The following is a 461,373-nucleotide window of genomic DNA, read 5'->3' on the forward strand; positions in this document are numbered from 1 at the left end:
CCAGTCCCTAAGATCACTAAATGTGATGCGGGTGCGAAGTGGCTTCTCGATCCAAACAAAATTTATGAGATGGTTTCGGCAGTGGTAGATGCAGTTGAAAAGCCGGTAACGGTGAAAATGCGCATAGGCTGGGATGAAGAGCATGTGTTTGCCATTCAAAATGCTCAGGCAGTTGAGCGTGCAGGTGGTAAAGCTGTTTCCATGCATGGTAGAACTCGGGTTCAAATGTATGAAGGAAAAGCTAACTGGGACATCATCCGTGAAGTGAAGAAATCGATTAATATTCCGCTTATCGGGAACGGTGATGTGGAAACTCCGCAGGATGCGGAAAGAATGCTGAAGGAAACTGGTGTTGACGGAGTCATGATTGGCCGTGCAGCTCTAGGTAACCCGTGGATGATTTACCGGACTGTAAAATATTTAGAAACCGGTCAACTGATGGATGAACCATCAGTTCGTGAAAAGATGAATGTTTGCGTACTTCATATGGATCGTCTAATAGCATTGAAAAATGAAAATGTTGCCGTTCGTGAAATGCGTAAGCATGCATCTTGGTATTTAAAAGGTGTTAAAGGGAATGCTAAAGCTCGTAAAGGGATTAATGATTGTGAAACAAGGGAAGATGTTGTAAGTCTTCTTTATGAACTTGTTGATGAGATTGAAGCGAAGCAACAGAATATCCAAATGGTCTGATGTTTGACATTACCTTCCTGTTTTCCTATAATACGCTTATCTTGAACTGCCAGTAATCCTGGCAGTTTTTATATGTACATAAACAACTTTTTAAGATAAAAAGCTGTTGAATTCCTTTACTTTATGTAAGAATAAATACGTATGCAAAAGAATTTTTGATTAATTATATAAAGCGTTTATTAATAAAGATGGAGATGATTTTCGTGAGTCATGAAGAATTGAATGACCAACTGCAGGTAAGACGCGATAAAATGCAGGCCATGATTGATAATGGACAAGACCCTTTCGGGAGCAGATTCGAGCGTACGCATAACACTCAGGAGATAGTTAGTGCTTATGGGGAATTAGAAAAAGAAGATCTTGAAGAAAAAGAAATCGAAGTTACGATCGCTGGCCGTGTCATGACTAAGCGTGGAAAAGGGAAAGCGGGATTTGCCCATATCCAGGATATTAGCGGTCAAATCCAAATCTACGTCCGTTTAGATAAAATAGGTGAAGATTCTTACCAAATTTTCAACCAAACAGATCTTGGCGATATCGTAGGGGTCACTGGCGTTATTTTCAAAACGAAAGTCGGGGAACTTTCCATTAAAGCTAAAGAATATGTGTTCCTTGCAAAGGCGCTTCGCCCTTTGCCTGATAAATTTCATGGCCTGAAGGATGTTGAAGAGCGTTATCGGAAACGTTATGTTGATTTAATTACAAATGAGGAAAGTAAAAATACGTTGATCATGCGCAGTCGTATTGTACAAGCCATGAGACGATATTTGGACGATCATGGATACCTTGAAGTGGAGACGCCTCTGTTGCACTCTGTTGCCGGTGGAGCTGCTGCACGCCCATTCCTTACTCACCATAATGCTTTGGATATGCCTTTGAATCTAAGGATTGCCATCGAGCTTCATCTGAAACGCTTAATCGTTGGCGGTTTAGAGAAAGTTTATGAAATTGGCCGGGTTTTCAGGAATGAAGGAGTATCTACAAGACACAATCCTGAATTCACATTGATTGAATTATACGAGGCATATGCGGATTACCAAGATATCATGAGCTTAACGGAAAACCTGATTGCCCATATAGCCCAAGAAGTTCTAGGGACGACTTCCATCCAGTATGGGGAGTATGAGATAGAGTTAAAACCGGAATGGAAACGACTTCACATGGTTGACGCTGTAAAAGAATATACAGGTGTGGACTTCTGGACTCAAATGAGCAAAGAAGAAGCCCAACAGCTCGCTAAAGAAAATGGGATTGAAGTTAAGGAATCCATGGAGTTTGGTCACATTGTAAATGAATTCTTTGAACAGAAGGTAGAAGATAAGTTAATTCAACCTACATTCATTTATGGACATCCATTGGAAATCTCTCCGTTAGCAAAGAAAAATCCGGAAGATTCCCGTTTCACAGATCGTTTCGAGTTATTCATTGTAGGTAGGGAGCATGCAAATGCCTTCACGGAACTAAATGACCCTATTGATCAACGCCAGCGTTTTGAAGCTCAATTGAAAGAGCGAGAGCAAGGTAATGATGAGGCACATGAAATGGATGAAGATTTCTTGGAGGCGTTAGAATACGGAATGCCGCCAACTGGCGGATTGGGAATTGGTGTTGACCGTTTGGTTATGCTATTGACCAATTCTCCTTCTATACGTGACGTCCTGTTATTCCCGCTAATGAGACATCGCTAATAATGCAAGATGAGTAATGATTGCAGGGCCGAATTCGGATGGCTGGGTTCATGGGGTATAGCTCATGATCCTGGTATGTCCGATTCGGTTTTTGTTTTTTAATTATAATTTCATGTCTTTTAAGTGATTGGATTCTGGGGTTTGAAAGAAAAACAACATTATCTCAAAAAAACTTTATAAAAGGTATTGCGCAGTTAACGTAATGGTGTTATATTTATATCTGTCGTTACGAACGAGTTGCAAACGGATTACAAACTTTAAAAAAGTTTTAAAAAAGTTGTTGACTTAAAGTAATGAAAAATGTTATTATAAATAAGCTGTTTCGAAAGATATTGCTCTTTGAAAACTGAACAAAACAAAGCGCCAACGTTAAATTTTAAGTGAGCACACACTATTAAAAAAGCAAAATGAGCAAGTCAAACATTTCTTCGGAGAGTTTGATCCTGGCTCAGGACGAACGCTGGCGGCGTGCCTAATACATGCAAGTCGAGCGAATCGATGGGAGCTTGCTCCCTGAGATTAGCGGCGGACGGGTGAGTAACACGTGGGCAACCTGCCTATAAGACTGGGATAACTTCGGGAAACCGGAGCTAATACCGGATACGTTCTTTTCTCGCATGAGAGAAGATGGAAAGACGGTTTACGCTGTCACTTATAGATGGGCCCGCGGCGCATTAGCTAGTTGGTGAGGTAATGGCTCACCAAGGCGACGATGCGTAGCCGACCTGAGAGGGTGATCGGCCACACTGGGACTGAGACACGGCCCAGACTCCTACGGGAGGCAGCAGTAGGGAATCTTCCGCAATGGACGAAAGTCTGACGGAGCAACGCCGCGTGAACGAAGAAGGCCTTCGGGTCGTAAAGTTCTGTTGTTAGGGAAGAACAAGTACCAGAGTAACTGCTGGTACCTTGACGGTACCTAACCAGAAAGCCACGGCTAACTACGTGCCAGCAGCCGCGGTAATACGTAGGTGGCAAGCGTTGTCCGGAATTATTGGGCGTAAAGCGCGCGCAGGTGGTTCTTTAAGTCTGATGTGAAAGCCCACGGCTCAACCGTGGAGGGTCATTGGAAACTGGGGAACTTGAGTGCAGAAGAGGAAAGTGGAATTCCAAGTGTAGCGGTGAAATGCGTAGAGATTTGGAGGAACACCAGTGGCGAAGGCGACTTTCTGGTCTGTAACTGACACTGAGGCGCGAAAGCGTGGGGAGCAAACAGGATTAGATACCCTGGTAGTCCACGCCGTAAACGATGAGTGCTAAGTGTTAGAGGGTTTCCGCCCTTTAGTGCTGCAGCTAACGCATTAAGCACTCCGCCTGGGGAGTACGGCCGCAAGGCTGAAACTCAAAGGAATTGACGGGGGCCCGCACAAGCGGTGGAGCATGTGGTTTAATTCGAAGCAACGCGAAGAACCTTACCAGGTCTTGACATCCTCTGACAACCCTAGAGATAGGGCTTTCCCCTTCGGGGGACAGAGTGACAGGTGGTGCATGGTTGTCGTCAGCTCGTGTCGTGAGATGTTGGGTTAAGTCCCGCAACGAGCGCAACCCTTGATCTTAGTTGCCAGCATTCAGTTGGGCACTCTAAGGTGACTGCCGGTGACAAACCGGAGGAAGGTGGGGATGACGTCAAATCATCATGCCCCTTATGACCTGGGCTACACACGTGCTACAATGGATGGTACAAAGGGCTGCAAACCTGCGAAGGTAAGCGAATCCCATAAAGCCATTCTCAGTTCGGATTGTAGGCTGCAACTCGCCTACATGAAGCCGGAATCGCTAGTAATCGCGGATCAGCATGCCGCGGTGAATACGTTCCCGGGCCTTGTACACACCGCCCGTCACACCACGAGAGTTTGTAACACCCGAAGTCGGTGAGGTAACCTTTATGGAGCCAGCCGCCTAAGGTGGGACAGATGATTGGGGTGAAGTCGTAACAAGGTAGCCGTATCGGAAGGTGCGGCTGGATCACCTCCTTTCTAAGGATAATTACGAGAGCGCTTTTGTTTTGTTCAGTTTTGAATGAGTAATTCATTCAGATAGGGAAGAAAAACATCACGATGTGATGGATTCTTTCTGCTTTGTTCCTTGAAAACTAGATAATAGATAGAAGGCAATTAATTTTTTTCAAAGCATCTGTAAGATCTTTTTAACGGTTAAGTTAGAAAGGGCGCACGGTGGATGCCTTGGCACTAGGAGCCGATGAAGGACGGGACTAACACCGATATGCTTCGGGGAGCTGTAAGTAAGCTTTGATCCGGAGATTTCCGAATGGGGAAACCCACTGTTCGTAATGGAACAGTATCTTTACCTGAATACATAGGGTACTGAAGGCAGACCCGGGGAACTGAAACATCTAAGTACCCGGAGGAAGAGAAAGCAAATGCGATTTCCTGAGTAGCGGCGAGCGAAACGGAATTAGCCCAAACCAAGAGGCTTGCCTCTTGGGGTTGTAGGACACTCAACATGGAGTTACAAAGGAACGGGGTAAATGAAGTGACCTGGAAAGGTCCGTCAAAGAAGGTAAAAACCCTGTAGTTGAAACTTCGTTCCCTCCTGAGTGGATCCTGAGTACGGCGGGACACGAGAAATCCCGTCGGAAGCAGGGAGGACCATCTCCCAAGGCTAAATACTCCCTAGTGACCGATAGTGAACCAGTACCGTGAGGGAAAGGTGAAAAGCACCCCGGAAGGGGAGTGAAATAGATCCTGAAACCGTGTGCCTACAAGTAGTCAAAGCCCGTTAATGGGTAATGGCGTGCCTTTTGTAGAATGAACCGGCGAGTTACGATTTCATGCGAGGTTAAGTTGATAAGACGGAGCCGCAGCGAAAGCGAGTCTGAATAGGGCGAATGAGTATGAGGTCGTAGACCCGAAACCAGGTGATCTACCCATGTCCAGGGTGAAGTTCAGGTAACACTGAATGGAGGCCCGAACCCACGCACGTTGAAAAGTGCGGGGATGAGGTGTGGGTAGCGGAGAAATTCCAATCGAACCTGGAGATAGCTGGTTCTCTCCGAAATAGCTTTAGGGCTAGCCTCAAGATGAGAGTATTGGAGGTAGAGCACTGATTGGACTAGGGGCCCCCAACGGGTTACCGAATTCAGTCAAACTCCGAATGCCAAATACTTATTCTTGGGAGTCAGACTGCGAGTGATAAGATCCGTAGTCGAAAGGGAAACAGCCCAGACCACCAGCTAAGGTCCCAAAGTATACGTTAAGTGGAAAAGGATGTGGAGTTGCTTAGACAACCAGGATGTTGGCTCAGAAGCAGCCACCATTTAAAGAGTGCGTAATAGCTCACTGGTCGAGTGACTCCGCGCCGAAAATGTACCGGGGCTAAACGTATCACCGAAGCTGTGGATTGACACCATTAGGTGTCGATGGTAGGAGAGCGTTCTAAGGGCGTTGAAGTCAGACCGGAAGGACTGGTGGAGCGCTTAGAAGTGAGAATGCCGGTATGAGTAGCGAAAGAAGGGTGAGAATCCCTTCCACCGAATGCCTAAGGTTTCCTGAGGAAGGCTCGTCCGCTCAGGGTTAGTCGGGACCTAAGCCGAGGCCGAAAGGCGTAGGCGATGGACAACAGGTTGATATTCCTGTACCACCTATACATCGTTTGAACGATGGGGGGACGCAGAAGGATAGGGTAAGCGCGCTGTTGGATATGCGCGTCCAAGCAGTTAGGCCGGAAACGAGGCAAATCCCGTTTCCATTAAGGCGGAGCTGTGATGGCGAGGGAAATATAGTACCGAAGTTCCTGATTCCACGCTGCCAAGAAAAGCCTCTAGTGAGATGTAAGGTGCCCGTACCGCAAACCGACACAGGTAGGCGAGGAGAGAATCCTAAGGTGTGCGAGAGAACTCTCGTTAAGGAACTCGGCAAAATGACCCCGTAACTTCGGGAGAAGGGGTGCTTTTTAGGGTGAATAGCCCGGAAAAGCCGCAGTGAATAGGCCCAGGCGACTGTTTAGCAAAAACACAGGTCTCTGCGAAGCCGCAAGGCGAAGTATAGGGGCTGACACCTGCCCGGTGCTGGAAGGTTAAGGGGAGAGGTTAGCGCAAGCGAAGCTTTGAACCGAAGCCCCAGTAAACGGCGGCCGTAACTATAACGGTCCTAAGGTAGCGAAATTCCTTGTCGGGTAAGTTCCGACCCGCACGAAAGGTGTAACGATCTGGGCACTGTCTCAACGAGAGACTCGGTGAAATTATAGTACCTGTGAAGATGCAGGTTACCCGCGACAGGACGGAAAGACCCCGTGGAGCTTTACTGCAGCCTGATATTGAATTTTGGTACAGCTTGTACAGGATAGGTAGGAGCCTGAGAAGCCGGAGCGCTAGCTTCGGTGGAGGCGTTGGTGGGATACTACCCTGGCTGTATTGAAATTCTAACCCGCGCCCCTTATCGGGGTGGGAGACAGTGTCAGGTGGGCAGTTTGACTGGGGCGGTCGCCTCCTAAAGAGTAACGGAGGCGCCCAAAGGTTCCCTCAGAATGGTTGGAAATCATTCGTAGAGTGTAAAGGCACAAGGGAGCTTGACTGCGAGACCTACAAGTCGAGCAGGGACGAAAGTCGGGCTTAGTGATCCGGTGGTTCCGCATGGAAGGGCCATCGCTCAACGGATAAAAGCTACCCCGGGGATAACAGGCTTATCTCCCCCAAGAGTCCACATCGACGGGGAGGTTTGGCACCTCGATGTCGGCTCATCGCATCCTGGGGCTGTAGTCGGTCCCAAGGGTTGGGCTGTTCGCCCATTAAAGCGGTACGCGAGCTGGGTTCAGAACGTCGTGAGACAGTTCGGTCCCTATCCGTCGCGGGCGCAGGAAATTTGAGAGGAGCTGTCCTTAGTACGAGAGGACCGGGATGGACGCACCGCTGGTGTACCAGTTGTCTTGCCAAAGGCATAGCTGGGTAGCTACGTGCGGACGGGATAAGTGCTGAAAGCATCTAAGCATGAAGCCCCCCTCAAGATGAGATTTCCCATGGCGCAAGCTAGTAAGATCCCTGAAAGATGATCAGGTTGATAGGTCAGAGGTGGAAGCGTGGCGACATGTGGAGCTGACTGATACTAATAGATCGAGGACTTAACCAACGCTTTTTAAAAAATGAAATACCTTCTTATTATCTAGTTTTGAAGGAACAACGTTCCTTTATTGTTTGGTGGCGATAGCGAAGAGGTCACACCCGTTCCCATTCCGAACACGGCAGTTAAGCTCTTCAGCGCCGATGGTAGTTGGGGGTTTCCCCCTGTGAGAGTAGGACGCCGCCAAGCAGTTATATATGGAGGATTAGCTCAGCTGGGAGAGCATCTGCCTTACAAGCAGAGGGTCGGCGGTTCGATCCCGTCATCCTCCACCATTTTACACCTGCCGGTGTAGCTCAACTGGTAGAGCAACTGACTTGTAATCAGTAGGTTGGGGGTTCAAGTCCTCTTGCCGGCACCATCTTCATACAAGCTTAATATAGCATATATAAATAGTTTATATGAGCCATTAGCTCAGTTGGTAGAGCATCTGACTTTTAATCAGAGGGTCGAAGGTTCGAATCCTTCATGGCTCACCATTTTATTATGCGGGTGTGGCGGAATTGGCAGACGCACCAGACTTAGGATCTGGCGCCGCAAGGCGTGGGGGTTCAAGTCCCTTCACCCGCATGTTTGCGGAAGTAGTTCAGTGGTAGAATACAACCTTGCCAAGGTTGGGGTCGCGGGTTCGAATCCCGTCTTCCGCTCCACTATTTATTTATGCCGGGGTGGCGGAACTGGCAGACGCACAGGACTTAAAATCCTGCGGTAGGTGACTACCGTACCGGTTCGATTCCGGTCCTCGGCACCATCTTAATATGCGCCCGTAGCTCAATTGGATAGAGCATCTGACTACGAATCAGAAGGTTGTAGGTTCGACTCCCGCCGGGCGCACCATATTTTTTTCGGGAAGTAGCTCAGCTTGGTAGAGCACTTGGTTTGGGACCAAGGGGTCGCAGGTTCGAATCCTGTCTTCCCGACCATGATTTTTTTGGGGCCTTAGCTCAGCTGGGAGAGCGCCTGCCTTGCACGCAGGAGGTCAGCGGTTCGATCCCGCTAGGCTCCACCAAAAAAAACTTGACAAGCCCAAATGGCTTTGATATGATTAGAAAGTTGATTCTTTAAAAGGATCAAATTGCTCTTTGAAAACTGAACAAAACAAAGCGCCAACGTTAAATTTTTAAGTGAGCACACACTATTAAAAAAGCAAAATGAGCAAGTCAAACATTTCTTCGGAGAGTTTGATCCTGGCTCAGGACGAACGCTGGCGGCGTGCCTAATACATGCAAGTCGAGCGAATCGATGGGAGCTTGCTCCCTGAGATTAGCGGCGGACGGGTGAGTAACACGTGGGCAACCTGCCTATAAGACTGGGATAACTTCGGGAAACCGGAGCTAATACCGGATACGTTCTTTTCTCGCATGAGAGAAGATGGAAAGACGGTTTACGCTGTCACTTATAGATGGGCCCGCGGCGCATTAGCTAGTTGGTGAGGTAATGGCTCACCAAGGCGACGATGCGTAGCCGACCTGAGAGGGTGATCGGCCACACTGGGACTGAGACACGGCCCAGACTCCTACGGGAGGCAGCAGTAGGGAATCTTCCGCAATGGACGAAAGTCTGACGGAGCAACGCCGCGTGAACGAAGAAGGCCTTCGGGTCGTAAAGTTCTGTTGTTAGGGAAGAACAAGTACCAGAGTAACTGCTGGTACCTTGACGGTACCTAACCAGAAAGCCACGGCTAACTACGTGCCAGCAGCCGCGGTAATACGTAGGTGGCAAGCGTTGTCCGGAATTATTGGGCGTAAAGCGCGCGCAGGTGGTTCTTTAAGTCTGATGTGAAAGCCCACGGCTCAACCGTGGAGGGTCATTGGAAACTGGGGAACTTGAGTGCAGAAGAGGAAAGTGGAATTCCAAGTGTAGCGGTGAAATGCGTAGAGATTTGGAGGAACACCAGTGGCGAAGGCGACTTTCTGGTCTGTAACTGACACTGAGGCGCGAAAGCGTGGGGAGCAAACAGGATTAGATACCCTGGTAGTCCACGCCGTAAACGATGAGTGCTAAGTGTTAGAGGGTTTCCGCCCTTTAGTGCTGCAGCTAACGCATTAAGCACTCCGCCTGGGGAGTACGGCCGCAAGGCTGAAACTCAAAGGAATTGACGGGGGCCCGCACAAGCGGTGGAGCATGTGGTTTAATTCGAAGCAACGCGAAGAACCTTACCAGGTCTTGACATCCTCTGACAACCCTAGAGATAGGGCTTTCCCCTTCGGGGGACAGAGTGACAGGTGGTGCATGGTTGTCGTCAGCTCGTGTCGTGAGATGTTGGGTTAAGTCCCGCAACGAGCGCAACCCTTGATCTTAGTTGCCAGCATTCAGTTGGGCACTCTAAGGTGACTGCCGGTGACAAACCGGAGGAAGGTGGGGATGACGTCAAAATCATCATGCCCCTTATGACCTGGGCTACACACGTGCTACAATGGATGGTACAAAGGGCTGCAAACCTGCGAAGGTAAGCGAATCCCATAAAGCCATTCTCAGTTCGGATTGTAGGCTGCAACTCGCCTACATGAAGCCGGAATCGCTAGTAATCGCGGATCAGCATGCCGCGGTGAATACGTTCCCGGGCCTTGTACACACCGCCCGTCACACCACGAGAGTTTGTAACACCCGAAGTCGGTGAGGTAACCTTTATGGAGCCAGCCGCCTAAGGTGGGACAGATGATTGGGGTGAAGTCGTAACAAGGTAGCCGTATCGGAAGGTGCGGCTGGATCACCTCCTTTCTAAGGATAATTACGAGAGCGCTTTTGTTTTGTTCAGTTTTGAATGAGTAATTCATTCAGATAGGGAAGAAAAACATCACGATGTGATGGATTCTTTCTGCTTTGTTCCTTGAAAACTAGATAATAGATAGAAGGCAATTAATTTTTTTCAAAGCATCTGTAAGATCTTTTTAACGGTTAAGTTAGAAAGGGCGCACGGTGGATGCCTTGGCACTAGGAGCCGATGAAGGACGGGACTAACACCGATATGCTTCGGGGAGCTGTAAGTAAGCTTTGATCCGGAGATTTCCGAATGGGGAAACCCACTGTTCGTAATGGAACAGTATCTTTACCTGAATACATAGGGTACTGAAGGCAGACCCGGGGAACTGAAACATCTAAGTACCCGGAGGAAGAGAAAGCAAATGCGATTTCCTGAGTAGCGGCGAGCGAAACGGAATTAGCCCAAACCAAGAGGCTTGCCTCTTGGGGTTGTAGGACACTCAACATGGAGTTACAAAGGAACGGGGTAAATGAAGTGACCTGGAAAGGTCCGTCAAAGAAGGTAAAAACCCTGTAGTTGAAACTTCGTTCCCTCCTGAGTGGATCCTGAGTACGGCGGGACACGAGAAATCCCGTCGGAAGCAGGGAGGACCATCTCCCAAGGCTAAATACTCCCTAGTGACCGATAGTGAACCAGTACCGTGAGGGAAAGGTGAAAAGCACCCCGGAAGGGGAGTGAAATAGATCCTGAAACCGTGTGCCTACAAGTAGTCAAAGCCCGTTAATGGGTAATGGCGTGCCTTTTGTAGAATGAACCGGCGAGTTACGATTTCATGCGAGGTTAAGTTGATAAGACGGAGCCGCAGCGAAAGCGAGTCTGAATAGGGCGAATGAGTATGAGGTCGTAGACCCGAAACCAGGTGATCTACCCATGTCCAGGGTGAAGTTCAGGTAACACTGAATGGAGGCCCGAACCCACGCACGTTGAAAAGTGCGGGGATGAGGTGTGGGTAGCGGAGAAATTCCAATCGAACCTGGAGATAGCTGGTTCTCTCCGAAATAGCTTTAGGGCTAGCCTCAAGATGAGAGTATTGGAGGTAGAGCACTGATTGGACTAGGGGCCCCCAACGGGTTACCGAATTCAGTCAAACTCCGAATGCCAAATACTTATTCTTGGGAGTCAGACTGCGAGTGATAAGATCCGTAGTCGAAAGGGAAACAGCCCAGACCACCAGCTAAGGTCCCAAAGTATACGTTAAGTGGAAAAGGATGTGGAGTTGCTTAGACAACCAGGATGTTGGCTCAGAAGCAGCCACCATTTAAAGAGTGCGTAATAGCTCACTGGTCGAGTGACTCCGCGCCGAAAATGTACCGGGGCTAAACGTATCACCGAAGCTGTGGATTGACACCATTAGGTGTCGATGGTAGGAGAGCGTTCTAAGGGCGTTGAAGTCAGACCGGAAGGACTGGTGGAGCGCTTAGAAGTGAGAATGCCGGTATGAGTAGCGAAAGAAGGGTGAGAATCCCTTCCACCGAATGCCTAAGGTTTCCTGAGGAAGGCTCGTCCGCTCAGGGTTAGTCGGGACCTAAGCCGAGGCCGAAAGGCGTAGGCGATGGACAACAGGTTGATATTCCTGTACCACCTATACATCGTTTGAACGATGGGGGGACGCAGAAGGATAGGGTAAGCGCGCTGTTGGATATGCGCGTCCAAGCAGTTAGGCCGGAAACGAGGCAAATCCCGTTTCCATTAAGGCGGAGCTGTGATGGCGAGGGAAATATAGTACCGAAGTTCCTGATTCCACGCTGCCAAGAAAAGCCTCTAGTGAGATGTAAGGTGCCCGTACCGCAAACCGACACAGGTAGGCGAGGAGAGAATCCTAAGGTGTGCGAGAGAACTCTCGTTAAGGAACTCGGCAAAATGACCCCGTAACTTCGGGAGAAGGGGTGCTTTTTAGGGTGAATAGCCCGGAAAAGCCGCAGTGAATAGGCCCAGGCGACTGTTTAGCAAAAACACAGGTCTCTGCGAAGCCGCAAGGCGAAGTATAGGGGCTGACACCTGCCCGGTGCTGGAAGGTTAAGGGGAGAGGTTAGCGCAAGCGAAGCTTTGAACCGAAGCCCCAGTAAACGGCGGCCGTAACTATAACGGTCCTAAGGTAGCGAAATTCCTTGTCGGGTAAGTTCCGACCCGCACGAAAGGTGTAACGATCTGGGCACTGTCTCAACGAGAGACTCGGTGAAATTATAGTACCTGTGAAGATGCAGGTTACCCGCGACAGGACGGAAAGACCCCGTGGAGCTTTACTGCAGCCTGATATTGAATTTTGGTACAGCTTGTACAGGATAGGTAGGAGCCTGAGAAGCCGGAGCGCTAGCTTCGGTGGAGGCGTTGGTGGGATACTACCCTGGCTGTATTGAAATTCTAACCCGCGCCCCTTATCGGGGTGGGAGACAGTGTCAGGTGGGCAGTTTGACTGGGGCGGTCGCCTCCTAAAGAGTAACGGAGGCGCCCAAAGGTTCCCTCAGAATGGTTGGAAATCATTCGTAGAGTGTAAAGGCACAAGGGAGCTTGACTGCGAGACCTACAAGTCGAGCAGGGACGAAAGTCGGGCTTAGTGATCCGGTGGTTCCGCATGGAAGGGCCATCGCTCAACGGATAAAAGCTACCCCGGGGATAACAGGCTTATCTCCCCCAAGAGTCCACATCGACGGGGAGGTTTGGCACCTCGATGTCGGCTCATCGCATCCTGGGGCTGTAGTCGGTCCCAAGGGTTGGGCTGTTCGCCCATTAAAGCGGTACGCGAGCTGGGTTCAGAACGTCGTGAGACAGTTCGGTCCCTATCCGTCGCGGGCGCAGGAAATTTGAGAGGAGCTGTCCTTAGTACGAGAGGACCGGGATGGACGCACCGCTGGTGTACCAGTTGTCTTGCCAAAGGCATAGCTGGGTAGCTACGTGCGGACGGGATAAGTGCTGAAAGCATCTAAGCATGAAGCCCCCCTCAAGATGAGATTTCCCATGGCGCAAGCTAGTAAGATCCCTGAAAGATGATCAGGTTGATAGGTCAGAGGTGGAAGCGTGGCGACATGTGGAGCTGACTGATACTAATAGATCGAGGACTTAACCAACGCTTTTTAAAAAATGAAATACCTTCTTATTATCTAGTTTTGAAGGAACAACGTTCCTTTATTGTTTGGTGGCGATAGCGAAGAGGTCACACCCGTTCCCATTCCGAACACGGCAGTTAAGCTCTTCAGCGCCGATGGTAGTTGGGGGTTTCCCCCTGTGAGAGTAGGACGCCGCCAAGCCATATCTAAGATCAGCCATTCTGGCTGGTCTTTTTTGATATTCTAATTAACGAATAGGTTTTTTATCTCCAGGTTCAGCATAGGGCTGGATCTATTTGTTGGTTAAAATACCATTAGAGGGAACGGACGAGCTGGAGAAAAAGGTTGAATTTAGGTGAAGGAGCTTTGAGGAGAAGAAAAAATTGCAGGTTTTGCATTTATCTTTTCAGGGTATTTATGTAAGATATTTCAACTTTAATGTTCAACGGGGTATGTAACTACATATAATTTGGAGAAAATGGATAATACAGAAAGAAAGTGCGTTTAAGTTGCAAAATGCATTTTTCCTTGTATAATAATAGTCAAATATAGTCAAAGTCAGAATGGAGGAGGCTGAGTGAGAAACATATCTGATGTTATCGAAACTTATTTGAAGCAAGTGCTGGAAATAAGTCAAAAAGATATCTTAGAGATTAAAAGAAGTGAAATAGCAGATAAATTTCAGTGTGTTCCTTCTCAAATCAATTACGTAATCAATACCCGGTTTACAATCGAGAGAGGTTATGTTGTAGAGAGTAAGCGTGGAGGCGGCGGTTATATACGCATCATGAAAGTGGAATCACAGGATTCCGTGCAACTTATTAACCAATTATTATCGCTTATTGGCTCTAGGGTAACTCAATCGATGGCTGAAGGAGTAATTTCCCGGCTGATGAATGAGGAAGTCATTAATGAAAGAGAAGCAAAGATTATGATGAGTGTCATAGATAGATCGGTGATTTATATCGACCTACCTGACCGCGATGAGCTTAGGGCAAGAATTTTAACTGCGATGCTTACTACTTTAAAATATAAATGAAACTGGCAGAGGTGATGAACGTTGATTTGCCAAGAATGTCATCAAAGGCATGCTACCCTACACTTCACCAAAATCATCAATGGAAAAAAGACTGAAGTCATGATTTGTGAGAAATGTGCTCAGGAAAAAGGTGAGATGTTCATGGATGTAGGGGGACCTGGTTTTTCAATAAATAATTTATTAGCAGGATTGTTGAATATGGAGTCGAATATTCAACAGACAAAGGCAAATGCATTTCCCAAATCGGAAGAGAGGCGTTGCCCGAATTGTCATCGTTCCTATAAAGAGTTTGTCCATATTGGTAAGTTTGGCTGTGCCGAATGTTATAAAACATTCAATGAACAGTTAAACCCTATTTTAAAAAGGGTTCATAGCGGCAATACAGCACATATAGGGAAAATTCCAAAAAGGATTGGTGGCACCATATATCTTCGAAAGCAAATTTTGGATTTGAAAGAAGTTTTAAAGACCCACATTATTCAAGAGGAGTTTGAGAAAGCGGCAGAGGTAAGAGATAAGGTTCGTTCCCTTGAAAAAAGGTATGATGCACAAGAGGGAGGCGAGGAATTATGAGCTTGGAAAAGTTTGTAGAAAACGCCTTGAGTTCCTGGATGAGTGCCGAAGGGCCGGAGATCGATATTGTATTGAGTTCCAGGATTCGATTGGCCAGGAATTTCAAAGACTTTACCTTCCCAACCTCCTTTTCTAACGAAGAAGCTAAAAAAATAATTGAATTGGTCAAAAAAAGAATTGAAGAGGAAGTTACTCCAGAGATTGGGAAACTGGAACTTCTAGAGATTGACCAATTACAGCCACTGGAAAAGCGCGTTCTCGTTGAAAAACATTTAATCAGCCCTCATTTAGTTGAGGAATCAGCGAAAAGCGCATGTCTCCTTTCGGAAAATGAAGAAATCAGTATCATGATAAACGAAGAGGACCATCTCCGTATTCAGTGTTTAATGTCGGGGTTGCAGCTAAAGGAAACCTTAAAGATTGCAAATGTTCTTGACGATTGGATTGAAGAATCCATAGACTATGCATATGATGAAGAAAGAGGATACCTAACTAGTTGTCCAACTAATGTGGGAACAGGATTAAGGGCTTCAGTCATGATGCATCTGCCAGGCCTGGTCCTTACTCAGCAAATGAATAATATCATACCGGCTATCAACCAATTGGGGTTGGTGGTACGAGGGATTTATGGAGAGGGCAGTCAGGCGTTAGGGAATATCTTTCAAATCTCTAATCAAATCACTCTCGGAAAGTCGGAGAGGGATATCGTTGAAGATCTAACAAGTGTAGTGCAACAAATCATAGCCCAGGAACGGTCAGCGCGGGATGCATTAGCGAGGACTTCCCACATACAATTAGAAGATAGAGTTTTCCGTTCATATGGGATATTGTCCAATGCTCGAATCATCGAGACCAAGGAAGCTGCTACCTGTATCTCAGATGTTAGGCTAGGTATAGATCTTGGGTATATAAAAAATATTTCTAAAAGCATTCTAAATGAGTTGATGATTTTGACACAGTCGGGATTTTTACAAAAGTATGCAGGTGGCCCTTTAAAATCCCATGAAAGGGATATCCGTAGAGCAGCACTCATCCGAGAACGCTTGAATTTCACGGAATCTTCCTCCTCATAGAGGTCATTATCCTCTTTGGTGAGTACCAATATTCATGAATAGATATGGAGCAAGAACCTGCCATTACTTAGAGAATTGTCTACAACTTTATTCAAAACGAAAATTCTTAAGGAGGAATTCCCTATGATGTTTGGTCGTTTTACTGAAAGAGCCCAGAAAGTATTAGCATTAGCCCAAGAAGAGGCAATCCGTTTAGGTCATAACAATATTGGCACGGAACATATTTTACTGGGCCTGGTCCGAGAAGGTGATGGCATTGCAGCCAAAGCGTTATATGCTCTTGGATTGGGACCGGATAAGATTCAGAAAGAAGTGGAAAATTTAATTGGCCGTGGACAGGATACGGCTCAAACGATACATTATACCCCAAGAGCTAAGAAAGTCATTGAGCTTTCCATGGATGAGGCGAGAAAATTAGGTCATTCATATGTTGGAACAGAGCATGTACTTCTTGGTCTGATACGAGAAGGGGAAGGTGTAGCCGCCCGCGTGTTGAATAATCTGGGAGTAAGTTTAAATAAAGCCCGACAACAGGTATTACAACTTTTGGGCAGCAATGAATCGGGTGGTCATCAAGGTTCAGCTGCTTCAAATGCTAGCACACCGACACTGGATGGCCTTGCCCGTGATTTAACGGCGATTGCCCGGGAAGGAAGCTTGGATCCCGTTATCGGAAGAAGTAAGGAAATACAGCGTGTCATTGAGGTATTAAGCCGTCGTACAAAAAATAACCCAGTATTAATCGGTGAACCTGGGGTAGGTAAAACAGCCATTGCTGAAGGGCTTGCCCAACAGATCATCAATAATGAGGTACCTGAAATTTTACGAGATAAACGCGTAATGACCCTAGATATGGGTACTGTTGTGGCAGGTACTAAATATTCGGGGTGAATTCGAGGACCGATTGAAGAAAGTGATGGATGAAATTCGTCAGGCGGGTAATATCATCTTATTCATCGATGAATTGCACACATTGATTGGTGCAGGCGGTGCAGAAGGTGCAATCGATGCCTCCAATATCCTTAAACCATCATTGGCCCGTGGTGAATTACAATGTATCGGTGCTACCACTTTGGATGAGTACCGTAAGTATATTGAAAAAGATGCTGCGCTTGAACGTCGTTTCCAGCCAATCCAAGTAGATGAACCGACCATGAAAGAATCCATTCAAATTCTCAAGGGTTTGCGTGACCGTTATGAAGCCCATCACCGTGTCTCGATTACTGACGAAGCGATTGATGCCGCAGTCAAATTATCCGACCGTTATATTTCCGATCGCTTTTTACCGGACAAAGCGATTGACTTGATTGATGAAGCTGGATCCAAGGTTAGATTACGTTCATACACAACGCCACCAAACTTAAAGGAACTTGAAGTGAAGCTAGATGATGTTCGTAAGGAAAAGGATGCTTCCGTTCAGAGCCAGGAATTTGAAAAAGCTGCTTCGCTTCGCGATACAGAACAACGCTTAAGAGAACAATTGGAAGAAACGAAAAAGACTTGGAAAGAAAAACAAGGGCAAGAGAACAGTGAAGTGACTGTGGATGATATTGCGCACGTCGTATCCAGCTGGACGGGAGTTCCAGTCACTAAACTGGCGCAAACAGAGTCAGATAAACTGCTTAATATGGAATCAATCCTCCACGATCGCGTAATTGGGCAGGAAGAGGCCGTCATTGCGGTTTCTAAAGCAGTACGACGCGCAAGAGCAGGTTTGAAAGATCCTAAACGTCCAATTGGTTCATTCATCTTCTTGGGACCTACAGGGGTCGGTAAAACCGAGCTTGCCCGTGCTTTAGCTGAATCCATTTTTGGTGATGAAGATGCTATGATCCGTATAGATATGTCCGAATATATGGAGAAACATTCGACTTCACGTCTTGTTGGATCCCCTCCAGGATATGTTGGATACGAAGAAGGCGGACAGTTAACGGAAAAAGTGCGGAGGAAACCATATTCAGTCGTTCTGCTTGATGAAATAGAAAAGGCCCATCCAGATGTCTTCAATATTCTTCTTCAAGTTTTGGAAGATGGAAGACTGACAGATTCCAAGGGGCGTACTGTCGATTTCAGGAATACCATTCTGATTATGACATCGAATGTAGGGGCGTCTGCCTTAAAAATTGATAAGTATGTCGGCTTTAACATCCAGGATACCGGCCAGGATTACAAAAATATGAAAGGGAAAGTGATGGAAGAACTCAAACGAGCATTCCGTCCGGAATTCCTGAATCGTATTGATGAAACTATCGTGTTCCACTCATTAGAGAAGGATCATTTAAAACAAATCGTCACATTAATGTCAAATCAGCTTACTACCCGTTTGAAAGAACAGGAAATATACTTGGAACTGACAGATGCGGCTAGAGAAAAAATTGCTACGGAAGGTTTCGATCCTGAATATGGGGCACGACCAATCCGCAGGGCGCTTCAGAAGCATGTAGAAGATTATCTTTCCGAGGAGTTGCTTAAGGGTAACGTGAAAAAAGGGCAAACGGTCGTGATGGATGTCGTGAATAATGAGTTTGCAATCCGACAAGGTGAGCCTGTTAATGTAAGTGAATAACCTGATTCTAAACTTCGAGGTACACGGCAGATTTTTTTGCAGTGTACCTCTGTTTTTTATCCATAGGTAAAAATGAGTATAAGTTGGACAATGTAGAGTGATTATTTTTTTTAAAAAACTTAGCCTTAAGAAGGTTTAAATAAAACAGAGATATAATATCCTTAAAATAGGTATTTTTTCCAAAGAAAGAGGAGTAATTTATGGCTGTAAAGAAGAAAACCAAATTTATGTGTCAGTCTTGTGGATATGAGTCCGCAAAATGGATGGGGAAATGCCCAGGTTGCGGTGAATGGAACAAAATGGTCGAGGAAACTGAAATCGTTAAACCTGCTAGAAAAGGTGCTTTTACCCATTCCGAGGTTAGAGGTTCCGGGGAAAGGGAAAAGGCAGCGCCCATAACTACTATTCAATCAGAAAAAGAACCACGGATTAAGACGGATTTAATGGAATTGAATCGTGCCCTTGGGGGCGGGATCGTACAGGGGTCACTTGTATTGATCGGAGGCGATCCGGGTATAGGTAAATCGACTCTACTTTTGCAGGTATCCTCCCAATTGGCACATAAACAGAAAAAAGTGCTTTATATATCAGGTGAAGAGTCAGTCAAGCAAACCAAATTGAGAGCGGACCGGCTTGGGACCATGTCAGAAAATCTATTCGTCTATGCTGAAACCGATATGGACTATATCCAACAGGCGATTACAGAGGTAAAACCGGATTTGGTCATTATTGACTCCATTCAAACGGTGTACCATTCGGAGGTTACATCTGCCCCGGGAAGCGTTTCACAAGTTAGGGAATGCACAGCCTCACTCATGCGCATTGCTAAAACGAATGGGATTGCGATCTTTATCGTCGGACACGTTACAAAAGAAGGGGCCATTGCAGGGCCACGGCTGCTTGAGCATATGGTAGACACCGTTTTATATTTCGAAGGTGAAAGACACCATACATATCGAATCATACGTGCTGTCAAAAACCGATTTGGTTCGACGAATGAGATGGGTATATTTGAAATGAAAGAACATGGTTTGGAAGAGGTCGCGAATCCATCGGAAATTTTCCTTGAAGAACGGTCTCAAGGAGCTTCGGGTTCCACAGTAGTAGCATCCATGGAAGGAACAAGGCCGGTGCTTGTTGAAATTCAAGCATTGATTTCACCTACTAGTTTTGGCAATCCAAGGCGAATGGCCACAGGGATAGACCACAATCGAGTTTCGCTCTTAATGGCTGTTCTGGAAAAGAGAGTGGGCTTGCTGCTCCAAAACCAAGATGCGTATTTAAAGGTTGCTGGTGGTGTCAAGCTGGATGAACCGGCAATTGATCTCGCCGTCGCAATCAGCATTGCCTCTAGTTTCCGTGATAAACCAACAAACCCTACCGATTGCATCATTGGTGAAGTGGGGCTGACTGGGGAGGTAAGAAGAGTGTCAAGAATTGAACAAAGGGTGCAAGAAGCAGCAAAACTAGGGTTTGAGCGGGTGATCATACCGGCTAATAATATAGGGGGATGGACCGCACCAAAAGGTATTAAGATCGTTGGTGTTTCATCGGTCTCGGAGGCTCTTCAACAATCGTTAGGGGGGTAAGTATGACAGATAAAAAAGGGTATGAGAAAACAAAATTGGAGATTCTGCAAATTGTAGCTCCAGGTACCCCGCTTCGAGAGGGTATTGAAAATGTCCTGAGGGCAAATACGGGTGGTTTGATAGTGGTTGGATATAACGAGAAGGTTCGAACTATCGTAGATGGCGGCTTCGAAATCAACTGTAGCTGTACCCCAAGTACATTGTATGAGCTGGCGAAGATGGACGGGGCCATCATTTTAAATGAAAAAGCCGATACGATCATTTTCGCAAATGCCCAATTAGTGCCGGATAACAGTACACCTTCCACTGAAACGGGAATGCGGCATCGGACAGCGGAACGTGTAGCAAGGGAGACCAAGTCGTTGGTCGTCGCAATATCACAACGCCGGAATGTCATCACTTTATATCAAGGCAATTTCCGGTATGCCCTCAAAGATATAGGGGTCATACTTGCTAAGGCTAATTTAGCCATTCAAACCTTGGAAAAATACAAGGTGGTCCTACAGCAGAGCATATCAGTATTAGGAGCATTAGAGTTTGAGGAAATCGTGACCTATGCCGATCTTTTGCAGGTATTGCACCGTTATGTAATGGTACTCAGAATCAAGGCGGAGCTACTTACTTACCTTAATGAGCTTGGTACGGAAGGAAGATTGATCCGTCTGCAAATGAATGAAATCTTGGCAGATATTGAAACGGAAGGAAAGTGGCTTATCAAGGACTATATTTCCAGTAATGATGAAAAACCAGAGGATATCATTTTTCGGCTTCAAGAGTTGGCCATGCAGGAAAAATTGGACGAAAGCATACTTCTAAAGGTGCTGGGCTATCACGGATACATACATCTTGATGAGTCAGTACATCCCCGTGGTTACCGTATTCTTCATAAGATTCCACGCTTGCCGGGTTTGATTATCGAAAATTTAGTGAAACAGTTCGGAAGCTTTAGCGAAGTCAATAAAGCAACAGTTCAAAACCTTGACGATGTAGAGGGTATTGGCGAAGTTCGTGCCAATAAAATTAAAGAAGGACTCCGCATTTTAAAAAATCAGTTGGTCACAAATAGAAGGATGTAAGGTGCAGCTGGCCTTCAAAATTTCCCTGGATTAGCTTGAAATTGATTAGTGTTTATTTTTGACACTCAAAACTCAGGGTGCTAGGCTAATATTACGAAAAAGAGAAGGAGTCATATTAGTAAATCCACTAATTCCTTAAGTGAATTTCACGTATATAATGAAAACGAATTTTCGAAGGTTTCATTTTATTTTATTGGTCAATAATGAGTAGAGGGAGGTGAAAGGGATGTTAAAACGCATTATACAAGCATGCTTCTTAATAGTCGGCGGAACACTTGGTATGTTACTTATTCCAGAATTATTAATTGTTTTACATGCAGACGATATTGCTTTAATAAACAATCCTTATGTAAGTGTACTGTTGGGTGCCATTATCTTTTATCTTATTACTTTTTGGGCAGTAGATCATGTGATCTATTTTATGAAGTGGCTGGAGGAACAGCTTGTTAAGATACCGATTACGGACATAATCTTTGGCAGCGTCGGTCTTTTAGTGGGACTGCTTGCGGCGTTCTTGGTTGGTTCCGCCTTCAGTGCCATCAAGGTGGTTCCTATCATCCTTACGCTTTTATTTGGTTATCTTGGTTTCCAGGTGGGCTTTAAAAAACGTGATGAACTATTGAGTTTATTTACGAAAAGTAATAAGAAAAAGAATACTGATGGTGAAGTAAGTGAAGAGGACGAAGAGGGGTATAGCAAGCGGCTGAAGATTCTCGATACAAGCGTCATCATTGACGGTAGAATTGCGGATATCTGTCAGACAGGCTTTCTGGAGGGTACCATAGTCATCCCTCAATTCGTATTAAACGAACTACAGCACATTGCTGATTCATCTGATGCATTGAAAAGGAATCGTGGAAGACGTGGTTTGGATATCCTGAATCGGATTCAAAAAGAACTTCCGATTAAAGTGGAGATGTACGAGGGAGATTTTGAAGACATCCAGGAAGTGGATAGTAAACTTGTGAAGCTTGCCAAAATATCGGGCGGAATGGTCGTTACCAATGATTTCAATTTAAACAAAGTATGCGAGTTTCAAAATGTGGCGGTCCTTAATATCAATGACCTTGCCAATGCCGTAAAACCTGTTGTACTTCCTGGGGAAGAGATGAATGTTCAGGTCATTAAGGACGGGAAAGAGCAGAATCAGGGCATTGCTTATTTAGACGATGGTACAATGATCGTTGTAGAAGGTGGTCGTGACCATATTGGGAAACGAATCGATGTACTTGTCACAAGTGTACTGCAAACCTCTGCAGGACGTATGATATTCGCTAAACCGAAACTATTAGAAAAAGCATTATAAAGAAGAGTAGGAGAAACCGTTATGTTTTATGAAGTAGTGATACCTGCAGCTGGACAAGGAAAAAGAATGAAGGCGGGCAAGAATAAACTTTTTATTGAACTATCGGGTATCCCGATTATTGTTTATACACTTCGTGTCTTTGAAGAAGATCCTGACTGCCGGGGGATTATCCTTTCAATAAACCCGGCAGAAAAGGATTATTTCAGTCAATTGATAGCAACGTATGGGCTTAAAAAGGTCAAGAAACTCATCATGGGTGGCAAGGAGCGCCAACAAAGCGTTTATAATGGGCTGCAACATGCTGGGGAAGAAATCATTCTGGTCCACGACGGGGCTCGCCCTTTTATCAATCCAGGGCAAATCAGAGAATTGACTACCGCAGCTTCCCTTCATGGAGGTGCTGTCATTGCAGTGCCCGTAAAGGATACGATTAAAAAAGTTACTGATAAAAAGGTATTGGAAACGGTGGAACGATCAAGCTTGTGGGCGGTGCAAACTCCACAAGCTTTTCGTGTATCCATATTAAAAAGGGCGTATGAACAGGCAGAGGCTGAAGCTTTTTTAGGGACGGACGATGCAAGTTTGCTAGAACGGATCAATGAACAGGTAGTTATTATTGAGGGCAATTATGATAATATTAAAATTACGACTCAGGAAGACCTATATTTTGCAGAAGCGATTTTACATAAACAACAACATGGAAAACGATGATTGGGGAGAATGATATGTTTCGAATTGGACAAGGATATGACGTTCATCAGCTTGTAGAGGGTAGACCCTTGATTATTGGCGGAATTACGATTCCGCATGAGAAAGGTTTGTTAGGTCATTCGGATGCGGATGTCCTTTTGCATACTGTTGCTGATGCCTGCTTGGGGGCAATCGGTGCAGGGGATATCGGTAAGCATTTTCCGGATACCGATCCTGAATTTAAAGATGCCGATTCGGCAAAGCTGTTGCAGTATATTTGGGCGATTGTAAAAAAAGAAGGATATTCTTTAGGTAATGCGGACTGTACAATCATTGCACAAAGCCCGAAAATGGCACCGTATATTGAGGAAATGCGAGGCAGGATTGCAGAACTTTTAGATGCCTCGATAGATAGAATTAATGTAAAGGCGACCACTACAGAGAAACTTGGATTTACAGGCAGAAGCGAAGGAATCGCTGCACAGGCTGTTGTCTTATTGGTTAAATCAAACTAATTTGTTTTTAGAGTGGATGCCTTTAACCAAATGTATATAAATGATAAAATAAACAATAGAAAAGAACGACTGGGAGGTCTATATATATCATGAGCAGTGATATTCGAGTTCGCTATGCACCGAGTCCGACTGGACATTTACATATAGGTAATGCACGGACGGCTTTATTTAATTATTTATACGCACGAAACAAAGGCGGGAAATTCATCATCCGGATTGAAGATACCGATCAAAAGAGAAATATTGAAGGTGGAGAGGAAAGTCAGCTTAAATATTTGAAATGGCTTGGTATGGACTGGGATGAAGGTGTGGATATTGGCGGTGAATACGGGCCATATCGTCAATCAGAAAGGAACGACCTTTATCAGGAATTGTATCAAGAGCTTTTAGATAAGGGTTTGGCATATAAATGCTATTGTACGGAAGAAGAGCTTGAAGCAGAGCGTGAAGGACAGGTCGAACGGAATGAGACGCCAAAATATTCAGGGAAGTGCAGGCATTTAACTGAAGAAGAGCAAAGTGAACTAGTGGCTGAAGGACGAAAACCTAGCATTCGCTTTGCCGTTCCAGCGGGGAAAGTCCTTACTTTCAAAGATATGGTCAAGGATGACGTTTCGTTTGAAACAGATGGTTTTGGTGATTTTGTTATCGTTAAAAAAGATGGCATACCGACCTATAACTTTGCAGTGGCAGTCGATGATCACTTGATGAAGATTTCCCATGTCCTTCGCGGTGATGATCATATCTCCAATACTCCGAAACAATTGATGATTTATGAAGCATTCGGCTGGGAACCGCCGGTATTCGGACATATGACGCTAATTGTAAACGAAAGCAGGAAGAAACTGAGTAAACGTGATGAATCGATCATTCAATTCATTGAGCAATATGAAGAGCTTGGTTATGTACCTGAGGCTTTATTCAATTTCATTACATTATTAGGATGGTCTCCGGTCGGGGAGGAAGAGATTTTCACGAAAGAAGAGTTCATTAATCTTTTCGATGCTGCTCGGTTGTCTAAATCACCTGCACTTTTCGATAAGCAAAAGCTTACATGGATGAATAACCAATACGTGAAGCAATTGGACGTAAATCGTGCAGTGGAATTGTCAATGCCTCACTTAATTAAAGCTGGGAAGGTCTCAGAAACACTAACCGCTGAAGAAGAAGAGTGGGTACATGGCCTTGTTTCCCTTTTTCAAGAGCAGATGAGCTATGGAGCGGAAATAGTTGAGCTATCTGAACTGTTTTTCAAGGATGAGGTCGAGTTTGAGCCAGAAGCTAAGGAAGTATTGGCAGAAGAACAGGTACCGGAAGTCATGGAAGCTTTCCTTCAGGAAATTGAAGGGCTTGCAGAATTTAATGCGGATGAAATTAAGAAGTCGATTAAAGCGGTACAAAAAAGCACAGGGCATAAAGGGAAAAAATTATTCATGCCGATAAGGGCGGCCGTCACGGGTCAAACACATGGTCCTGACTTGCCTAAGGCCATTTCATTACTGGGCAAAGAAAAAATTAAACAGCGTATTCAGAGTATTTTATATTAACAATTTGTCAAAAATGTAATATAGTATTTAATAATCTTAAAAAAGAACGCGTAGATGGGGAGAAGTAAGTAAACGAAGCTTTTTAGAGAGAACCATAACCTGCTGAAAGTGGTTCAAGCCTCTCGTTTTCTGAAATGCACCCTTGAGTCCTTTGCTGAACTAACCTATAGTAGGCACAGGCGGAATGTCCTCCGTTACAGGGATTAAAGTTGGGGATGAAAAAACAGGGGAAAGCTTTACCTGCTTCGTATATTCCAAACAGAGTGGAACCGCGCTTAAAGCGTCTCTGTCTATTTGGACAGAGACGCTTTTTTATATGCATTAAAAGCTTCAAAAGGGGATGTAGGAAAAGGACGGAACATAGGGGGAATCATTTTGTTAAAGATGTTTAAAGAGGATATCGAAGTGGTTTTTGATCAAGATCCTGCTGCGCGCAGTTATGTGGAAGTCATTTTGACGTATGCAGGTTTACATGCGATTTGGAGTCATAGGATGGCTCACGCGCTATTCAAGAAGAAGTTCTTTTTCCTAGCGAGAAGTATATCTCAAATCAGCCGGTTTTTCACCGGAATTGAAATTCATCCAGGAGCTACCATTGGCCGTCGTTTCTTCATTGACCATGGAATGGGAATCGTCATTGGCGAAACTTGTGAGATTGGTGACAATGTATCTGTCTTTCAAGGTGTAACCCTTGGGGGGACAGGAAAGGAAAAGGGAAAACGTCATCCTACGATAAAGGATAATGTGTTGATTGCTACAGGAGCAAAAGTGCTGGGTTCCATCACTGTTGGGGAAAACTCAAAAATCGGTGCAGGATCGGTCGTTTTAAAGGAAGTGCCACCTAATTCTACAGTGGTGGGAATTCCAGGTAAAGTAGTCATTCAAGATGGTATCAAAATCAACAAAGACCTAAATCATTGTGATCTTCCTGATCCAATCGCTGATCGCTTTAAGGAATTGGATAGTGAACTCAGGGCCTTAAGAGCGAAGCTGGCTGAACAAAAGCAGGAAGAAAGGAGTCTATAATATGGCGATTAAAATATATAACACAGCTACAAGAAAAAAGGAAACCTTCGTCCCGATTGAAGAGGGAAAGGTGAAGATGTACGTATGCGGACCCACTGTCTATAATTACATTCATATTGGTAATGCACGACCGGCAATCGTATTCGATACCGTTCGTAGGTATTTGGACTACCGTGGATATGATGTGCAATTCGTTTCGAACTTTACGGATGTGGATGATAAGCTGATTCGCGCGGCAAAAGAATTGGGCGAAGATGTCCCGACAATATCAGAGCGTTTCATCAAGGCTTATTTTGAAGATGTGTCCGCATTGGGCTGCAAAAAAGCGGATGCTCACCCAACCGTAATGGAGAACATGGATGCAATCATTGAATTCATCTCGGCATTGATTGAAAAAGGATTTGCTTATGAATCGGAAGGGGATGTGTATTACCGTACCCGTAAGTTTGAGGGGTATGGAAAACTTTCACATCAGTCCATCGATGAGCTGCGAGTAGGGGCCCGTATTGAAATAGGTGAGAAAAAACAAGATGCCCTTGATTTTGCCCTTTGGAAAGCGGCCAAGGATGATGAAATATCTTGGGAGAGCCCATGGGGGAAAGGGCGTCCTGGCTGGCATATAGAATGCTCCGCAATGGTCAAAAAGTATTTGGGCGATACAATCGATATTCATGCAGGAGGTCAAGATCTAGCTTTCCCGCATCATGAAAATGAAATTGCACAATCCGAAGCTTTGACAGGTAAGACCTTTGCGAATTATTGGATGCATAACGGGTATATAAATATTGAGAATGAAAAAATGTCTAAGTCATTAGGCAATTTCGTTCTTGTGCATGACATCATTCAGAAGCATGATCCACAAGTGTTACGCTTCTTTATGTTATCCGTACATTACCGTCATCCCATCAATTATAGTGAAGAAGTGCTTGAAAATGTAAAAGCGTCCCTTGATCGGTTAAGGACATCTTATCAAAACTTAAAGCATCGCCTTCAGGTAAGCGACGGATTGACTGAGAATAATGATATTTGGTTGGAGAAGCTTAATGGATTACATGAACAATTCATTAAGGAAATGGACGATGATTTCAACACAGCTAATGCAATATCCATACTCTTCGAACTTTCCAAACAGGCAAATTATTACTTGATGGAGAAAAACACAGACAAGGAAGTCATTGATGCTTTCCTTGAAAAATTCAATACCTTATTTTCTGTCCTAGGTTTGTCACTTGAAGAAGATGGGCTTTTGGATGAAGAAATCGAAGGTTTGATCCAGCAGAGAATTCAAGCGCGGAAAGACCGCAATTTTGGGTTATCTGATGAAATTCGTGATCGTTTGAAAAACATGAATATCATATTAGAGGATACCCCTCAAGGTACAAGATGGAAAAGAGGGTAATTAATGCTTCATTACGATAGTAACGTAGATGCAAAAATGCTGAACAGTTTGGCTTTAGCTTATATAGGTGATGCTGTATACGAAACGTATATCCGGCATCATCTCATTCAAAATGGTGCGGTCAAGCCCAATCTACTTCACAAAAAAGCTACATCTTTTGTAGCGGCTAAAGCTCAAAATAAGATTATCCATTTTTTCCTTGAGTCAGATTGGTTATCGGAAGAGGAATCCGCTGTGGTTCGGCGCGGCCGAAATGCAAAATCCGGTTCGGTCCCGAAGAATACGGATGTGCAAACGTATCGCTACAGTACCGCTTTCGAGGCACTTATGGGATTTTTGTATTTATCCGGTCGAATAGAAAGAATGGAAGAACTAATCAAAAAATCTATTGAATACATTGAAGAAGAAAAGGGGAGTAACCCATGAGCGAAGAATATATCATTGGCAGAAACCCCGTATTGGAAGCTCTTCGCTCCGAACGGGATATTAATAAAATTTGGATAGCCGAAGGCTCGCAAAAAGGCTCGATGCAACCACTTATCGGTCTGGCGAAGGAAAAGAAGGTATTCGTGCAAATCGTGCCGAAGAAAAAAATTGACCAAATGGCAGAAGGCATCCATCAAGGTGTTGTCGCACAAGTGGCTGCATATGAATATGTGGAATTGGATGACCTATTCGCAAAAGCGGCTGAACGGGACGAAGCACCTTTTTTCATGATTCTTGATGAAGTTGAAGATCCGCATAATTTAGGTTCGATCATGAGGACGGCTGATGCAGTCGGTGCCCATGGAATCATCATTCCAAAAAGAAGAGCGGTGGGCTTGACGGCAACAGTGGCGAAAGCTTCAACTGGTGCGATTGAATATATTCCGGTTGCTCGCGTGACAAATTTGGCAAGGGCAGTGGAAGAGTTGAAAGAGCGAGGGGTATGGATAGTGGGTACCGATGCGAAAGGCAGCGATGATTACCGTAACATGGACGGAAAGATGCCTATCGGACTTGTTATCGGTAGCGAAGGAAAAGGTATGGCCCGGTTAATGAAGGATAAATGTGATTTTCTCATCCGTCTTCCCATGGCAGGACAGGTAACTTCGTTAAATGCATCGGTAGCAGCCGGTTTATTGATGTATGAGGTTTATAGAAAAAGAAATCCTCTAGGGCAATGATGGGATGAACATTCTGTTGGTGGACGGTTATAACATTATTGGAGCCTGGCCGGAACTGAGAGAATTAAAAGAACGGGATCTTGCTGCTGCAAGAGACCGGTTGATTGAAATGATGGCGGAATATCAAGCATTTACCGGATACCGTGTAATTGTCGTATTTGACGCTCAATATGTTCAGGGGATTGCCCGTATATTCAAAAATCATAAAGTTGATGTAATTTTCACAAAAGAAAATGAAACTGCGGATGAAAGAATAGAAAAGATGGCCATTGAACTGAATAACGTTAAAACGCAAATCCAAGTGGCAACCTCTGACTTTACAGAACAGTGGGTGATCTTTGGCCAAGGGGCTCTAAGGAAATCCGCTCGTGAACTGCTTATTGAAATGAAAGAAATTCAAGGGGAAATCAAGAAAGATGTAAGAAAAACAACGACAATAAAACCCGCGGTTAAAATTCCTTTAAGTGAAGAAGTGGCAGAAATTTTCGAAAAATGGCGCCGAGGTAAAATTTGAACCATTGACGGGTAAATTTTACCTGCTGTATAATATTTCTATCTGAGTCAGGTCAGGGGGATATAATGTGGGTCTCAAATTCGGAATGAAGCTGAACGAAAAGTATCTGCAGTTTGAGGATGATGAATTGATAGGGTTGGTTCACACTGGTGATAGTGAAGCGCTGGATTATTTGATCCAAAAGTATCGTAATTTTGTTAGAGCAAAAGCAAGGACTTATTTCTTAATTGGTGCAGATAAGGAAGACATCGTGCAAGAAGGTATGATTGGTTTATATAAAGCCGTCCGTGATTTTAAAGGGGATAAGTTATCTTCCTTTAAAGCATTTGCAGAACTGTGCATTACGAGGCAGATCATAACAGCTATCAAAACAGCAACACGTCAAAAACATATTCCGCTCAATTCCTATGTTTCCCTGGACAAGCCCATTTATGATGAGGAATCGGACCGAACTCTAATGGATATTATATCGGGTACGAAAGTTTTGGACCCGGAAGAGCTTATCATCAACCAAGAAGAGTTTGACGATATCGAATTAAAGATGGCCGAGCTCCTGAGTGATCTTGAGAGAAAAGTGTTAGCTCTTTACCTGGATGGACAAACCTACCAAGAAATTTCGGAAGAGTTGAACCGACATGTTAAGTCAATCGACAACGCCCTTCAGCGGGTGAAAAGAAAGCTCGAGCGCTATCTGGAAGTAAGGGAAATCAGTTTATAATCCCTCCGCTTTTTCCGCTTAATTTCATCTGTCCCTTCTCCACATGGAAGTTTATTATTCACTGAAATTTTTAATGGGATGTTAAGAAACCAATGGTTTGATTTCCGGTATCCATAATGGGCTAAACCCGCTTTGACATTGACAATAAAAAACAGCCGTGATAAGGTTTTATGGATATAGTAGATAGGATAGGTGTATCTAATGCGAAAAAAAATAGTTCTTGCCTGCACTGATTGCGGTTCAAGAAATTATAGTTATGAAAGTAAACAATCGACAAGCGGAGACCGCCTGGAAATCAAGAAATTTTGCAGCACGTGCAACTCACACTCGATTCATAAAGAAACGAAATAACCGTTTTATAAATAGATTGACAGAAGCTTCTAATGCTTGGAGGATACATTCATGAAACGTTTTACCGAATTTTTCAGCGGAGTCGCTCGCGAAATGCAAAAAGTAAGCTGGCCTAAACGCAAGGAGCTTACCAAATATACAATCGTGGTAGTGACGACTGTATTGTTTATGGCTTTATTCTTTACAGTGGTCGATTTGGGCATTTCCGAATTAATTCGCTTAGTTATTGAATAAGAGATTCGAAAATAAGGTATAATAGTGATAGAATAATATGTGTCAGCAGAAAAGCCCGGAAACGGGTTTTTTAATTTGTCTTTTTTAAGAAGTGAAGAAGTTCAAAATCGAGCACTGCTGTAATATGAATCATCATAATTTATTCTAGTTAAGTCGGGATGACGACGGTTTGGTATTTTGGCTAAAACGTTCAAAGATAAAGATTAATAAAGAAAATGATTGATTGCAGGGAGGGAAGGACGTTAAAGTCCTAACACATGGAAAAGAATTGGTATGTAGTTCACACCTATTCAGGTTATGAGAATAAGGTTAAGGCTAACTTGGAAAAACGTGTTGAGACTATGGGGATGGAAGACAAGATCTTTCGCGTTGTAGTTCCAGAAGAAGAAGAAACAGAAATTAAAGATGGCAAAAAGAAAGTGACCAAAAAGAAAGTATTCCCAGGTTATGTACTGGTTGAGATCATCATGACGGATGATTCTTGGTATGTTGTCCGGAATACGCCTGGCGTAACAGGCTTCGTAGGTTCATCTGGAGCTGGGTCAAAACCGACTGCGTTGCTGCCGGAAGAAATTGAAGTCGTTCTTAAACGAATGGGCGTGGATGAAAGTAAATTCGAAGTTGATTTTGAAATCGGTGAAACGGTTCAAGTTAAAGAAGGACCATTTGCAACCTTTGCAGGACCTATTGAAGAACTTGATAAAGATAAAGGTAAAGTAAGGGTTCTAGTCAATATGTTCGGTCGTGATACACCGGTTGAACTTGATTTTAATCAAGTGGAAAAATTATAAACGGAAAAAAACTTGAAATTGTCATTTGAAAGTGGTAAAATTTCAAAGGTCAGTATGTTTCAATTTTTAGGCCTCAACGATACAAGCATTCTTTATTAATATATAAAGAATTCAAGATGAGTGGGAGGGTATATCCCTATTACCACATCACGGACTTATAAGGAGGTGTGTCTCGTGGCTAAAAAAGTAATTAAAATGGTTAAATTGCAAATTCCTGCTGGTAAAGCGAATCCGGCACCGCCAGTCGGTCCTGCATTAGGTCAAGCTGGTGTAAACATCATGGGATTCTGTAAGGAGTTCAACGCTCGTACAGCAGATCAAGCTGGTCTAATTATTCCTGTTGAAATCACGGTATTTGAAGACCGTTCATTTACATTCATTACAAAAACTCCACCGGCTGCAGTATTGCTTAAGAAAGTAGCTGGTATCGAGTCTGGTTCTGGTGAACCTAACCGTAATAAAGTTGCTACAGTCAAGCGTGATCAAGTGCGCGAGATTGCTGAAACTAAAATGCCTGACCTAAACGCTGCAAGCGTTGAAGCTGCAATGCGTATGGTTGAAGGTACTGCTCGCAGCATGGGTATTGTCATCGAAGACTAATCCATGTAATTGCTATTTGTTTCTACGGGGTTGCGATTGATACTCGCAACCTTTATTCGTGGGAGGTTATACCGTTAAAACCACAATTTAGGAGGATTTATATCATGGCGAAAAAAGGTAAAAAGTATCTTGAAGCAGCTAAGCTTGTAGAAGTTTCTAAGGCTTATGCTGTAACTGAAGCAATCGAAGTTGCTAAAAAAGCTAACTTCGCAAAATTCGATGCGACTGTTGAAGTTGCTTTCCGTTTAGGCGTAGACCCTAAGAAAGCTGACCAACAAATTCGTGGAGCGGTTGTTCTACCGAATGGTACTGGTAAAACTCAACGGGTATTAGTATTCGCTAAAGGCGAAAAAGCAAAAGAAGCGGAAGCTGCTGGTGCTGACTACGTTGGCGAATCTGACTTCATCAACAAAATCCAACAAGGATGGTTCGAATTCGACGTAATCGTTGCGACTCCAGACATGATGGGTGAAGTTGGTAAACTTGGCCGTGTATTAGGACCTAAAGGATTAATGCCTAACCCTAAAACTGGCACTGTAACATTCGACGTAACGAAAGCTGTTAATGAAATCAAAGCTGGTAAAGTTGAATACCGCGTAGATAAAGCTGGTAACATCCATGCTCCAATCGGTAAAGTATCTTTCGAAGATGCTAAACTAGTGGAAAACTTCACTACTATCTATGATACGTTAATGAAAGTTAAACCTGCGGCTGCTAAAGGAACTTACATGAAAAACGTTTCTGTAACTACTACAATGGGCCCTGGTGTGAAAGTTGATCCTTCTACTTTCAATAAATAATAATTGACATTCCAAAACTATTGTTGTTATAATAAGTTTTGTTGTGAATAAATGAATATCATTTGTACCGTAGACAGTAGGTGCTCGTTACGAGCTTAATTCCCTGCCGAGGTAATTCGATAATAATAGTCCTAGACTATGACTTTTGAAATTACTGCCTTCATGTCTGCAATAGAGATGAAGGCTTTTTCTTTGAAACGGTATAAATGTTTTCAAGCAAATCTACAGGAGGTGTAAGGATGAACGCAATTATTGAACAAAAGCAAAAAATCGTTGCTGAGATTACTGATAAATTAACTGCAAGCCAATCAACAGTAGTTGTTGACTACCGTGGATTGACTGTTGCTGAATTAACAGAACTTCGTAAGCAACTTCGTGAAGCTGGCGTTGAGTTTAAAGTTTACAAAAACTCTTTAACTCGCCGTGCTGCGGAAAGTGCTGAACTTAGCACTTTAAACGAATCTCTAACCGGACCAAACGCAATTGCATTCTCAACTGAAGATGTTATTGCGCCAGCAAAAATCCTTAACGATTTTGCGAAAAAACATGAAGCTTTAGAAATCAAAGCTGGAGTTATCGAAGGAAATGTTGCAACTGCTGAAGAAATTAAAGCTCTTGCAGAACTACCTTCACGCGAAGGCCTACTTTCAATGCTACTCAGCGTGCTACAAGCACCTATGCGCGGACTTGCTATTGCTACAAAAGCAGTTGCAGATCAAAAAGAAGAACAAGGCGCGTAAGCTAACCGCTTATTTTGCCTATTGATTCAAAAAAAAACCAACCATTTCGAGGAGGAAATAAAAATGACTAAAGATCAAATCTTAGAAGCAGTTAAAAACATGACTGTTTTAGAATTAAACGACCTTGTAAAAGCAATCGAAGAAGAATTTGGCGTAACTGCTGCTGCACCTGTAGCTGTAGCTGCTGCTGGTGGCGCTGCTGCTGAAGAACAAACTGAGTTTGATGTTATCCTTACATCTGCTGGAGATCAAAAAATCAAAGTTATCAAAGCTGTACGTGAAGTTACAGGTCTTGGACTTAAAGAAGCAAAAGAACTTGTTGACAACACTCCAAAAGCAATCAAAGAAGGCGCTACTAAAGAAGAAGCTGAAGAAGTTAAAGCTAAACTTGAAGAAGTTGGAGCTGGCGTTGAAGTTAAGTAATCTTGCATAAACAAAAAGCTCGCTATCATTGGCGGGCTTTTTTTCTTCATTTTAGTGAAATGACGGAAATACGCCGTTAATGGTTTGATTAATTAAGAGGTTTTCGTTATTCAAACATTCCGGCATGCAAGCATCCATTCTTCAAATCTCTTCTCTCATTAAATCTTCAATATTCCTTTCTGATAGGGGGAGATGACTCTGACAGAGCATTACTACTCACATAAACCGGATGTCGTAAGCAATCCGAAGTTTTGGGATTTTACATTAAAGGGACGTACCTTTCGCTTCAAAAGTGATAATGGTGTTTTTTCGAAAAAGGAAGTTGATTTCGGATCGCGTCTTTTGGTTGAGAGTTTTAACCTTAATGAAGCTGTGGAAGGAGATATTCTTGATGTTGGTTGCGGTTATGGACCAATCGGAATATCGATTGCGGCAGCTTATCCCGATAGAGCGATAGAAATGATTGATATAAATAGCCGGGCAGTTGAGTTGTCAAAAGAGAATGCAACTACTAATGGGATCGCAAATGTGAAGATTTACGAAAGTGATCGTCTTGACAAAGTTGGCTCCAATCAATTCGCGGCAATTCTTACGAACCCTCCCATTCGCGCAGGCAAAAGTGTAGTCCACGAAATTTTAGAAGAAAGCTATCGCAGTTTGGTAGCTGGTGGAGAATTATGGGTTGTCATTCAAAAAAAACAAGGGGCTCCATCCGCAATGGATAAAATGGAGCAATTATTTGGCAATATTGAAGTGCCCGTTAAGAAAAAAGGTTACTATATACTATTATCCAAAAAGGTTTGACTCTAAATTTTCGCTATGTTAGTATTATAAAATGCATATATATAATTCCGTAACTATGCAATTTTTATACCATTGGTGTATAACCAATGGATAATATGGGAAAAATATATAAATAATAGTTCGTTTTATGAGAAATAGTGGTTTTTAAAATAAAAACCATTTTCTTTTTGTCTATGGAAATGATTCCTTTTCCGGGGCAAATGGATCCTTATAACGCTTGATTTAAGGGGTGAATCAGTTGACAGGTCAACTTGTTCAGTATGGACGACACCGCCAACGTAGAAGTTATGCAAGAATCAGTGAGGTTTTGGATCTTCCGAATCTGATTGAAATTCAAACAGCTTCTTATCAATGGTTTCTAGATGTAGGTTTAAAGGAAATGTTCCAGGATATTTCTCCTATTGAGGATTTTACAGGTAATTTATCGTTAGAATTCATCGATTACAGCTTAGCTGAGCCGAAGTATTCTGTGGAAGAAACAAAAGAACGCGATGTTACGTATTCTGCACCACTTCGTGTGAAAGTGCGCCTTGTTAACAAAGAAACAGGGGAAGTGAAAGACCAGGATGTATTTATGGGCGACTTCCCGCTGATGACTGAAACAGGTACATTTGTCATCAATGGTGCTGAACGGGTAATTGTATCCCAATTAGTGCGCTCACCGAGTGTTTACTACAACGGGAAAATGGATAAAAACGGTAAGCTTGGGTTTTCTGCGACCGTCATTCCTAACCGTGGCGCATGGCTCGAATATGAAACAGATGCCAAGGATGTTGTGTATGTTCGAATCGATCGCACCAGGAAATTACCGATAACGGTATTGATGCGTGCCCTTGGATTCGGAACTGATCAAGAAATCATTGATTTGATCGGTGACAACGAATACCTTCGCAACACTCTTGAAAAGGATAACACCGAGAGTGTAGAAAAAGCATTGCTAGAAATCTATGAGCGTCTACGCCCAGGTGAACCACCTACTGTCGATAACGCGAAAAGTCTTTTAGTATCCCGCTTTTTCGATCCGAAACGTTATGATTTAGCTAACGTAGGTCGTTATAAAATAAACAAAAAACTGCATATCAAGAACCGTTTATTCGGACAACGTATTGCAGAGACTTTGATTGATCCTGAAACAGGGGAAATCATCGTTGAAAAAGGTACAATGCTTGATCGTCGGACTCTTGATAGGATTCTGCCTCATATCGAAGCTGGAATCGGATTCAAAACTTTCCATCCATCAGGTGGCGTAGTAGAGGAAGAAACTCTTCTTCAACCTATTAAAGTCTTTGCACCAAACGATGCTGAAGGCGAAAAAGTGATCAATATCATCGGGAATGCATATGTGACCGACCAGGTCAAAAACATTACACCGGCTGATATCATTTCTTCCATTAGTTATTTCTTTAACTTATTGCATGGTGTGGGAATCACAGATGACATTGACCATTTAGGTAACCGTCGTCTGCGTTCCGTTGGTGAATTGCTGCAAAACCAATTTAGAATTGGTTTATCCCGTATGGAGCGTGTCGTTCGTGAAAGAATGTCTATTCAAGATACGAATACAATCACTCCGCAGCAACTAATTAACATTCGCCCAGTCATTGCGTCTATTAAAGAGTTCTTTGGAAGCTCACAGCTTTCCCAATTCATGGATCAAACGAATCCGCTTGCAGAATTGACGCATAAACGTCGTCTATCTGCATTGGGACCTGGTGGTCTGACACGTGAGCGTGCTGGCTTTGAAGTACGTGACGTTCATTATTCCCACTATGGCCGTATGTGTCCGATTGAAACGCCTGAGGGCCCGAATATTGGTTTGATTAACTCATTGTCCAGTTTTGCAAAGGTAAACCCATATGGTTTCATTGAAACACCATATCGCCGTGTGAATCCTGAAACTGGTAGAATTACAAGCCAAATCGATTACTTAACAGCTGATGAGGAAGATAACTATGTAGTTGCCCAAGCGAATGTACGTCTATCAGATGACGGCTCATTCCTTGATAATGATGTTGTTGCACGTTTCCGCGGTGAAAATACCGTTGTTCCGCGTGACCGCGTAGATTACATGGATGTATCTCCTAAACAGGTTGTATCTGCTGCGACTGCATGTATTCCTTTCTTGGAGAATGATGACTCCAACCGTGCCCTTATGGGAGCGAACATGCAACGTCAAGCAGTGCCTTTGCTACAACCGGAAGCCCCTCGAGTCGGAACGGGTATGGAATATGTTTCAGCGAAAGACTCCGGTGCTGCTGTCATCTGTAAACACCCTGGTATCGTAGAGCACGTTGAATCACGTGAAGTCTGGGTACGTAGGGTAAGTGAAGTTGACGGACAGCAAGTAAAAGGAAACCTTGATAAATACCGTCTATTAAAATTCATTCGTTCTAACCAAGGAACGTGCTATAATCAACGCCCTATCGTCAGTGTTGGCGACAACGTCGTAAAAGGTGAGATTCTTGCTGATGGTCCTTCAATGGAATTAGGTGAGTTAGCACTTGGGCGTAACGTATTGGTTGCCTTCATGACATGGGACGGGTATAACTATGAAGATGCCATCATCATGAGTGAACGATTGGTTAAAGATGATGTGTACACTTCAATTCATATTGAAGAATATGAATCTGAATCACGCGATACGAAGTTAGGACCTGAAGAAATCACCCGTGATATCCCTAATGTAGGGGAAGATGCGCTTCGTAATCTTGATGAGCGCGGAATTATCCGTGTGGGTGCTGAAGTAAAAGACGGAGACCTTCTAGTTGGTAAAGTCACGCCTAAAGGTGTAACGGAACTGACTGCTGAGGAACGTCTATTACATGCAATCTTCGGTGAAAAAGCACGTGAAGTAAGGGATACATCACTTCGTGTACCTCACGGCGGCGGTGGAATCGTTCTTGATGTTAAAGTATTTAACAGAGAAGACGGCGATGAACTACCTCCTGGTGTAAACCAACTCGCACGTGTATATATCGTACAAAAACGTAAAATCCATGAAGGCGATAAAATGGCTGGACGACATGGTAACAAAGGGGTAATCTCCAGGATCCTTCCTGAAGAAGATATGCCTTATTTACCAGATGGCACTCCAGTCGACATCATGTTAAACCCATTGGGTGTACCTTCACGTATGAACATCGGTCAGGTGTTGGAGCTTCACTTAGGTATGGCTGCACGCGCGCTTGGCATTCATGTAGCATCTCCTGTATTCGATGGTGCTACTGAGGAAGACGTTTGGGGTACGATTGAAGAAGCAGGGATGTCCCGTGATGCAAAAACTGTCCTTTATGATGGCCGTTCAGGTGAAGCTTTCGATAACCGTGTATCCGTTGGTGTCATGTATATGATCAAACTGGCACATATGGTCGATGATAAACTTCATGCACGTTCAACTGGGCCTTACTCCCTTGTTACGCAGCAACCACTTGGTGGTAAAGCGCAATTTGGTGGACAGCGTTTCGGTGAGATGGAAGTATGGGCACTTGAAGCTTATGGTGCTGCTTATACATTACAAGAAATCCTAACCGTTAAATCAGATGATGTCGTAGGTCGTGTTAAAACGTACGAAGCGATTGTCAAAGGTGAAAATGTCCCTGAACCAGGCGTTCCTGAGTCCTTCAAAGTATTGATTAAGGAGCTTCAAAGTTTAGGATTGGATGTTAAAATTCTTAATGCCGAAGATCGTGAAATCGAAATGCGTGATTTGGAAGATGAAGAAGAAGCCAACCAAGCAGACAAATTAAGCCTTGATTCAGAAACTAAAGATATGGTTGCTTCCGAAGTAGGGGCACCTGTCAAAGAATAAATATAAACATATCTAGTTATATATCACCCGCTCTGACTGGCAGCAAGATGTTTCTTTGAAGATCATGCTGCCTTGTTAGAGCCTTATTGATTCAATCAACCATCATCCGGTGTAAGATTGCCTGATACTTGACGGCAATCGAGGGTTAAACCTGGAGATTAAAAGGGAGGTAGGCCCCTTGTTAGACGTTAATAATTTTGAGTATATGAAAATTGGTCTTGCTTCACCAGACAAGATTCGTTCTTGGTCCCATGGAGAAGTTAAAAAACCAGAAACAATCAACTATCGTACGTTAAAGCCAGAAAAAGACGGTTTATTCTGTGAGAGAATTTTTGGACCTCAAAAGGACTGGGAATGTCATTGCGGAAAATATAAACGTGTTCGTTATAAAGGCGTAGTCTGTGACCGTTGTGGCGTCGAAGTCACTCGTGCTAAGGTACGTCGTGAGCGTATGGGTCATATTGAGCTGGCAGCTCCAGTTTCACACATATGGTATTTTAAAGGAATCCCTAGCCGTATGGGACTTGTTCTTGACATGTCTCCACGTGCATTGGAAGAAGTTATATACTTCGCATCTTACGTAGTAACTGAAACGGGCGATACAACTTTAGAAAAGAAACAACTTCTTTCTGAAAAGGAATATCGTACATACCGTGAGAAATACGGTAAGAAGTTCCAAGCTGCCATGGGTGCGGAAGCTATTAAAAAACTTTTACAAGATATTGATACGGAAAAGGAAGTAGAGTCGTTGAAAGAGGAGCTTAAAACAGCTCAAGGACAACGCAGGACCCGTGCAATCAAACGCTTGGAAGTGCTTGAAGCATTCCGTAACTCCGGAAATGAGCCTTCATGGATGATCCTGGACGTGCTTCCGGTCATTCCACCGGAACTTCGCCCGATGGTTCAACTTGATGGTGGACGTTTTGCCACATCTGATCTAAATGATTTATATCGCCGTGTTATCAACCGTAATAATCGGTTGAAAAGATTACTGGACCTTGGAGCACCAAGCATTATCGTTCAAAATGAGAAGCGTATGCTACAAGAAGCTGTCGATGCTCTTATCGATAATGGCCGTCGCGGCCGTCCGGTAACTGGACCTGGTAACCGTCCGTTGAAATCTTTATCTCACATGTTAAAAGGTAAACAAGGTCGTTTCCGTCAAAACCTTCTTGGTAAACGTGTTGATTATTCTGGCCGTTCCGTTATCGTAGTTGGACCAAACTTAAAGATGTACCAATGTGGTCTTCCGAAAGAAATGGCGATTGAATTATTCAAACCATTCGTTATGAAGGAACTTGTTCAAAGAGGTCTAGCGCATAACATCAAATCTGCCAAGCGCAAAATTGAACGTTTATCTCCTGAAATATGGGATGTACTAGAAGAAGTCATTAGAGAACATCCAGTACTATTGAACCGTGCACCGACTCTTCACAGACTTGGTATCCAAGCGTTTGAACCAACGTTGGTTGAAGGTCGCGCAATTCGTTTGCATCCGCTCGTATGTACAGCTTACAACGCTGACTTTGACGGTGACCAAATGGCGGTCCACGTTCCTCTATCTTCTGAAGCCCAAGCCGAAGCACGCATGCTTATGCTTGCAGCACAGAACATTTTGAACCCTAAAGATGGTAAACCTGTCGTAACACCTTCTCAAGATATGGTATTAGGTAACTATTACTTAACATTGGAAAGAGAAGGCGCTATCGGAGAGGGTATGATCTTTAAAGATACAAGTGAAGCATTACTTGCATACCAAAATGGATATGTACACCTGCATTCCCGTTGTGGCGTACATGCATCATCACTAAATAATGAAACTTTCACTGAAGCGCAAAACAGCCAACTTCTAATTACGACTGTCGGTAAATTGATCTTCAATGAAATTTTACCAAAATCATTCCCGTATATTAACGAACCAACACGATATAATTTGGAAACGAAAACTCCAGAGAAATATTTTGTGGAAAAAGGCGCTAATATCCCTGAAATGATTAAGGCCCAACCTGCTATTGATCCATTCAAGAAACAAATTCTTGGGAATATCATTGCGGAAGTCTTTAAACGTTTTAAAATTACTGAAACATCCAAAATGCTTGACCGGATGAAAGATCTTGGATTCAAATATTCGACAAAAGCTGGTATTACCGTTGGTGTGGCTGATATTGTCGTTTTAAAAGAAAAACAAGAGATCATCACTGAGGCTCAAACCAAAGTGGATAACGTCTTGAAGCAGTTCAGACGTGGTCTGATTACAGAGGATGAGCGTTATGATCGCGTTATCTCAATTTGGAGTGCTGCCAAGGATACCATCCAGTCCAAACTTATGGACTCACTGGACCGACGCAACCCGATCTTCATGATGAGTGACTCCGGTGCCCGTGGTAATGCTTCCAACTTTACGCAGCTTGCGGGTATGCGAGGTTTGATGGCCAACCCGGCTGGACGTATCATTGAATTACCGATCAAGTCAAGTTTCCGTGAAGGTTTAACAGTGTTGGAGTACTTCATCTCTACACATGGTGCGCGTAAAGGTCTTGCCGATACAGCACTTAAAACAGCCGATTCCGGTTACCTTACCCGTCGACTTGTTGACGTTGCCCAAGATGTCATCATCCGTGATGACGATTGTGGAACGGACCGCGGCTTGAAAATTTCAGCCTTGAGAGAGGGTACTGAAATAATTGAGCATCTTGAAGAGCGCCTAGTAGGCCGTTATGCAAGAAAAGCGATTAAACATCCAGAAACAAATGAAGTGATCGTGGCTGAAAATGATCTTATCACTGAAGATCTTGCTGATTATATTGATTCACTTGGAATTGAAACAGCTTGGATTCGTTCTGCCTTTACATGTAACACCAGCCATGGTGTATGTAAAAAATGTTATGGACGCAACTTGGCTACCGGTCAAGAAGTTGAAGTGGGCGAAGCAGTCGGTATTATCGCCGCTCAATCAATCGGAGAACCTGGTACACAGTTAACGATGCGTACATTCCATACTGGTGGGGTTGCTGGGGACGATATCACTCAAGGTCTTCCTCGTATCCAAGAGATATTTGAAGCGAGAAACCCTAAAGGTCAAGCTGTCATTTCCGAAATCGAAGGAACGATTGTATCGATTAATGAAATTCGGGATAAACAACAGGAAATCGTTGTTCAAGGAGCAGTTGAATCACGCACATATACTGCGCCGTACACAGCGCGCTTAAGAGTAACTGTTGATACGCCTGTCCGTCGTGGTGAAGAGTTAACAGAGGGTTCTATCGATCCGAAAGAATTGCTGAAGGTTACAGATGTACTTACTGTTCAGGAATACCTGCTTCATGAAGTTCAAAAAGTATACCGGATGCAAGGGGTTGAAATCGGTGATAAACACATCGAGGTAATGGTTAGACAAATGATGCGTAAAGTCCGTGTGCTTGACGCAGGTGAAACTGAAGTTCTTCCAGGAACATTATTGGATGTTAACCAGTTCACTACTGCAAACACAGATGCATTGCTGACTAACAAGTTACCTGCTACAGGACGCCCTGTATTACTGGGTATCACGAAAGCATCCCTAGAAACGGATTCCTTCTTGTCCGCCGCGTCATTCCAAGAAACGACTAGAGTCTTGACTGATGCAGCAATAAAAGGAAAACGTGATGAATTGCTTGGACTTAAAGAAAATGTCATCATCGGTAAACTTGTCCCTGCAGGAACAGGAATGCTTAGATACAGAAAAGCAAACCCTGTCGTTGTTGGTGACGAAAGTGCCGATACAGTAACAGTGGATTAAAGGAAAAAGGACCAGCTCAATTAAAACTGAAAACCGCACTCCTGTATTCGAGTGGAGCTGAAGGGTCAGAATTTATTGTGCTGGTCTCTCTTATTACTCAAGGAAGCCTGAAAAGAAGTATGAGGAATGGATATATTACCTCTAGGCAAATTGATAATCTTAATAGAATTATGTAAGGAAAACCTTTTGCTTGAAATATTTTTTATGAAAGAAGTTGACAGTATCCGACTTATAATGATACTATAGCAAAGGTGCTCCTATGTTACCCTGTAACTTTGGAGGATATGGACCATGTCTTATGAAAAAGTAATACAGGCAAAGTCAGTGATTATAGGGACGAAACAAGCAGTTAGAGCTCTTAAAAACAATTTAATTCAAGAAGTTATCATCGCTGATGATGCAGATATATACTTGACTGGGCGTGTCGTTGAGACCGCTAAAGAATTGGATGTTCCTATCACATATGTTGATTCGATGAGAATGCTTGGCAAAGCATGTGGTATTGATGTCGGAGCAGCAACTGTTGCCATTAAAAAGTAAAAATGTTTTTGCAATAATATTTGCAAAGACTTTGTTTTTACCCATTTATGAACCACCTGGATGTGTGGTACTAGAAATGAAAACGTGAAGGGAGGAAAAATGTAATGCCTACTATTAATCAATTAGTGCGTAAAGGACGCGAGTCTAAAGAGGTTAAATCAAAATCTCCAGCACTTAACAAAGGCTACAACAGCTTTAAAAAAGCACAAACTAACGTATCATCTCCGCAAAAACGTGGTGTTTGCACTCGTGTGGGTACTATGACACCGAAAAAACCAAACTCCGCGTTACGTAAATATGCGCGTGTACGTTTAACAAACGGTATCGAGGTAACAGCTTATATCCCAGGTATCGGTCACAACCTACAAGAACACAGCGTGGTTCTTATCCGTGGCGGTCGTGTAAAAGATTTACCAGGAGTACGTTATCACATCGTACGTGGTGCTCTTGATACTGCTGGAGTTAACAATCGTATGCAAGGCCGTTCTAAATACGGTACTAAGCGTCCGAAAGCAGCAAAAAAATAATCTCAAACAAAAATTAAACTTTCTTGAAAGGAGGAAATATAATGCCTCGTAAAGGACCTGTAACGAAAAGAGACGTATTACCAGATCCAATTTATAATTCAAAACTTGTGACTCGCTTAATCAACAAATTAATGGTTGATGGACAAAGAGGTAAATCACAAAAAATTCTTTACTCTGCATTTGATTTAATCAAAGAACGTACTGGCAATGAGTCGATCGAAGTTTTTGATCAAGCACTTAAAAACATCATGCCTGTATTAGAAGTAAAAGCACGCCGTGTGGGTGGAGCTAACTATCAAGTACCAGTTGAGGTGCGTCCAGACCGTAAATCGACTCTAGGACTTCGTTGGTTAGTAAAATACTCTCGCCTTCGTGGAGAAAAAACGATGGAAGAGCGTTTAGCTTATGAAATCATGGATGCTGCTAACAATACTGGAGCAGCAGTTAAGAAACGTGAAGATACACACAAAATGGCTGAAGCTAACAAAGCATTCGCTCATTATCGCTGGTAAGATTAATTACTATAAAATCCTTATAGAAGGAAGGAGAAAGACAAATGGCAAGAGAGTTCTCCTTAGCAAACACTCGTAATATCGGTATCATGGCTCACATCGATGCTGGTAAAACGACAACAACAGAACGTGTTCTATATTACACTGGTAAAATCCATAAAATTGGTGAAACACACGAAGGTGCTTCACAAATGGACTGGATGGAACAGGAACAAGAACGCGGAATCACGATCACATCCGCTGCAACAACTGCACAGTGGAAAGGTCACCGTGTAAACATCATCGATACACCGGGACACGTAGACTTCACAGTTGAAGTTGAACGTTCTTTGCGCGTACTTGATGGAGCTGTAGCTGTACTTGATGCCCAATCAGGTGTTGAGCCTCAAACTGAAACAGTTTGGCGCCAAGCTACAACTTACGGTGTACCACGTGTCGTATTCGTAAATAAAATGGACAAAATCGGTGCAGATTTCCTTTACTCAGTTGGAACTATCATCGACCGTCTACAAGCAAATGCGCACCCAGTTCAGTTACCAATCGGCGCTGAAGATCAATTCTCTGCAATCATTGACCTTATTGAAATGAAAGCTCATTTCTATGGTAATGACCTAGGAACTGATATCTCTGTTGGTGAAATTCCTGAAGAACATCGCGAATTAGCTGAAGAATACCGTGAAAAGCTTGTTGAAGCAGTAGCGGAAGTTAATGAAGACTTAATGGAAAAATACCTTGGCGGCGAAGAAATCAGCGTTGCTGAATTAAAAGCTGCTATTCGTACAGCAACCGTTAACGTTGAATTCTTCCCAGTTATCTGTGGATCAGCTTTCAAAAACAAAGGTGTTCAATTAATGCTTGATAACGTTATCGACTTCCTTCCATCTCCATTGGACGTACCAGCTATTAAAGGTATTCTGCCGGATTCAGAAGAAGAAGTAGAACGTCATTCAGATGATTCTGAACCGTTCTCAGCTTTAGCGTTTAAAGTTATGACTGACCCTTACGTTGGTAAACTTACATTCTTCCGTGTGTACTCAGGTACATTAGAATCAGGATCATATGTAATCAACTCAACCAAAGGTAAACGTGAACGTATTGGACGTATCCTTCAAATGCATGCAAACAGCCGTGAAGAAATCTCAACTGTATACGCAGGGGATATCGCAGCAGCTGTTGGATTGAAAGATACTACAACTGGAGATACACTATGTGATGACAAGAACCAAGTAATTCTTGAATCAATGGTATTCCCAGAGCCGGTTATTTCACTTTCAGTAGAACCGAAATCAAAAGCAGACCAAGACAAAATGTCTCAAGCTTTACAAAAGCTACAAGATGAAGATCCAACATTCCGTGCGCATACTGACCAAGAAACTGGTCAAACGATCATCGCTGGTATGGGTGAACTTCACTTGGACATCCTTGTTGACCGTATGCGTCGCGAATTCAAAGTGGAAGCAAACGTTGGTGCTCCTCAAGTAGCATACCGTGAAACTTTCCGTGGTTCAGCTAAGGTTGAAGGTAAATTCGTTCGCCAATCAGGTGGTCGTGGACAATTTGGACACGTATGGATTGAATTTGGTCCAAACGAAGAAGGTAAAGGATTCGAATTTGAAAATGCTATCGTCGGTGGTGTAGTACCACGTGAATATATCCCTGCTGTACAAGCTGGATTAGTTGATTCACTTGACCGTGGTGTACTTGCTGGTTACCCGCTAGTCGACATCAAAGCAAAATTATTTGACGGTTCTTACCATGACGTTGACTCCAACGAAATGGCATTTAAAATTGCTGCATCAATGGCACTTAAAAATGCTGCTTCTAAGTGTAAACCGGTTATCCTTGAACCAATCATGAAAGTAGAAGTAGTTATTCCTGAAGATTATCTAGGCGACATCATGGGAGATATCACTTCTCGTCGTGGTCGTGTAGAAGGTATGGAAGCTCGCGGTAACACGCAAATGGTTAAAGCGATGGTTCCACTATCTGAAATGTTCGGATATGCTACATCTCTACGTTCTAACACACAAGGACGCGGAACATTCTCTATGCACTTCGACCATTATGAAGAAGTACCTAAGAGCATTTCTGAAGAGATCATCAAAAAAAATAAAGGTGAATAATTGATTTTCATCTCTTATTAAAGTATAACTATCTTATGTAAGCTGTGATGGAAGAATTAGTCTTCTTTCACAGCCCTATATACTTAATCTTTTATTTATAATTTTAAGGAGGAATTCCTAATGGGAAAAGCTAAATTTGATCGTTCAAAACCGCACGTTAACGTTGGAACAATTGGTCACGTCGACCATGGTAAAACAACTCTAACAGCTGCAATCACAACTGTACTTGCTAAAACTGGTGGAGCAGAAGCTCGCGCTTATGACCAAATCGATGGTGCTCCAGAAGAAAGAGAACGTGGTATCACAATCTCTACTGCACACGTTGAGTACGAAACAGCTACTCGTCACTATGCACACGTTGACTGCCCAGGACATGCTGACTATGTTAAAAACATGATCACTGGTGCTGCACAAATGGACGGCGGAATCCTAGTAGTATCTGCTGCTGATGGCCCAATGCCACAAACTCGTGAGCACATCCTTCTTTCTCGTCAAGTAGGTGTACCATTCCTAGTAGTATTCATGAACAAATGCGACATGGTTGATGACGAAGAACTTCTTGAATTAGTAGAAATGGAAATTCGTGACCTTCTTTCTGAATATGAATTCCCTGGCGATGACATTCCAGTTATCAAAGGATCTGCACTAAAAGCTCTTCAAGGAGAAGCTGCTTGGGAAGAAAAAATTCATGAATTAATGACAGCTGTTGACGAGTATATCCCAGAACCAACTCGTGACACTGACAAACCATTCATGATGCCAGTTGAGGATGTATTCTCTATCACTGGTCGTGGTACAGTTGCTACTGGCCGTGTTGAGCGTGGACAAGTTAAAGTCGGTGACGTTGTTGACATCATCGGTTTCAACGAAGAGTCTAAACCAACAACTGTAACAGGTGTTGAAATGTTCCGTAAACTTCTTGACTATGCTGAAGCTGGTGACAACATCGGTGCACTTCTTCGTGGTGTATCCCGTGAAGATATCCAACGTGGACAAGTACTTGCTAAACCAGGTACAATCACTCCACACACAAAGTTCAAAGCTGAAGTTTATGTTCTATCTAAAGAAGAAGGTGGACGTCACACTCCATTCTTTACAAACTACCGTCCTCAGTTCTACTTCCGTACAACTGACGTAACTGGTATTTGTAACCTTCCAGAAGGCGTAGAAATGGTTATGCCTGGAGACAACATCGAAATGACTGTAGAACTTATCGCTCCAATCGCTATCGAAGAAGGTACTAAATTCTCTATCCGTGAGGGTGGACGTACTGTAGGCGCTGGCGTCGTTGCTACAATCACTGAGTAATTAATTCTTAAATGAATATTGGAAGGGACGCCTTCCGGGAAAAGCAGATGGGACGCCATCTGCTTTTTTTCTATTTTAGAGGACTTTTCATGTTTACTTCTATAATATCCATATCCACTGAAAAATGGATGTATTCCAAAGTGAATGTTGTTGATTTATCAAATGAAGAAAATGGATATGAAAGACCGTGTAGAATGTACTTGTAAATACTTGAGATAGTATGTATAATAATAAAAGTGTGTTGCACAAGAAAAATTTAAGTATAACTTGCATTCTACTTGTGCTTTATGTATAATAGACAATGTTGGTCTTTGACTGCGATGATATGGAAGGTTGCTGACACACCCGGCCGCTTTGCCATGGCGAGTGTGTGGGAAATTTCCATTGAGAAGGTCTATTTTAAAATAGGCGAAAAGGAGGGAAAATTATGGCAAAACAAAAAATTCGTATCCGTTTAAAAGCATATGATCACAGAATTCTTGATCAATCTGCTGAGAAAATTGTTGAAACTGCAAAACGTTCTGGTGCGGCTGTATCTGGTCCGATTCCATTGCCTACTGAAAGATCGGTTTACACGATCCTACGTGCGGTTCATAAATACAAAGACTCTCGTGAACAATTCGAAATGCGTACGCATAAACGTCTAATCGACATCGTTAATCCAACTCCACAAACAGTTGATTCATTGATGCGTTTAGATTTACCATCAGGCGTTGACATTGAAATCAAATTATAATTCATATAAATATGAACAATTACTCTAGGAGGTGTGACTTATGACCAAAGGAATCTTAGGAAGAAAAATCGGTATGACTCAAGTTTTTGCTGAAAACGGCGAACTTATCCCGGTAACAGTTATCGAAGCTGCTAATAACGTGGTTCTTCAAAAGAAAACTGTTGAAACTGATGGCTATGAAGCAGTTCAAGTTGGTTTTGAAAACAAACGTGAAAAGCTTTCTAACAAACCTGAAAAGGGACATGTTGAAAAAGCAAATACTACTCCTAAGCGCTTCATTCGCGAATTCCGCGGAACGGATCTTACAGAATATGAGATCGGTCAAGAAGTCAATGTTAGTATTTTCGCTGAAGGCGATTTAGTAGATGTTTCAGGAATTTCAAAAGGTAAAGGTTTCCAAGGCGCTATCAAACGTCACGGACAATCTCGCGGACCGATGACTCATGGTTCTCGTTACCACCGTCGCCCAGGTTCAATGGGTCCTGTAGCTCCAAACCGCGTATTCAAAGGTAAATTATTACCAGGACGTATGGGTGGGGAACAAATTACTGTTCAAAACTTGGCTATCGTTAAAGTTGATGTTGAACGTAACCTGCTATTGATCAAAGGTAATGTACCTGGTGCTAGAAAAGCATTGATCAAAGTTAAAACTGCTGTTAAAGCAAAGTAATTTCTGAGAAAGGAGGAGCAATAGAATGCCAAAAGTTACATTGTTCAACCAAACAGGTTCACAAGTTGGCGACATCGAACTAAATGAAGCCATCTTTGGTATTGAACCTAATAATCATGTATTATTTGAAGCAATCATTATGCAACGAGCTTCCTTGCGTCAAGGAACTCATAAAGTTAAAAACCGTTCTGAAGTTGCAGGCGGTGGACGTAAACCTTGGAAACAAAAAGGAACTGGACGTGCGCGTCAAGGTTCTATCCGTTCTCCACAATGGCGTGGCGGTGGCGTTGTTTTTGGACCAACTCCAAGATCTTACGCTTACAAGCTACCTAAAAAGGTGCGTCGTTTAGCTATTAAATCTGCATTGTCTGCAAAGGCATTGGAAGAGAACATTTTGGTACTTGAAAGCTTGTCTTTCGAAGCTCCAAAAACAAAAGAATTTGTAGCAGTACTTAATAACCTTTCTATTGATACTAAAACGTTGATTGTTACTGACGGATTAGATGAGAAAGTTGCTCTTTCTGCACGTAACATCCCTGGTGTTACTGTAGTTGAAGCTGTTGGTCTTAATGTTCTTGATGTTGTATCACACAACAAATTGATCTTGACTAAATCAGCTGTCGAAAAAGTAGAGGAGGTGCTTGCATAATGGATGCACGCGATATCATTAAGCGCCCCGTAATCACTGAACGCTCTTCAGACATAATGGCTGAAAAAAAATATACTTTTGAAGTTGATGTTAGAGCTAACAAAACTCAAGTTAAAGATGCTGTTCAAGAAATTTTCGGCGTTAAAGTTGAGAAAGTAAACATCATGAACTACAAAGGTAAATTTAAACGTATGGGCAAACATGCAGGCTATACTAACAAGCGCCGTAAAGCAATTGTTAAATTAACTGCTGACAGCAAAGAAATCGAGCTTTTCGAGGCTTAATTCATTAGAGAAGGAGGGAAATACAAATGGCGATTAAGAAGTATAAACCTACCTCTAACGGTCGACGTAATATGACAACTTCCGATTTTGCTGAGATTACTACAGACAAACCGGAAAAATCATTACTTGCTCCTTTACACAGTAAAGGCGGCCGTAATAACCAAGGTAAGTTAACAGTTCGTCATCAAGGTGGCGGCCACAAGCGTCAATACCGTATCATCGATTTCAAACGGAATAAAGATGGTATACCAGGACGCGTTGCTACTATTGAGTACGATCCAAATCGTTCTGCAAACATTGCATTAATTAATTACGTTGATGGAGAAAAACGTTATATCCTAGCTCCGAAAAACCTAGAAGTAGGTTTGGAAATCATGTCAGGTCCAGAAGCTGACATTAAAGTGGGTAACGCACTTCCTCTTATTAACATCCCAGTTGGTACAGTAATTCATAACATCGAACTTAAACCAGGAAAAGGTGGACAATTAGTCCGTTCAGCAGGAACATCTGCTCAAGTACTTGGTAAAGAAGGTCGTTATGTACTTGTACGTTTAAACTCAGGTGAGGTTCGTATGATTCTTGCTACTTGCCGTGCTACAATCGGTCAAGTTGGTAATGAACAACATGAACTTATCAACATTGGTAAAGCTGGTCGTAACCGTTGGTTAGGTAAACGCCCAACAGTTCGTGGATCAGTAATGAACCCGAACGATCACCCGCATGGTGGTGGTGAAGGTAAAGCTCCAATCGGACGTAAATCACCAATGTCTCCATGGGGTAAACCTACTCTTGGATTCAAAACTCGTAAGAAGAAAAACAAATCCGATAAATTTATCGTACGTCGTCGTAAAAAATAACGGGATTGACCTACGGTTCATATATAGAACCGTAGAACAGTCACGAAGGGAGGTACTCGCATGGGTCGTAGCTTAAAAAAAGGGCCTTTTGTTGATGATCATTTATTGGTAAAAGTTGAAAAATTAAATGAAGCTGACAAGAAACAGGTAGTAAAAACTTGGTCTCGTCGCTCAACAATCTTCCCGCAATTCATCGGACATACAATCGCTGTTTATGACGGTCGTAAGCATGTGCCGGTTTATGTAACAGAAGATATGGTAGGTCACAAACTAGGCGAATTCGCGCCTACACGCACTTATAAAGGTCACGCAAGTGATGACAAGAAAACAAGACGTTAATGAGAGGAGGGCATCTCATGCAAGCAAAAGCTGTCGCTAGAACAGTTCGTATTGCTCCTCGTAAAGTGCGTTTAGTCGCAGATTTAATTCGAGGAAAACAAGTAGGTGAAGCAGTAGCGATTCTTCGCTTAACACCAAAATCTGCTTCTCCAGTCGTAGAAAAGATTCTGAAATCTGCTATCGCAAATGCAGAACATAACTACGAAATGGATATCAATAACCTAGTCGTTTCAGAGGCATACGTTAACGAAGGACCAACATTAAAACGTTTCCGTCCTCGCGCTCAAGGTCGTGCGAGTGCAATTAACAAACGTACTAGTCATATTACAATCGTTGTATCAGAAAAGAAGGAGGGGTAATCTGTGGGTCAAAAGGTAAATCCAGTCGGTTTGCGTATCGGGATCATCCGTGATTGGGAATCCAAATGGTACGCTGATAAAGACTACGCAGTTCTTTTGCATGAAGACCTTAAAGTTCGTGAGTATATCGCGAAACGTTTAAGTGATGCTTCTGTATCCAAAGTTGAAATCGAACGTGCAGCTAACCGTATCAATGTATCTGTTCACACTGCTAAACCAGGAATGGTTATCGGTAAGGGCGGTACTGAAGTTGAAGCACTTCGTAAAGCTTTGAACCAGTTAACTGGCAAAAGAGTTCATATCAATATCATTGAAATTAAAAGAGCAGATCTTGACGCAAAATTGGTTGCTGAAAACATCGCTCGTCAATTAGAAAACCGTGTTTCATTCCGTCGTGCTCAAAAACAAGCTATCCAACGTACTATGCGTTCTGGCGCACAAGGAATCAAAACTCAGGTTTCTGGTCGTCTTGGCGGTGCTGATATTGCTCGTGCTGAACATTACAGCGAAGGAACAGTTCCACTTCACACACTTCGTGCTGACATAGATTATGCTCATGCTGAAGCAGATACTACTTACGGTAAGCTAGGCGTGAAAGTTTGGATCTACCGTGGAGAAGTTCTTCCTACTAAGAAGAAATCTGAGGAAGGAGGAAAATAATATGTTATTGCCAAAACGCGTAAAATACCGTCGTGAACACCGCGGTAAGATGAGAGGGATGGCTAAGGGCGGCACTGAAGTTCATTTTGGAGAATTTGGACTTCAAGCTCAAGAAGCTTCCTGGATCACTAACCGCCAAATCGAAGCAGCTCGTATTGCGATGACTCGTTATATGAAACGTGGAGGAAAAGTTTGGATCAAAATTTTCCCAAGCAAACCTTACACAGCTAAGCCGCTTGAAGTACGGATGGGTTCCGGTAAAGGTGCTCCTGAAGGTTGGGTAGCAGTTGTTAAACCGGGCAAAGTATTGTTTGAAATCTCTGGTGTATCTGAAGAGGTGGCAAGAGAAGCATTGCGCCTTGCAGCACACAAACTTCCAATCAAATGCAAGTTTGTAAAAAGAGAGGAAATTGGTGGTGAAACAAATGAAAGCTAATGAAATCAAAGATCTAACCACTGCTGAAATTGAACAAAAACTAAAATCTCTTAAAGAAGAACTATTTAATCTTCGTTTCCAGTTAGCTACTGGACAACTTGAAAATACAGCTCGCATCCGTGAAGTTCGCAAATCGATTGCTCGTATGAAAACAGTTGTTCGTCAAAGAGAGATCGGTGTCACTAATCGATAATGAATGGAGGTTTGCAGAATGAGCGAACGCAACCAACGCAAAATCTACACTGGCCGCGTAGTATCCGATAAAATGGATAAAACAGTAACAGTTGTTGTAGAAACCTATAAAAAGCATTCTTTATACGGTAAACGCGTGAAATACTCTAAAAAGTTAAAAGCTCATGACGAGCTAAACGAAGCTAAAGCAGGCGACGTAGTACGTATCATGGAAACTCGTCCACTTTCAGCTACAAAGCGCTTCCGTCTTGTAGAAGTAGTAGAAAAAGCAGTAATCATTTAATATAGTTCGGATTAAGCTAATTCCGAAGGGAGGTACCGTACATGATTCAACAAGAATCTCGTTTAAAAGTCGCTGACAATTCAGGTGCTCGTGAAGTGCTAACAATTAAAGTCCTAGGTGGTTCTGGCCGTAAAACTGCAAACATCGGTGATGTCATCGTTTGTACAGTTAAACAGGCAACACCAGGAGGCGTTGTTAAAAAAGGTGAAGTCGTTAAGGCTGTTGTTGTCCGTACAAAACGTGGTATGCGTCGTCCTGACGGTTCTTACATTCGTTTTGATGAAAACGCATGTGTAATTATCCGTGACGATAAGAGCCCACGTGGAACTCGTATTTTTGGACCTGTTGCTCGTGAATTACGTGACAATAGTTTCATGAAGATCGTTTCTCTAGCTCCAGAAGTTCTATAATATGTAAAAATTGTATAAAGCCTTTCAAGGAGGTGCCAAGCTAATGCATGTTAAAAAAGGTGACAAAGTCGTAGTCATCTCTGGTAAGGACAAAGGCAAACAAGGAACAATTCTTGAAGCATATCCGAAACAAAATCGTGTGCTTGTTGAAGGAATTAACATCGTGAAAAAGCATTCCAAGCCATCTCAAATTAATCCACAAGGTGGAATTATCAGCAGAGAAGCTGCTATTCACGTATCCAATGTAATGCCACTTGATCCTAAATCAGGTAAACCGACTCGTGTTGGATATAAGATTGAAAATGGTAAAAAAGTACGCGTAGCTAAAATATCAGGTGAATCTTTAGATAAATAAGTCATAAATGAAGGGAGGTACACTAAGCAATGAGCCGCCTTAAAGAAAAATTCAGAAGTGAAATTACACCATCATTGATGGGTAAATTCAACTATCAATCAGTAATGCAAGTACCAAACATTGAGAAAATCGTTATTAACATGGGTGTGGGTGACGCAGTATCTAACTCAAAAGCTTTAGATACAGCTGTTGAAGAACTTACATTGATCACTGGTCAAAAACCAGTTATAACAAAAGCTAAAAAATCAATCGCAGGCTTCCGTTTGCGTGAAGGTATGCCTATCGGAGCGAAAGTTACATTACGTGGAGAGCGTATGTATCAATTCCTTGATAAGCTAGTATCTGTATCTTTACCACGTGTACGTGATTTCCGCGGCGTTTCAAAGAAATCCTTTGACGGACGTGGGAACTATACATTAGGTGTTAAAGAACAACTTATCTTCCCTGAGATTGATTACGATAAAGTGAGCAAAGTTCGTGGTATGGATATCGTTATCGTAACGACTGCCAACACTGACGAAGAAGCTCGTGAACTACTTACTCAAGTTGGAATGCCGTTCCAAAAGTAATCTCTAAATAAAGGGAGGCGAAATCGTGGCTAAAAAGTCTATGATCGTAAAGCAAAAACGCGAACAAAAGTTTAAAGTACAAGAATATACACGTTGCGAACGTTGCGGACGTCCACATTCTGTATTACGTAAATTTAAACTTTGTCGTATTTGTTTCCGCGAACTTGCATATAAAGGACAAATTCCTGGCGTTAAAAAAGCTAGCTGGTAAAACCCGAGTTTGGGAAGGAGGTAAAATATAATGGTCATGACAGATCCTATTGCAGATATGCTTACTCGCATCCGTAATGCGAATATGGTTCGTCACGAAAAACTAGAAGTTCCTGCTTCAAAGATCAAGAAAGAAATTGCTGAGATCTTAAAGCGTGAAGGCTTCGTACGTGACTTTGAATTAATCGAAGACAACAAACAAGGTATCATCCGTATCTTCTTAAAATACGGTGCAAACAACGAACGTGTTATCACTGGTCTAAAACGTATCAGCAAACCTGGTTTGCGTGTATATGCAAAAACTGGAGAGGTACCACGCGTTCTTAACGGTTTAGGTATCGCAGTTGTTTCTACTTCTCACGGAGTTTTAACAGACAAGGAAGCTCGCTCTAAACAAGTTGGCGGAGAAGTTTTAGCATACGTTTGGTAATACATTTTCACAAGAATGGAGGTGCACAATATGTCTCGTATAGGTAAAAAACCTATTGAAATCCCTGCAGGCGTAACAGTTACTGTTAACGGAAGTGAAGTAACTGTTAAAGGACCTAAAGGTGAATTAACTAGATCATTCAATCCTGATCTTACAATCGTTGTTGAAGAGAACGTGTTAACTGTAACACGTCCGTCTGACGAGAAGGCTCACCGTTCTTTACACGGAACTACTCGCGCACTTATCTCTAACATGGTTGAAGGTGTATCAACAGGATTTGTAAAATCACTTGAACTTATTGGGGTTGGGTACCGTGCACAAAAGCAAGGTACTAAGCTTATCCTTAACGTTGGATATTCCCACCCTGTAGAAATAGAACCAGAAGCGGGCGTTGAAGTCGAAGTTCCTTCTAATACAAAAGTAATCATCAAAGGTGCAAACAAAGAACGCGTAGGAGCTCTAGCAGCTAATATCCGTGATGTTCGCCCACCTGAACCGTATAAAGGTAAAGGTATTCGTTACGAAGGCGAATTCGTTCGTCGTAAAGAAGGTAAAACTGGTAAGTAATGCCGCATAAGTAAACGAAAGGAGTGACGTAAATGATTACGAAGCTTGATAAAAATGCTACTCGTCAGAAAAGACATGCACGTGTACGTGCTAAGCTTTCTGGAACAGAAGCTCGTCCTCGTTTAAATGTGTTTCGTTCAAACAAACACATTTACGCACAATTAATTGACGATGCACAAGGCGTAACATTAGCAAGTGCTTCAACTCTTGATAAAGAGATCAGTATCGAAGCTAGTAGCAATGCTGAAGCAGCTCAAAAAGTTGGCGAACTTATTGCGAAACGTGCTGTTGAAAAAGGTTTCAAAGCTGTGGTATTTGACCGCGGTGGTTACCTCTTCCATGGTCGTGTTAAAGCATTGGCTGACGCTGCTCGTGAAAACGGCTTAGAATTTTAATGGATAAGGAGGGACATAACAGATGCGTAGCATTGATCCTAATAAATTAGAACTTGAAGAACGCGTAGTTACAGTAAATCGTGTAGCTAAAGTTGTTAAAGGCGGACGTCGTTTCCGTTTCACTGCACTAGTTGTTGTTGGTGATAAAAATGGTCATGTTGGATTTGGTACTGGTAAAGCTCAAGAAGTTCCGGATGCTATCCGTAAAGCTATTGAGGATGCTAAGAAAAATCTAATTACAGTACCAATGGTTGGAACTACAATTCCTCACCTTGTGAACGGTCGCTATGGCGCAGGTCACATTCTATTGAAACCAGCTTCTGAAGGTACAGGAGTAATTGCTGGTGGTCCTGTTCGTGCGGTACTTGAATTAGGCGGAGTTAGCGATATCTTGTCTAAATCACTAGGTACTAATACACCTATTAATATGGTTCGCGCAACACTTGAAGGATTGAAGCAATTGAAACGTGCTGAAGACGTAGCTAAGTTACGTGGAAAATCAGTACAAGAACTGTTAGGATAAGGAGGGAAATCGAATTATGGCTAATAAATTAGAAATTACCCTCACTCGCAGCTTGATTGGTCGTCCAGAAGATCAACGTGTTACAGTTAACACTTTGGGTTTACGCAAAATGCATCAAACGGTTACTCATGAAGATAACCCTGCGATTCGCGGTATGATTACCAAAGTTGCTCATCTTGTTACTGTAAAAGAACAATAAAATAATTTTTAACTTAACAAGGAGGTGCCAACATGAAACTTCATGAGTTAAAAGCTGCAGAAGGTTCTCGTAAAGAACGTAAACGTAAAGGTCGCGGTATTGGATCTGGTAACGGTAAAACAGCAGGTAAAGGACATAAAGGACAAAACGCTCGCTCCGGCGGCGGTGTGCGTCTTGGATTTGAAGGGGGACAAACTCCTCTATTCAGACGTCTACCTAAACGTGGATTTACCAACATCAACCGTAAAGACTATGCTATCGTGAATCTCGATACGTTAAATCTTTTCGAAGACGGTACTGAAGTAACACCAGCTCTTTTACTTGAGACTGGAGTTGTAAGTAAAGAAAAAGCAGGAATCAAAATTCTTGCCAAAGGAAGCATTGAGAAAAAGCTTACTGTTAAAGCTCACAAATTCTCGTCTACTGCTAAAGAAGCTATCGAAGCTGCTGGCGGTAATACAGAGGTGATCTAATGTTTCGCACGATCTCCAATTTTATGCGCGTGGGTGAAATAAGGAATAAGATTATTTTTACCCTTCTAATGTTAATCGTCTATCGCATCGGTACATTTATACCTGTACCGCATGTGAATGCCGATTTTCTCGCTGAACAGGACCAGCTGAGCGTCATCGGTCTTTTAAATACCTTTGGCGGCGGAGCACTACAAAACTTTTCCATATTAGCGATGGGTATCATGCCATACATCACGGCATCTATCATCGTTCAACTATTACAGATGGATGTTGTTCCTAAGTTCACTGAATGGTCTAAACAAGGAGAAGCAGGGCGCCGTAAATTAGCTCAATTCACTCGTTACTTCACTATTATCCTAGGATTCATCCAAGCTTTGGGTATGTCTTATGGGTTCAATAATATGTCAGGTGGCCAGTTGATTGAAAATCCTGGAATTGCAACATACTTGCTTATTGCGACTGTCTTAACGGCAGGAACAGCTTTTCTTTTGTGGTTAGGGGAGCTGATCACTGCTAAGGGTGTGGGTAATGGGATTTCCATCATAATCTTTGCTGGTATCGTAGCTAGTTTGCCAACTACGGCAAATCAGATCTACGCCCAACAATTTGAAAATGCCGGGGATCAATTATTCTTACGAATCATAACGATTATCCTCATTGTTTTAGCAGTATTAGCAATCGTGGTTGCTGTCATCTTCATTCAGCAGGCATTACGAAAAATTCCTATTCAGTATGCGAAACGTGCTGCGGTAGGTCGTACACAAATGGGTGGCCAGTCTACACATTTACCATTGAAAGTAAATGCTGCGGGGGTTATTCCGGTAATCTTTGCAATGGCATTTATCATTACTCCCACTACAATCGCTTCTTTCTTCGGAAAGAACAGCGTCACTAGTTGGATATCAACAAATCTTGATTACACCAAGCCAATTGGTATGATCATTTATGTTGCTCTTATCATTGCTTTTGCGTATTTTTATGCATTCATTCAGGTTAACCCTGAACAAATGGCAGAGAATTTGAAAAAGCAAGGTGGCTATGTGCCGGGGATTCGTCCAGGTAAGAGTACACAAGAATATTTAACACGTGTTTTATACCGATTAACGTTTGTAGGCTCTATATTCTTAGCCATCATTGCCGTTTTACCGGTATTTTTCATTAAGCTTGCTGATCTACCTCAATCTGCACAGATTGGTGGCACTAGTTTGCTAATCGTAGTGGGGGTTGCCCTTGATACGATGAAGCAACTGGAATCACAACTTGTGAAGAGACACTATAAAGGCTTTATAAAGTAATGAGTTTTGGGAACGGTTTGTTCCCTTTACCCATTATAGAGTTTGAGGGGGAAGAAAATTGAATCTAGTGTTAATGGGTCTGCCGGGTGCTGGTAAGGGCACTCAAGCTGAACAAATCGTAGAAAAATATAATATCCCTCATATTTCTACTGGAGATATGTTCCGAACAGCTATCAAAGATGGAACAGAATTAGGTCTAAAGGCAAAATCATTCATGGACAAAGGCGAATTGGTACCTGATGAAGTTACCATTGGCATTGTACGTGAACGTTTAAGCAAGGAAGACTGCCTAAAGGGTTTTTTGCTTGATGGATTTCCACGTACTGTGGCACAGGCAGAGGCACTTGAAAGCATTCTTACTGATTTAGATCGAAAAATAAATTTTGTCATTAATATCGATGTGGATAAAAGCATCTTAATGGAAAGATTGACAGGACGTCGTATTTGCAAATCATGTGGTGCGACATATCATCTTGTATTCAATCCTCCTGCTAAAGATGATGTTTGCGACCGCTGTGGCGGAGAATTATATCAACGTGCTGACGATAATGAAGAAACGGTTCAAAATCGCTTAGATGTGAATTTGAAACAAACCAAGCCACTTCTTGATTTCTACGGAGACAAAGGATACTTGGTCAACATTAATGGACAGCAAGATATTAATAAGGTATTTGAAAATATCGATGTGTTATTAGGTGCTTTACAAAATTAATCATTCGTATTGATTAATGAAATTCATACCATTTTTATATCTTACTAGTTAAACTTGGTGCATTCCTTTAATACAAAGGGTATAATGGATTTCGCGAGAGCATTCGCACATTTATTAATCAGGTTCTTGTACTTGGTATTCCCTGAATTGGGCGATTACTTTTTAAGTGATCTTCATGGACATATCCGGTCGGCAAAATTGATGAAGAAATGCAGTGACTCTATTGGGATTCCTAAAGAGTCGTGATATAGAGGGTTGAAAGAAGCTATGTCAGGCGTGCGCCTTTCAAACATCTCCCATGCTATTCAAACCTATGTCGAGACTAATTGCTTCTCTATTCGAGAGTATGTCGGTCACGGAATCGGTCAAGACTTACATGAGGACCCATAAAATCCTCATTTCGGTCCAACTGATAAAGGTCCTCAGTTAAAGCCTGGTTCTACAAAATGGTGAATACTTGATGCAGAATTGTAAGACTTATGAGGATAATTGGACTGTAGTAATGTTGACGGAAAGATGTGTACCTTTAATAGGTTCACGCATAGAGAAGGGAGAATCACTTTAATGGCGAAAGATGATGTAATTGAAGTAGAAGGCACAGTACAAGAGACTTTGCCAAATGCAATGTTTAAGGTAGAATTAGAAAATGGTCATACTGTTTTAGCTCATGTATCCGGTAAAATTCGTATGCACTTTATTCGCATTTTGCCTGGAGATAAAGTTACGGTTGAGCTTTCCCCGTATGATCTAACTCGCGGCAGAATCACATACCGGTTCAAATAATCCGGTTACGCTCCGATCTGTATAAGGAGGTTAGATAGCAATGAAAGTCAGACCATCAGTCAAACCAATCTGCGAAAAGTGTAAAGTTATCCGCAGAAAAGGTAAAGTTATGGTTATTTGCGAAAACCCTAAACATAAACAAAAACAAGGCTAAATAGAAGGAGGTGCACTCAAGCATGGCACGTATTGCTGGAGTAGATATTCCCCGTGACAAACGTATTGTTATCTCATTAACATATATATATGGTATTGGAAAACAAACAGCGATGAAAGTTCTTGCAGAAGCAGGCGTTTCTGAAGAAACTCGCGTTCGTGACTTAACGGAAGACGAATTGAATAAAATTCGTGATATCATTGACAAGCTTAAAGTAGAAGGCGACCTTCGTCGTGAAATCTCCCTAAACATCAAACGTTTAATGGAAATCGGTTCTTACCGTGGTTTACGTCACCGTCGTGGTCTTCCTGTCCGCGGTCAAAATACAAAAAACAATGCTCGTACGCGTAAAGGACCTCGTCGTACTGTAGCTAACAAGAAAAAATAATTAGTAAAGGAGGTTACTTTTCATGGCACGTAAAACTAATACACGTAAACGTCGTGTGAAAAAGAATATAGAAACTGGTATTGCACATATTCGTTCAACTTTCAATAACACTATCGTTACGATCACTGACTCTCATGGTAATGCTATTTCTTGGTCAAGTGCTGGAGCTCTAGGATTCCGTGGATCTCGTAAATCCACTCCATTTGCTGCACAAATGGCTGCTGAAACAGCTGCTAAAACATCAATTGAACATGGTATGAAAACTCTTGAAGTTACAGTTAAAGGACCTGGTGCTGGACGTGAAGCTGCTATTCGTGCACTTCAAGCTGCTGGCCTAGAAGTAACTGCAATTAAAGATGTAACTCCAGTTCCACATAACGGATGCCGTCCACCAAAACGTCGCCGTGTTTAATTTTTCTGTATAGATTTTGTATTCCTGTCAATAATGGGATATAATACTGAGTTTGCGTTCTTACAGAGGATTAATTTTCAGTTGTTGCGCACAGCGGGAACGTATACATGGGGAATTTCGGTTTAAGTGACTTAGTTTACTTACCGGGGTTTTGACGTTTTGAAGGAGGGTTTATTGATGATCGAAATAGAAAAACCAAAAATCGAAACGGTTGAAATCAACGACGATACCAAATTCGGTAAATTCGTCGTAGAGCCACTAGAGCGTGGGTATGGTACTACATTGGGTAACTCCTTACGTCGTATCCTTTTATCCTCACTCCCAGGTGCTGCTGTCACAGCTATACAAATTGATGGAGTGCTACATGAGTTCTCAACAATTGAAGGCGTCGTGGAAGATGTAACATCTATCATTCTTAATGTGAAAAAACTAGCTCTTAAGATTTACTCTGATGAAGAGAAGACGCTGGAAATTGACGTTCAAGGTGACGGAGTCATCACGGCTGCTGATATCACTCATGATAGTGATGTAGAAATTCTTAATCCGGATTTATATATTGCTACAATTGGTAAAAACGGTCATATGCGTATGCGTTTATCTGCACGTCGCGGCCGCGGCTACACTCCTGCTGTTCAAAACAAGAGAGAAGATCAGCCAATTGGTGTAATTCCAATCGATGCTCTTTACACTCCAGTTTCACGCGTATCTTTCCAAGTTGAAAATACACGTGTTGGACAGTTGTCTAACTTTGACAAGTTAACGTTCGATGTTTGGACTGATGGCAGTACGGGTCCGCAAGAAGCGGTAGCACTTGGAGCTAAGATTTTAACAGAGCATTTAAATATCTTTGTTGGGTTAACCGATGAAGCTCAAAATGCTGAAATCATGGTTGAAAAAGAAGAAGATCAAAAAGAAAAAGTTCTTGAGATGACGATCGAAGAATTAGACCTTTCTGTTCGTTCTTACAACTGCTTGAAACGTGCTGGAATCAATACCGTTCAAGAGCTAGCTCATAAAACGGAAGAAGATATGATGAAAGTACGTAATCTAGGCCGTAAATCACTTGAAGAAGTGAAAGCGAAACTAGAAGAATTAGGCTTAGGTCTTCGTAAAGACGACTGATAACATGGCGGAATCAATCCATTATGTTGTGAGCCTTGTTTAGACACACAATATAGAACTTCAACAAAGGAGGGAATCTCTAATGGGTTACAGAAAGTTAGGACGCACTAGCGCACAACGTAAAGCATTACTTCGTGATTTAGCTACGGATCTTATTATCCATGAGCGCATTGAAACTACTGAAGCACGTGCAAAGGAATTACGTTCTGTAGTAGATAAAATGATCACTCTTGGTAAACGTGGTGACTTGCATGCACGCCGTCAAGCTGCATCATTCATCCGTAACGAAATCGCTGACGCTGAGAATGGCACAGATGCCCTTCAAAAACTATTCAGTGACGTGGCTCCACGTTATGAAGAACGTCAAGGTGGATACACTCGTATCATGAAAGTTGGTCCACGCCGCGGTGACGGTGCACCAGTCGTGGTTATTGAATTAGTTTAATAACAACGATGAAAAAGGGCGGGACAAATGAATAAACTCACTTGTTCTATGCCCTTTTTCTTTTTTTAAAATAGAAATTCTGTTATTTAGAAATTCGCATTGAGTGTTACGATGGCTGGCGGAACCTGTTTATACAGGGAGCCTTCACGTCTAGCTCAAGCATCCCTTCCCGCTTTTGATAAGCGATTATAAGATAACCTGTTTTTCGTAACAGGCCCGCTGTAAGCTGCTCTTAATTTACCGAAAATTCTTTCGGTGGAAGGGGTGCAGCGTTTTTTTATATTTTCAGAAGAAATACCACTATGTTTATGTTGATTGAGCAGAGTTTAGATTAGACGAGTGCAGTCGAGGATGAGGAGGGCCACATGGGGAAGAAGCTGGTTTCTTTAAAAAATATTATTTTTAAATATGAGGGTCAGTCTCGAAACGCCTTGGATGATGTTTCATTTGATATTCATCAGGGGGAGTGGCTTGCGATTGTCGGGCATAATGGTTCTGGCAAGTCGACATTAGCGAAGTTACTGAATGGACTTCAGTTCGCTAACTCAGGTACCATTACGATTAATGATCAACTATTGACGGAAGAAACCGTTTGGGATGCGCGCCAAAAAATTGGCATGGTTTTTCAAAACCCAGATAATCAATTTGTAGGCACTACAGTTCAGGATGATGTGGCTTTTGGTTTAGAAAACGCCGGTGTTTCTCAGCAGGTTATGGTGGAGCGTGTTCATGGTGCGTTAAATAAGGTTAAAATGAATGCCTTTCTTAATCAAGAGCCGCACCATCTATCCGGCGGTCAAAAGCAAAGAGTGGCCATAGCAGGTGTAATAGCCTTGCAGCCAGACATAATCATCTTAGATGAAGCAACCTCCATGCTTGACCCAAGAGGCCGTGAAGAAGTGCTTGAAACAGTTAGGGAGTTAAAACAGGAAAACGAGATTACCGTCATATCAATCACCCATGATCTTGAGGAAGCTGCGAAAGCTGATCGAATGATAGTCATGAACCAAGGTCGGTTATATCGTGAAGGACCGCCTCAGGATATTTTTGAATTAGAGGAAGAATTAATTGCTCTTGGTCTGGATATTCCCTTTTCAGTGAAACTTACCAAAGAGTTACAAAAAAATGGTGTTCGTGTGGTTGATGGGCATTTGACAGAGGAAGAGTTGGTGAAGGATTTATGCGAATTACACTCGATGATGTAGAATACCGCTATCAGGTGAATACTCCTTTTGAACATCTCGCCCTTCATGATGTCAATATTTCTATGGAGCCGGGAACCTATACCGCAATCATCGGGCATACAGGGTCCGGGAAATCGACGCTACTGCAGCATTTGAATGCTCTTTTAAAACCGACGAAGGGTCGGGTCTTCATTGGAGACCGGACGATCGAGGCTGGAAGAAAAGAAAAGGCATTGCGGCCAATTAGACAAAAGGTCGGAATTGTTTTTCAGTTTCCGGAACATCAGCTATTTGATGAAACGGTTGAAAAGGATATATGTTTCGGACCTATGAATTTTGGGGTTTCTGAAACCGATGCTAAGAAACTGGCCAGGAAAGCCATCGCTCAAGTTGGATTGAGTGAGGAAATTCTTGAAAAATCTCCATTCGATCTATCCGGCGGACAAATGCGACGGGTGGCCATTGCCGGGGTACTTGCGATGGAGCCGGAAGTATTGGTACTGGATGAGCCTACAGCGGGACTGGATCCACGGGGACGCAAAGAAATAATGAACATGTTTTATGATTTGCATAAAGTAAGGGGCATTTCTACAATTCTGGTGACACATAGTATGGAGGATGCAGCAAAGTACGCGGATGACATAATTATCATGCATCAGGGTACGGTGTTCAAAAAAGGAACTCCGCAGGAAATCTTCTCCGAGCCAGAACAATTACTTGAGCTTGGCCTGGATGTACCTGATACGGTGCGTTTTCAGCTCAAGCTCCAGAAGGAACTTGGGGTTAGATTTGATCAACCGTGTCTTAATATCGGTGATTTAGCGATAGAAATAGATAAAGCCATGAAACGGGGGAACCGCTGATGCTGGATAAAATGATCATCGGGCGCTATGTACCTGCTGACTCCCTGATACACAGGATGGATCCAAGGGCTAAATTGCTCCTTGTGTTTCTGTTTGTTTGTGTCATCTTTTTGGCGAATAATGTCGTTTCTTATGGTTTACTCGCGGTATTCACCATCCTTTTGATTAGCCTTTCGAAGATACCCCTTCGCTATCTTTATAATGGGTTAAAACCTATCTTTTTCTTAATCGTGTTTACTTTCCTTCTCCATATATTGTTTACGAAAGAAGGGGAATTGCTTTTTGAATACGGTTGGTTCGAGATCTATGAAGGCGGTTTGATTCAAGGTTTGTTCATATCCGTAAGATTTACTTTACTAATCCTTGTTACGTCACTATTAACATTGACGACAACTCCGATATCCATTACAGATGGAATGGAAGAGCTGTTGGGTCCCTTGAAAAAGTGGAAAATGCCTGTACACGAACTAGCATTGATGATGTCCATTGCCCTTCGGTTCATTCCAACGCTAATGGAGGAAACGGAAAAAATCATGAAGGCTCAAACGGCAAGGGGAGTTGACTTTTCATCTGGTCCAGTAAAGGACAGGGTTAAATCGATTGTACCGCTGCTTGTTCCTTTATTTGTGAGTTCATTCAAACGGGCAGAAGAATTGGCAACTGCCATGGAATCAAGAGGATATCGTGGTGGGGAAGGCCGCACGAAATACCGCCAATTGGACTGGAAGACGAGTGATAGCCTTTTAATGGTCTCAATAGGTCTTCTTACGGTCATGTTATTTTTATTACGTTCATATTAAGGAAGAGTACTATGCCAAAATATAAATGTGTGATCGCGTATGACGGCACGGATTTCGCTGGGTATCAGGTGCAGCCTGAGAAACGAACCATACAAAGTGAATTCGAGGCAGTCTTAGCACAAATGCACAAAGGCTCAATTATAAAGGTGACTGCTTCAGGCAGGACAGATTCAGGGGTCCATGCAAAGGGGCAGGTCATTCACTTTGAATCGCCCCTTACATTTCCTACTGAAAATTGGGTAAAGGCGTTCAGCGCCCTTCTTCCGACCGATATTGTCGTTTTGGAAGTCGATATCGTGCCTGACGATTTTCACGCGAGGTTCCATACGACTGGTAAAGAGTACCGTTATATCGTAGCCCGATCCAATCTACGGGATCCGTTCCAACGTAATTATGCCTACCATTATCCCTACCCATTAGATAGGAAGGCGATGAGGGAAGCCATTTCCTATTTGATAGGGACACATGACTTTACAAGTTTTTGTTCGGCAAAAACGGAAGTGGTCGATAAAGTTCGAACTATTCAAGAAATCGATTTTGAAGAGAGCGATGGTGTCATGGTTTTTCGCTTCGTTGGGGAAGGTTTTTTGTATAATATGGTACGTATCTTGGTTGGGACACTCCTGGAAGTCGGCAGCGGCAAGATGGCACCCCGGGATATGATCGGGATATTGGATAAAAAAGACCGCAGTTTTGCAGGGAAAACAGCACCAGCCCAAGGCTTGTATTTATGGAAAGTATTTTACAAATAAAAATATTTCTGTTGTGATACCAGTTTTTTTACAACTGATAAACGGGAAGAAATCAGTAATGGAGCGGTTTGGCGCTATACTGACCTTTTCATGGAGTTGCAGAGAGTATTCTATAGACAACTTATCCTAGTGTAACATTCCCTTGACAATGAATCTGGGAGAAGTTAATATAATATGGTATGTATTTTAATCCCACGATAAGCCCCGGAAGTTTATTGTGATTGAAAATAAATATAAAAAATTAAAAAGTTTTTTAGGAGGTTAACCATGCGTACGACATTTATGGCGAAAGCTAATGAAGTAGAACGTAAATGGTATGTGATTGACGCTGAAGGCAAAACTTTGGGTCGCCTTTCTACTGAAGTAGCATCCATCTTACGTGGTAAACATAAACCAACTTTTACACCTAACATTGACACTGGTGATCATGTAATTCTAATCAATGTTGAAAAAATCCACTTGACTGGTAAAAAATTGACTGACAAAATTTATTACCGTCACACTATGCATCCAGGCGGTCTTAAAACTAGAACTGCTCTTGAAATGCGTACAAACTACCCTGAGAGAATGCTTGAACTTGCTATCAAAGGTATGCTTCCAAAGAATTCTCTTGGTCGTCAAATCTACAAAAAATTACACGTATACGCTGGAGCTGAGCACCCTCACGCTGCTCAACAACCAGAAGTATACGAATTACGCGGATAATTACTAAGGAGGTTACTATCTTGGCACAAGTTCAATATTATGGTACTGGTCGCCGTAAGAGCTCAGTAGCTCGTGTACGTTTAGTACCAGGCGAAGGTCGCATCGTTATTAACGGTCGTGACATTAATGAATATATTCCTTTCGCAGCATTACGTGAAGTTGTTAACCAACCACTAGTTGCAACGGAAACTACTGGAAATTACGACGTTCTAGTAAACGTTAGCGGTGGTGGATACACTGGTCAAGCTGGAGCAATCCGTCACGGTATCGCTCGTGCATTGCTTCAAGTTGATCCAGAATACCGTCCATCTCTTAAAACTGCTGGTTTACTAACTCGTGACCCACGTATGAAAGAACGTAAAAAGTACGGTCTTAAAGGCGCACGTCGTGCACCTCAGTTCTCAAAACGTTAATTCCATTATCGTTTCGAAAAGCTCTCAACCATTTGGTTGGGGGTCTTTTTTTGTCCGGAAAAAGATTTTGATCACATCATGCTCCATGAACCTTATTATGTGGGACTGAGATATATTAAAAATAATAAAGCATATCTGGGATATCCCAGATATGCTTTATTTTAAAGACTCCATTATTAATAATTTTAGTTATGGGATTCACTTTCACTTTTTTTGATTGTGGCTTTTTTAGGCATAAAACATGTAAAAATTAACGCCACAATAGATAAGATTAACATAAAAACATAGGCATCACTTGAGCCAAAGATAGAAGCTAATGCCTCTAGTCGTATAGCTGTAATGTTTTCATTTTGCATTGATAGCTCAGAGGCATGTAAAGTTGCTTGCATTGTATACACTGTGATGACAACTGCTGTGCCAATAGCACCTGACAATTGGCGAATGGTATTATTTACAGCTGAACCATGGGAACCCAATTCTCGTGGTAAAGCATTTAACCCTGCTGTATTTAAAGGCATGGTAATAAAACTTAATCCAATTCGTAAAATAATGGTACGAACCATTAAATACATATAGGTTGTTGATTCGTTTATATCAATGACTCCCCACATCGAAACAATGATAAATAGTAAACCTGTAATAAAGAGTGGTTTAGCACCGTATTTATCATACATTTTACCAGTGATAGGGGATAAGAAGGCATTAATCAAAGCTCCAGGTAATAACAGCAAACCTGCTTCAAATGCTGTAAAACCTCGTCCATTCTGCAAGTAAATTGGTAAAAGAATTAAATCAGCATACATAATCATCGTAATTAGTACATTGATGAATGATGTCAGAGTGAAAATTCTATTGTTAAATACGGATAAATTTAATAATGGATCGCTGGATTTCATTTGACGTAAACAGAATAGAGTCGTCACGATTATTCCGACGATAATTGTAGTAATGACAACGAGATTATCCCAACCCTTGCTTCCTGCGCTACTGAATCCAAATAAAATGCAGCCAAAACCAATCGTTGATAAAATGACACTTGTGATATCTAATTTTGCTTTTGTTGTCTCTGCAACATTCATTAAATATTTGAACGCTAGAACAATGACAATTAATATAAATGGGATTAACCCAATAAATAGCCATCTCCATGAAACATACTCAATGATAAAACCAGATAATGTAGGAGCAATGGCTGGAGCAAAAATCATCGCAAAGCCAATTGTCCCCATAATACTTCCACGCTTTTCGCTAGGATATAAATATAAAATAACTGTCATCATTAGAGGCATAATAATCCCGGCACCAATTGCTTGAATCATTCTTCCCGTTAACAGCATGCCAAAATTCATCGCACATGCACAAATTACCGATCCGATGAGCAAAAAAAACATCGAGCTAATAAATAGCTGCCTTGTTGTAAACCGTTTCATTAAAAAAGCCGTAATTGGTACTAAAACACCGTTTACTAGCATAAAGCCTGTTGATAACCATTGTACAGTTGCAGCCGTTACTTGAAATACATCCATTAAACCACTCAATGCAACATTTAATAAAGTCTGATTTAATGTTGATAAAAAACAGCCAGCAATCAATACAATTAATAAAACTTTTTTATTTCCTTCTGTTATGTCCATTTCTGTCGACAACCCCTTTATTTTTGACTTGCATTCTCAACATTGTGTCGATAAAATCGATGGTAACAAAAATATATGTTCCTTACCATGAACAGTTTTCATGAAAATGTTCACTAATCGACATAGAAATATATGCTGTTGAGAAAGTAAAAAAAAAGCTATAAAGGAGTTAAAAATGTCTATACCTAAAAAAGAAGATCCTCGTACAATTCGTTCAAGAGAAATGTTTAAACATGCTGTCATTGCTCTCTTATGCGAGGATCCCGCAATTTCAAATTTAACGGTTCAGAAAATCGCAGCCAATGCAGGATTAAATCGAACAACATTTTACTTACATTATCAGGATATTCAAGATTTACTAACGCAAATCACCGATGAGATTTTAAATGAGCTTTCTGATAAAATTGTTGCTTTAATACATGCAAAAGATTTATCAGAAAAACAACAGCTAACACAATTGCTTGATTACTTATATATCCATCGAAATTATTTACTTATTTTATTTAATACGAATCAGTTTGAGGACCAATTGTTTTCATTATTAAAGCAATTAGTAGAAATAAGGAGGAAGAATTCCAAGAAGGATTTACCAGCTGATTATGTTGCCATTGATATTAAAACAGCCTCATTGGTAGGCATTATAATATGGTGGTTAAGACAGGGGCTTCATTTTAGTTCAGATTATATTGCCAATCAAATTTATTTAATGTACAGAGTGCACTAATTCTACTTTCGTTTGAATCAAACTTGAATTTCATTAATGTCGCGGTTTTGTTCTGATGTTTTAGATTCACAGTTTTTAATAGTCGTCCTTCATGGTTCAGTGTTTTTTTTAGGCCCTGTAAAAGATTAGACCACATCATGAATTCTGAATGCCTTTCTGCGTCATTTTTCAATTCATCCTAGTCTTTCCAGCATCAAATACAAATGAAACGCCGCAGTAAAGGCGTTTCAGAGTTGGAGACAGTTGTGTGCCATTCGTTGGAAGATGAGTTTATTTATGTAATACAGGTTTATTTGTAAAATCCATATTTATTAAGTTTCTGATTAGGAGTATGATAAAACTAAAAAAAGAAAGAGGACTTCATATGAATTCAACATTCTCAGCGACAGAAACAACTAAAACAAAGGCCTTAGTCATCAATGCCCTTTTCATCGCATTAACCATTGTAGCGACATTCATCAACATCAAGCTCCCGATAATGGGTAACGGAGGCCTAATCCATCTGGGTAACGTTCCTCTTTTTATAGCAGCCTTGGTTTACGGCAAAAAAACAGGGGCCATAGCAGGAGCATTCGGAATGGCCCTATTTGATCTTTTATCTGGTTGGGCAGCATGGGCACCGTTTACATTCATCATAGTAGGTGCAATGGGCTTTTTAGTCGGACTCATATCCGAAAAGGTACCCGGCAAAAGAGAATATGTATACACATTGGCCATTGCCGTTGCGTTGATCATAAAAATCGTGGGCTATTATTTTGCTGAAGTTATCCTTTACGGTAACTGGATACAGCCATTCGGCTCCGTCCCTGGTAACGTAATGCAGGTCATAATAGCCGGTATAATTGTAGTGCCGCTTGTAGGTCGCTTAATGAAAAGAGCCGGACAGATATAGGGATTGATGTTACGACCAAAAAAAAGTATCCGTTTGATGACAAACTGCGCCGGGAATTCCGGACAAATAAAAATAAGATACCTGCTAATAAAGCAGCTATTAAATGACTTCGCTATTATAAAAAGTTATATTATGGACATCCATTTATCAGGGATGTCCTTTTTATTTAATCTTAAAGCCAAGATTAGAATTTTTTCACGCTTATATATTTGATCATTTTTATCTATACCCTTTCTCCACGACATCCGTCTGTTTTGTTAAAGATGATTCATTTGTCATCCTAATCGACTCTTTACTAAGGGGGAAAGAAGAGGAAACAAAACATGGATAAGCTTGATGCTCATGAGATAGAAGAACAGGACTTGAATAACTAGTATTAATCAATGTCCAGAGAGACATGCCCGGTGAGCACCCAAGACGGCAAAGACAGCCTCGGGTAGCGTCCTGAGTTGCAAGTTATCGGGGGGGAAAGTTTCTTGGGTCCATATGATCTAAGTGTAAAACGAGAAAACCTCCGGAAAATTCAATCGTATGCCTTGTTACCCAGGAGGTGCGTTTGCAGGTCCGCGCGAATCGCATCATATTTCAAAGGAAATACTGGCTCCTTCTCAACGGCTTACATCTCTGTTCTATAATCCGTGCAGGCAGACTTTTATCATCCGAAATGTGCAATCTTCCTTTTAACAGTGTTCTTATAAAACTAGATCATCGTCCTGCACTTGCTGAACTTATCCTCATTATTTTTTGCCAATAGAATAAATGAATGGTTCAAAATAGAACGCAAAAACTAAATTATGTCTTGGGAAATAATTTGGGAAATGGGGAAAGCCCCGGAGGTGAAATATGGCTGTGATATTAGGTTTACAGGAGATGCAAAGGGAAAGGCAACTGAAGTTCGAACGTAGATTGCTCAGGGATCTTTCTATCGAGGATATGAAGGGAAGAATCCAGCGTTACTTTGGACAGGATTTGATGGATGTCTTGGAAGAAGGCTACTTTGATGTAGCTATCGAGGCTTATTTATTAGGGGCGAACTATAGTAAGTTTGGCTATTACGGTGAGTCAGAAGACGATGTAAGGTCCAGGTCCTGGAAGGAAGAAAAGTTTTTGACCGATACTCTTTTTAACTTTATTTTGTATTGGCGGGAAGTTACAGCAAATAACGCTTTCGATGAAGGTTTGTTTTATTGCTGTGAGGGGTTTGTGGGAGAGTGGTGGCTGGACGGCTTTAAGACTGGTGAAAAACGATATAAAATGAAACTGCATTAAGAAGGCAAAAATCTCGTTCCTTGTTCTAATTCCATGGTTTGTCCCATACTTTTTAATAGAGGGATCATGGAAGGGGAACGGTCATGCGCAGAAAGCTGAAATATACAGGAATCGCTATGGGATTGTTTGTCCTTTTTTTAATTGTGACTTTTAAATTTGTTGAAGATGATTCTTGGGACTCTTGGAACCTTCCGTTGGCAGGTAAGGTAATCATATTGGATGCCGGTCATGGAGGGATGGACGGAGGGGCAAATGTACAAGAGGTAATGGAAAAGGAAATTGCCCTTTCCGTATCATTGAAGGTAAGGGACTATTTACAGGAACAGGGTGCCCTTGTCATCATGACCCGTGAGAAGGATGAGGATTTGGCACAGGGTAATACAAAGGGGATTCGCCAGCGCAAACAGGAAGATTTACGGAATCGGGTTGAAATGATCAATGATTCGGAAGCGGACTTATTTTTAAGCATTCATTTGAACTCTTTTCCATCAGCGTCATCGAAAGGTGCCCAAACCTTTTATACAAACAGGTTTGAGGAAAATGAACAGGTAGCAAAATTCATTCAGACTGAAATCATTAGAAACCTGGAAAATACAAAGCGTGATGCAAAAACGATCAATAATGTGTATTTGATGAATTATGCTAAAAAACCGGGAGCGCTTGTGGAAATTGGCTTTCTTTCCAATACTGAGGAAAGGGAACGCCTTATCAGTGATGGGTATCAAGAAAAGGTTGCCAGTTCGATTTATATGGGCATTTTACGTTACTTTACAGAGGAAAAACTATCGGATAAAGAGTGACGTCTGGGTCTTGTAAAGTACAAGGCCTTTTTACTATGGGAAATAATCGGTTTCGAATACAGGACAGATAATAAGCTTTATTTCGGTAATATGTTATACTGAAAAATGGGAAAAAAAAACGAATTCAAAGGGGTGCTCGACTTGTTAACAGAAGAGAAAGTACTGAATTTATTGAAGGATCTTAAAGACCCTTTTTTACATAAAAACCTTGAAGAGACAAATGGAATTATAGAAATAAAAATAAAGCCTGAAAAGAATCATGTAAGCGTTAAACTTGCGATTGCGAAAACTGGGACTGCCGAGCAAATGCAAATGCAATCGGAAGTGGTGGACTTGCTGAAAACGAACGGAGCGGAATCTGTAGGCATCCGTTTCACGGAACTTACTGAAGATGAGTTGGCTAAGCACCGTGAAAGCATTCCGCAGGGTGAAGCGGACCAAGGTTTGCTTGGACCTAACAACAAGACACAATTCATCGCGATTGCCAGTGGTAAAGGCGGAGTGGGAAAATCTACGATTTCAGTGAATTTCGCTACTTCACTTGCCCGTTTGGGTAAAAAGGTCGGACTGGTTGATGCAGATATTTATGGATTCAGTGTACCTGATATGATGGGGATAACAAAAAGACCAGTTGTTCGTGGGGAAAAGATCATTCCTGTAGAACGGTTTGGCGTTCAAGTTATTTCAATGGGCTTTTTTGTAGAAGATAACGCGCCTATCATCTGGAGAGGACCGATGCTGGGTAAGATGCTTAACAGTTTCTTTAATGAAGTGGAATGGGGAGAATTGGACTATTTAGTCCTTGACTTACCACCAGGTACAGGCGATGTTGCGTTGGACGTACATACGATGCTCCCTTCATGTAAAGAAATCATTGTTACGACACCGCATCCGACTGCAGCCTTCGTTGCTGCAAGAGCTGGTGCAATGGCCATCAAGACAGAACATGAAGTCATTGGTGTCATTGAGAATATGTCATTCTTCGAAAGTAAAACGACCGGTGAAAAGGAATATGTATTCGGAAAAGGCGGCGGCGTGAAGCTGGCAGAAGAACTTCGTACAGAAGTTTTAGGTCAACTGCCCCTGCAACAGCCGGATTGGAACGAAGAGGACTTTGCTCCCTCCATTTACGCAGCGGACCATAGGCTTGGAAGGATTTACGAGGATATTGCTAAAAAGGTCATTGAAAAGCTACAATAAAATGAAGGCTGATTCCAATTGGAATCAGCCTTATTTCATTACTTTTCCTTTTTATCCTTGTTTTCCTTCTCTACCGCTTTAGTAGCTGCTTTATCCAATCTCTCTTGCATTTTTGCTTGAACGAGAGGACTCTCCATGGTTTCTATGATCAGCTCTTTATAGACGGAGCGCATTTCCTTGGTTTTTAATAATTTATTCATTTCTTTTTCCATGTCCGGTTCTTTCATTACTTCCATGATCATTCCACGATACTGAGGATCAGCAGTTAAGTCCTTCAATACCTTTTTATGTTCATCTTCTAAAGCTTTGGCGTAAGCGGAGGCAAATTCAGGATCATTAAATGTCTTTTTCCAAAATTCCTTCCCTTTATCTGAAGTGACCATATCTTCAATGGATTTCTTAATGACATCCGAGTCCATAATAAGTTCAGCTTTCGTTTTATCATCGGAAATGATATCCTGGATGGCTTTTTTTCCATCATCTGTTTTCAGGATATCGACGACCATTTTCTTTGTCTCTTCATACTCCATTTTATCTGCGCCTGCTCCATTTTGAGCACAACCGGAACAAACGAGTAAGAATGACGTGAAAAGCAAAGCAACTCCCACTCTCATACGCAGGGCCCCTTTCATCCTTCTTATTGTTAATATGGTTCCAATCGGCGATATTATTCCTTGGTGGAATAAGTGGATTTTTCCAAATTTGGTTGGTACAATTAAGGAAATGAAATAGAAATTTTATGGAGGAAAACAATGAACAGCCGTAATTTAGTTAAATTGTTTTTAACAACATTGCTTATCGGTGGTGTAACGGGCGGAGTTGTAGGGTTCTTGGCTCGGTGGAGTGAGTTTAAGCCTTATTTTTCTTCTTTTGAAGTCAGTGCCATCCTATCAACGTTTATTTGGTTATTCGGTGTTGGATTAATTTTCAGTGTCATAAGCCAAGCCGGCTTTTTTGCCTATTTAACGATACATCGTTTCGGTCTGGGAATATTTAAAAGCGCTTCCTTATGGAATGCCGTTCAAATTGTACTCATTCTTTTTGTTGTATTTGATTTGGTGTATCTGCGATATCTTAATTTTGGTTCAGGTGAGGGGATTAGTTCATACATCGTCCTGGCGTTGGTTGTATTGGCTGCAGGACTTATTACAGCTTATTTCAAAATGAAACAAACGAATAAACAATCGTTTATACCGGCTTTGTTTTTCATGGTCGTAGTCACGGTTTTGGAGTGGATACCTGTCCTAAGTTCCGATGATGAAAGCTGGCTTTACTTCATGCTGTTTCCGTTACTGGTCTGCAATGCATATCAATTATTGGTCCTAAGCAAATTGATCGAACGTTCACAAAAGGAATTGGCCAGTAAAAGAGCACGGGTGCAAACTCCAGCAAAGGGGAAGAAAATGAAAGCTGGCGAATTAGGTAAAGGCAGCAGCTAACCTATATGTAAGTCGTGGGCCATACATAAGGAAGCCAACATAAAAACTGCGTACTAAAGTTCATGGAGAACATTAGTACGCAGTTTTTTCAGTCAGCGGATTTCCTCACTGCTGGCTGATGAATTGGAGATCATTTCTGAAACATTAACGAAATTTAAATTTTTTGCTCGAAGTTCACTTATTAATTCAGGCAAAGCCTTATTTGTTTGTTTTGCTGAGTCTGAAGCATGTAATAAGATGATATCACCCTTTTGGGCCTTGGTGATGTTCTGAACGATTCGATCCACACCTGGATTGGTCCAATCCTTTGAATCGATACTCCAATGAACAACTGTATATCCGAAATTTTCGCTGATCTTTAAGAGTCGTTTATCAAAGTGACCGGTGGGCGCTCGTAAAAGTTCTATATTCTTTACATTCAGTTTTTTGAATGCTTCCTGAGCTTTAGAAATATCCCGGATGATTTCTTGATCTTCCATTTCGGAATAATCCTTATAATCGTAACCAAGCATACCGATTTCATATCCTTCTTTCCCAATTTCCTCTACTATGTCCGGGTGACGCTCAGCCCAAGAGCCAGAAAGGAAAAAAGTGGCAGACTCAATCTTTTCCCTTTTCAATGTCTCTATTATTGGAGCGGCTTTCTCATCACCCCAGCCAATATTGAACGTGATCGCGACATTCTTTTCCCCTTTATAAACCGCTTTTGGCCCATCTTCTGTAGAAAAAACAGGGGCATGAAGAATGTTTTGTACAAAAAGGAACCAAGCGGTAAAAAGTGCCGTAAGTAAAATTAACGAATAAAATTTGATGTTCTTTGCATGAAGCACCATGAAAAATTTCATTAATCCATCCCCTTGTCCAAAAGACTCTTGTCTTCAAATTTATGCGCAAGGATTATTGTTATGCAAAAAAAATCAGTTGGAAATTCATAAAATTGAAGGGAATGGGGAAAGATGTCTGGTGGAGGTGTGAATCATGCTCGGTTTATTGATTAATGATAAGGAGAAGATGGAATTGGAGTATCTGTTAAAAAGAGAGATGGATGAAATACTATTCGATTTACAGGATGACAGAATTGATCACTTAGTCAAAAGGGCAATAAACGAGAAATATAACATCCTTTTCAGACTGTTTAAAAGGGTGAGCACCGAGGAGGAATGCCTTATATATATGAGGGTGAAAACGAACTTATCCAAGGGGAATCAGTCATGATATTTAAAAGTGAAATATATTCAAAAAATCTATTGACTATTGATTTATACGCTGGTATATTATAAAAGTTGCTGCAACGTAGTAATAGCTTTTAAAAAAAGCGAAAAAAACTTTTTTAAAAAGTTATTGACGAAGTGGTAATAAGATGTTAAGATATTAAAGTCGCTAAGAGAGATGGCGAAAAAATTGCTCTTTGAAAACTGAACAAAACAAAGCGCCAACGTTAAATTTTAAGTGAGCACACACTATCAAAAAAGCAAAATGAGCAAGTCAAACATTTCTTCGGAGAGTTTGATCCTGGCTCAGGACGAACGCTGGCGGCGTGCCTAATACATGCAAGTCGAGCGAATCGATGGGAGCTTGCTCCCTGAGATTAGCGGCGGACGGGTGAGTAACACGTGGGCAACCTGCCTATAAGACTGGGATAACTTCGGGAAACCGGAGCTAATACCGGATACGTTCTTTTCTCGCATGAGAGAAGATGGAAAGACGGTTTCGGCTGTCACTTATAGATGGGCCCGCGGCGCATTAGCTAGTTGGTGAGGTAATGGCTCACCAAGGCGACGATGCGTAGCCGACCTGAGAGGGTGATCGGCCACACTGGGACTGAGACACGGCCCAGACTCCTACGGGAGGCAGCAGTAGGGAATCTTCCGCAATGGACGAAAGTCTGACGGAGCAACGCCGCGTGAACGAAGAAGGCCTTCGGGTCGTAAAGTTCTGTTGTTAGGGAAGAACAAGTACCAGAGTAACTGCTGGTACCTTGACGGTACCTAACCAGAAAGCCACGGCTAACTACGTGCCAGCAGCCGCGGTAATACGTAGGTGGCAAGCGTTGTCCGGAATTATTGGGCGTAAAGCGCGCGCAGGTGGTTCTTTAAGTCTGATGTGAAAGCCCACGGCTCAACCGTGGAGGGTCATTGGAAACTGGGGAACTTGAGTGCAGAAGAGGAAAGTGGAATTCCAAGTGTAGCGGTGAAATGCGTAGAGATTTGGAGGAACACCAGTGGCGAAGGCGACTTTCTGGTCTGTAACTGACACTGAGGCGCGAAAGCGTGGGGAGCAAACAGGATTAGATACCCTGGTAGTCCACGCCGTAAACGATGAGTGCTAAGTGTTAGAGGGTTTCCGCCCTTTAGTGCTGCAGCTAACGCATTAAGCACTCCGCCTGGGGAGTACGGCCGCAAGGCTGAAACTCAAAGGAATTGACGGGGGCCCGCACAAGCGGTGGAGCATGTGGTTTAATTCGAAGCAACGCGAAGAACCTTACCAGGTCTTGACATCCTCTGACAACCCTAGAGATAGGGCTTTCCCCTTCGGGGGACAGAGTGACAGGTGGTGCATGGTTGTCGTCAGCTCGTGTCGTGAGATGTTGGGTTAAGTCCCGCAACGAGCGCAACCCTTGATCTTAGTTGCCAGCATTCAGTTGGGCACTCTAAGGTGACTGCCGGTGACAAACCGGAGGAAGGTGGGGATGACGTCAAATCATCATGCCCCTTATGACCTGGGCTACACACGTGCTACAATGGATGGTACAAAGGGCTGCAAACCTGCGAAGGTAAGCGAATCCCATAAAGCCATTCTCAGTTCGGATTGTAGGCTGCAACTCGCCTACATGAAGCCGGAATCGCTAGTAATCGCGGATCAGCATGCCGTGGTGAATACGTTCCCGGGCCTTGTACACACCGCCCGTCACACCACGAGAGTTTGTAACACCCGAAGTCGGTGAGGTAACCTTTATGGAGCCAGCCGCCTAAGGTGGGACAGATGATTGGGGTGAAGTCGTAACAAGGTAGCCGTATCGGAAGGTGCGGCTGGATCACCTCCTTTCTAAGGATAATTACGAGAGCGCTTTTGTTTTGTTCAGTTTTGAATGAGTAATTCATTCAGATAGGAAAGAAAAGCATCACGATGTGATGGATTCTTTCTGCTTTGTTCCTTGAAAACTAGATAATAGATAGAAGGCAATTAATTTTTTTCAAAGCATCTGTAAGATCTTTTTAACGGTTAAGTTAGAAAGGGCGCACGGTGGATGCCTTGGCACTAGGAGCCGATGAAGGACGGGACTAACACCGATATGCTTCGGGGAGCTGTAAGTAAGCTTTGATCCGGAGATTTCCGAATGGGGAAACCCACTGTTCGTAATGGAACAGTATCTTTACCTGAATACATAGGGTACTGAAGGCAGACCCGGGGAACTGAAACATCTAAGTACCCGGAGGAAGAGAAAGCAAATGCGATTTCCTGAGTAGCGGCGAGCGAAACGGAATTAGCCCAAACCAAGAGGCTTGCCTCTTGGGGTTGTAGGACACTCAACATGGAGTTACAAAGGAACGGGGTAAATGAAGTGACCTGGAAAGGTCCGTCAAAGAAGGTAAAAACCCTGTAGTTGAAACTTCGTTCCCTCCTGAGTGGATCCTGAGTACGGCGGGACACGAGAAATCCCGTCGGAAGCAGGGAGGACCATCTCCCAAGGCTAAATACTCCCTAGTGACCGATAGTGAACCAGTACCGTGAGGGAAAGGTGAAAAGCACCCCGGAAGGGGAGTGAAATAGATCCTGAAACCGTGTGCCTACAAGTAGTCAAAGCCCGTTAATGGGTAATGGCGTGCCTTTTGTAGAATGAACCGGCGAGTTACGATTTCATGCGAGGTTAAGTTGATAAGACGGAGCCGCAGCGAAAGCGAGTCTGAATAGGGCGAATGAGTATGAGGTCGTAGACCCGAAACCAGGTGATCTACCCATGTCCAGGGTGAAGTTCAGGTAACACTGAATGGAGGCCCGAACCCACGCACGTTGAAAAGTGCGGGGATGAGGTGTGGGTAGCGGAGAAATTCCAATCGAACCTGGAGATAGCTGGTTCTCTCCGAAATAGCTTTAGGGCTAGCCTCAAGATGAGAGTATTGGAGGTAGAGCACTGATTGGACTAGGGGCCCCCAACGGGTTACCGAATTCAGTCAAACTCCGAATGCCAAATACTTATTCTTGGGAGTCAGACTGCGAGTGATAAGATCCGTAGTCGAAAGGGAAACAGCCCAGACCACCAGCTAAGGTCCCAAAGTATACGTTAAGTGGAAAAGGATGTGGAGTTGCTTAGACAACCAGGATGTTGGCTCAGAAGCAGCCACCATTTAAAGAGTGCGTAATAGCTCACTGGTCGAGTGACTCCGCGCCGAAAATGTACCGGGGCTAAACGTATCACCGAAGCTGTGGATTGACACCATTAGGTGTCGATGGTAGGAGAGCGTTCTAAGGGCGTTGAAGTCAGACCGGAAGGACTGGTGGAGCGCTTAGAAGTGAGAATGCCGGTATGAGTAGCGAAAGAAGGGTGAGAATCCCTTCCACCGAATGCCTAAGGTTTCCTGAGGAAGGCTCGTCCGCTCAGGGTTAGTCGGGACCTAAGCCGAGGCCGAAAGGCGTAGGCGATGGACAACAGGTTGATATTCCTGTACCACCTATACATCGTTTGAACGATGGGGGGACGCAGAAGGATAGGGTAAGCGCGCTGTTGGATATGCGCGTCCAAGCAGTTAGGCCGGAAACGAGGCAAATCCCGTTTCCATTAAGGCGGAGCTGTGATGGCGAGGGAAATATAGTACCGAAGTTCCTGATTCCACGCTGCCAAGAAAAGCCTCTAGTGAGATGTAAGGTGCCCGTACCGCAAACCGACACAGGTAGGCGAGGAGAGAATCCTAAGGTGTGCGAGAGAACTCTCGTTAAGGAACTCGGCAAAATGACCCCGTAACTTCGGGAGAAGGGGTGCTTTTTAGGGTGAATAGCCCGGAAAAGCCGCAGTGAATAGGCCCAGGCGACTGTTTAGCAAAAACACAGGTCTCTGCGAAGCCGCAAGGCGAAGTATAGGGGCTGACACCTGCCCGGTGCTGGAAGGTTAAGGGGAGAGGTTAGCGCAAGCGAAGCTTTGAACCGAAGCCCCAGTAAACGGCGGCCGTAACTATAACGGTCCTAAGGTAGCGAAATTCCTTGTCGGGTAAGTTCCGACCCGCACGAAAGGTGTAACGATCTGGGCACTGTCTCAACGAGAGACTCGGTGAAATTATAGTACCTGTGAAGATGCAGGTTACCCGCGACAGGACGGAAAGACCCCGTGGAGCTTTACTGCAGCCTGATATTGAATTTTGGTACAGCTTGTACAGGATAGGTAGGAGCCTGAGAAGCCGGAGCGCTAGCTTCGGTGGAGGCGTTGGTGGGATACTACCCTGGCTGTATTGAAATTCTAACCCGCGCCCCTTATCGGGGTGGGAGACAGTGTCAGGTGGGCAGTTTGACTGGGGCGGTCGCCTCCTAAAGAGTAACGGAGGCGCCCAAAGGTTCCCTCAGAATGGTTGGAAATCATTCGTAGAGTGTAAAGGCACAAGGGAGCTTGACTGCGAGACCTACAAGTCGAGCAGGGACGAAAGTCGGGCTTAGTGATCCGGTGGTTCCGCATGGAAGGGCCATCGCTCAACGGATAAAAGCTACCCCGGGGATAACAGGCTTATCTCCCCCAAGAGTCCACATCGACGGGGAGGTTTGGCACCTCGATGTCGGCTCATCGCATCCTGGGGCTGTAGTCGGTCCCAAGGGTTGGGCTGTTCGCCCATTAAAGCGGTACGCGAGCTGGGTTCAGAACGTCGTGAGACAGTTCGGTCCCTATCCGTCGCGGGCGCAGGAAATTTGAGAGGAGCTGTCCTTAGTACGAGAGGACCGGGATGGACGCACCGCTGGTGTACCAGTTGTCTTGCCAAAGGCATAGCTGGGTAGCTACGTGCGGACGGGATAAGTGCTGAAAGCATCTAAGCATGAAGCCCCCCTCAAGATGAGATTTCCCATGGCGCAAGCTAGTAAGATCCCTGAAAGATGATCAGGTTGATAGGTCAGAGGTGGAAGCGTGGCGACATGTGGAGCTGACTGATACTAATAGATCGAGGACTTAACCAACGCTTTTTAAAAAATGAAATACCTTCTTATTATCTAGTTTTGAAGGAACAACGTTCCTTTATTGTTTGGTGGCGATAGCGAAGAGGTCACACCCGTTCCCATTCCGAACACGGCAGTTAAGCTCTTCAGCGCCGATGGTAGTTGGGGGTTTCCCCCTGTGAGAGTAGGACGCCGCCAAGCAATTCATTTATATCTTTAAATGGGTTTTAGGAAACATTATATTATTCCGCAGTAGCTCAGTGGTAGAGCATTCGGCTGTTAACCGAACGGTCGTAGGTTCGAGTCCTACCTGCGGAGCCATATGCTTCCATAGCTCAGTAGGTAGAGCACTTCCATGGTAAGGAAGAGGTCAGCGGTTCGAATCCGCTTGGGAGCTTCCCAATCTATCTATGTACACAAAATAGTCCGGCCCGTTGGTCAAGCGGTTAAGACACCGCCCTTTCACGGCGGTAACACGGGTTCGAATCCCGTACGGGTCACCATTCTTAATTCATTAATCCGGAGGATTAGCTCAGCTGGGAGAGCATCTGCCTTACAAGCAGAGGGTCGGCGGTTCGATCCCGTCATCCTCCACCATTTATTCTTTACTTGCCGGTGTAGCTCAACTGGTAGAGCAACTGACTTGTAATCAGTAGGTTGGGGGTTCAAGTCCTCTTGCCGGCACCATTTACAACCATATATTGCGGAGGGGTAGCGAAGTGGCTAAACGCGGCGGACTGTAAATCCGCTCCTTCGGGTTCGGCAGTTCGAATCTGCCCCCCTCCACCATTTTAATAAAATCCTGTGGATCAGTTATATATTCTCTTTAATGGGGAATTATATGATTACCACCTTTTTATTTTGTTGAACATTAATTGTTACATATTATATATTGGGCTATAGCCAAGCGGTAAGGCAACGGATTTTGATTCCGTCATGCGAAGGTTCGATCCCTTCTAGCCCAGCCATTTGCGGAAGTAGTTCAGTGGTAGAATACAACCTTGCCAAGGTTGGGGTCGCGGGTTCGAATCCCGTCTTCCGCTTAATATATTTTAAATTCCTTAGGGGCCTTAGCTCAGCTGGGAGAGCGCCTGCCTTGCACGCAGGAGGTCAGCGGTTCGATCCCGCTAGGCTCCACCATCAACTACATACACCAAAACTTACGTCTTAAGCCAAAATGGTTTAAGACTTTTTTTGTATAAAAGCATTTTTTGGTTAACCTATGTCTAGAAAGGTTTTTTTTCATAGGTCTTATAAAAAAAGCGTATTAGGTATGAAAAGGTTGCATCATTATACATGGAAATGTCGAGTTGAACCACTTGGCATATACGATATAAAATGGGTGAAAGGGGGAATTATATGTCTATTCAGAAAATTTCCGTCATTGGATTGCCTATGGACCTTGGTCAAGCAAGGCGGGGCGTGGATATGGGACCTAGTGCCATCCGCTGCGCAGATATTTTCGAGCGTCTTGAACAGTTAAATATAGAAGTAGAGGATTTAGGAGATATAATTGTAGGACGGCCTGAAAAAGCAAATAAGCCTGGGACCAACCTGAAAAACTTACCGCTTGTTGCAAGGGGTAACGCCCTGTTAGCTGCAAGGGTTGATGAAATAATAGAAGGTGGTTCCTTCCCGCTAGTATTGGGAGGAGACCATTCAATAGCTATAGGAACACTGGCGGGAGTCGCAAAGCACTATGAAAATGTAGGTGTGATTTGGTATGACGCACATGGGGATTTAAATACGGAAGAAACCTCGCCATCGGGGAATATACATGGAATGCCCCTGGCTGTCAGTATTGGACTTGGACATCCGGACCTGATCAATATCCATGGTTCCGGTCCAAAAGTGAAACCGGAAAACATCGTAATAATTGGGGCAAGGTCTTTGGATGAAGGGGAAAAAGAACTTATCCGTGATAAAGGGATTAAAGTATTTACGATGCATGAGATTGATCGAATGGGAATGACAAAGGTCATGGAAGAATGCATAGATTATTTAAGGGAAAGAACGGATGGTGTCCATCTTTCATTGGATTTGGATGGAGTTGACCCAGCAGATGCTCCCGGAGTGGGGACACCGGTGATTGGTGGCATAAGTTATCGGGAAAGTCATTTGGCCATGGAAATGCTCGCTGAAGCCAACTTGATTACATCAGCTGAATTCGTTGAAGTGAACCCCATTTTAGATGAGCGGAATAAAACGGCAATCGTTGCGGTGGCTCTAATGGGTTCGCTATTTGGAGAAAAGTTATTATAACTGAAAAAATAAAAGAAACAGTAACCGGCTTGTAATGGGTTACTGTTTTTTATATGCTAGAAGACGTAGGTTTATTTTCCAGGGTGTATGTAACATGAACATATCTATAAATAGATGGTTGCAATCGCATATCCATATTCACTTAAGAGCACGTCGGTGTGTGAGATCTCCATTTTTAGTTAAATGGAGGTATTCGTTGATTAAAGTATCCAGTTTGCTGCTAACTTCAATAACTTCATTATCCACCATCGAAGAACGGGAAGCCAAAATCATCATCTTCTGTCTGTATTGTTCAATATGGTCTAAAATTTGTTCAGCAGTCATATAGAGATTCACTCCCTCGAATTTTACAATTTCTTACTATATAGCCCTGTTTTTTTTTTCTTAAACATTAAATGTAAAACTTTGTTAAAATTAATGTATTAAATTTTTGAAACCTTTTAGCTTACGATTCGTAGTAATCGTATAGCCGCATGAGCGGGGGTAATACCGGAAAATGGATGCACTCATTAAAGAGAGAATTAATCAAGTATTAAAGGGAGACCATAATGCATTTGGGGAAATTGTCGAAATTTACAAGGACAAAGTTTTCCAGATATGTTTCAGGATGCTCGGAAACAGGCAAGAAGCAGAGGATTTGGCACAAGAGGCCTTTGTAAGGGCCTTCGTGAATATTCGTAGTTTCAATATACAAATGAAATTTTCTACATGGTTATATCGGATTGCGACCAACCTTTGTATTGACCGCCTTCGCAAGAAAAAGCCGGATTACTATCTAGATGCAGAGGTGGCAGGGACAGAGGGATTGAATATGTATTCCCAAATAGCATCAGATATGGCGAAACCCGAGGAAGAAGTTGAATCTTTAGAACTACAGGAAACCATTCAAGTGGAAATAATGAAATTGCCCGAGAAATACCGATCGGTTATCGTATTGAAGTATATTGAAGAGTTATCTTTAAAGGAAATCAGTGAAATATTAGATTTGCCAGTCGGTACGGTTAAGACGAGAATACATCGTGGTCGGGAAGCCTTGCGTAAACAACTACGCCATTTATAAAAAGAAGGTGAGAAAAATGAACTGCCATGAGGAAATCATTGAATATATGCATGATTATTTAGATGAGGACATCAAACCGGAGCATAAAGAAGTTTTACGGGAGCACTTGCACAACTGTGCTGAATGCCGGAATTACTTTCATGAAATGAAAAAGGCGGTCGCTCTTGTACAAAGCACTTCCCATATTAAGGCCCCGGATGACTTTACAGCAAAGGTTATGGCTCAATTGCCAAAGGAAACGAAAACAACGGGCGCCAAACGTTGGTTCAAAAGCCATCCCTTCATGACAGCGGCAGCGATGTTCATCATATTGATGACAGGATCTGTTTTTTCCACTTATAATCAGGACGAACATTTTTCAGTATCAAAGCAGCCTAACTTAGTGGTCGCAGGTGAAACGGTGATTGTGCCTGCGGGTGAGACAATCAAGGGTGATGTGGTAGTTCAAAATGGCAACATTCAAATAGATGGTGAAGTAGAGGGAGATGTGACAGTCATAAATGGGCATAAATATATGTCTAAGGCAGGGAATGTGACTGGGAGCATCCATGTTATTGACCAAGCTTTTGAGTGGATGTGGTATAAAGTAAAGGATACTGCAACCTCGTTGGTTCCTGCTAAAGAGGAAAAAAATGAATAAGGAATAGAGCTGGGAGGAGAGCATCGTTTTTCATATACGGTGACTTCGCTCAGCTTTATTTTTTAAAGGGAAGAGAACCATTTTGCATGGTTCGTTCTTGCCATGTAAATTTCCCACACTAGTTTTTAGATGTATCATTTAAAAAATGGTATACTATTAAGGTTATCGTATAAAGATTGTAATTGGTATTTGGAGTAATACTGACTGGAGGAAACAACATGTCTTTAACCAATTTGACTGTTTGGGACTATGTAGTAAATTTCATTGATATTCTCCTTGTATGGTTTGTGATATATAAATTGTTAACTATTATTCGAGGCACGAAGGCTATTCAGCTGCTAAAAGGAATTTTTGTAATTGTCATTGTAAAAAGCTTAAGCAACCTGTTTGGTTTCAATACACTCGGATGGTTAATGGCACAAGTCATGAATTGGGGAGTATTGGCGATTCTCGTCATTTTTCAACCTGAACTGAGAAGGGCACTTGAACAATTAGGACGCGGGAAGCTCTTTGCAAGGGGCACCGTTCCAGAAGAGAATCAGCAAGAGCGTTTAGTCGAAGAAATCCTAAAGGCATCCACTTATATGGCAAAAAGGCGGATTGGGGCCTTGATTACGATAGAGAAGGGTACGGAGCTGGGGGATTATGTTGAAACGGGGATACCCCTAAAATCCTATATTTCTTCAGAACTGCTCATTAATATCTTCATCCCTAATACGCCGCTCCATGATGGCGCAGTTATTTTACAAAATAACCAGGTGGCGGCTGCAGCTTGCTATTTGCCATTATCAGAGAGTCCATTCATATCAAAGGAGCTTGGCACACGGCATAGGGCAGCCATAGGCATGAGTGAAGTTACGGATAGTCTTACGATTGTCGTTTCTGAAGAAACGGGAGGGATATCCGTCACTAAAAACGGGGAACTTTTCCGGGATTTGAATCAAGAATCATTTAGGGCCATGCTTACAAGTGAACTGGTAGTGGAAAACATCAAATCAACTTCCTCAAGCATCTTTAACTGGAGGGGGAAAAAGAATGGATAAATTCACCAATAGCGCTTGGTTTATGAGAATCGTAGCTTTTGCCTTGGCAGCACTTTTGTTCATTTCCATTAACTTTGAGATGGAGTCGGATAAAAAATCCCTTGGTTTATCGACGGCCCCTGAAATCAGTACGGAGACCATCGAAAATGTACCGGTTGAAGTGTACTATGACCGTGAGAATCTAGTGGTCAGCGGAGTGCCGGAAACGGTTGATGTTACTCTAAAGGGAGCAAAAAGCCTATTGATAAATGCGAAAAACCAAAGGGACTTTAAAGTGTATGTAGACCTTTCTGATCCTGCAATCTCAATGGGGGACAGAACCGTCACATTTAAAATAAGTGAGTTGAATGAAAAGTTAGTGGCGACGATCGATCCGGAATATGCGGAAGTCAACGTTCAGGAACGGGTGACGAAGGAATTCTCCGTTGAAGCCGAGTATAATAGCTCTTTACTTGAAGAGGGATATACTGCCGGTCAACCAACAGTTAGCCCGAAAACTGTCAAAATTACGGGTGCTAAAGATGCGATTGAACAAATTTCCTATGTAAAGGCAAACCTTGAAATAAGTAAGGGACTTAACGAAACGGTGAACGGCAAGGCAACCGTTAAAGCCCTGGACAGGGACTTGAATAAGTTGGACGTGACGATTGAGCCCGCTTCAGTTGCCGTTTCCTTAAAAGTGAGCATTCCTTCCAAAACGGTGTCGATAACACCAAAGCAAACTGGGAAGGCAAAGGATGGCATCAGGATCAAGAGTATAAGTGTCGATCCAAAAGAGGTCACCTTATTTGGGTCAGAAACGAGCCTTGGGGATATAAGTGAAATAAATCTTCCTGTAAATATCTCGAAAATTGATGGTGATACAGAATTGGAACTCGATCTTACTAAACCGGAAAATGTACAAAAAATGTCCTTGGGTAAGGCAAAGGTCAAGATTCGTACAGAGAAAGTGGATGTAGATGAAGATGAAGTGACTGCAGAGCCAGTTGAAGAAGAGGAAGAACCAGAAACTGAACCAAAACAAGAAGAAAAAGAGCAAGTAATCGAAGAAGATGAACCGGCTGCCATTGAGTCTAAAACATTCAGCAATATAAAAATAGTTCCTGTGGGCATACAGGATGACAAAGATGCCGAATTGGAATCCGATGTAACAAGCATCACCTTGCTTGGTGAGGCGGATGACTTGAAGAAAATAACTAAAGACGACATTAATCTTACAGTAGATGTGAGTAATTTAGATGAAGGTACGCATGATGTAGAACTGGTGGTAAACGTGCCTGAGGGAGTGGACTGGGAGCTGGATTCTGAAACGGTTTCGGTCACCATTACTCCAAAAGCCGAAGAGACATAACCTTCCTTTAACATCATTTAATTCAGTAACGATTCGAAGAAGGAGCGATAAATATGGGTAAATATTTTGGAACAGACGGAGTAAGGGGTATAGCGAATAGCGAATTAACACCGGAGCTGGCATTTAAACTGGGCCGATTTGGTGGCTACGTTCTTACTAGAAATACAGAAAAACCCAAAGTGCTCATAGGGCGCGATACACGAATTTCAGGTGAAATGCTGGAAGGTGCACTTGTTGCCGGTCTATTATCCATTGGGGCTGAAGTGATGCGCCTGGGTGTAATTTCGACACCGGGAGTTGCCTATTTAACAAAGGCCTTAAGTGCCGAAGCAGGTGTCATGATTTCCGCTTCGCATAATCCAGTAGAGGATAATGGCATTAAATTCTTTGGACCGGATGGTTTTAAGCTATCCGATGATCAAGAAGCGGAAATTGAAACATTGTTAGATTTGGAAAAGGATGAACTTCCACGCCCGGTTGGCGGAGATTTAGGCCATTTGAACGATTATTTCGAAGGTGGGCAAAAGTATCTCCAGTACTTGAAACAATCAGTGGATGAAGACTTTACAGGCATTCATGTTGCGCTCGATTGTGCACATGGGGCGACATCAGCCTTGGCCATGCATTTGTTTGCGGATCTTGATGCAGACATCTCTACAATGGGGGCATCGCCCAATGGCTTGAACATCAATGACAAGGTAGGTTCCACCCACCCTGAAGCACTTGCTGAATTCTTAAAAGAAAAAGGTGCGGATGTTGGACTTGCTTTCGATGGTGACGGAGACCGCGTCATTGCCATAGATGAAAAAGGAAATATAGTGGACGGCGACCAAATCATGTATATATGTGCGAAATACTTGAAAGAAAATAATCGTTTGAAACAGGGAACAGTGGTTTCTACGATCATGAGCAACCTTGGTTTTTATAAAGGTCTTGAAGAGCACGGTATACAAAGCGCCCAAACGGCAGTGGGGGATCGCTATGTGGTGGAAGAGATGCGAAAAGGCGGCTATAACCTTGGCGGCGAACAATCCGGACATATCATCTTCCTGGACTATAACACCACAGGAGATGGCTTATTGACGGGCTTACAGCTTGTGAACATCATGAGTGACACCCAAAAAACCTTATCAGAGCTCGCTGGCGAGATGAGGAAATATCCACAGACACTCATCAACGTCAGAGTTACCGATAAGCATGCTGTAACTGATAATGAAAAGGTACAGGAAGTCATTAAGGCAGTCGAAGGGGAAATGAACGGAAACGGTCGCATTTTGGTGAGACCATCCGGTACTGAACCGCTAGTCCGTGTTATGGCTGAAGCACCGACTGCTGAAGAATGCACTAATTATGTAGATCGCATCGTCTCAGTGGTAAGAGCGGAAATGGGAATAAACGAATAACCAATCCAATGCATAAAAGGAACGAAATTTCCTTTTATGCATATTTTTATAAAGAAGTTCTTTTTCGTAGGTCTTGGTAATAAAGAATTGACCTATGTCCCTTGTTTAAGGTATGATTATCCTGATTTACAACTCATTTTCTCTAAAATGGTTGTTTTTAAAAAGGAGGGTAGGCAAGGAGAAACAGATTTACAAAAGCGCCTGAACTAAGTCTGGTCGAGAAAGGCTTAGTTGACGAGGAGGAGGTTTATCGAATGATCGGCGGATACCTCCCGGCTGAAGTGCACAGCCGCAGTAATTCCAATCATAAAACAGTAGGGCAACTTACTGCACAAAGGGTTGGAAATGCACAATGGGAAAAAGTGCTTTAGGGCATTTCCTTTATAAAAATATATTAGAGATGAGGGGGCAGGGATGCCCCCGTGCATTCCTGTTCCCTCGAATCGGTTGGAGGAACAGAAATTATGTGTGGAATTGTTGGATATATTGGACTTAGTGATGCAAAGGAAATTTTATTAAAAGGTCTTGAAAAACTTGAATACCGCGGATATGACTCTTCAGGGATTGCTGTGAAAAATGATGCAGGCGTGACAATCTTCAAGGAAAAGGGACGAATCGCGGACTTACGCGGTGCCGTGGATGATAACACTATTGCATATACTGGAATAGGACATACACGCTGGGCCACCCATGGTGTGCCAAGCCGTGAGAATGCTCATCCTCACCAAAGTAATTCAGGTCGCTTGACTTTAGTTCATAATGGGGTCATTGAAAACTATGCGATTCTAAAACGTGAATATTTGAAGGATGTTGCCTTTAAAAGCGAAACGGATACGGAAGTCATCGTTCAACTAATTGAGAAGTTCGTAAACGATGGTATGGAAGTGGAAGAGGCGTTCCGTCAAACACTCACTCTATTAGAAGGCTCATATGCCATTGCCCTTTTGGATGCTGAAAATGATGAAACCATTTTTGTCGCAAAAAATAAAAGCCCGCTGCTGATCGGTGTGGGAAATGATTTTAACGTTATCGCTTCAGATGCAATGGCCATGTTGCAAGTCACAGATCAATTCCTTGAACTGATGGATAAAGAAATGGTTATCGTGACAAGTGAAAAGGTAACGATCAAGAACCTTTCCAACGAAGAAGTTATGCGAGCTCCATATACTGCTGAACTGGATGCAAGTGATATTGAAAAAGGTACGTATCCTCACTATATGCTTAAAGAAGTCGACGAGCAGCCAGCTGTCATACGTAAAATCATTCAAGCATACCAAAATGAAGAAGGTAAACTTGCAATCGATTATAGCATTACTGAAGCGGTAAGTGAGGCTGACCGAATTTATATCATCGCTTGCGGAACCAGCTATCATGCAGGATTGATTGGTAAGCAGTTCATCGAAAAAATGACTGAAATTCCGGTTGAGGTCCATGTGGCATCGGAATTCACTTACAATATGCCGTTATTATCGAAAAAACCGTTATTCATCTTTATTTCACAAAGTGGTGAAACTGCAGATAGCCGTGCCGTATTAGTGTCCATCAAAGCGCTTGGTCATAAAGCTCTGACCATCACGAACGTACCGGGCTCTACATTGTCACGTGAAGCGGATTATACGCTCTTGCTGCATGCTGGCCCTGAAATAGCCGTGGCCTCTACAAAGGCTTACACAGCTCAAGTGGCAGTCCTGTCCATATTAGCAAATGTAACTGGCCAATTCCGTAAAATGGAGTATGATTTCGACCTTGTAAAAGAGCTTGGAATCGTTGCGACAGCAATGGAAGCCCTCTGTGATTCGAAAGAAGAGATGGAAGCCATTGCCCGTGAATATTTGTCCGTTACAAGAAACTGCTTCTTCATTGGCCGTTCCCTTGACTACTATGTTGTTCTTGAAGGGGCCCTTAAGCTGAAGGAGATATCATACATCCAGGCAGAAGGCTTTGCTGGCGGAGAGCTTAAACACGGAACGATCGCCTTGATTGAAGAAGGTACACCTGTCATAGCCCTTGCCACTCAAGCAGGCGTCAACCTAAGCATCCGTGGAAATGTTAAAGAAGTGGTTGCCCGCGGCGCCAACCCTTGCATCATTTCCATGAAGGGTCTGGAAGAAGAGGATGACCGTTTCGTCATCCCGGAAGTGAATGAACTATTAACACCCCTTATCTCTGTTATCCCGCTGCAGCTCATTGCTTACTACGCTGCCTTGCACCGCGAATGTGACGTGGATAAACCACGTAACCTTGCGAAAAGTGTAACGGTTGAGTAAGTTGGAATGAATGCAACGTATGTTTTGTAGATTTAAAATAAAGTTTAACCGTTTAAAATAAAGTTCGACCGTTTTACCCCTTTAGATATGATTATCTAAAGGGGTGTTTTTATGTCAAAAAGAAAAAGAACATCTAACATTGAAAAGTGGATTAAGGAAGGCCGTGGAACAGGAATCGGTGCAGATTAGAATAATATTCCCGTAATGTATACAGATCCAGATGGGGAAATTGCAAAATATATTGCTCAAGCATTACTTTTTTTGGCAAAACCTTTAATAAAGAGATATGGAGGAGCAGCTTTAACAATATATGGTTCAAAAAGCTTCTAAATATTTTAAAAAATGGGGAAAGAAAACCAGTAAGCAATATGGAAAAGGAATTTGGCATTATCATTATAAATCAGGGGTGCATTACATTATAGCTTAATTTATACCAACTAATGTCTATATAAAAACATCAGCAAATTATAAGGTGGTATGGTAATGGAAATATCATTAAATGATTTTTTAGTTGGAGATGGTTTTTCATATATTTTTAAATCTGAGAAGAGAGGGATGATTAATTTTTATTTTTGTATTGATTCAGTTGAAGAGGATTTAACTACGAGTTATAGCCAAAGCTTAGAAGAATTTTTAAAAAAATTAAATAAGTATCCGATTTATTTGCATGGAATTAGTGGTTCGATGGAAATTAATATATCGAAAGGTGCAAAAACATCGAAAGTTTCGCCTAGAAATTATCATCATTTAGTAGAAATAAATAATATTGAAGAACTAGTCAATTATTTTCCTATAGCCTATTTGGACGCTTTTAACAATGAGAGTATTTTGTTTTCTACTGAGAAAACAATAGAAATGGATTTTACGAGTGACATTGGTTTAGCAAGATTTATTTTGGACTATACAAAAACGATAACAAAAGATAGATATTATCTTTGGGTAGGCCATGACGGAATAGGTTTTGACTTCGTTTCGAATTTTTCTGATTATCCGTACAATAAAGTTCCGATTACAAGTGATGAGGATTAAACGAAAACGTATCAATTTATCATGTTTATCAAAGATTATGACTTAATATTGGAAGATGATTATGAAAATTATAAAACATTTATAGAACTTGTTATAGAATCAATCAAAGCATGGAGAAAAGGACGTAACTCGATTCATTTCCAACACCTCCAACACCTTTTAACGTTTATTCAAAGAAGCAACAATTGAAAAAAGTTCTATAGTAAAGCCCGACCATTCGTTCAAAATGGTCGGCTTTTTAATGAGGTACAGTTGATTAAATTCGATTATTCAAGATACGTAAACCATTTAGAATAACAAGAATGGTACTACTTATAATCATACGTGCTTATTGGAAGTTAATTCATTTAAAAGAATCCGTGTATTTATAATCAATCTTTTTTATAAAAATCTATATAACCTAAAAATATCAAATCCACATTTTGATAATTTTGTTCAAAATGTGTGGGTTTCTTCTATTATAAATTCAGCTTTTGCAGCACACTTTTGACCAAACTTTATTTTAACCCTACAGTTAAATGACAAAAAAGTTCGGTACTGACACATTGTTGTTTAACAAAACGTGCTATTATGAAAGACTTGATCCAATTTTTATTGGATCAAGTCTTTTTTATGTCGCCTCATTACCAGCGGAGCATGATTGGCTAACGGTGGCATAAATTGGACATCGTTAATGCTCTATTTTTTCAAATAACGTTACAGGATAGTATAAGAAGGCGTGTAACTTTTATAAATAGTTAACGTCTAACAGAATAAAAGGTGGGATTAATGTGAAAAATAAGAAATATTTTTTCATGCTGTTCTTACTTATAGTAGTAGGTTGTTCAAATGAAACCAAAGAAGAACCACCAGAAGTGATAGTGAAAATAAATGATGAAAGTATCGAAACAGCTAGAGGTACTTATCAGTGGGAGAAAAAGAGCTTACTCTCTAAAACTACGGTTATCGCCGATGCTGCTGCACCATTTCAAATAGCTGAAGATATGAAAGCGAAAATAGTTGAACAAAGTTCAGTAGCAAATGTAGAGTTTAATGATGGTTCCCAACCACAATTACAGGCTTATTTATGGGAAGAAGAAAAACGTGGTGAAGAATTATCTTTGAATCAACACCATATAACCTTACCGTCGGAAAAAGGAAAGTATGTAATTGAAATTAACGCTAAATGGTCAAATGGAGACTCTTCTTATACTTTTGTCGTAGAGGTACAATAATACAAGATTTTTTCCTTAACGAAGTTAAGTAGATCTAAATAAAGATTAACTGTTTATAAAAAGTTGCGAAGCTTTACCCCTTTGGCTATGATTAGCCAAAGGGGTATTTTTAATGTCTAAAATAACGAGAACCTCTCAAGTTGATAAGTGGATTAAAGCAGGCTAAGGAATAGGAAACGATGTGCAGTGACAATAAAGTTGTTTAATGCAATCTATTACATCCATCGGTAGGGAATCACGGCATTCATTAGAGCAAAGTTAAAGATCTTCCTATGGTGCATTGTTGAAAATGAAGTCTTCATAAAATTTTTTTAATTTAGGAGAGAATGACATGGAAGTTTTTGCAGAATTTTTAGCGAATATTGATAACCCGCAACATAGGGAACGAACGGAAGAAGTCTTGGCTTGGGTAACTAAGAAATTTCCAAATTTAATGCCGAAAATTGCGTGGAATCAGCCTATGTTTACCGATCATGACACATATATCATTGGCTTTAGCGTAGCCAAACATCATTTGGCTGTTGCCCCTGAAAAGGCAGGGATCGATCATTTCTCTGATGAAATCGTGCAGGCTGGCTATGATCACACCAAGCAGTTGGTACGTATCAAGTGGGATAATCCGGTTGATTACTCATTACTTGAAAAAATGATCGAGTTTAATATTTTTGATAAGACAGACTGTTCAACTTTTTGGCGGAAATAATAAAAGCTGATTATTAAGGGTGAGTTGACCCTCTATTAAAGTGTCCATTATTCGGGGTTTATTCATATAAAAAGTGAAACGATGTGGTCCTTAGGTTATAATATCTCATATCTGCCGTCTGATCTAACTCCATAGGCAAAAAGGCAGATTCCTCGGTCCTTATGACCTCACCTTTACGGTTGCGATTCATAAATAGTTTTAAATTCAAAAAAAGCACAGGGTGTTCCAAATTTGGAACTCCTTGTGCTTTTGGTTTTTGATAAAATCGAGATATACAAATATTACAACCAAACTACTTAAAATATTAAAACAAAATTCATAGTGGGTATTTAAGGAAAAAATATTAGGTGGGGTGAAGAAATGAAGAAGTTACTATATATTTTTATATTAATAATTCCTGTATTTTTGTTTGGATTTAATTCATCAACCTTTGCAAGTTCTCCAACTAAAGAAGTTGATTTAAAAGAGGAAAGCCAATCAGGTGAGTTTCTGTCAGAATATACAACTCTATCAGGCGCTGATGTACTTTTAGGTCAAGAAATACCTATACATGTAGATGAAAAAACAGGAGAAATAACTAATAATAGAATTGGTATATCTCCAGTGTGTGCTACTTGTAATCGATATACTTGGAAAACAGCCACAGATAAACGACAATCAAGTGTCTTTCACAAAAAAAGTGACTGATACTACAAAATGGAGTCTTAACCTTACCTTCAAGGTGGAAATATACGGTAAATTAGTTATTTCTGGCGGCGGAGAAAAGATATATTCGGCAACGAAAAAATGGAATCAATACAAAGAAACATGGAAATTGACTGGAACACTAAAAACATATAGTCCAACTGGGAATTTGATAAAATCAGAACAAAGAAATGAAACCTACATTAAATATAAAAAAGTAGCAACAAAATAAGTTGGCAATAGTGTAAATGAAACCCTTATTCTAAAAAGGTTTTTTTAGAATTTGAAAATATCGTATCACAAAGGGGTAAGAATGGATACTGATATTAAACAAACTCATCGCTTTATATTATATATAACAATACTAATTATGATTATTTTTCCTTTTACACAACTTATATTACAAGAACTTTTTTTGCAAATAAACAAACAATTATTTTTCTTTATAAGTAAACTGGTTATTATCTATATGCTTTTTCTTTTCTTAAAAAAGAAAAAAATAACCTTATCTAGCATTCAGCTTAAAAAGGTACATGTAAAATATATTCTTCTTGGTATTTTAATGGGTAGTATAACTCACATGCTAACTGTGTTTTTTGGTAGGACCCAATATTATCTACTAACTGGCGAATGGCTTACTGCTGAAAAAATTGTTGGTACACTTATGGAGAGTAGTAAAAACATAAGTTTTTACAGCATTATCATGATTGGCTTTTCAGTGGCAATTAGTGAAGAAATTCTTTTTAGGGGTATATTATTAAAACAATATCAGAGAATGAACATAAAATCGGCCATAATTTTAAGTGCTCTTATTTTTAGCATTTATCATATGACGGTGGGAAATTTGGTTTTTGCATTTGTAATGGGTATTTCTCTTGCACTATTAACCATCTATACTGGAAGTATCGTCCCGGCTATCTTTTTTCACTTTTTAGTGAATGAAATAATGAGGATCATCATGCATTTCCCGGAAAAGGTTACTGTAACTTATTTTAAGGTAATGGTGTCTCCAATTACCACCATAACTGGTTTAATACTTTTTCTATCTATATTAACTTTCTTATTTATAAAAGTAAGAAAAAATAATCAATTTCAAAATGAAAAAGTTAAATTCTTTGATAGATATATTATTTTGTTGTTTTTGATGTATGTTCTTTTCCTGACAATATATATTATAAAGGTTAAATATGCTGCCAATCCCTGAGGACTACTTTCATAAATAAATCTCTTTTATAGCTCAAAAGTAGCACAAGGAGTTCCAAAATTGGAACTCCTTGTGCTATTGATTTTTGATAAAGTGAAGATATAAAAATTAAAAATATTGCAACCAAACTACTTTAAGATATTTATTAAAGGGGGATTCAAATGAAAAAGACCATTTGGCCAATCATTGCAGTATTTGTTATGTTAGTATGTTTTCCAGAAGTAAATTCTTCAGCTGAGAGTCTTCAAAAGGATTTAACACAAGAAGGAATTTATCAAAAATTATCAGAAATATCAGATTACTACGATGTTGGTGAAGAATTAAGTTTTGACGATGCTGAATCTTTATGCGAAGACATCAAACTCTCCTATCATGCCTGTAAAAACTGCCACCGTCTTAGGAAGTAATTCTAATTCAAAAATTAGTGCAAATTTGAAAGGATCTGTATCATCAAATCATGGAATTGTTAATAATTCTTTTGGTGGTAATGTAACGACAACAGTTACCAAAGGAACTCCTACAAAAATCACTACAAAAATTAGACATACTGCCTATGGATTAGTTGGATCTGGTGGTGTTGGTAAGGTGCAAGATAAAACCTTAACAGTGTCATGCACTTCTGGAAAGTCTTGTGCACTTAAACAAACATATCCATATACAGCCTCTGTAGCATATTCGACAACTTATGCTGAAGCGACTATTAGTTATAGTGGCGGGGCACTCGGAGTTACTGCTAAATAATTTTTTATATAGTAAAGAAGGTGATTAAAGTTTTAAACAATTTTAGTTTGGTTGGAACAATTATTCTGTTATTGGCGATTGCAGGAATAGGGTTTATTATCAGACGGATTTATTTAAAAATATCAAAATAATCATCTCTAATATTGAAAAAGAAAAAAAGAGGTAACATATTGCACATAACTCTTTCAAGTAATATCTCTATCTACTGCCTTTTCTAAGTAGTCTACCGGAATATTTGTTAAGAAATGAAGCAGAACGGCCCATTATGGATGGAAAGGAGACGGAGCCTTCATTGGTGATGATCGGTTTTGGCGGACTTTCAGAAGAAGAGATAGAAAAAGGAATTGCCGTACTTCGAAATGCTTGGTTTTCTGAAATATAAATTAATGGAAGATTGACCTCGAACTCATCTTAAAACAAAGTGGAAAGTAACGTTCAAATTTTAATTCCTCAAAAAGCTATCCAGGATAGGTGATTTTATTTAGCTTTCATTTTAATTCTACGGAAGGCCAAAAATGTGATCGGATATTAATCTGAAGCAACAATAACTACAAATAGAATTAAACCAGCTGACAAGTCAGCTGGTTTTTATGAAATAGGAAGCAGAATCGTAAAAGTAGTTCCCTTTTCGAGTTCACTTTCCACGGATATGGTCCCTTCATGCATCTCTAAAATTCTTTTCACGATGGATAGACCTAGACCGCTGCCGCTTTTTGAGCGTTCCCTTGCCAGGTCGGCTTTATAGAATCGCTCGAATATATGGAACTGGTCTTTTTCGGAAATGCCGATTCCATTGTCGGATATCGTTATGGATGCCCGGTCATCAATCTGTTGTAATCGAATCGTGATCTTTCCGCGATGGCGGGTGAACTTGATACTATTGTGTATTAAATTCGTCCATACTTGGCTCATTAAGTCCTGGTCTGCAACTATTGGAACCTTTTCTAAGGATATATCCAATTCGAGTTCTTTTTCCAACCAAGCCGGTTCACATGCCAAAATAATGGTTCGTATTTGCTGATCGAGCCGGAAATCGGTCCTTTCAAAAGGATGATGGTCGGATTCAAGGGATGTAAGCTTTAGAAGGTTATCACTTAATTTAGATAATCTCCGGCTTTCTGTCTCAATTATATGAAGATAATGATTTCGTTCTTCGGTTGTCAGCTTATTAAATTGAAGAGCCTGGGCAAATCCTACAATGGAGGTTAGGGGCGACTGTATTTCGTGAGAGACGTTAGAGATGAATTCCTGCCGCATCTCTTCCATTTGCTTCAATTGCTTGGCCATGTGATTGAAGTGGTTAATGATATCGGTCATTTCGTTTTTCTTATCCATTTTAAAATCCAATTGTACATTATAATCGCCATTTGCTATTTTCCTTAAGGCATCTATGATCTCGAGGTAAATATTTACCCGTTTATTGTGATGGATAGCGCGGATAAGATAACCGATGGATATCATGATTGCGATGCTTGTCATGATAGTGGTCAGAAACCGAACATAATCGGTTAATCTTAAGGGCAATAGTTCAATGATATAGTAACCGGCCGAAAAGCAAATTGAAATAAACGTAAGAAAAAACAGTATGCCAAGCATTTGTTTGTAAAATCGATTGTCTCTCATCTAGTTATCTCCAAACGGTAGCCTAATCCCCAAATCGTTTTAATCCGGAAGGGGAATTCCAATTCTGGAAACCGTTCTCTCACTCTTTTAATATGGACATCGACAGTTCGTTCATCACCTTCATAATCATAGCCCCAAATGTCTTCGATAAGATTTTCCCTGGAAAAAGTTTTTCCAGGATAGCTTGCTAATTTAAACAACAATTCGAATTCTTTTAAGGGAATCGTATATTCCTGTTCTTTGAATGAAATTTCATGTGTGTTGCGATTCATCTTTAATTCGCCGATATTTAATGTTTGTGAAATAGTAATTTTATAGCGTTTTAGTAATGCCTTTATTCTCAGAACCAATTCGATCGGTTCAAATGGCTTTACAAGATAATCATCTGCCCCAAGCCCGAAACCTTTTACTTTCTGTGTTGTTTCCCCTTTTGCAGTCAGCATTAAAATGGGGATATCACTAAATTCCCGTAACTCTTTGCATAATTGCCATCCATCCATGTTAGGCATCATAATATCGATGACTGCCAAATCGATTTTCACTTTCTCCATTACTTTCAATGCTTCCAGTCCATCTGAGGCTTCATATAGATCAAATCCTTCTTTTCTTAACAAGAGTTGTATAAGTTCACGAATATGTGCATCATCATCGACAATTAGTATTTTTGTCATCCGTCTTCTTTCCTTTCGGTAAATTAGGCGAGTTCAAGTTTGTTTAACTGTTGTTCAGCGAATTCGCGATATAATGAGTGCGTTTTATATAGCTCCTTATGTGTTCCGCTGCCCGTTATTTTCCCTTTTTCCAGAAAGATGATTTGATCTGAACCAACAACGGTCGATAGGCGGTGAGCAATAACTATTGTTGTTCTGCCTTTCATTAATTCATTTAACGCCTGTTGAACAACTTTTTCTGATTTGCTGTCCAGGCTGGAGGTAGCTTCATCAAGCATCAGTATTTTTGGGTTTCTTAAAAATGCTCGGGCGATTGCAATTCTTTGTCTTTGACCGCCGGATAATTTCATGCCCCTTTCGCCAACCTCTGTATCATATCCGTTAGGAAGCTCAGAAATAAATTGATCTGCATACGCCATTTTAGCTACTTGATTTAATTCCTCATCTGTTATATCCCGATCGATTCCATAACAGATATTATCTCGAATTGTGCCAGATACAATCGGACTTTCTTGTGAAACATACCCAATCTGGCTTCTCCATGAAAGCAGTGTGAAATCATTTATGGATTTCCCGCCTATGGAAATGGAGCCTTGCTGTGGTTTGTAGAAACGCTCGAATAATGAGAAAAGGGTCGTTTTGCCGCTGCCGCTTGGTCCGACAATTGCTGTGACCTTACCGGATTCAACGTTAAAGCTTATATCTTTAAGTACCTGTTCTCCATTATTGTAACTATAGTTCAGGTGATCCACGGTGATTGATTGACTTATATTCTGAACTGGCTGCTTCGCATCTTCCTCCTCTACTGAATCCAAAATGGAAATGATGCGCTCAGTTGCACCCGTGGCTTTTTGAAATTGTGTAAAGAAACTGGCTAATTGAGCCATTGGCATGATTATTTGGAAAAGATACATGATGAATGCAACTAGGGCTCCAGCTGTCAGGGCTCCTGAAGAAACGCGCATTCCCCCATAACCTAAAATCAGCACGAGTAATGCCATCATGACAAAACTCATTAGCGGCGCAATCAACGATTGGATTTTTGCCTCTTTTAATCCGAATTGAAATAATTTATGGATTCCTTTTTTTCCATTTTCATATTCTAGAGTTTCAGCATTTGAGGCTTTAACAAGACGGATTTCCGTTAGCACTTGCTGGAGGACTGAGGTGAAGCTTGCTGTCTCGTCCTGCATCCCTTTTGATATTTTATGCATTTTTTTCCCTAGTGGCATTAATATCAAAACAGAGAGTGGAATTGCAGTGAACATCAATAATGTCATTTTCCAATCCAGTACGAATAACACGATCATGGAACCTACGATGGAAATGATTCCTGTAACGAAATTAGAGAGGTGCTCAGAGATTAATCCCTTCACTACTGTTGTATCATTTGTCATTCGACTGACTGTTTCGCCTGACGGATGTTCATCAAAATAACTCACGGGCAATACGAGTATTTTTTTCCATAGTTGATCGCGGATACCCGCCACTACAGATTGACCGATCCGATTTAATAAATAGATGGAAAATCCACTGGCCAATGCTTGAACAATGATGGCAAGAACGAGAAGGGTGATCCGTTCAGTGCTTAGTGAGCTGATCGAAAAATCATTAATTAAATTTTTTGTGAATAAAGGGACTAATAAACCCACACCCGTTGTACCTAGGCTTAATGCCAATGCAATCCCTATCATTAGTTTAGAAGGCTTCGTTTGTTGAACTAACCGAATGAACTGGCGCCATCCTTTTTGTTTTTTTTCTTCTGGCATATTTAAATACATCCTTTCTTGATCTTTACATGAGGAAGTATACAAAGAAGTTATGAATTGAATATGAACTTCTGGGTATTAAAGAAAAATTCCACGAAATTACTGTTGGATTTTTACTGAATGATAAAGTTGAAAAAATAGCGGTCACTTAAAATAGTGTCGGCTTTTTTTAATTAAGATACAAGAAAAATAAAGAATCGGACTGAAATATTCAGGTGAATATGGATGTTAGGTATATGAAGTTCTTGGTTAATGAAAAGGCATATCAGTTATAATGGGTCACAAGTAGCAATTTGGAAAATCGGAATGGAATGGAGTACAATTAAAGTAATGGGAATATGTAAAAGGGAGTAAGATACAGATGAAGCGGATTACCATATTGATAGCTGATGATGAGGTGGAAATTGCTGACCTGGTCGCTTTGCATTTGGAGAAAGAGGGATATAACTATATCAAGGTATCGGATGGGAAAGAGGCCATTCGTGTTATTAGCGATCAGAAGATAGACTTGGTCATCTTGGATATCATGATGCCGGAGTTGAATGGCTATGAAGTTACCCGTCAAATTAGAGCGAAATATCAAATGCCTATCATTTTTCTTAGTGCAAAAAGTTCCGATCTGGATAAAATCTCCGGATTGGTGATGGGGGCGGACGATTATATGACCAAGCCTTTCAACCCAATGGAATTGGTCGCACGCGTGAATGCGCAATTGCGACGGGCAATGCAGTTGAATCAAGTTTCAAACGAAAACGAATCTATATTGGAAGTCGGCGGTTTGATCATTTATCCGGATCAGCGCAAAGTGATACTATATGATGAAGCCATCGAACTAACTCCGAAGGAATTCGATATTTTGGTTCTCTTAGCCGGTCATTCCCAAAAAGTATTTAGTGCGGAAAGTATTTTTCAAAATGTATGGGGCGAAGCGTATTATGAAATGGGCAATAATACTGTCATGGTTCATATTCGTACGCTAAGGAAAAAGCTTGGCGAGGATAAAAATAAAAACAAGTTCATCACGACAGTTTGGGGAGTGGGATATAAATTCAATGGCTGACATGTTACGAAGCTTCCGGGCTAAAATGATTGTATTGCTTGCATTGAGTATGTTGATAGCCGGAACCATTACCTTCCTGATATATAAAGGGCTTCAACTTTATTATCATACGAATGTAAAGGTCGAAGATCCATTGTTCCGTTTGCGTTTGATCATGAATATATATGGAGATCTAAACTTCTTTTTAATCATTTTTATCCCACTTTCGATACTATTCTTCTTTTTCCTTACAAAACCTTATGCGACATACTTTAATAAGATTTCCAATGGAATCAATGATCTCGCAAATGGTGACTTTAAAAGCAGAGTCGACATCTTATCAAAAGATGAGTTCCAGGATATAGCGGAAGATATTAACCGGGCAAGTGAGAAATTACAAGAAGCCGTAGAAAGAGGCGATTTTGCAGAAAGCAGTAAGGATCAATTGGTTCTGAACTTGGCCCATGATTTACGTACACCTCTAACTTCCGTTTTGGGATATTTGGACTTTATCCTTCGAGAAGAAGATTTACCTGCAGAACGAATCAGGCATTTTACGAAGATTGCTTATACGAAATCCCAACGTTTAGAGAAACTTATTGATGAACTTTTTGAAATAACCAGAATGAACTATGGCATGCTTCCATTAGAGAAAAAATCCCTCAATTTAAGTGAATTGCTCATTCAATTAAGTGAAGAACTATATCCACTCTTCGAAAAAAACCACTTGAGTGCAAGATTGACTCTTCCATCGCATTTAGATATTTCAGGTGATGGCGACCTATTGGCGCGTGTATTCGAAAACTTATTGACCAATGCCGTACGTTATGGAAACGATGGACAGTTCGTGGATATCCTTGGTTTCACTGATAAAGGGGAGGTTGTGGTGCAAGTTATCAACTATGGAACTTGTATACCTGAGGAAGAACTACCTTATGTTTTTGATATGTTCTACACAAATGATAAGGCGCGGTCCCATAAAGATGGAAGCACGGGTCTCGGTTTATTCATCGCAAAAAATATTGTCGAACAGCATAATGGAACGATATCCGTTAAAAGCGATTCTGTACAGACTCTATTTGAAGTGCGATTACCGCAGTGATTTAAGAAAAATTTTATAATTTCCCCACTATTTTTTTAAACTATTTTTCCTAACCTATAGAAAGAAGGTAAGGAGGACTGTTCATGAAGAAGTGGGTTTTTTTGTTTGTTTTATTTTTGCTGTTTGCACGTGAAGTAAACGAATATAAATCTGACGGTGATTTTCAAATTATTGATGAAAGACATGGTCTAAGGGTTCCGAAGGAGAGTGGAACGTTAGAAATAGCTAAGGATCAGGTTTACCAAGGGAATTTGTTATTGGTCAATAAGGAACATCCTGTACATCGGGGAGGGATCAAATCTGATGTGGTTAATCTATTTCAACACAAAGAACTAATAGAGGGATATGGTCTGTTGGACGAAAGGATTCGCTTGTCACAGGGTGTGGCAGAGAAATTCTTGGAAATGGTTCGTGCGGCTGAAAAAGACAATGTCCGTCATTTCATGATTAGCAGCGGGTATCGGAATGAAGAGGAGCAAAGTCAGCTCTATCAAGAAAAGGGGTCTGCATTTGCTTTACCAGCTGGCTATAGTGAGCACAACTTAGGGTTATCACTTGATATAGGCTCCACCTTATCAGGTATGAATGAAGCCCCGGAAGGAAGGTGGCTGCAAAAGAATGCCTCGAAATACGGTTTTATTTTACGTTATCCGGAAAATAAAAAGGCTATTACAGGAATAGAATATGAGCCATGGCATTTCCGCTATGTTGGTCTTCCCCATAGTAGAATCATGCAGAAAAAGAATTTTACATTGGAAGAATACCTTACTTATATAAAAGAGAAAAAGAAAATTGGGGGAACCATAGCGGGTGTGGAATATGAAGTCTCTTATTATCCTGTATCCTCAAAAAAGACGGTTAAGCTACAGGCCAACGCGTATGAAGTATCTGGAGATAATATGGGTGGAGTCATCGTGACTGCTTTTTCTTCTGTGCATGCACGTGATGGGCAAGAGAAATGAAGAAAATAGTAATACAGGATATCATTATTCCAGCTTTGTTTGCTAGTTATATATTTTTGCTAACCAAAGTCATTTTATTTAAATTTGGCCATATTGATATAACTTTTCTTCTGGAACAGCTTCAAAGTAATCTAAAAAACCCAGTAAATATGAAGGATAGATTATTATTGTTCGGTAATTTCATACCGCTTAATGAAATAGTGAGTGCTGTCCAAAATAGGACGTATCACAATATATTCAATTTGCTAGGAAACATCGCATTATTCATTCCTTTTGGTATATTTCTACCTCTCGTTATTGGAAAGGGATATATAAATCTAAAGAGGGTATGCTGTATTTCCTTTATAGTAAGTCTTTGTTTTGACTGTCTTTAATATCGGCATCTTTGATGTGGATGATCTTCTATTAAATACGTTTGGCGGAATGATAGGGTATGCCCTATTCAAGTTCGGCATCTAATCGAAAAACGATCAAGTATTATTGTAGATGTACAAGAATGAAAGGAGTTCCTTCAACATGAGCATAGAAAAAAGGAGAGCCCGGGGCTAGATCCGGGCTTTTTCTATGTCCTCAAATGCTTTTTTTAGTTGGAGTCGATAGGTAAAAAGGTATATTGAAATTTTATTTTTTTAATGTGAAATTAATAATAAATACCTATATAAGCTAAATACTTACCGCTTTTAACCGATTAAATATGGAGATACAAAAAACAGTATAAGTTAGGTGGAAAAAATGATTATTTTGAATGAGTCCATTGTGTCGCCAATTCTTCTAAAGGTGTTGGAGGAACAGCAAATTCCAGTGCTGGAACAAGGGCAATGGGGAGAAACATCAACATCAGAAAAGCTAAACATTCAAAAAGATACCGAATTTTTCAAGTCCATGGAAATGGGCCAAAGAATTCTTACAAACTCTGAAAATGGCATTACATTATTAGGTCATTTCCGACCAAATAACAATGAGTACATATGGTCAAAGTTATTGAAGGATAAGAGTCAGGTGCGGAATTTAACGAAATCTTTATATCCTGATTTCTATTTCCAAGATATTGATTTATCCATGATAAGTGACCTGGATAAAAATCAAATACCGTTTCCGGTAGTTATCAAACCCAATATTGGCTATTCAAGTGTAGGGGTGCATAAAGTCAAGAATGAACAGGACTGGGATATAGCCGTGAACCAGCTTAAAGCAGATTTACTTCATTCGGATGGATTATATGATTCAGAAGTGGTCGGTTCCCAGACCGTTTTAATAGAGGAGTGGATTCAGGGTGAAGAGTATGCCATTGATGGTTATTACAAACAAGATGGCGAACCGGTCATTTTGAATGTATTCAAACGATTATTCAAGGACGATTACGATACTTCCGATCGAATTTATTATACTTCGAAGTTGGCCATTAATGAAATCTATAATGATGCACTAAAGTTCATGAAGAATATCCAAGCGGTCCTTCCACTTAGGAATTACCCTGTACACTTCGAAATTCGCAAAAAAGGAAACCGGGTGATACCTATCGAAATCAATCCTCTGCGTTTTGCTGGAGCGGGTACAACGGATCTAGGGTACCATGCGTATGGGATGAATATGTATGAACATTATTTTTCAGGTACCAAACCCGATTGGAATCGGATATTGGAAGAGATGGACGATAATATATATAGCTTTTTCTTTGCAGAGTTACCACTGGAAATAAATCTGGAAGATGTTGCACGTATTGATCATGATGCACTTTGTCGTGAATTTGAACATGTTTTGGAATATAGGCAGCTTCCTTTTCAAAATGACCGGAGCATGGCAATCATATTTTATAGAAGTGAGGATTTGAACAAAAATCTCCAGTTGCTTCATTTGGATTTAATACCATATTTGACTATAAAACATCTGGCTTTTATCTAAGGGGGCATGGGAATGAGATTTTCAAAGCTGAATCCTAAAAAATCTTTACTGGCAAAACTATTCTTGTTTTATATCATTCCATTCATACTTTTCGCAGGGGCGATGGGCCTTTGCTTTTCCTATATTACTAATAAAATGATCAATGAGCATGTCCTTCCGCAATTCGATGAGCGTCTTTCTGAAAATGCCCACAGTTTAGCAGCAAGCCTCAATCCTACTTTGATAAAGAATGCTTCGGAACGGGGAGAAGTGATTGTGAGGCAGCTAGATGCTTTTGTAGAAAATAAAAAGGGAATTGAGTACGTTTATGTATTGAAGCGGGAGAATGATGCCGACGTGATTGTAGCCTTGAATGGCAGCACGGATTTCATGGTGGAATCCCCTTTTACGCCGGAACAGGCAATATCGATAAATGGAAAAGAAGACGTATTGAGTGAAATATATAAAGATAAGTGGGGCACACACAAGTCGTACTTTACGCCAATCGAAGGAACAGACGCCATTGTGGGAATCGATATGGATGCAAAATTCATTGATGAATTGAAGAGCACAATGTTATTCTATAATATCTTATTTCTTGCAAGTGCCATTATATTAGGTGTGCTATGCGCCGTTGTCATCGGGAAAAAGATCTCGGGACCCGTTAATGAACTTGTAGGTTACACGAATGAAATGGCAGAAGGGAACTTAAGTAAATCGATACCAATTGGTAGACAGGATGAGATTGGCGATCTGTCAAATGGATTCGAAGATATGAGATTAAGTTTGTCCCATATAATTCAGAATGTCCGTGAACACGCTCAAACGATGAATCAAACGACAGTGTCCATTCACCAATCCTTTGAGGAGATGGTGGAATCCTATGGGCAGATAGTGACTGGGACAACGGAAGAAGCAAAAGCCTCAGAAGAACGTGCCCATCATATTGACCGAATTTCCAATATGATCAGTGACTTAACGGATACAATCCGTTTAATGAGCGAACAAACGAATGAAATGAATGAATTTACGATGCATACGAATACACTTGCTGAACAAGGAAGTAAACAAGTGCAGGATGTAACGAGCCAGATGGATAAAATCATGGAAAACGGCCAATCGAATAAAGTGAATTTGGTGAGCCTGGAAGCTGATGTAGTGAAGATAAACGAAGTGATTGGCTTAATAAGGGGCATTGCTTCCCAAACCAACCTGCTATCATTGAATGCTTCCATTGAAGCGGCACGGGCGGGGGATGCCGGCAGAGGTTTTGCTGTAGTCGCTCAAGAGGTGCAAAAATTGGCTGTGCAAACAGATGAATCAATCGATATCATTTCTGAGTCGATTACGCGGATCAATGAACAAACAGCCAAAGTCATCCAAAATAATGATGAAAGTTTTCAGGATATAATAAATGGTGTTTCCTTAGTGGAAAACAATGGAGAGATTTTCAATAAGATATTCGAATCCGTAGAGAAATTGTTGAAAGGCACAGAACAATTAGCAAGCCATTCGAAAAAAATCAATGAGTCTTCGGATGAAAGCCTAGCATCCATTCAGGAAATTGCAGCGATTTCAGAAGAAGGAGTCGCAACAACGGAGCAAATATCGGCAGCCGCAATTCAACAAAGTACCATAATGACTGGATTGAAGGAGCAAAACGAAGAGTTAGCAAATGAATCGGCCATATTAGAGGGGATGGTAAAAAAGTTCATTACGGAAAAATGATATATTTGATGTAAAAAAAAACCTCTTGTTAACGTTGTTTACAAGAGGTTTTTTTTTTGTGGAAATGGCATGTGGGTCATTTGCTGTAATAGATAGAGTCACATTAGACCAAGATTATTTCTATGTGAATTTATAGAGTATTAAAAATTGCTTGAAAAAAGTTTATCCAAACCATTTGCAATCGCTGCCATTTAATGTTATGCTTAGTCTTAATTATTTTTGTTCGGTACTAAGGATACTAAAAGTACTACTTTTCGTTTTCGATGATGACTTAGAGCAAGGATAGTAATACAATGTGCTTAAATGCACTAGGAGGCAACAACAATGGAACAAGGTAAAGTAAAATGGTTTAACGCAGAAAAAGGTTTTGGATTCATCGAACGCGAAAACGGAGACGACGTATTCGTACATTTCTCAGCTATCCAAAGCGAAGGTTTCAAATCTTTAGACGAAGGCCAAGAAGTTACTTTTGAAGTAGAACAAGGTCAACGTGGACCTCAAGCTTCTAACGTTCAAAAAGCATAATTTCAAAAACAAAAAAAGACAGATCCTAGTAATGGGATCTGTCTTTTTTTGTTTTGAAAAAAACATTACAAAAAACCCTGCTCAACGAAAAGCAGGGTAAACGGTACAAGTAAAGTAAAACGCTTAAAAAGGTTTGACTAAGTATATCATAGTTTTTCTAGAAAATACTAAATTAAATATATAATACTTATCAAGGTACTGTTAGGGAATTACTGAAATCATTGGATTGAAGGGGCATGAAGGAATTTCTGTCCCCTCTTTTTTTTGTCACGAAGATAAAAGTGATTCGGGAAGGTTGGATGGGTTCCTGGAAAGAGGACAGCCTGCCCTTTAAGGGCGGATCAAAATTCGTGGGAAGTGAAACAAAAAACGATGGTCCTCATATAAAGGCATATAGGGCACTTTCGTTAAGGTATCGGAAAAGGAGAAGCAAGAATAGTAAACATTCAAATATGGATTTGAATATTCAGGGAATTATGTTATATTATAATCAAACGAAGATTTGAATGAGAGGTGTGAGAAGATGGCGGAACTGAAAGATATATGTGATGTCCACCTGCATGATGAAGTGAAGGTTAATCGCATTCAAGAAGAAATGAGCCAGGTGAATATATCCAGCATGTCGAAGCTGTTTAAAGTGATAGGCGACGAAAATAGGGCAAAGATAGCTTATGCGCTCTGTACGGACGAGGAATTATGTGTGTGCGATCTGGCCAATATCATTGGTGCTTCGATGGCGACAACGTCACATCATCTTCGTACCCTTTATAAACATGCAATCGTAAAATACCGAAAAGAAGGAAAGTTAGCTTTTTATTCTTTGGACGATCACCATATTAAACAATTGATTCTCATTGCATTAGAACATCAGCAGGAGGTAAGGGTCGATGGCTGAGTCCCCATTAAAAACATATCGTATTCAAGGTCTATCTTGCACGAACTGTGCGGCTAAATTTGAGAACAATGTCCGTGATCTGGAGGGTGTGGAGGATGCCAAAATCAACTTTGGGGCTTCAAAGATTTCGGTACAGGGTAGCGCGACCATTGAAGAGATTGAAAAGGCGGGTGCTTTTGATAACCTGAAAATCCGTGGTGAGCAGGAACGGGTGACGCAAAAGGAACCATTTTGGAAGCAAAAAGAAAATATTAAAGTGGTGTTCTCGGTTATCCTTTTGCTAATCAGCTGGATATTGGATAATCGATATGCTGATGGAGGCATCATGCCGGTAATCGGTTATGCGGCTGCAATCATTGTTGGCGGATATTCATTATTTGTCAATGGGTTGAAAAACCTCGTCAGACTTCGCTTTGATATGCACACCCTTATGACGGTTGCCATCATCGGAGCGGCTGTGCTGGGTGAATGGGGTGAGGGGGCAACTGTTGTCATTCTATTTGCAATAAGTGAAGCACTGGAAAAGTATTCGATGGATAAAGCCCGGAATTCTATAGAATCATTAATGAATATCGCACCTAAAGAAGCCTTGATCCGTAGAGGACATCACGAAATGATGGTTGCTGTTGATGAGATTGAAGTGGGCGACATCATGATCGTTAAACCCGGTCAAAAACTTGCTATGGATGGCAGGATCATGAAAGGGGCGTCGACACTTAATCAAGCAGCCATTACAGGGGAGTCCGAGCCGGTTTTTAAAACGGTTGAGGGTGAAGTATTTGCCGGAACCTTAAATGGTGAAGGATTGCTCGAAGTGAAGGTCACGAAGCGAGTCGAGGATACGACTATTGCAAAAATCATCCACCTTGTTGAAGAAGCACAGGCTGAAAAGGCCCCTTCCCAAGCATTCGTGGATAGATTCGCAAAATTCTATACTCCGGCCATTATGCTTATAGCCTTGGCCATTGCCGTGGTACCCCCGATTGTGATGAACGGGGATTGGAGTGAATGGATTTACCGGGGATTGGCTGTACTGGTTGTCGGTTGTCCTTGTGCATTGGTCATTTCTACCCCCATCGCCATTGTGACAGCTATCGGAAATGCCGCGAAACATGGTGTGTTGATTAAAGGCGGGGTCCATTTGGAGGAAACAGGAGCCTTAAAGGCGATTGCATTCGATAAAACGGGTACTTTAACAAAGGGCGTACCGGAAGTGACTGATTTCAAAGTGTTATCCGATGTGTTGAATGAACAGGAGGTGCTGGCGATCGCTGCTGCTTTAGAAAGCAGATCACAGCACCCACTTGCGACGGCCATTCTTCAAAAGGCGGCAAATCATGATGTGGATTATCATTCTGTAGTGGTAGAGGATCTTACTGCGATCACGGGTAAAGGTATAAAAGGGAAAATCAATCAAGAAATCTATTACATTGGTAAACCCCATCTCTTTGAGGAAGTGGCAGGCCTAGTATTCTCTGATGATGTCCTTAATTTAATCAGCGGCTATCAAAATGCAGGGAAAACGGTGATGGTGCTTGGCGATCAAATGAAGCTCCTGGCACTCATTGCTGTGGCAGATGAAATAAGGGAAAGCAGTAAGGAAGCAATTCGGAAACTGCATGCATTGGGCATTGAAAAAACGATAATGCTGACCGGGGATAATATCGGAACGGCAAAAGCTATTGGAGCGGCAGCAGGCGTTCACGAGATCGAGGCGGAGCTATTGCCACAAGATAAACTGACCATCATCAAACAATGGAAACAAAAATATGATCGAGTGGCCATGATAGGCGATGGTGTCAATGATGCTCCGGCCTTGGCAGCTTCCACGGTAGGAATTGCAATGGGCGGGGCGGGTACTGATACGGCCCTTGAAACAGCCGATATTGCCTTGATGGGTGATGACTTATCGAAGCTGCCGTATACAATCAGCTTAAGTCGCAAAACATTAAAAATCATTAAGCAGAACATCACGTTTTCATTGGTGATAAAAATCCTGGCGTTATTATTGATAGCACCGGGCTGGTTAACACTTTGGATGGCAATTTTTGCCGACATGGGTGCGACGTTATTAGTTACATTGAACAGTCTTAGATTACTGAGAATAAAAGAATAGAATGATATGGGCTTCCTGATGCTTATTAAGGTGCTGGGAAGCCTTTTTTTATGCACTTTCCAATTGTTTCATGTGAAACTTTGAAAAAATGCATCCATTTTTCCTTTGAAAACGTAAATGGATCAGAGCACTGAAAATGTTAAGGGTGTCCCAAGGGAAAAATCATGATAGTCAATCTATAGTAAAAATATCAATAGGATATAAAATGACAGGTCCTAATCAGTCTGTTATTTTTTTGTTGAATTTTCTTTTAAGTAAAAGGAATTCTAATAAGAACATTTGCTTGGGCAAGATCGTTATCCAAGAGATGGTCAGTATGCTACAATGTGGCTGACTTAGAAGCATGGTAGGTTTGTTTAAGTATAATATAGGGAGTAAGGTAAGTAAGGAAAGGATTTGAAATGATGGAATTACAGCAGAGGGCAATCTTGGTTGGCGTCAATCTCAACGGTCAAAAGGATTTTGAGTATTCAATGGAGGAATTGGCCAATTTAACGGAAGCGTGTGAGGTAGAGGTTGCAGGGACCATCACACAAAATTTGCATCGGGTGAACTCATCACATTTTATCGGTACCGGGAAGATTGAGGAAGTAAAAAATCTCGTTGAGTATAAAGAAGCTAATGTCGTCATTTTTAATGATCAGCTCTCCCCTTCGCAACTTCGGAATCTGGAGAGGGACATGGATTGCAAGGTGATCGATCGGACAATCTTGATTCTGGACATCTTCGCGCATCGGGCGAAAACGAAGGAAGCGCAGCTTCAGGTGGAAGTGGCGAAGCTTCAGTATATGCTCCCGCGTCTCGTTGGTTTAAGGGAGTCATTAGGGCGTCAAAGTGGTGGAGTCGGTACAAACAAAGGGGCAGGTGAAAAGCAGTTAGAGCTTGACCGCAGGAGAATCGAGGAAAATATAAGTGTTTTGAATAAAGAACTGGAAGACCTTGTTGCACACCGGCAAACGCAGAGGAAACAGCGAAAAAAGAATAGCATCCCTGTCGTATCCTTAGTCGGTTATACCAATGCAGGGAAATCTTCGATCATGAATGCTCTGATTGGGATGTACCAACCAACAGCCGAGAAGCAGGTTTTGGAAAAGGATATGCTTTTCGCTACACTTGAGACATCCGTACGAAACATACCGCTGCCGGATAACAAGGAATTCTTATTGACGGATACGGTGGGCTTTGTGTCTAAATTGCCCCATCATCTTGTGAAAGCATTCCGATCCACATTAGAAGAAGTGGTGGAAGCGGATTTGTTGATCCATGTTGTCGATTTTTCCAATCCTAATCATGAACAGCAAATAGAGATAACTGATAAGACGTTAAATGAGATAGGCATTAAAGGGATTCCAACGATTTTTGCCTATAATAAAGCGGACCTTACCGATTTGGAAATCCCTCAGGTGAATCGTGGCTCTGTATATATGTCAGCGAAAAACAAAGTTGGCATCGAGGAATTGATCAATCAAATTCGCAAGCATATTTTTGTCGACTATACTCACTGTGAAATGCTGATTCCATTTGATCAAGGACAGCTGGTTTCCTATTTCAATGAAAATGGTCATATTACGGAAACTGAATATGAGGCAAACGGATATCGAATTAAGCTTGAGTGCAGGAAAACAGATTATGAGAAATATAATCGGTACGTTATTCATCAAGAATGAGATTGGTTGTTGATAAGTTGTTAACAGCATGTTGATAAGTGGGAATATAAATTGGTAAATGTGGATAACTTTTGTATATGTGCTTCTGTTCTGCGAAAACAAAGAGAATAAAGCAATATGTTTTGTGTATAAGTTGTGGATAAAAGTAAAAGTCCTAGGGAATCTTGAATAAAGTTTCTGGGCTTTTTTTTATGTGGACAAAGTGTTGATAAGTAGATTTTCGGAACAAATCATCAAAGAATATCATTAGGTATGATGAATAATAAGTTTGAATGTAGAAAAATGACGATGTTTATCATTTATTGTTAGGAAATATAACATGGATATACATATTGCATATCTTACAGCTGGCAATACTTTACACTTTGTATAATGTAACTTACTTTTCAACATTATAAAATAAAGAATACTCATTTCTAAGATAATCATCAGGATTTGAGTTTTTAAGATTAGTAGGGGGGGCTTTTTATGGCCGAAGGAAGCGGGGACCGAGGCATGGCCAGTGAGAGAATGATAGAAAATAATATACGGAAAGAGAGAATTTTGGCAAGGAAATCGCCATGACTGTCTGTTGAATAAATTGGTGAAAGCCATGTGGCAATTTTTTCAATCCTTTAAATGTGTGAGAATTGTATTTTTTAGAGTAATGGATGCAAATCCTCCCTTTTTATTTTTCAAAAAATAAATTTTTGGAAGGAGAAATAGTGGATGAGTATGACTAGCCCGTTAAAAGGTGGCCTAGAGATTAACTTTCAGGAAGCGGAGAGGGGTTTGTCCCCTAGGGAAGCTTTGGAAGAATCGAATCGATGTTTATACTGCTATGACGCCCCATGTATCCAAGCCTGTCCGACAGGGATAGATATTCCAAGTTTTATTAAGAAGATAGCTTCAGGTAATTTTAAAGGTTCAGCCAAGACGATCATGACGGCCAATCCTGTCGGTGCCAGCTGCGCGCGGGTATGTCCGACAGAAGAGTTATGTGAGGGGGCATGTGTCCTGAACCATTCTACAAAGCCAATCATGATTGGCGATCTCCAGCGTTATTCCACAGATTGGGCCATCCAAAATAAACAAGCCCTGTTCAAGGCCGGGAAGAAGAATGGCAAAAAAGTTGCCATTGTAGGAAGCGGTCCAGCGGGCTTATCTGCAGCAAGGGAATTAGCCTTGCTTGGCTACAGTGTAACCATTTTCGAAGCTGAAAAAAATCCAGGCGGTTTAAATACTTACGGAATTGTGTCTTTCCGTTTGCCTCAGAGCATTTCTTATTGGGAAGTCGAACAAGTGAAGAGTTTGGATGTTGAAATTAAAACGAGTACACGGGTCGGGGTTGATGTTTCCGTAAATCAGCTGACAGCCGACTATGATGCGGTCATTTTAGCGATTGGCATGTCCGATGTTCCGAAGCTTGGAATTGAAGGAGAAGATTTGGATGGAGTTTATGATGCAATCGAGTTCGTCAAAGCAACGAAAACGGAGGCCATCACTGATAAATTCATTGGGAAGAAGATGGCGGTAATAGGGGCTGGAAACACGGCGATCGATGCAGCGACCTGCTCTGTCCGACTGGGTGCCGAACAAGTGAGCATTATTTATCGTCGTACCCAAAAGGAAATGACAGCTTATGATTTTGAATATGAGTTTGCCAAACAAGAGAGTGTCGGGTTTCACTGGCTGACTAACCCCTCCAGGATCCTATCGGATGAAAGCGGTCAGGTAACGGGCATCGAGTGTGTGAAAATGGTTCTTAGCGAGGCAGGGGATGATGGCCGCCGCCGTCCAGTCCCGATTTCGGGATCAGAGTTCGTCATACCGGTTGATGGAGTCATTCGTGCTATAGGCCAATCCAGGTATATAGGATTGATTGAACAGTTTGGCATACAACATGAAGATGGCGTCGTTACATTGGAGGGAGATTCCTACAGAACATCTAATGAAAAAGTTTTTGCGTGCGGGGACGTGATTTTTGGAAAAGGCCAAGGTGAAGCAATGGTTGTTTCAGCTGCCCAGCAAGGGAAGAAGACAGCCTATGAAATTGACTCGATTTTAATGAGCGAAGCGGTGGATATTGCTTAATAACTATGAAAATTAGGAGGCTTATCATGGCTGATTTATCAATTGATCTCGCAGGTATTAAATCTCCCAATCCTTTTTGGCTTGCTTCAGCACCACCTACTAATTCGGGTTATCAAGTACAGCGGGCATTTGAAGCTGGCTGGGGAGGAGCTGTTTGGAAGACATTGGGTGACCCCATCCTGAATGTCTCATCACGTTTTGCAGCTGTCAGTTTTAATGGACAGAGAGTTGCCGGGTTCAACAATATAGAATTGATTACGGATCGTCCGCTTGAAGTGAATTTGAAAGAAATATATGAAACGAAGAAGAGATTCCCTGATCATGCAATCATTGCATCAGTGATGGTAGAGCCACAACAGGAAAAGTGGCATGAGATCATCAAGCGAATAGAAGATGTAGGGGTTGATGGTTACGAATTGAACTTTGGCTGCCCGCACGGTATGGCAGAGCGGGGGATGGGAGCTGCTTCGGGACAGGTTCCCGAACTTGTGGAAAAGCAAACATATTGGGCGAAGGAAGCTGCATCCAAACCGGTCATCGTCAAGCTTACACCGAATATTACCGACATTACGGTTACGGCTGAAGCGGCGGTGCGCGGCGGTGCGGATGCAATAAGCATGATCAATACAATTAACAGCTTGGCAGGAGTGGATATCCATTCATGGAATACGATTCCCCATGTAGGCGGAAAGGGAGCTCACGGAGGGTATTGTGGCCCTGCTGTGAAGCCAATCGCATTGAACATGGTGGCAGAGTGTGCAAGGAATCCAATGATTAATGTTCCCATTTCCGGAATAGGCGGCATTTCAAATTGGCAGGATACAGTGGAATTTTTATTGATGGGTTCAACGGGAGTGCAAATTTGTACGGCTGCCATGCATCACGGTTTTAGGATAGTGGAGGACATGATTGATGGCCTGTCCAATTACCTTGATGAAAAAGGGATCTCGTCTGTGATGGATATTGTCGGTAAGTCAGTACCGCGCTATTCCGATTGGGGGAATTTAGACCTTAATTATAAGGTCGTTGCACGCATTAATAATGATGTGTGCATTAACTGCAACAAATGCCATATTGCCTGTGAAGATACTTCTCATCAATGTATAGATATGTTAAAGGACACGTCAGGCAGCTCCTTCTTGCGAGTGCGCGAGGAAGATTGCGTAGGCTGTAATCTTTGCTCGATCGTTTGTCCGGTAGATGGGGCTATCGATATGATCGAATTGACAAATGAATTACCGCCAATGACGTGGAATGAACGCCAATCGTTCCTTGGGGGCATCGGCAGTGAAAGTGTTGATTTCGTAAAATGATGGAGGGGACGAATTTGAAGAAAATCATTAAAAATGGAACGATCGCTACGGCTGCAGATACGTATCAAGCCGATATATTAATTGAAAATGAGAAGATTGCAATGATTGGCATGGACCTGACTGCTGAGGGGGCTGAAATCATTGATGCAAAAGGTGCTTATATTTTTCCGGGAGGCATTGACCCACATACCCATCTCGATATGCCGTTTGGGGGGACAACGACAAAAGATGATTATGAAACGGGGACGATTGCGGCTGCCTATGGAGGCACGACAACGATCATTGACTTTTGTTTGACCGAAAAAGGGGTGCCGTTAAAGAAAGCGATAAAAACATGGCATGAAAAGGCCAATGAAAAAGCGGCCATAGATTATGGTTTTCATTTAATGATCAGTGAGATTAATGATGAGGTATTGTCTGAGTTGCCAAGTATCATCGATAATGAAGGGATTTCTTCCTTTAAAGTGTTCATGGCTTACAAGAATGTTTTTCAAGCCGATGATGCCACGCTATACCGCACTTTGTTGCAAGCGAAGGAACTTGGTGCACTTGTCATGGTTCACGCTGAAAATGGTGATGTCATCGATTATCTTACAAAGCAGGCGCTTGCTGAAGGTAACACAGATCCAATTTATCATGCGTTAACAAGACCGCCAGAGCTTGAAGGGGAAGCAACTGGACGGGCAGCTAAACTGACGGAAATGGCAAACGGTCAGCTCTATGTCGTTCATGTCACCTGTGCAGATGCAGTTGAAAAGATTATCGAGGCCAGAAATAAAGGGGTGGAAATTTGGGGGGAGACTTGTCCGCAATATTTGGTCCTTGACCAATCTTATCTCGAAAAGCCCAATTTCGAAGGCTCTAAGTATGTATGGTCCCCGCCATTAAGGGAGAAGAAAAACCAGGAAGTGCTTTGGAATGCTTTAAAAATGGGACAGCTGCAAACGATCGGCTCAGATCAATGCTCTTTTGACTTTAAGGGACAGAAGGACCTTGGACGTGAAGATTTCACGAAAATACCGAACGGCGGTCCAACGATTGAGGACCGCATGAGTATCCTTTTTTCAGAAGGCGTCAAGAAAGAGCGTATTACCTTGAATCAATTCGTCGACCTGACTTCCACGCGTGCTGCGAAACTATTCGGGTTATTCCCTAAGAAAGGGACGATTGCAGTAGGGTCTGATGCTGATATTGTCATTTTTGACCCGGAAGTGGAAAGGACCCTTTCTGCAGATACTCATCACATGGCTGTGGATTATAATGCGTTTGAAGGTATGGAAATTACAGGTGAACCGGTTTCCGTCTTATCCAGAGGTCAATTCGTCATTAAAGACAAACAATTTGTAGGTGAGGCTGGAAAAGGGCAATTCCTGAAACGGGCAAAATATAATACGGCTCTGAAGCCGCATTCAGGGAAAAAGCTTCCAGTCTGACTTCGGTAAGGAATCATGCAAATTAATATAGGGGGATTTTATATGAGTGAGAAGAAAGATTATTTAAAGTCTCCCGATTTGCTGCCTATACCTCATAGTGAGAAAAACATAAGTGCAGCCGGATTTGGTTTTATTTGGGTGGGCATGGCTGTAGTATTGGCTGCCTTCGCGATCGGTGGGAACGGTGTTCAAAGTTTATCTTTAGGCTGGGTCGTTCTTGCAACGATCATTGCCTGTGTGGTTCTCGGCTTTCTGATGACAATGACAGGGGATATTGGTGTTGAGCACGGAATATCCTTCCCAGTCTATATGAGGGCGCCGTTCGGTACGATTGGCACCCATATCCCTTCGGTTGTACGGGGGTTTGTAGCTTCATGCTGGTTTGGCCTTAACACATACTTTGGAGCTACCGCAATGAATGCTATCTTTACAACCCTTTTTGATTTTGATAATTGGTTTATCTGCTTCCTCATTTTTGCCGTTTTACAATTGGTCAACACAGCAATGGGAATAAAGTCGATAGAACGTTTTGCCGACTTGGCAGCGCCCGTTATCATTTTAATTTCTGGCTGGATGTATTTCACTCTTTCCGATCAAGCTGTGGCCCAAGGAAGGGATGTATGGTCCTGGATTGAAAGTCCGGTCACTGGCGGGGCTGCCGTTACGGCATTCATGGTCGTCATTATGGCCAATATGGGATTTTGGGGCACATTAACTGCAGATATGCCAACACTCTCCCGCTATATAAAGGCACCAAAAAATGAAAAAAATTGGTTCAAGCGCAATAAGGGGCAGATAATTGGGAATATTATCACCTATCCCATCACTCAGACTTTCATGGTCATAATCGGAGCGGTTTCTTATATGGCTGTTTCCAATTATGATCCCGTAGTTGCTATTCAGGGATCAGCAAGTGGAGTTGCTCTCGGGGTCCTATTAATCATGATCGTATTTGCTCAATGGTCGACGAATACTACGGCCAATGTCATTCCCGCAGCTACCATTTTCTCCAATATCATGGGTCCTAAAATGCCATTTTGGGCAGGCGTCGTTGTAGCAGGGGTTATTGGGATAGTAGTTCAGCCATGGAGCCTGTTCGGCATCATAATAGAAGTTTTATTAATAATAGGTGGAATCTTGGCATCCATTGTCGGCATCCTGATAGCTGATTATTATTTTCTCCGTAAACGGCGGGTTAATGTCCAGGAGCTCTATGAGAGCGATGGTCAGTATAAATACTTGAATGGAGTGAATTGGGCAGGAATCATTTCTTGGGTGATTGGAGGAATCGGTGCAACGATTTTTTCAAATTATTCGTTTATTATTGGCTTTGTTCTGGGGAGTGCAAGTTATTATATCTTGGCTAAGTATTGGTGGTTCAAGAAATATGAACAAGCTGAAATCATTGATCCAAGCGATGAGAAATATTTGGGTATTTCCGTCGGCAGGGATTGGAAAGTCGAAAAAGGTCCAGTACTTGAAGAAGAGATGGTTATTACGGCTTCAGCTGGTAAGGGGAACGTGTAAAAAAAAGGGGGAATGGAAATGTCCGAATATCAAGAGTATCGCTTAGAAAGGGAACAAATTGATTTTTTACTTGAAAGAGGATATCGAATCACCCGGGTTTCAGAAAATTTAAGCGGAGCTTTTCTCGATTTTGAACTGATTGAAGGAACGAAGCAGGAATGGAAGCAATTGAACATCAAAACCCCTGAAGGAAGAAAATACTTCTCTACCCTGCTTTTCAGGAAATTGAATTGAAATAGTTATGAACCGGGCCTATTCCACATGAATGGGTCCTTATTCTTGTACCTGTTTAGATTTTCATTAAAAGAGGGTAATGATAGATGTTGAAAGTGAATGAACAGGTAATGTGTATTTTTGTTTTCCCAGGAGCCATGTGCGTGTGGAAAAGTGGCGAATTTTTTGTAGAATTTTGACGTTAGATTTTCTGACAAGTGTCTGGAGATTTAAGGATTGTCCGTTTATAATAGATTTTAAAGCAGTTTTATAAAAGGATGTGGATGGATGAATACATCGATTACAATCGAGGAAATTCTAACACGCAAGCATTTTAATCTGACGGATATAATTGCAGGTAGCAGTGGGATAAAGCGTCAAGTGAAGTGGGTCCACTGCATGGAAGTCACCCAAATCAGCCATTTGTTAAATGGAAATGAACTGATTCTGACTACCGGTTTAGGGTGGAAAGATTGCGATGACACATTTCTATCTTACTTAAAACAGTTAATTGAATGTACTGCAGCTGGACTCTGTATAGAGATTGGCGCCAACACCATGGCAGTGCCGCAATGTGCAATTGATCTTGCAAATGAACAGCAATTCCCTATCATCCTTTTTCATGAAGAAGTCCCTTTCGTGGAAATCACTCAGGATATTCATTCCCTTATCATCAATAAACAATATCAAATGATCTCCAACTTAGAAAACTACTCCCAGCAGTTAAATAAAAATCTCCTCGAAATTGACCATTATGAACCAATTCTAAAATTTCTCCACAGCTATTTAAATGTACAGGTTATTCTTATCTTCAATGAGAACGATATAGCCAGCATTCCAAAAACAAAGAAAAAAATAACCTATCAAATGGTAGCGGACATATACGAAGAAAAGCGAAAAATGGATAAAACCGTTTTTAGACAGCCAATTCAAGTACTTGGTGAAAATTATGCGGAACTGCTTATTTGCAGCAACGACAGAGAACTGACGGACTTTGATTCACTGATTTTGGATCGAACGGCTACCGCATTGGCACAGCATCTATTAAGGGAATTATATATAGAAGAAAAGAAAATGTCGGAGGAGAGTAAATGGCTTACAAATTGGATTGAAGGTGAGTATAGTGACGAAGCAATCCGGGAAAGGCTTTCCTATATAGATCCGAAAATGCAGTTGGATGGCGGAATTGTTTGCATTTGCAAACAACACCCAAGGTATAATAAAAGTTCTGCAAAATTAGATGGAACCTATTTTAAGATAATGTTTAAGACAGTTTTTGAACAGTACGGCTTTCAGATATTTTCTATGGAAATACATCAGCATCTAGTTTTTATTTTAGGTGATAATCGTTCATCTGAAGATTGGAAATCAAGGGTGACAAGCGCAGTGGACCGAATCATGAAAATGGATGTAAGCGGGCGTAATCGTATGAGTCTGCTTTCCATTGGTTTTGGAAAGCATGTTCAAAGGTTAAGTGAGATTTATAAAAGTTATGAAACGGCCCGCGAGACTCTGCTGCTTCAGGATACCTTACCAGAGGATAACAGGAGCTTCTTTTATCAGGATTTACATATGCATCGCATGATTTCGCTCATAAATAAACATGGTAATCTGGAGGAGACGGTGCTTGAGTATTTAGGTCCCGTCATTGAATATGACAAGCAAAACAATGGTGAGTTAATGCCTACCCTGAAGACCTATCTTGCTTGTAATGGTTCTAAACAGGAAACATCAAAACAACTATTCATTGTCCGGCAAACGCTATATCATAGGCTTGAAAAATTGGAGAAACTTTTAGGTGCGGATTTTATGCGTTCAGATAAGCGTCTTGGCCTTGAATTCATGATTTTTGCATTGGACTTCTTACAGTACAGCAGCAGGAAGGTCAGTGGAAAATATGTAGATAAATATATTGGTAAGTAAAAAATAGTTGCGACTGCAGGGTGTCCCAAGGACATCCTTTTTTGAATGTAAGGAAAGGGAAACTAATACAAGGTTAATGCTGACATCAAAATGGCCTTTATAGCTTTTTGATGTCAGCATCTTTTTTTAATATTCATCTTTTTTGGAAAGGCAGTGGTCACATTCCAAGAGGTAGGACTCTGCTTGTTCAGTGATATGAGTACCGCATTCCGTACATTGTTTAGGTGGCAGTGACCTGAAGAATTCCAATGGGTTTTTAGTTTGCATGATGGTTCCTCCTTATGATTTGGTTTAGTTAGTCTTCGCGTTTGGAAAGGCAGCGGTCACATTCCAAGAGGTAGGATTCAGCTTGTTCGATGATATGGGTGCCGCATTCCGTACATTGTTTAGGTGGCAGTGACCTGAAGAATTCCAATGGGTTTTTAGTTTGCATGATGGTTCCTCCTTTTTGAATTGGTTTAATTAGTCTTCGCGTTTGGAAAGGCAGCGGTCACATTCCAAGAGGTAGGATTCAGCTTGTTCGATGATATGGGTGCCGCATTCCGTACATTGTTTAGGTGGCAGTGACCTGAAGAATTCCAATGGGTTTTTAGTTTGCATGATGGTTCCCTCCTTTTTGAATTGGTTTAATTAGTCTTCGCGTTTGGAAAGGCAGCGATCACATTCCATTAAGTAGGATTCGGAGTGTTCAATAATATGGTCACCGCACTCAGGGCAATTTTTAGCAGGGATATTGTTGAAAAATTCAATGGATTTTTTCAGTTGCATGATTATTTCCTCCTTAATAATGTTTTTTTTTTCGACCGAATTATTCTTCACGTTTGGAAAGGCAGCGATCGCATTCCAACAGATAGGAATCTGAGTGGTCCACATGTGTTTCACCACATTCAGGGCAATATTTAAATGAATCGATTATGAATGAATCTGATTGATAATCTTGCATGTCTCGCTCCTCCTCTTTATAGTACAGTTATTGTTGCTTGTTTGTTGTTATAATACAGTATATACCCGAATTTGGAAAATGTATAGGTATTTTACAGAAAATTTGAAATTTATTTCATGTAGAGTCTGAAAACCCTATAGAGAAGGGGTTTATCAGCTATTATTTTTTGTTTTTTTCTTCATGGTAAGGAGGGATTTGAAGAGAAAATTCATTTTATAGATGAAAAAAAATACGAAGGAGCGAAAGGGACAGACAATTTTCAATTGATATGAATAGGTGTAATTGTAACAGATGTAGAACAGGAAGATCAGTGATCAATGAATGCCTGTTTCACAGTCCATGTAACAATAAGAGCTTGTTCTAAAATGACAGCAAACCGTCTAAACTGAAGCGATAATTTGAAAGTTACTGGAAAACTTCTTTATTCAACAATCAGAAAAATTGTCCGTTTGGTTTTAGTACTTCAGTAAAGAGGTAACTTGCTAATAGAAGTACAAATAATGGGAGGTAGCATATGTCGAAAGTGATGATTATCATAAATCCATCTTCAGGTAAGGAAAAGGCAGGAAAGATTTTGCCGAAAGCGGAAAAGGCGCTTGGTGATATTTATGATGAGGTGTCCGTTAGAAAAACCGAAGGAGAGGGGGATGCTACGGGTTTTGCTATGGAAGCCTGTGAAGAAAGGTTCGATGCGGTCATTTCCATGGGTGGGGATGGAACGGTGAACGAGATAGTGAATGGCTTGGGCGAGCAGCAACATCGGCCAATTTTCGGAATCATTCCACTAGGAACCATTAATGATTTTGCTAGATCATTGGGTATACCCATGAATCCCGATGCAGCTATTGAGATACTAAAGGATATGCATATTAAGGAATCGGACATAGGGAAGATCAATGATCGTTACTTCATGAATGTGTTGGCAGTAGGGGCAATCGCCGAGGCTACCTATAATGTGTCCGTTGAACAAAAAACCCGACTGGGGTCTTTTGCATATTTCATTGAAGGAGCAAAAGCAGTCATTAAAAAGAATCCGTTTCCTTTAACGGTTGAACATGATCAGGGCAGGTGGATGGGTGAGGCTCATTTACTGATTGCGACAATGACTAACTCTGTCGGCGGTTTCGAACAACTTGCACCGGAGGCGGAAGTGAATGATGGAAAGCTGCACACATTCATCATTAAGGATTTATCTCTTCCTCTTATCGTCAAGATCATTCCCAGTTTAATGAGGGGAGAGATCAAAGGACATGATGAGGTTGAATATATTCAAACATCCAAGCTCCATTTATCCACAACAGAGGAACTTGCAGTCAATATAGATGGTGATGAAGGCTTTCTTCTTCCTTTTAAGGCGAATGTACTGCACAAACATCTTCGTCTGTTTGTCCCGGGAACAAAATGAGCGTGTTAGTGCCAACTTGTTATGTGGGTCATATTTTTCACAATGACCATTGTCATTATCATGTGGGAAAAGCTGATTAGGATAGCCAATCAGCTTTTTTCCATTCAATAGACAGTCACCATATTTTCCGATGTAAATCCGTTGAGGTATTGGGTTGATTTTGTATTCATAAGGTCCTTTGCTTAATAAAAAGCATCATTATTCAGGAGGGTTCTAGGTTAGAATAGTTAATGCATGAATGGTTGGGTATAAATATGTTACGCTTATAGTTATGATAATAGATGAGAGAGGAAGTTTGATGTTTGTATGGAGTTTTTCCTTGTTATATTAGCCCTTCTTATATTGATTGGAGTGTCTAATGTAATTAACCATTTTATACCTTTTATACCTGTACCATTAATACAAATAGCACTAGGTGTCATACTGGCACTTTTACCCTTGGGTATGCATGTTGAGATGGAGACGGAATTGTTTTTGCTGCTATTCATCGCGCCCCTTTTATTCAATGATGGCAAAAATGTACCCCGCACAGCTCTATGGAAGTTGAGAGCACCCATTCTAATGCTTGCACTGGGCCTAGTATTCATAACGGTTTGGGCAGGCGGGTATCTAATTAATTGGATGATTCCATCGATTCCATTGCCGGCAGCATTTGCTTTAGCTGCCATTTTGTCACCTACAGATGTAGTGGCAGTAAGCGCTTTGGCGAGTCGGGTTAAGCTGCCTAAGAGCATTATGCACCTTCTCGAAGGAGAGGGGCTAATGAATGATGCCTCAGGTCTGGTTGCCTTCAAGTTTGCCGTAGCAGCTACAGTCACTGGTGTTTTCTCCTTAGTCGACGCAACCTTCAGTTTCATATGGATTGCAATTGGTGGGTTTGTAGGTGGAGCAATACTTGCTTTCGTCGTAATCAGGCTTCGTGTATTTCTTCGCCGCTTAGGGATGGAAGACGTCACGATGCATATGTTGATCCAAATCCTAACTCCTTTTATTATTTTCCTCGCTGTGGAACATTTCCACCTTTCTGGGATTTTAGCGGTCGTGGCTGGGGGAATTGTCCATGCCATTGAACGAGATCGGGAAATATCACCAACTGTAGAACTTCAGGTCGTTTCAAAGAGTACATGGTCCGTCATTTTATATGTATTGAATGGACTTGTATTCGTTTTGCTTGGCTTGCAAATCCCAAGCGTTGCGAAGACTATCTTTCAAGATCCAGCCTTCAATAATGGACAAGTGCTCCTTTATATCGTGATCATTACACTTTTCCTCTTCGCTTTACGATTCATTTGGCTTACGGCTGCCTGGTCGATTGGTTGGATGACGAAAAAAGCAGGCGCCCAAAAACCAGACTTCAAAGCTGCCGGAATCATTACCATTTCCGGTGTTCGCGGAGCTGTAACGTTAGCGGGTTCGTTCTCGATTCCATATGTATTGGCAGATGGAAGTCCTTTTCCTGAGCGTTCGTTAATCATCTTCATTGCAGCAGGCGTCATATTGCTGACCTTGATTGTTGCGAGTGTATTTCTGCCAATCGTAGCACGATCCGAAGAGGAGGATGTAGTGGACAAGCAGGCTGACAAAACGAAAGCTGCTGCCATTCACACACATCAAGCGGCCATCCGGGTGGTTGAGTCCCAAATGACAGATGAAAACCGTGAAGCGGCTTTATCGATTATTTCGAGGTACTGTTCAAAGATCAATGAATTGTCCTATGTAGAACAGGAGAAAGAGCCAGCTGCATTAAGAGAAGAAGAGAAGGTCCTTCGCTTCAAGGCCCTTGAAGCAGAGGAAAGATTCCTTGATAAACTTATTAAGGATGAAAAAGTGGATCGGGAGACGGCGTATATATGCAAGGAATACATCCAGCGTATGGAAGGCGCGGTCACAAACCGAATGAAATTCCGTTTTTTCAGGACAGTAACGCTTTTCAGAAGAAGTATGCTGAGGGTTTTTAAATTATTTTTCCCTAATAAAAGTGAAATAAGAAGGATCAATATAGAAAGATTGGAAAAGGTGAGAGACCTTAAAATCAGGATGTACAAAGCCGCCATCCAAGAGATGCAAGCGGGTATCACTTCTGAAAATCATGAGACATCTTCGATGATCATAGAAGAGTATAAAGTGTTGATTTTAAAATGCAAACGGGAAAATAGAGGCCGAATCCCTAGTAAAATGGTCGATTATGAAAGGGAACTATTTTATAAAGCGATTCAGGCGGAGCGGGACGAAGTGCAGGATATGTTTGAAAAACGACAAATTTCCCGTGATGTTGCCAATATACTCCGACAGCAAATCAATTTACGAGAAGCACTGACAATCAATGAAAAAACCCATTGATTGACTTAAGGAGCGCTGCCGAAATATTCGGCAGTGCTTCTTCCCGTTAGGGGAGGGATTTTAAGAGGAGGCATAGAATCTTTAAGTATCCAATAATTGATGAAAGTGGTGTGCCCAATGGAACAGGACAAGGAAATCAAGACCGTTACCTTAACGCCTTATTTACCGGAACATCTTCACGAGCTTTCCCAGTTTTATTTACCGGATACACAAACCCCTTTTTCAGCTCTGCCCGAAGAGTCACTGAAATATTGCCGGGAAGATTGTGACAGGCATCCTATCGTAATATTGGTTGAGGGTATCCCAGTTGGCTTTTTCGTTTTACATATTGGCGAGACCATCACCCCTTTCACCAACGATAAAAAAGCGATATTACTCCGTGGATTTCTTGTTGATCAAAAGCATCAAGGTAAAGGAGTTGCAATGAAAGCTTTGCAAATCCTTCCGGAATTCGCAAAAGGGATTTTTCCAAACAAGGATTCGATCATTCTGGCAGTGGACGTCATGAACGTGATTGCAAAAACGCTTTATGCGAAAGCGGGGTATCAGGATACAGGGATTCAAAAAGAAGGCAGAAGCGGGTTGATGGAAATAATGGAGTATAGATTAGATACGATGAACAAGGATATGGAATAAGAAACGACAAATTGGCATGTAGCCTTTTCCAAAGAGGAGAGGTCTTTTTTTGTCCAATTTGTTACAGGTTTCATTACGAAACTAATGATTTAGAAGGGCCGTTTTTAATATTGCTGCTGCCTTATGGTACACTTTACTTAATGAAAATTTCGTTAATCGAGGTGTAGTCCTAATGAAAACAATCGTAGTCGTAGGTGGAGGCATTACCGGTTTATCAACCATGTATTATTTACAAAAAACGGCTAAAGCGAACAGTCTCTCCGTACGATTGATATTAATAGAAGGAAATGAGAAATTAGGCGGTAAAATCAGGACAGTGCATGATGGTCCTTTTAAAATCGAAGCGGGTGCCGATTCGATTGTCGCAAGGAAGCAAAATATAGTACCATTTCTTGAAGAATTGAACCTAGAGGACCAAGTTGTCTATAATGCGACGGGAAAATCATTTATCCATACGGATGGCATGCTGAAGGGAATCCCGGAAGATGCCTTATTCGGAATTCCAATGAGCCTGGAGTCCCTGGCGAAAAGTGATCTGGTTTCCGCACAAGGGAAGGTCGACGCCTTAAAGGATTTCTATACAAAAAATGAGACGTTTACGAAAAATGACTCAATCGGTTTATTCCTTGAAAGTTTCTTAGGTAAGGAATTGGTGCAAAAACAGATATCACCTGTCCTATCGGGTGTTTATTCAGGGAAATTAAATGAATTGACCATTGCCAAAACACTGCCTGAGATGCTGGATTATAAAAATGAATATGGCAGTATAATACGCGGTTTATCGGAAAATAAGCAGAAATACCAAAGCAAGGGAAATAGGAAGTTCCTTTCGTTTAAAAATGGCTTATCGGCATTGATTGAACGTATTGAGGAGAGCCTCGATATGGTGGAAATTTTAAAAGGGATCAAGGCAGAAAAAATTAGAAAGAATGATCAGGGGTATATCATTTCATTGGCAAACGGTGAAACGCTGGAAACGGACTTCATTGTTTTGAGTACACCGCATACAGCTGCCCAGAAACTATTGGGTGATCGGGAGTTGGATCAAGACTTCGCTGGCTTGATCAATAGTTCAATGATTAGCGTTTATCTTGGATTCGATATCCCGGACAGTAAGCTTCCTAAAGACGGGACTGGTTTCATTGCAGGTGATAATAGTGATTTGATCTGTAATGCATGTACCTGGACAAGCCGGAAATGGGAGCATACTTCTGAAAACAGTCAGCTTTTAGTAAGGCTTTTTTATAAAAGCTCAAGTCCGGAATATGAACGATTACGGTCCCTTACAAACCAGGAATTAATTCAGGTGGCTTTACGCGACATTAAAAAAAGTTTAAGTATTTCTGGGACTCCAATTACAAGTGAAGTGACGAAATGGCATGAAAATATGCCAAACTACCATATAAAACATCCTCAAATCGTTCAATCCCTGGAGGCGAAAATCTCCGAGAATTATCCGAATGTTTTACTTGCGGGCTGTTCATACAATGGTGTTGGAATCCCGGACTGTATTGCAGATGGCGAAAAGAAAGCGCAAGAGATTTGTCTGAAGTTGTAAAAGAAGGACTGCCAGTAGGCGGTCCTTTTTTCATGCATTCCTGGAACTTTCAATTGAAGTTTCCAGTATTTCCTGTATAATAATATTCGTAAAATTAAACTGGAAGTTTACTTATATAAAACTTTATCTACTGTGGGTTTACTATAAGTAAACCAATTGAGGGTAAATAGGATGCAAATTGGAAAAAAAATTAAGAATCTTCGCTTGAAAAAAGGATTGACCCAGGAAGAATTGGGGGAAAGAACGGATTTAAGCAAAGGGTATATTTCACAGTTAGAAAGGGATCTTAGTTCTCCTTCAATTGAAACTCTTTTCAACATTTTAGAAGTACTCGGCTGTAAGCCGAAGCAGTTCTTCGATGATGAGGATCACGTCCAAAAAGTGGTGTATGAAGAAGAAGCGCAAACATTTTTCATTGATGAGGAACGAGGGTATCAAATCCAGTGGCTCGTGCCTGAATCGAATGAGAAGGAAATGGAACCGATTCGCTTGACTCTTCAGGAAAAAGGGGAGTTCAAACAATTTGAACCATCCTTGTCGGAAACATTCGGTTATGTATTAAGCGGAAGAGTCATTGTAAAGCTTGGTACTCATGCGTATTTCGTCAAGGCAGGGGAATCGATTTATTTTCATGCTTCAGATGAACATCAAATCATCAATGATTTTAAAGGTCCATCCGAGTTATTGCTAGTGGTGACGGAATCCTACTTGTAGAATTCAAGACAAATGCATTGGTTCATTTAAGGTAAAGATGGATGAAGTAAGGGAATGGAAAGAGGGAAGTAGCTATGGCAAACGGGAATATAATACGCTTCGATCAGGTTACGAAGCAATTCGATGATGATACGATAGTTCTCGATAATGTTAGTTTTGAAATCGAGAGAGGGAAGTTCTATACGCTCTTGGGTCCTTCCGGCTGTGGGAAGACCACGATCCTTCGCTTGATTGCTGGATTTACGGAGGCATCCAAAGGTGATATTTACTTTGAAGGAAAAAGGATCAATGATGTACCAGCCAATAAAAGGCAAGTAAATACGGTATTTCAAGATTACGCACTTTTTCCGCATTTAAATGTGTTTGAAAATGTAGCATTCGGCCTTCGGATCAAGAAAATGAAAAATACGGAAGTGGAAAAAAAGGTGAAGGAAGCCCTTAGCTTTGTTAATTTGGAGGGTTATGATAAACGGGAGATCAGGGAAATGTCCGGTGGTCAACGGCAAAGGGTAGCGATTGCCAGGGCGATTGTTAATGAACCGGCAGTCATCCTTCTGGATGAACCGCTATCTGCCCTCGATTTGAAATTGCGTACAGAAATGCAATATGAATTGCGGGAGCTGCAACAAAGACTTGGAATCACGTTTATCTTCGTCACTCATGACCAAGAGGAAGCATTAGCGATGTCAGATGAGATTTTTGTCCTTAACAAAGGGAAAATTCAGCAAAGTGGGACCCCTACGGATATTTATGATGAACCGCTGAATCGATTCGTTGCCGATTTCATCGGTGAGTCTAATATTGTAAAAGGAAAAATGATTGAGGATTACCTCGTGGAATTCGTCGGCAGACAGTTCGAATGTGTCGACCAAGGATTGAACAGTAATGAAGCTGTCGATATTGTCATCCGCCCGGAAGATTTAGAGATCACTTCCGTCGATCGCGGAAAACTGCAAGTTCGGGTGGACTCCCAGCTATTTCGCGGTGTTCATTATGAAATCAGCTGTTATGACCATGATGGAAATGAATGGCTTGTCCAATCAACGAAAAAAGTGGCGGTGGGAGATGAAATAGGTCTTTATTTCGATCCAGAATCGATTCATGTCATGCGATTGGGTGAAACTGAAGAAGAATTCGATAAGCGTTTGGAAGCGTATCATGATGGGGAAAGTCATGCAGAATAAAATATCCCGGAATATTTACTTCATACCCTATGTCTTATGGATTGCTTTATTCGTGATTGCACCCATTTTGTTAATCCTTTACTATTCCTTCTTTGACATTGAAGGCAATCTCTCTTTGATTAACTATCAAAAGTTCTTTACGCCAGTATATTTAAAAATGACTTTAAGTTCATTTTGGTATGCTTTCCTGATTACGGGAATATCCCTTTTAGTGGCTTACCCGACAGCATATCTATTAACGAAAACCAAGCATAAGCAGTTGTGGCTTTTGCTGATTATCGTACCTTCCTGGATCAATTTACTTTTGAAAGCTTATGCCTTCATTGGTATTTTTGGCACGTATGGTGTGGCGAATGGTTTTCTGGAGGCTGTAGGGATTGGAAAGCAGCAGATTCTCTTTACGGATTTCAGCTTCATCTTCGTTTCGGTTTATATTTTCATCCCGTTTATGATTTTACCGATATTCAATGCGCTTGATAAAATGAATCCAACCCTTTTGGATGCGGCCAACGACTTGGGAGCGTCCCGATGGATGACATTCCGCCGCGTCATTTTTCCATTGACGTTAGATGGTGTGAAGACGGGATGCCAGGTAGTCTTCATCCCGGCACTTTCATTGTTCATGCTTACAAGGCTGATTGCCGGTAACCGCGTCATTACGCTTGGTACGGCTATCGAGCAGCACTTCCTTGTGACACAGGATTGGGGCATGGGTTCCACTATCGCGGTATTTTTGATTATTATAATGTTCCTGATTATGTTTGTAACGGGTAACCGAAAGCAGGGTGTGTAAATTGGGCAATAAATTATCACCAATATCAAAAGCGTTTCTCGTGTTGATTTTTCTCATACTCTATGCACCGATTTTCTTTTTAGTCTTTTACTCTTTTAACAGCGGTGGAACGATGTATGATTTTAAAGGGTTCACGATGGAGTGGTACAAAGAGCTATTCCAAGATACAAGGCTGTTGATCATTGTATTGAATACACTTGTGATCGCTTTATTATCTGCACTGATCGCCACTATCATAGGGGTGATAGGGGCCATTGGAATTCGGTCCTTTACGAGCAGTAAAGCTAGGAATACGGTATTGTCATTGAATAATGTATTGATTGTCAGTCCCGATGTCATCATCGGTGCCTCCTTCCTGATTTTATTCACAATGGCCGGGATCAAGCTTGGATTCTACTCGGTACTGTTGTCGCATATCGCCTTCAGCATCCCGATTGTTGTGCTGCTGGTCCTTCCGAAGCTTCAGGAAATGAGCCCTACCTTAATTGATGCGGCCCGAGATTTAGGGGCAAGCCGGTGGGATGTATTGACGAAGGTCATCCTGCCATACATCTTACCAGGTATCTTTGCTGGTTTTTTTATGGCATTGACTTATTCCCTTGATGATTTTGCGGTTACGTTCTTTGTGACGGGTAATGGCTTTTCCACTCTATCTGTGGAAATCTATTCATTGGCCCGCCGTGGAATTTCATTGAATATCAATGCCCTATCGACACTGCTATTCGTAGTGACACTACTGTTAGTTGTCGTTTATTACTATATAACTCAACGTGTAAGGCAAACGGGAATGGGGGGGAAACGATGAAAAGGCTGGTCCAAATGTTTTTGATCATTTCCCTCGTATCCGCTTTGCTGCTATATGCGATTTCCAGATTGAATTCATCGCAGGGGTTTACTAGCAGCAATACGCTTACCATCTATAATTGGGGCGATTACATCGATACGGATCTAATCGACCGTTTTGAAGAAGAAACAGGTATAAAGGTCATTTATGAGACGTTCGATTCCAATGAGGCAATGATGACGAAAATCGAACAGGGCGGTACGACTTATGATATTGCCATTCCGTCTGAGTATATGATCGATAAGATGAGGCAAGAGGACTTACTGGTTCCCTTGGATCATTCCAAGCTACCAAATTTGAAAAATATCGATGAGCGATTCATCAATCTGCCATTCGATCCGGAGAACAAATATTCCGTGCCGTATTTTTGGGGAACGGTTGGAATTGTTTACAACTCCAAGATGCTCGGTGGCAAAGAGATAACGGCTTGGGCGGATTTATGGGATAAAGATTTAAAAAATGAAATCCTTTTGACGGATGGGGCTAGAGAAGTGATAGGCATGGGACTGAACTCTTTGAACTATTCATTGAATGATATAGATGAAGAACACCTTCAAGAGGCAAAGTCCAAGCTTGATGCACTCACCCCGAATATTAAAGCGATCGTTGGAGATGAAAGCCGCATGCTATTGGAAGCCCAGGAAGCGGCGATTGGTCTTGTTTGGTCTGGAGTTGCCTCTGAAATAATGGCTGAAAATGAAGATCTCGAATACGTAGTACCAAAAGAGGGGTCCAATTTATGGTTTGATAATATGGTCATCCCGAAAACAACCAAAAATGTCGATGCGGCTCACCAGTTCATCAACTTCATGCTGGACCCGAAAGTTGCAGCACAGAATGCTGAATATGTAAGCTACTCGACACCTAATAAGGAAGCGTTGAAATATATGCCTGAAGAAGTGGTGAAGGATGAACGTTTCTATCCATCACCGGAAATGACAAAGAAACTGGAAGTATACGAAAACCTTGGCAAGAAAAACTTGGCCCATTACAATGAACTCTTCCTTGAATTTAAGATGCATCGTAAATAAAACGAAAAAGCATGGTGTAAAGGAATTCCCCTTACACCATGCTTTTTTCTGGTTTTGACGAGATTTTCTCCCACAGCTTCACCTCTGTAACCTATATGGTCAAAGTCAATATAACGGTATAATTTAGATTGCTACTGTATAGCAATGTAAGTTGGTAGCAGGTCAGTTTTTTAGTAATACTCTAAAATTTCAGTGGGGATATAAGTATGTTAGTATAATGATTGAATTAATGCATACTGCAGGTGGAATTAAAATCTTAAGGATTAATTAATATTCCCAAGCTATGATAATAGAAAAAATAAGGGAGACTATTCATGAAACTATTAAGAAGCACGAAGGCATATGTTTGGGCAGGGAGCATTTTAATCATTGCCGGGATCATGGCTTTTGCGATGATTTCGTCCACGGATAAGACAATGGCAAGTATAGATGGTGAGAAAATCAATAAGGATGAGCTGTATGACGCACTTATTGCAGGGTACGGAGCAGATACTTTAGACCTGTTAATTACGAATAAATTGGTTGAATTGGAAGCGGAAAAAGAAGGAATTAAAATTAAGGATGAAGAAATCCAGAAAGAAATCGATACGATGGTTGAGTCCTACGGTGATGAAAAGGCATTAAAAGAGCAATTGGAAGCAAGCGGTTCGTCCATGGAAGCCTTGAAAAAGGACATCGTGGTTTATCTGCAAACGAAAAAACTGATTGAACCGAGAATTACCGTGACAGACGATGAAATCAGTACGTATTTTGAGGATAATAAAGATACATTTGCACAAGCGGAACAAGTGGAGGCTAGTCATATTTTAGTCGAAGATGAAAAAACGGCTAAAAAAGTTGCGAAGGAAATTGCAGACGGCGGTGATTTCGCTAAATTGGCAGCTAAATATTCCACTGATACAGAAACGGCAGATAAGGGTGGAAGCTTGGGGTATTTTGGGAAAGGTGATATGGTGGATGAGTTTGAAAATGTTGCCTTTGATCTTGATATCGATAAAGTCAGTGATCCAGTCAAATCCGATTATGGTTACCACATCATAAAGGTAACCGGTAAGAAGGAAGCAAAAAAAGCTAATTTAGAAGACAGTAAAGAAGTGATCAAGGAAAAACTGATTTCTGAAAGATTACAAGAGGAATATCCCGTTTGGTTAGCTGAAGTGAAAAAGGACCATGAGATAACGAATAAACTAGAGGGTTCTGAATAAGGTTATTAAATGATATAAAAAAAGCTGGGGCATATTGCCTCAGCTTTTTTTATATTAAAAGTTGGATGAAATGGATTTTTTATTGGATAAACCTGACTTGGTAACGACTTCATCACTCTCTTTTTCACCTTTTTTATTATCGGATTTCAATGATTGTGATGGCGTTTCTTTCAGTTGTTTACCGGCAACGACCACTTTTGAACTGATGTCTTTTAATTCACTTGTGGCGTCCTTAGCTGTACCAAGGGCATTAGTGGAGATATCCTTTACTTCGGAAACTTTACCCACCACGTCTTCATTGACAGTTTCATATAAGGTTTCAACGTCGTTGATGGCTTCTTTAATCGTCTCTGTTGCCCCTTTGACTCCTGAGACCATCTGTTCCTTCATTTCGCTGGGATTTTCCTTGACCTGTTCAATCATATTCATGGAGTTATCTTTTAAAAGGACGGCTGAACGCTTCACTTTATTTCTTGTGCTGGAGTCAAGCAAGGTTAACGCACCACCAACAAGTCCCCCGATTAGAATCCCTTTTAATAGTTTGCTATTCGTTTGAGTTTCGATAGTTGTTTGAGTCATTTATATTTCCTCCTTAAGAATAGTAGATTGTTTGCTTACTTTGGTTTTCCCTTATTTACCATAAGTTAAACTGGAAATAATAAACTTTCATGGGATTGACGAAATAAATAAAACAATAGTAAGCTACATATAGTTAAGTGACTGAACTACTTTTGTGAGGTGTAACGATGACTAATGAAAAAGTTTCCGAATTGATTGATCGATATATGAAAGTCTCCTTCTATGTAAATAAGATGGGGGAACTTTTAATAAAAGATCAGATTTGTGATGTGCTGACAAACGAACAATACTATACTTTACGGTTCATTGAACAACAACGGTTATGTACTTCGACGGAAATCAGTGATGCCTTTTATATTAATAAGAGTGCCGTCACTTCCAATATCAACAGGCTGGAAGGCAAAGGATTGATAGAACGGGAACAGGACCTGGTTGACCGGAGGGTCTTTCACTTGAAGCTTTCCAAAGAGGGGAAAGCATTGTTACAGGAAACGGAAAATAAGATTCATAAATTGGTAGAGAGCATCATGACGAAATTCGATTATGAAGAGATCGTTAGATTCCTTGATACATATGAGAAGCTGGCACAAATTTTCATTCAAATGAAGAATGAGGAATGGGAGGAAATATAAATGAGGGGAATCATAAAGGGAAGATGGCTGGTCATTATCGCTTGGGTTGCAATTACGGCAGGTTTATTGTTTGCGGCACCGAATATGGCGGACCTTGTCCGGAATAAGGGACAGCTGGATGTACCGGCAGAGTATTCCTCTGGGATGGCCAATGAGCTAATGAAAGAGATCCAGGATAAGGATGAGTCACAAGTGGCTCTCGTATTTCATGGTGATAAGAAGTTGTCTTCCTCGGAATTGAAAGAGATTGAAATAGCGATCCAAAAGCTTGAAAAGAATAAAGCGGAGCTTGGCATCAAAGAGGTCATGACCCATTTTAATGAGCCCTCGCTAAAAGGTCAGTTGGTCTCGGAGAATGAAACCACGGTTTTGACATCCATCACGATGGTCAAGGGTGACCGAGAAGCTAAGGATGTGATCGATTCCCTTTATAAAGAGTTGAAGGAAGTGGATGTCGAGCATTATTACACAAGCAGCTGGATGATCGATGAAGATCTTAATGCCAATTCCCAAGAGGGGCTTAAGAAAACTGAAGGCATCACGGTTGTCTTCATTCTGGCGGTATTGCTGATAGTCTTCCGTTCAGTGGTGACACCGATCATTCCGTTGGTAACAGTCGGCTTCACATATTTATGTTCACAATCCATCGTCTCATTCCTGGTGGATAAATGGGACTTTCCGATTTCGTCTTACACCCAAATATTCCTGGTTGGTATTTTATTTGGAATCGGGACTGATTATTGCATACTGCTGCTTAGTCGCTTCAAGGAGGAGCTATCGTCACAGGAGTACTTACCTGAAGCGATCATGGAAACATACCGAACTGCCGGTAAGACTGTATTCTTCAGTGGGCTGACCGTAATGATTGGCTTTGCGGCAATAGGTTTTTCTACTTTTAAGCTCTATCAATCTGCGGCGGCCGTTGCCATAGGGGTTTTCATTTTAATGATCGCCCTTTATACGATCGTTCCATTTTTCATGGCGGTTCTTGGCAAAAAGCTATTCTGGCCGGCAAAAGGGAAGCTTGCGCATAGTGAAAGTAAACTATGGGGAATGCTCGGTAACTTCTCCTTGAACCGCCCATTGTTGGCGCTAATGATCGTTGCAATCGTCTGTGTTCCTTTTTTGGTTATGTATGATGGGGAAATTTCTTATAACTCCCTTGAAGAAGCGGGTGATGATGTTCCTTCCATCATGGCATTTAATATCATTTCCGATGAATTCGGTCCCGGACAATCGATGCCAACACAGATTGTCATCAAAAATGACGAACGTATGGATTCGGAAGATTACGTCGCACTTGCTGAAAAAATCAGCCAGGAAGTCGTCAAGGTGGATGAAGTCGATGTAGTTCGTTCCATGACCCGCCCGGCAGGTGAACCGATTAAGGACTTATTTGTCGCGAATCAAGCCGAAACTTTGGAAAAGGGTATCGGGGAAGGAAATGAAGGCATTAAACAAATAAGTGAGGGGTTAAAAACGGCAGGCAGTGAGCTTTCCGATTCAGGGCCGCGCTTGAAGCAAGCGACGGACGGTATAGGGGGTCTCATATCCGGGACCAATGAATTAAAAAGTGGCGTAGGTCAGGTCGAGAAGGCGTTAACAAGCATTGAAGCAGGCATACGCGATGGGTCTTCAGGGACTGGGGACATAAAAAACGGACTGAATGAGGTCAAGGCAAATCTGGAGAAGCTCGCCACCGGAAGCGGACAGCTCCTCGAAGGCTATAAACAATCAGCTAATGGGTTAAGTGAGCTCACAGGGGGCTACAAAGAGATTCAAACTAACCTTACGGGCGTATCACAAAGCCTTGCTGGTTTAAATACTTCCTTTGAGCAAATGGAAGCCACTCATCCAGAATTACAGGCTGATCAGTCCTATCAAACGATCAAGCAAACCGTACAAGGGGCACAGGGTGGCTTGGAGCCCATGGCAGCAGGCCTTTCCGAACTCAATAGGAGTCTTGGTACAGTGTCCGGCGGTTTGAATACAGCGAACCAAAGTATGGCAAATATCGTAAAGGGTCAAACCTCTCTTGGGGAGGGCCTGAACCAATTGATTTCAGGTGTTGACACTTTACAAAGAGGCCTAAGCACCATGGCCAATGGTCAGGGTGAAGTCATAAATAATCTGTCAGGATTTAAAGGAGGACTTACCAGCCTAAGTAATGGGCAGCAAGAACTCCTAAATGGTTTTTCAAGCCTCGGCGGGCAACTTACTGATTTGACAGATGGATTGAATGAAAGTGCGGATGGACTGAATGAAGTCCATGATGGACTATCATCTGCACAGGGTTATTTATCAGGGCTGGCAAAAACGGATAAAACGGTAACAGGTATGTACATTCCAAAAGAAGTAGTGGAAAGCGAAGAATTCAAGGAAGCATTGAACGCGTATTTATCTGAAGATGGTAAGATCATGACCATGGATGTGGTATTCAAGGCGAATCCATATTCCAATGAAGCAATCGAGCAAATCGATTCGATTGAAGCAACCGTTGAAAGAGTAACGAAAGATACAAAGCTAGAAAATGCGCAAGTGGCGATAGGCGGTATCACAAGTACGCATCATGACTTGGGAACGATGTCTGAGGAGGATTTTTCCCGGACGGTCGTTTTGATGCTGTCGGGTATTGCAATCATTCTCTTTTTCATGCTCCGATCCCTGGTCATGCCGATCTATTTGATTGTTTCGCTCGTTTTGACCTATTATACAGCGGCAGCCATTACAGAGTTGATTTTTGTTAATATTCTCGGTTATGCAGGCATCGGCTGGGCCGTTCCTTTCTTTGCATTCGTCATCTTGATTGCTCTTGGCATTGACTATAGCATTTTCTTGATGGATCGCTTTAACGAATGGAAAGATAAGCCGGTCAAGGAAGCGATGTTACTATCCATGAGGAAAATGGGAACGGTGATCATCTCGGCAGCCGTAATTCTTGGCGGAACTTTTGCTGCCATGATGCCAGCAGGCGTATTATCGCTATTGGAGATTGCCACTTTAATATTGGTGGGGCTTGCTTTATATGCGTTTGTCATATTGCCATTGTTTATTCCAGTGATGGTTGCGACGTTTGGAAATGCGAATTGGTGGCCGTTTTTAAAAAATAAGGAATAAAGGGAAGTACCCTTAAACTAAAGAAGGCATCCGCATGGATGCCTTCTTTAATATTTCATCGTGACTGCTTTATGAGGAACATAAAAGCTTATGTATTCCTTTTTGGCTAAACCGATTCACAATTGGGGGATTCTTGTTTTATATTTCGCGATGATCTTTTGATTGTGTTCATCGGCCCCTTCGATATTACTGCTTAGGAATACGGGAGGGGTTTCCCCCGATTCAATAATCGTTTGGATGACTTGCGTAAAAATCATATTGAGGAGAACGGCCCCGATCACGGTCGATCCAGAACCAAAAGATATATTATTTGATTTCAGTAATGTGTCACCTTTGGAAATATGATTATCTATGACCAAATCAACGACATCGTGAAGATAATGCTTCTGTTTATGCCGTGAAAGACAACTTTTTGCATATTCCGGTGATGTTAGTCCAATGACAAAGGCCCCTTTTTCTTTTGCGAGTGTCGCGACATCAATGGGAACGGGATTCACGCCAGATGATGAAATGACGATACAGATATCACCAGGACGGATATCCTGATCATGCATGAATTTCTCTGCTAGGTCATTTTGCCGTTCAAGTTGGGAGGACCTTGATGCACCCTTAAAAAGCATCAAATCTTCAACGAAAATAGGACGAATCGCGGCTAACCCACCTGCCCGGTAGAATACCTCTTCCGTCAAAATATGAGAGTGTCCGCTTCCGAATAAATGGATGACTCCATCCGACATCACTGCTTTTGAGATATGTTCCACGGATTTCTTAATTGAATGCTTTTCCTCTTCTCCCACAATTGTGAGTAACGCCTGCACTTCTTCAAAGTATGAGTTCATATATGTGCAACCTCCGATTTACCTTTGGCATTAAAGACTTTAGTGATGAAATTTGCCCTTGTTTTATATCCGAAAAATTCAAGTTATCTGGTTATGGTGATAGTGAACTTATATCTGTCCGCACGATAAGCCGATTTAACATATTCAAGGGGAGTTCCATCTATTAGGAACGTATTCCTTTGAATGAATAATATGGGTGAGTGCTTTGGAATCGCTAAATGGGTGACTTCTAATTCAGATGCAATCGATGATTCCAATGTTTGTGTAGCATAATCTATTTTAAGTTTTACGTAATTCTCCACATATTGGTAAAGGGAATGGTTAATGATTTCTTCCGTTAACCCTTTAATTAAATTAGCAGACATGTACACGGTCTCAAGTGCCATTGGAACATCATCAGCCAACCGAATGCGTTTTATTTCATAAACGGGTGCATGAAGGGAAATGAGCAATTCACTGGCAATTTTCTTATCAGCCGGAATGATTTCAAAACTCAGCAGCTTACTGCTTGGATTTAATCCCCTGGCTTTCATATCCTCTGTAAAACTGGTCAACCCATTGAGCTGCTGCTCCAATTTTTTATCGGCAACAAAGGTACCCCTGCCTTTTTGACGGTATAAGTATCCGTCATTAACTAAGTTATTTATGGCTTGCCGGACGGTCATTCGGCTAATTTCGAACTGCTCCGCATATTCACGTTCAGATGGAAGGGCATTGTGCGCTTGGAACTCACCGTTTTCTATTTGTCTTTTTATTTGTTCTTCGATTTGAAAATAAATCGGAAGAGGTGAGTTTTTATCAATCATCGACTTTCGCTCCTTTTAGGGAAGTATCACTCCGGATAACGCTTTTTGGTCTGCGATAATTGTAACACTATTATGTTTTTTTAGGATAGATGCAGGGAATTCCTCTGAAATGTCACCGTGTATCAATTTCTTTAAGGTTTCGGCTTTTTCTTCACCGGATATCAGCAGCAGAATTTCTTTACTCTTCATGATTGTTGAAATGCCCATCGTAACGGCATGTGTGGGAACTTCGTCTAGGGAGTCGAAATAACGTGCATTTGCCTGGCGCGTTGAATCTTCAAGTGTCACGACATGTGTACCGGATGTGAAAGAAGTTCCAGGTTCATTAAACCCAATATGGCCATTTTGCCCAATACCAAGTATCTGAAGGTCGATCCCTCCCACGGAATCAATCATTTCGTCATACCGTTTACATTCTCCAGAGGTGTCATCGGCTGTGCCATTCGGAAGGTGAGTGCCCTCTTTATTTATATTGATGTGAGTGAATAAGGAGTCATCCATATAGTAATGATAACTGTTTGGATCATTTGGACTTAAGCCGATATACTCATCAAGATTGAAAGACGTTACATTTTCATAAGAAGTATTATTGCTCACGTGATCTTCAATCATATTATCGTACATCCCTTTAGGGGTACCGCCTGTTGCAAGGCCCAATTTGATATCCGGATTTCCTTTGACTTTTCCGATTACTATTTCAGCTGCTGTCCGGCTCATTTCTTCATAGTCCTGCACTTTAATGATATTCATTATACATTCTCCTTTTTAAAAGCTAAATTACCTCTACAGAACGTCATTTCAACGTCCAATCGGTCATTCAATATTACAAAATCGGCGTCTTTGCCGACTTGGATGCTTCCTTTTCTGTCAAAAATCCGAAGCTGCTTGGCAGGGTTTTCTGCCGTCATTTTTATAATGTCTCTCATGGAACAATCGGTATATTTTAAGGTGTTTTTAATGGCATCGTTCATTTTCAATATACTGCCGGCTAGTGTACCGTTTGAAAGCGTTGCTTTCGTTTCGTTAACATACACAGGCTGGCCACCTAAATCATAGGTACCTTTTTCGAGCCATTTTGCACGAAGCGAGTCCGTTATCAAAATCATGCGTTCACTGGTAATTTGGTTATATGCCAGTTTCACCATTTCCGGCCTGCAGTGAATGCCGTCAGCAATAAGTTCAACATATAGCTCGTCTCGAAGATAAGCAGCTCCCAAAACACCAGGTTCGCGGTGATGGAGTCCCCGCATCCCATTATAAAGATGTGTAACGTGGGTAGTCCCTGCTTGGATTGCTTCATCAATTTGGTCATATGTTGCATCTGAATGTCCAATGGAAGCGACGACGCCAGTTTCCCTTAAGTGAGCGGCAAGATCTAATCCGTTTGGTTGTTCAGGAGCAAGCGTTACAAGCTTGATTTGATTTTCGGCCATTTCCTGCCACCTTTTAAATAGAGTGACATCAGGGTCAACGATATGCTCTTCAGGCTGTGCTCCTTTACGGACCGGTGAAATGAAAGGACCTTCTAAATGGATCCCAACTATTTCAGCGTGTTCTTGTGTTTGATTTTCGATATATTTACCAGCATTAAGAAGTGCTGATTCAATGGCTTGGGTAGATTGAGTCATTGTAGTGGCCAGAAAGCTGGTGGTTCCTTCTTTAGGAAGAGTCTCTGCCATTGTGGATAATGCTTCATGTGTGGCATCCATTGCATCGGAATTGGATGCTCCGTGAATATGAATGTCAATCGCACCGGGAATTACCTGATAATCCGGTGAAAGAGTAATTACCTTGGCATCATCGGCCTGTTTGTATTGGCTGACTGGACCAACTTCGGCAATTTTTCCATCCACGACTTTAATATACCCATTTTGGTATGTTTCCTTTTCGCTATGAACTGTTAGATTATTAATAATGAATGTTTTCATACATAATCTCCTTTATGAAAGTAAAACTTAATGAATGAGTCATGAAATGGTCTCATATATTTTGCCCTCATTTTATCGTTTTTATTAAAGGTTGTCTAGACCAGTTAGGGTGTATCATGAATAAAAAAGATATTTTTGCTTTATTTTCGAAGAAAATAGTATGTTTTCAAGTAAATTGGTATAGACATCTATATATTTTCTGTGCTAGTATAAGCCAAAGAAAAGTTATTATATTGATAAAATGAAAACGCTTTATACGTCTTTTCGTTCTGCTGAATTAAAAGAAGTTAGGAACAAGGGAGATGAGTTCGATGTTAAATTTTTTACAAAAGATTGGGAAGGCTTTAATGTTACCGATTGCTGTTTTACCAGCAGCGGCTTTATTGCTTCGTTTAGGGCAACCTGATTTACTTGATATTCCATTTATGGCTGCCTCGGGACAAGCTATTTTTGATAACCTTGCCATATTGTTCGCTTTAGGTATAGCGATTGGATTATCCAAAGATGGAAGCGGTGCTGCGGCATTGGCAGGTCTTGTTGGTTACTTTGTATTAACGAATGGTACAAAAGCTATTAATGAAGATATTAACATGGCTGTTTTAGGCGGTATTATATCAGGTATAGTTGCCGCTCTTCTATATAATAGATACTCCGACATAAGACTCCCAGAATGGCTTGGATTCTTTTCAGGGAAACGATTCGTCCCGATAATCACTTCGCTTGCGATGATTATACTTGCGGGAATATTCGGTTTTGTTTGGCCGCCGATTCAAGACGTAATCAATAGTGTTGGAGACTGGATTACAGGTGCAGGGGCATTGGGTGCCGGCGTATTCGGCGTATTGAATCGCTTATTGCTTCCAGTAGGATTGCATCATGTCTTGAATAGTATGGTTTGGTTCGTTTTTGGTGAATACAATGGAGCGACAGGTGATATAAATCGTTTCTTCGCAGGGGACCCGACAGCTGGTCCCTTCATGACCGGCTTTTTCCCGATCATGATGTTCGGTCTTCCGGCAGCAGCATTAGCGATGATCGCAGCTGCTAAGAAAGAGAAACGTAAATTGGTGACGGGGATGCTTGTTGGGTTAGCTTTCACTTCTTTCCTTACAGGAATCACTGAACCGATTGAATTTCTGTTCATGTTCATCGCACCAGTATTATATGTAATACATGCCCTTTTAACAGGTGTCTCTCTGGCACTCGCCGTTATATTGGATATCCATCATGGTTTTGGATTCTCCGCAGGAGCCATTGATTATTTCTTGAACTTTGGTATTGCGCAAAAACCACTTTGGTTAATACCAATTGGATTGGTTTACGCGGCAGTTTACTTCGTGATTTTCTATTTTGTCATCAAGATCATGGATTTAAAAACACCTGGCCGTGAAGACGATGAAGAAGAAGTGGAAGAAGAAACTATTGTGAAAACAGGGGATAAATATACCGATATGGGATCGCTTTTCATTCAAGATCTTGGCGGTAAAGAGAATATAAAGCTAATTGATAACTGTGCAACACGCTTACGTTTACAAGTTGCCGATTCAGGTAATGTGAATGAAGCCGCCTTAAAAAGGCATGGTGCGCGTGGTGTCATGAAGTTGAATAAATCAAGTGTGCAAGTCATTGTTGGAACGAATGTTGAATTCGTTGCAAATGCAATGAAACAACTTGTCAAGAATGGCGTCGACCCAAGCCAAGTGAAAACAGGACCATCTGCACAAGTGGCAGAGGAAAGAGTGGAAGAGAACCAAGCTTTGGGTGCAAATGACTTTGTCCTTCCGATTGAAGGAACCGTGATACCGATAGAACAAGTTCCCGATCAAGTGTTTGCGATGAAAATGATGGGGGATGGCTTTGCTATCGAGCCAGTCAATGGAAAACTAGTATCCCCAATCGATGGGGAAGTGCTAAGTATCTTCCCGACAAATCATGCACTGGGATTGAAAATGGATAATGGTCTGGAAATTCTGATCCATGTTGGCTTAGATACAGTTAAATTAAATGGAGAAGGGTTTACATCTCTTGTGCAAGAAGGTCAAAGGATAACAAAAGGAACACCTCTTTTGGAAATTGATTTAGATTTCATAAAGCGGAATGCTCCATCTACGGTCACTCCTGTTATATTCACTAACTTACCTGAGGGAACGGCAGTGAAATTACAAAAGGCAGGGATCCAGAAACAAAATACAGCAGGTATAATCCAGTTGGAAAAACTATAAATTTGTAAAAAAAAGGGTGTCGACTTTTCGACATCCCTTTAGACTTTAGACTGTAGACAAACTCAAAGAAAAGCGAGTTTGCCTGCGGTTTTTTTTATGGCTTGTACAATTTGGATGTTGATCTCCGCTCAAGAAACTCGCTTTCCGCGGGCGGTCGTGGAGCCTCCTCGGCTTGCGCTTGCGGGGTCTCCCCTAGACGCGCTTTCCCCGCAGGAGTCTCGCACCTTTCTCTCCAATCAACTATGTTATAAAATTCAGATGGAAACCATACCTGAGAAATTGGAGGTGTTGGTTTGGGTCAGTTGATTCGGGAATATCATTTGATGAAATATACCCACTTTTAGAGTCACAACTTTTAAATGGATGAAACGGCTTCTTTATAGACTTCTTGCTGTGATAAATTGTCATAACCAAAACAAACGGGAGCCCCATTGGCAGGATCTATCATGACCCTTGCATTAATACGAAAGACTTCTTCTAAAACGGCTGGTGTAATGATTTCGCCCGGGGTTCCATTTTAACGATTTCTCCTTCCTTCATTGTTATGATTTCATGTGAAAACAGGAACCCAACAGTTTCTCATGGAGTCGAGTACTGGGAAACGTGAGTACCAAATCTTTGTATCAAAGCCATTGGAAGAGCCGCCACCCTCGGGATATCCAGTCATTTATTTGCTGGATGCCAATTCTGTATTTGGAACGATGGTTGAGGCGGTACGATTGCAATCTCGCCGGCCGGAAAAGTCAGGGGTGGTTCCCGCCATCATTGTGGGTATTGGGTATGCCACCAATGCACCATTTTCTTCTGAACGTTATTATGATTTCACTCTGCCCGTTGCGGTTAGCGAGTTACCTGTAAGACCAGACGGAAGTCCATGGCCTTCGCATGGAGGAGCGGAAAACTTTCTGAAATTCATAGAAGAGGATTTAAAACCGGAAATCGGTAAAAGATTTAAGGTCGATCACAATAGCCAAACGCTCTTCGGGCATTCCCTTGGCGGCCTTTTCACTTTATATGTTCTTTTTGAAAATCCGTATGCTTTCCAAACATATATAGCTGGGAGCCCATCTCTCCATTGGAACAAAAAGTGGTTCCGTGAGGAGGAGGATAGTTTTCTTTTCCGATTGAATCAAGGAAATGGTCATATTTCCTTAATGCTTGGCGTGGGGGAGCTGGAAGGCACCCATAAAAGCGGCATGAACGAAAATGCTTTGGAATTATCAAAAAGATTATCTTTGAAGGATAGCGGAGTGAATGTTCAATTCAAGGAGTTTGAAGGGGAAGGGCATCTTTCAGTCTTGCCACCTTTGATTAACAGGGCCTTACGTTTTGCTTTGAAGAGAAATGTACCTTGTAAGGAATAGGTCCTTCTCAGTAAATCCATGGAAGGCACTTGACCATTAAGTTATAAATATATATCATTACCTGTAGATTACAGTTGATAACGATTATCATTATTAGTTGTAAATGCAGCGTGCTGAAATTGGCTAGGAGATTGCTAACAAACATTCACTATCAAGAATTTGAAAAAATTATGAAGGAGGACAATAACTGATGACCAACCGTTTCGTGAATGAAAATGGCATCTACAATGAATTTATAAATGAAGAAGGTCGGCATTCCATTTGGCCCGCCTTTTTGGTTATTCCAGAAGGCTGGTCCGTGATATATCGAGAGGATTGCTGGAAATGCATCAACAAAAAATGGATGGATTTGCTGCCCAATAGTTTAAAACTAGTTGCCAGCAGTGATGGAACACAGTGAAATCCAAGATACAGTTAGACCCTAAAATAGTAGTGAGCATCGTTTATGTCATAGCGATGTTCATGGTTTCGATGGACGGGACGATTGTCAATGTGATCCTGCCAACGATCAGTAATGAATTTAACCTTGATCCCTCTTCAGCCAGTGGCATTAATGTTGGATATTTAGTAAGCCTGGCTGTATTCCTTCCGGTAGCTGGTTGGCTTGGGGATCGTTTTGGAACCAAGAAAATCTTCTTGATGGCATTGGGTGTCTTTACGGCAGCCTCCTTTTTATGCGGATTCGCTAATAATCTACAAACCTTGAACTTGTTCAGGGTTTTGCAGGGGGCAGGAGGCGGGATCCTGACACCAGTTGGAATGGCCATATTATTTAGAACGTTCTCTGCTGAAGAACGCCCAAAGGTTTCCCGTTCCCTTGTGCTCCCCATTGCATTCGCACCAGCTGTTGGTCCGATTGTTGGTGGATTCCTTGCTGAGCAGCTGTCTTGGCGTTGGGCATTTTATATAAATGTGCCTTTCGGAATTATGGTCCTGTTATTAGGTGTATGGCTTTTAAAAGAACATAAAGAGCCAACTGCTGGCAGGTTGGACCTTCCAGGATTTTTAATGTCAGCTGCAGGCTTTTCCATGTTGATGTATGCAATGAGCTTAGGACCATCTAAAGGATGGGACTCCCCAGTGATTATGTATACAGGTTGTATCGGTGTAATTCTTGTTTGCTCATTTATTCTATTGGAGCTGCGTGTTAACGAACCGATGCTTGATTTGCGTTTATTATCCGATCGATTGTTTCGGACATTGGGCATCATTTCATTATTTTCAATGGCGGGCTTATTGGGGATGCTCTTCGTGTTCCCGTTAATGTATCAAAGTTCGCTTCATGCTTCGGCTTTAGAAAGCGGGCTGACGACTTTCCCGGAAGCTATAGGTTTGATGGTGGCCTCCCGGATGATGCCTTGGACTACGAAGAAACTGGGCATACATCAGGTGATCCGGATAGGGCTGCTTGGCACAATCATCATTTATACATTGATTAGCATTGTCGGGCCGACAGCCAACCCCTGGTTTCTTCGTGCCTTATTATTTAGCGTCGGTATATGTTTGGGACATACTGTTGTGGCCGTACAGTTTTCCACTTTCACCAATATCAACTCGGCTTCGATGGGAATGGCGGCTACATTGTTCAATGTCCAAAACCGGATTGGCTCTGCCATTGGTGTAGCCATCCTAGCCAGCATTCTGGGGGCAGTGGGTACTAGCTCGATAGGACCGAATGGGGAGCAGCATGTTAATTTAATTTCCTATCAATTTGCTCTCCTCGGTTCTGTAGCTTTGCTCGTCATAGCCCTATTATTTGCGATGCGTTTGAAAAAGGATGATTTTAAGGCCAAGATACCGAAACAGCATATGGCTAAATCCCTTGATGTAAAACAGATGAGAAGCGGATAACGGTGATTTTGCCAGTGACCTCCCTTTCATTTTTCTAGCAGGAAAGGGACTGCCTACATAATATAAATTAAAGATTGGCTTGCGACTCACTACCATATATAAAAAAGAGCCTGTTCGATTCGAACAGGCTCTAAACATAATATTAGTCTTTTAAACACGTTATGCATTCGAGCATATGGTGGTTATTTCTGAAGCATCAACGATACGCTGAACTTCTGATCCCTCGAGTGTCTCTTTTTTCAATAACTCTTCAACGAGCTCTTCATACTGTTGGCGATTCGAATCAATCAACGTTTCCGTTTCCTGAATCGCTTTGGTGAATAATTCCTGCATCCTTTGCTCTCTCTCGCCTTTATTAAAGGTGAGGGTAAATCCGTCTTGAAGCATTCCGGTATCGACCATTTGTTCAAGTAGATGTTTCGCCTGTTGGACATCTCCGCCTACACCGATGCTGTGTTCCCCTAAATACATTCTTTCAGCCACACCACCTGCTAAGATCATTTTGACTTGATCAAGCAATTCACTGGCGGTTGCCAGATGGAGTTCTTTTGGTATAGGCGCTACATATCCAAGGGCTTCCCCACGAGGAATGATGGTCGCCTTTCGAACGGAACCTGGCTTTGTCAGAGCTGCAATCAGGGCATGTCCACTTTCATGGATGGCCACACGCCGCTTCGTATCCACATCATTCAAGGTACGTGATGTGGCTCCAAGAATCGTACGGTCAATGGCATAGTCAATATCCTGTTTACGAATCATTTCCTGTTCATTCCTCAGGGCATGACGTGAGGCTGTATCGAATAGAGAACTTAAGTCAGCACCGGAGAAGCCGGAAGTACTTTCAGCCAATTCATCCAATGATGAAAGTACATCTGTTGCTAGACGCTTTCCCTTCGTATGGATATTGATGATTTCCTTTCTTCCTTGGGTATCTGGAAGTGGAACTTGGAAAGAGAAATCTATCCTGCCCGGACGTAGAAATGCCTCATCGAGCATATCTTTCCGGTTGGTCGCTGCAATGAATAAAATGCCTTCGTTTGGATGGCCTCCATCCAATTGCACAAGCAGTTCAGTTAACGTTTTTTCGCCTTCTTCGCCGCCATGAGCTTTCCTTTTACCAGCCAACGCGTCCACTTCATCGATGAATATGACAGCAGGCGATTGCTTACGTGCATTTTGGAAAAGGCTGCGGACACGGGCTGCACCGACTCCAACAAACATTTCGTTGAAGGCTGAACCGCTCGTCGAGAAGAAATTTGCACCAAGCTCTTTTGCAATTGCCTGTGCAAGCAACGTTTTCCCCGTTCCTGGGGGGCCGTATAATAAAATGCCTTGAGGCGGCTTAATTCCAATTTTAGCTGAACGTTCAGGTTCCTTTAGTGTAGTGAGTGTCTGTAGGATTTCCTGTTTGATTTCGGTTTGCAAACCGCCTACATCATCCATGGTTATCTCTGGTAGAGGCTTAGGGCTGGAAAGGCTTTGTTTCTTGCTGCCGACCCGTAATCCACCTTTTGATCTTTTCTGTATAATTACAGCGGTTGCGACGAGAGCTGCCATTAATCCGCCTAAAATCCATAATGCTGATTTATTAGTTGATGAAAAAGAATATTGAACGTTATAAGTTTCGACAAGTTTATTGATCATTTGACTGTTGGGAGGGATATTAGAAACGTATTCTCCATCTGGTGTGGAGATGTGAAGAGTGCCATTCTTTTTTTCTTCAATGGTGACAAGGGCTCCATTTTGAGCTTTAATCGTCTTTTCTACGGAAGAAAAAGGAATGACCATATCCTTTGACTGAGTAACAACATACCAACTGATTCCAGCAATTATCACAATGAAAGCCGTCAAGAACGGCAGTAACTTCGAAACTAATTTAGAGTTAGAGTTCAATATTTCATCTCCTTTAAGAGTATATATCCAGTATAAAATTTTTAAACGTGTAATCTATAGGTCTTTATACCTTAAAATTTAGGTAAATAATGTTAAAATCTAAAAATACCATTTATTATGAAAATTCAAAGGATAAAGTCCGATGTTTATCTAACCTGCATATTAGACTTTTTAAATGCGAAATGCTAAAGTGAAATGGTCTAAGTCATGAAAAAATAAAATGGTAGAAGAGTGTGTGAAGTTCTATGAGTAAATTTATAAAAGACTATATGATTACGATGAAGGATATCGTTAGAGAAGGAGATCTAATTCTGCGTCAGGTAACGGATGAAGTCAGCCTGCCGATTTCGGATGAAGATCGTGAAACGTTGGAATGCATGATGCAATACCTGAAAAATAGCCAGGACCCAAAACTCCAAAAGAAGTACAATTTGCGTGAAGGCGTTGGGTTGTCTGCCAATCAGATAGGCTTGAATAAACGCATGTTCGTCATGTATTTTCCAGACGAAAAGGGGAAGCTGTTTGAATATGCCCTTGTGAATCCGAAAATTATCAGTCATTCTGCGACAATGATCTATTTACCTCAAAGTGAAGGCTGCCTTTCTGTCGACCGTGATATTAAAGGATATGTACCGCGTTATGAACGAGTTAAAATTAAAGCGGTGGATGGTAATGGTGAGGAAATAGAGATGCGGCTGAAGGGCTTTGCTGCAATCGTGTTTCAACATGAGTTAGATCATTTAAACGGGATGATGTTTTATGACCGGATCAATACCGAGAACCCTTTCAAGCTCCCGGAAAACGTGGAAGTGAAAAGTCTGTAAAACCCAAAAAGGCAAAGCGCCATGCTTTGCCTTTTTACTGTTTTAAGGCTGAGGAAGTATTTCCTCTGCCATATGCTTCTGTAAATCACTGAATATGGCCATGCTCATTTGCTGGTACCCTTCGGAAGTGAGGTGGATGCCATCATCGCTAATCAAGCGATCCAAGTCGCCGGAGGATTTAATATAGGAACGGACATCGATCAAAGGCACCTTTAGTTCCTTTGCAAGGTTTTTCAATTGGCGATTATACATCCCATGCCAATGTTCAATACCGCCGACATGTGAAACGAAATGCCCGATCGAATGACCGAACTTATCAGCGATAGCTCTGTAATACCTGGCAGGATCCAGCGGTGGGAGAGTTAAAAGGAAAGGTGTTACATGCTTGTCCTGAACCTGCTTGACAAGTTGTGTGATATTTTCCAGATAGCGTTCGATTGGAACGATAGGCTCATGGTCACCTTCTGGATTCTTGGCTACTTCGTCCCAATGGAAGTTACAGTCGTTTCCACCGACCTCTATTAATACGATATCGGGATTTTCCGACATGACGTCTTTCTCGATCCGGCTAACCAACAGGTCGGAATTGTCATTGAAAACCCCTTTATTCAATACTTCCACGAATGGCAAAGATTCTGTTAGCTTAGCTAAAGAGTTCGGATAATTTTCTTTAATAATGCGAAGGCGGCCCTTAACATAAGAAATGCCTCTGGTTAAACTGTCTCCAAAACATACGATCTTCAAACTTCTCACCTCGGTATGTGAATGTGTTACTTATATTTTAGTAGTGGAATGATTTTTCGGCAAACTTTACCTCCTATATAGAAAAACAAAAAGCGCTGGAATTCCAGCGCTTTTATTTATTGTAATGATTCCTCTTTCGAAGGTGTTTCCACTCTTGTTTTTCCCATAAAGAACACAGTGATTGCTGCAAGACCGATCGGAATGAGAGCCAAGGTGAATATCAATGATATCGAATCGGACATCGCATGAACGATTTTATCCAAGATAAGGTCCGGAATCTCGGCACGTGCGTCCGATTGGAAGAGCTGTCGTTGGTCCTCCATCAACCCGGCTGTATCCGGACCCCTTTGCATTCCTTTAAACGCATCCGTCATTTTACTTGTGAATACATTGTTCTGAATCGCTCCATAAATCGTTACACCGAGTGTCATCCCAAAAGAACGGAGGAATGAGTTTGTTGAGTTGGCCGACCCCCGGAATCTAGGTTCCAAGTTGTGAATGGACGCAATAGGCAAAAGGGAGAAGGAAAAGCCCATGCCAAATCCAGTCAAAATCATGTACAAAGTTAATAAAGTCCTGCTGGTATCAGGGGTGATGGTCCCTAATAAAAGCATACCTGCAAAATAACAGATGACGGAAATCGTCATTAAGTTGCGAAAGCTTGTCTTTGTATTGAATATCCCGCCAACTGCACTGCCGAATACAGAACCAAGCATCATGGGAGTTAGGATCAATCCGGCATTTGTTGCGGAACCACCGTAAACTGCCTGCACGAAAATCGGAATATAGACGGTTAAAATAATGAATGTACCGCCATAAAGAATGGCTAAAATCTGAGAAGTGGCAAATAATCGCCTTTTAAATAGCCATAATGAAATGATTGGATCTTTAGCTCTTTTTTCGAAAAAGAAAAATGAAACGAAGAAAACCACAAAACTGGCAAACAGACCTATGATAGGAGAGGAACTCCAGCCATACTCCCCGCCCAGTTCGAGAGCGAACATTAAGCTGATAACCGCAATGACGAGAGTTGCTGCGCCACCCCAATCAATTTTTTGCTCTTGGGTGTTGGGTGACTCCTTGTAATAATTCCAGATGAAAAATAAAGAAATGATCCCAATCGGAACATTGACGTAGAAAATCCAGTGCCAGCTGGAGTATTCAGTAATATATGCACCTAAAAGTGGTCCCAATACGCTTGATGCCCCAAATACAGCGCCGAATAGGCCAGTTAATTTTCCGCGTTTTTCAGGTGGGAAAATATCAAAAATGATCGTAAAGGCTATAGGCATCAAAGCGCCTCCGCCTATCCCTTGGATTGCACGGAAGATACTTAACTGCACGATGCTCTGAGCCATGCCACATAAAGCGGAACCGATTAAAAAGACTATAAGTCCAAAAATAAAAAACCTCTTTCTTCCATACATGTCGGAAAGCTTTCCGAATATCGGCATACTTGCCATCGTGGCGACCATATAGGCAGATGTCACCCATACAAACTTATCGAATCCACCTAAATCAGAAACGATCGTTCCCATTGCAGTCGCAACAATCGTATTATCCATTGCTGACATCAAGATACCCAATAGTAAACCGGCAACAATGAATTTTTGTTTTTTTTGAACGTTCATTTATTTTCCTCCTTAGTATCAACCAGCTCATGAATTCCCTTTACATGGTTGAAGGGTAAACGTTAAGATGAAACAAAACATTTATCTTGAAAATCAAGATAAATTTAAGTGTAAAAGGGGTGGCATTTTATGTCAAGCGTTAATAGGGTGAATGCAGCACTGTTAGAGAGTTTAACACACAGATTGCAGCGGTATGGAATGAGATCCGTTTTATTTCAACAAAATATGGCCCATAAAATAGGGGTGTCCCATACGGACTTAAAGAGTGCTGAAATATTGAATGAAACAGGACCGATTACCGCTGGTGAATTATCCAAAATTACAGGATTGAGCACGGGATCGGTTACAGCACTGATCAATCGCCTTGAGAAATCCGGTTATGTTAAAAGAGAACGAGATCAATTGGACGGAAGACGGGTAATGATTGCACCGATACCCGAAAGGCAGGAACAGATTAAATCGCACTATCAATCGCTCTCTATGGCCACCAAGGAGTTATGCTCCGCTTATAATGAGCAAGAGCTAATATTGATCAATCAATTTGTGGAGGATATCACAAAAATCATGGACAAAGAAAATGACAAGTTAATGAGTGAGCGTGAAAGGTAGCTGATATGTAGGCTGCCTTTTTTATTTCCAGCTGGCAGATTCTTATCAATAATAAAAGGAGTAGAGTGAAATTTATTTAAAAGAGAATGAACGATGTCATGTTTCCATTAAAATATATATTGATAATGAATTTCATTATCTGCTAATATGAATCTACAAAATCATTTCAAAGGGAGAATACAATATGAAGAAAGCAAAGGCGTCATTAGCAGTCTTACTATCAACCAGTCTATTATTTGGCTGTGCGCAGGAAAAGGAAGAAACTAAACCGGCAGATGATAAGGCCAAAGAAGTAAGTGCGAGTAAGCTTGATGGTGTATCTAGCGAGTACCGGGAATATGCCATTGGTGAAATAGAAGAGTTCGTAAACGCAACGGAAGAATTCACTACGGCCGTATCTGCCGGTGATATTGAAAAAGCGAAGGAATTATACGCACCAGCACGGATGCATTATGAGAGAGCGGAACCCATCGCTGAAGTTTTTGGCGATCTTGATCCCAAAATCGATGCGCGTAAAGGGGATGTCAAAGATGCAGAATGGGGCGGTTACCATCGGATTGAAATGGGGTTATGGCAAGAAAATACAACGAAGGGATACGAAAAGTATGCAGATCAATTAATGAGTGATGTCAATTTGCTTCGTGCCAAAGTTGAGACGGTTGAGGTAACACCCGATTTGTTGATCACGGGTGCGGTGGATTTATTGAATGAAGTTTCCACGAGCAAAGTGACAGGAGAAGAAGACCGATACTCCCATACCGACCTGTATGATTTCGTGGCAAATGTGGAAGGTGCAGAGAAGATCTATGAACTGCTTACTCCAGCATTAAAAGAAAAGGATGCGAAGCTTGCTGCGGAAATCCAACAACGTTTTGACGATGTATACGGTTTGCTTGAAAAGCATAAAGATGGGAATGGCTACATCTCATATACGGATTTAAAAGAATCTGAAGTCAAAGAGTTAAGCCAAGCAATTGATGCATTAGCTGAACCACTTTCGCAAATAGGGATTGTAACGGAGGAATCATAATTGAAAGAAAATACGCCGAAAGATGCAACCGGGCTTTTTACAAAAAAGGTGAGTCGTCGAAATGTGTTAAAAACGGCAGGGGTCGGTGGAATCGGAGTCGTGATAGGAGCATCTGGATTTGGAGGGCTGCTTTCTCTTACTGAACAAGAGGCAAAGGGACAAACTAAGGATATTGTTCCTTTTTATGGAGCGCATCAAGCTGGTATCACCACTGAAGCGCAAGATAACCTTTATTTCGCATCATTGGAAGTAACCACAGAAAAAAGGTCCGACTTAATCCAGTTGTTTAAAGATTGGACAGAGGCTGCGGCTCAGATGACAGCGGGAAATTTGATTGGTGAAGCATCTCTTAATACGAATATGCCCCCAAAAGATACGGGGGAAGCGAAAGAATTATCACCTTCCAATTTAACGATCACTTTTGGAGTGGGTCCGACCCTATTTTCGAAGGATGGCAAAGATCGATTTGGCTTGAAATCGAAAAGACCTGCTGAATTAAAGGACCTGCCCAAATTCCCTTTAGATGCGTTAGAAGATGAATGGAGCGGCGGGGACATTTGTATTCAAGCATGTGCAGATGATCTTCAAGTGGCTTTTCATGCCGTTCGGAACTTAGTGAGAATCGGAAGAGGCAAAACGATCATTCATTGGGCACAGACAGGGTTTCAACGTACTAAGCAAGCCGATACACAAAAAACGACACCGCGGAACTTATTCGGGTTTAAGGATGGGACTGTCAATCCGGATACGAATAATGACAGTGAAATGAATGAGCATGTCTGGGTGAAGGCTGAGGACGGACCTGACTGGCTTGTTGGAGGCAGTTACATGGTGGTGCGCCGAATCCAGATGTACATTGAAGTTTGGGACCGCACAATATTGAAAGAACAAGAAAATACGTTTGGCCGCCACCGAGACAGTGGAGCTCCACTAGGAATGAAGAATGAGTTTGATAGCGTTGATCTGAAAGCTAAAGACCCAAATGGAAATCGGATCATTCCAGAAGATTCGCATATGAGTCTATCCAGGGGGGACGGAAAAGCAAAGATACTGCGGCGTCCCTATTCATATGCAGATGGAATGGATCCCAAAACAGGAAGCTTCAATGCCGGCCTGCTATTCATTTGTTATCAGCGAAACCCAAGTAAACAATTCATTCCCATACAGGAGCGACTGGCGAAAAATGATAAGCTCAACGAATATATCGTTCACAGGGGCAGTGCCATGTTCGCTTGTTTACCAGGCGTGAAAAAGAGTGGCTATATTGGCGATTCCCTTTTTGGCTAAATTGAATTACAAATGAGGACATGAAAATCGCCAGCATGGATATTATCCGGTTGGCGATTTTAGTTCATGAATAAGGAGGTACCAGTATGACCGTTTCTAGATGGAAGAGTGGGATATTGGTTTTAGTCGTCAGCCTTTTATTTCTTTCAACTGATATAAGGATGGTTGCGGCGGGTGAAAACCATGATCAGCTTTTTGTTTATATCGGCGATAGTTTAATGAAGGTAAAATCAGGCGACCTTGAGGAAGTATCGAAAAATATTGATCTATTCGAGCAAGATTGGAAAACGATAAAAACGGACAGCGAGAGTGCGAGGAAAGTCGACGAGAAGCTATCCGCTGTAAAAAGTGCTGTGAGCGACCAAGCCTCCACAGATGAAATCAAAAAGCGATTATCGGCATTATCAAGTACTCTTGTTATTTATGATACAAACGAAAACCCTGTTGATAATACGGACTATAAAGAACGGTTAGAAGCAATACTTCCTTTAATAGATAAGTTGGAAGCTTTGATAACTGAAGGTGACTTTGATCAAGCTAAAGTTCAATATACCAATCTCCTGAATCAATGGACCGATGCAGAGGTCATTGTCAGGGAGAAAAGTGTTGCTACATATGGTGAGTTTGAAACGAAAATGGCCTTTGTGCGGATAGCGATTACCCAAGACCCACCTGATCCGGAAAAAGCCCAAAGAAATCTAACTGAATTGAAGGGTCTAATCGAGGATTTCCTTGCTGGTAAAGTTGAAGTAGGAAGCCAGAAGAACACATATTCACTTGGGGATGTAACAGAACTTTTACAAGGAAGTGCAACGGATATTGAAAAGGATGAAATCGATTCTGCCGTTGATAAGCTAAATGAAATCTTAACAATTTGGCCTAATGTAGAAGGGGAGGTTTCCACAAGGGACAGCAAGCTTTACAGCGATATGGAAACGAAAGTCCCGACCGCAATCAGCCTATTGCAATCGAAAAAGGTAAAGGCGAATGAAGCAAAGGGAATCGTATCCGATTTAAACACAAGGTTACTCCCTTTAATTGAGGATACGGGTTATACAACATGGGATGCAGCTCTGATCCTTTTACGGGAAGGGTTGGAAGCACTCTTGATTGTAGCTACATTGCTGTCTTTCCTAAAGAAAATCGGGCAAGCGGACAAACAAAAATGGATTTGGACAGGGGTTGGTGCGGGTTTAGTTGCCAGTTGCATATTGGCAATCATAATCAATATCGTTTTCTCCCAGATCACGGCTGCGTCAAGCCGGGAATATATTGAGGGAATCACTGGAATAATAGCAGTATCTATGATGTTGACAATTGGCCTTTGGCTTCATAGTAAATCGAATGTTCATGCATGGAACCGGTATATCGGCAAGCAAATGAACCAAGCCATTGCGACGGGAAGCATCATCTCTTTCGCTTTAATCAGTTTTCTGTCGATATTCCGTGAAGGTGCGGAGACCATTATCTTTTATGCTGGAATGGCTCCTTATATGGAATTAAAGCAGCTGTTGAGCGGAATTTTCCTTGCCTTCCTCATTTTAGTGGTAATTGGTTTCATCATGCTGCGCTACAGTGTGAAACTACCGATGACCCTATTCTTTAAAGTTGCAACGATATTCATATATGCCTTGGCTTTCAAGATTCTTGGAGTCTCTATCCATTCACTTCAGGTTTCGCAAGTTATACAGACAAATACGATCAGCACCTTCCCGTTTGTAGAAACGATAGGTCTTTATCCAACATTGGAAACGCTGGTGCCGCAAGCTGTTTTAATTTTATTGATCGCATTGGCCACTATTTGGGTTAAAAAGAGTAATTCCTTACGTGCAACCGAATAATAAAATGGGACTGACGCTAGTCAGTCCCATTATGTGCACTTTTTAGCGAAGAGATCGGCGATAGGAATATTGCTTCCATTGATAAAGGATAAAACAGCCGATGCAGAATCCTAGAATGGCTATGAGAGATGCCATTCCGACCATCAAAGTGAATATATAACCGATAACATTCCAACCCAGTAAAAAAGAAGTCAATCCAAGTCCTAAGCAAACGACTGCAATGGCCTGGTTGAATTGTTGCTGTGAATGATCTTCAGGAATATAATCGGAGGGCTTCTTTTTCAGAAATAGCTTTGCGAGACGCATGACTGGATTGAAATTAAAGAAAAGACCTAAAAGTCCCGCTGCTAAAGGAATCGCTAAGATCCATATTTGTCCCGTTAATAAGGCAGTGGCTACGCTTAACAAAATGATCCATTGATTCGTACGTACTAAGGGACGGGGAATAGTTCGAATTTCACTCGTCATCAAATACCAACCTTCCTGATATGTTTTATTACAGTTTATCCTTATTTTAATTAGTTGTGAAGAGGGATGCTAATTAAAACAAGTGAAGATCCAAAGACTCTTCTTATTAATAATTATTTTAATTTAGTATTGATTATAATATCAAAGTAATATAATATGTATAACAAGAAGTTAAAGTGAGGTGGACAGTATATATGGTAGCAAAAGTCTGTGAAACATGCGGAACACCAATAAAAAAGCTGAAGCATTCTTCCCTATGCCAATGCGGTCCTAAGATATTGAGCAATCAATTCTCAGTTAAAACAAAAAAATAGAATGATGATTAAATCATAAATTAAACCGATTATTCAATTAATCGGTTTTTGTTTTTCCAATGAAGGGTAAAGATGAGAATATCCTTTTATCCAATAATATATATTTTTCATTTCTATAAAAATGATGTACGATTAGGGAATAGAATAAAACGTCATGGCGGAAAAGGCATACTTTTAGTTTGCCTAAACCATCACGTGACGGTTTGGAGGGGTTATATTGGGAACGAGACTTTAAAAATTGGCGAGTTGGCGGAAATGGCGAATGTTACGAAACGGACTGTTGATTATTATACGAACTTAGGCCTGCTTAAAGCAGAACGTTCCGCCTCTAATTACCGTTATTATACAGTCGGTGAACTTGAAAGGCTCCGCCGTATCGAGGGATATAAAAGAGAGAACCTTTCATTGGAAGACATAAAAGAAATATTTAAACAGGACATGGAAGCCTCATCAGCAATTGAGGAAACGGGTCTTCAACTGAAGAACAAAATGGATGGCCTGAACGAGGAGCTTCAGGAAGTCATCAGCTTGATCAAAAAGGATGAAAAAAATGAGCTCCTTCTAAAAAAACAGATATCCCGTGAAAGCATGGCCTTGATCCAATCATTACTAGTGTTGCTGGTATGATTGAAATTTATTCCCTATAGTTTTATTCACAAAGGTGCATATTAACGATATAGGCTAAATGGTTTTGGTTCATGTCAGAAATCGCTTTGTGAAACGAAAATAACCATTTATACAGGAGGTGCTTGGGATTAAACCGTGTATGTCTAATCAAAAGGATAGGCACTATACATGGTGAACCCGCACATATTGGAGATTTTTATAAAATTATTAGCAGTAGCTGTATTAATAGCATTAACCGCATTTTTCGTTGCATCGGAATTTGCAATCGTGAAAGTCAGAAGTTCCCGAATCAATCAGTTGATTGAAGAAGGGCATAGAAATGCACTGGCAGCCAAAAAAGTGACATCCCATATCGATGAGTACTTATCGGCCTGTCAATTGGGAATTACAGTAACCGCCTTAGGTTTAGGGGTGTTGGGTGAACCGACAGTAGAAGCGATCTTAAAACCATTGTTCCATAAATGGGGATTAGAGGAATCTGTAGGTCACATCATTTCTTTCGTAATTGCATTCGGTTCTGTAACATTCCTTCATGTTGTAGTCGGGGAATTGGCACCAAAAACAGTTGCGATTCAAAAGGCAGAAGAGGTAACCTTGCTTTTTGCAAAGCCGTTAATTCTTTTTTACCGTATTTTGTACCCATTTATTTGGTTACTGAATGGTTCTGCCCGTCTCCTAACAGGCATATTTGGATTAAAGCCTGCTTCTGAGTCTGAAATGGCCCATTCTGAAGAAGAACTGCGCATCATTTTATCGGAAAGCTATAAAAGCGGTGAGATTAACCAATCGGAATATAAATATGTGAACCAGATATTTGAATTTGATGAGCGTATTGCCAATGAGATCATGGTTCCGCGTACGGAAATGACAGTTATCGAAAAGGGCATGCCATTATTGGAAGTTGTTGAACTGATTCAAGAAGAACAATACACAAGGTACCCGGTCATAGAAGGTGATAAAGATAATGTCGTGGGAATGGTCAATATCAAGCGACTTTATACAGCTACGATTACAGAAGAAAATGTAACAGCTTTGACGGTGGATTCCTTTGTAACACCAGTCATCCGCGTTCTTGAAACGATTGCCATTCATGATCTGCTGCTGAAAATGCAGAAAGAACGGATCCATATGGCCGTTTTGACTGATGAATATGGCGGAACTGCAGGTCTTGTTACTGTGGAAGACATCCTTGAAGAAATCGTCGGGGAAATCCGGGATGAGTTTGATCAGGATGAACGTCCGCTTATTCAAAAAATTGATGAGGGACATTATGTATTCGACGCAAAAACATTGGTTGAAGATGTCAATGATACCCTTGCGATCGATTTGCCAGAGGAAGATATCGATACATTGGGAGGATGGTTCCTGACAGGCAGATTTGAGATTGCCGTCGGGGATAAAATTGATTACGCCGGATATGAATTTACTGTAAAGGAAATGGACGGCCACCATGTTTTATATGTGGAAGTGAAGAAGATAAAATAATAAGGATTACAATAAGAGCCGAAGGTGGAAACTTTCGGTTTTTATTATGTATTAATACTGATAAAAAAAGCTTCGCGGTTCGAATAAGGGCCTTTGGTTTTCAAAACAATGGAAAAGGCAGACTGCTACTTAATTGGAAAATGAATTCATTTAAATTAACACTGTAGGTAAGCATTTTAGATTGGAAAATGTTAAAATTGATTTTGAGTAATGAATCTATCCATATATCATTTTATGACATAAGGAAAATTCCTAAAAAGCTAATGATAGTATTAAGATTCATTTTGCAATGCCGTTTATTTCGGGCTGTTATAAATAAGTATTGAAGGTGGGCGGGAAAATGGGTTTTAAGAAGAAACAAATGTTGGGGTTTGGTTTAATCTTGCTTTTCTTGGCTATTTTACTTTCTTTCATGATGGTCACGCTTAACAATTTAAAGAGCAGCATGACTGAAATAGTTGAAAATCGTTATGAAAAAGTTCAAGCTTCGATGGAAATCCGTCAGCTTTTTTCAAGGTCGGACCGTGAGATTCTGTTTGCAGCTAATGACGCAAACAAAGAAGAAAGAGCAGAGAGCCTCGAAATCATCAATGAGAATCATAGTTTGATTGAATCAAAAATTGCTGGTTTATCAGGTACGTTAAATAAGTTGAAAGCAAAGCAATTATTGAAAGAGTTCGAGACTCAATATGCTTCTTACTCCATAACGGAGGCTGAGATCATCCAAAAGATAAAATCGGGAAACTCTTCGGATAATCTTTCAAGCCTGATGGACGACCAGAGGGAAAAACGTACGAAAGTCATCAGTACGATGGATGACTTTAAGGATTACCAAGAAGGTGTCATGAAAGATACCTTAAAAAATTCAAAACAAACCTATGAGGATATGATCGGTTTTGTGATTTTCGCGGTTATTCTCAGTATTTTGGTTATTTCCGTAACGGTTGTTTGGATGATCCGCAGTACATCGAAAGATCTGCAATCCATTACGAAGGTCATCAAAAACATCGATTTTAAAAATTTATCGGTCGTACCAAGAATTCCGGTTCGGACTACTGATGAAATTAGTGATATCGCGAGATCGTTCAATGATATGGCGGAATCGCTTGAAGTCTATAATCAAAAAGAGAAAGACTTCACTGAAAAGATCAGTGAACAGAACTGGATCCAGACCCGGGTTGCAGATATAGCTACCATGTATCAGCGCATTGTTGATGTGGAAGTTCTTGCTGACCGGTTCATTACCAGGCTTGCACCGATGATGGGAGCTTCACTTGGAGCTTTTTACGTCAAACGGGGTGAGGGCGAGGATATGCGTTTTGTTAAACTTGCCAGCTTTGCGGGAGACGGCGAAGACTCAGGCAGACGTGAATTCCGTATGGGCGAAGGTTTGATCGGACAATGCGCCCTTGAAAAGAAATCGAAGGTCATTGAAGATATCCCTGAAGATTTCCAATTGGTTACAACAGGATTAGGGGAAGTAAGCCCGAAAAGCATTGCCATCGCGCCAGTCGTTTTTGAGGATGAAGTTGTGGCGATGGTTGAACTGGCAAGCTTGGAGACCTTTACGAAGTTGCAAAAACATTTCCTGAACCAGGTTCTTGATACTCTGGGCATCACGATTAATAATGTTGAGGGTCGGATGGAAATAGAGCGTTTATTGAAAGAATCACAGGCACAGACCGAAGAGTTACAGGCTCAATCGGAAGAATTGCAATCACAGTCAGAGGAAATGCAAGCCCAATCAGAGGAACTGCAAACACAGGCTGAAGAGTTGAGAATGATCAATGAACAATTAGAAGAGAGAAATCGTGAAACTGAAGAAAAATCGAAAGAACTTCAAGTCACAAAATTAAATCTTGAAAAACAAGCGGAAGAATTGAAGTTAAGTTCAAAATATAAATCGGAGTTCATGGCAAATATGTCCCATGAATTGCGGACGCCGCTCAATAGTATTTTGATTTTATCAGAAATGCTTTCCGATCCAAATGATAGTAAATTAACTGAAGAGCAACAGGAATTCGCTCGTGTCATTAACTCATCAGGTCAAGATTTATTAACGTTGATCAATGACATTTTGGATTTATCGAAAGTTGAAGTCGGAAAGCTCGAAGTGGTCTTTGACGAAATGAATATGAGTGAACTTCCCGAGTTATTACACCGTAACTTCGATCATGTAGCGAAGAAAAAGAACATTGACTTTAAAATAGAAAAAGATAAAAATGTACCGGATATTTTCTTTACGGATGAACAGCGCTTCCAGCAAATTTTGAAAAACCTATTATCCAATGCCTTTAAATTCACAGAAAAGGGTTCTGTGTCTGTCCAAATCAAAAAAGCTGATGAAGAAAATGTAGCACAATGGATACAGACAAAAGGAGCTAGCAATTGGGTTGAAATTAAGGTGACGGATACGGGCATCGGAATTTCAAAAGATAAGCAAAAACTTATCTTCGAAGCGTTCCAGCAAGGTGATGGAGCTACAATGAGAAAATATGGCGGTACAGGACTTGGGCTATCGATTTGCCGGGAGTTTGCCAAACTTCTAGGAGGATGGGTCATCGTAGATAGTGAAGAAGGGCAAGGCAGTACCTTTACTTTCTTTATTCCGAGCATGCCGGAGGGCTTCAAAAATGCAGGCGAAGCAATAGCTGCTTCTCCAGAAGTGGCAGCAGCCAGCCACGATGATTCTGCCGCACCATTTGACGGTCAGGAAGAACCGGATGTAGTAATAATGGATGAAGAAAATCAGAATAAGGCAAAACCATTCTGCAATAAAAGAGTGCTGGTCGTCGATGATGACCACCGTAATATATTTGCACTGAAAAATGCCCTTAAGCATGAGGGGATGGAAATCCTTACAGCTGAAAACGGGTACGAATGTTTGGAACTCCTTGAAAAAGGAAACGATATAGATGTAATATTGATGGATATCATGATGCCAGGCATGGACGGTTACGAAACGATGACCAGAATTCGTGAGCAAAGTAAATTCGAGAATCTTCCAATCATCGCGCTAACGGCCAAAGCGATGAAAGGCGATAGGGAAAAATGCCTGAAGGCTGGCGCTTCCGATTATGTCAGCAAGCCATTAAAATTAGATCAGCTGTTATCCGTCCTAAGAGTATGGTTGACTAATTAATTGAATGATTGATAGTACGGATAAGGAAGGTTTTGCATGAAGGATACTTTAACGATTGAAGAAAGAGAAGATATAGAAATCGAATTATTGTTAGAGGCTATTTATTCCGTTTCTGGGTTTGACTTTCGCAAGTATATGCGTTCTTCTATAAAAAGAAGAGTTGAAAATAGAATGAGGCTGGATCATATTCGCAGGATTAGCGGAATGATAGAAATGGTTTTATATGAAAAAGGGTATGTCGAGAAGCTTTTGAAAGATTTTTCAATAAATGTCACTGAAATGTTTCGCGATCCGGATTTCTTTAAAGCTTTTCGTTTAAATATCGTTCCGCTCCTGAAAAACCTTCCGGAAATCAGAATTTGGCATGCGGGCTGTTCGACCGGTGAAGAAGCCTTTTCCATGGCGATCATCCTCAAGGAAGAAGGACTATATGATAAGGCGAGGATTTATGCCACTGATATGAATGATGAAGTCCTCCGTCATGCGGAAAAAGGGATATTACCTTTAAATAGAATGCAGTCTTATACGAAAAACTATCTGCATGCAGGCGGTAACCAAGAATTTTCGGAGTATTACACGACCGATTACCAAAATGCCTATCTTGATTCGAGTCTCCTTAAAAACATTGTGTTTTTCCAGCATAATTTAGTTACAGATGGTTCGTTCAATGAGTTTCATATCATCATGTGCAGGAACGTGATGATTTACTTTACTGGTGAATTACAGACCTATGTCAATCAGTTGTTTTATGACAGTCTTAGCAAAGACGGTTTTCTTGCAGTTGGTAGTAAGGAAACACTTCATACATCATCCTTTTCGGGAGATTATGAGGAATTTGACTCAAAGGAACGAATTTACCGGAAGTTGTAAAAAGAAAGAGTTCGCATATTTGCGGACTCTTTCTTTTTAATTTAGAGCATATAATTTATTTTTCGTTTTTTTGCATTTCTATGTTTAAGGTGTCTGGGGAAGGGGTATAAATAATGAGTTGGTCTCCATGCAGGACAGCTATAGTGGTTTATTATTATTAAAAGAGACCGAACTTCGTTATAATATAATTGAAAAATCCCTGTTATGGGAGCTTTAATCAAATACTGATCCATATAATGAAGATAAATGTTGCCGCTCGATATAAGCCAAAAGGGGAATGAAAGAATGACGATTTTAATCGTAGATGATAACCAGGTTAACCTTTTCGTTATAGAGAAAATTCTAAAGCGAGCTGGCTATACGGATTTTCTATCATTAACTTCAGCTGTTGAGATGTTTGAATATTTACAGGTGGATAGTCCGCAACCTAAAGAGACTTCAGTTGATATCATTCTGCTTGATATCATGATGCCGGAGATCGATGGGATAGAGGCGTGCAGGAGACTTCAAAGCATTCCTCACCTTAAAGATATACCCGTTATTTTTGTGACCGCTCTTGAAGATTCAAACAAGGTGGCCGAGGCACTTGATGTGGGCGGGATTGATTATATAATGAAGCCTATCAATAAAATAGATTTACTTGCGCGAATTCGTGTGGGGTTAAGACTTAAATATGAAAAAGATTGGCATAAAATGCAGGATGAAAAAATTCGCAACGAATTGGATCTCTCCATGCAGGTCCAAAGCAGTTTATTAAGTGAGCCCATTTTAAATGACCACTTAACTATTAGAGCATCATACTTACCTGCGAATAAATTAGCAGGGGATATGTATTATTGGCACCGCATTGATGAAAATCGGTATGGGATCATCCTATTGGATATGATGGGGCATGGCATATCAGCCTCACTTGTTTGTATGTTCATTTCCTCCGTTTTGAGAGATGCCATCAGGACACATACGGATCCAGTGGCAGTAATAAACGAAATGAATCGCTGGATGAGTACCCTTAATAAAGAAGAAAACCAAGTGCATTATTATTTTACCGCGATTTATATGATCATTGATACAGAGCAAAAGACAGTGGAATATGTGAATGCCGGACATCCTCCAGGCTTCGCTTCATTAGATGATGGAAAAGTGGTCTCACTTTCAAAAGGGACATGTCCTGTCGGTTTTTTCACCGAGATGAAAATAGAGAAATCCATCATTCATTATGAAGAGAAGATTCAGCTTATGCTATTTACGGATGGAGTCATGGAAGCTATAGATCGAGAAGGGACGGAAGGGCTCGACCAAATACGAGAAGCGGTCTCAACGAGATGGTTTGATTGCAAAGAAACTCCCCCTATTGATTTATTGATGTCCCCGGAAATGCAGCAAGATCAACCTGATGATATGTGTGTCGTGGTTATTCAAGCAAATTAACGTGGTTATTCAAGCAAATTAAATAGAGAAGAGGCGGCAGATTATCTGCCGCCTCTTCTCTATTTAAGGGGGGGGTCAATTTTATTGAATTGAAATGTTCAAATTAAGAGTATTGAATGAATGAAGTATCCAGCATTGCAATTAACGGTTATTTTTCAGTTTACCAATGCCATCTTGGAGATTGCCTTTTAATTTATCGACTTTACCTTCTGCTTGTAAGTGAGGATCATTTTTCGCGTTTCCGACCTGGTCTTTCGTTTCACCTTTAACTTTATTTACAGTGCTTTTTAGTTTGTCTGATAAACCGCTCATTATGTTACCTCCTTTTTCTTTATATACTATATATACCCATGGAGTGTAGGGGTAAACATAATTTATTGGAGGAAAAGGAGTTTAAGAAGCGATTATTGCCCTTTTACTTAACTTTTGAATGAACTGGTATGACCGTTCAATGATATGATCTTTGTCATGATCCAACGAGGCCACATGATATGAATTTTCAAGGGGCGCCATCTCCTTATCAACGGACATGACAGTTTCGTAAATCTGATAGGAGCAAGAGTCTGGTACAACGTGATCTTCTGGAGAATGGAAGAGAAGTATGGGGCACGAAACCTCCATAAGTTTTTGACTGGTATGCTCCATTATATCAAGCAATTGATTAATCGCTTTTGACGGAACTTGATTATATGTGATTTCTTTAGTTGTATCGTCTTTTATGTCAGGCTTACCTTCAGGAATGAAGCGTGGAACCGACTGGTTCCGATATATTTCATATTCAGGAACTTCGAGAGCGGCATTTATGGTGAGAATTCCATCACAAGCCATTTTTGTCGCCAAATCCAGGACAAGGGCGCCTCCCATTGATTGTCCAATAGCGAATACATGGGTGCATGTACGCTTTAATTTTGCATAGGCCATTTCTACATCTTTTATCCATTCCTGATAATGTATCGTTTCCATCTCATATTCATCCGTTCCGTGGCCTGCCAGTCTAGGAGCGAAGACAGTAAAGCCTTTTGTAGCGAATTTTTCACCTAAATACCTTACGCTTTGTGGCGTTCCATTAAAACCATGGCAAATAAGAATGCCGATGGAATTGCCGGGTATGAAAAAAGATTCCGCACCTGGTATTACCATTGCTGCTGTCATATTCCCATCTCCTTTATTCAATAGCTAAGTTTTATTTAAAGTTAGCATGTAAAAGCATAAAATTAACTATTCCGATTATATTACTTGGTTATATAGTAGCATAATGGAAATTGTGAAGTCAACTTGGTTATATTCCATTAAGATGCAGTTTATAAAAAAGGATATAAAGATACGAAAGATACGTATTCGACCTATTGGTAGGTAAGGTCACAGTATAGATGGTTGCAGAGAAATAAACTGCTTAGAGGTTTTAGATGAAGGAGCTAGCAAGGGCCCTATTTCATACTTTGCGTCCCAGCAGCTTGGGATTACTCAATCAACAACAGGCAATAATGTATGGTTACAACTCTTCCTATTATATAAGTAATGCCTTGGAATTGTTGATAAACTGAAGATGCTAATAAACTGTGCAGGATATTAAAATAAGAAATAAAGAAAAAGCGTTGACTTTAAAGTGAAATTGGATTAATATAAATAAGCACCAACTAAGACAAACGAAAAACTTCATCCGCTTTTGGTAGATTACCAAAACAAAAATAATAACTATTGACTTCTTACTATGAAAATGATAAGATGAAATGGTCGCTGAGAAACACAGCGATTTAAAATAAGTTTAAAACTTCGCAGAAGTTGACAACTAATCAATAAGGTGTTATGATGAATAAACAAGCCGTTCGAAAGAACGATTGTGAAATTGCTCTTTGAAAACTGAACAAAACAAAGCGCCAACGTTAAATTTTAAGTGAGCACACACTATCAAAAAAAGCAAAATGAGCAAGTCAAACATTTCTTCGGAGAGTTTGATCCTGGCTCAGGACGAACGCTGGCGGCGTGCCTAATACATGCAAGTCGAGCGAATCGATGGGAGCTTGCTCCCTGAGATTAGCGGCGGACGGGTGAGTAACACGTGGGCAACCTGCCTATAAGACTGGGATAACTTCGGGAAACCGGAGCTAATACCGGATACGTTCTTTTCTCGCATGAGAGAAGATGGAAAGACGGTTTCGGCTGTCACTTATAGATGGGCCCGCGGCGCATTAGCTAGTTGGTGAGGTAATGGCTCACCAAGGCGACGATGCGTAGCCGACCTGAGAGGGTGATCGGCCACACTGGGACTGAGACACGGCCCAGACTCCTACGGGAGGCAGCAGTAGGGAATCTTCCGCAATGGACGAAAGTCTGACGGAGCAACGCCGCGTGAACGAAGAAGGCCTTCGGGTCGTAAAGTTCTGTTGTTAGGGAAGAACAAGTACCAGAGTAACTGCTGGTACCTTGACGGTACCTAACCAGAAAGCCACGGCTAACTACGTGCCAGCAGCCGCGGTAATACGTAGGTGGCAAGCGTTGTCCGGAATTATTGGGCGTAAAGCGCGCGCAGGTGGTTCTTTAAGTCTGATGTGAAAGCCCACGGCTCAACCGTGGAGGGTCATTGGAAACTGGGGAACTTGAGTGCAGAAGAGGAAAGTGGAATTCCAAGTGTAGCGGTGAAATGCGTAGAGATTTGGAGGAACACCAGTGGCGAAGGCGACTTTCTGGTCTGTAACTGACACTGAGGCGCGAAAGCGTGGGGAGCAAACAGGATTAGATACCCTGGTAGTCCACGCCGTAAACGATGAGTGCTAAGTGTTAGAGGGTTTCCGCCCTTTAGTGCTGCAGCTAACGCATTAAGCACTCCGCCTGGGGAGTACGGCCGCAAGGCTGAAACTCAAAGGAATTGACGGGGGCCCGCACAAGCGGTGGAGCATGTGGTTTAATTCGAAGCAACGCGAAGAACCTTACCAGGTCTTGACATCCTCTGACAACCCTAGAGATAGGGCTTTCCCCTTCGGGGGACAGAGTGACAGGTGGTGCATGGTTGTCGTCAGCTCGTGTCGTGAGATGTTGGGTTAAGTCCCGCAACGAGCGCAACCCTTGATCTTAGTTGCCAGCATTCAGTTGGGCACTCTAAGGTGACTGCCGGTGACAAACCGGAGGAAGGTGGGGATGACGTCAAATCATCATGCCCCTTATGACCTGGGCTACACACGTGCTACAATGGATGGTACAAAGGGCTGCAAACCTGCGAAGGTAAGCGAATCCCATAAAGCCATTCTCAGTTCGGATTGTAGGCTGCAACTCGCCTACATGAAGCCGGAATCGCTAGTAATCGCGGATCAGCATGCCGCGGTGAATACGTTCCCGGGCCTTGTACACACCGCCCGTCACACCACGAGAGTTTGTAACACCCGAAGTCGGTGAGGTAACCTTTATGGAGCCAGCCGCCTAAGGTGGGACAGATGATTGGGGTGAAGTCGTAACAAGGTAGCCGTATCGGAAGGTGCGGCTGGATCACCTCCTTTCTAAGGATAATTACGAGAGCGCTTTTGTTTTGTTCAGTTTTGAATGAGTAATTCATTCAGATAGGGAAGAAAAACATCACGATGTGATGGATTCTTTCTGCTTTGTTCCTTGAAAACTAGATAATAGATAGAAGGCAATTAATTTTTTTCAAAGCATCTGTAAGATCTTTTTAACGGTTAAGTTAGAAAGGGCGCACGGTGGATGCCTTGGCACTAGGAGCCGATGAAGGACGGGACTAACACCGATATGCTTCGGGGAGCTGTAAGTAAGCTTTGATCCGGAGATTTCCGAATGGGGAAACCCACTGTTCGTAATGGAACAGTATCTTTACCTGAATACATAGGGTACTGAAGGCAGACCCGGGGAACTGAAACATCTAAGTACCCGGAGGAAGAGAAAGCAAATGCGATTTCCTGAGTAGCGGCGAGCGAAACGGAATTAGCCCAAACCAAGAGGCTTGCCTCTTGGGGTTGTAGGACACTCAACATGGAGTTACAAAGGAACGGGGTAAATGAAGTGACCTGGAAAGGTCCGTCAAAGAAGGTAAAAACCCTGTAGTTGAAACTTCGTTCCCTCCTGAGTGGATCCTGAGTACGGCGGGACACGAGAAATCCCGTCGGAAGCAGGGAGGACCATCTCCCAAGGCTAAATACTCCCTAGTGACCGATAGTGAACCAGTACCGTGAGGGAAAGGTGAAAAGCACCCCGGAAGGGGAGTGAAATAGATCCTGAAACCGTGTGCCTACAAGTAGTCAAAGCCCGTTAATGGGTAATGGCGTGCCTTTTGTAGAATGAACCGGCGAGTTACGATTTCATGCGAGGTTAAGTTGATAAGACGGAGCCGCAGCGAAAGCGAGTCTGAATAGGGCGAATGAGTATGAGGTCGTAGACCCGAAACCAGGTGATCTACCCATGTCCAGGGTGAAGTTCAGGTAACACTGAATGGAGGCCCGAACCCACGCACGTTGAAAAGTGCGGGGATGAGGTGTGGGTAGCGGAGAAATTCCAATCGAACCTGGAGATAGCTGGTTCTCTCCGAAATAGCTTTAGGGCTAGCCTCAAGATGAGAGTATTGGAGGTAGAGCACTGATTGGACTAGGGGCCCCCAACGGGTTACCGAATTCAGTCAAACTCCGAATGCCAAATACTTATTCTTGGGAGTCAGACTGCGAGTGATAAGATCCGTAGTCGAAAGGGAAACAGCCCAGACCACCAGCTAAGGTCCCAAAGTATACGTTAAGTGGAAAAGGATGTGGAGTTGCTTAGACAACCAGGATGTTGGCTCAGAAGCAGCCACCATTTAAAGAGTGCGTAATAGCTCACTGGTCGAGTGACTCCGCGCCGAAAATGTACCGGGGCTAAACGTATCACCGAAGCTGTGGATTGACACCATTAGGTGTCGATGGTAGGAGAGCGTTCTAAGGGCGTTGAAGTCAGACCGGAAGGACTGGTGGAGCGCTTAGAAGTGAGAATGCCGGTATGAGTAGCGAAAGAAGGGTGAGAATCCCTTCCACCGAATGCCTAAGGTTTCCTGAGGAAGGCTCGTCCGCTCAGGGTTAGTCGGGACCTAAGCCGAGGCCGAAAGGCGTAGGCGATGGACAACAGGTTGATATTCCTGTACCACCTATACATCGTTTGAACGATGGGGGGACGCAGAAGGATAGGGTAAGCGCGCTGTTGGATATGCGCGTCCAAGCAGTTAGGCCGGAAACGAGGCAAATCCCGTTTCCATTAAGGCGGAGCTGTGATGGCGAGGGAAATATAGTACCGAAGTTCCTGATTCCACGCTGCCAAGAAAAGCCTCTAGTGAGATGTAAGGTGCCCGTACCGCAAACCGACACAGGTAGGCGAGGAGAGAATCCTAAGGTGTGCGAGAGAACTCTCGTTAAGGAACTCGGCAAAATGACCCCGTAACTTCGGGAGAAGGGGTGCTTTTTAGGGTGAATAGCCCGGAAAAGCCGCAGTGAATAGGCCCAGGCGACTGTTTAGCAAAAACACAGGTCTCTGCGAAGCCGCAAGGCGAAGTATAGGGGCTGACACCTGCCCGGTGCTGGAAGGTTAAGGGGAGAGGTTAGCGCAAGCGAAGCTTTGAACCGAAGCCCCAGTAAACGGCGGCCGTAACTATAACGGTCCTAAGGTAGCGAAATTCCTTGTCGGGTAAGTTCCGACCCGCACGAAAGGTGTAACGATCTGGGCACTGTCTCAACGAGAGACTCGGTGAAATTATAGTACCTGTGAAGATGCAGGTTACCCGCGACAGGACGGAAAGACCCCGTGGAGCTTTACTGCAGCCTGATATTGAATTTTGGTACAGCTTGTACAGGATAGGTAGGAGCCTGAGAAGCCGGAGCGCTAGCTTCGGTGGAGGCGTTGGTGGGATACTACCCTGGCTGTATTGAAATTCTAACCCGCGCCCCTTATCGGGGTGGGAGACAGTGTCAGGTGGGCAGTTTGACTGGGGCGGTCGCCTCCTAAAGAGTAACGGAGGCGCCCAAAGGTTCCCTCAGAATGGTTGGAAATCATTCGTAGAGTGTAAAGGCACAAGGGAGCTTGACTGCGAGACCTACAAGTCGAGCAGGGACGAAAGTCGGGCTTAGTGATCCGGTGGTTCCGCATGGAAGGGCCATCGCTCAACGGATAAAAGCTACCCCGGGGATAACAGGCTTATCTCCCCCAAGAGTCCACATCGACGGGGAGGTTTGGCACCTCGATGTCGGCTCATCGCATCCTGGGGCTGTAGTCGGTCCCAAGGGTTGGGCTGTTCGCCCATTAAAGCGGTACGCGAGCTGGGTTCAGAACGTCGTGAGACAGTTCGGTCCCTATCCGTCGCGGGCGCAGGAAATTTGAGAGGAGCTGTCCTTAGTACGAGAGGACCGGGATGGACGCACCGCTGGTGTACCAGTTGTCTTGCCAAAGGCATAGCTGGGTAGCTACGTGCGGACGGGATAAGTGCTGAAAGCATCTAAGCATGAAGCCCCCCTCAAGATGAGATTTCCCATGGCGCAAGCTAGTAAGATCCCTGAAAGATGATCAGGTTGATAGGTCAGAGGTGGAAGCGTGGCGACATGTGGAGCTGACTGATACTAATAGATCGAGGACTTAACCAACGCTTTTTAAAAAATGAAATACCTTCTTATTATCTAGTTTTGAAGGAACAACGTTCCTGATATGTTTGGTGACGATAGCGAAGAGGTCACACCCGTTCCCATTCCGAACACGGCAGTTAAGCTCTTCAGCGCCGATGGTAGTTGGGGGTTTCCCCCTGTGAGAGTAGGACGCCGCCAAGCCATTTCTAAGATCAGCCATCTGGCTGGTCTTTTTTTGCATTTATAAGGACGTGTACAATATATGAAGACTTATAAGGTTTTTTTAGGAAACCTTGGAGTTCTGTCTGAATTATTTTTATTAAAGTCGTGTTTTTTATCCTTAAGCCAACGGGGATCAGATAGATATAGACCCTTCATTTAGAAAAGGAATTATTTATTTTGAAATGTGTTGACTTTAAAGTGAAATTGGATTAATATAAATAAGCACCAACTGAGACAAACGAACAACTTCATCCGCTTTTGGTAGATTACTAAAAGAAAAATAATAACTATTGACTTCTTACTATGAAAATGATAAGATGAAATGGTCGCTGAGAAACACAGCGATTTAAAATAAGTTTAAAACTTCGCAGAAGTTGACAACTAATCAATAAGATGTTATGATGAATAAACAAGCCGTTCGAAAGAACGATTGTGAAATTGCTCTTTGAAAACTGAACAAAACAAAGCGCCAACGTTAAATTTTAAGTGAGCACACACTATCAAAAAAGCAAAATGAGCAAGTCAAACATTTCTTCGGAGAGTTTGATCCTGGCTCAGGACGAACGCTGGCGGCGTGCCTAATACATGCAAGTCGAGCGAATCGATGGGAGCTTGCTCCCTGAGATTAGCGGCGGACGGGTGAGTAACACGTGGGCAACCTGCCTATAAGACTGGGATAACTTCGGGAAACCGGAGCTAATACCGGATACGTTCTTTTCTCGCATGAGAGAAGATGGAAAGACGGTTTCGGCTGTCACTTATAGATGGGCCCGCGGCGCATTAGCTAGTTGGTGAGGTAATGGCTCACCAAGGCGACGATGCGTAGCCGACCTGAGAGGGTGATCGGCCACACTGGGACTGAGACACGGCCCAGACTCCTACGGGAGGCAGCAGTAGGGAATCTTCCGCAATGGACGAAAGTCTGACGGAGCAACGCCGCGTGAACGAAGAAGGCCTTCGGGTCGTAAAGTTCTGTTGTTAGGGAAGAACAAGTACCAGAGTAACTGCTGGTACCTTGACGGTACCTAACCAGAAAGCCACGGCTAACTACGTGCCAGCAGCCGCGGTAATACGTAGGTGGCAAGCGTTGTCCGGAATTATTGGGCGTAAAGCGCGCGCAGGTGGTTCTTTAAGTCTGATGTGAAAGCCCACGGCTCAACCGTGGAGGGTCATTGGAAACTGGGGAACTTGAGTGCAGAAGAGGAAAGTGGAATTCCAAGTGTAGCGGTGAAATGCGTAGAGATTTGGAGGAACACCAGTGGCGAAGGCGACTTTCTGGTCTGTAACTGACACTGAGGCGCGAAAGCGTGGGGAGCAAACAGGATTAGATACCCTGGTAGTCCACGCCGTAAACGATGAGTGCTAAGTGTTAGAGGGTTTCCGCCCTTTAGTGCTGCAGCTAACGCATTAAGCACTCCGCCTGGGGAGTACGGCCGCAAGGCTGAAACTCAAAGGAATTGACGGGGGCCCGCACAAGCGGTGGAGCATGTGGTTTAATTCGAAGCAACGCGAAGAACCTTACCAGGTCTTGACATCCTCTGACAACCCTAGAGATAGGGCTTTCCCCTTCGGGGGACAGAGTGACAGGTGGTGCATGGTTGTCGTCAGCTCGTGTCGTGAGATGTTGGGTTAAGTCCCGCAACGAGCGCAACCCTTGATCTTAGTTGCCAGCATTCAGTTGGGCACTCTAAGGTGACTGCCGGTGACAAACCGGAGGAAGGTGGGGATGACGTCAAATCATCATGCCCCTTATGACCTGGGCTACACACGTGCTACAATGGATGGTACAAAGGGCTGCAAACCTGCGAAGGTAAGCGAATCCCATAAAGCCATTCTCAGTTCGGATTGTAGGCTGCAACTCGCCTACATGAAGCCGGAATCGCTAGTAATCGCGGATCAGCATGCCGCGGTGAATACGTTCCCGGGCCTTGTACACACCGCCCGTCACACCACGAGAGTTTGTAACACCCGAAGTCGGTGAGGTAACCTTTATGGAGCCAGCCGCCTAAGGTGGGACAGATGATTGGGGTGAAGTCGTAACAAGGTAGCCGTATCGGAAGGTGCGGCTGGATCACCTCCTTTCTAAGGATAATTACGAGAGCGCTTTTGTTTTGTTCAGTTTTGAATGAGTAATTCATTCAGATAGGGAAGAAAAACATCACGATGTGATGGATTCTTTCTGCTTTGTTCCTTGAAAACTAGATAATAGATAGAAGGCAATTAATTTTTTTCAAAGCATCTGTAAGATCTTTTTAACGGTTAAGTTAGAAAGGGCGCACGGTGGATGCCTTGGCACTAGGAGCCGATGAAGGACGGGACTAACACCGATATGCTTCGGGGAGCTGTAAGTAAGCTTTGATCCGGAGATTTCCGAATGGGGAAACCCACTGTTCGTAATGGAACAGTATCTTTACCTGAATACATAGGGTACTGAAGGCAGACCCGGGGAACTGAAACATCTAAGTACCCGGAGGAAGAGAAAGCAAATGCGATTTCCTGAGTAGCGGCGAGCGAAACGGAATTAGCCCAAACCAAGAGGCTTGCCTCTTGGGGTTGTAGGACACTCAACATGGAGTTACAAAGGAACGGGGTAAATGAAGTGACCTGGAAAGGTCCGTCAAAGAAGGTAAAAACCCTGTAGTTGAAACTTCGTTCCCTCCTGAGTGGATCCTGAGTACGGCGGGACACGAGAAATCCCGTCGGAAGCAGGGAGGACCATCTCCCAAGGCTAAATACTCCCTAGTGACCGATAGTGAACCAGTACCGTGAGGGAAAGGTGAAAAGCACCCCGGAAGGGGAGTGAAATAGATCCTGAAACCGTGTGCCTACAAGTAGTCAAAGCCCGTTAATGGGTAATGGCGTGCCTTTTGTAGAATGAACCGGCGAGTTACGATTTCATGCGAGGTTAAGTTGATAAGACGGAGCCGCAGCGAAAGCGAGTCTGAATAGGGCGAATGAGTATGAGGTCGTAGACCCGAAACCAGGTGATCTACCCATGTCCAGGGTGAAGTTCAGGTAACACTGAATGGAGGCCCGAACCCACGCACGTTGAAAAGTGCGGGGATGAGGTGTGGGTAGCGGAGAAATTCCAATCGAACCTGGAGATAGCTGGTTCTCTCCGAAATAGCTTTAGGGCTAGCCTCAAGATGAGAGTATTGGAGGTAGAGCACTGATTGGACTAGGGGCCCCCAACGGGTTACCGAATTCAGTCAAACTCCGAATGCCAAATACTTATTCTTGGGAGTCAGACTGCGAGTGATAAGATCCGTAGTCGAAAGGGAAACAGCCCAGACCACCAGCTAAGGTCCCAAAGTATACGTTAAGTGGAAAAGGATGTGGAGTTGCTTAGACAACCAGGATGTTGGCTCAGAAGCAGCCACCATTTAAAGAGTGCGTAATAGCTCACTGGTCGAGTGACTCCGCGCCGAAAATGTACCGGGGCTAAACGTATCACCGAAGCTGTGGATTGACACCATTAGGTGTCGATGGTAGGAGAGCGTTCTAAGGGCGTTGAAGTCAGACCGGAAGGACTGGTGGAGCGCTTAGAAGTGAGAATGCCGGTATGAGTAGCGAAAGAAGGGTGAGAATCCCTTCCACCGAATGCCTAAGGTTTCCTGAGGAAGGCTCGTCCGCTCAGGGTTAGTCGGGACCTAAGCCGAGGCCGAAAGGCGTAGGCGATGGACAACAGGTTGATATTCCTGTACCACCTATACATCGTTTGAACGATGGGGGGACGCAGAAGGATAGGGTAAGCGCGCTGTTGGATATGCGCGTCCAAGCAGTTAGGCCGGAAACGAGGCAAATCCCGTTTCCATTAAGGCGGAGCTGTGATGGCGAGGGAAATATAGTACCGAAGTTCCTGATTCCACGCTGCCAAGAAAAGCCTCTAGTGAGATGTAAGGTGCCCGTACCGCAAACCGACACAGGTAGGCGAGGAGAGAATCCTAAGGTGTGCGAGAGAACTCTCGTTAAGGAACTCGGCAAAATGACCCCGTAACTTCGGGAGAAGGGGTGCTTTTTAGGGTGAATAGCCCGGAAAAGCCGCAGTGAATAGGCCCAGGCGACTGTTTAGCAAAAACACAGGTCTCTGCGAAGCCGCAAGGCGAAGTATAGGGGCTGACACCTGCCCGGTGCTGGAAGGTTAAGGGGAGAGGTTAGCGCAAGCGAAGCTTTGAACCGAAGCCCCAGTAAACGGCGGCCGTAACTATAACGGTCCTAAGGTAGCGAAATTCCTTGTCGGGTAAGTTCCGACCCGCACGAAAGGTGTAACGATCTGGGCACTGTCTCAACGAGAGACTCGGTGAAATTATAGTACCTGTGAAGATGCAGGTTACCCGCGACAGGACGGAAAGACCCCGTGGAGCTTTACTGCAGCCTGATATTGAATTTTGGTACAGCTTGTACAGGATAGGTAGGAGCCTGAGAAGCCGGAGCGCTAGCTTCGGTGGAGGCGTTGGTGGGATACTACCCTGGCTGTATTGAAATTCTAACCCGCGCCCCTTATCGGGGTGGGAGACAGTGTCAGGTGGGCAGTTTGACTGGGGCGGTCGCCTCCTAAAGAGTAACGGAGGCGCCCAAAGGTTCCCTCAGAATGGTTGGAAATCATTCGTAGAGTGTAAAGGCACAAGGGAGCTTGACTGCGAGACCTACAAGTCGAGCAGGGACGAAAGTCGGGCTTAGTGATCCGGTGGTTCCGCATGGAAGGGCCATCGCTCAACGGATAAAAGCTACCCCGGGGATAACAGGCTTATCTCCCCCAAGAGTCCACATCGACGGGGAGGTTTGGCACCTCGATGTCGGCTCATCGCATCCTGGGGCTGTAGTCGGTCCCAAGGGTTGGGCTGTTCGCCCATTAAAGCGGTACGCGAGCTGGGTTCAGAACGTCGTGAGACAGTTCGGTCCCTATCCGTCGCGGGCGCAGGAAATTTGAGAGGAGCTGTCCTTAGTACGAGAGGACCGGGATGGACGCACCGCTGGTGTACCAGTTGTCTTGCCAAAGGCATAGCTGGGTAGCTACGTGCGGACGGGATAAGTGCTGAAAGCATCTAAGCATGAAGCCCCCCTCAAGATGAGATTTCCCATGGCGCAAGCTAGTAAGATCCCTGAAAGATGATCAGGTTGATAGGTCAGAGGTGGAAGCGTGGCGACATGTGGAGCTGACTGATACTAATAGATCGAGGACTTAACCAACGCTTTTTAAAAAATGAAATACCTTCTTATTATCTAGTTTTGAAGGAACAACGTTCCTTTATTGTTTGGTGACGATAGCGAAGAGGTCACACCCGTTCCCATTCCGAACACGGCAGTTAAGCTCTTCAGCGCCGATGGTAGTTGGGGGTTTCCCCCTGTGAGAGTAGGACGCCGCCAAGCCATTTCAAAGATCAGCCATCCGGCTGGTCTTTTTTACGGTTGTTATTCCTTCAGTATCATATTATTTAAACTGTTAATAGGTAGAGACTCGTAAAGAGCATAAAGAAAGTAATATAGTATATGGATAGTAAATATGGTAGAACATACTATAAATGCATCCCTGTTATTTATAAAAAATAATTCCTACTTTCTATTTGTATAATCCATATCTGTTTAAGACAAAGGGACAGAATTCTTCGTTTCTGTAGGGATATATGTTAAACTTAACGTAGTTCTGAAACTGTCATTGGGGGAATAGCCGATGGATACCTCTGCTAAAGATGAAATGATTTTTTCGTTTGCTGAATGGTTGAGAGACCAAGGTAAATCAGCTAATACGATCAAAACGTATACTGGTGTCCTTTCACAGTTTTGTGACCAGACACAAAAGATATTGATGGAGATTCATTCTGAAGATGTTCAGGATTATCTTGATTATTTAGAAAATTGCAAGAAAAGTCCAGGGACAATCGAAAAACACTATATCGCTCTAAATGTATTCTTTAAATTTTTAGGTAAACCACAAGTAATGCTTTCTGTGGAACGTAAGGTTAAAGAGCACAAGCTTGAGGTACCTGAAACTTTAAGCATGAAAGAGCAGCAAATCCTGTTAAGAGATATAGAAGCAGAAGGAAATCTAAGGAACATTGCCATCGTCTACCTTTTGTTACATACTGGAATCCGTGTATCTGAATTATGTGACTTAAATGGTCGGGACGTCATCATGGAAACAGAGCGAAATTATATTCTTGTCAGGAACGCAAAAGGTGAAATCGATAGATCCGTTCCCCTTACACTATCGTCTATACAACATGTGAAAAATTATCTTTATTCTTTAAAAGAAAAGGCAGATCCGTTATTCATCTCAAGTTATAATCAAAGGATCACTCCGAGGTCAGTTCAATATATATTAAAAAAATACAATGTGCATCCACATAAACTTCGCCATACCTTTTGCCAAAGGTTAGTGGATAATGGAATAGATATACAAACGATATCCAAGCTTGCCGGTCATAAAGATTTAAACGTAACGAAGCGTTATTTAAAAGAAAAATCGCTGGATCTGGAAAATGCAATCGACCAGACCTTCACCAAACACTAATCTATAGAAATTAAAAAGGAAGGCTAGTTCTTTCCTTTTTTTGTTTATATAAAAATAGGGTGTTAAAAACAAATGAATTTCCTTGGAAATAACGAATGGGACAGTTTTGCCTTATCAGGCGGGGGGTAGGGTTAAAGAAAGAATTGAAGCCCGTCTAAAGACTCCCAGAAGCATTATGAGCTTAAGGAAGTTGGATTTAATAAGATAATGAAAATGAGTGTGGAAAGAAAGGTTCAAGGTATTCTTGTTGGATTGAGAGCAGAAAGAGGGCATCCCCATAAAAGGATGCCCTCTTTCTGTTTCTTCTTTATTTACTTGTTTTTTTCTTCTTTTTACCTTTTTTCATGATAACTTCATATACAACAGGTACTATTACAAGTGTTAGCAATGTAGAGCTCACCAGTCCGCCGATAACGGTAATTCCAAGACCCTGTGATATTAATCCACTGCCTTCTGCACCGATGGCCAATGGTATTAAAGCACCGATTGTGGCTAGGGCAGTCATCAGGATTGGACGTAGGCGGGTGGTTCCTGCTTCGAGTAAAGCTTCCCGGGTAGATAAGCCTGATTCTTCATTTTTGATAACGCGGTCGACCAATACGATGGCATTGGTTACGACGATACCAATAAGCATCAGGACACCCATCATTGCGGAAACGCTGATGGTCTCACCTGCAACGAATAGGCCTGCCAATGCACCAATTACCGTGAATGGTAATGAGAAAAGAATGGCTATTGGGGCTAAACCACCATGGAAAGTAACGACTAGGACAAAGTAAACGATAGCAATGGCTGCTAACATAGCGATTCCAAGTTGAGTGAATGACTCTTGGATATCTTCCGTTACTCCGCCGTAGTCTACAGAGACGCTTGCAGGTAGGTCTAATTTCTCAACTTCCTTTTGTACTTCAGCTGTTACTGCTGCTACATCATCCGATTTGATTGTTGCAGACACGTCGGCATAAATTTTTCCATCGCGACGGCTAATTGTATCGGACGCTTTGCCCTCTTCGATTTTCACAAGCTCTTTCAATGGGATTTCCATTCCCATTGGAGAAGAAATTTTCGTATTTTCTAGGTCTTTTTTATCTTCGAATGTCGTTTTTTCCGTTTCGACATATACTTTGACTTCTTCTCCATCTTTCTTAATTGTAGTTAAAGCATCATCTTTATTCGTATTAGCAATGGACATACCAATTTGTGCAGCTGTCATTCCAAGATCACTTAGCTTTTCCTGATCTGCAACTAGAGTATATTGCTCATAAGCATCGGAAAGACTTGTATCAACATCTTTTAAATCTTTATTTTTCTTCATGATATTTTGAATATCATCGATTACCGGTTCAATGTCTTTTTGTGTATTTCCGTAAACAAATAGAGTGGTTTCGTTGCTTGCTGTTGACGTGAATTCTTGTTGTTTCCATGTTCCAGGTGAATCAAGGTCAGTTAAATCTTTTATGACCTTTTCTTTTTTGTCCCCGAAATTTTCGGTGTCTTCATCATAGAGTACATAGAAGAGAGCTGAGTTACTCGATCCACCCATCATGCCGCCCATCATGTTTTCCCCTAGTGTGTATTGAACGGTCTTCACATCATCTTTATCCATGAAATATTTTTCTACTTTTTCTGTTTGCTTTTCAATATCCTCTTTTAATTCGCCAGGTGCTGGGGTGTAAGTAACGATAATCGTTTTTTCTTCATCTGCAGGCATGAAGCTGACACCGATGCTTGGAATTAGGAATAAGCTCCCGACCAATAATACAATGGCAGTACCGAAAGTGATTAACTTATGGCTTAATGACCAATCCAGTGCTTTTCGGTAGAATGCAGATAGGTTACTTGGTTTTTCTTCATGTGATTTTAATTCCTTTTCAGATAGTCCCTTTTTAAATAATGAGTCTGCCATTGCCGGAACAAGTGTGATGGCGATTATTAATGAAGCGACTAATGCAAACACCATTGTTAAGGCGAATGGCATGAATAGTTCCCCGACAGGTCCTGTAACGCTTGCTAAAGGCAGGTATACCGCTACAGTAACGATTGTCGATGAAAGGATAGGGATGAACATTTCCTTAGTGGCTGATCGTATTAATTCGCCGCCTTTTAATTGTTCGCCTTTTAAAGCCATTCTCCTGTAAATATTTTCAATGACGACGATGGAGTCATCGACGACTCGGCCAATGGCAACGGTCATGGCCCCCAGTGTCATGACATTCAATGAAATATCCATTTGTTTGAGCACCAAAAGGGCTGCTAACAGGGATAGTGGAATCGAAATGACGGAAATGAGAGTCGTTTTAAAGTTCCTAAGGAACAGCATGATAACAATGACGGCAAACAGACAGCCGAAGAGTGCCTTGCTGATCATGGTTTCAACAGAATCTTTGATCGGTTTGGCTTGATCAAGCGTAGTATGTACACTTACGCCTTTAAATTCTTCTTTGAAATTCGAAACTTCTTTATTTACTTCGTCAACGATCGCAACTGTATCGGCATCAGGTGATCTTGTAACCTGGATTCCAATCGATTCGCTACCATTTGTTCTTGATATCGACTCAGCCTTACCGGTGATTTTAACATCGGCAATGTCTGATAATTTGACATTTTGCAGTTGGGCAGTAGCCGGTGCCATTTCAGGAGATAATTGATTGGTTTCAGGTACGGTTTGTGTTGGCGTTCCTGTTTTAGAGCCACCCGTTAAAGGTATCTTTATATTTTTCAAGTCTTTTAATGTGGAGATGTTTCCATCCACAACGATCGTTTTTTCTTTATCATCAAAGTTATATATACCAAGTGGCATGTTGACGTTTGCTGCCTGGATTACCTTCTTTACGGTGTCTTCATCGAGCCCGTATTGAGCCATCTTTTCTTGATCGAATATAAGACTGCCTTCATATACTTGTTGTCCGGAAATTGATACGGATGTTACGCCGTCAACTCCTTCAAGTTTAGGTACTAACACTTCTTCGACATTTTTAGTAAGGGCAGGTAAATCCGAATCCTTATCTGTTACACTAAGTGCAACAACAGGAAAAGCGTTTAATTCCAATTTGGATACGCTTGGGTCATCCACTCCTTCAGGCAATTCTAATTTCTCTAATGCTTCTTTCACTTCTTTTACAGCGTCATCCATATTAGTATCATAATCGTATTGTAATTGGATGGAAGACACATTAGCCATGGAAGACGAACTGACTAATTCGACTCCTGATAAATTCGTGACTTTCTGCTCTATCTGGTCTGTGAGTTTATCTGCCACTTCTTCAGGTGCAGCTCCGGGGTATACAGTGGAGATGCTTATTAAAGGAGTCGAGATGTTTGGAATGGTTTCTTGTTTCATGTTTAAACCGGAGTATAAACCCGCTCCAACGATGATGATCGTAAGTAACCAGATTGCCAATTTATTCTTTAAGGAAAATTTAATTATTGAATTCAAACTTGTACCCTCCATACTTAAAATTGTGACTAGTCGGTCATAAACTCAAATATATAGTATATGGATTATGATTGCAACAGATAATATTCGTGAGTTTTATCGTTGTGATTCCAAGGGTTTTGGGATACAATTTGGAAGAAGTGACTGAGCGGTCATAAGTGAACAATCTTTAAGAGATAGGATGAATTTGATGAATGAAAAACATAAGATGATCATAGATAAGTCTGTAGAGCTTTTCGCGGAGAAAGGCTATCATGCTACATCCGTTCAGGAAATTGCTGAAAAATGTGGGATAGCAAAGGGGTCTTTTTATAATTATTTTAAATCGAAGGAAGAATTATTAGTCTCCATTTTTAAATATTATTATGAAGCGTTGACGGACTCTTTACTTGACCTTGAGCTGGATGCTTCATTATCAAGTAAAGATAAGTTTTTAAGGCAAATCACTGTTCATATTGAGCATGTGACGGGAAATACCAACTTAATCAAAATGATGATGCAGGAACAAATGATTCATATCAGCAAAGAACTAGATAGATTTTTACATTATATCCATGAAGAGGGCATGATTTGGTTCAAGCGTAAAATCATTGAGTTATACCCAGGACTTTCGGCTGACCTTCTGCCGGATTGCACAATAATGTTAGATTCACTTTTCAAAGGATATATCGGAATATTAATCAGGAAAAAAAATGCTTTCGAAGTGGAATTGTTACCTAACTTCATTTTGAATCGGATGGATTCGATTATCGCAAGCCTGCAGATCATGGATGATCCATTATTGAAACAATTTCCTTTACACGAATGCTCACTGAGGGATTTGAGCCCAAAAGAGGAAATCCATTCAATCATAAGCAGGATGCTTGAAGTGGAAACACGTAAGGAAGAAGGAATGGAAACAAATAAATATACGGAAGCTCTAAAGGTGATCCAAGAAGAGTTTTCGAAAGTGAGGCCAAGTCCCATTATCTTGGAAAGTCTTTTGTTATTTTTGGAAAAAAATGAAAAAAGAAGTCACTTATGTTCAAAGCTTATCTTGACGATGAAGGAATATTTGACGAATATATGAAGGCTTTACTGAAAAGGGGCGTATAGCCTCTTTTTACTTTTGATATGACTTAGATTTCAAGCCATATGAATTTTTCCATTTGATAATGATTGAGTTTCAAAAGCGGGGGTTAGGGAAAAGTATAAGTAGCAGGAAGAAGATAATTCTTTCATTAATATGGGGGGCTAGATCATGAGATGGAAAAAGGGAATGCTGATTTATAACAAAAATGCTGGAAATGGTAAACTCGAAAGGAATCTTGAGGCATGTCTTCCAGTTATAGCTCCTCATATTGATGAGTTCCTCATTCTACAAACGAAGGAAAAAGGCGATGCATCTCGTTTTTGCTCGGAATATGGTGAAGACATGGATGTAGTTTTCGTATTAGGAGGGGATGGAACTGTACATGAGTGTGTAAACGGCCTTTCACCGCTGGAGAAGCGGCCATTACTTGGGATTTTACCTGGAGGGACTTGCAATGACTTCTCCAGAACATTGAATATTCCTCAAAATGTTCGTCAAGCTGCAGAAGCAATAGTAAATGGCAAGGTTCGTTCAATTGATATCGGGCAGGCCAATAACGATTATTTTTCTAATTTTTGGGGAGTTGGACTTATTTCTGAAGCTTCAAGCAATATTGATGAGCAGGAAAAAAACAGATTCGGAAAGATAGGGTATTTATTAAGTGCGGTAAGGACGATTGGTGATAGTGCCCCCTTTCCCTATAAACTTGAATATGATGGGAATTTAATTGAAGGGAAAGCAATCATGATTTTGGTCTTGAATGGATGTTTTATCGGTACTAATTTATTGCCGTTTCCCATGGTTAGTCCAGACGATGGGCTCTTTGGCGTTGCCATCTTGGAGAACGCAAACCTTGGTGCATTTTTGGAAATAATAGCGATGAAACGTTCATGGACAGAAAATCTGAGCTCGGAAGCTGGAGTGACATATGTGCAGGCCAGTACCCTGACTATTGAATCCAAGAGGCCACTTGATGTGGATATGGATGGAGAGAACTATAGCCAAACACCTACTCGAATTAAAGTCCTTGACCATCATTTATCAGTATTAATTCCCAATTAGAGGGAGATTAATTATAGAGGGTAAGGATTATGTGTTTTTTTTGTTTCAATCATTCCTTATTTCTGCATTTGTTTCCAAAATAAGATAAAATATAGGGTGATATATCATTTTTTGCAGGAGGAACACATATGGTGTACCAGGTCAGATTGTTAAAGGGCATTTTAGAGCCTAATCGGAGTCGTTATCAGCTGCAAAATGCAGAGGCAGTCACACGACTTGGTTGGAAATTACTATTTTTATATCTTCTTAGTCTTTTAGTATTTGCTATTGAGGGGTATTTTGGCATTGGATCTGAATCATTTTCAAAAGAAATCACGAAGATGGGTGTTAATGAATTTGAAGCAGGAAAGTTGCTGATATTGAGCGGCAATATAATAGCAGGCATAATCCACCCTTCCATATACATATTTTTATCAGCTCTATTCTTTTGGATCGTTACGGATATCCCGTACATAAAAATAGTCATCGTTCAAATGATCATTTTTGGTTTGCAATTGGTGGAAAAAATATTATTGATTCCTCTATTCGTATTAATGGATATAGGCAACGATGCCAATCCTTTTTCTTTAGGAATCATCAGTCAGTATTTTCTCAGAAGTGATTACTTTATTCACTTTTTCAGCGAAATCACCATTTTTCAATTTCTTATTATTGCCCTGCAATATTTTTATTTAAAGGAATTTTCAGAACGAAATAATTATTTGATCTTTTTAATGATTGTTCTATTCTATCTGGCCACTTGGTTTGTTAAAGCCTTTTTAGCATATATCCAAGTGGGCGTATTTGTATAAGGCGGGGTGAAAAGAATGAGCGGGAAATGGAAAATAGCAGCGGTCTCTATTGCGTCGACTGTTTTGATAACCGTTAACTTATACCTTATTGAAAAAAAGGAAAGCAAAGTGGAACGAACTGTTTTCGTGGAAAACTGGACAATGGTAAAAAAAGATACAATTACGGATACCATTCAAACGAATGGTGTAATTAAACCTTTGGAAGAGTATGATATCTATTTCGATACCAAGAAGAATGATTTTAAGAAATTCCTTGTAAAAGAAGGTGATGTGGTAACGGCTGGCTCCTCGTTGTTTGAGTATACGGCAACCGAACTTGATGCGCTTAAAGCGAATGTAGAATCGGAGAAAGCTGCCGCTGAGGGAGAAATTGTAGGGATTGACCAATACTTAGGGAAGTTGAGGTCTTATCAAGGGACATTGACCCGTGATCCCGATAAGGCGGTCATTGATGATTCAGTGGAAAGAAACTTGAATATCGATATAACAACAAGCTCTTCAGACCTTATTAAAAGTAATATTGAGCAAGAATTGTACAAGCAGGAACTCGAAAAAAACAGTTTGAATGAAAAAGTTAAAATGCTTGATGCTAAATTAAGGTCTATTGAGGAGCAGTCCAGCGCGATTGTGACGACGAGTGAGGCTGATGGTGTAGTTAAGAATATCAATGAAAACCTGAATAATCCCATTATATCCATTGTTTCGACAAATATGGCAATTGAAGGTGATTTCTCCGAAGAGGAGATGAAAAAGGCTGAAGTGGGCATGACTATAAAAGCAAGTTCTTCTGACTCAAAAAAGACTTTGAAAGGAAAGATTGGCCGTATCCATTCCTATCCGGCAGAAGAGCCGTCCATAAAAAAAGATAACAGATTTCCATTTCAGGCTTTAATCGAACCTGAAGGTGAAGAAACCGAACCTTTGTTGGTGGGATCCAAAGTCAATCTTACTGTAATAACCAATGAGAAAGCGGGTGTACCCTCCATTCCTATAGAGGCAGTCCATTACAAAAAACAGCCGCATGTCTACAAGTTGACTAAAAAAGGCTTTGTGGATAAACACTACATCACAAAAGGACTTAAAGCTGAAGGAAAGCAAGAACTCATAAAGGGACCGTCCGTAGGTGACGTCATCCTATTAGAACCGAATAGGGTAGTGAAGAACCATTCTTATTTTATTACTCCAATTCAATTTGAAAAAGTGAAAACTAAAACTTATAAGAAATTCACCTCTAGGGAAAAAGTAAGATATCTGTTACTTGGCATTTTGGAAAAATAACTGCTTCTTTAATAAGAAGAGAGGTGCAATTTGGTATTATTTATATATCCATATAACTTATATGTATAAAATCGGGCAATGGAATTATAGGTACAATAGTCATTAAGGCAGAATATTCAGACATGTTTTAAGGTTTTTTCAAGAATGAATGCGAATAAATATTTACAGATTAACATTTTTAGTATAATATTTTATTATAAGTTAACTCGCTTAATCTTATTCCAAGAACGGGGGACCCATTATTGTGGATTTTATTATCCGCTAGGGGTGAATTCAGAAATGAAAGGGCATTTGTGTTTCCAATTCCTAACCCGACAGCTAACCTCGTCAGCGTCTTTAAGGGAACATGTGTGAATATTCACGCCAATAAGAAATCGACACATGAAGTGTCTTTTTTTTCGGCGTAAAGACAGAGTTTTTCAAAAAAAGAAAAATTACTTTCTTTTATTAGTATCTTGTTTCCCTTACCGAGACAAAATGTTTTTGCATCAAAGACTTTATGGAAGGTGAGGAAAGTATATGAAGAAATTTAAATTAAGTTTAGCTAGCCAAATTTTCATTGGTTTAATTCTAGGAATTATCGTGGGTGCCATTTTTTATGGTAATGAGACAGCTCAAAACTTTTTACAGCCATTCGGTGACATTTTCCTACGAATGATTAAAATGATTGTTGTGCCAATCATTGTATCAAGCCTTATCGTTGCTGTTGCGGGTGTAGGTGATTTGAAAGCAGTAGGTAAACTAGGTGCTAAATCACTATCATACTTTGTTGTGGTAACTATGATTGCGATTGCTGTTGGTTTAATTTCCGCGAATATCATTCAGCCTGGTGCTGGTGTAAATATGAATAATCTGGAACAAACTGATATCTCCACTTATGTTGATACAGCAGAAACTAAGCAGCATGAGTCGTTTGTAGATACACTTGTTCACATTGTGCCATCCAATCCAGTTAAAGCTATGGTAGAAGGCGATATGCTAGCGATCATTTTCTTCTCCGTATTGTTTGGGCTTAGTATTGCGGCTATCGGTGAAAAAGGTAAACCAGTATTCCGTTTCTTCCAAGGAACAGCTGAAGGAATGTTTTACCTAACAAATATGGTCATGAAATTCGCTCCAATCGGGGTATTTGCACTAATCGGTGTGACCATCTCCAAGTTCGGTCTGGAATCTTTAATTCCGTTAGGTAAGTTAGCGCTTTCTGTATACGGAACAATGATTTTCTTTGTAATTGTCATTCTGGGTCTTATTGCGAAATTTGTAGGATTCAATATCTTTACGTTGATTAAACTTCTAAAAGAAGAATTGATTCTTGCGTTCTCTACAGCAAGTTCAGAAGCTGTTCTTCCGAAAATCATGGAAAAAATGGAGAAAGCGGGATGTCCGAAACATATTGCTACATTTGTTATTCCGACTGGATACTCTTTTAACCTTGATGGTTCTACATTATACCAAGCGTTAGCAGCTATCTTCATCGCTCAAATGTACGGAATTGATTTAAGCGCGTATGAGCAAATTACGCTAATGCTAGTGTTAATGATCACGTCTAAGGGGATTGCTGGTGTACCAGGTGTATCTTTCGTAGTTCTTTTAGCGACATTAGGAACAGTTGGTATTCCTATTGAAGGTCTAGCATTTATTGCTGGTATCGACCGTATTCTTGATATGGGACGTACAGTAGTAAACGTTATTGGTAATTCACTTGCAGCAATCGTCATCTCTAAATGGGAAGGTCAATTCAACCCTCCTTCCGATAAAGAACTAGAACAAGTTTCTTAATGCAAAAAATCCAGAGTGATATGCCACTCTGGATTTTTTTTTGAATTTTAAAAAATGTACCTTATTTTTGAACATCCAGAAGCGGCAATCAGAAGGGAAAACGTTTACATCATCGCTTTCATGGAATAATTCACTTCTGTAAAAGGTCTCGATGACTGTAAACCCTGCTTCTTCAAGGCCATCAAGTACTTCAAGTTGTGTTGGGATATGGAGGTAAGTATCTTTTTGAGGTGTCTTTCCGAATGTGAAAATATCCCCAAACTCATAAAGCCTCTCATCTTGTTTACCTTCACACCAAATAATTTCCTCTTGTTCCCAGAAATTCATATAATATTCGTTTTTATCACGGTCGTGTGTTGTGAAAATGAAAATGCCTTCTGGTTTTAAAATACGATTGATTTCTTTTAAAGCTAATGTACGGTTTTTTCGCTGGGGAATTTTCATTAAACCATTAAAAGCGAAGATTGCTTTATCGAATGATGAATTGTTGAAAGGGAGTTTCGTTGCATCGCCAAGGATAAAGGGTATATCGGTTATATTCGTACGATATTTTTTCGGTTTCATGAAGCATGGCAGGTGTTATATCGAATCCCGTTATACTTTGAAATCCTTTTTTATACAGTGCAAATGTGGATCTTCCAGTTCCACAGCCAATATCAAGGATTGTATCATCCTGATATAAATATTTTTCGAATGCATATTTTTCTGATTGCCAAAGATCAAAATTTTTTGTTGCATCAGCATAAAGTGAAGCGGCCTCATGTAAAGAATTATTGATAAAACCTTTTTCAATTTTATCCATCGTCAATTCCTCCAAATTTTAATTTTTTCTATAATATAGATATTTGATATTGTCGAACTCGTTCCTTGACCTTATAGGTGAATATAGAGACGGGTTTCACATTATATAGACGATGCTGATGATGATTAATATTCTGGGTTATATAACTTACGTGAAAACCCAAAAGTTTGATAAAATAACATTATTGATTGAGAGCTCGGAGGGGATCAGGTTATGAAGAGTGATAACAATGATATCTTATATATGCATATGCAGGCTTCTGAACGGTTTGTCCTTTTTAATGGACTCAATTTCCGCGAATTTGTTTATTCGCTGCCATATACCATGGATTCCATTTTATTATTGAAACATCAATTCGATGGTGGGGAATACAATTTGAATGTCCTGCTTGAGAGCGCTTCATCTGAGGATATTGCGAAGCTCGTTAAAGAAAATGTCCGGGCATATGGAGATTTCTGTTGGATTGATTTTGAAGAAGCTGAAGGGCTGGATGAATTGGATGGCAGGGAAATAGCGGAACTCTTATATTTAGGGCATGCAAAAACCCATCTGGAACCTCCATTTTACCGTAAATTGAATAATCAATTTGTGTACCTTGCCCAGGATGACGGCTGGTTCAATAAAATTTATTTTCGTTCTCTTTCGACATATTATATGATGTTAGGAAGCCTGATTCCGTTAAAGCTGGAGCCATTAAAAGTGGAGAGGTCGTGGCTTGGAATCAGAAAGAAAAGAGAACTGACGGCCATCCCTCCAGAAATGATTTCTTCTTTGGCTCATATTCTGGCAGAGGGGCTCATTTTTTCCTTTCGGCATGTTAAGTACTCAAGAACGAAGATTGAGATACCGGCATGGGTCGTAGGGGATTATTTAAATATGGATGAGATGCATGATGACTTTTCGGATAGAAATATTAAGGAGCCGGATGTCTTTATTACGTTCAATCGAAAAGAAAAAGTATGGGAAAGCATTATAAAAAATAAATAATTATCCTGATTATCCTAACTTCCAGATTGGTGGATTGGATTATTAAACTCCTGGAATATTTTAGGTTTAAGACTTACTATTTCATGCATAAAAGATTAGAGAGGACGACGCACTGAAGTGGGTTGGCCTATAATCATTGGAAAAGAGACAATTATGGAAGTTTCGCTTTACCCCGCATTAACAGGCTGTAAGGGAAGCGAATGGGCAAATGTAATGAAAAAGAAAAGTGGTGGGCCAACAGCCTGTAAATGCCCGATTGCGATGCACAGGATGTGCTAGCACAGGTGTTGCCACAGGACGTGGCGAATTTAACCTGTGTTCCACTTGTTTGTAGTAATCATTGGAAAAGCATCAATGATGGAAGTTTCGCTTTACCCCGCATTAACAGGCTGTAAGGGAAGCGAATGGGCAAATGTAATGAAAAAGAAATGTGGTGGCCAACAGCCTGTAAATGCCCGATTGCGACGCACAGGATGTGCTAGCACAGGTGTTGCCACAGGACGTGGCGAATTTAACCTGTGTTCCACTTGTTTGTAGTAATCATTGGAAAAGCATCAATGATGGAAGTTTCGCTTTACCCCGCATTAACAGGCTGTAAGGGAACGGATGGCAAATGTAATGAAAAAGAAATGTGGTGGGCCAACAGCCTGTAAATGCCCGATTGCGATGCACAGGATGTGCTAGCACAGGTGTTGCCACAGGACGTGGCGAATTTAACCTGTGTTCCACTTGTTTGTAGTAATCATTGGAAAAGCATCAATGATGGAAGTTTCGCTTTACCCCGCATTAACAGGCTGTAAGGGAACGGATGGCAAATGTAATGAAAAAGAAATGTGGTGGGCCAACAGCCTGTAAATGCCCGATTGGCTCAACTAACCATCATTGGAAAAGCATCAATGATGGAAGTTTCGCTTTATCCGTTTTAGTGTAAAATGATACAATGAACATGGTTAAAAGAATATTGGAGGGTAATACTCATGAAAACTAAACTTGGTTTGCTTTATGGTGGAAAATCTGCGGAGCATGAAGTTTCTATGCAGACGGCTTTAGCAGTCATTAAAGCTCTCGATTTAGCAAAGTTTGATATATATCCGATTTACATAACAAAAGAGGGTTCATGGATTAATGGACCGAAGTTGACAGGACCTGCTGAGAGTGTGGAGGCTTTGACTTTTTCACCGGAAAAATCGAGCTCGCCTCTTGCCTTACAAGCGCATTCAACTGATGAAAATAGTGAATCAACAGGGTATGACGTAATTTTCCCATTGCTTCACGGACCAAATGGAGAAGATGGAACCGTGCAAGGGATGCTGGAACTATTGAATCTTCCTTATGTGGGTAATGGCGTTTTAGCCTCATCAGCTGGAATGGATAAGGTTATCATGAAAAATATTTTTGCCCAGGCGGGACTACCACAAGTTAAATATACTTGGTTCATTCGTTCTGAATGGGAGAAAAATACTGAAAGCGCCATTAAAAAGGTAGCGGATGAATTGGGGTACCCATGCTTTGTCAAACCCGCTAACTTAGGCTCGAGTGTCGGTATCAGCAAATGTAATGATGCTGATGAATTGGAAAAAGCGGTAGTGGAAGCTTTTCAATTCGATAGGAAGATCATCATTGAAGAAGGGGTAATAGCTCGTGAACTCGAGTTTGGCATCCTTGGTAATGATGACCCGTCTTGTTCAGTGGCAGGGGAAATCATCCCTAAGAAAGATTTTGCCTTCTATGATTATTCAGCAAAATACGTTGACGGTAATTCCGCAATGGTCATCCCAGCGGAGATAAAGGAAAGCGAGTATGCAGCTTTATCCGAAATGGCCATTACGGCCTTTAAGTCATTGGATTGCTCTGGATTGGTTCGAGCTGATTTCTTCTTGACGGAAGAGGGCCAAATCTATATTAATGAAGTGAATACAATGCCTGGGTTCACTCCATTCAGCATGTTTCCGTTATTGTGGAAACACACAGGTGTCGACTATCCAACATTAATTGAAAAACTCGTGAAACTTGCCTTGGAACGTCATCAAGAAAAACAACAAATTAAATATACAGTTTGACCATGCAGGTAATGTATCAGTAAACTTCACAATCCTTCAAAAATTGATTTGATGGATCCAATCAGCAGGAGCCGGTGCGATTAACACTGGTTTCTGCTTCGTTTGGTTAATGGAAGAAGAGAGCGGTTACCGGTTCGATGAATGTAGGAGGAGCAAAATGATAAAGAGAACGTTAAAACAAGTACATGAAATGGCAAATGGATTGAATGATATCACTCCATTCCAGACCATAGGGATCAATGGGGTTACCATCGATTCAAGAACGGTTAAGGAAGGTTGTTTGTTCATTCCTCTTAAGGGTGGGCAGGTTGACGGCCATCAGTATGTCAAGCAAGCTATAGCGCAAGGAGCGTCGGCTTCTTTTTGGCAAAGGGATGTTCCGAATCCCCCTAATGATTTACCGATAGTCATTGTTGAAAATACCGAAAAAGCACTTCAGCAATTAGCGCGTGCTTACCGTGAGCAATTGAATATAAAAGTCATTGGGATAACAGGCAGTAACGGTAAGACGACTACGAAAGATATGACGGCTGCATTGCTGGCGACTACCTATAAAGTTCATAAAACCAATGGTAACTTCAATAATCATCTAGGTTTACCACTAACGGTGCTTTCTATGGAAGAGGATACTGAAGCCGCTGTTTTGGAAATGGGAATGAGCAGCCGCGGTGAAATCGAGTTCTTATCCAAAATGGCAAAGCCAGATGTAGCGATCATTACCAATATCGGTGAATCACATTTATTGGATTTAGGATCACGCGAGGAAATAGCGAATGCGAAGCTGGAAATTGTCGAAGGTTTGGCGGAAGATGGAACGCTCATATATCATGGTGATGAACCATTGCTTCGCAGTGGAATCAAAAAGGATTTTCCTGATTTAAACGTAATATCTTTTGGACGTACAGAACAAAATGATTTATTTCCGCAGACCATTAACCAAGGGTCAGACAGTACAACGTTTACAATCGCATCTGATGAAAAGGAAATCGACTATGAGATACCTGTTTTAGGCCAACATAATGTTCTTAATGCATTGGCGGCCATCTTGGTGGCTAAAGAATTCCATGTAGATGATTCGGCGATCCGTAAAGGTCTGTTAACCATTCAGTTAACTAATATGAGGATGGAATTGGTCGAGGGTGCAAAAGGGCAGAAAATCATCAATGATGCGTATAATGCCAGTCCAACTTCAGTTAAGGCCGCTATAGAGCTGATTGAGGGATTATCTGGTTTTGAGAAAAAGATACTTGTACTGGGAGATATGTTGGAGTTAGGGCCACAGGAAAAAGACTTTCATTTGAAAATTGGTGAATTGATTTCAAGTGAGCGGATTGATAAGATCTTCACGTATGGTCCTTTGGCTGAGTTTATTGCCAAGGGAGCGAGCAAGGCTTTTTCATCAGAGAAGGTTCGTCCTTTTCAAGATAAGCAGAAGCTTATTGAGGAACTTAAATCGTCAACACAGGTGAATGATATCATTCTCGTTAAAGCTTCTAGGGGCATGAAGCTGGAGGAAGTCGTTCAAGCCTTGCAAAAATAAAAAAGAGTAGAAAAGCCGTTTCTTTTTTAAACGGCTTCAGTAGAAAAGGGGTTCGGAATTAAAAATTCAGAACCCCTTTTGGAATTCCCTTTATGTGAGAACGGTTAAAATTTAAAAACCTAAAAAGGAATACAGACAAACTCAATTATTATCGAGTTAGTCTATAGTCTGAAGGCCGTTTCTATGAAACGGCCTTTTTTATCGTATTTAAAAAAGTGTCCCGGCAATAATGCAGATATCATCGTTAATAACTGAATGCCTCATCCTTGAAACCAAAAGCTCCTTAAGAAGGTCATGTGTATCGAGATGGACATTTTCGATGAAGTCCATCTCAATATTGTCAGATCTGTCAATGGCAGAAGGTACCGGCGTTTTAGAGAGTCCATCTGTATAGATGATGAAACGGCTTCCTGGTTCATAATGAAATACTATTTTTTTAATGGGCATTTCAGGAATTAGTCCTATTGGGTTAGACCCTTCATTTAAATTGAGGAGTTGATTGGTGCATGGGGAATACAAAAAGGCTGAAGGAAGCCCGCAGTTCACATATTCGATGAGTCTATCCTTTGTATTCACGTATGCAATGAAGGCTTTATAACAAACATGGTTTTTATTTTCCCTTTTAACTCCTTGAAATAGATCCTGCATATGTTTGTTCAGTTCCTCCGTTATAAAAATGGGGTCTTTTACACGTTTGATAAGCTCAGGCATCAATGTGCGTATGTACATGTTAATAAGTGCTGTATGAATGCCCTTTCCCCATACATCGATCATTATGAAGCCGTATGTCCTGTCATCAACTTCCGTCCAATAAAATAAATCCCCCGACAGCTCACTGGAAGGCTGGGAAAGACCTTTGACCTCTATATCTGCTTTATTGATCGATAAAGGTAAACCTGAAAGTTGAAAGTCCTTTGCAATTCGCAGGCTCCTTGCTGATTTCTGGTTAATCTTTTCAAGCTCATGCCCCTTCATTTTTGCTGAAAACAGTTGCATGCTGATGTTTTGGAGTGATTTTAATTTAATCCTGACTTCTACTGAATCGGCAGGGACTGCCATGGTTTCATAAAAGGTCCTTTTTGGCAACGCCGGAGGGGGCCTCATTCCTTTAGTACGTTTGTAAATAAATAAGATAGGGATATCATGAGATTCAGCTAAGGCGAACAACGAGGTTTGCTGCCAAGAATCTTTTGATATGTGTAAAGGTAAAATAAATAATGATTGCATTAAGTCCGTTGAATCCTGGAATAGATGACTTTGATTGAGTGGATCCTCCAAAAAAGTGACTTTCTTGTTCAGTGACTCTAACATCAGACCAAAATCCTTACATAAAGGAACATCTATTGTGTATATATTCATATAACCCCCCATTAATTTGTTGATAGGTCAATCATACTGCATTTAGGCTGATTTACTATAATTTTCGGGTGAATTAATGGAAATTTCGAACTTTAGATGATCTTATATACCTGGAAATGTAAAGGGGATTGGTAGTAAGCCCTATCTTTTTCAATGGGAGTAAACGTGGAAGGTACCCAATTTTTTTGAATAAAACCTCCTGCAATAGGATTGTTGAAACTATTTCATTAAAACACATATCATGTATATAAATAGATGTTCGTTTTGTAAAATCATTTAATATTTCCGCTCCAATTTTAAGAATCCATTTACTCATAAATGGATATAGTAACTACGGTAATCCTAGAATCAGACGATGTAGCATCTCTAAAGGAAAAATAAAAATCAATCGGAACATTTTAACCCTTTATTAAATGGCACATTGAATGAACATGCTATATTCTTTCTCAAACGTATCAAGACAGCCATTTCCATGTAGGAATATACCAATTTTCCTATTTTTGAAACGATCTAAAGTTTTTAGTAACCATGAATGGGGAGATATCCTTTATTGCAATAACAGTTTGAAAATGGTAATATGAAGTATGAGTTTAAATGTCTTATCATTGATGATTATTTAGATTAATCAGGTTGAGGCAACAAAATTGTATGTTCTTACATGTTTCATGAGTTCATTCTTGAGATTATTTTAGATTAAATAGGCCGCGCGTCTGGTCATATATAAAAGCTGCATCTCTTGGCGGCTTTAGTAGCTATTAGGGAATCAAGCCGCATATTAGCGCTTTTCCACTTCTGCAAATCCTCAACGCACCGGGCCTGTTTTGTATAAGAATCTTGGCTCTCGTCAAGTTTTGTTCATACAGTCTTTTTAAGTCTGATGAATAATAGGTGCAGCAGCCCTCACCTGAATAAAACGGTGAAACACCCGTTTATGCTACTTTTAATTTTCCATATTGAATTTAATTTTGGTTACATGTACTTTTAAAAAGATGAGCGTATGTTAATGATAAGTTTACACGTGCGCGAAGTTAAAAATGCCAGTGAATGTTCGTGCTGGTATATTTCCTTTTTAAAAAATCATATTGAGTTCATTTGAACTAAAAGGCAGACATACTTTTAGGTGATAATGATAAACTTTTTCATAAGAGATAAAGTAGAACATCCGTCATGATGATGAGGATTTGAACAAAAACATCTGTGCATGATTCATGAATGCACGTGTAAATTTACGATATAAAAAGGAGTACGAAAACATTGACATTGTTTAGCGAATTAGGATTAGATAGAACGTCTATGAAATCAATAGAAAAAATGGGTTTTGAAGAAGCGAGCCCGATTCAATCCCAAACGATACCACTAGCACTTGAAGGTAAAGATATCATTGGTCAAGCGCAAACAGGAACAGGTAAAACCGCAGCATTCGGTATCCCATTGATGGAAAACATCGATATTAATAACGAAAACGTGCAAGGGATTGTTATTGCACCTACACGTGAGCTTGCCATTCAAGTTTCTGAAGAACTTTTCAAACTTGGTTACGGAAAACGCGCTCGTGTATTAGCGGTTTATGGTGGACAAGATATTGACCGTCAAATCCGTGCTTTAAAGAAAAAACCACATATTATCGTTGGTACACCTGGTCGTCTTTTAGATCATATCAAACGTAAAAATATTAAATTGGGCGGAGTTCACACTGTAGTTCTTGATGAAGCGGATGAAATGCTTAACATGGGATTCATTGAGGATATCGAATTGATCCTTTCAACGGTTCCTGACGAAAGGCAAACATTGCTTTTCTCAGCTACAATGCCTGATCCAATCCGTAAAATTGCTGAAAGATTCATGCGTGAACCCGTTCTTGTTCGTGTAAAAGCGAAAGAAATGACAGTGGATCGTATCGAACAATATTACTTGGAGTTAAAAGAAAGTGAAAAGTTCGATACACTGGCACGTCTTTTCGATATTCAAACACCGGATCTTGCCATCGTCTTCGGACGTACGAAACGCCGTGTGGATGAATTGGCTTCTGCATTGAATATCCGCGGTTATATGGCTGAAGGCATTCATGGTGACCTTAGTCAGGCAAAACGTCTTTCCGTTTTGAAAAAATTCAAAGAAGGAAACATCGATGTACTTGTCGCTACTGATGTGGCTGCACGTGGACTTGATATTTCCGGCGTAACTCACGTATACAACTTTGATATCCCTCAAGATCCGGAAAGCTACGTTCACCGTATTGGACGTACAGGACGTGCGGGTAAACACGGTATTGCCATTACGTTTGTAACACCAAGGGAAAGAGGCCAACTGCATGCGGTTGAACATACAACGAAAAAACGTATGGAGAAACTTAAGACTCCAACGTTGACTGAAGCGTTGGAAGGTCAACAAAAAGCAGTAACGGAAAAAATCCTTACTACAATCGAGAATGATGATTTATCATTATACCTTGGTCAAGCGGAAGAATTACTACAAAAACATAGCGCGGCGGATTTAGTGGCAGCTATGCTTAAATCAATGACAAAAGAACCGGATCAAACGCCAATCAAGTTAACGGAAGAGTCTCCATCTCCAATGCGTCGTAATCGCGGAGGAAGCAGTTCTAGTAACAGACAGCGCAATGGCCGCAGTTCTTCAGGCAGAAAAGATTACGGTAGCGGGGCAAGTAAACGCCCAAGCACGAACCGTAAATCGAATGGTTACGGAAACCGTAGCACGAGCCAAAAAAGAGAAAAATCAAATAAGATTTAATTGAATTTGAAATGCCGCTCAATTGAGCGGCATTTTTTTATGTGCATCTCCATATTCCATGGTTTCCAAATGAGTTGCGGTTTTTGGGTGAACTGTTCAAAGACTTTGTTTGAAAAGTGGTTAAATCCCAGCATTTAATTATAGTATAATGGATGAAAGTGAAGGATGGATGATGAAGATTCATTCAAAAATACCTTGACGGAAGAGGAGAAACCATGGAACCCGAAAATCGCATATCGAATAGGGCCTTGACCGTATGGAAAATCAGTGGTCTTATAAGCTGTTCAATAACTTGGATTATAAGCATTGCCGTACTCGTGCTTACAATCATTTTTGATTGGACATATTGGATATTTGGAGCATTGACCATAATTTCGATAATCCAATCCTATCTATCCATTTTTCTCATTCCTTCGGTGAAATGGAAGAGATGGCGTTACGAAGTAAAGGATACGGAAATTGATATCCAAAGTGGTATTTTTGTCATTAAAAGAACACTCATACCGATGATTAGGGTTCAGCATGTTGAAACGAAGCAAGGACCATTATTAAGAAAATATGATTTAGCTTCCGTTGAAATTTCCACTGCCGCGACCCTTCATGTCATACCTGCCCTGGACCTTGAAGAGGCAGATGAACTGCGGCACTATATTTCCAGAATGGCGAGTGTGGAGGAAGAAGATGTCTGAACCTAAAAGGCTTCACCCCATAGCTGTATTGCTTAACATTATTAAATCAATCAAGGAGTTAGTTATCCCTTTTTTATTAGTAATCGTTATTCCTGGGAAGAATGAAGGGATTCCTGGCTGGATTCAGCCGCTAGTCATTTCCGTTATTATACTTTTTCTGATAGTTATTGCATTCCTACAATGGTTTCGTTTTACATATCGCATAGAAGAGGGCGAATTCAGAATTGAGTCCGGAGTATTCGTAAGGAAGAAACGGTATATAAAGTTTGATCGAATCCATAGCATTGATATATCAGAGGGTATCATCCAGAGGATATTCAGGCTGGTGAAGGTGAATATTGAAACCGCAGGCGGATCTCAGGCCGATGCTGTATTATCAGCCATAAGAAAAAGTGATGCCCAGCGGATCAATGCTTTTATAAGCGAGGAAAAAAACAAAAATACGAATAACCCTCTTGATAAGGATAAAGATGAAGTGGCGGGTTATGAAGATGCAGCAAAACCGGCTTCCGTTTTTAAACAGACACTGCCGCAATTATTCGTTATGGCTGCCACTTCTGGGGCGGTAGGTGTCTTTTTATCTGGAGGAATCGCTTTTATTTCCCAGTTTGATGAAATGATTCCTTTTGAACGGATATTTAAGGATTATGAAGATTTCATTGGAATGGGAACCATTATTCTGTCCGTGCTTGGCCTTGTGGCCTTATTGGTGGTTTATGTACTGGCTACATTAAGTATGGTAATTAAATATGCTTCTTTTACAGTGATAAAAACGGATGATGAAATCGTTATTTCCAGAGGGCTTCTCGAGAAAAGACAGCTGACAATCCCTATCCATAAAATACAAGGTATCCGGATCATGGAGAATTTCGTTCGAAAGCCATTGGGATTGGCGACGGTTTATCTTGAATATGCAGGAGGCAGCATGGAAGATAAAGAAAGTCTATCCATCATGTTGTTCCCTTTGATCAAGAAGGTGCAATTACCTGAAAAAATCCTGGAAATTTTACCTGTTTTTCAAACAACCACTGAGATGAAGCCGATCCCTAAGCATGCGCTTTCCCGGTATGTGTTTCGCAAGGTTCTATACATCATCCCGATAATCGGAGCTTTGGTATGGTTTGTCAGACCTTGGGGTTTACTTTCCTTTTTGATTGTACCGTTGGCGATCTTTTGGGGTTACATGCAATATAGAGATGCAGGGTGGAGTATCGAAGGGAATTTGTTGCTATTGAGCAGCCGTTTTTTCTCAAAGCAAACATTGATCATGCAGAGAAGCAGAATTCAATCAATCACGTATAAAAAAAGTTGGTTTCAGAATCGAAAAGAATTAGCTACGATTTCAGCATCGATTAAATCTGGAGTTACTTCCAGGGTCGGCATGGTTGTGGATGTAGAAGAAAAGGATTGCCTAATAATTAAATCATGGTATTTGCCAAAAAAAGCAGTCGACTCCAATGATTGAAAGTAAAGAGTCGGCTGTTTGTCCTACCATTTTTTTCTCAAGTATAATGGAGCTGTTAAAACGCCGGTTGCAAGACCGGCCAAATGACCGACAACGTTAATCTGTGGTTGGATGAATGTCATGATAATGGCAATTCCGGTCAGTGTATATACTGTATTTCTTTCGTTATTTGTAAAATTTGTTTTATTAAACAGTACAAGGTAAAGGAAGAAACCGAGTAAACCAAAAATTGCACCGCTGGCACCTACGTGGTTATATGTCAGTGGTTTAATCAGGAAGGTTGCGATATTAGCAAGGATTCCGGTTGTTAAAAAGAAGATTGAAAACTTTATGGATCCAAGGGATTTCTCCAGGAATGGACCAAAGATGGCAAGTGAGAACCCATTAAACAGTAAATGTGTAAACGTGCTATGTAGAAAGATGGGGGTGATCAAACGCCACCATTGTCCATCGGAGATGTATAAGTTTACACCTGTGCCGTAATAAAAGAGTACATTGCCGGGAAATATGGGGAAAAGGATGAGAACGAAAACAATCATCATAATGAGTATGAGCACAGTCACAGCTCGATATGAATTGGCGTATTCGCGGAAGCCTTCTGTTCTTGTAAACATAAATTCCTCCTTATTATTTTTATAATTAGATACAATATTATCATTTTCAGGTAAAAGAGTCCTCCTAATGATATGCAACTTATTACTTTAATAGAAGAGGTGTCAAAGTGATTAAAGGTATAGGCGTAGACATTACTGAGTTGGATAGAATGGAAACACTGATTAATCGGCAACCCCGTTTAAAGGAACGTATATTGACAGAAAAGGAAATCTCGATTTTCGAAAAGTTAAATGGAAGAAGGAAGGTCGAGTATTTTGCTGGACGTTTTGCAGCAAAGGAAGCTTTTTCCAAAGCGTATGGTACGGGGATCGGTAAGCACTTGTCCTTTTTGGATATCGAAATCACATCGGATGAAAAAGGAAAGCCAGTGATTTCAAAGCCGTTTTCTGAAGGGGTCCATCTTTCGATTAGCCACAGCAGGGATTATGCTGTGGCTCAGGTCGTAATTGAAAGGGTGAATTGAGTTTTGTCCAATCGGGTCATAAACCTTAAGGTTGTCTCATATACATTTAGTGCTATAGGGAGACAAGGCCCGGTAAAAGGTACATGGCAGAGTAGGTGCTCTCGAAAAGTTTTTAGCCCGGATCGAACTGGTCCGTGGCTGAAATACCGAGGAAACTAAGACATCAGTCGAGCCAATGTCCGGATCCTGCCTTTTCCTCTCCCTTTTACGTTCAAATGACAAAAAGGGGTTGAAAAGATGAAGAAGATGTTAATGCTTTTTGCAGGGATCATGCTCTTGCTTGCTCTTTCTGCTTGCGGCCAAAAATCACAGGGTGACGTAGTGAGTGAATTGAATGAGAAGCTTGGCGAAATGAAAGGATATAAAGCTAACGCGAAGATGACATTAAAGATGGGGACGGAACCTCAAGTGTATAATGTGGAGATTTGGCATAAGGACCCTTCTTTTTACCGCGTAAATCTTAAAAATGAAGAGAAGGATCAAAGCCAGATGATTTTGAAAAATGATGATGGTGTATATGTTTTGACGCCTGCTTTGAATAAAAGCTTTAAATTTCAAAGCGAGTGGCCGGAGAACAGCAGTCAGGCTTATTTGTTCGAGTCGTTGGTGAAAGACATTACGGAAGATAAAAGTGCGACATATAAAGAAACGGATAAACATTATGTCTTTGAAACGAAAACGCGCTACCAAAACAATAAAATGTTGCCATTTCAAGAGATTACTATAAACAAAAAGGATTTATCTCCAGTCAGTGTAAAAGTCATGGACCCCGATAAGACCGCATTAGTCCTTGTTGAATTTTCAAAAGTGAAATTCGATACGACTTTTGATAAAGATTCATTCGATATGAAGAAAAACATGACAAGTGCACAACTTGAAGCACCTGTTATGGCAGAAGTCCAAAAAGAAGGGTTTGCGGTGAAATACCCAGAAAATATTGGTGATATGAACTTAACGGAAGAAAAAGAAATTGCAACGGAAAAGGGAGAACGTGTCGTTTTGACCTATGAGGGTACAAAAAGTTTTACATTGGTTCAGGAAAAAGCTGAGGTAGTCCAAACTTCCGTTTCGACGAATGTAAATGGAGAGCCGGTTGATTTGGGTTATACAGTCGGAGCCATGACAGGAAATACGATTGCATGGACTTTTGAAGGTGTGGATTATATGCTTGCATCAAAGGACTTGAAACAGGAAGAGATGATAGAAGTCGCCCGTTCTGTTGGGGGAAATCCAGTCAAATAGGATTACATAACAAGCTGATGTTTCCCGTCTCCTCATGAAGACTTCTTCTGGGAAGGATAGGCGGGGAAGCAGCTTGTTGACATTTTAGATCCTTCCATTTGGTATGGGTTGGCAAGCTGGAAAATTAGATTCAAGGTGAAAAAGCACTTTATCTTTCTATCAGTTGGTTATAGAATGGTCCTATAATGAAACGAAAACTTCGCTACTGGGAAGAATCTTACTGTGAGTGCAGGAAAGAAGGAAATGGGCTTGGAAACGAAAATATTTCATCGAGATACGTGGGCAGAAGTAAATTTGGATAATATTTTTGAAAATATCTCTTCATTGAAAAAAAGACTGGGAAATGGCGTTAGTCTTTTCGCTGTCGTTAAAGCGAATGCTTATGGCCACGGGGACTATGAAGTGGCTAAAACGGCACTTGAAGCGGGGGCTGATTTTTTAAGTGTCGCTTTTTTGGATGAGGCACTTGCTTTACGGAAAAAGGGAATATTGGCTCCAATTCTTGTACTTGGGGCATCGAGGCCTGAAAGTGCAGCGCTTGCTGCCGAGTATGGGATTTCCGTGACGGTTTTCGATGTAGCGTGGTTGGAGAAGGCAAAGGATTTATTGAAACCGGGACAAGTTCTGCAAGTTCATGTGAAAGTGGATAGCGGCATGGGGAGAATTGGCATTCGTGATGAAGGTCAACTCCTGAAAGTGGAAAGTTTGCTTAAGCAGGAGGCGTGTTTCAACTTCCAAGGGATATTCACACATTTCGCGACGGCAGATGAATTGAATACTGACTTTTATGAAAAGCAGCTTGCTTCATTTAAAGGGATGCTTTCCGCATTGATTAGAAAGCCAGAATATATTCATGCAGCCAATAGTGCAGCTTCTTTAAGGTTTACCGATCCTGAATGGAATGCAATAAGAATGGGGATTTCCATGTATGGTTTGAGCCCTTCCATGGAAATGCAGCCGATATTGCCATTTCCCTTAAGACAGGCTATATCTTTAAGAACGAAGATGGTCGCGGTTAAACAGCTTGCTAAGGGTGAAAGCGTTAGTTATGGGGCAACTTATACGGCTGAAGGTGATGAATGGATTGGGACTTTGCCAATCGGTTATGCTGACGGCTGGATCCGTAAACTGCAAGGTCAGGAAGTTCTTGTGGATGGAAGCAGAGTACCGATTGTCGGCAGGATTTGCATGGATCAATGCATGATCAAGCTACCTGGACCATTCCCTGTAGGAACAGAGGTCACACTCATCGGGAATGATGGTGATGAATCGATTACTGTTGATGAGATAGCGGCAAAGCTGGAAACGATCAATTATGAGGTAACATGTATGATAGGTGCAAGAGTGCCCCGCATATATATTAAAGATAATCAGTTGAAACATGTACGTAACTTCATCTTGGAATGACAGGATTGTAAATAAATCCTAAGATTGTGAATAAGATTTCCTTTATTATGCTGATAATAGGATTGAGAATAGAATATACTCTTTGCAGATAGGCATTTTAATGGTAATATTGAAAAGGATATATAATAAAGGTGTGTAGTGATGGTGGAGGTGTATGTTTGTGTCTGAATCCAGCGCAACAAGAGAGATATTAATTCGATTACCTCAAAATTTTTTAACAGAGTTAGATGGGTATGCGAGTGAAGAAAATGTAAATCGCAGTGAATTTATTTATCGTGCCACAAAAATGTATCTTCGCGAACGTAAAAAGAAAGAGTTTCGTGAATCGATGAAACGCGGTTATATTGAAATGGCGGCCATTAATTTAACGATTGCTTCTGAAGCCTTCCAGGCTGAATTCGAGGCTGGTCATTGCGTTGAACGATTAGTTAGCGGAGGCTGAGCCATTGATTGTTGTTAAGCGTGGTGACGTATACTTCGCAGACCTTTCCCCGGTAGTCGGTTCAGAGCAGGGTGGAACCCGTCCGGTACTAATTTTACAAAACGATATTGGTAATCGCTTTAGTCCGACTGTGATCGTGGCAGCCATTACAGCTCAAATTCAAAAAGCGAAATTGCCTACGCATGTTGAGATTAATGCAAAAAAGTACGGATTCGAGCGGGATTCCGTCATTTTATTAGAACAGATCCGGACAATTGATAAGCAGCGATTAACTGATAAAATTACGCATCTTGACGAACCAATGATGCAAAAGGTCAATGAAGCTTTGCAAATTAGTTTAGGCCTCATTGAGTTTTAGAGAAAATTTTTCCCGTTAAACCGGGCGTTATTATAATACAAATCATTCTTGATGTTTTTAGATGGCACGATTCCTGCGACGGTGGGAATCGTGTTTTTTTTGTCGAAATAACATGCCCCAAATTAAGTAATACAGAGGATGACTCTTCTTGCATATTATTATGAATGTACTTAATATTACAGCAGGATATATATAAAATTTGACGAATAAAATCAGTATATAATTAGAAATTGGATAGAATCCTCCTAACTTTTCTTTGAAATGATGTTTTCCTTACCTGAATTTTGGGTATGTAGTTATGTTGTAAATACTTAAATAAAAGCAAAAGTGTAAGGGAAAACCCAATGGAAAACTAGATGGGAAAAACATTACAGTTAGTTAACATCCTTGTGACGAGGACAGGGGAACATTGCAATTGTGTTAGAATGGGAGGATATTATGAATCAATTGGTTTACGATTTTATTAAGCAAAATCAAGATTACATCCTTACTGAGTGGATGGGCATCATGAAGGAAAGTACAGACGAAAGATTAATTAAAGTCGTCTCCGATCGAATGTTCACGCAAACGAGCAGTGAATTCATAGATATGATCATCACGAATGTTGATAGTAAAAACAAGGAATTCACATTGAAGCTTTCAGATTTTGCCGAGAAAGTCGTCCAATTGGGATGGCCTCTCACTTTCGTCAATGAAGGTCTTCATAAATTCACGTTAATTGTCATTAATGGTATGGTGGCCAAGAGTCTGGTGACCCCTGATAATCAAGTCAATCTTGTTAACCATTTGGATAAATGGGCAACTCCAATAAATAATGAAATAGTCAATATTTATACCCAAACTTGGGAAAGAACTGTTTCTATGCAAAAAATAGCCTTGCAAGAACTTTCGGCTCCGCTCATTCCTGTATTGGAAGGCATTACGGTTATGCCGCTGATTGGTACAATTGATACAGAACGTGCCAAACAGATAATGGAGAACCTGTTGACTGGCGTTGTTAAGCATAGATCTGAAGTTGTCCTTATCGATATAACGGGTGTGCCTGTCGTGGATACCATGGTTGCTCATCATATCATTCAGGCAGCGGAAGCAGTCCGATTAGTGGGTGCAAAATGTATACTCTGCGGCATTCGCCCTGAAATAGCTCAAACAATCGTTAACCTAGGAATTAATTTAAATGAAGTGATTACAAAAAATACATTGAAAAAAGGGATAGAAGTTGCGTTGGAATTAACGAGCCGTAAGATCGTAAAGGTGGAGGGATAAGTATGAGGATTCCGATATTAAAGCTTTATGACTGCTTGTTAGTCTCTATACAGTGGGAATTGGATGATGAGACAGCCCTTCAATTTCAAGAGGATTTATTGCATAAGATTCATGAAACAAGCGCGAATGGCGTAGTTATAGATATTACCTCAATAGATTTTATAGATTCCTTTATCGCAAAGGTATTAGGCGATGTCTTTAGCATGTCTAAGCTTATGGGGGCCAAGGTTGTAATTACGGGGATCCAGCCTGCTGTTGCAATAACATTAATTGAACTGGGAATTAGTCTCGATGATGTTCTGACAGCATTAGATCTAGAGAAAGGCCTGGAGAAATTACAACAGGAATTGGGGGATTAAAGAATGGAGTTCCAATCCTGCGTAAAAATCATAAATGAATGGGACATCGTAGCTGCAAGGCAGCTCGGAAGAAATGTCGCTAAAGAGTTGGGGTTCGGCACTGTAGACCAGGCAAGGATCACAACGGCTATAAGCGAATTGGCCCGAAATATATACCTATATGCTGGACAAGGCAGTGTTAGCATAGAGAAGCCAAATAAAAATGGGAAGTCAGGATTGAAAATCATTGCAGAGGACAAAGGGCCGGGAATTGAGGATATCCGGAAAGTCATGGAAGATGGATATACCACCTCAGGGGGACTGGGGGCAGGCCTTCCGGGAGTCAAACGTTTAATGGATGACTTCGATATTGAATCGATACCAGGTGAAGGGACTAAGATTGTCGCTACGAAATGGCTCCGTTAGGGGGGGACTATGGATATTAGGGAGAACATGGAGAAAAAGTATCATGAGGCGCTTTCTACTTATCTTAAAGACCAAAATGAGCAAGCACTCTACCAAGGGCAAAAGATTAGCCGCCTACATATTAAATACAATATATCTCCTGAAGAAATCATCAGTATGCATAAAAATAACTTAATGGAACTTTACCCGGAATTACCGGGAAAAGTATTGGATTCTTTCGATTTTTTGCTGGAAGTCATGATGGGCTATGGCATAGCATACCGTGAACATCAAAGCCTTAGACATCAACAGCAGGAACTGAAAACGGAAATTGAGATTGCGGCAAACGTTCAACATACTCTTTTGGAAACGGAAATTCCTGATATCAAAGCTCTTGAAATTGGGGCGATCAGTGTTCCGGCCAGACAGATGAATGGAGATTATTATCATTTTGTTCAAGATGAAAATGAGCGAATCGGGGTAGGGATAGCTGATGTCATAGGAAAAGGCATTCCTGCTGCATTGTGCATGTCGATGATTAAATATGCGATGGATAGTCTTCCGGAGCATCGACATGAACCGAAAAGCGTGCTTGAGAGTTTGAACCGTGTTGTGGAGCATAATGTGGATCCAAGCATGTTCATAACCATGTTCTATGGTTTATATGATCCGCATGACAGGCAATTTTCCTATGCTTCAGCTGGACATGAACCTGGATTTTACTATGATGCCGCTACAGGTACATTCAGCGATTTGGATGCAAAAGGTTTGTTGCTTGGAGTTGATAAAAAAACAAGGTATCGCCAATATGAAAAAACGGTGAATGGCGGAGACATGATCATTTTATTATCTGATGGAGTAACGGAGTGCCGGACGAATGATGGGTTCATAGAAAGGGAAACGCTTATTGGTTTCATTAAAAAGAATATGCACTTACAAGCCCAGGAAATGGTGAATAATATATATAAGCAATTGGAGAAAATGCAGAACTTCCAACTGCGGGATGATTTCACATTAATAATTTTAAAATCAAATGTTTAGTATTGTTTCCGCTGGGTATAGATATAAGAAAGATGAGCATTTAAAGAGGTGGGTCAAGGATGAATATAACTGTAGATGTTAATGAATTAAATACTGAATTTATTGTAAAACTAAAAGGTGAAATCGATGCCTATACTGCACCAAAACTAAGGGAATCACTATTTCCGATTTCAGAGCAGGACAATGTTTCGATTACTATTGATTTAACCGAAGTTTCCTATATGGATAGTACGGGACTTGGGGTATTTGTCGGTGCTTTTAAAAGCGTAAGGGCACATAATGGCGAATTCACTTTAGTTGGGTTATCAGAAAGGTTACGACGTTTATTTGATATTACTGGTCTTGCAGATATCATTGATATAAAAAGTGGTACAGAGGGTGGGTTAGAATGAGTCAAGTATATGATTACATCGAAATGAAAATACCTGCAAAACCGGAATTCATCGGTGTCATTCGTTTAACGCTTTCTGGAATAGGTAGCCGGATGGGGTTTGCGTATGATGAAATTGAGGATTTGAAAATCGCTACCAGTGAGGCTTGTACAAATGCAGTACAGCATGCATATAAGGATTCCGAAAAAGGTGAAGTGAAAGTGAGTTTCGGGCTTTATCCTGACCGTTTGGAGGTCATGGTTTCTGATAGCGGTAAGAGCTGTAATTTCGAAGAGGTTCGCCAAGGGCTCGGTCCATACGAAAATGGACAAAAAGTCGAACTCTTGAGAGAAGGAGGCTTGGGTCTTTACCTCATTGAAACTCTGATGGATGATGTGAAAATTCATCAGCATGACGGGGTTACAGTATTTATGACTAAGTTTTTAGAAGGAGAGCAGGTGGAGATGGATGCAAAAACAGTCTCAACCTAATCAGGCACAAAGAGAACAGGTAAATGAATGGATTAGAGCTTATCAGCAAGACCAAGATGATGAAGCACAGAGCAATCTAGTCATCCATTATAAAAGTTTGGTTGAAACAATCTCCCGTAAGTACGCGAAAGGAAAATCGTTTCAGGAGGATATCTCCCAGGTCGGCATGATTGGTTTATTAGGTGCCATCCGACGATATGATGAATCCTTTGGTAAGAGCTTTGAGGCATTTGCCGTCCCTACTATAATTGGGGAAATCAAAAGGTTCTTGCGTGACAAAACTTGGAGTGTCCATGTGCCAAGAAGAATAAAGGAACTTGGTCCAAAAATCAGGGTGACTGTCGAGGAATTAACAACGACACTTCATCGTTCACCAAGAATAGATGAAATAGCCGATTGTATAGGAGTGACTGAAGAAGAAGTTTTAGAAGCGATGGAAATGGGAAAAAGCTATCAAGCTTTATCTGTTGATCATTCTATTGAGGCGGACTCTGATGGCGGTACTGTCACATTACTTGATATATTCGGTAATGTCGATGAAGGTTTTGAAAAGGTCAATCAGCGCCTCGTGCTCGAAAAGGTGCTGCATGTGTTAAGTGACCGTGAAAAGATGATCATTCAACATACTTATTTAGAAAATTTAAGTCAAAAAGAAGCTGGCGATAAACTTGGAATTTCTCAAATGCATGTGTCGAGACTCCAGCGACGCGCGATCAAGAAACTTCAAGAAGCGATTAATGCTGAAAACTCGGAGTTAATTCAGTGATCAAAGATATTCTGAGGGGAGAAAGAATTGAAGTCCTTGTCTCTCAATCCTCAAAAAACGGGATGGTTTATTGTGGTGATGATTACTTCTTTCTTCATACGAAAGAGTACTTTGTGTGTGTACTGGCTGATGGGCTAGGTAGCGGGAAAAACGCTTACGAATCTTCCCATGCAGTCATCGAGGAAGTAAAACGTAATCATGAGTTGGATGTAGAATCACTAATGGCAGTGTGTAATCAAGTTTTAATCGATAAGCGGGGGGCCGCCGTTTCCATTTTGAAGATATTTTATGACAAGAATGAATTTGTATACAGTTCAGTGGGTAACATCCGCTTTTTCCTGTATAATCCAAGCGACGACAAACTAGTTTACCCTCTACCTGTTACAGGGTATTTATCCGGCAGGAAACAAAAATACCGGACGCAGAGCTACAAATTTGAACCAAATGCAAAATTCATTCTTCATTCCGATGGTTTAGAACTTAAGGGAGCTAAATCTTTTTTAAAAAGGCTGGTCCCTATCGATAAGAACGCCAAATGCATTTTAGAAAGCAGTCCAACAACTGCAGATGATACAACTTTCATTTTAGGAAGCTTACTTTCGTCGTAATTCGGAAGTGAGCTTTTTTGTGTTGAATTCGCAACTTCATCTCTCATTTGCTAGACTATATATATAAGATCAAAAGGTTGGGGGTAAACATAATGATCGTTGTAGAAGATACATTAAAAGAATTGATTAAACAAATATCCAATGAGCTAACTTTGAAAAATCATCAAGTTCAAAACGTCATACAGATGCTGCAAGAGGGGAATACTGTTCCCTTTATTGCCCGATATAGAAAAGAAATGACAGGTTCACTTGATGAAGTGCAGATTCGATCCATCATGGAAAGGTGGAACTACCTGGAAAACTTAGGCCAGAGGAAAGCGGAAGTTACGCGTTCGATTGGTGAACAGGGGAAATTGACGGAAGAATTAAAAAGGCAAATCGAGAAGGCGACAAAACTGCAGGAAGTCGAAGATTTATACAGGCCATTCAAGCAAAAAAGGAGAACGAAAGCGACGGTCGCTAAAGAAAAGGGTCTTGAACCACTGGCTACTTGGCTTCTTGAATGTCAAATCCATGCTCGAGTTAGCGAAAAAGCCACTGAATTCGTATCCGCAGAAAAAGAAGTTCCTTCTATTGAAGAGGCTATTGCAGGAGCGCAGGATATCATAGCAGAACATATTTCCGATGATGCAGAATTAAGGAAGTGGATAAGGGCTGAAATTTTCAAAGCTGGAAAAATAATTTCGACTGTGAAAAATGAGGAGAAGGACGAGAAAAGAATCTTCGAGATGTACTATGAATATGAGGAGCCGGTTCAAAGGATCGTACCCCATCGGGTTTTGGCACTTAATAGAGGTGAAAAGGAAGAGGTTTTACGAATATCCATTCAGCCTCGTACGGAAATCATAATTGGTCATTTGGAACGGAAAATCATTAAAAATAACAAATCTGAAGCCCAAGATGTTCTTAAATCGGCAATTGAAGATGGACTTAAGCGTTTGATCATGCCCTCGGTGGAACGGGAAATCAGAAAAGAGCTGACGGAAAAAGCTGAGGATCAAGCTATCCATATTTTCTCTGAAAACCTCCGGAACCTGCTCTTGCAGCCTCCGCTTAAAGGGAAAGTGGTCCTCGCTCTCGATCCGGCATATCGGACGGGCTGTAAGTTGGCTGTCATTGATGAAACGGGAAAGGTACTGGATATCAGTGTAATCTATCCGCATCCTCCTGTTGCGAAGTTTAATGCTGCCCGGGAAAAAACAATCGAAATACTTCAGCGGTTCTCAGTTGAGATTGTGGCAATCGGCAACGGGACGGCATCACGTGAATCAGAGCAATTCATCGCAGATATTCTAAAAGAAGTGAACGGGAATATTTCATATATTATTGTTAATGAAGCGGGAGCCAGTGTGTATTCAGCCTCGGATATTGCCCGTGAAGAGTTTCCGGATCTTCAAGTAGAGCAGAGAAGCGCCGTATCAATTGGCAGAAGGCTCCAAGATCCCCTTGCCGAACTTGTTAAAATCGATCCTCAATCCGTGGGGGTAGGACAGTATCAACATGATGTGTCCCAGAAAAAGTTAACGGAATCCCTCACCTTTGTAGTAGAAACAGCTGTTAACCAGGTGGGCGTGAACGTCAATACCGCTTCATCGTCACTATTACAATATGTAGCTGGTTTATCAAAATCGGTTGCTCAAAATATTGTGAAGAAAAGGGAAGTGGAAGGGAAGTTTTCAAGCAGGAAGGAATTAAAGAAGATTCCCCGCCTTGGTGCCAAAACATATGAACAATGCATAGGGTTCCTGCGTATCATTAATGGAGATGAGCCTTTGGATCAAACTGCGATACATCCTGAGAACTACAGTGCCGTGAATAAATTGTTGAAGAAAATGGGATTCACATCTGTGGATTTAGGCAGTGATGCACTTAATGAAGAATTAAGGAAACTAAATCCGGCCGAGTTAGTCAATGAATTGGAAATTGGGGAAATTACGATTCAAGATATCATTGATGATTTGATGAAACCGGGAAGAGATCCTCGGGATGAATTATCAAAACCACTGCTTAAGCAGGATGTACTGAAAATGGAGGATCTACAAACTGGGATGGAATTACAAGGCACAGTGAGGAATGTTGTGGATTTCGGTGCGTTTGTGGACATTGGTGTCAAACAGGATGGACTGGTGCATATTTCTAAACTAAGCAACCGGTTTGTAAAACACCCATTGGATATAGTTGCCGTTGGGGATGTTGTGACGGTTTGGGTAGAACTGGTCGACTCTCAAAAGCAAAGGGTTTCCTTAACTATGCTCGAGCCAAAGAATCAAATCTAGCCTATGGAAAGCTCCTTCTATATTAGAAGGGGTTTTTTTAGCGAAGCGAATGTATGTTATATTTCGAACAAGTTGAATCTATAACCGGAGACTTTCTTTTTTTTGATAAAAAAACCAACATTGATTCAACATCTTCACTTGATAATAATCCTTTTCATAAAAGGCTTTACGTATTTGATTCTGGAACCAATTAGGCATAGCTTTTCCTCCCTTAGTTTCCTATTGTATTATTAGTCTATGTTATAATGGGTTGTCATGTTACCAAGGAAAGGGAGGGGGAGATGGATAATCTGCAATTGCAAAAACTAGTCGAAGAAATTTCGTTGAAAGACTTTAAAAAGACCTTTAACCACGTAGCCACTTTTAATCCGCGTCTCCGAACTACAGGAGGACGATACTTGCTGCGTTCACACAATATAGAAATCAATAAGAAGTATCTTGATGAACGCGGTGTGGAAGAAATGATTGGCATCATAAAACATGAATTGTGCCATTATCATCTGCACATCGAGAAGAAAGGGTATCAGCATCGTGATGCGGACTTTAAGCAATTACTTAAAAAAGTCGGGGCACCGAGATTTTGTGAGCCACTCCCATCAAACCAAGTAAAGAGAAAGATGAATACTATTCAATATAAATGTGAAGACTGTCAGCAGGTGTATGTAAGAAAAAAACGAATCGACACTACCCGTTTCGTTTGTGGTAAATGTCGTGGAACGTTGATTTACCAAGGGTTCAAGGAAGAAAAAACAAAAATATAAAAAAACACAAAAGAACCCTTGACTTTAGGTTGCAACCTCTTTATAATCATAAGAGTCGACAAGATAACAACTTGTTCTTCACGACAAACACTAAGGTCCTTGAGCGTGAAAAAGGAACCCAATTTTCATTATTCCGCAGTAGCTCAGTGGTAGAGCATTCGGCTGTTAACCGAACGGTCGTAGGTTCGAGTCCTACCTGCGGAGCCATTTTTTGGGGAAGTACTCAAGAGGCTGAAGAGGCGCCCCTGCTAAGGGTGTAGGTCGCGTAAGCGGCGCGAGGGTTCAAATCCCTCCTTCTCCGCCAGTTACACATTTTATCAAGGCCCATTGGTCAAGCGGTTAAGACACCGCCCTTTCACGGCGGTAACACGGGTTCGAATCCCGTATGGGTCACTTTCTAATAATGCTGGTCCCGTGGTGTAGCGGTTAACATGCCTGCCTGTCACGCAGGAGATCGCGGGTTCGATTCCCGTCGGGACCGCCATTTTTTTTAAAAAATACTTGCTAAAATAATATTGTGGTGATATAATATTAACCTGGCTGTTAATTAGTATTTGATTAGTGGGCTATAGCCAAGCGGTAAGGCAACGGATTTTGATTCCGTCATGCGAAGGTTCGATCCCTTCTAGCCCAGCCATTTTCATTTGGAGCCATTAGCTCAGTTGGTAGAGCATCTGACTTTTAATCAGAGGGTCGAAGGTTCGAATCCTTCATGGCTCACCATTTATTTTCGCGGGTGTGGCGGAATTGGCAGACGCACCAGACTTAGGATCTGGCGCCGCAAGGCGTGGGGGTTCAAGTCCCTTCACCCGCACTGATATTTTTCTTCTTGACATCAAGTTGAAAAGGTGTTAAGCTTACAAAGTCGCTTTCGCGGTCGTGGCGGAATGGCAGACGCGCTAGGTTGAGGGCCTAGTGGGGGAAACCCCGTGGAGGTTCGACTCCTCTCGGCCGCACCAATAACATCATAGAAATTAGCGCCCGTAGCTCAATTGGATAGAGCATCTGACTACGAATCAGAAGGTTGTAGGTTCGACTCCCGCCGGGCGCACCATATTTTACGGGAAGTAGCTCAGCTTGGTAGAGCACTTGGTTTGGGACCAAGGGGTCGCAGGTTCGAATCCTGTCTTCCCGACCATTCTTTCTGAAAATATCTTAAAAATTAAATGCGGGTGTAGTTTAGTGGTAAAACCTCAGCCTTCCAAGCTGATGATGAGAGTTCGATTCTCTTCACCCGCTCCATTATTATTATTGCTCTTTGAAAACTGAACAAAACAAAGCGCCAACGTTAAATTTTAAGTGAGCACACACTATCAAAAAAGCAAAATGAGCAAGTCAAACATTTCTTCGGAGAGTTTGATCCTGGCTCAGGACGAACGCTGGCGGCGTGCCTAATACATGCAAGTCGAGCGAATCGATGGGAGCTTGCTCCCTGAGATTAGCGGCGGACGGGTGAGTAACACGTGGGCAACCTGCCTATAAGACTGGGATAACTTCGGGAAACCGGAGCTAATACCGGATACGTTCTTTTCTCGCATGAGAGAAGATGGAAAGACGGTTTCGGCTGTCACTTATAGATGGGCCCGCGGCGCATTAGCTAGTTGGTGAGGTAATGGCTCACCAAGGCGACGATGCGTAGCCGACCTGAGAGGGTGATCGGCCACACTGGGACTGAGACACGGCCCAGACTCCTACGGGAGGCAGCAGTAGGGAATCTTCCGCAATGGACGAAAGTCTGACGGAGCAACGCCGCGTGAACGAAGAAGGCCTTCGGGTCGTAAAGTTCTGTTGTTAGGGAAGAACAAGTACCAGAGTAACTGCTGGTACCTTGACGGTACCTAACCAGAAAGCCACGGCTAACTACGTGCCAGCAGCCGCGGTAATACGTAGGTGGCAAGCGTTGTCCGGAATTATTGGGCGTAAAGCGCGCGCAGGTGGTTCTTTAAGTCTGATGTGAAAGCCCACGGCTCAACCGTGGAGGGTCATTGGAAACTGGGGAACTTGAGTGCAGAAGAGGAAAGTGGAATTCCAAGTGTAGCGGTGAAATGCGTAGAGATTTGGAGGAACACCAGTGGCGAAGGCGACTTTCTGGTCTGTAACTGACACTGAGGCGCGAAAGCGTGGGGAGCAAACAGGATTAGATACCCTGGTAGTCCACGCCGTAAACGATGAGTGCTAAGTGTTAGAGGGTTTCCGCCCTTTAGTGCTGCAGCTAACGCATTAAGCACTCCGCCTGGGGAGTACGGCCGCAAGGCTGAAACTCAAAGGAATTGACGGGGGCCCGCACAAGCGGTGGAGCATGTGGTTTAATTCGAAGCAACGCGAAGAACCTTACCAGGTCTTGACATCCTCTGACAACCCTAGAGATAGGGCTTTCCCCTTCGGGGGACAGAGTGACAGGTGGTGCATGGTTGTCGTCAGCTCGTGTCGTGAGATGTTGGGTTAAGTCCCGCAACGAGCGCAACCCTTGATCTTAGTTGCCAGCATTCAGTTGGGCACTCTAAGGTGACTGCCGGTGACAAACCGGAGGAAGGTGGGGATGACGTCAAATCATCATGCCCCTTATGACCTGGGCTACACACGTGCTACAATGGATGGTACAAAGGGCTGCAAACCTGCGAAGGTAAGCGAATCCCATAAAGCCATTCTCAGTTCGGATTGTAGGCTGCAACTCGCCTACATGAAGCCGGAATCGCTAGTAATCGCGGATCAGCATGCCGCGGTGAATACGTTCCCGGGCCTTGTACACACCGCCCGTCACACCACGAGAGTTTGTAACACCCGAAGTCGGTGAGGTAACCTTTATGGAGCCAGCCGCCTAAGGTGGGACAGATGATTGGGGTGAAGTCGTAACAAGGTAGCCGTATCGGAAGGTGCGGCTGGATCACCTCCTTTCTAAGGATAATTACGAGAGCGCTTTTGTTTTGTTCAGTTTTGAATGAGTAATTCATTCAGATAGGGAAGAAAAACATCACGATGTGATGGATTCTTTCTGCTTTGTTCCTTGAAAACTAGATAATAGATAGAAGGCAATTAATTTTTTTCAAAGCATCTGTAAGATCTTTTTAACGGTTAAGTTAGAAAGGGCGCACGGTGGATGCCTTGGCACTAGGAGCCGATGAAGGACGGGACTAACACCGATATGCTTCGGGGAGCTGTAAGTAAGCTTTGATCCGGAGATTTCCGAATGGGGAAACCCACTGTTCGTAATGGAACAGTATCTTTACCTGAATACATAGGGTACTGAAGGCAGACCCGGGGAACTGAAACATCTAAGTACCCGGAGGAAGAGAAAGCAAATGCGATTTCCTGAGTAGCGGCGAGCGAAACGGAATTAGCCCAAACCAAGAGGCTTGCCTCTTGGGGTTGTAGGACACTCAACATGGAGTTACAAAGGAACGGGGTAAATGAAGTGACCTGGAAAGGTCCGTCAAAGAAGGTAAAAACCCTGTAGTTGAAACTTCGTTCCCTCCTGAGTGGATCCTGAGTACGGCGGGACACGAGAAATCCCGTCGGAAGCAGGGAGGACCATCTCCCAAGGCTAAATACTCCCTAGTGACCGATAGTGAACCAGTACCGTGAGGGAAAGGTGAAAAGCACCCCGGAAGGGGAGTGAAATAGATCCTGAAACCGTGTGCCTACAAGTAGTCAAAGCCCGTTAATGGGTAATGGCGTGCCTTTTGTAGAATGAACCGGCGAGTTACGATTTCATGCGAGGTTAAGTTGATAAGACGGAGCCGCAGCGAAAGCGAGTCTGAATAGGGCGAATGAGTATGAGGTCGTAGACCCGAAACCAGGTGATCTACCCATGTCCAGGGTGAAGTTCAGGTAACACTGAATGGAGGCCCGAACCCACGCACGTTGAAAAGTGCGGGGATGAGGTGTGGGTAGCGGAGAAATTCCAATCGAACCTGGAGATAGCTGGTTCTCTCCGAAATAGCTTTAGGGCTAGCCTCAAGATGAGAGTATTGGAGGTAGAGCACTGATTGGACTAGGGGCCCCCAACGGGTTACCGAATTCAGTCAAACTCCGAATGCCAAATACTTATTCTTGGGAGTCAGACTGCGAGTGATAAGATCCGTAGTCGAAAGGGAAACAGCCCAGACCACCAGCTAAGGTCCCAAAGTATACGTTAAGTGGAAAAGGATGTGGAGTTGCTTAGACAACCAGGATGTTGGCTCAGAAGCAGCCACCATTTAAAGAGTGCGTAATAGCTCACTGGTCGAGTGACTCCGCGCCGAAAATGTACCGGGGCTAAACGTATCACCGAAGCTGTGGATTGACACCATTAGGTGTCGATGGTAGGAGAGCGTTCTAAGGGCGTTGAAGTCAGACCGGAAGGACTGGTGGAGCGCTTAGAAGTGAGAATGCCGGTATGAGTAGCGAAAGAAGGGTGAGAATCCCTTCCACCGAATGCCTAAGGTTTCCTGAGGAAGGCTCGTCCGCTCAGGGTTAGTCGGGACCTAAGCCGAGGCCGAAAGGCGTAGGCGATGGACAACAGGTTGATATTCCTGTACCACCTATACATCGTTTGAACGATGGGGGGACGCAGAAGGATAGGGTAAGCGCGCTGTTGGATATGCGCGTCCAAGCAGTTAGGCCGGAAACGAGGCAAATCCCGTTTCCATTAAGGCGGAGCTGTGATGGCGAGGGAAATATAGTACCGAAGTTCCTGATTCCACGCTGCCAAGAAAAGCCTCTAGTGAGATGTAAGGTGCCCGTACCGCAAACCGACACAGGTAGGCGAGGAGAGAATCCTAAGGTGTGCGAGAGAACTCTCGTTAAGGAACTCGGCAAAATGACCCCGTAACTTCGGGAGAAGGGGTGCTTTTTAGGGTGAATAGCCCGGAAAAGCCGCAGTGAATAGGCCCAGGCGACTGTTTAGCAAAAACACAGGTCTCTGCGAAGCCGCAAGGCGAAGTATAGGGGCTGACACCTGCCCGGTGCTGGAAGGTTAAGGGGAGAGGTTAGCGCAAGCGAAGCTTTGAACCGAAGCCCCAGTAAACGGCGGCCGTAACTATAACGGTCCTAAGGTAGCGAAATTCCTTGTCGGGTAAGTTCCGACCCGCACGAAAGGTGTAACGATCTGGGCACTGTCTCAACGAGAGACTCGGTGAAATTATAGTACCTGTGAAGATGCAGGTTACCCGCGACAGGACGGAAAGACCCCGTGGAGCTTTACTGCAGCCTGATATTGAATTTTGGTACAGCTTGTACAGGATAGGTAGGAGCCTGAGAAGCCGGAGCGCTAGCTTCGGTGGAGGCGTTGGTGGGATACTACCCTGGCTGTATTGAAATTCTAACCCGCGCCCCTTATCGGGGTGGGAGACAGTGTCAGGTGGGCAGTTTGACTGGGGCGGTCGCCTCCTAAAGAGTAACGGAGGCGCCCAAAGGTTCCCTCAGAATGGTTGGAAATCATTCGTAGAGTGTAAAGGCACAAGGGAGCTTGACTGCGAGACCTACAAGTCGAGCAGGGACGAAAGTCGGGCTTAGTGATCCGGTGGTTCCGCATGGAAGGGCCATCGCTCAACGGATAAAAGCTACCCCGGGGATAACAGGCTTATCTCCCCCAAGAGTCCACATCGACGGGGAGGTTTGGCACCTCGATGTCGGCTCATCGCATCCTGGGGCTGTAGTCGGTCCCAAGGGTTGGGCTGTTCGCCCATTAAAGCGGTACGCGAGCTGGGTTCAGAACGTCGTGAGACAGTTCGGTCCCTATCCGTCGCGGGCGCAGGAAATTTGAGAGGAGCTGTCCTTAGTACGAGAGGACCGGGATGGACGCACCGCTGGTGTACCAGTTGTCTTGCCAAAGGCATAGCTGGGTAGCTACGTGCGGACGGGATAAGTGCTGAAAGCATCTAAGCATGAAGCCCCCCTCAAGATGAGATTTCCCATGGCGCAAGCTAGTAAGATCCCTGAAAGATGATCAGGTTGATAGGTCAGAGGTGGAAGCGTGGCGACATGTGGAGCTGACTGATACTAATAGATCGAGGACTTAACCAACGCTTTTTAAAAAATGAAATACCTTCTTATTATCTAGTTTTGAAGGAATGAAAATTTCTTCTTGCATTTTGATCTCATACATGATATGATAATGAATGTACTGAAAAAAGATTAAATGTTTGGTGGCGATAGCGAAGAGGTCACACCCGTTCCCATTCCGAACACGGCAGTTAAGCTCTTCAGCGCCAATGGTAGTTGGGGGTTTCCCCCTGTGAGAGTAGGACGCCGCCAAGCTATAATCTTCGTATCCTTTTTGAGAAAATGGGAATACTAAATTTATAAAAGTAGCATTTATACCGTCGCGGGGTGGAGCAGTCCGGTAGCTCGTCGGGCTCATAACCCGAAGGTCGCAGGTTCAAATCCTGTCCCCGCAATCATGAAAAAAACGAAACTTAGGTTTCGTTTTTTTGTTTTATCCGAAATTCGAATAATTATGTCCCTAACTTATTTGTTTCTTCTTTTGAAACAAGGTAAACTACATATAGAATGGTTATTGTTCCATAATACTGCGTTTATGGTTCTCTTGATATGAACTATAGGACGTTTTCCTAATAATGATAAAGGTGATTGATATATGCAACATTTTGAATGGATTTCTCAGGGTGAAGAAGAAACAGCGCAATTTGCGCATGAATTGGCACAAAAACTTTCGAGTGGTGATGTACTTGCTTTAGAAGGTGACCTGGGTGCAGGAAAAACGGCATTCACAAAAGGGCTAGCTAAAGGATTAGGTGTAACTAGAGTTGTAAATAGCCCTACTTTTACAATAATAAAGGAATACATCGGGCGACTGCCTTTATATCATATGGATGTATATCGGGTAAGTGAATCAGAAGATGATTTAGGCTTTGATGAATATTTTGAAGGTGATGGTGTGACTGTCGTTGAATGGGCCCATTTAATAAAGGATCATCTCCCGGATGAAATCTTGACCATATATATTTATCGTCTTAGTGATACAAGCAGGCGTATTGTCTTAGAGGCCAAAGGCGAACGATATGTAACGTTATGTAAGGAGATTATTTGATGAAGGTTTTAGCTATAGATACATCGAATTTTACATTAGGGATTGCACTGGTAAACGGGAGTCAAGTAATTGGTGAGTATACGACGAACCTAAAGAAAAATCATTCGGTTCGGGTAATGCCAGCAATTGAAACGCTGCTAAGTGATTGTGATACTAATCCTAAGGAATTGACTAAGATAGTGGTCGCTCAAGGTCCAGGCTCCTATACAGGTGTCAGGATTGGTGTGACGATTGCGAAAACCTTGGCATGGACGCTTCAGATTCCGTTATCAGGTGTATCCAGTTTGGAAGTATTAGCAGCCAATGGACGTTATTTTAACGGGTTGATATCTCCCTTGTTCGATGCAAGAAGAGGGCAGATTTATACTGGATTATATGAAATGGAAAACGATTTGTTAAAAACAGTCATGGAAGATTGTAATATTCTATCCTCTGAGTGGGCGATCCGATTGAAGGAATTAAATCGTCCCGTTTTATTTGTTGGTCAAGATGTGGATATCCATCGGGATGCTATTACGGATGCATTGGGCAATTTAGCAGTATTTGCTCCGGTACAGTCCTTTAACTCAAGACCAAGCGAACTTGCTTTCATTGGTCTTGAGAAGGACGAAGTGGATGTTCACCAGTTTGTACCGAATTATATTCGCATGGCTGAAGCAGAAGCTAAGTGGCTTGAACAGCAGGGGAAATAAAAAAGGAAAGCGACCGATTATTATGAGTAAAACATTGACGTTCCGAAAGATGAAAACGGAAGATATCGACCAAGTGCTTAACGTGGAAAAGCAGTCCTTTACATTGCCTTGGAGCCGGGAAGCCTTTTTTAATGAATTGAATCATAATCAATATGCTGTGTACATGGTGATAGAGGATGAGGGGAAAATTGCCGGTTATTGCGGTGCGTGGATCGTCATTGATGAATCGCACATTACCAATATTGCTATTTTACCTGAATACCGTGGGCAAAAGCTTGGAGAAGCTTTGCTCAGGAAGATGATTGAAATCTCCATTGCGATGGGTGTGGTGAGGATGACGCTTGAGGTCCGTGTCAGTAATGCAGTGGCCATTTCACTTTACGAAAAACTAGGTTTCCAAATGGGTGGAATCCGGAAAAATTATTATACAGATAATCAAGAAGATGCTTATGTTATGTGGGTGAATTTTTAATGAAAACAGATCAACTTATATTAGGAATTGAAACCAGCTGCGACGAAACTGCGGCAGCTGTCATAAAAAATGGAACAGAAATACTGAGCAATGTCGTGGCTTCACAAATAGAAAGCCATAAACGTTTTGGCGGTGTCGTCCCCGAAATAGCTTCCCGTCACCATGTAGAGCAAATTACGATTGTTCTTGAAGAGGCACTGCTCCAGGCAGGTGTGACATATGAAGATTTGGATGCCATTGCCGTTACAGAAGGCCCCGGACTTGTAGGGGCACTATTAATAGGCGTGAATGCAGCTAAGGCTGTAGCTTTCGCACATGGAATCCCGATTGTTGGTACGCATCATATTGCGGGCCATATCTATGCAAATAGACTTATTCAGGAAATCCAATATCCTGCCCTTTCTTTAGTCGTTTCGGGAGGTCATACGGAATTGGTGCTTTTAGAAGAACCGGGTTCTTTCAAGGTGATAGGGGAGACGCGGGATGATGCAGCAGGAGAGGCGTATGATAAAGTGGCTCGAACTTTGGGGCTCCCTTATCCTGGTGGACCGCATATAGATAGGCTTGCGCAAGAAGGCTCACCAACTTTGAAACTGCCCCGAGCATGGTTGGATGGCAGCTATGACTTTTCTTTCAGCGGGTTGAAATCAGCAGTAATCAACACTTTGCATAATGCAGAACAGCGCGGGGAAGAAATTGAACCTAAAGATTTAGCGGCAAGTTTCCAAGCAAGCGTGATAGAAGTGCTTGTTATGAAAGCTGTAAAGGCTGCAAAGGAATATAATGTGAAGCAGGTACTGCTTGCTGGAGGAGTTGCGGCAAATAAAGGCCTGAGGGAAGCGTTAACGGAAGCTTTTAAGGATTTACCTATGGATATATCGATTCCGCCCCTCTACCTTTGTACGGACAATGCGGCCATGATCGGTGCTGCTGGCAGTGTCATGTTTGAAAAAGGAAAGCGCTCTGGATTGGATTTGAACGGAAATCCTGGATTGGATATAGAAGCATTTTGATTGACGAGAAGGCAGGATTCCGAACTTCGGCATCCTGCCTTTTTATCGTGTTTAATAAAAAAATAGAATATTCTGTGGATAAAGTTTTTTTGATAATCATACTGGGTGTGTATAAATGGGTGGTTTTGTGGATAAGTGGATATGTTTCTGTGGATAATGTGTATAACTCAAATTAATGCCTAGTGAACGGTAAGTAATTTGTTAACAAGTTTGTGGATAACTTTCTGAACCATTTTACATGAAAAAGAAAAGACCGAGTCATTTGACTCGGTCAATTGTCATTCTTCCAGCTCAGCCCATTCTTCGAGAAGCCGGTCCAATTTTTCCTGTGCTTTATCAAGCTTTGTTTGGACTTCCATTACTTTCTCATGATCTTGGAAAACATTTGGGTCACAAAGAAGTTCATTATACTCGTTTATTTCGGTTTCAAGAAGCTCCATGGCAGCCTCGATATCCTCAATGCGCCGTTTTCGCTGACGTTCGGCTTTTTTTGCTTCTTTATCGATTTTATAATTTGTTTTTTCTACGAATACATCTAAGGTTTTCGCTTGATTCTCCTGTTCAAGTGCTTTGATTTCCGCTTGCTCCTGTTTCTTCTCCACATAGTAATCATAATCACCGAGGAATTCTTCGTTGCCGTCTTTGGAGAGCTCGATCACTTTCGTTGCTATCCGATTAATGAAATAACGGTCATGTGAAACGAAAAGAATAGTTCCCGGATAATCGATCAATGCGTTTTCAAGCACCAATTTACTATCGAGGTCTAAATGGTTCGTTGGTTCATCAAGAATTAAAAAGTTCCCTTTTTCCATCATCATTTTGGCTAGAGCAAGCCGGGCCTTTTCGCCGCCGCTTAGTGTGGAAACGGTTTTTAAAACATCGTCCCCGCTAAAAAGGAAATTACCGAGTACGGTGCGTATGTCCTTTTCCGGTTTAAGGGGATAGTCATCCCATAATTCATTGAGTACGCGTTTATTGGAAACAAGGTTAGCCTGTTCCTGATCGTAGTAACTGACTTCGACGTTCGTTCCGAAACGGAAATCCCCGGAAAGTGCAGGCAGTCTAGAGATGATCGTTTTCAATAACGTTGATTTTCCAACGCCATTTGGGCCAACAAGAGCTATGCTCTCTCCTTTTGTCATCCGGGAATTTATATTTTTTGATACCATTTCCCCTTCATAGCCGATAGCCAGGTCCTGAAGGTGAAGCACTTCATTTCCGCTTTGCTTTTCAATCTGGAATGAAAAATTTGCGGATTTTTCATCACCTTGCGGCTTGTCCAATACATCCATCTTTTCGAGCTGTTTGCGTCTGCTTTGTGCTCTTTTCGTGGTGGAAGCCCTTGTGATATTGCGTTGGACAAAGTCGCGAAGCTTTTCGATTTCCCCTTGTTGTTTCTCGAAAAGCTTCATGTCCCGCTCATAATCTTCCGCTTTGCCCTCTAGGTAAGAACTATAATTACCATAGTATTTTTTCATGTTGTTCCGGGAAATTTCATATACCTGGTTTACGACCTTATCTAGAAAATAGCGGTCATGGGAAACAATAAGAACAGCTCCTTGGTAGCCTTGTAAATATTGCTCAAGCCAAGAGAGCGTTTCGATATCCAAATGGTTCGTTGGCTCATCCAGAATCAATATATCCGGTTTCCTTAAAAGCAGTTTCCCTAAAGCAAGTCTAGTTTTTTGCCCACCGCTTAAAGTGGAAATTGGGGTAGAATAGTCAAAGTCAGCAAACTGAAGTCCATGCAATACGGAACGGATATCCGCTTCATATTGATAACCGCCCTTTTCTTTGAATGCTACCATCAAAGTGTCATATTCATTCAACACTTTTTGGTAAATTACTTCGTTTTCAAAGATGTCAGGTCTGGCCATATCGGCCTCAAGGCGACGCAGTTCTTTTTCTTGCTCTATAAGGTCCTTGAATACTGTCAGCATCTCATCCCAAATGGTAAGTTCCGATTCCAGTCCCGTATCCTGGGCCATATAGCCGATGGTGACGCCTTTTGGTTTGATTATTTCACCGCCATCATGGGAAATCTGCCCGGCTATGATTTTTAGCAGAGTGGATTTCCCGGCGCCGTTACGGCCAACAAGTGCAATTCGATCTTTATTTTGAACTTCGAGCTTCATATTTGATAAAATAAGTTCAGCTCCATAATATTTCGATAGTTGATTGATTTGTAATAAAATCATAGATTTCACCTCAATTGATTATTGTTAGTGTAACGTATTTTAGTTATTATCGGCAACAGCTTGGTTCCAAGCTAAAACAAGCTGTTACATAAAGTGGAATAATAGTGTATGATTTAGGAGGGGTTACTTAAATGGGAGACTTAACGCATTTTAATGAGCAAGGCAGGGCCAAAATGGTTGATGTGAGTGCTAAGCCTGAAACAACCCGGACGGCTATAGCTCAATCGAGCATTTTATTGAACGATGAAATATATGAATTGGTCACGAACCAGAAAATGAAAAAGGGTGATGTACTGGCTGTTGCACAAGTTGCAGGAATAATGGCCAGCAAGAATACATCCAATATAATTCCGATGTGCCACCCCATTGCTCTGCAAGGGGTCAATATAGCCTTTGATTGGGAAAAGGAAGATCAAGGATATAGGCTTAGGATTGAAACGGAAGCTAAGACAAAAGGGAGTACAGGTGTGGAAATGGAAGCGTTAACAGCTGCATCCGTGACTGCCTTGACTGTTTATGACATGTGTAAGGCCATTGATAAGGGAATGGTAATCGGGCCTACATTCTTAGTGGAGAAAACAGGCGGAGTTTCTAGCAACGATTATAAAAGACAAGTAAAACAAACAGATAGAGATTAAGTTGAAAAGCATGTGTGAAGGCGGGGAAGAATGATGAACCATGACCCAAAGATACCGCAGGCAACAGCCAAAAGGTTGCCATTGTATTATCGATTTTTAAAAAACTTACATTCCTCAGGCAAACAAAGAGTTTCCTCGGCAGAGCTAAGCGAAGCCGTAAAAGTGGATTCTGCTACCATTCGCCGTGATTTTTCCTACTTTGGCGCGCTTGGGAAAAAAGGCTACGGCTACAATGTCAATTATTTATTATCCTTCTTTAGAAAAACACTAGATCAGGATGAATTGACAAAAGTCGCTTTAATCGGGGTAGGAAATTTAGGGACCGCTTTTTTAAATTACAATTTCATGAAAAATAATAATACGAAGATTGAAATGGCATTCGAAGTCTCTGAAGATAAGGTCGGCAAGCAAATAGCTGATGTGCCAATCTACCATATGGATCAAATCGATACACTATTGCAGGAAAATAATATTACTGCGGCTATTTTGACAGTGCCTGCCCAGGTAGCCCAGACGATAACCGATCGTCTAGTCAAAGCCGATATAAAAGGAATATTGAATTTCACACCTGCACGGCTGACAGTACCTCCATCCATAAGGGTTCACCACATTGACCTGGCTGTGGAGCTTCAGTCGCTCATCTATTTTCTGAAACATTATCCTGTAATGGAAGAAGCCGCATTGGAGGAATGAAAAAAACGCTGCATCATAGCAGCGTTTTTTATTTTTTCTTATTTTTTTGGGCGGCTTTAATCTTAAAGTGAAGCATGATCATGCGTAATCCCGATCCAAAGTCGAGGGTCGCGATCAGTACAAGTATGTAGGCAAAGATTCCCCATCCTGAAGAACTGACGGTTTGAATCGCGATAGCGGTAAAAAGAGCTCCTAAGCCTGCATAGATGATGCCCATGAATAATGGTGATTGACGTTTCATAATAAACCTCCGATGAATGCCTGTGCAGTATCTATCATCTTCTCAATATCTTTCCGATATACCACTTGAAGGATGATAACAAGCGTATTCATCGCAACATGAGCGCTAATGGACACGAGGATGCGGCCCGTTTTCGCATAAAGGAAAGCAAAGGTGAAGCCCATTGCCGAATATAAAAGAAGATGTTCCAATTCACCATGCGCCAAGCCGAAAATAACTGAACTGAGTAAAGCTGAAATAAAGAAGTTAAAGCGTTTATGAAGTGATCCGAAAATGATTTTCCGGAAAATGATTTCTTCCAATATAGGTCCAATTACTGAAGTGACGAAAATGACCATGGGGACTTGGTAAATGAGTGAAATGAGCTGCTGCGTATTTTCAGATTCAGGCTCCACCCCAAGCATCTGTTCAATGCTCCCGGCAATGCTTTGCGCAAAAAGAGCCATGAACACTCCTGCTATTGCCCATAATATGGACATGGGAATAGAATCTTGATTCCTTGTGTCCACCTTTTCCCTCATATCTTTTCTTATTAAAAAAAGAATCAAGGATAGAGCAACGAGAAAGCTGAATACGATCCAGTATGCTGCAGACTTCACTTGGAGTTCATCAGCAGGCATTCCAGTTGAAGACCCGATCAGCATGAAAATGGGTACCCCAACGATACTGGATAATTGCATGGCAATGTAAGTGATGATGACGAACCAATATTCTTTTTTCAAAAATGAAAACTCCTTTTATTTTGTCACCCATTTCGCTTAGAACGTTCCAAATATGGGGACAATCAATAAACGCATACTCCAAAATGGTATCAAATATTGAAGCATAACACCACTTAAAGGTACCCCTAATCAAACATTTCAGTCACTTTGTTAAAAGAATCATTATGCTAAAGTAGTATACCCGTAATTTATCAGAAATTAATAAAAAATTTTCGATAAGATACTTGCAAAAAAGGCTCGGTTTATTTAATATTATAAATGTGTTAGCACTCGATGATGAAGAGTGCTAATAATCATGAAACAAATTATCAAGAGAATATGAGGAGGTTGTTTCACTTGTTAAAACCATTAGGTGATCGCGTTATTATTGAACTAGTTCAATCTGAAGAAAAAACTGCAAGCGGTATTGTTCTTCCTGATACTGCAAAAGAAAAGCCACAAGAAGGTAAGGTAGTAGCTGTTGGTACTGGCCGTGTCCTTGAAAATGGCGAACGTGTTGCTTTAGAGGTTGCCCAAGGCGATCTAATTATCTTCTCAAAATATGCAGGTACTGAAGTTAAATACGAAGATACTGAATACTTAATTTTACGTGAAAGCGACATTCTAGCTGTAATCGGCTAATTATACATCATACTTAACTGAACGAAAATTTTCTTAAATTTTAGGGAGGTACTTATAAATGGCTAAAGAAATTAAATTTAGTGAAGAAGCACGCCGCTCCATGCTTCGTGGTGTGGACGCACTTGCAGATGCAGTTAAAGTAACGCTTGGACCAAAAGGTCGTAACGTGGTTCTTGAGAAAAAATTCGGTTCACCGCTTATCACTAATGACGGTGTGACGATCGCTAAAGAAATCGAACTCGAAGATGCATTCGAAAACATGGGTGCGAAATTGGTTGCTGAAGTAGCAAGCAAAACAAACGACGTAGCTGGTGACGGTACAACTACTGCAACGGTTCTTGCACAAGCCATGATCCGTGAAGGTCTTAAAAACGTAACAGCTGGCGCTAATCCAATGGGTATCCGTAAAGGAATCGAGAAAGCGGTCAATACTGCAATTGCAGAATTGAAAGCCATTTCCCAACCTGTTGAAAACAAAGAATCGATTGCACAAGTTGCTGCCATCTCTTCAGCTGATGAAGAAGTGGGCCAACTGATTGCTGAAGCAATGGAGCGCGTTGGTAACGACGGCGTCATCACAATCGAAGAGTCAAAAGGTTTCACTACTGAATTGGACGTTGTAGAAGGTATGCAGTTCGATCGTGGATATGCATCTCCATACATGGTTACTGATTCAGATAAAATGGAAGCTGTCCTAGAAAATCCATACATCTTGATCACAGATAAAAAAATCACGAATATCCAAGAAATCCTTCCTGTACTTGAGCAAGTTGTTCAACAAGGGAAACCGCTATTATTGATTGCTGAAGATGTAGAAGGCGAAGCGCTTGCAACTCTTGTTGTGAATAAACTTCGTGGAACATTCAACGCAGTTGCGGTTAAAGCTCCAGGATTCGGTGACCGTCGTAAAGCAATGCTTGAAGACATCGCAGCTCTTACAGGCGGCGAAGTAATCACTGAAGAAATCGGTCTTGACCTTAAATCTGCAACAATCGATTCATTAGGCCGTGCGTCTAAAGTGGTTGTTACAAAAGAAAATACAACGATCGTTGAAGGTGCTGGAAATACAGCTCAAATTCAAGCTCGTGTAAACCAAATCCGTGTTCAATTAGAAGAAACAACTTCTGAATTCGACCGTGAAAAATTACAAGAACGCCTTGCTAAATTAGCTGGTGGTGTAGCGGTAATCAAAGTCGGTGCAGCTACTGAAACAGAATTAAAAGAACGTAAACTTCGTATTGAAGATGCATTGAACTCCACTCGTGCCGCTGTTGAAGAAGGTATCGTAGCCGGTGGTGGTACAGCACTTCTTAACGTATACAATAAAATCGCTGAAATTCAAGCGGAAGGCGACGTAGCAACAGGCGTGAAAATCGTTCTTCGTGCCATCGAAGAGCCTGTACGTCAAATCGCACACAACGCTGGACTTGAAGGCTCTGTAATCGTAGAGCGCCTTAAAGGCGAAGCAGTAGGTACTGGCTTCAACGCAGCTACTGGCGAATGGGTCAACATGATTGCATCCGGTATCGTCGATCCTACTAAAGTAACTCGTTCAGCTCTACAAAACGCTGGTTCTGTAGCAGCTATGTTCTTAACAACAGAAGCTGTTGTTGCTGACAAACCAGAACCTGCTGGCGCTGGCGGCATGGGCATGCCTGATATGGGCGGCATGGGCGGAATGGGCGGCATGATGTAATAACGCCCAAGAACCTTTGATATATAAGGGTTTTGAATAAAGGTAAATTGAAATGCTAACATTTCTTGCCTGATTAGAGGCTTCTCATTAATTGACCAAATTAATGAGAAGCCTCTTTTTTCATTTCTTTCGTTACATGCAGATAAACGTTTTTGGTTGTTTCATCATCACAGTGGCCTAACCGATCCATAATCTCTTCAAATCTATGTGTAGTTTTACTTTAAAAAGAGAGCTGTTTTGCCTAAATAAGGAACCAAACTGTTCCCCTCCTGAATGAAACTGCAAGTCTCAATTCATCTATTACTCAAAAGTTCCTCAACCGAATACTTCTATAGCTTTCCAACCACCTCCATTTTTAACGGCAGAAATGGATAAACCTTCTCCTCTGCATGAGGAAAATTCCAGTTTTCCTCGTTATATCATGGCATATTTGCCAACTACACTCGTTATGTTAATAAAATAAAACATTCTTCCTATATCTATTTCTGATTTCAATACTGGGGGCCTATGGAAGTGACTTGGTAATTATAGTAACATTTACTTATCTATAATAGGGAATTTTTGTATTAAAATGGTAATTGAGAATAAATAGAGAAAAAGTGCGTTGACTCAATAATGAGGTGAAAAGATGAATTCGGATAAAGTCAGAGCATTAACAAAAGTGTTTCAGGAATCTTCTGAGGAATTAAAATTAGATGAATCAAAATTAATGCAGAGTATACATACAAATACGGCGACATGGGCTGGCGAAGCCCAGAAAAAATTTGATTCAATACTAGATGAAGCAGCTGTCCTATTTCAAAGACATTCAGACAATCTTTATCAAATAAGTAGAGAATTAGAAAGCGCAGCAAATGATGTTGACAGAGTGAGAGAAGAGATTGAAAGACAAAGAGAATTAGAGCGGCTTGCTTGTATGAAGGATGTAGAAACAAAATGAATGAAGGATATAAAGAGGTGTCATATGAAGCCGAAGAATAGGGATCGTAAAAGTTTGGAAGAGGAAGGCTGGATCCTCCCGGATAAGAATAAGCAAAATAAAGATGGTAGTTTACTCCCCGGCTGCGGTGGTTTTTTTATTTTGTTCATTCAATTTGGTGTTTTGGCACATCAAATAATCACTCTTTTTTAAGTCTACCTTATGTCCGCTAAAGTTTTACAACTGTACTTGCCAATAATGATAATTGTTTTGAGAGGTTTAAAATGGCTCGTAATAAGTAGAGACAAGGAAAGAAAAAAGAAGATGAGGGTAAGCAAGGAATGGATGAAAATTGGGTACCGGGTTGTGTCGACCTATTTATCCTGCCTTTACAGATTATTCTATTAGGACATCACTTTTTTCATAGTATATAGATGAAATAGTTCATAAAGGAAAAGAAAGAGGATGATACAGTGGGGAATAGAATTTCAGTAGACCCAGATCGTTTAGAAGGTTTAGCAAATGAGTTTGTCTCGCACTTGTCAAAAATTGAAGAAGAATACAAGAGTCTTCATTTGGAACTAGTGAACCTAATTAGCAGTGCTCCAGCAGAGTATAGTCATTGTTTTTATCAAGTAGGAGATCCGTGGGGAACAGGAAATCAATTAGTTGACCTTCTGAGTGAAATGGAGATCGACCTTCGAATGACCGCCAATAAATTTTCCGATGCTGATAACTTAGTCGGTCAACTTTATAAACTGCATGAGAAATATGGAGCGCTCACTGCGATGGGTGCTTTAGTATCAAAACAGCTGGCATTTTATGGGCTAAGTTTTACGCAATTTATCAAAAATAGTGATGATGTCTATATGTATAAACATATGAATGCCCTAAATAAACTAACAGATGTAGTCGATAATTCCAAATTTCGTAATGTAGCAAGAGCCTATTTAAATCCAACCTTTTTATTGGAAAAATATAGAGATGTTCCATTTGCTGATTTAGTTCACAAAAAGGTTGCTAAATATCTTCCTGGTGATGTTGTTAAGTATACAGATAGTTCAAAGGCATTATTTGAAGGGATTAAGCATCGAGCATTGGACTCTACAACGTTTAAATCATTTCTTCAGACGGGAGCGAAATTTGCAAAAACCAACGCTGTTAGTGCAGTACTAGTAACAGGAGTAATGGAAGCAGGCGGAATGGGACTGAAAATTTCCGAAAACTATGCGAAATATGGAAATAATCCAGAGGTCTTAAAGCGAGAAAATGCAAAAGCGGTAGGAAATGCAGTGAATAATACCGTAGCGATTTCTGGAGGTTCCATTGCGGGAGCATTCGTAGGAGGTGCTCTAGGAAGTTTAGTAGGCCCAGTCGGTACGGTTGTAGGAGCCGCTGCAGGTTCATTTGTAGGAGGACTTGTTGGAGAGCAAGCGGCTAAACTTACGGCAGGGATAGCAGAGAAAGCAACGATTGTCATTAAAGAACCTATACATGATGGGCTTGAACCGATTAAAGGTGGTTTGGAGAAAGCTGGGAAAGTTGTTGAAGGTGTTAATAAAGGTGCTGATTTCGTAAATAATCAAATTAAGGATACTATTGCTGACCCAATAGGGAAGGTGGGGGAAATTGGTAAGGGATTATCGAAAGCAAAAGAAACAGCGAGTTCCCTTGTCGATGGAGCAAAAGATTTTTTTGAGGATGAATTTTCATTTTTTTAAGGAGGATATATGAATACCATTCAATTAAGTATTGAAGAGTTACTTTTTTCATTTTATAGTGAAGGTTTATTTGAACAAGGAATGTCGATTAAGGGAGCCTATTTTCTAACGCTTCAAGATGCCGAGTTGAAATTAATGCTAGAAATTGCCTCTCGCTCTTTGTTAGCAAAAGATATGTTAAAGGAAGTAGATAATCAATATAAGTTAAAAGATGAATTTGCTGCCTATATTCATACATTGAATAATGCAGAAAGTACCGTAAAGGCTTCTAAACATCAGCCAGACTTAAATGGAGAAGATAGTATTTCCTTTCATTTTAAAAATGGAGAGGTTTATTTACATAAAGTATTGTACAATCATCAAGTTCACTCTATTTCTAAGCTGCCGAAAGAAGAAATCCTTTTAGTTATAAGCGGTTTTTTCCATTTCCATACGTTAGAAAAGCAAGGTGAAGTTATTCTTCAGTTAAAAAGTGAAGAATTTGAAGAACTTTTAGAAGATGTAAGTCAATCTCATTCTTTACCGGAGTCAATTGTTCAGAAATGGGTAAGTAAAAAGGGAGAGTCTACTAGTATCTTAGAGTTTTTAAATGATATTTCGAATAGAAACGGTAAAATGGATAGTTTAGTAAGCTTAACGTATGACTCAGAGAATAACCCTGACCTAAAAGATCTTTATTTTATGATTCCAGGAAAGAATGAATGTTGGCTAGTTACAAGGGACAACAACCTTGACCTGAGTATTCAGAGAGCAAATGAGGCATCTATTAATCAACTATTATTAACCAACAAGATTCTTCCAGCTTAAGGAGGTGCATTATTTGGTAAACGTTAAGAAAGAAAATAACGTCATTCAGATAAAAGGGTCAAAGTTCATGTACGGGTGGATGTTTCTTGCGACTGTAGGTTTTTTAATTGCTTGTTTTTTCTTAATCATACACGGTTTGAACTTTGAGTCCAAGTATTCTTTACTTTACCTTGGTGGTGGTCTCATCTTTACTCCTTTTTACCTTTACCTAACGCTCTGGTCACTTCCAGGTTTTATTCCAGGAAAGGTCCTGTTAACGATTGTCCAAGGTGAAAATGGTACGATTAAGTCGAAGAAAGGTACAGTTTATATTAAGAATATCCGGAATATCGATTTAGTAAGAAATCCACTGAATTTAATCAATGATATAGTCATTGACACCCTTGATAACAAAACCATAAAAATTCGTACGTATAATTTACTTGATGACCTGGATTATCAGGTGGTCGTTGATCAATATCTTTATCCCAATATTACAGAAAATGCAAAAAAAGTATGGGATCGTAAGGTGGATTTAGATAAATTGCAAAGAGTAGCCAAATACGAGCGGCAAGAGCAGAAAATTGATTAACGATCATTCAAATTAAAAGATCTCAGTCCAAAGCTGGTGATTCGCGTCCAATTGTCTTTTTCATTATCGATTATACACAATGTAAAAAGGATTGTTCATATGCTAGTACTTTAATGTCAAAGAGTTTAAACAAAAATTGAGCGGTAAAAACAACTTCTTTGTTTGCGGTCTCTACAATTCATGTAGAGTGTGTAATCATTGCAACAAAGCGATGCATGTAGAATTTGCATCGCTTTGTTGATTTGTGAGTAATTCCATATCGAATATCTGCTAACATTTTGCTAACGAAATATAATAAATTATGTTAAATCCAAGTTAAAGATGTTACGGCTAGCACGAGCAAAACTTTGATTTCATGCTGTTTCTTTCTACTGTTGTTAAACATATTACACTTTGAAACCACATGGGCGGCATGATGTAATCATCGCCTAAATCCCTTGGAATATAGGGGTTTGACGAGGTTTCAGAATGAATGCTCACCTAACATGTGAATAACTTTAAAGTTGAAGGCCACCCACGGTTTACTGTGGGTGGCCTTTTTCTTCTTTGTTGAAAGGAAAACTTCATACATTGAATTCAACGATAGATATACTAGTTCCGGGCGATGAGGGGAACAGCAACTACTAGAGTATTTCGAGTAAAAGGAACTGTTGGTAGTTGGATTGGAAATGTTTTTAACTTAGTGAAGGATCATCCAAAGGCGGTTTTCCCTTTATTTGTATCTTTTGCTTCGGTTATTTTAGATGAGTTTGATAGGAAGCCCATAGTTGTAGATGTATCAGGAGAATCCAGCAGTGGTAAAAGTGGTTTACTTCTACTCTGTGCATCGGTATGGGGGAGTCCTAAAGAGTATATTGGATCTTTTAACTTAACTTTTATAGTGGCTGTTGAAAGAAGATCTGCATTCCTGAATTCTTATCCTCAGATACTTGATCCATTCAAATGGAGTAAACGACACCCGAATGATTCAAACGATGATCTATCAATTTGTGAATAACATAGGTGGGGATAGCTGGTTTTAAAAATATTTAGAAAATCCAGTTGACACCCCACCTACTACGTGTTACGATATACTTGTAGTTAGTCACACTGGATACCTGCACCACTGAATAGTGAGGTTGCAAAATTATTTTTAAGAAAAATAGTTGACAACACTGCTACTCGTTGTTAAAATGCACATGTAATAAGCAATACTTAATAGCGTGATTTCCCAAAGGCTATTAAGTAAAATTTTCCTTGGTACTAAGTTATACTGAATATAAGTCAGACAAAATAGGAGAGGTTCTGAACATGGAAAATTTAACTGAAATGCTGAAGGGTTCGCTGGAAGGCTGCGTGCTGGAAATCATCAGCCGCCATGAAACCTATGGCTACGAGATTACTCGCCGCCTGAACGAGCTTGGGTTTACTGAAGTCGTGGAAGGGACGGTCTACACCATCCTCGTGAGATTAGAAAAGAAAAAACTGGTGAATATAGAAAAGAAACCGTCAGATATGGGGCCGCCCCGCAAGTTTTACTCACTTAATGAGGCTGGCCGTCAGGAACTTGAATTGTTTTGGAAAAAATGGGATTTTGTATCATCAAAAATCAACGTCTTAAAGTCAATCTAGCTTCATAAGATATTCCGTACGATATTTTTGGAGTATCTTGTTCAGCTTTATAAAAAGGAGGAAAAATAACATGATGGAAATGTTCAAAAAAATGATTGGTGATAAAAAAGAATACAAGATGATGATGGCACGGGTTGAAGCCCTGCCAGAGGACTACCAGTTTGTATTTAAGAAAATTCAAAACTACATGTGGAATTTCTCAGCGGGCAGCGGGATGGATATGCTGCACATGCAGTATGAATTAATCGAGTTGTTCGAAGCCGGTGCGGCGGAAGGCAGACAAGTGCTGGAAATCACTGGGGATGACGTGGCGTCCTTTGCCGATGAACTAGTGGCAAACGCTAAAACCTATGTCGCCAAGTATCGTGAAGATTTGAATCAGAGTATCATGAAGCGTTTGGGAAAAAATAAATTCAATAGATAATACCGACTGAATAGCTGGTTATAAATGTGAATTACCACCTTCGCTATTCAGTTATATTTTTAACTCAGTAGTAAGTTATACAGATTATCAGTCAGACTAAATAGATGAGTATAGGCAATCTAGCTCCGCAAGGCGCTGACCGGATAATTACGGATCTCGCAAGCGACCTTGCTGCGCATTTTATAAGGAGGAAAAAAGTATGAGCAATGCAGCGATTTCTGTAAAAGGGTTAAAAAAATCCTTTAAAGACAAGGAAGTCTTAAAGGGGGTGGATTTTGAGGTGCGGCGTGGCGAAATTTTCGCACTGCTGGGCTCAAATGGAGCGGGCAAGACGACGACGGTCAACATCCTCTCGACGCTGATGAAGGCTGATGGCGGCGAAGTAGGTATTTGCGGCTTTGACGTCCAGCGTCAACCGGATCATGTTCGCCAGAGCATCAGCCTGACAGGGCAGTTCGCAGCTTTAGACGGCATGCTCACCGGGCGGGAAAACCTGATGATGATCGCCAAGTTGCGGGGAGTTTCCAATCCCGCTCAAGTCGCCGACGATCTGCTTGCAAAATTCAGCCTGACCGATGCGGCCAACCGCCGGGCGGACAAATATTCCGGCGGGATGAAGCGCCGGCTTGACATCGCCATGAGTCTGATCGGGACGCCAGCAGTCATTTTTCTCGACGAACCGACGACAGGGCTTGACCCCGAAGCGCGGATTGAAGTCTGGGATACCGTCAAGGAGCTTGCCGACGGAGGCACAACCATCTTGCTGACGACCCAGTACCTGGAGGAAGCCGAACAACTGGCGGATCGTATCGCCATCCTGCATGGCGGAAAAATCATCTCGACCGGGACCCTTACCGAACTCAAGGAGATGTTCCCGCCAGCGAAAGTGGAGTACATCGAGAAGCAGCCGACATTGGAGGAAATTTTCCTTGCGATCATCGGCAAAAAGGAGGAGATGTAAATGAAAAGCAAAACAGGGGTATTACTAGGGCGTTTAATGCGCAACATCATGCGCAGCCCGGATACAATTATCACGGTGGCGATTACGCCGATTATGATGCTGCTGCTGTTTGTCTACGTATTTGGCGGCGCCATAGAGACAGGCACGGACAACTACGTCAATTATTTATTGCCGGGAATCTTGCTGATGGCTATCGCATCCGGCGTCGCTTACACTTCCGTGCGGTTGTTTACGGATGTTAAGAGCGGGCTAATGGCGCGTTTCATTACCATGCCCATCAAGCGCTCGTCGGTATTGTGGGCTCACGTGTTGACCTCGCTTGTTTCCAATGCGCTTACTGTTGTGGTGGTTATCCTCGTCGCGCTCTTGATGGGCTTCCGTTCCAGCGCTGGTATCCTGGATTGGCTCGCGGTAGCTGGGATACTCGCGCTGTTTACGCTGGCGCTGACATGGCTGGCGATCATTCCCGGATTGACAGCGGGGTCTATGGAAGGGGCAACAGCCTACTCGTACCCGCTGATTTTCCTGCCGTTTATCAGTTCGGCCTTTGTCCCCACCGAAACCATGCCTAAAATTGTCCGTGCGTTCGCTGAGAACCAGCCCGTGACTTCAATCGTGAATGCGATTCGTGCCCTCTTGTATGAAGGGTCTGTTGGCAACGATATCTGGATCGCGCTTGCCTGGTGCGTCGGCATCATGGTCATCGCTTACTTCTTCGCCAGTAAAGTATTTAAACGCCAGTTAGGGTAAGGACACCATTATGGGATTAGCCATATCAATAGTCAGCCGCTGCGATGAATGCATTTGCTATCACATGGATGGCTGCTTAAATGCCGGGGTAACCATCGATTACCAAAAGTGCTGATATTATTACCTTGTTACTTCCTATTAAATTATCAATTGAATGGGATGCATAATATAATCATCGCCTAGAACCCTTGATATATATGGGTTTGTAAAGGTGGTATTAGTGAAATGCTAACTTTTTGCTAACTTTCAGTTTTTGAAACAACTTTATTTCACCAATTAGAGGAGACCTTTCGTAAGTTCACTGAACTTGTGAGAGGTCTTTTCTTCGATATTTTTGGTCATATGAGCGTAAATGTTCATAGTCGTGTCTATATTCGGAATGCCCTAATCTTTATTGAATCCCTTTTACGCCTGCCCCAGCTTCAATGAGAAATAATGTGTCTCCTCTTAAACCAACAGCAATTTTTATCCACCTTTCAAATACGTCCCATATGTTTTCCAGAGGAACGATTTCTTTTCACCAGCTGGGAAACTAATGTTACCATGCTAGGGGAGTCGCTGAGAACGGGATCTGATGATAAAAGGCCGGCTGAAGGACGTGCAAGAGCAAAGGCCCAACTGTATAATAAATCACCAGAAAAGTTCCATTTTGATCATTATCACAGTACAGTATCGGAAATGAATTTATAAAAGAAGACCATGACTTAAAAATAAAAATAGCGTAACCCAAAAGGCTACGCTTAACAAATTATTGATGATAATCCTTAATTAATTTAGCGAAAAATATGTCTGGTTTATCGATAATAGCAATAGGATAAAGGGTAATAAATTAGTTTACACGATTAAAACAATGGCGGGAACGCTGGTTATCAAAAACTAGTGTTGTTAAGAGTGGGTTCACAGGGAGCAACTCGCATGGATAGGGCAGACCGTGAGTAGCACCCCAAATAGCGAGTTGACTAAAAGTTTACCGTTATTTACCAAAATGCAGATTAGATTTAACTAAATTCCATGATATTTTCTTCTTACTCATGAAGAATATTAACAGTAAAAATAAGCATCCTATGAAACTGCTTAGTAAAGCTCTTTCGCTCGAAGATAGATCAATGTATCGAACAACTAAACCAATTGTACCGAAAATAATCATTGATAATATAAACTGTATTTTAGATTTCAGCGTCTTCTCCTAAGAATCTGCGAAACAGCTTATATTTCGCAGATTCTTAACGTTTTTAATATAAGCAATCACAGGACCTCAATAATATGCAGGGTGGCAATACTTACACCGATTTGTGCGCATGTTTCAAATAAAAATATCCCTGCTTCGATCAGTAACGATGTATGCGTATGCATGAATGGATGCAACGTAATTTTCTTGTTGTTGTTATGCGGTGACTTCTTAAGAAGACGTTGTAAACGTATTGCAGGCAGTTTTTACACTAATAATTTGTTAGAAACATAGAATCCTGGCATAGAACGGACTCGCTTTCCGGACTCTCTTATCCAACTCCGGAACATATTGCTGGACCCACGCATAATGGTTGTGTGAGCTATGGATAAGCCTCGTTCCTCCATTATTTCCATAAAATCACGAAAACTCAAGTTGTACCGTAGGCATCACCTTACTGTGACCATACAAATTTCTAGTACATAATGCTTTTAAAGAGATTACTTGCAAGATGTTCGGATTTTTGCGCCAGAACCCATTTTTTTATAATTTTCACAATTACTATGAATTGCGTATAATGAGATTATGGAAAGGGATACATAAATTTAAATAAATACGAAATGAAGAATGGTTACCATTCTATTCTATAAGCAAATTAATCTATTAAAGGTGAAATGATTATGATAGCTAGTCTTATGAAGTCTTGGACAATATGGATGAAAATTGGAGTAATTTTATTCGGGGTATTCTTACTATCGTGGTTGGGTCCTGACGAAATTGGTCTTACTGATTTGCTTATTTCATTAAGAGAAGGTGAAGAAACAGGAAATAAGTTAATGCTTGCCGTTTTTTTGTTAATTTCTTTAAATACAGTTTTAGCTTTGTTTCATTATATTGGTGCACTGCTGTTGGGGGACGAAATCGGTGCTCGTTTAAACCGTCCATGGTTAAAAATTATCATTCCTCTTATTGTTATTCCTCTCGACTATATCGTGATAAATGCTTATTATTCTTTAACATACTCATTTAGCGCATATGCGTTGTTATTGTTGTTAGCAATCTTATTATTGCAAGCCTTTGAAAAGGATAGGCTAAAGCCAATTATTAAAACGATTATTTGTTCGCAATTAATCTTTGGGATTGAATGGCTGAATGAGATTCCTTCTTTATCTAAATATGGATTCGGCCAAGGGTCGATTTCAAAGGAATTAAAAGATATAGCGGTTCAAATTGGATTTGAGCAATCATTAACATTGTACAGTTTAACTTTGTGTTTAATTTTTGTTATTAATGCTGTTATTTTAGCTGTGTATTTTTCATTAGCTGAACAAAAGTGGCGGATAAAGCAAGAGCTTCATTATGCGCAGTTAGAAGCAATGCAGTCAAGATCAGGACGAGAAGCTCTTTATCTGGTCCATGATTTAAAAACACCTCTTACAGCAATTGAGGGGATAAATTCTTTAATTAGTTTGAAAGTGGACGATTCTAAAATTAAAGAATATTGTCAAAAGATTTCATCATCGATTCATTCCGTTAGCGACATGATTTCCGAGATTTTATATGATGATAAAAAACATTGGTGCCGTATAAAAGATTTAGTTGAATACGTCGAAGCAAGCAGACTGAGCGGGACAAATCTTAATCTGAAGGTAGACTTTCAAACAGATCCTGAAATTAAAATTTTAATTAATAAAATCCGTATGACAAGGGCATTAGTGAATTTAATTGACAATGCTTACGATGCAGTGAATGGAATAGAAGATGGCAAGATTTTGCTTAAGGTAAAAACCTATGAAAATGAACTTTGGTTGGGCGTATCAGATAATGGGAAAGGGATTTCACCTAAAGAGCAGCTGAAAATATGGAAAGCTGGGTTTAGTACAAAATCGCATCCAGGGATGGGATTAGCTTTCGTACGACAAGTTGCTGAAGGACATGGTGCATCTTTAGAAATTGACAGCAAGCTTGGGCACGGGACAATAATTTGGATTAAACTAGCTGAGAGGAGTGTGTTAAGATGAACATTTTAGTCATTGATGATGATGCATCAATTCAATATATGCTAAGTGAAATTTGTGAATTTGCCGGCTGGAATGTAGATACGGCTAACAACGGAAAAGAAGGGTTAAATGTGTTTGCAGAAAAAGGAGCAGATGTTGTTTTAGTTGATTATCATATGCCGGAAATGGACGGAATAAAAACAGTGGGTGAGCTTCGTAAACTTAATGCTGATGTTCCGATTCTTGTATTAACAGTCGATGAACGACAGGAAATTGCTGATCGCTTTCTTGAAGCAGGCGCAACAGATTTTGCATTAAAGCCTGTAAAAGCGCCTGATTTGATTTCAAGAATTCAACTGCATGCTCGCCTTGCAAAATTAACTCAATCAGCTCCGCAGCAAAAATCCAGTGAAGAAAAGGATGTATTTGTAACAAAGGGAATTAGTAAGAGAACACTTTGTCACGTTAGTGATTTTCTACATTCTAATCGTGAACCTTTTTCTGTTGATACAATTTCTAAAGAAGTTGGTTTGGCTTATCCGACCGTCTATCGCTATATTATGCATTTACTTGATGAAGGAAAAGTGGAAATTATTGTTAGTTATCAAAAAATAGGAAGACCGAAAAATTTATATCAATGGATTGTTGACTAAGAAACTGCCTTAATACAAGGCAGTTTTTTTATTATAATGGGGGTCTCCGTTGCTGCACAGACCGCTAATGCAGCAGGACTTTTTTTCTTTTTTTTCTGTGTTTTTATATTTTCTGATAATATAAAATTATTTTACAACACTAAAGATTCTTTAAAATTTAAATGCCTTCATTAAACGTCTTCGAATAAAATGAGTTTATTAGTTAATGTTCATTTAGATTTTGCTATCTGATTCCTTTTGCACCAGAGTCAAGATTAAAAATGTAAACGCTTACTAACGGTGGGTTGGATGGCATGCGTCGCCATCATCGTATTAGGCGTAGGTGGAACGAATCAATAATTTGTCTATTAAATGCAATTATTTTGCGAATGTAAACGATTGGTGAATGGTTTAATATTTAACCATATTTAGGGGGACTTTATTATGCAAGCACTATTAAAAGATGATGTTCAGCAGCCAAACCAGTCCAGGAAAAAGCATCCTTCAGGACTGTATATGCTGTTCGCTACTGAGGCATGGGAGCGCTTCAGCTATTACGGAATGAGAGCAATTCTTGTTCTTTACTTAACAGCAACTGTTGTAAATGGCGGGCTTGGAGTCGACAAATCTACGGCTATGGGCATATACGGATTCTTTACCGGGGCCGTTTATATTACGCCAATGATTGGCGGATACTTGACTGACCGTTTCATAGGCAGAAGATTGGCGATCACGATTGGCGGTATTTTAATGGCGCTTGGTAACTTTTCGCTATTCTCAAGTCAGAGTTTGACGGCACTTTACATTGGTCTTGGTTTATTGATTATCGGTAATGGTTTCTTCAAGCCAAACATCTCGACAATTGTTGGTGATCTTTATGAAGACAACGATCCGCGTCGTGATGGAGCTTTCACTATCTTCTATATGGGTATTAACGTTGGGGCTTTCTTCGCACCATTAGTAGTTGGACTTATGAGCTATAAATATGGGTTCTTGACAGCAGCAATTGGCATGATTGTAGGGCAGTTAGTTTTCAACTTATTAGGCAATCGCTATTTAGGTGATATCGGTAAAGAACCTACTGGCAAACCGGAAGTTACAGCTGGTCAAAAATCAGCTGCACCGTTAACGAAAAGAGAACAAAAACGTACAGCGGCTATCGTTATTTTGGCAGTCTTCGTTATTGCGTTCTGGGCCGCTTTCGAGCAGGCTGGAAGTTCATTGACATTGTATGCTAATGACCAAATTGATCGGAATGTATTTGGTTTTGAGATTCCAACTGCCTGGTTCCAATCATTGAACCCATTATTCATCGTGATTTTAGCGCCAATTATGTCTGCTTTATGGTACAAGCTTGGCAGCTCAAAACGCGGTGACTTAAAAACTCCAACGAAGATGGCTCTTGGTTTAGTCACAGTTGGTTTAGGTTTCTTAGTACTGCTTCCTGCTGTTATGTATACAGGAAACGATACAGCGCTGAAAGTAAACATCCTGTTCATGATTGTAACGTATTTCCTTCATACATTAGCCGAATTAATGATTTCACCAGTTGGTTTATCAATGGTAAGTAAAATTGCTCCAATCAAGCTTGCCTCTCTTCTAATGGGAGTATGGCTGGCAAGTTCCGCGGTAGCTAATATGGTAGCCGGCCAATTAGCTGCATATACGCAGTCTTTAGGTTACCTGGAAATCTTCAGTGTAATTGGTTTTGTAACAATTGGCTTAGGTATTGTTTTATTGCTTCTTTCGAAGCCAGTAGCAAAGCTGATGAAATAATGAGAAAAGGAGCTGACCCAAAAGGCATATAATATGCCATTTGGGTCAGCTCTTTTTAGTGTAAAAAAAAAATAGAATCGGTCCAAACTGGTATAAGGGGAGTCTCCACAACGACACAAACCAGAAAGGAACGATTCTCTGAAGTTTTATTTCTGTTTGCTTAATCTTATTGTGTTTCAGCATTTTCACGAGTCTTTCATCAATTTGAATGACGGAATGCTAATATAAGTAAAAAAAACAAATCAATGGGAAGTTCTTATAGAACAAGTTAAAGCTATATTAGATGAGAAACAATAATAAACACTTAGGTGGATTAATGGACTTGGTTTCAATAATCGGCCAGCCGCTTTTAGTAGAAAAGGACTCAGAGCTGGTTATGTAAAAGAGCCTATGAATGTAGGATGGAATTCTACTCTTTATTGAGCACTTCGAAAGAAAATATGCACAAAGTTATTCTAGAAAGCCTGCAATGATAGAATATCATGTATCTAGTGATGGAAATCAACGAACGTTACGGGCTAAATTAGTGGGTGCAGACTATATTAGAGCTAGAGTATACTCCTATAAGTTACAATCTTATCAAGAATGACAATTATAAGAGGGTTCAATCTTACTTAAGTGAATATACGAAATTTGTGCGAGTGTGTAATTTGCAACAAAAAAGGGGGAATCTTAAGGATAAGGCTGGCCAGTTTTCTAAAGGCACGGGACCAGGCGCCAGGCCCAACCAGATGTAACATCCACAATGGATAAGGATAGATAGAGGCTATGCAAGAGAAGAAAGGTAAGCGAATAGATGATCTAATCCTATATGGAAACAGAAGAAAGGAAAAGGAAACCTTATCGCTATCCCTAACGACTTCTGGATAGGCTATACTTATCTAGACAGAAAATTTAAGGTCAGGTAGACTACAGATACAACTAGTAATAGAAAAGAGGTCCGATATGCGACGTGATATACAATTGAATGAAAGAGCTTTCTCTTCCAAGGAAGTGGCAGAAGAAGTGGGGATTGCAACTCCCACTGTTCGAAAGTATGGTCAAATCTTAGAGCGGAATGGATATGAGTTTTTGAAAGATGGAGATCGACGTATCTTTGTTAAATCTGACATCGGAGCGCTTATAGCGCTACGCGATACGGACAAGCCCCTAGACGATACAGCTAAAGACCTTGTATATCAACAAAAAGAAAGATTAGAAGGATCCAATGAAACACAGATAGCGATACCCGATACATATGAAAATTTACCCCACGACCCCAATCAATTAAACGAGGTCTTAATGTTTTTAGTCAATGAACTCGCAGCCACACGTGAAATGAATGTCCAACTTACAAACGATATGTCACAGCTTAAAACAAAGGTTTCCCGGCTCCAGCAAGATCATCATGTTATAAGTTCTAGTATTGGAAATTCAGCGCAAAGAACTAATTCTAAAATTGAACAATTAACTGAACAACAAAATACCCATTACGAAACATTGCTGGAACAAGAAAAACAAAAAAGTGAACTCTTACAAAAAGAAATACAAAGTATGCGGGCCGAACAGAAAAAAGAATGGAGTTCACAAAATGAATTTAATAAACGTTTAGAAGAGTCTATACAAAAACGTTACGAAAAATGGCGGGGGCTTTTCTCCATATTCAGAAAATAAGGTGACTGTTAAGGTTTTTTGCCTAGCTGTGTATTGATTTGTGGAAGCAAATTATTGATGTAGAAACATTTGATAAATATTTTTTGAATAAATAATGATGGATAAAAGCATTGAGATGCGAATCCACAAAACTTTGTAGCTGGAAACACAGAATTTAGAAAGAATATTTCAACTTTACAGGATTTGGTGCCTGCTATGTAAGAGCTCGGCGATACCAATGTATCGGACGTTCTACCAAAGGCAAATGAAGGCTCAATTGAAATTCATTGGAGATTTGTTTAAGCGATATGCATCTAAAACAAAATACACAATTTGAAGCAAGCAAAAAAGGTAGTTTGATAAAATGGGAGTTGAGGCGGTTGAGAACTTGTATTCAAAAACAAGAGTCATCCTCACTAGAGTTGCTCCAGACAGGGATTGATCGGCTCTTTTTTTGTGTTTCATATCGCTGGGCGATATAACTTGCAAATAAATTCAAAACCTTTAGGTTTAATAGAAAAGCGGCGTTCGATATGCAAACATGATATACATCCAAATGAACAAGTATTCTTTTCTAAGGAAGTGGAGAAGTGGGGATGCAACACCCACTGTTCAAAAGTATGGTCAAAACTGAGAACGAAACGGATATGAGTTTTTAAGATGGTGGTTGCCTATCTTTATTCAATCTGACATCGAAGCGCACATAGCGTTATGCGATACGGACAAGTCCCTAGAGGGTACAGCTAAAGACCTTGTGTATCTACAAAAAGATAGATTAGATGAATCTAATGAATAGCGATACCCGATATATATGACACTTAACCCATAATTCCAAACAAATAAAAGAGATTTTAATTGTTTTAACCAATAAACTCGCAGCTACGCTTGAAATGAACGTCCACTGACAAACGATATGTCTCAGCTTAAAACAACGGTTTCCCAGCTCCAGCAAGATCCACGTCCTTAATAGTGTTCCTCAAGAAAGGGGATTATCGGTTCTTTTTTGTGTTTCGTATCGCTGGGCGATATAACATGAAAATAAATCCACAGACCTTCATCTTTAATAGAAAGGGAAGTCCGATATGCAACAGGATATACATCCGAATGAATGAGCATCCTCTTCCAAGGAAGTGGCAAAAGAAGTGGAGATGCAAAATCAATGTTCGAAAGTATGTTTAAAACTTAGAGCGAAATGGATAATTATTGTTAAAATATGTAAATATACATACCTTCGTTCAATCCGACATCGAAACGCTTAAAGTGTTACGCGATACAGGCAGCCCCCTAAACGATAGAGCTAAAGACCCTTGTATCAAGAAAAAGAAAGATTAGAAGTAGAAGGAACCAATGAAACAGAGATAGCGATACCCGATACATATGAAAATTTAACCCATGTTCTCATTCAATTAAAAGAGAGCTTAATTTTTTAACCAATGAATTCACAGCTACACGTGAAATGAACATCTAATTGACAAACGATATGTCACAGCTTAAAACTGAACAACAAAAAACCCATTACGAAACATTACTTCAATAAGAAAAAGGTTTCATTACCTTTTTTTAGTCTCTTTTACGATATTGAGGTGCTAATTTACGTTAATAACAATTTAAACCTAAGGCAATCAAATCAAAAGTAGAAATTCCTTTGTTCCAACTATTCGGGACTATTTTCAAATTTCAACAATTTCCCGAGAAATAACTACAAATTCTGAGTAGATATCGACAAAATTAGCAAGCTTCTAAAAGATGTATATGATGACGCTTTTTTAACTTATATACATGTTGCAAAAGAGGATTTCTTTATCAAGCATAACGAAGAGTTTACTATTAATGAAGTTAATACATTGGTGGAAATTAAGACCAATTGAGCTGTTTTTTCATTAAAACTCTGGGATAATGGCTGTGGAAATGGAAAAAAATCAAATGGATGATCCACTTAATTAAGTTTACATAATACTCCTTATCGGACTTTTGCAAAAAGCTTGTTTTAGCAATAATTACTGCATTTAGCTTCTATATTATTCCTTACCAAGAGAAAGGCCTCTAGAGTATAAGAAGTTTTCTTTCCTGCTCCTATGAATTACAAACAACAAAGCAGTGATCCCAATTTTCGGGATGCACTGCTTTGTTGTTTGTAGATATTCTACGCAATCATAATTAGCTCGATAACTTCTTACCATTACGTAAATCAAAATCAGCAAAAGCCTGAACCCTTTCGATTTTACCGACCAAGAAAATGTAGGACAGTGCTCCTGCGAAGGTATACAAGTAATAAAGGTAAGTGCAGGAGCAAAATCACCGCCCTTGGCCAGGAAGCCAATCACAATCGGTATAATAATTGATGCTGTACCACCAATGAAAATGAATGTACCTCCAGCAATTCCAATCAGCCGTTTTGGGGCAAGCAATGAAACAAACACCCAGGTGATTGAAGCGAAATCGTTTCCAAAAAAGGCGATAATGAAAGCGTATGTGTTTGAGAAGAACACACCTTTCAGGACTAAAGAAATATAAAGGGGTGAATGAGGGACAACCTACGATAGTACTGAAGGCAGCTAAATCGCTGCGAGTAGCGACCTGTGCTCGCTCGGACATTACAACAAGACCTACAAGCAAGTCAAAGAGAACAAGGCTAAGGCCGAAGACAAAGGGAGGTCTCTAGGCCAGGGATATATGTCTCGTGGCGAAGCCAAACCCAAGCAGGTTCATCAATGATATCTTTTTTTATAGGTGAATGAGGGCTATCTAAGTAAATTTAGGAAGGCAGGTTGATCCCCGCGAGTAGCAACTTATGCTAGCCGACCAGTAACGTGCAATCTCTAATAGGTACTAACCTCATCAACTGGCAAAGTCTGCCCAAAATGAGGTTGAATTCATTCGTAAGTTGTTCGGAGTAGCTGCTTAATCCCAAAGTTAACAGGATATTACCATTCTATGTTTCTATTTCATTATTCTTTACCCCAGAACCTTCTAAACTCCCAACAAACTTTGACTTATATTAACGAGAACCCAGTGAATTCAAAAAACTTGCATTATTATTTATTTTTATTATAATACTTGTATACAAGTGTACTTGAACTCTATAAGAAGGTGAATTTATGGCTGAATCAAAGGAATTTCTTTATCCTGTAAAATGGCTTTCAAAAGCGTCTGCTGGTGATCGTGTAACATCCGAGCTTAGAATGCGTATTATTTCGGGGATGATTGAAAGCGGTACCATCCTATCTGAAAATAAATTGGCTGCCGATTTTGGTGTTAGCCGCTCACCAGTTCGTGAAGCGTTAAAAATACTGGCATCTGAAAATATCATCCGATTAGAAAGAATGGGTGCGGTTGTCATTGGTTTAACAGAAAAAAAATATGCAGAAATTTATGATGTACGAATACTCATCGAGACGTTTGTATTTGAACGTCTAGTAAGGCTGGACAACAATGAATTAGTAATGGAACTTAGTAAAATACTGGAAATGATGAAAATTTCCATAAAATACCGAGACGCTGATGAGTTTTCCTATCAGGATGTCCTATTCCACGAAACAATTATTCGGTCCATCAATCATTCCTATATCCTGATGATTTGGGATAATTTAAAACCTGTGATGGAAAGTTTGATTCTTCTATCCATGCGTTGTCGTTTTAAAGAAAAGTATGAAGACTTTACACGGATCATTAATAATCATCAACTTTATATTGATGCGATCAGAACAAAAGATCGAGAACTCATGATTAAGTCGTTACATGTAAACTTTGATGATGTTCAAGGGGAAGTTGAAGACTTATGGATGGCCCAACAGATGCTTTCAAAAGGAGTCGAACAAGAAAATGACTAGCTATATGTTAGGTGTAGACATCGGTACAACAAGTACAAAAGCTGTATTATTTACGAAAAAAGGCGATGTCATTCAGCAAGAGAATGTTGGTTATCCTCTTTACACACCGGATATGACAACAGCGGAACAAGACCCTGAGGAGATTTTCCAGGCCGTTCTGAAAGCCTTTTCAAATATAACGAAACAGCATCCAGATAAAAAGATATCATTTATTTCATTTAGCAGTGCGATGCATAGTGTTATAGCTATGGATGAAAATGACCAGCCGCTAACCCGTTGTATCACTTGGGCAGATAATCGCAGTGAAGCTTGGGCCCATAAAATTAAAGATGAATTAGATGGGCATGAAGTTTACAAACGAACCGGAACACCGATACACCCGATGTCTCCATTATCCAAAATCACCTGGATTGTGAATGATCACCCAGAGATCGCAACCAATGTTAAAAAGTATATTGGGATTAAAGAATATATCTTTAAAAAGTTCTTTAATCAATATGTTGTCGATTATTCCCTTGCTTCATCCATGGGCATGTTGAATCTCAAAAACTTGGATTGGGATGAGGAAGCCTTAAGAATTGCTGGAATAACGCGTGGTCAATTATCTGAACTCGTACCAACAACAAAGATCTTTAACAACTGTGACCCGGATTTAGCCAAACAGATTGGGATTGATCCACAAACCTCTTTTGTTATTGGGGCAAGTGATGGTGTCCTTTCAAATCTAGGTGTAAACGCTATCCGTAAAGGGGAAATTGCTGTCACGATTGGGACAAGCGGTGCGATTCGGACGATTATTGACGAGCCGAAAACAGACGAAAAGGGAAGAATCTTTTGCTATGCCTTAACGGAAAAGCATTGGGTGATTGGCGGGCCGGTAAACAATGGCGGGATGGTCCTTCGCTGGATTCGCGATGAATTTGCTTCTTCCGAGGTAGAAACAGCTAAAAGGCTCGGAATCGACGCTTATGAAGTCTTAACCAAGATTGCCGAACGTGTAAGACCAGGCGCTGACGGATTGTTATTCCATCCATATCTTGCAGGTGAACGTGCACCATTATGGAATCCGGACGTACGGGGTTCATTTTTCGGATTAACACTGTCACATAAGAAAGAACATATGATTCGAGCGGCTCTAGAAGGAGTCATTTACAATTTATATACAGTATTTTTAGCCTTAACAGAATGTATGGACGGTCCCGTGACCCGAATTCAAGCTACGGGAGGCTTCGCAAGGTCGGCTGTTTGGCGGCAAATGATGTCCGATATCTTCGAATCGGAAGTCGTGGTTCCGGAAAGCTACGAAAGTTCGTGCCTGGGTGCTTGTATATTGGGGTTATATGCCACTGGGGAAATTGAGTCCTTCGAAGTAGTTTCTGAAATGATAGGCAATACCCACAAGCACACACCGAAAGATGATTCTGTAAAAGAATATAGGCAACTACTGCCGATTTTTATTAACCTTTCAAGGGTATTGGAAAATGAATATACACAGATTGCGAATTATCAAAGAAACTTAATAAATGCTGCAAAGTAAAGACATGGAGGAATTACAATGCCATTAGTTATTGTCGCTTTAGGAATTGTCGCTTTATTAATTTTAATAATGGGCTTAAAATTAAACACCTTTATTTCCTTGATCATTGTTTCGTTTGGAGTGGCTTTAGCACTTGGGATGCCACTTGATGGAATTGTCAAAACCATTGAGGCTGGATTAGGCGGAACACTTGGTCACTTAGCGTTAATCTTTGGACTTGGAGCGATGTTGGGTAAGTTAATCGCAGATTCAGGCGGCGCGCAGCGCATTGCCATGACCCTTGTTAAAAAATTTGGTGAAAAGAATATTCAATGGGCAGTCGTAGCAGCATCATTTATTATCGGTGTCGCATTATTTTTTGAAGTGGGATTAGTATTATTAATTCCAATCGTATTTGCCATTTCAAGAGAATTAAAAGTTTCGATATTGTATCTTGGTATTCCAATGGTAGCATCATTATCCGTAACACACGGTTTCTTACCGCCACACCCAGGACCAACCGTTATCGCTGGTGAATATGGTGCAGACCTTGGTCAGGTTTTACTTTACGGCTTCATTATTGCAGTTCCAACAGTTATTTTAGCTGGACCAGTATTTACGAAGATAGCTAAAAGATTAGTACCTGCATCATTTACGAAAACAGGCAGCATTGCCTCTTTAGGAGAACAAAAATCTTTTAAACTTGAAGACACACCTGGATTTGGGATTAGTGTATTTACCGCTTTACTTCCGGTTATATTAATGTCAATTGCTACGATTATCACTTTGATGCAAAAAACAATCGGATTTGAAGATAATGGTTTACTAGCGGCTATCCGTTTTATCGGCGAAGCCGGTACTTCCATGTTGCTTTCCTTATTATTTGCGGTCTATTCAATGGGATTAGCAAGAAAGATTCCAATGAAGGATATTATGGAATCTTGTACATCTGCAATCTTGCATATCGGAATGATGCTCTTAATCATAGGGGGGGGCGGTGCCTTCAAGCAAGTATTGATCGACGGCGGTGTAGGTGACTATGTAGCTGAATTATTCAAAGGAACATCATTATCACCAATCTTGCTTGCCTGGATCATCGCGGCAATCCTGCGTATTTCCTTAGGATCTGCTACCGTTGCTGCCTTAACGACAGCTGGTTTAGTTATTCCAATGTTAGGTCAGTCGGACGTTAACCTTGCTCTAGTTGTACTTGCTACAGGAGCGGGAAGTTTAATCGCTTCACACGTTAACGATGCTGGTTTCTGGATGTTTAAAGAGTATTTTGGTTTAAGCATGAAAGAAACATTTGCAACATGGACCTTGCTTGAGACGATTATTTCAGTAGCTGGATTAGGATTTATTCTATTACTAAGCTTATTTGTATAAGCTTTTCCCGGCAGTAAATCCCTCACTTATGGCAGGGATTTACTGCCTATTATTCTTACATAAAAGGAGCAGAAATAAATGTTCAATACAATTGGTGTCATTGGTTTAGGGGTAATGGGCAGTAATATCGCTTTAAATATGGCTAGTAAAGGGGAACGAGTAGCTGTCTATAACTACACAAGAGATTTAACGGATCAGCTTGTTGCTAACTTGGACAGTCAGTCGCTCCATCCGTATTACGAAATCCAAGACTTTGTTCAGTCACTGGAAACTCCAAGAAAGATTTTTCTAATGGTGACGGCGGGTAAGGCGATAGACTCGGTGATCAATTCATTACTTCCACATCTTGAATCAGGCGATATTATCATGGACGGGGGCAACTCCCATTACGAAGATACTGAACGCAGATATGATGAATTGAAATCTAAAGGAATCAGTTACTTAGGCATCGGTATTTCTGGTGGAGAAGTCGGAGCGTTAAAAGGACCTTCAATCATGCCAGGTGGAGATAAAGATGCCTATGAAAAAGTAGCTCCGATTCTGACAAAAATCGCAGCCAAAGTAAATGATGACCCTTGCTGTACCTATATCGGCCCAAAAGGAGCGGGTCATTTTGTGAAAATGGTCCATAACGGGATTGAGTATGCAGATATGCAATTAATCGCCGAAGCCTATACGTTTTTAAGAGAAAAGTTACATTTGGAAGTTAATGAAATAGCTGACATCTTTGAAACATGGAATCAAGGCGAACTGAAAAGTTATTTAATTGAAATCACAGCCGAAATTTTAAGGAAAAAAGATGAAGTAACGGGTTCACCCTTGATCGATGTGATTCTTGATAAAGCAGGACAAAAAGGCACAGGTAAATGGACCAGCATGCAAGCTATTGATAACGGAGTCCCGGCATCGATTATTACAGAGTCTTTGTTTGCTCGTTACATTTCTGCTTTAAAAGAGGAAAGGGTCAATGCAGAAAATATTCTAACAGGCCCTGAGAACAATCAGCAAAAATTAGAATAAAAATGAGTGGATTGACTATATTAGAGAAGCATTATATATGGGAAAAGTTTGTGCGTACGCGCAAGGTTTCACTCAATATAAGATGACTTCTGAACTTTACGGCTGGAATTTGCCTTTAAAGGATATTGCGCTGATTTTCCGCGGTGGTTGCATCATTCGTGCAGAATTTTTAAATGTCATTAGCGAAGCCTATCAAGAGCAGCCGAATCTGGCCAATTTATTAATCTCACCATATTTTGCTGAAAAGGTTACAGGTTACCAGGTAGGATTGCGAAAGGTTGTCTGTGAGGGAATAAATTCTGGTATCTCGTTTCCATGTTTAGGCGCTTCACTCACTTATTACGATAGTTATCGAACAGGCATCTCAAATGCAAACCTTTTGCAAGCACAACGTGATTATTTTGGTGCACATACCTATGAACGACGTGATATAGCAGGATCCTTTCACACAAACTGGCAGTGATAAAAAGAAACAGTCATTTACAATAATCGTTCATGAATTTGAGACAGGTACCTTACTTCAAAAAGAGAGCTGCTTTTGAAGTGAACCCAAAAAGTTTGACACTTTATTTACTTAGGCAGCCTTGAGGGCATGAACCCGGTAATCTACCGGGCTCATGCCTTTTAATTTTACCTTGATTCGTTGATGATTGTAGTAATGGATATAATCTCCTAGTTCTTGTTTGAAATGCTCCATGCTTTCAAATTCTTGAAGATAGAGTAATTCGGATTTTAATAAGCCAAAGAAGTTTTCAATGACCGCATTATCGAGACAATTTCCTTTGCGGGACATGCTTTGTGTAATGTTATGTTTTTTCAAATCATGCGAGTATTGTTTCATCTGATAATGCCAGCCCTGATCTAAATGGAGAATAGGTGAATCTTTCGATTCCAAGCGATCAAAGGCTTTATCCAGCATTTTGGAAACGAGCGGATAAACAGGCCGAGATTCGATATTATAGGCGATGATTTCTCCATTAAACAGGTCAAGAATGGCTGATAAGTATAGTTTCTCCCCAGCTAGATGGAATTCCGTGACATCTGTCACCCATTTTTCATTGGACTTTGCCGCCTTGAAATCACGTGCTAGAATGTTGGGCGCAATCTTACCGATGTTCCCTTTGTACGAACGGTATTTCTTCATGCGAATCAATGACTTCAATCCTAGTTCATTCATCAATCGGAGAACTGTTTTATGATTGATGCGAGCACCTCTGTTACGTAATTCTAGGGTAATACGCCGATACCCATAACGCCCTTTATGCGTATGGAAAATCTCTTTGATAAGGGATTTAATTTCTGTGTATTTATCCTCACGCCCGAAGGCGTTTACCCAATATAGTACGTACTCCGTGCCATTTTAGAAATGGATAGAAGCAGTTTTAAATCAAATTGTTTCCTTAGTTCATGGACTACTTTCGCTTTTTCTTTCTTTGTAAGGCTTCCTTTTCTTGAACTAAGGCATTCAACTTTTTTAGATAGGCATTCTCTGCACGTAAGTATTCTAATTCGGCAAGAAGTGCTTCTTGAGAGCCATTAGCTTGCGATTTTTTCTTAGTTTCTTTTTTCATGGATAGACGCCCCTTTTTTCAATGGTTTTAGGGCGTCTATACCTCCTTCCTTAAACTGATTTACCCAATTCAAAAGTGTAGAATCAGAAGGAAGGTTATAGTGTACAGCGGTCTCGTTGATCGATGCCCCATATTCGTTCATATATTTAAGTACCTCTAGTTTAAAGGGCAGAGTGTAATTTGTATAGGATGGAACAAGTCCTTCCATCCCATGTTTTAGATAGCGAGCGACCCATCTTTTCAGAGGGGATAAACCTACATTTCTTTCTTGAGCAATGGATTTATAGGATTTTTCCCCTTCTAAGTACTCTAAAACTGCATTTGATTTTTCGTCTATCGTATATTTAGTCAAAAAAATACACCTCCAATTGTTAGATGTTGTCTAACAATTGGGGTGCAGTTCATCTATCTAATTTTAAAACAAATTTGATTGGAGCGGGTGTACGAGACTCCTGTTGAAAAAGCGTGTCCAGGGGAGACCCGGCAGGCGCAAAAGGCGGACCTCCCGCGGAAGGCGAGTTTCTTGAGAGTAAATCAACGTTCAAATTGTACAAGCTTTTAAAAAACTATAGACTCTAATTAAAGAGGCTGGAAATTTTAGTCATGGCATTTTAATTGGTGTATTTAATTGATAATAATCCCTATATGATCGATAAGATACCATTTTTTTATCCTGATAATCTCCATCCAATTGCAAAACTTTGGATTTATTGGTTTCTAAATAATAATGATACCCTTCTGTTTCTAAACTATAGAAGGCATAGGATATTCCAAGCATTTGTTTCTTGGTGACTTTTGTATCAGGGTGATGTTGTATAAAATCAGCCAATTGTTGTACAGATGTTGATGGAATGTCTGCGATATTAAATAATGTTTCCTTAATATTAGTTTTTACTTTATTCAAAGTAGTTTTTGCTTTATGTTTGATTTTGTTGGAATGTCTTGTCATAAATATCACTCCTACTCTGATTATAGTTAAAAGATTTAATTATAGTTAAAAGATTTATTATGTTATTTCCAATCAGCAAACGGAGTAAACAAAAATTTGACCCTGGGAGAAAATCTACTAAAAGAAAAAAAACCTTGGTGAAAAAATTGACGGGCAACGAATAATGTTTTTTGGGGAGGTTTAATACTCAGGTTAAGTGGTATATAAATGGTATCGGTTTGTAGTAGTTGCCCCTGCTTCCTTTGATGGTAGAGGTTCTTTACGAAAGAGTATCGAATAATGTCGACAGGTAGCACATATTCTTCTTTTGATTATTACTAATTATTTTTGGATAAAAAAGGAGTGATATATCATGAGGCAAATGTGTATTTACTGTTTTAAATGGGCTGACATGGATACGATGACACCACTTTTTGAACAAGGTAGAGAGTTCGTCAATTATTATTGCGAAGATTGTGTTACTGCTGTTATGGATAATTTGTTTAAGCCCCCATACAAACATGGTCGTTCCTATACAGATGTATGCGAGCAAACAAGAACCCACTAGCATCAAGCAATGCGTTTTAAAAGGTAAGCGATTGCTCATAAAATGTATCGCTAAAATCATAATTTTTTCAGAAATCCTTCATTTTTTTCAATTACCCAATAGTTAGTTGATCAATACTGCAATTTATAACGTATTGTCACCAGCCGATTCTCTTAAATAATTTAAAGCATTACTAGCAATAGCTCGGACAATATCTCCCACTTATTAGAAAGAGCTTGTTGTTGTCGTTATTGGCTATCGAAATGAATTAAATGAACAGCATAACTAGAGGCCATCTCAAACGAGAAGGGCTTTTTTTGTTCGCGTTTGTCCTCTTCTTAATCATATCGCATTTAAATTAATCTAGTCGAACTCTTACGGAATATTGATATATAGTCTTTTTTTATCTTATTACTTACTTTTTTATTTAAAGATGAATGGGCGACATGGGCAGGAGGTTTAACCCTAGTTATTTCAACCCACTTAAAACAACATGATCATACCGAATGTTATTAAGTAGTGCATATGAGTTAGTATATCGAAGTGAGGAAAAATTAAATAGGATGTACATGATTTAATCCTGCTAATTAATGAATTTCGGATTAGATATAAACAAATATTTTTGTATACAACAGATGGGTGACTAAATAAAGTTATAGTAATTTGTCTTTAGCTTTAACAATATAGCTTTTTATTTTTTTGTATCAGATTTTTATCAAAATAAAAAAATTAAAGAAACCAAAGCATTTAAGGGGAAGATTAACCTGTTAAAGGAATTCTATGTTTGTTATACTCTTGACGCTGATGTTAAGTGGGAGAAAATAAAAAAAGGTTTGAGTATTAAAAAAGAGGATGTTTTACAAGAAGTCTTAAAAAGGATGGAACACTGTGAGTATTTTATTGTAAAAAGTGAAAGTAAGCATCATATTATCAATACATCTTTAATACGTTATATACGTATTTTTGATGGAAATAAGTGATCTCACTACTGCTTTCTTAGAATATAAGTTATGGTTGCATTCTCCTAACAGTCTAACTGGGAGGGGATTTTTCTATGGCAAAAAAGGGTAAGCCTCATATACAGAAGAATTAAAGCGGAAAGTTGCTAAAAGTGATGCGCAAATAGGAATTAAGTAAAGAAATTCCCAAATAATGAGCCATAGAAGGCCAGCGTTGTATTTGGAACCATAAGAAATTTACTAGTGTTAAAGAAGAAAATGTTTATCTGAAAGCACAGGTGGACTATATGCAGAGAAGGTAAATTTGGACACCCAAAAACAGCAAAACAAGCTTCTGTAGCTATTCAGGGTTGGTTAACACTTTGAAAGGAGTGTAAAGATGAATAAAGAATTAGATGATGGTTTTATTGGGGCATTAATGGTTTCCCTTCAAGACGAAAGGGTCATTGAAAAGATAAAAGAAATAGCAGAAGCGGGCTCTTTCAGTCAAATGGGGGAACCTAAGGAGCTACTGAGAGAAAAAGATAAAGAAATTGCAAAGCTCCAACAAGAGATTGAGTCGAAAAAAGAGGAAATTATTGAGTACCAAAAAATGATCCACCGTCTAAATGAGAAAATGGAATCCTATTTTAATGAATTGCAAAAGAGAAGAGCAGACTATCGGGAAGCAGAAGAACTTTACGACGCTATTCAACAATTATCCGAAACTACTAAAAGTTCCTTAAAAGGAATCTTCAAGGGCAGTTCGGTTCAGGAGTTTATTGTTTGTGGTGTGCAATATGAGAACATTTCATCTTTGTGGGATTTTATTAAAAACGAGATTATGGAAGGACGAGAGCAGGAAAGAGAGATTTTGCTCGCCCTTTTTCTGTATTTCTTTCAAGAGTACAGTAAAACATACGATACCCCTTTATATAAAATACAGCAAGTGAAAATGAATGAGGTCTTCAGAGAAGACTTGTACATAAGAGCCCTCAATAGCAAAATATCCGGGAACATTACGGACATCCTGCTGCCAGGATATATAAGCATTAATGGTAAAACCATTAAAAAATCCGTTGTGAGAATCTAGCAGGCGAAAAAGAGAATGATAATAAAGGAGAAATAACAATGACATCGATTATTATCCCAGAGATTGAAGAAGGCATTGAAAAAATCCTTCTTATGCAATGGTATAAACAGCCAGGTGATTATATTACGGTGGGCGAAAGCTTAGCCAAATTCAGCTGTGAGGGCATTGAATTTGACCTCTTTTCAGAAAAAGAAGGTACCCTTAAAGAATTGCATGTAGCCGAGGACACTATAGTCAAGATTGGTGATCTGATATGTTATTTGGATTCTGGTGAAGCTCTTTCAGGAGAATTATTAAAGGAAGTTGAAAAGCAAGAAACGATAGAAGATAAAGAGCCCCTTGAGAACGTAACAAGTTTAGCTGAAAAAAATAACATAGACAGTTCTATTTACTTAATGAATAAGAACGAAGAGCAGGTTCTATTCTCACCTGATTCCCAAACCGTTCCAGTCTCTGCCATTTCAATGACTTATAAAGAAGTGAGATCTTTAATCAGCCATTTATATCAGAGTGCAGAAGAAACCTTTTTAAAGGAGGAAGCGAGCTTCTTTCAAGACATTAAAAAGATGCTCCGTTCCAGATGGGTTTACATGAATAACGGAAATGTTATTTATGATCACAACATTGCAGCTTTATTTCCTTATAGAAAATACTATGAATTAGTGGACGAAGATTTTGACTACAAAAAGCATCTGGACGTTTCCGGTTATATAGGTGATGCCATGACACGGGAAGAAGCTGCCAAAAGTTTCAATACAACCGATCACCCTGTATATAAGAAAATAATAGCTTTAGATGATTACTCCACGAGTAAAAATCCTTCCATTTCAAGGATATTTGCCAATCAAACGGCTAACTCTTCTAAATCAATAGCGTTTAAATTCAACGGGTACGACATTCAAAGTTTCGATGTAGTAAATCAAAAAACTAATTTGCTAGGAAAAGGATTTTTCGTTCCTGTTTTCCGTTTAAATGGGGAAAATGCCTTTGAAATCAATGATCAAATGGCTCTCCATCTCTGGCTGGAAAACCGATTAGTACCAAGTGGATTAAGCGCAGAACGCCAGAAGGAGTATGATTATTTGCTGGCATTGTATCAATTAAAGGGTTTAGATCATGAAAGTTTTCTAAAAGAATTGCCATCAATCGCTATCGATTCCAAGACTTTTTATGAGAAGCTTTTAAACTCTGAAAAAGTAAGAGCCGATATTGATACATATGATGAAAAGATGTTAATGGATCCAAACAGAGGACATTGGGATTTATGGCCTGTCCACTCTGATGAAAAACTTTTAACGATAAAACTGAACGAAGAAATAATGGCCAGAAACCCTAAAATGGATATTAGGGAGGACGGCATAGTTGGCATTGATTTTGGAACGAAAAGTACAGTGGTCGTTCATCAAGAGGAAAGTGATTTTACTCTTCCCATGCGTATTGGGGTTGGCTACCTTAACACGGAAGTACAAGACTGGCATTATGAAAATCCAACCGTGATTGAATTTATTGATTTAGAACATTTTCTGGAGCTTTATCAAGAAAAAGAAGGAAGACCAGATACAAGGTGGCAGGATGTGACGGTTTCCCACAATGCTCTAAACAACTTGATGAATGGAAAGAGTGACCATTATTATTCCATCTTGAATAATCTAAAGCAGTGGGCTGGAGAAAAGAAAAACGAACTCCGATTAAAAGATAAGAGGGGATATGCCGTTGTACTGCGTTCATTTCTGGATTTAACCGATCAGGAAATCAACCCAATTGAGTTATACGCCTACTACCTCGGTTTGTATATCAATAACCAGAACAATGGAATTTACCTGGACTACACCTTATCTTTCCCGGTGACGTATGAAAAAGAGGTAAGAGAAAAAATTCTAAAGTGTTTTGAGCGTGGGTTAAAAAAGACGCTTCCTATGCCGATTCAGCAGGATGAAGAATTAATGAAAAAGTTTCGTGTCACCGCTGGTGCGAGTGAACCTGCTGCCTATGCCGTTTGTGCCTTACAGGAATACGGGTTTGAACCGGAAGAGGATGAAAAAACGTACTACGGTGTGTTTGATTTTGGTGGAGGAACGACAGATTTTGATTTTGGTATTTGGCGTGAAGCGGGCTTGAGAGAAAGCAGATATGATTATGTCATTGAGCATTTTGCAGCTGGCGGGGACCGTTATTTAGGTGGAGAGAACCTGCTAGAGCTTTTGGCGTTCCAAGTGTTTAAAAACAATCAAAGAACAATGCGTGAGCTAAATATTCCTTTTACTCTCCCAGCAGAATGTGTGAAATTTCCTGGAAGTGAAATGCTGATTAATGAGTCACAAGAATCCTATTTAAATACGAAACAATTGGTAGAAAAATTAAGGCCGCTTTGGGAAAGACATGAACGGTATGAAGAACAGTTTGGAAAAGGCATGATCCGGGCAGACTTGTTTGACAAAGCCGGCCACGCAAAACTCAATGTGGAACTTTTGATTGATCAAGATGAAATGGAACAACTTATTGAGGAAAGAATTGAAAAAGGCATTAAAAATTTCTTTGAGTCATTAAGGCGCGCCTTTACCGGGTCAGAACCGAGCAAAATTAGTAAAGTAAATATACTGCTTGCGGGTAATTCAAGTAAATCCCCGATCGTTATGAATCTATTTAATAAATGGATTGAAAGGGAAGTACAGAATACTCAAAACTGGGGAGAAGTGTCTGATAATCTTTTTGAGATTTTCCCACCACTGGGGACAGAAGGTGCTTATTTAAAGCAAGAAGAGAGAAATAGAGTGGTTAACCGAGATATTTTAACAGCCCCTACAGGAAAAACAGGCGTTGCCTTTGGACTTGTACAAAGCAGAAAGGGCGGAAGTATAAAAGTTATTGACCGCGATTTGGTGAATGGTGAATCAAAGTTCAAGTATTTTCTTGGCATCGGGAGAAAAGGGAAATTAAAAACAGTGATTGATCAAGAAGAAGAGTATAATATATGGCATCTTTTCATTGATGCGTCAGAAGAAGATTTTGAAATTTATTACACAAGCCTGCCTGAAGCTAGTACCAACCAGCTTGATATTAAGCAGGCACAAAGGAAAAAACTTCGAATTGAGCATGTAGATGATTCAGCTTTTGTTTATATTCGAACATTAAGCCCGACTGTCATTGAATATGTTGTTGCAGACGAAGACTCGATATTAAATGGGGTCTATTTAAGTGAAACTACTAAAGTGGAATTAAGCTAATCTTTCGGTTGTGGAATTTAGAAATATATGTTAAATGATTTTTTTTGTGAACACACAACAGATTAATCAATTGTATGGGCATTTGTGGGTTTGATTGATTCAATTGAATATATCAAGATGATGCTATGTTTTATTTGAGTGGTATATAAATAGAAGATGTCTTCACCTGGTGCATCGGTTAAGGTTTTATGAAAAAAACGCCTTGAGTGGAAAATAACTCACTTTTAAGTTAGAGGCCTCCCACAGTTTACTGTGGGAGGCCTTTTCATGCTATCGTTATTGTATGTCCATGGTCACCGTTTAATAGCTTCCCATGGGACTTGCAATGTTTACAGAAAAAGGTTTCATTTTCAGCATTTAATGCTAGAAACTCAAGGTGTTATCCTGAATGTTCACTCCTTTGATCCTCCTGATGTTCCATAATCGTTAATGGTTAAGTTTACATCATAGTTTATAGTAGTTTCACTAAATCTTTGATCCCAATCTTTTTTGACCTTCTTCCATACTTTGGGGTTCTCGATTCTCAATCGATTTCCGAAGCCAGCAACGTCCACTTGGTATTCTTTTTGCATTTTTTCTAATACATTCCCCACCAAGCGTTTCACTTCTTTTTCAGATGATTTTTCTGCTTTTTTTAGAAATTCATTTTTAAAAGAATCTCCTGAAACTACCCAGTTTTCAGACAGTCTTCCCACTGATTCAATGTTTACATCAAAAGAGATGTTGTCTCCTTTAACTCTAGGTACGATACTGCTTTTCATGGACTCTATCTCATACACAATCAGCTGACCGGTTTCTTTATCAAAGCTTTTCACTACACCGCCTTTTCCCTTACCTGTTATCCATGTTACGCCCTCCAGTTCTTCCTCATTCAAAGTACCAGTCATTTTGTGTGTCTTTCCATCGATCACGGCAGCTCCGGCAAATTTGACTTGCCCGTTCACTGATAGTACTTTTTGCATCAGAAAACTAGATCCTGATTTGATCTTGCTTTCTACTTTAATATGCGACATAGGAGGCAAAATCCTTGTTGTTCGATATGCATTTTCTACAATGCCAGCCAGACGGAACGCTGGAATTTCTCCTGCTTTCTTTGTTTCCAGTGTCTTGCTTGCTCTTCCTTTACTGATGAGCACAAGACAGCTTGGTCTAAGCTCGCTTTCTCGAAAATTTTGATCAAGTAATTGTTCCAACCTAAACGATCTTGCAAGACCTTCACCGATAACAACCACTTTCATATGGTGAGCGGTTACGGGTTGTTCACTTCTCAATGATAATTCACGAACCATTTGATGGAGGGAATCTCCCGTTTCAGAAACATTAACATAAGATTTTTGTTGTGGTCCGGATTGTTTCGTTGTTGAACTTGCTACTAGTGGAGTGATAAATTGATAGGTTGCAGTAATCAGGTCCTTTTTTGAATAACCCTCCCCTTGTTCGTTTAACTTTTTCTCGATGGAGGACTGCTTGCCTTTATCGAATGCCAAACCTATACCTAAACTTTGCTCTTCAATTTCATGACTGCTCCAGCATCCTGTAAGGGTTAAGAACAAAAGAACGGAGAGGGAAATGAAGAGGGGACGTATATTGTTATGTGATTGTTTCATATTTTCCTCCCTTTATTCTTGAGATGATAAGCAGGAGAAGCGGGAGTAAACCAAATAAAAACAATGCGATATTGCCGACGAAATCTCCTTGTTTAAATAGGTCATTGATATTTTTCGGAATCATGGCAATGATGTAGAGAATTGGAAGCAAGCCATACATAAATGGGTGAATGCTCTTTTTTGAAAGTTGAGCCAGTCCTAGAGCAGCTGCATAGAATGTTATGGTAAATGTCGCAAATATTTGCATGATCCATACCACGAGCAATAAAGATTCAAACCGTTCAAAGATCAAACCGGAGATTTCAAAACTTCGTATAAGATCAAGAGTTGGCCATGTTCTCATGACCACTCCATCAATAGATAATGCTCCGACAACCATGACGACCGTTATCACGTAAAAAATCAAGGGAATGGAAACTCCAACAAGCATGGCTTTTACTGCTTTTTTTGGCTGATTCATAAACGGAAGAAGCAGTAACATGATTTCAGGACCTGAAAAAGCGAGAGCCGTTGTTTTTACTCCTTTTAGTACAGGGATGATTCCTTCTCCTAATACCGGACGCAGATTATCGATCTCAAATATTTTGATGCTCATAAAGGTAACTACCAAAAAAAGGATAACTGTCAAAGGTAATATAATTTCAAAAAGACGGGCGATCGAGTTAATGCCGCCCAGGATCAGATAAAGACCCACCCACATGAAAATCATGGTAATTGCCCATGTAGGGGTACCCTCCAGAAGTAAATACTTTATAACTTCAGCCATTGCACGGAGCTGAAATCCGGAAGTTGTGAGAAAATAACATATTATAACTAAACTGAGTAAACTCCCCACCCATTTTCCTACAATTTCATTTATGTATTGATAAAAGGTCTTATCGGGAAACTGTTGGCTTAATTTGACCATGATCACCCCTGCGATTATGGCGATGAACCCGCCTATAATAACGCTTATCCATACATCTGGTGTATGTACCTTTTCCGTAGATGATCGGGGTAGGGTGAGTAATCCTGTACCAAGTATAAAGCTGCTGATAATCACAGCTGTTTGAGGAGTCGTGATTTGATCTTTCGGATTGAGAATCATTCTTTAACCACCCTTTCACCGATGAGTTATCCTTTACGTATGGGGTTTTTTGTATGCATCATCTTTGGACGGCGTTTCATCATCATAAGTGGCATGCGAACCATCAGGTCTTTCCATTCACTTAAGCGATAAGGAACGGCTGGACTCATATAAGGTACACCAAAGCTTTTTAATTTAACTAAATGGCTGGTCATTAAAAGAAAAAAGAGAATGACCCCGTATAATCCAAATGTAGCAGCACATAGCATTGCGGGAAAACGAAGAATCCGTAATGTAATCCCAATACTATAGTGCGGAATGGAAAATGATGAAATAGCGGTTAACGCTACTACAATGACCAAAACAGGGCTAACGATCCCTGCCTGTACAGCAGCTTCCCCAATGATTAAACCGCCGACAATTCCCATTGCCGGACCGATTGGCTTAGGTAAGCGCAGTCCTGCTTCCCTCAAAATTTCGATGGCTATTTCCATGAATAATGCTTCGATTAGTGCCGGAAACGGAACCCCGGACCTGGTTCCGATAATGGATATGGCCAGTTTGGTCGGAATCATCCCTGAATGAAATGAGATAAAAGCTATATACAAAGACGGTGTAAAAAGAGCCAGAATAGCTGCGAGGTAACGAAGCATACGGATGAATGTGCCAGGAATCCATCTTTCATAATAATCTTCCGGTGACTGCAACATCATGCTTAAGGTAACCGGAACGATCAAAGCGAATGGCGTCCCATCCAATAAGATGGCCACTCGACCTTCCATCAAAGCAGCGATCACTCGATCAGGACGCTCTGTATTCTGTACCTGCGGAAAAGGACTAAGGTAATTATCCTCAATAAGTTGCTCTACATAACCTGATTCCGGCACACTATCAATATCAATTTTCTTAATTCGGTTTTCTACCTCTTGAACTAATTCGGGATCAACAATATCTTTTATGTAAGCGACAACTAAGTCCTTTTTTGAACGCTTTCCTACTTGGAATTTTACTAACGATAAATTCTCAATTTCACCACTACCCCTTAAAAAGGATGTATTATCACTCAATGATTCAGTGAAACCGACCCGTGGACCTCTGACTAATGCCTCTGATACCGGCTCTTCAATCGTCCTTGTTTTAAGTTTTGTCGTTCCGAGGATTAGGGCATCCACTGATCCCTCAATTAAAAGAGCGGTAGAACCTGTTAATACTTTTGAAGCTAAATCTTTAATGGAACCAACCTCTTCTATTCCACTAATAGATAACACTTCATTTTTTATGAATTCTTTTGAAATGCTTCCTTTGGTGTAAGGAAGGTTCTGTTTATATTCTGCTGAAAAATCAACCATCAATGATGGCATAATATGTTTATCAATGAGGTCTTTATCCGATAGTCCATCCACAAAAATGATAATTGACCGAATATCGGTTCGCCCTATATTAAATTCTCGAAAATGCACATCCCAATTATGGCCAATTTCTTGCCTAACCATTTCTAGATTTAAATTAAAATTATCAGTAAACTGACCAGTTGAATCTTGGGAGGTATTTGCTTCTTGATTGTCTTTATCGGTAACTTTCCCTTTTTTACTAATCTTTGATATCCACTCTTTCATTTTCATCACTCATCCTTTGAGTTACGAAGCCTATAAAATAATTTGGCAATCAAAAACGGAATAAAAAACACTATAAAAGCTTGTATAAAAACCTGCCATTCTGGAAGGTAGGAAACAATCGTTTTCCACATTTTCATCACCCTATACTTGCCTAATATCAGCAGCTAAAATCTGTGAAATCTTCTGCAAAATTCCTTTATTTCTCAAATAGTATTATTATCTTCTACGTTTCTTATGCAATGAAGTTAATTGTCCATCACTATATATGTGTATTAGCTATACAGCACAATAAATGTCATCCAACAATCTCTTACATAATCAGTGCATATGATCCCAAGCTAATGTTCATGGGGAAAAGAGCGGTCATAAAAGTCTTCGATAGTGAAAATACGTAAGTGAATAATACTAAGAGAAGCAAAAGGAACAGAAATACTTTGATTTAGTTGAGGAGAGAACGAGGGAAAATCAATATCATCTGGAACTTAATTAACGATGAATGAAGGCGGAATCCCCATATATTAAAGTGAGAATCGAATGATTTTATTTTTCAATAATTGACTTTTCCTCATACATTAAAATTAAGAGGGTTTATGCTAATGATTGAAATATAATTTTGAAAATATAGATATCAAATTGAAATTATGTTTGAAGTGATATATACTGAAAATTGAGAATAATTAGTAATCATTATCCATTTTTGGAAAAATATTTTCTTTTATCAACGGTTGACTTGGTGAAAAAAGAATTGATAAATTAGCTCTTCAAAAGTTATCCCAATCGCTACTACTTTTCTCCCCGGAACGGATACACGGTTCTCGCTTAATAGGATTGTGAAGCCTGGTGTAGATAAGAGCGGAAGGAAAGAATTTCGTCCGAATGAATGAGAGTATCCTTTTGTTTCGACTATTGGTCAAAAGGTAAAGTTGTTCGTTTCTTGTTTTCTAAAGTACGATTTCATAGGGGGAATATGATGAATATATGGACAAGCAGCACACTAAGTTCAATTCTGACTCTCTCATTACTTGTTTCTCCTGTATCTTACGCTAAAGCAAATGCAAATCAGGAAGTTACTGTGAGTAAGGAGGCTAGCCAGTACCCCGTGTTAACGAAGGCTAAAAAACCGGAAGAAGTGGGCTTTTCATCTGAAAAACTGGAAAAGGTGGATCAGCTTATTGAAATGGAAGTGGCTGCCGGTTTTCCTGGTGCTGCCCTGATTGTCATAAAGGACGGAAAGATCGTTAAAAGTGAAAGCTACGGGTACAAACAGAAATTTAATGAACATATACCTCTTAAGAAGTTTCGTAAAATGGAAAAAGACACTTTATTTGACCTTGCTTCAAATACAAAGATGTATGCAACTAATTTTGCCATTCAAAAATTAGTCAGTGAAGGCAAGCTTGATATCCATGCAAGAGTTCAGCGATATATTCCTGAATTCAAAGACACGGAGCCGGATGTGATCAAAGGGAAGGATAACCTGAGGATAATCGATGTTCTTCATCATACAGCAGGGTTTAAACCAGATCCGCAATACCATAATCCAAAGGTTTCGAAAGACCTTTATTCACAGGAACGGGATAAGACCATTGAGTTCATATCCAAAACACCGCTGACATATGTACCTGGAACACAGAATGTATACAGTGATGTCGACTATATGCTGCTCGGTGCCATTGTTGAAAAAATCACGGGTCAGCAGCTTGACGCCTATGTTGAAAATAAATTATACAAGCCGCTTAATTTGAAAGATACAAAGTTCAATCCTCTGCAAAAGGGCTTTAAGCCAAAGGATATTGCGGCAACTGAACTGCTTGGGAACACTCGGGATGGCGTGATAGATTTCCCTAATATTCGCAAATACACGCTTCAAGGGGAAGTTCATGATGAAAAAGCCTTTTATTCGATGGGAGGCGTATCAGGTCATGCAGGTCTTTTCTCGACTACCAGCGATCTCGCTGTCCTTCTGCAGGTAATGCTGAATGGCGGGGGATACGGTAAACATATGTTGTTTGATAAAGACACAATCGATGAATTCGTCGCACCCTCCGAGATGAACCCTACCTATGGACTCGGATGGAGACGAAATGGCGATGCCAGCATGGAGTGGATGTTCAGTCCTTATGCGAGCGACAGTGCATACGGACATACTGGATGGACTGGGACGGTCACGATCATTGATCCTGAAATAGACTTAGGGATTGTTTTACTTACAAATAAAAAGCATTCCCCGCTAGTTAACCCTGTAGCCAATTCGAATCAGTTTTTTGGCGATCTCTTCAAAACAGGGAGCTATGGAAGCGTTGTAACTGCGATATATGAAGCATTGGAAACGAATGAATAAGAGGAAAAGAATAATTGATTAACAGCGGATGAAGCCGAAGTGCTAACTCAAAAAAGTTTGTAAAGTTCTGCTGAGGGAGAATGGTTAATTACTGATAGGGCGATAACCTTATGAATTCCGTTAGTGATTTATTTATATCTCTATAAAGCTGAAGGCCTCCCATCGTTTATTTTGGGAGGCCGTTTTTCTTGTTATCGGTTTTGGCAGGGTGCCTTGACCGTTGTAGGATTTCTTTTATACAAAGTGAATTATACTGTTTGGGCAAGAATCAGATTCTTATATGCTCCGTCTTGATGGAGTAAATTATCATGGGCACCTTGTTCGATGATTTCCCCATTTTGGACAACGATGATGCGATCGGCATGTTTAATTGTCGCTAATCTATGTGCAATGACAAGTGTAGTCCGATTAATCGAAAGTCGTTCCAATGCTTTTTGAACGGCCTGTTCGGTCTCGGTGTCCAGAGCGGAGGTCGCTTCATCCAGTATTAATATAGGAGGATTCTTCAGGAATATACGAGCAATCGAGACACGCTGTTTTTGCCCTCCTGATAATTTCACTCCGCGTTCTCCAATCAAAGTATCCAAGCCTTCGGGCAGCTGTTCGATCAAGTCATTTAATTGAGCGTCTTCGATGGCTTGGTTCAATTGGGCTTCCCTTGCCTCTGTATTACCGTACATGATGTTATCCCGGGTGGTACCATCAAATAAAAATACATCTTGTTGTACGATACCGATATGTTTTCTTAAGGAGGTCAATTTGTAGTTCCTGATATCGATGCCATCAATTTTAATGCTGCCAGACTGGATATCGTAGAAGCGGGGCAGCAAGCTGCATAATGTTGTTTTACCACCACCTGAAGCGCCTACCAACGCTATCGTGTTACCTGCGGATACGGAAAAGGAGATATCATTTAGTATCGTTCTGTCCGATTCATAGCCAAATGAAACGTTCTCAAAAACCACATCACCTTTTACGGAATCAACTTCGATTGCATCCTCGACATCATGAATATCTGGAAACGTATCAACCAATTCCAGGTATCTTTTAAACCCTGCATACCCCTTAGGCAAAGTTTCTAAAATCGAGCTGATTTGTTTGATTGGAGCGATGAAGATATTGGATAACATGATGAATGCCACGAATTCCCCATAGGTCATTTCGCCATGGATGACAAACCAAGCCCCGCAGCCTAAAACGGTTAAGGCGACTAATTTCATGAGAATGAAGTTAATGGACGTACTCCACGCCATAATTTTATAGGCAAGTAGCTTTGTTAGGCGAAATTCCGAGTTGCTGCGATTGAATAGGTTAATTTCATGAGCTTCCTTAGTAAAGGATTGGACAACTCGGATGCCACTGATGTTATTTTCGATACGGGCATTATAATTGGCGATATCACCGAACATCGTTTTAAATGCCCTTGTCATTTTAAGGCTAAAATAAACGGATAAGATGATTAAAAATGGAACAACAGTAAATACGATAATGGCTAATTGCCAATTAATTTGAAACATGACAAAGAATGCGCCAAAAATCGTCATGAACGCTATGAATAAATCTTCGGGACCATGGTGTGCGATTTCCCCTATATCCATCAAATCATTCGTCATCCTGGATACTAGATGCCCCGTTTTATTATTATCAAAAAATTTAAAGGATTGCTTATGAAGCTTGAAGAACAGATTTTCCCTAAGGTCCGTTTCAATATTTATACCAAGTTTGTGTCCGTAATAAGAAACGATGAAGTTTAATAAAGTACTTAATAAGTAGATGGCAAGAAGGCCTATACATGCCATTATTATGTATTTCCAGTTGTTGGATGGCAATAAATCATCTATTATCCGGTTTACCGCCAAGGGAAAGACCAATTCAAGAATGGCAATGAATACAGCACATGAAAAATCAATAATGAATAACCCTTTATAAGGTTTATAATATTTTAAGAAATGCTTGATAACAGTAAATATGATATATCCTCATTTTTCATTGATTTCATCAAAAAAGTTTTCCGTTTGGGAAAATAGCTATTCTCGTTGGAATGGGAATAGCCGTTTCAGGGGCCATTCTGCAAGGAATTTCTCAAAATCCTCTAGCTGACCCTGGGATCCTCGGCATCAACGCTGGAGCAGGATTCACAGTTGTACTATATATGTTCTTCTTCCAAGGCACTGCATTTTTCAAAGGGTGGTCATCGGTATTCATCATGCCTTTCACTGCTTTACTGGGTGCTTTCCTTGCCGCTTTTTTAATTTATGCACTATCTTGGAAAAAAGGGCAAGTGACACCTGCGAGACTATTATTGGTGGGCATAGGAATAAATGCGGCATTCGGTGCAGGTCTGGTCATATTCCAGATGAAAATGGAACCGAACAATTCCATGAAGGCGTTAATCTGGTTATCCGGGACGATCTGGGGTACGAATTGGACTTTTGTATGGGCATTATTACCTTGGTTGATCGTATTGATACCTTTAGCGATTTATAAATCGAAAGTATTGGATGTCTTACGCTTAGGTGACTCGATTGCCATTGGAGTAGGTGTACAGGTAGAAAAGGAACGCAGGCTTTTATTACTGATTTCAGTGGCATTGGCAGGGGTGTGCGTTTCGGTGGGCGGAGGTATTACGTTTTTAGGCCTGATTGCACCGCATATAGCCAGGAGATTAGTGGGGGCGAGACATGCAAAACTATTACCACTGACTGCAATCTTAGGTTCATTATTGCTGTTATCCGCCGATACATTAGGTAGAGTGATCATGGCCCCAATGGAATTGCCAGTGGGGATTATCGTTTCGATTTTAGGAGCGCCGTATTTTATCTACTTACTCGTGAAAAACATTTAATATATGTGAAGAAGTTCAGGAGAGGTAAAGAAAAGTTTAGAAAAAGCACATTTTCCAGCTTGACGGAGGATGGGCTTTTTTTGCAATCAGGGAAATATGCCTTTTGGAGAATCTTTGATGATTTTCAAAGGATATTCATGACCATGTACGATGGATAGGCTGGCAGTGGGGGTGATAAGTCATCCTCTAAAAGAAGTATTTTAAAAAATATGTTGACCGAATGGCTTGTATCCGCTTACAATGATACTTAGTTATTAGTGTATTTAGAAAATTGTAAAAGAGGTACCTGCATGACAAAGGAATTCGACAGAAGAATCGGGCGCCATGCAATCATGTACGCGTTTGCGGAAGAAGAGGAAGAAGTCATATTAACAACTGATCTAAAGCGGATGAATTGGCTTTATGGAAAAGGTAAAGTCGGTTCAATGGAGCTGCAGAAAATAGTTGCGGCCATTGAGACATCAGCGAAAAGGCTGGGATTGGTCAATCCCGACATTTATCGTGAAATGCATGCGCTGTATCATGCAATCATCGAAGCACTCCAAGGAGTGACACGCGGCCAAGTCGAGCTTGGCGGTCTTTTGAGGACGGCAGGCCTTCGGTTTGCAATCGTTCGGGGCAGGCCGTTTAAAAACGGGGACGAAGGTGAATGGATTGCTGTCGCCGTGTATGGAACGATTGGAGCACCGGTTCGGGGATTTGAACATGAAGCGGTTGGATTGGGAATTAACCACATTTAAATAATTAAAAGCCTATAGTTATTTAGTGAAATAGGGGGCTGTATTGGAAGACTGGATAAGTCTGTCAATATGGCCTCCTTTTGTTTGTTTAAAAAAGAATAGGGGTGCAGGAAATGATTATGTTAACGGGCCAAACTTTAACGATTGAAGAAGCGAAAAAAGTATTGTATGGGGAAGCATTTGTCACGGCTTCAGCCGAGAGTGTTAAGAAAGTGGAAAAAAGCCGGGAAGCGGTTGAAAATATCGTGAAACAAAAGAAGGTCGTTTATGGCATTACAACAGGTTTTGGAAAGTTCAGCGATGTTTTGATTGATGCAGAGGATGCAGAGCAGCTACAGTGGAATTTGATTCATTCCCATGCATGCGGAGTGGGGGAACCGTTTCCTGAGGTGGTTTCAAGAGCTATGGTCCTTCTCCGTGCCAATGCTCTATTAAAAGGGTTTTCCGGCGTCCGTCCTGTTGTCATTGAACGTTTGATCGATCTTTTGAACGCCCATATCCATCCGGTCATTCCTCAGCAAGGTTCTCTTGGGGCAAGTGGGGACTTGGCGCCGCTTTCCCATTTGGCGCTAGTATTGATGGGAGAAGGGGAAGTGTTTTATAAAGGAGAGCGAATGGAGGCCATCGTAGCTTTATCGAAGGAAGGCATTCTTCCAGTGACACTTAAAGCAAAAGAAGGTCTTGCATTAATTAACGGTACACAGGCCATGACGGGGATGGGCCTCGTAAATTACATTGAAGCTGAACAGCTGGCCCATCAAACTGAAGCGATTGCTTCCCTGACGTTGGAAGGGTTACGCGGCATTGAAGATGCCTTTGATGCGGATGTTCATCTAGCACGCGGTTACCGCCAGCAAACAGAGGTCGCGGAACGGATCCGTCGAATGATCAATGGCAGCCAGCTAATCACCAAGCAAGGAGAACTGCGGGTACAGGATGCTTATTCGCTCCGCTGCATCCCGCAAGTACATGGTGCATCATGGCAAACTCTTGATTATGTTAAAGAAAAATTGGAAATCGAAATGAATGCAGCGACGGATAATCCGCTAATCTTTGATGATGGGGAAAAGGTTATTTCAGGGGGGAACTTCCATGGCCAGCCGATTGCTTTTGCAATGGATTTCATGAAAATCGCTGTTGCCGAGCTTGCGAACATTTCAGAACGCCGGATTGAGCGACTCGTCAATCCACAGCTGAATGATTTACCGCCATTCTTAAGTCCGTCACCTGGCTTGCAGTCGGGAGCGATGATCATGCAATATTGTGCAGCCTCACTCGTCTCTGAGAATAAAACACTCGCACATCCTGCAAGTGTTGATTCCATTCCATCTTCAGCTAACCAGGAAGATCATGTAAGCATGGGAACGATCGGGTCCCGCCACGCCCATCAAATCATTCAAAACGTTCGCCGCGTTTTGGCAATTGAGCTCATTTGTGCCTTACAGGCGGTGGAATACCGTGGAACAGAAAAAATGGCTCCATTTACAAAAGAGTTTTATACGGAAGCAAGAAAACTCATTCCAAGCATCACCCAAGATCGTATATTCTCAAAAGATATTGAAGCAACGGCAAGCTGGTTACATCAAATTGATTGGAATTCATTTATTCACAGGAGTTTACCTACGACATAAATCCCGGTGATTCTTTTTCAATAAACGTTAGGCTTATAGCCCTTTCACTTGGGTTTTTAAGCCTAACATAGTTGCGTAAATGCTACATAGATCCCTGAAATCCAAAAAAGGTCTCAGCATAGAGAAAATGACCTTGAAATAGTAATAAGTGCAGGAAATAACTATTGATGGAATGATCGACTTTACTTATTCGTGCTAGATTAAATATGAATTTTTGGAGGGGAATCCAATTTGGAAAATCGGCAATTGCAACTGCCTGTTAAAAATGAACAGAACCAGCCGTCAAATACTTTACAAAGAAAGCTAAAGGCGCGCCACCTTACCATGATTTCGTTGGGCGGTGCAATTGGAACAGGGCTTTTCCTCGGAAGCGGGCCAGCCATTCACTCTGCAGGACCTGGCGGGGCTTTGGTCGCTTACACCGTAATTGGTATAATGGTTTATTTTATTATGACAAGTCTCGGAGAACTTGCATCATTCATGCCAGTCAGCGGGGCTTTCAGTACCTATGCTACGCGTTTCATCGATCCAGCTCTAGGGTTTGCACTTGGTTGGAACTATTGGTTCACGTGGGCGATGACTCTTGCCGCGGAACTATCCGCCGCAACAATGGTAATGAAGTTTTGGTTTCCTAACAGTCCGTCATTTTTATGGAGTTCTTTGTTTTTAGTTTTGATATTCTTATTGAATTACGTATCTGTTAAAGGGTATGGAGAAGGGGAATATTGGTTTTCACTCATTAAAGTGGCGACCATCATCATTTTTATCGTCGTCGGTATTTTGATGATATTCGGGATTATGAACGGAGAGGCGATTGGTTTTAAAAATTTCACAGTTGGTGAAGCTCCTTTTGCCGGTGGTTTTTTGGCAACATTGGGTATTTTCATTGCTGCTGGTTTTTCTTTTCAAGGTACGGAAATAGTAGGTGTGGCAGCCGGTGAAAGTGAAGACCCGGCAAAAAATGTACCTCGTGCAGTTCGCAGTATCTTTTGGAGGATTTTCCTTTTTTACATCCTGGCGATACTTGTTATTGGATTGATCGTTCCTTATACGAATGGCAGTCTGCAGGGACACACGATCATGGTCAGCCCATTTACGATGGTGTTTGAAAAAGTGGGACTGGCATTTGCTGCTTCCGTGATGAATGCTATCATTTTAACGGCCGTATTATCCGCTGGTAATTCGAGCCTTTACGTGACAAGCCGAATGTTGTACTCAATGGCACACGAAGGATTGGCACCGCGTATTTTTGGAAAGCTCAACAAGCGCGGCGTTCCCATTTGGGGACTGGTTGTGACCTCACTTGTAGGGATGTTGGCATTTTTTGCTTCCATTTTCGGTGATGGGGTCATTTATATTTGGCTGATGAATGCAGTCGGAGTCACTGGATTTATATTTTGGTTGGGAATAGCGGCAAGCCATTACCGGTTTAGAAAAGCCTATATTGCTCAAGGGTATTCACTGGACGATCTTCCCTATAAGTCAAAATGGTTTCCTTTCGGACCGATATTTTCCTTTGCTCTTTGTTTTTTCGTTTTATTGGCGCAAAACTATCAGGCCTTTATTGGCGATGACATTAACTGGGCTAGTGTGTTCGCAGCCTATCTTGGCATCCCATTCTTTCTGGTAATGTGGCTTGGATATAAGTTCATTAAGAAAACAAAAGTAACTCCGCTAGAGGAATGCCAAATTGATTTTGATGAACATAGGAATGCCAATTAGTATGTATCGATAATATGCATTAACCTTGAAATGAGTTAGTTGTTTCAAGGTTTTTTTTCTGTATATGTGACACATTTCCATGTATGTCTGCATAAAACATAACCTATAAAAAAAGTGTAAAATTCCAATCTTGCCAGATCCGGAACCGCTTAAATTTACCCGTTATTTATGACAGAAAATCGCTTTTTCCGTTTTTTGGATCATTTTGGATTATAAAAAAACTGAAAAAAATTTGTGGCTGATGATGGGCGTTTATGATTATAGGAAGCCAAAGTGTTGGTATATCAAGGTTTTTAGAGTCTTCAGGAACCTTAAGAATTGATGGCGTAAATGGGCTTTTTAGGCAAGAATTCCGTCCCACATCATTTGAACTTATATTCATTCTTTGTTAAGGTAATGAAGTACTTTAGGGATTGAGGTTCAGTCCGTATGTTGAGACTGAACAAAACTCTAAAATAAAAAACCATTATATTTCAGTTGGTATATGCTGTGCCTGTTAGTTTCCTCAGTTGTATTGCACCTCTTTTCCCTGCAAAGCTCAAATTAGACACATTGGGAATCCCATAATCATATTTCTATGCGTTTTGGTGTTATACTGCACTGCAAGTATCATTCCACCTGGTTAAGGAAATGAAGTACTTTAGAGGGTAGTCGTAAGTCCACCATCTGGACAAAACTCTAAGTGGAAATCGTTTATATTACAGTTGGTATATGTTGTGCCTGCTAGTTTCCTCAGTTGTGATTGCACCTCTTTTTTCCTACTTGAAATGCTCAACTTATCACACAAAAATAATCCAAGTAAAGAAATGCTTCTTGGGAATAATAAATATAGAGTATTTTTCTATGCACGTTATGCCCTGTGCCACTGAATAAGTGTCACTTCCGCTTTTTTGAAGAAAAAGTAATGGGGTAGAATAGCTTTGTTAATGTCGGTTATTTCAAGATACTTGTGGATTAATAATCATCACTCGCATAAAACGGGGGAATTCAGCAAAACTGAATATCATATGGGCAACTATTAGAATGAGGTGACTTGATGAAGCCGTATGTAGAAGTCAGAAATGTCTCGAAAATTTTTGGCAAATCTCCAAAAGCAGCAACAGACTTATTGAAGCAAGGCAAGACGAAAAAAGAAATCTTGAAAGAAACGGGACAAACGGTCGGAGTGAATAATGTTAATTTCGAGATTTATCCCGGCGAGATTTTTGTCATCATGGGCCTATCAGGAAGCGGGAAATCCACTTTGATCCGCATGTTCAATCGTTTGATCGATCCCACTTTGGGTGAAATCTTAATTGATGATGAAGATATCGTGAAGATGAACGCTGCCCGGTTAAGGGAAGTCAGACAAAAGAAAATAAGCATGGTCTTTCAGAACTTTGCTTTATTTCCGCATAAAACGATATTGGAAAACGCTGAATTTGGGCTCGAAATTCAAAAAGTGGATCCAGCAAAACGTCATGAAAATGCGATGAAGGCTCTTGAGGCTGTTGGATTGAAAGGCTACGAAAATCAGCTGCCATCACAGCTTAGTGGTGGTATGCAGCAAAGGGTTGGGTTAGCCCGGGCACTCGCAAGTGATACGGATATCCTATTGATGGATGAAGCCTTCAGTGCCCTTGATCCATTGATTCGTAAGGATATGCAGGATGAACTGATTCAAATCCAAGATCAGTACAAAAAAACGATCATTTTCATTACCCATGATCTTGATGAAGCATTAAGAATCGGGGATAGAATTGCCCTTATGAAAGATGGAAGTGTCATTCAATTGGGAACTCCTGAACAAATCATGATGAATCCAGCCAATGAATTCGTCGAGAAGTTTGTGGAAGATGTTGATCTATCAAAAGTTTTGACAGCATCTCATGTGATGATACGCCCAGAGAAGATCGCGGTGGACAGAGGTCCAAGGGTTGCCTTGGAAATCATGCGCAAACAAGGGTATTCCAGCATTTTTGTTGTGGATAGAAAGCAGAAGTTATTGGGGGCCGTGACCGCTGAACAGGCTCGTCAGGCAATGAGCAATAACCAATCGATATCTGAAGTGATGTCAACCGATATCCCCACTGTAAAAGAGGATGAATTACTTGGAAACCTCATGGATGTGATGGCGACTTCAAGTTTGCCAATCTCAGTCATCGATGATCAGAATAGAATTAAAGGAATTCTGCTTCGCGGTGCCGTTATCGGCGCTTTGGCCGGAAATAAAGATTCCTTGAATGAAATGGAGAGTGAATAATTCAATGAATATGCCGAAAATCCCACTAGGAGCTTGGGTTGATTCTTTAGTGGATTGGATAACTATTGTATTTGCTGGATTATTTACACTTATTACGAATGTGATCGAGGGACTACTGGATATCCTGGTCGATGTAATGAGTGCTGGACCTTCCATCTTGTTAATTATAGTCCTAACCCTTCTGGTTACCTATACAAGCAGATGGCCCTTAGGGATATTTACATTCATTAGCTTACTATTGATTGATAATCTTGGTTATTGGGAATCAAGCATCCAAACACTGGCAATCGTTATATTGTCAGGAGTCTTAACGATAGTGATCGGGATACCGATCGGAATATGGTGTGCCCAAAATAACACGGTGCGTAAGATCGTTACCCCGATCTTGGACTTCATGCAAACAATGCCTGCATTCGTTTATTTGATTCCTTCGATCTTATTCTTTGGAATAGGGGTAGTACCGGGAATCATTGCGTCATTCATTTTCGCAATCGCACCGACAATCCGTATGACCAATCTTGGGATTCAAGAAGTGCCTAATGATCTGATCGAAGCATCGGATGCTTTTGGTTCAACCAGCAGCCAAAAGTTATTCAAGGTACAAATACCATTGGCTACTCCAACGATTATGGCAGGAGTTAACCAAAGCATCATGCTGGCGCTATCCATGGTAGTTACAGCTTCATTGGTTGGAGCACCCGGACTTGGGGCGGATGTCTACCGGGCTGTCAGCCAAATAAATGTTGGGCAAGGATTTGAAGCAGGTTTATCCATCGTAATCATTGCAATCATTCTCGATCGTATCACGCAAAACCTACGTAAGCCAGCTTACGAGCATATCATTAGCAGAAAAATCATTTTTACAATATTGGCGTTACTCGTTGTAGGTACTGCACTATTCAGTGCTTTTACAAAAGATACGGCTGTGAACGGGGATAAAAATAGTTTTGCTGCCAAAACCGATTATGAAATCATCGGAATTGAACCTGGAGCAGGATTGATGAAGTTGACTAAAACGGCTATAGATGATTATAAGCTGGATGATTGGAAGTTGGTTGAAGGGTCTTCGGCGGCAATGGTTGCTGAATTGAAAAAAGCGATTGATAAAAAAGAACCAATCGTCGTTACAGGATGGTCACCGCATTGGATGTTCTCGAAATATGACTTGAAATATCTCGAAGATCCGAATGAATCCTTTGGCGGGGCTGAAAATATTAATTCGATTGCCAGAAAAGGCCTTGAACAGGATGCCCCTGGCGCTTATAAAATCCTTGATCAATTCTTCTGGGATACTAAAGATATGGAAAATGTAATGGTCCAAGTTGCTGAAGGGATGTCTCCTTCAGAAGCAGCAGAAAAATGGATAAGCGAAAATCAGGACAAAGTATCCAAATGGACCAAAGGTGCTGAATCAGGAAATGGTGAAAAAATCAAACTGGTTTATGTTGCATGGGACACTGAAATTGCCAGCACAAATGTGATTGGCAAGGTTCTGGAGCAGAATGGTTATGATGTAACATTAAGTCAGGTTGAAGTTGGACCAATGTTTGCCGGCGTTGCAAACGGAAGTGCGGACGCCATGGTGGCCGCATGGCTCCCGGGAACACATCTTGAATACTATAATAAGTATAAAGCTGAAATGGTTGACCTTGGACCAAACTTAAAAGGAACAAAGAATGGTCTGGTCGTACCGGATTACGTCGATATTGATTCGGTTGAAGACTTAAAATAAGAAAAACGCGGGAATTTCAGAAATGAAATTCCCGCGTTTTTTCAGTTTTATTGGACAGCTGGGGTTTTAAAACTGAAGATCAATGTATGGAAACGAACTTACTCCTCAATTCCTCTTCCGTTACTTCGATCTTTCCTTTCAAATCTTCAGCTAGTAATACATAACTTTTCACACCTATGAATTCTGAATGTGATATTAAAAAGAATTTTGTTCCCTTTTTATACGCAGAAGGATCATCTACAATCAACTTAAACATTTTCATCCTTTTTCCACCTTGGATATCATAAATTCGTAACGCATGCATTCATAACTACCTTTGGAGTAGACGTAATAGCATTGAACAAGTTGAAAAGGAATTAGGGCGCTACTAAGATACAACTTCTTCTTTTCACTTTTTATATCATTGATATTTATGAGTGGTCAACTATTTTTACTGGTAGATACAAGAACCAGCGGGCATTGTCATTTGTTTGCAAATTATGAGTATTCCTAACTTTCTGTGGAAGTGCCTATAATTGAATGTTAAAATTCAGTTGGAAAACAGTGTTTCATGATACATAAGAAAAAGAAAAGAGAGGCATTGAAAGAGCTCTCGAAAAGTGATTTTGGAAGGTGTGGAAATATTGAAACCAATCATATTCGATGTTGATACTGGAATTGATGATGCCATGGCGATGGCGTATGCTTTAAATTCCCCAGAATTGGAAGTGCTCGGATTCACGACTTGCTTTGGTAACGTGCCCGTTGTTGAATCGACCCGCAATACACTTGCCGTTTTGGAGAAATTAAATAGGCGCATTCCGGTTTTTGAAGGTGCTGACCAAACTTTGGTGCGCGGAAGGAAGAAGAAATATCCCAAGCATGTTCATGGGGAAGACGGGTTAGGAAATACCCTTCAGTTTGAACCGAGTATCAAAGCTTCACAAGGAAATGCAGTAGATTTCATTATCGATCAAGTGAAGAGCCGACCGCATGAAATTACGATTATTGCAGTTGGTCCACTGACTAACATCGCATTGGCGATTAAAAAAGCCCCAACGATCATGTCCTTGGTAAAAGAGGTCGTTATTATGGGCGGTGCCGTAAACGTACCAGGAAATGTAACGCCCTATGCTGAAGCGAACATAATATCAGATCCTGAGGCAGCTGATCAGGTATTTGCTTCAGGGCTGCCAATCACCCTAGTGGGACTTGATGTGACACTGCAAACATACCTACTGAAATCGAAGCTTGATGATTGGCGTGCCACTGGTAAGGAAAGCGCCAAATTTTTAGCAGAAATGACCGATTATTATATGAAAGCATATGAAAACTCCCATCCAGGTTTGGGCGGTTGTGCACTTCATGATCCCCTTGCTGTCGGGGTTGCGATTGATTCAAGTTTTGTGAGTACGGAATGGATGAACGTCAAGGTAGTGACTGGGGGAGAAGAAACAGGCAGGACAATCGGTCAACAGGATAACGAACCTGGAATCCGTGTCTGTACGAAAGTGGAAGCGGATCGGTTTGTGAAACACTTTTTGGAACGGGTTATATGAGGGCTTGATCAGGATTTCCATTAACTAAACAACGGAGTTGAAATCCATGTATTGGGTATGAAGGCTGTCACTGTTAAAACTTTTGGGAAGAGACAGCCTGTTTCCTTTGAATTCGATTCTGGCAATATGACGTACTCCTGCTGCGGAAGCATAGCTGAAGTAAGTAGGAGTTAGGCGGAAAAAAGCCGGGTCAGGCCAAAAAAATATTGTATTTGCTTTGTAAAAAGGACCTCCGTCCATTCGGATGTCCCTTTTTGAATGGTTTGGAAATATTTCAATTATAAAGACAAACTGTATGGAAACGCTGGATATTTCGAACATTAATCAAACGTTTGATTAATGTTTAATGGAAAAGAGTCTAAAGTCACCGATGAAAATCAGTTATTTGAGTAATGGATCAGGAAAAATGGGTATAAGGAACTTTTTTTGCCATAAAAAGTAAAATATTTAAAGTTAATTCAAAAAAAGGTTTAATTACTTGGGAAAACAGGTACATAGACTTTCATAATGCCATATATAGGTTTTTTTACATAATCATAATTTACCATTTTTCGACTTTGCACTTATTTATATGGCAGAAAATGTATGGTTCCATTAAAATGTACTATATAAGATATAAGGAGGAGTTTTTCTATGTCACAAATTCGCGTAACACCTTCAGAACTGAAAGATGTAGCTAGGCAATATGATAATGAAAGCCAACAGGTAACGGATATGATTGGTCGTTTAGATAGAATGAGAGATCATTTAACTGGTATTTGGGAAGGTTCTTCCAGTGAGGCTTTCGTCGGGCAGTACGAAGAATTGAAGCCTTCATTCATGGATATGGCTCGTTTGTTGAATGAAGTTTCTCAACAATTGAATAAATCAGCTCAAATCCTTGAAGACACAGATAATCAGATTGCTAGTCAAATTCGCGGATAATCAATAGTCAAAGAGATAAAGAATTTTCTAGGAAAAAGCGCCGCGACTCTTAATGAAGATCGTGGTGCTTTTTTGCTTTTAAAGAGGTGGTTTCCATATATATTCAACTTACGATCGATTTAAACAGGTACACAGGGGAAGTATTTGACTTGCAAGTGTCGAATTACCGCTCCATCAAGAAGGTTGTGGAAATTGTATGGCAGGTAAAGGATATTGCCAGTGCACCTAAAGATGGCTATTGGGTGCGGGTCCAGAATAAGGAGTTTGTATGTTCAGGTTATGATACCCTGCTTGATAGCGGAATTACGACGGGGGACCGCCTTGAGATCCTCTAATGGATTAAGTGTGGGCTCGTTATAGGAATAAAGTCTAAAGCCCTTTTAGCAGGGGTAAAGGAGTACATAGAATGGATGAGAAAAAATCTTCATATCTGGAGAAAAAAACAGAAGCTGCAATTGTGAAGGGTGATAATGGGTATTCGTTCGTTTTCCAACGGGCAAAACTGTCGATGCAAGATCCATTGGAATTACAGCTTATTCATGAAGCCGATGATGCTCTCCAGAAACATATAGAAGTGACAGAGGACGAGGTGCAGATCAGAGTAAATCCACCAGCCTCTTTTTTTGTTTTTTCCAAAGCTAAAGATAAAAATCTGATAGGTCGATGGGTATCGTCCTATCAAATCGTGAAGAAAATCAGAAATCATGAATTGACTCGGCTGCAACTAGTCGTCTGTCCAGAAAATATCGTTTTTGACTCAAGCTTGGCCCCATATTTCCTGCATTATGGTGTAAAAGACAGTTTGCCTCCTTATGAACATAATCAAGATGAGCTATTTAAAGAAACGAAGGCAACGATTTCTGCACTTGTGGATGGGCAGTATACATTCGAAGAGTATTTGCTTTACCATAAAACACTAAAACTATCGAACGAATCACAAAGTATACTGGCATCGGGGACTTGGGATGAACTTTCCAAGGTCATTCAAAATCGGATAGAAGCTTTAGAGAAGGAAGAAAAAGCATTTGTACATATCCCTGAAAAGAAATGGAAAACGGGCCGTTATACACTTTGGGGTACGATGATCGTTCTAGTGCCACTGCTGTTGTTTACGATTTACACACTATTCTTCTCCCAACCTAGGCAGGAGGCATATGTAGATAGCGGTGAAAGCTTCTTAAAACAAAAATACAGTGAAGTCATTGACCGTTTGGAAAACTACGATCCAAAAAATATGCCGTATGTCGTTCAATATGAACTGGCTATGGCCTATGTCACTTATGAGCCGTTAGATGATGTCAGGAAGAAGAATGTAGAAAATGCAATCACTTTGCAAACGGATAGTCAGTATCTTCTATATTGGATTTATATAGGCAGGGGCATGAACGAGGACGCGATCGATTTGGCGAGAATCATGGAGGATCGCGAATTGATTACATATGGTCTGTTAAATCAGAAAGAACAGATTAAGCTAGACGATAACCTTTCAGGGGAAGAAAAGGAAACGCAAATTAAAGAAATCGATACAGAGTTGTCCCAATATGAAAAGGAAATAAAGGAATTGCAAAAGCAAATGGAGGAACAGCAAGATCAAAACCAGCCTGCAACAGAGTCCAATGATCAAGGTGAAGCGGAAGCAAAACCTGCTGTAAAAGAAGTAGAGGAAAAGGAGCCTGCTTCTGGAGAAAAAGAAGAAAGTAAGGATTCCTCGAAAAAATCATCTGAAGAAAAAGAGAAAAGCAAAGAGTGAGCATTTGGCCTTTTGCGGAGGTGAGATTTAATGAGTTTATTATGGATTTATTCTAAGGGGACCTATCAGTCCTTCACGATCAAGGATGATCATAAAGGTACGATCACGATTGGCCCATCAAAGCAGGATACGATCACCGTCTATTCCGTTCCCTTTGAACATGGACCTATCAAGCTGAGAAAGCAAAATGGGCTTGATGAGTTTGAGGTGTTTAGAGAGGAAAAGAAGCTTGGCGATGTAAAGCCGTTTCAAAGCTTCACCTTTCATGAAGGAGAAGAAACGATCGAGATTTTTTATACGGCAGGGGAATTGGAAGAAAGCCTCTATTATATTGGCAATTTGAAAGAAATCACTATATCAGCCAAGCTGGGAGCGACTTTCCGTAAAGAAGGACCCGTTTCCGGCAATGGCTTTTCCTTTGTGCTTCATAAAGGGCAATGGCTTCTCGTGCCAAAGGAAAATAGCGGGATTTTCCTGAATGGTGAAAAGGTAACGAAGGCTGTTCCCGTTCAAAATGGCGATCTGATTTGCTGGCCAAATATGGTGCTGAGGTTGATTGAAGGCGACTTATTGATGATTCATAGTGCCGAGAGTTATGAAACATCTTTATCTAAAATGAAGAAGCCAATCTCTGAAATGAAGAAAAGCTATCCACAATATCGCCGTACACCAAGGATGATCTATGAATTGCCGGATGAGAAAGTGACGATATCATTTCCGAGCCAAGAATCGGAAGATAATAATAGAGGGTTATGGCTAATCCTTATGCCACCGTTAATGATGCTTATTGTCATGGGGGTCATCACGATCATTCAACCTCGGGGCATTTTCATCATCATATCGATCGTGATGTTCACAACGACTTTAGTTACCTCGACGGTACAATACTTTAAAGACAAAAAGAAGCAAAAATTCAGAGAAGAAAAACGTCAACGTGTGTATACCAGGTATCTAGAGCAGAAGAGGGAAGAACTGCAAGAGCTGTCTGAAAGGCAAAAGAATGTGCTGTTGTATCATTACCCTTCTTTTGAAAGGATGAAGCATCTGACCGATAGTATCAGCGACCGTATTTGGGAGCGAACATTGGATAGTGAAGACGCTCTCCACTTTAAGATAGGAACGGCGGCCATACCCTCAAGTTATGAGGTGTCGGTTAATAGTAACGATATGTCCAATCGTGATATAGATGATTTACTTGAGCAGTCGCAGGAACTTGTGGAGGTATACAAAAACCTGGATGATCTTCCGTTATCCATTGATTTATCAAGCGGATCGATGGGTCTGGTTGGAAAGGAATCGATTGTTAAACGTGAGTTGCAACAATTGATTGGGCAACTGGCCTTTTTTCATAGTTATCATGATGTACGATTTGTGGCCATTTTTCCGGAAAAGGATTACCAAGAATGGGAATGGATGAAATGGCTCCCTCATTTTCAATTGCCGCATGCCTATGCAAAAGGCCTTATATACAATGAGCAATCACGCGACCAGCTACTTACTTCGATTTATCAGCTATTGAGGGAAAGAGATTTGGATGAGAACAAAGGGAAAGTAAGATTCACTCCCCATTTTGTCTTTATTGTCACGGATCGCAATTTAATTGCAGAGCATGTCATATTGGAATATTTAGAGGGTAAAACAGAAGATTTAGGTATCTCGACGATTTTTGCTGCGGATGCAAAAGAGAGTTTGACGGAAAATGTCCATACGCTTGTTAAGTATATAAATGATCGCGATGGTGAGATTCTCATCCAACAAACGAAGGCTGTTCATACCCCTTTTACACTTGATACACATACAAAAGAAGGTAATGAGCGTTATGCACGTACGCTGCGTTCACTGGATCATCAAAAGGGGATGAACAATTCAATACCAGAAACGGTTTCATTTCTGGAGTTATTGAAAGCTCGTGAAGTGGAAGATCTACCTATCAGCCAAAACTGGCAGACCAATCAGTCTTCCAAATCCCTGGCAGTACCGATTGGATTGAAAGGGAAAACGGATAGGGTTGAATTGAACTTGCATGAAAAGGCGCATGGCCCCCATGGATTGGTTGCTGGGACGACAGGATCGGGGAAAAGTGAATTACTGCAAACTTACATCCTATCATTAGCCGTTCATTATCATCCGCACGAAGTTGCCTTTTTGCTCATTGATTATAAAGGTGGGGGAATGGCGCAGCCATTCAGACAGATTCCGCATCTGCTGGGAGTCATTACGAATATCGAAGGAAGCAAGAACTTCAGTGCCAGGGCACTGGCCTCCATTAATAGTGAATTGAAGAAACGTCAGCGCATGTTTGATCGATATGAAGTCAACCATATCAACGATTACACGGATTTATACAAAGAAGGCAAAGCGGATGAACCGTTACCGCATTTATTTTTGATATCAGATGAGTTTGCGGAACTAAAAAACGAAGAACCCGATTTCATCAGGGAATTAGTGAGTACGGCAAGAATTGGACGGAGCTTGGGTGTTCATTTAATTCTTGCTACACAAAAGCCTGGTGGTGTTATCGATAACCAGATTTGGAGTAATGCCCGTTTTAAAATTTCCTTAAAAGTGCAGGATGCCAATGATAGTAAGGAAATTCTTAAAAATAGCGATGCGGCAAATATTACTGTCACCGGACGGGGATATTTGCAGGTGGGAAATAACGAGGTTTATGAATTGTTCCAGTCTGCATGGAGCGGTGCACCCTATTTAGAGGATACGGTTGGATCTGAGGATGAAGTGGCACTTGTCACAGACCTTGGTCTTGTTCAAATCTCAAATGTATCGGAACAGATCACTAATAAGAGGAAAGAAAAGATTAGTGAAATTGAAGCCGTGGCGGATCGAATTGTGGCGACACAGGAAGAAATGGAGATTAAGAAGTTGGCAAGCCCATGGCTACCGCCTCTTTCAGATCGTTTATCGAGAAACGCTGAAAGAAGCTTGGCGAGCAATCAATTCCACCTAGGAATGAAGGATGAGCCCGAATTGCAGAGCCAGACAAATTATGTCTATAACTGGATTGAAGATGGGAATGTTGGGGTTTTTGGTTCTTCCGGATACGGCAAGTCAACCACCGTTTTGACACTTCTCTTTAGTTTTGCAGATCAATTCAGTCCTGAAGAACTGCATTATTATATTTTCGATTTCGGGAATAGCGCTTTACTGCCAATACGCCAGCTGCCTCATACTGGGGAATACTTTAGGTTCGATGAGTTAAGGAAAATTGAAAAATTCATGTTATTCATGAAGTCGGAGATGGAAAGGCGTAAGCAGCTTTTTTCAGAAAAGGAGCTTAGTAATATAAAGCTTTATAATGCATTAGTGGAAGATAAATTGCCGATTATTTATATCGTGGTCGACAATTTTGACTTAGTGAAGGATGAGATGCAAGACCAGGAAGCGCAATTCGTTCAGTTTGCACGGGATGGACAATCACTTGGAATATTCATGATTTTAACCGCAACGAGAATCAATGCGATTCGCCAGCCGTTAATGAATAGTCTTAAGACGAAGGTCGTCCATTACTTAATGGACAGTTCGGAGCAATATTCAGTTTTGGGGAGGACCCCTTATGAAAATGAACCTGTTCCGGGTAGGGCGTTGGTGAAAAAGGACCAAACCTATCTCACGCAGGTTTATTTACCAGCCGATGGAGCGGATGATATAGCCGTTTTGGAAGAAATGAAACAAGCGGTGGCAGAACATAAGGTTAAATATAAGGAAATAGCCAAACCGCCGGCGATTCCGATGTTACCGACGCGACTTGATTCCAGCAGCTTCAAGAGTTACTGCTCACAAGCCATTAAGAAGGATTCCATTCCAATCGGGCTTTCTGAGGAAAGCGTTACACCTGTTTTCGTGGAGTTGAATTCCAATCCATTCCTGCTTGTCGTAGGACAGTCACGTAAAGGGAAAACGAATGTCCTTAAAGTGCTCTTGGAATCGTTGCTTACACAGACGATTGGGGAAATTGGTTTATTTGACGGAGTTGATCGTGGCCTATCTTCATATGCGTTAGAGGAGAAGGTACGCTATGTGGAAACAAAAGATCAGATAACCGAATGGCTTGATCATATCACTGGAATATTTGAAGAACGTGAACGACGTTATCTAGAGGCATTGGAAATGAAACCGATGAAGCAACTGGAATTCCCAACGATTATGTTTGTCATAGATAGCATTTCAAGAATCCAACAAACGATCGACGGCAGGATTCAGGATAGGATCAGTGGTTTGATGAAACAGTACAGCCATCTCGGGTTTAGTGTGATTGTCGCTGGAAATGCCAACGACTTCACCAAGGGGTATGATTCGTTGACAACCGAACTGAAACAAGTCAGACAGGCTGTTTTGCTTCTTAAAAAATCGGACCAAAGCTTGTACACCCTCTCGTATTCCAGAAAAGAAGAAGAAATACAGCCGGGGTACGGATACTTCGTGCTGAATGGCCAGGAGAGTAAAATCCAAATTCCACTAAGTGAAGAAAGAAGGAGAGTGCAAGAGAGTGTCTGAAAAAATAAAACCGATGCTATTAATCGGTAAAATACTGGTGATCTTAGCGCTGCCAATCCTGTTTTTTTCCTATATTGGCCAAAATCCAATGAAAAAGACAGAAACGGCTTCTCGTGAAATCGCCATTGTAAATGAAGATAATGGCACTGAATTTAACAAAAAACCCATTTACATGGGCTCAGAGCTTGTTACCACATTGGACAAGGATTCTGAATATGAGTGGTTTGTGGTTAATAGAAGTACGGCGGAAAGTGGACTTGCAAATGAAAAGTATGATGCAGTTATATATTTTCCATCCGATTTTTCAGAGAATATTTATACGTTCGATGATGAACAGCCTGTCAAGGCGGGGTTAAAATACAAGGTACAACCTAGTTTGAATGCAGAGAATATGGAAAAGGTACAAAAGGAATTAGAGAAGACAAAGAGCAAAATGAATAAGCATATTTCCACACAGTATTGGAGCTATGTTTCCCAATCAGTCGAGGACATTCGTAAGAAGTTCGATAATGTCCTAGCTAAAGAAATCGCTTTTCAAAACACGATGTATGAGTTTTATACTCCAAGCTCGGAAAGCCTTGCTGGCGAAATCAAGCAGCATAAGGACATGCTTGAAGGAGTCTTTGCCCAGACGAAGGATGCAGGGAAAACGAGTACTGAAACAATGGGTGAAATCGGGGACACTAAGGCCCAAATGGCTTCCTTTGTGAAGGATGTTGTTTCTTTTGAGGAGTATCAACAAGCTCAAAGTAACCTTTTTGAGAAGGCATCGACCCAAAATCAGCAGCTTGTCAAGGAGAGTATTCAATCATATGACAAGGTGTTGAATGAAGGGAACCAATCTCTACCAGAGATTCAGCAAGGGATGAATACGGAATTCAGTCTTAATGACCAAGGCATTAGTGAGAATGTTGGAATCATGCAGCAGAAACTTGATTCTAGTAATAATGAATTGGAACAGTTTTCAACAAGCATGAAAGACAAACAAGTAGAACAAATCACGAAAATCACCCAAGATCAACAAAGCTCGATTGAACAATTGAAACAATCTGAAGAGGGGGGGCTTGATAACCTTCAGTCTACTTTACTAATGCAAAGGGGAAATCTTACAAGCAGCTCTGGTGATGGGGAAATTATCGATGAAGGAACGACCTCTATAGAAGATATTGAAACGGAAACGGGTAAAGGTGAATCGGATGCTGCTCCTTCAAAGAAGGATCCGATTGATGAACTATCACTCCAGGTACTGCTGGATCAAATAAATGGCATCAACACGGCACTTGAAAGTTTGGTGCCGGCAGAGGGAAGTGAAGGTACTGCCGAACAAATCAACATTCTTACGGCAGAACTCCAAGCAGAAATCAATAATCTTAGCGGCACAGTGAACGGCAGAACGGGAAATTATAATCAAGTGATTACGGAGTTTAATACACTGGTAGATTCATATAGTGATCTGCTCGCTCAGTTTACGCAATTACAGACTGATTATAATGAACTCGGCACGAATTATAAGGATTTAGGTGACCAATGGAAAAAGTCACAGGAAGATATTCAAAAATTACAGGACATCCAGAGTATGACAATCGACGAGGCCATCGCAGAGATCAAGAATCTCGAACAGTCACTCCTTGAAAAAGTGGGGGGAGAAAGGCGGGCAATGTTGGTGAAGGCCTTTGATAATCCTATCACTAACCGGGATTCAACTACCCTCCTTGCCTATTACGGTTCGCTCTCATCTTATGGTGAATTGGCTGAAAGAGTCACGGAAGCAAATGTAGATAAGGTATTTGCAGCCAATATAAAAGAATTGGAAAACTTGAAAAATGGGGTTTCCGGAAACGTAGATGAAGAAGCAAAGCTCGTCAAGGCGAGTTTAGCGGGAGTTAATGAAGACTTTGGAATGTTCTCCGACTCCATTATGGGTTATATGCAGGAATATGATGCAAACGTCGAATCAGGGCAGAAAGCAACTTTAGCTGAATTAGCGGCAATTACCGAAAGGGCTCAAGGAGTGTCTGCCAATTTGTCAGATCATATGGAAGCTCCTGAATTAGAGACGGAACCGCCAGTAAACCTTGATGGCGAAATGTTTGTATCACTTCAAGACAATACGGCAACAACTGTCGGCTTCATTTCAGACCTTGTCAACTCTGTAGCGGAACGACAAGACACGGTTACGAAGGATACAGCAGACCTGCAAGCGAAAGTGGGGTCCGTACAGGAAAGGGCCGATCAGCTTAATGATAATTGGTCCCAAAATGTAGACTCAACCGTAAAAATCAAGACAGACGTATATAGTGTCTTGAATAACACTCTGGTCGATGATCAGCAGAACGGGTATGTGTATGAATATTTAGCGAATCCCGTTCAAATAAGCGGTGAAGTCCTTCATCAGGAAAAGGTTAATATCCCGCCAATCGTCATGTTGGTGATCATACTCATTTCTGGGTTATTGATCGGTTTCTTCATGCATCATTATGAAACCATTCCAATGATGGTCCATGCGGCCTTGTTTACCTTATTGAATCTGATCGTAGGTTTAATAATCAGCATATATGGTTTGAAGATTTATCCACTGGGAGATATGCAGGAGATTAAATGGACTGTTTTCACTGTCCTGCTTTTATTCTTCTGTTCAGCGTTTACACGACTTGCCTTCTCAATTGGTCCGTTTGTCGGTGCTATCCTTGTGATTGGTTTGATCAGTTTCTTTACCATTCCATTATTGGATTTAATCATGCCGAATTTCAATGTTGAACACCCTGTTGCAGACGTATACATGTCCATTCAATTCGGTAATCAGTCTGCATTCATTCCGGCTATCATCATCTTGATTGTACTGACGCTTATCGGAACGGTCATTCCATATATAGTGAAGCGTCTGACAGAAAGAAGAGAAATGGCCCATGAAGTGGAGTAAATTCGTAATGCCAGTCTTGTTCATCCTGTTCTTTAGCTATACAGCGCATGCCGGGGCAGAAGAGGAACCCATGGTGGAGCCCAATGAGTATCAAGAAAAGGATATTGATATTCAGACGGAGTATTTCCATGAGGAAGGATTGTTGGAACAGAAGCAAGAACTGCCTGAAGAACTAAAAGACCTTACTTTTGAAAGAGGTAAATATGATGTCATTGACTCGGTGAAGGACTCACTGTTTCTGTCTCCGGTAACGGAGAATCAAAATAATACCATCGCTTCAAAAGCAGAACAGCTTGGATTATTCTCGGAAGTCAGCATTCGAACGAGAAGTGAAGAAGAAACGGAGCCTACCCTTAATTTTGACCTGACGATATTGCTCGGAATTGTTTTGGCACTTTTGGTCGGTTGTTTGTTTTTTATCCTTATTCCGAAAATGGGGAAGCTGAATGGTGAGGTTAAACGAAAATGAAAAAAGCCCGATTTCTGGCATATGTCAGGAATTGGGCTTTTTTGCTACATATCCATAATCGTTTTAAGAAGCCCTAAAAGAAGGGCAACTGCGAAAATCAAAATGAAGAATCTTTTATACATGATCAGTACCTCTTATATCTTTGAGTGGATTGCATCCATTTTAGCATAATTAAGAAAGAAAGGAAGTTGGTTCATTTTTAATTCCTTAAGAATGTATTCCAGATGATCGTAGCTCTATTGCCCTGATGAGCGAGCAGGAAATGGAAAGGATGCGCCAATATATTGGTGCATCCTTCTTCGTGTTATTTGAACAAGTTATGATAACATTAAGCAGCATTAATATTTTTAGAGAAATTCGTTTATGGTTTACTGAATATCTAGTAAACTTACAATGTAAGGTTTAATTGGAGCTTAATGTAAAAAAGTCTAGTTTTAATATGGAAAATATATGAAATATTGATAGGGTGATCTCAGGAGGTAGAGAATGGTATATAAGCAGATCAATCAAAAGCTGGAAATGATTCTAGGGAATATCGAAAAGGTGATTATCGGAAAACGGGATATAGCAGAACTAAGCATCGTGGCACTTCTTTCCGGCGGGCATGTCTTATTGGAGGATGTTCCGGGTGTGGGAAAGACAGTCATGGTAAGGGCACTGGCAAAATCAATAGGTGCAAGCTTTAAACGTATACAATTCACGCCTGATTTACTGCCTTCTGATGTAACTGGTGTTTCGATCTTTAATCCTAAGGAACAAGAATTCATTTTTAGACCGGGACCGATAATGGGACATATAATTTTAGCCGATGAAATTAACCGGACCTCGCCAAAAACGCAGTCTGCCTTGCTTGAAGCCATGGAAGAGGCAAGTGTGACGATAGATGGTGTCACAAGAGGATTGGAGAAGCCCTTTTTCGTAATGGCAACACAAAATCCGATCGAGTACGAGGGAACATATCCGCTTCCAGAGGCTCAATTGGATAGATTCCTATTAAAAATGAAAATGGGCTATCCAAGTGTGGAAGACGAGATGGAGGTACTTCATAGGGCTCAACATATGGCACCGCTTGAGGAGCTGGAATCCGTCATCACCATAGATGAATTGATAGCATTACAGGCAGAGGTAAAAGCGGTGATAGTGGATGACATAATAAAACGTTATATCGTTGAGTTGGCGATACGAACCCGTACTCATGAAGGGGTCTATTTGGGGGTAAGCCCGCGTGGATCGATAGCCTTGATGAAAGCAGCTCAAGCTTACGCACTGATTCAGGGAAGGGACTATGTTCTACCGGACGATATTCAATATTTAGTTCCATTCGTATTCTCCCACCGGCTCATTTTGAAACCTGAAGCGAATTATGATGGATTCGATGCAGGAATGGTGATACATGAAATTGTCGCGACAACTCAAGTGCCTGTGAAGCGGGCTGTGACCTGATGCGCAAATTCATCAACTTTTTAAGGGGAAATATGAGTGTGATTGGACTGGTATTACTCATGGCCATTTCCTTTTGCTTTGCAATGTTTCAAGGCGGTTTTGTCAGTTGGTTTATTTTTTATTCGTTTTTTCCATTTTCTGCGTACGCTGCGATTCTGCTGTTTTATCCGCTGCATGCCTTTACCGTTGAGAGAAAGGTCAATAAAAGGGAATGCCAGGCCGGGGAATCCGTTCAAATAGCCGTGACGTTTACCCGTAAAAACCGGCTGCCCCTATTATTTATGGTGATAGAGGAGGAATTGCCTCAGGAGATGGAGGATAGGGGATTCCAAAGGAAAATACTTATCTTTCCGGGATTCAAGCGTACCTTCAGCATGTCATATACCTTGGAAAACTTGCCGCGTGGAGAGCATTCGTTTCAATCTATCCGCTTCAGGATAGGGGACTTTTTCGGGCTCGTTGAAAAGGAAGCGATATATCGTTCACCTTTGAAGATAACTGTTTACCCTCAATATCATGAACTTGCCTACAGTGATCTTGATCGAGTGTTCAATCAGGGGGCAGTGGGTTCAACAAAGAAAACTAAACGGGAACATTCAGTGGTCTCTGGGGTAAGAGAGTATCAGCCAGGCGATCAGTTGTCATGGATTAATTGGAAGGCGACGGCTAGAACGAGTGAAATCATGACGAAGGAATTCGAAGTGCAGAAAAACAGGGATGTATTCATCATGCTTGATAATAAGCCATCGGATTTATTTGAAGAATCAGTTGTAATCACGGCTTCCATTGCACACGCCATGTTAAAAAAAGGCATGGAGATTGGGTATGCAAGTATGGGATCGAGACTAATCATACCGACAGGAGCAGGAAATAACCAGAGACGAAAGATTTTTAACCGACTTGCTAAAGAGGAACATAGTGTTGTGAATGCATTGAAAGAAAATGTAAGTAAGGGCAGTCTTCCGGCAAACGCTGCTGTGATATTCATAGTTTCAGACTTAACCTTAGAAAAGGTGGACATATTGAGTGCTTTCCGCGCTAATCAGGGATTAATGTTATGTGTAAAGAAACAGGCCGATCTTACTGATAAGGAAAAAATGTCACGTTCTACAGCTGTCTCGAGGGGGATAAAGGTTAGCTTTTTTGAACATGGCCAACTAAAGTTTGACAGATCAGGGGTGATGGCAAAATGAATGTCACTACCGAAAAGTTAGAAAGGTTCATGCATGTCCTCTTATATATATTTGGTCTGTTGTTGATTACTGAATGGTTAAGGCCTGTCGATAAACTCACCGATACAGGTAATATCATCATTTTTGTTCTATTTTTGATTTATTCCCTACTACTGCATTATTTCCGCATTCATTGGTCAATCCGAATTATTCTCATTATTGCTTATATTATGATTTCATTACAGTTCCTTCATTCCAAAAGCGCTTTATTTCAATTATCATGGTTGAAAGGATTTCTAGTGGATTTTACGGGCAACCTTGGGTATATGTATGATGGGAATTGGGAGTCGATCACCAATCCATTTCGAACATTTCTATTTTTTGTCCTGCTTTGGCTAGTAACATATTTGATCCATTACTGGGTGATGGTGAGGCAAAGCATCTTTTTCTTTTTTATGTTAACGGTGATTTTTATCTCTGTACTCGATACTTTCACTCCCTATGTGGGGGATAAGGCAATGGTAAGAATCATCATCATCGGGTTCTTGATGCTCGGTCTACTATCCCTGCTGCGTCTAACGATACAGGAGAGAATAAGGTTTCCGATGGCTGCCATCAATAAGTGGATCTTGATGCTAACCGGCATGATATTGGTAAGTGTCCTTGTTGGATTCGGTGCCCCAAAGCTCTCTCCGCAGTGGGCGGACCCAGTTCCTTATATTACTTCATATTCTGATAAAGCGGTTAAAGAAGACGGTGGTTCGAAGGGTAAAAGTGTCGGATACGATGAAGACGATTCGGATCTTGGCGGTTCGATAGAGCCAGATAGTTCCATCGTTTTTTACAATAATGCACCTGCAGGACATTATTGGAAAGTCGAGAACAAAGATATTTATACAGGTAAAGGATGGGTTTCCTTACCGGAAACGGACTTTCATGCTTTTTCCAACGGGCAGGATATGACATCTTTAGATATTCAGGTTCCTGAAATAGAGAAAACAGAAGAAATGACGGCAAAAGTAACAATGACGGAAACATATTCGCATATACTCCATCCGCAGTCCGGATATTTAAAAAAGATCGATGCCAAAAACGGAATGGATTTCAAATATTATCAGGGTATCGACAAAATCATTTCTCAACGGGAAAATGGAGAAAGACTGGACATGGAGGAGTATGAGCTGGTCTATGATATGCCGAGTTTTGATATAGCTGAGTTAAGAAAGGTAACAGAACCTGACGAAACGATGGATTTGTTAATGGAAAAAAACACACAGCTTCCTGAGGGATTGCCAAACCGGATCTATGAATTGGGATCCCAACTAACAAGAAATGAAACGAATTGGTACGATAAAGCAAAAGCCATTGAGGATTACTTCGACGGTCCTGAATTCATTTATTCAAAAGACGATATTCCGTATCCGGGGACAAATCAAGATTATGTCGATCAATTTTTATTCGAGACACAGATAGGGTATTGTGATAATTTTTCAAGTGCAATGGTCGTTTTACTCCGTGCCGCCAATATACCTGCCAGGTGGGTAAAGGGCTACACGGAAGGTGAAAAGTCAATCAATGATGGTGAATCCGTTTATAAGGTGACCAATAATAATGCACATTCCTGGGCCGAGGTTTATTTTTCTGGGATAGGTTGGGTCCCCTTCGAGCCGACAAAGGGATTCAACGGGGAAGTTGAATTTTACGATTCGGAATTGAAACAGGAAAAGATCAAGAACCCTGGCCCAACTAATGAAGAGCATACAAAAAAAGAGACCAGGGAACGCCAGGATACACCCGATAGGGAAACTCAATCATCAGGGGAAACTGGTATAGGGGGCTCAGAAGGTCTCTTTAAATGGACTGCCATCACACTGTTAGGTGTAATGATTCTCGCTTCAATTGGTTATTTCTCCAGAAGGAAGTGGATTCCACATCTGCAGATTCTTCGATATAAAAATAAAACCGGTGCTCATTTCACGAAAGCCTATTTAATATTATTGAAACAATTAAAGCGAGCTGGTTTAGTTCGTCCGGAGGGGCAAACTTTAAGGGAGTACGCCGCCTATGTGGATGCAGTGTACGATACGGATGAGATGAGTGAATTGACGGCTGGATACGAGTTAATGATATATCGTGGAGACGTGGAAGATAGCGAATGGGAGCACTTTCAAAACGGTTGGGAAAGCTTAATGAAAAAAACTAGCTCTTGACCAGGTTTTTATTATATTGATACAATAACAAAAACTAACTTAAACTAATATATCCTTCATATATCCTCGATAATATGGATCGAAAGTTTCTACCGAATCACCGTAAATGATTTGACTATGAAGGCGGATTTTAACAGGAAAGCTGAAAATCTGCCTTCGTCTATACTTTTTGTGTATTTTTGAGGGTGGATTTTTAGTTTTTCTTTTTTTATGATAATATTTTTTATAAGAAAGTATCACTCGATTTTATGAGTGAATTACATTGATAGAGGTGACGTTTGTGCCGGGGAAAACAGAATTGCAAAAAAACCAGGAAATGATCGTAGTACTTGATTTCGGAAGCCAATATAACCAATTGATCACTCGTCGTATCCGCGAATTTGGTGTGTACAGTGAGCTTCATCCTCATACAATTACTGTAGAAGAAATCGAGAAAATGAACCCAACGGGAATTATTTTCTCAGGTGGTCCGAACAGTGTTTATGATGCAACTGCATTTGGTTGTGATGAACGCATATTCGAAATGGGTCTACCGATTTTCGGTATTTGTTATGGCATGCAGCTTATGACCAAACATTTTGGCGGAAAAGTGGAACCAGCTAAAAACCGTGAATACGGAAAAGCGACACTTGCCATCCAAAATGAGTCCAAGTTATTCAGTGACTTGCCAAAAGAACAAATCGTTTGGATGAGCCATGGTGATTTAGTGGTGGAAACGCCTGAAGGTTTCAAGATTGATGGAACGAACCCGTCTTGCCCAATTTCGGCTATGAGTGACGAGTCACGTAAATTGTATGCCGTACAATTCCATCCTGAAGTCCGTCATTCAGTTTACGGAAATGACATTTTGAAAAATTTCGTATTCGGCGTTTGTGGTTGCAAAGGTGACTGGTCAATGGAGAACTTCATTGAAATCGAGATGGAGAAAATCCGTCAAACGGTCGGAGATAAAAAAGTGTTATGCGCATTGAGCGGCGGAGTGGATTCATCCGTTGTGGCTGTATTGATCCATAAAGCGATTGGCGATCAGCTAACATGTATTTTCGTTGATCATGGATTACTTCGTAAAGGGGAAGCCGAAGGTGTAATGGAAACATTCAGGGAAGGCTTCAATATGAACGTAATCAAGGTCGATGCATCGGAACGCTTCCTATCGAAACTTGCGGGCGTTTCAGATCCGGAACAAAAACGGAAAATCATCGGTAACGAGTTTATCTACGTATTTGATGACGAAGCAACAAAGCTTAAAGGTATTGAATTCCTTGCACAAGGGACACTGTACACAGACATTATTGAAAGTGGTACGGCTACTGCACAAACAATTAAATCGCATCATAACGTTGGCGGTCTGCCGGAAGATATGCAATTTAAATTGATTGAGCCATTGAATACTCTATTCAAGGATGAAGTGCGTGCACTTGGAAGTGAAATGGGCATTCCAGATGAAATCGTTTGGCGTCAACCATTCCCAGGTCCAGGTTTAGGCATTCGTGTATTAGGTGAAATTTCAGATGAAAAACTTGAAATCGTTCGTGAATCTGACCATATCTTACGTGAAGAAATTAAAAAGAATGGTTTGGAACGTGAAATTTGGCAGTACTTTACGGTGCTTCCTAACATCCGTAGTGTAGGGGTAATGGGCGACGCCCGTACGTATGATTACACAATCGGGATCCGTGCTGTAACATCCATTGACGGAATGACTTCCGATTGGGCGAGAATCCCATGGGATGTACTTGAAATCATCTCAACGAGAATCGTTAATGAAGTTAATCATGTTAACCGCGTCGTGTATGACATTACTTCCAAGCCACCTGCAACTATCGAGTGGGAATAGAAGATTAAATCATCCAATCAGTGAAGGAATTAACCTTCACTGATTTTTTTTGTTATAAAAATTATAGATAATATGTTGAATACTTACATTTCACGTATATTGGTGAAGATATAGCCATAATAAGTAAGGGAAATATAGCGAAACGCGAACAATGCCTAAAATTACATAAAAAATATTCGTTTGGCGTATTGACGATTATTTTTGTGACTGGTACACTATACCTATAATAATAAAAAAACATAATTGTCGTATAATATTGGGGATATGGCCCAAAAGTTTCTACCAAGCTGCCGTGAACGGCTTGACTACGATGTGAATGGATTGGCGCGAGCAAGGATAAACCGCCACTTCTTTACATGATTGTGGTCAAGCCCCGTTCGGAAGCGAATGGGGCATTTGTCTGTTGGCTTACGATCTTATGATAGGGGAGACTCATAATGAAAAATTATTTTCGGTTTAATGAGCTGGGAACTAATTATCGCCGTGAAATACTTGGCGGACTAACTACGTTCCTTTCGATGGCATATATCCTGGTTGTTAACCCTGTGATGCTGACTTTACAAAGCATCGAGGACTATCCAGATGAATTGAGAATGGACTACGGAGCCGTTTTTGCAGCGACTGCCTTAGCAGCTGCGATTGGCTCGATATTGATGGGGCTCATAGCCAGATATCCAATATCGCTGGCGCCAGGAATGGGATTGAATGCTTTCTTCGCTTTCACCGTTGTACTTGGTTTTGGAATCCCTTGGCAGACTGCTTTAACAGGGGTATTGATTTCAGGGATTATCTTCGTTTTGCTTTCCCTATCGGGAATACGGGAGAAAATCATTAATGCAATTCCAGTCGAACTTAAATACGCAGTTGGAGCTGGTATCGGCTTATTCATTACTTTTGTAGGGTTTCAAAATGCTGGAATCATCACGAATGATGACAGCGTCCTTGTCGGATTGGGTGACTTAACCTCAGGAAATACTTTATTGGCTGTTTTTGGAATTGTCGTAACCGTCATTTTGATGACGAGAGGCGTTAAAAGTGGCGTGTTCATAGGAATGGTCATTACAGCCATTGCAGGAATGATCTTTGGGCAAGTGCCGGTGCCGGAGAAAATAATCGGTGCCGTTCCTAGCATTGCTCCTACTTTCGGAGTTGCATTCGATGCCTTCGGAAATCCCGGTGATCTCTTCACTGGTCAAATGTTAATCGTGATATTGACTTTTCTGTTCGTAGCTTTCTTTGATACAGCCGGTACGTTGGTGGCTGTTGCGCAACAAGCTGGACTGATGAAGGATAATGTACTTCCTAGAGTGGGAAAAGGATTACTTGCCGATTCATTATCCATCGTTTCAGGTGCAATTCTTGGTACTTCCACCACTACATCTTATGTAGAGTCAACATCGGGTGTTGCTGCTGGTGCTCGAAGTGGTTTTGCGGCTGTAGTAACCGGTTTGCTGTTTGTCCTATCCCTTTTCTTCTTCCCGCTTCTTTCGGTGGTGACATCTGCGGTGACTGCGCCGGCATTAGTTATAGTCGGAGTATTAATGGCATCTTCACTTAAAAATATTGACTGGCAGAAGTTCGAAATTGCTGTTCCAGCCTTCTTTACCGTTATCATGATGCCCATGACATATTCAATTGCGACAGGGATAGCTTGTGGATTCATCTTCTATCCGATCACGATGTCGATGAAAGGAAGGGCTAAAGAAGTTCACCCGATCATGTGGGGTCTTGGAGTCGTCTTCCTTCTATATTTCATTTTCTTGAAGTAATAATGCGAGTGAGTAAGAAGAGCCCTGACTTTTGGGGCTCTTCTTTCATGTTGTAAGAGAAAGCTCATATCGTGTATAGTAAAAGTACTAAGTACTAAGCACTTTATCCTGTATGGGGCATAGGGATGACTTTGAGAAAAAATGAGGGAGAAAAATGAATGGTTTTATCGTTGAAAAGGTTTTGAACAATAACGTGGTGATAGCCACGCATCCGACGTATGGTGAAGTCGTCTCTATTGGAAAGGGCTTGGGCTTCAACCGAAAGAAAGGTGAAGAGTTAAGTCCGGAACTTGCGGAGAAAACGTTCGTTCTGAAAAATGTTAAGGAACAGGAAAGTTACAAAAAACTTTTGCCGCAGATCGATCAAAATCTTCAAGCAGCCATTATAGAATCCATTCATCTCATTAACGATCGAGTAACCGGAAAACTCAATGAACATATACATGTCGGTTTAACAGATCATTTACTGTTCGCCCTTCAGCGTGTTTCACAAGGAATGACTATCAAAAACCCATTCTTGAAAGAAACGATAACCCTTTATCCTTTTGAACATGATATTGCTGTTGATGTAATCGACTTAATTCAAGATAAGACAGGCATAGGCCTACCCCAAGGGGAAATCGGTTTCATTACCCTTCATATTCATAGTGCAATAGCAAATAAAGACTTATCGGAAGTCAATCAGCATTCGCAGTTAATCTATCATCTTATTCAAGTCGTTGAAGAACAGCTAAACGTAAAAATTAATAAGGAAAGCATTGATTATACACGTTTGGTCCGTCATTTAAGATTCATGATAGACAGGGTTTTGGCTGGGGAAATGGTCGATGAACCTGAAAAAATTGCATTGCTATTGAAAGAAGAATATCCTTTGTGTTACAATATCTCATGGAAGCTAATAAAAATTATGCAGCAGAAATTAGGCAGACCGGTTTGTGATGCGGAAGCTGTCTATCTAACGATGCATATCCAACGATTACAAAAGAAAATCAAATAAAAATACATTAACTTACGTGTTACTGATTCGATCAGGCATAAGTGAGGAGAATGATTGTTATGAAAGAGGGTATTATATACCTGAACTTCATTTCAATCCTATCTTTGCTTATGCCTTTTTTTGTATTCGAATTCTGTTGCGTGGGAAGATGAATTCCATCGTTAAATGTAACCGTTTTATTAGCGTGGAAAAATAGTAAAGAGGAGGAAAACCTATGTTTAAGAAGTTGTTTGGTGTTTTGCAAAAAATCGGAAAAGCTTTGATGCTTCCTGTAGCCATTTTACCAGCGGCGGGAATTTTACTTGCTTTTGGTAATGCATTGCAAAACGAGACTTTGTTGGATATCGCCCCGTTTCTTGCAAGTGGCGGAGTTGAAATGGTCGCATCGGTCATGGAGAATGCTGGGAATATTATTTTTGGGAATCTTCCCTTATTGTTTGCTGTGGGGGTCGCGATTGGTCTAGCTGGCGGAGATGGTGTTGCCGGGCTGGCGGCGATTATCGGGTTCTTGATTATGAATGTAACAATGGGAACTGTTCTTGGCATTGACGCTGCAGACATTGCGAAAAATGGTGCGGTGTATAGCAATGTTCTGGGAATCCCAACGTTGGGAACAGGCGTGTTCGGCGGTATTATTGTCGGTGTCATGGCTGCTGTTATGTATAATAAATTTTATGAAATTGAACTGCCTTCTTATTTAGGATTCTTTGCAGGTAAACGTTTTGTACCCATTGCAACGGCTGCAAGCGCAGTTATTCTTGGGTTGATGATGATTTTAGTTTGGCCGACGATTCAATCGGGGCTAAATTCATTTTCCGAAAATATGTTGGGTGCTAACCTGACTCTGGGAGCTTTAGTGTTCGGGATTGTAGAACGTGCGTTAATTCCGTTTGGACTGCATCATATCTTCTATTCTCCATTCTGGTTTGAATTTGGCAGCTATATCCCTCAAGGCGGGGGAACGCCAGTCAGGGGTGACCAAGCCATCTTCATGGCGCAAATTAAAGATGGCGTACAGAATTTAACGGCAGGTACCTTCATGACTGGTAAATATCCGTTCATGATGTTCGGATTGCCAGCTGCAGCTTTGGCCATTTATCATGAAGCAAGACCGGAACGAAAGAAAATTGTCGGTGGCTTGATGGCTTCGGCGGCACTTACATCTTTCTTGACGGGGATTACTGAGCCTCTTGAATTTGCCTTCTTATTTGTTGCACCGATACTTTTCGGGATTCACTGTCTGTTTGCAGGTCTATCATTCATGACCATGCATTTACTGGATGTGAAAATCGGGATGACGTTTTCGGGTGGTTTGATCGATTACGTACTGTTTGGTTTAATTAATCCTCAAACCAATGCATGGATCGTTATCCCAGTTGGTTTAGTTTTTGCGGTTATCTATTACTTTGGATTCCGATTTGCGATAAGGAAGTTTAACCTTAAAACTCCTGGCCGTGAAGTGGAAGAGGACGAGGAAACTGAAGGGTCTGCAAGTACAGCTGGAAGTCTACCTGGGGATATCTTGGAAGCCATGGGTGGAAAAGAAAATATTTCTCACTTAGATGCTTGCATTACTCGCCTTCGTGTATCAGTGAATGATATCGGTAACGTTGATAAAAATAGATTGAAGAAACTTGGTGCCGCTGGAGTTCTGGAAGTGGGCAATAACATTCAGGCAATTTTCGGACCTCGTTCAGAAACAATCAAAGGGCAAATGAAAGATATCATCGATGGAAAAAGGCCTCGTAAAGTAGAAGCGTCTCCTGAAGTAGGCGTGGAAAACCAAATCGAGGATATCGTCCCGAAACCTTTAAGGACGGATGAAGTTTCCGAACGCTTTATTTCACCTATTAAAGGGGAATTAAAACCGATTACGGAAGTGCCTGATCCAGTCTTTGCTGAAAAAATGATGGGTGATGGGTTTGCCATTTTACCGGAGGAAGGTTTGGTCGTTTCTCCTGTAGATGGTACGATCGTTAACCTATTCCCGACTAAACATGCAATAGGTATCGTTTCCGATGCTGGACGTGAAATCTTAGTACATGTCGGGATCGATACAGTTAAGTTAGAAGGCAAAGGCTTTGAAGCTCTTGTCGCTCAAGGAGATAAAGTGACAAGCGGACAGCCGTTGCTTAAAGTCGATTTAGAGTATGTCAAAAACAATGCCACCTCTATTATTACGCCAATCGTCTTTACCAATCTTTCCGAAGGTGAAAGTGTGAAGATTGAGAAGGCCGGAAATGTAGATAGAGAAGAAGCGGACGTAATTTCTATCAATAAATAAACTTTCAAGAACAGGAGGGTAGCTATAATTAGCTGCACTCCTGTTTTTGTTTATTCATTAGTAAGGTCGGGAATTAGGGACATTAAATTCTCTTTGCTTCGAAATACCATTAATAGAAAGAAGGAGTATATATAGAAGGAGGTGGTAGTTTTAAAAAAAGAAGGAATTTTTTTTGAGAATTAAATTGACTTGTCTGTATGCAAGTGCTAATATATTAAATACACCGCTTGAGACATTAAAGGCAGCGAGAGAAAATGAAAACTTGTTGTTGACATGGTGTTCGAAAGGTGTTACACTAATTAAGTCGCTAAAGAAGCGATGCAAAATATTGCTCTTTGAAAACTGAACAAAACAAAGCGCCAACGTTAAATTTTAAGTGAGCACACACTATCAAAAAAGCAAATGAGCAAGTCAAACATTTCTTCGGAGAGTTTGATCCTGGCTCAGGACGAACGCTGGCGGCGTGCCTAATACATGCAAGTCGAGCGAATCGATGGGAGCTTGCTCCCTGAGATTAGCGGCGGACGGGTGAGTAACACGTGGGCAACCTGCCTATAAGACTGGGATAACTTCGGGAAACCGGAGCTAATACCGGATACGTTCTTTTCTCGCATGAGAGAAGATGGAAAGACGGTTTCGGCTGTCACTTATAGATGGGCCCGCGGCGCATTAGCTAGTTGGTGAGGTAATGGCTCACCAAGGCGACGATGCGTAGCCGACCTGAGAGGGTGATCGGCCACACTGGGACTGAGACACGGCCCAGACTCCTACGGGAGGCAGCAGTAGGGAATCTTCCGCAATGGACGAAAGTCTGACGGAGCAACGCCGCGTGAACGAAGAAGGCCTTCGGGTCGTAAAGTTCTGTTGTTAGGGAAGAACAAGTACCAGAGTAACTGCTGGTACCTTGACGGTACCTAACCAGAAAGCCACGGCTAACTACGTGCCAGCAGCCGCGGTAATACGTAGGTGGCAAGCGTTGTCCGGAATTATTGGGCGTAAAGCGCGCGCAGGTGGTTCTTTAAGTCTGATGTGAAAGCCCACGGCTCAACCGTGGAGGGTCATTGGAAACTGGGGAACTTGAGTGCAGAAGAGGAAAGTGGAATTCCAAGTGTAGCGGTGAAATGCGTAGAGATTTGGAGGAACACCAGTGGCGAAGGCGACTTTCTGGTCTGTAACTGACACTGAGGCGCGAAAGCGTGGGGAGCAAACAGGATTAGATACCCTGGTAGTCCACGCCGTAAACGATGAGTGCTAAGTGTTAGAGGGTTTCCGCCCTTTAGTGCTGCAGCTAACGCATTAAGCACTCCGCCTGGGGAGTACGGCCGCAAGGCTGAAACTCAAAGGAATTGACGGGGGCCCGCACAAGCGGTGGAGCATGTGGTTTAATTCGAAGCAACGCGAAGAACCTTACCAGGTCTTGACATCCTCTGACAACCCTAGAGATAGGGCTTTCCCCTTCGGGGGACAGAGTGACAGGTGGTGCATGGTTGTCGTCAGCTCGTGTCGTGAGATGTTGGGTTAAGTCCCGCAACGAGCGCAACCCTTGATCTTAGTTGCCAGCATTCAGTTGGGCACTCTAAGGTGACTGCCGGTGACAAACCGGAGGAAGGTGGGGATGACGTCAAATCATCATGCCCCTTATGACCTGGGCTACACACGTGCTACAATGGATGGTACAAAGGGCTGCAAACCTGCGAAGGTAAGCGAATCCCATAAAGCCATTCTCAGTTCGGATTGTAGGCTGCAACTCGCCTACATGAAGCCGGAATCGCTAGTAATCGCGGATCAGCATGCCGCGGTGAATACGTTCCCGGGCCTTGTACACACCGCCCGTCACACCACGAGAGTTTGTAACACCCGAAGTCGGTGAGGTAACCTTTATGGAGCCAGCCGCCTAAGGTGGGACAGATGATTGGGGTGAAGTCGTAACAAGGTAGCCGTATCGGAAGGTGCGGCTGGATCACCTCCTTTCTAAGGATAATTACGAGAGCGCTTTTGTTTTGTTCAGTTTTGAATGAGTAATTCATTCAGATAGGGAAGAAAAACATCACGATGTGATGGATTCTTTCTGCTTTGTTCCTTGAAAACTAGATAATAGATAGAAGGCAATTAATTTTTTTCAAAGCATCTGTAAGATCTTTTTAACGGTTAAGTTAGAAAGGGCGCACGGTGGATGCCTTGGCACTAGGAGCCGATGAAGGACGGGACTAACACCGATATGCTTCGGGGAGCTGTAAGTAAGCTTTGATCCGGAGATTTCCGAATGGGGAAACCCACTGTTCGTAATGGAACAGTATCTTTACCTGAATACATAGGGTACTGAAGGCAGACCCGGGGAACTGAAACATCTAAGTACCCGGAGGAAGAGAAAGCAAATGCGATTTCCTGAGTAGCGGCGAGCGAAACGGAATTAGCCCAAACCAAGAGGCTTGCCTCTTGGGGTTGTAGGACACTCAACATGGAGTTACAAAGGAACGGGGTAAATGAAGTGACCTGGAAAGGTCCGTCAAAGAAGGTAAAAACCCTGTAGTTGAAACTTCGTTCCCTCCTGAGTGGATCCTGAGTACGGCGGGACACGAGAAATCCCGTCGGAAGCAGGGAGGACCATCTCCCAAGGCTAAATACTCCCTAGTGACCGATAGTGAACCAGTACCGTGAGGGAAAGGTGAAAAGCACCCCGGAAGGGGAGTGAAATAGATCCTGAAACCGTGTGCCTACAAGTAGTCAAAGCCCGTTAATGGGTAATGGCGTGCCTTTTGTAGAATGAACCGGCGAGTTACGATTTCATGCGAGGTTAAGTTGATAAGACGGAGCCGCAGCGAAAGCGAGTCTGAATAGGGCGAATGAGTATGAGGTCGTAGACCCGAAACCAGGTGATCTACCCATGTCCAGGGTGAAGTTCAGGTAACACTGAATGGAGGCCCGAACCCACGCACGTTGAAAAGTGCGGGGATGAGGTGTGGGTAGCGGAGAAATTCCAATCGAACCTGGAGATAGCTGGTTCTCTCCGAAATAGCTTTAGGGCTAGCCTCAAGATGAGAGTATTGGAGGTAGAGCACTGATTGGACTAGGGGCCCCCAACGGGTTACCGAATTCAGTCAAACTCCGAATGCCAAATACTTATTCTTGGGAGTCAGACTGCGAGTGATAAGATCCGTAGTCGAAAGGGAAACAGCCCAGACCACCAGCTAAGGTCCCAAAGTATACGTTAAGTGGAAAAGGATGTGGAGTTGCTTAGACAACCAGGATGTTGGCTCAGAAGCAGCCACCATTTAAAGAGTGCGTAATAGCTCACTGGTCGAGTGACTCCGCGCCGAAAATGTACCGGGGCTAAACGTATCACCGAAGCTGTGGATTGACACCATTAGGTGTCGATGGTAGGAGAGCGTTCTAAGGGCGTTGAAGTCAGACCGGAAGGACTGGTGGAGCGCTTAGAAGTGAGAATGCCGGTATGAGTAGCGAAAGAAGGGTGAGAATCCCTTCCACCGAATGCCTAAGGTTTCCTGAGGAAGGCTCGTCCGCTCAGGGTTAGTCGGGACCTAAGCCGAGGCCGAAAGGCGTAGGCGATGGACAACAGGTTGATATTCCTGTACCACCTATACATCGTTTGAACGATGGGGGGACGCAGAAGGATAGGGTAAGCGCGCTGTTGGATATGCGCGTCCAAGCAGTTAGGCCGGAAACGAGGCAAATCCCGTTTCCATTAAGGCGGAGCTGTGATGGCGAGGGAAATATAGTACCGAAGTTCCTGATTCCACGCTGCCAAGAAAAGCCTCTAGTGAGATGTAAGGTGCCCGTACCGCAAACCGACACAGGTAGGCGAGGAGAGAATCCTAAGGTGTGCGAGAGAACTCTCGTTAAGGAACTCGGCAAAATGACCCCGTAACTTCGGGAGAAGGGGTGCTTTTTAGGGTGAATAGCCCGGAAAAGCCGCAGTGAATAGGCCCAGGCGACTGTTTAGCAAAAACACAGGTCTCTGCGAAGCCGCAAGGCGAAGTATAGGGGCTGACACCTGCCCGGTGCTGGAAGGTTAAGGGGAGAGGTTAGCGCAAGCGAAGCTTTGAACCGAAGCCCCAGTAAACGGCGGCCGTAACTATAACGGTCCTAAGGTAGCGAAATTCCTTGTCGGGTAAGTTCCGACCCGCACGAAAGGTGTAACGATCTGGGCACTGTCTCAACGAGAGACTCGGTGAAATTATAGTACCTGTGAAGATGCAGGTTACCCGCGACAGGACGGAAAGACCCCGTGGAGCTTTACTGCAGCCTGATATTGAATTTTGGTACAGCTTGTACAGGATAGGTAGGAGCCTGAGAAGCCGGAGCGCTAGCTTCGGTGGAGGCGTTGGTGGGATACTACCCTGGCTGTATTGAAATTCTAACCCGCGCCCCTTATCGGGGTGGGAGACAGTGTCAGGTGGGCAGTTTGACTGGGGCGGTCGCCTCCTAAAGAGTAACGGAGGCGCCCAAAGGTTCCCTCAGAATGGTTGGAAATCATTCGTAGAGTGTAAAGGCACAAGGGAGCTTGACTGCGAGACCTACAAGTCGAGCAGGGACGAAAGTCGGGCTTAGTGATCCGGTGGTTCCGCATGGAAGGGCCATCGCTCAACGGATAAAAGCTACCCCGGGGATAACAGGCTTATCTCCCCCAAGAGTCCACATCGACGGGGAGGTTTGGCACCTCGATGTCGGCTCATCGCATCCTGGGGCTGTAGTCGGTCCCAAGGGTTGGGCTGTTCGCCCATTAAAGCGGTACGCGAGCTGGGTTCAGAACGTCGTGAGACAGTTCGGTCCCTATCCGTCGCGGGCGCAGGAAATTTGAGAGGAGCTGTCCTTAGTACGAGAGGACCGGGATGGACGCACCGCTGGTGTACCAGTTGTCTTGCCAAAGGCATAGCTGGGTAGCTACGTGCGGACGGGATAAGTGCTGAAAGCATCTAAGCATGAAGCCCCCCTCAAGATGAGATTTCCCATGGCGCAAGCTAGTAAGATCCCTGAAAGATGATCAGGTTGATAGGTCAGAGGTGGAAGCGTGGCGACATGTGGAGCTGACTGATACTAATAGATCGAGGACTTAACCAACGCTTTATAAAAAATGAAATACCTTCTTATTATCTAGTTTTGAAGGAACAACGTTCCTGATATGTTTGGTGACGATAGCGAAGAGGTCACACCCGTTCCCATTCCGAACACGGCAGTTAAGCTCTTCAGCGCCGATGGTAGTTGGGGGTTTCCCCCTGTGAGAGTAGGACGCCGCCAAGCCATTTCAAAGATCAGCCATCCGGCTGATCTTTTTTTGCATTTATAAGGACGTGTACAATATATGAAGACTTATAAGGTTTTTTTAGGATACCTTGGAGTTCTGTCTGAATTATATTTATTAAAGTCGTGTTTTTTATCCTTAAGCCAACGGGGATCAGATAGATATAGACCCTTCATTCAGAAAAAGAATTATTTATTTTGAAATGTGTTGACTTTAAAGTGAAATTGGATTAATATAAATAAGCACCAACTGAGACAAACGAACAACTTCATCCGCTTTTGGTAGATTACCAAAACAAAAATAATAACTATTGACTTCTTACTATGAAAATGATAAGATGAAATGGTCGCTGAAAAACACAGCGATTTAAAATAAGTTTAAAACTTCGCAGAAGTTGACAACTAATCAATAAGATGTTATGATGAATAAACAAGCCGTTCGAAAGAACGATTGTGAAATTGCTCTTTGAAAACTGAACAAAACAAAGCGCCAACGTTAAATTTTAAGTGAGCACACACTATCAAAAAAGCAAAATGAGCAAGTCAAACATTTCTTCGGAGAGTTTGATCCTGGCTCAGGACGAACGCTGGCGGCGTGCCTAATACATGCAAGTCGAGCGAATCGATGGGAGCTTGCTCCCTGAGATTAGCGGCGGACGGGTGAGTAACACGTGGGCAACCTGCCTATAAGACTGGGATAACTTCGGGAAACCGGAGCTAATACCGGATACGTTCTTTTCTCGCATGAGAGAAGATGGAAAGACGGTTTCGGCTGTCACTTATAGATGGGCCCGCGGCGCATTAGCTAGTTGGTGAGGTAATGGCTCACCAAGGCGACGATGCGTAGCCGACCTGAGAGGGTGATCGGCCACACTGGGACTGAGACACGGCCCAGACTCCTACGGGAGGCAGCAGTAGGGAATCTTCCGCAATGGACGAAAGTCTGACGGAGCAACGCCGCGTGAACGAAGAAGGCCTTCGGGTCGTAAAGTTCTGTTGTTAGGGAAGAACAAGTACCAGAGTAACTGCTGGTACCTTGACGGTACCTAACCAGAAAGCCACGGCTAACTACGTGCCAGCAGCCGCGGTAATACGTAGGTGGCAAGCGTTGTCCGGAATTATTGGGCGTAAAGCGCGCGCAGGTGGTTCTTTAAGTCTGATGTGAAAGCCCACGGCTCAACCGTGGAGGGTCATTGGAAACTGGGGAACTTGAGTGCAGAAGAGGAAAGTGGAATTCCAAGTGTAGCGGTGAAATGCGTAGAGATTTGGAGGAACACCAGTGGCGAAGGCGACTTTCTGGTCTGTAACTGACACTGAGGCGCGAAAGCGTGGGGAGCAAACAGGATTAGATACCCTGGTAGTCCACGCCGTAAACGATGAGTGCTAAGTGTTAGAGGGTTTCCGCCCTTTAGTGCTGCAGCTAACGCATTAAGCACTCCGCCTGGGGAGTACGGCCGCAAGGCTGAAACTCAAAGGAATTGACGGGGGCCCGCACAAGCGGTGGAGCATGTGGTTTAATTCGAAGCAACGCGAAGAACCTTACCAGGTCTTGACATCCTCTGACAACCCTAGAGATAGGGCTTTCCCCTTCGGGGGACAGAGTGACAGGTGGTGCATGGTTGTCGTCAGCTCGTGTCGTGAGATGTTGGGTTAAGTCCCGCAACGAGCGCAACCCTTGATCTTAGTTGCCAGCATTCAGTTGGGCACTCTAAGGTGACTGCCGGTGACAAACCGGAGGAAGGTGGGGATGACGTCAAATCATCATGCCCCTTATGACCTGGGCTACACACGTGCTACAATGGATGGTACAAAGGGCTGCAAACCTGCGAAGGTAAGCGAATCCCATAAAGCCATTCTCAGTTCGGATTGTAGGCTGCAACTCGCCTACATGAAGCCGGAATCGCTAGTAATCGCGGATCAGCATGCCGCGGTGAATACGTTCCCGGGCCTTGTACACACCGCCCGTCACACCACGAGAGTTTGTAACACCCGAAGTCGGTGAGGTAACCTTTATGGAGCCAGCCGCCTAAGGTGGGACAGATGATTGGGGTGAAGTCGTAACAAGGTAGCCGTATCGGAAGGTGCGGCTGGATCACCTCCTTTCTAAGGATAATTACGAGAGCGCTTTTGTTTTGTTCAGTTTTGAATGAGTAATTCATTCAGATAGGGAAGAAAAACATCACGATGTGATGGATTCTTTCTGCTTTGTTCCTTGAAAACTAGATAATAGATAGAAGGCAATTAATTTTTTTCAAAGCATCTGTAAGATCTTTTTAACGGTTAAGTTAGAAAGGGCGCACGGTGGATGCCTTGGCACTAGGAGCCGATGAAGGACGGGACTAACACCGATATGCTTCGGGGAGCTGTAAGTAAGCTTTGATCCGGAGATTTCCGAATGGGGAAACCCACTGTTCGTAATGGAACAGTATCTTTACCTGAATACATAGGGTACTGAAGGCAGACCCGGGGAACTGAAACATCTAAGTACCCGGAGGAAGAGAAAGCAAATGCGATTTCCTGAGTAGCGGCGAGCGAAACGGAATTAGCCCAAACCAAGAGGCTTGCCTCTTGGGGTTGTAGGACACTCAACATGGAGTTACAAAGGAACGGGGTAAATGAAGTGACCTGGAAAGGTCCGTCAAAGAAGGTAAAAACCCTGTAGTTGAAACTTCGTTCCCTCCTGAGTGGATCCTGAGTACGGCGGGACACGAGAAATCCCGTCGGAAGCAGGGAGGACCATCTCCCAAGGCTAAATACTCCCTAGTGACCGATAGTGAACCAGTACCGTGAGGGAAAGGTGAAAAGCACCCCGGAAGGGGAGTGAAATAGATCCTGAAACCGTGTGCCTACAAGTAGTCAAAGCCCGTTAATGGGTAATGGCGTGCCTTTTGTAGAATGAACCGGCGAGTTACGATTTCATGCGAGGTTAAGTTGATAAGACGGAGCCGCAGCGAAAGCGAGTCTGAATAGGGCGAATGAGTATGAGGTCGTAGACCCGAAACCAGGTGATCTACCCATGTCCAGGGTGAAGTTCAGGTAACACTGAATGGAGGCCCGAACCCACGCACGTTGAAAAGTGCGGGGATGAGGTGTGGGTAGCGGAGAAATTCCAATCGAACCTGGAGATAGCTGGTTCTCTCCGAAATAGCTTTAGGGCTAGCCTCAAGATGAGAGTATTGGAGGTAGAGCACTGATTGGACTAGGGGCCCCCAACGGGTTACCGAATTCAGTCAAACTCCGAATGCCAAATACTTATTCTTGGGAGTCAGACTGCGAGTGATAAGATCCGTAGTCGAAAGGGAAACAGCCCAGACCACCAGCTAAGGTCCCAAAGTATACGTTAAGTGGAAAAGGATGTGGAGTTGCTTAGACAACCAGGATGTTGGCTCAGAAGCAGCCACCATTTAAAGAGTGCGTAATAGCTCACTGGTCGAGTGACTCCGCGCCGAAAATGTACCGGGGCTAAACGTATCACCGAAGCTGTGGATTGACACCATTAGGTGTCGATGGTAGGAGAGCGTTCTAAGGGCGTTGAAGTCAGACCGGAAGGACTGGTGGAGCGCTTAGAAGTGAGAATGCCGGTATGAGTAGCGAAAGAAGGGTGAGAATCCCTTCCACCGAATGCCTAAGGTTTCCTGAGGAAGGCTCGTCCGCTCAGGGTTAGTCGGGACCTAAGCCGAGGCCGAAAGGCGTAGGCGATGGACAACAGGTTGATATTCCTGTACCACCTATACATCGTTTGAACGATGGGGGGACGCAGAAGGATAGGGTAAGCGCGCTGTTGGATATGCGCGTCCAAGCAGTTAGGCCGGAAACGAGGCAAATCCCGTTTCCATTAAGGCGGAGCTGTGATGGCGAGGGAAATATAGTACCGAAGTTCCTGATTCCATGCTGCCAAGAAAAGCCTCTAGTGAGATGTAAGGTGCCCGTACCGCAAACCGACACAGGTAGGCGAGGAGAGAATCCTAAGGTGTGCGAGAGAACTCTCGTTAAGGAACTCGGCAAAATGACCCCGTAACTTCGGGAGAAGGGGTGCTTTTTAGGGTGAATAGCCCGGAAAAGCCGCAGTGAATAGGCCCAGGCGACTGTTTAGCAAAAACACAGGTCTCTGCGAAGCCGCAAGGCGAAGTATAGGGGCTGACACCTGCCCGGTGCTGGAAGGTTAAGGGGAGAGGTTAGCGCAAGCGAAGCTTTGAACCGAAGCCCCAGTAAACGGCGGCCGTAACTATAACGGTCCTAAGGTAGCGAAATTCCTTGTCGGGTAAGTTCCGACCCGCACGAAAGGTGTAACGATCTGGGCACTGTCTCAACGAGAGACTCGGTGAAATTATAGTACCTGTGAAGATGCAGGTTACCCGCGACAGGACGGAAAGACCCCGTGGAGCTTTACTGCAGCCTGATATTGAATTTTGGTACAGCTTGTACAGGATAGGTAGGAGCCTGAGAAGCCGGAGCGCTAGCTTCGGTGGAGGCGTTGGTGGGATACTACCCTGGCTGTATTGAAATTCTAACCCGCGCCCCTTATCGGGGTGGGAGACAGTGTCAGGTGGGCAGTTTGACTGGGGCGGTCGCCTCCTAAAGAGTAACGGAGGCGCCCAAAGGTTCCCTCAGAATGGTTGGAAATCATTCGTAGAGTGTAAAGGCACAAGGGAGCTTGACTGCGAGACCTACAAGTCGAGCAGGGACGAAAGTCGGGCTTAGTGATCCGGTGGTTCCGCATGGAAGGGCCATCGCTCAACGGATAAAAGCTACCCCGGGGATAACAGGCTTATCTCCCCCAAGAGTCCACATCGACGGGGAGGTTTGGCACCTCGATGTCGGCTCATCGCATCCTGGGGCTGTAGTCGGTCCCAAGGGTTGGGCTGTTCGCCCATTAAAGCGGTACGCGAGCTGGGTTCAGAACGTCGTGAGACAGTTCGGTCCCTATCCGTCGCGGGCGCAGGAAATTTGAGAGGAGCTGTCCTTAGTACGAGAGGACCGGGATGGACGCACCGCTGGTGTACCAGTTGTCTTGCCAAAGGCATAGCTGGGTAGCTACGTGCGGACGGGATAAGTGCTGAAAGCATCTAAGCATGAAGCCCCCCTCAAGATGAGATTTCCCATGGCGCAAGCTAGTAAGATCCCTGAAAGATGATCAGGTTGATAGGTCAGAGGTGGAAGCGTGGCGACATGTGGAGCTGACTGATACTAATAGATCGAGGACTTAACCAACGCTTTATAAAAAATGAAATACCTTCTTATTATCTAGTTTTGAAGGAACAACGTTCCTTTATTGTTTGGTGGCGATAGCGAAGAGGTCACACCCGTTCCCATTCCGAACACGGCAGTTAAGCTCTTCAGCGCCGATGGTAGTTGGGGGTTTCCCCCTGTGAGAGTAGGACGCCGCCAAGCCATTTCAAAGATCAGCCATCCGGCTGATCTTTTTTTGTGTTCTGGATAGAAGACCGGATAAGATCATTAGGCTTTATGAAGAGAAAAAAATATGAATTCCATTTATCATCCTTATAGGAAATAAGGGCAAATGTGTTACAGCATTACTTAGTCAGAGTGGAGTTAGTATAGTTTCATGGACACATTTTAGTTAAGTCCTTACAATGATTTTTGAGAGGATGTGTCCGTCTTGGAACGTAAGAATACAGGTAAAAAATACAATAATGAATTCAAGAAGACTATTGTAGATCTTTATCACTCGGGTAATTCGGTCAAAGAATTAAGCGGCGAATATGGCGTATCAGAAGTTACCATTTATAAATGGGTTAAAGAATTTACTCCAATCGGTTTAGGGGAAGAGTCCATGACTCCAAAGGAATTAGCCGCCATTCAAAAGGAAAACCTTCGGTTAAAGCAAGAAGTTGAAATCTTAAAAAAGGCTATGGCCATATTCGCGAAAAAGTAACCGAAACAGATCTTACCGAATTTATTGAGGAACACAAGAAACAATATCCCGTACAGAAGATGTGTGAAATACTAGAAATCCCAAGAAGCAGCCATTATCAGTCCCTTCAAATAGTCGTATCAAATCGCGAACAGGAAAACCAAGAACTCACGAAGGAAATTCATCTCATTTACCTGGAAAGCAAGGGACGATATGGGGCTCCAAAGATTCATGAAAGCTTATTAACCAAAGGGTTTTCCCTAAGTCTAAAGCGTGTTCAACGCTTAATGAGCAAGGCGAGAATTCGTTCTATTACTAAGAAAAAATACCGTCCCTATCCATCTAAAGAAAAGGTTATTCAATTGGATAATTTGTTAAAACGAGACTTCACTACTCAGACCATTAATGAGAAATGGGTAGCAGATATTACGTATATCCATACGTTAAAAGACGGATGGTGTTATTTAGCTTCGGTATTAGACCTTCATTCTAAGAAAATAGTAGGGTATTCATTTTCTCGTTCAATGACGACAGAACTGGTCATAAAAGCTTTCAATAACGCACACCTATCACAAAAGCCCTCGGAGGGCTTAGTTCTTCATACCGATCTTGGCTCACAATATACAAGCAGTGAGTTTACTCAACATATCCAAAACCATCATATTAAGCAATCCTTTAGTCAGAAAGGTTGCCCGTACGATAATGCCTGTATTGAATCCTTTCATGCCCTATTAAAGAAGGAAGAAGTCAACCACGTACGATATCTAGACTATCAAACAGCTAAATTAGCGATGTTCCAATTTATTGAAGGTTGGTATAACCGAAAAAGAATTCACAGCAGCTTGGGTTATCAAACCCCACAAGCCATTGAAGATCGAATTAGGAATACAGCTTAAGATTTAACTTTTTAGTGTCCAAAATATTGACTCAAATCCAGAGATTGAACAAAGTAATTTATAATAATTTAGAAGACAGATGATTAACTCGAGTGAAAAATTCAACTTTATAACTTCAATTACAAAAAGTTGCAACATTGGATTTAAATCAGAAGCACTTCATTTATTTTAGCTAAAAAGAAATTTATTCAGAAACTGGTAACTAAAAAAGTAAGGAATATCGAAATAGAAGAAACTAATTTTAAGAGATAGTATGCCTTGTGCCATATTAAATAAAAATATTCATCATCATGTATGAACAGTACCAAAAACAAGCTATGGCTGAACTATTAAGATAAGGATGATATTTGGTGAGCACTTCAAAATTCAGAGATGGTTAATAAGGAACAGTGTTTTAGGACTGCTTCATGAGTTTGACACAATGAAATTAGCGCAGTATAATAATTCGAGTAGAACGATATACTAAAAAAGTTAACTAAATTACTTCAGCATAAGCGCTAAAATTCAATACTATTGGATTTATAAACTTATTGATAAGAATAGTGTTAGTAGAACGATATACTAACTATTAAGAAAAATTAGTAGAACGATATACTAGCTAAAATCTAGTAGAACGATGTACTAACTGGAGTCGGTTACTTAGAGGTTTATTGTTTTTTATTTGAAAGTAATTTGTTTCTTGAATTTATGATATGGGGCAAGGGGGAAACTTCTGAAAGGCTAAAGAATCAAATTGAATTTCGATCATTAATAACTATAGGGGTGTGTTTCATGAAAAATCCATTTATAAAAATGGCAACAGGTTTATATATTAGTTATTTTATTTTAGGCATGATCAATATTATCATTGGATCTAATATGGAAAATTTATCTGAACAATTAAACACAAGTGCATCGGGGATAAGCTACTTGGTCTCTGCTATAGGAATCGGTAAGTTAGTTTCTTTGTTTTTCGCCGGTAGACTGTCGGATAAATTAGGAAGGAAGCCATTTGTCGTTTCAGCATCTTTTATCTACCTGATCTTCCTCATAGGTATACCTTTGGCTCCTAACTATACATTGGCATTTATATTTGCTGTTTGTGCTGGTATTGCAAACTCATTTTTGGACGCTGGTACGTATCCTGCGCTTATTGAGGCTTTTCAAAAGAAAGCAGGTTCCGCTACCGTATTAATAAAAGCGTTCGTTTCAGTCGGTGCCGCACTTCTCCCATTTATCATGGCGTTCTTTATAGCTAGAGATATGTTTTACGGGTATACATTCTTCTTAATGGCTGCTGTTTACCTTGTTAACGGATTCTTCTTGCTCAAGGTTTCATTCCCGAATCATAAAGCTCCTAGTCATGTCCAAGATGAAAAACAAGCTGCAACGGTTCAACACCAATTCCTATCAAAACCGAAGTTTGCTCAGGAAGGATTGGCCGTCATACTTTTAGGCTTCACATCAACTGCTTTATTCATGCTGGTTCAAGTCTGGCTCCCGAACTTTGGACAAGAGGTATTGGGGCTAACCCAGGCTAAGGCTGTTCAATTGCTTAGTTACTATAGCGTCGGCTCCCTTGTTTCTGTCATTTTACTGGCGGTACTATTGAATAAAGTAATTAAGCCTATTACCGTCATGATCATCTATCCAATCATTGCAGCACTATCTTTATTGTCACTCATATATATCCAGCAACCATTTATGACTGTTTTGAGCGCTTTCTTCATTGGACTTTCAACTGCAGGAGTGTTCCAATTAGCCATGACAATAATTACCGAATTCTTCCCAGCCAATAAAGGGACGATTACTTCTTATGTAAACATTGCAGCTAGTTCAGCTTTTATCATCATACCTTTCGTTACAGGTATCATTTCTAAGAGTGCCGGTTTAACTGCAGTCTTCTTGTTTGATGTGGCAATTGCGGTAGTCAGTATTTTATTGGCCGTATTCGTTGCCTATCGATATAAAAAGGTAATTAAGATTTCATCCAATTAAGTGGTAAAGCGAACATCAATCACCACTGATGATAATGATAAAAGGGGGAAACATCCATGCAAACAATCACGATCAAAGACGTAACGATCGGAGAAGGGGTTCCAAAGATCATCGTTCCGCTTATGGGGACCACTGAAAAAGAACTACTGAAAGAAGTTGAAACGGTAAATGCTTTAGAGCCGGATATCATTGAGTGGCGAGTGGATGTCTTTGAACAAGTTGAGAGCTTAGAAGCCGTTTCGGAAATGATTTCAAAACTTAGACGTGCTGTACCTAGTACATTGCTGCTTTTCACTTTTAGAAGCCATAAAGAAGGCGGGAACAAGGAAATCACCGATGAACATTATTTTCAACTGCTTCATACAGCAATTAGAACGAAGAATATTGATCTTGTCGATGTTGAGTTATTTTTTGAAGAGTCGTCAGTGAAGGAGACTGTAAAAATAGCTGAGGAAAATGGCGTATACGTAGTGATGTGTAACCATGATTTCGATAAGACACCAGAAAAAGAAGAAATCATATACCGTTTGCGTAAAATGCAGGAATTTGGAGCTCATATTCCAAAAATCGCTGTAATGCCCCAAAGTGTTGGTGATTTACTCATTTTATTAGATGCAACCCATACGATGAAAACAAAGTATGCCGATCGTCCGTTCATTACGATGTCAATGTCGGGTACAGGTCTGGTAAGTAGATTATCAGGCGCGGTGTTTGGATCTGCTTGTACATTCGGTGCCGGAAAAGAAGCATCTGCCCCAGGACAAATTCCTGTTAATCAATTAAGAAGTGTATTGGAGATCATTGATCAAAATATTTAATTCAAAATTTCTTCCAAGAAGGAATTTATATAAATTTTTCAAATTAACCACCAGGGGGAATAGAACATGGAAAATCTAGGACGTATCAATGGAAAAACAGAATTGGTAGGGTTGCTTGCAACACCTATCGGACATTCTTTGTCACCAGCCATGCATAATTTAGCTTTTGATAAATTAGGATTGAATTGCGCCTATTTAGCATTTGAAGTCGGAAATGAACAATTGGAAGATGCAGTCAAAGGGATGCGTGCATTAAATGTAAAAGGATTTAACGTATCCATGCCTAATAAAATGAAAATACTTCCTTATCTTGACGAGTTGGCAGACAGTGCTAAATTTTCTGGGGCCGTTAATACAGTTGTCAATGTCGATGGGAAATTCGTGGGTCACAGTACCGATGGAATGGGTTATACTCGGAACCTAAAAGAACATGGTATAAATATTAAAGGTAAGAAAATGACTCTTATCGGTTCTGGTGGGGCTGCTACTCCTATCGCTATTCAATCTGCTCTAGAAGGTGTGGCGGAAATCAGCATTTTTGCTCGTGATGATGCTTTCTACCCGCAAGCAGAAGAAAATGTACGAATCATCAATGAAGATATGAAGCACTTAAACGTGAAAGCAAATGTATACCCTCTTGAAAATGTTGAGCAATTAAGGGCTGAAATCGCAACTAGTGATATTTTGGCAAATGGAACTGGCGTTGGCATGAAACCACTTGAAGGCTTAAGTGTCATTCAAGATGAATCCATGCTACGTCCTGATTTAATCGTAACAGACGTTGTTTACATTCCCCGCAAATCGAAACTAATGGAACAAGCTGAGGCTGCGGGTGCTACAGCAATTAATGGTCTTGGGATGATGCTATGGCAAGGTGCATTGGCCTTTGAATTATGGACAGGTCAACAGATGCCTGTAGATTACATCAAAGAGCAAATGTTTGCAGAATAATATGATTCCACTCTCGAGATTATTCTCCATTTTATCGTAATAGAGGTTTTTTCATACTTGAAGTGCATCATTGTTAAAGGATAAAAGTACTTACAAATGAGTGCAGAAAACCTCGGAGCTAAGAAATGCAGGGAGTGAAGTCCCTTGTTTTTCTTAGCGTTTTTTTTTGAAAAGTGGTTTTCATTTAAATGGATAACATAAAGGGGAGACTTAATTCAAAATGTATTTATAGAAAAATATTTTATTACTGTATTTTTGGATTATAAGGTCAAGGGAGAAACATCACATCGTGACTTATTATAGGGGTGTAATAATGAAAAATCAGTATTTTAAAGCGGCATCCAGCATGTATATTAACTATTTTCTGCTGGGTATGGTCAATATAATCCTCGCCTCAAACATGTCCTCCTTAACAGAGCAATGGGATACGGATTCTACTGGCATCAGTTATCTTATTGCCGCAATAGGAATAGGGAGATTACTCACGTATGGTCTCACGGGAGTATTATCAGATAAATTTGGAAGAAAGCCTTTAATTATTGTCTCCTCAATTGTAATGGGAGTTTTTCTAATTGGGATTCCATTTTCCCCCACATATGAAATGGCCTTTGTATTTGCTTTACTTGCGGGTATTTCCAACTCAGCCATGGATGCTGGTACATATCCAGCTCTAACTGAAATGTTTCCTAATTCTGCAGGTTCCGCCAGTGTTATGGTTAAGGCTTTTGGTTCCCTAGGTGCAACCATCTTACCATTCATCATCTTGTTTCTTTCCAAGAACCAATTATTTTACGGATTTGCATTTATATTACCGGCCGTCATCTATTTCGTTAATATGTTTTTTGTGATGTCGGTTTCATTTCCAAAAAGCAAGTCCGGTCCTGTCAGTAATGAGGATGATTTGCAATTGAACAGGTTCATAACTGAACCTAAATTTTGGAGCGAAGGACTGGCGCTAATCATAATTGGATTTACATCAACTGCGTTATTTACAGTTTCACAAATCTGGTTACCGAGTTTCGGACATGAAGTTGCAGGGATGTCCACATCAGGTTCGATTAAATTACTGAGCTATTATGGTGTTGGATCACTCATTTCCGTCCTGCTACTATCCGTCTTATTAAACAAATGGATTAAGCCCGTGACGGTGATATTGCTTTATCCAATGATTACTTTACTGACAGTAATCATCATATTAACGGTTCATTCACCTATGGTCTTAAGTATTACCTCCTTTTTCCTTGGAGCCTCGACAGCTGGGATATTTCAATTAACCATTGCAATAATGACTGAACTTTTCTGGAGGAAAAAAGGAACTGTAACAGGGATCGTTGCGACGGCCTCAAGTTTGGCGAGCGTCATTTTACCAATTGCAACGGGTCTGATCGCCAAGAGTGGGGATATATCTCACATATTTCTATTCGATTGTTTTATTGCAACATTAGGTATCCTAGCTGCAGCATTTGTTAATTATCGGTATAAAAAATTGACACAGCACCAGACTATATTTAACCATGGATAATGAATGGTGACGGATTAGTTAAAACTCCATCTACTAGAACTAGGGTGGCGTTTTTTTTTTGGTCAAATGAATAAGGTATATAGATGTATTGGAGAGATTATTGACCGATGAAATACCCTTGTCCCAAAAGCAAGGGTATAATAATGACAGTAACTATATTATTATTATAGTAAGAACATGATAATAAAAAATACATCAAAAATACATTCAAGATGGTGATTGAACTATGAAACAATCCAAAAAAGGTCGAGTCACGCTGCAAGAGGTAGCGAAACATGCTGGGGTATCTACTTCCACTGCTTCCCTTATAGTTCGTAATAACCCGCGAATTTCGGAAGCGACGCGAAAAAAGGTATTAAAATCCATGCATGAATTGGGTTATGTTTACGATAGAATTGCAGCAAACCTAAGATCGCAGAGTTCTGATACTGTAGGAATCATTATTACTGATATATCAAATACCTTTTTTTCTGAATTCCTGATAGGCGTTCACGACGCATTGGATGAGGTCGGTTATACGGTGTTGCTGGGGACTACATTCGACTCGGTTACCAAGCAAGACCATCTTCTTTCAACCATGTTGGAACATAGGGTTGGAGGCTTGATTCTTTGTCCTGTCTCTGAAAGTACACAAGAAACCATTGAGCGATTAAATGAAATTGACACGCCAATGGTCCTTGCTGTTAGAGAACTACCGGAAGTGAATAGTGACTATGTAGGCATCGATTATCCAGAAGGAGCCCGAATTGCTGTTGACCATCTTATTGAAAAGGGACATAAAAGAATTGCGCTCCTTGGTGGAATCAGGGAATCTTCTACTTGGATCGAGAGAATGGAGGGGTATCGGGAAGCCCTTTCAAGAGCGGGCTTGGAAGTGGATGAATCGTTAATGATAGATAGTGCCCCGACACGGGAGGGCGGGCTAGAGGCTGTATTGAAAGTACTTCAGAATCCCAATCCGCCAACTGCAATTTTTTGCTTTAGCGACTTAATTGCCTTCGGTGTTATGCAAGGATTAAGGATGAAAGGATTTACTCCTGGAAAAGATATAGATATCGTAGGGTTCGATAACGTTCCAGTTGCAGAAATCTATCATCCTCCGTTAACGACCATTTCTTCATTTCCTAGACGTATCGGAAAAGAGGCAGCGAATCTCTTGTACCAGCAAATGGAGAAAATCGAACGTGAACAACAGCGAATCATATTAAACCCAGAACTGATAATTAGAGAGTCTTCCTAATAAAGAAAAATAAAAAGGTGATTAGTTTACAGGATGCTGGGTGTCCTTACCTCTGTATCCTTTTCATCTTTTCTATTATTCTTTTATCGGGGACATTGGTTAAATATAAAAGGAATGGGGCTTACTTAAGCGGTTCATAAATATCCCAGGCCACTTTCAATGAATCGACTATAAAGTCTGCCACTTCATCAACATCAAGATCGTTGGTATTCACTTTTGAATGATGATAGGAGTATATCTCCTGTCTGGTGTAAAAGAGCTCTTCGATTTCCTCTAGGGTCCGACTTTGTAAAACAGGTCTACTATCAATAAGTAAGCCAATTCTTTCTTTCCAATATTCCCAAGATAAATCAAGGTAGAAGACAATGCAATTAGATAAACAGATATTGCGTATATCCTCTTGTAAGAATGCCCCGCCTCCAACTGAAATGATTTTCAATTGTTGTTGACTAAGGCTTTCAATCACATTTTTTTCTTTTTCGCGAAATGCTTTTTCCCCAAACTTCTTGAATATTTCTGTAGTGGGCATATTGAATTCCTTTTCAATTTCTTGGTCTATATCAATAAAGTCCCTATATAACTTTCTGGCTACTTTCTGTCCGATCGTCGTCTTTCCAACTCCCATAAAGCCAATAAAAACGATACTTTGCATCCTCAAAGATGTGTTTTTATTAATCATCTATAAATCCCTCTCCCAACTATTTTTATAATGATTAAAAGTCTTTCCTGAAATTTTTAAAATAACTTTATTATAGTACAAGAAAGTAAAATTGTAAAAAAGATATTTTTTAATATTTGGACAATGGAAATGCGTAATATAAGCGGTTTATTTCTAAAATCACTTATCCCATTCTTAAAGGAACAATAAATTTTTTTATATTCGATTTACACCTTTCATTTATTGGGGTGAATGGTCTATTGAAAATGAAGATAGTAATTGATCTGAATAATATAGTTTTTATGGATTTGGCCAAAAGCGTTACTAATCGGAAGGGGAGTGTGTTTCAAAAAGGTCTTCGTTTTAATAAAATGGATGTTGATCGAAGGGGACCTTAGGTTTAATGAACAAGGATCAAGAAGGTTTTGGTGGATTATATTCATGTTGTGATAAGGACATATAATGCTCCTATCTCCTATATAATAAATGGATAAATCACTTAATAAAGAATTGTATAAAATGTGTTGACTTTATGGTAAGAAAGGATTAATATAAATAAGCACCAACTAAGACAAACGAAAAACTTCATCCGCTTTTGGTAGATTACCAAAAGAAAAATAATAACTATTGACTTCTTACTATGAAAATGATAAGATGAAATGGTCGCTGAGAAACACAGTGATTTAAAATAAGTTTAAAACTTCGCAGAAGTTGACAACTAATCAATAAGATGTTATGATGAATAAACAAGTCGTTCGAAAGAACGATTGTGAAATTGCTCTTTGAAAACTGAACAAAACAAAGCGCCAACGTTAAATTTTAAGTGAGCACACACTATCAAAAAAGCAAAATGAGCAAGTCAAACATTTCTTCGGAGAGTTTGATCCTGGCTCAGGACGAACGCTGGCGGCGTGCCTAATACATGCAAGTCGAGCGAATCGATGGGAGCTTGCTCCCTGAGATTAGCGGCGGACGGGTGAGTAACACGTGGGCAACCTGCCTATAAGACTGGGATAACTTCGGGAAACCGGAGCTAATACCGGATACGTTCTTTTCTCGCATGAGAGAAGATGGAAAGACGGTTTCGGCTGTCACTTATAGATGGGCCCGCGGCGCATTAGCTAGTTGGTGAGGTAATGGCTCACCAAGGCGACGATGCGTAGCCGACCTGAGAGGGTGATCGGCCACACTGGGACTGAGACACGGCCCAGACTCCTACGGGAGGCAGCAGTAGGGAATCTTCCGCAATGGACGAAAGTCTGACGGAGCAACGCCGCGTGAACGAAGAAGGCCTTCGGGTCGTAAAGTTCTGTTGTTAGGGAAGAACAAGTACCAGAGTAACTGCTGGTACCTTGACGGTACCTAACCAGAAAGCCACGGCTAACTACGTGCCAGCAGCCGCGGTAATACGTAGGTGGCAAGCGTTGTCCGGAATTATTGGGCGTAAAGCGCGCGCAGGTGGTTCTTTAAGTCTGATGTGAAAGCCCACGGCTCAACCGTGGAGGGTCATTGGAAACTGGGGAACTTGAGTGCAGAAGAGGAAAGTGGAATTCCAAGTGTAGCGGTGAAATGCGTAGAGATTTGGAGGAACACCAGTGGCGAAGGCGACTTTCTGGTCTGTAACTGACACTGAGGCGCGAAAGCGTGGGGAGCAAACAGGATTAGATACCCTGGTAGTCCACGCCGTAAACGATGAGTGCTAAGTGTTAGAGGGTTTCCGCCCTTTAGTGCTGCAGCTAACGCATTAAGCACTCCGCCTGGGGAGTACGGCCGCAAGGCTGAAACTCAAAGGAATTGACGGGGGCCCGCACAAGCGGTGGAGCATGTGGTTTAATTCGAAGCAACGCGAAGAACCTTACCAGGTCTTGACATCCTCTGACAACCCTAGAGATAGGGCTTTCCCCTTCGGGGGACAGAGTGACAGGTGGTGCATGGTTGTCGTCAGCTCGTGTCGTGAGATGTTGGGTTAAGTCCCGCAACGAGCGCAACCCTTGATCTTAGTTGCCAGCATTCAGTTGGGCACTCTAAGGTGACTGCCGGTGACAAACCGGAGGAAGGTGGGGATGACGTCAAATCATCATGCCCCTTATGACCTGGGCTACACACGTGCTACAATGGATGGTACAAAGGGCTGCAAACCTGCGAAGGTAAGCGAATCCCATAAAGCCATTCTCAGTTCGGATTGTAGGCTGCAACTCGCCTACATGAAGCCGGAATCGCTAGTAATCGCGGATCAGCATGCCGCGGTGAATACGTTCCCGGGCCTTGTACACACCGCCCGTCACACCACGAGAGTTTGTAACACCCGAAGTCGGTGAGGTAACCTTTATGGAGCCAGCCGCCTAAGGTGGGACAGATGATTGGGGTGAAGTCGTAACAAGGTAGCCGTATCGGAAGGTGCGGCTGGATCACCTCCTTTCTAAGGATAATTACGAGAGCGCTTTTGTTTTGTTCAGTTTTGAATGAGTAATTCATTCAGATAGGGAAGAAAAACATCACGATGTGATGGATTCTTTCTGCTTTGTTCCTTGAAAACTAGATAATAGATAGAAGGCAATTAATTTTTTTTAAAGCATCTGTAAGATCTTTTTAACGGTTAAGTTAGAAAGGGCGCACGGTGGATGCCTTGGCACTAGGAGCCGATGAAGGACGGGACTAACACCGATATGCTTCGGGGAGCTGTAAGTAAGCTTTGATCCGGAGATTTCCGAATGGGGAAACCCACTGTTCGTAATGGAACAGTATCTTTACCTGAATACATAGGGTACTGAAGGCAGACCCGGGGAACTGAAACATCTAAGTACCCGGAGGAAGAGAAAGCAAATGCGATTTCCTGAGTAGCGGCGAGCGAAACGGAATTAGCCCAAACCAAGAGGCTTGCCTCTTGGGGTTGTAGGACACTCAACATGGAGTTACAAAGGAACGGGGTAAATGAAGTGACCTGGAAAGGTCCGTCAAAGAAGGTAAAAACCCTGTAGTTGAAACTTCGTTCCCTCCTGAGTGGATCCTGAGTACGGCGGGACACGAGAAATCCCGTCGGAAGCAGGGAGGACCATCTCCCAAGGCTAAATACTCCCTAGTGACCGATAGTGAACCAGTACCGTGAGGGAAAGGTGAAAAGCACCCCGGAAGGGGAGTGAAATAGATCCTGAAACCGTGTGCCTACAAGTAGTCAAAGCCCGTTAATGGGTAATGGCGTGCCTTTTGTAGAATGAACCGGCGAGTTACGATTTCATGCGAGGTTAAGTTGATAAGACGGAGCCGCAGCGAAAGCGAGTCTGAATAGGGCGAATGAGTATGAGGTCGTAGACCCGAAACCAGGTGATCTACCCATGTCCAGGGTGAAGTTCAGGTAACACTGAATGGAGGCCCGAACCCACGCACGTTGAAAAGTGCGGGGATGAGGTGTGGGTAGCGGAGAAATTCCAATCGAACCTGGAGATAGCTGGTTCTCTCCGAAATAGCTTTAGGGCTAGCCTCAAGATGAGAGTATTGGAGGTAGAGCACTGATTGGACTAGGGGCCCCCAACGGGTTACCGAATTCAGTCAAACTCCGAATGCCAAATACTTATTCTTGGGAGTCAGACTGCGAGTGATAAGATCCGTAGTCGAAAGGGAAACAGCCCAGACCACCAGCTAAGGTCCCAAAGTATACGTTAAGTGGAAAAGGATGTGGAGTTGCTTAGACAACCAGGATGTTGGCTCAGAAGCAGCCACCATTTAAAGAGTGCGTAATAGCTCACTGGTCGAGTGACTCCGCGCCGAAAATGTACCGGGGCTAAACGTATCACCGAAGCTGTGGATTGACACCATTAGGTGTCGATGGTAGGAGAGCGTTCTAAGGGCGTTGAAGTCAGACCGGAAGGACTGGTGGAGCGCTTAGAAGTGAGAATGCCGGTATGAGTAGCGAAAGAAGGGTGAGAATCCCTTCCACCGAATGCCTAAGGTTTCCTGAGGAAGGCTCGTCCGCTCAGGGTTAGTCGGGACCTAAGCCGAGGCCGAAAGGCGTAGGCGATGGACAACAGGTTGATATTCCTGTACCACCTATACATCGTTTGAACGATGGGGGGACGCAGAAGGATAGGGTAAGCGCGCTGTTGGATATGCGCGTCCAAGCAGTTAGGCCGGAAACGAGGCAAATCCCGTTTCCATTAAGGCGGAGCTGTGATGTCGAGGGAAATATAGTACCGAAGTTCCTGATTCCACGCTGCCAAGAAAAGCCTCTAGTGAGATGTAAGGTGCCCGTACCGCAAACCGACACAGGTAGGCGAGGAGAGAATCCTAAGGTGTGCGAGAGAACTCTCGTTAAGGAACTCGGCAAAATGACCCCGTAACTTCGGGAGAAGGGGTGCTTTTTAGGGTGAATAGCCCGGAAAAGCCGCAGTGAATAGGCCCAGGCGACTGTTTAGCAAAAACACAGGTCTCTGCGAAGCCGCAAGGCGAAGTATAGGGGCTGACACCTGCCCGGTGCTGGAAGGTTAAGGGGAGAGGTTAGCGCAAGCGAAGCTTTGAACCGAAGCCCCAGTAAACGGCGGCCGTAACTATAACGGTCCTAAGGTAGCGAAATTCCTTGTCGGGTAAGTTCCGACCCGCACGAAAGGTGTAACGATCTGGGCACTGTCTCAACGAGAGACTCGGTGAAATTATAGTACCTGTGAAGATGCAGGTTACCCGCGACAGGACGGAAAGACCCCGTGGAGCTTTACTGCAGCCTGATATTGAATTTTGGTACAGCTTGTACAGGATAGGTAGGAGCCTGAGAAGCCGGAGCGCTAGCTTCGGTGGAGGCGTTGGTGGGATACTACCCTGGCTGTATTGAAATTCTAACCCGCGCCCCTTATCGGGGTGGGAGACAGTGTCAGGTGGGCAGTTTGACTGGGGCGGTCGCCTCCTAAAGAGTAACGGAGGCGCCCAAAGGTTCCCTCAGAATGGTTGGAAATCATTCGTAGAGTGTAAAGGCACAAGGGAGCTTGACTGCGAGACCTACAAGTCGAGCAGGGACGAAAGTCGGGCTTAGTGATCCGGTGGTTCCGCATGGAAGGGCCATCGCTCAACGGATAAAAGCTACCCCGGGGATAACAGGCTTATCTCCCCCAAGAGTCCACATCGACGGGGAGGTTTGGCACCTCGATGTCGGCTCATCGCATCCTGGGGCTGTAGTCGGTCCCAAGGGTTGGGCTGTTCGCCCATTAAAGCGGTACGCGAGCTGGGTTCAGAACGTCGTGAGACAGTTCGGTCCCTATCCGTCGCGGGCGCAGGAAATTTGAGAGGAGCTGTCCTTAGTACGAGAGGACCGGGATGGACGCACCGCTGGTGTACCAGTTGTCTTGCCAAAGGCATAGCTGGGTAGCTACGTGCGGACGGGATAAGTGCTGAAAGCATCTAAGCATGAAGCCCCCCTCAAGATGAGATTTCCCATGGCGCAAGCTAGTAAGATCCCTGAAAGATGATCAGGTTGATAGGTCAGAGGTGGAAGCGTGGCGACATGTGGAGCTGACTGATACTAATAGATCGAGGACTTAACCAACGCTTTTTAAAAAATGAAATACCTTCTTATTATCTAGTTTTGAAGGAACAACGTTCCTGATATGTTTGGTGGCGATAGCGAAGAGGTCACACCCGTTCCCATTCCGAACACGGCAGTTAAGCTCTTCAGCGCCGATGGTAGTTGGGGGTTTCCCCCTGTGAGAGTAGGACGCCGCCAAGCCATTTCAAAGACCAGCCATCCGGCTGGTTTTTTTTTGCGTCTCAATGATTTGAATGGAAATCGTTTTTTTAGAAATCCCCATAATTCAGGTCGAATTGGAGAAGAATACGCCTTCAATTCGACCTGTTTCCTATCTAATTTGACCTAGAAGGAAATAATTCGAGCCGCAGCCTATCCAATTCGACCAAAACCCAATTAATCCGTCCTATCGTCAATTCCCTCAAATTCAAACTGCCGTTTATTAATACGGCCCATGTGAATTGAAATAATTCATGAGAGCAAGATACGATTATGTACCGATCAAGGAGCAGAGGTTAATTTCTTGATTCAGGCTATAGTAATTCGAAAGGGAGAAAGGATAGGATATTGAAGGTATGTAAATTCATGAGGGTAGGTGCCTTTACGATAGAACGGATTTTTATACTGGAATGGATTTTTCGAAAAATGAATTTCTTGTCTTTATTGGTTCTTTTCATTATACTAGGAAGAATTTATTAATGGTAATAATGTAAGTTGGATACAAAGCGAAATGAAATTATGGAAGGGATCGGTATTGTGAGTAAAAAGAGTAAGGAAAAGTTTGAAGTTATCGAGGGCGAGACAATCGATGCATGTTTAGATCGAATTAAAGCAGCAGGGTACTTTCCTGTAAGGCGAACAGAAGAACCCATCTTCGCCGAGAGAATAGAGAATGGCAAAGTCCAATATGTGCCAGTTGATCGAAAAATTGTATTCGAAGCAAAATTAATTGAGTAAAACACGAACGATTTATTCATATCATGTAAAAATATTCGATTTTAACTTGACATTAAAATGGCCGGAAGGTAAGATGAAGTTACATTAATACATCTCATATAATCATGGGGATATGGCCCAAAAGTTTCTACCTGATGACCGTAAATCATCGGACTATGAGAAAAGCATCTGACTAATTCGGAAACTAGCCAAGTCTTTTTGTATTTTTCAAAAGGGCTTTCTTTTCCGGACAGGTTGCTTTCTCGATGAGGAAGCAACCTGTCCGGTTTTTTATATTTTACATGTTATAGATAATGATAAGCGTCCATCTGCATACTCGGGACGCCTTAATATGAGTGTTGGAGGGAAAGATGATATGAAACCGCAAGTTGGGGTTATTATGGGAAGTGTCTCGGATTGGGAAACGATGAAATACGCTTGTGAATCATTGGAACAGCTTGAGATTCCCTATGAGAAAAGAGTCGTTTCCGCTCACAGGACGCCGGATTTACTATTTGAATATGCAGAGAGTGCAAAAGAGAGAGACATTAAAGTGATTATTGCCGGAGCGGGCGGGGCGGCACATCTTCCAGGTATGACAGCAGCCAAGACCATTGTCCCTGTGATAGGCGTGCCAATTCAATCGAAGGCATTAAATGGGATGGATTCGTTATTATCGATTGTTCAAATGCCTGGTGGCGTACCGGTTGCAACGGTTGCGATCGGAAAAGCGGGCGCAGTCAATGCCGGTTTGTTTGCGGCCCAAATATTAGCAGCTTTCGATTCTGACATTGCTGATAGGTTAGTGGCTTTACGAGACGAAACCAGAGAAAAGGTGTTACAGAGCAGTGAACAACTTAAATAATACAATCATTTTACCGGGACAGACCATTGGAATTATCGGCGGTGGGCAATTGGGAAGGATGATGGCCTTATCGGCTAGGGCATCGGGCTTTAAGATAGCGGTCCTTGAGCCGACTGCAGAAGGTCCATGTGCACAAGTGGCGGATATTGAAATCATTGGTGCTTATGATGACATCGAAGCATTGAAAAGGTTAGCTGAGGTCAGTGACGTAATAACCTATGAGTTTGAAAATATCAGTTCAGAAGCCCTGGATTGGTTAAAGCAACATGCATTTCTGCCACAGGGCTCAGAATTATTAAAGCTGACACAGGATAGACTAACTGAAAAAAAAGCGATATCTGATGCAGGAGCTTCTGTTGCTCCATATCGGGAAATACAGGATATTTCAGAAATTTACCTTCATATAGAGAAATTAGGGTACCCTAGTGTGTTAAAAACGACGCGGGGCGGTTATGATGGAAAAGGGCAGTTGGTCATTAAGGAAGAAGCCGATATCAAAAAGGCTGAATCCCTGCTCAAAACAGGTAAATGTGTGCTGGAAGCCTGGATTCCTTTCGTAAAAGAAATCTCCATCATCGTGACGCGTAAGGCAAATGGCGAAGCAAGTCATTTTCCGATAGCGGAAAACATTCATATCGAAAACATTCTTCATAAAAGCATTGTTCCCGCCCGTATTAGTCAACAAGCTGAACGGAAGGCTATTAATGAAGCTTTGCAGCTTGCAGAGAAACTTGATTTAGTGGGGACATTGGCAGTAGAGATGTTTTTAACTGCTCAGGATGAGATCATCATTAATGAATTAGCGCCAAGACCTCATAACTCAGGGCATTATACAATGGAAGCATGTGAGACTTCACAGTTCGAACAGCATATAAGGGCTGTCTGCAATTGGCCGCTCGGAAATACGGCGTTATTGAAGCCTGTGGTAATGATAAACATCCTTGGTGAGCATATCGGGCCCTTAATGGATGAAATTCCGACGCTTTCAGATTGGAAGGTTCACCTTTACGGTAAGAAAGAAGCCAAGGTTAAGCGGAAAATGGGTCATGTGAATATTTTACGTCCAACGATTGAGGAAGCTCTTTTGGAAAGTGATCGAAGCAAAATATGGAATCAACAGGTTGAAACGGAGGAAGTAAAATGATTGAACGTTATACCCGCCCAGAGATGGGAAACATTTGGACAGAAAAGAACCGCTTTAATGCGTGGTTGGAAGTTGAAATCTTAGCTTGTGAAGCATGGTCTGAACTAGGTGTCATTCCAAAAGAAGATGTGAAGCTTCTTCGTGAAAATGCTACGTTCGACGTGGAGCGTATCAATGAAATCGAAAAAGATACACGACACGATGTTGTTGCTTTTACACGTGCGGTTTCTGAAACGTTGGGTGAAGAACGGAAATGGGTTCATTACGGATTGACCTCAACTGATGTTGTCGATACAGCTCTTTCATATGTGATTAAGCAAGCGAATGATATCCTTTCCAAGGATTTAAATAACTTCGTGGAGATCCTGAAAAATAAAGCGAAAGAACATAAATATACGGTTCAAATGGGACGTACACATGGAGTTCACGCGGAACCGACTACCTTTGGGTTGAAACTGGCACTTTGGTATCAAGAAATGAAACGCAATGTCGAACGTTTTGATGAAGCCAGAAAGAACATAGAGGTTGGGAAAATCTCTGGAGCTGTCGGAACTTACGCAAACATCGACCCGTTCGTTGAAAAATTCGTTTGTGAAAAGCTTGGCCTTGAAGCAGCACCAATTTCAACACAAACATTGCAGCGCGATCGTCACGCACATTATATGAGCACTTTGGCTTTAATTGCGACATCAATTGAAAAGTTCGCAGTGGAAATTCGCGGCTTGCAAAAAAGTGAAACACGTGAAGTGGAAGAATTCTTTGCAAAAGGACAAAAGGGCTCTTCGGCAATGCCTCATAAACGGAATCCAATCGGTTCTGAAAATATGACGGGAATGGCTCGTGTAATCCGCGGTTACATGATGACAGCTTTTGAGAATGTGCCGTTATGGCATGAACGTGACATTTCGCATTCTTCTGCTGAGCGCATCATCTTACCGGATGCAACGATCGCTTTAAACTACATGCTGAACCGGTTCAGCAACATAATTAAGAACTTGACCGTTTATCCAGAAAATATGAAACGCAATATGGACCGAACGCTGGGATTGATTTTCTCACAACGTGTGCTGCTTTCCCTTATCGATAAAGGACTTGTCCGTGAAGAAGCTTATGATACGGTTCAGCCGAAGGCGATGGAAGCATGGGAGCTTCAGGTTCCATTCAGAAGCCTGATCGAAAAGGATGATAAAATCACAAGCTTGCTTACGAAAGAAGAACTTGATGATTGTTTCGATCCTACACATCACCTGAAAAATGTTGATGTAATCTTTGATCGTTTAGGTTTATAAAAATGAAGGCGGCAAACATGGCACCTTTAAACGGTGAAATGTTTGCCAAGCCTGATCAATGGTAGGAAGATTCATAATATTCACAATGTGGGGGTCTGGACAGATGGAAAAACGAGAATTGTTGTATGAAGGAAAAGCGAAACAGATTTTTGCAACGGACAACAGTGAAATAGTATGGGTGGAATACAAGGATTCGGCAACAGCGTTTAATGGTGAGAAGAAATCAGAGATTGCCGGAAAAGGTAAGTTGAATAATCAAATTACTAGCTTACTTTTTTCAAAGCTTGCCCAAGAAAATATCCCTTCCCATTTTATTGAAATGCTTTCCGACCGGGAGCAGTTAGTCAAGAGGGTATCTATCATCCCACTTGAAGTCGTTGTCAGAAATACGGCTGCCGGCAGTTTTTCTAAAAGAACTGGCATTGAAGAAGGCCAGCCGCTCAAGAAAACACTGATTGAGTTTTACTATAAAGACGACGAACTCGGCGATCCTCTGTTAACGGAAGACCATATTGAAGAATTGGAACTTGCAAGCAAGGAAGATGTAGCCATTTTAAAAGAAAAGGCACAAGAAATCAGTATCGTCTTAACTTCCTTCTTTAAAGAATTGGACATTAAATTGATTGATTTCAAATTAGAGTTCGGTAAGACTCCGAATGGAGACATTCTGCTGGCAGATGAAATTTCACCTGATACCTGCCGATTATGGGATATTAACACGAACGAAAAGTTAGACAAAGATGTATTCCGCCGTGATTTAGGCAGTTTAACAGATGCTTACGAAAAAATACTAGCAAAGTTGGAGGGCACTCAACATGTATAAGGTTAAAGTATATATCACACTACGCGAAAGTGTACTAGATCCACAGGGAGCAGCAGTGCAACAATCACTTCATAGTTTGACTTATAACGAAGTCAGTGATGTTCGAGTGGGGAAATACATTGAACTTACAATTAAGGATACGGATCGTGATTTAGATCAACTTGTGAAGGAAATGTGTGAAAAACTATTGGCCAATACGGTAATTGAAGCTTACCGTTATGATGTTGAGGAGGTTATCACCAAATGAAATTTGCTGTCATAGTTTTCCCTGGTTCCAATTGTGATGTCGATATGTACCATGCGATCAAGGATGCACTAGGGGAAGAAGTGGAGTATGTTTGGCATTCCACAGACAATCTAGATCAGTATGATGGAATTCTCCTTCCTGGAGGTTTCTCCTATGGAGACTATTTACGCTCTGGAGCGATTGCCCGATTTTCGAATGTAATGGCCGAAGTTGTAAAAGCTGCACAAGCAGGAAAGCCTGTTTTGGGTGTCTGCAATGGTTTTCAGATTTTACTTGAAGCAGGACTTTTACCTGGAGCGATGCGCCGTAATGAAGGCTTGAAATTCATTTGCCGCAATGTTGGATTAAAGGTTGAAAATAATCAATCGATGTTCACGACAGGTTATGAAGTAAATGAAACGATTACGATCCCGGTTGCCCATGGTGAAGGGAATTATTACTGTGATAATGAAACATTGGCTGAATTAAAACGAAATAACCGCATCTTATTCACTTATGATGGTGAAAATCCAAACGGAAGCTTGGAACAAATAGCGGGAATTACAAATGAACAAGGAAATGTCCTCGGTATGATGCCTCATCCCGAACGTGCTGTTGATTCACTGCTTGGCAGTAAAGACGGCTTAAAGATTTTTCAATCCATCGTAAAAAACTGGAGGGAATCACATGTTATTACAGCTTGAACCAAGTCCGGAAAAAATTAAATCGGAGCGATTGTACGCAAGTATGGGACTGTCCGATCAAGAATTTGCAATGGTTGAGAAAATCTTAGGCAGACTGCCTAATTATACGGAAACTGGATTGTTTTCTGTAATGTGGTCAGAGCATTGTTCCTACAAAAATTCAAAACCCATCTTAAAAAAATTCCCGATAACTGGGGAGAAAGTTCTTCAAGGTCCTGGTGAAGGAGCTGGTATCGTTGATATCGGTGACGATCAGGCTGTCGTTTTTAAAATAGAAAGTCATAACCACCCATCTGCTATCGAACCTTACCAAGGTGCCGCTACTGGTGTCGGAGGAATTATCCGTGATGTCTTCTCCATGGGTGCGCGTCCGATTGCGATGCTGAATTCGCTTCGTTTTGGTGAGCTAGACAATGATCGTGTTAAATATTTATTTAAAGAAGTGGTTGCCGGGATTGCTGGATACGGCAATTGTATCGGAATACCGACTGTCGGAGGCGAAATTCAATTCGACCCTTCTTATGAAGGGAACCCTCTGGTAAATGCGATGTGTGTCGGCTTGATCGATCATAAAGACATTAAAAAAGGCCAGGCTCATGGAGTAGGTAACACAGTCATGTATGTGGGAGCCAAAACAGGACGCGATGGTATTCATGGAGCAACATTTGCATCTGAAGAGCTGTCAGAGTCTTCAGAAGAAAAACGACCTGCCGTCCAAGTGGGAGATCCATTCATGGAGAAACTGCTTTTGGAAGCATGCCTTGAATTGATTCAAAATGATGCCCTTGTTGGCATTCAGGATATGGGTGCAGCGGGTCTTACAAGTTCATCTGCAGAGATGGCAAGTAAAGCTGGATCAGGCATTAAAATGAACCTTGATTTGGTACCGCAGCGTGAAACTGGAATGACTGCTTATGAAATGATGCTTTCTGAATCACAAGAACGGATGCTGATCGTTGTCACTAAAGGACGTGAACAAGAAATCGTTGACTTGTTTACGAAATATGATTTAGAGGCTGTTTCCGTAGGAGTAGTGACGGATGACAAAAACCTAACATTATCGCATCAAGGTGAAATCGTTGCAGAGGTTCCGGTGGATGCATTGGCTGAAGAAGCTCCGATTTATCATAAGCCATCTGCAGAACCGCAATATTTCCGCGATTTCCAAAGCATGACGGCTGAAGTGCCAGTCATTGAAGATTATAAAGAAACATTGGTATCACTATTGAAGCAACCGACGATTTCGAGTAAGGAATGGGTCTACGATCAATATGATTACATGGTCCGTACGAATACAGTCGTCTCACCTGGATCTGATGCGGCGGTGGTACGTGTCCGGGGCACAAATAAGGCCCTTGCCATGACGACGGATTGCAACTCCCGCTTTATTTATTTAGATCCTGAAACGGGAGGTAAAATCGCAGTCGCTGAAGCAGCCCGTAACATTATTTGCTCGGGTGCGGAACCTTTAGCGATTACGGATTGCTTGAATTTTGGGAATCCGGAAAAACCTGAAATATTTTGGCAATTGGAAAAAGCGGCAGACGGTATGAGTGAAGCTTGCAGAAGCTTAAGCACTCCTGTAATTGGTGGAAATGTCTCGCTATACAATGAAACGAACGGTGAAGCGATTTATCCGACACCTGTGGTTGGGATGGTTGGTCTTATCAATGACCTTCAGCACATCACTACACAAACGTTTAAAAATGAAGCCGATTTGATTTATGTGGTCGGCGAAGCGAAAGTTGAATTTGGAGGCAGTGAGTTACAAAAAATGCTCGAAGGTAAAATCTTCGGACGCGCACCGGAACTTGATTTGGCCGTTGAACAAAAACGTCAGCAGCAAATCCTCACTGCAATCCAAAAAGGACTTGTTGCATCAGCCCATGACCTTTCGGAAGGCGGTTTGGCAGTGGCTTTAGCTGAATCTTTATTCGGGGCTAGCAAGCTTGGGGCAAAAGTGAATATAGCTGGCGAACCGGTATCGGAATTATTCAGTGAAACGCAATCTCGATTCCTACTATCCATCAAGCCTGAAAACCAAACGGCATTCGAAGCGCTAGTTGAAGATGCGAAATGCATTGGCTCAGTAACGGGAGATAATAAATTAGTTGTGGCAACAGACAGTGATAGCAAAGTATTGGAAGCGGACGTTGAAGATTTACAAACAGCTTGGAAGGGAGCCATACCATGCTTGCTGAAATAAGAAGCCTAAACGAAGAGTGTGGTGTTGTTGGAGTCTGGGGACATCCCGATGCAGCACAGCTGGCTTACTACGGTTTGCATAGCTTACAACATCGTGGTCAAGAGGGAGCTGGCATCGTCGTTACTGACGGTGAGCAGATGTCCATCTCCAAGGGTGAAGGTCTTGTCACAGAGATATTCACGGCCGAAAAAATGCAGTCACTTTCCGGTTCAGGAAAAGCTGCGATCGGCCATGTCCGTTATACAACGGCAGGCGGCGGCGGGTATCAAAATGTTCAGCCTTTCTTGTTCAATTCACATACAGGAGGGCTGGCGCTTGCTCATAATGGGAATATAGTCAACGCCCATCAGTTAAAGGCACAGCTTGAAGGACAGGGAAGCATTTTTCAAACGACATCGGATACGGAAGTCCTGGCCCATCTTATTAAACGGTCCGGCTACTCGGATGTCAGAGATTCCGTGAAGAACAGTTTAAGCATGCTGAAGGGAGCTTACGCCTTTGTCATCATGACAGAAAACCAAATGATTATGGCAAGGGACCCGCATGGCTTCCGTCCACTTTCCTTGGGGAAAATAGGCGATGCATATTTCGCCGCATCAGAAACATGTGCCCTTGATATTGTAGGTGCAGAATTCATCCGCGATATTGAGCCGGGTGAACTCGTTGTCATTAATGATGAGGGAATCACATCCGAGTACTTTTCGCTTTCCAGTCAACAGGCAATGTGCACGATGGAATATGTGTATTTCTCCCGTCCGGATAGCAACATTGATGGGATTAATGTTCATACGGCAAGAAAAAACCTTGGCAAGCAAATGGCACTGGAAACCAAAATTGAAGCGGATGTAGTTACAGGTGTACCTGATTCCAGCATTTCGGCAGCGATAGGCTATGCTGAAGCGGCCGGCATACCCTATGAAATGGGCTTGATAAAAAATAGGTATGTTGGACGGACGTTCATTCAGCCATCACAGAGTCTGCGTGAACAAGGCGTGAAGATGAAACTTTCACCTGTAAGAGGGGTCGTGGAAGGTAAGCGGGTCATAATGGTTGATGATTCAATTGTCCGTGGAACAACAAGCAGAAGGATTGTCCGCATGTTAAAAGATGCTGGAGCCAAAGAAGTGCATGTTGTAATCAGCTCACCACCGATCAAGAATCCATGTTTTTATGGTATAGACACGTCTAAAAAGGAAGAACTGATTGCTAGCTCTAAATCGGTGGAGGAAATAAGAGAAATCATTGAAGCTGATTCCTTAACTTTTTTAAGCGTCGAAGGTATGGTCGAAGCAATTGGACGACCGTTTCCTGGAGAAACGCGCGGTTCATGCCTAGCTTGTTTCACCGGAAATTATCCGACTGAAATTTTTGAGTACGAACGAGAAAAAACAAAATGTTAATCAAGTCGGCAATGATGATTGATTTTCGGAGGAGGATTTCAAATGGCTAATGCATATAAGCAGGCTGGTGTTGATATTGAGGCTGGTTATGAAGCGGTAAATCGAATGAAAAAACATGTAAAACGCACATTTCGTCCAGAAGTAATGAATGGTCTGGGCGGTTTCGGGGGCATGTTTGATTTATCTTCCTTGAACCTTAAAGAACCTGTGCTCATTTCAGGTACGGATGGAGTGGGTACGAAACTATTGTTGGCAATCATGATGGATAAGCACGATACAATTGGAGTGGATTGTGTAGCTATGTGCGTCAATGATGTTGTCGTTCAAGGTGCTGCACCTTTATACTTTTTAGATTATATTGCCTGCGGTAAAGCAGATCCAGAACGAATTGAAATGATCGTCAAAGGAATTGCAGATGGCTGTGAGCAAGCGGGTTGTGCTTTAATCGGTGGAGAAACGGCTGAAATGCCAGGCATGTACGAAACGGAAGAATACGATGTGGCAGGTTTTACTGTAGGTGCAGTTGAAAAATCCCGTCTAATTACGGGTGAGGCCATCTCGGCGGGTGATGTCGTTATTGGACTTGCTTCGAGCGGCATCCACAGTAATGGATATTCACTTGTTCGTAAAATCCTTCTTGAAGACTCAGGTATGGGGCTTCATGACTTCGTACCGGAATTGGATTGCAAGTTGGGCGAGGAATTATTAAAACCGACAAAAATCTATGTGAAGTCCGTTTTATCGACATTGGAAAAATTTGATGTTAATGGTCTTGCCCATATCACGGGTGGCGGGTTCATCGAAAATATACCGCGTATTCTACCTGAAGGATGCGGTGTTGAGATCGAGCTTGGAAGCTGGGAAATTCCATCTATATTCTCATTCCTTGAAGAAAAAGGGAACCTTGTAAAAGAGGAAATGTTCAATATTTTCAATATGGGTATTGGAATGACTGCTGTCGTGAAAAAAGAAGTGGCATCCGATGTACTATCCCATCTACGGTCTTGCGGTGAAGAAGCATCGGTTATTGGAACGATTGTGGATGGAAATGGAGTGTCGTTTAAATAATGAAGCGCCTTGCTGTCTTTGCATCAGGTAACGGTAGTAATTTCCAATCGATTGCTGACGCAATAAAAAGTGGAAAGTTGGAGGCGGAAATCTGTCTTGTCGTTTGCGATCGTGAAGACGCATATGTGCTTGAGAGAGCTAATCTTGAGAATATTGAGTCTTTCTCCTTTTCAGCTAAGAATTACTCTAACAAGACTGAGTATGAATCGGAAATCCTGGAGAAACTTCGCCAGCACGAGATAGAATTTATCATTCTGGCTGGTTATATGCGTTTGATTGGTCCGACATTATTACAAAAGTTTTCACAGAGGATTGTGAACATCCACCCTTCACTTTTGCCTAGTTTTCCAGGCAAGGATGCAATTGGACAGGCTTTTGATGCCGGAGTGAAGGTAACGGGGGTAACGATTCATTTTGTTGATGATGGAATGGACACAGGACCGATCATTGCCCAAAAGGCAGTGCCAATTCTTGAGGGGGATACGAAAGACATCCTTCAAAAAAGGATTCAGGAAATGGAGCATGACATGTATCCGCCAGTTTTGCAGGAGCTATGCCACAAGAAACTTACTTAATGGAGGGACCAACATAACATGAAGAAACGTGCTTTAATCAGTGTATCGGATAAAACAGGGATCGTAGAATTTGCTCAAGGTTTAATTGAGGCAGGTTTTGAAATTATTTCTACAGGCGGTACTAAAAAAACGCTGCAGGATAATGGCGTTAATGTAATTGGAATCAGTGATGTCACCGGTTTCCCGGAAATATTGGATGGACGTGTTAAAACGCTTCACCCAAATGTACATGGAGCAGTGTTGGCAAAACATGATGACAAGGATCACGCAGCACAGCTTGCAGAGCATAATATTGAACCCATTCAACTTGTCTGTGTAAACCTATATCCTTTCCAAGCGACTATTTCCAAACCGGAAGTCACTGTGGAAGATGCTATTGAAAACATCGATATCGGTGGACCGACTATGCTTCGTTCTTCTGCTAAAAACCACGCATATGTAACTGTTATCGTTGATTCCGAAGATTATCCTACCGTATTGGCTGAGCTGAAACAAAACGGTGGAGTATCTAAAACCACGAATCGCCGCCTGGCTGCAAAAGTCTTCCGCCATACAGCAGCATATGATGCTGTTATTTCGGAGTATATGACAGAGCTTGCCGATGAAGAAAACCCTGAATCATTGACTGTTACCTATGAATTGAAACAGTCGCTTCGTTATGGGGAAAATCCACATCAAAAAGCAGCATTCTATAAAAAACCGCTTGGTTCCGTCTTCTCAATTGCTGAAGCGAAGCAATTACATGGAAAAGAACTTTCATACAACAACATTAATGACGCTGATGCAGCACTTCAAATCGTTAAAGAATTCAATGAGCCGGCTGCTGTAGCTGTCAAACATATGAATCCTTGCGGCGTCGGTGTCGGGGCGACCATTTTAGAAGCATATGAAAAAGCTTATGAGGCAGATGCCACTTCCATTTTTGGCGGAATCATTGCTTTGAACCGTGAAGTTGATAAGGCGACTGCGGAAAGGCTTCATGAAATTTTCCTTGAAATCATCATTGCTCCTGGGTTTACGGATGAGGCAGTGGAAGTATTAACAAGCAAGAAAAACCTTCGTTTATTAACGATCGATTTCGACGCGGTTAAAAAACCTGAACGTAAATTGACTTCCATTGAAGGCGGATTACTTATTCAAGATCGGGATGCACATAGCTTAAAGGATGCAGAGGTAAAAGTGGCAACGAAACGTGAGCCTACTCCTGAAGAGTGGAAAGCCTTGGAACTTGGCTGGAAAATCGTAAAGCATGTTAAGTCGAATGCAATAGTGGTAAGTAACGGTCAAATGACATTAGGTGTTGGCGCAGGGCAGATGAACCGTGTGGGAGCTGCAAAAATTGCTCTGGAACAAGCTGGGGAAAGAGCGACAGGAAGTGCGTTGGCATCAGATGCCTTCTTCCCAATGGATGATACCGTAGAAGCGGCAGCGAAAGCGGGCGTCACGGCAATCATTCAGCCTGGTGGATCTGTAAAAGATCAGGATTCAATCAAGAAAGCTGATGAATATGGAATTGCGATGGTATTTACAGGAATTCGTCACTTTAAACATTAATCAAAAATGAGGTGCGATAATGAATGTACTAGTAATTGGCCGGGGCGGCAGGGAGCATGCCATTGCCCGCAAACTATTTGAAAGTAAACGGGTGGGGACAGTTTTTGCAGCACCGGGAAATCCAGGTATGATCGATGTTGCGACTCTTGTTCCAATTGATGAAAACAATCATGAGGAATTGGTTGCCTTTGCCAAGAAGAATGCAGTTTCATTAACGGTGATTGGGCCCGAAACCCCATTGTTGAATGGACTTGCTGATGACTTTACGGAGGCAGGCTTACAGGTGTTTGGCCCTAATGGTCGTGCTGCAGTGATTGAGGGAAGTAAATCCTTTGCTAAAGATTTAATGAAGAACTACAGCATTCCGACAGCGGAATACGAAACATTTTCTGACTATGATTCAGCAAAGGCATATATTGAAAGAATGGGTGCCCCCATCGTCATAAAAGCGGATGGATTGGCTGCAGGAAAAGGTGTCGTAGTTGCGATGACGATGGAAGAGGCGTTAGATGCCATCCATGACATGCTAGTCGGAGCAAAGTTCGGCGAAGCTTCTGCCAAAGTCGTTATTGAGGAATTTCTCGATGGCGAGGAATTTTCATTGATGGCATTCGTGAATGGGGAAAAAGTGTATCCGATGGTCATAGCTCAAGATCACAAGCGGGTTTTTGATGGAGATCAGGGCCCGAACACAGGTGGAATGGGTGCATATTCACCGGTGCCGCAAATTTCCGATGAAATGATTCAGACCGCAGTCGAAACAATTCTTCAGCCTACAGTAAATGCGATGATTTCGGAAAATCGGCGTTTTACAGGGATATTATATGCCGGGTTGATCGCTACTGAAAAAGGTACGAAAGTAATTGAGTTCAATGCACGTTTTGGCGATCCGGAAACGCAAGTTGTTTTACCACGCCTGAAAACAGATTTCGTAGATACGCTTGAAGCGGTTCTTTCTGGAGAGGATTTACAACTTGAGTGGCATGAAGAAGCCGTTCTTGGAGTGGTCGTCGCAGCTGATGGATATCCAGGGGATTATAAAAAGGGTTCCATCATTAAAGGCTTGGAAAAGATTGATCCGGATGCCCATGTTTATCACGCTGGAACGGCTCTCAATAGTGAGGGGAATTTCATCTCGAATGGCGGACGTGTACTTTTGGTTGCTGCAAAAGGGAAAGATTTGGCCTCTGCCCAAGCTGAAGTATATAAAGAGTTAGGGCATATTGAGAAAGATGGCTTATTCTGGAGAACGGATATTGGCTACCGTGCAATAAAATACAATTTTTCATCATAATATAAAGAAGCTGACTCTTAGCGGAGTCAGCTTCTTCTTTAGAAAAAACTTAATATGAATCAGATTGATTAGATTCTTTTTCCTGTTTTGATTCGTTTTTCATAAAGTTTTGTCCGTTTTCCATTGCATCGACGACAGGACAATAGCGAAGAATGCCTTCGCCTATTTTCATGGCTGAAAGCATGACCACGAATAGATAAGATTGGTTTTTCCATGGTTTTTTTACCATTTTAGCCATTGCCCATGTTAGAAGTGTAAAACCACAGGTAATTCGCATTAACGCATTTATTATACTGATATTTTGTTTAAAATTCATTTTAAGTCCATCCCTTCACAAAAATTTAACAATATTCTGGATAACATTACTGTTCTAATGAGGCAAGTATGTTACTATGAAATAAAATTGGATTGAAAATGGTTTTTTTCATACAACTGTTTCTAAAAAATTATGGGGGAATGTTTAATGCTTGAACAGCGCTATAGATGGAAAAATAAGCATCTAAGAGAACATATAGATGTGCTGGATGGCAATAGGGCACCACACATTCTGCTTAAAAATACGACTTATTTAAATCAGGCTTTACGAAAATGGGTAAAAGCGAATATATGGATATATGATGATCGCATCATATATGTTGGCGATAAGCTTCCTGATAATATAGACCGCTGTGAAATGGTAGACTGTACAAACCAGTACTTAGTCCCGGGTTATATTGAGCCGCATTCACACCCTTCTCAATTATATAATCCCCTTTCTTTTTCACGTTATGCATCTCATTTTGGCACAACGACATTGATCAATGATAACTTGCCATTTCTTTTGCAGTTAGATAAAAAGAAAGCGTTTTCTCTTTTGAAAGAATTACGTAACATTCCTGTAACAATGTATTGGTGGAGCCGTTTTGACGGACAAACGGAATTGATAGATGAAGACATGGTCTTTTCCCATGGGGCCGTTAAATCATGGCTGGAGCATGATGCCGTATTACAGGGCGGGGAACTGACTGGATGGCCGAAGCTTCTCGATGGGGATGACATGATGTTGCACTGGATTCAGGAAGCAAAGCGAATGAGGAAGAAAATAGAAGGACACTTTCCAGGTGCTTCAGAGAAGACTTTAGCGAAAATGACCTTGTTCGGCGCCGATAGTGATCATGAGGCAATGACAGGTGATGAAGTCATGTCGCGCTTGCTGCAGGGCTATTATGTATCGTTAAGACATTCTTCGATCCGGCCGGATCTTCCAAAGATGATACAGGAAATCCATGAACTGGGCATTGATCATTATGACAAATTCTTTTATACGACAGATGGATCGCCGCCGTCCTTTTATGAAGGTGGTTTCATAGACTGCTTGATTAAAATAGCGATAGAGCATGGCGTTCCGGTAATCGATGCTTACAATATGGCAACTATCAACATCGCACGATATTATAACATTGAGTACCTTCATGGCAATATTGCCACTGGAAGGGTAGCGAACATCAACTTCCTGACTGATGTAAAGGAGCCTGCACCGGTTTCGGTAATGGCAAAAGGGAAATGGGTGAAAAGGGATGGTGAAATCATACCCGATTCACAGGAAATCGAATGGAGTGATTTCGATTTTAAACCACTTGATCTTGACTGGGATCTTAGTTTAAAGGAAGATTTTGAATTTTCCATGCCGTTTGGAATTGAATTGGTCAATAATGTAATTACTAAACCGTACTCTCTTTCCAATGATGTTGGGCATGAAGAGCTGAACTTTGAGGATGATGAATGCTTTTTCATGCTTATCGATCGGGAAGGGAAATGGCGCATCAATACGATATTAAAAGGGTTTGCGGATAAGTTGTGTGGCTTTGCCGGTTCTTATACCAATACAGGTGATATCATACTGATCGGTAAAAGGAAACAGGATATGCATTTGGCATTTAACCGGCTGAAGGAGATTGGCGGCGGAATCATTTTAACGGAACACGGAAAGGTGATTCATGAACTTCCTCTGAAATTAAAGGGGGTCATGTCCACCAAAGAGGTTCCTGAACTGATAGAAGAAGAAAATGAATTGAAAAATTTGCTGCGTGACAGGGGGTATCGCTTCGCCGATCCTGTGTATACCCTTTCATTCTTTTCGACAACCCATCTGCCATATATAAGGCTGACCCAGCGGGGAGTGTATGATGTTATGAATAAAACTATACTCTTTCCCACTATAATGCGTTAAAATATAAGAGAAGAAATGGCTAATAAATCGGAGGAGTGGAAAGATGAATTTTAAGAGAATTCTTTTCATCGTTATTTCTATTTTACTGCTGGCAGGCTGTTCAACGAAAGAAGATCCTGCATTGGATGATAGTAAACCGAAAGATCAGGCTGTCATCAAAAATACAGATGTGAAAAATGAACCTTCCAATGAGTTTCCACTTACAGGTATAGCCACCGAAGAAGTCAGTGAGCAAAGGGCCGCAGCAGTGATGATTAATAATCATCCAAAAGCGCGCCCGCAATCGGGCCTCTCAGAAGCCGATATTGTCTATGAAATGCTCGCAGAAGGTGACATAACCAGATTTTTAGCTATCTTCCAAAGTGAAATGCCAAGCCAAATCGGTCCGATTCGGAGTGCAAGGGACTATTATATCGAATTGGCTAAAGGCATGGATTGCATCTATGTGTGTCATGGGTATAGCCCCGAGGCAAAGACCATGCTGGACAAAGGGTATATTGATAACTTGAACGGACTATATTATGATGGTACTTTGTTTCAACGTTCGGCAGATCGAAAAGCACCGCATAATTCCTACATCTCTTTTGAGGATATCCAAAAAGGCGCGAAGGATAAGGGCTTTGAGATGAATGGTGCACCGGAGCCTTATGTTTTCCTTACAAAGGAAGAGGCGGCTGGCCTTCAAGGGGAACCGGCAGTGAAAACCGAGATATCCTACGGATCAGACGAGTATGATGTAAAGTATGAATACGAAGCCACGGAAGAGAAATATAAACGTTATTCGAATGGTGAGCAAACAGTCGAACATAAATCGAATAAACCGATTTTACTGGATAATATATTGATCATTGAGGCCACTCACCAAGTGATTGACGATAAAGGACGTCGTACAATCGACTTGAAAAGTGGTGGAAAAGGTTATTTACTTCAAAAAGGAAAAGCGAATGAAGTAGAATGGGTTAATAAGGATGGTCGGATTACACCAGTGAAAAACGATAAAGAAGTAGGGTTGATTCCAGGGAAAACTTGGGTCAATATTATTCCGAATGAACCTGGTTTAGTAGGAGACGTCACATTTTGATACCCATGAAATTGAGGGGGAGTAACATGCAAATTGATAAGTTAAGGGGAAAAGAAACGGATCAGCTGTTTAAGTCGATCCTTTCCTTGCGTGATTTGGACGAATGCTATCGATTTTTTGATGATTTATGCACAGTTAATGAAATTTCATCATTAGCACAGCGTCTTGAAGTAGCCCGGATGCTTGAAGAAGGTAAGACCTATCATAAAATCGAAACGGAAACGGGTGCAAGTACGGCTACGATTTCCAGGGTGAAACGCTGCTTGAATTACGGAAATGACGCTTATTCAATGGCTCTTAACCGGATTAAGGATAACGTTGAGGAAACAACTGAATCTTAATGCTTTAGATTTTTTATATGGTGAATTAGAAAAAGCCGAGGAATTCATTTCCCGGCTTTTTATTTTGAGTTTAGCGCTTTCTTTGTCTGCTGTCTTTCAGCCATATCCATGTTATATTGGATTTTAGATTCAGGGGGTTCCATTTGGTAAACATTTTATCAATACTTCTCATTTTTAATGAAAAATCTTAATGCTATAATGGTTAATGGGAAGTGTGAATGGAGGATTATTATGTACGATTTTCGCGAGTGGAAACATGTTTTCAAACTCGATCCAAATAAAGAAATAAGTGGTGAAGCCCTTGAAAAAGTCTGTGAATCGGGTACTGATGCAATCATGGTCGGGGGAACGGATGGAATCACGCTTGAGAATGTGCTTCATTTAATGGCACGGGTCAGACGATATACCGTCCCATGTGTGATGGAGATTTCTTCTGTTGAAACGGTGACGCCAGGGTTTGATTTATATTTCATTCCGAGTGTCCTGAATAGCACCAATCCGGATTGGATGATGAAACTGCATCAGCAAGCAGTCAAAGAATACGGATACCTTTTGAATTGGGATGAAATTTTCGTTGAAGGGTACTGTATCCTGAATCCTGAGTGCAAGGCGGCCCAATTGACGAAAGCCAATACCGATTTGGATATGGATGATGTCGGAGCATACGCGATGATGGCGGAAAAGATGTTCAACCTGCCGATTTTTTATCTGGAATACAGCGGTGATTATGGCGATGTTCAGATGGTGGAAGCGGCCAAAGAGAGTCTGGAGAATACAGTATTATTCTATGGCGGTGGGATTAAATCGGTTGAACAGGCTAAAGAGATGTCTAAGATTGCGGATGTTATCGTTGTCGGAAATGTGATTTATGAAGATTTGAAAGTGGCACTAGCAACAGTTACGGCAGTTAAATGAAAACTTGGAATAAATATAGTATACTAAAACAGAAACGAACGTTCGTATAGGTGGTGTGATAATGCAATATTTAGCGGAAAAATTACTAATAGGTTTGAATGAACAGCAACAAAAAGCAGTTAAATCAACTGATGGCCCACTTTTAATCATGGCTGGGGCAGGAAGTGGAAAGACGCGTGTGCTGACTCACCGAATAGCTTACTTGATGGTCGAGAAGGAAATAGCACCTTGGAATATCCTTGCAATCACGTTCACCAACAAAGCTGCACGTGAAATGAAGGAGAGGATCCGTGCCATACTTGGCGGTGCGTCCGAAGATATCTGGATTTCGACTTTCCACTCGATGTGTGTCCGCATTTTACGAAGGGATATTGATCGTATCGGTTTTAATAGGAACTTCTCGATATTGGATACGACGGATCAGCAATCGGTCATTAAACAAATTATGAAAGATCGCAATATGGATACGAAGAAATATGATTACCGTGCCATTTTGGGTAGCATCAGTTCAGCTAAAAATGAATTGGTCGGGCCGGAAGAGTACCTGAAGACGGCGTCTGATTACTTCACTAAAGTAACTGCCGATGTTTATACGGAATACCAAAAGCGGTTGCGGAAAAATTCAGCGCTCGATTTCGATGATTTGATCATGATGACGATTCAATTGTTCCAACTGGTACCGGAAGTGCTTGAATACTACCAGCGCAAATTTCAATACATTCATGTCGATGAGTACCAAGATACGAACAGGGCTCAATATATGCTTGTTAAACTACTGGCTTCACGCTTCCGTAATCTTTGTGTTGTCGGGGATTCCGATCAATCGATCTATCGCTGGCGCGGTGCGGATATTGCGAATATCCTTTCATTTGAAAAAGATTACCCGAATGCCAACATGATTTTCCTTGAACAGAATTACCGCTCGACGAAAAAGATTCTAGAAGCGGCGAATAAGGTCATCGATAACAATCAAAACCGAAAGCCGAAAAATCTTTGGACCGAGAATGCAGATGGTAATAAGATATTCTATTACCGTGCAGACAATGAACAAGGGGAAGCGCAATTTGTAGCCGGAAAGATAAATGAGTTAGCTCAGGCCGGCAGCAGGAAATATTCCGATATAGCAATTCTGTATAGAACAAATGCACAATCACGTGTCATGGAGGAAGTTCTGCTTAAATCCAATATAAACTACGCAATAGTCGGGGGCACTAAGTTCTATGACCGTAAAGAGATTAAGGATTTACTTGCCTATCTGCGCCTTATTGCGAATCCTGATGATGACATCAGTCTTCGCCGTGTAATCAATGTACCAAAACGCGGAATTGGTGCAACTTCAATGGACAAAGTGGCAGATTATGCAGATCAATATGATGTTTCCATTTATAAAGCACTTGAATCCGTGGAAATGGTAGGGATAAGCGGTAAGGCTACCAAAGCGGCAAGGGAATTTCATACGCTGATCACTAACTATACAAATCAGCAGGAGTACCTATCCGTGACGGAACTGGTGGAGGAAGTCATTAAGAAAACCGGTTACCGTGAGATGTTGCAGGCAGAAAAAACGATTGAATCACAAAGCCGGCTTGAAAATATAGATGAGTTTTTATCTGTAACGAAGGCATTCGAAAGTAACAGCGAGGACAAGTCATTGGTTGGCTTTTTAACTGACCTGGCGTTGGTTGCGGATATAGACCAACTTGATGAGAATTCCGAAGAAGCTACAAATACGGTAACGTTGATGACGCTGCATTCCGCGAAGGGACTGGAATATCCGGTGGTCTTTTTATTGGGCCTTGAAGAAGGGGTTTTCCCTCACAGCCGCTCGCTCATGGATGAAGAGGAGATGGAAGAAGAACGCCGTCTGGCTTATGTGGGAATTACAAGGGCTGAAAATGAGCTATTCATAAGCAATGCCCAAATGCGGACATTGTATGGACGGACGAGTATGAACCCAGTTTCACGGTTCATCAGTGAAATACCAGAGGAGCTTCTTGAAGATCTAAAACCGAAACCGGCTCCTCGAGCTAGGCAAACACCTTTCAGTTCTTCGAGAACTGGATCTCCTTCAACAGCTTCCACAAGAAAAGTTCCTGCCTTTGGAAGAGCTGTTTCTGCACCATCCGCAACGGGCGGTGAAGAGATTGGCTGGGCTGTCGGTGACCGTGCATCCCATAAAAAATGGGGGATAGGAACCGTGGTGAGCGTAAAAGGGGAAGGCGAAGGGAAGGAATTGGATATTGCTTTTCCAAGTCCAATCGGCATCAAGCGCCTACTGGCGAAATTTGCACCGGTTGAAAAAGCTTAAGCTATTAATATGCTTCTACTGGTAAAGAATAGGGATATCTGACTTTAGACACCGCTCTTCTATAAGAAGTGCGGTGGAGTCTTCTTTAGAAAGGATTGAACGTATGGACTTACAAGCTGCAGAGAAGAAAGTTCTAGAACTGCAAACTTTATTGAACCAATACAGCTATGAATATTATGTGATGGACCAGCCATCAGTACCTGATGCTGAATATGATCGGCTACTCCGTGAACTTATTGAGTATGAGGAAAAATTTCCGGAACTGCAAACGGCTGACTCTCCGACACAACGGGTCGGTGGGGTCATTTTGGATATGTTTGAAAAAGTGGAGCACACCACGCCGATGCTTAGTTTAGGCAATGCCTTCAATGAAAGTGACTTACGGGATTTCGACAGAAAGGTCAGACAATCTGTTGGTGACGATTTCTCCTATGTATGTGAATTGAAAATTGATGGACTAGCCGTCACACTTCAATATGAGAATGGATATTTCGTACGAGGGGCAACCCGTGGAGATGGAACGATCGGTGAAGATATTACAGCTAACCTGAAAACGATCAAGTCGATTCCATTGAAGGTGCGGGAGCCGGTTGCGATAGAAGTGCGCGGTGAGGCATTCATGCCAAAAAAATCATTTGAATCTTTAAATGAGGCTAAGGAAGAACGTGGGGAAGAACCATTTGCTAACCCACGGAATGCAGCTGCTGGTTCGTTAAGGCAGCTTGACCCGAAACTTGCTGCTAAACGGAACTTGGATATTTTCCTTTATGCGATTGCCGATGTAGGAGAAACCGGGGTCCGTTCCCACAGTGAGGGTCTGGATTTGCTGGATAGGCTTGGCTTTAAGACGAACCGGGAAAGAAAAACATGCTCGAATATAGAGGAAGTACTAGCTTATATAGTAGAATGGACGGAACAACGTCCGAACTTGGCCTATGATATTGATGGGATTGTCGTAAAGGTGGATTCCCTTGAACAGCAGGATGAATTAGGTTTTACCGCAAAAAGTCCGCGTTGGGCAATTGCTTATAAATTCCCGGCTGAAGAAGTCATTACAACCCTACGGGATATCGAGCTGAATGTTGGCCGTACGGGTGTATTGACCCCGACTGCCGTTTTGGATCCCGTTCGGGTAGCTGGTACGACTGTACAGCGAGCTTCACTTCATAACGAAGATTTAATCCGTGAAAAGGACATCAGGATCGGAGATCAAGTGGTCGTGAAAAAAGCGGGTGATATCATTCCAGAGGTGGTCAATGTACTGGCAGAACGCCGCACAGGGGAAGAAGTCGAGTTTCAGATGCCGACTGAGTGCCCGGAATGCAGCAGTGAACTCGTTCGGCTGGACGGGGAGGTTGCTTTACGCTGCATCAACCCGAAGTGTCCTGCACAAATACGGGAAGGCTTGATTCATTTTGTATCCCGGACAGCAATGAACATAGACAGTCTCGGTGAAAAAGTGATTAGCTTGTTGTTTAAAGAAGAACTCATACAAGATGTGGCTGATATTTATAAGCTTACATACGATCAACTGATTGCATTGGAAAGGATGGGGGATAAATCAGTCAATAAACTCCTTCAAGCAATCGAAGCTTCGAAAACCAATTCATTGGAAAAATTACTATTCGGGCTAGGCATTCGCCATGTCGGTTCGAAAGCCGCCAAAACACTTGCACGGGAGTTCGGGACAATGGAAGCCTTAAGCAAGGCGAGCCGTGAAGAACTAACGTCCATTAATGAAATAGGGGAAAAGATGGCGGATTCCATCGTAGCTTATTTTGAATTGGAAGAAGTTCATGCGTTACTGAATGAGTTGGAGGCAGCCGGTGTGAATCTTACTTTTAAAGGGCCAAGGGCTGTTCCCATTGAAGAAATCGATTCCGTTTTTGCCGGTAAAACAGTCGTTTTAACGGGTAAATTGCATCAGCTAACACGTAATGAAGCAAAAGAAAAATTAGAGGCGCTGGGAGCTAACGTTGCTGGAAGTGTCAGCAAGAAAACCGATTTGGTCGTAGCTGGCGAAGATGCCGGTTCCAAACTGGAAAAGGCGGAAAGCCTGGGCGTCATGGTATGGGATGAAGAGAGACTGATTGAGGAACTAAAAAAATAAGAGGTGTAGCTATGAGGAAACACTCTATTTTGGGGATGATTCTTATACTGCTTCTTGCTGGTTGTGCGCCTAGTTTTGAGGATAAGCAAGAGGTAGTTCAAGACTCCAAAGACAAAAAAGAGACGGCAATTATTCCGAAGTACAAAATTTCAGAAGAATATTATCAAACGATCCTACCGTTTGAACCATCAAAAGCACGCGGTTTGGTCGTATCTAATCTAAATACCCGATATGATATTGAAGAATTCGAAAATGGATTGATGCGGTTGGCCCAAACCCAATTCGACCCGGAAGAATACCTATTTCAAGAGGGGCAAACGCTTGATAGTTCCAAAATATCTTCCTGGCTGAACAGAAAATATACCAATAGTCAGTTGAAAGAAAAGAAGAAGAAAGCATCAGACAACGTCGGCTTGAATCCGGTTGATCCAGGTAAAGGGGACATCGATAAGCGGAATAAAGACAATCCAATCTATCTTGCTCATATTTTAGAACATAATTACTTAGTCAAAACAAAAGATAATTCAGTGAGCCTAGGCGGGGTTGTAATAGGTCTTGCGTTGAATTCAGTGCATTACTATCAAAAAGAGGCATACGGTGCCACCTATGAAAAGACAATCGATAGTAAAAAGGTAAAGCAAGAAGGGGAGAAAATTGCTGCAGAAGTCTTAAAGAGGCTACGTAAAATGGACAAGCTGAAAAATGTTCCGATTACGATTGCCTTATTCGAGCAAAATGAAAAATCCTCAGTAGTTCCTGGGAATTTCATTTCCTATACGAATATTGATAAAAACTCTGACAATATTGGAAAGTGGACGAACTTGGACGAAGAGTATTTCCTATTTCCTTCTGTTGGTGCTGAAAAAAAATACCGTGATGACGTCAATACTTTCACGAACTTTAAAGAAGATGTCGAAGAATTTTTCCCTAACTTTAACGGAGTCATTGGCAGGGCGTTCTATATGGATGATCAATTACAAAGTCTGAACATCGATATCCCCATTCAATTTTATGGGAACTCGGAAGCGATTGGCTTTACCCAATATGTTGCTGGGCTTGTAATGGAACGTTTCCCTAACTATATTGCCGTACAAGTATCCATTACCTCTGTAAATGGACCTGAAGCTCTCATTGTCCGAGAAGCAAATCAGGACGAACCAACCGTGCATATATATGAATGAAAAAAGATGAAGCTTAACGGCTTCATCTTTTTTTGCGACAATCTCTGAAATCCACTTTTCATAAGTTATTCTTCCGGAGATAAGGTGAATTTCAAAATAACCTTTAAGCAGGAACAGACACATATAGTAGAAAGTAAACCCTTCCAAATAAGGAAGTGAATACTTAAAAAGGGGAACATATGTCGAAATTAAAGGCTTTCTTGTCATTTCCCCGGAAATTCCGACAACTTTCCCATATTTCCCGGAAAATATCTCTTTTTCCTTGAGAAATAATTGAATTTCGACATTGTTTCTCTAGTTGCTTTACTGTGTAATAGTTTGATATGATTTAAACGATGATTTTATGGAGAATAGCGACGGAATTCAGTCGATTTGGATATTTTTTCGGAGGTGAAGAGAATGTCACGTATTTCTATGGAACAAGTTAAACACGTTGCCCATTTGGCTCGTTTGGCAATTACGGAAGATGAAGCACAACAGTTTCAACATCAGCTTGACCAAATGATTTCATTTGCGGAGCAGTTGAATGAGCTTGATACGGATCAAGTAAACCCGACTTCTCACGTTTTAGATATGAAAAATGTTATGCGCGAAGATGTCGCAAAACCAGGATTGCCAGTAGAAGAAGTAGTGAAAAATGCACCGGATAGCAAAGAAGGATATATCCGTGTACCATCTATAATTGAATAAGGGGGGACAATGATGTCGTTGTTCGAACAAAAGGTTTCTGAGCTTCATGAACGCTTACATAAGAAAGAGATCAGTGTCACTGATCTTGTAAACGAATCGTATGAGCGCATTGGACAGGTAGAGGACAAGGTGAAGGCATTTTTGACACTTGATGAAGAAAACGCCCGCGATCAAGCAAAACGATTGGATGATCAATTGGTAAAAGGCGAGAACGAAGGCGCTTTATTTGGTATGCCAATCGGAGTGAAGGATAATATTGTCACTAAAAATTTACGAACGACTTGTGCAAGCAAGATCTTGGAGAACTTTGATCCAATTTATGATGCAACCGTCGTTCAAAAGCTGCAGCAGGCAGAAACGGTGACGATCGGGAAATTGAATATGGATGAATTTGCGATGGGTTCATCAAATGAGAACTCTGCATTTCAGGCGACACGCAACCCGTGGAATACGGATTATGTACCAGGCGGTTCTTCAGGTGGTTCGGCTGCGTCCGTCGCTTCCGGAGAAGTCCTATTTTCTTTAGGTTCCGATACGGGTGGATCGATCCGCCAACCAGCGGCATATTGTGGTGTTGTCGGCTTAAAACCTACATATGGACGGGTTTCCCGTTTCGGACTTGTAGCGTTTGCTTCTTCATTGGACCAAATCGGTCCGGTTACTAGAACGGTCGAAGATAATGCCTATTTGCTTGAAGCGATCTCAGGAGTAGATCCAATGGATTCGACTTCTGCAAACGTTGATGTGCCGAATTTTGTGAATTCGTTAACAGGCGATGTTAGAGGATTGAAAATAGCTGTGCCTAAAGAATATCTTGGTGAAGGTGTTGGCGAAGAGGCACGTAATTCCGTTCTTGAAGCGTTAAAGGTATTAGAAGGACTTGGAGCTGAATGGGAAGAGGTATCCTTGCCGCATTCCAAATATGCCTTAGCTGCCTATTATCTGCTTTCTTCATCGGAAGCTTCGGCTAACCTTTCGCGTTTTGACGGTGTGCGTTACGGACATCGTACAGATAATGCAGAAACTCTTATAGAAATGTATAAGCAAACTCGTGCAGAAGGATTCGGTGACGAAGTGAAACGCCGTATCATGCTTGGAACTTTCTCCTTAAGTTCAGGTTATTATGATGCTTATTATAAAAAGGCTCAAAAAGTCCGTACTTTAATCAAAAAAGACTTTGAAGATGTCTTTGAAAAATATGATGTCATCGTTGGGCCGACTACACCTACACCTGCATTTAAAATTGGTGAAAAAGTCGACGATCCATTAACGATGTATGCGAATGATATCTTAACGATTCCAGTCAATCTTGCTGGTGTACCAGGTATATCCGTGCCATGTGGATTCGCAGCGAATGGGCTTCCGCTTGGACTGCAAATGATTGGAAAGCATTTTGATGAAAGCACTATTTACCGCGCAGCTCACGCTTTTGAGCAAGCAACAGATTTTCATAAACAATTTCCTAAGCTGTAAGGGGTGAAATAAATGGACTTTGAAACGGTGATTGGTCTAGAAGTACACGTAGAATTAAAAACGGATTCTAAAATTTTCTCTGCGAGCCCAAATCATTTTGGTGCCGCTCCAAATAGTAACACGACTGTAATTGACCTAGGCTACCCAGGCGTATTGCCTGTCGTCAATAAAAAGGCTGTTGATTTTGCAATGAAGGCTGCAATTGCCCTAAATTGCGAAGTGGCAGAAATTACGAAATTCGACCGGAAAAACTATTTTTACCCGGACAATCCTAAAGCATACCAAATTTCACAGTTCGATCAACCGATCGGTGAGCATGGCTGGATTGAAATCGAAGTCGGTGGCAAGAAAAAGAAGATTGGCATTACCCGCATTCATATGGAAGAGGATGCTGGAAAGCTGACACATAAAGGGAACTATTCTCTTTGTGATTATAACCGCCAAGGTACGCCACTTGTTGAAATCGTATCCGAACCGGATATCACTTCCCCGGAAGAAGCATATGCTTATCTGGAAAAGTTGAAATCCATCATTCAGTACACAGGCGTTTCCGATTGTAAAATGGAAGAAGGCTCACTTCGCTGTGATGCTAACATTTCCTTGAAACCTGTCGGCCAAAAAGAATTCGGTACGAAGACCGAATTGAAAAACTTGAACTCATTCAACTTCGTTCGCAAAGGATTGGAGCATGAAGAAATCCGACAAGCGGAAATCTTGAATGAAGGCGGCGTAATCGAACAGGAAACTCGCCGGTTCGATGATGCTACAGGCAGAACGGTACTAATGCGAATTAAAGAAGGTTCCGATGATTACCGTTACTTCCCAGAGCCGGACTTATTGACAATCCATATCGATGAAGAATGGAAAGCACGCATCGCTGCCGAGATCCCAGAACTTCCGGATGCCCGGAAAAAACGCTATGTCGAAGAATTCGGCTTACCGGAATATGATGCAGCCGTTTTAACGGTAACGAAGGAAAGTGCTGATTTCTTTGAAGCGACAGTGGCTTCAGGTGCGGATGCGAAACTAGCATCTAACTGGATCATGGGTGAGGTTTCTGCTTTCTTGAATGCAGAAGGAAAAGAGCTGCATGAAGTCAAATTGACTGCCGAATCGTTGGCTGGAATGATCAAGCTGATCGAAGATGGTACGATTTCTTCTAAAATAGCTAAAAAAGTTTTCAAAGAATTGATTGAAAACGGTGGAGACGCTGAAACGATCGTCAAGGAGAAGGGACTAGTCCAAATTTCCGATGAAGGCGCGTTGCGTACAGCAGTTGAAGAAGCATTGAATAATAATCCGCAATCAATTGAAGATTTTAAAGCCGGTAAACAAAAAGCAATCGGCTTCCTTGTCGGACAGATTATGAAAGCGACAAAAGGACAAGCCAATCCACAGCTTGTTAATAAAATTTTGGTGGAAGAAATCAATAAACGTTAATATTAACCGTATCACTTTTAAAGTGGTACGGTTTTCTCTTGATTAAGGAAAGAGCTTACTGAGAAAAATAATAAGCGGAAAATAATTTTTGATTTTTTTTGAGTTATCTGTAGGGGTAACTCCTTTTTGTGTCGTCTATTACATGAATGTTTAACAGGAAAGGAGGAAGAGAAGTGACCGATGAGTTAGTTGAGAAGGTAAGGGCTGGGAATGATCATGCATTCCGAATAATAATTGAAACTTATAAACAGACGATTTATAGAACCGTCTATTCCGTCTTGCGGAATCAAAAGGATGCAGAAGATGTTACCCAGGAAGTCTTTATCAAAATCTATACTTCTCTTCCTCAATATAAGAACCAAGGTTTCAAGACTTGGATTACCCGAATTGCGGTCAATCATGCAATCGATTTAAAGAGAAAGAGGGAACGCCAAAAGGAAGAATTGCAGGACGAACATTCATCGGAAGCTAATTTGGGCTTAACTGATGAAGTCGAGGCAGTATTTTTTCGGAATGAAAGGCGAAAGCAAGTATTAAGGAAGCTGAATGACCTTCCAGAGGGATACCGGGACGTTGTATATGGCTATTACATAAAGGAAAAGACATTCAAGCAAATTGCAGAGGAGCAGCAGATTCAAGTGAAATCTGTGGAGGTTAAGCTATATCGGGCAAGAAATTGGATGAGAAAACATTGGAAAGAGGAGGATTTTTCATGAATCATGTTCCAGAAGCAGAATGGGTTGAATATTTGGCAGATGAAATACCAGAGGCTCTAAAAATTGAATATGAAAATCATCTATACTCCTGTGACAAGTGTTTATCCGCCTATATGGAAGCGATGGAAAAAGAAGAATCCAGACTGGACATTGAAGGATTTGATATTGCGGGTCCTGTCATGGACTCGATTAGCCGATTGAAAGGCGGGTCTGTTGAAGAGGCTAAGCAACTCCGAAAAGAGAAATCCCTTCGGACCATCACGAGACATTACCTGATCGCGGCCGGATTTACGATCCTATTAATGGCAGGCGGAGTATTTCAATCATTGACAGAATACGTGGATTCTGTGGAATCCAGCAGTGTAAAGGAAACTCAGTCCTTAACCGAAGGGCTTATTGATAAAACATTTAATTGGATGGACACAATCGAAAAGAAAAATAAGGAGGGGTTTAGAAATGAATAAAAGTCCGGTATTAGCTTTTTTATTATCGTTTTTGCCAGGTTTTGGACATTTTTACCTAGGAAGGAAATATAAAGGTTTATTTTATTTTCTTGCCGCAGCTGGACTGGGACTTGGAGGTCTTTTTCTTTCATTGATCAGTCAAGCGGATGAATTTCTGGCTTTTTCCATTATTGGAATGGTGTTTTATTTCATCAGTATATTTGATTTGGTGGTCACCTCACTGAGGAATCCTAAAAGTGAAGAGTATTTAGAGGGGATGGCAGATCAGCCGGAAGCGGAAAGATTCTATGTAATCATCCTTTCATTCGTTCCAGGATTAGGGCATTTTCAGTTGGGCCTCATGAATCGGGGACTCATTTTTCTGATCGGCTTTTTAGGCCTTGGCATTATGGTGGTATTCATCAGTGTAATGACACATATGGAAGGTCTGTTAATATTCATGGCACTATTGCCTGTTATCTGGATTTACAGTTTTTTTGATTCCGTTCAACAGCTGAATAAAAAGCAAAGAGGTGAGGAGCTTATCGATCGGACCGTTTTGGAAGATTTCGAGGAGAGGCGGGAATCCGGGAAGAAGAGTAAATCGGTCGCGACTTTATTCGCCATTTTCCCTGGAGCGGGTCACTTATATTTGGGGCTGCAAAAACGTGGGATTCAATTGATGGCTGGCTTTTTATTCGCCATTTACATTTTGGATTTACTTCGTTTAGGTTTCTTCTTTTTCCTTATTCCGATCATCTGGTTTTATAGTTTTTTTGATGGATTGCAAAAAGCCTCGAAAATGGAAGAGGGTCCTGTTGAAGATACGCCCATCATTTCGGGAATCGTCAATCACCAAAAATGGGTAGGATTTGGGTTGGTGGGGCTTGGAATCTATTTCTTGGCTAGTAATATAATCGTCCCTGCAATTGCACCTCATTTAGATGAATGGATTGGAAGCAACTTGGAATATTGGTTTAGAGATTATTTTCAAAAAGGACTGGTATGCATCCTACTTATAGGTGGGGGAATCAAATTGCTGTCGGGCAGTAAAAAAGGGAGAGTCAAGGAGGAGACAAAATGAGAACATGGAGAGTCGGAACGATTTCAATGGGTATCTCCCTGGTTGGTTTGGGTTTGGTTTTACTGGTTTCTCAAATTACGGATATGAATTTGACGACGATTATGCTATCTTGGTGGCCGTTGCTGTTCATTATCTTGGGTGTGGAGATTCTCTGCTATATTTATTTTTCCAGAAAAGAAAGTTCTTTTGTAAAATATGATATTCTTAGCATTCTTTTCGTAGGATTGCTAGGAACGACAGGGATTGTTTTAATTCTGCTAACATCAAGCGGATTGATGGATCAAGTTAGGGCTGCCGTGAATAGTGAAGAAAAAACGGTCAATTTGCCTGGTTTCAATGAAAAGGCCGGGAAAGACATACAGAGAGTTGTTCTGGACTCTGGCTCATACCCATTGACGATTGAAAGTGGCAAGGATGGGGAAGTATCCATTTTTGGAACATATGGTGAGCGGGTAATGGAAGATGCTGATTCTGTGTTGAAGAAGGCGGAAGATTATCTAATGGTTGAGAGAAATGGTGATACACTTTATATAAGCTTCAAGGATTTGCCGATTCAAAATGGAATTTTGGACAGTGGTATGATGAATCTTAAGGCCACTCTTATAATCCCTGCTGAGTTGGCATTGGAAATAGACGGACAAAGTACCGATCTTGTCTTGAAGCCTAGAAAGCTATTGAATGATTGGAGTGTGAAGGATAGTGGGAATCTTAGTGTATTCCTTCAGGATAATAGCGATATCAAGATAGATGCCAGAGGGGTCGAGGAACTGGAAGGTCCTGAGAATAGCTGGAAGATGACTGAAGTGAAAGAAGAAACAAGTGATGAAGGCATTGTAAAAAAGAATGGGACATTCAATACTGGTAAAGGCAATCATACTTTAACCGTTACCGATACATTTAACGTGAATGTACAATATCCATGATTGAAATCATTTACTAGAATAAAATTGTAAAAAGCATTATAATTTCCCTGATAAGTTTTCTTGTAAAATGCATAAAAGATATGGACCGAAATACGGTCCTCTTTTTTTCGAATATTGCTTTTCATGCAACGAAGGATTAAGATGTAAATTATGGAATCAATATGTATAAGGATGATGGGAAATGAAAAGAGCAAGGTTGATTTACAACCCGACTTCGGGCCGGGAAGCCATTAAGAAGAGCCTGCCAGGTGTGCTAGCAAAACTTGAAGAAGCTGGTTATGAAGCTTCTGCACATGCGACGACCGGTGCTGGGGATGCAACGAAAGCGGCTAAGATAGCGATTGAACGCGGCTATGATATAGTTATTGCAGCAGGGGGCGACGGTACGATTTATGAGGTTGTTAATGGACTGGCCACTGCAGAGAAACGTCCGAAACTAGGAATCATTCCGACGGGAACGACCAATGATTTCGCGCGGGCGCTGCATTTACCGAAGTCAATTGAAGGGGCAGCCGAAATTATTGCCGGTGGGCATACGATGCCGGTCGATATTGGGAAAATGAACGATAAGTATTTCATCAATATTGCTGGCGGGGGCAGATTGACCGAATTGACCTATGACGTGCCGATCAAGCTGAAAACCATGCTTGGTCAGCTAGCGTACTATATTAAAGGAATTGAAATGCTTCCTTCAATTAAGCCGACGGAAGTTTCAATTGAATATGATGGGAAGCTTTTTGAAGGGGAGATCATGCTTTTCTTGGTGGCTAACACGAATTCGGTCGGCGGCTTCGAGAAACTGGCTCCTGACGCCTCTCTGAATGATGGTATGTTCACGTTGCTTATTTTGAAAAAGGCCAACCTGGCTGATATTGTCCGTGTCGCAACATTGGCAATGCGCGGTGAACATATCCATGATAAAAACGTCATTTATGAAAAAGCCAATCGAATTAAAGTACAGGCCAAAAATGACATGATGCTTAACTTGGATGGGGAATTTGGCGGGATGGCCCCAGCTGAATTCGTAAATCAGTACCGCCATTTTGATGTATTCATCCCACAAGGAATACTGCCGGACGATCCGGCAAATAAATAGGGTGAAAAGGCCACTGAATCTGGTGGCCTTTTCATTTTAATAGATCAAGGAGTATGTATAAACATGTATATCAGGAAAGCGACACCGGAAGATGCGGACAAGGCAGCCGTTTTGACCCGGTTAGCGATTAAGGAAATTGCAGAGGTTTTGACAGGTGAAACGGAAGAAGAAAGAATCCTAACCGTTCTAGCCGAGTTGTTCAGAAAAAGTGGAAATCGGATCAGTTTTGAAAATACGTTCGTAAGTGAACATGATGGACAAGTATCTGGATTGATCATTGCTTACCATGGTAAGGATGCAGAAAGCTTGGATGAACCGATAGTGAAACAATTAAGGATGAAAATGAAAGACCCAAGCGTTACGCTCGATAAAGAAGCGGAAATGAAAGACTTTTATTTGGATACATTATGCGTTGACCCGGATTTTCAAGGAAAAGGAATTGGTAGTGCACTGATTCAGTATGTTGAGGGATACGCTAAACATAAGGGATATCCAAGGGTTTCTTTAGTCGTTGAATATGAAAATGAAGGGGCGAATCGTCTCTATAGCAGATTAGGTTATAAAGAAATGAAAACCATTACGATTGGCGGCCATGAATTTGGCTATATGGTAAAGGAAATAGAAGAACCTCCTGTTTAACAGGGGGTCCTTTTTATTGATTTGAAATTTTGCAATGTATGCGATTACATTTGCTGCCCATTCATGGCGGCCCAATCAGAGTAATCACCGGTACCATTACAGCCAGGACAGTCGTGTATATCGGAAAAATGATATTCCGTAGGTACGAAGGAGCTATATCCTCGTCCGTAACAATCTGGACAGAGGCCTTTTTCCTCCATACTTGCTCGATGTTTTTCTAACCTTGTAGCGTTCCAGGCTGATATAGAGTTAAATAAACCCATTTCCTCACCTCTTCTTTTTTCCTTATTTTTCTTTTTTTATTGAACTTTTATACATGGAACTATGAAAAATCCGTAATTCCTTCCACTATATTTTTATGAAAACCAATGTAAATTGGTGAGTGGTTTTGTGGCGAGGCCTCGATTGTGGTAAAATACAGGCTAGCATAAAAAAGAAAAGAGAAGATGATATGAAAAAAACAGCACCAGTTGCTAAAAATGATATTATAGAGGTTTTATTTGAAGATTTAACACATGAAGGAGCTGGAGTGGCTAAAGTTGATGGCTACCCGATCTTTGTTCAGAACGCCCTTCCTGGTGAAAAGGCAAAAATTAAAGTGATGAAGGCTAATAAAGGTTATGGCTTCGGACGCTTGATGGAAATTATAGAAAATAGTCCATACCGGGTTGAGGTCACGACTGAAGATTTCCATAAATACGGTGGTTGTCAGCTGCAGCATATGAGCTATGAAGGACAGTTGAAATTCAAGGAAAAGCAAGTACGTGAAGTGATGACACGCATAGGGAAGCTTGAGGATGTAAAGGTTCACCCGATCATCGGGATGGAGAATCCAACCCATTATCGCAATAAAGCGCAAGTGCCTGTTGGTGAAAAGGATGGCAAGCTAATAGCGGGATTCTTCAAACCGCGGACACATGAAATTGTTGAAACGAAAGAAAGCATAATCCAAAATGAAGTGATCAGTGAAGCCGTTCAGGTTGTTAAAGAGATCTTCAGTAAACTTGGTATCCCTGCTTACAATGAAGAGGCACATAAAGGTGTATTGCGGCACATCATGGCCCGTTATGGCAAGCAAACAGGTGAATTGATGATTGTTCTCGTTACAAGAACGAATAGTATCCCTTTCATCGAAACCATCGTTAAAGAAATCGTTGAACGTCTTCCACAAGTGAAATCCATTGTTCAAAATGTGAATTCCAAGAAAACGAACGTTATCTTAGGCGATAAAATGACTTTACTGTGGGGCGACGAAGTTATCCATGATATGATCGGTGATGTGAAATTTGCGATTTCAGCAAAGTCCTTCTACCAAATCAATCCAGACCAAACGAAAGTCCTTTATGATAAAGCCCTTGACTATGCAGGGCTAACGGGTGAAGAGACGGTGATAGATGCCTATTGCGGCATTGGAACCATATCTTTATTCTTAGCTAAAAAAGCGAAAAAAGTAATCGGTGTCGAAGTAGTGGAAGAAGCGATAGAAGACGCACGCCGCAACGCTGAATTGAATGAAATCTCCAATGCCGAATTCATTGTTGGCGATGCAGGTAACGTTATTGCTGAATGGTATCAAAAGGGTAACACTGCGGATGTCATCGTAGTGGATCCGCCTCGCAAAGGTTGTGAAGAATCCCTTCTGAATACGATCATCGAGATGAAACCTAACAAAGTCGTATACGTATCATGCAACCCAGGCACTCTAGCGCGTGATCTTCATATCTTGGAAGAAGGCGGATATAAAGCAGTTGATATCCAACCTGTCGATATGTTCCCAATGACTACACATGTTGAAAATGTAGTGTTATTAGAGTTGAAATAAGGAAATGGGGCCCGGTCTAAATGACCGGGCCTACAGTTTTTTTAGGGCTTGTACAATTTGGACATTGATTTCCGCTTCAGGCACTCGCTTTCCGCCTGTGTCTTCCTAGACGGGCTTTTCCCGCAGGAGTCTCGTACCTTTCTCTCCAATCAACTTTGATATAACGATTAGATAGAATCCGTTCCTGAGGAGTTGAAGGTGTTGCTTTGGGTCAGTTTGTTCGGGAATAATGAAAGATATGTTTTCCGAACCCCTGTCTACAAACTGTAGGTCTCGGTCTGAATGACCGGGGCCTTTTTCACGTAGTTAAATTGAAGTAAAGTGAGGGGTTTTTTTTTTGCATGTATATTCTTGACGCTCTGACTTGGACATATATTAAGGAATATATGATTGGGAGGTAAGGTGATTTTATTAATTTTCAAAAAGCAGTGGCTGTAATTGTTGGTAGCTTTTTGGTGGCTATTGGAATCAATGGTTTTTTAGTGCCTCATCATTTAATAGATGGCGGCGTTATTGGAATTGCACTCATTCTTCATTATTTCTTTGGTTTTCAAACAGGGCTATCCATGTTGATCCTAAGTATTCCTATATTTTTATATGCCTGGTACTATGAAAGGTCCTTTTTCTATAGCAGCATTCACGGTTTACTTTTGACATCCCTTTTTATGGATTGGCTAAATCCATTGAAAAAAGTCTTATCCCTTTCGATACTAACTAGCTCTTTGATTGGCGGAGCCATCATTGGGATGGGCATAGGGCTCATGCTTCGATATGAGACAAGCAGCGGTGGAACGGATATGTTAGCCAAAATCATCTCCAAATCTTCCTACATAGATATTGCTTTGGCCATTATCATCATAGATACACTCATCATTTCAGCTGCAGCATTCACTTTAGGTATCGAAATTTTTCTTTTTTCATGTGTGACGATCGTCATCATTGGACTGATCACTTCGCTTATGAAAGTGAGGAAATGAATATATAATCAGTTCCGTAAGATATGGGCTACGTCATCTATTGCCTTTTGCAGCTTTTCGCTATTTTTGCTAAACATCTCTTTAGCTTCCTTTGATTCAGTTCCAAGTGCAAACAACTCTAAGTCCGCTTGGCATTTTTTCAAGGTCGCGAGCATAAGTGGTTTTTCTTGAGAAGAAGGAACTTTAAGTTTATCATCAAAAAGGTCCACAGTTAATTCCCCGTTGGAATTAGCTTGACCAAGAAAAACATTCTCGAGGATTACCCCTAACTTATCCAGTTCAGTATGTAGCCAATTTCGGTTCAGTCCAATCGTGGAAAGTGGTTCATCGAGTATGCTGCCGTCCATAATGATGGTTTGTGGCTCCTTTACTGCAGCCACTGACAGGTTAAGGTCCTTAGCTGTTATAGGTTGATTTTGCTTCTTTAACATTACGGAAAAATCCCCGTTGGCTTCCAATAAGGCAAACTCAACTTCAGAAATATCGAAGACATCCTTTTTTCGGAGCAACCCTAACAATTCATCAATGGTATATTTCTCTTTTTTTAAATTATCTTCCATGACTTTCCCATCTTTGATGAAAACCGATGCTTTTCCTTCCACAAGATCACGGAAAGTTTTACTTTTTAGGGATATTGATCCTGCAATGAAAGGTGCTATGGCAAAAACAAGAATGGACAGTACACCATGTATAATATTGCCCTCAACTTTTGTAGCTAATTCTGCCCCAACATTACCGATGGTTATACCCGTTACATATTCAAAAAAGGAGAGCTGGGACAATTGTTTTTTTCCTAACACTTTTGTGATCACAAAGAGAACAATTAAAAAGAATAATGAACGCAAAACAATTTCTATCCAACCCGGCATTACCAAACACCTCCTGCTTGATCAGTATATTTAAAAACCTTTATATTGTGGTTCTTCCCGTTCTAATTCTCCCACACGCTTCTGTACATCCTTCATAACTTCATTCACCACCAGCATCGTTTCATGCAAGATGCGTTTAGATTCATCATCTTGAGTCCGGAGTGCTAAGCTGGATAAACCTGCTTCAACTCCTTTAAGGCTAGAGACACATTGTTTTACATTTGAAGCTATCGTCATACAAGGGATCCTCCTTATCCTTTGGATCTAAATATAATGGCTTGTAATACTCCGAGGCTGTTTTTCCTGGCACTGGTTACTTCAATCGTGCCAGTGACAACAACCGATCAATCCATGCTTTTCCGCATCCGTTAACGCTCCCGAAAACAATGTCCGCAGCCGCGAATGTTCATCCGAATGAGCAGGCACTTCAACCCTTATATGACCCGATTACACGAGTGAATCATGGTTGTCATTCATTCATATTCAATCGATACGGCATGGGCAATGCAGGGAATCGTCTCACTTTGTTGAAAGGATAGGGGAGATAACAAGGCACCGGTAGCCACGACGAGCAACCGTTTTATCTCTCCCTTTTTCATGCGATTTAACAAATGACCATAAACAACAGTTGCGGAACATCCAGGGCCACTTGCCCCGGACAGGACAGGTTGACCATCCCTGTATATCATTAAACCGCAATCTTTATATTGCTCCTCTTTAATCGGAGTACCATGTTTCTTAAATAATTCCAGAGAAACTTCATGTCCAATCTTTCCTAAATCCCCGGTCACTATTAAATCATAATAGGATGGGTCTAGGTTCCGTTCTCTTAAATGGGCTTCAATCGTATCCACAGCGGCCGGGGCCATGGCGCCTCCCATATTGAAAGGATCAGTCAATCCCATATCGATGACACGGCCTATCGTAGCTGAAGTGACCCTTGGGCCTTCCCCAGCGCTGCTTAATAAAGCCACGCCGGCCCCCGTAACGGTCCATTGGGCTGTTGGAGGTTTTTGCCCTCCGTATTCTGTTGGGTAGCGAAATTGCTTTTCTACTGCGGCGTTATGACTTGATGCTCCTGTCAATAAGTAATCTGCCCCTTTGGTATTGACAAGGTATGCACCAAGAGCCAGTCCCTCCATGGAGGTGGAGCAAGCACCAAATAAGCCGAGATAAGGTGTTCCCAGTGTACGACAGGCAAAACTCGTAGGGGTTATTTGATTGATAAGGTCGCCTCCAAGGAAAAATTGAATCTGTTCCTTCTGAAGACCCGCCTTTTCGATTGCTTTTGTACTCGCTTCTTCCAATAAGACTTTATGTGCCTTTTCATAAGTATCTTGATTTATCCATAAATCGGAATGGAGAAGATCGAAATCATCCGCAAGCAAACCGTCTGCTTCAAATGGACCGCCAACGGTTCCTGTGGAGACGATGACAGGCTTTTGATCAAACACCCAAGTGCGATGCCCCGTAAGCATTATAAACCACCCCATTGTATGAGTATTGTCAGTACCAGTGCTGTGATTAAACCAAGGAATAACATTTAAAAACGATGGTATAGAAAAAGAAATGAAAATTTATTCCCCTTATGGATTGAAAGATATAAAAAAAGGCTGGTTGTTTTAACCAACCTTTTTTATATGAATGATTATTGTTTATATTGAGGTTCCTCGTTTTGAATCTCTTCAATGCGAGGGGTGATGCTGTCCACAATCGTTTGTGTTTGTTGGGCAGCTTGTTGGTATAGTTGTTTGGCTTGCTCATTATCTGTGGAAAGGGCGAAGGTTTCAAAGCTCGCTTGAGCGCTTTTCAGCCCTGCTATAGTTGTTTTGACATCGTTTATTACTGTCATATATGAACCTCCTAGTTTGTAACTGCCCTATTAGAGTAAGGAAAAAATGATTATCTATACCTTCCAAATTTCTCTAGGAAATGAAGCGCATTAAATTCTTTTTCAAATCAAGAGTTTAACTAGCTCATTCAATTAATCAAACGTTTGATTAATTGAAAGGGAACAGGCAAAAGCGTTGTAAAAATCGAATCTATGTAGTACAAATCGTTTTTATTGATTAATTATTGACTGAATTCAGAATTATTAATATAATTATAGAAAACATAACGCGATTACGTGAGGTGATATGACATTTATATTAGGGACGATTTGTATAGTAGAGTTGTTTTTGAAATTTCATCTGAAGAAGTGATAAAAGGACTGCTATTTCATAAAAGCAAACAGGAATCGGAAATTGAAGCGATCAAAAGTAAAATACATAAATATGAGCAAAAACGAAGAGCTGAGGAAGCTTGGTATCAATCCCTATCACCATTTAAACGTTTTTTTACAGGGCGTGCTCCAAGTCATCACCAGGCCGTTGAGCATTTGGTGAATGTTAAAGATAGATATAAAAAAATTGAGATGATAAAACAGAAGGTCGCCTTTTTAAATGAAGTGATCCGTTTACTTGAAGAAGAACCGGAAAAACGGGAATTGAATTTACCATCAGACATCATTAACGAAATAATGGCCTGGCAGAAAGTGGAGGGAACACCAAGATGACACTTGAAACGTTAAACGCTGGCTTGGATACGATATGGGTGGTACTTACAGCAGCCATGATTCTCTTAATGGAGGGCGGGTTTGCCTTATTGGAGGCAGGGTTCGTCCGTACGAAGAATAATGTGAATATCATCATGAAGGTTTTTGCCGATATCACGATCGGAACGCTTTGCTATTTCGTCGTTGGTTTTGGCTTAATGTATGGAATGGATGTTTTTGGAATCATCGGAGCCAGCGGCTTTCTGCTAAAAGGTGATTTGTCGCACATTGACCTTACGATTTCCATGGATGCATTTTGGTTATTTCAAGGGGCATTCGTCATCGCCGTTATTTCCATCGTTTCGGGAGCAGTTGCGGAAAGGATTAATTTTCGGGCGTATCTTATTTTTGTGGTAATGATGACGGCATTCATCTATCCGATTGCTGGTCACTGGGTATGGGGTGGTGGCTGGTTAAGCCGGTTGGGCATGCAGGACTTCGCAGGGTCGGCGGTCATTCATGCGCTAGGCGGTTTTTCTGCACTTGCAGCTGCCATTGTAATCGGGCCGAGAGCAGGTAAATTCACTGCACGGGGGGTCAGTTCCATTTCGCTGCCAAGTAATCTCCCGTTGGCATCCGTTGGGGCATTCCTTTTATGGTTTGGCTGGTTTGGGTTTAATGCAGGAAGCACCTTGCAGGCTACAGATGGACGAATTGGCCATATTGCCATTGTCACGATGCTCTCAGCTGCATCAGGGGGAGCGGCGACCTTGCTTTATACACTATTTAGGTATGGACGCTCGGATGCACCTTCCGTCATCAATGGTTCACTTGCAGGTCTTGTCGGGATTACAGCAGGCTGTGCATTCGTTAGTGATTTGGCGGCGATACTGATTGGAGCAGTTTCTGGAATGCTTATGTTAGCTGCGACAAATTGGTTGGAAGCCCGAAAAATCGATGATCCGGTTGGCGCCTTTCCTGTTCATGCGGCATCAGGCATGTGGGGTACGATAGCGGTAGGGATTTTCTCCACTGAAAACGGATTGTTTGCAGGTGGGGGATGGCATTTACTCGGTGTTCAAACATTAGGATTAGTGGTGTTATGCATCTGGGGCTTTTCATTAACATGGCTTGTTTTTAAAGTTATAAATGTTGGGCTCCCTATAAGGTCCACTGAAGAAGAAGAAGAACTCGGGTTGGATATCAGTTATCATGGCATCATGGCCACACATACCTCGCCGGAGTTCATCAAGGTAGAGGACTACTATAAGCAGGATGAAGAATTGACAAGGTAATGTCTATAATACTCATGGTAGAATCAAGTGAGAGGTGAATTTTATATGGGTACATGCAATCTTAATCATTCGAAGCAAGATGTCAGGTTGAAATTCGAGAGTCAACAGGCATTTTTACCAACGGTTTTGAGTCAAACATTAGATCGTTATCTGGAAAAAGCGAATTCGCAGGAAACACTGAATGAACTTTTTCATCTATTGAAGAAGTATGACGTATCTACCTCTGAGGAACAGGAATCAAGAAACGAAAAGTTGAAAGAGATAATGTTGTAATCGAGAAAGAACGGGAGTGGAAGCTTACTCCCGTTCTTTTTTTGTTTTTTTTATATTGGAATATCTGTCTCTTAAAACGGCTGGGAGGCGCTCTATTTATGTAAGGGATTTTTGTGATACTATCTCATGAATCATTTACATACTTATACAGAGGGCGTAAGGAAACTTACGCGTAGTTGGTTGATCTATAAGGCTAACATAGAATGGATTTGAGGTGAGAAATTGAAAAACTGATATTCAAAATTGTCAGAAAATAAGAAGTTTGGTAAAGACCCAGGTTTTTCAAGGAACGTGGTTTTTTCGTGGTTGTACTTATTTAATGCACGTAAAAGGTGTAACGAGTAACAAAAGGGAGAGACATAAAAAATGAAAAATTGTAAATCTTGTGGCAATCCTTTGAACGAGGACTCTCGATTTTGCCCATCATGTGGCGCTCCTGTTGTGGGTGAAGGACAAATAACAAAAAAGGAACCAGCTGCTTCCGAGGTGAGGCAAGAACTATTCGAGGAAAGGTCTACCAAAAGGCAATTCAAGAAAAGAACGTTAATCATTACTGCAATATTGGCCTTTATCATGTTTTCGAGTGCAGCCGCAGCTATTATTCTTCATAAATCCCCGAAAGAGCTGTATCTTCTTTCTGAATATAAAACATATCAGAGTTCCAAAGAAGGGTGGGTCGATAAATATGGCGATACAATTGAATTCCAAGAGAAAATGATGAAGGAACCTTCAAGTTCGGAGATGACTCTAAGCGGAAAAGTCGAAATGGATTCATTATCGAATGAACAAGACCTGGAAATGATTCAAGAATCATTTAACCAGGCATCTCTTACTGCCAAAACTGAACAGGATCCAATAAGCAATCAAGGTTATTATAAATTAGCTTTGAATGTCGATAAGGAAAGGGCATTGGATGTAGAAATGTTCCAAACCAAGGATCGACTCGGTTTGAAGGTGCCGATCTTATATGAGAAATTCTTATATTTAAATATTGATGAATATGGTGAGTTCATGCGGATGATCGATCCATCATATGCTGGCACTGAAACCTTGGAAGTATCCGATCTTGAATGGCAAGACTTGAAATTGACGGAGAAAGAACAGGAATACATCCAAAAACGATATGGGGCGTTCCTGTTGGACAATTTGGAAGGTAAAAACTTTAAGATGAAAAAAGGCGTGGAGTTTAAACGTGAAGGCGAAACGATGAAGGTAAGGGAAGTGATGCTTAAACTATCTTCTTCGGAAACTAAAAACCTAGTAAATGATTTCATGGACCATTTAATAAAAGATGAAAAGCTTCATAACATGATAGTCACTAGGGCACAAAAGGTGTCAAAGGCTGGGAGTCCTGATGCTAAAGAATCGAAACGGCAATTGTTGGACGGTTTAAAAGCTGCTAAGCAAGAAACGAAGGGTTTCCGTTTTTCTAAAGGATTTTCTTCTACATTGATTATTGATAAGGATGAGCAAATAATCGATCGTAAAGTAACAACTGCTTTTGGAGGCAGTAAGAATCAAGTCAACATGAAATTGAGGAGCAAAAACGTTCCATATGGCAAAGATCGGAAAACCGAAGAATTTAGCGTGGCATTTACTCCAGAAAAAGATGAGGAACCAAAGCTTATGTTCCGGATTACAAATGATGTGACCATTAAAAAAGATACTCGGAAAGAGAATCTTAATGCCTCTTATAAGTTAGAAGAGTATGAGGAGCTTGTGGAAATCAAGTTTTCGATGAAGAGTGATATTGCCGGAGAACAGGGTGGTAAGAAAAAAATCAAAAGAGATTTCAATCTTAACTTCGTCGGCGGCGACTTCACGAATATGCCTTCCGCTTTTAAAGGGACCTTTAAACAAACGAATGACCTTAACTTAAAGAAAGACTATTCTAACGGCAAATTCGAATTAAAGCTTGGTTTAGCAGATGAATGGGACTCAGGTACGGTCACATTAAAGGTGGATTACAAAACGAAACTAAAAGACAAACTGGAAATGCCGGATTTGAAACCTGATTCTGGAGAAGGCTTAAGCTTATTGAACATTACTGAAGATGAAATGTATCGAATTCAGGAAGAAGTAGGAATCAATTTGATGGAGCTAGGTGTTAAATACGGACTGGTGCCAGAAAATGTTTATCAGTTCGATATCTATGATCAGGCTAGTTATGATGGTTATTATGATTTAGAAGATGAAGATACGAAAGATAAGTTGTAGACAGGGTGTTTTTACTTCCTTTTATTTAAAAGTACTAGTGGGAAATAGGAAAGCAGCCGCAGGAATGTGGCTGTTTCCTATTTTCTTTTTATTGGGCTCATCAGTAATTCGTAACTACGTTTTTAAAGAAGAAAGCAAGGTTCTCCCATATAATGTGGCGGTCATTCCAAGGAACGGCTTATGGAGTTATGTGATGCAGTTCAGCTCCAGGTTATCTAGCTTTTGGGGAAGAAAGGTAAACTTAATATCGCGGTTTCTTGATACATGAAGCTGATATCCTTTTGATCGACTAACCGACCGTGGGTATCGATCCTCAATCCAAACTTTAAATTAATCAATATGTAAAAAGGCATTGCCAGGCAAGGAAATGCAATTCTGTATATGACACTTGATATGAGTGAAATCATAAAACTCTATGACCGAATCGGTATTCTTCAAAATGGTGTACTGAAATTCAAGGGTACACGCGCTTTCGTAAAAATGGCTTTTATAGCGGCTATTATAACTTATAGCCATGGAGGATGTGGGTAGGGCTGTTAAGGGAAACCGAGGATGGTTTTGAGGAGTGATTAATCAGTTTAAGTAATTTAGACAAGGGCGTTTATTGAACCTTTAAAGATTTAATCAATCGTTTGATTAAATCTCATGTACTGGATTTTACTGATTAAAACAGGCTTTGATAAAAGCATTGCGCATAAAAAAAGCGGGAGCCCATAATGAGCTCCTGCCATTTCCTCCATTAAAAACCATCATCTGTTGCAGAGAAGGGGATGTTTAGGTTTCTTTCCACTGCCCGAAGTCTTTGATTAAGCCTGTTTAACCTATTGGTATGTCGCTGGTCGGCTTGACTTAGCCTGGTGATTTCTTGGTTAACGCGGTTCACTTCCCTATTTATCCGCGTAATTTCTTGGTTCTGCCGACTGAGTTCCCTCGTTTGACGCTCATTTTGCCGCTCAAGTTCCCGGACCCTTCTTTCGAGTTGTTGAGGCTGCCTTTCAACATCGAACTGGTCAGGCACTTGGCCATATGAATTTTCTTGAACCTGCTGAAGGTCCCAATCTTGCTGTGGCACATATTCAAATCGTTCAGGCTGTTGGAAATATGGGTTATAATTAGACTGAAAGTACTGGTGATTTCCATTTTGTTGTGGAAAAGGATAAAATCCGTATGAATTCATAGTCAACTCTCCTTTTTTAAATCGGGATGGATACGTTATAACTTATGTAAGTTCCGGTGAAGTGAATAGGCGTTAGCCCATAACAGTGGGAAGAAGAGGTAGTCTGCAGAAAAAATTTCAATAAATTTGCAGAAACCATCCTGTTCCTATATCGTTTAGGATAGGAGAAATTCTTTTATCCATCTTGAAACCAATCTCAATGATAATCCGTATATATAGAAAAGAGTGTAAGTCAGGAGTGTAATGATAATGAATCGATTTCTTGCTGATACTGTTCCGATATTGATTGCATTTCCAATGGTTTTTCCGGTTTGGTTGATTAGCTATTTCGTATTGAATCAACCGTTTGTCCTGTCTGTTGTCATATCTTTAGCAGGAGGGGTGCTTGCATACTGGCTAAGTTCCGTTTATTTTTCCTCGCGATTCCTAAAAAAACATGAATTGACGAGAAAAGAATACCAATATATAAAGAAAAATTTAATTGAGGCAAAACCAAAGATATGGCGGGTGCAAAAGGCACTCATCTCGGTCAGGCATATCTCTTCTTTTAAACAGAGGAAGGATATGATTAAAATGATCAGGAAAATATATAGTCTGACGAAAAAAGAACCGAAGCGGTTTTACCAGGCGGAGCAATTTTATTACTCGCATCTGGATTCGGCTACGGAACTCGCAGAGAAATATGTTTTTTTATCACAGCAGCCAAAAAAGAATAAGGAACTCGAACTTTCCTTAACGGAAACTCGTAAAACCTTAAAGGAACTCACTAAAACGATAGAAAAAGATTTATATAAAGTGATTGCCGATGATATCGATAACCTTAACTTCGAATTGGATGTTGCTAAGCAATCCATTAACACTGGAAAAGAGTCACAAGTAATTGATGAAAGCAGGAGGTTAAAATGAATAACAATGATCCAAACCTGTTGAATAAAACGAATAATGCCAGTTTGATCGATGATCTTTTAGCCAATCCATTTGATGGGGTGCAGGAGCTGGAGAAAGTATCTTCCCAGGAAACGAAACCAGTAAAACTGATTGATGTCATTCCTGAAGAGAACAGGGCAAAGGCTTATCAGCTTGCCGAACAAATCGACCCAACGAATCATCAGGCAATGATATCCTATGGTACACCCGCCCAATCAAAACTCTTGACCTTTTCTAATTCCATGCTTGAGCATGTCCAGAAAAAAGATGTGGGTGAAGTAGGCAACATTATCAGTGATTTAATGAAGAAGTTAAACGAGCTGAGTCCGGATGAGCTTAAACCGGATAAGCCCTCTTTTTTTGCGCGTATGTTCGGGAAGCTCTCGGGATCTGTACAGGAGGTGCTCTCCAAGTATCAGAAAACTGGGGCCCAGATTGATCGAATCAGTGTAAAACTAGATCGGAGCAAGAATATCCTGTTATCGGATATCGTAATCCTTGAAAAGCTATATGAAACGAATAAGGAATATTTTCAGGCGTTGAATGTCTATATTGCAGCAGGGGAAATAAAACTCGAAGAAATCCATGAGAAAACGATTCCGGAGCTAAGGAAGTCCGCTGAATTAAGCAATGATCAAATGAAGTTTCAAGAAGTCAATGATATGCGCCAATTTGCTGAACGGTTGGATAAAAGGCTTCATGATTTGAAATTGAGTCGTGAAATCACGATTCAAAGCGCACCGCAAATCAGGCTGATTCAAAACACGAATCAGGCACTAGTCGAGAAAATACAATCTTCAATCATGACGGCCATTCCTCTTTGGAAAAATCAGGTTGCGATTGCACTGACCCTAATCAGGCAAAGGCATGCTGTAGAAGCGCAAAAGCAGGTTTCCAAGACTACAAATGACTTGTTACTGAAGAACTCTGAGATGCTGAAAACGAATACCATTGAAACGGCTAAAGAAAATGAGCGGGGACTTGTCGATATCGAAACATTAAAAAATACTCAAGCCAACTTGATTTCCACGCTTGAGGAAACCATGCGGATTCAGGAAGAAGGCAGGCATAAACGCCGACAAGCCGAGCAGGAATTGGCGTCAATGGAAAATGAACTGAAACAGAAACTATTGGAGATAAAGGGATAAGGGGAGATAACGTGGAAACTATCGAGGCTATAAAAACGAGAAGAAGCATTGGAATCGTTAAGCAAGATCCGATACCGAAAGAAATGATCGAACAAATCATCGAAGCTGGAACATATGCACCTAATCATCACCGAACGGAGCCTTGGCGCTTTTTTGTATTGACAGGAGAAGGAAGAAATAAACTTGGGCAGGTCTTCGAAGAAATAACAAGAATCGAAAATGCTGATGATACTCCGGAAAGTCTAATCAGCAAGCTCGAAAGACAAAAAAAGAATCCCTTAAGGGCTCCAGTCATCATCGCAGTGGGCATAGAGCCTAGTGATAAGAATAATGTCCTCGTTTCAGAGGAATATGCGGCAGTGAACAGTGCCATCCAAAACATGCTTCTAGCTGCACATTCCCTAGGTTTGGGTGCAGTATGGAGAACGGGGAAAATAACATATCATGAAAAGGTCCGGGAATTTTTCAAATTATCCTCAAAGGGAGAAGTATTGGCCTTCATATATTTGGGCTATCCTGACATGGAGCCGAAACCTGCTAAGAAAACACCGATTGATGAATTGACCACATGGATCGGATGAAAAATTAAGGGGGCAGTTGCAGCAGTGCAAACACACTGCTGCAACTGTTTTTTTTGCCTTCAATAAGATTTCTTATATCTGTTTTAACGAATGGGATTTGTCCTAGGCAGACTTCGTTTCAAGTGACGATTGATGAATTAGGTTGTACAATACATAGGAAGAATAAATTTTGATGAATTAGGATGTGTCTATAGATGAGGACGATTGATCCATTTGAGATACTCGATGGAAAAGCGATTAAATATTTGGATGTTTTTGGCGTTGAGGATGGAATTGCATTAAAGAGTAAGTATGAAGATAAAACATATTGGATATATGATTATTATTGCATGCATCAGACTTGTGATTGCCAGGAAGTATACCTTGAATTCGTAGAGGAGCTCAAGAGCAATAAACAGGCAGGACAGCATTTTGGAGTGAGGGTTTCTTTCAGGGATAATCAATTTGCCCTGGAGGATTATAATATTTCCAAGCAAAAGGCAATGGATATCGCGGAAGATACGTTAAAGTACAGTAAAGATGTAATGGAGTTATTTAAACAGCGCTATCAGCAAATGAAGGAAAAAGGCACGCAAATTATCATGGAAAGTGCGAAGGCAGCTAAAATGCCGCATGTCCATACGGAACCGGTAATCGGAAGAAACGAACCTTGTCCATGCGGAAGCGGGAAAAAATACAAAAAATGCTGCGGTGCAGCTTAACATTCATGGAAGCTGACTCGATTAAGAGTCGCTTCTTTTTTTATTTGAACAAGCGCTAAGTTGAGAAATGAAATTGTGCAATAATTAAAAAAATGTGGAAATACAGGAACATTTGTTCTATAATAAGAGTACCAGATAGTAACTGAAAAAGAAATAAAAAGTAGTTATTTAGACCGAATTTTCGGAAAACTTCTTTTTTATTTTCAAAAATCTGGTATATATAAGAGAGAAGAGTTTTTTGATCTCATCTCTTTCAACGGTAGACGGCAGCCAGACGGGATGCAAATCCCCACACTGATGGCAGTTTAACTTTGAACGAAGGAAGGGGTAATCAAATGACAAGAGAAAAAAGATTAATACCTTACAAAGTTCTAGAAGTAATGGATGCGGTGAAAGAGAAGATTCCTGAGGGTGTTGAGCTTGTGAAAGCCCCTGCAATTTGGGAAAAAAGCAATTATGGTGAGGGCGTGGTAATTGCCGTCATCGATACAGGCATTGATAAGGGACATCCAGACCTCAAAGAAAGAATCATCGGTGGAAAGGATTTTACCAATACCGGGGATTTTCAAGATGATAACGGACATGGGACACACGTGAGCGGTACGGTTTTGGCTGCCATTAATAATGCTGGTGTAGTGGGAGTGGCTCCGAAAGCAAGCATATTAGCGTTAAAGGCATTAAATGGTCAGGGACAAGGCGAAATAGATTGGATTAATGGAGCTTTAGAGTATGCCATCAATTGGCGGGGACCTAATGAAGAAAAGGTTTCAGTTATTTCACTTTCACTTGGCGGTCCTCCGGATGAGGCTGAACATAAACTCATTCAAAAGGCCCTTCAGAACGATATCCTTGTTGTTTGCGCAGCTGGAAATAGTGGTGATGGGCGACATGAAACGGATGAATTGGATTATCCAGGAGCATATCCCGAAGTAGTGGAAGTCGGAGCTGTGGATTTAAGCAGGAATTTAGCGGATTTTTCAAATACAAATGATGAGATTGACTTGGTGGCGCCAGGGGTCGATATTCTCTCTACGTATCCAGGGAATAAGTATGCGAGGCTGAGCGGAACGTCAATGGCTACGCCTCATGTAAGCGGTGCAGCAGCGCTCTTGAAAGTGATTGCTGAAAAGGAGTTTGACCGTAAGTTAACTGAAGCGGAATTATACGCACAGTTAGTGAAAAATACCGAAGATCTGGGAATCAGCAAAAAAGCACAGGGAAATGGAATGCTTAACTTAACGATAGGGGAACAAAGAATTGAAAAATCCATTAAGATTACCATAGAATCAGAAAACCTTAAGTTACCGAGTAAATCGGTGGTCATGGAATATTAGAAGTGAAAAAAGGTGCCCCGGGAGAAATATGGGGCACCTTCCATCATGTAATGATTATTTTTTGTTTTTCCTTAGAGCTGCAAAAAGCGCTACAATGGAAAGAATTAGTGATATGACAGCCAGAGTGATGATTAGCGTTTGATTGCTATCATCTTCTGTTGTTACGGAATCCTTTGAATTGTCAGTTGTCTTGGAATCATTAGTGTCAGCTGCATCTTTGTGACCATGGTCCGTAGATTCTGCATCTGCCTTTGGCGCAACTGAAATTTCCGTTACAGAATGCGGGAGTTCTGAGCCTCCATCACCACTCCATTCGACAATTTCACCATCTTCGTAATATTGAAATGCATCCCAGGCCACATTCGTTTCTTCTTTGGGATTTTGGGCAACGAATGAGAACTGCTGGAATTGTCCAGCGGATATTCCTGCATCAGTTGCTGCCCAAGTTACCGTTTTTACATGCCCATCTTTGTCACCTTCGGTTGTCACTTTCCATCCTGGTACAGGCTGATAGCTTTCAAAAGTAATCCCTTCAGGTACTTTTAAAGTCACCTTTGTAGTGGCAGTTTCTTTTTCAACGGGCACTTTGAGTGTATAAGTTTCCCATGCCTCAGGTGCAGATGAACTAGGTTTGACTGTAACGTGTGCATTCGCCGAACCGGAGAAAATGAATAATGCAGCAAATGTGGATATAAGTAGCTTTGAAATGTTTTTCATTTTTATAAATCCCTCCTGTTATGAATTCCCTATTAAAATTGTAAAATCAACATTGATTGAATCCAGGCTTTCGGTTAATCCGTGAACATGGATATTCCACTTTCCTGGCATGGTTAATATAGACTTTGATGTAAATGTACCTTTATTTTTTTCCTGCATTTGCAGCTTTATTTCACCGCCTGGCGTATCGACTGGCTGCATGGTGATTGTAAGCTGTTCTATTTCAGCAATCGGCTTGCCGCCATTGGATAGATCTACTTGAATTAGGTTATCCCCAACTTCATTGGGAGTCACCATTAATGTGACCTCATTATTTTCGTCAGTCTGTAAGGTTTTCTCTATTGGCCCGGGAGAAGACATGGCAGTTTGGACATTTGTCAATAGAGCTGCAACGAGAAGTATGATGATTCCTAAACCAAACTCCATTCCCACACTATAACCAAGTTTTTTCGTTTGCTTTTTCCCTCTGAGAAAATGAAAGCCCCCGAAAACGATCATGACCAACATGAGACCAATTTTCGCAAGTAACAATTGTCCATATGTCGTGTTTATCAATGAATGGATAGTCGGCACATGCTGTAAGCTGCTATATATCCCGCTAACAATCAGTATGATTACAAACAGGAACGACCATCTGGAAAACCTTTGAATGATTGACCAGTAATATGTTTTCTTATCTTCTTGGACTGGCTGCCGATCAGCAAGCCCAGGTAAAATCACCAATAAGGCCATAAGTCCGCCGAGCCATAAAGCCATGGACAATAAATGGAGGAAGTCCATCAAAACGGCCAGAACCTGATTAGGGACGGCTGCCGTATGTCCAGTTAAAGCCTTACAAACCATCAAGCCGGCTATTATTATGATAGTAAGGAAAGGGAGTGATTTAATCAGTGAGTTTTCGAGCATGAAATAAATCACTAAAAACAGAAGAAGCAACATTAGAATTTCAACGATCCAGATGGTTCCAAAGTTTGTAGCATTCAATACTTCTTTTATATAACTCACATTAAATGCATCGGTCCAACCTACGCCAGCGTCAATCGTCACCTTTAAAGGCAGACTGAAGAAAATGGAAAATGCTAAACCTGCATATGAAAGCCAAAGGTATAGACTGGCTCTTCGGCTGGCTTCAAAAAGGCGGGAATCCTTCATTAACGATAATTGGAAAAAAAGGATTCCGGTTAGGGCTGCGAAGCATATGTATTGAAGACTTTGCAGGAAAACGTTGATGAAATTCGGAAAACCTGCATTCACATCGGAATTTTCTTGGTCTGATAGACCCGCTGAATCTCCGAATTGAAAGGGAATTGTCCCTTCAATGGGGTGACCATCACTAGAAACCACTCTCCATTTTATGTAGTAAATCCCTTCATCGATAGTGCCTTTCCACTTAGCTACCAGTATTTTTTCACTTTGTTCCGAGATTGTACTGTCTTGAATTTTAATTTTATCCCCATCTTGGCTGAATACCTCAAGCGAATGGAAAGCTGGTTGTATATTTTCACTGAATTGAATGCTGATCTTTTCAGGAAGAGTATCCATCGCTTCATTCGGGCTGGGATTAGAGCTTATTACAGTAGCATGACCAGAAGCCATTGCCGGATATAAAAGCAAACTGAATAGGCTGAATACCAGCCATAAATAATTTTTCATCGTGGTGTGCCATCACCCTTTCATCAGGTTATGTAAGCTTATTATAAAAGGAAAATGTGAAAAAACAGTGAAAATAAATTAGTTATCTAAAGGCAGTTTAAGAGGTTCGCAAGAAAAGTGATAACAATAAGGTTAGATTGGTCTGGCTTCCACCATAATAGCCATTAAAACAATTGGTGGTAAAAATTGGTATGTAACCCCTTCAGTTTTTACCTAAAGAATCAAGCTATATACCCCATTAAGAAATAATTAAGATTTATTTGGTAACCTGACCCTATCATGTTTACAGGAATTATAGGGGGGGATAGGCTTTGCTAAATAAGGGGCTAAAAGAAAAAAGTGTGAAGGTGATTTTGGTTGGTTCCCTTGTGGGGATGGGAGCATCCACTTATATGCCCGTGGTAGAGGCTGCGGAGGGTCCTTCTGTTCTGCAGGAAGAGGCCCAAACGGTAAATAGTCTTTCAAAGTTAGAAATAGAAGGTTTGGCACTGGATCAAAAATTTTCAGAGAGTGTACACGACTATAGTTCAACAGTGGGGAATGATGTGGAAAAGATTACCTTGATTGCAGAGAGTCACAATGAGAATGCAGCCATATATGTGAATGGCGTCAAACTGACAAATGGTGAGGTGAAGGACTTAACTCTTCAAACTGGCATGAATACTTTTGAAATCACCGTGAGTGATGGAATAAATGAAACGGTTGCATATACCGTCAAGATCGAAAAACTTGAAAGTGATGATAACCTTTTAACTTCGATTGGATTATCAAAAGGCTCGTTAACATTCGATTCTAATGTGACAGCTTATAATGCTTCAGTTGAAAATGAAGTCAAGTCCGTTACGGTGGCCCCGACATTGAGTGACAGTACCGCAAAAGTAAAGGTGAATGGAAAGGATGCAACCAGCGCAGGTGTAAAGGTTACCCTTCCAATCGGTAGGACGACAGTGAGGATTATCGTTACAGCGGAAAATGGAGATGAAAAAACATATACGCTCACGATTACACGGGCCGCAGCCAAGATAACTGAATCGAAGGATAAAGATGCCCCTAAAGATGATGAAGTTCAAAAGGAGCCCACAAAAGGAGCAAGTGAGGCTCTGCCTTCCTCCGACAAGGGGAATAAATCATCTTTAACTTTTACTGCTGAATCCTCCAATAATCCAAAAACCAAGCAGTGGCAGCCAAGTACCGAAAGCACAGCAGCTTGAAAGTATTTCAACACAGAAACCGAAAACGGATTCTGTAGAGAAGGTACCGTCAACCGATTCTTTAAGTCAAGAAGGCAATAACGCCCCAGTGTTGAACAATGTGACAGTATCATCCGGAGTATGGAACAAACCTTTTGATTCGAATGAGCATACATATCATATCGAGGTCGATAATGATATTGCTTCAGTCGAAATGAATGCAACGACAAGTGCTAGCGGAGCCAAGATTGAATATGACGGTGAGAGCAGTAAAAAAGTGAAGATCAAAGATAAAGAGAAGACGGCCATTTCAGTTACAGTTTCAAAGGATGGGGAACGCCGTACTTATGTCCTTGTTTTCGAAAAGGATATGGATTTGGAGATGGATGAGGAAGAAACCGTAGATGATATCAAAACAAAAGAGGCGGAAGTTGAGGCAACGCAAATGAGTACAGCTGGAAAAGAGGATACAGTTACTTCCAATAAGATTGGAGGTCCGAGAATACTTGGGAACCAACCTGATGAGTCCGTGTCATTCTGGGGGAAAATCAAGGATTTCTTCACCTCTCTATTTTAATTTTATCAAGGGATGGTTCTGAATCGCAAAAAAAAGGACAAGATTAAGGCTTGTCCTCTGATTTATATTTATATGGGCAAAAGGATTTGGACCTCGGTTCCATGGTTTGGTTCGCTGTTAAAGTGGACCTTTCCCCGATGCGCCTCAATGATTCGGCAGCTGACTGTCAATCCTAACCCTGTTCCTTTTTCTTTAGAGGAATAGAAAGGTTCTCCAAGATGCTTTAACCGTTTTTTTTCTATTCCGCTTCCATTATCTTTGATGGTAATGGAAAGGTTATTGTCCTTGCGCTCAAAATCAATCCAAATGTGATCGGCGGATGCCTCCATTGAATTCTTGAGCATGTTTATGAATACTTGTTTTAATTGGTTTCCCTCACATAATAGAAGCGGTATTTCGTTTTTTACAGAAATTGATATTTGGGTGGGGTACGAGTCCGCCTCTGGTTTCAACAAGGTTTTGACATCATTCATCAGTTCAATGATTTGATGCTTGCTGAATGGAAGTTCCTGTGGTTTTGCCAGAACGAGTAACTCGCTTACAATAAGATTGATCCGGTCCAATTCACTTAACATAATCGTGTAGTATTGTTCATAGGGATGGTCGCTCTTTTTAAGTAGCTGGACAAAACCCTTTAAAGAAGTCAACGGGTTTCGTACTTCGTGGGCTACACTTGCGGCAAGTTCGCCGACTATCGACAATTTTTCTGTTCTTCTTAAGCGTGCTTCGGTTTCTCGAATTTGAGTGACTTCTTTAGCATAAGTGATGATCCCGACCAAATCCTCGCCAACCATCATCGGGACAAACGTACAAGAAAGTAAGATGGACTTCCCGTACTTCGTTAGGAATTCTATATCTTTCCCTTTCTTAATCCCCTTATGGTTTTCGATGACATATTGGCAAGATGTACGGATCAGTTCCGCATCTTCTGTAGTAAAGTTCAATTTAATGAATGAGGCTCCATGTATTTCTTCCTGTTGAAAGCCTGTTACCGTTTCAAACCTTGGATTTACGGTCGTGATCATTCCATTTAAATCAAGCATCAGCATCGGATAAGGGTTGTGTTCAAACAATGATTTATAACGTTGTTCACTATCGAATAATTGATTCTCAGCGACAACCCTTTCAGAAATATCCCTGCCGATGACTACTAAGCCTTTTCGTGAACCATCCTCATTGAACAGGGGAACTTTGATCGTATCAAAGGTCTTGTGATTGCCGTCGGGAAGAGGGATGATTTCCTCACACCTTGTAATTTCCCCTTTTACCCACGTTTCTTCATCGGAACCTTCACAGTAGATCAACGACTCTTTATAAAATTCGGAGTATTCTGCGAGTTCGCTGTCTTTTTTTCCCTTATAATCTACATGCTCCAACTGAAATAATTGTAGCCCGAAGGTATTGGACTCAAGCCATCGGCCATCACCATCCTTGAAGTTAACGAAATCCACCATTGAATTGATGAGTGTGCGCCGGCGTTGTTCCGCTTCTTTTAATTGTTTGAATTCTTCCCTTTTAGCTAAATAAAGAAATAAGATCAAGCCTATTGATAAAAGGAAAACAATGCCTTCCACTCTCTGAAGTTGAATGAAGACCTCTTTGTTATGGATATTTGTAGTTAAAAAAAAGTCGAACACGACTAGTGTAAGAATCCCGGATAGGATATATATTGCTAAGATGGAGCGTTTGGACATGGAGATTCTCCCTGATTTTAAGACATTTCAAAGGTAAAATTACATACACATTTTAACAAACTATCGGAAAAAAATATATGCAGAATCCTAAATAAAAAAACAGGGACCAATGTGGGTCACCTATTTTTTCTGAATAAGGTTAGGTTCTTTTTCTTTTTTGCACGCTTATAGATAATGAAAAATAATAAGAAGAGGAGTGCGAGTGCAACTAGCGTGTATTGGTTCATTTCAACAGATAGGAGTCCATATGGAATTAACGATAGAAAGAAAAAGTATATCAGGTTGCCAAGTGCCGTCGCTAATAAAAAATCCTTGAAAGTGACGGTGCTGACTCCAGCAGCCAAGTTAATTAAACTTGTTGGGATAAGTGGGAAAATCCTGCCTGTAAACACGTACATGAAGCCATGCTCCACAACAGTTTTTTGCCATTTCCCCCCCATCTTCTTTAAGAGAAGTTCCTGAAACCAATTTCTTGCAGCATAAAAAATGAATCCTGAAGCAACGACACTTGTAAACCAACTCCATAGGTAGCCATATATGAATCCGAATATCGTGACATTGATAGTCAGAAGCAAAATTAAGGGGATGATTGTAAATGAATTTTGGACAAACATCAATACGAATGTCACAATAAAAGTGAGCAAAAGGTTTTCCTTCAATATGCTAATAACTGAATCCAAGTCACTTTTCCAAATCAAAGTAAATAATTCTGCATTTGAAAAAATAAATAATGCAATTACCAGTAGACCGGTTAAGGTCAGGACTTTTTTCAAAGGGTCACCACCATTCTGACTAATAGTTTATCATTTTTAAGTTAATTGGTGAAAAAAGAGCTGTCGCATGATGCAGACAGCTCTTTTACATTATAGTGGGTTCATGAAGCGAAGATTCCTTTAAAGCCACTTTTCAAACTGAATTCTTTTGTTCATTCCATAAATGATTGGCGCGCCAATCAAGAGGACAACGAATTCACCGACAGCCGTGGTCATCCAGCTTAACCAGAATGGTAAGCCAAAGGCAAGGTTCAGTTCAATGGCAATTAAAAACATTGTGAACGTGAAAAAGATGATCGTGGCGATCATCCGCCCTTTAATGCCTTTTATGAACCGCGAAACAAAAATGACAAGCAGCAAGGCGAGTACGGATTGCCCCACCCCAAAAATTAAATCATATGGAACCATCGGTGAAAAGAGCAGATTCGATATGAAGACGCCGCCGACAATACCATAGATATATTTTTTATTGAATACAATAAGATGGTTCAACATTTCCGGTACACGAAATTGGAACATCTCAAAAGCTATTGGTTTAAACACCAATGAGACCGCCACATACAAGGCAGCCAATAACCCGTTTATCACGAGTGTACGAACATTCATTTTACTCTCTCCCTAGTTTTTTATCGTGGGATGGTTACGAACCACGTATAGGCGTTTGCCCGATGATTAATAGTATCCCAAGTAAGCTTGTTTCGTCAATTTGTAAAGAATGGTTTTAATTTATAGGTTTTCAAGCATCCATAGGATTTTGATTTATGGCAATGAAGGATGATATTATTTTTATATGTACTTCAAAGGAGTGAATATAATATGTCTATCGCGATTGTCAAAAGCCATTTTAAACAATGGGATCGGGAAGGCGATGTAATGGAGTTCGAAACATCGAGCGCTACGGTGAGTGAGGCTGCAGAAACCATCGGCGTTATCCCAGCGAGGATCGCTAAAACTCTTTCCTTTAGGGGGGAAGGTGATGATGCGATTTTGGTTGTAGCGGCTGGGGACGCAAAAGTGGATAATAAGAAATTTCGGCAGATGTTCGGTTTCAAGGCACGGATGCTGTCACCCGAGGAAGTGTTTGAGCAGACCGGCCATGCCATCGGAGGAGTTTGTCCGTTTGGTCTGGCTAACGATCTAGCTGTTTTTCTTGATGTATCAATGAAGCGCTTTGAGTCATTGTTCCCGGCATGCGGCAGTACGAACTCTGCAATAGAACTTACACCCACGGAATTATTTGAATATTCAGGAGCAAAGGATTGGGTGGATGTTTGCAAGGCTTGGAATGAAGAGGGGAATGAGGAAACGGCAGCAGGTAATGCAGTGGAAGGCTTTTGATTAATGGTACCAAAAAGATCCACATGAATGGGATAAAGTCCACTTGGGTGGACTTTATTTGTGGGGGCCGTATGCATTATATCGGTCAATAATTTTAAAGCGGAAAATCGTGCAGAAAGTGTTCCTGAGCGGAGGGTGAAAGATGTTAAATGGAAGCCAAAGAAAAAGCAATAGCAGCTATCTTAGTCTTAAAACTCTTTATGAAGAAAATATCACGGTTAAGAGCATAGCCCAGGAGCTTGAGTTTTGCCATACAAACGATCTGGCGCTGGATATTCGGAAAGCATTGGAAAAAAAGAATTTTGATATATTGGCAGTGCAAGATCAAGGGGAAATCATCGGATATATCGAAAGGGAAGAACTGGGTGAAGGGAGCATTTCGGAATATTTGAGAAACTTTTCACCAAGGGAAATGGTTTCGGATTCAACCCCTTTAATCCAGCTGCTCCATATTTTCAAGAATAAAACAAGGGTCTTCGTATTAGAGAATAATTCAATTAAAAAGTTGATTACCCATGCCGACCTTCAAAAGCCTCCAATCAGGATGCTGATATTCGGATACATTACCTTATTGGAAATGAGGATGAGCGATATCATCATGGATAGATTCGGCGACGGAAGCTGGCATCCAATGATCAGCGAAGACCGTTTAGAAAAGGCAACCGAATTATATAGGAGGAGAATCGATAAAAATGAGGATATCAATTTAATAGAGTGCCTGCAAATCAGTGATAAATTCGATATCATACATAAGGATGAAGAATTGAGGTGCTTCTTCCAAATCCCTTCGAAAAGTAAAGGGAAGAAGGATGCGAATGCCATCCGGAAATTACGGGATAAGATTTCCCATGCAAATGAACTGGGACTGGACATGTCGTGGATGGAAATCATTGAGGTTGTCGAGTCCTGTGGGCAACTGCTCGAAATCTCTGAATCCTATCAGTATGAAAAATAAGGATCCGGCTATCATGCTGGTTCTTTTTAATGTTTAACTCCAGACAGAAAAAAACTGCCCATATCAGGCAGTTTCCCCGAAAACTCAAAACTCCGGCAGTTGATCCAGGTTATTTTCTTTTATCCCATCAGGCTCACTCCGCAATATATCACGTCCATATTTATGAAAGACGTCAACATTGGCCAGGATGCCTGCTTTGGCTTCCGAAAGGGCAGTGGGGTAGTCGAGTTCGCGGCCGGAGTTGGTCTTGATGGCGATAATATTGTCCTCTTCATTTTTCCTTACGGCGATGATTTCTTCTTTTCCTGCTGAATCAAGTTGGTTTGCTTGCGGTGTTCCCTGCTGTTTATAGGATTCATAAGCTTTTTCAAATTGGTCCATGTTTTGGACACCTCCCATTTATAGGGTGAGCTATTTTTTCTGCAATATACAAACCGGATTTCGTCCAACTTGGGCCGTTAATTCGTCCAAATGGGCCGAATTTTCGGCACTTTTTTAAATTGGATGCTGTCGTCTTGGCCTTTTTGCATTGGCATGGCACTTGCATCTTGTATAAGTGGAGTAAGAAATAATATCAACTTAATTAAGGGAGGAATATGAATCATGAATGTAAAACAAGGGGCTAGCACTGTAAATGCAAAACAACAGGTCAAGACAATGAAGGCAGCGGTCGTCAATGAATTTAACCAAAAACTTGAGATAAAAGAAGTACCCATCCCGGAATTGGATTATGGTGAGATATTAGTGAAAATTAAAGCATGTGGCGTGTGTCATACCGATTTACATGCGGTACATGGCGATTGGCCGGTAAAGCCCAAGCTTCCGCTTATCCCCGGACATGAAGGTGTAGGCATCATAGAAAAGGTGGCAGAAGGCGTAACTTCCTTGAAGGTCGGTGACCGCGTTGGGATCCCATGGCTTTACTCGGCCTGTGGCGATTGTGAGTATTGTTTGACTGGAAGGGAAACGCTTTGCTTGGATCAATTGAATGCAGGCTACTCCGTGGACGGGGGGTATGCGGAATACTGTAAAGCACCTGCCAAATATGTGGTGAAGGTTCCTGAAGGGCTTGACTTTGCGGAAGTTTCACCGATTTTCTGTGCAGGCGTAACGACTTATAAAGCGCTTAAGGTATCAGAAGCAAAACCTGGTGATTGGGTAGCGGTTTATGGAATTGGCGGATTGGGACATGTTGCCCTTCAATACGCGAAAGCGATGGGCTTTAATGTCATTGCTGTCGATATTCAAGATGATAAGCTTGATCTGGCGGCGGAACTGGGGGCGGATTTCACGGTTAATGGGCTTAAGACTGATCCTGTACAAGCCATTAAGGATAAAGTTGGCGGTGTGCAAGCAGCCATTTCTGTAGCGGTTACGAAAAAAGCATTTGAACAGGCTTACAGTTCAGTCAAGAGGGGCGGGACACTGGTCGTAGTCGGATTGCCGAATGATGAACTTCCGATCCCGATTTTTGATACGGTACTAAATGGGGTAACTGTAAAAGGGTCAATCGTCGGGACGAGAAAAGATTTACAGGAAGCTGTTCAATTTGCGGCTGAGGGTAAAGTCAGAACGAATATAGAGACGAGGAAACTTGATGAAATCAATGATGTGTTTTCAATGATGGAAAAGGGAGAAATCAATGGACGCATCGTATTGACGCTAGAATAGTAACAGAGGAGGATGCCCTGGAACGGGGCATCCCCCTTTTTTTTATGTCTGGTTCTTCTCATTTAATATATAGCGTAATTTCCTTATGGATATTTGCAAGCGTTTGGCTGCTTCATTCCGGTTGCCGTAGGTTTTTTGCAGTGCCTGCATGACGAGTTCCTTTCCAATTGTGGATTGAAGCTGTTTGATTTCCGTAAGGATTTCTTCTAGCATCAGTTCATCTTTCTCATTAAAGTCGGCCACCAGCTTTTTTCGCCACTCTTCAAGAAGGTTTTCAGTTGTCTGAATCTCATTCGGACGCTCTTTCTTCTTCGGAGTGACCTGGCTGTTAGATAGCGAGATATCATTGGCTGTTATTTCAGACTTATGGTCTGCAAGAGTTAGCGTGCGCATGACCACATTAGATAGTTCGCGTATGTTGCCTGGCCAGTTGTATTGTTGTAATTTTTCAATGGCTTCATTGGAAAAAGAGATATCTCCATGACCATTTCTCTCAATCAAGTGACGGACAAGCAAGGGAATATCCTCTTTTCGGTTGCGCAAAGGCGGGATATCCAGAGTCACGACGTTCAGTCGGTAAAATAGGTCTTCCCGGAATTTATTTTTGTCCACTGCCTGTTGCAGGTTTTCATTGGAGGCCGCCACTAACCGGGCGTTCGTCCGTAATGTCCCGCTGCTGCCAACCCGCATGAATTCCCGTGTTTCCAACACTCGTAGCAATTTGACTTGAATGGCGGGACTCGCATCCGCAATTTCATCAAGGAAAAGCGTACCATTCCCTGCAATTTCGAAAAAACCCTTTCGCAACTGGGTAGCTCCGGTGAAAGCCCCCTTTTCATGGCCGAATAATTCGCTTTCAAGCAGGGATTCAGAGATCGCTCCACAATTGATGCCGATAAAAGGTTCATGGTTTCGGGGGCTGGCTATGTGGATGAAACGTGAAAGCACTTCTTTGCCGCTGCCGGTTTCTCCTTCAATTAATACATTGACTGATTTTTGGGCAACCTTGAATGCCGTTTCAATCAAACTCTTCATTAAAGTACTTTCACCGACAATCAATCCTGATTCCTCGGCTAGCTTATGGATGAAATGTTGATTCAAATCTTCATTTTCATTCAATAGGTTGTCAATTTGATTTTCCAATACTTCAATATCCACAAAGGGTTTTTCCATATAATCACTCGCGCCAAGTTTCATTGCATCAACAGCGGTCTTGACGGTGCTGTATCCGGTCATGATCAGTACCTTGCAACGCGGCTGTAGTTGTTTTAGATGTTGCAGAAGGGAAAGGCCATCACAATCCGGAAGCTTCAGGTCAATCATTGCTACATCAAAACGCTGCTGATTCCAATCGATTTCATAAAAAACCTTTCCGCTATTCACAACTTGTACGAGGTAACCTTTCATCGTAAAAAGGCGGGATAGAAAAGTCCCAACTTCTTTCTCATCGTCTACCACAAGTAAATTGATCAACTTATCATCGCCTTTCCTCTTCTGCTTGCAAGGGAAGCCTCAGGAAAAAAGTGCTTCCTTGTCCTGATTTGCTCAAAACGTCGATCTTGCCACCATGGTCTTTGGCGATTCCAAGGCTTACGGACAGCCCCAAACCTGTACCTTTTTCACGGTCTTTAGTTGTATGAAAGGGATGGAATATGAAGGGTAGGCGTTCTTTTTCAATCCCCGTTCCATTATCAGTCACCTGTACCACCATGAACTTGTCTTCTGAATAGGTAGTGATCGAAATCGATTTTTCCGATGGAGAGGACTCATCCAATGCGTCCTTGGCATTCAATAACAAGTTGATGATGATCTGTTCTATTTGAGGTTGGCTGCCCTTTATGAAGGGAAGGTCTTCCTTAAGGGAAAGATGAAGGGAAATTTGCTTCTTCCCCAGTTGAAACTTCAAAAGGTTCAGAACCTGATGAATGGCTTCGTTAATAGAGTAATAGTGGAATCTATACTCATCCTGCCTCGAAAAGGTAAGCAGGCTTTTCACTATTTGCCTGCATCGGTCCCCACAAATCTTAATATCGTTCAAAAGCATATAGTCCAGATTGTCCTGGGGAGTTTTCCGTAATAAAATCTGGGAGTTACCAAGAATGGCCGTTAAGGGGCTATTCAATTCATGGGCAATCCCTGCTGCCATTTCACCGATCGCCCCAAGTTTACCGGCATGCAATAGCTGGACCTCCATCTGTCTTCTTTCGGTGACATTTTTATAATAAGCAATGACCCCATAGACTTGATGCTCCTTATTCTGAATCGGGTAGGCATGCATTTCCAAGATGGTATCATGCTGAAGGAGTATTTCTTGAAATCCTGGCTTATTGAATGAAAAGGTATCTTGAATCAGATTTTGAGATTTTTCAATTAAAGGAACCAGGTCGGAAAAGTCCCTGGCAGAATCATTGGATTGATAGACGGTTCCTTTGTGATCAAAAACGATAATCATATCTTCAACTGCCTTGAACGTATCCTCCCACTCCTGCTTGGAATGAAGGACTTCCTTATAAAGCTGGGCATTCTCCAAAGTTAGTGCAAGCTGATTTGATAGTTGCTCAAGAAAATCCAGTTCATCTTTATGCCATGTTTTCTTATTCTTCCTGCCGAAAGTCCAAATTCCGATTTTTTTACTTTTTCCGTACAAAGGAACCAATAGAAGTGCTTCGATCTCAAGGGATAATAGTCGTTCTTTTTCTGGGAAGTCCGGTAACCGTTTAACTTCCACCTGAATGGGCTGCTTATCTTTCAGAGCAGACGAGAAACCCTGAAATGGGTGTAACGGGTTATTGGAATCAATTTCAAGTTCAAGTTCGCAGTGACCATTGGGGCAGATGTGAAGCAGGGCAGGTTCTTCCTCATACAATATGACAAAGTGACTGTCATCGAAGGTAATTAGCTGCTTGAGCTTTGCAATAACATTTCGGAGAATCTCTTGGATGTCGATGTCCATATTCATATTTTTAGTGATGTCATTCATAATTTCAAGCTGCATATTCTTCTTCTTCAGCTGATCCACAGTTTTCTTAAGTTCCGTGTAATACGTTTTTTTTGAAGATTTTACACCTGTCATTAAATCTATCAATTCAAGTTTGTTCATGTTTTCACCTCTTATAGGGCTGTAAGAAGCAGATGATTAATCTGTTCTAATGACATATCACGAGGATTTGTGATCATGCAGGCATCCTCAAGGGCAGTCATACCTATGGGATCTATCATTTCCTTTGTAATGCCGACATCACTTAAACTCTTGGGAGCCCCTATATCCTGGGATAATTCCCTTACGAAGTGAATGGCCGCCATTCCAGCTTGCTGCTCGGTCAATGCACGTGTATCGATGCCCATGATGTCTGCAATCTCACTGAATCGCCTTGGTGAGGCAATTCGATTGAACTCCATGACATGGGGAAGGAGTATCGCATTGATTTCCCCATGCGGAAGGAGGTACTTGCCGCCGATGGCATGTGAAATGGCATGGGCCGCTCCCAAAATGGCATTGGAAAAAGCTAGTCCTGCCTGCAGGCTTGCCATCGCCATCGCTTTTTTTGCTTCCTCATTATGCCTGGATGCAACAGAGGGGCGTAAGTGACGGGAAACGATGGAAAGCGCATTTTTAGCTTGGACATCGGTCAATGGTGTGGCAGCGATTGAAACGTAGGATTCAATGGCGTGGGTTAAAACATCCATTCCCGTAGCCGCGGTCAAATCCGGACCCAAGGTGGTTAAGGTACCGGGATCGACTATTGCAATATCGGGGACGAGTGATTTTGAAATGATCGTCATTTTTTTCTCGCGGAATGAATCGACAATCACCGAAAACTGGGAGACCTCTGATCCCGATCCGGCCGTAGTCATGATCATCACCATGGGTGGGAGGGGGGAGTGGACTTTATCAACGCCTTCATAATCACTGATGATGCCGCCATTCGTAGCTAAAAGGGCTACCCCTTTGGCGACATCCAAAGCACTGCCTCCTCCTAAACCAATGATGGCATCGCATTCTTGTTCATTAAATGTCAAACAGCCGGCTTCAATCTCCCTGTCTTTCGGGTTGGTCGTCATATCAATGAAGGTAGCAAAAGCAAGACCAGCATCTTGGCAGGATTTAATGACTTTATCTAACCAGCCAGCATTGGCCACACCAGAGTCGCTGACTATAAGCGCCTTTTTGGCACCCAACCGCAAGCAGGCCTCACCGGCTTGTTCAATCGAACCTTTTCCAAAAATCACTTCCGGCATCACAAATTTAGTTATCGACATCTTTGCGCCTTCTCCCTGTAAAAATTCAATCTCTTCTGTATTATTTTCCCGAAAAAGAGCGAAAATCCTGTTTGGATTCCAGGTATTTTTATATAATATGACAAAATATCAAATGGTGGATAACTTTCGGCACGTGTCAAACAGCCTGCGTATTTCTTTAATTTGTAAATTTGTTACTTTAGACATGCATTAATAGGGATAAACCTACCTAGTTAGTATTATCTATATATTGTAAAATTATGGAGGTAATCTATTAAACTGGGAGGCAATCTATGAAAAAACAATTTCTATCGATAACATTAATCGCAGCATTGACACTCGGGACAACTACCGCTTTAGCTACGCCGCATTCATCACAGGTGCAACAGGCGCCATCCACGGACAAGAAAGTCGTTAAGAAAATTAATGTCGACAAAATCTACAAGAATATTGAATACCTCTCACAAATACCTCGGGTGGCCGGTACGGATTCTGAGTATAAGGCCGTCCAATTCATCAAAAAGCAATTCAATTCTTATGGCTATGAAGCCGACATCGAAGAGTTCAATTTTTTATCTTATACAGACCCAAATCTGGTCAAACTGTCCGTTGCTGGATTTGATGGGGAAATCCAAGCGAACCATCTAACCTATTCAGTTAATGGGAATTTATCCGGTGAAGTGGTATACGCCGGTTTAGGAACGAAAGGAGAACTTGAGGAAACCGATGTTAAAGGGAAGATTGCCCTTATACAAAGAGGCAGCCTCACTTTTGCAGAGAAAGTATTGAATGCAGCAGAAAAAGGGGCAGCGGGAGTCATCCTGTTCAATAATGCCGATGGGGAATTAAACGGGACACTCGGAGGGGCTAATGACAAGTATATTCCATCTGTCACGATAACCAAAAAGGATGGAGAAGCCCTGCTGGAGAAATTAAATGCTGGAGCTAAATTTACAGCATCATTAAAAATTGAAGGAGCTTATTCCGGAGAGAAAACCTCTTATAATGTAGTGGCAACGAAAAAAGCAACCAAGAACATAAAAGCAAAAAAGAGCGATATCATTTATATTACTGGACATCATGATTCCGTCGCTGGAGCACCCGGAGCGAATGATGATGCATCAGGAACATCCGTCACCCTTGAACTTGCACGTGTGCTGAAGAATCTTCCTACAGATACGGAAATTCGCTTCGTCACCTTTGGGGCTGAGGAAAATGGATTGCTGGGTTCACAGCATTATGTGGACAATCTCTCTGATGATGATATCAAGCGGACGCTTGCCAACTTCAATCTGGATATGGTAGGAAGCCGGGACGCAGGAGATTTGGTCATTTTAACTAATGATGGAGAAATGAATCTTGTAACCGAGCTGGCTCAGGCATCAAGTGCAAGACTGAATGGCGAGCCGACTCCATATGGACAAGGCGGTAGAAGTGACCATGTATCTTTCGCAGAGGCTGGGATTCCCGCTGCATTATTCATCCATAGTCCATCAGAACCTTGGTATCATACTCCTGATGATACCATTGATAAAATCTCAAAAGAAAAGCTTCAAGATGTTGCTGAAATTGTCGGCACCGCTGTCTATGACCAAGCTAAAATCGAACCTGAAAAACCTGATCTCAATCATAAAAAAGGGAAAAAGGTGAAAGTTCCGCATTTATTTGACGAAAAGGAATTTAAATAATGCAGTAAATATTTAGAGGGTGCAGCCTGCACTCTCTTTTTATGTTTGAAAATGGAAATAAAGAGGTAAAAAGTCTATTCTGGAATTGGTGCGTGTGGGATGGATTCCCTAAACACCTGGCATAAATAGCTTATTTATCCCTATTTAACTCTAAGACTATAATCCTTATAATAAAAATTATGAAAAATATGACAGTCTGCATAATGAGAATAGTATGTTTGAGGTGATTTTTTTAAGTGTATGCAAATTCATTGAGTGAAATTCACTCTGCCCTATCCAGTAAAATGTCAAATGTGAATGAAAAAATTAATCGTTTGGAGCAGGCAAAAAGACAAATAAAAGACGAACAGAACGCTTGTCTGGGGGAAATTGCTAAAATTAAAAATCCAGACTTGGCAAAAAGCTGGACGGGAAACCGTGCAGAAGACTTTCAAGATGCCCGCAGTGATGCATACAAGGCAATGTCAACGATCATTCATGATGATTATGACGACTATCAAGAGAAAATCGACGGTAAAATCATGATGCTTAATATAGAGAAAAAGGCTCTGAGTGCAGCAGGTACGATAGCACATGAAGCGGATGTTCTTTTAGGCAAAGGAGAAGCCGTCATAGATCAATTGGAAAGCAAAATATCATATTTAAAAGGGTGGTTGTTTTAATGACGACAATCAAACTGAATCATCCTGCCGTAACGAAGCAAGTCGATCAAGTGAAGACGGCACTTGGTACAGTCACGCTTGGAAATTTGCCGGCAGGCGAGCTTGGCAACAATAAATTGGAATTCACATCAAAATGGATCGATCGCGAAACGAACCTAGAGAAGGTCTTTGAGCAATATATCAAAATCGTCCAGAAAAATGTGGAAGATACCCGTGCCAACATTGACTTATTAAAAGAACAGGATGAAGCCATCGCCCATACGTCTTCACATGGGTATCAGCGATGAAGATATATGAAGCCGAGACATTGACGGCCGCAACCAAGTCGCGCGCCAAGCAATATGAAGACCTAAAGAAGGAAGTCACAGCCCTGAAAAAGGAATTTCAGGGCATTGTTGGCCTAGATAACGAGTTCCAGGGAGCCGGTGCTACTGCCATCAAAAGCTTCTATGAAGCGCAAATCGAGGTGGCGGATGCCTGGATGGAACTATTCACGACCCAGATCAGTTTTTTGGAAGGCATTCCAGCCAGTCTGGAAGAAGCGGACCTCTCCGGAAAAACGGTGGTCGAGGTTCCCTTTTTAGTTGGTGAAGTCTCAAACGGAATCAACCAAGCGAAGTCGCTTGTCGATGAACAAGCGAACGATCTCCAAAGGATCCTGAACAGCATTGACGATATCCTGCCTCTTGATATGTTCGACCAAAAGGACTTTAATGAAAAAATCACGCTGGCCGGACATAGACTGGATGACACCGTGACAAAGGTCGAGAATGTCGACAGGCAATTGGTCGAGGAATATGATGTGTCCATCGGGCAGGAAAACGTGGCCGTTGGCCTCTTCCGTGCCTTGCTTGATGCCACCAAACAGGACGGCAACGTTTCGCCGATGACATTCAACCAATCGGCATTCAAGAGCAGTGACGTCTATCAAGTGAAGGATGAAGTCGCCGGTCAGATGAAAGACTATCAAACCTTCAAAAAGGAACAAAGAGAAGCCTGGAAAATCGAACAGGAAATGGAAGAACTCGAAAACCGCCCATGGTACGAAAAGGCCTGGGATACGACAAAAACCTTTACAGGGGAATTCACGGGATATTATGATTCAATCAGGACCTCGACCGGAGTCGATCCAGTAACGGGCCGCAAGCTGTCCGATGCCGAACGAATCGCCGCCGGAGCCATGGCCGCCGCTGGATTCATCCCCGTCGTCGGATGGGCCGGACGGGCCATCAAAGGCGGCAGCGCCATCTACAAAACGGCCAAAGGACTCAATGCAGCGGACCACGCTCTCGATGCCTATAAAACGACAAAAGGTTTTAGCCTCCTCCAGAAAACCGAATACGGGATATATGGGCTCCTCGCAGCCAACGGCCTCGGCGAAGCGGCCACAGGCAAAGACATGTTCGGCAACCAGCTAACCGAGGAACAGCGCCAGAACGGGCTGTTAATGGCACTTGGAATCGGTGGTGTGGCTGGTGCGGCTAAGTATGTGGATAGTCGACAGCTTAAAAATATTAGTGAACAAACAACTAACGGTAGAAAAGTTAAAACCCAATTTGACTCAAAAAAATTAAAGGACCTACAAGGCTTTAATATTAAAATAGATGATGTACTCAAAAATGTGGGCATGACCTCGTCAGAGTTTAAAGAATTAAAATTAAAATCGCATGATGAGTTAACGGATTTGGAAGTAGAAAAATTAAAAACAATTAGAGAAGCTGTTCCACCTATTACAAGGACAACTATTTTACAGAAAACCATTCCAGGGCAGGATATAGAAAAATACTTAGATGGCACATATTCTGAAATTGGAGGTTACGTTGCAAAAGCCGAAGATGTTCATGATATAAAGCTTTATGATGATTTCGTTGAAAGTTTGAGGTTAGATTATACGGATTGGAATGGGAAAAGACCATTTCCAGAAGGAGGAAGTACCTACGGTGTTATAAAATTTATGACACAAAAAGTAGATAATGTATATGTTCCATATGGGGAGAAATTTGGGGGCTTAAATACAGATGGTCCTCCATGTACACTAAACGGTTTTACGGGGTCTAGAAATGATAAAGTAATACCTGAATTTAAATTTGAAGGTAGATTCCTACCGAAAAATGGCGCAGAATTATATAAAGTTGAAAATGGCGAAGAAATATTAGTCGGGATTTTTGATGGTAGAGAGAAGAAGTTTACATCTGTAATATAAAACTAAGTAATGGAGGATATAAATGATAAGAAAAGGTGAGTATACTATATATAATGGGAAAGAATATAGGTTTATAGAATCAGATAAAGTAGAGTTCATTGAATTAATAAGCAATGATAAAAAGGATATGGACAATGGATTTACTCATTATAAGAATAATATTTACACAAAAATGGTTCATATAAATCAGGTTAATGAATTATTTTCTATAAATCCTTATGCCAAATATAAGGGGGAGATGTTTCCAGCATCTGAAGATGGAAAAACAGGTAAAGTGCTGTTGGATACAACCAACACTGAACTTGCCAAAAAAATGGATTTTGAAAGAACAGATAAATATATGTACTCCAAATATGTAGAATGGGATGAAGTTGAAATAATTGAGGAGAGGAAGCCCTATTCATTAGATTGATTCCTCGTTTAAAACGCCTTTAATATTTATTGAACTGTTCCCCTAATATGGACAATAGTAAAAGCCCCTTATTAGGGGCTTTTCTATATCTTATAACTAGAATCCAATTTTATAATCAATTCAATTTTTAGCTCCACTTTGCAACCAGCTAACCGAGGAACAGCGCCAGAACGGGCTGTTGATGGCACTCGGAATCGGCGGTGTGGCAGGTGCGGCCAAAGTCGCTGATAAAGTAGCGAGTGGTACAAAGTTCGTCCCTTACAGTAAGGAATTTGCGCAAAAGCAGGTTCAGTATGCAAAAGCTACAATAACAGACATAGCGAAATCCGGAAAAACCACGTTAAAAAATATAGGTGAAGCAATAGGTAAAAAAGCAATCCCTAAACGGATAAGTATGGAAAAAGTATCCCTCACAGGAGGACCAGCCCTTCGCCAAGTTATGATGGAAAAGCAGACAATTAAGGAAGCCTATCAGAAAAATCACGGTGAAGGATAGCAAAGTAGAGGGTGTTTCTGGGGAGAGTATTTCTAAGGGTACGAATGATCCTAAGTTTAAGAATGTTGGGGAGTATTTTAATAGTATCAATAATATTGGAAAACGAGATGATTTAACGAGTGAACAGAAGCTTGTAAAGATTCACGAAGCATATGCCGCATTAGAAGTAAAAGGTGATGTTACTGTTGTTAAAGGCACAAAATTCCTTCGTCCAGAAGGGTTTGGTCGAAATGGTAGAATGATTGTGGATTGGCCAGATAAGATGGGGTTTGTAGAAGAATCCATCCAGCCAATTGATAGAAATAGTCCGTTACCAGAAAGATGGGATAGAGTAGGTGGAAAAGGTGGAGAGGATTTCACCACTTTACCTCATAATGGTATTCCATACACATATGATCAACGTGCAATACCGTATATAGAAAACCCTGCTGCAAGGCACGTTGGGCATTTTAATAATGAATCTTATTTTGAATCTATTGATGCAGTCAAAAGTGGAAATCTTGAAGAGCTAAATCGAATTGTAGTGGCCAATGGAAGAACAGCAATTTCTGATTCAGAATTTGCTGATTTTAAGGCTTATTATGACGATTTCCAAGATAGAGTACAAAAATTTATTGGAAATACAGATACTACTTACGGAGTGAAAGGTACTGCTGCTTCCTGGACTAGTAGCTCTACAGGTGAGAAGTTAATGAATGGTGGAGCAGAACAAATTGTAACGCCATTAAATGGTGTGATGCTAGAGATTATAGGAATTATACCTAAATACTAGGAGGGCTAGACGTGACAAAACAAGAGTTCTTAAATAGATATGAAGCTGAAAAACTAAATATTGGTGAATATATTATGGTACTAGATACTATAACGGATGAGTCGCTAGTAATAGGATGTGCACATGATCAAGGAGTGTGGAAAGTTTATAAAACAAGAGAGAGAGGAGGTCACTATATAATTAAAGAAATTGCTAGTGAAAATGAAGCATTTGATTTTCTTTATGAGTTAATATTAAGTAGACATAACAGAATTAATAATTAAAATTTGCATTAGATGGGAAAGTGTAAAAACACCACTTATTATTCAATTTATATTTTGCATACAGGAATGACCGAACTTGTAGCAAAAACATGTACAGGTAATTGAAAAACAAAGCATATTTGAAGTGTACAAAAAAAGAAAAGGCCATTTTGAAGAATCGACTCCATGATGGTTGTACCATCATAAGCTAGTGTTTACACCGCCATATCTCGACAAGATAAAATAAGACACACGAGCTTAGGCGAGATGACATTTTATTGTATGGGGGGTACAAAGACAGGGAATGTATAGTAAACTAACGAATGCACACAAGCTCGTACGTTTTAAAGGTATTACTTGTCACGAGACACAAAAGCTGTCATATTGTTTTTACAATGCAATGAAACTTACAAACTTAAAACGAACATAGAAACTTAGAAAATATACAAACTTAAAGCACTTGATTGTCACTTATGGCAACGAGTGCTTTTTTGCGTTTTGATTTAGAAACAAGTAGGTACACGTATAATTTTATAAGTGTACTAAGTGTTAAATTTATACACTGTAATTGGCTTTATACAGTGTACGACACTACTAGAGAAAAAACGATATAAAAATTAAGGGTTGTATTATTTTTTGAAGTCATCATACAGTACGTTTTAACGGATTTACGTTACGAACACGTTATCCGTACTCCAAATATGTGGAATGGGATGAAGTGGAGATAATCGAAGAGAGGAAGCCCTATATATTAGATTAATTTCCCCGTTAAAAAGCCCTTGAGGTTAAGGGCCTTTTTTATGAGAGGTATCAAACTAAAGGCAACGAATCAGCCCCAGTTGATTCAGTAATGACAGTATTCTTCCGTTACCATATCGAGGGTCGAGAATTATAATAGCCTAAGCAGAGCCTGTGCACCTGTTAGGATAAGCCCTATGATAAAACCGCAGACAGCCCCGTTCACCCGAATCCATTGTAAATCTTTTCCTACACCATTTTCCATCATATCAATCAGCGTTTCGTTGTCTAGCTTATCTAAATTTTCTTGTACAAGATTGCCGATCTGAGTATGATTATTTTCAATGAGAACAGTAATTTGTTTCTGTATCCACTTATCGATGTGCGTGCTATTTTGTTTTATGTTGTCCAGTACGTGATGAATCATTGGAGTCAGATAAGTATCCATGAAATGTTCTTCTTCCACGAAATCCAATGCTTCTTGTTGAATTTGTTGTAGACTTCCCTTTATTGTCGCCTCAGGCTCCCATTTTGTCAGAAGTTGTTTTTTCCATTTTTCAACTTCTTCTAACAGTTCCCGGTTATGGTTAATGCCTTGTATCTCTTTCCTGATATATAAGATTAAAGCCTCTCTATTCGGTTCCTCCTCGTTTTGTAAATTATTTACGACACTTAATAGCAGGTTTTGGATGATATTCCCAAGTTTCTCTTCGTTAAGTAGACTTTGAATGGATTTAACGGCGAACTGAAGCATACCTTCCAGTTCAATCTTGCTTAGTACATCCATGGAAACAGTGCCAAGTCGGTGACTGGTTTCTTTTTTTCCTAACCAATCTTCAGCTTTTTTCAAAACATGATCCAAAGCCTTCTTATCAAACTCTTCGTTAAGTAACTCTGAACTTACTAAATGTAGAATCTTGCTCATGTCTATGCTAGAAAGTGATGCTTTAATTTTTTTTGCAACGAAAGGTGTAATCTTTTCTATATCTATATAACCAATCATTTGCTTTATTAGTTTAATCAGGACTTTTCTAAAAGTATCACTTTGAATCTCTTTTCCTAAAATAGGGATCAATTTTTCAGTAAAAGGAATATGTTTTACTTTGTCCTGAATACTTTCCTTAGAAAGCCAGTCGTTCTTTAACATCGAAACAAGTGCATTTGTCATTCTTTTACGATTGTTGGGCAAAAGCGCAGTATGGGGGATTGGTAATCCAAGCGGATGGCGGAATAATGCAGTGACTGCAAACCAATCTGCCAATCCGCCGACTAAACCAGCCTCAAACCCTCCATGTAATAAATCTAAAGGCAATGAACCTTGAAATGGAGTGGTTGCAATATAACCCGCCCCCATGATAATTAGTGAATATCTAGCTATTTTTCTTGAAGATTTTATTTTTGGTGACATTATATTCCCTCATCCTTAAAATGATAGTCAATTACTATAATCCGAATCATTAGCAAATTTAATAACTCATCTAGTAGTATAGCAGGTAGTTCAAAAAAATAACCACAACAAGGCAGTAAGTTCATTAATTGGGGAATGGGAAAATCACTTATTAGACCACAATCATTGATGTTTTCCTTTGAATTTCAAAGGTGCGGATGGTTGATTCACAATAAAAAAAGCCGATTTATTCAATCGGCTGTTTTATTCATTTAATGAAAATAGTTTTTGGTTCATCTCCAACATATTATGATGCGTCTGTTTTTATCGAATTATTTTTATCGGTGCCTACATTTTTTTTATCTTTCATGAGACTGAAGATATAGGCCAGAACGGAACCTGATATGTTATGCCAAACACTGAAGATGGCACTTGGAACAGCGGCCAAAGGCGAGAAGTGGGCTGTTGCTATGGCTACACCTAAACCAGAGTTCTGCATACCGACCTCCATTGCAACAGCTTTCTGTTTAGCTAAATCCATCCCGCATAAACGAGCAAAGAAGAAGCCGAGTAAAAAACCAAGAACATTATGAAGAACGACTACTGCAAAAATCAGCAAGCCTGTTTTAGCCAGCTGATCTTGGCTGCCAGCTACTACGGCAGATACGATCAGAACGATGGAAATGACAGATACTAGAGGTAAAGCCTTTGCACCGGCCTCTGCCTGTTTGCCGAAAAACTTTTTAACAAGAAATCCTAGTATCAGTGGGATAATCACCACTTGAATGATAGAAATGAATAATGACCCAATACTGATGTTGACCCATTTACTTGCCAAGAGCAGAATAAGCAGGGGAGTTACGATAGGCGCTAGAATAGTGGAAACAGAAGCAATGGCAACTGCAAGCGCAACATTTCCTCTCGCAAGAAACACCATGACATTTGAAGCCGTTCCACTAGGGCAACATCCTACCAAAATAACACCAACAGCCACTTCTTTGGGCAAATCGAACCCTATTGCTAATACAAATGCCAATAATGGCATAATGATAAAATGTCCTGCTACCCCTAGTGCCACTTCTTTCGGACGTCGGAAAACTTCTTTGAAATCCGATGTTGATAATGTAAGTCCCATGCCAAACATGACAATTCCTAATAATGGAACAATATAGTCTCCAATCCATACAAAATGATTAGGTAAGATATACGCAATAACTGCAAATATAATGACCCATAAGGTAAATGTTTTACCAGCAAATCCGCTGATTTTCTCTACTACTCCCATAGTGACCTCCTAGATGTTTTAAAATAATCCCATTATAGTTTATATTCAGAATATTTAAAACCCTTTTGAGAGAAAAAAATTCAATACGGCTGAACTAGTGTGAATATGACGATTCACTATAGGAAAAAAGCGGACAGGGTTTTAAGATTCTGTCCGCTTTTGACTTTATTTTTTTTAAAAAATAAGAGGGTGCTGTATATTAGTGGCAAACTAGTTTATAAGGAACCGGAAATTGAATTAGTATTTGTTGTTTTACAGGTTTAATTATTGCTATTGTATGTTTAGCCAGGGCTATAAAAGAAGTGGAGATGTGGTTTCTTTGATACATATATTAATTGCGGATGATGATCGGCATATTCGGGAGTTGCTTAAATTTCACTTAGAAAAGGAAGGGTACATGGTATCTGAAGCGAAGGACGGGAATGAAGCTTCCATGATACTGGAGAAGGAACGGATCCATCTGGCCGTTGTTGATATTATGATGCCGTTTAAGGACGGACTGGATCTTTGTAAGGAAATCCGGGATCAATATGATCTGCCGGTCATTTTATTGACAGCTAAAGATCAACTTATCGATAAGGAAAAGGGGTACTTTGCGGGTACGGATGATTACCTCGTAAAGCCATTTGAGCCACGGGAACTTCTATTTCGGATAAAAGCGCTATTGCGAAGGTACCGAATGGTGAATTCTGAATCCATTTCATTGAATCAAACGGTCATTGACCGTAAAAGTTATGAGGTGCGACTAAATGGGAGTACGCTGCTCCTACCGCTTAAGGAATTTGAGCTGCTGGCTCAGCTGGGGAGTTTTCCTGATCAGGTCTTTACGCGTGAGCAGCTTATTGAATTGGTGTGGGGTGCTGATTTTGAAGGGGATGATCGGACGGTTGATGTCCATATTAAACGGTTAAGAGAACGTTTTGCCGGGCGGACCAATGATTTTGTTATAACGACAGTCCGTGGCTTAGGTTATAAACTGGAGGTCAACAAGAAGTGAAAACACTCTATTTCAGGATAGTTATTCAAACCATTTTGATCATGGTGCTTGCCAGTGTCATCGCCTTTTTGATTTCCAATGTCTATTATCATCAGGTTCAAAAACCCAACAATGGTGAGAAGATAAAGAAAGTTGCAAGTGATATCGTCTCCTTATATGAGGAAAATCCTGATCAGGATATTGATGCGTATTTAAATCATATTGCAGGATTGCACTATCAAATGTATCTATTTAATGAGCAGGGTGAAGGAACTTTATATGGTGAGCCGTTTCGGGAAACTGGTTTGGATCGAGATACGATTTCCGGTGTTTTGAACGGGAAGACCTATCAAGGGATAGCCAATTATAATAATGGGTTATTTATTACCGGATTTTTTGAAGATGTATTGATTAATAGCATTGGGGTCCCATTGAACGTGAATGGCGAAAAACATGCATTGTTTGTAAGGCCGAATATAGAGCTGCAGTTTGGTGAATTCCGCTTTTTTCTTGCAGTTTTGCTTGTTCTCACGCTCCTTCTCAGCTTTTTATTTGTGATCATTAACACGCGTTTCATCGTTAAGCCAATTACGAAATTAACGGAAGCTACAAAGAGGATTGCCGATGGAGATTATAGTAGTGAATTGAACGTTACCCGCAGTGATGAAATTGGAGATTTGGCCCAAAATTTCTCGAAAATGACTCAAAGCATACAGCGGTTAGATGATATGAGGCAGGAGTTCGTATCGAATGTATCTCATGAAATTCAATCTCCGCTTGCATCCATCCAAGGTTTTTCTCAAACCCTCCAATCGGAAGAATTAACAAAGGAACGAAGAAATCAGTACTTGTCCATTATTGAAAAAGAAAGCAGGCGCATGTCGTTGTTAAGCAAACAGCTGCTCCTGCTTGCTTCGTTGGATAAAGAAGAAGATCCGCTGCAACGGTCCAATTTCGATTTAGCACAACAAATACGGCAAGTGTTGTTCATGCTTGAATGGAATTGGCGGGAAAAGGATATGGTGATCGAAATGGATTTGCCTTCAACCCTCATTTCTGCAGATGAGAAACTTTTAAATCAAGTATGGACGAATTTGATAACCAATAGCATAAAATACTCGGAAAACGGCAGTTCTATCGATATTCGGGTTAAAAGAATAGGCAGTGCTGTTGAAGTGATGATCGCGGATACGGGCATGGGAATTCCAGTAGAAGACCTCCCTTATATCTTTGATCGCTTTTATAAAGTCGACAAAGTGAGGAACAGGAGTGAAACAAGCAGCGGATTAGGACTTTCGATTACGAAAAAGACGGTTGAACTTCATGGGGGAACGATCGAAGTTCAAAGCGAACTTAGTAAAGGGACCACTTTTTATATACGGTTACCCCTTATGTAATCAATTGTTCATCTTCCATTCATATTGATTGTTTACAATCGGTTCATACCGATTCTAGTAGGACTTGATCGGTAAACAAAAGGAATGGGAGATGAAATGATGTTTTTGGCATTACGTGAACTAAAGCATTCAAAGTTACGTTATCTGCTGATTGGACTGATCATGGTATTGGTCGCTTTGCTTGTCTTTATCATTTCCGGATTAGCTAATGGACTTTCTTCAGATAATGCTTCATCCATACAAAACATGAAGGCCGACTATTTCGTTATGGAGCATGAGTCTAAAAATAAATTGAACCGATCCATCATATCCATGGAAAAGCTAGATGAAATCCGTGCCTCGTCGGATGTTAAAGCAGCCGAAGGTCTGGGGCAAATGATGATCACATTGAATAAAATCGGCTCATCGGAGAAAACGGATGTCACCATTTTTGCGACCGATGCCAGTGGAATGTTAGCACCGAAGGTCATAGAAGGAACGAACTATGACAATAAGAAACAAGGTGAAGTCGTTGCAGATCGTTCTTTAAAAGAAGTGGGTTATAAATTGGGTGATTCACTTAAAGATGACCTATCAGGTAAGGTTTTCACCATAGTTGGTTTTACTGAAAAGCAATCTTACAGCCATTCACCGGTAGTTTACATGAATGTTAAGGGGTGGCAGGAGATTAATCCTGCATTGAAAAATCAAGAGAAAGATTCAATAAGCACAATAGCTGTGCAAATGGCATCGAAGGCAGAAGGAAATGTACGTGAATCATTGCCTGAAGGCGTAACGCTCATTTCGAAAGAAGAATCACTTCAGAGTATACCAGGCTTCAAAGAGGAACAGGGTACATTGACGATGATGATTGCCTTCTTGTTTGTCATAGCAGCTTTCGTTTTGGCTGTATTCTTTTATGTGATTACCTTGCAGAAGACGAATCAATTTGGAGTCCTTAAAGCACTCGGGGCCAATACGGGCTACCTGGCAAAAAGTATCGTTGGTCAAGTAATGCTGCTTGCCGTGACATGTATAGCCATCAGTGTTGCACTGACATATGGCGTCACTTTAATCATGCCAGAAGGAATGCCATTTGAATTGAGTACAGATTTGGTCATAAAATATTCCGTGTTACTTTTGGTTGTATCCGCATTGGGTTCGCTGCTATCACTATACCGAGTATCGAAGATAGATGCGATCGAAGCAATAGGGAGGGTATCATGATGGGGGATAAGCTATTATTTGAAAACGTCAGTAAGATTTATGGGGAAGGCGATAATAAGGTGACAGCCCTTGATAATATTTCCCTGAATGTGAGAGCGGGGGAATTCGTCGCCATCGTGGGTCCTTCAGGCTCAGGGAAAAGTACTTTTCTTTCAATAGCAGGTGCGTTACTTTCCCCGAGCAAAGGTCGCTTACTGCTGAATGATGAGGATATTACAACATTATCCCCAAAGGAATTGACTAGAGTACGCCTTGAAAAGATCGGATTTGTATTCCAATCGTCGAATCTTGTGCCATATCTCACGGTACGAGATCAGCTTCTGCTACTTTCTGAACTGATTGGCAAGCGGGATAAAAAAATTGTGAAAAAAGCGGACGAATTGCTTAGCCACCTTGGACTTGGACATCGGGCAGGTCACTTGCCAGAAGAACTGTCGGGCGGTGAGAGGCAGCGTGTAGCCATCGCCCGTTCGCTGATGAATGATCCAGAAATCATTTTAGCGGATGAACCAACCGCAAGTCTTGATTCCAAAAGAGGCAGGGATGTTGTTGAAATGCTTGCACATGAGGTGAAGTCAAGAAATAAAGCGGCCATCATGGTAACGCACGATGAAAGAATGTTAGATTTATGTGATCGAGTGGTCAATATTACAGATGGCAAGGTATTTGAATGAAGTTATACGTAAAACACACTCTCATGAGTTGAGTCATTATAATAAGCGGTAAATAGGCCGCCATTTCTCCAAAGGAATTAGGGGAGCCGGCGGCCTGAATCGCTTGAATTGAAATCTAGTTAATCACAAGTAAGCAGCTGAAATACTAGTCGTTACTTTATATAAACGGCCTGCAATTATGTATTATATTTTGCTTGGATCTAAGATGGTTATCTTCGGATTAAGCATGTTTTTTAATTTTAAAGAACAAACAGTGATAGGTTGCTTTCACACCTGATTCATCTCGGTATTCTGTGTCGTATATGTTGATTAACTCTCGAAAAAAGGAAGGGCGCTGGCAGTAGTTTTCTTTGTTGCTGTTAGCTGCACCAATCTTTTTAATTGAAGTGAAAAATTCACGTACTGTCTGAAAGTACTCTAGTTCAAGCTTTTCTTTTTTTGTTATCTCGATTGGAAATGCTGGTGAAAAGGGGAGTGCTTCTTCACAAACTTGAGATAATTCTTCTAGAGTGTAAAACATTTGGCCTGGTGAACTATCAATCGAAAGTTGAAGCTTTTCTTTCGCATGTTCATATGACCTATGAAGCTCTTGAAAGGTATCGATTCCAAACGTTGAAAATATCAGGCTCCCTTCAGCCGTTAATCGTGTACACAGTTTTTCAAGGGTTGCAGGAAGATTATTCAGCCATTGAAACGTTGCATTAGAGATAATCATATCGTAATTTTCATTAAGCGCCATTTCTTCGATATCAGCACATAAAAAAGTAACACGGTCATCCTTTGTCATTCCTTTTGCCACTTCAACCATTCCTGGTGCTAAATCAACAGCGGTAATAGTGGCATTAGGGAATGTTTTGACTAGTAACCTGGTTAAGTAACCAGTGCCGCAGCCGATTTCAAGAATATTGATTTTATGATTGGTGTTTTTTTGAGGAAGCAAATCCACTAATTGTTTTGCCATGTTTTTTTGAACATTGGCGTACGCATCATATGTTTTCGCGTGTTCACTGAACCGCTTACTTAACAATCGTTTATCAATCATGAATGTACTCCTTTTGAATAAATGTTTTGATATGCTGCACACATTCCTGTGGTTTTGTGAAAAATGGAATATGACCGGCACCTTCCATAATATGAAACTCTGATTTTCCACCCAGATTTTCTTTAATGAAAGATGAGGCTTCGAGTGGACAAATTTTGTCTTCCCTCCCATGAATCAATAAAAAGGGGGTTTCAATCCTGTCTAGATTTACTCTAGCATCTTTCTGAAGTAAATAATCCAAACCTATAGAAAGCGAAAACACCTCATCTCCATGAAATTCACGTTGAATTGTCGCGTTGAATTGATGATAAAAACCTTCTTCTTTTTCAGCTTCGGAAAACATTGCTTCATAAAAGGAAGTCAAAGTCTTCTCTTTATTACGCTGTAGTTGTTTCTTCATGCGCTCGACAATAAGTCGATCCCAGCCAAATGAATAATTTTCTCCTGTGGTAAACCGACTTGTTGCGCCAAAAAGTATAAAACCTTTTATTTTTTCTCGATACGAACTTGCAAGTTCCAGTGATATTAGTGATCCTAATGACCAGCTCAGTAAATAAACAGGACCATCGATGGATGCGATTGTGTCTATGACTCTTTCTTCAAAGTCATTTAGTGTTTTCATATCTCTCCATTCTATAAATGAAAGGTTAAATACTTCAGACAACGGTTGAATTAACGGTTGAAACGCCCCTTTTTCCATTCCCCAGCCTGGAAGCATGACTAAATTCGGCATTTTCATTCAATAACACCCATTTCTTTTCCAATAATCGAAATTTTTTCAACTGCCCACTCAAGATCTTTTTTATCGTGGAGAGCTGTCACGGTAAACCGGATTCTCGCCTCATTTTCAGGAACGGTCGGCGGTCTGACAGCGATAGCTGCAATTCCTTCTTTCCGCAAACGTTTGGCAAATTTCATCGTTTTTTCGTTTTCTCCGATGACAATGGGAACAATTTGTGATTGACTTCCACAAATATTAAACCCGTAATATGTGAGTTTTTCTCTAAAGTATTCCGAATTCATTTGGAGTAGTGTGCGGCGCTCTGGCTCTTCTTGCACAAGTTCAATCGCTGTTTTTATAGCACCAAGTATGGCTGGGGGAAGTGCAGTTGAATAAATGAATCCGCGCATGCGATTTTTTAAATAGTCGATAAGCCATTTTTTCCCGACAACATAGGCTCCGAATGAACCGAGCGCTTTGCTGAAAGTACCCATTTGGATATCTATTTTTTTTTGAAGGTGAAGATGACAGGCATAACCTTCACCGTTCTTACCGTAGATGCCGCTTCCGTGTGCTTCATCAGTCATTAACATTGCATTATAACGTTCTTTTAACCGAACAAGGTCCTCAAGGTAAGCAAAGTCACCGTCCATGCTGAAGATTGTATCCGTCACGATTAATTTACGTGCTTCAATTGATGACTTTTTCAATAATGCTTCTAAATGATCTAAATCATTATGCTGATATCGCAAATGTTTCGCACGGCTCAAAAGAGTGCCATCGACAATGCTTGCATGATTCAATTTATCGCTATAAATTAAATCGTTACGAGACACCAGGGCGGAGATAATTCCAAGGTTTGCGTTATAGCCACTGTTGATAATGAGTCCTGCTTCTGCTTTCTTCCAATTGACAAGAGCTTGTTCTGCTTGCTCGTAAAGAGGATGGTTGCCAATAATTAACCGTGAAGCCGTTGCTCCTGCACCATATGTATGTACTGCATCAACCATGGCTTTTTTCAACCTTTCATCTCCTGCATATCCTAAATAGTTATTAGAAGCTAGATTTAGCATCCTGCACCCGTCGATCATAAGCCATGGCTGCTCGGCAAATTCCGTTGTTACGAGTTCACGCTTTTGTGATATCTCTTCTAAATAAGCAAGTTCTTTCTTTATTTTTTCTTCCCAAGATAATTGTTTTTCACTGTGCATGGTCATTCTCCTTTTTATATGTTAACTAAATTATTCATTAGTTAACATATAAAACATTCTAATCATGACTCAATGAAACTGTCAAGCTTTGAAATGGAACCGGATTAGGAATTAATTATCCAAAAATCAGGAGATATCAAGAGGCGAAAGAAGACAACTATCACCAACATGCTGGATGGTAATTTTGTGATTTGAACCAAGCGGGGCGGATGATGAGTAAACTAGCATTTGTCGATAATAAGGAGGAATAATGACTGCACTATGTGAAGGGAGAAATGAGGGCCATCATCGGTGCATCCAGGTTGGGTAATCACAAAGACTGGCTGCGTTTTCCTTTGGCAGCGGCTTTGTTGAGCTAATGGCTAAAAGAGCTTAATGAAAGTTCATTGAAGATAATTTAACTCCCAAGGTAGTCTTTTTGTTAAACCTTCAAATCTTTGAAGGATTAAATGGAAATCCATGTTACTATAGAGCAGTGAAATTAACCTATCTCTTTTCACATTAACCATTACTTAAAGGAAGGTATTAAATATGAAAAAGATTTCTTTAGATGTTTTCTTTATATTAATAGGAGCTTTTATTTTCGCTTTGGCAATAAATCTTTTCGTTATTCCCAATGAACTTGGTGAGGGAGGAGTCACAGGGATAACCATCATTTTATTTTATCTTTTTGAATGGTCACCAGGGCTGTTAAGTTTGATCATTAACGCTTTCCTGCTCATTGTCGGTTATAAATATTTGTCGAAAATGACAACGGTTTATACAATTATTGCCGTTGCATTTAATTCGCTTTTCCTCCATTTAACCGAAAGTTGGAGTATATCTTCAGATGAATTGGTCATCAATGCTATATTTGGCGGGGTTTTTGCAGGAGCAGGTATTGGCATAATCATTCGTGTTGGAGGTACAACTGCCGGTACAACGATCCTAGCCCGAATTACGAATAAATATTTGGGGTGGAGCTTAAGCTATGGACTTCTGTTTTTCGATTTAATCGTTGCGTTCTCATCTTATTTCATCATTGGTGCAGAAGGTCTGATGCTTACTATCCTCATGCTTTATATTGGTACAAAAACGATGGAATTCATCATTGAGGGATTGAACCCGAAAAAAGCGATTACCATCATTTCAAAAGAAGCGGACCAGCTTGCAAAGCAAGTAACAGAATTGATGGACCGAGGGGTCACTGTTTTTAGCGGTCATGGATACTATACAAAAGAATCAAAGGATATTTTGTATATCGTTATAAGTAAGCAAGAGGTACTCAAGTTAAAGAGAATTGTTCAGTCAACTGATAGCAATGCTTTTATAGCCATACATGATGTTCGGGATGTATTTGGTGAAGGATTCCTGGATATTTCGAAGTCCTGAAGCTATTTGGCAGAAGGAGGATATCGTAAGTTCGAAATGAAAAGGCCTAATAGGCTTTTTTATTTTGCACTGTAAAAAAATCTGTGAATTCGGAATAATTTGTTATATTATGTAAGTAAGAAACCACACACCCTGAGGAGTGCAGCCATTAATTGTGGAGGTGTCCAAGATGATCCTTTTAAAAGTGGATGACAGAAAGTTTGGGAAAAGCAATATCAAGTACAGTGTCGTTGATAAGGAAACGAATGAATTGATCATTAGTGGTGTGTTTAAAGAATTTGGACAAGCAAGCGATAAATATTATGAATTGAAGGATGAATATGGTCCTTCCAATGTGAAAATGGTATTGAAGTGAAAAGAGGGGGACCGTTGGGTTTCCCTTTTTCGTATAGTAGAAAAAGGCCCGTACAATAAATTAGATTTTATAATCGGATAAAGGAATAATCAAAGGTTTCTGAATCATATAATTAGGTTGAGAAGGTTTTTAACATCCTTTTTTTACAATATACTACAATTTTATTGTAAAGTATGGAATTAGGTGGTAATATAAAGCCCATAAATGTAAACGTTTGCAAAATAATTTTGTGAGGAGGTGATGTAAAAGAAGTACGATAGACTATGATTATCGCAGAATGAAAGGCTTTTATTTTACAATTTTATGCAAACGTTTTCTTAAAATTGCGTGAATCTTATGAAAAAGGGAGAGTCGGTAGGCATGAAGCGAAAAAAATGGTACGGGGGAATCTTTTCTGTTTTATTAATTTTTAGTGTGATTTTGGCAGGATGCTCTTCATCTACTGGCGGAAATAGCGACTCTAAGGATAAAGTGACGCTGGATATATTTCAGTTCAAGGTAGAATTCAAGTCGCAATTCGAGACATTGGCAAAACAATATGAAAAAGAAAATCCAGATGTGAAGATCAAGGTATCGACAGTTGGCGGTGGAAATGATTATAAATCAGCCATTACGGCAAAGTTCGCTTCCGGTGAGGAGCCAGCAGTTTTTAACATTGGCGGACCGGTAGATGTCGAGCAATATAAAGATAGATTAACAGATTTAAAGGACACGAAAGCTGCAGCAGCAGCACTTGATGGTACTTTGGATGGCGTGGAAGAGGACGGGCAAGTTCTTGGACTTCCATTTAACCAGGAAGGTTACGGCTTGATTTATAACAAACGGATATTTAAAGAAGCCGGAATTAATCCTGATGAAATTACAAGTTATGAAGCCCTGGAGGCGGCAGTTAAGAAAATGGATTCACAGAAAGATAAATTGAAAATCGATGCAGTTTTTGCGTATCCGGTTAAAGAGAAGTGGGTGACAGGAAACCATTTATCCAATGTATTCTTATCTCCGGAGTTTGATGGGAATGTGTTGGAAGCAAGCAAGGCCCCAACGGTTAAATTTACTGATGGTGACAAGTTTAAACAAATGGTCGATATCCAAAATGAATATTCCGTCCAGCCGACAGCAAGCCTCGATTACTCCCAACAAGTGGAAGAGCTGTTCTCACTTGAAAAGGTTGCAATCATTCAGCAAGGTAACTGGGTATATAACACAGTGTATGATATGGACCCTGAGTTAGCGGAAAAAGGCATTGGCATCATTCCGATTCCTAATGGAGACTCTGCGGGCATGCCAGTCGGCGTACCGAACTATTGGGCAGTGAACAAGAAATCGGATGAAAAGGTGCAGGAAGAAGCGAAGAAATTCCTCGACTGGATGTATACATCTGAAGAAGGGAAAAAAGCCGTTTTAGAGGATTTTAAATTCATTCCTGCTTATGAAGGATATGATGTAGAAAAAATAGCCGATCCAATTTCAAAAGAAATTTATAAATACTCCCAAGAAGGAAATACGATTGGCTGGGTGTTCAATGGATATCCGGTTGGTTGGAATGATGACCTTGGTGCAAGTGTCCAAAAATATGTAACTGGTAAATTGACGTGGGAGGAATTTGTACAACAGAACATTGAAAATTGGGAGAAGATTCATAGCAAATAAGTGTTTGGAATGGCAAATGACCAATCGGCATGAAAAATAGTGTGTCGATTGGTTGTTCCTTGTTACAAGAAAGTCTCTAAGGGAATTTGCCGCAACAAGATTTTCATCAACTAACTTAGTCATGATCGATGATTTTTCTATAATTTAAAACCCGTTATCTATTAAATCATTTCAAGGAGGTCGGTTTCGTTGAGGAATCGGGATGCCGCATATTGGCTGTTTTTAACACCTGTTCTTGCTGCACTCATTTTGGTGGTGATCGTGCCACTCATCTACGGATTTTATTATTCCTTTACGAATTGGAACGGTCTAGGGACACCAGATTTCATCGGTCTAAAGAATTATATGGACTTGTTTACTGATAAAGGGTTCCTTGATACATTTTGGTTCACCATTAAATTTTCCGTAGCTGCAATTGTGGTAATCAATATCATCGGATTAAGTTTGGCTCTAATCGTGACATCGAAAATTAAATCAAGCAACATCCTGCGGACAGTTTTCTTCATGCCCAATTTAATTGGCGGCTTGATTCTCGGTTTTATTTGGCAGTTCATTTTCATTAAAGTCTTCGGTGCGATTGGTGATCTGACTGGGATTGAAGCATTTAATGGATGGTTATCAACGACAGATACAGGCTTTTGGGGATTGATCATATTAACGTCTTGGCAAATGGCCGGATATATCATGATCATTTATATTGCATATCTGCAGGCTGTTCCTGAAGACTTGATCGAAGCGGCAAAAATTGATGGGGCTAACAGCTTCCAGCGTTTTCGCCATATTACCTTTCCGCTTGTGGCACCTGCTTTTACCGTCAGCTTGTTTTTGACGTTGTCACACTCGTTCAAGATTTATGATCAAAATCTTTCTTTGACGAACGGAGCTCCCTATAATTCAACCGAAATGGTCGCGATGAACATCGTAAAATCCGCTTTCACTGAAAATGATATGGCATATGCACAGGCAAAGGCCGTTATCTTTTTCGTAATTGTGGCGGTAGTTTCACTGACACAAGTCTATATCAATAAAAAACGGGAGGTTGAGCTGTAATGAGGGAAAAATGGAAATTGTGGCTTATTGGATTCGTCGGATTCATTTTGGCCATATTATGGCTCACTCCGTTTTATTTAATGATTGTCAATGCTTTTAAAATGAAGCGGGATATATTTGCCGATACACTGGGACTGCCTGAAACCTGGACATTCGAAAACTTCTATCAAGCATTCGAGCAATTGGATTTCCTCCGGACTTTATTCAATTCTTTATTGATATCGGGCGTCAGTGTAGTCATCATCATCATCTTTTCTGCGATGGCGGCATATGCGCTTTCCCGTAACAAAAGTAAAATAAGTTCCTTGCTTTTCTTTGCGTTTGTAGCAGCCATGTTGATTCCGTTTCAGTCTGTGATGATACCGCTTGTTGCCCAATTCGGACAGTTTGGGATGTTGAACAAGGCGGGACTGATTTTTATGTATTTAGGTTTTGGCTGCAGCCTTTCCATATTCCTATATCATGGTACTTTAAAAGGGATTCCCATCTCACTTGATGAGGCTGCAAAAATTGATGGTGCAAACCGGTTTCAAATATTTTGGCATATCATATTTCCATTATTAAAACCGATGTCCATTACAGTTGGGATCTTAAATGTCATTTGGATATGGAATGACTATTTGTTGCCATCCCTTGTTATTGGTGGCGCAGGATCTGAGACCATCCCACTTAAATTATTCTTCTTTTTCGGACAATATACGAAACAATGGCATCTAGCCTTGGCTGGACTTACTTTATCCATCATTCCAGTCATCATTGCGTATTTTTTTGCTCAGAGGCAAATTATCAAAGGAATTGCAGATGGAGCCGTTAAATAACTATTTAAATATAGGGAATATTAAACCATGTGCGGTGAACGGGAAGTGGTGATGAATATGTCTGTTACAATAAAGGACGTTGCCAAAAAGGCTAATGTCGCTCCATCAACGGTATCGCGTGTAATCCATAACAGCCCGACAATCAGTGAAAAGACAAAGCGTAAAGTACGCAAGGTATTAAAGGAAATGGGCTATCATATGAATGAAAATGCCCGGAACTTAGTCACGAAGTCCACTAAGGCCATTGGGATCGTCATGAAAAGTTCCGCAAGGGAATCACTTTATAATCCCTTTTTTCCAGAAGTGATTCGGGGCATCGGGGATTTCTGTAATAAAGAGGGGTACAGTCTTTCTCTGACAACCGGCGAGACGGAGGATGCCATCTTTGAGGATGTCGTGAAAATGGTTCAGGGCAGAAGAGTTGATGGCATGATTGTTTTATACTCTAAAAAGGACGATAAAGTCGTGCCATATTTATTAAAGCAGGGCTTCCCGTTTGTTTTGATAGGGAAGCCAAGTACGAACATGAGCGGCATTACATTCATTGATAATGATAATGTTCAAGCGGCCAGGGAAGTATCGGAGTTTGTGATCAGTCTTGGGCATGAGCGAATCGCCTTTTTAGGAGGCAGTCCAGAGTTTGAGGTGATTCAAGCCCGCATGGCAGGTTTTCAACAAGCGATGGAACAGGCCGGGTTGGATGTGCCACACGAATATATCAAATTGATCCCTTTAAATCGAACGGATGGAATAAAGGCTATTGACGAATTGCTGGAATTGAGGGAGGCTCCAACCGCTTTTTTGGTTATGGATCTTTTATTGGGTGTTCTTTTGCTAGGAGTGCTAGCTGAAAAGAACTTGAAAGTACCAGAGCAAATTAGCGTCGTCTGTTTTAACCATTCAGAATTCATAGAATTTTTAAGCACTCCACTGACAACGGTTGATATCCATACGTATCAGTTAGGGTATGAGGCGGCAAAATGCGTATTCGACCTTATTGCAAATCCTGAAATGATGGAAAAGAGCATTAGGATTCCTACGAAAATCATAAAGCGGGAGTCGCATTTTGTAGCCGAAAAGGAAATTAAATGAAAAATGTAGAAATGTTTTACCAATTAAAGCTTGATTTTTGCTAACATAAATTTACAATATAGATTATCACTATTATTTTTGAAAATTCATACTTTCTTGAGTCATTAAGTATGTTCTTATAACCGGCTGAGATTTGATCATGCCTAACGCAAACGTTTGCGTTAAGAATAAAGAGGTAATAGTTAAACATGCAGAGCAAGTTGCCGACAAATTAATATGGAATGGAGGAGATTGTTTGAGAGTCCTAGTATGGAATGAGTTTCGCCACGAGAAAACAAAGCCTGAAGTAGCCGAAGTATATCCAGATGGAATCCACGGGGCAATTGCCAGCTTTTTGCAAAGTGAGCAGGTCGAGGTGAGAACGGCTACTCTCGATGAAGAAGAGCATGGATTAACCGAAGAAGCACTGAAACGAACCGATGTACTTCTATGGTGGGGGCATGTTGCACATGATGAAGTCCAGGATGAAATCATTGCGAGGGTTCACAAGCGAGTACTCGAGGGAATGGGTCTCATCGTCCTCCATTCCGGTCATTTCTCAAAAATCTTCAAACAATTAATGGGCACGACTTGCGATTTGAAATGGCGGGTGGCTGATGAAAGGGAACGGCTTTGGGTTGTCGACCCCAGTCATCCTATCGTTGATGGAATCGGAGAATATATAGAGCTTGAGAAGGAAGAGATGTACGGGGAACATTTTGATATTCCTGCACCAGATCAATTAATATTCGTCAGTTGGTTTGAAGGCGGGGAGATATTCAGAAGCGGTTGCACGTATCTGCGGGGAAAAGGGAAGATTTTCTATTTCCGACCAGGTCATGAAACATATCCGACCTACCATAATCCAGAGATTCAACGGGTAATTAAGAATGCAGTTGATTGGGTCAAGCCGGAATTTGGAATGGTAACGAACTATGGGAAAGCCGAACCGTTGGAATCCATCTCGACAAAGAGCTGAAGTGAAGGAGAGAACAGAATGGGTAAAGTGAAGGTAGGGGTCATTGGATGCGGGAGTATCGCAAAAAATAGGCATTTTCCGGAGTACGATGCACATCAGGAAACTGAAATCATTGCCGTTTGTGATATTGTGCCAGACCGGGCGAATGCAGCAGCACAAAGGTACGGCGCGCAAGCATATACTGATTATATAGAACTTTTGAAGAATGAGGAGATAGAAGCGATCAGTGTATGTACACCGAATTACCTGCATGCACGCATCACAGTTGCGGCCTTGGAAGCAGGTAAGCATGTCCTTTGTGAAAAACCGATGGCCACTTCTTTAAATGACGCTGAAGAAATGAATGAAGCAGCAGTTAAAAGCGGCAAAATACTAATGATTGGTCATAATCAGCGTTTTGTTCCCTCACATCAAAAAGCGAAACAGCTTATTGAGAGTGGTGAACTTGGAAAGGTCTATAGCTTCCGGACGGCTTTTGGACATTCCGGGCCAGAAACATGGAGCGTGGACGGACGGGAAAGCTGGTTTTTTAAAAAGGATCAGGCAGTCATTGGTGCAATGGGTGATTTAGGCGTTCATAAAGCTGATTTATTAAGGTATATCCTTGGAGAAGAATTTGTTGAAGTGGGAGCCTTTGTGGAGACGACTGCCAAGAAAAACACAGATGTTGATGACAGTGCTGCCTGTATCCTACGGACGGAGAGCGGTATCATCGGTACTCTTACCGCCAGCTGGTCTTATGCAAAAGAAGACAATGCGACGGTCATTTATGCGGAAAAAGCCGTGTTGCGTCTTGAAGACGATCCGAAATACTCACTGATCATCCATCATGATAATGGAAAGACAGAAACCATCCAATTGGGAAGCATCCAGACAAATGACTCTGAAGGACAGCATGATTCCGAAGTAATCAGCCACTTTGTAAAATGTGTGGTGGACAATGAGGAGCCTCTTGTCACAGGAGTAGAAGGATTAAAATCATTAAAAGTCATTCTTGGCGCGATGGAATCAAATGCATCCCGAAAAATCATCCGCTTATAAAGGGGTTAATAGTCATCATGTACAAATTAAAAATGGGTATTATCGGTGCTGGAGGAATTGCCCAAAAAAGGCATATCCCAGCTTTTCAAAAATTTCAAGATAAAGTAGTTTTATACGCCATTCAGGATATAGATGAAATGAAGGCGCGAGAAGTTGCACGTGAATTTCATATCGAGAAAGTTTTCACCAATTATGAAGAAATGTTTGCTGAAGTGGATGCTGTAACGATTGCAACGCCAAACAAGTTCCATGCGGAGATTTCCATTGCCGCTCTGCAAGCGGGTGTGCATGTGTTATGCGAAAAGCCAATGGCCATCACTACTGAGGAATGTAAGGCAATAACCGAGGCTGCAAACATATCGGGTAAAGTGTTATCGACAGCCTATCATTACCGCTTCATGAAGGAAGCCCAGGCTGCAAAGAAAATGATTCAGGCCGGTGAAATCGGTGAGCCTTATGTAGCGCGTGTACAGGCAATCAGACGCCGCAAAGTTCCTGGCTGGGGAGTGTTTACAAGCAAGGAATTGCAAGGCGGGGGAAGCGTAATCGACTACGGCTGCCATTTGCTTGATTTGGCTTTATGGCTGATGGATGACCCAGAACCGATTGAAATCGTAGGTTCGACATATAATTATGTCAGTAAGGGTGTCGATCAGGTCAATCTATGGGGGAACTTCGATGCCTCGGTATTTGAAGTGGATGATCATGCCACGGCATATATCAAATTTGCCAACGGAGCATCTTTATTATTCGAAACATCTTGGGCTGCGAATATCCGTGAAGAAGCAACTGTTTTGAGTTTATCCGGAACGCAGGGCGGACTTGATGTGTTCCCGCTAGTCTTGAATCAGGCTAAGCACGGTATGCTTTTGAATAGTGAGGCAGTATGGATGCCAGGGGAGGATACACCAGACCTGCAGCAGGCGGAAAACTTTATTGATAGCTGCCTAGGGTTGGTGGAACCATTGGTAAAACCATCGGAAGCCATGAAAGTTTCGAAAATAATCGAAGCCATTTATCAAAGCTCGGCAAGTGGGAAGGTCATGAGCATAAATTAAAGAAAAGGTGAGGTGGGGCTTGTGAAATTAGGGATTTTTACAGTGTTATTTGCTCAAAAATCATTCGAGGATATGCTTGATTATGTGGCAGATTCCGGTTTAAAAACAGTTGAAATCGGTACAGGCGGGTATCCAGGCAATATCCACTGTCCACTTGATGAACTGCTGGAAAGTGAAGAAAAGCGCCAAAAATACTTGGAATCCGTTCAAACAAGAGGATTGACGATCAGTGCATTCAGCTGCCACGGCAATCCAATCTCTCCAGATGAAGCATTCGCTAAAGAAAGTGATGAAACACTGATTAAAACAATCAAGCTTGCATCCTTAATGAACGTCCCGGTCGTCAATACCTTTTCTGGTACAGCCGGTGATCACGAAGGAGCTAAATATCCAAACTGGCCTGTCGCCCCATGGCCGAATGAATATACAGATGTGCTGAAATGGCAATGGGAAGAAAAATTGATTCCCTATTGGAAAAAAGTAGCTGCCATTGCCGATGAACACAATATAAAAATCGGACTTGAACTGCATGGGGGATTTCTCGTTCACACCCCCTACACCTTGTTAAAACTACGGGAAGCTACATCGGATGCAATAGGCGCCAACCTTGATCCAAGCCATCTTTGGTGGCAGGGCATCGAGCCAGTCGGTGCCATCAAAATCCTAGGAAAAGCGGGAGCAATCTACCACTTCCATGCAAAAGACACATACTTGGATCAGGATAACATCAATATGTATGGATTAACCGACATGCAGCCATATGGTAATGTCCAAAGCCGTGCCTGGAACTTTCGCTCTGTAGGATGCGGTCACAGCCTGCAAGAGTGGTCCGACATCATGAGCGCCCTTCGCACATACGGTTACGATTACGTCGTCAGCATCGAACACGAAGATCCGCTGATGTCTGTAGAAGAAGGATTTCAACGGGCGGTATCCAACCTTAAAACTGTTCTAATCAATGAAAGCCCGACTGATTTATGGTGGATATAATTTATAGCCGATAACGAGCAGCCTATAGCAGGTTGCTTTTTATTTTTGACCTAAAAAAGTAGAATTCACGAGTAAAAGAGTGAAACTCACGAGTAAAAGTGTGAAACTCACGAGTAAAAGCGTGGAATTCACGAGTAACAGCGCGAAATTCACGAGTAAAAGCGTAAAATTCACGAGTAAAAGCGCAGAATCACGAGTAACAGCGCGAAATTCATGAGTAAAAGCGTGGAATTCACGAGTAAAAGAGTGAAACTCACGAGTAAAAGTGTGAAACTCACGAGTAAAAGCGCAGAATTCACGAGTAAAAGCGTGAAACTCACGAGTAACAGCGCGGAATCATGAGAAAAAGCGCGAAATTCATGAGAAAAAGCGCGGAAATCACGAGAAAAAGCGTGAAATTCACGAGTAAAGTGGAATTCACGAGAAAAAGCGTGGAATTCACGAGAAAAAGCGCAGAATTCACGAGTAAAAGCGCAGAATTCACGAGTAACAGCGCAGAATCACGAGAAAAAGCGTGAAATTCACGAGTAAAGTGGAATTCACGAGAAAAAGCGTGGAATTCACGAGTAAAGTGGAATTCACGAGTAAAAGCGCAAAATTCACGAGTAAAAGCGCAGAATTCACAAGTAAAAGCGTGGAATTCACGAGTAACAGCGCAGAATTCACGAGTAAAAGCGCAAAACTCACGAGTGAAAGCATGGAATTCACGAGTAAAAGAGTGAAACTCACGAGTAAAAGCGCGAAATTCACGAGTAAAAGCGCAAAACTCACGAGTGAAAGCATGGAATTCACGAGTAAAAGCGTGAAACTCACGAGTAAAAGCATGGAATCATGAGAAAAAGCGCAAAACTCACGAGTGGAAAGCATAGAATTCACGAGTAAAAGCGCGGAAATCACGAGAAAAAGCATGGAATTCACGAGAAAAAGCGCAGAATTCACGAGTAAAAGCGCAAAACTCACGAGTAAAAGCGCGGAAATCACGAGAAAAAGCGCAGAATTCACAAGTAAAAGCGCAAAATTCACGAGTAAAAGCGCAGAATTCACGAGTAAAAGCGCAAAACTCACGAGTGAAAGCATGGAATTCACGAGTAAAAGCGCAAAACTCACGAGTGAAAGCATGGAATTCACGAGTTAGTGAAAATTATTGCTGAAAACTCTTCTAAAATAAAAAAATGATGCCCCCGGAATTCTGGGGGCATCTCAATTATCATCTCTGCCTTGGAGTATAATCCAATTCCTTAAATAGTTCTGTCAATTCATCCTCGGTCAGGTCACGCCATTGTCCTAGCGCCAGTCCGTCCAAATGGATGTTCATGATCCGGATTCGATGTAAATCACGGACTTCATAGCCTAGTGCTGAGCACATACGGCGGATTTGTCTGTTCAGTCCTTGCATCAAAGTGATGTTGAATGTATATTTGGTCAACTGCTCAACCTTACAAGGAAGTGTTTTCGTATCCAAAATCTCCACGCCGGATGACATATCTTGAATGAAGGAAGCGGTAAGAGGTTTATCCACGGTTACGATATATTCTTTTTCATGTTTGTTTTCTGCACGAAGGATTTCGTTTACAATGTCTCCGTCATTTGTAAGCAGGATCAGACCGCTTGAGTCTTTGTCCAGCCGTCCGATATGAAAAATGCGAAGCGGATGATTTACAAAATCAACAATATTTCCTTTAATGTGTTTTTCCGTCGTACTTGTAATCCCTATCGGTTTATTCAGTGCAATATAGACATTTTGCTGTTCCACTTTAATGGGCTTGCCATCTACACGAACATCATCGCCGGGTTCAGCTTGACTGCCAAGCTCAGCAACAGTGCCATTAATCGTCACGCGGCCCTCGGCTATCCATTTATCTGCGCCTCGTCTCGAGGTAATTCCGGATTCACTGATATATTTATTGATCCTCAACTAAAGCACACCTTTACATTCAGATTTTCTTCTTTAAAGGATAACGTAAATCATGCTGCGTAGACAAGGGGAAAAGACAAGAAAGTGTTCGTTGATTTGGATTTCTGGACATTTTTTACATGTGCCTTGTGACAGCGGCCGGATATTCCTTTTTCTTTTTACTTGTCAGGTAGACACCAATGAAGACAAGGAGGCCACCCAGGAGTTGGACGATAGTAATCGGTTGCCCTAAAATCAGGCTAAGAATGGCGGTAAAAACAGCAATCAGATTTAAATAAATTCCAGCCTGGCTGACATTGATATGGCGAAGGGAAATATTCCAGAAAATAAAGGAGCCGACAGATGGGAAGATTCCAATGTATATGAGTCCCGTGATTGCTTTTCTGCTTAAATCAAGGTTCAATCCTGAGCCAATGGCAAACGGAGCGACGAGAATCAATCCGAGAAGTACGGAAACGGCAGTTGCTGAGATGATCGGAATGTTTTTCAGTCTTTTACCGATTATCGAATAGAAGGTCCAAACGATAATCGCCAGGATCATCAATAGGTCGCCTTTATTAAAAGTGAGATGGGAAATATCCAGAAGGTGTCCCTTTGTTAAGACCAATAAAACGCCGAATAAAGAAATGATAAGTCCGAGTGCATGGTGGGATGAAATTTTCTCCTTCAACAGCAAAGCCGAAAAAAGAACAATTATGGCAGGGTTAATTGAATTGACAAGAGCTGCATTCATGGAAGTTGTATAGGTAAGAGCCCAATAAAGGAAAAAATTATAACTGATGATACCGAGCACACCCATGACTAATAGTAATTTCCAGGCCTTCCATACACTCTTCCATTTTGGCTTTTCAATCCATTGTGCTAGAGGAAATAATAAGAAAACGGCAATTAGCCAACGCGTAAATGTTAGTTGGATCGGGGAAAGTTCGGTAACAACGTATTTACCGAAAATGTAATTACCGGCCCAGAATAAATTTGCTAAGAAAAGAAATGAAATGACAACGTATTTTTTCATCAGGCAGCCTCTCCTAAAATGATGGAATATTCACTAAATATAGCAAAGTAGAAGACTCTAAGCAATATATAAGGAAAACGTAATGGGCCTAGGGGTATCAGTCTTTATGCATGATAACCAAGAAAGGATTAAACCACAGAGCAGGAAAAATGAAGAAAGGCCGTTCAACTTGAGCTGAACAGCCTTTTCTTATTTATATTAAACGAAAATGGCACTGATTTCGGCGATTTCATCCATGGTTAGACTGACATCCAATGCTTGTAAGTTGCGTGAGACCTGTTCTGGCTTTTTCGCTCCGGGAATCAGGACATCTATCGAGTGGCGAGTTAAATACCAAGCTAGTACCACATCGGCGACATCGGCATGCTTCCTGTTGGCGATCGCCCGTACTTCTTCCACTTTTTGCAGATTGCTTACAAAGGCTTGTCCTTGGAAAAGCGGACTTTTTGCCCGGCCGTCCTCGAATGTTGATTCCTGATTATATTTGCCGCCTAGTAGACCGGAAGCAAGGGGGAAATAAGGAATGAAGGAGATATTATTCTCGGCCGTATAGGGCAGTAAGTCTTGTTCCGCCTCCCGTTTGAATAGATTGTACTCGGATTGCAGGACATCGACATAGCCGTCTTTATTCGCTTCTTTCAATTGTTCGAATGAAAAGTTCGAAACACCGATGGACTTGATTTTGCCTGCGTCCTTCAATTCCTTTAAGGCACCTACTGCTTCATCTTTAGGAGTACCTTCATCAGGGAAATGGATATAATATAAGTCGATGTAATCTGTTTGGAGCCTTTTTAGACTCGAGTCCACGGCATTTTTCAGAAAAGCCGGGGAGTTATCAAAGACGATATTGCCATCGACAAACTTATGTGCCCCCTTAGTGGCAAGGACTATATCCTCGCGTTTGCGGGTCTCTTTAAGGATTTCACCGATAAGTTCTTCTGAACGCTCAGGACCGTAAATGTAAGCTGTATCCCAAAAGTTAATTCCCTCTTCCAATGCCGTTCTCAAAACATCCCTTCCTGTATCCTCGCTTAGATTAGGGAATAGGTTATGTCCGCCAATGGCATTTGTGCCAAGGCCAATCGGATTTACATACAGATCTGTTTTACCAATACGGGTTTGTTTAGACATATTACTTATCATCTCCTTTATCCCATCATAACAAAAAGTGGATGTCGGTTTCCAAGATAATGCAATGCAGGGCGTCCCAAAAATAAGCAGATGATCTGTAAAATCATCTGCTTCCTTCATTATTATAATGTTTCGATTTCCAACTCCTCAGCTGGAGCTGTCTGTCCGGTTTGACTGAGCAAAAGGCCAAGGGCAGTACCGGCGAGAGCAGGGATGATCCATTCCATACCGTAGGCAGAAAGGGGAAGGACATCACTCAATGTTTGCACGGGTCCTAATTGTAACCCGAATGCATTCAGTCCATCTATCAAGGCGAAAACTCCTGTGAAAGTCATTGCACTACGATATACTTTCTTCGGGTTTTTGAAATGACGGCTGAAGAATGTCAGGGCAATCAGGACGATCGTTAACGGATAAGCCATCACAAGGAATGGAACCGATACTTTCAAAATTTGATTCAGCCCCATGTTAGAAAGGATGAAACCGACGATTGTTACGATCAGGATGACGGTTTTGTAGTTCAGCTTGGGAAAAAGTTTCGAGAAATACTGTCCGCAAGCAGTCGTCAATCCGACGACGGTGGTGAAACATGCTAAAGTGAAAATGATGCCAAGAAGGACCTTCCCGCCAGTTCCAAGTAAAAGGGTGGATGCGACAGTAAGGATATCCGTTCCGTTTTCGAATGATCCATCCGCTGCCATGCGTGCTCCCATTACACCTAAGGAGATATAGACTAAAGAAAGCAATACACCGGCGATGAGTCCCGCTTTTACTGTATATCTCGTCAATTGTTTTCGTTCGGAAATCCCTCTTTGTTGGATTGAAGTAAGGATGACGATCCCAAAAGCCAGGGCAGCTAGAGCATCCATCGTGTTGTAGCCTTCAATGAACCCTTTTGAAAATGCTCCTGCTGCATATGCTTCTGTTGGGGCTTGGAATGGAGCATCAAGCTTTACGAACCCGACTACACAGAGAATGACCATGGACAAAAGTAGAACAGGTGTAATCCAGCGTCCCATGAAGGTTTCCATTTTTTCTGGATTCAATGAAATGGCATAAACGATGATGAAAAATAGGGTTGTGAATATGAATAGGAATAGTGATTGATTCATTGAGTCGCCAAGATATGGCTTGAAGCCCATTTCATAGGCAACATTCGCATTCCGTGGAATGGCTAGAAAAGGCCCGATGCTTAAATAAATGACTACCATGAACAACGTGCTGAATAGAGGATGTACACGTGCCCCGATAGTTTGTGCCCCTCCTTTAACAAGTGAGACGGCCAGAAGTACCAATATTGGCAGTCCGACTCCGGTAACGACAAAGCCGGCAATGGCTGGCCAGAAAGAAGTTCCCGAAGATGCACCTAAAAATGGGGGGAATATAAGATTCCCCGCTCCGAAGAACATTGAGAAAAGCATAAGGCCGATAAATAATGTGTCTGTTTTTTTCATGGTGATTTCTCCTTTTTTTAAAAATGATGACTTCCGCCGACTGGCCTGAAAAAGGCTATTTTAAGTGTTTTGTGCAAATAAAAAAACTCGCCCCTGAAAATCAGGGACGAGTTTGTGCTCGCGTTACCACCCATATTCCGCACTTCATTAAGAAGCTGCGGCACTCAGTCAACGTACGAATTCATACGTGATCCATTGTAACGGCGGAAACCCGTCAAAGCCTACTGCATTTTCAGCTTTGCATCTCAGAGATGATTTTCGGATAGGCCTTGGACATCGACTTCCACCACATGTCGACTCTCTGTGGAACAGGGTTCTCATCTTACTCTTTCTCTTCATAGATTTTATAATATAAAGATAATTTAGCAAATTCTGATTATGAAGTCAATATAATTTATCATCATTTCGTTATTTAAGGAGCAGGAAATTAGTCCCTCGTTGGCGAAACTTCCTTTATTCAGAGGTATTTTTTGCAAAAAGAATCGGATATAACTCCCTATTATCTTTCTAACCGCAACTATATTATAATAGAAGCAGAACACTAAAGGAGACAACATTATGTCTGAAAATAAAAAGTTAAGCCTGGCGGATGCAGTCAAACAAAAATTGGCTCAAAAGCAAGCAGGTTCAAGTAAAGATAAACTGGAAACCGGCGTTGTGAAGAAAACGAAACAGCTTAAAAGCCAGTTGACCAAAAAGCCGAATAACCAACGTAAGCGTACAGGGGTATAATCCTAATTTGTCAAAGGACAACGACTGTTCGGAGCTTATCAGAGAGCAGTTACCTTTCATGAATGAAGGTACTGCTTTTTTATATGAACGTTCAAATGGGATTTTAGTAATGAGCGAAAGGTTCTAGTGTGACTTCGTGTATTTACCATTTATTAGGTAGTTCGAAGGCTGGACTCCTGGTAATTCAGTGGTAAAAAGAATGTTTCGCCCACTTCTTCAAAAGTCGGTAAAGCTAAAAAAACATTTTTTCTCGAATATGGGAATGACATCTCTGTATCTGTTTATTAAAATCATTACAGTTCCACTTGTTTCTGTTTTAAAATTGTAAGAGTGGTGACATGTTGTTACCATATTGTTTTGTTAAAATAATATTTTAAGGTTTTGTAAATAATTTTCTTAACTAAAGGAACCTATAAAATTGCATGGAAGGTCTTCTGGAAGGCTTATCAAATCGGTGATTATCCTTTAATTGAAAATATGAAATATATCGGGGGAATAAAGATGGACGAACGGCTGATCGGGAAAAAATATTATGAAATGATGATTGAGGATACAAGGAAGCATCCCATTCAAGCTTTGGGTGAAATGTTTCTCGTGGAACAAAAAAAGGAAAGGGCGGATTTAACCGCAATTCGCTTTGCTCAAGGTGAAGTATACTTTCAGCACCATGACTATGAGGCCGCCATTTTCAAATGGGAAAACATAGAAGGTGAGCTTGGTTCATGGGCGAAGAAAAACATCGCCGATGCTTATTTTGAACTGGAAATGTATTCAACCGCGGAGGATATTTATAAATCCGTCGATACGAATGAAGCGGTTTTGAAAACGGAGGTTCTATTGCAACTGTTTTCCCTGTACATAGTGGAATCTAGAAATGATTTGGCTTCCAAAGTCGTGAAAGAAGCAGTCGAGTTTCAACCTGACTACCCGAATGTCACGGAAATAGCACGCGCCTTTTTTGAAGAACAAAAGGATTGGAACGGTGCAGTGGTATTAGCGGCAAATGAAAGTATCCGGACAGAATCAATGGGCTGGTTCGATGTGCTTAAAACGTATATCCAGCAGGGTGTTGCCCAATCGATGGATCCGGATTATTTTTCAACTGTCCTTGGTTCGCTATACACACTGGACCAGGATCGTTTCGAAAAAGTGACGGTTGCACTTTGGAAAAATTATAAATATACGGATTCTTATTTTGAATGGCTAAGAGTGATTAATAACTTGATAGATACCATCGAATTAAACCAAGGGGATGTATGGGATGAGCTTTCCGTCTATTACAGGGATGCATATGCAGGTCTATTAGAAGGAACGCACCTAATCAAAGATTTAAGCCCCGTCGTGCCAAGGTTGCTGGAAAACTGGCTGAAAATCGCAGATGGGGAGCTTTCGCTGTTTGCAGCGGCATCCGCGTTGTCCTGGAATGAAATCTTCCCGGATACGATTAATGCGCTTGTCATTCAGGATGCAGAAAGCCTGTTGGCAAAATCGCCTAAATTGGGAGGCGGACTGGAAGCGGGAGAGAAACTGTTCAATTCCATTATCCAATGGGCTGAAGAGAATGATTTAAGGGTTGGCAATAAGCTTAAATGGATGGTCGAAGGGCTTAAGGATACTAATAATTTCAATCTTCTTCTTGTGGGAAGTACAGGAAATGGCAAGACATCCTTCATTCAGTCAATTGTTGGCGAGAGCATTGCTGCCGAAGATCATTCATCCCTAGTCAGTGTCAAAGACGGGGATGATTTGGAAATCCTAGAGATTACAGATACAGATAGCAAAGTGGTCATGGAGCTGGCTGAATTGGATGAAACACGCCGTCAGCGAGGGACTATTGTCGATGTGACGATTATCAGTGACTACCTTAGAAATAATGGTCTGCGATTATTGGATACACCGGGGTTCAATGGGGAGAAAAGCGTGGAATCCGATTTCCAAGGCTATTTACATGGCAGTGATGGCCTGATGTTCGTTCTTGATGCCCGGGCGCCTTTCACCGGCAGTGAACGAGATCTATTATTGGAAATTCAAATGATGGCTCCGAAACTGCCTATCCATTTCTTATTGAATAAAATGGATACGATATATAGTGATCAAGTCGCAGTCCGGATGGAAGACGAAACATGGGATAAAGTGAATGCATATTTTCCGAATGCAAAAGTATTCGCTTTCTCCAAACTTTATGACAGCAAGCAGCAGTTGAAGGACCTTTCAGCATTCCTTCAATCGAATTATCAAGATGATAATTGGAAAGAAAGAAGATCTGAAAAAATCCTAGCGTTCATTCGTAAAACTTTATCTTATCTGTTAGAAAAACGGGCAGCCAATGAACGGAAATGCGAGCATTCCATCTCTTGGAATGAACAGATGGAGGTTAAACTGAATGGAGCGGTCAATCAACTGGCTGATTTGGAAAAAGAAAAAAGTGAAAATATCATAAGGTCTTATAGTTCGCTTAAGGATGAAGTGAAAAATCAGCTTTCTTCTAAAATTCCTGAATTGCTGAGGGATTGCTCTAAATCGTTAACGGAAAGCAGTGATTTCAGTCAGGTCCATGTACAGTTAAACCAGGAAATGAATGAGCGGATTCAAGCATTCATTTCTGACAAGATCATGCCTCAATATTACCGTTCTCTTCAAGATTGGATTGCCAGTTCCCAAATGGAGTTCTCACAAAGCCAGCAGTTTATGGATGAAATGAGTGCCGGGTTCAATGAATTATACAAAGAAGAACGGATCACGCTGGCAGGTGACTTTAGGGTATTGGATGACTGGCGCCGTGATGCCGACCGGATGACAAGCAGTATCCGCATCGAAAACGTTAATATCCTTTTGCGCAGAACTCCATCACAATTGCTGCTTAAAGGAGCAGGGAAGCTGTTTGGGGCGATACCGCAAAATAAAGCCAATATGTACAATCGTTATAAGAAATACCTGGAAAGTGAAGATTACCTAGATGTTGCCGAAATGATCACGGAACGTTTCCTTACCCAATTTGGATTGTTTGAAAAATCTTTGGATCGGGACATCTCACTTTTCTATCGCAGTTCCTTTGCGTTACTTCAAAAAACGATAGAGCAAACGCAGACAGAAATCAAAGACTACCAGGCTGCATTGGAGCATATGAAAGAAAATCCGGAAGTTTACCGTGACCCGATCACTTTGTTCGAAGTGAAATTACGTCAGTTGGAGAGACTTGAAAAAATCGAGAAAAAGCGTCTAGCCCAGCTGCAAAGAAAATGAAAAATAACGGGGAACATTTCAAATATTCGAAAAACTATTGACTTTACGACTATATCCCTATAAAGTGATAATTACGAAAAACGTAACACAATATATTCTCTTATCAAGAGTGGCGGAGGGACTGGCCCTAAGATGCCCAGCAACCGTTCCATTAGGAATTGGTGCTAAATCCTGCAAAACAGAAATGTTTTGACAGATAAGAGAGGGATAAGTCTGCAAAACAGCTGATTAAACCTCTCTATATTAATAGAGAGGTTTTTATTTTGGGACTTACACCAACTTAACTGATAAGACTAATAAGAAAATGTGGAGGGGAACAAGATGAGAAGGTCTATTAAAGGGATATTCATTTCAGCCATCGCTTCGGCTTTGCTTTTAACGGGTTGCTCTACAGGGCAGAGTTCCACAGAATCGAAGAAAGAAGAAAAAGTATCATTTGAAAATGTCCCGGAAATATTTGCTAATGGGGAAGGAGCCAAAATCAAAGTGATCCGTAAAATTGGCGGTGATGATCATACGGCCCAATACTTAGCAGGAGCGAAGGAAGAAGGAGAAGCACTGGGGTTTCAAGTGGATACATATACAGCCAATGGTGATACGGCTAAATTTCATGATGCGATCGCACAGGCTTTGCAGGAAGATTATGACGGCTATATCATCTCCCATGGTGATGATGCAGCAACAGTGAATGACGTTCAAAAGTTGGTTGATGCAGGCAAAAGCGTTGTTACATTCGATTCAATAAGCGATCTAACTAAAATAGAAGGCGTAACATTAACATCACAGGATGATGAAGCGTTGGCAACACTGGCTCTTGATAAACTGATAGAAGAAAAGAAAGGTGAAGCGGCAATTGCGTATCTTTGGGTGGATGGTTTCCCTCCAATGGTGAGAAGAAATGCTGTTTATCAGGAGAAATTAAAAGAAAACCCTGGAATTAAAGAAGTCGAAAGATTCGGAGTGGCGTCTGCAGATACTTCGGTTCAAACACAAAATGCTGTAGCCGCAATGCTGAATAAATATCCTAAAGGTAAATTGGATGCAATTTTCGCAACATGGGATGCCTTCGCTATCGGTGCCGCCCGGGCAATTAAAGAAGCGGGACGCGATGAAGTGAAGATATACGGAATAGATGTGTCGAATGCAGACCTTCAGGAAATTAAATCAGCTGGAAGCTCATGGTCCTACACGGCAGCAGTCGATCCCAAGTTGATCGGTGCAGTGAATATGAGGATATTGGCGAAAAAATTAGCGGGCGAAGAAACGCCGCAAACCTATGACTTAGAGGCTTCACTTATTTCACAAAAGGAAATCCAAGCTTCAAAAGAAGCGGTAAATATGGCAAATCTGTCTGGTATTGTCGAAGGATGGGGTGTATCAGCGGAATTTGAAGAAGATTGGATGAAAGTTTTGAAAGATCATTATAAAAAGTAAAAGGGGACACTCTCTTTCCAGTGAAGGGAGTGTCTGTTCAATAAGGGGGAATGGACATGGGCACGCAACTAGAAATGAAGAAAATCTCGATTGAATTTCCGGGGGTGAAGGCGCTTAGTGAAGTTGATTTTTCTGTACAATCAGGGAAAGCCCACGCATTGGTCGGTGCTAATGGAGCAGGGAAATCGACGTTAATGAAAGTTTTATCGGGAGCCCATGTTCATTATTCAGGTGACATATTCATTGATGGGGTGAAGCAGGATATCCGCTCACCAAAAGAGGCGCAGGAACAAGGCATTCAAATTGTTTATCAGGAAGTGGATACGGCCCTCATCCCTTATTTAACCGTTGGGGAAAATGTGATGTTGAATGATATGGTCCAAAACATGGGAAAAAAACAGATGGTCCAATGGAAAGAGCTGCACAATAAAGCTTCTCGTATTCTTGAAGAGATGAAAATTCGTGTCCCTTCGAACAAGCTGGTAAGAGATCTTACCTTGGCTGAAAAACAGATGGTCCTGATAGCAAGAGCCGTTTCGACAGAATGCAAATTCCTGATTCTCGACGAACCAACTGCTCCGTTAAGTCATACGGAGACGACAGAGCTTTTTCGAATTGTAAATGAATTGAAGCAAAAAAGCGTGGGAATCATTTTCATTTCACATCGTCTGCCCGAGATTTTTGAAATATGTGAGGAAATTACGGTCATGAGGAATGGGGAGCGTGTCACTTGTCGAAAAATGGAAGACATCACCCGTAACGAAGTGGTAGAGAATATGCTCGGGAAAACCATGGAGGAACAGTTCCCTGAAGTGAATTCTTCGATTGGCGACGTTATTCTTGAAGTGAAGGGATTGTCAGATGCAGAGAAAGTTAAAAATGTTAGTCTCCATATTAAAGCAGGAGAGATAATAGGCTTGGCGGGGTTGGTCGGGGCTGGGAAAACGGAGCTGTGTAAAACCCTTTTCGGTCATACTTCGATCACAGCGGGTGAGGTCATCCTGAATGGCCGAAAGCTTTCTTTGAAATCACCGCACCATGCTGTAAAAAGCGGCATGGCACTTGTACCTGAGGAACGCAGGAAAGAAGGGATCCTTGTTCAGGAATCGGTCGCGGCGAACTTGACTGCAGCCAGTATCGGTAAATTCTGCAGAACATTCGGTTTCGTGGATCGTAAGGCGGAAAAGGAAAAGGCGAAAGAAATGATCGCCAGTATCGGAATTAAAACTCCTTCCGGGGAAGTGAAAGTCGAAAACCTTTCAGGTGGTAACCAGCAAAAGGTTGCCATTGGAAAATGGCTTATTGCCGATGCGGATGTATACATATTCGATGAACCGACGAAAGGGGTCGATGTTGGAGCCAAGAAGGATATTTTCGAATTGATTGCTAAGCTTGCGAGGAATGGAAAAGCGATCATTTATGCCTCATCCGAGCTTTCCGAAATCATTGGCATTACCAACCGGACATATGTGTTATATGACGGGAGCACTGTCATCGAATTCGAAACGAACAAAACGAATGAAGAAGAACTACTATTCTATTCAACAGGAGGAAAATAGGATGAGCGTACCCATTCCTGTTACACAGACAGTGAAAGCAAAGAAAAAGGTGGAGCTATTCGACTTTTTCTATAAATACGGCACAATATTGACGATTATCATTCTGATTGGAATTTTTGCCGTGTCCAATCCATCTTTCATTCAAACTACTAATCTGATCAACATCCTGCGTTCCATTTCAATCGTGACCATCATTGCGATCGGCATTACGATATCCCTTACGGTGGATGGCTTCGACCTTTCCGTCGGTTCCGTCGCATCATTGGCCAATGCCATCGTCATATCAATGTTTGTCTGGTTTTCGCAGGATACATTTATCGCCATATTAGCTGCGATCGGTGCCTCACTTGTCGTAGGGGCTTTAAATTCGTTCATGATCGTTAAATTGAGAATTCCCGACATGCTGATGACATTGGCCACCATGTTCATTATCCAGGGAATTGCCCTTACCTATACAAAAGGGGCCACGGTTTCGCAAAATATGGTCATGCCCGATGGGACCTTCGCAACAGGTCTGATCAGCCCCCTTTTCGCCAAAATTGGCCAGGTACCATGGATAATCCTGATCATGGCAACCATTGTGATAGCGACCCATATCTTTTTGACTTATACGAAGCATGGTCGTTATATGTACATTATTGGCGGAAATAAGGAAGCGGCAAGACTTTCCGGTATATCGGTTAATAAATACAAAGTTCTTGCCTATCTGCTTTCGGCTTTATTAGCTGCAATTGGGGGGATTGTCCTTGCTTCAAGGGTCATGACATCGGAAATCAATTCAGGGTCCCCTTATTTAATGGATGCCGTTGCAGCAGCCTTCATTGGTTCCTCCGTTTTAGGAGCGGGAAAACCGAATGCCTTTGGAACCTTCGTCGGTGCAGTCCTGATCGGAATCCTACAAAATGGGCTGATCATGATGTCCGTTCCGTATTATGCGATGGATATCGTCAAAGGAACAGTGCTGGCCCTTGCGCTCGCTGTAACTTATTACAAACAAAAACACTAAAATGAATCCGTTACGATACTATACAGAAAACCAAAATTATGAAAAAAATCCTGTTGGATATGCAACAGGATTTTTCCTTTTAAAAAAGGGACGGGTTATGGATATAAATTATCTCCATTTTTAATTAATAATATTTATTAACGCTAATATGGGGTAGCCACGATAGCGAAATTTTAGAGGAAACTTACTTTACCTTTCAATAAAATGGATAATGATCTATTGTAAAGTATGAACATTCAAATCCTATACTTAACCAAAGGAGAGTATAAACTTATGCGCGAAACCTGTGTTCCGACTGGCGTGAAACCAAATGACACTGGCTTTGGATATACGTTGTCCTTAATAGGCGGTAAATATAAAATGATCATTATGTATTGGCTGTCTGAAAATAAGGTTATGCGGCATAATCAGCTGAAGCGGAGTATCGGCACCATTTCCTTTAAAACGCTAAGCATCATGTTAAAGGAGCTGGAGGCAGACGGTCTTATCATACGCAAGGAATTTCCCCAAATACCTCCAAAAGTAGAATATTCATTATCTGAACGTGGTCTATCTCTCATTCCATTGTTAAATATGATGTGCGAGTGGGGAGAGAAAAACAGTTTGCTAGCTCAGGAGATTGTACGGCCGTAGGTGTAGCTATTTTGATAAATCAAAAGAAGTATTTCCCTAATAAGGAAATACTTCTTTAATGAAACTGCCTATTAAAGATTGTCGACAAAATTCAAATAATCTTGTGCGCTATTTTCCAATTCGCTTGCGGACGGTTCATTTTCAGCACCATAAAACGCAAAGAATGAACGATAATCTGCATTGCAGTATAGGAAGGTAGTTTCAAAGGGAGATAATAAATGTTCAAGAGTATAGCGATATCTTCCTTCTTCACTATAATCCTCTTTGTTAATACCGGCAGATACAGCTAAAGCAGCTTTGCGATTCTTTAGTTTATCGCCTCCATTTGAACCATAAGCCCAACCATAAGTAAAAACATCGTCAAGCCATCTTTTTAGGAGAGGCGGACAATTAAACCAATAAAAAGGGAACTGTAAAACAAGATTACTATGCGATTCGATTAATTGCTGTTCTTTTTCCACATTAATGTTCCCGTCAGGGTAAACCGTATTCAATTCGTGTACTGTATACTTCTCCGGATATTTCCTTAGCGCTTCTACCCATCGCTTATTTATGACGGATGTTTCTAGACTTGGGTGTGATACGATAACAAGAGTTTTCAAAGATTTCTCCTCCTTAATTTTTATTTATTTTAAGTATAAAGTGCACTCAGCAAGTACGTAAGTATGCACTTTTAGTATAGGTACTTACCTAAAGGAGAGTGTTAAATCAGGTATAACTAAAAAAACGGTTAGTTGAATTTGTAATATTTTATTAAATGAATACCTTGCATTATAAAGTAATATAAAATATATTAATTCCAATATGCGGAAAAACAGGATATTAATATGGAAGTCTTAAAAGAAATTGTTCGTGAAAAGAGTGATGACCAATTTGAATTAAAAGAAGGTACACTCTATCTGTCTTTAAAGAGATTAGAAAAGAATGAATGGATTTCTTCTTACTGGGGGGATGAGCAAGGACCAGGAGAAAGAAGAAAATATTACAGACTTACATCAGTGGGTGAAGAAGGATTTAAACAAAAGCGCCTGGAATGGGAATTTGTAAGAGATGTGATTGATTCCTTTTTAGATTGGGGGAAATAAGGAAGCGGCGAGACTTTCCGGGATATCGGTTAATAAATACAAAATCCTTGCCTATCTGCTTTCGGCTCTATTTGCTGCAATCGGGGGGATTGTCCTTGCTTCAAGGGTCATGACATCGGAAATCAATTCAGGGTCCCCTTATTTAATGGATGCCGTCGCGGCAGCCTTCATTGGTTCCTCCGTTTTAGGAGCGGGAAAACCGAATGCCTTTGGAACCTTCGTCGGAGCAGTCCTGATCGGAATCCTACAAAATGGGCTGATCATGATGTCCGTTCCGTATTATGCGATGGATATCGTCAAAGGAACAGTGCTGGCCCTTGCGCTCGCTGTAACTTATTACAAACAAAAACACTAAAATGAATCCGTTACGTTACTATGACTATATGATAAGTCTGCATGTGGATGATATAAGAGGCTGGTAACTCGTGGTGAGTTTTAACGAAAGAATAAGAAGATAGGGGAGAGGGTTCTTTTTAACCCTCTTTCCACACTAATTTCCAATATCCAAATTTTAAAAAAGTAATAACACTCACTATATTTTGTTTTTATAAATGACTTTGTTAACATCGTGCCTTACTGTTTTGTGACCTTCTTTAATTCCTTTCCCCATGGCAATAAGCATAACATCTAAATACCTATCAGAAATTTTTAAGGCTGACTTTAATTGTTCGGAATCATACCCGGACATTGTAATGGTTTCAAGACCTGCCTCGTTCGCCAATAAAACTAACGACATTGACGCCAGGCTTGCGTCTCTTATTAATTCAACCTTTAAATCTTCTTTTGATTTATTTAGATAATAATTGATTGCCGCGTTTGTTAGATAATCTCTTACTGATGCGTCAAAATAACCTTTTTGAAACTCATCCTCATGTATCATTATGATATTTTCTTTTTCAAATGCTTGATAATCACCTAGTATAACAATCAGTACTGAGGCTTCAATTACCTGTTGCTGATTAAAAGCAATGGGCAGTAACAAATTCCTTAAATATGGTTCATCTATAACCAGGTATCGTGTTGCTTGAATGTTGTTTCCGTTAGGCGATTTACTGGCTCCTTCAATCAATGTGGCCACCCGTTCGGGACTAATTTTATAATCGGGATCATACTGCCTTACGGAACGTCTTTTTTCTATAATCTCTCTTACACTCATCGTGTTCACTCCCAATGTTATATTTGCTTCATAATCAGAGTATAATGGACCCATGATGTAGAAGAAAATAACGCACAATAAAGTGGCATAGCCACCTTTATGTGCCTATTCAGGAGGAATGAGGAATGAAGAGTTTAAATACTGGAATAAATATTTTCATGAATACTGTAGGAGGAAAGTGGAAATGTTTAATCCTCTTTTTTCTGAGTCAAAAACCAATGAGGACAAAAGAGTTTTATATTCTAATACCGGCCATTACCCAGAAAGTTTTAACCGACCAATTAAAGCAGTTGGAAAGAGATGGGCTTGTCCGAAGAGAAGTATATAAAGTAGTACCACCAAAAGTAGAATACAGTTTAACTGAGTTGGGTCAATCCTTTGTACCTGTATTAAATACAATGTGTGAATGGGGCACTACATATGCAGTCGAACAAAATCTCGAAAGACAAGAACAAATCTGTCGTCATCATAAATAAGTAAGAGCTGCATCCACTGGGAGTATGGCCTTTTTGACAAGTTCAGTGATGCAAGCAGAATTCATTCAAGCTATCAATATAATTGTAAGAAATACGTTATTAGAGGGAATGTCTTGAAGATGACTTTTGGCAGTCTCTCTAGAGATTGTAAGAAACTAATAGATTCTTTACTTTAAAGTAGTTGCTTTGCCCCGCACTTTTTCCTATGGGTTTAAATGTAACGGTTAGTTGCATTAGATTTTTTTTGCTTTATAATTAGTACCAGGTGTTAATATCAAGTTATAAAATGATGCAATTCATACACACGAGGTGGCTATTCTATGTTCAAATCCAAAGCACGTATTACTGCGATAGGTTCGTATGTTCCTGAAAAAAGGTTAACAAATAAAGACTTAGAAAAAACGGTTGAAACCAATGATGAATGGATTGTTAAACGTACTGGTATTAAAGAACGAAGAATTGCACATGAAGAAGAGTTTGCTAGTGATATAAGTTATAAAGCTGTAAAGGATTTAATGGAACGGTATGATAAATCTGTCGAAGATGTTGATATGATCATTGTCTGTACCTTTACACCTGATTTCAACACGCCAAGTGTAGCTTCTTTAGTCCAAGCAAAGCTAGGTATTAAGAATACTGGAGCTATTGATTTAAATGCTGCTTGTGCAGGATTTACTTATGGGTTGCATGTAGCTAATGGATTAGTAACATCTGGTTTAAACAAGAAAGTTCTTGTTATTGGAGCTGATACTTTATCTAAAATTATGGACTATGAAGATCGAGCCACTTGTATTTTATTTGGAGATGGTGGAGGAGCAGTTCTTGTAGAATATGATGAACAGCAACCAAGTTTCATTTCTTCACATTTATATTCGGAAGGAGAAGGCGGAAAAAATTTATATAGTACAAACCTATCGACACGTATAAATGGTGAAGACTTGAATAATAGTGGTAACCTTGTACAAAATGGACGTGAAGTTTATAAATGGGCTGTTACTACTGTTCCAAAAGGTATGCAAACAGTGATGAAAAATACTGAATTTCAATTGAATGATGTTGATTGGTTTGTTCCGCATAGTGCAAATTTAAGAATGATTGAGTCGATATGTGAAAGAAGCGGCTTTCCTATTGAGCGTACTTTATATAGCTTAGTGGAGTATGGAAATACTTCTTCAGCAACAATACCATTAGCTTTAGATATTGGAATAAGAGAAGGGAAGCTCCGTAATGGTGAGAAGGTTTTATTATATGGTTTCGGTGGTGGTTTAGCACAAGCAGGATTGCTTATCGATTGGACGCTATAACTCAGCAAGACCTCCATTTTAATTTTAGGAGAATTATGATGGTGTAAAACTTGAGGTGATTCCCATGAGGAAATGGCTTCTTTTATAAAAACCGTTTGCGTTTTCTATAGTGTTATTAAATTCAATTTGTAGTTTTATGATTACCATAATTTTAAAAAAAGACTTGGTTGTACTCCATGATTTTTATCATTTATATGGGATGAAATCAATTGGAACGTTTTTTAAAAGAAAAAAAGCAAACTGCTTCTTCTAATTTGCCTTCTGTCTGTGAGTGGCTGCACTTTTTGTTATTTCCAAAGTCGCCACCACTTTCGTGTTAACTGGCGAAATTTTTTTTGAAAATTTTAACTTTCTACAGCAGTTCCCTAAAATTCAACGGATTCCCTTGATAGATCAAGGTTTTCTACGTTGTCACTCATAAGTTGCATAGTAATGCGCTTATTACTATCTTTACTTTGCATAATTCCTCTCACAATACTAGGACTAGGAAAGGCGATGAACTCATTATGATTTTTAGCGAACGATTAAAAAAAGAACGTGAAAAAAGAAATTGGTCACAAAATGATCTTGCAGAGAAGATTCATGTGAGTCGCCAATCTGTGTCCAAATGGGAAACGGGAAAAAATCATCCAAGTATTGAAGTACTCATTAATTTAAGTGATTTATTTCAAATTACGGTAGATGAATTATTAAGGAGTGACGAGGAATTGAAAGAAAAAATAATACGTGAAAGTAAGCAGTTGGCATTTCCCAAAAGGAAAATGTTTTTTGATATCGTGTTATTAATAGGAGCATTTTTGTTAGTGTCTAAATTAATTATTTTTGGCCTTAACAAATTTGTTGGCACAGATATTACAGTTTTAAAAAGTATGCCAGTTGTATTTAGGTTTTTACCATTTGCATTGATGGTCATTGGTGGTATTGGTTCAGATTATTTGAAAGATAAATATGTAGATTAAAAATAACTCTACCTAAAATAGCGATAATTGTAATTTCCTTTAAAGGAAATGCCCTTACAAACTTTAGGGATACCAGAGGAAAGAGATTGATCATTTTATAAAAACTGTACATTAAATCACAAAAAAAGAATCCATCTTTTTTCAAAATGGATTCTTTTTATTTTTCCTTATATAGGGAGAGGGAAATCTTTTGAGCAAACTTAGTTTCAATGCCAGAGGTATAGCCCGATATCTCCTTTAGGAGTCTTATCTTAAAGAAACAGTACCTTTGAATTTTAGGTTCTGTTCATTTTCTATTTGAACTTTTGCACTTCTTCATTTCCCTCGAATTTGTTGTCTTTCAAAATGCCGATTTCTTCAATATGGTTTCGCGCCGTTTCATCGCCAAATTTATAAATGAGGGCATAAAGCTTTTTCATGGCTGCATCGTATTTATCATTTGCCCGGTCATGATGATAGAGAAGGTATGGCACATGTGAACGGGCGTATGCCTCCAGGTCATCTGTCCGGTGTTCCTCCAAGCATTGTTTCAATTCTGCAAGTTCCTCATCAGTTGCGTGTACAGTGAAGCTCGGGTTCTCTTCAAGTTTTTGTCCGAGTACATCTCCGCTGACCAAATCGACATGATAGGTCTGTTTTTCCTGCATCATTCTGCTCATCATCCTTTCAAGCGTTTATCTATTCTGTACCACTATTTGTAAAAATTTAATCATCAATATAAACATTTCCTTAATGAAAAAGATAGGAAATAGAGGTATCGGATTTCTTATCGAATGGTATAAGATGAATTTACAGAATAATATGGAAAATCAAGGGGTGATATAGTGAAGAGGTCAATCATGGTTATTTTTTTGGTGTTGATTGCTTCAGGCTGCGTAACAAGGAATTATGATTCCAATATGGATTTAGGGAAAAGTCAGTTGAATGAGGAAAATTATTTAGAAGCCCACGAGGCATTTGAATTAGCTTATAAAGAAGCAAATACACCGGAAGCAAGGGAGTTAATGGATCTTTCAGGTTTTCTGGCGAATGGAATGAAGAAATACGACGAACAGGATTTTGATTTGGCCAAAAGAGATTTTGAAGAAGCAACCGCATATAAAGCAAAATACCGGGAAGGTAAACTAATGGTTTCTAAGGCGGTGGAAATGCAACCGGTATCAAACTCCGCCACGATAGAAGCAGTAGAGGGAAATGACGAGGCGGAGCCGGCGGAGGAAGCAACCGTGGACGGAACCAATGGATCGAAAGTAGGAGATGAGGCGGCAACGGATACAATAGGCAAAGAAGAGAGCAAGGCCTCGGTTAGTACATTAAGTAAATCTCAGGCAGAGAAGCTAGTTAAGGATTATGTGGACATGGAAAACTTTCCTGATTTAGATATCGAATATGATCATGATGCCGAAAAGGGAGATTACATTTTTCATGTTTTCGAGGTGGATGAACCTAGTCAGGAAAGTGGCCACAAAACCACTTGGGGCTGGTATGGCGTGAATAAGAAGACTAAAGAAGTTTATGAAGTCTTGTAAGGATAACTGTATGGTCGAATTGAAGGCCCCTGTTGAGGCCTTTTTATTTTGCAGGCGGCAAGATACAGGATTCGATAAAATTTTATAATTTTTTTAAAAATGTCGCCCTATTCTTTATTTCTTAAGAATTTTTTAATATTTCCTGTTTATGATTGAGTCAAGTAAAGGATAAAGGACAATCATAGGAGGGATAAAGATGGAAAATTATAATGGTGATGAGCAAGTCAGAGTGAAGGCAGAACGGAAAAAGGGTAAGTCTCTTTGGCTAACTAGCCTTGTTTCCGGAACGGTTGCTGCTATGGTTACATCGTCTGTATTTCTATTTGGCGGGGACTTTATAGATCAAGGGAATAGTTCAGTGAATGAGTCAACCAAAACGGCAGGTGTACAGCAAACGGAAAGTGTTGAAAAGGATAAAAGTGTCACGGCGGAAAAGTTATCGACAAGTACGGATTCAAATGATAGGGCAGAGATGGTCGAATCAGCATCCAAATCGATAGTCGGGGTCGTGAATTTACAGGAGATGCAAAACCAGTACCCGTACCAGCAGCAAAGCACGGAGAGCGAAACGGTTGAAAGCGGCACCGGCTCAGGGGTCATCTATAAAAAAGCTGATGGGAAAGCCTATATCATCACGAACAATCATGTTATTGAAGGAGCTAAGGAAGTCGAAATTTCATTGTATGATGGACAAAAGGCAACGGCGACGGTTGTCGGGGCTGATGCTTTGACTGATTTAGCGGTTTTGACAATTGATGCCTCGAAAGCACCTGAGGGAATTAAATTCGGGAATTCCGATAGCATGCGTCCAGGAGAAGAAGTATTGGCAATTGGCAACCCACTTGGACTTGATTTTTCACGATCGGTTACACAAGGGATCGTCAGTGCGACCGGACGCTCCATTTCAGTCGATACCTCGGACGGGGAGTGGGAACTTGATGTCCTTCAAACAGATGCAGCGATCAATCCCGGCAATAGCGGGGGTGCATTGATCAACACCGCTGGGGAAGTGATCGGCATAAACAGTTTGAAGATTTCCGAAAACGGTGTGGAAGGCTTAGGGTTTGCCATACCAAGTAATGATGTGATTCCGATTGTTACGGAGCTGATTGAAAATGGAAAAATCAAGCGCCCATATTTAGGAGTCAGCTTGGCCAGTATGGAAGAACTGCCGCAATATTACATCCAAAATGTTCCAGAAGTCGTAAAGTCCGGCGTAATGGTGACGAGTATAGAGGCGGGATCGGCTGCGGCGAATGGAGGGCTTAAGCAACAGGATATCATTGTGGAGATTGATGGAACGAAAATAAAAACGTCAGCAGAATTAAGGAAAATTTTATACACAGATAAGAAAATCGGCGATAAAGTAAAGGTTAAAGTCTATCGGGGGACTGAAGAGAAAACGGTAACGATAACCTTGCAAAACTCATAGATAGAAGGAAGGCCTCTGATTGATCATCAGGGGTCTTTTATTTGAAAATGTAGTTAAAAAGTTTTTAATAGTATTGAAAGTGTTGATATCGGAAAAAATGATAGTGTATTTATACTGTTTATCAGATTTTTCATATAGTCTCGAATACCTAAAAGTGAATAGCGGCGTATTCTATTTGTCAAGGTTTACATTATAGATATGTTAAAAAATAGAAAAGATTTGACAAATTTGTGAAATGTCATAAAATAGAAAGAAAGGGGATGAAATTATGGAAGCTAATCAGAAGATGTTGGATGCAGTGAAATGGGTATCGGGCACAGGTTGCGTAATCGGAATTATTATTTTTGCTTTAAGTTTTTTTGTAAGCGATTACAATAAGGATTATATATTTACCGCTGTTGGAATCGCCATCACACTAAGCGCAGCTGCCATTTTTCTAGTTGGTATATTTTTTGTCCTGACAGAGGAAATGGTAATGAATACACGTAAAGGCGAAAGAATTGAACCGGAAACGACTAAAATCATAAAAATGAAAACAAAGGCTAAAGCTCCAACAAACAGAAGTACAGAATTCAGTAACTAAAACGAGGAATTTAGCGCAATATACTGTTTTTCTAAACAAAATTAGTTGTTCTTTTGCCTAACTTGCTGAATTTGAGTCAACTTGATCACAAACGATGAATGCGCTTTCATTTTGTGTATTATCAGAACGAATTATCGATTTGTTACATTTTAATTCATTATACTGCCACTCGTCATTGCCAAACACACGATGTGCTTGTACATCCAAACCAACTGCCTGCACGCCAGGAATTCTCAATTACATTTTAAACAATATCTACGAGAAAAGGACACTTTTAAGAAGTCCTTTTTTTGTGGTTTTTTTCTATGTACTTTTAATTGAAAATTCAAAAGGGAAAGGGGTACAGGTATCAATATGGGGTTATTGAGCAGTGGTTTTGCTAAAGGCAGATTTGATAGCAAACCTGAATTACTTACTACGCTTTTGCTACACGGCTGTTTAAAAATACTGACAGGGCATAAGGCAAAAGAACCCAATTACATTTCACACTCGTTGTTCCCTTATACATATATAATATTGACCTGTGTTGGTTCATAAGGGTATTGAAGCATGGAGACAACATCGTGTCCCATGTGTCTACCATTTACCAACCTCCATGGCCGAGTGAAAAAAATCCGTTTTAAATCATGGTATCTAACGATAAATAAGTAATTGACAGGATAGGTAATATAATTCATAATCTTTAAGAGTTTTGAGGCAATATACACGGTGACTATAATGTGAAATTTTTTATTTCATTATATTAGAGTAATATTAAATGGAAAGAGGATCGGTACTATTTGTAATCCTTCACTGATAAGTGAATTTTCAAAGGCAAGATATGAAACATTTATTATATTTCATTTGCTGAAGATTTTCGAACATTTCAGTTCATTTACCATCTTCTTACTGCTCTTTAATGAACTTTATGTGACAGATGTCACTTTGTATTGTCTTTTTTTAGACTTGGGATTAATATTGGTATGTCGGGGTTTGTGAACATGGTAACACTTTGTCCGAATAATTACCAATTGGAATTTTATTATGTAAGAAAGGGGTAGTACTATGAAAATAAAATGGGCTCTATTAACTATACTTTTTACTATTGCCACTGTGCTAACCGGTTGCGATAACCCATTAATGGTCTTGGACCCTAAAGGGCCAGTAGCTGCAACACAAGCAGATGTTATTATGATTTCGATATGGACAATGGCCTTTGTCGTCCTTGTCGTTATGGTACTGTATATCTTCATGATAATGAAATATCGTGCTTCCAAACAGCGTGATGATTATGAACCGCCTCATATTGAAGGAAGTAAGGTTCTTGAAATAATTTGGGTTGCGATCCCAATTTTGATCGTCGCTTTCCTATCCGTTGTTACTGTTAAAACAACAAATGAAGTTGAGGCAACACCTAAAGGGTACGGAGATCAAGAACCTTTAGTCATTTACGCTTCATCTTCCAACTGGAAGTGGCATTTTAGTTATCCGGAAGAAGATATCGAAACGGTCAACTATCTGTTTATACCGACTAACCGACCAATCGAATTTAAACTTTACTCATTCGGTCCAATCTCAAGTTTCTGGATTCCACAACTTGGAGGACAAAAATACGCGATGTCGGACATGGTTAATACGTTGCACTTAGCAGCTGATGTACCAGGTGAGTATATGGGTCGAAATTCAAACTTCAGTGGTTCAGGTTTTGCTCAGCAAACGTTCAACGTTAATGCATTGTCAGCAAAAGATTACGATAAGTGGGTAGATGAAATTAAAGCTACTGCTAAACCGATTACTGAGGAAAAATTCAATGAATTATTAAAACCTGGCCATGTGGGACAATCCACTTACACTGGAACTCACTTAGAGTTTTCACCAGCTCCTGAAGGGGAAAATGCTGGTCATGACCACGGATCTTCTGATACTGAAGAAAATGATTCCAAGGATTCACACGAGGAACATTCAGAACACAGCAACATGAATCACTAAGAATTAATTTCGTTCGATAAAACAACTAGGTTTACAAGATAAGGAATATTTTCCTGAAAGGAGTCACAAAAGTATGGATTACTTTGATCGATTTGCCGTACCTCATCCAAGCCCTGCGATTTATGCATCCATGGTTGCCATTGGCTTAACCATGATTGCGGTTGTTGCCGGAATTACCTATTTTAAAAAATGGGGTTACTTATGGCGTGAGTGGTTAACAACGGTTGACCATAAACGTATTGGTATCATGTACATCTTGGCAGCACTGCTTATGCTTTTCCGCGGTGGCGTCGATGCTCTTATGATGCGTGCTCAAACGGCTATTCCAGATAACGGTCTTTTGGATGGACAGCATTATAATGAGGTATTTACAACACACGGGGTCGTCATGATCCTGTTCATGGCTATGCCATTTATCATTGGGTTAATGAACATTGTTACACCATTACAAATTGGAGCGCGTGACGTAGCATTCCCACGTCTGAACGCAGTAAGCTTCTGGTTATTCTTCATGGGGGCAATGCTATTTAACATCTCTTTCGTAGTCGGTGGTTCTCCTGATGCAGGTTGGACATCTTACTTCCCGCTGGCAAGTAACGATTTCAGTGAATCAGTCGGTTCGAACTATTACGCGATTTCACTTCAAATCGCTGGTATCGGTACATTAATGACTGGTATCAACTTTATCGTAACCATCTTGAAAATGAGAGCACCTGGCCTGAACTTAATGAAAATGCCAATGTTCACATGGTCTATCTTGATTACAAACTTCATTATCGTTTTCGCTTTCCCTGTATTGACAGTGGCACTTGCGTTGATGACAATGGATCGTCTATTCGGAACTCAATTCTTTACGATGGCCAATGGCGGTAGCGATATGCTTTGGGCAAACTTGTTCTGGGTTTGGGGACATCCTGAAGTTTATATAGTTATTCTTCCAGCTTTCGGTATTTACAGTGAAATCATTTCGACATTTGCACGTCGTAACCTGTACGGGTATAATTCGATGGTTATCTCCATGGTAGCTATTTCTACTTTATCTTTCATTGTATGGGCTCACCATTTCTATACAATGGGCCACGGTGCAATGGTTAATGGTATCTTCTCGATTACCACGATGGCAATTGCAGTCCCGACCGGTGTTAAGATCTTCAACTGGTTGTTCACACTTTGGAAAGGTAAAATCGTGTTTACCGTTCCAATGCTATACTCTTTAGCTTTCATTCCGATTTTCACGCTCGGTGGGGTAACAGGGGTTATGCTTGCCATGGCAAGTGCTGACTACCAATACCATAATACAATGTTCTTAGTAGCTCACTTCCATTACGTTTTAATCCCTGGTACTGTATTTGCCGTACTTGCCGGTTTTACGTACTGGTGGCCAAAAATGTTCGGTTTCATGTTGAGCGAAAAAATTGGAAAATGGTCGTTCTGGTTCATTATAGTCGGCTTTAATGTAACATTCTTCCCGATGTTCATCACTGGTTTAGATGGGCAGGCACGTCGTATGTATACGTACTCTGAATCAACAGGATATGGTCCATTGAATATGCTCTCTTTCGTTGGAGCAATTGGTTTAGCAATAGGTTTTGCACTTATTGTGTACAATATCTATTGGAGTACTCGTTATGCATCAAGAAATATCTCAAATGATCCATGGGATGCACGTTCTCTAGAGTGGGCTACACATACACCAATCCCTGAATATAACTTTGCAATTGTGCCAACAGTTGATTCTACAGAAGCATTCTGGGATTCAAAGAAAAAAGGCTTTAAATTATTTAGCGGTAAAGTAGAAAAGATTCATATGCCAAATAACAGTGGCGTGCCGTTTATCATGAGCTGTATCTTCTTCGTTTGGGGCTTTGCATTGGTATTCAGCATGTGGATCATTGCAATCATTGCAACGATCGGTATCTTTGCTTGTATGATTCACCGTTCATTCGAAAAAGATCACGGACGTTATATCTCTGTTGAAGAGATCGAAGAAACTGAAAATAAATTGCGAGGTGCTAAGTAATGAAAATAGATAACTCGCTGCCACTAGAATATAGCACGGAAGAAAATCGCTTAAAGATTTTTGGATTCTGGATTTTCCTGGGAGCAGAAATAGCTCTTTTCGCTACACTGTTCGCCACTTATTTTGTCTTAGTTGGTGGTACTGGAAATGGTCCAACAGGGGAACATCTTTTTAAAGTCCCAACATTAATGTTTCAAACAATCTTTCTTTTAACTAGTAGTTTTACCATAGGTCTTGGAATCAATGCAATGAGACTTGGCAGGCAGAAAGCAACGATTGGTTTCTTCATTATCACCCTTATTCTTGGTTTAGGCTTCTTAGGAGTCGAAATTTATGAATTCGTGGAGTATGTACATGAAGGAGCAACGATTCAAACAAGTGCTTTCTTATCTAGTTTGTTCACACTACTAGGTACGCATGGAGCTCACGTTACACTTGGTTTATTCTGGGGAACCTTCATCGTCATGCAGATTAAAAAACGCGGTATGACTCCACAGACAACAAACAAGGCTTTCATCTTTTCACTTTACTGGCATTTCTTGGACGTTGTCTGGATTTTCATCTTCAGTTTCGTCTATCTGAAAGGAATGATGTAATATGAAAGAATTATTCCCACGGGGCCAAGTTATGGGATTTGCTTTTTCGCTAGTTCTGACTTTGGTCGCACTATCAGTTATTGTGTTTGATCTCTCACTTAAAATGGCTGTGATTATCCTACTTGTTACAGCTTTCATGCAAGCAGCACTTCAATTTGTTATGTTCATGCATGCAGGAGAGTCTGAAGATAAAGCATCGATTTACACAAACGTTTATTACGGATTGTTTGTTGCATTGGTTACAATTTTCGGTACAATGCTAACAATGATTTGGGGATATCAATAATCGATTCCAGAAAAGCTGGGCGTCTTGATGACGCTCAGTTTTTTTTATTTTAATAAGTATAAATTTGTTAAGAAGGATGTGGATGAAAACCATATTGTTTAGTATAACCATTTCGGAAAATTATATTTATAATGGGGGAATTTTCACTTTCGATGCGCGCCCGTGCGTTTAAGTGCAATGTTTTAAAGTGAAACGTTAATAGAACGGACACATCTTTTAAGAAAAACTGCCAGCCCTTTTGATATAATGAGCCATGTAAGAATTAATTTATAAATGTAGCGGAGATGATGAATTGACATTGCCGGTTTTGATTTTGACAATTATCTTAAGTTTGTTAAAAATATTGGTTTCCTGTCTTCCGACCGATGCGGTTAATTGGATTATCAGCAAATTTAAAATACACTCTGAAATTAGTGACGAGAATGCGATCGTAACCTTTGAGGGAAAACGTTTGGAAGGTGAAGAAAAAATTCAAGTTATTAATTATTTTAATAACGCTAGATTTTTGAAAAAAAATCATATATTCCCAGGGAACGAGCAATTGTTTTTGCATCCCGAGAACAGTGGAACTCCATTAGTAATTGATACTAAAAGAGGCAAAAAGGATGTTAGGTTATATGTGTACATTTACAATGACCACGTGGATGTAGTTAAACAATACAAGAAGAAACTCATTTCTTATAGTCTGTTTTCCGATAGCCTTCAAGAACGTTCCGTGCCATTAATAAGTAACTTAGCTTAAAAGAACCAAAAATCAATTATTATCAAGTTTGTAGACAAAAGGGGTTCTATCTAAATTTTAAAACAAAGTTGATTGGAACGGAGGGTACGAGACTCCTGCGGGAAAAGCGAGTCCAAGGGAGACCCCGCAGGCGCAAAGGCGCCGAGGAGGCTCACGGACCGCCCGCGGAAAGCGAGTGCCTGGAGTGGAAATTAACGTTTAAATTGTCTAAAGTCTGAGACGGTCCTTTAAAAGATCGTCTTTTTTATAAGTCTTTTATTTTATAATCCCATTTCATTTAGGTGCTTTTTTCATTAAAGAAAATTCTTAATTACTTGTTATTCAGATTGAGAGGTTTACTTACACAAACTGACGACTGAATTTTAGTGTCTTTGTGTTGTTAAGTAGGAGGGAATTGCTAAAAGAGGGTCTTCAATAGTGCATATGAAAAATATTTTGGATATTATTAAATGGTAATAAAAAAGCAGGTATCTATTGCGATGCCTGCTTTTTTATGCTTTCCATTGCTTTTCAACTTGATGAAGGGCTTGTTGTAAAATTACTTCATGATCTGTACCCGGTTTAGTAAGGACGTTAGTTTGATAAGATTTTCCTTGGAAATCAACTGTTACTGTAACTTTTACCATTATGCATCTTTCCTTTCTTGATTCAGAATTAAATGAGGTGGTTGTACCTATTTCTTTTATACCCATGGCAGAAGAATAATCAAACATTTCAAAAGCAGTAAAATTGAAAGAATTAATATTCAAAATTATCTGATACTTTTACAGATGTGTCAACATTTTTTTTTTGACCTGCCCCATTTCCCGTTTAAATAGAAAATGACCTGGCTTGTACACATGACAGCCAGGTTGTTTTTGTAAAATGAACTATATTCATATTTTAGTTAAAATAATACCGATTAATGCAGCAAGAACACCGGCAATTTGATAGGTTTTTAGTTTTTCCTTGAATAAATAACATCCAGCGAATACGACAACTAAACAGTTCAGGCTGACGACAGGAAAAATGATGCTTGCGATCCCGGTGTTCAATGCAAAGAAATAACATCCATAGCCTATCATGCTTAAAAAACCTACCAAGGAACCGATTTTGACTTCCTTTAGCTTGATTTTTTCTTTTTTAAAGGCCAGAGCCGAAAGAAGATAAAGCATTCCGCCTCCATACATTGATACTAAGATATCAAGGGAGTTTAAGTGAAGACGTGTTGATGTCGTCATTAGAATTCCGAGCACACCAAATGATAAGATGGAGAATAATGTGTGCATGATCCAAGGGACATATTGATGGTTACCTTTGGCGTTAGGTGTATACTGGATGACTAATGTAGCGAGAAGCATGCAGGCGATTCCACTCCACTGCAAGGAAGAAATATGTTCGTGAAAAATTAAAGCTGCACAGAGTATGGGGAATATAGCATTAGCTGCGATTAATGGTGATGTCAAGCTTGCCGGACCTTTTTCAAAGGCGCTTGCCATCTGGATGTTACCATTAGCGTTCAGTACACCAATTGCTGCACCAAGCATGATGGACAGCCAGTTCAGCTGTAAACCATCCATAAATACTCCATAAGCAATGGATAAAATAAAAGCTGAAAAATAAAAGAAAAATTGGATATGTATCTTTGAATAGCCTTTTCCGCTACTCCATTTGAAAATGCTGTTATTGATTCCGAAACATAAGCTGGTAATGAGTGCTGCAAAAATCCACATGTGTATATTCTCTTCTTTCTTATAGGTTGAACTGCTTTTTCCATTTTAAACTGAATATATAAAGGAATCAAACCCAATTTAAGAGAGTTGCATTGACAGATTGACTATTTTTTTTTATATTTACTAAGACAATTTTAAAATATTTCCCGATAAACGGGAGAGGTTCATAGCATCACCCTCTTAAAAAAACTATGGCTTTGATTTTTTTCGCGAATCAACCATATCTTTGATGAGATATGGTTTTTGTTATATAGAGGCCCATTTTATGAATCTCCCCTGACAAACGTGGATGAGGAGGACTTTTTATGTCTGGAAGAAAAGAAGAAGAATTAAAGGAAATTACACTGCTTGGGAATCAAGGGACAAAATATACATTCGACTATGCGCCTGAAATTCTTGAGTCATTCGATAACAAACATCCTAACCGTGATTATTTCGTCAAATTCAATTGCCCGGAATTCACTAGCTTATGTCCGATAACCGGCCAGCCAGACTTTGCAACCATTTACATCAGCTATATTCCCAGTGTGAAGATGGTCGAAAGCAAGTCTTTGAAACTTTATTTATTCAGCTTCCGTAATCATGGTGATTTCCATGAAGACTGCATGAATATCATCATGAACGATTTAATCGAGTTGATGGATCCGAAATATATTGAAGTATGGGGCAAGTTCACGCCTAGGGGCGGGATTTCCATTGATCCATACACAAACTACGGGAAACCAGGGACGAAGTATGAGGAAATGGCGGATTACCGCTTGATGAATCATGATTTATACCCTGAAACTGTGGATAATCGCTAAAGATTGGAAAGACAACTGGCTTATGCCGTTGTCTTTTTTTTCCTTTTACTATTCCCTTTCAATAATCATATTGTTTTGTCCTCTTTAAAAATACAAATGTCCTTCTATAGTGGAATTTTTACTTGATTGTTTCGAGAAAAAACGTAATAATAGGGAGAGTTGATTTTGACAGAATATTATTTAAAATAGGGGATGTCGAGATGAAAGTTGCGAAGTTTGGCGGAAGTTCACTTGCGTCAGGTGAACAGTTGAGAAAGGTATTCGAAATTGTGGTTGCTGATCCAGAGAGGAAGTTTGTAGTCGTTTCGGCTCCAGGGAAACGCAATTCCGATGATATAAAGGTGACGGATTTATTGATTGAGGCTGCGGAACAGCAGCTGCGCGGCGATAACGGGGAGCATTTGATCGAAGACGTGGTATCCCGCTATGCGAGCATTGCTGAAGAGTTGGATATATCCGAGGAGGTCATCACAGGGATTCATGAAAATTTAAAAGCACTGTTGCATGCTGACCAATCTAACCAGAAGCGCTATTTGGATGCTTTAAAGGCCAGTGGCGAAGATAATAATGCGAAGCTGGTCGCAGGTTATTTTCAAAGCCGTGGGGTAGAGGCAAAGTATATAAATCCAAAGAAGGCTGGCTTGATCGTTACGGATGTAGATGGATTTACCCAGGTTCAGCCAGAGTCATATGATCGGTTGTATGCTCTGCGTGAAGAGCCTGGAATCGTAGTATTTCCAGGGTTCTTCGGATATACGTTAGATGGTGATGTTTTAACCTTCTCAAGAAGCGGTTCCGATATTACGGGTTCGATTCTTGCAAATGGGGTCAAAGCCGATTTGTATGAGAACTTTACGGACGTGGATGCCGTTTATGCGGTAAATCCAAATGTGGTTTCCAATCCGAAGGGAATCCGGGAGTTAACCTATCGTGAAATGCGGGAGCTTTCTTATGCCGGTTTTTCGGTATTTCATGATGAAGCGCTGATTCCTGCATTCCGTGCGGGAATACCTGTCCATATCCAAAATACGAACAATCCGACGGCACAAGGGACCCGCATTGTGAACACGCGGGATAATACGAATGGTCCGGTTATTGGGATTGCAAGTGATAAAGGGTTTTGCAGTATTTACATTAGCAAATATTTGATGAACCGGGAAGTTGGTTTTGGCCGGAAACTGCTGCATATCCTTGAAGATTACGGAGTTTCATATGAGCATATTCCATCAGGCATTGATGATGTGACGCTTATTCTAAGGCAGGACCAGATGAAAGGAGAAGTCGAGAAGAAAATCATTTCCCGAATCAAGAAAGAGCTTCATGCCGATGAAGTGAATGTGGAGCATGATCTTGCCTTGATCATGGTTGTAGGGGAAGGAATGCGCCATAATGTCGGTACAACGGCAAGAGCGTCAAAAGCCTTGGCCGAAGCTAAGGTGAATATTGAGATGATCAACCAGGGCTCTTCGGAGGTAAGTATGATGTTCGGTGTGAAAGGGCACAACGAAGAGACGGCAATTCAGGCATTATATCACGAGTTCTTTTGAGTATAATAGATCAGTGACCTCCTTTTAGAAGGGGGTTTTTTTGTGATCAATCTTTTAGTCACTATACATATGGCTGGACTTTTCATCTGGTACTTTATGGTAGTGGCAATGACCGTATGGGGATATTAAATCTGAGCTAAAAGACGCGGATACTTATTGCAGTGAATTGGTATGGTATATTCGTACTATAAAGCAAGGAAAGACTATAAAGTTAAGACAAATGCTGCTTCTGGATGTTATCCCCCAATTGGTTTAAAATAATTACTTCGAGTTGATTTCGCTGAATAGAATCATGTTTAGAAAGCCAACCTTATCACCTCAAGTTTAATACTTCTATATTTAATACAAAAAAGACTGTAGGAATAAGTTCTATCTATATATTAAAACAAAGTTGATTGGAGCGTAAGGTGCGAGACTCCTGCGGGAAAAGCGCGTCAAGGGGAGACACCGCAGGCGTAAGCCAAGGAGGCTCCCCGGACCGCCCGCGGAAAGCGAGTGCCTGGAGAGGAAATCAACGTTCAAATTGTAAAGCCATAAAAAGACTGTAGACAAACTCGATTTTCATCGAGTTTGTCTACAGTCTGAGCCTCCAAATAGAAGATTGGAGGCTTTCCTTTTTTGTTAGTCCATAATTGTCAGGAGTTGATCGATCTCTTTCCTGGGGCGTGGGGCAGGGATCATGTCGGGATAGCCAACATGAAGGCTGCCTACGATTTTCTCGCCAGGTTTAACGCCTAAAGCTTCACGAAACTCCATGCTGTGGATCATGCCGTATGTTTCCCATATCATCCCGATTCCTTGTTCCCAGGCAAGCAGGCTGAAATTTTGGATCAAGGCACTTGTAGCTGCATAATCTTCTTCACGTGTCATTGGATTCGGATTCTCTTCCATGATCACTGCGATGAACATCGGGACATCTATAAGTTTATTATATCCTCGCTGTCCGGCTGCGTTTTTCTTTTCAGGGTCCTTCTCTTTGCCTGCCATAAAAGCACGGGTTGCTTCTGCGAGTTTTAAACGGCTTTCGCCATATACCACGACGAAGCGCCAAGGCTGGGTCATTTTATGGTTCGGTGCCCATGTCGACGTTTCCAATAATGATTGGATGGTATCAATAGGAACAGGAATGTCCTTAAATCGCTTAATGCTGCGCCGTTCTTTAATGATATCTTCAAGTTTCATGATCATCCTGCTCCTTTAATCATATATGTAAGTTCATTAGTTTTTTTTAAAAAAATAATCCCCGGCTGCCTAATATGCTTCCAACGTGAATAAATTACTTGAATAAAGAGGGGGCAATATTCCAGTGACTTGCATTCGCTAATGAGCATATAATTTTTACTAGGCACAGAGAAGCCGGGGCGACATTGTATCTATGTACAATATCAAAAGGGTACGATAAGAGATTATCGTAATTGCTTATCAAATTTCAGAGATCAATAATGAAATTGAAAATCATTATCAATTAGAATTTTCGCTTATTTCCTGTTATTTGTCAAGAGTATTTATTAAAAAAAATCAAGTTATTTACTAATCCTTTGAATCAGTTAAAATCTTTTAAAAAATCTGTATAAAAATGTATAATGAGAGGATGAAAAGATGCTATCTACATATGAAGAATCGAAGGGTGTCATAGATGAAAAAACTGGCCTCATTTCTTAAGCCGTACTGGCTCTTGATCATTCTTGCTTTAATCTTAATGATTGTCGAGCTCGGTGTAGAACTGTTACAACCTCTATTTATAGCAAAAATAATTGATGATGGCATTTTACAGAAAGATTTATCGGTGGTGATTAAATGGGGAAGCGTCATGGTTGGACTTTCCATTTTTTCATTTATTGGCGGGATCGTTAATTCCTTTACGGCATCACATGTAAGTCAGAGTTTTGGACATGATGTCAGGAAAAGCCTTTTTGGTAAGATACAGGCGTTTTCTTTTGCGAATTTGAATAATATCCCGACTTCCTCGTTGATCACAAGGATGACGAATGATGTGACCCAACTTCAAAATACGGTTTTTATGGGCCTGCGTATCATGGCAAGGGCGCCATTGATCGTAATCGGCGGGGCGATAATGGCCATTGCGGTAGATTTTAAACTCTCCCTTGTTTTGGTCATTTCGATTCCGGTTCTTGTTTTTTTTCTTGGCTGGGTTATGAAACGAGCGGCTATTCTATTTAAGCTCGTACAGAAAAAGCTCGATAATGTCAACGGTGTCATGAGGGAAAACCTGATAGGCATGCGCTTGATCAAAGCCTTTCTTCGTAAGGAGCATGAAATTGGACGGTTTGACGATGCAAATGACGAGTTGAAAAGAAAGACTATGTCTTCCCTTCGTTTAATTGAAACGACCATGCCTGTACTGATGCTTGTCATGAATGTGGCAATTCTGATCATTCTCTGGCTTGGAAGCGAATTTATTACAACGGGAGATATACAGGTAGGGGAAGTTGTGGCGATTGTAAACTATGCCACAAGGATTGCGGCATCACTTTCCGTTTTTTCATGGCTGATCATGGTCATTTCCCGTGCAAAGGCTTCCGCGGAACGTGTGACGGAAATATTTGAAACCCCGATAGATATTGATGAGGGTAAGATGGAAAGCAAGAGTGAGGCCGTCAATGGGGGAGGCATAAAGTTCCTGGATGTATCTTTCCGCTACCCTGGAACCGATGCACCGGTATTGAAAAACTTGAACTTTTCTATCGATCCGGGAGAATCGCTTGCCATCATAGGAGCGACGGGATCAGGGAAAACATCCTTGTTCCAGCTGATTCCGAGATTATACGAAGTTGAAAGCGGCTCCATTCAAATAGATGGCCAGGATGTGAAAGATATTCCCTTGAATTCGCTGCGGAAAAGGATTGGCTATGTACCGCAGGAAGCCCTTCTTTTTTCAGGAACCATAAAAAGTAATGTTGCCTGGGGAAAAGAAGGGGCATCAATGGAGGAAATCATGGCAGCAGCCATGCATGCCCAGGTTCATGAAACCATCATGAAACTCCCGAAACAATATGAAACGCAGTTAGGGCAAAAAGGAGTGAATCTGTCCGGGGGGCAAAAACAGCGGTTATCGATTGCGAGAGCATTGGTGCGCAAACCGAAGATTCTCATTCTGGATGATAGTACGAGTGCGCTGGATTTGAAAACGGAAAGTAGATTACTCGCCGCATTAAAGGCCTATACATGCACAACGCTCATCATTACACAAAAAATTAGCACAGCCATGGAGGCGGACAAAATCTTGTTACTGGAAAATGGTCAAGTGCTTGCACTAGGGAAACATCAGGATTTGATTCAATCAAGTGATCTTTATCGAAAAATCGTTCACTCACAGTTTGGGGAGGAGGGAGTTTCTCTTGAGTCCAAGAATATCTCCCGTTAAGGCAAAGTCAAAACCGGTCTATTCATGGAATACGATAAAAAGGATCATCCCCTACTTAGCAACGAATAAAAGCCTGCTATTTTGTGTCCTTTTCATGGTACTGGTAAGCTCCGTTTTAGGATTGCTCGGCCCCTTTCTTGTTGGGATGGCGATCGATGATTATATTGTTACAAAGGATAGCGAGGGGCTGTTCAGCCTTCTTATCGGGCTTCTCGGAGTCTATCTATTCTATTCCCTATCCATGTGGCTTCAGAATTATTGGATGATCGGAATCGCGCAGGATACGGTTTATGCGATGCGCAATCAATTGTTCAAGAAGCTTCACCAGTTATCCATTCCCTTTTTTGACCGGCGTCAGCATGGGGAATTGATGAGTAGGGTCACGAATGATATAGAAAACGTCAGTTCCACTTTGAATAGTTCCGTGATCCAGATCTTTTCAAGTGTGCTGACACTGGTCGGGACGATTGGAGTGATGTTGTATTTAAGCCCTCTATTGACTGTTTTAACCTTATTCATCGTTCCTCTTATGTTCTTCGGGCTGAGGTGGATAACGAACCGGACGGGAAAGCTTTTTAAAGAACAGCAGAAGAACCTTGGAGAACTGAATGGGTTTATAGAAGAAACGATTTCGGGACAACGGATCGTAAAGGCTTTTTCGCAGGAAGATAAAGTGATCCGGGATTTTATCACCCGGAGTGAAAACTTAAAGAAAGCCGGATTTCTATCACAATCATACTCCGGGCTGATTCCAAAACTGATGAATTTACTCAACAACTTAAGTTTTACGGTAATTGCCGCAGTCGGCGGGTTTTTGGCGTTGAGTGGCATAGGCACGGTTTCCATCGGGGTCATTGTCATTTTCACCGAGTATTCAAGGCAATTCACCCGTCCGCTCAATGACCTGGCTAATCAATTCAATACACTCCTCTCAGCTGTTGCTGGTGCTGAGCGGGTTTTCACCATACTTGATGAAAAAGAAGAAGAAGTGGATGAGAAACAGGCCTCTGAACTCCGGGATGTCTGTGGTGAGGTGGACTTTGAGGGTGTTACATTTTCATACAATGATGACGACCAAACGATATATGATGTTAGTTTTCATGCAGAAAAAGGGGAGACCATCGCGCTTGTAGGTCCCACTGGGGCCGGTAAGACAACGATTATTAATCTTCTTGCCCGTTTTTACGAGCCCAACAACGGCCGGATCTTGATTGATGGCCAGAATATCCAGCAGGTGACCAGATCAAGTCTCCGCAAGCATATGGGTTTTGTTTTACAGGATTCCTTTTTATTTCAGGGTACGATTCGTGAAAATATCCGCTACGGTCGACTGGAGGCGGGAGATGAAGAAGTGGTGGATGCAGCCAAGCTTGCCAATGCCCATTCCTTTATTATGAAAATGCCAGAACGATATGATACCATCTTGAATCAGGATGGCGGTGGAATCAGTCAGGGACAGCGCCAGCTTTTATCGATTGCCAGGGCCATTTTAGCCGATCCCGTTCTATTGATTTTGGATGAAGCGACAAGTAGCATAGATACCATTACCGAGCTTAAAATCCAGGAAGCATTACACCGTTTGATGGAGGGGAGGACAAGTTTTGTCATTGCCCATCGATTGAATACGATTCAGCAAAGTGATCAAATCCTGGTGCTTGATGAAGGAAAGGTCATTGAAAAGGGATCACATGATGAATTGTTGAAGCAAAGGGGTTTTTATTACGATCTCTATCGCAGTTCATTAAAGGAAAATCAGACAGGATAAAAAAATGTGTGCCGTCAGGCGCACATTTTTTGCGTTGTCCTGTAAAACACGAACTTAAACTTGGGGAATGCATTCCGTCTCATTGTTTTTCGCTTCCTCTATGCTCGCTATCGTCTGTTGTTGTTGATGGAGGAGCAATTCTTTGAAGGATTCTTTATCCAATACTGTTTTTATATCATCCAAAGAGACCGAAAGGATTTTGAGCAAACAGATTTTCTCGAGCCTTTTCAAGTCTTTTTCCGTATAATACCTGCGGCCATTTGCATTGTGGGGAAAGAGGTAAATATCGACAAAATAATGGAAAATACTTTACAAATTGACTAAATTACTATTGCTAAAAAACCTTATGATAACATATAATTCAGAATATATATAAAATTCTTTAAATTTAACGTCACGAGGCGGAATATAGCCCTAACACCCTGTAAAATGAAGATTTTTTTATAGTTGATCACTAGTTTAATAGAGAGGAGATGGAAAAATGAAAGCGCTTAAGTCGGTTATTCTTTGGGGGATCATATCAGCAGTGGGTGCGGTGAGTTTTGGTGTCGTCGCGCTAAACCGAGGGGAAAGCATCAATGCCATGTGGATTGTCACTGCAGCACTCTGTGTTTATTCAATTGCCTATCGCTTTTATAGTAAATTCATTGCACAGAAAGTGTTTGAGCTAGATGATAATCGCCAGACTCCATCGGAAGCGAATAATGATGGGAAGGACTACGTGCCTACAAATAAATGGGTGCTGTTTGGCCACCATTTTGCAGCAATTGCAGGAGCTGGCCCTCTTGTAGGCCCCATCCTTGCAGCGCAGATGGGATATTTGCCAGGGACGCTTTGGCTTGTAGTCGGAGTTGTATTAGCTGGTGCCGTTCAGGATTTCATCATTCTCTTTGGTTCGATGCGCCGTAACGGCAAGTCATTGGGAGAAATGATCAAAGAGGAAATTGGTCCGATTACAGGTTTGATAGCAATGATCGGTATCCTGGGTATCATGATCATTTTATTAGCGGTACTTGCCTTGGTTGTCGTTAAAGCGCTGGTGGGCAGTCCATGGGGGATGTTCACGATTGCCTCGACCATACCGATTGCAGTCCTTATGGGCATCTATATGCGCTATATACGGCCGGGACGGGTTGGTGAAGGATCGATTATTGGAATCGTACTATTGATGCTTGCGTTATATTTCGGCCGCTTTGTATCCGAAAGCGCTACGTTGGCGCCAATGTTCACTTTCAGTGGGGAAACGATCGCCATCATGTTGATTGTATACGGATTCGTTGCCTCCGTTTTGCCGGTATGGATGCTATTGGCACCGCGTGATTACTTAAGCACATTCTTGAAAATCGGTACGATCATCGGACTTGCACTAGGAATCTTTATAGTCATGCCGAGCCTTGAAATGCCTGCCGTCACTCAATTCATTGATGGAACAGGCCCCGTATTTTCCGGAAATTTATTCCCGTTCCTATTCATTACGATCGCTTGTGGAGCGGTATCTGGATTCCATGCACTCGTTTCATCGGGTACAACTCCTAAAATGATTGAACGCGAATCCCATTCACGTCCAATCGGGTACGGGGCGATGTTGACTGAATCTTTTGTAGCCATCATGGCGATGATAGCAGCCTGTGTACTTACGCCAGGGATCTATTTTGCCATTAATAGCCCGGGGGCCGTTATAGGTACGGAGCCGGCTCAAGTGGCTGCTACGATATCCGATTGGGGTTTCATTTTGACACCTGAAATGATTACTGGCCTTGCGGATGATGTTGGGGAAGAGACCATTCTATCCCGAACTGGAGGGGCTCCAACCTTTGCAATCGGTATGGCCCATATCTTCTCGCAAGTGATTGGTGGAGCGTCCCTGATGGCGTTCTGGTATCATTTTGCGATCCTGTTCGAGGCATTGTTCATATTGACCACCATTGATGCGGGAACAAGGGTAGGGCGTTTTATGATACAGGATATTATCGGCACCTTTTACAAGCCATTTGCCGAAACGAATAAATGGCTGCCCAATATTATTGCAACTGCCATTTGTGTAATCGGTTGGGGATACTTCCTTTATCAAGGGGTCATAGATCCTCTTGGCGGGATCAATACCCTTTGGCCATTGTTTGGAATTGCGAATCAGATGCTTTCCGCCATTGCATTGCTGCTTGGGACGACAGTCCTTTTCAAAATGGGCAAAAAAGCGTACACATGGGTCACACTCGTCCCTACTACATTCTTATTGATAGTGACCATGACAGCTGGATGGCAAAAGCTGTTCCACGAAAACCCGGCGATAGGCTTTTTAGCGCATAAGGATAAATTTAAAGCGGCCTATGATAGTGGGGAAGTTCTTGCTCCGGCAGCAAATCTAGCCGAGATGAAACGGGTTATCGTCAATGATTATGTGGATGCAGCCCTTTGTGCCATCTTCATGATCGTTGTGATCACTGTCCTGATTTCTGCCATTAGGTTATGGATAAAAGTCTTGAAGAACCAGAAAATAGATTTACATGAATCGCCTTATGTATCAAGAAGGACATCATAAGGGAGGAATGGCCATGTTGAAAAGATTAGTTAAGATTCTCAGCTACAGAAAGCAATTCGTCAGTTTGCTTGTCGGCGTTCCAAGTTATGATACCTATGTGGCACATATGAGCGTGCACCATCCTGATGATCCTGTAAAAACCAGGAAAGAATTTTTCTGCGAAGCCCAGGATGAACGGTATAACGCAAAGGGTGGCAAGGTGTCTCGTTGCTGTTAACTGAATATATTTTGAAGGGCCCTCAAATAAGAGGGCCCTTTTTTAGTTGAATCTTATGAAGTGGGACATAAGTAGAGGGGGAAATGTAACGGTGATGGACTGAAAAAATCTTGAAAATTACCAAAAAATGAAATTTTACGGTTCTTTATTCATGGTAGATGTTATATAATCTTACATTTTTTAATGAAATACAAAAAATCAGTTGAATTATTAGAAAATTAAGTATATGATAAAAAACATAACATAATAGTGTTAATAAACATAACATATACAAAAAACAAGGGGGAAAACAATATGCAAATGGCAGATTCGGTATTCATGTTTTTGGCGACGATGATGGTTTGGCTAATGACACCAGGGATTGCCCTGTTTTATGGAGGGATGGTAAAAAGTAAAAATGTCCTGAATACGGCGATGCATAGTTACATGCCGCTGGCAGTCATTTCGATTCTTTGGGTACTGATTGGGTATTCATTATCGTTTTCACCTGGAAATACACTCCTGGGCGGCTTGGACTGGGTTGGTTTAAAAGATGTAGGCTTCGAACCTGGTCCATACAGCGAAACAATTCCTCATAGTTTATTCATGTTATTCCAAATGACTTTTGCCGTTTTAACAGTCTCGATCATTGCAGGTGGCATTGCCGAGCGGATGAAGTTTTCTGCATTCTTGATTTTTACGATCCTTTGGTCTTTATTCGTATACGCTCCTGTTGCTCACTGGGTATGGGGTGGGGGCTGGTTAGCGGAGATGGGTACACTTGACTTTGCAGGCGGCAACGTTGTTCATATATCTTCCGGGGTTGCCGGTCTGGTATTAGCAATCATGTTAGGTAAAAGGAAAGAGTCAGGGGACAGTGCGCCACATAATCTTCCTTTAACATTCCTTGGCGGATCACTAATTTGGTTCGGTTGGTATGGCTTCAACGTCGGTAGCGCACTGACAATCAATGAAGTGGCCATGAATGTATTCGTTAATACAGCCGTTGCAGCAGCAGCTGGTATCATAGGCTGGCTGATCGTCGAGTATATGGCTAATAAGAAGGCAACGTTGCTTGGTGCAGTATCAGGAGCTATTTCAGGGTTGGTTGCGATTACACCTGCTTGTGGATTCGTAACGCCCGCTTCTTCCATCATCATTGGGGTCGTCGGCGGTGCTGTATGTTTCTGGGGTGTATTCTTCCTGAAGAATAAACTGGGTTACGATGATGCTCTGGATGCTTTCGGATTACATGGGATCGGTGGTACATGGGGTGGCATCGCTACAGGTTTATTCGCGACCACTTCCGTCAACGAAAACGGGGCAAATGGTTTATTCTATGGAGATTTCAACTTATTGTGGAAGCAGCTTGTAGCAATCGTTGCGACTTATATTTTCGTTGCCGTGGTCACTTATGTCATTGCTAAAGTCATTAACCTGTTCGTTCCGTTACGTGTCAGTGAGGAAGATGAGTCAATGGGGCTTGATCTTACACTTCATGGAGAAAAGGCCTATCATGAATCAATTTAAAAGGGGGTTGATCATATGTCCGAGGTTTTAACGAAAATAGAAATCATTACACGTCCTATCAAGTTTGAACAATTCAAAGCGGAACTTGCAAAAATAGGGGTAAGCGGAATGACTGTATCGGAAGTAAAAGGAACGGGTCTTCAGAAAAGTTATGTGGAAACATATAGAGGCAGAAACCGGGAAATGTCATTGCATGACCGGATGAAAATCGAAATTGTCGTGTGTGAAGTGCCAGTTCAGGATGTTGTGGATGTAGCAAGAAAATTCTTAAGCACCGGTAAACCGGGTGACGGTAAAATCTTCATTTATGAATTGGCGAATGTTGTGAATATCCGTACCGGAAAAGAAGGTCATGATGCGTTAAAGAATGAAATCTAATGCAGTGATAACTCCGACCGAATGTACCGGAGCCAATAGATTAAGAAAGGGAGCTGAAAATGGGGAGACTGGTCCGAATTGTTAATGCAAAAAAACAGAAGATCGTTAATACGCTCATTTCAGAGGATGTATATCAACCTGATGACCGACCCTTTTTATTGGAATTACCACTGAAAAATCTAGAAGAAATTTTATGCCTTCGAATGAAATCCGCGTTTCAAAATTCCCGTTTTAAAAAATAACCTTTCAGCCGTTATCCTATCTGCAGGAGAACGGCTTTCTTTATGCTTTTGATGCCCGCCCTCAGTAGTGGCATTTAAAATTATAGCTTCAAAATGAATTTTGCTATATAAGGAAACTTTTTTCTTGAATCCCCCATGGAAATCGGGGGTGTTTCCAACTATAATGGATAAGGATATAAATTTAAATTCAATTTTATTGCTTTTTTTGACACTTTTCGCTAAGTTAATTCATTTTTTCTTTATTTTGCGAGAAATTAAATTCAAAAAAATGTAAGTGCTCCAAAAATATATGAATCATTTTGCTATTGCCCTGTTTGATGATGGGGAAATTAATATGTTCTTTTAAGAGGTGAAGGGAAATGGATCAATTTACGGTCGAATCCGTTTTAAATATCATCAGGGAGTTTGTACCGAAGGATGCTTCAATTTCTGTTGCTGATTCCGAAAAATACATCTATTATCAACCGAGCAAACAAGTTGACCTTAGAATAAAACCGGGTGATCGAATTAGTGAAAACACGGCGACATATAAAGCGTTGAGTATTCGTAAAAAAATTGGGGTGCAAGTGGAAAGTAATGTGTTTGGTGTACCTTACTATGGGTTGAGTGTGCCTATCATGGACGAGGGAAATCCTTTAGGCGCGGTAACAGCCATTTTGCCAACAAAGCCATTAATTTTACCGACATCATTCTTGACCATTAAAATAGATGATCACTGGATACCGCTTCCATATGATCAAATTATGTATTTGGAAGCTCAAAATAGGAAAACTAAAATTCAGTCCGAACGCGTGAGTGGATTTCATAAAATGAACCTAAGTGAATTGGAATTCATTTTACCTAATGATTTATTCATTCGTGTACATCGTTCGTACATCGTCAATATCAACTATATACAAGAGATCCTTCCTGATTTTCATTCTACATTTTTACTAATAATGAAGGACAATTCCAAAATTCAAGTCAGTCAAACATATGCAAGTCAATTTAGAAGAGCTTTGGGATTTTAGTGTTTCTCCTTAGTGTGAAAAAAATGCTGGTTTATGCTCTATTTAAGGCTTTTCATTCGAAAATGAATGTGACAATTACACAGGATTGGTAAAATTAAGTGTAAGAAAAGCGAAAATGGGGGTCTTTTGTATGAACGAAAGCGTTTTCAAAAAAATTCGCAACGAACAATTTAAGGGGAAAGTAGTTACAGCGGAAGAAGCAGCTTCCTGGATTAAAGATGGGATGAAACTCGGTATGAGTGGATTTACCCGTGCTGGTGATGCTAAGGTCATTCCGATGGCTCTAGTTGAAAGGGCTAAAACTGAAAAATTCAAAGTTGACGTTTATACTGGTGCTTCATTAGGACCGGAAGTCGACCAACATATGGCGGAAGCCGGTATCATAAACAAACGTTTGCCGTTCCAAGCGGATAAAGGCATTCGCAATAAAATCAATGCTGATGAAGTCACTTATGTGGATCAGCATTTATCTCATACAGCTGAACAAGTTCGTCAAGGCATTGTCGGACCTATAGATATTGCTATCATCGAAGCATTGGCGATTACGGAAGAAGGATTAATCATCCCGACAACTTCTGTAGGTAACTCAGCCATATTCGTTCAAGAAGCTAAACATGTAATCATTGAAATGAACGTGTCCCATCCAGAAGGATTGGAAGGGATGCATGATATATATACACCAGCTAAACAAGGGGAACGCGAACCGATTCCTATGACTAGCGTAAGCGATCGCCTGGGATCGATTGGAATTCCGGTTGACCCTGAAAAAGTAATGGGGATCGTCGTTTCTACAGATCTTGATGCACCTTCTACAATCGTGCCGCCGGATGAAGAAACTGCAACGATCGCTAACCACCTCATAAACTTCCTTCGTGGAGAAATCAAGGCTGGCCGTTTAACTGAAAGCCTTGCTCCGCTTCAGTCAGGTGTAGGTTCCGTGGCAAATGCAGTATTCGCTGGCTTTCTTGATTCTGAATTTAAAGAATTGGAAGTGTATTCAGAAGTACTGCAAGATGCTGTATTCGATTTAATCGATGCTGGAAAAGTTAAATTCGCTTCAGGGTGTTCGATTACATTAGCTGAAGAAAAAGGAAAACAAGTATACGGTGAGCTTGATAAATACCGTGATAAACTAGTTCTTCGTCCACAAGAAATATCTAACCATCCTGAAATCATCCGTCGTCTTGGTTTGATTTCAATCAATACAGCGTTAGAGTGCGATATCTACGGTAACGTAAACTCGACACATGTTTCTGGGACAAGAATGATGAATGGAATCGGTGGATCAGGAGATTTTGCCCGTAATTCACGCCTAGGCATTTTCGTTACGAAATCATATGCAAAAGGCGGCAACATTTCCAGTATCGTTCCTTTCGTTTCTCATGTGGATCATACTGAACATGATGTGGATGTAT

Annotated in this window: 385 protein-coding genes, 30 tRNA genes, 27 rRNA genes, 12 pseudogenes, 7 riboswitches and 3 other annotated features (2 of these 464 cut by a window edge); of the genes and pseudogenes, 373 read left to right on the forward strand and 81 right to left on the reverse strand. The window is 41.4% G+C overall.

The window, feature by feature from the left end; translation table 11 throughout:
• The 84 genes and pseudogenes from dusB to rpsI all read left to right on the forward strand — a co-directional run.
• Positions 1-693 carry the 3' portion of a tRNA dihydrouridine synthase DusB gene (gene dusB, locus ABIE66_RS00325; RefSeq protein ID WP_370013565.1) on the forward strand. The gene continues 306 nt to the left of window position 1, outside the view, so 693 of the gene's 999 nt are visible here — the last part of the coding sequence; its start codon lies off the left edge, out of view; its stop codon occupies positions 691-693.
• A gap of 188 nt (positions 694-881) precedes the next feature.
• Entirely contained in the window at positions 882-2,381 is a 1,500-nt protein-coding gene (gene lysS / locus ABIE66_RS00330; protein ID WP_370016958.1) for a lysine--tRNA ligase, read from the forward strand.
• A 425-nt stretch (positions 2,382-2,806) separates the two neighbouring features.
• Positions 2,807-4,357 (forward strand): 16S ribosomal RNA (locus ABIE66_RS00335).
• Positions 4,358-4,532: 175 nt separating this feature from the next.
• Positions 4,533-7,465 (forward strand): 23S ribosomal RNA (locus ABIE66_RS00340).
• Between the two features lie 64 nt (positions 7,466-7,529).
• Positions 7,530-7,645: ribosomal RNA gene (rrf, locus tag ABIE66_RS00345) — 5S ribosomal RNA — on the forward strand.
• Positions 7,646-7,655: 10 nt separating this feature from the next.
• Positions 7,656-7,731 (forward strand) — tRNA-Val (locus ABIE66_RS00350).
• 10 nt (positions 7,732-7,741) lie between these two features.
• Positions 7,742-7,817 (forward strand) — tRNA-Thr (locus ABIE66_RS00355).
• Positions 7,818-7,859: 42 nt separating this feature from the next.
• Positions 7,860-7,935 (forward strand) — tRNA-Lys (locus ABIE66_RS00360).
• Between the two features lie 9 nt (positions 7,936-7,944).
• Positions 7,945-8,026, forward strand: a tRNA-Leu gene (locus ABIE66_RS00365).
• A 5-nt stretch (positions 8,027-8,031) separates the two neighbouring features.
• Positions 8,032-8,106 (forward strand) — tRNA-Gly (locus tag ABIE66_RS00370).
• A 12-nt stretch (positions 8,107-8,118) separates the two neighbouring features.
• A tRNA-Leu gene (locus ABIE66_RS00375) sits at positions 8,119-8,207 on the forward strand.
• A gap of 9 nt (positions 8,208-8,216) precedes the next feature.
• Positions 8,217-8,293: transfer RNA gene (locus tag ABIE66_RS00380), tRNA-Arg, on the forward strand.
• A 9-nt stretch (positions 8,294-8,302) separates the two neighbouring features.
• Positions 8,303-8,379: transfer RNA gene (locus ABIE66_RS00385), tRNA-Pro, on the forward strand.
• A gap of 10 nt (positions 8,380-8,389) precedes the next feature.
• Positions 8,390-8,465 (forward strand) — tRNA-Ala (locus tag ABIE66_RS00390).
• Positions 8,466-8,625: 160 nt separating this feature from the next.
• A 16S ribosomal RNA gene (locus ABIE66_RS00395) occupies positions 8,626-10,177 on the forward strand.
• Positions 10,178-10,352: 175 nt separating this feature from the next.
• Positions 10,353-13,285 (forward strand): 23S ribosomal RNA (locus tag ABIE66_RS00400).
• 64 nt (positions 13,286-13,349) lie between these two features.
• A 5S ribosomal RNA gene (rrf, locus tag ABIE66_RS00405) occupies positions 13,350-13,465 on the forward strand.
• Together the 16S, 23S and 5S rRNA genes with 9 tRNA genes alongside form the textbook arrangement of a ribosomal RNA operon.
• Before the next feature lie 376 nt (positions 13,466-13,841).
• Positions 13,842-14,303 (forward strand): CtsR family transcriptional regulator, encoded by a 462-nt coding sequence (locus ABIE66_RS00410; protein WP_289318627.1) that lies wholly within the window; start codon positions 13,842-13,844, stop codon positions 14,301-14,303.
• A 21-nt stretch (positions 14,304-14,324) separates the two neighbouring features.
• The gene (mcsA, locus tag ABIE66_RS00415) at positions 14,325-14,876 is read left to right on the forward strand and encodes a protein-arginine kinase activator protein McsA (RefSeq protein ID WP_370013566.1); all 552 of its coding nucleotides are present in this window, start codon (positions 14,325-14,327) and stop codon (positions 14,874-14,876) included.
• Positions 14,873-15,949, forward strand: a complete 1,077-nt coding sequence (gene mcsB / locus ABIE66_RS00420) for a protein-arginine kinase McsB (RefSeq protein WP_289323315.1) — start codon at positions 14,873-14,875, stop codon at positions 15,947-15,949. Before mcsA ends, mcsB begins: the two co-directional genes overlap by 4 nt.
• Positions 15,950-16,072: 123 nt before the next feature.
• Positions 16,073-18,515: pseudogene (gene clpC, locus ABIE66_RS00425) on the forward strand (ATP-dependent protease ATP-binding subunit ClpC).
• Positions 18,516-18,715: 200 nt separating this feature from the next.
• The gene (gene radA, locus ABIE66_RS00430; protein ID WP_289318631.1) at positions 18,716-20,104 is read left to right on the forward strand and encodes a DNA repair protein RadA; all 1,389 of its coding nucleotides are present in this window, start codon (positions 18,716-18,718) and stop codon (positions 20,102-20,104) included.
• 2 nt (positions 20,105-20,106) lie between these two features.
• A complete protein-coding gene (gene disA, locus ABIE66_RS00435; protein WP_289318632.1) occupies positions 20,107-21,180 on the forward strand; it encodes a DNA integrity scanning diadenylate cyclase DisA in 1,074 nt (357 codons plus the stop codon).
• Positions 21,181-21,406: 226 nt separating this feature from the next.
• A complete protein-coding gene (locus tag ABIE66_RS00440; protein WP_370013568.1) occupies positions 21,407-22,486 on the forward strand; it encodes a PIN/TRAM domain-containing protein in 1,080 nt (359 codons plus the stop codon).
• A gap of 21 nt (positions 22,487-22,507) precedes the next feature.
• The gene (ispD, locus tag ABIE66_RS00445) at positions 22,508-23,197 is read left to right on the forward strand and encodes a 2-C-methyl-D-erythritol 4-phosphate cytidylyltransferase (RefSeq protein WP_370013569.1); all 690 of its coding nucleotides are present in this window, start codon (positions 22,508-22,510) and stop codon (positions 23,195-23,197) included.
• A 14-nt stretch (positions 23,198-23,211) separates the two neighbouring features.
• Positions 23,212-23,691: a 2-C-methyl-D-erythritol 2,4-cyclodiphosphate synthase gene (gene ispF / locus ABIE66_RS00450; protein ID WP_095395284.1), complete on the forward strand. Its 480-nt coding sequence runs from the start codon at positions 23,212-23,214 to the stop codon at positions 23,689-23,691.
• An 89-nt stretch (positions 23,692-23,780) separates the two neighbouring features.
• Positions 23,781-25,238: a glutamate--tRNA ligase gene (gene gltX, locus ABIE66_RS00455; protein ID WP_370013570.1), complete on the forward strand. Its 1,458-nt coding sequence runs from the start codon at positions 23,781-23,783 to the stop codon at positions 25,236-25,238.
• Positions 25,239-25,280: 42 nt separating this feature from the next.
• Positions 25,281-25,529, forward strand: a binding site (T-box leader).
• Between the two features lie 84 nt (positions 25,530-25,613).
• Positions 25,614-26,264 (forward strand): serine O-acetyltransferase, encoded by a 651-nt coding sequence (cysE, locus tag ABIE66_RS00460; protein WP_289323322.1) that lies wholly within the window; start codon positions 25,614-25,616, stop codon positions 26,262-26,264.
• Between the two features lies 1 nt (position 26,265).
• Positions 26,266-27,663, forward strand: coding sequence for a cysteine--tRNA ligase (gene cysS / locus ABIE66_RS00465; RefSeq protein ID WP_370013571.1), 1,398 nt, complete (start codon positions 26,266-26,268; stop codon positions 27,661-27,663).
• 3 nt (positions 27,664-27,666) lie between these two features.
• Positions 27,667-28,089 (forward strand): Mini-ribonuclease 3, encoded by a 423-nt coding sequence (locus ABIE66_RS00470; RefSeq protein WP_289323324.1) that lies wholly within the window; start codon positions 27,667-27,669, stop codon positions 28,087-28,089.
• Positions 28,086-28,829, forward strand: coding sequence for a 23S rRNA (guanosine(2251)-2'-O)-methyltransferase RlmB (gene rlmB / locus ABIE66_RS00475; RefSeq protein WP_289318639.1), 744 nt, complete (start codon positions 28,086-28,088; stop codon positions 28,827-28,829). Before ABIE66_RS00470 ends, rlmB begins: the two co-directional genes overlap by 4 nt.
• Positions 28,830-28,833: 4 nt before the next feature.
• The gene (locus tag ABIE66_RS00480) at positions 28,834-29,343 is read left to right on the forward strand and encodes an NYN domain-containing protein (protein ID WP_289323325.1); all 510 of its coding nucleotides are present in this window, start codon (positions 28,834-28,836) and stop codon (positions 29,341-29,343) included.
• Between the two features lie 85 nt (positions 29,344-29,428).
• Positions 29,429-30,061, forward strand: a complete 633-nt coding sequence (gene sigH / locus ABIE66_RS00485; protein WP_094246690.1) for an RNA polymerase sporulation sigma factor SigH — start codon at positions 29,429-29,431, stop codon at positions 30,059-30,061.
• Positions 30,062-30,262: 201 nt separating this feature from the next.
• Positions 30,263-30,412: a 50S ribosomal protein L33 gene (gene rpmG, locus ABIE66_RS00490; RefSeq protein WP_289323326.1), complete on the forward strand. Its 150-nt coding sequence runs from the start codon at positions 30,263-30,265 to the stop codon at positions 30,410-30,412.
• A gap of 51 nt (positions 30,413-30,463) precedes the next feature.
• Positions 30,464-30,646: a preprotein translocase subunit SecE gene (secE, locus tag ABIE66_RS00495; protein ID WP_214751063.1), complete on the forward strand. Its 183-nt coding sequence runs from the start codon at positions 30,464-30,466 to the stop codon at positions 30,644-30,646.
• Between the two features lie 257 nt (positions 30,647-30,903).
• Positions 30,904-31,437 carry a transcription termination/antitermination protein NusG gene (gene nusG / locus ABIE66_RS00500; protein ID WP_289323327.1) on the forward strand — a complete coding sequence of 178 codons (534 nt, stop codon included), beginning with the start codon at positions 30,904-30,906 and terminating at the stop codon, positions 31,435-31,437.
• Positions 31,438-31,611: 174 nt separating this feature from the next.
• Entirely contained in the window at positions 31,612-32,037 is a 426-nt protein-coding gene (gene rplK / locus ABIE66_RS00505; RefSeq protein ID WP_034305057.1) for a 50S ribosomal protein L11, read from the forward strand.
• A gap of 104 nt (positions 32,038-32,141) precedes the next feature.
• Positions 32,142-32,837 carry a 50S ribosomal protein L1 gene (gene rplA, locus ABIE66_RS00510; protein WP_061440375.1) on the forward strand — a complete coding sequence of 232 codons (696 nt, stop codon included), beginning with the start codon at positions 32,142-32,144 and terminating at the stop codon, positions 32,835-32,837.
• A 49-nt stretch (positions 32,838-32,886) separates the two neighbouring features.
• Positions 32,887-33,037, forward strand: a sequence feature (ribosomal protein L10 leader region).
• A gap of 39 nt (positions 33,038-33,076) precedes the next feature.
• On the forward strand, positions 33,077-33,577 hold the full coding sequence (gene rplJ, locus ABIE66_RS00515) for a 50S ribosomal protein L10 (RefSeq protein ID WP_370013572.1): 501 nt from the start codon (positions 33,077-33,079) through the stop codon (positions 33,575-33,577).
• 63 nt (positions 33,578-33,640) lie between these two features.
• Positions 33,641-34,000: a 50S ribosomal protein L7/L12 gene (gene rplL / locus ABIE66_RS00520; RefSeq protein WP_289323329.1), complete on the forward strand. Its 360-nt coding sequence runs from the start codon at positions 33,641-33,643 to the stop codon at positions 33,998-34,000.
• 198 nt (positions 34,001-34,198) lie between these two features.
• Positions 34,199-34,804: a class I SAM-dependent methyltransferase gene (locus ABIE66_RS00525; RefSeq protein ID WP_370016959.1), complete on the forward strand. Its 606-nt coding sequence runs from the start codon at positions 34,199-34,201 to the stop codon at positions 34,802-34,804.
• Between the two features lie 238 nt (positions 34,805-35,042).
• Positions 35,043-38,612 (forward strand): DNA-directed RNA polymerase subunit beta, encoded by a 3,570-nt coding sequence (gene rpoB, locus ABIE66_RS00530; RefSeq protein ID WP_370013573.1) that lies wholly within the window; start codon positions 35,043-35,045, stop codon positions 38,610-38,612.
• Between the two features lie 178 nt (positions 38,613-38,790).
• Positions 38,791-42,390 carry a DNA-directed RNA polymerase subunit beta' gene (gene rpoC / locus ABIE66_RS00535; protein WP_289323331.1) on the forward strand — a complete coding sequence of 1,200 codons (3,600 nt, stop codon included), beginning with the start codon at positions 38,791-38,793 and terminating at the stop codon, positions 42,388-42,390.
• Positions 42,391-42,681: 291 nt separating this feature from the next.
• Positions 42,682-42,930 carry a 50S ribosomal protein L7ae-like protein gene (locus ABIE66_RS00540; protein ID WP_034305040.1) on the forward strand — a complete coding sequence of 83 codons (249 nt, stop codon included), beginning with the start codon at positions 42,682-42,684 and terminating at the stop codon, positions 42,928-42,930.
• A gap of 104 nt (positions 42,931-43,034) precedes the next feature.
• Positions 43,035-43,457, forward strand: a complete 423-nt coding sequence (rpsL, locus tag ABIE66_RS00545) for a 30S ribosomal protein S12 (RefSeq protein WP_061440379.1) — start codon at positions 43,035-43,037, stop codon at positions 43,455-43,457.
• A gap of 41 nt (positions 43,458-43,498) precedes the next feature.
• Complete coding sequence (rpsG, locus tag ABIE66_RS00550) at positions 43,499-43,969, forward strand: 30S ribosomal protein S7 (RefSeq protein WP_034305035.1); 471 nt, start codon at positions 43,499-43,501, stop codon at positions 43,967-43,969.
• 44 nt (positions 43,970-44,013) lie between these two features.
• The gene (gene fusA / locus ABIE66_RS00555; protein ID WP_289323332.1) at positions 44,014-46,092 is read left to right on the forward strand and encodes an elongation factor G; all 2,079 of its coding nucleotides are present in this window, start codon (positions 44,014-44,016) and stop codon (positions 46,090-46,092) included.
• 120 nt (positions 46,093-46,212) lie between these two features.
• Positions 46,213-47,400: an elongation factor Tu gene (tuf, locus tag ABIE66_RS00560; protein WP_053349066.1), complete on the forward strand. Its 1,188-nt coding sequence runs from the start codon at positions 46,213-46,215 to the stop codon at positions 47,398-47,400.
• Positions 47,401-47,827: 427 nt separating this feature from the next.
• Positions 47,828-48,136, forward strand: a complete 309-nt coding sequence (gene rpsJ / locus ABIE66_RS00565; protein ID WP_019244375.1) for a 30S ribosomal protein S10 — start codon at positions 47,828-47,830, stop codon at positions 48,134-48,136.
• A gap of 40 nt (positions 48,137-48,176) precedes the next feature.
• The gene (gene rplC / locus ABIE66_RS00570; RefSeq protein WP_061440382.1) at positions 48,177-48,806 is read left to right on the forward strand and encodes a 50S ribosomal protein L3; all 630 of its coding nucleotides are present in this window, start codon (positions 48,177-48,179) and stop codon (positions 48,804-48,806) included.
• Between the two features lie 25 nt (positions 48,807-48,831).
• Complete coding sequence (rplD, locus tag ABIE66_RS00575; RefSeq protein ID WP_370013574.1) at positions 48,832-49,455, forward strand: 50S ribosomal protein L4; 624 nt, start codon at positions 48,832-48,834, stop codon at positions 49,453-49,455.
• The gene (gene rplW / locus ABIE66_RS00580; protein ID WP_034305023.1) at positions 49,455-49,739 is read left to right on the forward strand and encodes a 50S ribosomal protein L23; all 285 of its coding nucleotides are present in this window, start codon (positions 49,455-49,457) and stop codon (positions 49,737-49,739) included. Before rplD ends, rplW begins: the two co-directional genes overlap by 1 nt.
• A 26-nt stretch (positions 49,740-49,765) precedes the next feature.
• Positions 49,766-50,596: a 50S ribosomal protein L2 gene (gene rplB, locus ABIE66_RS00585; protein ID WP_061440383.1), complete on the forward strand. Its 831-nt coding sequence runs from the start codon at positions 49,766-49,768 to the stop codon at positions 50,594-50,596.
• Between the two features lie 60 nt (positions 50,597-50,656).
• The gene (rpsS, locus tag ABIE66_RS00590) at positions 50,657-50,935 is read left to right on the forward strand and encodes a 30S ribosomal protein S19 (RefSeq protein ID WP_034305018.1); all 279 of its coding nucleotides are present in this window, start codon (positions 50,657-50,659) and stop codon (positions 50,933-50,935) included.
• Positions 50,936-50,952: 17 nt separating this feature from the next.
• A complete protein-coding gene (gene rplV / locus ABIE66_RS00595) occupies positions 50,953-51,294 on the forward strand; it encodes a 50S ribosomal protein L22 (RefSeq protein WP_061440384.1) in 342 nt (113 codons plus the stop codon).
• Between the two features lie 3 nt (positions 51,295-51,297).
• Positions 51,298-51,954, forward strand: coding sequence for a 30S ribosomal protein S3 (rpsC, locus tag ABIE66_RS00600; protein ID WP_289318647.1), 657 nt, complete (start codon positions 51,298-51,300; stop codon positions 51,952-51,954).
• Between the two features lies 1 nt (position 51,955).
• A complete protein-coding gene (rplP, locus tag ABIE66_RS00605; protein ID WP_053349061.1) occupies positions 51,956-52,390 on the forward strand; it encodes a 50S ribosomal protein L16 in 435 nt (144 codons plus the stop codon).
• Positions 52,380-52,583, forward strand: a complete 204-nt coding sequence (gene rpmC, locus ABIE66_RS00610) for a 50S ribosomal protein L29 (RefSeq protein ID WP_034305010.1) — start codon at positions 52,380-52,382, stop codon at positions 52,581-52,583. Before rplP ends, rpmC begins: the two co-directional genes overlap by 11 nt.
• Before the next feature lie 18 nt (positions 52,584-52,601).
• Complete coding sequence (gene rpsQ, locus ABIE66_RS00615) at positions 52,602-52,865, forward strand: 30S ribosomal protein S17 (RefSeq protein WP_034305007.1); 264 nt, start codon at positions 52,602-52,604, stop codon at positions 52,863-52,865.
• A 41-nt stretch (positions 52,866-52,906) separates the two neighbouring features.
• Positions 52,907-53,275 carry a 50S ribosomal protein L14 gene (gene rplN / locus ABIE66_RS00620; RefSeq protein WP_061440386.1) on the forward strand — a complete coding sequence of 123 codons (369 nt, stop codon included), beginning with the start codon at positions 52,907-52,909 and terminating at the stop codon, positions 53,273-53,275.
• Positions 53,276-53,318: 43 nt separating this feature from the next.
• Positions 53,319-53,630: a 50S ribosomal protein L24 gene (rplX, locus tag ABIE66_RS00625; RefSeq protein ID WP_061440387.1), complete on the forward strand. Its 312-nt coding sequence runs from the start codon at positions 53,319-53,321 to the stop codon at positions 53,628-53,630.
• 29 nt (positions 53,631-53,659) lie between these two features.
• Complete coding sequence (gene rplE, locus ABIE66_RS00630) at positions 53,660-54,199, forward strand: 50S ribosomal protein L5 (RefSeq protein ID WP_034305000.1); 540 nt, start codon at positions 53,660-53,662, stop codon at positions 54,197-54,199.
• A 25-nt stretch (positions 54,200-54,224) separates the two neighbouring features.
• Positions 54,225-54,410: a type Z 30S ribosomal protein S14 gene (locus tag ABIE66_RS00635; RefSeq protein WP_034304998.1), complete on the forward strand. Its 186-nt coding sequence runs from the start codon at positions 54,225-54,227 to the stop codon at positions 54,408-54,410.
• A 30-nt stretch (positions 54,411-54,440) separates the two neighbouring features.
• Positions 54,441-54,839, forward strand: a complete 399-nt coding sequence (gene rpsH / locus ABIE66_RS00640; protein WP_053349057.1) for a 30S ribosomal protein S8 — start codon at positions 54,441-54,443, stop codon at positions 54,837-54,839.
• Between the two features lie 30 nt (positions 54,840-54,869).
• A complete protein-coding gene (rplF, locus tag ABIE66_RS00645) occupies positions 54,870-55,406 on the forward strand; it encodes a 50S ribosomal protein L6 (protein WP_289318648.1) in 537 nt (178 codons plus the stop codon).
• A 32-nt stretch (positions 55,407-55,438) separates the two neighbouring features.
• A complete protein-coding gene (gene rplR, locus ABIE66_RS00650) occupies positions 55,439-55,801 on the forward strand; it encodes a 50S ribosomal protein L18 (RefSeq protein WP_061440390.1) in 363 nt (120 codons plus the stop codon).
• A gap of 22 nt (positions 55,802-55,823) precedes the next feature.
• A complete protein-coding gene (gene rpsE, locus ABIE66_RS00655; protein ID WP_289323333.1) occupies positions 55,824-56,324 on the forward strand; it encodes a 30S ribosomal protein S5 in 501 nt (166 codons plus the stop codon).
• Positions 56,325-56,340: 16 nt separating this feature from the next.
• A complete protein-coding gene (gene rpmD / locus ABIE66_RS00660; RefSeq protein ID WP_289318649.1) occupies positions 56,341-56,523 on the forward strand; it encodes a 50S ribosomal protein L30 in 183 nt (60 codons plus the stop codon).
• Between the two features lie 32 nt (positions 56,524-56,555).
• Complete coding sequence (gene rplO, locus ABIE66_RS00665; RefSeq protein ID WP_034304982.1) at positions 56,556-56,996, forward strand: 50S ribosomal protein L15; 441 nt, start codon at positions 56,556-56,558, stop codon at positions 56,994-56,996.
• On the forward strand, positions 56,996-58,291 hold the full coding sequence (gene secY / locus ABIE66_RS00670; protein ID WP_289318650.1) for a preprotein translocase subunit SecY: 1,296 nt from the start codon (positions 56,996-56,998) through the stop codon (positions 58,289-58,291). Before rplO ends, secY begins: the two co-directional genes overlap by 1 nt.
• 58 nt (positions 58,292-58,349) lie before the next feature.
• Complete coding sequence (locus tag ABIE66_RS00675) at positions 58,350-59,003, forward strand: adenylate kinase (RefSeq protein WP_289318651.1); 654 nt, start codon at positions 58,350-58,352, stop codon at positions 59,001-59,003.
• A gap of 267 nt (positions 59,004-59,270) precedes the next feature.
• Entirely contained in the window at positions 59,271-59,393 is a 123-nt protein-coding gene (locus tag ABIE66_RS00680; RefSeq protein ID WP_289318652.1) for a M24 family metallopeptidase, read from the forward strand.
• 174 nt (positions 59,394-59,567) lie between these two features.
• Positions 59,568-59,786, forward strand: a complete 219-nt coding sequence (gene infA / locus ABIE66_RS00685; RefSeq protein WP_028390440.1) for a translation initiation factor IF-1 — start codon at positions 59,568-59,570, stop codon at positions 59,784-59,786.
• A 40-nt stretch (positions 59,787-59,826) separates the two neighbouring features.
• A complete protein-coding gene (gene rpmJ / locus ABIE66_RS00690; protein ID WP_003156543.1) occupies positions 59,827-59,940 on the forward strand; it encodes a 50S ribosomal protein L36 in 114 nt (37 codons plus the stop codon).
• 22 nt (positions 59,941-59,962) lie between these two features.
• A complete protein-coding gene (gene rpsM, locus ABIE66_RS00695) occupies positions 59,963-60,328 on the forward strand; it encodes a 30S ribosomal protein S13 (protein ID WP_057915228.1) in 366 nt (121 codons plus the stop codon).
• Positions 60,329-60,350: 22 nt separating this feature from the next.
• On the forward strand, positions 60,351-60,740 hold the full coding sequence (gene rpsK, locus ABIE66_RS00700; protein WP_028390438.1) for a 30S ribosomal protein S11: 390 nt from the start codon (positions 60,351-60,353) through the stop codon (positions 60,738-60,740).
• Positions 60,741-60,917: 177 nt separating this feature from the next.
• The gene (locus ABIE66_RS00705; RefSeq protein WP_053349049.1) at positions 60,918-61,862 is read left to right on the forward strand and encodes a DNA-directed RNA polymerase subunit alpha; all 945 of its coding nucleotides are present in this window, start codon (positions 60,918-60,920) and stop codon (positions 61,860-61,862) included.
• A gap of 82 nt (positions 61,863-61,944) precedes the next feature.
• A complete protein-coding gene (rplQ, locus tag ABIE66_RS00710) occupies positions 61,945-62,307 on the forward strand; it encodes a 50S ribosomal protein L17 (protein ID WP_034304973.1) in 363 nt (120 codons plus the stop codon).
• 365 nt (positions 62,308-62,672) lie between these two features.
• Complete coding sequence (locus tag ABIE66_RS00715; protein WP_289323335.1) at positions 62,673-63,512, forward strand: energy-coupling factor ABC transporter ATP-binding protein; 840 nt, start codon at positions 62,673-62,675, stop codon at positions 63,510-63,512.
• Positions 63,488-64,354 (forward strand): energy-coupling factor ABC transporter ATP-binding protein, encoded by an 867-nt coding sequence (locus ABIE66_RS00720; RefSeq protein WP_289318654.1) that lies wholly within the window; start codon positions 63,488-63,490, stop codon positions 64,352-64,354. Before ABIE66_RS00715 ends, ABIE66_RS00720 begins: the two co-directional genes overlap by 25 nt.
• Positions 64,354-65,154, forward strand: a complete 801-nt coding sequence (locus tag ABIE66_RS00725; RefSeq protein ID WP_289318655.1) for an energy-coupling factor transporter transmembrane component T family protein — start codon at positions 64,354-64,356, stop codon at positions 65,152-65,154. The genes ABIE66_RS00720 and ABIE66_RS00725 overlap by 1 nt, the downstream gene beginning before the upstream one ends.
• An 11-nt stretch (positions 65,155-65,165) precedes the next feature.
• Positions 65,166-65,906 carry a tRNA pseudouridine(38-40) synthase TruA gene (gene truA, locus ABIE66_RS00730; RefSeq protein ID WP_370013575.1) on the forward strand — a complete coding sequence of 247 codons (741 nt, stop codon included), beginning with the start codon at positions 65,166-65,168 and terminating at the stop codon, positions 65,904-65,906.
• Positions 65,907-66,173: 267 nt separating this feature from the next.
• Positions 66,174-66,611, forward strand: a complete 438-nt coding sequence (gene rplM / locus ABIE66_RS00735) for a 50S ribosomal protein L13 (RefSeq protein WP_034304960.1) — start codon at positions 66,174-66,176, stop codon at positions 66,609-66,611.
• 20 nt (positions 66,612-66,631) lie between these two features.
• A complete protein-coding gene (rpsI, locus tag ABIE66_RS00740; protein ID WP_034304957.1) occupies positions 66,632-67,024 on the forward strand; it encodes a 30S ribosomal protein S9 in 393 nt (130 codons plus the stop codon).
• A 185-nt stretch (positions 67,025-67,209) separates the two neighbouring features.
• Here the strand turns inward: rpsI and ABIE66_RS00745 are convergent, their stop codons facing one another.
• A complete protein-coding gene (locus ABIE66_RS00745; protein WP_370013577.1) occupies positions 67,210-68,658 on the reverse strand; it encodes a DHA2 family efflux MFS transporter permease subunit in 1,449 nt (482 codons plus the stop codon).
• A gap of 175 nt (positions 68,659-68,833) precedes the next feature.
• On the opposite strand from ABIE66_RS00745, the gene ABIE66_RS00750 reads away from it, so the two are divergent.
• From ABIE66_RS00750 to ABIE66_RS00770, 5 genes are all read left to right on the forward strand, one after another.
• Complete coding sequence (locus ABIE66_RS00750) at positions 68,834-69,382, forward strand: TetR/AcrR family transcriptional regulator (RefSeq protein ID WP_370013578.1); 549 nt, start codon at positions 68,834-68,836, stop codon at positions 69,380-69,382.
• 364 nt (positions 69,383-69,746) lie between these two features.
• Complete coding sequence (locus ABIE66_RS00755) at positions 69,747-70,274, forward strand: ECF transporter S component (protein ID WP_370013579.1); 528 nt, start codon at positions 69,747-69,749, stop codon at positions 70,272-70,274.
• 843 nt (positions 70,275-71,117) lie between these two features.
• Positions 71,118-71,543, forward strand: coding sequence for a DUF2521 family protein (locus tag ABIE66_RS00760; RefSeq protein ID WP_370013580.1), 426 nt, complete (start codon positions 71,118-71,120; stop codon positions 71,541-71,543).
• An 83-nt stretch (positions 71,544-71,626) separates the two neighbouring features.
• Positions 71,627-72,343: an N-acetylmuramoyl-L-alanine amidase CwlD gene (gene cwlD / locus ABIE66_RS00765; RefSeq protein ID WP_289323347.1), complete on the forward strand. Its 717-nt coding sequence runs from the start codon at positions 71,627-71,629 to the stop codon at positions 72,341-72,343.
• Between the two features lie 141 nt (positions 72,344-72,484).
• Positions 72,485-73,543 carry a P-loop NTPase gene (locus ABIE66_RS00770; RefSeq protein ID WP_370016960.1) on the forward strand — a complete coding sequence of 353 codons (1,059 nt, stop codon included), beginning with the start codon at positions 72,485-72,487 and terminating at the stop codon, positions 73,541-73,543.
• A 38-nt stretch (positions 73,544-73,581) separates the two neighbouring features.
• On the opposite strand, the gene gerD is transcribed toward ABIE66_RS00770, so the two are convergent.
• On the reverse strand, positions 73,582-74,157 hold the full coding sequence (gene gerD, locus ABIE66_RS00775; RefSeq protein WP_370013581.1) for a spore germination lipoprotein GerD: 576 nt from the start codon (positions 74,155-74,157) through the stop codon (positions 73,582-73,584).
• A gap of 138 nt (positions 74,158-74,295) precedes the next feature.
• Here gerD and ABIE66_RS00780 point away from each other — a divergent pair, with 138 nt between their 5' ends.
• Positions 74,296-74,982 (forward strand): KinB-signaling pathway activation protein, encoded by a 687-nt coding sequence (locus ABIE66_RS00780; protein ID WP_370013582.1) that lies wholly within the window; start codon positions 74,296-74,298, stop codon positions 74,980-74,982.
• A 92-nt stretch (positions 74,983-75,074) separates the two neighbouring features.
• On the opposite strand, the gene pdaB is transcribed toward ABIE66_RS00780, so the two are convergent.
• A complete protein-coding gene (pdaB, locus tag ABIE66_RS00785) occupies positions 75,075-75,827 on the reverse strand; it encodes a polysaccharide deacetylase family sporulation protein PdaB (RefSeq protein ID WP_370013583.1) in 753 nt (250 codons plus the stop codon).
• Between the two features lie 133 nt (positions 75,828-75,960).
• On the opposite strand from pdaB, the gene ABIE66_RS00790 reads away from it, so the two are divergent.
• The 14 genes from ABIE66_RS00790 to rocF all read left to right on the forward strand — a co-directional run bounded on the left by ABIE66_RS00790 (position 75,961) and on the right by rocF (position 83,376).
• A complete protein-coding gene (locus tag ABIE66_RS00790) occupies positions 75,961-76,197 on the forward strand; it encodes a hypothetical protein (RefSeq protein ID WP_289318667.1) in 237 nt (78 codons plus the stop codon).
• 279 nt (positions 76,198-76,476) lie between these two features.
• A 16S ribosomal RNA gene (locus ABIE66_RS00795) occupies positions 76,477-78,027 on the forward strand.
• 175 nt (positions 78,028-78,202) lie between these two features.
• A 23S ribosomal RNA gene (locus ABIE66_RS00800) occupies positions 78,203-81,135 on the forward strand.
• Positions 81,136-81,199: 64 nt separating this feature from the next.
• Positions 81,200-81,315 (forward strand): 5S ribosomal RNA (gene rrf, locus ABIE66_RS00805).
• A gap of 45 nt (positions 81,316-81,360) precedes the next feature.
• Positions 81,361-81,435 (forward strand) — tRNA-Asn (locus ABIE66_RS00810).
• 3 nt (positions 81,436-81,438) lie between these two features.
• Positions 81,439-81,511: transfer RNA gene (locus tag ABIE66_RS00815), tRNA-Thr, on the forward strand.
• 31 nt (positions 81,512-81,542) lie between these two features.
• Positions 81,543-81,617, forward strand: a tRNA-Glu gene (locus ABIE66_RS00820).
• Positions 81,618-81,635: 18 nt separating this feature from the next.
• Positions 81,636-81,711: transfer RNA gene (locus ABIE66_RS00825), tRNA-Val, on the forward strand.
• Positions 81,712-81,725: 14 nt separating this feature from the next.
• Positions 81,726-81,801 (forward strand) — tRNA-Thr (locus ABIE66_RS00830).
• A gap of 18 nt (positions 81,802-81,819) precedes the next feature.
• Positions 81,820-81,903 (forward strand) — tRNA-Tyr (locus ABIE66_RS00835).
• 104 nt (positions 81,904-82,007) lie between these two features.
• Positions 82,008-82,082 (forward strand) — tRNA-Gln (locus tag ABIE66_RS00840).
• Between the two features lie 3 nt (positions 82,083-82,085).
• Positions 82,086-82,157: transfer RNA gene (locus ABIE66_RS00845), tRNA-Gly, on the forward strand.
• Between the two features lie 21 nt (positions 82,158-82,178).
• Positions 82,179-82,254: transfer RNA gene (locus tag ABIE66_RS00850), tRNA-Ala, on the forward strand.
• A 219-nt stretch (positions 82,255-82,473) separates the two neighbouring features.
• Positions 82,474-83,376, forward strand: a complete 903-nt coding sequence (gene rocF / locus ABIE66_RS00855) for an arginase (protein WP_370013584.1) — start codon at positions 82,474-82,476, stop codon at positions 83,374-83,376.
• Positions 83,377-83,514: 138 nt separating this feature from the next.
• On the opposite strand, the gene ABIE66_RS00860 is transcribed toward rocF, so the two are convergent.
• Entirely contained in the window at positions 83,515-83,700 is a 186-nt protein-coding gene (locus tag ABIE66_RS00860; RefSeq protein WP_289318669.1) for an aspartyl-phosphate phosphatase Spo0E family protein, read from the reverse strand.
• A gap of 172 nt (positions 83,701-83,872) precedes the next feature.
• On the opposite strand from ABIE66_RS00860, the gene sigW reads away from it, so the two are divergent.
• The 16 genes and pseudogenes from sigW (at position 83,873) to ABIE66_RS00940 (ending at position 96,715) form a co-directional block, all read left to right on the forward strand.
• Complete coding sequence (gene sigW / locus ABIE66_RS00865; RefSeq protein ID WP_289318670.1) at positions 83,873-84,436, forward strand: RNA polymerase sigma factor SigW; 564 nt, start codon at positions 83,873-83,875, stop codon at positions 84,434-84,436.
• A 16-nt stretch (positions 84,437-84,452) separates the two neighbouring features.
• Positions 84,453-85,076 (forward strand): anti-sigma factor family protein, encoded by a 624-nt coding sequence (locus ABIE66_RS00870; RefSeq protein ID WP_289318671.1) that lies wholly within the window; start codon positions 84,453-84,455, stop codon positions 85,074-85,076.
• A 218-nt stretch (positions 85,077-85,294) separates the two neighbouring features.
• The gene (gene cdaA / locus ABIE66_RS00875; RefSeq protein ID WP_370013585.1) at positions 85,295-86,119 is read left to right on the forward strand and encodes a diadenylate cyclase CdaA; all 825 of its coding nucleotides are present in this window, start codon (positions 85,295-85,297) and stop codon (positions 86,117-86,119) included.
• Positions 86,112-87,470: a CdaR family protein gene (locus tag ABIE66_RS00880; RefSeq protein WP_370013586.1), complete on the forward strand. Its 1,359-nt coding sequence runs from the start codon at positions 86,112-86,114 to the stop codon at positions 87,468-87,470. Before cdaA ends, ABIE66_RS00880 begins: the two co-directional genes overlap by 8 nt.
• A 53-nt stretch (positions 87,471-87,523) precedes the next feature.
• Positions 87,524-88,873, forward strand: a complete 1,350-nt coding sequence (glmM, locus tag ABIE66_RS00885) for a phosphoglucosamine mutase (RefSeq protein ID WP_289323354.1) — start codon at positions 87,524-87,526, stop codon at positions 88,871-88,873.
• Between the two features lie 464 nt (positions 88,874-89,337).
• Positions 89,338-91,140 (forward strand): glutamine--fructose-6-phosphate transaminase (isomerizing), encoded by a 1,803-nt coding sequence (gene glmS, locus ABIE66_RS00890; RefSeq protein WP_370013587.1) that lies wholly within the window; start codon positions 89,338-89,340, stop codon positions 91,138-91,140.
• A 111-nt stretch (positions 91,141-91,251) separates the two neighbouring features.
• Positions 91,252-91,326: pseudogene (locus ABIE66_RS00895) on the forward strand (TnsA endonuclease N-terminal domain-containing protein); the annotation flags it as partial.
• An 18-nt stretch (positions 91,327-91,344) separates the two neighbouring features.
• Positions 91,345-91,470: a hypothetical protein gene (locus tag ABIE66_RS00900; RefSeq protein WP_370013588.1), complete on the forward strand. Its 126-nt coding sequence runs from the start codon at positions 91,345-91,347 to the stop codon at positions 91,468-91,470.
• A 153-nt stretch (positions 91,471-91,623) separates the two neighbouring features.
• Positions 91,624-92,169, forward strand: coding sequence for a hypothetical protein (locus ABIE66_RS00905; RefSeq protein ID WP_370013589.1), 546 nt, complete (start codon positions 91,624-91,626; stop codon positions 92,167-92,169).
• 770 nt (positions 92,170-92,939) lie between these two features.
• Positions 92,940-93,383, forward strand: coding sequence for a hypothetical protein (locus ABIE66_RS00910; RefSeq protein ID WP_370013590.1), 444 nt, complete (start codon positions 92,940-92,942; stop codon positions 93,381-93,383).
• A 331-nt stretch (positions 93,384-93,714) separates the two neighbouring features.
• Positions 93,715-94,086 carry an iron chaperone gene (locus ABIE66_RS00915; RefSeq protein ID WP_370013591.1) on the forward strand — a complete coding sequence of 124 codons (372 nt, stop codon included), beginning with the start codon at positions 93,715-93,717 and terminating at the stop codon, positions 94,084-94,086.
• Between the two features lie 360 nt (positions 94,087-94,446).
• The gene (locus tag ABIE66_RS00920; protein WP_370013592.1) at positions 94,447-94,773 is read left to right on the forward strand and encodes a hypothetical protein; all 327 of its coding nucleotides are present in this window, start codon (positions 94,447-94,449) and stop codon (positions 94,771-94,773) included.
• Positions 94,766-95,002, forward strand: a complete 237-nt coding sequence (locus ABIE66_RS00925; protein WP_370013593.1) for a hypothetical protein — start codon at positions 94,766-94,768, stop codon at positions 95,000-95,002. Before ABIE66_RS00920 ends, ABIE66_RS00925 begins: the two co-directional genes overlap by 8 nt.
• An 81-nt stretch (positions 95,003-95,083) precedes the next feature.
• Positions 95,084-95,974 carry a CPBP family intramembrane glutamic endopeptidase gene (locus tag ABIE66_RS00930; RefSeq protein ID WP_370013594.1) on the forward strand — a complete coding sequence of 297 codons (891 nt, stop codon included), beginning with the start codon at positions 95,084-95,086 and terminating at the stop codon, positions 95,972-95,974.
• Positions 95,975-96,135: 161 nt separating this feature from the next.
• Positions 96,136-96,381, forward strand: coding sequence for a hypothetical protein (locus tag ABIE66_RS00935; protein ID WP_370013595.1), 246 nt, complete (start codon positions 96,136-96,138; stop codon positions 96,379-96,381).
• Positions 96,347-96,715 carry a hypothetical protein gene (locus ABIE66_RS00940; protein WP_370013596.1) on the forward strand — a complete coding sequence of 123 codons (369 nt, stop codon included), beginning with the start codon at positions 96,347-96,349 and terminating at the stop codon, positions 96,713-96,715. The genes ABIE66_RS00935 and ABIE66_RS00940 overlap by 35 nt, the downstream gene beginning before the upstream one ends.
• Positions 96,716-97,303: 588 nt before the next feature.
• Here ABIE66_RS00940 and ABIE66_RS00945 read toward each other — a convergent pair.
• The 3 genes from ABIE66_RS00945 to ABIE66_RS00955 are packed head-to-tail and all read right to left on the reverse strand — an operon-like array spanning position 97,304 to position 100,778.
• Positions 97,304-98,338 (reverse strand): sensor histidine kinase, encoded by a 1,035-nt coding sequence (locus ABIE66_RS00945; protein WP_370013597.1) that lies wholly within the window; start codon positions 98,336-98,338, stop codon positions 97,304-97,306.
• On the reverse strand, positions 98,335-99,009 hold the full coding sequence (locus ABIE66_RS00950) for a response regulator (protein ID WP_370013598.1): 675 nt from the start codon (positions 99,007-99,009) through the stop codon (positions 98,335-98,337). The genes ABIE66_RS00945 and ABIE66_RS00950 overlap by 4 nt, the downstream gene beginning before the upstream one ends.
• A 23-nt stretch (positions 99,010-99,032) precedes the next feature.
• A complete protein-coding gene (locus ABIE66_RS00955) occupies positions 99,033-100,778 on the reverse strand; it encodes an ABC transporter ATP-binding protein (protein ID WP_370013599.1) in 1,746 nt (581 codons plus the stop codon).
• Between the two features lie 361 nt (positions 100,779-101,139).
• Between ABIE66_RS00955 and ABIE66_RS00960 the strand changes: the two genes are divergently transcribed.
• The 17 genes from ABIE66_RS00960 to ABIE66_RS01040 all read left to right on the forward strand — a co-directional run bounded on the left by ABIE66_RS00960 (position 101,140) and on the right by ABIE66_RS01040 (position 121,175).
• Positions 101,140-101,838, forward strand: a complete 699-nt coding sequence (locus ABIE66_RS00960) for a response regulator transcription factor (RefSeq protein ID WP_370013600.1) — start codon at positions 101,140-101,142, stop codon at positions 101,836-101,838.
• Positions 101,831-102,919 carry a HAMP domain-containing sensor histidine kinase gene (locus ABIE66_RS00965; RefSeq protein WP_144480959.1) on the forward strand — a complete coding sequence of 363 codons (1,089 nt, stop codon included), beginning with the start codon at positions 101,831-101,833 and terminating at the stop codon, positions 102,917-102,919. The genes ABIE66_RS00960 and ABIE66_RS00965 overlap by 8 nt, the downstream gene beginning before the upstream one ends.
• An 83-nt stretch (positions 102,920-103,002) precedes the next feature.
• The gene (locus ABIE66_RS00970) at positions 103,003-103,881 is read left to right on the forward strand and encodes a M15 family metallopeptidase (protein WP_370013601.1); all 879 of its coding nucleotides are present in this window, start codon (positions 103,003-103,005) and stop codon (positions 103,879-103,881) included.
• Complete coding sequence (locus ABIE66_RS00975; RefSeq protein WP_370013602.1) at positions 103,878-104,255, forward strand: VanZ family protein; 378 nt, start codon at positions 103,878-103,880, stop codon at positions 104,253-104,255. Before ABIE66_RS00970 ends, ABIE66_RS00975 begins: the two co-directional genes overlap by 4 nt.
• On the forward strand, positions 104,242-104,340 hold the full coding sequence (locus ABIE66_RS00980; RefSeq protein WP_370013603.1) for a VanZ family protein: 99 nt from the start codon (positions 104,242-104,244) through the stop codon (positions 104,338-104,340). The genes ABIE66_RS00975 and ABIE66_RS00980 overlap by 14 nt, the downstream gene beginning before the upstream one ends.
• Before the next feature lie 273 nt (positions 104,341-104,613).
• A complete protein-coding gene (locus tag ABIE66_RS00985) occupies positions 104,614-105,783 on the forward strand; it encodes an ATP-grasp domain-containing protein (protein WP_370013604.1) in 1,170 nt (389 codons plus the stop codon).
• A 12-nt stretch (positions 105,784-105,795) separates the two neighbouring features.
• On the forward strand, positions 105,796-107,490 hold the full coding sequence (locus tag ABIE66_RS00990; protein WP_370013605.1) for a methyl-accepting chemotaxis protein: 1,695 nt from the start codon (positions 105,796-105,798) through the stop codon (positions 107,488-107,490).
• A 324-nt stretch (positions 107,491-107,814) separates the two neighbouring features.
• Positions 107,815-108,015 carry a cold-shock protein gene (locus tag ABIE66_RS00995; protein ID WP_034304915.1) on the forward strand — a complete coding sequence of 67 codons (201 nt, stop codon included), beginning with the start codon at positions 107,815-107,817 and terminating at the stop codon, positions 108,013-108,015.
• Between the two features lie 523 nt (positions 108,016-108,538).
• Entirely contained in the window at positions 108,539-108,910 is a 372-nt protein-coding gene (locus ABIE66_RS01000; RefSeq protein WP_289318686.1) for an ArsR/SmtB family transcription factor, read from the forward strand.
• A complete protein-coding gene (locus tag ABIE66_RS01005; protein WP_370013606.1) occupies positions 108,903-111,026 on the forward strand; it encodes a heavy metal translocating P-type ATPase in 2,124 nt (707 codons plus the stop codon). The genes ABIE66_RS01000 and ABIE66_RS01005 overlap by 8 nt, the downstream gene beginning before the upstream one ends.
• A gap of 401 nt (positions 111,027-111,427) precedes the next feature.
• Positions 111,428-112,693 (forward strand): GTPase HflX, encoded by a 1,266-nt coding sequence (gene hflX / locus ABIE66_RS01010; protein ID WP_370013607.1) that lies wholly within the window; start codon positions 111,428-111,430, stop codon positions 112,691-112,693.
• A 714-nt stretch (positions 112,694-113,407) separates the two neighbouring features.
• Positions 113,408-114,766 (forward strand): NAD(P)-dependent oxidoreductase, encoded by a 1,359-nt coding sequence (locus ABIE66_RS01015; RefSeq protein WP_370016961.1) that lies wholly within the window; start codon positions 113,408-113,410, stop codon positions 114,764-114,766.
• Between the two features lie 26 nt (positions 114,767-114,792).
• Positions 114,793-116,079: an NAD-dependent dihydropyrimidine dehydrogenase subunit PreA gene (gene preA / locus ABIE66_RS01020; RefSeq protein WP_289318690.1), complete on the forward strand. Its 1,287-nt coding sequence runs from the start codon at positions 114,793-114,795 to the stop codon at positions 116,077-116,079.
• Positions 116,080-116,093: 14 nt separating this feature from the next.
• Positions 116,094-117,512 (forward strand): dihydropyrimidinase, encoded by a 1,419-nt coding sequence (gene hydA / locus ABIE66_RS01025; RefSeq protein WP_370013608.1) that lies wholly within the window; start codon positions 116,094-116,096, stop codon positions 117,510-117,512.
• 42 nt (positions 117,513-117,554) lie between these two features.
• On the forward strand, positions 117,555-119,039 hold the full coding sequence (locus tag ABIE66_RS01030; RefSeq protein ID WP_370013609.1) for an NCS1 family transporter: 1,485 nt from the start codon (positions 117,555-117,557) through the stop codon (positions 119,037-119,039).
• Between the two features lie 18 nt (positions 119,040-119,057).
• Positions 119,058-119,273 (forward strand): hypothetical protein, encoded by a 216-nt coding sequence (locus ABIE66_RS01035; RefSeq protein WP_057915016.1) that lies wholly within the window; start codon positions 119,058-119,060, stop codon positions 119,271-119,273.
• Positions 119,274-119,540: 267 nt separating this feature from the next.
• Positions 119,541-121,175, forward strand: coding sequence for a PucR family transcriptional regulator (locus ABIE66_RS01040; RefSeq protein ID WP_370013610.1), 1,635 nt, complete (start codon positions 119,541-119,543; stop codon positions 121,173-121,175).
• Between the two features lie 126 nt (positions 121,176-121,301).
• Here the strand turns inward: ABIE66_RS01040 and yhfH (ABIE66_RS01045) are convergent, their stop codons facing one another.
• Genes yhfH (ABIE66_RS01045) through yhfH (ABIE66_RS01065) form a run of 5 tightly spaced genes read right to left on the reverse strand, consistent with a single transcriptional unit; the run spans position 121,302 to position 122,118 of the window.
• Positions 121,302-121,442, reverse strand: coding sequence for a protein YhfH (yhfH, locus tag ABIE66_RS01045; protein ID WP_289318694.1), 141 nt, complete (start codon positions 121,440-121,442; stop codon positions 121,302-121,304).
• A gap of 28 nt (positions 121,443-121,470) precedes the next feature.
• Entirely contained in the window at positions 121,471-121,608 is a 138-nt protein-coding gene (gene yhfH, locus ABIE66_RS01050; RefSeq protein WP_289318696.1) for a protein YhfH, read from the reverse strand.
• Between the two features lie 29 nt (positions 121,609-121,637).
• Positions 121,638-121,775, reverse strand: a complete 138-nt coding sequence (yhfH, locus tag ABIE66_RS01055) for a protein YhfH (RefSeq protein WP_289318696.1) — start codon at positions 121,773-121,775, stop codon at positions 121,638-121,640.
• 30 nt (positions 121,776-121,805) lie between these two features.
• Positions 121,806-121,943 (reverse strand): protein YhfH, encoded by a 138-nt coding sequence (gene yhfH / locus ABIE66_RS01060; protein WP_289323374.1) that lies wholly within the window; start codon positions 121,941-121,943, stop codon positions 121,806-121,808.
• A gap of 40 nt (positions 121,944-121,983) precedes the next feature.
• On the reverse strand, positions 121,984-122,118 hold the full coding sequence (gene yhfH / locus ABIE66_RS01065) for a protein YhfH (RefSeq protein ID WP_289318698.1): 135 nt from the start codon (positions 122,116-122,118) through the stop codon (positions 121,984-121,986).
• A gap of 514 nt (positions 122,119-122,632) precedes the next feature.
• On the opposite strand from yhfH (ABIE66_RS01065), the gene ABIE66_RS01070 reads away from it, so the two are divergent.
• The 10 genes from ABIE66_RS01070 to ABIE66_RS01115 all read left to right on the forward strand — a co-directional run bounded on the left by ABIE66_RS01070 (position 122,633) and on the right by ABIE66_RS01115 (position 133,828).
• Positions 122,633-123,523, forward strand: a complete 891-nt coding sequence (locus ABIE66_RS01070; protein WP_289323375.1) for a diacylglycerol/lipid kinase family protein — start codon at positions 122,633-122,635, stop codon at positions 123,521-123,523.
• Positions 123,524-123,829: 306 nt separating this feature from the next.
• On the forward strand, positions 123,830-125,863 hold the full coding sequence (locus tag ABIE66_RS01075) for a Na+/H+ antiporter (RefSeq protein WP_289323376.1): 2,034 nt from the start codon (positions 123,830-123,832) through the stop codon (positions 125,861-125,863).
• A gap of 99 nt (positions 125,864-125,962) precedes the next feature.
• A complete protein-coding gene (locus ABIE66_RS01080) occupies positions 125,963-126,499 on the forward strand; it encodes a GNAT family N-acetyltransferase (RefSeq protein ID WP_289323377.1) in 537 nt (178 codons plus the stop codon).
• Between the two features lie 172 nt (positions 126,500-126,671).
• Positions 126,672-128,057, forward strand: a complete 1,386-nt coding sequence (locus ABIE66_RS01085) for a protoporphyrinogen oxidase (protein WP_370013611.1) — start codon at positions 126,672-126,674, stop codon at positions 128,055-128,057.
• Positions 128,058-128,228: 171 nt separating this feature from the next.
• Entirely contained in the window at positions 128,229-128,771 is a 543-nt protein-coding gene (locus ABIE66_RS01090) for a helix-turn-helix domain-containing protein (RefSeq protein WP_370013613.1), read from the forward strand.
• A gap of 74 nt (positions 128,772-128,845) precedes the next feature.
• The gene (locus ABIE66_RS01095; protein ID WP_289318704.1) at positions 128,846-129,955 is read left to right on the forward strand and encodes an ABC transporter ATP-binding protein; all 1,110 of its coding nucleotides are present in this window, start codon (positions 128,846-128,848) and stop codon (positions 129,953-129,955) included.
• On the forward strand, positions 129,945-130,748 hold the full coding sequence (locus tag ABIE66_RS01100; protein ID WP_289323380.1) for an ABC transporter permease: 804 nt from the start codon (positions 129,945-129,947) through the stop codon (positions 130,746-130,748). The genes ABIE66_RS01095 and ABIE66_RS01100 overlap by 11 nt, the downstream gene beginning before the upstream one ends.
• Position 130,749: 1 nt before the next feature.
• The gene (locus ABIE66_RS01105) at positions 130,750-131,553 is read left to right on the forward strand and encodes an ABC transporter permease (RefSeq protein WP_289318706.1); all 804 of its coding nucleotides are present in this window, start codon (positions 130,750-130,752) and stop codon (positions 131,551-131,553) included.
• On the forward strand, positions 131,550-132,623 hold the full coding sequence (locus tag ABIE66_RS01110) for an ABC transporter substrate-binding protein (protein ID WP_289318707.1): 1,074 nt from the start codon (positions 131,550-131,552) through the stop codon (positions 132,621-132,623). Before ABIE66_RS01105 ends, ABIE66_RS01110 begins: the two co-directional genes overlap by 4 nt.
• Positions 132,624-132,937: 314 nt before the next feature.
• Complete coding sequence (locus ABIE66_RS01115) at positions 132,938-133,828, forward strand: peptidylprolyl isomerase (protein WP_370013614.1); 891 nt, start codon at positions 132,938-132,940, stop codon at positions 133,826-133,828.
• Positions 133,829-133,882: 54 nt separating this feature from the next.
• On the opposite strand, the gene ABIE66_RS01120 is transcribed toward ABIE66_RS01115, so the two are convergent.
• Entirely contained in the window at positions 133,883-134,407 is a 525-nt protein-coding gene (locus tag ABIE66_RS01120) for a YtxH domain-containing protein (protein ID WP_370013615.1), read from the reverse strand.
• Positions 134,408-134,574: 167 nt separating this feature from the next.
• Here ABIE66_RS01120 and ABIE66_RS01125 point away from each other — a divergent pair, with 167 nt between their 5' ends.
• Both ABIE66_RS01125 and ABIE66_RS01130 read left to right on the forward strand, forming a co-directional pair.
• Positions 134,575-135,039, forward strand: a complete 465-nt coding sequence (locus ABIE66_RS01125) for a MarR family winged helix-turn-helix transcriptional regulator (RefSeq protein ID WP_289318710.1) — start codon at positions 134,575-134,577, stop codon at positions 135,037-135,039.
• On the forward strand, positions 135,040-138,156 hold the full coding sequence (locus tag ABIE66_RS01130; RefSeq protein WP_370013616.1) for an MMPL family transporter: 3,117 nt from the start codon (positions 135,040-135,042) through the stop codon (positions 138,154-138,156). It begins immediately after the preceding gene.
• Positions 138,157-138,272: 116 nt separating this feature from the next.
• Here the strand turns inward: ABIE66_RS01130 and ABIE66_RS01135 are convergent, their stop codons facing one another.
• From ABIE66_RS01135 to nagA, 4 genes are all read right to left on the reverse strand, one after another.
• Entirely contained in the window at positions 138,273-138,995 is a 723-nt protein-coding gene (locus ABIE66_RS01135) for an SIS domain-containing protein (protein WP_370013617.1), read from the reverse strand.
• An 83-nt stretch (positions 138,996-139,078) separates the two neighbouring features.
• The gene (locus tag ABIE66_RS01140) at positions 139,079-139,801 is read right to left on the reverse strand and encodes a GntR family transcriptional regulator (protein WP_289323384.1); all 723 of its coding nucleotides are present in this window, start codon (positions 139,799-139,801) and stop codon (positions 139,079-139,081) included.
• Positions 139,802-139,816: 15 nt separating this feature from the next.
• Entirely contained in the window at positions 139,817-140,551 is a 735-nt protein-coding gene (gene nagB / locus ABIE66_RS01145) for a glucosamine-6-phosphate deaminase (RefSeq protein WP_370013618.1), read from the reverse strand.
• On the reverse strand, positions 140,551-141,729 hold the full coding sequence (nagA, locus tag ABIE66_RS01150; RefSeq protein WP_370013619.1) for an N-acetylglucosamine-6-phosphate deacetylase: 1,179 nt from the start codon (positions 141,727-141,729) through the stop codon (positions 140,551-140,553). Before nagA ends, nagB begins: the two co-directional genes overlap by 1 nt.
• Positions 141,730-142,040: 311 nt before the next feature.
• Here nagA and nagE point away from each other — a divergent pair, with 311 nt between their 5' ends.
• Positions 142,041-143,951, forward strand: coding sequence for an N-acetylglucosamine-specific PTS transporter subunit IIBC (gene nagE, locus ABIE66_RS01155; protein ID WP_370013620.1), 1,911 nt, complete (start codon positions 142,041-142,043; stop codon positions 143,949-143,951).
• Positions 143,952-144,306: 355 nt separating this feature from the next.
• Here nagE and ABIE66_RS01160 read toward each other — a convergent pair.
• Positions 144,307-144,512 (reverse strand): annotated as a pseudogene (locus tag ABIE66_RS01160) (ABC transporter ATP-binding protein); the annotation flags it as partial.
• Here ABIE66_RS01160 and ABIE66_RS01165 point away from each other — a divergent pair.
• From ABIE66_RS01165 to ABIE66_RS01175, 3 genes are all read left to right on the forward strand, one after another.
• Complete coding sequence (locus ABIE66_RS01165; RefSeq protein ID WP_370013621.1) at positions 144,506-145,315, forward strand: alpha/beta hydrolase; 810 nt, start codon at positions 144,506-144,508, stop codon at positions 145,313-145,315. The pseudogene ABIE66_RS01160 and the gene ABIE66_RS01165 sit on opposite strands and share 7 nt — an antisense overlap.
• A 190-nt stretch (positions 145,316-145,505) precedes the next feature.
• A complete protein-coding gene (locus tag ABIE66_RS01170) occupies positions 145,506-145,715 on the forward strand; it encodes an MbtH family NRPS accessory protein (protein ID WP_370013622.1) in 210 nt (69 codons plus the stop codon).
• Positions 145,712-147,166: an MDR family MFS transporter gene (locus tag ABIE66_RS01175; RefSeq protein WP_370013623.1), complete on the forward strand. Its 1,455-nt coding sequence runs from the start codon at positions 145,712-145,714 to the stop codon at positions 147,164-147,166. Before ABIE66_RS01170 ends, ABIE66_RS01175 begins: the two co-directional genes overlap by 4 nt.
• Before the next feature lie 159 nt (positions 147,167-147,325).
• Here ABIE66_RS01175 and ABIE66_RS01180 read toward each other — a convergent pair whose 3' ends face one another.
• Positions 147,326-149,059, reverse strand: coding sequence for an AAA family ATPase (locus ABIE66_RS01180; protein ID WP_370013624.1), 1,734 nt, complete (start codon positions 149,057-149,059; stop codon positions 147,326-147,328).
• A gap of 245 nt (positions 149,060-149,304) precedes the next feature.
• On the opposite strand from ABIE66_RS01180, the gene def reads away from it, so the two are divergent.
• Positions 149,305-149,883 carry a peptide deformylase gene (gene def, locus ABIE66_RS01185; RefSeq protein ID WP_370013625.1) on the forward strand — a complete coding sequence of 193 codons (579 nt, stop codon included), beginning with the start codon at positions 149,305-149,307 and terminating at the stop codon, positions 149,881-149,883.
• Positions 149,884-149,925: 42 nt separating this feature from the next.
• On the opposite strand, the gene ABIE66_RS01190 is transcribed toward def, so the two are convergent.
• The gene (locus ABIE66_RS01190) at positions 149,926-150,627 is read right to left on the reverse strand and encodes an SGNH/GDSL hydrolase family protein (RefSeq protein WP_370013626.1); all 702 of its coding nucleotides are present in this window, start codon (positions 150,625-150,627) and stop codon (positions 149,926-149,928) included.
• 116 nt (positions 150,628-150,743) lie between these two features.
• A complete protein-coding gene (locus tag ABIE66_RS01195) occupies positions 150,744-152,258 on the reverse strand; it encodes an MDR family MFS transporter (RefSeq protein ID WP_370013627.1) in 1,515 nt (504 codons plus the stop codon).
• A 129-nt stretch (positions 152,259-152,387) separates the two neighbouring features.
• Here ABIE66_RS01195 and ABIE66_RS01200 point away from each other — a divergent pair, with 129 nt between their 5' ends.
• From ABIE66_RS01200 to ABIE66_RS01215, 4 genes are all read left to right on the forward strand, one after another.
• The gene (locus tag ABIE66_RS01200; RefSeq protein WP_289323392.1) at positions 152,388-152,867 is read left to right on the forward strand and encodes a MarR family winged helix-turn-helix transcriptional regulator; all 480 of its coding nucleotides are present in this window, start codon (positions 152,388-152,390) and stop codon (positions 152,865-152,867) included.
• A 184-nt stretch (positions 152,868-153,051) separates the two neighbouring features.
• Positions 153,052-153,897 carry an iron uptake system protein EfeO gene (gene efeO / locus ABIE66_RS01205; RefSeq protein ID WP_370013628.1) on the forward strand — a complete coding sequence of 282 codons (846 nt, stop codon included), beginning with the start codon at positions 153,052-153,054 and terminating at the stop codon, positions 153,895-153,897.
• Positions 153,898-155,184, forward strand: coding sequence for an iron uptake transporter deferrochelatase/peroxidase subunit (efeB, locus tag ABIE66_RS01210; RefSeq protein ID WP_370013629.1), 1,287 nt, complete (start codon positions 153,898-153,900; stop codon positions 155,182-155,184).
• Positions 155,185-155,270: 86 nt separating this feature from the next.
• Positions 155,271-157,025 carry an FTR1 family iron permease gene (locus ABIE66_RS01215; protein ID WP_370013630.1) on the forward strand — a complete coding sequence of 585 codons (1,755 nt, stop codon included), beginning with the start codon at positions 155,271-155,273 and terminating at the stop codon, positions 157,023-157,025.
• 42 nt (positions 157,026-157,067) lie between these two features.
• Here the strand turns inward: ABIE66_RS01215 and ABIE66_RS01220 are convergent, their stop codons facing one another.
• The gene (locus ABIE66_RS01220) at positions 157,068-157,493 is read right to left on the reverse strand and encodes a DUF4395 domain-containing protein (RefSeq protein ID WP_370013631.1); all 426 of its coding nucleotides are present in this window, start codon (positions 157,491-157,493) and stop codon (positions 157,068-157,070) included.
• 509 nt (positions 157,494-158,002) lie between these two features.
• On the opposite strand from ABIE66_RS01220, the gene ABIE66_RS01225 reads away from it, so the two are divergent.
• The 5 genes from ABIE66_RS01225 to ABIE66_RS01245 all read left to right on the forward strand — a co-directional run bounded on the left by ABIE66_RS01225 (position 158,003) and on the right by ABIE66_RS01245 (position 165,359).
• The gene (locus ABIE66_RS01225) at positions 158,003-158,434 is read left to right on the forward strand and encodes a MerR family transcriptional regulator (RefSeq protein WP_289323397.1); all 432 of its coding nucleotides are present in this window, start codon (positions 158,003-158,005) and stop codon (positions 158,432-158,434) included.
• Between the two features lie 186 nt (positions 158,435-158,620).
• Positions 158,621-159,919, forward strand: coding sequence for a hemolysin family protein (locus ABIE66_RS01230; RefSeq protein ID WP_370013632.1), 1,299 nt, complete (start codon positions 158,621-158,623; stop codon positions 159,917-159,919).
• 340 nt (positions 159,920-160,259) lie between these two features.
• On the forward strand, positions 160,260-163,061 hold the full coding sequence (locus tag ABIE66_RS01235; protein WP_370013633.1) for a response regulator: 2,802 nt from the start codon (positions 160,260-160,262) through the stop codon (positions 163,059-163,061).
• A gap of 36 nt (positions 163,062-163,097) precedes the next feature.
• Positions 163,098-163,931 (forward strand): CheR family methyltransferase, encoded by an 834-nt coding sequence (locus ABIE66_RS01240; protein ID WP_289323400.1) that lies wholly within the window; start codon positions 163,098-163,100, stop codon positions 163,929-163,931.
• Between the two features lie 285 nt (positions 163,932-164,216).
• Positions 164,217-165,359: a PP2C family protein-serine/threonine phosphatase gene (locus ABIE66_RS01245; protein WP_370013634.1), complete on the forward strand. Its 1,143-nt coding sequence runs from the start codon at positions 164,217-164,219 to the stop codon at positions 165,357-165,359.
• A gap of 141 nt (positions 165,360-165,500) precedes the next feature.
• Here the strand turns inward: ABIE66_RS01245 and ABIE66_RS01250 are convergent, their stop codons facing one another.
• The gene (locus ABIE66_RS01250) at positions 165,501-165,671 is read right to left on the reverse strand and encodes a CsbD family protein (RefSeq protein WP_289318736.1); all 171 of its coding nucleotides are present in this window, start codon (positions 165,669-165,671) and stop codon (positions 165,501-165,503) included.
• A gap of 81 nt (positions 165,672-165,752) precedes the next feature.
• The gene (locus tag ABIE66_RS01255; RefSeq protein WP_289323402.1) at positions 165,753-166,511 is read right to left on the reverse strand and encodes an alpha/beta hydrolase; all 759 of its coding nucleotides are present in this window, start codon (positions 166,509-166,511) and stop codon (positions 165,753-165,755) included.
• A 788-nt stretch (positions 166,512-167,299) separates the two neighbouring features.
• On the opposite strand from ABIE66_RS01255, the gene ABIE66_RS01260 reads away from it, so the two are divergent.
• From ABIE66_RS01260 to ABIE66_RS01290, 7 genes are all read left to right on the forward strand, one after another.
• Positions 167,300-168,850, forward strand: a 16S ribosomal RNA gene (locus ABIE66_RS01260).
• A 175-nt stretch (positions 168,851-169,025) separates the two neighbouring features.
• Positions 169,026-171,958 (forward strand): 23S ribosomal RNA (locus tag ABIE66_RS01265).
• A gap of 64 nt (positions 171,959-172,022) precedes the next feature.
• Positions 172,023-172,138, forward strand: a 5S ribosomal RNA gene (rrf, locus tag ABIE66_RS01270).
• A gap of 552 nt (positions 172,139-172,690) precedes the next feature.
• Positions 172,691-174,241 (forward strand): 16S ribosomal RNA (locus ABIE66_RS01275).
• Positions 174,242-174,416: 175 nt separating this feature from the next.
• Positions 174,417-177,349 (forward strand): 23S ribosomal RNA (locus ABIE66_RS01280).
• A 64-nt stretch (positions 177,350-177,413) separates the two neighbouring features.
• Positions 177,414-177,529 (forward strand): 5S ribosomal RNA (rrf, locus tag ABIE66_RS01285).
• Positions 177,530-177,830: 301 nt separating this feature from the next.
• Positions 177,831-178,670 (forward strand): tyrosine-type recombinase/integrase, encoded by an 840-nt coding sequence (locus ABIE66_RS01290; protein WP_289318738.1) that lies wholly within the window; start codon positions 177,831-177,833, stop codon positions 178,668-178,670.
• Positions 178,671-178,977: 307 nt separating this feature from the next.
• Here ABIE66_RS01290 and ABIE66_RS01295 read toward each other — a convergent pair whose 3' ends face one another.
• Positions 178,978-182,106, reverse strand: a complete 3,129-nt coding sequence (locus ABIE66_RS01295) for an efflux RND transporter permease subunit (protein WP_370013635.1) — start codon at positions 182,104-182,106, stop codon at positions 178,978-178,980.
• Positions 182,107-182,296: 190 nt separating this feature from the next.
• Here ABIE66_RS01295 and ABIE66_RS01300 point away from each other — a divergent pair, with 190 nt between their 5' ends.
• From ABIE66_RS01300 to ABIE66_RS01320, 5 genes are all read left to right on the forward strand, one after another.
• Positions 182,297-183,175, forward strand: coding sequence for a TetR/AcrR family transcriptional regulator (locus ABIE66_RS01300; protein WP_370013636.1), 879 nt, complete (start codon positions 182,297-182,299; stop codon positions 183,173-183,175).
• A 171-nt stretch (positions 183,176-183,346) separates the two neighbouring features.
• Positions 183,347-184,240 carry a YegS/Rv2252/BmrU family lipid kinase gene (locus ABIE66_RS01305; protein ID WP_370013637.1) on the forward strand — a complete coding sequence of 298 codons (894 nt, stop codon included), beginning with the start codon at positions 183,347-183,349 and terminating at the stop codon, positions 184,238-184,240.
• Between the two features lie 128 nt (positions 184,241-184,368).
• The gene (locus ABIE66_RS01310) at positions 184,369-185,031 is read left to right on the forward strand and encodes a hypothetical protein (protein WP_289318742.1); all 663 of its coding nucleotides are present in this window, start codon (positions 184,369-184,371) and stop codon (positions 185,029-185,031) included.
• A gap of 15 nt (positions 185,032-185,046) precedes the next feature.
• On the forward strand, positions 185,047-186,309 hold the full coding sequence (locus tag ABIE66_RS01315) for an efflux RND transporter periplasmic adaptor subunit (RefSeq protein ID WP_370013638.1): 1,263 nt from the start codon (positions 185,047-185,049) through the stop codon (positions 186,307-186,309).
• Positions 186,310-186,506: 197 nt separating this feature from the next.
• Positions 186,507-186,657, forward strand: a riboswitch (cyclic di-AMP (ydaO/yuaA leader).
• Positions 186,658-186,828: 171 nt separating this feature from the next.
• Positions 186,829-188,088 (forward strand): cation:dicarboxylate symporter family transporter, encoded by a 1,260-nt coding sequence (locus ABIE66_RS01320; RefSeq protein WP_289323408.1) that lies wholly within the window; start codon positions 186,829-186,831, stop codon positions 188,086-188,088.
• Here the strand turns inward: ABIE66_RS01320 and ABIE66_RS01325 are convergent.
• Both ABIE66_RS01325 and ABIE66_RS01330 read right to left on the reverse strand, forming a co-directional pair.
• Positions 188,071-188,652 (reverse strand): class I SAM-dependent methyltransferase, encoded by a 582-nt coding sequence (locus ABIE66_RS01325; RefSeq protein ID WP_370013639.1) that lies wholly within the window; start codon positions 188,650-188,652, stop codon positions 188,071-188,073. The two genes, ABIE66_RS01320 and ABIE66_RS01325, sit on opposite strands and share 18 nt — an antisense overlap.
• Positions 188,558-188,890 carry a class I SAM-dependent methyltransferase gene (locus ABIE66_RS01330; RefSeq protein ID WP_370013640.1) on the reverse strand — a complete coding sequence of 111 codons (333 nt, stop codon included), beginning with the start codon at positions 188,888-188,890 and terminating at the stop codon, positions 188,558-188,560. The genes ABIE66_RS01325 and ABIE66_RS01330 overlap by 95 nt, the downstream gene beginning before the upstream one ends.
• 213 nt (positions 188,891-189,103) lie before the next feature.
• Here ABIE66_RS01330 and ABIE66_RS01335 point away from each other — a divergent pair, with 213 nt between their 5' ends.
• The 3 genes from ABIE66_RS01335 to ABIE66_RS01345 all read left to right on the forward strand — a co-directional run bounded on the left by ABIE66_RS01335 (position 189,104) and on the right by ABIE66_RS01345 (position 193,477).
• The gene (locus tag ABIE66_RS01335) at positions 189,104-189,877 is read left to right on the forward strand and encodes a hypothetical protein (RefSeq protein ID WP_370013641.1); all 774 of its coding nucleotides are present in this window, start codon (positions 189,104-189,106) and stop codon (positions 189,875-189,877) included.
• 977 nt (positions 189,878-190,854) lie between these two features.
• On the forward strand, positions 190,855-191,937 hold the full coding sequence (locus ABIE66_RS01340; RefSeq protein WP_289318747.1) for a D-alanine--D-alanine ligase: 1,083 nt from the start codon (positions 190,855-190,857) through the stop codon (positions 191,935-191,937).
• Between the two features lie 157 nt (positions 191,938-192,094).
• Complete coding sequence (locus ABIE66_RS01345; protein ID WP_370013642.1) at positions 192,095-193,477, forward strand: UDP-N-acetylmuramoyl-tripeptide--D-alanyl-D-alanine ligase; 1,383 nt, start codon at positions 192,095-192,097, stop codon at positions 193,475-193,477.
• A gap of 207 nt (positions 193,478-193,684) precedes the next feature.
• Here ABIE66_RS01345 and ABIE66_RS01350 read toward each other — a convergent pair whose 3' ends face one another.
• Positions 193,685-194,836 carry a PP2C family protein-serine/threonine phosphatase gene (locus ABIE66_RS01350; protein ID WP_370013643.1) on the reverse strand — a complete coding sequence of 384 codons (1,152 nt, stop codon included), beginning with the start codon at positions 194,834-194,836 and terminating at the stop codon, positions 193,685-193,687.
• A 1,254-nt stretch (positions 194,837-196,090) separates the two neighbouring features.
• Between ABIE66_RS01350 and cshA the strand changes: the two genes are divergently transcribed.
• The 3 genes from cshA (at position 196,091) to ABIE66_RS01365 (ending at position 199,741) form a co-directional block, all read left to right on the forward strand.
• The gene (gene cshA, locus ABIE66_RS01355) at positions 196,091-197,587 is read left to right on the forward strand and encodes a degradosome RNA helicase CshA (RefSeq protein WP_370013644.1); all 1,497 of its coding nucleotides are present in this window, start codon (positions 196,091-196,093) and stop codon (positions 197,585-197,587) included.
• A 215-nt stretch (positions 197,588-197,802) separates the two neighbouring features.
• Complete coding sequence (locus tag ABIE66_RS01360) at positions 197,803-198,276, forward strand: PH domain-containing protein (protein ID WP_370013645.1); 474 nt, start codon at positions 197,803-197,805, stop codon at positions 198,274-198,276.
• Positions 198,269-199,741, forward strand: a complete 1,473-nt coding sequence (locus ABIE66_RS01365; protein WP_370013646.1) for a PH domain-containing protein — start codon at positions 198,269-198,271, stop codon at positions 199,739-199,741. The genes ABIE66_RS01360 and ABIE66_RS01365 overlap by 8 nt, the downstream gene beginning before the upstream one ends.
• 23 nt (positions 199,742-199,764) lie before the next feature.
• Here ABIE66_RS01365 and ABIE66_RS01370 read toward each other — a convergent pair whose 3' ends face one another.
• The gene (locus ABIE66_RS01370; protein ID WP_370013647.1) at positions 199,765-200,355 is read right to left on the reverse strand and encodes a rhomboid family intramembrane serine protease; all 591 of its coding nucleotides are present in this window, start codon (positions 200,353-200,355) and stop codon (positions 199,765-199,767) included.
• Positions 200,356-200,462: 107 nt separating this feature from the next.
• Between ABIE66_RS01370 and acpS the strand changes: the two genes are divergently transcribed.
• The 14 genes from acpS to ABIE66_RS01440 all read left to right on the forward strand — a co-directional run bounded on the left by acpS (position 200,463) and on the right by ABIE66_RS01440 (position 211,830).
• On the forward strand, positions 200,463-200,819 hold the full coding sequence (gene acpS, locus ABIE66_RS01375; protein ID WP_289333676.1) for a holo-ACP synthase: 357 nt from the start codon (positions 200,463-200,465) through the stop codon (positions 200,817-200,819).
• A 237-nt stretch (positions 200,820-201,056) separates the two neighbouring features.
• Positions 201,057-202,061, forward strand: coding sequence for a LolA family protein (locus ABIE66_RS01380; protein WP_370013648.1), 1,005 nt, complete (start codon positions 201,057-201,059; stop codon positions 202,059-202,061).
• Between the two features lie 243 nt (positions 202,062-202,304).
• The gene (alr, locus tag ABIE66_RS01385) at positions 202,305-203,468 is read left to right on the forward strand and encodes an alanine racemase (RefSeq protein WP_370016962.1); all 1,164 of its coding nucleotides are present in this window, start codon (positions 202,305-202,307) and stop codon (positions 203,466-203,468) included.
• Positions 203,469-203,628: 160 nt separating this feature from the next.
• Positions 203,629-203,910 carry a CopG family ribbon-helix-helix protein gene (locus ABIE66_RS01390; RefSeq protein WP_034306380.1) on the forward strand — a complete coding sequence of 94 codons (282 nt, stop codon included), beginning with the start codon at positions 203,629-203,631 and terminating at the stop codon, positions 203,908-203,910.
• A 7-nt stretch (positions 203,911-203,917) separates the two neighbouring features.
• Positions 203,918-204,268: a type II toxin-antitoxin system PemK/MazF family toxin gene (locus ABIE66_RS01395; protein WP_034306610.1), complete on the forward strand. Its 351-nt coding sequence runs from the start codon at positions 203,918-203,920 to the stop codon at positions 204,266-204,268.
• 438 nt (positions 204,269-204,706) lie between these two features.
• A complete protein-coding gene (locus ABIE66_RS01400; RefSeq protein ID WP_370013649.1) occupies positions 204,707-205,534 on the forward strand; it encodes an RsbT co-antagonist protein RsbRA in 828 nt (275 codons plus the stop codon).
• A 2-nt stretch (positions 205,535-205,536) separates the two neighbouring features.
• Positions 205,537-205,893, forward strand: coding sequence for an STAS domain-containing protein (locus tag ABIE66_RS01405; protein WP_289323420.1), 357 nt, complete (start codon positions 205,537-205,539; stop codon positions 205,891-205,893).
• 3 nt (positions 205,894-205,896) lie between these two features.
• Positions 205,897-206,298 carry an anti-sigma regulatory factor gene (locus tag ABIE66_RS01410; protein WP_289323421.1) on the forward strand — a complete coding sequence of 134 codons (402 nt, stop codon included), beginning with the start codon at positions 205,897-205,899 and terminating at the stop codon, positions 206,296-206,298.
• 9 nt (positions 206,299-206,307) lie between these two features.
• Positions 206,308-207,318, forward strand: a complete 1,011-nt coding sequence (locus ABIE66_RS01415; RefSeq protein WP_289318758.1) for a PP2C family protein-serine/threonine phosphatase — start codon at positions 206,308-206,310, stop codon at positions 207,316-207,318.
• Positions 207,319-207,377: 59 nt separating this feature from the next.
• The gene (locus ABIE66_RS01420) at positions 207,378-207,710 is read left to right on the forward strand and encodes an anti-sigma factor antagonist (RefSeq protein ID WP_063236355.1); all 333 of its coding nucleotides are present in this window, start codon (positions 207,378-207,380) and stop codon (positions 207,708-207,710) included.
• Positions 207,707-208,180 (forward strand): anti-sigma B factor RsbW, encoded by a 474-nt coding sequence (gene rsbW, locus ABIE66_RS01425; RefSeq protein ID WP_034306366.1) that lies wholly within the window; start codon positions 207,707-207,709, stop codon positions 208,178-208,180. Before ABIE66_RS01420 ends, rsbW begins: the two co-directional genes overlap by 4 nt.
• Positions 208,158-208,946, forward strand: a complete 789-nt coding sequence (gene sigB / locus ABIE66_RS01430; RefSeq protein WP_289318761.1) for an RNA polymerase sigma factor SigB — start codon at positions 208,158-208,160, stop codon at positions 208,944-208,946. The genes rsbW and sigB overlap by 23 nt, the downstream gene beginning before the upstream one ends.
• Positions 208,943-209,554, forward strand: a complete 612-nt coding sequence (locus ABIE66_RS01435; RefSeq protein WP_370013650.1) for a PP2C family serine/threonine-protein phosphatase — start codon at positions 208,943-208,945, stop codon at positions 209,552-209,554. The genes sigB and ABIE66_RS01435 overlap by 4 nt, the downstream gene beginning before the upstream one ends.
• A gap of 92 nt (positions 209,555-209,646) precedes the next feature.
• Complete coding sequence (locus tag ABIE66_RS01440) at positions 209,647-211,830, forward strand: Tex family protein (RefSeq protein WP_370013651.1); 2,184 nt, start codon at positions 209,647-209,649, stop codon at positions 211,828-211,830.
• Between the two features lie 78 nt (positions 211,831-211,908).
• Here ABIE66_RS01440 and cmpA read toward each other — a convergent pair whose 3' ends face one another.
• Positions 211,909-212,028 carry a cortex morphogenetic protein CmpA gene (gene cmpA / locus ABIE66_RS01445; protein ID WP_089364909.1) on the reverse strand — a complete coding sequence of 40 codons (120 nt, stop codon included), beginning with the start codon at positions 212,026-212,028 and terminating at the stop codon, positions 211,909-211,911.
• Positions 212,029-212,111: 83 nt separating this feature from the next.
• Between cmpA and ABIE66_RS01450 the strand changes: the two genes are divergently transcribed.
• The 20 genes from ABIE66_RS01450 to tsaD all read left to right on the forward strand — a co-directional run bounded on the left by ABIE66_RS01450 (position 212,112) and on the right by tsaD (position 221,798).
• A complete protein-coding gene (locus ABIE66_RS01450; protein WP_289323425.1) occupies positions 212,112-212,591 on the forward strand; it encodes a SprT family protein in 480 nt (159 codons plus the stop codon).
• 132 nt (positions 212,592-212,723) lie between these two features.
• Positions 212,724-212,798 (forward strand) — tRNA-Asn (locus ABIE66_RS01455).
• Positions 212,799-212,804: 6 nt separating this feature from the next.
• Positions 212,805-212,895: transfer RNA gene (locus ABIE66_RS01460), tRNA-Ser, on the forward strand.
• A 17-nt stretch (positions 212,896-212,912) separates the two neighbouring features.
• Positions 212,913-212,984, forward strand: a tRNA-Glu gene (locus ABIE66_RS01465).
• 15 nt (positions 212,985-212,999) lie between these two features.
• Positions 213,000-213,075, forward strand: a tRNA-Asp gene (locus ABIE66_RS01470).
• Positions 213,076-213,153: 78 nt separating this feature from the next.
• Positions 213,154-213,228 (forward strand) — tRNA-Gln (locus ABIE66_RS01475).
• Between the two features lie 10 nt (positions 213,229-213,238).
• Positions 213,239-213,314: transfer RNA gene (locus ABIE66_RS01480), tRNA-Lys, on the forward strand.
• 9 nt (positions 213,315-213,323) lie between these two features.
• A tRNA-Leu gene (locus tag ABIE66_RS01485) sits at positions 213,324-213,405 on the forward strand.
• Between the two features lie 59 nt (positions 213,406-213,464).
• Positions 213,465-213,550 (forward strand) — tRNA-Leu (locus ABIE66_RS01490).
• An 18-nt stretch (positions 213,551-213,568) separates the two neighbouring features.
• Positions 213,569-213,645 (forward strand) — tRNA-Arg (locus ABIE66_RS01495).
• 7 nt (positions 213,646-213,652) lie between these two features.
• Positions 213,653-213,729: transfer RNA gene (locus ABIE66_RS01500), tRNA-Pro, on the forward strand.
• Between the two features lie 30 nt (positions 213,730-213,759).
• A tRNA-Gly gene (locus ABIE66_RS01505) sits at positions 213,760-213,833 on the forward strand.
• A 102-nt stretch (positions 213,834-213,935) separates the two neighbouring features.
• A 16S ribosomal RNA gene (locus tag ABIE66_RS01510) occupies positions 213,936-215,486 on the forward strand.
• A 175-nt stretch (positions 215,487-215,661) separates the two neighbouring features.
• Positions 215,662-218,594, forward strand: a 23S ribosomal RNA gene (locus tag ABIE66_RS01515).
• Positions 218,595-218,712: 118 nt separating this feature from the next.
• Positions 218,713-218,828, forward strand: a 5S ribosomal RNA gene (gene rrf, locus ABIE66_RS01520).
• 66 nt (positions 218,829-218,894) lie between these two features.
• Positions 218,895-218,968, forward strand: a tRNA-Met gene (locus ABIE66_RS01525).
• A 200-nt stretch (positions 218,969-219,168) separates the two neighbouring features.
• Positions 219,169-219,621, forward strand: coding sequence for a tRNA (adenosine(37)-N6)-threonylcarbamoyltransferase complex ATPase subunit type 1 TsaE (gene tsaE / locus ABIE66_RS01530; RefSeq protein WP_370013653.1), 453 nt, complete (start codon positions 219,169-219,171; stop codon positions 219,619-219,621).
• Entirely contained in the window at positions 219,621-220,313 is a 693-nt protein-coding gene (gene tsaB, locus ABIE66_RS01535) for a tRNA (adenosine(37)-N6)-threonylcarbamoyltransferase complex dimerization subunit type 1 TsaB (RefSeq protein ID WP_289318766.1), read from the forward strand. Before tsaE ends, tsaB begins: the two co-directional genes overlap by 1 nt.
• A 22-nt stretch (positions 220,314-220,335) precedes the next feature.
• Complete coding sequence (rimI, locus tag ABIE66_RS01540) at positions 220,336-220,785, forward strand: ribosomal protein S18-alanine N-acetyltransferase (RefSeq protein WP_370013654.1); 450 nt, start codon at positions 220,336-220,338, stop codon at positions 220,783-220,785.
• Complete coding sequence (tsaD, locus tag ABIE66_RS01545; RefSeq protein ID WP_289318768.1) at positions 220,785-221,798, forward strand: tRNA (adenosine(37)-N6)-threonylcarbamoyltransferase complex transferase subunit TsaD; 1,014 nt, start codon at positions 220,785-220,787, stop codon at positions 221,796-221,798. Before rimI ends, tsaD begins: the two co-directional genes overlap by 1 nt.
• A 278-nt stretch (positions 221,799-222,076) precedes the next feature.
• Here the strand turns inward: tsaD and ABIE66_RS01550 are convergent, their stop codons facing one another.
• Positions 222,077-223,996, reverse strand: coding sequence for an ABC transporter ATP-binding protein (locus ABIE66_RS01550; protein ID WP_289323428.1), 1,920 nt, complete (start codon positions 223,994-223,996; stop codon positions 222,077-222,079).
• Between the two features lie 131 nt (positions 223,997-224,127).
• On the opposite strand from ABIE66_RS01550, the gene moaC reads away from it, so the two are divergent.
• Together moaC and ABIE66_RS01560 are read left to right on the forward strand one after the other, a co-directional pair.
• A complete protein-coding gene (moaC, locus tag ABIE66_RS01555; protein ID WP_289333670.1) occupies positions 224,128-224,634 on the forward strand; it encodes a cyclic pyranopterin monophosphate synthase MoaC in 507 nt (168 codons plus the stop codon).
• Between the two features lie 30 nt (positions 224,635-224,664).
• Positions 224,665-225,327, forward strand: a complete 663-nt coding sequence (locus ABIE66_RS01560) for a redox-sensing transcriptional repressor Rex (protein WP_289318771.1) — start codon at positions 224,665-224,667, stop codon at positions 225,325-225,327.
• 28 nt (positions 225,328-225,355) lie between these two features.
• Here ABIE66_RS01560 and ABIE66_RS01565 read toward each other — a convergent pair whose 3' ends face one another.
• Both ABIE66_RS01565 and ABIE66_RS01570 read right to left on the reverse strand, forming a co-directional pair.
• The gene (locus ABIE66_RS01565; protein WP_061461201.1) at positions 225,356-225,568 is read right to left on the reverse strand and encodes a YdiK family protein; all 213 of its coding nucleotides are present in this window, start codon (positions 225,566-225,568) and stop codon (positions 225,356-225,358) included.
• Positions 225,565-226,290: a CPBP family intramembrane glutamic endopeptidase gene (locus ABIE66_RS01570; RefSeq protein ID WP_370013655.1), complete on the reverse strand. Its 726-nt coding sequence runs from the start codon at positions 226,288-226,290 to the stop codon at positions 225,565-225,567. Before ABIE66_RS01570 ends, ABIE66_RS01565 begins: the two co-directional genes overlap by 4 nt.
• A gap of 336 nt (positions 226,291-226,626) precedes the next feature.
• On the opposite strand from ABIE66_RS01570, the gene groES reads away from it, so the two are divergent.
• The 13 genes from groES (at position 226,627) to ABIE66_RS01635 (ending at position 236,486) form a co-directional block, all read left to right on the forward strand.
• Entirely contained in the window at positions 226,627-226,911 is a 285-nt protein-coding gene (groES, locus tag ABIE66_RS01575; RefSeq protein ID WP_053348954.1) for a co-chaperone GroES, read from the forward strand.
• A 58-nt stretch (positions 226,912-226,969) separates the two neighbouring features.
• The gene (groL, locus tag ABIE66_RS01580) at positions 226,970-228,607 is read left to right on the forward strand and encodes a chaperonin GroEL (protein WP_063235581.1); all 1,638 of its coding nucleotides are present in this window, start codon (positions 226,970-226,972) and stop codon (positions 228,605-228,607) included.
• Between the two features lie 628 nt (positions 228,608-229,235).
• Entirely contained in the window at positions 229,236-229,547 is a 312-nt protein-coding gene (locus ABIE66_RS01585; protein ID WP_370013656.1) for a WXG100 family type VII secretion target, read from the forward strand.
• Positions 229,548-229,571: 24 nt separating this feature from the next.
• Positions 229,572-229,739, forward strand: coding sequence for a hypothetical protein (locus ABIE66_RS01590; protein ID WP_157831085.1), 168 nt, complete (start codon positions 229,572-229,574; stop codon positions 229,737-229,739).
• Positions 229,740-229,999: 260 nt separating this feature from the next.
• The gene (locus ABIE66_RS01595; RefSeq protein ID WP_370013657.1) at positions 230,000-231,247 is read left to right on the forward strand and encodes a glycine zipper domain-containing protein; all 1,248 of its coding nucleotides are present in this window, start codon (positions 230,000-230,002) and stop codon (positions 231,245-231,247) included.
• Positions 231,248-231,256: 9 nt separating this feature from the next.
• On the forward strand, positions 231,257-232,054 hold the full coding sequence (locus ABIE66_RS01600; protein ID WP_370013658.1) for a hypothetical protein: 798 nt from the start codon (positions 231,257-231,259) through the stop codon (positions 232,052-232,054).
• Positions 232,055-232,067: 13 nt separating this feature from the next.
• Positions 232,068-232,625: a DUF5381 family protein gene (locus ABIE66_RS01605; RefSeq protein WP_370013659.1), complete on the forward strand. Its 558-nt coding sequence runs from the start codon at positions 232,068-232,070 to the stop codon at positions 232,623-232,625.
• Positions 232,626-233,229: 604 nt separating this feature from the next.
• Positions 233,230-233,622: a DUF927 domain-containing protein gene (locus tag ABIE66_RS01610; RefSeq protein ID WP_370013660.1), complete on the forward strand. Its 393-nt coding sequence runs from the start codon at positions 233,230-233,232 to the stop codon at positions 233,620-233,622.
• A gap of 293 nt (positions 233,623-233,915) precedes the next feature.
• Positions 233,916-234,236, forward strand: a complete 321-nt coding sequence (locus ABIE66_RS01615; RefSeq protein WP_016131412.1) for a PadR family transcriptional regulator — start codon at positions 233,916-233,918, stop codon at positions 234,234-234,236.
• 70 nt (positions 234,237-234,306) lie between these two features.
• Positions 234,307-234,660 carry a DUF1048 domain-containing protein gene (locus ABIE66_RS01620; RefSeq protein WP_289323442.1) on the forward strand — a complete coding sequence of 118 codons (354 nt, stop codon included), beginning with the start codon at positions 234,307-234,309 and terminating at the stop codon, positions 234,658-234,660.
• 199 nt (positions 234,661-234,859) lie between these two features.
• A complete protein-coding gene (locus ABIE66_RS01625) occupies positions 234,860-235,621 on the forward strand; it encodes an ABC transporter ATP-binding protein (RefSeq protein ID WP_289323443.1) in 762 nt (253 codons plus the stop codon).
• Complete coding sequence (locus tag ABIE66_RS01630; RefSeq protein WP_289323444.1) at positions 235,622-236,371, forward strand: ABC transporter permease; 750 nt, start codon at positions 235,622-235,624, stop codon at positions 236,369-236,371. It begins immediately after the preceding gene.
• A 10-nt stretch (positions 236,372-236,381) separates the two neighbouring features.
• Positions 236,382-236,486, forward strand: coding sequence for a carboxymuconolactone decarboxylase family protein (locus ABIE66_RS01635; protein WP_370013661.1), 105 nt, complete (start codon positions 236,382-236,384; stop codon positions 236,484-236,486).
• 161 nt (positions 236,487-236,647) lie between these two features.
• Here ABIE66_RS01635 and ABIE66_RS01640 read toward each other — a convergent pair.
• The 3 pseudogenes from ABIE66_RS01640 to ABIE66_RS01650 all read right to left on the reverse strand — a co-directional run.
• Positions 236,648-236,810, reverse strand: a pseudogene (locus ABIE66_RS01640) (site-specific integrase); the annotation flags it as partial.
• Between the two features lie 546 nt (positions 236,811-237,356).
• Positions 237,357-237,548 (reverse strand): annotated as a pseudogene (locus tag ABIE66_RS01645) (DMT family transporter); the annotation flags it as partial.
• A gap of 312 nt (positions 237,549-237,860) precedes the next feature.
• A pseudogene (locus ABIE66_RS01650) lies at positions 237,861-238,006 on the reverse strand (IS6 family transposase); the annotation flags it as partial.
• 213 nt (positions 238,007-238,219) lie between these two features.
• On the opposite strand from ABIE66_RS01650, the gene ABIE66_RS01655 reads away from it, so the two are divergent.
• The 4 genes from ABIE66_RS01655 to ABIE66_RS01670 all read left to right on the forward strand — a co-directional run bounded on the left by ABIE66_RS01655 (position 238,220) and on the right by ABIE66_RS01670 (position 243,600).
• Complete coding sequence (locus ABIE66_RS01655) at positions 238,220-239,560, forward strand: sensor histidine kinase (RefSeq protein WP_370013662.1); 1,341 nt, start codon at positions 238,220-238,222, stop codon at positions 239,558-239,560.
• Positions 239,557-240,192 (forward strand): response regulator, encoded by a 636-nt coding sequence (locus tag ABIE66_RS01660; RefSeq protein WP_370013663.1) that lies wholly within the window; start codon positions 239,557-239,559, stop codon positions 240,190-240,192. Before ABIE66_RS01655 ends, ABIE66_RS01660 begins: the two co-directional genes overlap by 4 nt.
• A gap of 423 nt (positions 240,193-240,615) precedes the next feature.
• On the forward strand, positions 240,616-241,947 hold the full coding sequence (locus ABIE66_RS01665) for a peptide MFS transporter (RefSeq protein WP_370013664.1): 1,332 nt from the start codon (positions 240,616-240,618) through the stop codon (positions 241,945-241,947).
• Between the two features lie 963 nt (positions 241,948-242,910).
• Positions 242,911-243,600 carry an SH3 domain-containing protein gene (locus ABIE66_RS01670; protein WP_370013665.1) on the forward strand — a complete coding sequence of 230 codons (690 nt, stop codon included), beginning with the start codon at positions 242,911-242,913 and terminating at the stop codon, positions 243,598-243,600.
• A gap of 1,997 nt (positions 243,601-245,597) precedes the next feature.
• Here ABIE66_RS01670 and ABIE66_RS01675 read toward each other — a convergent pair.
• Positions 245,598-245,999 (reverse strand): hypothetical protein, encoded by a 402-nt coding sequence (locus ABIE66_RS01675; protein ID WP_370013666.1) that lies wholly within the window; start codon positions 245,997-245,999, stop codon positions 245,598-245,600.
• A gap of 678 nt (positions 246,000-246,677) precedes the next feature.
• On the opposite strand from ABIE66_RS01675, the gene ABIE66_RS01680 reads away from it, so the two are divergent.
• From ABIE66_RS01680 to gnd, 4 genes and pseudogenes are all read left to right on the forward strand, one after another.
• Positions 246,678-247,409, forward strand: coding sequence for a GntR family transcriptional regulator (locus ABIE66_RS01680; protein WP_370013667.1), 732 nt, complete (start codon positions 246,678-246,680; stop codon positions 247,407-247,409).
• Positions 247,402-248,946: a gluconokinase gene (gntK, locus tag ABIE66_RS01685; RefSeq protein WP_370013668.1), complete on the forward strand. Its 1,545-nt coding sequence runs from the start codon at positions 247,402-247,404 to the stop codon at positions 248,944-248,946. The genes ABIE66_RS01680 and gntK overlap by 8 nt, the downstream gene beginning before the upstream one ends.
• 18 nt (positions 248,947-248,964) lie before the next feature.
• Positions 248,965-250,311: a GntP family permease gene (locus ABIE66_RS01690; protein WP_289323450.1), complete on the forward strand. Its 1,347-nt coding sequence runs from the start codon at positions 248,965-248,967 to the stop codon at positions 250,309-250,311.
• A gap of 78 nt (positions 250,312-250,389) precedes the next feature.
• Positions 250,390-251,794: pseudogene (gene gnd / locus ABIE66_RS01695) on the forward strand (decarboxylating NADP(+)-dependent phosphogluconate dehydrogenase).
• Positions 251,795-251,905: 111 nt separating this feature from the next.
• On the opposite strand, the pseudogene ABIE66_RS01700 reads toward gnd, so the two are convergent.
• A pseudogene (locus ABIE66_RS01700) lies at positions 251,906-253,254 on the reverse strand (IS3 family transposase).
• 249 nt (positions 253,255-253,503) lie between these two features.
• Complete coding sequence (locus tag ABIE66_RS01705) at positions 253,504-253,851, reverse strand: hypothetical protein (protein ID WP_370013669.1); 348 nt, start codon at positions 253,849-253,851, stop codon at positions 253,504-253,506.
• 1,864 nt (positions 253,852-255,715) lie between these two features.
• On the opposite strand from ABIE66_RS01705, the gene ABIE66_RS01710 reads away from it, so the two are divergent.
• Together ABIE66_RS01710 and ABIE66_RS01715 are read left to right on the forward strand one after the other, a co-directional pair.
• A complete protein-coding gene (locus tag ABIE66_RS01710) occupies positions 255,716-256,408 on the forward strand; it encodes a coiled-coil domain-containing protein (protein WP_370013670.1) in 693 nt (230 codons plus the stop codon).
• Positions 256,409-256,446: 38 nt separating this feature from the next.
• The gene (locus tag ABIE66_RS01715; protein ID WP_370013671.1) at positions 256,447-259,632 is read left to right on the forward strand and encodes a biotin/lipoyl-containing protein; all 3,186 of its coding nucleotides are present in this window, start codon (positions 256,447-256,449) and stop codon (positions 259,630-259,632) included.
• Between the two features lie 392 nt (positions 259,633-260,024).
• Here the strand turns inward: ABIE66_RS01715 and ABIE66_RS01720 are convergent, their stop codons facing one another.
• From ABIE66_RS01720 to ABIE66_RS01730, 3 genes are read right to left on the reverse strand one after another with little or no spacing between them, the layout of a single operon-like run.
• The gene (locus ABIE66_RS01720) at positions 260,025-261,239 is read right to left on the reverse strand and encodes a Ger(x)C family spore germination protein (protein ID WP_289323456.1); all 1,215 of its coding nucleotides are present in this window, start codon (positions 261,237-261,239) and stop codon (positions 260,025-260,027) included.
• Complete coding sequence (locus tag ABIE66_RS01725) at positions 261,223-262,326, reverse strand: spore germination protein (RefSeq protein WP_370013672.1); 1,104 nt, start codon at positions 262,324-262,326, stop codon at positions 261,223-261,225. The genes ABIE66_RS01720 and ABIE66_RS01725 overlap by 17 nt, the downstream gene beginning before the upstream one ends.
• A 26-nt stretch (positions 262,327-262,352) precedes the next feature.
• On the reverse strand, positions 262,353-263,921 hold the full coding sequence (locus ABIE66_RS01730) for a spore germination protein (RefSeq protein WP_370013673.1): 1,569 nt from the start codon (positions 263,919-263,921) through the stop codon (positions 262,353-262,355).
• A 970-nt stretch (positions 263,922-264,891) separates the two neighbouring features.
• On the opposite strand from ABIE66_RS01730, the gene pbp4b reads away from it, so the two are divergent.
• Positions 264,892-266,262 carry a penicillin binding protein PBP4B gene (gene pbp4b, locus ABIE66_RS01735; protein ID WP_370013674.1) on the forward strand — a complete coding sequence of 457 codons (1,371 nt, stop codon included), beginning with the start codon at positions 264,892-264,894 and terminating at the stop codon, positions 266,260-266,262.
• A 248-nt stretch (positions 266,263-266,510) separates the two neighbouring features.
• Here the strand turns inward: pbp4b and ABIE66_RS01740 are convergent, their stop codons facing one another.
• Positions 266,511-268,232 (reverse strand): ABC transporter ATP-binding protein, encoded by a 1,722-nt coding sequence (locus ABIE66_RS01740; protein WP_370016963.1) that lies wholly within the window; start codon positions 268,230-268,232, stop codon positions 266,511-266,513.
• A 53-nt stretch (positions 268,233-268,285) separates the two neighbouring features.
• Here ABIE66_RS01740 and ABIE66_RS01745 point away from each other — a divergent pair.
• The 6 genes and pseudogenes from ABIE66_RS01745 to ABIE66_RS01770 form a co-directional block, all read left to right on the forward strand.
• Positions 268,286-269,107, forward strand: a pseudogene (locus tag ABIE66_RS01745) (FecCD family ABC transporter permease); the annotation flags it as partial.
• Between the two features lie 290 nt (positions 269,108-269,397).
• Positions 269,398-269,847 (forward strand): histidine utilization transcription antiterminator HutP, encoded by a 450-nt coding sequence (gene hutP / locus ABIE66_RS01750; protein ID WP_289318801.1) that lies wholly within the window; start codon positions 269,398-269,400, stop codon positions 269,845-269,847.
• 113 nt (positions 269,848-269,960) lie between these two features.
• Entirely contained in the window at positions 269,961-271,478 is a 1,518-nt protein-coding gene (hutH, locus tag ABIE66_RS01755) for a histidine ammonia-lyase (RefSeq protein ID WP_289323460.1), read from the forward strand.
• Positions 271,479-271,802: 324 nt separating this feature from the next.
• Positions 271,803-273,200: an amino acid permease gene (locus tag ABIE66_RS01760; RefSeq protein ID WP_289327213.1), complete on the forward strand. Its 1,398-nt coding sequence runs from the start codon at positions 271,803-271,805 to the stop codon at positions 273,198-273,200.
• Positions 273,201-274,236: 1,036 nt separating this feature from the next.
• Positions 274,237-275,442 carry a quaternary amine ABC transporter ATP-binding protein gene (locus ABIE66_RS01765; RefSeq protein WP_192207592.1) on the forward strand — a complete coding sequence of 402 codons (1,206 nt, stop codon included), beginning with the start codon at positions 274,237-274,239 and terminating at the stop codon, positions 275,440-275,442.
• A 4-nt stretch (positions 275,443-275,446) separates the two neighbouring features.
• Positions 275,447-277,174, forward strand: a complete 1,728-nt coding sequence (locus tag ABIE66_RS01770; RefSeq protein ID WP_370013675.1) for a glycine betaine ABC transporter substrate-binding protein — start codon at positions 275,447-275,449, stop codon at positions 277,172-277,174.
• 79 nt (positions 277,175-277,253) lie between these two features.
• Here the strand turns inward: ABIE66_RS01770 and ABIE66_RS01775 are convergent, their stop codons facing one another.
• Positions 277,254-277,436, reverse strand: a complete 183-nt coding sequence (locus ABIE66_RS01775; protein WP_289318811.1) for a hypothetical protein — start codon at positions 277,434-277,436, stop codon at positions 277,254-277,256.
• A 361-nt stretch (positions 277,437-277,797) separates the two neighbouring features.
• Here ABIE66_RS01775 and ABIE66_RS01780 point away from each other — a divergent pair, with 361 nt between their 5' ends.
• The 26 genes from ABIE66_RS01780 (at position 277,798) to ABIE66_RS01905 (ending at position 319,537) form a co-directional block, all read left to right on the forward strand.
• Entirely contained in the window at positions 277,798-278,712 is a 915-nt protein-coding gene (locus ABIE66_RS01780; RefSeq protein WP_370016964.1) for a nucleoside hydrolase, read from the forward strand.
• Between the two features lie 633 nt (positions 278,713-279,345).
• Positions 279,346-279,636: a WXG100 family type VII secretion target gene (locus ABIE66_RS01785; protein ID WP_034306171.1), complete on the forward strand. Its 291-nt coding sequence runs from the start codon at positions 279,346-279,348 to the stop codon at positions 279,634-279,636.
• 95 nt (positions 279,637-279,731) lie between these two features.
• Positions 279,732-279,971, forward strand: coding sequence for an ESX secretion system protein YukD (yukD, locus tag ABIE66_RS01790; RefSeq protein ID WP_289318832.1), 240 nt, complete (start codon positions 279,732-279,734; stop codon positions 279,969-279,971).
• Positions 279,972-280,042: 71 nt separating this feature from the next.
• Positions 280,043-281,386 carry a type VII secretion protein EssB gene (gene essB / locus ABIE66_RS01795; RefSeq protein ID WP_370013677.1) on the forward strand — a complete coding sequence of 448 codons (1,344 nt, stop codon included), beginning with the start codon at positions 280,043-280,045 and terminating at the stop codon, positions 281,384-281,386.
• A gap of 30 nt (positions 281,387-281,416) precedes the next feature.
• Entirely contained in the window at positions 281,417-285,898 is a 4,482-nt protein-coding gene (gene essC, locus ABIE66_RS01800) for a type VII secretion protein EssC (protein ID WP_370013678.1), read from the forward strand.
• On the forward strand, positions 285,891-288,818 hold the full coding sequence (gene esaA / locus ABIE66_RS01805; protein ID WP_370013679.1) for a type VII secretion protein EsaA: 2,928 nt from the start codon (positions 285,891-285,893) through the stop codon (positions 288,816-288,818). Before essC ends, esaA begins: the two co-directional genes overlap by 8 nt.
• On the forward strand, positions 288,805-289,287 hold the full coding sequence (essA, locus tag ABIE66_RS01810; protein WP_289318816.1) for a type VII secretion protein EssA: 483 nt from the start codon (positions 288,805-288,807) through the stop codon (positions 289,285-289,287). The genes esaA and essA overlap by 14 nt, the downstream gene beginning before the upstream one ends.
• A gap of 486 nt (positions 289,288-289,773) precedes the next feature.
• Positions 289,774-290,730 (forward strand): AAA family ATPase, encoded by a 957-nt coding sequence (locus tag ABIE66_RS01815; RefSeq protein WP_370013680.1) that lies wholly within the window; start codon positions 289,774-289,776, stop codon positions 290,728-290,730.
• Between the two features lie 38 nt (positions 290,731-290,768).
• Positions 290,769-291,923 (forward strand): DUF58 domain-containing protein, encoded by a 1,155-nt coding sequence (locus ABIE66_RS01820; RefSeq protein ID WP_370013681.1) that lies wholly within the window; start codon positions 290,769-290,771, stop codon positions 291,921-291,923.
• Complete coding sequence (locus ABIE66_RS01825; RefSeq protein ID WP_370013682.1) at positions 291,920-294,112, forward strand: DUF4129 domain-containing transglutaminase family protein; 2,193 nt, start codon at positions 291,920-291,922, stop codon at positions 294,110-294,112. The genes ABIE66_RS01820 and ABIE66_RS01825 overlap by 4 nt, the downstream gene beginning before the upstream one ends.
• A gap of 36 nt (positions 294,113-294,148) precedes the next feature.
• Positions 294,149-294,250: riboswitch (purine riboswitch) on the forward strand.
• 142 nt (positions 294,251-294,392) lie between these two features.
• Entirely contained in the window at positions 294,393-295,949 is a 1,557-nt protein-coding gene (guaA, locus tag ABIE66_RS01830) for a glutamine-hydrolyzing GMP synthase (RefSeq protein ID WP_289323469.1), read from the forward strand.
• Positions 295,950-296,175: 226 nt separating this feature from the next.
• Positions 296,176-296,277: riboswitch (purine riboswitch) on the forward strand.
• A gap of 109 nt (positions 296,278-296,386) precedes the next feature.
• Positions 296,387-297,718: an NCS2 family permease gene (locus ABIE66_RS01835; protein ID WP_289318820.1), complete on the forward strand. Its 1,332-nt coding sequence runs from the start codon at positions 296,387-296,389 to the stop codon at positions 297,716-297,718.
• Positions 297,719-297,872: 154 nt separating this feature from the next.
• Positions 297,873-298,715 carry a glucose PTS transporter transcription antiterminator GlcT gene (gene glcT, locus ABIE66_RS01840; protein WP_289318821.1) on the forward strand — a complete coding sequence of 281 codons (843 nt, stop codon included), beginning with the start codon at positions 297,873-297,875 and terminating at the stop codon, positions 298,713-298,715.
• Between the two features lie 214 nt (positions 298,716-298,929).
• A complete protein-coding gene (gene ptsG / locus ABIE66_RS01845) occupies positions 298,930-300,999 on the forward strand; it encodes a glucose-specific PTS transporter subunit IIBC (RefSeq protein WP_370013684.1) in 2,070 nt (689 codons plus the stop codon).
• A 420-nt stretch (positions 301,000-301,419) separates the two neighbouring features.
• Positions 301,420-302,970 (forward strand): 16S ribosomal RNA (locus ABIE66_RS01850).
• Positions 302,971-303,145: 175 nt separating this feature from the next.
• Positions 303,146-306,078, forward strand: a 23S ribosomal RNA gene (locus ABIE66_RS01855).
• Positions 306,079-306,142: 64 nt separating this feature from the next.
• Positions 306,143-306,258 (forward strand): 5S ribosomal RNA (gene rrf / locus ABIE66_RS01860).
• A 552-nt stretch (positions 306,259-306,810) separates the two neighbouring features.
• Positions 306,811-308,361: ribosomal RNA gene (locus ABIE66_RS01865) — 16S ribosomal RNA — on the forward strand.
• Positions 308,362-308,536: 175 nt separating this feature from the next.
• Positions 308,537-311,469: ribosomal RNA gene (locus ABIE66_RS01870) — 23S ribosomal RNA — on the forward strand.
• A 64-nt stretch (positions 311,470-311,533) separates the two neighbouring features.
• Positions 311,534-311,649 (forward strand): 5S ribosomal RNA (gene rrf, locus ABIE66_RS01875).
• Between the two features lie 229 nt (positions 311,650-311,878).
• Positions 311,879-313,029, forward strand: a protein-coding gene (locus ABIE66_RS01880) for an IS3 family transposase (RefSeq protein ID WP_370013685.1) whose coding sequence is annotated in 2 segments (ribosomal slippage) — positions 311,879-312,128 and positions 312,128-313,029 — 1,152 coding nt in all. Because the reading frame shifts where the segments join, the coding sequence is not laid out codon by codon here.
• 771 nt (positions 313,030-313,800) lie between these two features.
• A complete protein-coding gene (locus ABIE66_RS01885) occupies positions 313,801-315,006 on the forward strand; it encodes an MFS transporter (RefSeq protein ID WP_370013686.1) in 1,206 nt (401 codons plus the stop codon).
• 56 nt (positions 315,007-315,062) lie between these two features.
• Complete coding sequence (gene aroD, locus ABIE66_RS01890; RefSeq protein WP_370013687.1) at positions 315,063-315,824, forward strand: type I 3-dehydroquinate dehydratase; 762 nt, start codon at positions 315,063-315,065, stop codon at positions 315,822-315,824.
• A gap of 66 nt (positions 315,825-315,890) precedes the next feature.
• The gene (gene aroE, locus ABIE66_RS01895; protein ID WP_289318825.1) at positions 315,891-316,775 is read left to right on the forward strand and encodes a shikimate dehydrogenase; all 885 of its coding nucleotides are present in this window, start codon (positions 315,891-315,893) and stop codon (positions 316,773-316,775) included.
• Positions 316,776-317,088: 313 nt separating this feature from the next.
• Positions 317,089-318,297 carry an MFS transporter gene (locus ABIE66_RS01900; protein WP_289323474.1) on the forward strand — a complete coding sequence of 403 codons (1,209 nt, stop codon included), beginning with the start codon at positions 317,089-317,091 and terminating at the stop codon, positions 318,295-318,297.
• Positions 318,298-318,523: 226 nt separating this feature from the next.
• Complete coding sequence (locus ABIE66_RS01905) at positions 318,524-319,537, forward strand: LacI family DNA-binding transcriptional regulator (protein ID WP_370013688.1); 1,014 nt, start codon at positions 318,524-318,526, stop codon at positions 319,535-319,537.
• A 121-nt stretch (positions 319,538-319,658) separates the two neighbouring features.
• Here the strand turns inward: ABIE66_RS01905 and ABIE66_RS01910 are convergent, their stop codons facing one another.
• Complete coding sequence (locus ABIE66_RS01910) at positions 319,659-320,216, reverse strand: shikimate kinase (protein ID WP_289318828.1); 558 nt, start codon at positions 320,214-320,216, stop codon at positions 319,659-319,661.
• 847 nt (positions 320,217-321,063) lie between these two features.
• On the opposite strand from ABIE66_RS01910, the gene ABIE66_RS01915 reads away from it, so the two are divergent.
• The 16 genes from ABIE66_RS01915 to purD all read left to right on the forward strand — a co-directional run bounded on the left by ABIE66_RS01915 (position 321,064) and on the right by purD (position 339,785).
• Positions 321,064-322,614, forward strand: a 16S ribosomal RNA gene (locus tag ABIE66_RS01915).
• Between the two features lie 175 nt (positions 322,615-322,789).
• Positions 322,790-325,722: ribosomal RNA gene (locus ABIE66_RS01920) — 23S ribosomal RNA — on the forward strand.
• 64 nt (positions 325,723-325,786) lie between these two features.
• A 5S ribosomal RNA gene (gene rrf / locus ABIE66_RS01925) occupies positions 325,787-325,902 on the forward strand.
• 513 nt (positions 325,903-326,415) lie between these two features.
• Entirely contained in the window at positions 326,416-326,658 is a 243-nt protein-coding gene (locus ABIE66_RS01930; protein ID WP_370013689.1) for an NETI motif-containing protein, read from the forward strand.
• Between the two features lie 74 nt (positions 326,659-326,732).
• A riboswitch (purine riboswitch) is annotated at positions 326,733-326,834 on the forward strand.
• Between the two features lie 179 nt (positions 326,835-327,013).
• Positions 327,014-327,502 carry a 5-(carboxyamino)imidazole ribonucleotide mutase gene (purE, locus tag ABIE66_RS01935; protein ID WP_289318245.1) on the forward strand — a complete coding sequence of 163 codons (489 nt, stop codon included), beginning with the start codon at positions 327,014-327,016 and terminating at the stop codon, positions 327,500-327,502.
• Positions 327,486-328,646 (forward strand): 5-(carboxyamino)imidazole ribonucleotide synthase, encoded by a 1,161-nt coding sequence (gene purK, locus ABIE66_RS01940; RefSeq protein ID WP_370013690.1) that lies wholly within the window; start codon positions 327,486-327,488, stop codon positions 328,644-328,646. Before purE ends, purK begins: the two co-directional genes overlap by 17 nt.
• Entirely contained in the window at positions 328,643-329,935 is a 1,293-nt protein-coding gene (gene purB, locus ABIE66_RS01945; protein ID WP_289323476.1) for an adenylosuccinate lyase, read from the forward strand. Before purK ends, purB begins: the two co-directional genes overlap by 4 nt.
• Before the next feature lie 103 nt (positions 329,936-330,038).
• Positions 330,039-330,758: a phosphoribosylaminoimidazolesuccinocarboxamide synthase gene (gene purC / locus ABIE66_RS01950; protein ID WP_098370357.1), complete on the forward strand. Its 720-nt coding sequence runs from the start codon at positions 330,039-330,041 to the stop codon at positions 330,756-330,758.
• Positions 330,751-331,005, forward strand: coding sequence for a phosphoribosylformylglycinamidine synthase subunit PurS (gene purS, locus ABIE66_RS01955; RefSeq protein WP_289318241.1), 255 nt, complete (start codon positions 330,751-330,753; stop codon positions 331,003-331,005). Before purC ends, purS begins: the two co-directional genes overlap by 8 nt.
• Positions 331,002-331,688 carry a phosphoribosylformylglycinamidine synthase subunit PurQ gene (gene purQ / locus ABIE66_RS01960; protein ID WP_289323477.1) on the forward strand — a complete coding sequence of 229 codons (687 nt, stop codon included), beginning with the start codon at positions 331,002-331,004 and terminating at the stop codon, positions 331,686-331,688. Before purS ends, purQ begins: the two co-directional genes overlap by 4 nt.
• Positions 331,672-333,894 carry a phosphoribosylformylglycinamidine synthase subunit PurL gene (gene purL, locus ABIE66_RS01965; RefSeq protein ID WP_370013692.1) on the forward strand — a complete coding sequence of 741 codons (2,223 nt, stop codon included), beginning with the start codon at positions 331,672-331,674 and terminating at the stop codon, positions 333,892-333,894. Before purQ ends, purL begins: the two co-directional genes overlap by 17 nt.
• On the forward strand, positions 333,879-335,294 hold the full coding sequence (purF, locus tag ABIE66_RS01970) for an amidophosphoribosyltransferase (protein WP_289323479.1): 1,416 nt from the start codon (positions 333,879-333,881) through the stop codon (positions 335,292-335,294). Before purL ends, purF begins: the two co-directional genes overlap by 16 nt.
• A 42-nt stretch (positions 335,295-335,336) precedes the next feature.
• On the forward strand, positions 335,337-336,362 hold the full coding sequence (purM, locus tag ABIE66_RS01975; protein WP_289318237.1) for a phosphoribosylformylglycinamidine cyclo-ligase: 1,026 nt from the start codon (positions 335,337-335,339) through the stop codon (positions 336,360-336,362).
• Entirely contained in the window at positions 336,362-336,937 is a 576-nt protein-coding gene (gene purN / locus ABIE66_RS01980) for a phosphoribosylglycinamide formyltransferase (RefSeq protein WP_289323480.1), read from the forward strand. The genes purM and purN overlap by 1 nt, the downstream gene beginning before the upstream one ends.
• Before the next feature lie 18 nt (positions 336,938-336,955).
• Positions 336,956-338,491 carry a bifunctional phosphoribosylaminoimidazolecarboxamide formyltransferase/IMP cyclohydrolase gene (purH, locus tag ABIE66_RS01985; RefSeq protein WP_289323481.1) on the forward strand — a complete coding sequence of 512 codons (1,536 nt, stop codon included), beginning with the start codon at positions 336,956-336,958 and terminating at the stop codon, positions 338,489-338,491.
• A gap of 19 nt (positions 338,492-338,510) precedes the next feature.
• Positions 338,511-339,785, forward strand: a complete 1,275-nt coding sequence (purD, locus tag ABIE66_RS01990; protein ID WP_289323482.1) for a phosphoribosylamine--glycine ligase — start codon at positions 338,511-338,513, stop codon at positions 339,783-339,785.
• Between the two features lie 49 nt (positions 339,786-339,834).
• On the opposite strand, the gene ABIE66_RS01995 is transcribed toward purD, so the two are convergent.
• Entirely contained in the window at positions 339,835-340,101 is a 267-nt protein-coding gene (locus ABIE66_RS01995; protein WP_289323483.1) for a YgaP-like transmembrane domain, read from the reverse strand.
• Between the two features lie 147 nt (positions 340,102-340,248).
• Here ABIE66_RS01995 and ABIE66_RS02000 point away from each other — a divergent pair, with 147 nt between their 5' ends.
• The 18 genes from ABIE66_RS02000 (at position 340,249) to ABIE66_RS02085 (ending at position 361,233) form a co-directional block, all read left to right on the forward strand.
• Positions 340,249-341,994 carry an adenine deaminase C-terminal domain-containing protein gene (locus ABIE66_RS02000; protein ID WP_370013693.1) on the forward strand — a complete coding sequence of 582 codons (1,746 nt, stop codon included), beginning with the start codon at positions 340,249-340,251 and terminating at the stop codon, positions 341,992-341,994.
• A 43-nt stretch (positions 341,995-342,037) separates the two neighbouring features.
• On the forward strand, positions 342,038-343,075 hold the full coding sequence (locus tag ABIE66_RS02005) for a DUF3048 domain-containing protein (protein WP_370013694.1): 1,038 nt from the start codon (positions 342,038-342,040) through the stop codon (positions 343,073-343,075).
• A gap of 26 nt (positions 343,076-343,101) precedes the next feature.
• Entirely contained in the window at positions 343,102-343,416 is a 315-nt protein-coding gene (locus ABIE66_RS02010) for a YerC/YecD family TrpR-related protein (RefSeq protein WP_034306094.1), read from the forward strand.
• Between the two features lie 231 nt (positions 343,417-343,647).
• On the forward strand, positions 343,648-344,331 hold the full coding sequence (gene pcrB / locus ABIE66_RS02015; protein WP_370013695.1) for a heptaprenylglyceryl phosphate synthase: 684 nt from the start codon (positions 343,648-343,650) through the stop codon (positions 344,329-344,331).
• A gap of 61 nt (positions 344,332-344,392) precedes the next feature.
• Entirely contained in the window at positions 344,393-346,639 is a 2,247-nt protein-coding gene (gene pcrA / locus ABIE66_RS02020) for a DNA helicase PcrA (protein ID WP_289318229.1), read from the forward strand.
• Between the two features lie 103 nt (positions 346,640-346,742).
• Positions 346,743-348,749 carry an NAD-dependent DNA ligase LigA gene (ligA, locus tag ABIE66_RS02025; protein ID WP_370013697.1) on the forward strand — a complete coding sequence of 669 codons (2,007 nt, stop codon included), beginning with the start codon at positions 346,743-346,745 and terminating at the stop codon, positions 348,747-348,749.
• An 11-nt stretch (positions 348,750-348,760) separates the two neighbouring features.
• On the forward strand, positions 348,761-349,930 hold the full coding sequence (locus tag ABIE66_RS02030; RefSeq protein WP_370013698.1) for a CamS family sex pheromone protein: 1,170 nt from the start codon (positions 348,761-348,763) through the stop codon (positions 349,928-349,930).
• Positions 349,931-350,329: 399 nt separating this feature from the next.
• Positions 350,330-350,620: an Asp-tRNA(Asn)/Glu-tRNA(Gln) amidotransferase subunit GatC gene (gatC, locus tag ABIE66_RS02035; protein ID WP_289318226.1), complete on the forward strand. Its 291-nt coding sequence runs from the start codon at positions 350,330-350,332 to the stop codon at positions 350,618-350,620.
• 12 nt (positions 350,621-350,632) lie between these two features.
• The gene (gene gatA, locus ABIE66_RS02040; RefSeq protein ID WP_370013700.1) at positions 350,633-352,093 is read left to right on the forward strand and encodes an Asp-tRNA(Asn)/Glu-tRNA(Gln) amidotransferase subunit GatA; all 1,461 of its coding nucleotides are present in this window, start codon (positions 350,633-350,635) and stop codon (positions 352,091-352,093) included.
• Between the two features lie 12 nt (positions 352,094-352,105).
• Positions 352,106-353,533 (forward strand): Asp-tRNA(Asn)/Glu-tRNA(Gln) amidotransferase subunit GatB, encoded by a 1,428-nt coding sequence (gatB, locus tag ABIE66_RS02045; RefSeq protein ID WP_370013701.1) that lies wholly within the window; start codon positions 352,106-352,108, stop codon positions 353,531-353,533.
• Positions 353,534-353,706: 173 nt separating this feature from the next.
• On the forward strand, positions 353,707-354,249 hold the full coding sequence (locus ABIE66_RS02050; protein WP_370013702.1) for an RNA polymerase sigma factor: 543 nt from the start codon (positions 353,707-353,709) through the stop codon (positions 354,247-354,249).
• Entirely contained in the window at positions 354,246-354,713 is a 468-nt protein-coding gene (locus ABIE66_RS02055; protein WP_289323491.1) for a hypothetical protein, read from the forward strand. Before ABIE66_RS02050 ends, ABIE66_RS02055 begins: the two co-directional genes overlap by 4 nt.
• A complete protein-coding gene (locus ABIE66_RS02060) occupies positions 354,706-355,776 on the forward strand; it encodes a hypothetical protein (protein ID WP_370013703.1) in 1,071 nt (356 codons plus the stop codon). The genes ABIE66_RS02055 and ABIE66_RS02060 overlap by 8 nt, the downstream gene beginning before the upstream one ends.
• Complete coding sequence (locus ABIE66_RS02065; protein WP_289323493.1) at positions 355,773-356,699, forward strand: LiaF transmembrane domain-containing protein; 927 nt, start codon at positions 355,773-355,775, stop codon at positions 356,697-356,699. Before ABIE66_RS02060 ends, ABIE66_RS02065 begins: the two co-directional genes overlap by 4 nt.
• A gap of 181 nt (positions 356,700-356,880) precedes the next feature.
• A complete protein-coding gene (locus ABIE66_RS02070) occupies positions 356,881-357,795 on the forward strand; it encodes a diacylglycerol kinase (RefSeq protein ID WP_289323494.1) in 915 nt (304 codons plus the stop codon).
• 63 nt (positions 357,796-357,858) lie between these two features.
• Entirely contained in the window at positions 357,859-358,434 is a 576-nt protein-coding gene (locus ABIE66_RS02075) for a GNAT family N-acetyltransferase (RefSeq protein ID WP_370013705.1), read from the forward strand.
• Positions 358,435-358,885: 451 nt separating this feature from the next.
• Positions 358,886-360,256 carry a 23S rRNA (uracil(1939)-C(5))-methyltransferase RlmD gene (gene rlmD, locus ABIE66_RS02080; RefSeq protein ID WP_289318216.1) on the forward strand — a complete coding sequence of 457 codons (1,371 nt, stop codon included), beginning with the start codon at positions 358,886-358,888 and terminating at the stop codon, positions 360,254-360,256.
• Positions 360,257-360,711: 455 nt separating this feature from the next.
• Positions 360,712-361,233 (forward strand): YitT family protein, encoded by a 522-nt coding sequence (locus tag ABIE66_RS02085; protein ID WP_370013706.1) that lies wholly within the window; start codon positions 360,712-360,714, stop codon positions 361,231-361,233.
• 8 nt (positions 361,234-361,241) lie between these two features.
• Here the strand turns inward: ABIE66_RS02085 and ABIE66_RS02090 are convergent, their stop codons facing one another.
• The 4 genes from ABIE66_RS02090 to ABIE66_RS02105 all read right to left on the reverse strand — a co-directional run bounded on the left by ABIE66_RS02090 (position 361,242) and on the right by ABIE66_RS02105 (position 363,954).
• Entirely contained in the window at positions 361,242-362,102 is an 861-nt protein-coding gene (locus tag ABIE66_RS02090; protein ID WP_370013707.1) for a DUF421 domain-containing protein, read from the reverse strand.
• Positions 362,103-362,132: 30 nt separating this feature from the next.
• Positions 362,133-362,339 carry a DUF1657 domain-containing protein gene (locus tag ABIE66_RS02095; RefSeq protein WP_076372773.1) on the reverse strand — a complete coding sequence of 69 codons (207 nt, stop codon included), beginning with the start codon at positions 362,337-362,339 and terminating at the stop codon, positions 362,133-362,135.
• 236 nt (positions 362,340-362,575) lie between these two features.
• Positions 362,576-363,580: a stage V sporulation protein AD gene (gene spoVAD, locus ABIE66_RS02100; protein ID WP_289323499.1), complete on the reverse strand. Its 1,005-nt coding sequence runs from the start codon at positions 363,578-363,580 to the stop codon at positions 362,576-362,578.
• A 170-nt stretch (positions 363,581-363,750) separates the two neighbouring features.
• Positions 363,751-363,954: a DUF1657 domain-containing protein gene (locus tag ABIE66_RS02105; protein WP_057278507.1), complete on the reverse strand. Its 204-nt coding sequence runs from the start codon at positions 363,952-363,954 to the stop codon at positions 363,751-363,753.
• Between the two features lie 309 nt (positions 363,955-364,263).
• Here ABIE66_RS02105 and ABIE66_RS02110 point away from each other — a divergent pair, with 309 nt between their 5' ends.
• The 5 genes from ABIE66_RS02110 (at position 364,264) to ABIE66_RS02130 (ending at position 368,954) form a co-directional block, all read left to right on the forward strand.
• Entirely contained in the window at positions 364,264-364,659 is a 396-nt protein-coding gene (locus ABIE66_RS02110; protein ID WP_289323500.1) for a hypothetical protein, read from the forward strand.
• A complete protein-coding gene (locus ABIE66_RS02115) occupies positions 364,656-365,933 on the forward strand; it encodes an ammonium transporter (protein WP_370013708.1) in 1,278 nt (425 codons plus the stop codon). The genes ABIE66_RS02110 and ABIE66_RS02115 overlap by 4 nt, the downstream gene beginning before the upstream one ends.
• A gap of 45 nt (positions 365,934-365,978) precedes the next feature.
• Positions 365,979-366,206: a hypothetical protein gene (locus ABIE66_RS02120; RefSeq protein WP_370013709.1), complete on the forward strand. Its 228-nt coding sequence runs from the start codon at positions 365,979-365,981 to the stop codon at positions 366,204-366,206.
• A 366-nt stretch (positions 366,207-366,572) separates the two neighbouring features.
• Positions 366,573-368,423, forward strand: coding sequence for a zinc-ribbon domain-containing protein (locus ABIE66_RS02125; protein WP_370013710.1), 1,851 nt, complete (start codon positions 366,573-366,575; stop codon positions 368,421-368,423).
• A 393-nt stretch (positions 368,424-368,816) separates the two neighbouring features.
• Positions 368,817-368,954 (forward strand): hypothetical protein, encoded by a 138-nt coding sequence (locus tag ABIE66_RS02130; RefSeq protein WP_370013711.1) that lies wholly within the window; start codon positions 368,817-368,819, stop codon positions 368,952-368,954.
• A gap of 208 nt (positions 368,955-369,162) precedes the next feature.
• On the opposite strand, the gene ABIE66_RS02135 is transcribed toward ABIE66_RS02130, so the two are convergent.
• A complete protein-coding gene (locus ABIE66_RS02135) occupies positions 369,163-369,600 on the reverse strand; it encodes a hypothetical protein (RefSeq protein WP_370013712.1) in 438 nt (145 codons plus the stop codon).
• Between the two features lie 249 nt (positions 369,601-369,849).
• Here ABIE66_RS02135 and ABIE66_RS02140 point away from each other — a divergent pair, with 249 nt between their 5' ends.
• From ABIE66_RS02140 to ABIE66_RS02160, 5 genes and pseudogenes are all read left to right on the forward strand, one after another.
• On the forward strand, positions 369,850-370,506 hold the full coding sequence (locus ABIE66_RS02140; protein ID WP_289323506.1) for a 5-bromo-4-chloroindolyl phosphate hydrolysis family protein: 657 nt from the start codon (positions 369,850-369,852) through the stop codon (positions 370,504-370,506).
• A complete protein-coding gene (locus tag ABIE66_RS02145) occupies positions 370,503-371,675 on the forward strand; it encodes a toxic anion resistance protein (protein ID WP_370013713.1) in 1,173 nt (390 codons plus the stop codon). The genes ABIE66_RS02140 and ABIE66_RS02145 overlap by 4 nt, the downstream gene beginning before the upstream one ends.
• Before the next feature lie 11 nt (positions 371,676-371,686).
• Positions 371,687-372,256: a nitroreductase family protein gene (locus tag ABIE66_RS02150; protein ID WP_289323507.1), complete on the forward strand. Its 570-nt coding sequence runs from the start codon at positions 371,687-371,689 to the stop codon at positions 372,254-372,256.
• A gap of 623 nt (positions 372,257-372,879) precedes the next feature.
• A pseudogene (locus ABIE66_RS02155) lies at positions 372,880-372,957 on the forward strand (SEC-C metal-binding domain-containing protein); the annotation flags it as partial.
• Between the two features lie 335 nt (positions 372,958-373,292).
• On the forward strand, positions 373,293-374,291 hold the full coding sequence (locus ABIE66_RS02160; RefSeq protein ID WP_289323509.1) for a S8 family peptidase: 999 nt from the start codon (positions 373,293-373,295) through the stop codon (positions 374,289-374,291).
• Between the two features lie 54 nt (positions 374,292-374,345).
• On the opposite strand, the gene ABIE66_RS02165 is transcribed toward ABIE66_RS02160, so the two are convergent.
• Together ABIE66_RS02165 and ABIE66_RS02170 are read right to left on the reverse strand one after the other, a co-directional pair.
• Positions 374,346-375,008 (reverse strand): YcnI family copper-binding membrane protein, encoded by a 663-nt coding sequence (locus ABIE66_RS02165; RefSeq protein WP_370013714.1) that lies wholly within the window; start codon positions 375,006-375,008, stop codon positions 374,346-374,348.
• A gap of 18 nt (positions 375,009-375,026) precedes the next feature.
• A complete protein-coding gene (locus ABIE66_RS02170; protein WP_370013715.1) occupies positions 375,027-376,661 on the reverse strand; it encodes a copper resistance CopC/CopD family protein in 1,635 nt (544 codons plus the stop codon).
• A 311-nt stretch (positions 376,662-376,972) separates the two neighbouring features.
• Here ABIE66_RS02170 and ABIE66_RS02175 point away from each other — a divergent pair, with 311 nt between their 5' ends.
• Together ABIE66_RS02175 and ABIE66_RS02180 are read left to right on the forward strand one after the other, a co-directional pair.
• Positions 376,973-377,872 carry a cadherin-like beta sandwich domain-containing protein gene (locus tag ABIE66_RS02175; RefSeq protein WP_370013716.1) on the forward strand — a complete coding sequence of 300 codons (900 nt, stop codon included), beginning with the start codon at positions 376,973-376,975 and terminating at the stop codon, positions 377,870-377,872.
• Between the two features lie 100 nt (positions 377,873-377,972).
• The gene (locus tag ABIE66_RS02180; protein WP_370016965.1) at positions 377,973-378,428 is read left to right on the forward strand and encodes a cadherin-like beta sandwich domain-containing protein; all 456 of its coding nucleotides are present in this window, start codon (positions 377,973-377,975) and stop codon (positions 378,426-378,428) included.
• A 68-nt stretch (positions 378,429-378,496) separates the two neighbouring features.
• Here ABIE66_RS02180 and ABIE66_RS02185 read toward each other — a convergent pair whose 3' ends face one another.
• From ABIE66_RS02185 to ABIE66_RS02195, 3 genes are all read right to left on the reverse strand, one after another.
• Positions 378,497-380,122: a PAS domain S-box protein gene (locus ABIE66_RS02185; RefSeq protein WP_370013717.1), complete on the reverse strand. Its 1,626-nt coding sequence runs from the start codon at positions 380,120-380,122 to the stop codon at positions 378,497-378,499.
• Positions 380,123-380,238: 116 nt separating this feature from the next.
• Positions 380,239-380,895: a TVP38/TMEM64 family protein gene (locus tag ABIE66_RS02190; protein WP_370013718.1), complete on the reverse strand. Its 657-nt coding sequence runs from the start codon at positions 380,893-380,895 to the stop codon at positions 380,239-380,241.
• A gap of 120 nt (positions 380,896-381,015) precedes the next feature.
• Positions 381,016-381,501, reverse strand: a complete 486-nt coding sequence (locus ABIE66_RS02195) for a QueT transporter family protein (RefSeq protein ID WP_289323515.1) — start codon at positions 381,499-381,501, stop codon at positions 381,016-381,018.
• Between the two features lie 6 nt (positions 381,502-381,507).
• Positions 381,508-381,552: riboswitch (PreQ1 riboswitch) on the reverse strand.
• 159 nt (positions 381,553-381,711) lie between these two features.
• On the opposite strand from ABIE66_RS02195, the gene ABIE66_RS02200 reads away from it, so the two are divergent.
• Together ABIE66_RS02200 and ABIE66_RS02205 are read left to right on the forward strand one after the other, a co-directional pair.
• Complete coding sequence (locus ABIE66_RS02200; RefSeq protein WP_370013719.1) at positions 381,712-382,233, forward strand: YbaK/EbsC family protein; 522 nt, start codon at positions 381,712-381,714, stop codon at positions 382,231-382,233.
• Positions 382,234-382,375: 142 nt separating this feature from the next.
• Positions 382,376-383,188: a hypothetical protein gene (locus ABIE66_RS02205; protein ID WP_289323517.1), complete on the forward strand. Its 813-nt coding sequence runs from the start codon at positions 382,376-382,378 to the stop codon at positions 383,186-383,188.
• A gap of 84 nt (positions 383,189-383,272) precedes the next feature.
• Here the strand turns inward: ABIE66_RS02205 and ABIE66_RS02210 are convergent, their stop codons facing one another.
• Positions 383,273-383,569 (reverse strand): DUF3892 domain-containing protein, encoded by a 297-nt coding sequence (locus ABIE66_RS02210; RefSeq protein ID WP_289318195.1) that lies wholly within the window; start codon positions 383,567-383,569, stop codon positions 383,273-383,275.
• A gap of 276 nt (positions 383,570-383,845) precedes the next feature.
• On the opposite strand from ABIE66_RS02210, the gene adhP reads away from it, so the two are divergent.
• The gene (adhP, locus tag ABIE66_RS02215) at positions 383,846-384,859 is read left to right on the forward strand and encodes an alcohol dehydrogenase AdhP (protein WP_289327214.1); all 1,014 of its coding nucleotides are present in this window, start codon (positions 383,846-383,848) and stop codon (positions 384,857-384,859) included.
• 42 nt (positions 384,860-384,901) lie between these two features.
• Here the strand turns inward: adhP and ABIE66_RS02220 are convergent, their stop codons facing one another.
• From ABIE66_RS02220 to ABIE66_RS02230, 3 genes are read right to left on the reverse strand one after another with little or no spacing between them, the layout of a single operon-like run.
• A complete protein-coding gene (locus ABIE66_RS02220) occupies positions 384,902-386,332 on the reverse strand; it encodes a sigma-54-dependent transcriptional regulator (RefSeq protein WP_370013720.1) in 1,431 nt (476 codons plus the stop codon).
• Between the two features lie 4 nt (positions 386,333-386,336).
• Positions 386,337-387,959 carry an ATP-binding protein gene (locus tag ABIE66_RS02225; protein ID WP_370013721.1) on the reverse strand — a complete coding sequence of 541 codons (1,623 nt, stop codon included), beginning with the start codon at positions 387,957-387,959 and terminating at the stop codon, positions 386,337-386,339.
• An 11-nt stretch (positions 387,960-387,970) separates the two neighbouring features.
• Positions 387,971-389,119 carry an iron-containing alcohol dehydrogenase gene (locus ABIE66_RS02230; RefSeq protein ID WP_289318192.1) on the reverse strand — a complete coding sequence of 383 codons (1,149 nt, stop codon included), beginning with the start codon at positions 389,117-389,119 and terminating at the stop codon, positions 387,971-387,973.
• A 272-nt stretch (positions 389,120-389,391) separates the two neighbouring features.
• Here ABIE66_RS02230 and ABIE66_RS02235 point away from each other — a divergent pair, with 272 nt between their 5' ends.
• From ABIE66_RS02235 to ABIE66_RS02270, 8 genes are all read left to right on the forward strand, one after another.
• A complete protein-coding gene (locus tag ABIE66_RS02235; protein ID WP_370013722.1) occupies positions 389,392-390,786 on the forward strand; it encodes a M28 family peptidase in 1,395 nt (464 codons plus the stop codon).
• A gap of 236 nt (positions 390,787-391,022) precedes the next feature.
• A complete protein-coding gene (locus ABIE66_RS02240; RefSeq protein WP_370013723.1) occupies positions 391,023-391,448 on the forward strand; it encodes a YwqH-like family protein in 426 nt (141 codons plus the stop codon).
• The gene (locus ABIE66_RS02245) at positions 391,448-391,735 is read left to right on the forward strand and encodes a YwqI/YxiC family protein (RefSeq protein WP_034306007.1); all 288 of its coding nucleotides are present in this window, start codon (positions 391,448-391,450) and stop codon (positions 391,733-391,735) included. The genes ABIE66_RS02240 and ABIE66_RS02245 overlap by 1 nt, the downstream gene beginning before the upstream one ends.
• Positions 391,732-393,651 (forward strand): ribonuclease YeeF family protein, encoded by a 1,920-nt coding sequence (locus ABIE66_RS02250; RefSeq protein WP_370013724.1) that lies wholly within the window; start codon positions 391,732-391,734, stop codon positions 393,649-393,651. Before ABIE66_RS02245 ends, ABIE66_RS02250 begins: the two co-directional genes overlap by 4 nt.
• A 22-nt stretch (positions 393,652-393,673) precedes the next feature.
• Positions 393,674-394,063, forward strand: coding sequence for a hypothetical protein (locus ABIE66_RS02255; RefSeq protein ID WP_127777404.1), 390 nt, complete (start codon positions 393,674-393,676; stop codon positions 394,061-394,063).
• Between the two features lie 181 nt (positions 394,064-394,244).
• Complete coding sequence (locus tag ABIE66_RS02260) at positions 394,245-394,559, forward strand: hypothetical protein (protein ID WP_370013725.1); 315 nt, start codon at positions 394,245-394,247, stop codon at positions 394,557-394,559.
• Entirely contained in the window at positions 394,549-395,331 is a 783-nt protein-coding gene (locus ABIE66_RS02265) for a hypothetical protein (RefSeq protein ID WP_370013726.1), read from the forward strand. The genes ABIE66_RS02260 and ABIE66_RS02265 overlap by 11 nt, the downstream gene beginning before the upstream one ends.
• A gap of 11 nt (positions 395,332-395,342) precedes the next feature.
• Complete coding sequence (locus ABIE66_RS02270; protein ID WP_053533616.1) at positions 395,343-395,594, forward strand: hypothetical protein; 252 nt, start codon at positions 395,343-395,345, stop codon at positions 395,592-395,594.
• Between the two features lie 868 nt (positions 395,595-396,462).
• Here the strand turns inward: ABIE66_RS02270 and ABIE66_RS02275 are convergent.
• Entirely contained in the window at positions 396,463-397,719 is a 1,257-nt protein-coding gene (locus ABIE66_RS02275) for a DUF445 domain-containing protein (protein ID WP_370013727.1), read from the reverse strand.
• A gap of 286 nt (positions 397,720-398,005) precedes the next feature.
• Entirely contained in the window at positions 398,006-398,983 is a 978-nt protein-coding gene (locus tag ABIE66_RS02280; protein ID WP_370013728.1) for a bile acid:sodium symporter family protein, read from the reverse strand.
• Between the two features lie 277 nt (positions 398,984-399,260).
• On the opposite strand from ABIE66_RS02280, the gene ABIE66_RS02285 reads away from it, so the two are divergent.
• The 4 genes from ABIE66_RS02285 (at position 399,261) to ABIE66_RS02300 (ending at position 403,236) form a co-directional block, all read left to right on the forward strand.
• A complete protein-coding gene (locus ABIE66_RS02285; RefSeq protein ID WP_370013729.1) occupies positions 399,261-399,980 on the forward strand; it encodes a response regulator transcription factor in 720 nt (239 codons plus the stop codon).
• A complete protein-coding gene (locus ABIE66_RS02290; protein ID WP_370013730.1) occupies positions 399,977-401,356 on the forward strand; it encodes a sensor histidine kinase in 1,380 nt (459 codons plus the stop codon). The genes ABIE66_RS02285 and ABIE66_RS02290 overlap by 4 nt, the downstream gene beginning before the upstream one ends.
• 99 nt (positions 401,357-401,455) lie before the next feature.
• On the forward strand, positions 401,456-402,562 hold the full coding sequence (locus tag ABIE66_RS02295; RefSeq protein WP_370013731.1) for an ABC transporter permease: 1,107 nt from the start codon (positions 401,456-401,458) through the stop codon (positions 402,560-402,562).
• Positions 402,559-403,236 carry an ABC transporter ATP-binding protein gene (locus tag ABIE66_RS02300; RefSeq protein WP_370013732.1) on the forward strand — a complete coding sequence of 226 codons (678 nt, stop codon included), beginning with the start codon at positions 402,559-402,561 and terminating at the stop codon, positions 403,234-403,236. Before ABIE66_RS02295 ends, ABIE66_RS02300 begins: the two co-directional genes overlap by 4 nt.
• 220 nt (positions 403,237-403,456) lie before the next feature.
• On the opposite strand, the gene bioC is transcribed toward ABIE66_RS02300, so the two are convergent.
• Genes bioC through bioF form a run of 3 tightly spaced genes read right to left on the reverse strand, consistent with a single transcriptional unit; the run spans position 403,457 to position 406,210 of the window.
• Complete coding sequence (gene bioC / locus ABIE66_RS02305) at positions 403,457-404,278, reverse strand: malonyl-ACP O-methyltransferase BioC (RefSeq protein ID WP_370013733.1); 822 nt, start codon at positions 404,276-404,278, stop codon at positions 403,457-403,459.
• A complete protein-coding gene (locus tag ABIE66_RS02310; RefSeq protein ID WP_370013734.1) occupies positions 404,271-405,017 on the reverse strand; it encodes an alpha/beta fold hydrolase in 747 nt (248 codons plus the stop codon). Before ABIE66_RS02310 ends, bioC begins: the two co-directional genes overlap by 8 nt.
• Positions 405,014-406,210: an 8-amino-7-oxononanoate synthase gene (gene bioF / locus ABIE66_RS02315; RefSeq protein ID WP_289333602.1), complete on the reverse strand. Its 1,197-nt coding sequence runs from the start codon at positions 406,208-406,210 to the stop codon at positions 405,014-405,016. The genes ABIE66_RS02310 and bioF overlap by 4 nt, the downstream gene beginning before the upstream one ends.
• 531 nt (positions 406,211-406,741) lie before the next feature.
• Here bioF and ABIE66_RS02320 point away from each other — a divergent pair.
• From ABIE66_RS02320 to ABIE66_RS02365, 10 genes are all read left to right on the forward strand, one after another.
• Complete coding sequence (locus tag ABIE66_RS02320; RefSeq protein WP_370013735.1) at positions 406,742-407,581, forward strand: YitT family protein; 840 nt, start codon at positions 406,742-406,744, stop codon at positions 407,579-407,581.
• A gap of 169 nt (positions 407,582-407,750) precedes the next feature.
• Positions 407,751-407,936: a hypothetical protein gene (locus tag ABIE66_RS02325; RefSeq protein ID WP_289318171.1), complete on the forward strand. Its 186-nt coding sequence runs from the start codon at positions 407,751-407,753 to the stop codon at positions 407,934-407,936.
• A 360-nt stretch (positions 407,937-408,296) separates the two neighbouring features.
• Positions 408,297-409,586 (forward strand): ABC transporter substrate-binding protein, encoded by a 1,290-nt coding sequence (locus ABIE66_RS02330; protein WP_370013736.1) that lies wholly within the window; start codon positions 408,297-408,299, stop codon positions 409,584-409,586.
• Positions 409,587-409,775: 189 nt separating this feature from the next.
• A complete protein-coding gene (locus ABIE66_RS02335; protein WP_289318169.1) occupies positions 409,776-410,636 on the forward strand; it encodes a carbohydrate ABC transporter permease in 861 nt (286 codons plus the stop codon).
• Entirely contained in the window at positions 410,636-411,454 is an 819-nt protein-coding gene (locus ABIE66_RS02340) for a carbohydrate ABC transporter permease (protein ID WP_370013737.1), read from the forward strand. Before ABIE66_RS02335 ends, ABIE66_RS02340 begins: the two co-directional genes overlap by 1 nt.
• Positions 411,455-411,511: 57 nt before the next feature.
• Positions 411,512-412,546, forward strand: coding sequence for a LacI family DNA-binding transcriptional regulator (locus tag ABIE66_RS02345; RefSeq protein WP_370013738.1), 1,035 nt, complete (start codon positions 411,512-411,514; stop codon positions 412,544-412,546).
• A 235-nt stretch (positions 412,547-412,781) separates the two neighbouring features.
• Positions 412,782-413,504: a ThuA domain-containing protein gene (locus ABIE66_RS02350; protein WP_289323536.1), complete on the forward strand. Its 723-nt coding sequence runs from the start codon at positions 412,782-412,784 to the stop codon at positions 413,502-413,504.
• A gap of 18 nt (positions 413,505-413,522) precedes the next feature.
• Entirely contained in the window at positions 413,523-414,545 is a 1,023-nt protein-coding gene (locus tag ABIE66_RS02355) for a Gfo/Idh/MocA family protein (RefSeq protein ID WP_289333601.1), read from the forward strand.
• A gap of 17 nt (positions 414,546-414,562) precedes the next feature.
• Positions 414,563-415,603 carry a Gfo/Idh/MocA family protein gene (locus ABIE66_RS02360; protein ID WP_089362554.1) on the forward strand — a complete coding sequence of 347 codons (1,041 nt, stop codon included), beginning with the start codon at positions 414,563-414,565 and terminating at the stop codon, positions 415,601-415,603.
• A 21-nt stretch (positions 415,604-415,624) separates the two neighbouring features.
• Positions 415,625-416,593, forward strand: a complete 969-nt coding sequence (locus ABIE66_RS02365; protein WP_370013739.1) for a sugar phosphate isomerase/epimerase family protein — start codon at positions 415,625-415,627, stop codon at positions 416,591-416,593.
• A gap of 39 nt (positions 416,594-416,632) precedes the next feature.
• On the opposite strand, the gene ABIE66_RS02370 is transcribed toward ABIE66_RS02365, so the two are convergent.
• From ABIE66_RS02370 to brnQ, 8 genes are all read right to left on the reverse strand, one after another.
• Entirely contained in the window at positions 416,633-416,767 is a 135-nt protein-coding gene (locus ABIE66_RS02370; RefSeq protein ID WP_370013740.1) for a hypothetical protein, read from the reverse strand.
• Positions 416,764-416,913 (reverse strand): hypothetical protein, encoded by a 150-nt coding sequence (locus ABIE66_RS02375; protein WP_370013741.1) that lies wholly within the window; start codon positions 416,911-416,913, stop codon positions 416,764-416,766. Before ABIE66_RS02375 ends, ABIE66_RS02370 begins: the two co-directional genes overlap by 4 nt.
• Complete coding sequence (locus ABIE66_RS02380; RefSeq protein ID WP_370013742.1) at positions 416,910-417,077, reverse strand: hypothetical protein; 168 nt, start codon at positions 417,075-417,077, stop codon at positions 416,910-416,912. Before ABIE66_RS02380 ends, ABIE66_RS02375 begins: the two co-directional genes overlap by 4 nt.
• Positions 417,074-417,721 (reverse strand): hypothetical protein, encoded by a 648-nt coding sequence (locus tag ABIE66_RS02385; RefSeq protein WP_370013743.1) that lies wholly within the window; start codon positions 417,719-417,721, stop codon positions 417,074-417,076. The genes ABIE66_RS02380 and ABIE66_RS02385 overlap by 4 nt, the downstream gene beginning before the upstream one ends.
• A 79-nt stretch (positions 417,722-417,800) precedes the next feature.
• Complete coding sequence (gene rluF, locus ABIE66_RS02390) at positions 417,801-418,508, reverse strand: 23S rRNA pseudouridine(2604) synthase RluF (protein WP_289318161.1); 708 nt, start codon at positions 418,506-418,508, stop codon at positions 417,801-417,803.
• 115 nt (positions 418,509-418,623) lie between these two features.
• A complete protein-coding gene (locus ABIE66_RS02395) occupies positions 418,624-419,523 on the reverse strand; it encodes a DMT family transporter (protein WP_370013744.1) in 900 nt (299 codons plus the stop codon).
• Between the two features lie 198 nt (positions 419,524-419,721).
• Complete coding sequence (locus tag ABIE66_RS02400; protein ID WP_370013745.1) at positions 419,722-420,654, reverse strand: aldo/keto reductase; 933 nt, start codon at positions 420,652-420,654, stop codon at positions 419,722-419,724.
• 122 nt (positions 420,655-420,776) lie between these two features.
• Positions 420,777-422,108 carry a branched-chain amino acid transport system II carrier protein gene (gene brnQ / locus ABIE66_RS02405; RefSeq protein ID WP_370013746.1) on the reverse strand — a complete coding sequence of 444 codons (1,332 nt, stop codon included), beginning with the start codon at positions 422,106-422,108 and terminating at the stop codon, positions 420,777-420,779.
• A 99-nt stretch (positions 422,109-422,207) separates the two neighbouring features.
• Positions 422,208-422,456: a binding site (T-box leader), on the reverse strand.
• A gap of 210 nt (positions 422,457-422,666) precedes the next feature.
• Here brnQ and ABIE66_RS02410 point away from each other — a divergent pair.
• The 6 genes from ABIE66_RS02410 (at position 422,667) to ABIE66_RS02435 (ending at position 430,715) form a co-directional block, all read left to right on the forward strand.
• Positions 422,667-422,840, forward strand: coding sequence for a hypothetical protein (locus tag ABIE66_RS02410; RefSeq protein ID WP_164468807.1), 174 nt, complete (start codon positions 422,667-422,669; stop codon positions 422,838-422,840).
• 501 nt (positions 422,841-423,341) lie between these two features.
• Entirely contained in the window at positions 423,342-426,083 is a 2,742-nt protein-coding gene (locus ABIE66_RS02415; protein WP_370013747.1) for a GTPase domain-containing protein, read from the forward strand.
• A 97-nt stretch (positions 426,084-426,180) separates the two neighbouring features.
• Positions 426,181-426,286: riboswitch (SAM riboswitch) on the forward strand.
• A gap of 118 nt (positions 426,287-426,404) precedes the next feature.
• Positions 426,405-427,517 carry a sugar ABC transporter substrate-binding protein gene (locus ABIE66_RS02420; protein WP_370013748.1) on the forward strand — a complete coding sequence of 371 codons (1,113 nt, stop codon included), beginning with the start codon at positions 426,405-426,407 and terminating at the stop codon, positions 427,515-427,517.
• Positions 427,518-427,573: 56 nt separating this feature from the next.
• Positions 427,574-429,076: a sugar ABC transporter ATP-binding protein gene (locus ABIE66_RS02425; protein WP_370013749.1), complete on the forward strand. Its 1,503-nt coding sequence runs from the start codon at positions 427,574-427,576 to the stop codon at positions 429,074-429,076.
• A gap of 1 nt (position 429,077) precedes the next feature.
• Complete coding sequence (locus tag ABIE66_RS02430) at positions 429,078-430,082, forward strand: ABC transporter permease (protein ID WP_289323547.1); 1,005 nt, start codon at positions 429,078-429,080, stop codon at positions 430,080-430,082.
• A gap of 273 nt (positions 430,083-430,355) precedes the next feature.
• Positions 430,356-430,715, forward strand: a complete 360-nt coding sequence (locus ABIE66_RS02435) for a winged helix-turn-helix transcriptional regulator (protein ID WP_370013750.1) — start codon at positions 430,356-430,358, stop codon at positions 430,713-430,715.
• A 71-nt stretch (positions 430,716-430,786) separates the two neighbouring features.
• On the opposite strand, the gene ABIE66_RS02440 is transcribed toward ABIE66_RS02435, so the two are convergent.
• On the reverse strand, positions 430,787-431,317 hold the full coding sequence (locus ABIE66_RS02440) for an NAD(P)H-dependent oxidoreductase (protein ID WP_370013751.1): 531 nt from the start codon (positions 431,315-431,317) through the stop codon (positions 430,787-430,789).
• Between the two features lie 234 nt (positions 431,318-431,551).
• Here ABIE66_RS02440 and ABIE66_RS02445 point away from each other — a divergent pair.
• Together ABIE66_RS02445 and ABIE66_RS02450 are read left to right on the forward strand one after the other, a co-directional pair.
• Positions 431,552-431,800 (forward strand): annotated as a pseudogene (locus ABIE66_RS02445) (PadR family transcriptional regulator); the annotation flags it as partial.
• Positions 431,787-432,155 (forward strand): annotated as a pseudogene (locus ABIE66_RS02450) (ABC transporter permease); the annotation flags it as partial. The pseudogenes ABIE66_RS02445 and ABIE66_RS02450, both read left to right, overlap by 14 nt.
• A gap of 177 nt (positions 432,156-432,332) precedes the next feature.
• On the opposite strand, the gene ABIE66_RS02455 reads toward ABIE66_RS02450, so the two are convergent.
• A complete protein-coding gene (locus ABIE66_RS02455; protein ID WP_370013752.1) occupies positions 432,333-432,956 on the reverse strand; it encodes a nitroreductase family protein in 624 nt (207 codons plus the stop codon).
• Positions 432,957-433,081: 125 nt separating this feature from the next.
• On the opposite strand from ABIE66_RS02455, the gene ABIE66_RS02460 reads away from it, so the two are divergent.
• The 3 genes from ABIE66_RS02460 to ABIE66_RS02470 all read left to right on the forward strand — a co-directional run bounded on the left by ABIE66_RS02460 (position 433,082) and on the right by ABIE66_RS02470 (position 435,695).
• Positions 433,082-433,432, forward strand: coding sequence for a winged helix-turn-helix transcriptional regulator (locus ABIE66_RS02460; RefSeq protein ID WP_101224946.1), 351 nt, complete (start codon positions 433,082-433,084; stop codon positions 433,430-433,432).
• A 320-nt stretch (positions 433,433-433,752) separates the two neighbouring features.
• On the forward strand, positions 433,753-434,736 hold the full coding sequence (locus ABIE66_RS02465) for a ketoacyl-ACP synthase III (RefSeq protein WP_289323549.1): 984 nt from the start codon (positions 433,753-433,755) through the stop codon (positions 434,734-434,736).
• Positions 434,737-435,242: 506 nt separating this feature from the next.
• Positions 435,243-435,695 (forward strand): helix-turn-helix domain-containing protein, encoded by a 453-nt coding sequence (locus ABIE66_RS02470; protein WP_370013753.1) that lies wholly within the window; start codon positions 435,243-435,245, stop codon positions 435,693-435,695.
• A 293-nt stretch (positions 435,696-435,988) separates the two neighbouring features.
• On the opposite strand, the gene ABIE66_RS02475 is transcribed toward ABIE66_RS02470, so the two are convergent.
• Positions 435,989-436,354, reverse strand: coding sequence for a hydrolase (locus ABIE66_RS02475; RefSeq protein ID WP_370013754.1), 366 nt, complete (start codon positions 436,352-436,354; stop codon positions 435,989-435,991).
• Positions 436,355-436,534: 180 nt separating this feature from the next.
• On the opposite strand from ABIE66_RS02475, the gene ABIE66_RS02480 reads away from it, so the two are divergent.
• The 3 genes from ABIE66_RS02480 (at position 436,535) to ABIE66_RS02490 (ending at position 439,239) form a co-directional block, all read left to right on the forward strand.
• A complete protein-coding gene (locus tag ABIE66_RS02480) occupies positions 436,535-437,224 on the forward strand; it encodes a hypothetical protein (protein WP_370013755.1) in 690 nt (229 codons plus the stop codon).
• A gap of 196 nt (positions 437,225-437,420) precedes the next feature.
• Positions 437,421-438,656, forward strand: a complete 1,236-nt coding sequence (locus ABIE66_RS02485) for a S1C family serine protease (RefSeq protein WP_370013756.1) — start codon at positions 437,421-437,423, stop codon at positions 438,654-438,656.
• Positions 438,657-438,924: 268 nt separating this feature from the next.
• On the forward strand, positions 438,925-439,239 hold the full coding sequence (locus ABIE66_RS02490) for a hypothetical protein (protein WP_101224934.1): 315 nt from the start codon (positions 438,925-438,927) through the stop codon (positions 439,237-439,239).
• Positions 439,240-439,296: 57 nt separating this feature from the next.
• Here the strand turns inward: ABIE66_RS02490 and ABIE66_RS02495 are convergent, their stop codons facing one another.
• Positions 439,297-439,476: a hypothetical protein gene (locus ABIE66_RS02495; RefSeq protein WP_370013757.1), complete on the reverse strand. Its 180-nt coding sequence runs from the start codon at positions 439,474-439,476 to the stop codon at positions 439,297-439,299.
• Positions 439,477-440,283: 807 nt separating this feature from the next.
• On the opposite strand from ABIE66_RS02495, the gene qoxA reads away from it, so the two are divergent.
• The 5 genes from qoxA to ABIE66_RS02520 all read left to right on the forward strand — a co-directional run bounded on the left by qoxA (position 440,284) and on the right by ABIE66_RS02520 (position 444,851).
• On the forward strand, positions 440,284-441,207 hold the full coding sequence (gene qoxA, locus ABIE66_RS02500; RefSeq protein ID WP_214787913.1) for a cytochrome aa3 quinol oxidase subunit II: 924 nt from the start codon (positions 440,284-440,286) through the stop codon (positions 441,205-441,207).
• A gap of 73 nt (positions 441,208-441,280) precedes the next feature.
• Entirely contained in the window at positions 441,281-443,227 is a 1,947-nt protein-coding gene (gene qoxB / locus ABIE66_RS02505) for a cytochrome aa3 quinol oxidase subunit I (protein ID WP_370013758.1), read from the forward strand.
• On the forward strand, positions 443,227-443,823 hold the full coding sequence (gene qoxC / locus ABIE66_RS02510; protein ID WP_098370441.1) for a cytochrome aa3 quinol oxidase subunit III: 597 nt from the start codon (positions 443,227-443,229) through the stop codon (positions 443,821-443,823). The genes qoxB and qoxC overlap by 1 nt, the downstream gene beginning before the upstream one ends.
• 1 nt (position 443,824) lies before the next feature.
• Positions 443,825-444,109, forward strand: a complete 285-nt coding sequence (gene qoxD, locus ABIE66_RS02515) for a cytochrome aa3 quinol oxidase subunit IV (RefSeq protein WP_096338881.1) — start codon at positions 443,825-443,827, stop codon at positions 444,107-444,109.
• Positions 444,110-444,401: 292 nt separating this feature from the next.
• Entirely contained in the window at positions 444,402-444,851 is a 450-nt protein-coding gene (locus ABIE66_RS02520) for a YfmQ family protein (protein WP_370013759.1), read from the forward strand.
• A 491-nt stretch (positions 444,852-445,342) separates the two neighbouring features.
• Here the strand turns inward: ABIE66_RS02520 and ABIE66_RS02525 are convergent, their stop codons facing one another.
• Complete coding sequence (locus ABIE66_RS02525; protein ID WP_350301106.1) at positions 445,343-445,600, reverse strand: BA3454 family stress response protein; 258 nt, start codon at positions 445,598-445,600, stop codon at positions 445,343-445,345.
• Between the two features lie 126 nt (positions 445,601-445,726).
• Positions 445,727-446,563 carry an EamA family transporter gene (locus tag ABIE66_RS02530; RefSeq protein WP_370013760.1) on the reverse strand — a complete coding sequence of 279 codons (837 nt, stop codon included), beginning with the start codon at positions 446,561-446,563 and terminating at the stop codon, positions 445,727-445,729.
• 153 nt (positions 446,564-446,716) lie between these two features.
• Positions 446,717-446,762, forward strand: a riboswitch (PreQ1 riboswitch).
• Positions 446,763-446,868: 106 nt separating this feature from the next.
• Here ABIE66_RS02530 and queF point away from each other — a divergent pair.
• Complete coding sequence (gene queF, locus ABIE66_RS02535; RefSeq protein WP_289318140.1) at positions 446,869-447,366, forward strand: preQ(1) synthase; 498 nt, start codon at positions 446,869-446,871, stop codon at positions 447,364-447,366.
• A gap of 200 nt (positions 447,367-447,566) precedes the next feature.
• Positions 447,567-448,913 (forward strand): aspartate kinase, encoded by a 1,347-nt coding sequence (locus ABIE66_RS02540; protein ID WP_370013761.1) that lies wholly within the window; start codon positions 447,567-447,569, stop codon positions 448,911-448,913.
• Positions 448,914-449,534: 621 nt separating this feature from the next.
• On the opposite strand, the gene ABIE66_RS02545 is transcribed toward ABIE66_RS02540, so the two are convergent.
• Positions 449,535-450,095 carry a nitroreductase family protein gene (locus ABIE66_RS02545; protein ID WP_370013762.1) on the reverse strand — a complete coding sequence of 187 codons (561 nt, stop codon included), beginning with the start codon at positions 450,093-450,095 and terminating at the stop codon, positions 449,535-449,537.
• A 454-nt stretch (positions 450,096-450,549) separates the two neighbouring features.
• Here ABIE66_RS02545 and ABIE66_RS02550 point away from each other — a divergent pair, with 454 nt between their 5' ends.
• Positions 450,550-452,298 (forward strand): ABC transporter ATP-binding protein, encoded by a 1,749-nt coding sequence (locus ABIE66_RS02550; protein WP_370013763.1) that lies wholly within the window; start codon positions 450,550-450,552, stop codon positions 452,296-452,298.
• Positions 452,273-454,063 (forward strand): ABC transporter ATP-binding protein, encoded by a 1,791-nt coding sequence (locus ABIE66_RS02555; protein WP_370013764.1) that lies wholly within the window; start codon positions 452,273-452,275, stop codon positions 454,061-454,063. The genes ABIE66_RS02550 and ABIE66_RS02555 overlap by 26 nt, the downstream gene beginning before the upstream one ends.
• A 54-nt stretch (positions 454,064-454,117) precedes the next feature.
• Here ABIE66_RS02555 and ABIE66_RS02560 read toward each other — a convergent pair whose 3' ends face one another.
• Positions 454,118-454,369 (reverse strand): MerR family transcriptional regulator, encoded by a 252-nt coding sequence (locus tag ABIE66_RS02560; RefSeq protein ID WP_370016966.1) that lies wholly within the window; start codon positions 454,367-454,369, stop codon positions 454,118-454,120.
• 175 nt (positions 454,370-454,544) lie between these two features.
• On the opposite strand from ABIE66_RS02560, the gene ABIE66_RS02565 reads away from it, so the two are divergent.
• The 6 genes from ABIE66_RS02565 to ABIE66_RS02590 all read left to right on the forward strand — a co-directional run.
• Positions 454,545-456,602, forward strand: coding sequence for a carbon starvation CstA family protein (locus ABIE66_RS02565; protein ID WP_289323563.1), 2,058 nt, complete (start codon positions 454,545-454,547; stop codon positions 456,600-456,602).
• 13 nt (positions 456,603-456,615) lie between these two features.
• On the forward strand, positions 456,616-456,819 hold the full coding sequence (locus ABIE66_RS02570) for a YbdD/YjiX family protein (protein ID WP_289323564.1): 204 nt from the start codon (positions 456,616-456,618) through the stop codon (positions 456,817-456,819).
• Positions 456,820-457,113: 294 nt separating this feature from the next.
• Positions 457,114-458,328, forward strand: coding sequence for an ammonium transporter (locus ABIE66_RS02575; protein ID WP_289323565.1), 1,215 nt, complete (start codon positions 457,114-457,116; stop codon positions 458,326-458,328).
• 15 nt (positions 458,329-458,343) lie between these two features.
• Complete coding sequence (locus tag ABIE66_RS02580; RefSeq protein ID WP_289323566.1) at positions 458,344-458,706, forward strand: P-II family nitrogen regulator; 363 nt, start codon at positions 458,344-458,346, stop codon at positions 458,704-458,706.
• Positions 458,707-459,307: 601 nt separating this feature from the next.
• Positions 459,308-459,958, forward strand: a complete 651-nt coding sequence (locus ABIE66_RS02585) for a LytTR family DNA-binding domain-containing protein (RefSeq protein ID WP_370013765.1) — start codon at positions 459,308-459,310, stop codon at positions 459,956-459,958.
• Between the two features lie 130 nt (positions 459,959-460,088).
• Positions 460,089-461,373, forward strand: the 5' portion of a protein-coding gene (locus tag ABIE66_RS02590; RefSeq protein WP_370013766.1) for a succinyl-CoA:acetate CoA-transferase ScpC. Its footprint extends 242 nt past the window's final position; only the first 1,285 of its 1,527 coding nucleotides appear in the window; the start codon lies at positions 460,089-460,091; its stop codon lies off the right edge, out of view.

The sequence above is a fragment of the Peribacillus sp. B2I2 genome, assembly GCF_041261685.1.
GTDB lineage: Bacteria > Bacillota > Bacilli > Bacillales > DSM-1321 > Peribacillus.

Coding starts and splice junctions, on each gene's coding strand:
- lysS (WP_370016958.1), top strand. CDS start 882: ATGGAGATGATTTTCGTGAGTCATGAAGAATTGAATGACCAACTGCAG.
- mcsB (WP_289323315.1), top strand. CDS start 14,873: ATGAGCTTGGAAAAGTTTGTAGAAAACGCCTTGAGTTCCTGGATGAGT.
- radA (WP_289318631.1), top strand. CDS start 18,716: ATGGCTGTAAAGAAGAAAACCAAATTTATGTGTCAGTCTTGTGGATAT.
- disA (WP_289318632.1), top strand. CDS start 20,107: ATGACAGATAAAAAAGGGTATGAGAAAACAAAATTGGAGATTCTGCAA.
- ABIE66_RS00440 (WP_370013568.1), top strand. CDS start 21,407: ATGTTAAAACGCATTATACAAGCATGCTTCTTAATAGTCGGCGGAACA.
- ispD (WP_370013569.1), top strand. CDS start 22,508: ATGTTTTATGAAGTAGTGATACCTGCAGCTGGACAAGGAAAAAGAATG.
- ispF (WP_095395284.1), top strand. CDS start 23,212: ATGTTTCGAATTGGACAAGGATATGACGTTCATCAGCTTGTAGAGGGT.
- gltX (WP_370013570.1), top strand. CDS start 23,781: ATGAGCAGTGATATTCGAGTTCGCTATGCACCGAGTCCGACTGGACAT.
- cysS (WP_370013571.1), top strand. CDS start 26,266: ATGGCGATTAAAATATATAACACAGCTACAAGAAAAAAGGAAACCTTC.
- ABIE66_RS00470 (WP_289323324.1), top strand. CDS start 27,667: ATGCTTCATTACGATAGTAACGTAGATGCAAAAATGCTGAACAGTTTG.
- rlmB (WP_289318639.1), top strand. CDS start 28,086: ATGAGCGAAGAATATATCATTGGCAGAAACCCCGTATTGGAAGCTCTT.
- ABIE66_RS00480 (WP_289323325.1), top strand. CDS start 28,834: ATGAACATTCTGTTGGTGGACGGTTATAACATTATTGGAGCCTGGCCG.
- sigH (WP_094246690.1), top strand. CDS start 29,429: ATGAAGCTGAACGAAAAGTATCTGCAGTTTGAGGATGATGAATTGATA.
- rpmG (WP_289323326.1), top strand. CDS start 30,263: ATGCGAAAAAAAATAGTTCTTGCCTGCACTGATTGCGGTTCAAGAAAT.
- secE (WP_214751063.1), top strand. CDS start 30,464: ATGAAACGTTTTACCGAATTTTTCAGCGGAGTCGCTCGCGAAATGCAA.
- nusG (WP_289323327.1), top strand. CDS start 30,904: ATGGAAAAGAATTGGTATGTAGTTCACACCTATTCAGGTTATGAGAAT.
- rplA (WP_061440375.1), top strand. CDS start 32,142: ATGGCGAAAAAAGGTAAAAAGTATCTTGAAGCAGCTAAGCTTGTAGAA.
- rplJ (WP_370013572.1), top strand. CDS start 33,077: ATGAACGCAATTATTGAACAAAAGCAAAAAATCGTTGCTGAGATTACT.
- rplL (WP_289323329.1), top strand. CDS start 33,641: ATGACTAAAGATCAAATCTTAGAAGCAGTTAAAAACATGACTGTTTTA.
- ABIE66_RS00540 (WP_034305040.1), top strand. CDS start 42,682: ATGTCTTATGAAAAAGTAATACAGGCAAAGTCAGTGATTATAGGGACG.
- rpsL (WP_061440379.1), top strand. CDS start 43,035: ATGCCTACTATTAATCAATTAGTGCGTAAAGGACGCGAGTCTAAAGAG.
- rpsG (WP_034305035.1), top strand. CDS start 43,499: ATGCCTCGTAAAGGACCTGTAACGAAAAGAGACGTATTACCAGATCCA.
- fusA (WP_289323332.1), top strand. CDS start 44,014: ATGGCAAGAGAGTTCTCCTTAGCAAACACTCGTAATATCGGTATCATG.
- tuf (WP_053349066.1), top strand. CDS start 46,213: ATGGGAAAAGCTAAATTTGATCGTTCAAAACCGCACGTTAACGTTGGA.
- rpsJ (WP_019244375.1), top strand. CDS start 47,828: ATGGCAAAACAAAAAATTCGTATCCGTTTAAAAGCATATGATCACAGA.
- rplC (WP_061440382.1), top strand. CDS start 48,177: ATGACCAAAGGAATCTTAGGAAGAAAAATCGGTATGACTCAAGTTTTT.
- rplD (WP_370013574.1), top strand. CDS start 48,832: ATGCCAAAAGTTACATTGTTCAACCAAACAGGTTCACAAGTTGGCGAC.
- rplW (WP_034305023.1), top strand. CDS start 49,455: ATGGATGCACGCGATATCATTAAGCGCCCCGTAATCACTGAACGCTCT.
- rplB (WP_061440383.1), top strand. CDS start 49,766: ATGGCGATTAAGAAGTATAAACCTACCTCTAACGGTCGACGTAATATG.
- rpsS (WP_034305018.1), top strand. CDS start 50,657: ATGGGTCGTAGCTTAAAAAAAGGGCCTTTTGTTGATGATCATTTATTG.
- rplV (WP_061440384.1), top strand. CDS start 50,953: ATGCAAGCAAAAGCTGTCGCTAGAACAGTTCGTATTGCTCCTCGTAAA.
- rplP (WP_053349061.1), top strand. CDS start 51,956: ATGTTATTGCCAAAACGCGTAAAATACCGTCGTGAACACCGCGGTAAG.
- rpmC (WP_034305010.1), top strand. CDS start 52,380: ATGAAAGCTAATGAAATCAAAGATCTAACCACTGCTGAAATTGAACAA.
- rpsQ (WP_034305007.1), top strand. CDS start 52,602: ATGAGCGAACGCAACCAACGCAAAATCTACACTGGCCGCGTAGTATCC.
- rplN (WP_061440386.1), top strand. CDS start 52,907: ATGATTCAACAAGAATCTCGTTTAAAAGTCGCTGACAATTCAGGTGCT.
- rplX (WP_061440387.1), top strand. CDS start 53,319: ATGCATGTTAAAAAAGGTGACAAAGTCGTAGTCATCTCTGGTAAGGAC.
- rplE (WP_034305000.1), top strand. CDS start 53,660: ATGAGCCGCCTTAAAGAAAAATTCAGAAGTGAAATTACACCATCATTG.
- rpsH (WP_053349057.1), top strand. CDS start 54,441: ATGGTCATGACAGATCCTATTGCAGATATGCTTACTCGCATCCGTAAT.
- rplF (WP_289318648.1), top strand. CDS start 54,870: ATGTCTCGTATAGGTAAAAAACCTATTGAAATCCCTGCAGGCGTAACA.
- rplR (WP_061440390.1), top strand. CDS start 55,439: ATGATTACGAAGCTTGATAAAAATGCTACTCGTCAGAAAAGACATGCA.
- rpsE (WP_289323333.1), top strand. CDS start 55,824: ATGCGTAGCATTGATCCTAATAAATTAGAACTTGAAGAACGCGTAGTT.
- rpmD (WP_289318649.1), top strand. CDS start 56,341: ATGGCTAATAAATTAGAAATTACCCTCACTCGCAGCTTGATTGGTCGT.
- rplO (WP_034304982.1), top strand. CDS start 56,556: ATGAAACTTCATGAGTTAAAAGCTGCAGAAGGTTCTCGTAAAGAACGT.
- secY (WP_289318650.1), top strand. CDS start 56,996: ATGTTTCGCACGATCTCCAATTTTATGCGCGTGGGTGAAATAAGGAAT.
- ABIE66_RS00680 (WP_289318652.1), top strand. CDS start 59,271: ATGTCAGGCGTGCGCCTTTCAAACATCTCCCATGCTATTCAAACCTAT.
- infA (WP_028390440.1), top strand. CDS start 59,568: ATGGCGAAAGATGATGTAATTGAAGTAGAAGGCACAGTACAAGAGACT.
- rpmJ (WP_003156543.1), top strand. CDS start 59,827: ATGAAAGTCAGACCATCAGTCAAACCAATCTGCGAAAAGTGTAAAGTT.
- rpsM (WP_057915228.1), top strand. CDS start 59,963: ATGGCACGTATTGCTGGAGTAGATATTCCCCGTGACAAACGTATTGTT.
- rpsK (WP_028390438.1), top strand. CDS start 60,351: ATGGCACGTAAAACTAATACACGTAAACGTCGTGTGAAAAAGAATATA.
- ABIE66_RS00705 (WP_053349049.1), top strand. CDS start 60,918: ATGATCGAAATAGAAAAACCAAAAATCGAAACGGTTGAAATCAACGAC.
- rplQ (WP_034304973.1), top strand. CDS start 61,945: ATGGGTTACAGAAAGTTAGGACGCACTAGCGCACAACGTAAAGCATTA.
- ABIE66_RS00715 (WP_289323335.1), top strand. CDS start 62,673: ATGGGGAAGAAGCTGGTTTCTTTAAAAAATATTATTTTTAAATATGAG.
- ABIE66_RS00720 (WP_289318654.1), top strand. CDS start 63,488: ATGCGAATTACACTCGATGATGTAGAATACCGCTATCAGGTGAATACT.
- ABIE66_RS00725 (WP_289318655.1), top strand. CDS start 64,354: ATGCTGGATAAAATGATCATCGGGCGCTATGTACCTGCTGACTCCCTG.
- truA (WP_370013575.1), top strand. CDS start 65,166: ATGCCAAAATATAAATGTGTGATCGCGTATGACGGCACGGATTTCGCT.
- rplM (WP_034304960.1), top strand. CDS start 66,174: ATGCGTACGACATTTATGGCGAAAGCTAATGAAGTAGAACGTAAATGG.
- ABIE66_RS00745 (WP_370013577.1), bottom strand. CDS start 68,658: ATGGACATAACAGAAGGAAATAAAAAAGTTTTATTAATTGTATTGATT.
- ABIE66_RS00750 (WP_370013578.1), top strand. CDS start 68,834: ATGTCTATACCTAAAAAAGAAGATCCTCGTACAATTCGTTCAAGAGAA.
- ABIE66_RS00755 (WP_370013579.1), top strand. CDS start 69,747: ATGAATTCAACATTCTCAGCGACAGAAACAACTAAAACAAAGGCCTTA.
- ABIE66_RS00760 (WP_370013580.1), top strand. CDS start 71,118: ATGGCTGTGATATTAGGTTTACAGGAGATGCAAAGGGAAAGGCAACTG.
- cwlD (WP_289323347.1), top strand. CDS start 71,627: ATGCGCAGAAAGCTGAAATATACAGGAATCGCTATGGGATTGTTTGTC.
- gerD (WP_370013581.1), bottom strand. CDS start 74,157: ATGAGAGTGGGAGTTGCTTTGCTTTTCACGTCATTCTTACTCGTTTGT.
- ABIE66_RS00780 (WP_370013582.1), top strand. CDS start 74,296: ATGAACAGCCGTAATTTAGTTAAATTGTTTTTAACAACATTGCTTATC.
- pdaB (WP_370013583.1), bottom strand. CDS start 75,827: ATGAAATTTTTCATGGTGCTTCATGCAAAGAACATCAAATTTTATTCG.
- ABIE66_RS00790 (WP_289318667.1), top strand. CDS start 75,961: ATGCTCGGTTTATTGATTAATGATAAGGAGAAGATGGAATTGGAGTAT.
- rocF (WP_370013584.1), top strand. CDS start 82,474: ATGTCTATTCAGAAAATTTCCGTCATTGGATTGCCTATGGACCTTGGT.
- ABIE66_RS00860 (WP_289318669.1), bottom strand. CDS start 83,700: ATGACTGCTGAACAAATTTTAGACCATATTGAACAATACAGACAGAAG.
- sigW (WP_289318670.1), top strand. CDS start 83,873: ATGGATGCACTCATTAAAGAGAGAATTAATCAAGTATTAAAGGGAGAC.
- ABIE66_RS00870 (WP_289318671.1), top strand. CDS start 84,453: ATGAACTGCCATGAGGAAATCATTGAATATATGCATGATTATTTAGAT.
- cdaA (WP_370013585.1), top strand. CDS start 85,295: ATGTCTTTAACCAATTTGACTGTTTGGGACTATGTAGTAAATTTCATT.
- ABIE66_RS00880 (WP_370013586.1), top strand. CDS start 86,112: ATGGATAAATTCACCAATAGCGCTTGGTTTATGAGAATCGTAGCTTTT.
- glmM (WP_289323354.1), top strand. CDS start 87,524: ATGGGTAAATATTTTGGAACAGACGGAGTAAGGGGTATAGCGAATAGC.
- glmS (WP_370013587.1), top strand. CDS start 89,338: ATGTGTGGAATTGTTGGATATATTGGACTTAGTGATGCAAAGGAAATT.
- ABIE66_RS00900 (WP_370013588.1), top strand. CDS start 91,345: ATGTATACAGATCCAGATGGGGAAATTGCAAAATATATTGCTCAAGCA.
- ABIE66_RS00905 (WP_370013589.1), top strand. CDS start 91,624: ATGGAAATATCATTAAATGATTTTTTAGTTGGAGATGGTTTTTCATAT.
- ABIE66_RS00915 (WP_370013591.1), top strand. CDS start 93,715: ATGGAAGTTTTTGCAGAATTTTTAGCGAATATTGATAACCCGCAACAT.
- ABIE66_RS00920 (WP_370013592.1), top strand. CDS start 94,447: ATGAAGAAGTTACTATATATTTTTATATTAATAATTCCTGTATTTTTG.
- ABIE66_RS00930 (WP_370013594.1), top strand. CDS start 95,084: ATGGATACTGATATTAAACAAACTCATCGCTTTATATTATATATAACA.
- ABIE66_RS00935 (WP_370013595.1), top strand. CDS start 96,136: ATGAAAAAGACCATTTGGCCAATCATTGCAGTATTTGTTATGTTAGTA.
- ABIE66_RS00940 (WP_370013596.1), top strand. CDS start 96,347: ATGCCTGTAAAAACTGCCACCGTCTTAGGAAGTAATTCTAATTCAAAA.
- ABIE66_RS00945 (WP_370013597.1), bottom strand. CDS start 98,338: ATGAGAGACAATCGATTTTACAAACAAATGCTTGGCATACTGTTTTTT.
- ABIE66_RS00950 (WP_370013598.1), bottom strand. CDS start 99,009: ATGACAAAAATACTAATTGTCGATGATGATGCACATATTCGTGAACTT.
- ABIE66_RS00955 (WP_370013599.1), bottom strand. CDS start 100,778: ATGCCAGAAGAAAAAAAACAAAAAGGATGGCGCCAGTTCATTCGGTTA.
- ABIE66_RS00960 (WP_370013600.1), top strand. CDS start 101,140: ATGAAGCGGATTACCATATTGATAGCTGATGATGAGGTGGAAATTGCT.
- ABIE66_RS00965 (WP_144480959.1), top strand. CDS start 101,831: ATGGCTGACATGTTACGAAGCTTCCGGGCTAAAATGATTGTATTGCTT.
- ABIE66_RS00970 (WP_370013601.1), top strand. CDS start 103,003: ATGAAGAAGTGGGTTTTTTTGTTTGTTTTATTTTTGCTGTTTGCACGT.
- ABIE66_RS00975 (WP_370013602.1), top strand. CDS start 103,878: ATGAAGAAAATAGTAATACAGGATATCATTATTCCAGCTTTGTTTGCT.
- ABIE66_RS00985 (WP_370013604.1), top strand. CDS start 104,614: ATGATTATTTTGAATGAGTCCATTGTGTCGCCAATTCTTCTAAAGGTG.
- ABIE66_RS00990 (WP_370013605.1), top strand. CDS start 105,796: ATGAGATTTTCAAAGCTGAATCCTAAAAAATCTTTACTGGCAAAACTA.
- ABIE66_RS00995 (WP_034304915.1), top strand. CDS start 107,815: ATGGAACAAGGTAAAGTAAAATGGTTTAACGCAGAAAAAGGTTTTGGA.
- ABIE66_RS01000 (WP_289318686.1), top strand. CDS start 108,539: ATGGCGGAACTGAAAGATATATGTGATGTCCACCTGCATGATGAAGTG.
- ABIE66_RS01005 (WP_370013606.1), top strand. CDS start 108,903: ATGGCTGAGTCCCCATTAAAAACATATCGTATTCAAGGTCTATCTTGC.
- hflX (WP_370013607.1), top strand. CDS start 111,428: ATGATGGAATTACAGCAGAGGGCAATCTTGGTTGGCGTCAATCTCAAC.
- ABIE66_RS01015 (WP_370016961.1), top strand. CDS start 113,408: ATGACTAGCCCGTTAAAAGGTGGCCTAGAGATTAACTTTCAGGAAGCG.
- preA (WP_289318690.1), top strand. CDS start 114,793: ATGGCTGATTTATCAATTGATCTCGCAGGTATTAAATCTCCCAATCCT.
- ABIE66_RS01030 (WP_370013609.1), top strand. CDS start 117,555: ATGAGTGAGAAGAAAGATTATTTAAAGTCTCCCGATTTGCTGCCTATA.
- ABIE66_RS01035 (WP_057915016.1), top strand. CDS start 119,058: ATGTCCGAATATCAAGAGTATCGCTTAGAAAGGGAACAAATTGATTTT.
- ABIE66_RS01040 (WP_370013610.1), top strand. CDS start 119,541: ATGAATACATCGATTACAATCGAGGAAATTCTAACACGCAAGCATTTT.
- yhfH (WP_289318694.1), bottom strand. CDS start 121,442: ATGCAAACTAAAAACCCATTGGAATTCTTCAGGTCACTGCCACCTAAA.
- yhfH (WP_289318696.1), bottom strand. CDS start 121,608: ATGCAAACTAAAAACCCATTGGAATTCTTCAGGTCACTGCCACCTAAA.
- yhfH (WP_289318696.1), bottom strand. CDS start 121,775: ATGCAAACTAAAAACCCATTGGAATTCTTCAGGTCACTGCCACCTAAA.
- yhfH (WP_289323374.1), bottom strand. CDS start 121,943: ATGCAACTGAAAAAATCCATTGAATTTTTCAACAATATCCCTGCTAAA.
- yhfH (WP_289318698.1), bottom strand. CDS start 122,118: ATGCAAGATTATCAATCAGATTCATTCATAATCGATTCATTTAAATAT.
- ABIE66_RS01070 (WP_289323375.1), top strand. CDS start 122,633: ATGTCGAAAGTGATGATTATCATAAATCCATCTTCAGGTAAGGAAAAG.
- ABIE66_RS01075 (WP_289323376.1), top strand. CDS start 123,830: ATGGAGTTTTTCCTTGTTATATTAGCCCTTCTTATATTGATTGGAGTG.
- ABIE66_RS01080 (WP_289323377.1), top strand. CDS start 125,963: ATGAAAGTGGTGTGCCCAATGGAACAGGACAAGGAAATCAAGACCGTT.
- ABIE66_RS01085 (WP_370013611.1), top strand. CDS start 126,672: ATGAAAACAATCGTAGTCGTAGGTGGAGGCATTACCGGTTTATCAACC.
- ABIE66_RS01090 (WP_370013613.1), top strand. CDS start 128,229: ATGCAAATTGGAAAAAAAATTAAGAATCTTCGCTTGAAAAAAGGATTG.
- ABIE66_RS01095 (WP_289318704.1), top strand. CDS start 128,846: ATGGCAAACGGGAATATAATACGCTTCGATCAGGTTACGAAGCAATTC.
- ABIE66_RS01100 (WP_289323380.1), top strand. CDS start 129,945: ATGCAGAATAAAATATCCCGGAATATTTACTTCATACCCTATGTCTTA.
- ABIE66_RS01110 (WP_289318707.1), top strand. CDS start 131,550: ATGAAAAGGCTGGTCCAAATGTTTTTGATCATTTCCCTCGTATCCGCT.
- ABIE66_RS01115 (WP_370013614.1), top strand. CDS start 132,938: ATGAAACTATTAAGAAGCACGAAGGCATATGTTTGGGCAGGGAGCATT.
- ABIE66_RS01120 (WP_370013615.1), bottom strand. CDS start 134,407: ATGACTCAAACAACTATCGAAACTCAAACGAATAGCAAACTATTAAAA.
- ABIE66_RS01125 (WP_289318710.1), top strand. CDS start 134,575: ATGACTAATGAAAAAGTTTCCGAATTGATTGATCGATATATGAAAGTC.
- ABIE66_RS01130 (WP_370013616.1), top strand. CDS start 135,040: ATGAGGGGAATCATAAAGGGAAGATGGCTGGTCATTATCGCTTGGGTT.
- ABIE66_RS01135 (WP_370013617.1), bottom strand. CDS start 138,995: ATGAACTCATACTTTGAAGAAGTGCAGGCGTTACTCACAATTGTGGGA.
- ABIE66_RS01140 (WP_289323384.1), bottom strand. CDS start 139,801: ATGATTGATAAAAACTCACCTCTTCCGATTTATTTTCAAATCGAAGAA.
- nagB (WP_370013618.1), bottom strand. CDS start 140,551: ATGAATATCATTAAAGTGCAGGACTATGAAGAAATGAGCCGGACAGCA.
- nagA (WP_370013619.1), bottom strand. CDS start 141,729: ATGAAAACATTCATTATTAATAATCTAACAGTTCATAGCGAAAAGGAA.
- nagE (WP_370013620.1), top strand. CDS start 142,041: ATGTTAAATTTTTTACAAAAGATTGGGAAGGCTTTAATGTTACCGATT.
- ABIE66_RS01170 (WP_370013622.1), top strand. CDS start 145,506: ATGACCAACCGTTTCGTGAATGAAAATGGCATCTACAATGAATTTATA.
- def (WP_370013625.1), top strand. CDS start 149,305: ATGAGTAAATTTATAAAAGACTATATGATTACGATGAAGGATATCGTT.
- ABIE66_RS01195 (WP_370013627.1), bottom strand. CDS start 152,258: ATGAACGTTCAAAAAAAACAAAAATTCATTGTTGCCGGTTTACTATTG.
- ABIE66_RS01200 (WP_289323392.1), top strand. CDS start 152,388: ATGTCAAGCGTTAATAGGGTGAATGCAGCACTGTTAGAGAGTTTAACA.
- efeO (WP_370013628.1), top strand. CDS start 153,052: ATGAAGAAAGCAAAGGCGTCATTAGCAGTCTTACTATCAACCAGTCTA.
- ABIE66_RS01215 (WP_370013630.1), top strand. CDS start 155,271: ATGACCGTTTCTAGATGGAAGAGTGGGATATTGGTTTTAGTCGTCAGC.
- ABIE66_RS01220 (WP_370013631.1), bottom strand. CDS start 157,493: ATGACGAGTGAAATTCGAACTATTCCCCGTCCCTTAGTACGTACGAAT.
- ABIE66_RS01235 (WP_370013633.1), top strand. CDS start 160,260: ATGGGTTTTAAGAAGAAACAAATGTTGGGGTTTGGTTTAATCTTGCTT.
- ABIE66_RS01240 (WP_289323400.1), top strand. CDS start 163,098: ATGAAGGATACTTTAACGATTGAAGAAAGAGAAGATATAGAAATCGAA.
- ABIE66_RS01245 (WP_370013634.1), top strand. CDS start 164,217: ATGACGATTTTAATCGTAGATGATAACCAGGTTAACCTTTTCGTTATA.
- ABIE66_RS01250 (WP_289318736.1), bottom strand. CDS start 165,671: ATGAGCGGTTTATCAGACAAACTAAAAAGCACTGTAAATAAAGTTAAA.
- ABIE66_RS01255 (WP_289323402.1), bottom strand. CDS start 166,511: ATGACAGCAGCAATGGTAATACCAGGTGCGGAATCTTTTTTCATACCC.
- ABIE66_RS01290 (WP_289318738.1), top strand. CDS start 177,831: ATGGATACCTCTGCTAAAGATGAAATGATTTTTTCGTTTGCTGAATGG.
- ABIE66_RS01300 (WP_370013636.1), top strand. CDS start 182,297: ATGAATGAAAAACATAAGATGATCATAGATAAGTCTGTAGAGCTTTTC.
- ABIE66_RS01305 (WP_370013637.1), top strand. CDS start 183,347: ATGAGATGGAAAAAGGGAATGCTGATTTATAACAAAAATGCTGGAAAT.
- ABIE66_RS01310 (WP_289318742.1), top strand. CDS start 184,369: ATGGTGTACCAGGTCAGATTGTTAAAGGGCATTTTAGAGCCTAATCGG.
- ABIE66_RS01315 (WP_370013638.1), top strand. CDS start 185,047: ATGAGCGGGAAATGGAAAATAGCAGCGGTCTCTATTGCGTCGACTGTT.
- ABIE66_RS01320 (WP_289323408.1), top strand. CDS start 186,829: ATGAAGAAATTTAAATTAAGTTTAGCTAGCCAAATTTTCATTGGTTTA.
- ABIE66_RS01325 (WP_370013639.1), bottom strand. CDS start 188,652: ATGAAACCGAAAAAATATCGTACGAATATAACCGATATACCCTTTATC.
- ABIE66_RS01330 (WP_370013640.1), bottom strand. CDS start 188,890: ATGGATAAAATTGAAAAAGGTTTTATCAATAATTCTTTACATGAGGCC.
- ABIE66_RS01335 (WP_370013641.1), top strand. CDS start 189,104: ATGAAGAGTGATAACAATGATATCTTATATATGCATATGCAGGCTTCT.
- ABIE66_RS01340 (WP_289318747.1), top strand. CDS start 190,855: ATGAAAACTAAACTTGGTTTGCTTTATGGTGGAAAATCTGCGGAGCAT.
- ABIE66_RS01345 (WP_370013642.1), top strand. CDS start 192,095: ATGATAAAGAGAACGTTAAAACAAGTACATGAAATGGCAAATGGATTG.
- ABIE66_RS01350 (WP_370013643.1), bottom strand. CDS start 194,836: ATGAATATATACACAATAGATGTTCCTTTATGTAAGGATTTTGGTCTG.
- ABIE66_RS01360 (WP_370013645.1), top strand. CDS start 197,803: ATGGAACCCGAAAATCGCATATCGAATAGGGCCTTGACCGTATGGAAA.
- ABIE66_RS01365 (WP_370013646.1), top strand. CDS start 198,269: ATGTCTGAACCTAAAAGGCTTCACCCCATAGCTGTATTGCTTAACATT.
- ABIE66_RS01370 (WP_370013647.1), bottom strand. CDS start 200,355: ATGTTTACAAGAACAGAAGGCTTCCGCGAATACGCCAATTCATATCGA.
- ABIE66_RS01380 (WP_370013648.1), top strand. CDS start 201,057: ATGAAGAAGATGTTAATGCTTTTTGCAGGGATCATGCTCTTGCTTGCT.
- alr (WP_370016962.1), top strand. CDS start 202,305: ATGGGCTTGGAAACGAAAATATTTCATCGAGATACGTGGGCAGAAGTA.
- ABIE66_RS01400 (WP_370013649.1), top strand. CDS start 204,707: ATGAATCAATTGGTTTACGATTTTATTAAGCAAAATCAAGATTACATC.
- ABIE66_RS01405 (WP_289323420.1), top strand. CDS start 205,537: ATGAGGATTCCGATATTAAAGCTTTATGACTGCTTGTTAGTCTCTATA.
- ABIE66_RS01410 (WP_289323421.1), top strand. CDS start 205,897: ATGGAGTTCCAATCCTGCGTAAAAATCATAAATGAATGGGACATCGTA.
- ABIE66_RS01415 (WP_289318758.1), top strand. CDS start 206,308: ATGGATATTAGGGAGAACATGGAGAAAAAGTATCATGAGGCGCTTTCT.
- ABIE66_RS01420 (WP_063236355.1), top strand. CDS start 207,378: ATGAATATAACTGTAGATGTTAATGAATTAAATACTGAATTTATTGTA.
- rsbW (WP_034306366.1), top strand. CDS start 207,707: ATGAGTCAAGTATATGATTACATCGAAATGAAAATACCTGCAAAACCG.
- sigB (WP_289318761.1), top strand. CDS start 208,158: ATGCAAAAACAGTCTCAACCTAATCAGGCACAAAGAGAACAGGTAAAT.
- ABIE66_RS01440 (WP_370013651.1), top strand. CDS start 209,647: ATGATCGTTGTAGAAGATACATTAAAAGAATTGATTAAACAAATATCC.
- cmpA (WP_089364909.1), bottom strand. CDS start 212,028: ATGCCTAATTGGTTCCAGAATCAAATACGTAAAGCCTTTTATGAAAAG.
- ABIE66_RS01450 (WP_289323425.1), top strand. CDS start 212,112: ATGGATAATCTGCAATTGCAAAAACTAGTCGAAGAAATTTCGTTGAAA.
- tsaE (WP_370013653.1), top strand. CDS start 219,169: ATGCAACATTTTGAATGGATTTCTCAGGGTGAAGAAGAAACAGCGCAA.
- tsaB (WP_289318766.1), top strand. CDS start 219,621: ATGAAGGTTTTAGCTATAGATACATCGAATTTTACATTAGGGATTGCA.
- rimI (WP_370013654.1), top strand. CDS start 220,336: ATGAGTAAAACATTGACGTTCCGAAAGATGAAAACGGAAGATATCGAC.
- tsaD (WP_289318768.1), top strand. CDS start 220,785: ATGAAAACAGATCAACTTATATTAGGAATTGAAACCAGCTGCGACGAA.
- ABIE66_RS01550 (WP_289323428.1), bottom strand. CDS start 223,996: ATGATTTTATTACAAATCAATCAACTATCGAAATATTATGGAGCTGAA.
- moaC (WP_289333670.1), top strand. CDS start 224,128: ATGGGAGACTTAACGCATTTTAATGAGCAAGGCAGGGCCAAAATGGTT.
- ABIE66_RS01560 (WP_289318771.1), top strand. CDS start 224,665: ATGATGAACCATGACCCAAAGATACCGCAGGCAACAGCCAAAAGGTTG.
- ABIE66_RS01565 (WP_061461201.1), bottom strand. CDS start 225,568: ATGAAACGTCAATCACCATTATTCATGGGCATCATCTATGCAGGCTTA.
- groL (WP_063235581.1), top strand. CDS start 226,970: ATGGCTAAAGAAATTAAATTTAGTGAAGAAGCACGCCGCTCCATGCTT.
- ABIE66_RS01585 (WP_370013656.1), top strand. CDS start 229,236: ATGAATTCGGATAAAGTCAGAGCATTAACAAAAGTGTTTCAGGAATCT.
- ABIE66_RS01590 (WP_157831085.1), top strand. CDS start 229,572: ATGAAGCCGAAGAATAGGGATCGTAAAAGTTTGGAAGAGGAAGGCTGG.
- ABIE66_RS01600 (WP_370013658.1), top strand. CDS start 231,257: ATGAATACCATTCAATTAAGTATTGAAGAGTTACTTTTTTCATTTTAT.
- ABIE66_RS01610 (WP_370013660.1), top strand. CDS start 233,230: ATGAGGGGAACAGCAACTACTAGAGTATTTCGAGTAAAAGGAACTGTT.
- ABIE66_RS01615 (WP_016131412.1), top strand. CDS start 233,916: ATGGAAAATTTAACTGAAATGCTGAAGGGTTCGCTGGAAGGCTGCGTG.
- ABIE66_RS01620 (WP_289323442.1), top strand. CDS start 234,307: ATGATGGAAATGTTCAAAAAAATGATTGGTGATAAAAAAGAATACAAG.
- ABIE66_RS01625 (WP_289323443.1), top strand. CDS start 234,860: ATGAGCAATGCAGCGATTTCTGTAAAAGGGTTAAAAAAATCCTTTAAA.
- ABIE66_RS01630 (WP_289323444.1), top strand. CDS start 235,622: ATGAAAAGCAAAACAGGGGTATTACTAGGGCGTTTAATGCGCAACATC.
- ABIE66_RS01635 (WP_370013661.1), top strand. CDS start 236,382: ATGGGATTAGCCATATCAATAGTCAGCCGCTGCGATGAATGCATTTGC.
- ABIE66_RS01655 (WP_370013662.1), top strand. CDS start 238,220: ATGATAGCTAGTCTTATGAAGTCTTGGACAATATGGATGAAAATTGGA.
- ABIE66_RS01660 (WP_370013663.1), top strand. CDS start 239,557: ATGAACATTTTAGTCATTGATGATGATGCATCAATTCAATATATGCTA.
- ABIE66_RS01665 (WP_370013664.1), top strand. CDS start 240,616: ATGCAAGCACTATTAAAAGATGATGTTCAGCAGCCAAACCAGTCCAGG.
- ABIE66_RS01680 (WP_370013667.1), top strand. CDS start 246,678: ATGGCTGAATCAAAGGAATTTCTTTATCCTGTAAAATGGCTTTCAAAA.
- gntK (WP_370013668.1), top strand. CDS start 247,402: ATGACTAGCTATATGTTAGGTGTAGACATCGGTACAACAAGTACAAAA.
- ABIE66_RS01690 (WP_289323450.1), top strand. CDS start 248,965: ATGCCATTAGTTATTGTCGCTTTAGGAATTGTCGCTTTATTAATTTTA.
- ABIE66_RS01705 (WP_370013669.1), bottom strand. CDS start 253,851: ATGACAAGACATTCCAACAAAATCAAACATAAAGCAAAAACTACTTTG.
- ABIE66_RS01710 (WP_370013670.1), top strand. CDS start 255,716: ATGAATAAAGAATTAGATGATGGTTTTATTGGGGCATTAATGGTTTCC.
- ABIE66_RS01715 (WP_370013671.1), top strand. CDS start 256,447: ATGACATCGATTATTATCCCAGAGATTGAAGAAGGCATTGAAAAAATC.
- ABIE66_RS01720 (WP_289323456.1), bottom strand. CDS start 261,239: ATGAAACAATCACATAACAATATACGTCCCCTCTTCATTTCCCTCTCC.
- ABIE66_RS01725 (WP_370013672.1), bottom strand. CDS start 262,326: ATGATTCTCAATCCGAAAGATCAAATCACGACTCCTCAAACAGCTGTG.
- ABIE66_RS01730 (WP_370013673.1), bottom strand. CDS start 263,921: ATGAAAGAGTGGATATCAAAGATTAGTAAAAAAGGGAAAGTTACCGAT.
- pbp4b (WP_370013674.1), top strand. CDS start 264,892: ATGAATATATGGACAAGCAGCACACTAAGTTCAATTCTGACTCTCTCA.
- hutP (WP_289318801.1), top strand. CDS start 269,398: ATGACAAAGGAATTCGACAGAAGAATCGGGCGCCATGCAATCATGTAC.
- hutH (WP_289323460.1), top strand. CDS start 269,961: ATGATTATGTTAACGGGCCAAACTTTAACGATTGAAGAAGCGAAAAAA.
- ABIE66_RS01760 (WP_289327213.1), top strand. CDS start 271,803: ATGATTTCGTTGGGCGGTGCAATTGGAACAGGGCTTTTCCTCGGAAGC.
- ABIE66_RS01765 (WP_192207592.1), top strand. CDS start 274,237: ATGAAGCCGTATGTAGAAGTCAGAAATGTCTCGAAAATTTTTGGCAAA.
- ABIE66_RS01770 (WP_370013675.1), top strand. CDS start 275,447: ATGAATATGCCGAAAATCCCACTAGGAGCTTGGGTTGATTCTTTAGTG.
- ABIE66_RS01775 (WP_289318811.1), bottom strand. CDS start 277,436: ATGAAAATGTTTAAGTTGATTGTAGATGATCCTTCTGCGTATAAAAAG.
- ABIE66_RS01785 (WP_034306171.1), top strand. CDS start 279,346: ATGTCACAAATTCGCGTAACACCTTCAGAACTGAAAGATGTAGCTAGG.
- essB (WP_370013677.1), top strand. CDS start 280,043: ATGGATGAGAAAAAATCTTCATATCTGGAGAAAAAAACAGAAGCTGCA.
- essC (WP_370013678.1), top strand. CDS start 281,417: ATGAGTTTATTATGGATTTATTCTAAGGGGACCTATCAGTCCTTCACG.
- essA (WP_289318816.1), top strand. CDS start 288,805: ATGAAGTGGAGTAAATTCGTAATGCCAGTCTTGTTCATCCTGTTCTTT.
- ABIE66_RS01815 (WP_370013680.1), top strand. CDS start 289,774: ATGGTATATAAGCAGATCAATCAAAAGCTGGAAATGATTCTAGGGAAT.
- ABIE66_RS01825 (WP_370013682.1), top strand. CDS start 291,920: ATGAATGTCACTACCGAAAAGTTAGAAAGGTTCATGCATGTCCTCTTA.
- ABIE66_RS01835 (WP_289318820.1), top strand. CDS start 296,387: ATGAAAAATTATTTTCGGTTTAATGAGCTGGGAACTAATTATCGCCGT.
- glcT (WP_289318821.1), top strand. CDS start 297,873: ATGAATGGTTTTATCGTTGAAAAGGTTTTGAACAATAACGTGGTGATA.
- ptsG (WP_370013684.1), top strand. CDS start 298,930: ATGTTTAAGAAGTTGTTTGGTGTTTTGCAAAAAATCGGAAAAGCTTTG.
- ABIE66_RS01885 (WP_370013686.1), top strand. CDS start 313,801: ATGAAAAATCCATTTATAAAAATGGCAACAGGTTTATATATTAGTTAT.
- aroD (WP_370013687.1), top strand. CDS start 315,063: ATGCAAACAATCACGATCAAAGACGTAACGATCGGAGAAGGGGTTCCA.
- aroE (WP_289318825.1), top strand. CDS start 315,891: ATGGAAAATCTAGGACGTATCAATGGAAAAACAGAATTGGTAGGGTTG.
- ABIE66_RS01900 (WP_289323474.1), top strand. CDS start 317,089: ATGAAAAATCAGTATTTTAAAGCGGCATCCAGCATGTATATTAACTAT.
- ABIE66_RS01905 (WP_370013688.1), top strand. CDS start 318,524: ATGAAACAATCCAAAAAAGGTCGAGTCACGCTGCAAGAGGTAGCGAAA.
- ABIE66_RS01910 (WP_289318828.1), bottom strand. CDS start 320,216: ATGATTAATAAAAACACATCTTTGAGGATGCAAAGTATCGTTTTTATT.
- purE (WP_289318245.1), top strand. CDS start 327,014: ATGAAACCGCAAGTTGGGGTTATTATGGGAAGTGTCTCGGATTGGGAA.
- purB (WP_289323476.1), top strand. CDS start 328,643: ATGATTGAACGTTATACCCGCCCAGAGATGGGAAACATTTGGACAGAA.
- purC (WP_098370357.1), top strand. CDS start 330,039: ATGGAAAAACGAGAATTGTTGTATGAAGGAAAAGCGAAACAGATTTTT.
- purS (WP_289318241.1), top strand. CDS start 330,751: ATGTATAAGGTTAAAGTATATATCACACTACGCGAAAGTGTACTAGAT.
- purQ (WP_289323477.1), top strand. CDS start 331,002: ATGAAATTTGCTGTCATAGTTTTCCCTGGTTCCAATTGTGATGTCGAT.
- purL (WP_370013692.1), top strand. CDS start 331,672: ATGTTATTACAGCTTGAACCAAGTCCGGAAAAAATTAAATCGGAGCGA.
- purF (WP_289323479.1), top strand. CDS start 333,879: ATGCTTGCTGAAATAAGAAGCCTAAACGAAGAGTGTGGTGTTGTTGGA.
- purM (WP_289318237.1), top strand. CDS start 335,337: ATGGCTAATGCATATAAGCAGGCTGGTGTTGATATTGAGGCTGGTTAT.
- purN (WP_289323480.1), top strand. CDS start 336,362: ATGAAGCGCCTTGCTGTCTTTGCATCAGGTAACGGTAGTAATTTCCAA.
- purH (WP_289323481.1), top strand. CDS start 336,956: ATGAAGAAACGTGCTTTAATCAGTGTATCGGATAAAACAGGGATCGTA.
- purD (WP_289323482.1), top strand. CDS start 338,511: ATGAATGTACTAGTAATTGGCCGGGGCGGCAGGGAGCATGCCATTGCC.
- ABIE66_RS01995 (WP_289323483.1), bottom strand. CDS start 340,101: ATGAATTTTAAACAAAATATCAGTATAATAAATGCGTTAATGCGAATT.
- ABIE66_RS02000 (WP_370013693.1), top strand. CDS start 340,249: ATGCTTGAACAGCGCTATAGATGGAAAAATAAGCATCTAAGAGAACAT.
- ABIE66_RS02005 (WP_370013694.1), top strand. CDS start 342,038: ATGAATTTTAAGAGAATTCTTTTCATCGTTATTTCTATTTTACTGCTG.
- ABIE66_RS02010 (WP_034306094.1), top strand. CDS start 343,102: ATGCAAATTGATAAGTTAAGGGGAAAAGAAACGGATCAGCTGTTTAAG.
- pcrB (WP_370013695.1), top strand. CDS start 343,648: ATGTACGATTTTCGCGAGTGGAAACATGTTTTCAAACTCGATCCAAAT.
- pcrA (WP_289318229.1), top strand. CDS start 344,393: ATGCAATATTTAGCGGAAAAATTACTAATAGGTTTGAATGAACAGCAA.
- ligA (WP_370013697.1), top strand. CDS start 346,743: ATGGACTTACAAGCTGCAGAGAAGAAAGTTCTAGAACTGCAAACTTTA.
- ABIE66_RS02030 (WP_370013698.1), top strand. CDS start 348,761: ATGAGGAAACACTCTATTTTGGGGATGATTCTTATACTGCTTCTTGCT.
- gatC (WP_289318226.1), top strand. CDS start 350,330: ATGTCACGTATTTCTATGGAACAAGTTAAACACGTTGCCCATTTGGCT.
- gatA (WP_370013700.1), top strand. CDS start 350,633: ATGTCGTTGTTCGAACAAAAGGTTTCTGAGCTTCATGAACGCTTACAT.
- gatB (WP_370013701.1), top strand. CDS start 352,106: ATGGACTTTGAAACGGTGATTGGTCTAGAAGTACACGTAGAATTAAAA.
- ABIE66_RS02055 (WP_289323491.1), top strand. CDS start 354,246: ATGAATCATGTTCCAGAAGCAGAATGGGTTGAATATTTGGCAGATGAA.
- ABIE66_RS02060 (WP_370013703.1), top strand. CDS start 354,706: ATGAATAAAAGTCCGGTATTAGCTTTTTTATTATCGTTTTTGCCAGGT.
- ABIE66_RS02065 (WP_289323493.1), top strand. CDS start 355,773: ATGAGAACATGGAGAGTCGGAACGATTTCAATGGGTATCTCCCTGGTT.
- ABIE66_RS02070 (WP_289323494.1), top strand. CDS start 356,881: ATGAAAAGAGCAAGGTTGATTTACAACCCGACTTCGGGCCGGGAAGCC.
- ABIE66_RS02075 (WP_370013705.1), top strand. CDS start 357,859: ATGTATATCAGGAAAGCGACACCGGAAGATGCGGACAAGGCAGCCGTT.
- rlmD (WP_289318216.1), top strand. CDS start 358,886: ATGAAAAAAACAGCACCAGTTGCTAAAAATGATATTATAGAGGTTTTA.
- ABIE66_RS02090 (WP_370013707.1), bottom strand. CDS start 362,102: ATGCCGGGTTGGATAGAAATTGTTTTGCGTTCATTATTCTTTTTAATT.
- ABIE66_RS02095 (WP_076372773.1), bottom strand. CDS start 362,339: ATGACGATAGCTTCAAATGTAAAACAATGTGTCTCTAGCCTTAAAGGA.
- spoVAD (WP_289323499.1), bottom strand. CDS start 363,580: ATGCTTACGGGGCATCGCACTTGGGTGTTTGATCAAAAGCCTGTCATC.
- ABIE66_RS02105 (WP_057278507.1), bottom strand. CDS start 363,954: ATGACAGTAATAAACGATGTCAAAACAACTATAGCAGGGCTGAAAAGC.
- ABIE66_RS02115 (WP_370013708.1), top strand. CDS start 364,656: ATGACACTTGAAACGTTAAACGCTGGCTTGGATACGATATGGGTGGTA.
- ABIE66_RS02120 (WP_370013709.1), top strand. CDS start 365,979: ATGGGTACATGCAATCTTAATCATTCGAAGCAAGATGTCAGGTTGAAA.
- ABIE66_RS02125 (WP_370013710.1), top strand. CDS start 366,573: ATGAAAAATTGTAAATCTTGTGGCAATCCTTTGAACGAGGACTCTCGA.
- ABIE66_RS02130 (WP_370013711.1), top strand. CDS start 368,817: ATGAGTGAAATCATAAAACTCTATGACCGAATCGGTATTCTTCAAAAT.
- ABIE66_RS02135 (WP_370013712.1), bottom strand. CDS start 369,600: ATGAATTCATACGGATTTTATCCTTTTCCACAACAAAATGGAAATCAC.
- ABIE66_RS02140 (WP_289323506.1), top strand. CDS start 369,850: ATGAATCGATTTCTTGCTGATACTGTTCCGATATTGATTGCATTTCCA.
- ABIE66_RS02145 (WP_370013713.1), top strand. CDS start 370,503: ATGAATAACAATGATCCAAACCTGTTGAATAAAACGAATAATGCCAGT.
- ABIE66_RS02160 (WP_289323509.1), top strand. CDS start 373,293: ATGACAAGAGAAAAAAGATTAATACCTTACAAAGTTCTAGAAGTAATG.
- ABIE66_RS02165 (WP_370013714.1), bottom strand. CDS start 375,008: ATGAAAAACATTTCAAAGCTACTTATATCCACATTTGCTGCATTATTC.
- ABIE66_RS02170 (WP_370013715.1), bottom strand. CDS start 376,661: ATGAAAAATTATTTATGGCTGGTATTCAGCCTATTCAGTTTGCTTTTA.
- ABIE66_RS02185 (WP_370013717.1), bottom strand. CDS start 380,122: ATGTCCAAACGCTCCATCTTAGCAATATATATCCTATCCGGGATTCTT.
- ABIE66_RS02195 (WP_289323515.1), bottom strand. CDS start 381,501: ATGAATGTTCGTACACTCGTGATAAACGGGTTATTGGCTGCCTTGTAT.
- ABIE66_RS02200 (WP_370013719.1), top strand. CDS start 381,712: ATGTCTATCGCGATTGTCAAAAGCCATTTTAAACAATGGGATCGGGAA.
- ABIE66_RS02205 (WP_289323517.1), top strand. CDS start 382,376: ATGTTAAATGGAAGCCAAAGAAAAAGCAATAGCAGCTATCTTAGTCTT.
- ABIE66_RS02210 (WP_289318195.1), bottom strand. CDS start 383,569: ATGGACCAATTTGAAAAAGCTTATGAATCCTATAAACAGCAGGGAACA.
- adhP (WP_289327214.1), top strand. CDS start 383,846: ATGAAGGCAGCGGTCGTCAATGAATTTAACCAAAAACTTGAGATAAAA.
- ABIE66_RS02225 (WP_370013721.1), bottom strand. CDS start 387,959: ATGAACAAACTTGAATTGATAGATTTAATGACAGGTGTAAAATCTTCA.
- ABIE66_RS02230 (WP_289318192.1), bottom strand. CDS start 389,119: ATGTCGATAACTAAATTTGTGATGCCGGAAGTGATTTTTGGAAAAGGT.
- ABIE66_RS02235 (WP_370013722.1), top strand. CDS start 389,392: ATGAAAAAACAATTTCTATCGATAACATTAATCGCAGCATTGACACTC.
- ABIE66_RS02245 (WP_034306007.1), top strand. CDS start 391,448: ATGACGACAATCAAACTGAATCATCCTGCCGTAACGAAGCAAGTCGAT.
- ABIE66_RS02250 (WP_370013724.1), top strand. CDS start 391,732: ATGAAGATATATGAAGCCGAGACATTGACGGCCGCAACCAAGTCGCGC.
- ABIE66_RS02255 (WP_127777404.1), top strand. CDS start 393,674: ATGATAAGAAAAGGTGAGTATACTATATATAATGGGAAAGAATATAGG.
- ABIE66_RS02260 (WP_370013725.1), top strand. CDS start 394,245: ATGGCACTCGGAATCGGCGGTGTGGCAGGTGCGGCCAAAGTCGCTGAT.
- ABIE66_RS02275 (WP_370013727.1), bottom strand. CDS start 397,719: ATGTCACCAAAAATAAAATCTTCAAGAAAAATAGCTAGATATTCACTA.
- ABIE66_RS02280 (WP_370013728.1), bottom strand. CDS start 398,983: ATGGGAGTAGTAGAGAAAATCAGCGGATTTGCTGGTAAAACATTTACC.
- ABIE66_RS02285 (WP_370013729.1), top strand. CDS start 399,261: ATGTTTAGCCAGGGCTATAAAAGAAGTGGAGATGTGGTTTCTTTGATA.
- ABIE66_RS02295 (WP_370013731.1), top strand. CDS start 401,456: ATGTTTTTGGCATTACGTGAACTAAAGCATTCAAAGTTACGTTATCTG.
- ABIE66_RS02300 (WP_370013732.1), top strand. CDS start 402,559: ATGATGGGGGATAAGCTATTATTTGAAAACGTCAGTAAGATTTATGGG.
- bioC (WP_370013733.1), bottom strand. CDS start 404,278: ATGATTGATAAACGATTGTTAAGTAAGCGGTTCAGTGAACACGCGAAA.
- ABIE66_RS02310 (WP_370013734.1), bottom strand. CDS start 405,017: ATGAAAATGCCGAATTTAGTCATGCTTCCAGGCTGGGGAATGGAAAAA.
- bioF (WP_289333602.1), bottom strand. CDS start 406,210: ATGCACAGTGAAAAACAATTATCTTGGGAAGAAAAAATAAAGAAAGAA.
- ABIE66_RS02320 (WP_370013735.1), top strand. CDS start 406,742: ATGAAAAAGATTTCTTTAGATGTTTTCTTTATATTAATAGGAGCTTTT.
- ABIE66_RS02325 (WP_289318171.1), top strand. CDS start 407,751: ATGATCCTTTTAAAAGTGGATGACAGAAAGTTTGGGAAAAGCAATATC.
- ABIE66_RS02330 (WP_370013736.1), top strand. CDS start 408,297: ATGAAGCGAAAAAAATGGTACGGGGGAATCTTTTCTGTTTTATTAATT.
- ABIE66_RS02340 (WP_370013737.1), top strand. CDS start 410,636: ATGAGGGAAAAATGGAAATTGTGGCTTATTGGATTCGTCGGATTCATT.
- ABIE66_RS02345 (WP_370013738.1), top strand. CDS start 411,512: ATGTCTGTTACAATAAAGGACGTTGCCAAAAAGGCTAATGTCGCTCCA.
- ABIE66_RS02355 (WP_289333601.1), top strand. CDS start 413,523: ATGGGTAAAGTGAAGGTAGGGGTCATTGGATGCGGGAGTATCGCAAAA.
- ABIE66_RS02360 (WP_089362554.1), top strand. CDS start 414,563: ATGTACAAATTAAAAATGGGTATTATCGGTGCTGGAGGAATTGCCCAA.
- ABIE66_RS02395 (WP_370013744.1), bottom strand. CDS start 419,523: ATGAAAAAATACGTTGTCATTTCATTTCTTTTCTTAGCAAATTTATTC.
- ABIE66_RS02400 (WP_370013745.1), bottom strand. CDS start 420,654: ATGTCTAAACAAACCCGTATTGGTAAAACAGATCTGTATGTAAATCCG.
- brnQ (WP_370013746.1), bottom strand. CDS start 422,108: ATGAAAAAAACAGACACATTATTTATCGGCCTTATGCTTTTCTCAATG.
- ABIE66_RS02410 (WP_164468807.1), top strand. CDS start 422,667: ATGTCTGAAAATAAAAAGTTAAGCCTGGCGGATGCAGTCAAACAAAAA.
- ABIE66_RS02415 (WP_370013747.1), top strand. CDS start 423,342: ATGGACGAACGGCTGATCGGGAAAAAATATTATGAAATGATGATTGAG.
- ABIE66_RS02420 (WP_370013748.1), top strand. CDS start 426,405: ATGAGAAGGTCTATTAAAGGGATATTCATTTCAGCCATCGCTTCGGCT.
- ABIE66_RS02425 (WP_370013749.1), top strand. CDS start 427,574: ATGGGCACGCAACTAGAAATGAAGAAAATCTCGATTGAATTTCCGGGG.
- ABIE66_RS02430 (WP_289323547.1), top strand. CDS start 429,078: ATGAGCGTACCCATTCCTGTTACACAGACAGTGAAAGCAAAGAAAAAG.
- ABIE66_RS02435 (WP_370013750.1), top strand. CDS start 430,356: ATGCGCGAAACCTGTGTTCCGACTGGCGTGAAACCAAATGACACTGGC.
- ABIE66_RS02455 (WP_370013752.1), bottom strand. CDS start 432,956: ATGAGTGTAAGAGAGATTATAGAAAAAAGACGTTCCGTAAGGCAGTAT.
- ABIE66_RS02460 (WP_101224946.1), top strand. CDS start 433,082: ATGAAGAGTTTAAATACTGGAATAAATATTTTCATGAATACTGTAGGA.
- ABIE66_RS02465 (WP_289323549.1), top strand. CDS start 433,753: ATGTTCAAATCCAAAGCACGTATTACTGCGATAGGTTCGTATGTTCCT.
- ABIE66_RS02470 (WP_370013753.1), top strand. CDS start 435,243: ATGATTTTTAGCGAACGATTAAAAAAAGAACGTGAAAAAAGAAATTGG.
- ABIE66_RS02475 (WP_370013754.1), bottom strand. CDS start 436,354: ATGAGCAGAATGATGCAGGAAAAACAGACCTATCATGTCGATTTGGTC.
- ABIE66_RS02480 (WP_370013755.1), top strand. CDS start 436,535: ATGGTTATTTTTTTGGTGTTGATTGCTTCAGGCTGCGTAACAAGGAAT.
- ABIE66_RS02485 (WP_370013756.1), top strand. CDS start 437,421: ATGGAAAATTATAATGGTGATGAGCAAGTCAGAGTGAAGGCAGAACGG.
- ABIE66_RS02490 (WP_101224934.1), top strand. CDS start 438,925: ATGGAAGCTAATCAGAAGATGTTGGATGCAGTGAAATGGGTATCGGGC.
- qoxA (WP_214787913.1), top strand. CDS start 440,284: ATGAAAATAAAATGGGCTCTATTAACTATACTTTTTACTATTGCCACT.
- qoxB (WP_370013758.1), top strand. CDS start 441,281: ATGGATTACTTTGATCGATTTGCCGTACCTCATCCAAGCCCTGCGATT.
- qoxC (WP_098370441.1), top strand. CDS start 443,227: ATGAAAATAGATAACTCGCTGCCACTAGAATATAGCACGGAAGAAAAT.
- qoxD (WP_096338881.1), top strand. CDS start 443,825: ATGAAAGAATTATTCCCACGGGGCCAAGTTATGGGATTTGCTTTTTCG.
- ABIE66_RS02530 (WP_370013760.1), bottom strand. CDS start 446,563: ATGTGGATTTTTGCAGCACTCATTACCAGCTTATGTTTCGGAATCAAT.
- queF (WP_289318140.1), top strand. CDS start 446,869: ATGTCTGGAAGAAAAGAAGAAGAATTAAAGGAAATTACACTGCTTGGG.
- ABIE66_RS02540 (WP_370013761.1), top strand. CDS start 447,567: ATGAAAGTTGCGAAGTTTGGCGGAAGTTCACTTGCGTCAGGTGAACAG.
- ABIE66_RS02545 (WP_370013762.1), bottom strand. CDS start 450,095: ATGAAACTTGAAGATATCATTAAAGAACGGCGCAGCATTAAGCGATTT.
- ABIE66_RS02550 (WP_370013763.1), top strand. CDS start 450,550: ATGAAAAAACTGGCCTCATTTCTTAAGCCGTACTGGCTCTTGATCATT.
- ABIE66_RS02565 (WP_289323563.1), top strand. CDS start 454,545: ATGAAAGCGCTTAAGTCGGTTATTCTTTGGGGGATCATATCAGCAGTG.
- ABIE66_RS02570 (WP_289323564.1), top strand. CDS start 456,616: ATGTTGAAAAGATTAGTTAAGATTCTCAGCTACAGAAAGCAATTCGTC.
- ABIE66_RS02575 (WP_289323565.1), top strand. CDS start 457,114: ATGCAAATGGCAGATTCGGTATTCATGTTTTTGGCGACGATGATGGTT.
- ABIE66_RS02580 (WP_289323566.1), top strand. CDS start 458,344: ATGTCCGAGGTTTTAACGAAAATAGAAATCATTACACGTCCTATCAAG.
- ABIE66_RS02585 (WP_370013765.1), top strand. CDS start 459,308: ATGGATCAATTTACGGTCGAATCCGTTTTAAATATCATCAGGGAGTTT.